Origin of the sequence: Streptomyces sp. SJL17-4, from assembly GCF_036826855.1 — a bacterium.
GTDB lineage: Bacteria > Actinomycetota > Actinomycetes > Streptomycetales > Streptomycetaceae > Streptomyces.
This window is the reverse complement of record NZ_CP104578.1, coordinates 2,642,259-3,103,631: the sequence shown is the minus strand read 5'-3', so window position 1 is coordinate 3,103,631 and position 461,373 is coordinate 2,642,259. Positions and strand designations below refer to the sequence as shown.

Here is a 461,373-nt window from a genome sequence, read left to right as displayed (position 1 = left end):
GCGCATGGCCGCGCTCGGCCTGGCCGCCTGAGTTCCTTCACGGCACTCCGCGCGGCAGAGGGGCGGCGGTCGCTCAGACCGCCGCTGATCGTCGCAGTCGCCGTGAGGCCGGCCTGATCAGCAGCGAGAGCAGCACCGCCGCCACCGCCACCGCACCGATCAGGGTGGCGAGGAAATGACCGGGGCCGAGGGCCCCGTGGGTGACGAGCGCGCCGAAGACGCCGCCCAGCGCGCCGGTGGCGAGGACGATCCCCCGGACGGGGAGGCGGTCGGGCAGCCGGAGCACGGCGGCCCAGGCCAGGGCGAAACCGAGCAGGGCGGAGCCGAGGGCTTCCAGGAACAAGGCGGATCACCTCGCGAGGGGTGCGGGGCGGGTGGTGCGGTCGATGCTTTTCCTACCCCGGCACTCCGGAAGGCAATCCTCCCCGACCCCCTGACGTGGTCATTCGGACAGACGAAGGGCCCGGTGGACCATGACGGTCCACCGGGCCCTTCCCGTAGATCCTGGGCTCAGAGCGCGCCGAAACCCACGCGGCGCACGGCGGGCTCGCCGAGTTCCACGTACGCGATCTTCTCGGCCGGGATGAGGATCTTGCGGCCCTTCTCGTCCGAAAGGCTGAGCAGCTGCGCCTTGCCGGCCAGCGCGTCGGCCACGGCGCGCTCCACCTCCTCGGCGGACTGCCCGCTCTCCAGAACGATCTCCCGGGGTGCGTGCTGCACGCCGATCTTGACCTCCACGGCTATGTCCCTCCGAACGGTCAGCGTTGCGCGAATACCGCGCCGTACGCTGCACACATTAGCCCGGTGAGGGGACGCGTACGGCTCAGTCGCCGCACGCCAGGAGCGAACAGCTCCCGGGAATGCTCAGTGACCCTCGGCGCTCAGCTGGCCGTCCACCGCGTGCAGCGGGAAGCCGGCGATGCCGCGCCAGGCGAGCGAGGTCAGCAGTCCGACCGCCTTGTCGCGCGGGATGGCGGACCCGCTCGACAGCCAGTAGCGGGCGACGACCTGGGAGACGCCGCCGAGGCCCACGGCGAGCAGCATCGACTCGTCCTTGGAGAGGCCGGTGTCCTCGGCGATGACGTCGGAGATCGCCTCGGCGCACTGCAGGCTGACCCGGTCCACGCGCTCGCGTACGGCCGGTTCGTTGGTCAGATCGGACTCGAAGACGAGCCGGAAGGCACCGCCCTCGTCCTCGACGTACGCGAAGTAGGCGTCCATCGTGGCCGCGACGCGCAACTTGTTGTCGGTGGTGGAGGCGAGGGCCGTGCGGACCGCGAGGAGAAGGGACTCGCAGTGCTGGTCGAGCAGGGCCAGGTAGAGCTCCAGCTTCCCGGGGAAGTGCTGGTAGAGCACCGGCTTGCTGACACCCGCGCGCTCGGCGATGTCGTCCATCGCGGCCGAGTGGTACCCCTGGGCGACGAAGACCTCCTGGGCGGCGCCGAGGAGCTGGTTCCGTCGGGCACGTCGCGGCAGGCGCGTGCCCCGAGGGCGTGCTGCCTCTGTCTGCTCGATGGCGCTCACGCGGCCTCCCAAAAATCGATCCATGCACGCTGTCGCGCGCGCCGCCATCGTACTTTTGGGTAACCCGGCTGTGCGCGGTGCGAACGCAGAATTTCACGGACCGGACGCCCAGGTCGACAGTCGATTCAAGATTAAACCGAACAAATCAGCGGTAAGCCGTCCGCTCAGCGGTAGTCGTCCTCGTCCAGGGTGACGACACGCGTCTGTTCGGACGAGTCCGCCTCGTTCGCCGAGTCGCGCTCGACATGGGTGACCGGTTCGTCCTCGCGTTGCTGCAGTTCGGTGTGCTGCTCGGCAGCGTCGGCCTCCGGGATCTCCTGGTCCAGCACGACGTCCTCTTCCTCGGGGAATGTGTCCGGCTCGGTCGGATCGACAGTCATGAGGTTCCTTCCGGAGCTGCGGGTCGCGGTCGTCTCCGATGGCCCTCTCTCCGAGCGTAGGAGCACACGCGGCTCGCCGCATACGCACCTGTGACCGCACCCACACGCGTCGGCGCGTGATCGTCTCGTAATATTGCGGCCATGTCGTCGACCGAGCTGCCGGAAACCCGGACCGCTGCCGCGCCACCCGCGTCGCGCCCCGCGCGCGCCGTACGGGTCGCCGACGGCGAGGAGCTCCGCTCCGTCTCGCTGCCCGGACTCACTCTCACCGTGCGTGCCCGGCCGGGCGTCCAGCCCGGTCTGCCGCCCGCGCTGTACGTCCACGGCCTCGGTGGTTCCTCGCAGAACTGGTCCACCCTGATGCCGCTGCTCGCGGACGTCGTCGACGGCGAGGCGGTCGACCTGCCCGGCTTCGGCGACTCGCCGCCGCCCGACGACGGCAACTACTCGGTCACCGGGCACGCGCGCGCCGTCATCCGGTTCCTCGACTCCACGGGTCGGGGACCGGTCCATCTCTTCGGCAACTCGCTGGGCGGCGCCGTCGCCACCCGCGTCGCAGCGGCGCGTCCCGACCTGGTCCGCACCCTCACCCTCGTCTCGCCGGCGCTGCCCGAGCTGCGCGCCCAGCGCACGGCCTGGCCCACGGTGCTGCTCGCGGTGCCCGGCGTCGCCTCGGCCTTCGCGAGGCTCACCAGGGACTGGACGCCCGAGCAGCGCGTCCGCGGTGTCCTCGCGCTCTGTTACGGGGATCCCGGGCGGGTCACCGACGAGGGCCTCAGGTACGCCGTCGAGGAGATGGAGCGGCGCCTTGAGCTCCCGTACTTCTGGGACGCGATGGCCCGCTCCTCGCGCGGCATCGTCGACGCGTACACGCTCGGCGGCCAGCACGGACTGTGGCGGCAGGCCGAACGGGTTCTCGCGCCGACGCTCCTCGTCTACGGTGGGCGCGACCAGCTCGTCTCGTACCGGATGGCCCGGAAGGCGGCCGCGGCCTTCCGCGGCTCGCGCCTGCTGACCCTTCCCGAGGCGGGGCACGTGGCGATGATGGAGTACCCCGAGACGGTCGCACAGGCCGCCCGGGACCTGATCGCCGATCACGGCGGGAGCTGATCCGGGGCGTGGGACGACATAGTCGCAAGGGCTCCGCGCCGTCGGTGTCCGACACCGGACAGCAGTCGGCCGCCCAACAGGCCCCGCCGGCGGCCGGGACACCGGGCACGCAGACCGCCCGCCCGCCGCAGGGCGGCACGGGACGCCGCCGCAGGACCACGGGCGGCGGAGGCCAGGACCCGACGGGGACCCCGGCGCACGGATCCCCGGTGTACGGGACTCCTGCCCACGGAACCCCGATGTACACCCCGGCGCAGGGCACCCCGAGGCACGGGACGCCGGCACAGGGCACCCCCATGTACGGAACCCCCGCGCACGGCACGCCGGTCCACGGGACTCCCGCGCACGGCACTCCCTCCTACGGTGGCCCCGGGTACGGCGGTGGGGCCCACGACACCGGGACGCACGCGGCCCTCGGGACCCCCGCGCACGGTGTCCCCGTCTACGGCGGCTCCGTACGGGGCGGACATCCGCAGCACGAGGAGGGCTCCGCGCCCCGGCCGTACGCGCCACGGCACGGCGCCCCCCGCCCCGACGGGACCGAACAGGCGGCCCCCCAGGCGCCGTTCGTCCCCGGCCCCCGCCGCGAGACCGTCCCCGAGGCGGACGAACCGGGCGGCAAGGGCAGCCTCGGCCGCACCCTCACCGGGGTCGCGGCCGCTGCCGTCGCCACCGTCCTCGCCGTCGTCGTCACCGGACAGGTCGCCGACAAGGGCGAGGCCTCCGGTGCCGCCAAGGCCGCCGAACATCCGGACCCGCGGGCCTCGGACGACACCTCCGCCTCCCGCTCCGACGAGCGGGCCACCCCGCCGAGCTCGCCCGCGCCCGCCGCGACGACCCGGCCGCCGACGTACGAGCAGCTGATCGCCCGCCAGTACCCGATCGACCCGAAGCTCAAGGGCTCCGGCAAGTTCCAGGCCGTGCCCGGCTTCCAGAAGGCACCCGGCAAGGGGAATCTGGTCCGCTACCGGATCGACGTCGAGGAGGGGCTCGGTCTCGACCGGAACCTCTTCGCCACGACCGTGTTCAAGACCCTCAACGACCGGCGCAGTTGGGCCGGCAACGGCGAGATGACCTTCGAGCGCATCTCCAGCGGAGAGCCCCAGTTCGTCATCACGCTCGCCAGCCCCGGCACCACCGGCGTCTGGTGCGAGAAGTCCGGGCTCGACACCACGGTCGACAACGTCTCCTGCGACTCGGCCCAGACGGACCGCGTGATGATCAACGCGTTCCGCTGGGCGCAGGGCTCGGAGACCTTCGGCCCCAAGGCGATGGCCGCGTATCGCCAGATGCTCATCAATCATGAGGTCGGGCACCGGCTGGGACACGGCCACGTGATGTGCAGCACCCCCGGCGCGCTCGCGCCCGTGATGCAGCAGCAGACGAAGTCCCTGGACATCGACGGAATCAAGTGCCGCCCCAACCCCTGGGTCCATCCCGGGAGTTGAGCTCCGGCGGTCCACCCGTGAAGGGCGCCAGGGACTGGCCGTCGCCTGACCCTCCGTGACCGTTCTGCCGCGTAGCGCGACAGAACGCTACCGGGGTGGGAAAGTTACGTGCATTCACCCCTTCCGGTGGTGCGACGGACAACCGTCCGTCGCACCACCGGTATCTCCGCTTACGTTCTTCCCGCTGCGAGTCGCCGGACCAACGGTGGCCGCCGTCAAGGGAGATCGGGGGTGCACTCATGCGGATCGGACTGCTCACGGAGGGTGGCTACCCGTACGCCACGGGTGAGTCCGGACTCTGGTGCGAGCGGCTCGTACGTGGGCTCGGGCAGCACCAGTTCGACCTGTACGCCCTCGGCGGGACAGGCACCCCGCGACCGCTCCCCTCGAACGCCCGCGTCGCACGCACCGCCCACCTGGGCGGCTCCGACATCGGCCCGGCGGCCAGGAACCTCCTCGAACGGACCGCCTTCGGCGACCACCGCGCCGCCCGCCGCGCCTACGGCCGCCGCGAGCGGCGCCGGTTCGTCGAGGCCTTCCACCGGCTGGCCGTGGGCGTGTGCGGGGAGAACACCGCCGGGGCCGGGGAGAACGAAGCGGCGGCCGCGAGCGGGAGCGCCTTCGCCGAAGGGCTCTACGCGCTCGCCGAACTCGCCCGCGAGCGCGGCGGGCTCCCCGGCGCGCTCCGCTCCGACGACGCCGTCCGCACCCTCGAAGCCGCCTGCCGTGCGCCCGGCGCACGCCGGGGCGCGGCCGCCGCGGGACTCCCCGACCACCTCGCCTTCGTCGAGCACCTGGAGCGCACCCTGCGCCCCCTCTCCCTCGACTGGTACGCGGAGGACGCGCTCGGCGCGGCCGACCTCTGCCACGCCGCCGCCGGCGGCACCACCGCCCTCCCCGGGCTGTTGGCCAAACGCTTCTTCGGGACGCCGCTGCTCGTCACCGAGTACGGCGTACAGCTCCGCTCCCACTACCTCTCGGCCGCCGGCGCCGACCGCTCCACGCCCCTGCGCACCCTCCTCGCCGCCCTCCACGGCCGGCTCGCCGCCGAGGTCTACGGGCAGGCCGCCCTCCTCACCCCCGGCAACGCCCACGCCCGCCGCTGGCAGGAGAAGTGCGGCGCCGACCGCGCCCGGATCCGCACCGTCCACCCCGGCATGGCGGCCGACCGCTTCGCCGAGGTCGGCGAGGACGAGGAGAGCGGCGACCCCGCCACCCTCGTCTGGGTCGGCCGGGTCGAACCCGCCAAGGACCTCATCGCCCTGCTGCACGCCTTCGCCGAGATCCGGGCCCGGCAGCCCGACGCCCGGCTGAGGATCGTCGCCGTGCCCGTACGGGACCCGGGCTCCGGCGCGTACCTCGCGCACATCAAGGGGCTCGCCGCCCAGCTCTTCCCCGACGAGGCCGCCGGCGCGCACGCCGTCGGCGAGAACCCGGTCACCTTCGAGGAGCTCGGCGGCCCCGAGGCGCCCACCCTGGAGGACACCTACGCCTCCGCCGCGGTCGTCGTCCTGTCCAGCGTCGTCGAGGGCTTCCCCGCGAGCCTCGTCGAGGCCATGTTCTGCGCGCGGGCCACCGTCTCGACCGACGTCGGCGCGGTCGTCGAGATCATCGGCGGCACCGGCCTCGTGGTCCCCCCGCGCAACCCGCGGGCGCTCGCCGACGCCTGCCTCGCGCTGCTCCGCGAGCCCGAGCGCCGCCACCGCCTCGGCGCCGCCGCGCGCGCCCGCGCGCTCGAACTCTTCACCGTCGAACAGAACCTCGCCGCGTTCCGCGGTATCTACCTGGAACTCCTCTCCCACGCGCCGGTGCGCCACCGGCCCGGGGACGGTGTGCCCTTCGCCCACCCCGCCGAGGCACACGTGCCGGGCAGCTGGGCGCACAAGGCCGTGGCCGCCGGGACGGGAGCCCCCGATGCCTGAAGGAGACACCCCCATGCGCGGCTCCGCCGCCCCGACGAGCCCCGGAGCCTGGGACGCCCGCTCCGAGGCCCTCCTCGGCGCCCCCGCACTGACCCCCCGTACCGGCGACCCGCGCACCCCCGAGGAGCCTGTCGACGCCACGCCGTACGGGATAGCCCCGGCCCGGGGGGAGGCGACGACGCCCCCGCGGGAGGGCGGGACGACGAGCCCGTCGGTCCCGTTCGGCACGTCGGGCCCGGTCGCCACGCACGGCCTGTCGGACCCGCCCGGAACGTCCGACCTGCCCAGCACCCCCGGCGCGACCGGCGCCTCCGGTCCGTCCGGCTCGGACGATCAGACCGGCTCGGACGATCCGAACGGCTCGGACGACCCGACCCGGTCCGCCGAGACATCCGGCCCCGCCCTGGCGGCCGAACCGCCCGCCCCCGCCCTGGCGGGCGACGTACCCGGCCGGGTCCCCGCAGCGCCCGCCCCGGCGGGAGCCCCCGCCCTGGTGGGCGACCTGCCTGGCCGGGACCCGGGGGCGGCCGCCTCGGTCGGAGTCCCCGCCCCCGCCGGAGCCCCCGCCCCCGCCGCCCGCCCCCGGCGCGGTACCGCCGACCCCGTCAAGGTGCTCATGCATCGGCACCGGGAGCTCTGTGCCCGGGCCGTCGACCCGCTGGAGATCGCCGCCGGGCTCGAAGCACAGGGGTTCACCGACCGGACCGCCGCCCGCTTCCGGCACCGGGACGTGTTCTCGCTCGCCGAGGAGCTCTACGCGCGCGTGCCCCGCGGCAGCGAGCCCACCCCGCCCCCCGCACCCCCGCGCGGGGACACCGACGCCTGGGTGCTCGCCGTCCTCACCCCCGGCGCCGCCGCCGCGCTCACCGGTATCGGACTCGCCGTCACCCACGGGCCCGTGCGTCTCGCCGTCGGCGCGACCGGGGCCCTGCTGCTCACCGCCGCACTCCTCTTCGCCGTCCGGCGCGGCCCCTTCCGGGCCCCCGCCGGCGGAACCGTGCCCGCCGCCCGGCTCTGGACCGGCTGGCTCGTGGCGTACGCGGTCTGCGGCGACGGACTCCTCACCCAGGTGCTCAGCGGCGGCCCCGACGGCCCCTGGGACCTGACCCCCGGACCGGTCCTGGCCCTCGCCCTCGCCGTCGCCCCCGCCGCCTGGTGCGCCCGGCTCTTCGCCGACCGGGCACGCCGCCGGATCGCCGACAGCCGGGGCCTCGCCGACTTCGCCGCCGGCACCCGCCCGCTGCTCCTCGGCACCGTGACCCTCCAACTCCTCGCCCTCACCCTCCTGCTCGGGCTCACCGGGTTCAGCTCCGGGGCCCTGGCCCTCGGAGCGCTCCTGCTGCTCGCCCGGCTCCTCACCGTCCACGGCTTCCCCGAGACGGCCGCGGCCGCCCTCGCCGCGGCCAGCGCAGCCGAGGCGCTCGCCCTCACGAGCGTCCTCGCCGCCCGAGTCCCCGTCCCCGGCTTCGACGCGCTCGCCGCCCCCGTGCGGGCCGTCGTCGACACCTGGGGCGCCGGGGCCGTACCCACCCTCGTCTGCGGCGCCGCCGCGCTCGGCCTGCTGGCCCACGCGACCGGCTCCCTTGCCCGGGCCTCGGCCCACGCCACCCCGTGAGACCCCGCCGGAGGCCGGGCGACCACAGCAACCCCCACCTCGCCGAGCCTCCCGCCAGGAAACCCCTTCGCACCCGCGGAGCCGACGCCGCGGGCGTACCCCGCCACCTCTCTCATCACCCCGCAAGGAGATCGAAGACCATGACCCCGCAACCCCAAGGAACGGCCGGTCGGCACGAAGGGGCCGCACGATGAGGGTGCTGCTGCTCGGAGCCAACGGCTTCATCGGACGCTTCGTCGCGGACCGGCTGCTCGCCGACCCGGCCGTCCACCTCACCGCGCTCGGCCGGGGCGACGACGCCGACGTCCGCTTCGACCTCGCCTCCGGCAGCCCGGGCGCGCTGACCCGGTTCCTCGACGCCGTCCACCCGGGGGTCGTCGTCAACTGCGCCGGCGCCACCCGCGGCGGCGCCCGCGACCTGACCCGGCACAACACCGTCGCCGTCGCCACCGTCTGCGAGGCCCTGCGCCGCAGCGGCTGCGGCGCCCGGCTCGTCCAGGTCGGCTGCGCCTCGGAGTACGGGCCGAGCCAGCCCGGCTCCTCCACCGCCGAGGACGCCGTACCCCGCCCCGGCGGCCCGTACGGGGTGTCGAAGCTGGCGGCGACCGAACTCGTCCTGGGCTCCGGCCTCGACGCCGTGGTCCTCCGCGTCTTCTCGCCCGTCGGCCCCGGCACCCCCGCCGGCTCGCCGCTCGGCCGGCTCGCCGAGGCGATGCGCCGGGCCATGCAGGCCGGCGACGGTGAGCTCAAGCTCAGCGGCCTCGGCGTGCAGCGGGACTTCGTCGACGTGCGGGACGTGGCGCGGGCCGTGCACGCGGCCTCGCTCTCCGCCGCCCAGGGCGTCGTCAACATCGGCACCGGCCGCGCGGTCCGGCTCCGGGACGCCGCCGCCGTCCTCGCCAGGGTCGCCGGCTACTCCGGCAACCTGCACGAGCTGGACGCCCCGCACGGCATGCCGCAGCGCCCGATGATCGGCGCCCCCCGCACCGAGGGCACCATCGCCGACCAGCTGGCCGCCGCCCCCTACCCGTACCCCGACGGCTGCGGCCCCTGGCAGCAGGCCGACGTCCGGACCGCCCGCGACCGGCTCGGCTGGCGGCCCCGGATCAACCTGGAGGAGTCGCTCGCCGACATCTGGATGGAGGCGGCGTGTCGCATCTGACGGCGATCACGGGGGCGGTGAAGGAGGCCCTCGGGGTGGGCGTGCCCGGCTACGCCCACCCGCTGCTCGCCCCCGTCGAGTGGGGCGAGCTGACCCGCCCCGGGACCCCGCTGCACTGGGCGGTGCTCAACGTGGCGGACGGTCCGGGCAGCCGCCCCGACCCGCACTGCCTGGAGGCGGCGGGCAGGCTCCGTAACGCCGGGGTCAGGGTCCTCGGGCACCTGGACGCCGCGTACGGCTCCCGGCCCTTCGGGGAGCTGGTCTCGGACGCCCACCGCTTCGTCGACTGGTACAAGGTCGACGGCTACTACCTGGACCGCTGCCCCGCGGACCGGGCGGACCTGGCCGGGGTGCGGCGGGTCACCGCGACCCTGGAGGCGGTCCTCGGCGGCGAGGCCCACCTCGTCCTCGGCCACGGCACCCATCCCCACCCGGGATACGCCGAGACCGCCGACCAGCTGGTGACCTTCTCGGGCGCCTGGGCGGACTACCGCTGGTCGCAGGTGGCCGAGTGGACGGCCGAGTACACGGAGGCGAAGTTCGTCCATCTCGTGCACGGCGTTCCCCGCACCCACCTGGACGAGGCCCTGCGGATCGCCCGCTGGCAGGGAGCCGGGACGATCTTCTTCACCGACCGCGCGGGGGGCCAGGGACAAAGTGCGCCATTCCACTCGCTGCCCGGCTACTGGGACGAAATCGTCTCGCGGATCGGACCGGGTGTCTCGGAATGAGGAGGAGCGTGGCAGTGTTACGGGGAGAACAACCGTACTGACATACCGACAACCGGAGTCCCCGTGTCGCTGCCACCCCTGGTCGAGCCGGCTGCCGAGCTCACCGTAGACGAGGTCCGCAGGTACTCCCGCCACCTGATCATCCCGGACGTCGGGATGGACGGGCAGAAGCGGCTGAAGAACGCCAAGGTGCTGTGTGTCGGTGCCGGCGGCCTCGGCTCGCCGGCGCTGATGTACCTGGCCGCCGCCGGCGTGGGCACGCTCGGCATCGTGGAGTTCGACGAGGTCGACGAGTCGAATCTCCAGCGCCAGATCATCCACAGCCAGGCCGACATCGGCCGCTCCAAGGCCGCTTCGGCGCGCGACAGCGTGCTCGGCATCAACCCGTACGTGAACGTGATCCTCCACGAAGAGCGGCTCGAGGCCGAGAACGTGATGGACATCTTCAGCCAGTACGACCTGATCGTCGACGGCACCGACAACTTCGCCACCCGTTACCTGGTGAACGACGCCTGCGTGCTGCTGAACAAGCCGTACGTCTGGGGTTCGATCTACCGCTTCGACGGCCAGGCGTCCGTCTTCTGGTCCGAGTACGGCCCCTGCTACCGCTGCCTCTACCCGGAGCCCCCGCCGCCGGGCATGGTCCCGTCCTGCGCCGAGGGCGGCGTCCTGGGCGTGCTGTGCGCGTCCATCGGCTCCATCCAGGTCACCGAGGCCATCAAGGTCCTCGCCGGCGTGGGCGACCCGCTGGTCGGCCGCCTGATGATCTACGACGCCCTGGAGATGCAGTACCGCCAGGTGAAGGTCCGCAAGGACCCGAACTGCGCGGTCTGCGGCGAGAACCCGACCGTCACCGAGCTCATCGACTACGAGGCCTTCTGCGGCGTCGTGTCCGAGGAGGCCCAGGAGGCGGCGCTCGGCTCCACGATCACTCCCAAGCAGCTCAAGGAGTGGATCGACGACGGCGAGAACATCGACATCATCGATGTCCGCGAGGTCAACGAGTACGAGATCGTCTCGATCCCGGGCGCGCGTCTGATCCCGAAGAACGAGTTCCTGATGGGCAGCGCCCTCCAGGACCTCCCGCAGGACAAGCGGATCGTCCTGCACTGCAAGACGGGTGTCCGCAGTGCGGAGGTCCTCGCCGTGCTCAAGTCCGCGGGCTTCGCCGACGCGGTGCACGTCGGCGGCGGCGTGATCGGCTGGGTCCACCAGATCGAGCCCGAGAAGCCGGTCTACTAGTCGGCCGAACGGAAGGGCCCGAACCTCGGCACGAGGTCCGGGCCCTTTCTCATGCCCCGCTACGGGTCATGCCCCGCTGCGGGTCATGCCCTGCTACGGGTCGCCCCGCCACGGGTCACGCCCCGCTACGAGCCGCCCCGCTGGAACAGGTCTTGCCGTACGAGGGGACCTTGCCGTCCAGGAGGTACGCGTCGACCGTCCGCGTCACACAGGACGACGTGCCGTACGCGCCGTGCCCCTCGCCCTCGTTGGTGACCAGGACGCCGACGCCCTTGCCGAGCTCCTTCGCCATCTTCTCCGCGCCCTCGTACGGGGTCGCCGGGTCGCCCGTCGTGCCGACGACCAGGACCGGGGCGGAGCCCGGGGCGCTCGCCTCCGGGGTCGCCCGCTCGCCCTTCACCGGCCACTCGGCGCACCAGCCGGCCGTGTCCCAGGCGAGGAAGGCGCCGAACACGGGGGAGAGGCGCCGGAATTCGGGGATCAGCGCCTTCGCGTCCGCCGCGGTCGGCCGCGCGCTGGAGTCGGCGCAGGAGATCGCCCGCTGCGAGTGCGTCTGGGTGGCGTAGTGGCCGTTCGCGTCACGGTCGTTGTAGAAGTCGGCGAGTTCGAGCAGGGCGCCGCCGCGACCCTTCTCGGCGTCCGCCAGGGCCGCCGTCAGGAGGGGCCAGTTGGGCTGCCCGTACAGCGTCACCGCGATGCCCGTGAGCGCCAGGCCCTCGGTGAGCTTCCGCTCGCCGACGGCCAGCGGCGCGCGGTCGAGCTTCCGCAGCAGGCGCTCGATCCGCTCGGTCCCGGCCTCGGGGTCCTGGCCGGTGCTCTTCAGGTAGTTGCCCAGGGCCCGCTGGAAGCCGATCGTCTGGTGGCGGGCGTGCCCGACGGCGTCGGCGGTCGGGTCGACGACCGCGTCGAGGACGATCCGGCCCACGTTCCGCGGGAAGAGGTGCGCGTACGTGCCGCCGAGCTGGGTCCCGTACGAGATGCCGAAGTAGTGGAGCTTGTCGTCCCCGAGGACCTGCCGGATCAGGTCCAGGTCACGGGCTGTCGCGGTGGTCGTGGTGTGCGGGAGGACCGTGCCGGAGCGACGGGCGCAGCCGGCGCCGAAGGCGGCGTTGTCCTTCAGGTACGCGGCCTCCTCGGCGGCCGAGTCCGGGGTGACGTCGACGGTGGCCTCGGCGGCGGCCTGCTCGGCGTCGGTGCGGCAGACGACACCGGAGCTGCGGCTGACGCCGCGCGGGTCGAAGCCCACCAGGTCGTAGCGCTCGCCGAGCTTGCCGTAGTCCTCCTCGACCTGCGGCAGGATGTCGACGCCCGAGGCGCCGGGTCCGCCGAAGTTGAAGAGCAGCGAGCCGATGCGGTCGGCCTCGCGGCCGGCCTCCTTGCGGATCAGCGCGATCGGGATCGTCGCGCCCTCGGGCTTCGCGTGGTCGAGCGGCACCTTCACGGTGGCGCAGCGCCAGTTCTTGCCGGGCTTCGCCGTGTCGGGGCCGGGAGCCGGGCAGGACCGCCAGTCGGGGCGCTGGCCGGTGAGAGCAGCAGGGAGCGGGGGAGTGGTGGCGGTGGCCGAGGGGGCGGCGGTGGTGGCCGACGGCTTGGCGTCGGACGTGGTCGGGCTCGGCGTGGTGGCGGGTGCTCCGCCGCCGGCGCTCGTGCAGCCCGCGACCAGCAGGCCGGTGACGGCCAGGACCGCCGCCCGTATGCGTATGGACATGTGTTCCCCCCAGGTGCCCGACAGGGGGGCCCATCCTAGGGGGAGCCCTGCGGGCTACTTGCAGACGGTGCCGGAGGCCGGGACCTTGCCGTCCAGGAGGTAGGCGTCGACCGCCTTCTTCACACACGCGTTGCCGCTGTTGTAGGCGCCGTGGCCCTCGCCCTCGTACGTCAGCTCCACGCCGACGCCGTCGCCGAGCGCCTTCACCATCGCGCGGGCGCCCTCGTAGGGCGTGGCCGGGTCGCCGGTGTTGCCGATGACCAGGATCGGCGCCGCGCCCGGAGCGGAGACGTCCGGGTGCTCCCAGGTCCCGGGCACCGGCCACTGCGAGCAGCTGGAGAGCGCCCAGCCCATGAAGTCGCCGAAGACGGGGGAGGCCTCGCGGAACTCGCCGAGCCGCTCCTTGGCCTGGCCGAGGGTGTAACGCTCCTTGAAGTCGACGCAGTTGATGGCGGCGTTGGCGGCCTGGATGTTGCTGTAGGAGCCGGTCTGGCCGCGCCCGTTCATCGAGTCGGAGAGGGTGAGGAGCAGCCCTCCGTCGCCGCCCTCGGCGTCGGAGAGGCCCTGCTCCAGATAGGTCCACAACTCCTTGGAGTAGAGGGCCTGCGCGATGCCGTTGGTGGCCTGCGTCTGGGTGAGCTCGCGCTCGCCGATGCCGGCGATCGGCTCCTTGTCGAGGGAGGCGAGGAGGTCGGTCACGAAGGTCTCGATCTCGGCGACGGTCGAGCCGGGCAGGGTGCACTCCTCGCCGCGGTCCACACAGTCCTGGGCGAAGTTGTCCAGGGCGAGCTGGAAGCCCTTCGCCTGGCCGAGGGCCCCGTCCTCGACGCCGGCGTCCGGGTCGACGACGGCGTCGAAGACGGTCCGGCCGACGTTCTTCGGGAAGAGATGGGCGTAGACGCCGCCGAGTTCGGTGCCGTACGAGATGCCGAAGTAGTGGAGCTTGTCGTCGCCGAGGACCTGGCGCATCAGGTCCAGGTCGCGGGCGGCGTTCTCGGTGCCGACGTGCGGCAGGGCCGGCCCCGCGTCCTTGTCGCAGCCCGCCGTGTACCTCTTCTGGGCGTCCGAGAGCGTCCGCTCCTCGGCCTCGTCGTCGGGCGAGAAGTCGAGGGCGTAGTAGGCGTCGAGCTCCTTGTCGGTGAGGCATTCCACCGGGTCGCTGCGGCCCACCCCGCGCGGGTCGAAGGAGACCAGGTCGTAGCGGCCGCGCAGGGTCTCGTACTCGGTGGCGAACCCGGGCAGCCCGGTGACGCCGGAGCCGCCCGGCCCGCCGAAGTTGAAGACGAGCGAACCGATCCGCCGGTCCTGGTCGCGGGCCCGGGCCCGGATCAGCGCGAGCTCGATCGTCTCGCCCTCCGGCACCGACCAGTCGAGCGGGGTCTGGAGGAAGGAGCACTCCCAGGCGGCGCCCCCGGGCAGCGGGGAGGGTGCGGGCCCGCCGCCCTCGGCGGCGGACGGTGCCGGGCACGGGGCCCAGGACAGTTTCTGCGCCGCCAGCGCGGAGAGCCCGGCCGTTCCGCTCGGCTTCGTCCCCTCCGCCTCGTCGCCCCCGTCCGAGCACCCGGCGGCGAGCAGCACGGTGGTGGCGGTGAGCAGAGCGGCGCGCTGCGCGGCGGAGATCGGCATAGGCCCATGGTGGGCCGCGGCCCCCGCCGCCGCGCGGGACGGGGGGCCATGCGGGTGGCACGCGGACACGACCGCGCCGCCCGGGGCCCGACCGCGCCGCCCGGGGCCCGACCGGACAGGCCCTACAGCGCCTCGCGCTTCGTCAGCCAGTTGAAGCAGAGCCAGCCCGGGAGGACCGGGATCCACAGGGTCAGCAGGCGGTAGAGCAGGACGGCCGGGGTGGCGACCTCGATGGGGAGGCCGACGGCCACCAGGCCGATGGTGAGCGCGGTCTCGACCGCTCCCACGCCGCCCGGGGTCGGCGCCGCCGAGCCGAGCGCGTTGCCCGCGAGGAAGACGACCGCCACGCTCGCGTAGCTGATCGACACGTTGTTGTGGTCGAAGGCCCGGATCGAGGCGTCCAGGCAGAGCACGAAGGTGAGGGTGAGCAGCAGCATCCCGCCGATGCCGGTGACCAGCTTCATCGGCCGCTGGAGCACGTCCAGCATGCGCGGCACCACACCCGCGAAGAGCGAGCGCAGCCGGGTCGAGACGAACTTCCGCATGAACGGGATCGCCGTCACGACGAGCACGAGCACCGCGACGGTGAGGAGACCGGCGATGACCGTCCTCGACGGGGTGAAGGACTGCGACCGCTCCGTTCCCGTCAGATAGCCGAAGGCGAGCAGGAGCAGGATGTGCGCCCCGAGGCCGAAGAGCTGGGAGGCGCCGACGCTCGCCACCGCGAGGCCCGGCCGTACCCCCGAGCGCTGGAGGAAGCGGGTGTTCAGGGCGACACCGCCGACCGCCGCCGGGGCGACGATCTTCACGAACGAGCCGGCGACCTGCGCCACCACCGTCCGCCAGAACCCGACCCGCTCCGGCACGAAGCCGAGCAGGCTCATCGCCGCCGCCACATAGCTGACCGCGGAGAACAGCACCGCGGCCGCCACCCACCGCCAGTCCGCCTCGCTGATCGTCGACAGCGGCGTCCGGGAGATCTGCGACAGCAGGAAGTAGGCGGCGACCGCGCCCGCGATCAGACTGACCAGGGTCCGCGGCTTGATCCGCTCGAGCCGGACCGGCTCGGCCGGCGCCTGCGGGCGGATCAGGAGCACCTGCTGCCGGATCTGGGCCAGCAGGTCCTCCTCGCGGGCCTCGTCGAGCGCCGTGTCCAGGGCCCGCTTCTCGGCCTTCTTGTCCGCCTTCTTCTCGGCCTTGGTCTCCGCCCGTACGGCTGTCGGGGCCGCGGCGGCCTCCGCGGCCTGGGCCTTCGCCAGTTCCCGCTCGTGCTTGGCCGTCTCCGAGGCCGCGAGCACGGCCTCCCGCTCGCGGGCCGACCGTTCCCGGGCCCGTTTCCGCAGCGTCGCGCGCGTGGAGCGGCTCAGCGCGATCGGCTGGAGCAGCGGCAGGCAGTCGGCGACGGCGTCCGGGCCGAGCACCTCGACGGCCGCGGCGACCGTGCGCTCGGCACCGACCCGCAGACCGAGGGTGGTGAGCAGCTGGGCGATGTCCATCCGCAGGATCAGGTCGCCGGCCGCGATCTCGCCGCCCCGCAGATCGGTGAGGATCACCCTGCCGGAACGATCCACCAGAATCGCGTCGCCCGTGAGTCGGCGGTGCGCGATCCGGCGCGACTGGAGCGCCCGTACCTGCCGCCAGGCGCTGCGGACCAGCTCGTCGGTGATGTCGTCGTCGTCGAGCGAGTCGAGGCTGCGGCCGCCGATGTGCTCGTAGACGAGCATCACGGCGTCCGGGCCGAGCTCGGAGGTGGCGATCAGCTTCGGCGCGTTCGCCCCGGCGGCGATCGCCGCGTACGCGAGGAGCGCCTCCTGCTCCAGGGCCTGCCGCAGCGAGACGATCGACCGGCGGGTGGTGATCGTCCGCAGGGTGATCCGCCGCCACGCGCGGTAGAAGAAGCCGTGTGCCTGCTGCTCGCGGTCGACGACGGTGACGTCGAGCGGAGGCCCGTCCTCCAGGGTCACGATGTACCGGCGGCCCCGGTCGCCGCTGTCCGACGAGTCGGGCACGCCCTCGGCGCGCAGCGCCGTGACCGGCCGGAAGCCGACCCGGCGCAGACCGGCGAGGAGGGTCTGTCCGGTGGGCCGGACGTTGGGGGAGCCGACCGCGTACAGCGTGCCGTACGCCACCGTCCAGCCGATCAGGACGGTCAGGACGATCGAGAGCGCGGTGGTGTAGCCGGCCACCAGCATGGTGAAGGCGTCGAGCAGCAGCACCACCCAGAGCGACACCCGCCAGCGCGGCCTGCGGGCCATGCCGACGGCGGTCATGTACGCGATCACCGGCGCGAGGTAGTTGTGCACGGGGTCGGTGAGCCCGCCCCCGGACGCCGGCTGGGTCAGCGCGTCCTGGATGGTGCCGGGGGCGGCCTGGGCGACCCAGAGGTCGGTGGCGAGGGTGAGGCCGTGCGCGAGCACGGCGGCGAGGACGCCGTCCGCGATGCGCAGCCCGTCACGTTTGATCAGGCGTTCGATGGCGAAGGCTACGGGGACGAGCAGGACGGCGATGGAGGAGACGAGACCGGCGATCTTGACGAAGACATCGGGTGCGCCGACGGCGCCCTTGTTGATGTCCTCCTCGAGGCCCGAGGTCGTCGCGTGGGCGAACGCGGCGACGGCGATGACGAGCCCGATGGCGAGCAGACCGGCGAGCAGCCGCATCAGGTCCGAGGGCCGGTGGACGCGGGCGGCGAGCAGCGGTTCGTCGCCGGAGACCCGCTCGGGCACGTCGGCCTTGCCCTCCTCGGGGGGCTGGGTGTCCGGGGCCATCACCATGTCCGTCTCTGCATGCGCGTCTTGTCGTTCTCGTTCTCGCTGTTGTCGCGGCTGTAGGTCCTGCTGTTGTTCTTGCTCTGGTTCTTGTACTTGTCGCTCTTGATCTCGTATCACCAGTCACCGCCCGCACGATGGTGGCACGAAGAGCCGCCGCACGGAGGCATCAGGGCCATGTCGGTGGGGTGAGGCAGGATGGGGCGGATGAGCATGGAGGTGCCCGTGGGGGAGACCGGAGAACTGCCCGAGTACGCGGAGCGGGTGCTCGACGTCGCCGACGGGATCCCGCCCGGCCGGGTGATGACCTACGGCGACGTCGCCGAATGGCTGGGCGAGGGCGGGCCCCGCCAGGTCGGCCGGGTCATGGCCCTGTACGGCGGGACGGCGCCCTGGTGGCGGGTGGTCCGCGCGGACGGCACGCTGCTCCCCGGGCACGAGCTGAGGGCCCTCGACCACTACCGCGAGGAGGGCACGCCGCTGCGCGAGCGGGGTCCGGCGGCCGAGGGACACCTGCCCAGGATCGACATGCGGCGGGCGCGCTGGGACGGAACTCACACCTGAGCGCGCCGACCGGGGACGACCGGGCGGGACACGGCGTGAGCGGCGCCGGACGGGACGTACGCGGTACGGAACGGGGCGCGGAGTACGGCTCGGCGGCGGGCCGTTTCGCGTAACGTCGACGTTCGCGTCTCCCGAGGCGACGGCGGGCCGGCGAGCCCGACGGCCGGCCGCGGCGGACGGCCGCCTCACCCGCACCACCACTCCCACCAGGACCGGCGACCCACGTGAGTACCTCCTCGACCACCCGGCGTACGCCGCCGTACCAGGGACAGCCGTACCCGGGTTCGGGCCGGCAGCGGAACCCGGGCGCGTACCGACTGGTGCGTACCACGCCGGCCCCGATGGATCCCCCTCAGCTGGACGCAACCCAACGCGAAGTGGTTGACCACGGCGGCGGACCTCTTCTCGTCCTCGCCGGACCCGGCACCGGCAAGACGACGACCCTCGTCGAGGCCGTCGCCGCCCGGATGGAGCAGGGCGCCGACCCCGAACGGCTCCTCGTGCTCACCTTCAGCCGCAAGGCCGCCGTCGAACTCCGCGACCGCATGGCCGCCCGGCTCGGCGGTCGGCGCCCGCCGCAGGCCACCACCTTCCATTCCTACTGCTACGCCCTGATCCGCGCCCACCAGGACGCCGAACTCTTCGCCGAACCGCTGCGGCTGCTCTCCGGACCCGAGCAGGACCTGGCCGTACGGGAACTGCTCGCCGGCCACATCGACCTGGAGAAGGCCGGCCTCGGAAGCATCCGCTGGCCCGACGAACTCCGCGCCTGCCTCACCACCCGCGGCTTCGCCGACGAGGTACGGGCCGTCCTCGCGCGCTCCCGCGAGCTGGGCCTCGGACCGGACGCCCTCGCCCGCTTCGCGGAGCGGGTCGGCCGGCCCGACTGGAAGGCCGCGGCCGGCTTCCTCGCCGAGTACCTCGACGTCCTCGACCTCCAGGGCGTCCTCGACTACACGGAACTCGTCCACCGGGCCGTGCTCCTCGCCGAGGACATCAGCCTGCCCGCGTACGACGCGATCTACGTCGACGAGTACCAGGACACCGACCCGGCACAGGTCCGGCTGCTGCACGCGCTGGCGGCCGGCGGCCGCCGCACGGTCGTCGCCTTCGGCGACCCCGACCAGTCCATCTACGCCTTCCGGGGCGCCGACGTGAACGGCATCCTCGACTTCCCCGCGTCCTTCGGCGGCGCGGACGTCCGGGTCCTGCGCACCGCGCGCCGCTCGGGCGCCGAGCTGCTCAAGGCGACCCGGCTGCTCGCCCAGCGGATGCCGATGCCCCGGCTCCCCGCCGACAAGGTCCGCGCCCACCGGGACCTCACGGCGGTACGGGACGGGGGCGGGGCGGAGGCGTACACGTACCCGACGGCGTCGGCGGAGGCCGAGAACATCGCCGACCTGCTGCGCCGCGCCCACCTGGAGGACGGCGTCCCCTGGCAGGACATGGCCGTCCTCACCCGCGCCGCCGCCTCCCTGCCGTCCCTCCGCCGCGCCCTCACCTCGGCGGGAGTCCCGGTGGAAACGGACGCGGCGGACACGCCGTTGCGCCACGAACCAGCGGTGGCCCCACTGCTGCTGGCGCTGCGGGCCGTGTCGGCGACGGACCCCGTTGTGGGCAAACGTTCCGCAAGGGCGATGGGGGCATCCCCGGACGAAGTCTGGGGGAGGGAGGGCACAACCCACGACGGCGCCGCACCGTCGGCGCCCCTTTCGGACGCCGCGCGCGTCGAGCCCGCACCCGTCGAGCCCGCACCCGTCGACCCCGCGCGCGTCGAGCCCGCACCCGTCGAGCCCGCACCCGCCCCCACCTGGCTCCCCGTCGAAACCGCACTCGAACTCCTCGCCTCGCCCCTCGCCGGAGTGGACCCGGCCGATCTGCGACGCCTCGGCCGCGCCCTCCGCGACGAGGAGCGCGCCGGAGGCAACAAGGTCCCCGCACCCTCCGACACCCTCCTCGCCCGTGCCCTCGCCGAACCCGAACGCCTCGCCGCCCACGATCCGGCGTACGCGCGCGGTGCCCAGCGGCTCGGGCAGCTCCTCCAGGAGACCCGGACGCTCCTCGCGGCCGGCGGCACCGCCGAGGAGGCCCTCTGGGTGCTCTGGAGCCGCACCCCCTGGCCCGGCCGCCTGGAGCGCGCCGCGCTCCGCGGCGGGCCCGCCGGGCGCAACGCCGACCGCGACCTCGACGCCGTCTGCGCCCTCTTCGAGACCGCCGCCCGCGCCGAGGAACGCGTCGGAGGCCGCGGCGTCCTCAACTTCCTCGAGGAGCTCGACGCTCAGGACATCGCCGCCGACACCCTCACCCGCCGCCACACCCGCCCCGACGCGGTCCGCCTCATGACCGCCCACCGTTCCAAGGGCCTGGAGTGGAGCCTCGTCGTCGTCGCCGGGGTCCAGGAGGGCCTCTGGCCCGACCTGCGCCGCCGCGGCTCCCTCCTGGAGGCCGACCGCATCGGCCGCGACGGCCTCGCCGAGCCCCTCACCCCCGGCGCCCTCCTCGCCGAGGAGCGCCGCCTCTTCTACGTGGCCGCCACGCGCGCGCGTGACCGGCTCGTCGTCACCGCCGTGAAGGCCGCCGCGGAGGACGGCGACCAGCCCTCCCGCTTCCTCACCGAGCTCGGCGCCGAGCCGAAGGACGTGCCAGGCCGCCCCCGCCGCCCCCTCGCCGTGTCCGCCCTGGTCGCCGAACTGCGCGCCACCACCGTCGACCCGGACGCCTCGCCCGCGCTCCGCGACGCCGCCGCCCACCGCCTCGCCGAGCTCGCCGCGCTCACCGACGAGGACGGCCAGCCGCTCGTCCCGGCCGCGCACCCGGACCGCTGGTGGGGACTGTTCGAGCCGACCCGCGGCCCGGAGCCGCTGCGCGACCGCGACCGGCCCGTCGCCCTCTCGCCGAGCTCCCTGGACAACCTGGTGAGCACCTGCTCCCTCCAGTGGTTCCTGGGCCGCGAGGTCAAGGCCGCGGCCCCCGCCACCGCGGCCCAGGGTTTCGGCAACGTCGTCCACGTCCTCGCCGACGAGGTCGCCTCCGGCCGTACCCCCGCCGACCTCGACGTCCTCATGGCCCGGCTGGACTCCGTGTGGGACGCCCTCGCGTTCGACGCGCCCTGGAAGTCGGCCCAGGAGAAGCAGAACGCGCGCGTGGCGCTCGAACGCTTCCTGAGCTGGCACGTCATGGACCGGGGCGGCCGCACCCCGGCCGCCTCGGAGCACGACTTCGACGTGACCCTGGAGGCGGGCGCGTACGAGGTCCGCATCCGCGGCTCCATGGACCGCGTCGAGACCGACGAGCAGGGCCGCGCGTACGTCGTCGACTTCAAGACCGGCAAGTCCGCGCCCACCAAGGACGAGGTCGCCCACCACCCGCAGCTCGCCGTCTACCAGCTCGCGGTCCGCGAGGGCGCCCTCGACGAGGTCCTCGACGGCAGGCGACCGGAACCCGGCGGCGCCGAGCTCGTACAGCTGCGGCAGGCCGCCCCGCAGAAGGAGGGCGGCGACGCCCTCCCCAAGGTCCAGGCGCAGGAACCGCTCGCCGGCGAGTGGGTCGGCGAGCTGCTCGCCAACGCCGCCGGCCGGGTCCTCGACGAGCGCTTCACCCCCACCACCGGCCAGCACTGCACGAACTGCTCGTTCCGCGCCTCGTGCAGCGCCCAGCCGGAGGGCCGCCAGGTCGTCGACTGACGTCGACTGACGGGACGGCCCCGGGGCGCGGAGTCGCAGGCACGCGCGCGGGAGGAGACCCTGGTGGACAGGGCTCGGGAAAACCGCGAGGAGGCCCCCATGGCGTCCCACCGAAAGCTCCGCGTCGCGGCCGTCGTCTGCGCCGTCGCCGTCGTCACAGGTCCCGCGCCCGTCGCGGCCTGGGCCGCGACGGGCGGTGCCGCGACGACCGGTGCCGCGGCCGCCGCACCCTCGGTGTCGGCACCGTCGCCCGATCCGTTCTCCGGTCTCACCGCCGACGAGATCGGCGACAGGGCGGTCACCGCGACCCAGTCGGCGACCTCGCTCCGGATGACCGGCCGGGTCGTCACGGAGGGACAGCCCCTCGACATCGACTTCGCCGTGAACGACCGCGACGAGTGCACCGGCGTGATGAAGATCAAGGGCGGCACCGCCGAGCTCCGCAAGATCGATCGGATCACCTACATGAAGGGCGACGAGCCCTTCTGGCGCGTCTCCATGGCCTCCCAGGGGGTGCCCGACGCCCAGATCGACGCCACGATCGAGCTGGTCAAGGGCCGCTGGCTGAAGATCGCCCCGGGGCAGGCCGGCAGCGCCGACCTCAGCGGCGTCTGCGACCTGAAGTCGCTCCTCGCCGACCTCGGCGACGACAAGGAGGAGCGCCGCGGACTGACCAGGGGCCCCGACTCCGAGGTCGACGGCACCCCCGTCGCGAACCTGGTGAAGAAGAAGACCGACGGCGAGACCACCACCGTCTCCGTCTCCCAGGAGGGCAAGCCGTACATCCTGAAGATGGTCAAGGCCGGTGGCGAGGAACCCGGCGAGATACAGCTCTCCGACTACGACAAGCCCGTCCGGGTCGTGATCCCGCCCGCCGCCGAGACGGTGGACCTGTCGAAGCTGGACCGGGGCACGCCCGCGTGAGGCAGCTCTCCCCTGCGATCCGACCCGGAACGCCCGGGACGGACCGGACTGTCGGTCGTCCCCGTTAGCCTCTTTGAGGTGACCGCACGCATCACCGACCCCGAGCAGCTCAAGGAGCTCCTCGGCATCCCGTTCACCCCGGAGCAGACGGCCTGCATCACCGCGCCGCTCGCCCCGCAGGTCGTCGTGGCCGGAGCCGGCTCCGGCAAGACGACGGTGATGGCCGCCCGCGTGGTCTGGCTGGTCGGCACGGGCCAGGTCGCCCCCGAGCAGGTCCTCGGCCTCACTTTCACCAACAAGGCCGCCGGTGAGCTCGCCGAGCGCGTCCGCACCGCCCTCGTCCGCGCCGGAGTGACCGACCCCGACGTCATCGACCCGGCCCAGCCGTCGCCCGGCCACCACCCCTCAACGACGGCGGTGCCCGCCGACCCCTACTACATGCCGGGCGAGCCCCGGATCTCCACCTACCACGCGTTCGCCGGGCAGCTCCTCACCGACCACGGCCTCCGCATCGGCCTCGAACCCACCTCCCGGCTCCTCGCCGACGCCACCCGCTACCAGCTCGCCGCCCGCGTCCTGCGCGAGGCCCCCGGCCCGTACCCGGCGCTCACCCGCTCCTTCCCGACCCTGATCACCGACCTGCTCGCCCTCGACGCCGAGCTCGCCGAACACCTCGTACCGCCGGAAAGACTGCTTTCGTACGACTCCGCGCTGCTCACCGCCCTCGCCGACGCCAAGCTCAGCAACGCCGAGCTGCGGAAGATCCCCGAGGCCGCCACCGCCCGACGCGAACTCCTCGACCTCGTCGTCCGCTACCGGGCCGCCAAGCGCTCCCGCGACCTGCTCGACTTCGGCGACCAGATCGCCCGCTCCGCCGAGCTGGCCACCACCCGGCCCGAGGTCGGCGAGATCCTCCGCGACGAGTTCCGGGTCGTCCTCCTCGACGAGTACCAGGACACGTCCGTCGCCCAGCGGCTCCTGCTCGCCGGCCTCTTCGGCCAAGGCCCCACGGGCACGCCCACCGGCCACGCGGTGACCGCCGTCGGCGACCCCTGCCAGGCCATCTACGGCTGGCGGGGCGCCTCCGTCGCCAACCTCGACGACTTCCCCGAGCACTTCCCGCACGCGGACGGCAGCCCCGCCGACCGCTATTCGCTCTCCGAGAACCGGCGCAGCGGCGGCCGTCTCCTCGACCTCGCCAACGGACTCGCCGCCCCCCTGCGCGCCATGCACGCGGGCGTGGAGGCGCTGCGCCCCGCGCCCGGCGCCGAGGCCGACGGAAGCGTCCGCATCGCCCTCCTCCCCACCCACGCCGAGGAGATCGACTGGCTCGCGGACTCCCTCGCCCACCTCGTCCGCGCCGGCCGGGAGCCCGGCGAGATCGCCGTCCTGTGCCGTACGGCCACCGACTTCCCCGCGATCCACGCGGCCCTCGTCGCCCGTGACGTCCCCGTCGAGGTCGTCGGCCTCTCCGGCCTCCTCCACCTGCCCGAGATCGCCGACCTGGTCGCCGTCTGCGAGGTCCTCCAGGACCCGGGGGCCAACGCCGCCCTGGTCCGCCTCCTCACCGGCCCCCGCTGGCGCGTCGGCCCCCGCGACCTCGCCCTCCTCGGCAGGCGGGCCCGCCACCTCGTCCACCGGGGCGGCGACGAACCCGACCCCGAGCAGCGGCTCGCCGCCGCCGTCGAGGGCGTCGACCCGGCCGAGGTCGTCTCCCTCGCCGACGCGCTCGACACCTTCCTCGACTCCGCAGGCACGGCCGACGACGGCCTCGCGTTCTCCGCCGACGCCCGGGTCCGCTTCGCGCGCCTCGCCGCCGAACTGCGCGCCCTGCGCGGCTCGCTCGCCGACCCCCTCATGGACGTCCTGCACCGGGTGCTCTCCGCGACCGGCCTCGAAGTCGAACTCTCCGCCTCCCCGCAGGCGCTCGCCGCCCGCCGCCGCGAGACCCTCGGCCACTTCCTCGACATCGCCGCCGGATTCGCCTCCCTGGACGGCGAGGCGAGCCTCCTCGCGTTCCTCGGTTTCCTGCGTACGGCCGTCCAGTTCGAGAAGGGCCTCGACAGCGCCCTGCCCGGCGGCGAGAACACCGTCAAGGTCCTCACCGCCCACAAGTCCAAGGGCCTGGAATGGGACGTCGTCGCCGTCCCCGGCCTGGTCACCGGACAGTTCCCCAGCGCCCGCGCCCGCGAGTCGTGGACCTCGCAGCCCCAGGTGCTCCCGCACGCCCTGCGCGGCGACACGGCCACGCTCCCGGACATCGACACCTGGAACGCGAAGGCCCTCACCGCCTTCAAGAACGAGATGCGGGACCACCAGCACACCGAGGAACTCCGCCTCGGCTACGTCACCTTCACCCGGCCCCGCTCCCTCCTGCTCGGCTCCGCCCACTGGTGGGGCCCGTCCCAGAAGAAGCCTCGGGGCCCCTCGGACTTCCTCCAGGCCCTGTACGAACACTGCGAGGCGGGCCACGGGGAGATCGAGGCCTGGGCGGAAGAACCGGAAAAGGACGCGAAGAACCCGACGCTGGAGGAAACGGACGACGACCAGGCCTGGCCGCTCCCGCTGGACGCGGAGGCGTTGAAGCGCCGCCGGAAGGCGGCGGAGGACGTCAAGACCAGGTTGTGGGCCATCGTCCCGCAGGGCGGTGGGGGCACCCCCGGACGAAGTCCGGGGGAGGGTGGGCACAACCCCACCAGCACGGCGCCCGACCTCCCGGACCCGTACCCGGAGGACCTCTGGCCCGAAGAGGAGGAACCCGTCTGGGACGAGGACGAGGAGGCCCTCCCCGAGGACACCCACGCGGACAGGGTCCCGGCCCCCCGGGAACAGGAGCTCACCCCCGAAGAGCTCCGAACCATCACCTCCTGGGACCGCGACCTCACCGCCCTCACCACCGAACTCCGCCGCACCCGCGCCACCACCCGTGACGTCCTGCTCCCCGCCTACCTCTCCGCCTCCCAGGTCCTCCGCCTCGCCGCCGACCCCGACGGCTTCGCCCAGGAGCTGGCCCGGCCGATGCCGAAGGCCCCGCAGCCGGCGGCCCGTCGGGGCACCCGGTTCCACGCCTGGGTGGAGTCCCGGTTCGAGGAGCTGCCGCTGCCGTTCCTCGGCCCGGAGGACCTGCCCGGCGGGGAGGACTTCGCCGGGGAGCCGGAGATCCTCGACGAACGGGACCTCGACGAGCTGAAGGAGGCCTTCGCCCGTACCGAGTACGCCCACCGCACCCCGTACCGCGTCGAGGTCCCCGTACACCTCTCGCTCGGCGGCCGGGTCGTCCGGGGCCGGATCGACGCCGTCTACCGGGACCCGGAGTCCGGCGCGTACGAGATCGTCGACTGGAAGACGAGCCGGTCGCGCACCGCCGACCCGCTCCAGCTCGCGATCTACCGGCTCGCCTGGGCCGAGCAGCACGGCCTCGCGCCCGAGGACGTGGCCGCCGCCTTCGTCTACGTACGCACCGGCGAGGTCGCCCGCCCCACCCGCCTGCCAGGCCGGGCCGAGCTGGAGGCACTCCTCCTCGGAGAGCCGGCGGCGGACGCCGACGAGGCCCTCCTGCCGGGCGGGGCACCCCCGGGCGCCGGATAGGCTCGTGGGCATGAGCGAGACCCCGGACAGCGCCGTCCACGCCGTACGTACGTACATCGAGCAGCACCGTGCCGCCTTCCTCGGCGACCTCACGGAGTGGCTGCGCATCCCCTCCGTGTCGGCCCAGCCGGACCGGGCCGGGGACGTACGGCGCAGTGCCGAGTGGCTCGCCGCCAAGCTCACCGAGACCGGTTTCCCCACGGTCGAGGTCTGGGAGACCGACGGCGCCCCCGCCGTCTTCGCCGAGTGGCCCTCCGGGGACCCGGACGCGCCGACGGTCCTCGTCTACGGCCACCACGACGTGCAGCCCGCCGCCCGCGAGGACGGCTGGCACACGGACCCGTTCGAGCCGACCGTGGTCGACGGACGGATGTACGCGCGCGGGGCGGCCGACGACAAAGGGCAGGTGTTCTTCCACACCCTCGGCGTGCGGGCGCACCTCGCCGCCACCGGCCGCACCACGCCCGCCGTCAACCTCAAGCTGATCGTCGAGGGTGAGGAGGAGTCCGGTTCCCCGCACTTCCGGACCCTCGTCGAGACCCGCGCCGAGCGCCTCGCCACCGACGCCGTGATCGTCTCCGACACCGGCATGTGGTCCGAGACCACCCCCACCGTGTGCACCGGCATGCGCGGGGTCGCCGACTGCGAGATCGAGCTGTACGGCCCCGACCAGGACATCCACTCCGGCTCCTTCGGCGGTGCCGTCCCGAACCCGGCCACCGTCGCCGGCCGGATCGTCGCGGCCCTCCACGACGCAGACGAGCACGTGGCGATCCCCGGCTTCTACGAGGGAGTGACGGAGCTCACGGACGCCGAGCGCGCCCTCGTCGCCGAGCTGCCCTTCGACGAGGCCGCCTGGCTGCGTACGGCGAAGTCGCACGGCACCCTCGGCGAGGCCGGCTTCTCCACCCTGGAGCGCGTCTGGGCCCGCCCCACCGCCGAGGTCAACGGCATCGGCGGCGGCTACCAGGGCCCCGGCGGAAAGACGATCGTCCCCGCCTCCGCCCAGCTCAAGCTGTCGTTCCGGCTGGTCGCCGGCCAGGACCCGGCCAAGATCGAGCTCGCGGTACGGGACTGGCTCGCCCCTCTCGTCCCCGCCGGCATCCGGTACGAGATCGTCTTCGGCGCCCCGACCCGCCCCTGCCTCACCCCGCTCGACCACCCCGCCCTCAAGGCGGTCGCCGGGGCGATGAGCCGGGCCTTCGACGGCGCCAAGGTCCGCTACACCCGCGAGGGCGGCTCGGGCCCGGCCGCCGACCTCCAGGACGTCCTGGAGGCACCCGTCCTGTTCCTCGGCATCTCCGTCCCGTCCGACGGCTGGCACGCCCCCAACGAGAAGATCGAACTCGATCTCCTCATGAAGGGCGTCGAGACGACCGCTCACCTGTGGGGCGACCTGCCCACCGCCCTGCGTCCTGTCTGACCGTCGAGCGCTGAACCCACACACCGATCCGGGGGAGTTGGAAGCACCTGTGAGCACCTTGAAGAACGCGCCCTTGAAGAACGTGCCGGCGGACCGCCCGATCTCGCTCACCGCTCCGAGCGGCATCGACCGCGCCGCGCACCACCGTCTCGACGAGGCATGGCTGGCGGCGGCCTGGAGCCACCCCACCACGCGGGTCTTCGTGGTCTCCGGGGGGCAGGTGCTGATCGACGACACGGCCGACGGCACCACCGAACTCGTCATGACCCCGGCCTTCGAGGCCCCGGTCACCGAGACCCACCGCTACTTCCTGGGCACGGACGCCGACGGCGTCTCCTACTTCGCGCTCCAGAAGGACTCCCTGCCCGGCCGCATGGACCAGTCCGCCCGCCCCGCCGGGCTCCGCGAGGCCGGACTGCTGCTGTCGGACCGGGACGCGGGCCTCATGGTGCACGCGGTCGCCCTGGAGAACTGGCAGCGCCTCCACCGCTTCTGCTCGCGCTGCGGCGAGCGCACGGTCATCGCCGCCGCCGGGCACATCCGCCGCTGCCAGGCGTGCGGAGCCGAGCACTACCCGCGGACCGACCCCGCGGTGATAATGCTGGTCACGGACGAGGAGGACCGGGCGCTGCTCGGCCGCCAGGTCCACTGGCCCGAGGGCCGCTTCTCGACCCTCGCCGGTTTCGTCGAGCCCGGCGAGTCCATCGAGCAGGCGGTGGTCCGCGAGGTCTTCGAGGAGGCCGGGGTCACGGTCGGCGAGGTCGAGTACATCGCCAGCCAGCCCTGGCCGTTCCCGTCCAGCCTGATGCTCGGCTTCTTCGCCCGCGCGACCTCCTCGGAGATCACCGTGGACGGCGAGGAGATCCACGAGGCCCGCTGGTTCTCCCGCGAGGACCTGGCCGCCGCCTTCGAATCGGGCGAGGTGCTCCCGCCCTACGGCATCTCGATCGCCTCCCGGCTGATCGAGCGCTGGTACGGCAAGCCGCTGCCGAAGCCCGGCGACGTGATCTGAGACGTACGACACGTTCCGCCCACGTACGAAGAACCCCCGGCCGGTCCGTACCGGTCGGGGGTTCTTCGTACGCCGGGGGCGTGCGCCGCGCGCCGGGCGGCGCACCAGACGCTGGGCGCATCAGACGCTGAGTGCCTGCTTCACCTGGGCGAGGCTCGGGTTCGTCAGGGTCGAGCCGTCCGGGAAGAGGACCGTCGGAACGGTCTGGTTTCCGCCATTGGCCTTCTCGACGAACGCCGCCGAATCGGGGTCCTGCTCGATGTTGATCTCGGTGTACGCGATGCCCTCGCGGTCCATCTGGCTCTTCAGCCGACGGCAGTAGCCGCACCACGTGGTGCTGTACATCGTCACAGTGCCCTGCATGGCGAGGCGCTCCTCTGGGTTCGCTGACGGGTGCCGAGAGGAAGAACGTACGCCCTGTCCCGGCCATTCCCGGAATTCGTATGACCGCGGACGCCACCTGTGGACAAGCCTCCGCGGCGAGCTCGGCGGACCTGGCAGCATTGGGGGGTGACAGCAGCAACGCACTCCACTCTCTTCCCGCAGGTCCCGGAGACGGCCGACGCGGTGCTCGACGGGCTCGACCCGGAGCAGCGCGAGGTCGCCCTGGCCCTGACCGGCCCGGTGTGCGTGCTGGCGGGCGCCGGCACGGGCAAGACGCGGGCGATCACCCACCGCATCGCGTACGGGGTGCGGTCGGGCAGACTCCAGCCCGCCAGTGTGCTGGCCGTCACGTTCACCAACCGCGCCGCGGGCGAGATGCGCGGCCGGCTGCGGCAGCTCGGCGCGGGTGGCGTCCAGGCGCGTACGTTCCACTCCGCGGCCCTCCGCCAGCTCCAGTTCTTCTGGCCGAAAGCAGTCGGTGGCGATCTGCCCCGGCTCCTGGAGCGGAAGATCCAGCTGGTCGCCGACGCCGCGGCCCGCTGCCGGGTCCGGCTCGACCGGAACGAGCTGAGGGACGTGACCGGCGAGATCGAGTGGGCCAAGGTCACCCAGACCGTCCCCGCCGACTATCCGGCCGTCGTCGCCAAGGCCCACCGGGACGCCCCCCGCGACCCGGCGGAAATCAGCCAGATCTATGCGATGTACGAGCAGCTGAAGCGCGACCGCTCGGTGATCGACTTCGAGGACGTGCTGCTTCTCACCGTCGGCATCCTCCAGGACCGGCACGACATCGCCGACCAGATCCGGAACCAGTACCAGCACTTCGTGGTGGACGAGTACCAGGACGTCTCCCCGCTCCAGCAGCGGCTGCTCGATCTGTGGCTCGGCGACCGCGACAACCTGTGCGTCGTCGGCGACGCGAGCCAGACCATCTACTCCTTCACCGGCGCCACGCCCGACCACCTGCTGAACTTCCGCACCCGCCACCCCGGGGCCACGGTGGTCAAGCTGGTCCGCGACTACCGCTCGACCCCCCAGGTCGTCCACCTCGCCAACGGACTGCTCAGCCAGGCCCGCGGCCGGGCCGCAGAGCACCGGCTCGAACTGATCTCCCAGCGCGACCCCGGCCCCGATCCCGTCTACACGGAGTACGCGGACGAGCCGACCGAGGCCGAGGGCACCGCCCGCCGCATCAGGGACCTCATCGCCGCCGGCGTCCCGGCCGGCGAGATCGCCGTCCTCTACCGGATCAACGCCCAGTCCGAGGTGTACGAGCAGGCCCTCGCCGACGCCGGAGTGCCCTACCAGCTGCGCGGCGCCGAGCGCTTCTTCGAGCGCCAGGAGGTACGGGAGGCGGGCATCGCCCTGCGCGGCGCGGCCCGCGCCGGGGGCAACGACTCCCTCCTCGACGACGCAGAGGACCTGCCCGCGCAGGTCAGGGCCGTCCTCTCGACCAAGGGCTGGACCTCACAGCCGCCCTCGGGCTCCGGGGCCGTCCGTGACCGCTGGGAGTCCCTGGCCGCCCTCGTCCGGCTCGCCGAGGACTTCGCCCGCGCCAGGTCCGGCGCCACCCTCTCCGACCTGGTCGCCGAACTCGACGAGCGGGCCGCCGCGCAGCACGCGCCGACCGTGCAGGGCGTCACCCTCGCCTCGCTGCACTCCGCCAAGGGCCTCGAATGGGACGCCGTCTTCCTGGTCGGCCTCACCGAGGGCATGATGCCCATCACGTACGCCAAGACCGACGAGCAGGTCGAGGAGGAGCGGCGCCTGCTGTACGTCGGTGTCACCCGCGCCCGGCTCCACCTCACGCTGTCCTGGGCGCTCTCCCGCTCCCCGGGCGGCCGGGCCTCCAGGCGCCCCAGCCGCTTCCTCAAGGGCCTGCGGCCGGGCTCCGGCTCCCTCGGCACCGTCGCCTCGGGGGCGTCCGGCTCCTTCGAGCGGGGCGCCGCCTCCGGCCGCCGCAAGCCGCGCGGCCCCGTGCTCTGCCGGGTCTGCGGGGCGACCCTCACCGAGGCGGGCGCCATGAAGCTCATGCGCTGCGAGGACTGCCCCTCGGACATGGACGAGGCGCTGTACGAGCGGCTCCGCGACTGGCGTGCCGATCAGGCCAGGGAGCTCGGCCAGCCGGCGTATTGCGTCTTCACCGACAAGACGCTGATGGCCATCGCGGAGCGAGTCCCCGCCACCGGCGGCGAGCTCTCCTCGATCTCCGGCGTCGGCGCCCGCAAGCTGGACCGCTTCGGCGCCGACGTCCTGGCCATCTGCGCAGGTGAGGACGGAGGGGCGGGCCTCGACGAGAGCTGAGGAAAACTCGTCGGAAAAATAGTTTGCGCCTGCCCCGTCAAGCCCCATAGGTTCTTAACCACGGAAACAGCGGCTTCTGAGAAGCCCTGTCTCTGTGCTGTACTTGTCCAAATAGCAGTACTTGTCCAACCGAACATGAGGGTCCGGCTCGCACCCGAGCCCTCCGAGACGCCGAGAGGAGGCGATTCCACGTGATCAGCAACGTCATTCAGACCAGCACCGCCGGCTTCATCAGCCGTGCCGGCTTCGTCAGCACCGCCAAAATGACCGATCGCTCCGTTGTCTCCGCCTGCTCGCTCGGCCTCTCCGCCTCGGCGTTCATTGGCACCGGTCTGTCCGTCTCCGGCCTTGCCGGTGCCGGTCTGCGGCCTGCCGTGGAGCTTCGCAATGAGCGACCGACCAAGGCACTGGAAGCAGGAGCAGCAGGCAAGGCCAAGGCCTACGGCTTTGCGGCGACCGGTGCCGGCACCCAGCAGACGACGACGCACCACCACAAGATGTGGGCCTTCCGTGGGCTCGAACCCTGGAGTGATCCAGTCTGATCCATGATCAGACCGGCGCCTTCAGGGCCGCGGAACCCCACCCGGGATCCGCGGCCCTTTTGTTTGTCCCCGAACGGGGACGACGACACGAGGACGCCTCGGGACAGACACACCCCGGTACCAGCCGAAACCCCGGTCAACAGGCCGGAACGACCAGACGAGGAAAGACCACCGTGCAACTCGAAGCGCACGCCCCGTCCGTACCGCCTTCCGCATCGATCGCCCAGCCCGGCCGCCCCACGGAGGACCCCACTTTGACCCCCCTCAGCACGCTCACCGCGCTCGACGACGCCATCGAGAACCTCGGCGTCCCCGTCCCCTGTCGCGCCTACGACCCGGAGGTCTTCTTCGCGGAGTCCCCGGCCGACGTCGAGTACGCGAAGTCCCTCTGCCGGACCTGCCCGCTCGTGGCCGCCTGCCTCGCCGGCGCCCAGGAGCGGCGCGAGCCGTGGGGCGTCTGGGGCGGCGAGCTCTTCGTCCAGGGCGTGGTCGTCGCCCGCAAGCGGCCCCGTGGCCGCCCGCGCAAGAACCCGGTCGCGGCATGAGCGCCACCGGAACCATCGACCGCCCCCTCACGCACGATCCCCAGAAGCAGGCCCCGATGACCTCTTCCACCAGCGAGCCCGCCGGCTCCGCTACCCCAGTCTTCTTCCCCTCCGCCGCGCCCACCGCGCGTCAGAACAGGACCCGTGAAATGCAACTCGCCCCAGAAGCCCTGGCCCGTGCTCATATGCACGAGCGACACCGTGAGGCCGACGCGGAACGCCAGGCCGTGCGCCTGGTCGCCGCCCGGCGCATGCAGCGCCGCGCCGAGCGCGTCTCGCTGCGCGCCCGCCGCGCGCTGGCCATGGCCGTCATGCACTGATGACCGCCATGCGGTAACCGAACCCGCGCCCCGCGGGGCGTTGCCCGAGCCGCGGCGCTTCGTCGGGTTATCGTCACAAGGGTGAACGACGCCCGTACCCCCGAGGGGCCCCTCGTCTGCGCGCGCTGCGGCAAGACGGCCGACACCCTGCCGCTGACCTGGACCTGTTCGGTGGAGAACGGCCGGCGCAGCTACTTCTGCGAGGACTGCGCCCGCGCCAACATCCGCGCGATCGAGGGCCGCCTCGACTCCTCCTGGTGGTGACCCGTCAGTCGGCGGTGGCCGCCCCCCGGTCCGCCACGAAGCCCGGCAGCCACTCCTCCAGCTCGGCCCGCAGCCGTACCGTCGCGTTCAACTGACACAGCACCCCGATGGTGCTCAGCGTCACCCGGTGTATCAGCAGGTACGAGGGCGGCAGGTTGAGCTGCTTGCCCAACTGGTGGGCGGGGGACCGGGGATCGGCGATGCGGGCCGCCTGGGTGCGCATCCAGCCGCGGGTGAAGAGGAAGGACTCCGCCTCGGCCGGTTCGATGATCGGCAGCAGGTACTCCAGGACCGCGTCGGGGTCGAGCGCCACGGACTTCTTGACGAAGCCGTCCGCCCGCAGCAGCTCGTAGACGGTCTCGGCCTCGCCTTCCAGCGCCATCCGCAGACAGATGCCGATCGTCTCCGGTAGCCCGCCCGGGAGCCGGTCCACCGTGCCGAAGTCGAGCACCCCGAGCCGCCAGCTCTCCGGTCCCGCGTCCTCGTCGGCGCCCGGAAGCAGCCGGAAGTTCCCCGGGTGCGGATCGGCGTGCAGCAGACCGGTGCGCGCGGGGCCCGAGAAGAGGAAGCGGGCCAGGAGCTGTCCCGCCCGGTCCCGCTGCTCCTCCGTACCGTCCGCGATCACCTCCGCGAGCGGGATGCCGTCCATCCACTCGGTCACCAGGACCTGGTCCGCCCGGTGCACCACCGCCGGCACCAGCACGTCGGGGTCGTCCGCGAACTCCTCCGCGTGCTTCTGCTGGGCCGCCGCCTCCAGGGCGTAGTCCAACTCCTCCGAGACCCGGTCCCGCATCTCGGTGATCAGCGGCTTGATGTCCATCCCCGGAATCAGCGGGCCGAGCAGCCGGGCGAAGCGGCTCAACTGCGTCAGGTCGGAGAGCAGTGCCTCCCCGGCGCCCGGGTACTGCACCTTCACCGCGACCTCGCGCCCGTCGTGCCACACGGCCCGGTGCACCTGCCCGATCGAGGCGGCCGCCGCCGGCTTGTCCTCGAACTCCAGGAACAGCTCCCGCCACTCCGCGCCCAGCCGCTCCTCGAGGACGGCGTGCACGGTGCGCGTCGGCATCGGCGGCGCCGCGTCCTGAAGCTTCGTCAGGGCCGCCCGATAGGGCCCGGCCACCTCCTCGGGGAGGGCCGACTCGAAGACGGACAGCGCCTGCCCGAACTTCATTGCCCCGCCCTTGAGCTCACCGAGCACCTTGAACAGCTGCTCGGCCGTGCGCTGCTGGAGTTCGCGGGCGACGAGCTCCGCCGATCTCCCGCCGATCCGCTTGCCCAGGCCCCATGTGGCCCGGCCCGCGAAGCCGAGTGGCAACGCGGCCAACTTGGCGGTCCGGGTGACCGCCTTCCGGGGAAGATCAGACATACGCCCCTCCAAAACCCAGACTGCCGTGCCGCGCAGGGCGGTTAACCCTGCCGTGCCGCGCAGGGCCGTTACCCCGCCATTGTGTCCTGCGCGCCTCCGGCTGCCGAGGCGCGCTCCCCCTCTCGGCCGCGGGCCGCCCCGCAAGGACAGGCCGGATGGGGTCTCAGCCGCTCCGCCCGCCACTCCAACAGCGGCAGTGACGTCTCCCAGCGGGTGCCCGTGCTCGCCGGGAGATCCCCGTCGAGGAAGGCCAGCGCATGCGCGGCGGCAAGACCCGCCACCGCCGTCGCGAGCCCCAGGTCGCAGGCGGGCAGGGGATGCGGGGCGCCGGAGCGCCACTGGGCCAGCAGCCGGGGCCAGTCCGACTCCCGGTCCGTCCGCTCCTCCTGAAGACAGCGCGCGCACGCCGTGCCGCCCGGCAGGACGAGCGGCCCGACGACTCCCGTCGCCTCGAGGACCCCGGCGTACAGATGCGGGGTCCCCGTGGTGACCCACCGCTGGGCCGGCAGCGGATCGGGGACGTACGCGCCGAGTCCGTCCCGCGGTGTCACCACGACGAGTGACATGCCGAGCCCGCCGGAGCCCTCACCCGGGCCGCTCGGGCCGCGCGCCCGCCGCCACCGGCCGACCAGCCGGCGGGCCGCCGCCGCCCGACGCTCGCCGACGGCCTCGGCCGGCAGTCCGCCCGGGGCCGTCTCCCAGGGCTCGACCCGGCCCGAGTCGACGACCTCGACCCCGCCCACGCCCGCCGCCGCGAGCAGCACCGCCACCATCGCCCCCACCCGCCCCGCGCCCCGGACCTGGACGCGCACGGCCCGCCGGGCCGCCAGGGTCCGTAGCGCCCGCTCCGGCTCGGGGTGGACGACGGAGAGGGAGGCGAGATCGGCACGGAGCGGGTCGAGGGCGGTGTCCACCGCGCCGGCCGTCGGCCCGGCCTTCCCCGGCCGCCCCGTCGAGGCATCGGCGAGCAGCCCCGCCGACTCGAGCCGCCCGAGCAGCCCCTCCAGGCGTCCGGGCGGCAGGCCGAGCGTCCTCGCCTCGGCCCGGAGCAGCTCGGTCCCGCGGGTACCGTCGAGCAGCCCGAGCAGGGTCCCCGTCCCCTGGTCGATCGGGTCGAGCACCACCGCGTGCGCGGGGGTGACCCCGAACTGCACGCCGCGGAGACTCCGCCAGGCGCGCCGCAGCGCCGGTTTCACCATCGGATGCATTTCCCCCACCCCGCATTCATGATCGACAGCTTCATGATCGACAACGGCCTTTCGCCGTCCCGAGTCGAGAATGCCCCGCCGCCGTGACGGCCGCCGAAAGTTGTCCACAGGCAGGGGGATTAGTCATTCGAATCGTGTGGGGTGTGAGCGGATCGTTGCCGAAACCACCCCGGAGGCGGGACTTCTCCCGCTGACAGCGGGTAACGTCGGGGCCGTGCCCGCCGACCCACAGCGCAGCGTGACCGACAAGCCGCACCGCGGTGCGGGGACGAACGCGGTCGAGGTCCGCAGAAGCCCACGACGGAGCAGAACCGTCTCGGCGTACCGCGAGGGCGACCGCACCGTCGTGCTCATCCCGGCCCGGATGTCCGAGGCCGAGGAGCGCCGCTGGGTCGGCGTGATGCTGGACAAGCTCGCCGCCCAGGAGAGCCGCAGCGTCCTCGGGGACCGCGAGCTGACCGAGCGGTCGCTGCGGCTGTCCGAGCAGTACTTCGGCGGCCGGGCCCGCCCCGGCTCCGTGCGCTGGGTCACCAACCAGAACACCCGCTGGGGCTCCTGCACCCCCTCGGAGGGCAGCATCCGCCTCTCCCACCGGCTCCAGGGCATGCCCGAGTACGTCGTGGACTACGTCCTCCTGCACGAGCTGGCCCATCTGCTCGTCCCCGGCCACGGCCCCCGCTTCTGGCGGCTCCTGGAGGCGTACCCCCGCACCGAGCGGGCGCGCGGCTACCTGGAGGGCGTGGTCGCCGCCGAGCGCCTGCCGCACGTCCCGACCGCTCGCGAGGAGTGACCTCGGGCCCTCGCGGGGAGTGCATCCTCACGCTCACGAGGAGTGACCCCGGCGGTACGCGTGCGTGACCGGGGTTTCCCGATTCCGTACCGAAAACGACCTGCGCTGTCTCAATGTCGCACTCAGCGGCTAGCCTGGCGCGAGCATTCGCCATTCGGGATGGGGGACGGTCGTTACGCATGGCCAGGGAATTCCAACGCGGCCACAAGGCCAAGATCAGTGATCTCACCGCGGGTACCGATCTGTACATCGGTGTGCAGATCGCGGCGCCCGGACTGACCTTCGACATCAGCTGTTTCGGACTCGACGCGGACGAGCGGCTCTCCGACGACCGCTACTTCGTCTTCTTCAACCAGCCGAAGACTCCCGAGGAGTCCGTCCAGCTGCTCGGGGCGCAGTCCGGTGACACCGAGTCCTTCCGCGTGACTCTCGACCGCATCCCCGCCAACATCCACAAGCTGTCGTTCACCGCGACCATCGACGGCGCCGGCCAGATGTCCCAGGTCGGCCCCGGTCACCTGCGGATCGTGGCAGGCGGCGAGGAGGTCGCCCGGTACGCCTTCACCGGCGCGGAGTTCACCACCGAGCGCGCGGTGATGCTCGGCGACTTCTATCTCAAGGACGTCTGGCGGTTCGCCGCCGTCGGCCAGGGCTTCGACGGTGGCCTCGACGCGCTCCTGCGGAACTTCGGCGGCGAGGTCGCCGAGGAGGAGCCCGCCGCGCAGCAGCAGGCCGCGCCCGGCTTCGCAGCGCCGCCGCAGGCGACGGCGCCCCCGGCGTTCGGCGCCCCCGCGGCCCCGGCACCCGCGCTCGCCTTCGGCGCTCCTCCGGCACCCGCACCCGCGCCCGCACCGGCCCCCGCGCCGGCCTTCGGCGCGCCGCAGGCTCCGCCCGCGCCCGTGCCGCCGGTGCACACGGCGCCGACCATGGTGGCGCCGATGGCGCCCGCCCCGGTCCCGCCGCCCGCACCGGCCCCGGCCCCGTACGGGCAGCAGCCCCCCGGGTACGGCCAGGTCCCGGGACAGCCCCCGGGCCAGTACCCCGGACAGGTCCCGCCGCAGGCGCCCGGCCAGTACCCCGGCCAGCCGCCGCAGGCCCCCTACGGGCAGGCCGCGCCCGCCCCGTACGGCCAGCAGCCGCCGTACGGTCAGCAGCCCGGCGTCCCGCAGGGTGTCCCGGCGACCGGAGCGGGCCTCGCCGCAGCGCTCGCGCCGTACAAGGAGACCCCCACCGGCGCCCGCTGGACCCCGCAGAACCAGCAGCTCATGCGGGTCGACCTGGCCATGGGCGGCACGCCCGTGCTCGCCCGGCAGGGCTCCATGGTCATGTACCAGGGCAAGGTCGACTTCTCCCACAAGGGCGCCGGCTTCACCGGTCGGATCGTCGGCAACGCCACCGGCCAGGAGATGCAGCTGATGCGCTGCACCGGCCGCGGCCAGCTCTTCCTCGCCGAGGAGGGTGCCCACCTGCACCCGATCGAGCTCCAGGGCGACGGCATCTGCGTCTCCGCGGAGAACGTCCTCGCGTTCGACGAGTCCCTGCAGTACGAGGTACGGCGCATCGAGGGCCACGGCATCCCCGGCGGAGCCCTGTTCACCATGCAGTTCCAGGGCACCGGCACCGTCGTCGTGAAGACCCACGGCGTGCCCGTGGTGCTTCCCGTCACGCCGACCACCTTCGCCGACTGCAACGCCGTCGTCGCCTGGTCGTCCGCGTCCCAGGTCATCCTCTCCAGCCAGGTCCGGCTCCGGCGCAACGCCTACCCCGGCCACAGCGGGGAGACCGTGAACCTCCAGTTCCGGGGAGCCCCCGGCAACTTCATCGTCGTCCAGCCCTACGAGGTCTGAGGGAGCCCGAAGTCATGAACCAGCAACTCGCGGGCTACGCCCCGACCCCCGTCGCGGCCCGGATGGAGAACCACGGCCGCACCATGCTCAGGGTGGCCATGGCCTCCGGCCAGGACCTCTACGCCCGGACCGGCTCGATGGTCTCCTACGAGGGCTACATCACCTACGAGCCCAACCCGCCCGCCGCCCGCCAGGTCGCCAAGCAGTGGGCCACCGGCGAGGGCGCGCCCATCATGAAGTGCTCCGGCGACGGACTGCTCTACCTCGCCGACTACGGCGCCGACGTCGTCGTGATCAACCTGCAGAACGACTCGATCTCGGTCAACGGCACCAACCTGCTCGCCTTCGACGCCCACCTCCAGTGGGGCGTCGAGCAGGTCAAGGGACTCGCCAAGTTCGCCGGCCAGGGCCTGTTCAACGTGGAGATCGCCGGCACCGGCTGGGTCGCCCTGACCTCGCGCGGCACGCCGATCGTGGTCGACTGCGGCCGCGGCGACGACGAGACGTACGTCGACCCCGACGCGCTCGTCGCCTGGTCGCCGTCGCTCAAGGTCAAGGGCAAGCGCAGCTTCAAGGCGTCCTCCCTCATCGGGCGGGGCAGCGGCGAGGCATTCCAGATGGCCTTCTCGGGCCAGGGCATCGTCGTCGTACAGCCGAGCGAGGACAGCACCGACCGCCTGCGGATCCGGGGCTGAGGGGAAGCGAGAACACACCATGCAGAGCCCGCTTTTCAACCACGCCGAACAGCAGAGCCAGGAGCGGTACGTCATCCAGAACCCGCAGCTCCTGCGGGTCAGCCTCACCGGGCAGGACGACATCCTGGCCCGCAAGGGCGCCATGGTCGCGTACCAGGGACTCGTCGACTTCGACGGCGAGTACAAGACCCCGAGCCAGCGGCGGGCCCAGGCCCGCACCGGTGAGGGCCTGGACCTGATGCGCTGCTCCGGCCAGGGCACGGTCTACTTCGCCAACCTCGCCCAGTACGTCCACGTCGTGGACGTCGAGCAGGAGGGCCTGACCGTCGACAGCGCCTACGTCCTGGCGCTCGACTCGAGCCTCCACACCGAGGTCATCGCCGTCGACAGCCAGTACGGCGTCTCCGGCACCGGCAAGTACCAGCTCAACATCTCCGGCCGCGGCCGGGTCGCCCTGATGACCTCGGGGCAGCCGCTGATGATGCAGGTCACGCCCGAGAAGTACGTGAGCGTCGACGCGGACGCCATCGTCGCCTGGTCCACCGGGCTGCGCGTCCAGATGCAGGCGCAGACGCACAACTCCAGCGTCCGCAGCCGCCGCGGCAACACCGGCGAGGGCTGGGAACTCAGCTTCCTCGGCCAGGGCTTCGCGCTCGTCCAGCCCAGCGAGGTCATGCCCCCGCAGAACGCGGCCATCGGCCAGGGCATCGCCGCCCAGTTCGGCGCCGGACAGCACGGCTCCCACGCCCAGAACCAGAACAACGCCTGGAACTGAGCACCGGACGGACGTGAGGGGCGGTCGGCATGCCGACCGCCCCTCACGCGCGCCTGGGAAGCGCGCCTAGGAAAGCCGGGCCAGCGTGCTCTCCATCAGCCGGACCACGGACGTGTCCGCCACGCCCGCCACCTCGTCGTACGCGAACCAGCGCAGGTCCAGCGACTCGTCACTGATCTGCTCCGCCGCCCCCGCCGGGGCCAGCGCCGCGTACTGCACGTCCAGGTGCCAGTGGCAGGGCGCCGGGATCGCATGCCGGTCGAGCCGCACCGGGCCGCCCGGCAGCAGCGTCAGGTCCGCGATACCCGACTCCTCGGTGCCCTCCCGCAGCGCCACGGCCGCCATCGTCGGATCACCGGGCTCGCAGTGACCGCCCATCTGCAGCCACATGCCCAGCTTCTTGTGCAGCGTGAGCAGCACCCGCCCCCGGGAGGGGTCGATCACCAGCGCGCTGCCGGTCAGGTGACCCGCCCCGCACGGCTTGTACATGCCGTCCGGGTGGGCCGTCAGGTGCTCCAGGTACAGCTCGCGCAGCTCGGGCTGGGCCCCGTACTCCTTCAGTACGAGGACCGCGTCGTCGTGCAGAGTCACTCCTTGCCGTCCCCGTCTTCCGGGGCGTCGCCCTTGGCCGCTTCACCGAGCATCTTGTCGATCTCGGAGAAGTCGAGGTGCTCGCGGTGCACGAAGCCGTCCGGGTCGTCCAGGTCGGTCGCCGTCGGCAGCATGTCCGGGTGCTCCCACAGACCGTCACGGCCGTCGACCCCGCGCGCGTCGGTCAGCGACGCCCACAGGCGCGCCGCGTCCCGCAGCCGCCGCGGCCGCAGCTCGAGGCCGATCAGCGTGGCGAAGGTCTGCTCGGCGGGACCGCCCGAGGCCCGGCGCCGGCGCAGGGTCTCGCGCAGCGCGTCCGCCGACGTGAGGCGCGACTTGGCGGCCTCGTGGACCACCGCGTCCACCCAGCCCTCGACCAGGGCGAGCGCCGTCTCCAGACGGGCCAGGGCCGCCTTCTGCTCCGGGGTGTCCTCCGGCTGGAACATGCCCTGCTGAAGCGCCTCCTGAAGCTGCTCCGGGTGCGTCGGGTCGAGCTGACCCACCGCCTCCTCCAGCTTCGAGGTGTCGACCTTGATCCCCCGCGCGTACCCCTCGACCGCGCCGAACAGATGCGCGCGCAGCCACGGCACGTGCGCGAAGAGACGCTGGTGGGCGGCCTCGCGCAGGGCCAGGTAGAGCCGCACCTCGTCGGAGGGCACGCCCAGGTCCTTGCCGAAGGCCTCGATGTTCAGCGGCAGCAGCGCGGCCCGGCCCGCGGGCCCCAGCGGCAGACCGACATCGGTCGAGCCGACGACCTCACCGGCGAGCGCGCCGACGGCCTGCCCGATCTGCTGGCCGAACATGGCGCCGCCCATCGAGCGCATCATGCCGATCAGCGGGCCCGCCATGGCCTGCATCTCCTCCGGCAGGACGTCGCCCATCGCCGCGCCGACCCGCTCGGCGACCGGGTCCACGAGCTGCTGCCACGCCGGCAGCGTCGCCTCGACCCACTCCGCGCGGCTCCACGCCACGGCCGTGCTCGCCCCCGAGGGCAGCGAGGTCACACCGTCCAGCCACAGGTCGGCGAGGCGCACGGCCTCCTCGACCGCGGACTTCTCCGCCGGGCCCACGCTGGCGTCCTTGGTGCCGTCGGCGGTGCCCTGGGCCACCACCTGGCGCGCGATCTGCTTGGCCATGTCCCAGTTCACGGGACCGCCCTCGTAGCTCAGCATCTGGCCGAGCTGCTGGAAGGCCGCACCCAGATCGTTGGGGTTCAGCGAGCCGAACATCGCCGCGAACGGATTGTCCGCTCCGCCCTGACCGCCCATACCGGGCAGCCCTCCGAAACCGAACGGGTTCGCCCCGAACGGGTTGCCGCCGCCCTGGCCGCCGGACCCCTGGCCACCTCCGGCGGGGTCCTTCTTCTTGCCCTCGTCGCCGTTCTCCGGCTCCTCCGGCGGAAGGCCGAATCCGAATGGGGTGTCACTCACAGGTTTCCTCGGCTCGTAGGGCCGCCGGCCTCCTGCCGACGGCGACTGCCCGACCAGGGCCTGAGCACAGGCCCCGCACACCACCAGCGTAGGTCTTGTCCCGGCTGACATCCGGGCCGGAAACGGGCTCGGTGCTCCGCCGGGCCGTGCCCTGCGGCAGGATGGACGCCACCTGGTCCGTACGCGTCATCCGTGTACGTACTGAAGACAACCGCTGGAGACGCCCGGTGAGTTCCCCAGATCCACAGGTTCGCGGAGCGCGAAACCACTCAACCCGGTCCGCCGCGCGCGGACCCGTCGTCGCGGTCACCGGTGCCGCTTCCGGCGTCGGTGACCTGCTGACCAGGCGCCTCGCCGCGTCCGACGAGATCAAGAAGGTCGTCGCCATCGACGAGCGCCGGGGCGAGGTCGCCGAGGCGCATTGGCACATCCTCGACGTGCGCGATCCGGCCATCGCCGAGAAGCTGCGCGGCGCGGACGTCGTCGTGCACCTCGCCGTCGATCTCGATCTGGAGACCGACCCCGCCGCCCGAACGGCCTACAACGTGCGCGGCACACAGACCGTGCTGACCGCCGCGGCCGCGGCCGGGGTCCATCGGGTGGTGCTGTGCACCTCCGCGATGGTCTACGGCGCGCTGCCCGACAACGACATCCCGCTCTCCGAGGACGCCGAGCTCAGGGCCACGGCGGAGGCCACCGGCGTGGGAGACATGCTGGAGATCGAGCGCCTCGGCCGCCGGGCCCCCCGCGCGCACCCCGGCCTCAACGTCACCGTGGTCCGCCCGGCCGTCCTCGTCGGCGGTACGGACACGGCGCTGACCCGCTACTTCGAGTCGCCCCGGCTGCTCGTCGTCGCCGGCTCCCGGCCCACGTGGCAGTTCTGCCACGTGGAGGACCTGGTCAGCGCCCTGGAGTACGCGGCTCTGGAGAAGGTCGAAGGGGAGTTCGCGGTCGGCTGCGAGGGCTGGCTGGAGCAGGAGGAGGTCGAGGAGCTCTCCGGGATCCGGCGCATGGAGCTGCCCTCCGCCGTCGCCCTCGGCGCCGCGGCCCGGCTCCACCGGATCGGGCTCACCCCGTCCCCGGCGGGCGACCTCGCGTACACGATGCATCCATGGGTGGTCAGCGTCGGACGTCTGCACGACGCCGGCTGGCGGCCGAAGTGGACGAACGAGGAGGTCCTCGCGGCGCTCCTGGAGGAGGTCGAGGGCCGTCACACGGTCGCGGGCCGCCGTCTGGGCCGCAAGGACGCCACGGCGGCGGGCGCGGCCGGTGCGACGGTGGCCCTGCTGGGCACGGCGGCGCTCGTCCGGCAGATGCGGAAGCGGCGGGGGATCTGACCGGGGCACGGCGGCCTGTAGGACTCTCCTACAGGGGCCGCCGACGACCGGTCGAAACCGCTATTCCGGGATCTCGCGCGCGTACGGCACGATGGACGCATGGCACCGACGTCGATTGACCACCCCGGCGAGCAGGCCGCGGCCGATCCGATCAAGCTCCTCGCGATCCGGGAGACCCCGCTCTCCCTCGACGAGGTCTTCCAGGCGGTCGGGGACGACGCCTCCGGCGGCACGACGCTCTTCGTGGGCACCGTGCGCAACCACGACGGCGGCGCCGACGTCGACGGTCTGGGCTACTCCTGCCACCCCAGTGCCGAGGCGGAGCTGCGCCGGGTTGCGGAGAAGGTCGTGGCCGACTATCCGGTTCGCGCGCTGGCCGCCGTGCACCGGGTCGGCGACCTGGTCGTCGGCGACATCGCGGTGGTCGTGGCCGTCTCCTGCCCGCACCGCGGTGAGGCCTTCGAGGCCTGCCGCAAGCTCATCGACGACCTCAAGCATGAGGTCCCGATCTGGAAGCACCAGACGTTCTCGGACGGCACAGAAGAGTGGGTCGGAGCTTGCTGAAGCCCGCCACCCGTAGCTTGGGGGTCCCCCCGGCCGAAGGCTGGGGGAGGGTCGGAGCTTGCTGAAGCCCGCCACCCGTAGCTTGGGGGTCCCCCCGGCCGAAGGCTGGGGGAGGGTCGGGGCCTGCTGAAACCCGCCGCCGGTGCCTGGCGCGGAGGCAAGCCGACGCGCCGACACGGTGTAGCCGAACGCCCGATTTGCGTAACCGCCCCCCAGGCGCGAGCGTTGACCTCACAGATGACACAGTCTGCTGATCAACTCATTGGGGATGGGAGGTCGGGATGGCAGCGCTGGCGTGGTTGCTGATTCCGCTTTTCGCAGTCGTCGGCGCGGCGATATGGGGAAGCTGGGCTTCGAGGAACAAGACGATAGGTGACGTGGCCGAACTCGCCGGCTACGCACGCTTCCGGGATGCGATGGAACGCGCCCACACCACGACCCCCGATTCCGCTCGTGCCGAGCGCGAACCGGCCACCGCCGCGGGCGGTGCCGCCACCTCGCCGTCGAGCTGACCGCCGGCCGCCTCGTACGGACCGCCCCAGGGGTGCACCCACAGACGAGTCCCGTACTGTCGTTCCATGCCACGCCGCACCGCGACGATGCTCGCCTCCACCCTGGTCCTGATCTGTCTGCTCATCGCGGGCGTCCTGATCCCGGTGCCGTACGCGGAGATGAGCCCGGGCCCCACGGTGAACACCCTCGGCGAGGCCAGGGGAGAGCCCGTACTGCACATCTCGGGACGCAAGACCTACCCGACCGACGGGCACCTCAACATGACGACGGTCCGCGTCACCAGCGCGGACTACAAGATGAACGCCGTCGAGGCCGTCTACGGCTGGCTGGCCCACGACAACGTGGTGGTGCCGCACGACACGCTCTACCCGGACGGCAAGACCGAGGAGCAGTCGACCCAGGAGAACGCCGAGGAGTTCAGCCAGTCCCAGGAGAGCGCCAAGGTGGCCGCCCTCAAGGAGCTGAACATCCCGGTCGTCTCCCGTGTGGTCGTCGGCACCGTGCTCAAGGGATCGCCCTCCGAGGGCAAGCTGCACGCCGGTGATGTGATCAAGGCCGTCGACGGGGTGGCGATCAGCGGGCAGGCCGATGTCGCCAAGCAGGTCGTGAAGCGGAAGCCCGGTCAGGACGTCGAGTTCACGATCGTCCCCGCCAAGGAGGCGGCCGCCGCCGAGAAGGCCCGCAAGGAGCCGACCGTCACCCGGAAGGTGGTCATCACGACCACCACCTCCGAGGAGGGCGACCGGGCCGTCGTCGGGATCCAGGCCGGCACCGACCACGTCTTCCCGTTCACGATCGACATCAACCTGGCCGATGTCGGCGGTCCCAGCGCCGGGCTGATGTTCGCGCTCGGCATCGTGGACAAGCTCACCCCGGAGAGCCTCACCGGCGGCCGCTTCGTCGCCGGCACCGGCACCATCGACGACGAGGGCAAGGTCGGCCCGATCGGCGGCATCGAGATGAAGCTGGTCGGCGCGCGCAACGCCGGCGCCCAGTACTTCCTCACCCCGGCCGACAACTGCGAGACCGCCGCGGCCGACATTCCCGACGGGCTCACCCTGGTCAAGGTGGACACCATCGACGACGCCACGAAGTCCCTGGAGAAGCTCCGCGCCGGTGACACGAAGTCCCTGCCGAGCTGCTCGAAGAGCTGACCACGCGCGCGTGGACGCGGAAAGGGGCTCCCGGTCACGTCGACCGGGAGCCCCTTTTCTCCGTTTTCTCCGTGAGGGGAGGGCGGACGTCAGGACTCGAAGGTCGCCGCCAGCGCCTCGGCGAGGCCCGGCACCAGGTCGGGGCCGGTCAGCACCTCGGTGGCGGTGTCCTTCTCGCGCAGCCGGATCGCCGCCTCGCGGGCACCGCCGCGCAGCACGGCCACGGTCATCCGTACCTCCTGGCGGTCCGGGTGGGCGGCCACCCACTTGGCGAGCTGCTTCTCGTTCAGGCCCTGCGGGACCTGGGCCTCCGCCGACGGGGGCAGCATGAGCCGCTCCACCGTCATGGCGCAGCCGGCCACGCCGGCGGGCCAGGCGATGGTGCCGAGGAATTCGTCGAGGGGCTTCCCGCGCGGCAGCTTGTCCTGCTCGATCGGGGTGTAGGCGGTGGCATCGTCACCCAGGCCCAGCTGGGAGGCGAGCGCGGGTTCCTTGGCGCGCAGCCGTGCGGTGTCGACCAGGGCGAACAGACGGGCCGGCTGGTCCCAGCCGAGGCCCGCCGCGTACTCGTCGATCTCGAGCACCGCGCGGGTGAGGGGGCTCGCGGCCATTGCCGGGCCGGAGGGGGAAACGTTGGACATGACCAATATCCTGCCTCCTCTTCCCCGGAACACGGGAACTAGGTAAAGCCTCAGTAAGTTGCACCATTGGGCTCTACGATCGCGGGGCCTGCTTTCAGACGCATCAACATCGAGGGGCGCACGTTGGCTTTCCAGATGCCGGACCGTGGCGGTAGCCCGTCCGGGCCGAGGATGAGAGTCGGCCGGCCGTCCCGGCGGGCCCGAACCCTGCTCATGACACTCGGGGTCCTGGCCGTGCTGGCCATGGCGTTCGTGATGTTCGCCGGGTTCTGGACGGACTGGCTCTGGTACCGCTCGGTCAAGTACTCGTCCGTGTTCACCACCACGCTGTGGACCAAGATCGGCCTCTTCGCCGTCTTCGGTCTGCTGATGGGGCTCGCCGTCGGCCTGAACATCTGGCTGGCGTACCGGCTGCGGCCGCCGCTCAGCGCGATGTCGCTGGAGCAGCAGAGCCTCGACCGGTACCGGATGGGCCTCGCCCCGTTCAAGAAGTGGGTGCTGCTCGCGGTCACCGCCCTGGTGGCGCTGATCGCCGGCGCCTCCGCGTCGGGCCAGTGGCGCACCTGGCTGATGTGGGTCAACGGCGTGAAGTTCGGCGAGAAGGACCCGCAGTTCGGGCTCGACGTGTCGTTCTACGCCTTCGACCTGCCCTGGTACCGCTTCCTGCTCGCCTTCGGCTTCGCCGCCGTCGTCCTGTCGCTGATCGCCGCCGCGCTCACGCACTACCTGTACGGCGGGCTGCGGATCACCAGTCCGGGCGCGCGTGCCACCGCCGCGGCCACCGGCCACCTCTCGGTGCTGCTCGGTGTCTTCGTGGCGCTGAAGGCCGTGGCGTACTGGCTCGACCGGTACGGTCTGGCCGTGAAGTCCAGCGACTTCAAGGCCACCGGCAACTGGACGGGCCTGCGGTACGTCGACGCCAACGCCTACCTGCCGGCGAAGACCATCCTGTTCTGCATCGCCGCGATCTGCGCCGTGCTGTTCTTCGCGACGCTCTGGCGCCGCACCTGGCAGCTGCCGGTGATCGGCTTCGGTCTGATGGTGCTCTCCGCGATCCTGATCGGCGGCCTGTACCCGGCCATCGTGCAGAAGTTCCAGGTCCAGCCGAACGAGCAGGCCAAGGAAGCGCAGTACATCAAGAAGAACATCGACGCGACCCGCAAGGCGTACGCGATCGACGAGACGAAGCTCGAGAACTACTCGGGCAAGTCGACGGTGAAGGCCAAGGACCAGCTGCGCAACAACGCCGACTCGGCGGCCAGCTACCGCGTCCTCGACCCGAACATCGTGTCGCCGACGTTCCAGCAGCTGGAGCAGAAGCGGAAGTACTACCAGTTCCCGACCACCCTGGACGTGGACCGGTACGCGGGCAAGGACACCGTCGTCGGTCTCCGTGAGCTCAACATCAAGGGCATCCCGAAGCGGAACTGGATCAACGACCACTTCACCTACACCCACGGCTACGGCGCGATCATGGCCGCGGGTACGCAGACGGACGCCAACGGCTCGCCGGTCTTCACCGAGGCCGGACTGCCGACCACGGGCACGCTCGGCACGTACCAGCAGCGGATCTACTACGGCGAGAAGACCGATCAGTACTCGATCGTGGGCGGCCCGCAGAAGGAGCTGGACTACGAGGAGAACGGCGAGAAGACCACCAGCTACGAGGGCAAGAGCGGGGTCAACCTCTCCAGCACCTTCAACCGCGCCGCCTACGCGGTCGCGTTCAGCGAGCCGCAGATCCTCTACTCGGGGGCCATCGGCGAGGGCTCGCGGATCCTCTACAACCGCACGCCCAAGGAGCGCGTCGAGGCCGTCGCACCCTGGCTGACCATCGACGGCGACGCCTACCCGGTGGTCGTCGACGGCCGGATCCAGTGGGTCATCGACGCCTACACGACGACCAACGGCTACCCGTACGCCTCGCGCACCACGCTCGGCGACACCACGGCCGACTCGCTGACCGTCGGCAACCAGCAGCGTGCGGTCGTCGCCCAGCAGAACCAGGTCAACTACATCCGCAACTCGGTGAAGGCCACCGTCGACGCCTACGACGGCACGGTGAACCTCTACCAGTGGGACACCCAGGACCCGGTCCTGAAGACCTGGATGAAGGCCTTCCCGGGCACGGTCAAGGCCAAGTCCGAGATCGGCGGCGACCTGATGCAGCACCTGCGGTACCCGCAGGACATGTTCAAGGTCCAGCGCGAGCTGCTGACCCGCTACCACGTCACCGACCCCGCGCAGTTCTACAGCGGCTCGGACGCCTGGCAGGTGCCGGACGACCCGACCAACAAGGACGGCAACGCGGTCCCGCCGTACTACCTGAGCATGAAGATGCCCGGGGACACGGCGCAGCGCTTCTCGCTGACGACGACGTTCACGCCGAGCGGCCGGCCCAACCTGGGCGGCTTCATGGCGGTCGACGCCGACGCCACCAGCAAGGAGTACGGCCGGCTGAGACTGCTGCGGGTCACCGAGGACGTGCCGGGTCCGGCGCAGGTGCAGAGCAAGCTCAACGGTCTGCCCTCCGTCGCCACCTTCGTCCGGGACATGAAGGGCGCCGACTCCGACATCCAGTACGGCAACCTGCTGACCGTCCCGCTCGACGGCGGATTCCTGTACGTCGAGCCGGTGTACGCCCAGGGACGGAACGCGCTCTACCCGCTCCTGAAGAAGGTTGCGGTGTCGTACGTGGACGCGGACCAGCCGGACGGTGACACGACCAAGGACACCACGGTGTTCGAGGACAACCTCACCGAGGCGCTCAACGCGGTCTTCGGGGTGGACGCGCCGACCACACCGCCGCCCACCTCGCCGACGACCCCGCCGGGCACCACCGACCCGCCGCCGCCGGCGTCCAACGACGCCGCGCTCAAGCAGGCGATCGCCGACGCCCAGAAGGCGTACGACGCGGGCGAGGCGGCTCTGGCGAAGGGCGACTGGACGGCGTACGGCAAGGCCCAGGAGGACCTCCAGAAGGCGCTCGAGCGCGCCGCGGAGGCCGGGGCGAAGCTCAAGACGACGGGATCAAGCGGCTGACCTGAGGTTTTCCACCCCGCGACCGTGATACGGTTGGTTTACCGACGCGGGGTGGAGCAGCTCGGTAGCTCGCTGGGCTCATAACCCAGAGGTCGCAGGTTCAAATCCTGTCCCCGCTACTCAGAGGACGAGGGCCCGGATCCATAAGGATCCGGGCCCTCGTCGTGTGTCGGCGTGCGCGGGGGGCCCGAAGAGCGGTAGGGAAGGGGCGAGTTGGCGTGAGTCGTGTTTGACTTGTCTCTCTGTGGGCATGTCGACAAAACGCTGAGTGACCTCACTGGCTGCGGTATACCAGGTGTGCTCGGGTTGCGGGTGGTGCGACGATGGTATTTATGGGGGACAGGGCAACTCTGTTGGAGACAGGGCGGTTTGTGCAGCGGCATGCCAGGAACGCCGCGGACGAGATCATCGAGGCAGTAGGGGCCGTCGATGCGGCCGTCGACACCACCGCCGAGACCGATGCCGACACGGAGACCGAGACCGAGACCGAGGCTCGCCACCGGCGTGCCGCCGAGCGCGGCGACCTCGCCTCGATGAGCGCGCTCGGCGCGCTGCTGCTGCGCCGCGGCGACCTCGACGGCGCCGAGCCCTATCTGCGCGGAGCCACCGCCGAGGGCGACCGGGCCGCCGCGAACAACCTCGGGGTCCTGCTGCACCAGCGCGGCTACGCCGAAGAGGCCGCCGGCTGGTGGCGGGTCGCCGCCGTCGCCGGCTCCGCGCCCGCCGCCCACGCCCTCGGCCGCCACCACCGCGAGCGCGGCGACGAGCCCGCCGCCGAGTACTGGCTGCGCCAGGCCGCCGAGCAGGGCCACGCCCTCGGCGCGTACGCCCTCGCCGACCTCCTGGAGCACCGCAGCGACGTCGGCGCCGAGCGCTGGCTGCGCGCCGCCGCCGAACAGGGCCACCGCGAGGCCGCGTACCGCCTCGCCCTCGCCCTGGAGCGCCGCGCCACCGAGACGACCCGTGGCCCGCACGACACCGGTACCCGGCTCCGGGTGCCCGGCACCGGCGCGTCCGCCACCGCCCCGGCGGCCACGGACGCCGGAGCCGCCGCGGGCGCGCGGGCCGCCGGCGAGCCCGGGGGCGAGCCCACCGAGGCCGAGCAGTGGTTCCGGCAGGCCGCCGCGCGCGGCCACCGGCGGGCCGCCCTCCACCTTGGCGCGATCCTGGAGCACCGCGGCGAGCTCAAGGAGGCCGGCCGCTGGTACCTCAGCTCCGCCAAGGAGGGCGAGGCCAAGGCCGCCTGCGCGCTCGGCTTCCTGCTCCGCGACGCGGGCGACGAGGAGAGCGCCGCCGTGTGGTGGCTGCGCGCCGCCCAGGACGGCGACGGCAACGCCGCCAACGCCCTGGGAGCCCTGCACGCGGCCAGGGGCGAGCAGCAGACCGCCGAGCGCTGGTACCGGGCCGCCATGGACGCGGGCGACGTGAACGGCGCGTACAACCTCGGGCTGCTCTGCGCCGCCCAGGACCGCATCCCGCAGGCCGAACAGTGGTACCGCCGGGCCGCCTACGCGGGCCACCGCGAGGCCGCCAACGCGCTCGCCGTGCTGCTCCTCCAGGCCGGCGACGCCAACGGCGCCGAGCCCTGGTTCTCCAAGGCCGCCGAGGCCGGCAGCGTCGACGCCGCGTTCAACCTCGGCATCCTCCACGCGGGCCGCGACGACGACCGTACGGCCCTCGTCTGGTACGAGCGGGCCGCGGCCGCCGGGCACACCGAGGCCGCCCTCCAGGTCGGCATCGCCGCCCTCCGGGACGGCGACGAGCGCACCGCCGAGCGGCACCTGCGCTGCGCGGCCGGCGGCGGCAGCGCCGAGGCCGCCTTCCGGCTCGCCTCGGTGCTCGACGCGCGCCGCCCCGACCCGGGCCCGGCCGTCCTCGGCGCGCCCCGGGAGGAGAAGACCGAGTGCGAGGAGTGGTACGAGCGGGCGGCCCAGCAGGGCCACCGGCGTGCCCAGGTGCGGGTCGGCATGCTCGCCGCCGGGCGCGGCGACCTGGCCGAGGCCGACCGCTGGTACCGCGAGGCGGCCGAGGCCGGCAGCCGCAACGGCGCCTTCAACCTCGGGCTGCTCCTCGCCCGCGAGGGCAGCGAGCGCGAGGCGGCCCTCTGGTGGACCCGGGCCGCCCGGGCCGGCCACGGGCGGGCCGCACTCCGGCTCGCCCTGCTCGCGGCGCGCCGCGGTGAGCTGACCGAGGGGCGCCGCTGGTGCGCCCGCGCGGTGGAGCTGGGTCCTGCGGAGGTCGCCGAGCGGGCGGCGCGGCTGAGCGAGGCGCTGCACCAGGAGCTGACCGCCTGATCGTGGCGTCTTAATGGATTTGCGCTGGTCGAGTGGCGTCCCGTAGAGTCGGGTTTACCGACGCGGGGTGGAGCAGCTCGGTAGCTCGCTGGGCTCATAACCCAGAGGTCGCAGGTTCAAATCCTGTCCCCGCTACTCAGTAGCAACGAAGGCCCGGATCCGATTTCGATCGGATCCGGGCCTTCGTCGTGTGTCCACGACGTGACGAAGCAGGCCCCCGCCGTAGCGGGGGCCTGCTCGTGAAGTCGTGTCGCGTCGTGTCAGGCGGAGGTCGCGCAGTTCGGGCAGATGCCCCGGTACGTGACCTCGACGTTCGAGATCGTGAAGCCGAAGCGCTCGCTGTCCGGCAGGTCCGCCAGCGGGTCGCCGCCCGGGTGGACGTCCCGGATCGCGCCGCAGCGGCCGCAGACCAGGTGCTGGTGCGGCCGGTGGGCGTTGGGGTCGTACCGCTTGGCGCGGCCGTCGGTCGCGACCTCGAGCACCTCGCCGAGCGTGACCATCTCGCCCAGTGTGTTGTAGACGGTCGCGCGCGAGATCTCGGGAAGTCGCGCCACGGCACGTGCGTGGACCTCGTCGGCGGTCAGATGCACGTGATCCCCGTCGAGGACCTCGGCCACGACGCGTCGCTGCGCGGTCATCCGCCAGCCGCGTCCGCGCAGTCGTTCCAACAGGTCGCTCATGGGGGTCAGGGTAACAGTCGCGGCTCCCGGTTCCCGAACAGGTGTGACTTTGGATGTTCACTTGACTTGGACATTGTCCAGCATAGGATCGAGTACGGCAGCGCAGGACAGGACGCAGGAGGCGCACGTGACACAGGGACCGCTCACCACGGAGGCCGGCGCGCCGGTCGCCGACAACCAGAACAGCGAGACGGCGGGCGTCGGCGGTCCGGTGCTCGTCCAGGACCAGCTCCTGCTCGAGAAGCTCGCCCACTTCAACCGCGAGCGCATCCCGGAGCGCGTGGTCCACGCGCGCGGTGCGGGCGCCTACGGCACCTTCACGCTCACCCGTGACGTCTCGCGGTGGACGCGTGCCGCGTTCCTCTCCGAGGTCGGCAAGCAGACCGAGACGTTCCTGCGCTTCTCCACCGTCGCGGGCAACCTCGGTGCGGCCGACGCGGTGCGCGACCCGCGCGGCTGGGCGCTGAAGTTCTACACCGAGGAGGGCAACTACGACCTCGTCGGCAACAACACCCCGGTGTTCTTCATCAAGGACGCCATCAAGTTCCCCGACTTCATCCACACCCAGAAGCGCGACCCGTACTCGGGCTCGCAGGAGGCGGACAACGTCTGGGACTTCTGGGGCCTCTCCCCGGAGTCGACCCACCAGGTCACCTGGCTCTTCGGTGACCGCGGCATCCCCGCCTCGTACCGCCACATGAACGGCTACGGCTCGCACACGTTCCAGTGGAACAACGAGTCCGGCGAGGTCTTCTGGGTCAAGTACCACTTCAAGACCGACCAGGGCATCAAGAACCTCACCCAGGACGAGGCCAACCGGCTCGCCGGTGAGGACCCGGACTCGCACCAGCGCGACCTGCGCGAGGCCATCGAGCGCGGCGACTTCCCGACCTGGACCGTGCAGGTCCAGATCATGCCCGCGGCCGACGCCGCGCACTACCGCTTCAACCCGTTCGACCTCACCAAGGTGTGGCCGCACGAGGACTACCCGCCGATCGAGATCGGCGCGCTGGAGCTCAACCGCAACCCGGAGAACATCTTCGCCGAGGTCGAGCAGTCCGTCTTCAGCCCGGCGCACTTCGTGCCCGGCATCGGCCCGTCCCCCGACAAGATGCTCCAGGGCCGCCTCTTCGCCTACGGCGACGCCCACCGCTACCGCGTCGGCATCAACGCCGACCACCTGCCGGTGAACCGCCCCCGCGCCACCGAGGCGCGCACCCACTCCCGTGACGGTCACCTCTACGACGGCCGCCACAAGGGTGCGAAGAACTACGAACCCAACTCCTTCGGCGGCCCGTCCCAGACGGACCGGCCGCTGTGGCAGTCCGCCCCCGTCACCGGGGGCACCGGCAACCACGCCGCCGCGGTCCACGCCGAGGACGACGACTTCACGCAGGCGGGCAACCTCTACCGGCTGATGTCGGAGAGCGAGAAGGGCCGCCTGGTCGACAACCTGGCCGGCTTCATCGCCAAGGTCTCGCGCGACGACATCGCCGAGCGGGCGATCGACAACTTCCGCCGCGCGGACGAGGACTTCGGCAAGCGGCTGGAGGCCGCGTTCCAGGCCCTGCGCGGCTGAGGACGCTTGCCGAAAGAGAGAGCGGGCCGGATTTCCGTACGGATTCCGGCCCGCTCTCGCGTCAGCCCGCGACGCTGTGCAGCGGGATCCAGCAGCGGATGATGTCCCGGACCGAGACGATGCCGACGGGACCGTGGTCGTCGAGCACCACGAGATGGCGGAACCCGCCGTGCGTCATGGCCCCGGCCGCCTCCTCCAGGGTCCAGGTGGGGGCGGCGAAGACGACGTCGTGGGTGGTGTGGGCGTCGGCGGTCTCGATGTCGGGATTCTGGTCGCGGGCCAGCGAGTTGAGGATGTCCCGCTCGGTGAGGATGCCGAGCCCGGCGTCCCCGTCCAGGACCACGGCCGCGCCGACGCGGCGCGCCGCCATCAGCCGGGCGGCCTGTCGAAGGGTGTGGGCGGGGCCGATGGTGAGGACCACGGTGCTCATGGCGTCACGGACGAGCATGGGCGGAGCCACCTCCTTGGTGAAACGTTCCCGCTTTCAACGAGAACCGATTCACAAGTTCACAAGTGGGGGGACTCTCAGAGTGGCACCGGTGGAGGGGCCCGACAAGGGGGCGCGCGAGGCGCCCCCGGGGAGTGCCGAGGGCGCTCGAACGCGGGCGTTCGACTTGCGGCGGCCGGCCGCTCAGCCCTCCGCGTTCTCCTGGTTGAGGTAGCTCAGCAGATCGCCGTGGAGGAGTCCGTTCGAGGCCGCCGCGTTCCCGCTGTGCGGGCCGTGGCGCCCGTCGAGCCCGGTGTACGTACCGCCCGCCTCCTGGACCACGACCGCCACCGCGGCCATGTCCCACAGCGACAGCTCCGGCTCCGCGCAGATGTCCACCGAGCCCTCGGCGACCATCATGTACGGCCAGAAGTCGCCGTACGCACGGGTCCGCCAGCACGCGCGCGTGAGGTCCAGGAAGCCGTCGAGGCGGCCCTGCTCCTCCCAGCCGCTCAGTGACGAGTACGCGAAGGAGGCGTCCTCCAGGGAGGCGACCTTCGAGACCCCGATCCGGCTCGCCGAGGCGAGACTGCGGCCGGTGTACGCGCCGAGGCCCTTCGCCGCCCACCAGCGCCGGCCGAGAGCCGGGGCCGACACCACGCCCACCACCGGCTGGAAGCCGGTCTCCCCGGCCTCCATCAGCGCGATCAGGGTCGCCCAGACGGGCACCCCGCGCACATAGTTCTTCGTACCGTCGATCGGGTCGATCACCCAGCGGCGCGGGCCCGAGCCCTCCACGCCGTACTCCTCGCCCAGGATCGCGTCGCGCGGCCTGGCCCGCTGGAGCTGCCCCCGGATCAGTTCCTCGGCGGCCTTGTCGGCCTCGCTCACCGGAGTCATGTCCGGCTTCGTCTCGACCTTGAGGTCGAGCGCCTGGAACCGGTCCATGGTGGCCGCGTCGGCGGCATCCGCGAGGACATGGGCGAGACGCAGATCATCGTGGTAATCGGCCATGGTCGGCACTCTATCTCCGTGTGATCCCGGCGCGGAGAACCGTCCACCAGTGCCCCTTGACAGTGCCCGGGCGCCTGTCGACGCTGAGCACGGAAACGATTCCCCGGTCCGGGAGGCGCCGATGCCGACTGCCCGCGAGGCCCTGCTCGACGCCGCGCTCGCCGCGCTCGCGCACCGGTCGTGGTCCACCGTGCGCATGGCCGACCTCGCCGTGGCCGCCCGGGTCTCCCGGCAGACCCTCTACAACGAGTTCGGCAGCAAGGACGGCCTCGCCCGCGCCCTGGTGCGCCGGGAGGCCGACACCTATCTCCAGGGCGTCCGGCGGCTGCTCGCCGCCCCGGCCCCGCCCGAGCGGAACCTGGTCGTCGTCGCCGAGTGGATCGTCACCCGGGCCGCCTCCCGGCCCGTGCTCCGGGCCCTGCTCACCGGCGCCTGGGACGAGCGGCTGCCCGCGCCCCGGCCCGCCAGGCCCGGCGCGCGCGCCCGCGGCCGTCCCCGCCCAGCGCCGCGCCGACGAGGGGCCGCCGGCACCCGGCGAGCTGGTGGCGGCGACCGCGGCCTGTGCGGGGGAGCGGTGGGCGGCGGGCTGCGAACTCGCCGTCCGGCTGGCCCTCAGTCATGTCGTGGCGCCCGTGATCCCCTCCGTGGAGGGGATGCGGGCGCAGGATCAGTGCGCCGAGCCGGACAGCTGGAGCCCGATCACGCCGACGATGACCAGGCTGATCGAGATGATCTTGAGCGTGGAGACCACGTCACCGAGGAAGATCATTCCGTAGACCGCCGTCCCGGCCGCCCCGATCCCGGTCCACACCGCGTACGCGGGACCCACGTCGAGCTTCCGCAGGGCGAGCGTGAGGAGGCCGAAGCTGCCCAGGGCGAAGGCCGCGAACGCCACCGTCGGCCACAGCCGGGTGAACCCGTGCGAGAGCTTCAGGCAGACCGCGAACCCCGTCTCCAGAAAACCCGCCACCACCACCAGCAGCCACGCCATCGTCAGTGCCTCCCACGCCGTCGGTGACTGCTTCGTCGCACTTGGTGCGATTATGCACTTACCGGTCGTGGTCGTCCGTAAACGTGTACGGCGCGGCAGCCCGCAAACGCGGGCGGCTCGGCGATCGGCTCAGCGATCGCTCGGCGGGCGGCTCAGTCGCCCTCGCGACGCTCCCGGGTCGCGAGCAGCCGGCGCAGCGAGACGAGCCGCGCCGGATCGGCGTGTCCCTCCGCCACCCACGCGTCGAGCGCGCAGTCCTGCTCGTCGTGGCTGCACGCGCGCGGACAGTTCTCCGTGCCCGGTACCAGGTCGGGGAAGGCGAGGATGACCCGGGACGGGTCGACGTGGTGCAGGCCGAAGGAGCGGACGCCCGGGGTGTCGATGACCCAGCCGCCCTCCTTGTCGTTGAGCGGCAGGGCGAGCGCGGAGGTGGTGGTGTGCCGGCCGCGGCCCGTGACCGCGTTGACGACACCGGTGGTCCGCCGCCGCTCCGGCGGCACCAGGGCGTTGACCAGGGTCGTCTTGCCGACGCCGGAGTGCCCGACGAACGCGGTGGTCCGGCCCTTGAGGTGCTCGTGGACCCGCTCGGCCGCGACCCCGTCCACGAACTCGTCGCGGGTGGTCACCACGTACGGCACACCCAGCGCGCCGTACATCTCCAGGAGGTCGTCCGGCGGCGCCAGGTCCGACTTGGTGAGCACGAGCAGCGGCGTCAGGCCGCCGTCGTACGCGGCGACCAGACAGCGGTCGATCAGACGCGGGCGCGGCTCGGGGTCGGCGAGGGCGGTGACGATCGCCAGCTGGTCGGCGTTGGCGACGACCACCCGCTCGTACGGGTCGTCGTCGTCGGCCGTGCGGCGCAGCACCGAGCTGCGCTCACCGATCCGCACGATCCGGGCCAGCGTGTCCTTCTCGCCGGACAGGTCGCCGACGAGCGAGACGCGGTCGCCGACCACGGCGGCCTTGCGGCCCAGCTCGCGCGCCTTCATCGCGGTCACCGGCCGGTCGTCGACCAGGACGGTCAGCCGGCCGCGGTCGACGGTGAGGACCATGCCCTCGACGGCGTCCTCGTGCTTCGGGCGGATCGTGGTGCGGGGACGGGTGCCCTTGCGGTTGGGCCGCTGGCGGATGTCGTCCTCGTCGGTGTGCTTGCCGTAACGCCGCATGGTTCAGGCCCCGAGCATTTCGGTCCACATCCTCGGGAAGTCGGGCAAGGTCTTCGCCGTCGTGGCCACGTCCTCGATCTGCACGCCCTCGACCGCGAGGCCGATGATCGCGCCCGCCGTCGCCATGCGGTGGTCGTGGTACGTGTGGAAGACGCCGCCGTGCAGCGGGCGCGGGCGGATGTGGAGACCGTCCTCGGTCTCGGTCACGTCGCCGCCCAGCTCGTTGATCTCCTTGGTGAGCGCCGCGAGCCGGTCCGTCTCGTGCAGCCGCAGATGGGCGACGCCGCGCAGGGTCGACGGGGAGTCCGCGAGGGCCGCGACCGCCGCGATGCCGGGCGTCAGCTCGCCGACCTCGCCGAGGTCCACGTCGATGCCGTGGATCCGGCCCGTACCGGTGAAGGTCAGGCCCGCCTCGGTCAGCTCGCAGGAGCCACCCATCTCGGTGAAGATCTCCCGCAGCGCGTCACCGGGCTGGGTGGTCCGCGTCGGCCAGTCCGGCACCGTCACACGGCCGCCGGTGATCAGGGCCGCCGCCAGGAACGGCTGCGCGTTCGACAGATCGGGCTCGACGACCAGGTCCCGGCCGCGCAGCGCGGAGGGGGACACCCGCCAGACGTTCGGTGCGCCGCCGTGCTCCGGCTCGTCGACCTGGGCGCCGACCGAGCGCAGCATGTCGACGGTCATCCGGATGTGCGGCAGCGAGGGCAGCCGCGACCCCACGTGCCGTACCTCGACGCCCTGGTTGAAGCGGGGCGCGGACAGCAGCAGGGCGCTCACGAACTGGGAGGACGAGGAGGCGTCGATCTCGACGGTGCCGCCGTCGAGGCCACCGGCGCCGTGCACCGTCAGGGGGAGGGCGCCGCGGCTCTCGTCGTCGATGCGGGCGCCCAGCGCGCGCAGCGCGTCGATCACGCCGTGCAGCGGGCGCTCGTGGGAGCGGGGGTCGCCGTCGAAGCGCACCGGGCCGTCGGCGAGCGCCGCGACCGGGGGCAGGAAGCGCATGACCGTGCCGGCGTTGCCGACGTCGACGGTCGCGGGGCCGCGCAGCGGGGAGGGGATGATCCGCCAGGCCTCGCCGGAGCCGTCGGGGCCCACGCCCTCCTCGATCTTCACGCCGAGGGTGCGGAGCGCCTCGGCCATCAGGAGGGTGTCGCGGGAGCGCAGCGGGCGGCGCAGCCAGCCGGGCTCGGACGCCAGCGAGGCGAGGACCAGGGCGCGGTTGGTGACCGACTTCGATCCGGGCACGGTGACGGTCGCGTCGACGGCGCCGCGGGCATACGGGGCGGGCCAGAGGTCGGTGGGCGGGTCGGTGTGCGTCGCGGAAGCAGCTGCGGTCATGGACTCACTGTACGGGGGAGTCAGTGGCCCAGGAGCCAGCGCCCGCCGCCGATCAGGGCGGAGATCGCGACCGCGTGGAAGAAGAACAGCCACACCCCGGCGGGCACATGGGTGAGCCGCGAGAGCTGGTCCGCGTCCGAGTCGGGGGCGCCGCCGCGGCGCCGTTTCAGCTGGAGCTCGAAGGCGGGGCGGACACCGCCGAGCAGCAGGAACCAGACGGCGGTGTACGCGAAGACCGACTGGACGTCCGGCGAGGTCAGCCAGGAGACGAGGAGGAAGGCCGCCCCGGTGAGGAGGACGGTGAGGATCCCGTACGCGTTGCGGACCATCACGAGCATCGCGAGCAGCAGGGCCGTCGCCACCCACAGGAGGAGGGTGACCCGGTGGGTGCCGAGCAGGGCGGCGCCGCCGAGGCCGAGCAGCGGGGCCGCGGGGTAGCCGGCGGCCAGGGTGAGGATCACGCCGAGGCCGGTCGGGCGGCCGCGGCTCACGGTCAGTCCGCTGGTGTCCGAGTGCAGCCGGATCGCTTCGAGGCGCCGGCCGGTGGCGACGGCGAGCAGGCCGTGGCCGCCCTCGTGGGCGATGGTGATCGCGTTGCGGGCGAGCAGCCATATCCGGCGGGGCACGGTGACGGCGAGGGCGGCGACGCCGGTGGCGATCACCAGCCACTCGTCCGGAGCGGCCTGTGGACTGAAGAGGTCCAGTGAGAGGTCCATCTTTCGGGCCGCTCCTCGGGTGGTCGGGGATCGTGGCAGTGTGGCACGTATGTGCGGAAGGTATGCGGCGAGCCGGCGGCCCGAGGACCTCGTCGGTGTTTTCGAGGTGGAGAAGTGGGAGCCGGAGGAGACTCTGGCCCCGGACTGGAACGTGGCCCCCACCAAAGAGGTCTGGGCTGTCCTCGAGCGTCCTCTGAAGGACGCAGAATCCCGGCGTCCGGTTCGCCAGCTGCGCGCGCTGAAGTGGGGCCTGGTGCCGTCCTGGTCGAAATCCCCGGAGGGCGCCGCCCGGATGATCAACGCGCGCGCGGAGACCCTGGACGAGAAGCCCTCCTTCAAGCGGGCCTTCTCGGCCCGCCGGTGCATCCTGCCCGCCGACGGTTACTACGAGTGGGTCACCGGATCCGCGGAGCGGGACCTGGAGGTCGAGGGCAGGAAGAAGCGGCCCCGCAAGCAGCCGTACTTCGTGACCCCGGCGGACGGCTCGGTCTTCGCGATGGCCGGGATCTACGAGTTCTGGCGCGACCGGACCCTGCCCGACGGCGACCCCTCGGCGTGGTGGGTGACCTGCTCGGTGATCACCACCGAGGCGGAGACCGGCCCGCTGGGCGTGGCCCCGGCCGAGGGCCCGCACTCGCTCGCCGACATCCACCCCCGGATGCCGCTGATGCTCACCGAGGACCGCTGGGACGCCTGGCTCGACCCGGCGACCACCCGGCCCGAGGAGCTGCGCGGGCTGCTCACCCCGCCGCCGGAGGGCCTGATGCGGGCCTACCCGGTGGCGACCGCGGTCAGCAACGTCCGGAACAACGGGCCCGAGCTCCTGACGGAGCTGGAGGGCCCGGAGGTCGGCACGCTGTTCTGACACCGCCCGCCTGCCGTCCGGCGGGGAGCGCCGGACGGCAGGATGGGGACGTGACCGACATGACACAGTCCGAAACCGTTTCCACCGACGCGGGCGAGGCCCGGGTCACCTGGCACGCGGGGCGGAAGCCCGGGGCCGTCCTCGCCCTCGGCCACGGCGCCGGCGGCGGCATCGAGGCCCGTGACCTCCGGGCCCTGGCCGCCGCGCTGCCCGCCCGGGGCGTGACCGTCGCCCTCGTCGAGCAGCCCTGGCGGGTCGCGGGCAAGAAGGTCGCGCCCGCACCCAAGACCCTGGACACCGGATGGCGCGGCCTCTGGCCGGCCCTCGCCCGGCCCGGACTCCCGGTGATCGCGGGCGGCCGCAGCGCCGGTGCCCGGGTCGCCTGCCGCGCCGGGCGGGAGCTGGGCGCGCTCGCCGTCCTCGCGCTGAGCTTCCCCCTGCACCCGCCGGGGAAGCCGGAGAAGTCCCGGGCCGACGAGCTCCTGGGCAGCGGCCTGCCGACGCTCGTCGTCCAGGGCGGCAACGACCCCTTCGGACGGCCCGCGGAGTTCCCGGAAGGCCCGTACCGCCTCGTCGAGATCCCGTACGGGGACCACGGCTTCGCCCTGCCCAAACGGGCGCCGCTCGGCCAGGACGAGGCGATGGAGCTCCTGGTGGACGGGGTCGCCGAGTGGATCGACTCCCTCCGCTGACGGGCCGGGAATGTTGAGTGGGGGACCACTGTTGTTCCGTGCGTCGGTGTGAGAGCAAGGAAGAGGGAGTCCGTCGCATGGGTTCGACCATCTGCCCGGAGCGCGCGCAGGCCGCTGACCTCGACTGGACAGTGCTGCCCGCTCCCAAGGGAGCCCAGATTCGGGCGGCGGGCGGAGCGGTTCCTCGTCTATCCTCCGAAACGAGCGGGTCCGCCCTCGGGCTCGCCGCCGCGCTGGAGGAGGTGGGTCCGGTCACTGGGACCGACACAGGGACCGACGACGGCCCCGAGGAGACGACCGAGGAGCGCAACGCGCGCTTCGAGCGGGACGCCCTCGGCTACCTCGACCAGATGTACTCGGCCGCGCTGCGCATGACGCGCAACCCCGCGGACGCGGAGGACCTGGTGCAGGAGACCTACGCCAAGGCGTACGGATCCTTCCACCAGTTCCGCGAGGGTACGAACCTCAAGGCCTGGCTGTACCGCATCCTCACGAACACCTTCATCAACTCGTACCGCAAGAAGCAGCGTGAGCCCCAGCGCAGCGCCGCCGAGGAGATCGAGGACTGGCAGCTCGCGCGCGCCGAGTCGCACATGTCGACCGGTCTGCGCTCCGCCGAGTCGCAGGCGCTCGACCACCTCCCGGACTCCGACGTGAAGGAAGCGCTCCAGGCGATTCCCGAGGAGTTCCGCATCGCCGTCTATCTCGCGGATGTCGAGGGCTTTGCGTACAAGGAGATCGCGGACATCATGGGGACACCCATCGGTACGGTGATGTCCCGGCTGCACCGGGGTCGCCGCCAGCTGCGCGGCATGCTCGAGGACTACGCTCGCGACCGCGGGCTGGTACCCGCGGGCGCCGGAGAGTCGTCGAACGATCTGAAAGGCTCGGGCTCATGAGCTGCGGAGAGCCGCACGAGACGGATTGCTCGGAAGTCCTGGATCATCTGTACGAGTTCCTCGACAACGAGATGCCCGACAGTGACTGCACCAAATTCGAGGTGCACTTCGAGGAGTGCTCCCCGTGCCTGGAGAAGTACGGCCTGGAGCAGGCGGTGAAGAAGCTCGTCAAGCGGTGCTGCGGCAGTGACGACGTCCCCACCGACCTGCGGTCCAAGGTCATGGGACGGATCGACCTGATCCGTTCCGGGCACCTGGTGCCCGAGCAGGAGATCGCGCCGATCGTGCCGACGACGCCGGCGCCCCAGGAGTAGACGCCCCAGGAGTACCCAGGGGCAACTCCCCCTTCCGTGGAGGGAGAAGGAGGCCGTCGCGGCACGAACGCGGCGGCCTTTTCCGTCTATCAGCTTGTATCACCCGATGGTGCGAATCAGCGCCGCCCCGACGCCACGGGCCGCCCGACTCGCTAGCGTGACGAGCGTGATGGGCGTGAAGGTCATTCCGCGTGCGGCCCGCGTGTACATCGGCTGCGCCCTGCTCGGTGCCGGGGCGTCCGTCATGCCCGCCCTGCGCCCCGGCGCGGCCACCCCCTGGGTCACGGTCGCGCTCCTCGCCGCCCTGTACGCGCTCTGCGAACTGCCCGCCCGCTGCCGCCCCCTCGGCCGCGCGGTCGGCGGCTCCGTCGCCATGGGCACCGGCTCCTTCTTCCCCGTCCTCCTCGCCGCCGCGCTCCTCCTGCCGCCCGCGGCCGCCGCGCTCACCGCCCTGCCCGGCAGCCTCCTCGTCCGCGTCGACGAACCCCCGGCCGCACCCCGCCGCGCCTGGCGGGCCGCCACCACCGCCCTCGCCGTCTGGGCCGCCGCCCAGGTCGCCGAGGTCCTGAGTCGGGCCCATGCCCTCGGACACGGGCCCGACGCCCCCGACTTCCCGTACGTGCTGCTGCCCGCCGGCGCCACCGCGCTCACCTTCTGCCTGGTCCTGACCGCCCTCGACGGAGGCATCCGGGCGACGGCCGACGGACTGCCCCTGCGGGCCGCCTGGCGCGGCCTCCTCTGCCGGGCGCTCGCCCCGCACGCCGTGCACGGACTCGCCGGACTGATGATGGCCGTCCTCTGGCGCAGCACGTACGGGCCGGTGTCGGCGCTCTTCGTGCTCCTCCCGATGTACATCTCCTGCTGGGTCTTCGCCCAGTACCACCGCGAGCGCGCCGCCCACCAGGCCACCATCCGCGCCCTCGTCCAGGCCGTCGACATCAAGGACCGCTACACCCGCGGCCACAGCGAACGCGTCGGCCACGCCTCCGTCCTGATCGCCCGTGAGCTGGGCATGGCCGAGGACCGGCTCGACGTCGTACGGTTCGCCGGCATCCTCCACGACGTCGGCAAACTGGGCGTGCCCACCCGGGTCCTCCGCAAGGACGGGCCCCTCACCCCCGAGGAGCGCCGGGTCATCGAGCTGCACCCGGAGTACGGGCACGAGATGGTCCGCGGCATCGGCTTCCTCGGCGAGGCGCGCGCCGCGATCCTCCACCACCACGAACGCATGGACGGCAGCGGCTACCCGTACGGGCTGCACGGCGACGAGATCCCCGAGTTCGCCCGGGTGGTGGCCGTCGCCGACGCCTTCGACGCCATGACCTCCACCCGCTCCTACAGCCGGGCCCGCCCGGTGCCGACCGCCGTCGCCGAACTGGAGCGGTGCGCCGGCAGCCAGTTCGACGCCCGGATGGTCGACGCCCTCGTCCGCGCCCTGGACCGGCACGGCTGGCAGCCCGCCGTCACCGCCGACGAGACCGCACCGGCGGGCCCGACCGGCGGGAACGTGCCTCCGCCGCGCGAGGCCGAAGCGGCGGGGCGCGCATCCGACGCACCCGGGACGACCAGGCCCAAGGAGCGCGCATGAGACCCGGCGCCGTCACCGTCGGCGCCGTCCACGGGGCCGCGCTCCTGCTGAGCCTCGCCGGATTCGCCTCCACCCTCTGGTACGGCGTCGACGAACCGGGCAACGCCCTCGCCTTCGGCACCCTCATCGTCCTCGGCGAGCTCGCCCGCTGGGGCGCCGCACCGGACGCGGGGGCACCCTCCGTGCGCGAAGCGCCCGGAGGGAGCGAGCCCGCGCCGCTCGCCGCCGCCGGGGCCCTCGCCTACGCCCTGCTCGGCGCGAGCGCCGGGACCGCCACCACCCACGGCGTCCTCCAGATCGTCGCCGTCGTCGTCGCCGCCGGACTCGCCGGGATCGTCCCCCACATCGCCCGTGGCCGGGGACCCGGCCTCGACCACCTCGCCCGCCGCGTCCTCACCGTCGGCTTCGCCGCGCTCTGCTTCCAGCCCCTCTACAACTCCGGGGCCCTCGTCGAGCACCTCGGCCAGGGCCCGGCGTACGCCCTCTTCCTCGTCCTGCTGCTCGTCCTGACCGCCCTGTGCGACGCGGTCCTCGCCGCCCTCCTGCTCCGCGCCCGTACGGGATTCCCGTACGGCCCCCTCCTCCGCGACGAACTGCGCGCCCTCCTCGGCATCGGCTCGGCCGTCGGCGCCACCGGCACCGTCATGGCACTCGGCGTGGCCGCCGCCGGACTCTGGGCGCTGCCCGTGCTCGCCGTACCGCTCCTCCTCACCCAGGTCTCCTTCCGGCGGTACGCCGCCGTGCGCACGGTCAACCGGCAGACCATCGCCTCCCTCGCCCGCGCCACCGAGATCGCCGGCTGTACCCCGCCCGGGCACGCCCGCCGGGTCGCCGCCCTCAGCGCCGCCGTCGGACGGGAGCTGGGCCTCTCCGGGGCCGAGCTGGCCGTCCTGGAGCACGCGGCGCTCATGCACGACATCGGCCGGCTCTCCCTCGTCGACCCCGTCGCCGGCGCCACCGCCCTGCTGCCCGCCGAGGAGCAGCGCCGGATCGCCCTCCTCGGCGGCGAGGTCGTCCGCAGGACCGGCGTCCCCGAGGCCGTCGCCGTCGTCGTGGAGCGCCAGGCCGACCCGTACCGGGAACAGCCGCTGCCCGCCCGGATCGTCCGGACCGTGAACGCCTACGACGACCTCGCGGGCGGCGAGGGCGCGGGCGCCGCCCTCGACGCCCTGGAGCGGCTCCGGCTCGGCACCGCCCGTGACCATCACCCGGATGTCGTCGAGTGCCTGGCCAGGGTCCTGGCGCGGGGCGGAGCGGCTGGGGTGACCTCCGTCGCCATTGGGTAACCCATGGGTAATGAGCGCGCGTCCGACCGGGCATGGTTGGATGCGAACAAGAGGGTGAAGCGACCGGCAGGCGGGAATCGTGAAGATCTTCGGGAAGGTACGGCATCGGCCCTCCGCCTCGTGGCGGCAGGCCACCGACCGCGCGTTCACGCTGATCGGCGACGGCCGGTACGAGGACGCGGGGGCACTTCTGACGCGCGCGGCGGATCTGGAGCCCTGGCTCTCGGAGTCCTGGTTCAACCTGGCGCTGCTGCACAAGTTCCGGCACGACTGGGAGCAGGCGCGGGCCGCCGGGCTCCGCGCCGTCGCGCTGCTCGACAAGGAGAGCGGCGCCCCCGACTGGTGGAACGTCGGGATCGCCGCGACCGCGCTCCAGGACTGGCCGCTGGCCCGCCGCGCCTGGCAGGCCTACGGACTGAAGGTCCCCGGCGCCGCCGCGGGGACCGGTGAGCCCGCCGGCATGGAGCTGGGCAGCGCCGCCGTCCGGCTGTCGCCCGAGGGCGAGGCCGAGGTCGTGTGGGGCCGCCGGCTCGACCCGGCCCGGATCGAGGTCCTCTCCATCCCGCTGCCGTCCTCGGGGCGCCGCTGGGGCGAGGTCGTCCTCCACGACGGCGTGCCGAACGGCGAGCGCACCACCACCGCCGGCCCCTCCTACCCGGTCTTCGACGAGATCGAGCTGTGGGCCCCCTCACCCGTCCCCACCTGGGTCGTCCTCCTGGAGGCGGCCACCGAGGCCGACCGGGACGCCCTGGAGCAGCTCGCCGCGGAGGCGGGTTTCGCCGCCGAGGACTGGTCGTCCTCCGTGCGGCTGCTCTGTCGTGCCTGCTCCGAGTCGACCATGCCGAGCGCCGAGGGCGAGGGCGAGCACTCCGACCCCCACGACCACAGCGAGCCGGGCCACCCCGGGCCGCTCGGGCACCGCTCGCCGGGCGAGCTGTGGGTCCCTGAGCGGGAGTGCGGGATCGCGGCCCCGGCGGGTCTGGTGCGCGGGCTCCTCGACGGCTGGGTGGCGGACAGCCCCGACAGCCGGGAGTGGCGCGATCTCGAAGAGGTCTGCTGAGCGGGTGCCGGTGGGCCCGTAGGCTGTCCTCCGACGGAATCGGGTTTTCAGGAAGGCGCGGCCGGACATGGCGCAGCAGGAGACGGACGAGCAGACGCAGATCAACGACGGGTTCGTCGTGGACACGGAGGACTGCGAGGCACGCGAGCTCGCCCACCGTGAGCGCGGCACGGCCCGCCCGATCACGGTGGTCGGCAACCCGGTGCTCCACAAGGAGTGCAAGGACGTCACCGAGTTCGACGACTCGCTCGCGGCGCTCATCGACGACATGTTCGCCAGCCAGAAGGCCGCCGAGGGCGTGGGCCTCGCCGCGAACCAGATCGGTGTGGACCTCAAGGTCTTCGTCTACGACTGCCCCGACGACGAGGGCGCCCGGCACACCGGTGTCGTGATCAACCCGGTTCTCCAGGAGCTCCCGGCCGAGCTGCGCGTCCTCGACGAGTCCAACGAGGGCTGCCTCTCCGTGCCGACCGCCTACGCCGAGCTGGCCCGCCCCGACTACGCGGAGGTCCACGGCCAGGACGCCCAGGGCAACCCGATCAAGGTGCGCGGCACCGGCTACTTCGCCCGCTGCCTCCAGCACGAGACGGACCACCTGTACGGCTACCTGTACATCGACCGCCTCTCCAAGCGCGACCGCAAGGACGCCCTCCGCCAGATGGAAGAGGGCACCCCGCGCTACGAGACGGTGCCGAACGCCTGACCCCGGCTCCCGCGGCCGGCGTACGAAGAAGGGCCCCGCTCCCCCCGGAGCGGGGCCCTTCGCGTACCTGCGGGGACTTAGAAGTCCTCGTCCAGGTCGACCGAGCCCTCGACCGCCACCTGGTAGGCGGACGGGCGGCGCTCGAAGAAGTTCGTGAGCTCCTGGACGCCCTGGAGCTCCATGAACGAGAACGGGTTCTCGGAGCCGTACACCGGGGCGAAGCCGAGGCGCTGGAGGCGCTGGTCGGCGACGCACTGGAGGTACTCGCGCATCGACTCGGTGTTCATGCCGGGCAGGCCGTCGCCGCACAGGTCGCGACCGAACTGCAGCTCCGCCTCGACGGCTTCCCGCAGCATGTCGGTGACCTGCTGCTGAAGCGCGTCGTCGAAGAGCTCGGGCTCCTCCTTGCGGACGGTGTCCACGACCTCGAAGGCGAAGTTCATGTGCATCGTCTCGTCGCGGAACACCCAGTTGGTGCCGGTCGCGAGGCCGTGCAGCAGGCCGCGGGACCGGAACCAGTACACGTACGCGAAGGCGCCGTAGAAGAACAGGCCCTCGATGCACGCGGCGAAGCAGATCAGGTTGAGCAGGAAGCGGCGGCGGTCCGCGGCCGTCTCCAGCTTCTCGATCTTCTCGACCGAGTCCATCCACTTGAAGCAGAACTGCGCCTTCTCGCGGATCGAGGGGATCTCCTCGACCGCGTCGAACGCGGCGGCGCGGTCGTCCGGGTCGGGCAGGTAGGTGTCGAGCAGCGTCAGATAGAACTGGACGTGCACGGCCTCCTCGAACAGCTGGCGCGACAGGTACAGGCGCGCCTCCGGGGAGTTGATGTGCTTGTAGAGCGTCAGGACCAGGTTGTTCGAGACGATCGAGTCGCCCGTCGCGAAGAACGCGACCAGACGGCCGATCATGTGCTGCTCGGCCGGCGTCAGCTTGGCGAGGTCGGCGACGTCCGAGTGGAGGTCGACCTCCTCCACGGTCCAGGTGTTCTTGATCGCGTCCCGGTAGCGCTCGTAGAAGTCCGGGTAGCGCATCGGACGGAGGGTCAGCTCGAAGCCCGGGTCGAGGAGGTTCTTCTTTTCGTTCGTGCTCATTACTGGCAGGCCTCGCAGGACTCGGGGTTTTCGAGGGAGCAGGCCACGGCCTCTTCAGGGGTCGCCTGTACGGGAATGGGGGCGGCGGCCTGGGCCGCGCGGGCGATCCGGGTCGCCGGGCGCGAACGCAGGTAGTACGTCGTCTTCAGACCCTGCTTCCAGGCGTACGCGTACATCGACGACAGCTTGCCGATCGTCGGCGTCTCCAGGAACAGGTTCAGCGACTGCGACTGGTCCAGGAACGGCGTCCGGGCGGCGGCCATGTCGATCAGACCACGCTGCGGGATCTCCCACGCCGTGCGGTACAGCTCGCGCACCTCGGCCGGGACCCAGGTGAAGCCGGCCACCGAGCCGTTGGAGTCGCGCAGCGCCTCACGGGTCTGCGCGTCCCAGACGCCGAGCTTCTTCAGCTCGTCGACCAGGTACGAGTTGACCTGGAGGAACTCGCCGGACAGCGTCTCGCGCTTGAAGAGGTTCGAGACCTGCGGCTCGATGCACTCGTAGACGCCCGCGATCGAGGCGATGGTCGCCGTCGGCGCGATGGCGAGGAGGAGGCTGTTGCGCATGCCGACGGCGGCGATCCGCTCGCGCAGGGCCGCCCAGCGCTCCGGCCAGTTCAGCTCGACGTCGTAGTGGTCGGGGTGCAGGACGCCGCGGGCCGCGCGGGTCTTGTCCCAGGCCGGCACCGGCCCGTTGCGCTCGGCGAGGTCGGCGGACGCCTCGTACGCGGCGAGCATGATCCGCTCGGCGATACGGGTCGACAGCGCACGCGCCTCGGCGGAGTCGAACGGCAGCTTCAGCTGGAAGAAGACGTCCTGGAGGCCCATCGCGCCCAGGCCCACCGGACGCCAGCGGGCGTTGGAGCGGCCGGCCTGCTCGGTCGGGTAGAAGTTGATGTCGACGACCCGGTCGAGGAAGGTGACGGCCGTACGGACGGTCGCGTCGAGGCGCTCCCAGTCGATGTCCTGGGTCGAGGTGTCCACGAACGCGCCGAGGTTGACCGAGCCCAGGTTGCAGACCGCGGTCTCGCCGTCGTCGGTGACCTCCAGGATCTCCGTGCAGAGGTTGGAGGAGTGGACGGTGTGGCCGGGCTCGGCGGTCTGGTTGGCCGTCCGGTTCGAGGCGTCCTTGAAGGTCATCCAGCCGTTGCCGGTCTGGGCCAGGGTCCGCATCATCCGGCCGTACAGGTCGCGGGCCGGCATCGTCTTGCGGGCCAGGCCCGCGGCCTCGGCCTTGCGGTAGGCGGCGTCGAACTCCTCGCCCCACAGGTCGACCAGCTCGGGCACGTCCGCCGGGGAGAACAGCGACCAGTCGGCGTCGGCGTTGACGCGGCGCATGAACTCGTCCGGGATCCAGTGCGCCAGGTTCAGGTTGTGCGTCCGGCGCTGGTCCTCGCCCGTGTTGTCGCGGAGCTCCAGGAACTCCTCGATGTCCGCGTGCCAGGTCTCCAGGTAGACGGCGGCGGCGCCCTTGCGGCGGCCGCCCTGGTTCACGGCGGCGACGGAGGCGTCGAGGGTCTTCAGGAACGGCACGATGCCGTTGGAGTGCCCGTTGGTGCCGCGGATCAGCGAACCGCGGGCCCGGATGCGGGAGTAGGAGAGGCCGATGCCGCCCGCGTGCTTCGAGAGGCGCGCGACCTGGTGGTAGCGGTCGTAGATGGAGTCCAGCTCGTCCTGCGGGGAGTCCAGGAGGTAGCAGGAGGACATCTGCGGGTGGCGGGTGCCGGAGTTGAAGAGCGTGGGGGAGGAGGGGAGGTAGTCGAGGCGGCTCATCAGGCCGTACAGCGCCGTGACCTCGTCGAGCGCGCGGACCGTCGCGTCCTCCGCCAGGCCGCAGGCCACGCGGAGCATGAAGTGCTGCGGGGTCTCGATCACCTTGCGGGTGATCGGGTGGCGCAGCAGGTAGCGCGAGTAGAGGGTGCGCAGACCGAAGTAGCCGAAGCGGTCGTCCCCGGCCGCGTCGATGGTCGCGTCGAGCCGGTCCGCGTGCAGCGCCACGAACTCGGCGGTGCGGTCGGCGATCAGCCCCTCGCGGTGACCGACGGCGACGGAGGCCGAGAAGGAGAACGAGCCCTGGCCGGCCGCCTCGTCGGCGATCGTGATCGTCAGGAGCCGGGCGGCGAGCCGGGAGTACGCCGGGTCCTCGGCGATCAGACCGGCGGCCGACTCGGTGGCCAGCTCGCGCAGTTCCGCCTCGTCCGCGACGGCGCTGCGGCCGCGGAGCGCGGCGGCGGCGACCTTGCCGGGGTCGGTGTCGGGGAGATCGGCGGTGAGGTCGGTCAGGGTCCGCAGCAGCACGGTCCCGGGGCCGTCGCTCTCGACCGCGGTAGCCTCGGCGGACGCCGGATCGGCGGGCGCGATGGTCACGTGGGGGCTCTCCCTCGCTCGGCTCGGGGCCGCGGCGGGGGAAGGCGGGCAGGCGGGCATCCGTAACGCCGGACGCGACGCTTCCACCGGCCCACTCCGCGAGGCCCGGACGTCAGTGGCACCCGGAACGGACGGACCGGATGCGCCGTCGGCAGGTCCTCGGACTCACCTCGCCCGAATACGTCGTATCCGTACGAAGCACACCGTTGCGGGACAGTTCCGGATTCGCGCCGGATTCCCCTGCGTCGACAGCGAGGACGAGCATACATGTGGGGGGCGTCGCTCGCGGAACCCCCCACATGTTGTGTCGCGCCGTGGACTCAGAACTCCAAGGAGTAGGTGCGCAGTCGGTGGTCGGGGATCGGCTCCCAGTCCCGGTCCGGGGTGCGGACGAAGCCCAGACGCTCGTATATCCGGTGCGCGGAGACCATCGTGGCGTCCGTGGACAGCACGAGGCGGCGGCACCCGGGGAGGGCCCGTGCCCGCTCGACGCAGGCCCGTACGAGGGCCTCTCCGACGCCCCGGCCGCGGGCCTCCCGGGAGACCACGAGCATCCGGAACTCCGCCTCGCCCTCGACCGCGATGTCCGCCCACGGGGTGCCGCCGGTGGCGAAGGTCACCCCGCCGAGCAGCCGCCCGTCGCCGTCCTCGGCGACGAGCACCTCGCTCTCGCGCGCCCGCCGGGCCGTGTCCCGGAGCACGTGCAGATACGAGTCCTCCGCTCCGTACTTCAGCAGCCCGTCGTCCAGATAGGTCCCCGCGGTGAGCTCACCGAGGGCCTCGTACTCCTCGGGCCGTACCGCCCTGATCATGAAGTCCATGAGAGCAGTGTGCCTCCGGCCGGCCGGAGGCCCCCAGCGGGCTTCAGCCACCGGCGCCCACCGAGTTGTCGGGGGCGCCGTCCCCCACCGGCGGGAGATCGCCCCGCTCGACGGGCTGCCCGCCGCCCGTCCGCTCCGGCAGGACGGCGTCGAGCTCGGCGACGTCGGCGCGGTGGGTGCGTTCGGCGGCGCCCTTGAGTGCCTCCCGCTCCACCGTGAGAGGGGCGGCGACCTCGACGCGCAGCCCGTTCTGGGCGCGCACGTACGCGTGCTGCCCGGCGGTCCGCAGGTACCAGCGGTCGCCGTCGCGGACGCAGCCGTCCGGCCCGGCGTCGTTCGCCGCGGCGCACTCCTTCTCCGCGAACGGGCGGCGCTCGGCGGAGACGGTCAGGCGGACGCCGTCCTTCCGCAGGTAGGTGACCTGGAAGCCGTCGTCGCCGATGACCCCCGACGCCATCCGGGAGGCCTCGAAGCCCTCGGCCTCGGTGACGTACACATGGTCCTTGTCGGTCTGTGCCCAGCGGGCACGGGCGTCCAGCTCGGCGGGGCCGGGCGCAGGGCGGCCGCCCGCCGTCTCGGAGCCGCAGCCGGTGACGGCGAGGGCGACGGGGAGCAGGGCGAGCAGGGTGAGTCGTGATCCGGTGCGCATGTCCCGCATCCTCGCCCGGGGACGGCGAAGGCCGCCATGCCTCCGGGGGAGGCAGGGCGGCCTTCGTCAGGTCCGGCGGTGGATCAGTGGGTCTCGGCGCCGAGCTTCGCGAGCTTCGGGTCGACCCCGCGGTCGCCCGCGTCGGCCGTGTAGTCCTCCGGGGAGGTCTGGTCGACGCCCTCGGGGGCCTTGACGGCCTTGAGGACGAAGGTCAGGACGACCGTGACGAGGACGTTGAGGACGAAGGCGGTGAGACCGATGTAGCCGATCTCGCCGATGCCCGGGATCTCCGCGGAGGAGCCGCCGAAGTGCTTCTGGGTCGGGCTGGCGACCCCGTACGCGGCGACCGTGCCGTAGATCATGCCGACGGCCCAGCCGGCGAGCAGCGCCCAGCGGTGGAACCAGCGGGTGAAGAGACCGCCGACGAGGGCCGGGAAGGTCTGCAGGATCCAGATGCCGCCGAGCAGCTGGAAGTTGATCGCGACCGTCTTGTCCATGGTGAGGACGAAGGCGAGGGCGCCGACCTTGACCAGCAGCGACACCAGCTTGGAGACCTTGGTCTCCTGGGCCGGGGTGGCGTCCGGCTTGATGAAGTCCTTGTAGATGTTGCGGGTGAAGAGGTTGGCCGCGGCGATCGACATGATCGCGGCCGGGACGAGCGCGCCGATGCCGATCGCGGCGAACGCGACGCCCGCGAACCAGTCCGGGAACATGGTCTCGAAGAGCTGCGGGATGGCGAGCTGGCCGTTCTTCACCTGGATCCCGGCGGCGATCGCCATGAAGCCGAGCAGCGCGAGCAGGCCCAGCATCAGCGAGTACAGCGGCAGGATCGTGGTGTTGCGGCGGATGACCTCACGGCTCCGGGACGACAGCGTCGCCGTGATGGAGTGCGGGTACATGAAGAGCGCGAGCGCCGAGCCGAGCGCCAGCGTCGCGTACGTCCACTGGCCGGCCTCACCGGGGACGAGCGAGCCGCGCGGCTTGTCGGTCGCCGGGTTGGTCTGCGCGTACGCCTCGCCCGCCTTGGCGAAGATCTCGTCGAAGCCGCCCAGCTTGATCGGGATGTAGATGATCGCCACCGCGATGACGATGTAGATCAGGGTGTCCTTGACGAAGGCGATGAGCGCGGGGGCGCGCAGACCCGAGGAGTACGTGTACGCCGCGAGGACACCGAAGGCGATGAGCAGCGGCAGGTCCTTGATGAACCAGTGGGTGGTCTCGCCGCCGCCGACGCCCATCACGTCCAGGACGGCCTGGATGCCGACGAGCTGGAGCGCGATGTACGGCATGGTGGCGAGGATGCCGGTGACCGCCACCGCGAGGGAGAGGCCCTTGGAGTCCCAGCGGCCGCGCACGAAGTCCGAGGTGGTGACGTACCCGTGCTTGTGCGAGACCGACCAGAGGCGCGGCAGGAAGGTGAAGATCAGCGGGTAGACCAGGATCGTGTACGGCACGGCGAAGAAGCCGGCCGCGCCCGCCGCGTAGATGGCCGCAGGGACGGCGACGAAGGTGTACGCCGTGTAGAGGTCGCCGCCGAGCAGGAACCAGGTCACCCAGGTGCCGAACGACCGGCCGCCCAGGCCCCATTCGTCGAGGCTGTTCTCGTTCTCGGCCTTGCGCCAGCGCGAGGCGAGGAAGCCCATGACCGTGACGGCCAGGAAGAAGAAGATGAAGACGGCGAGTGCGACGCCGTTCACGCCGTCCTTCATCGCTCGTCACCCCCCTTGCGGGCACGCTGGTCCAGCTGCCACAGCTTGTACGCGACCATGGTGAGCGCGGTGGAGATCAGCACCCAGAGCATCTGGTACCAGTAGAAGAACGGGATGCCTGCGAAGAGCGGTTCGGTCTTCGCGTACGAGCTCACCCAGAGCATCGCCACGAACGGCGCGAACAGACAGAGTGCGATCACCACCCTCAGGGGTGTGATGGTGGGTTGTTTCCCTTGTGTCGCTTCTGGCATGGCGATTCCGGTCCCCTCGCTGATCACCTCGGTAATGCTGGGGAAATCTAGGGGACTGTTCCGCTTCATGGAACCCCTGTCCGCATAACGGATGGGACTCCATCAACTGCGGTCGTGGGAGCGGTCCCCCGGCGCGGCGCTCAGAGCCAGCCCTCCTTGGCGGCGCGCACCCCCGCCTCGAACCGGCTGCGCGCGCCGAGCCGGTTCATCAGCTCCGAACTCATCCGGCGCACGGTCCGCAGCGAGATCCCGAGCCGCCGGGCGGCGATGTCGTCCGTGCAGCCGATGCCGAGCAGCATCAGCAACTCCCGCTCCTGCGGCGAGAGATCGTGCTCGTCGCGGCGCGGGCTCTCGCCGAACGGGGTGCCCGCGTCCCACAGCCGGTCGAAGAGCACCACGAGCGCGTGCACCAGGCCGGGGGAGCGGACCTCCAGGGCTCCCGCGCGCCCGTCCTCCGGGTCGACGGGGACGAGAGCGGCCTCCCGGTCCACGATCACCATGAGCATCGGCACCACGGGCACGGTCCGCGCCTCGCCGCCGAGCTCGCAGTACCAGCGCACGTACTCGACCGTCGGCGGGTCGTTGCGGAAGCTCTCCTGGTAGATCGACCTGATCTTCACGCCGCGTTCCAGGGCGAGTTGGTCGAGCGGCTGGCTCGCGTCCATGGTGTCGGGGAGCTGTGCCCCGCCGGGGAGCAGCGAGAGGCACTCGGTGCGGGCGTTCGCGGCCAGGTCCTCCAGGCGGTCGCGCACGTTGTCCAGGCCGGTGATGCGGTCCACCAGGTCGTGCCGGACGCCCGGTTCGGAGTGGTCCGCGTACGAGGCGAGGATGCCGGCGACGGCCCGTCCCGCCTGCTCGACCTGGCGTTTCCGTTTGCTCAGCTCGGCCTCGGCGCGGGAGAGCAGGAAGGAGAAGCCGACGTCCGGGTTGAAGGGTTCGGCCTCGCCCGAGGAGTCGTCCATCAGGACGAGCTTGAGGTCCGCGAGACAGGCGAGCGCCTCGCGGACCTCGGACTCGGGGCGGCCCAGCTGGGCCGCCATCTCCGCCACGTCGTACTCGGGTCGCTCCAGGAGCAAGCGGTAGACGGCCTCCGTCGACTCCTTGATGCCGAGCGCCTCCAACATCCGCTATCTCCCCCTCGTCACGTTCCGTGCCGCGACCGCCCCGCAATCGTGATCGCGGTCGTCGATGCTAAGCAGGAGGAGCCGTCTAGGTCTAGACCAATTGGAATGAATTCCGCTGTACGGGACGGACGGGGGGCACGGGCCGGGTGCGGGGGTGGCCGGCCAGTGCGTCGAACACCGCCGCCATCGCGAACCCCGATACCAGCAAGGCCAGTTCGACCTGTGGACCGATCCCGACCGCGAGCACCGCGAGCGCGCCCGCGCCCGCCGCCACGTGCCCCGCCCACGGGCGCCCGCCCACCGCCGACGCCACCGAGCGGTCGAGCGACACGCAGAACGCGAAGGCGCCGACGACGAGGGGGACCCAGCCGGTGACGGCCCCGGCGCCGGGCGGGCCCCACTGCCACAGGGCGGTGAGCGCGCCCGTCGAAGCGACGGAGGCAAGGAGGGCGTGGAACACGGCCCGGACCGCCGCGCCCGCCGTGGTGAGGACGGCGAGGGCGAGGAAGGCGGCGAGGGCGGCCGCCGGGATCGCGAAGGGAAGGAGACCGTAGACGCCGTCCACGAGATCGCGGTCGACCACGCCCGAGCCGCCGACCGGCGTCGGGCCCTGTGACAGCGCAGAGCGCAGTGCCGTCACCGTGGCCGCGCCCGCCGCCGTCATCGGCTCCTCCTCCGGTACGACCACGACCACGGCCGAACCGTCGCGGCGCCACGCGTCGGCGCGCGGCGCCGCCGCGAGCAGCACCCCCGGGACCCGGGCCGCCCGCGCGGCCACGGCCTCCGCGTCCGCGCCCTCGGGGACCAGGACCTCCAGCGGGTTCAGGACCCCCGACGGCACCCCGGCCGCCGCGAGCCGGTCGAGACCGTCGCGGGCCGGGCCGCTCGACACCAGGGCGTGCGCCTCCGGATTGCCCACCCGCAGCTGGGTGGCCGCGCCGGCGAGCAGGACGAGGAGGGTCAGGCCGACCGCCGCAGCAATCGGGCGGGGCCGCCGTCCGGCCCGTACCGGCTTCGTACCCGCCGTCCGCGCCGTCCGCGCCGTCCGCGCCGTCCGCGTCACCCTCGCCACCGGCGTCGTCCGCGTCGCCACCGAGCGGAGCACCGGCGCCAGGGTCAGGGCCGCCGCCGTGCCCACCGTCCACACCGCGAGCCCCGCGAGACCGACCGAGCGGAGGAACGCCGCCGGGAAGAGCGCAAGGACCGCACAGGCCGCCGCCCCCGCCGCCCCGGCCGCCACCGCCGACCGGGCAGCGGACTCCGGCGGCTGCGCCCAGCGGTGCACCGAGAGCACCAGGGCCGTGACCGGCACCAGGTAGACCACGATGAAACTGATCTCGGTGAACCCGGCCACCGCCTCCACCAGGACCAGCGCCCCCACCGAGGTCACCCCGGCGAGCAGCAGGGGCGCCAGGACCCCGAGCGGCGAGCGGAACGCCAGGGCCAGCAGCACCAGCAGCCCCAGCGCGCACGCCGCCTTCACCACGAGGGCCACCGCGCCCGGCCCCGCCACCGCGCTGTCGTGCTGGAGCGGGAGCACACCGGTCACCTCGACCCGGGCCTCCGGCAGCGCCGACCGGAGCCCCGCGCGCAGGGTGCCCGCCGCCTCCTCGACGACCGCGAGCCCCGCGAGGTCCGGCTCTCCGGCGCCCGGATAGACCAGCGCGTACACCGTGCGGCCGTCCCCGCCCAGGAACCCCTCGTCCCCGGTGCCCGCGTACGAGACCGTCCGCGCGCCCGGGCCCGCCGCGCGTCCGACCTCGGCCGCGAACCGCCCGGCCGCGCCCGGAGCGCGTACGTCCGTGGCAGCGGGCCAGGTCGCGACGGCGACCAGCGGGGCGACGGCCGCCCCGTTCCCGTACCGCTCCTGGATCGCCTGGTTCGCGCGGTGACCGGACCCGCCGGACGCGGTGAACGACTGGTCGAGCCGGCCGAGGCCCAGCACCGCCACCGCGCCACCGAGCAGCAGCACCAGCAGCCAGACCACCCCCACGGCCACCCGGTGGCGCAGCGCGAACTCGCGTATCCTCACGACCCGTTCAGTCGACATCGTCGAGCCGCTTCCTGAGCGCGTCGTCCAGGCGCAGCCCCACCGCGCCGAGCGTCTCGTCCAGCTGCGCCGTCGAACTCGCCCCGATCACCGGGAGTACGGCCGGCTCGCCGCCCAACGCCCAGGCCAGAACCACCTGGTTGGCGGTCACGCCCAGCTCCGCCGCGACCTCCGCGAGAACCTTGAGGCGCCGCTCCGAACCCTCGTGCCGGTACTGCTCCGGCACCTCCTTGCCCGCATCGGTGTACGCCCCCGTCAGCTGGGTCGTATAGGCCGTGAACGTCAGCTCCGGACGCGTCCCCAGATAGTCGAGCAGCTCCTCCGAGGCGTGCGGGTTCACCCCGAACTCCGCGCCGGGGCGCGGCCGCAGATAGGTGTACCGCTGCTGAACGGCCGCGTAGTCCGGCACCCCGGCGGCGACCGCCGCGCCCCGCGACTCCTCGATCCGCCAGGCCGCGAAGTTGGAGCAGCCGGCCCGGCCGATCTTCCCGGTGTCCTCCAGCTCGCCGAAGGCACCCATGGTCTCGGCGACCGGAGTCCGCCGGTCGTCGATGTGCGCGTAGTAGAGATCGATCCGGTCGGTGCCCAGGTTCCGCAGGCTCTCCTCCACCTGGCGGCGCAGCACCGGGGCCGAGAGCCCCTCCGCGCACTCCGGCCAGGCCGAACCGGGCGGGTCCGGCAGTGCGCCGACCTTGGTGGCGAGCACCATCTCGTCCCGGACGCCCCGGCTGCGCAGCCAGCGCCCGATCAGCAGCTCGCTCTCGGCGCCGGTCGCGCCCGGCTCCCAGAAGGCGTAGGTGTTGGCGGTGTCGATGAAGGTGCCGCCGGCCTCGTGGAAGCGGTCGAGGACGGCGAAGGCGGCGGCCTCGTCGATCCGGGTGCCGAACGGCAGGGTGCCCAGGCACAGGGTGCTCACACGGGGGCCCTCGGGGCCGCCCAGGTTGGTGTACTCCATCGGTTCTTCCCTCTCTCTCATACGTGGGGGGTGGTGACGGTCAGCTCCTGGACCAGGTGGTCCGAGAGGCCCTCCGCGTCACGGAAGCGGTACGAGCCGACCCGGGCGCCGCCACCGGTGAACGTCCAGTCGATCCGCCACAGCCGCAGCCGCGCGCGGGCGTTCCAACTGGCGGGACAGAGCGAGCGGCAGGCCCCGATCGCGTCACGCAGCGGGCGGGACGCCCGCCGCACCCGGCGGATGTCGCCGATGGCGGCGCTCGTGTTGAAGTCGCCGGTCACCAGGACCGGGTGCGGGTTGCCCCGCAGGTCGGCGAGGAGCGCCGCGTACTCCCGGTCACGTGCGGCGGCCCGGCGCCGCATGTCCCGGAGGAACGCCGGCCGCAGCGGGTTCATCACGGTCAGCTGCACGGGGATGTGGACGTTGTACGTGGACAGGATGCCGTCCCCGACCCGCAGGTCCACCCGGAGCGAGCAGGCGCCGACCGGCACGGGCGGGCCGGCGGGCGGGAACCGGGACAGCGTCACGGAGTTGTTGCCGACGGCCAGATGGTGCTCGGGGAACGCCGCCCGGATCCGCTTCTCGTCGTCGATGTCCCAGACCTCGCCGCCCTCGAACCCGTTCAGGTACTCCTGGAGGACGTAGACGTCCGCCGAGAGGGAGCGCAGAAAGGCGTAGAAGCGGTCCGGGTCGCCGCCCTGGTTCCAGTGCTGAGTGTTCCAGGAGACGAGCCGCAGCCCCTCCGCGACCTCCGAACGGCGGTGCAGCGCCCGCAGGTTGATCCCGTTCTGCGTCCAGCCCGCGAGCAGACAGCCCGTGGCGAGCGCCCCCGCCGCCCGCCCGCCGGTGACCGCGGCGGCCGCGAGCAGGGCGAGCGGGACGGCGGCGAAGGCGAGCGGCGGCAGCAGGGAGACCGCGAGCCAGGGCCACCAGCGCCCGTTCAGGGCGAGGTGCAGGGCGAGGAACGCCGCCCAGACCAGGGCGCAGGACAGCAGCACGTAGGTCACCCGTTCCCCGGCAGGGACACCCACAGGTCCTGCACCGCGTGGTCGGAGAGCTTCTCGGGCTCGTTGAACTCGTAGCGCTCGGCCTTCGCCCCGTTTCCCGTGAACGCCCAGTCGGTCCGCCAGAAGGGCTTCCAGCCGCCCTCCTCCCAGCTCGTGGGGTACGGGTCGGTGCTCACGTCGGCCGCGTCGTCGAGGCGCTCCCGCAGCGGGCCGAGGTCGGACATGGCGGCCGTCGCGTTGAAGTCGCCGGCCACGACGACCGGGTTGCGGTTGGCCGCGAGGTCCGCCTCCAGGCCGGCGTACTGCGCCTCGCGCGGGGCGAACCGCTCGCGCATGTGGCGGTAGAAGGCGGCGGAGAGCAGCCCGTCCGGCATGCTGTTCCACACCGGCATGTGCACGTTGTAGAACGACACCGTCCGGCCCCTGACCTGCACATCCGTCCGCAGCACCTTGTTCTCCCGGTACTCCGCCTGCCAGTCCGCGCCCGGCGGCAGGTCACCGGCCGGGCCCACGGCCGGCTGCCGCAGGATCGGGAAGCGGGAGAGCGTCACCAGCTCGCCCCGGACCGCCAGCTCGTGGCCGGGGAACTCCCGGCGCAGCCGCGCCAGGTCGTCGATGGGCAGCTTGCCCTTACGGTCGGCGGTCACGTGCTGGTACTCGTGCAGCAGATAGACGTCCGCGTCCTTCGCCTTCAGGAAGGCGTAGAAGTGGTCCTGGGTGCCGAGGAGCTGGTTCCACGAGTTGGTGTTCCAGGCGAAGACCCGTACGGAGTCCGGGCCGGGCCTCGGCTCCGACCGCCACAGCGCCGCCGGGTCGAAGCCCGACTGCCCGAAGCCCACGATCAGGGCGAGCGCGGCGGCGGCGAGGCTCCGCCACCGGGCGGCGCCCCGGGCGAGCGGGGCGAGCGCGGCGAGCAGCAGCGGGACCAGGGCGAAGGCCGCCGGGGGGACGATGCCCACCAGATGCCCGAGCCAGATCCGGCCGTCCGCCGCCCACTCGACGAGGAGGAGGAGCAGCCAGGCGAGGGCCGCGCCGAGGACGAGACGGTTCCGGCGGCGGGCGGGGGAGACCCGTACCGCCACGGTCTCCATGGGCGCGAGCGTGTCAGCCACGGGAGGACCCCACGGTCGCCGCGGCGATGTCCGGCCGGGGCTGCGGGTCGTACAGGTGCCGGAACCGCTTCGAGCAGAGCCACTGCACGCCCGCCACCCCGATCGCCACGAACACCGTCAGGTTCACCAGGAAGTTGACGGCCACGAAGTACCCGAGGAACAGCCGCCCCCGGTGCCGCCGCACCTCCCGGTACATGTCCAGATCGCCCCACACACCGAGGGCGAACAGGGCGAGCGGCAGCAGCGCCCACACCGCTCCCCACAGCGGCGGCGCGGCGAGCGCGGCCACCGTCAGGGGCGCGGCGAGGCTGGCCCCGGCGCGCGGGCCGGTGACGAAGCCGCCCTGGAGGTGCCGTCTGCCGAGGATGAGCGGGACGGCGAGCCGGGCGCGCGCGAACACCTTGTCGAGGACGATCCGCACCGTGTCGTCGTGGTCGTGCCGGCCGCGCACCTCCAGGGAGCTGAGCACCGTGTACCGCTCCGAGATGCGGCGCCCGTAGTCCTGGTCCTCGGTGTGCCGCAGGATCGGGTTGAACGGTCCCACCTCGTCGAAGACCCGCCGGGGGATCGCCAGGATCGCGGTGTGGACGGTGTCGATGACGCCCTCCGACTTCAGCAGCAGGTAGTACTGCTGGAGCGAGCGGTACTCCTCGATCAGGCTGTCGCGGATGAGCGGTTCGGGTTCGTAGGTGCCGCAGATCGCCCCGTACCCCTGTCCGGAGCCGAGCAGTTCGACGGACTTGGCGACGGCGTCGGGGTGCATGGCGACGTCGGAGTCGAGGAAGACCAGGATCTCGCCGGAGGACAGTTCGGCGCCGAGGTTGCGGGCGACCGCGACCCCGCTGTTGACGCCGGTGGAGACCACCCGGGCGCCGGCCGCGGCGGCGATCGCGGCGGAGTCGTCGGTGGAGCAGTCGTCGACGACGAGGACCTCGATGTTCGGGTACGTCTGGGCGAGGGCGGCCTCGACGCACAGGCCGATCGAGCGGCCGTAGTTGTAGTTGGGGACGATGACGGAGACCAGCGGAACGGACATGATCGGGTTCTCCTAGAAAAGGACCTTGGCGAGGGAGAGGGCCCCCTGCCGCCACGGTTCGACACTGGTGACGCCCTGGCCCTTGCCCCGGCTCCTGCTCGCCGGGGGCGCGGTCCGGCGCTGCTCGCGCCACCAGGCGAAGGTGCGCAGGATCGCGTCCTGGTTGGAGTACTTGGGCCGGAAGCCGAGGACGTCGCGGGCCTTGTCGGTGGAGACGAAGCTGTCGTCGAGGAGCTTGTGCAGCAGACGGCCGTACACCGGGGAGAGTCCGGAGCGCTGGAGCAGGCTGAGCGCGGCGAGCGCCGGCTTGGTGGGCATCGAGCGGACCCGCTTGCCGTGGCCGGCGGCGTCCAGGACGGCCTGGAAGTCCTCGCGTATCGTGCCGAACGACGTCGCTCCCAGGTTGAACGTGTCGTCGGCCCGCTCGGCCGGCGCGTCCATCGCGGTCACGACCGCGTCGACCAGGTCGTCCACGTCGAACATCTGGATGCGGACGTCGCCCCGGCCCAGGACCGGGAAGTTCCGGCCCTCCTCCGCCCACTCGAAGAGCATCGCGAAGAGCCCCATCCGGCCCGGCCCGAGGAAGGTCTTGGGCCGCAGGACCGGCACGCACATCTCCCGGCCCCGGAACCGCTCGGCGACCTCCTCGGCCTCCGCCTTGGCGGCGCTGTACGTGTCGACCGGCTCGCGCGGATACTCCTCCGGCGTGGGCACCACCTTCGGCAGGCCGTACACGGCGGTCGAGGAGATGTGCACGACCCGGGGCACGGCGTTCGCCTCGGCGGCCGTCAGGACCGCCTCCGTACCGCCGACGATCACCGAGCGGATCATGTCGGCCGGATAGCTGGGCAGGGCGGCGGCGCAGTGCACCACCACGTCCGCGTCCGCCGTGACCCGCTTCATCGCGACCGCGTCCCGGACGTCCGAGACGGTGTGCGTGAGGTTCTCGTGCTCCGTACGCGGGGCCCGCAGGTCCACGCAGTGCACCTGGCGGCCGTCCCCGAGGAGCCGGTCGATCAGCGTCGAACCGAGCATGCCGGCACCGCCGGTCACCACGATGCGCTCTACCACAGCGACGACACCTTCTCCTTGACGAAACGGGTGAGCAGACGGGGCAGACCCTGGGCGAGGGTCTTGTCGAGGCAGTCCAGGAAGAACTCGACCTCGTGCGGCTCGGCGACCAGCGAGGGGGCGACCATCAGCGGGTTGTCACCGTTGAGCGTGTAGTACGTGTAGATGCCGTGGTCCCGGTAGAGGGCGTTGACCACCGACGAGGTGATGAGCTTGGTGCGGAAGCGCGGGTCCTTCGTCATCGCGCCCGGCACCAGCTTCGTCACCAGCTCCAGGATCTTGGGGCCCTTGTGCAGGAAGACCCCGTGGAGCGCGCCGTGGCCACGGACCTCGGCCACCACGTCCGGGTACTCCTTGGCGATCCGCTCCAGACCGGGGGCGAGGATCCGCTCGATGTCCCGGGCGCGGGCCGGATAGTCGTCCTCGACGGCCACGTTGACGGCCTCGATGGCGGTGACCGCCTCCTCGCCGAAGCCGTAGTAGGTGGTGGACGTCGACTGGAGGAGGGCGTCCGTGAGGTTGTCGTAGGCCTTGCGGAAGACCGGCTCGCGGGCGACGAACGCGGAGATGGAGGACTTGCCGCCGCCGAAGGACTTCGAGGTGGTGAGGATGTCGGGGACGAGCCCCTCGTACCGCATGAAGTGGAAGAGGGTGCCCGTCTTGCCCCAGCCGGTGTAGATCTCGTCGAAGAGCAGCACGATGTTCTCGGCGGTGCACAACTCCCGCAGTCCGCGCAGGAACTCCTCCGAGCACTCGTTCATCGTCGACGCCGACAGCGGCTCGATGAGGATCGCGTAGACGTCCGACTCGCCCTTCTCGGTGCGGAGTGAGGCGACGAGCCGCCGGACCGAGGCCAGGTCGCCGTACCGGAAGATCTCCACGCCGGGGATGCCGGGGAACTGGAAGCCGGACTGGTTCTGGCCGGTCAGGCTGCCCGAGCCGAGCAGCTTGCCGTGGAAGGAGATGTCGGCCCGCAGCACCCGGGAGCGCCGGCCGCCGTGGTACTTGTACGCCAGCTTGACCGCGCCCTCGACCGCCTCCGCACCGGAGTTGGGGAAGAACGACATGTTCAGGTCGCCGGGCAGCAGCTCCGCGAGGTTGTGACCGAGGGCGGCGACGTACGGCGAGAAGTAGGTCTTGTGGACCTCCATGCTCTTCCGCTCCTGGAAGCGCTGCCGGGCGGCGAGGATCCGGGGGTGGTTGTGGCCGTGGTTGAGGACCCCGACACCACCGGTGAAGTCGAGCACGCGGCGGCCGTCGCGCTGGGTGATCCAGACGCCCTCGGCGCTCTCGACGAGCTCCTGGCCGAAGCCGAAGGAGGTCATCAGGGAGACCTGGCTCTTGTTGACGTGGTCCTTGTACAGGCCGTGGACCTGCTTCGTCGTCAGCGACTCGCAGTCGTCGACGGAGTAGAGGGCGGTCATGTCCGTTCCTTCGGGTCGGTGGGGGAGCGGCGGGGGAGGGTGAGGAGGAGCGCGGTGCCTCCGACGAGGACCTCGCTGAGGGTGCAGACCACCCGGCTGGCGACGGCGACGGCGGTCGCCTCCTGCCAGGGCAGTACGGCGGTCAGCGCCAGGAGCAGCAGGGCCTCGCGGGCGCCCCAGCCGTCCGGAAGCACCACCACGAGGCTGGCGGCGGCGGTGGCCAGGGCGAAGCCGCCCACGCAGACCGGCAGCGCGGTCAGCGGCGGGGCGCCGAGCATCACGGCGAGCGCCCAGAGGTGCAGTCCGCCCACCGCCCAGGAGGCGGTGGCCGAGGCGAGGGCCCGCCGCATGCCCCGGTCGCTCGCCCGGGTGGCGGGCGCCGGCCGACGGGCGAGCCGGGCGGCGAACGCCGCCAGGTGGTGCAGCAGTCCGGGCCGTACGGCCCAGGCGACGGTGACCGCGCCCGGCAGGACCAGCCACCAGGCCTCGGCGCCGATCGTCCAGGGCGCGGCGAGCGGGCCGACGGCCAGGCCGGTGAGGACGGCCACGATCAGGTTCAGCAGGAAGACGGCGAGCACGACCGGCGCGGACACCCCCGCCGCACCGCCCATCCGCAGCTGGGCGAGGACGCCCCAGACGGCCCCCGGCACGTACTTGCCGAGGTAGGAGGTGAAGTAGATCCGGGTGGCGGTCCGGCCGGGAATCCCGGGGCCGAGGTCGGCGAGGAGGGTCCGCCAGGTGGTCATGGAGAGCAGGACGGCGAGGGCGTTGGCGACCAGGGCCGCGAGGAGGTACGGGACGGAGTCGGGCCGCAGGACGAGGGCGGCGAGCTCGCCGGCCCGGCCGTACAGGGCGAAGCCGATGCCGGTGACGACGGCGAGCGGGAAGAGGACGGGGAGGGCGCGGCGGAGACGGCCGCGCGGGGGCTTTGCCGCAGGGGGCGCGACCGGTGGGGCGGCAGGGGCGGCGGTGGTCATGACCGGCCTCAGGATCCGAGGTGGCTCAGCGGCCACGCGCCGGCAAGCAGCGCCGACCAGAGCAGGGCGTTGGAGACGGTCATCCGGTCGCTGAACAGCGCCCGCGAGGGATTGCCGCCACCCGCGTCGACCACGAGCAGCTGGAGGTAGCGGGCGAGGCCGAAGAGCGCGAACGGGGCGGTGAGCACCGCGACCAGCGGCCCGTGCGGGCCGAAGACCGGGCTGCCCTGCACCTGGAGGACGTAACTGACCGCCGTGAGCACCGCGGTGAAGGCGAGCAGCTGGTCGAGGAAGCCGAGGGTGTAGCCGCGCAGCGCGGGCCGGTGCAGCACCCCGCCGACCGCCATCTCGTGGCGCCGCTTGCCCAGGATCAGCAGCAGACAGAGGGAGAAGACACAGAGGGTGAGCCAGCTCGGCACGGGGTTGCCCGAGGCCAGGCAGCCCTGGGCCAGCCGCAGGACGAAACCGAGGGCGACGATGAAGACGTCGAGGAGCGGGACGTGCTTGAGCCCCTTGCTGTACGCGGCGTTCAGCGCGACGTACGCGGCGACCGGCCACCAGTCGAGGAGCGAGGCCGTCCCGGTGAGCACCGTGAGACCGACCGTCGCCGCGAGGAGGACGGCGAGGGCGGCGGCGAAGGACACGGCGGTCGCGACGCCGATCCGGCCGGCGGCGATCGGCCGGTGCCGCTTCTCCGGGTGGCGGCGGTCCCGGTCCCGGTCGCCGAGGTCGTTGACCAGGTAGATCAGCGCGGACGCGAGGGTGAAGACACCGATCGCGGCGAGCGCTCCGCCGAGCGCGGCACGGTCGAGGTGGGGTGCGCCGAGCAGGCCGAGGGGGACGACGACCAGGTTCTTCGTCCACTGGTGGGGCCGGACGAGGGAGGTGAGGTCGGCGAGCCGACTGGGAGGGCGGGAGGCCGGCGGGCGGGCCGGCGGCGCCTGTCGGCCGGTGAGCGTGGGCGTGGCCATGAACGGACTCCTGGGGGGAGGGGCGTACGGGGGTGGGCGGCGGTCATCCGGTGGAGGCGGAGGTGGGGGAGGGGGACGGGGAGGGGGAGGGGGAAGCGGCGGAGGCGGTGGCTCGGGCGCGGTCCGCCGGGAGGGCCTTCCCACCGCGGCGCACGCTGGGCCCGAAGTCCGGCTCGGTGAGCCAGCGGACGGCGCCGCGGGCCGCGCCGAGCACGATCGCCTGGTGCAGCACGAAGTGGACGGCGGTGAAGTAGAGGAGGAAGCCCGCACCGCGGGTCCGCAGCGCGAAGCGGCTCAGGCCCGGATCGGCGCAGGCGAAGACCAGCGCGCACAGGGCGGGCACGAGCAGCAGCCACGGGGTGAGCAGACCGAGGAGGAGAGTGGGGAGGGCGAGGAGGAGGGTGGGGAGGGTGAGTGCGGCGGCGAGGACGCCGAGCGGCCGGTTGGCGGTGAGACCGCCCTCCCGCAGCTGCCCGAGCGCCGCGATGAGCAGCTGCGAACGCCGGTACTGCTCGCGGAGCATCGCCCCGAGCCGGTCGACGTCGTCGTGCCGGCCGCGGATCGCCTCCGTCATCACGATCCGGTGGGTCCGGACGAGCCGGCCGCTGTACTCGACGTCCTCCGAGTCCCGGAGGTTCTCGTCGAACGGCCCGGTCGCCTCGAAGACCTCCTTGCGGATCGCGCCGAGGGCGAAGAACGCGGTGCGGACCTCGCCGACGGCGCGGCGGCGCCAGAAGTGGGCGTGCAGGGCGTGGTAGCGCTCCACGGGCCCGTCGTCGAAGAGCGGTTCGGGGTCGAGCACCCCGTGGACGCAGCCGAGACCGGGATCGTCCCGGAGCAGGTCGGCGGCGTTCGCGAGGGCCTCGGGGTGGAGGGCCGTGTCCGAGTCGAGGAAGAAGAGGATCTCGCCGCGGGCGGCGGCGGCCCCGAGGTTCCGGGCGGCGGACACCCCGCTGTTGTGGGGGTTGGCGATCAGGACGACGTCGAACTCCCGGGCGATGTCCCGGGACCTGTCGGTGCTCGCGTCGTCGACGACGATGACGTCGAGCGGGGCGTGGGTCTGGGCGAAGACCGAGGTCAGACAGGCGTGGAGGGTCTTCTCGTAGTTGTAGTTGGGGATGACGACGGACACGCTGGGACGAGCCCTGGGCATGGGGGTTCCTTGGGAGGGCGGTCGGGGGAGGGCGGTCGGGGACTGCGGCGTGTGGGGCGCTTCAGAGCAGCCGGAAGTCCGCGATGCGGTGGCGGGAGAGCTCGGGGGAGTGGCCGAGGAGGCGCCGGCAGAGCTGGAGCGCGTGGCCCACGGCTTCGATCTCGTCGGGGCCCCGGATGTACAGGGCCAGGCGGATCGTCCGGTCGAGAACCAGTGCCCGTGCGGACTCGAAGCGGTCCTGCGGACGGGCGACGCGGTGCAGCGTCTCGACGAGGAGTGCGGCGGACGGGTCCGGTGGGGGGTCGGTGTCCGGGGCGGGGTCGTCGTCCGTCGCCCTCATCGAGATGCCGACGAGGTAGATGACGATCAGCCCCAGGAGAAGCCGTTGTCGCCGTCGGTGGTCTGCGCCGTCGTGGCGGCGACCGGGGCGTCGTCGGCGAGGACCGGAGCGGCTCCCGCGGAGGCCGGCTCCGCCGCCAGGACGAGGGTCAGCGCGGCCCCGGCGGGGACGAGCAGGGCGAGGACGGGGCGGATCTGAACGCGGGCGAAAGCGGCGAAACGGGCGCTGCTGAGCATGGCGGAACTGCCTTCCTGGCGATGCGGACGAGGAATGTCGGGGGCGGGTCTCCCCGGTGCCGCTCCCGGGCTGTTCCGGGCGGCTCCGACAGGTCCAAGACTGGCCCGCCGGGGGTGCCGTGTCACCGGAAAACGGCTGGCGCCAAGTGCGTGGCCGTTAGGAGCCAGTCCGTACGTGCGGCCGTCGCGCGCCGCTGATCAGGGGGTTTCCGGGCGGCGTCACGTTCCTGCCAGGCGGAAGGTGCCGGGTGGCCGTCATCTCGTCGTACGGCCTCCGGAAACGACGAACGGTCTCGGGGTCTCGCGTACGGCCTCCGGAAACGACGAACGGTCTCGGGGTCTCGCGTACGGCCTCCGGAAACGACGAACGGCCGCACCCGGTGGGGTGCGGCCGTTCGGGCCCTGCGAAAGGAATCAGCCGTTGGGGCGCTTGAGGCGTGCCACGAACTTGTACCGGTCGCCGCGGTAGACCGACCGTACCCACTCGACCGGCTCACCCTCGGCGTCCAGCGAGTGGCGGGAGAGCATCAGCATCGGCAGGCCCACGTCCGTGCCGAGCAGACCGGCCTCGCGCGGGGTGGCGAGTGAGGTCTCGATGGTCTCCTCGGCCTCGGCGAGGTGCACGTCGTACACCTCGGCGAGGGCGGTGTACAACGAGGTGTACTTCACAAGCGAACGACGCAGCGCGGGGAAGCGCTTCGCGGAGAGATGGGTGGTTTCGATCGCCATCGGCTCGCCGCTCGCGAGGCGCAGCCGCTCGATGCGGAGCACCCGCCCGCCGGCCGAGATGTCGAGCAGTCCGGCGAGCGTGTCGTCGGCGGTGACGTAGCCGATGTCGAGGAGCTGCGAGGTGGGCTCCAGGCCCTGGGCGCGCATGTCCTCGGTGTACGAGGTGAGTTGCAGCGCCTGGGAGACCTTGGGCTTGGCCACGAACGTGCCCTTGCCCTGGATGCGCTCCAGGCGGCCCTCGACGACCAGCTCCTGGAGGGCCTGGCGCACCGTGGTGCGCGAGGTGTCGAACTCGGCGGCGAGGGTGCGCTCCGGAGGGACCGGCGTGCCGGGCGGCAGGGTCTCCGTCATGTCGAGCAAATGCCGCTTCAGTCGGTAGTACTTGGGCACGCGCGCGGTACGGGTGGGTGTCCCGCCTTCCGACTCCGTGCTGCCCGCGTCCGTGGCCATTGCCTGCCTTCCCGACTCCTGTGCTGCTGCCGTCACCGGCTCCTCCGTCTGTCGCGGCTCACATGGTGGCACGGACCGGTCACGGGTCGTCGCCCTCCCTCAGGTGTCGGTCCGATAACGGACGCGACTGCCCTTCTTATACACCCTTGACACCCCTAAAGGTCTAGGCCAAGCTCCGGGTACTGGTCTAAACCATTAAAGACCAGGTCCCAGCCCCACGAGCACTACCTGACGTATGTCTTCGCGCGGTGGGCAGGGGTTGCAGGCATCCCTGAGGAGGGTGGCGTGAAGCGCAAGCTCATCGCGGCGATCGGCGTCGCAGGCATGATGGTCTCTATCGCTGCGTGCGGTTCCGAGAGTGACAAGGGCAAGGACGGCGCCAAGGCGTCGGCCGGGGGCGACAAGACTCTGACCGTCTGGGTCATGGACGGTTCCGCGCCGGACGCGTGGATGGCCGAGGTGAACAAGGCCTTCGAGGCCAAGCACCCGGGCGTCAAGGTCAAGGTCGAGAAGCAGATCTGGAACGGCATCCAGGAGAAGGTCACCACCGCGCTCTCCGAGGACACCCCGCCGGACGTCCTGGAGCTCGGCAACACGCAGACCGCGGGCTACGCCGTGACCGGCGGCCTCGCCGACCTGTCCGGTGACAAGGCCACGCTGGGCTACGACGCCTGGAACAAGGGCATGGTCGCCTCCAACGAGCTGGACGGCAAGCTCTACTCGGCCCCGTGGTACGCCGCCAACCGTGTCGTCGTCTACGACAAGGCCGCCTTCAAGAAGGCCGGCGTCACCCCGCCCAAGACCCGCGCCGAGTGGATCGAGGGTCTGAAGAAGCTCAAGGCGTCCGACCCGAAGTCGCAGGCGATCTACCTGCCGGGCCAGTCCTGGTACGTCCTCGCCGGCCTCATCTGGGACGAGGGCAGCGACCTCGCGGTCAAGGACGGCGAGAAGTGGAAGGGCAACCTGTCCTCCCCCGAGGCCGTCAACGCCATGAACTTCTACAAGGAGCTGGCGTCCTACTCCACCGCTCCGAAGGACAAGGACGAGGCGACCCCGCAGCAGTCCACGGACATCGTCCCCAAGGGGGGCGTGGCGTCCTGGATCGGTCTCGGCTGGGAGGCCGGCGGCGCGATCGACGCCATGAAGAAGGCCGGCAAGACCGCCGACTTCGGTTACTTCCCGATCCCGGGCAAGACGGCCGACAAGCCGGGCTCCGTCTTCCTCGGTGGCTCGAACCTCGCCATCGCCGAGCGCTCCCAGAACAAGGACCTCGCGAAGGAGTGGCTGGCGCTCGCCGCCGGCAAGGAGTACATGACGAAGTACGCCGCCGCCACCGAGGGCGCGCTGCTTCCGAACACCGACTCCGCGCAGTTCAAGCCGGCCGCCGGCTCCTTCGCCGAGGCCATGGCCGCCTCCTCCGCCTCCGGCAAGGTCACCCCGGTGACCCCGGGCTGGGCGAACGTCGAGACCGCCCCGAACCCGATCAAGGACTTCATGACCAAGGTCCTGAAGGGCGAGGACGCCAAGAAGGCCGGCGAAGCGGCCGACAAGGTCATCAACGAGCGCATCAACCAGCAGTAATCAGCAGCACCAGCAGCACCAGCAGCACCAGCAGTAATCCGTAGCCCGGTGGTGCGGCCGGTCCCGCACCGGCCGCACCATCGGCGCTTCACGAGTGATCAGCGGCCCGCTCCCCCGGGCCGCGCCCCGGTGGGCGCGGGAGCCCCAGAACCGCGAGGAATAAGACCATGACCGTGGACTCCCAGGGGACGGCGACCGCCGATCCTCAGGACGCGCCCGGGAGGGCGGCAGGGAAGTCTCAGACTCCGCCACCCCCTTCGGGCCCGAAGGAAGTCCTTAAGCCTTCGCGCGGCAGACGTTCCCTGCCCAGCGGGTGGCTGCCGTATCTGCTCGTCGCGCCGGCCCTGCTGTCCATGGCGGTGCTGCTGCTCTACCCGCTGATCCGCAATGTGATCCTCTCCTTCCAGGAGCTCAACCGGAAGGAGTTCATCACCCGCGAGACCGTCTGGACCGGCTTCGACAACTACACCGAACTCCTGGGTGACCCGGACTTCTGGACCGTCGTCGTCCGAAGCGTCGTCTTCACGGCGGTCAACGTCGCGGTCATCATGGCGATCGGCACGGGCGTGGGCCTGCTGCTCAACCGCCTGGGCAAGAAGATGCGACTGGTCCTCTCGCTGGCCCTGATGTTCGCCTGGGCCATGCCGATCGTCGCCTCCGTCACGGTCTTCCGCTGGCTCTTCGACGAGCAGTTCGGCGTCGTGAACTGGCTGATGCGCACCCTGGGCTTCGACGGCTACGAGCAGCACAACTGGTTCGAGACCGGGTTCTCCACCCTCGTGATCATCATGATCCTGCTGGTCTGGGGCTCCATCCCGTTCGTCGCCCTCAACATGTACGCCGCCCTGACCACCATCGGGTCCGAGCTGTACGAGGCCGCGAAGATGGACGGCGCCAGCGGCTGGCGCACCTTCTGGGCCGTGGTCTTCCCGAACCTGAAGTCCTTCTTCATGATCACGACGTTCCTGGAGATCATCTGGATCTTCAAGGCGTTCGCCCAGGTCTACGCCATGAACCAGGGCGGTCCCGACCGCGGCTCCGAGACGCTCCCCGTCTTCGCCTACATCGAGGGCGTCGGGCAGTTCCACTACGGTGTCGCCGCCGCCATCTCCATCCTGACGATCGTGATGCTCATCGCGGTCATGTCCTTCTACTTCCGCCTGATCCTGAAGCAGGAGGAGGAGCTGTGAGCGCCACCACCGAGACTCCGCAGAAGCTGCGCACCAGGAAGCCGCTCACGGTCGGCGTGGTCGCCAAGAACCTCACCGCCCTCGTGCTCGCGGTCGTGTTCGTCTTCCCCGTGTACTGGATGTTCTCGTCCTCGCTGAAGCCGCAGCACGAGATCATGACGAAGGACCCCGTCTTCGTCTTCACGCCGACGCTCGAGAACTACTCGACCGCCACCGGGGTCGACCTGTTCTGGACGTACGTCACCAACAGCCTCATGGTGACGATCGGCGCCGTGCTGCTCGCCCTTCTCGTGGCGCTGGCCGCGAGCTTCGCGATCGCCCGGATGAAGTTCAAGGGGCGCAAGGGCATCGTCCTCATCGTGATGATGGCGCAGATGGCCCCCTGGGAGGTCATGGTCATCGCCATGTACATGATCTCCCGTGAGAACGACATGCTGAACAGCATCCCGATGCTCACGCTCATCTACTTCGTCATGGTCCTCCCCTTCACGATCTGGACCCTGCGCGGCTTCATCGCCGCCGTCCCGGTCGAGCTGGAGGAGGCCGCGCAGATCGACGGCTGCACCCGGGGCCAGGCGTTCCGCAAGGTGATCTTCCCGCTGCTCGCCCCCGGCCTGATGTCGACCTCGCTCTTCGGCTTCATCACCGCCTGGAACGAGTTCGCCATGATCCTCATGCTGAACAAGGACAAGGAGTCGCAGACGCTGACGCTCTGGCTGACCCAGTTCCAGACCGCGTTCGGCAGCGACTGGGGCGCCACCATGGCCGCCTCGACGCTCTTCGCACTTCCCGTGCTCGTCGTCTTCCTCTTCCTCCAGCGCAAGGCCGTCGGCGGCATGACCGCCGGCGCGGTGAAGGGATAAGGGCTCCCCATGACCACACTCGTACACGGCACGGACACCCTGACCCGTGACGCGCTCACGGTGCTCCAGCCCGGGTTCGTCGGCACCACGGCGCCCGACTGGCTGCTCCGCCGCATCGGCGAGGGCCTGTCGTCCGTCGGCCTGTTCGGCCGGAACATCGTCAGCCCCGAGCAGCTCGCCGCGCTCACCGCGCAGCTGCGGGCCGAGCGGGACGACGTCCTCGTCGCCATCGACGAGGAGGGCGGGGACGTCACCCGCCTGGAGGTCAAGCAGGGCTCCTCGTTCCCCGGCAACTACGCCCTGGGCAGCGTCGACGACGTCGAGCTCACCCGGGCCGTGGCCCGTGAGCTCGGCCGCCGGCTCGCGGCCTGCGGTGTCGACCTCAACTGGGCGCCGTCCGCCGACGTCAACTCCAACGCCGAGAACCCGGTCATCGGCGTGCGGTCTTTCGGACCGGACCCGGACCTGGTCGCCCGGCACACCGTGGCGTACGTCGACGGCCTCCAGGGCGTCGGGGTCGCGGCCTGCACCAAGCACTTCCCCGGACACGGCGACACGAACGTGGACTCCCACGACGCGCTGCCCCGGATCGATGTGGACCTCGCCACACTGCACGCCCGTGAGCTGGTGCCTTTCCGAGCGGCCGTCGCCGCGGGTACCAAAGCGGTCATGAGCGCGCATATTCTGCTCTCCGCGCTCGACCCGCACCGTCCGGCCACCCTGAGCCCGCAGATCCTCACCGGTCTGCTGCGCCAGGAGCTGGGCTTCGAGGGGCTGATCGTCACCGACGGCATGGAGATGCAGGCCGTCGCGGCGACGTACGGCATCGAGCGTGGATCCGTCCTCGCCATCGCCGCGGGCGCCGACGCCATCTGCGTCGGCGGCGGGCTGTGCGACGAGGACACCGTGCTGCAGCTGCGCGACGCGCTCGTCCATGCGGTACGGACCGGTGAACTGCCCGAGGAGCGGCTGGCCGACGCCGCGGCGCGCGTGCGCGCCCTGGCGGCCTGGACCCAGGCGCACCGGGCCAGGGGGGCTGAATCGGTGTCGGGCGCGGCAGTGCAGGAGGGGACCGCGCCCGGCACCGACATCGGACTCGTCGCCGCCCGCCGGGCCCTGAAGGTGACCCGGGGGGAGCGGCCGTACACCCCGATGACCAGCGCTCCCTACGTGGCCTCCTTCACCCCCGTCGCGAACTTCGCGGTCGGCGACGAGACTCCCTGGGGCATCGCCGCCGAGCTGGAGCGGCTGCTGCCCGGCACGGAGACCGGCTCCTACGCGGACTCCTCCGTGGACGCCCTCCTCGCCGCCGCGGGGGAGCGCCGGATCGTGGCGGTCGTACGCGACCTCCACCGGCACGCGTGGATGACCGAGGCCCTGGACGCCCTGGTCGCGGCCCGCCCCGACACCGTCGTGGTCGAGATGGGCCTCAACGAGGCGGAGCCCCGCGGGGCCCTGCACATCGCCACGCACGGCGCCGCCCGGGTCTGTGGCCGCGCGGCCGCCGAGGCCGTCGTCGGCACCGGCGCCTGACCGACGCCTCCGGCACTCGTAGCCTCCGGCACTCGTACGAGAAGGGGCCCGGCACCTGAACAGGTGCCGGGCCCCTTCGTCGTACACGGGGGTTCCGGGCGGTTCAGATGCCCTGCCAGGTGGGCTTGTTCGCGTAGGTGTGGCGGAAGTAGTCCGCCAGCTTCAGCTTGGAGGCGGCGGCCTCGTCCACCACGACCGTGGCGTGCGGGTGCAGCTGGAGCGCGGAGGCGGGCACGAGCGCCGCCACGGGGCCTTCGACGGTCTGGGCCACGGCCTCGGCCTTGCCCTCGCCGGTGGCGAGCAGGACCAGGTGGCGGGCTTCCAGGATGGTGCCGATGCCCTGGGTGATGACGTGGTGCGGGACCTGCTCGATGTCGTTGTCGAAGAAGCGGGCGTTGTCCACGCGGGTCTGCTCGGTGAGCGTCTTGATCCGGGTGCGGGAGGCGAGCGAGGAGCACGGCTCGTTGAAGCCGATGTGTCCGTCGGTGCCGATGCCGAGGATCTGCAGGTCCACGCCGCCGGCCGCGGAGAGCGCCGTGTCGTAGGCCTCGCAGGCCGCCAGGACGTCCGCGGCCGAGCCGTCGGGACCCATGAAGGCGTCCTCGGAGAGCCCGAGCGGCTCCACGACCTGGCGGAGCACGGTGGAGCGGTACGACTCCGGGTGCCCGGCGGGCAGTCCCACGTACTCGTCCAGCTGGGCGATCCGGGCCCGCGAGGCGTCCACGGAGCCGGCCTTGACCTGGGCGATCAGGGCCTCGTAGATGGGCAGCGGAGTCGAGCCGGTGGCCACGCCGAGCAGCGCGTCGGGCTTGCGGCGCAGGAGGCCGGCGATGCCGTCCGCGATGAGCTCGCCGCCCGCCCTGGCGTCCTTGACGATGACAACTTCCACGCTGTGCCTGCCGATCTGGTGAGGGGCTGGTGAGGAGCCATGTGGTATAGACCAATCAAAGCCAAATCTAGCAGAGGAGGGGCCGTCCCCTCATGCCGTTCCGCCTCCCGGACGCCCCCGCCGTCTCCATCCTCGGCCGCCCCTGTCCCACCAGCCACTCGAACCCCTGAGGGTCCTGTCGATCAGGCGATCGAGCCCCCCGTCGCGTCGATCCACTGCCCGGTCACCCAGCGCCCGTCGTGCGAGGCCAGGAAAGCCACGACGTCGGCTATGTCCTCGGGGGTGCCGACCTTGCCCAACGCCGACATCGCCGCCGCGCCCGCCCAGGCCTCGTCGTTCCCCCGCAGCCAGCCCGCGTTCATATCGGTGTCCACGATGCCCGGCGCCACCGCGTTGACCGTGATCCCGCGCGAGCCCAGCACCTTCGACAGATAGCGGGTGAACACATCGAGCGCGCTCTTCGACATCGCGTACGCCATCAGGTCCGGCATCAACGCCGCGTGCGAGAGGCCCGTCGAGACGTTCACGATCCGGCCCCCGTCACGCAGTCGCTCCGCACCGAGCTGCGCGAGGAAGAACGGCGCCCTGGTGTTGACCGCGAAGATCCGCTCGTACTCCTCCGCGGTGATCGTCGCGAACGGCGAGGAGGCGCCGATCCCCGCGTTGTTCACCAGGATGTCCAGGCCGTCGGCGTGGGCGTCGAACGCGGCCCACAGCCTCTCCGCGTCTCCCGGCACCCCCAGCTCCTGCCCGATCGCGAAGGCCTCGCCGCCGACGGCCTCGATCGCCGCGACTGTCTCCTTCGCCGCCGCCTCGTCGCTCCCGTAGTGCACGGCGACCCGCGCGCCGTCCCGGCCGAGCCGCTCGGCGATCCCCCGTCCGATGCCCCGGCTGCCACCCGTCACCAGTGCGGTCCTCCCGGCCAGCTTCCCGGCCGGCTTTCCGTCCTGGTTCCCTGTGGTCCTGCTGTCGAGCACGCCCATGACGACGCCCCCCTCATTTCTGTAGCGGTCGTTACGTAAAGACCGTACCCCACTTCCGTAGCACTCGCTATAGAATTCACTCCATGGTGACGACACAGCGCGGCCGCCCCCGCTCCTTCGACCGGCTCACGGCCCTGGAGAAGGCCACGATGGCCTTCTGGGAGCACGGCTACGAGACGACCTCCGTCGCCGACCTCACCCGCGCCATGGGCATCAGCGCCCCCAGCCTCTACGCCGCCTTCGGCGACAAGAAGACGCTGTTCGAGGAGGTCGTCGAGGCGTACGCCGGCTCGTACGGCGCATACGGCGGCCGGGCCTTCGCGGAGGAGACGAGCGCCCGCGCCGCCATCGGGCGGCTCCTGGGTGAGGCCGCCGAGCTCTTCACGGAGCCCGGCCACCCCCGCGGCTGCCTGATGATCTCCGCAGCGGTCAACTGCTCGACCCCCGAGGTCGAGGAGGCCCTGAGAGCGCGCAGGAACAGCAATCTGGCGTCCTTCGAGGCGCGGATACGCGGGGACGTCGAGTCGGGCGAACTGCCGGCCGACACCGACGCCCGGGCACTCGCCCGCTTCAGCGGCGCCGTCCTCCAGGGCATGTCCCAGCAGGCCCGCGACGGGGCGACGGCGGAGGAGCTGGCGGCCGTGGCGGCAGTGGCGATGCTGGCCTGGCCGCCGGAGCGCCCGTAGGAAGGGCGGTGCGCCGGCCCCGGAAACACCCGCCGGCCCCGGAAACACCCGCGGGCCGCGGCGCCTGGCGGGACCCTCAGCCCGCCCGGCACCGCAGCCCGGAGTTTGCTCCGGCCGGGGGTGTGCGGTCCCTCGGCCGTATGGGAGGTCTCGACGCAGTCAGGGCAGAGAGCGTCGGGTACCTCGTTCCATCCTCCTGTGCGGGGAGGATGGAGGTCTATCGCATTCATTGTGGACTAGACCATTCTCGTCTGTCCATCCACAGGAATACGGTCCTTCCTGGCCCATCCTCCAGCACGGAGCCCCGGAGATCCAGGTTCACCGCCCCTTTATTCCGCGGGTACGCTCGCACCGTGCCCTCCATGAACGACCTCGTGCGCCAGCACACCGCCCTGAGTGACTCGGATCTCGAGTGGCTCCACCTGCTGGTGTCGGAGTGGCAGCTGCTCTCCGACCTCTCCTTCGCCGACCTCGTCCTCTGGGTCCCGACCCTCGACGGCACGCGGTACGTCTCCGTCGCGCAGATGCGGCCGAACACCGGCCCCACCTCCTATCAGGACGACATGGTCGGCCATCTCGTGCCGCGCGGCCGCCGCCCGTTGCTCGACGCCGCGCTCGACGAGGGCAGGATCGTCCGCGAGGGCGACCCGGAGTGGCGCGAGGAGGTCCCGGTACGGGTCGAGTCCATCCCCGTCCGCCGCGAGGGACGGGTCCTCGGCGTCATCGCCCGCAACACCAATCTGCTGACCGTCCGCACCCCCTCCCGACTGGAACTCACCTATCTCCAGTCGGCCTCCGACCTCGCCCAGATGATCGCGGCCGGGACCTTCCCCTTCCCCGGCGAGCAGGTCGACATGGACTCCTCGCCGCGCGCCGGCGACGGACTCGTCCGCCTCGACGCCGAGGGCACCGTCCAGTACGCCTCGCCCAACGCCCTCTCCGCGTACCACCGGCTCGGCCTCGCCGCCGACCTCGTCGGCCAGCACCTCGGCCAGATCACCGCCGAACTCGCCCCCTCCCGCGGCCCGGTGGACGAAGCCCTGGTCACGCTGGCCTCCGGCTACGCGCCGCGCGAGTTCGAGGTCGAGGGAAACGGCGGTGTGATCCAGCTCAGGGCCATTCCGCTCAAGCCCAAGGGCACCCGGATCGGTTCGCTCGTCCTGCTCCGGGACGTCACCGAACTGCGCCGTCGCGAGCGCGAGTTGATCACCAAGGACGCCACCATCCGGGAGATCCACCACCGGGTGAAGAACAACCTCCAGACGGTGGCCGCCCTGTTGCGCCTCCAGGCCCGCCGGATGGACTCCGAGGGCGGCCGCGAGGCCCTCAACGAGGCTGTGCGGCGCGTCGGTTCGATCGCGATCGTCCATGAGACGCTGTCCCAGAACCTGGACGAACGGGTGGAGTTCGACGAGATCGCCGACCGTGTGATCGCGATGGTCGCCGAGATCTCCCCGGGCCGGGTGACCTGTCGGCGCAACGGCCGTTTCGGCATTCTGGACGCCGAGGTCGCGACCCCGCTCTCGATGGTCCTCACCGAGATTCTCCAGAACGCCCTGGAGCACGCGTTCGCCCCGGGTGACGAGGGCACGGTCGAGGTCACCGCCGTGCGCGGCGAGCCCCGCGCCGACGCCCGGCTCCTGATCACGGTCAAGGACGACGGCCGCGGACTGCCCGAGGGATTCGACCCGCAGCGGGCCGGCAACCTCGGCCTGCAGATCGTACGAACCCTGGTGGAAGGGGAGTTGGGCGGATCCTTCGACATGTTGCCGGGCGCCGAGCGCGGCACGAAGGTGGTCCTCGACATCCCCGTACAGCCACAGAAGTAGCAGCCGCAGCAGCAACCACGGAAGAAGCCGGCGCGGACACAGCAGCGAGCCCCGGACCGAAGAAGTCGGTCCGGGGCTCGAATGCTGTGGGTTACTGCTGCGCGCTGCGGCTCAAGGGCGGTGATTGCATACGCGATGTATGCGCCGCTCGCCTCAGGCTGTCGGTGGGCGTCAGGCGCTGGCGTTACGCGCCCGGTTGCGAGCGGCACGGCGCTTCATCGCGCGGCGCTCGTCCTCGCTGAGGCCACCCCAGACGCCGGAGTCCTGGCCGGACTCGAGCGCCCACTGCAGGCACTGCTCCATGACGGGGCAGCGGCGGCAGACGGCCTTGGCTTCCTCGATCTGCAGCAGCGCAGGACCGGTGTTGCCGATGGGGAAGAACAGCTCGGGGTCTTCCTCACGACAAACGGCGTTGTGACGCCAGTCCATGGCTGCTACCTCTCTAGGGTGTTACAAGCTGGTTGCTTGTGAATGTGAACGCTTTCACGAATCCCCCCGCAAGGGAAGGGCCGACTGCCAGGTGAACTGGTGTGGTCCTAAGACTGAGGAGGGGTTCTGGCTCTCAGTGGAGGCCGGTGTTGCGGGCCGTCCCGATCGCCAAGAAGAGACTCCCAAACCCCAGCAACGGATACAACCCCTTCCGGAAAGTTTTTTTTGATTCCTCGGTGTCGGCTAGGTCACAGCCGTACTTCTAAGGGGTGGATGCGCGCCTAAACGTTCGAGTGAAAGGACTTTGGGCCCTTCCACTCACACAATCACACGCAGTGCACGGCGTACGCCTGTGAACGTCACGCTCGTACGCAGTCCCAGGTGGTCTCCGTCCATCTGCAGGGGGAGGGGAACCTTGGAATGCAAGGTGAAGTCGGTCAGGTCGTGCAGAGTTGCCGCATGCTTCCCGCGCGGCCCTCGTTCCGGGGTCGAGGTGAGCAGCTGGGTGGCGTACCGGGCCACCGCCGGAGTAGAGAGACGGCGCAGTCCGAGGACGTCCAGCGCGGTTTCGAAGGAGGCCTCCGGGGACGCGTACACCGGACGATTGCCCAGGTAGGTCCAGGGGGAGGTGTTGCAGATTATGGAGAGGACGAGGTCCTCGACCGGCTCGGCGCCGGGGCGCTCCAGGGTGATCGTGCCGTGCCGGCGGTTCGGTTCCTCCAGGAACTGGCGCACCACCTGACGCAGATAAAGGGCGTGGGTGGATCTCTTCCCGCGCTCCCGCTGCTGTTCGACCCGGCCGATGACGCTCGCGTCGAAACCGAGACCGGCGCAGAACGTGAACCAGCGGGACGGGACGGATTCGTCCTCCGTGCCCGGCGTTCCCGAGGCGAGACCGAGGCTCACTGTGCGTGCCCGCCGCTCACGCAACGCGTCGAGCAGCGCGCCGGTCGCCTCCACCGCGTCGTTCGGCAGCCCGAGGGCGCGGGCGAACACGTTCGTCGATCCGCCGGGGACGACCGCCAGGCCCGGGAGGCGGTCGGGATCCGGTCCGCCGTGCAGCAGTCCGTTGACCACCTCGTTCACCGTGCCGTCGCCGCCGAGGGCCACGACCAGGTCGATGGTGCCGGAGTCCGCGGCCCGTCGGCCGAGGTCCCGCGCGTGCCCGCGGTACTCGGTGGTGACCGCCTCCAGCTTCATCTCGCTCGCGAGCGCGTGGATGAGCACGTCACGGGTGCGGGCACTGGTGGTGGTGGCTGCCGGGTTGACCACGAGAAGTGCGCGCATGAGCGCCAGGGTACCTACCCGGCGGTACCCGGGCCCAGTCCAGCCCGATCCATGGACCGATCCATGGCCCGATCCATGGATCGGGCTGGACTGGGCGGTGGACGCATCCGCCGGCCTCGGTGAGGTGCTCTCGCCCGGCTTCGGCCGGGCCGGCCGGCCCCCGCTACCCTGCCCTCTATGAGCAGTCCCGCTGAGAGCAGCACGGAGCAGACCCCCCGCCCCGCCCGACTCGCCGCCGCGGCGGCCGTGGCCGGTGTCGAGGCCCTCGGCCTCTTCGTCGGTGGTGTGTACATGCTGGTGAACGCGGTGACCGGGTCGTCCGACGACCTCACCGGCGCCGCGACGGGCGCAGTGACGCTCGTCGCACTCGGGCTGATCCCGCTCGCCGCCGCCCGAGGGCTGTGGATGCGCCGTTCCTGGAGCCGCGGTCCGGCCGTGATCACCCAGATCCTGGCGCTGCCGGTCGCCTGGCAGCTGCTCCAGGCGAACAGCGTGATGATCCCGGCCGGTGTCGTCCTCGGCGTCCTGGCCGTCACCGGCCTCGTCCTCCTGGTGAACCCGGCCACGACCGAGGCGCTCGGCATCCGGCGCCCCGGCCAGGACCCCCAGTAGGACCTCGGCCCTACTCCTCCACCAGGAGTTTCTCCCGAAGCGACGCCAGAGTCCGAGCCAGCAGCCGAGAAACGTGCATCTGCGAGATGCCGACCTCCTGCGCGATCTGCGACTGGGTCATGTTCCCGAAGAAGCGAAGCAGCAGGATCCGCTTCTCCCGCGGCGGCAGGTCCTCGAGCAGCGGCTTGAGCGACTCGCGGTACTCGACCCCCTCCAGGGCCTCGTCCTCCGCGCCGAGGGTGTCCGCGACCGCGGGCGACTCGTCGTCCGTGTCGGGGACGTCCAGGGAGAGCGTCGAATAGGCGTTCGCCGACTCCAGACCCTCCAGGACCTCCTCCTCCGAGATCCCGAGCCGTTCGGCCAGCTCGTGCACGGTCGGCGAGCGGCCGTGCTGCTGGGAGAGCTCCGCCGTCGCCGTGGTCAGCGAGAGCCGCAGCTCCTGGAGCCGGCGGGGCACCCGGACCGCCCACCCCTTGTCACGGAAGTGGCGCTTGATCTCGCCGACGACCGTCGGGGTCGCGTACGTCGAGAACTCGACGCCGCGCTCCGGGTCGAACCGGTCCACGGACTTGATCAGGCCGATGGTCGCGACCTGTGTCAGGTCGTCCAGTGGCTCGCCGCGGTTGCGGAAGCGCCGGGCCAGGTGCTCGACCAGCGGCAGGTGCATCCGCACCAGCTGGTTGCGCAGCTCGGCCTTCTCCGGGGAGCCCTCCGGCAGCTCACGCAGCGTGACGAAGAGCGCGCGGGCGCCGCTCCGGTCGTGCGGGTCCGGGGCGACGGGGACGTCGGGGACGTCGTGGGGCTCGTCCCCGTCCTCCGCCTTCTCCGTCTCCGCAGCCGGCTCGGCGACGCCCTCGGTGGCCGCGGCGGTGGCCGTCTCGCCGGTCGCCGCCGTGGTCCCGCCCGCCTCGGAGGAGCCCTCCGCACGCGCGGGGCCCCGGGGGGCCTCGGAGACGCCTGGTGTCTCGGGAACCTCGTGGTGCTGCTCGTGCTCGCTCATCTGGTCCGCCTGCTCCGTAGCGACCTCATACGGCCGTGCCTGCTGCTCAGGGATGCCGGCCGTCGCGTCCCCGCGCCTCACGCCGGGCCTGGCCCCGCGCCGCGCTGTTTGTACAGGCTGATCGAGACCGTACGGTCATCGGCCACCGACGATTCCACCTTCCCGGCCAGTGCCGACAGCACCGTCCAGGCGAAGGTGTCCCGCTCGGGCGCCCGGCCGTCGGTGGTCGGGGCGGAGACGGTCACGTCGAGGGAGTCGTCGACCAGCCGGAAGACACAGCTGAGGACGGATCCCGGCACGGCCTGCTGGAGCAGGATGGCGCAGGCCTCGTCGACCGCGATCCGCAAGTCCTCGATCTCGTCGAGGGTGAAGTCCAAGCGCGCCGCGAGGCCGGCCGTGGCCGTACGCAGCACGGACAGATAGGCACCCGCAGCGGGCAGCCGGACTTCCACGAAGTCCTGGGTCCCGGGCTCGCCTGCGATCTGGGACACCCTCACCTCCAAGGTGGCACAAGCTCATTCGGGGCTCGGGGGGAGAGGCCCCCGAACCGGGCGGTACGCAGGGGGCTGCGCAGTCCGCCGTGACGCTATCGCGATCCGTCCCGCCGTGTCGCCGTGAACCCTGTCCCCACCGGCCCCCCGGTCACCGGTCGTCACCCATGGTAGGCCCATGGGTGCGGACGGTGGGTAGGGGTCTGCGGGGGCCGAAAGCGAGCGACCGGCGGAGGGGTGACGTACCCAACCGCGGGGCGCGCGAATCGTCGGACGGCCGAATCATCGGAGGGCCGGATCGTCGGAGGGCCGGATCGCCGCATCGCCGGACGGTCGTACCGTCGGGCCGCCGGACGGTCGTACCGTCGGGCCGCCGGACGGTCGTACCGTCGGCCCGCCCGGCGCCTCAGACGATCGCCCCGTCCACGAAGCACCAGCGCCATGCCTCGCCCGGCTCGAAGGTCCGCATCACCGGGTGCCCCGTCGTGGAGAAGTGCCCCGTCGCGTGCCGCCCCGCCGAGGAGTCGCAGCAGCCCACGTGCCCGCAGGCCAGACAGAGCCGCAGCTGGACCGGATGCGTACCGTCCGCCAGGCACTCCGGGCAGGTGTCGGCCAGCGGCGCCGGTTCGGGGCGCGGCATTTCGGCAACGTGCGGGCACTCGCTCATGATGGCCAGGTTACGTTGCGGGAGGAGACAGGGACGGGCATGGACGCTCTACAGCTGGTGGCACTCGTGGCGGCGAGCGCGGCGATCGCGGGGCTCGCCCGCAGGACCCCGGTGCCCGCCCCGCTCCTCCTGGTCGCCGTAGGTCTCGCCGCCGCCTACGTCCCCGGAGTGCCGGACTACACCCTCGACCCGCACATCGTGCTGCCGTTGATCCTGCCCCCGCTCCTCTACACGGCGGCCGTCGACTCCTCGTACCTCGACCTGCGGGCCAACATCCGGCCCGTCGCGCTGCTTTCCGTCGGGTACGTCCTCTTCGCCACCGTGGCCGTGGGCTGGCTCGCGTACGTCCTCGTGCCCGATCTGCCGCTCACCGCCGCCCTCGTGCTCGGCGCGGTGGTGGCCCCGCCGGACGCGGTCGCCGCCACCGCCATCGCCCGCAAGCTCGGCCTGCCGAACCGGATCACCACGATCCTCCAGGGCGAGTCCCTGGTGAACGACGCCACCGCCATCACCGCGTACAAGGTCGCCCTCGCGGCGGCCGTCGGCGAGGGCCTGAGCTGGGCCGGCGGCCTCGGGGAGTTCGCGCTCGCGGCCCTCGGCGGCATCGGCGTCGGCCTGCTCCTCATGGTCCCCATCCACTGGCTGCGGCGGGGCCTCGGCGACTCCCTCCTGCAGAACACGCTCTCCCTCCTCATCCCCTTCGTCGCCTACGCGGCGGCCGAGGAGGTCCACGCCTCCGGCGTCCTCGCCGTCGTCGTGGTCGGCCTCTTCCTGGGCCACCGCGCCTGGCAGGTCGACTTCGCGACCCGCCTCCAGGAGGAGGCCGTCTGGAAGATGGTCGCCTTCGTCCTGGAGTCCGCCGTCTTCGCCCTGATCGGCCTTCAGCTGCCGTACGTCGTCCAGGGGCTCGGGCAGTACGGGATGGCCGAGGCGGCCTGGTACGCGGTCGGGGTCTTCGTCGCGGTGGTCGTGGTCCGGTTCGTCTGGGTCTATCCGGCGACCTTCCTGCCCCGGCTCTCCGCCCGCGTACGGGAGCGGGAGCCGGGGGTGGACTGGAGGGCCCCCCTGGTCGTCGGCTGGGCGGGCATGCGCGGCGTGGTCTCGCTCGCCATCGCCTTCTCCATCCCCGTGGCCACCGACGGGGTCGAGTTCCCGGCCCGCAACCTCGTCCTCTTCCTCACCTTCACCACCGTCATCGGCACGCTGGTGGTGCAGGGCCTCACCCTGCCGCCCCTCATCCGCTTCCTGAAGCTCCCCGGAAAGGACCGGTACGCCGAGACGCTGGCCGAGGCGCAGGCCCAGAGCGAGGCCTCGCAGGCCGCCGAGGAACGCCTCGACGCGCTTCTCGCCGACGAGCGCAACGCCCTGCCGAAGCCCCTCGCCGACCGGCTCCGCACGGTCCTGGAACGGCGCCGCAACGCGGTCTGGGAGCGGCTCGGCTCCGTCAACGCGGTCACCGGGGAGACGGCGGACGACACCTACCGGCGGATCTCGCGCGAGATGATCGACGCCGAGCGCGAGGTCTTCGTGCGGCTGCGCGACGCCCGGCGGATCGACGACGAGATGATGCGGACGCTGCTCCGCCGGCTCGACCTGGAGGAGGCCGCCGCCTACCGCGAGGAGGCGGCGGGCTGAGCACCGCCCGCCGACGGAGAGCCGTCCGGGGCGCCCGTCACCACCGCCACGAGCCGGGTGCCCGCCGGGAACGCGCCCTCCTCCGCCAGGGTCGTGAGGCCGAGCAGCATTTTGGCCACATACAGCCGCTCGATGGCGAGTCCGTGCCGCGCTTCGAAGTCGCGTGCGAACGCGTCGAGAGCCGGGGTCACGCGCGCGTAGCCCCCGCAGTGGAAACGTTCGTCGAGCGTCCAGTCACCGCGCGGCCCGCCGAACGCCGCCTCCTGGAGGGCGCGTACCTCCCCGCCCAGGAATCCCCCCTTGAGTACGGGGACGCCCAGCGCACGCTCCCCGGGGGCGAGGCCGGCCGCGAGACCCGCGAGGGTGCCGCCCGTGCCACAGGCGACGGCGACCGTGTCCGCCGCCCCCGCGAGCTCCCGGCCCAGCTCCACGCACCCCTGGACGGCGAGCGCGTTGCTGCCGCCCTCCGGGACCACGTACGCGCCCGCGGGAGCCCGTTCAAGCAGCACCGCGCGCGTGGCCGGGTCGTTCTTCGCGCGGTACGTGGCCCGGTCCACGAACACGAACCGCATCCCGTCCGCCGCGCACCGCGCCAGCGAGGGGTTGAGCGGCCGCCCGGCCAGCTCGTCGCCGCGCACGACCCCGACCGTGGGGAAGCCGAGCAACCGGCCGGCGGCCGCCACCGCGCGCAGGTGGTTGGAGTAGGCGCCGCCGAAGGTCAGCACGGGACGGCCGTCCGCCGCCTCCAGGTTGAGCGCGAGCTTGCGCCACTTGTTGCCCGGCAGATCGGGATGGATGAGGTCCTCGCGCTTGAGCGACAGCCTGAGCCCGCGCCGGGTGAAGCGCTCGTCCTCCACCGGCTCCAGGGGCGAGGGGAGCCGGGGCCGCAGGCGGGAGAGGTCGAACGCGTTCACCGGGCCATTGTCCGTGTTCCGTGTCGTCCGTACGGTCAGCGCAGGAGGTCGGCCACGCGCTCGCGCATCGAGGCCATCGTGAAGCCGCGCGGGTCCACCTTCCCCGGCTGCCACTCCAGATGCCCGATGACCGAGCGGTGCGTCCAGCCGTGCACCCGGCACAGCGCGGCCGCCGCCTTCGCGATGGCCTCCAGCTGGACCTTCGGCCACGGGTCCTCGCCGTCGCCGAGGTTCTCGCACTCGAAGCCGTAGAAGTGCCGGTTGCCGTCCGTGGTGGCCTCGTTGTCCGGCGGCAGCCTCTGCTCGGCGACGACGGCCCTCAGAACCTCGTCGTCGCCGAGGCCCGCGTGGTTGGCGCGCCCGTACCCGACGAGGTGGACCGTGCCGTTCTTGGCGATCACGCCGTGACAGAGCGGCCCCGGCAGGCCCTCGTAGCCGTCCCGGCAGATCCGGACGGTGTTGGCGGTGCCGCGGGTCACGGTGTGGTGGATCATCACGCCGTGCACGGGGCCCCAGGGGCCCTTGTGATTGCGGTTGTGGGTGGACCATTCGCCGACCTGGACGACCGAGAGGCCCGCGTCGCGCAGCGCGCCGAGGAACCTGCTCGCGGACATAGGGGTGGACATGACCGACTCCCTTCGGAGGACGGGGTGAGCCTCCGGAGTACCGGATTCCGTCGTTCCGCTGCCATCCGTTCGGGACGTGTGCGAGCCGATCCGGACAGGGGCTCATGGGGTGGTCGAGGCTCCGCTGTTCGGATGGAAATCACGTGACATGCCCCGAAGATCGTCGAACAGTCCCACTCGAATGTGTAATGGCGCCGACACGCTCCGTGCTGAAAGGCTTCTCTCGCAACTCAGTCATACGAGAGGGAGTTCCATGTCCGTTGGTTCGGTTGGCGACGAGGTCCGCGTCGCGGAGCAGCAGGCGCCGCAGCAGAGTCTCGGTACCGCTGCCGCGCGGAACCTCGCCACGACCACCAAGTCGGCGCCGCAGATGCAGGAGATCACCTCACGGTGGCTGCTGCGGGCGCTGCCCTGGGTCCAGGTGCAGGGTGGTACGTACCGGGTGAACCGGAGGCTCAGCTACTCCGTGGGTGACGGCCGGGTCACCTTCGTCCAGACCGGAGCGCGTGTCGCGGTCATCCCCGCCGAACTCGGCGAACTCCCCGTCCTGCGCGGCTACGAGGACGAGGAGGCCCTGGCCGAGCTCGCGTCCCGCTGCCGTCAGCGGGAGTACGCGGCGGGCGAGGTCGTCGCCGTCGCCGGGGAGCCGACCGACCGTGTCCACCTCCTCGCGCACGGCAGGATCGAGCAGATCGGCGAGGGGCCGTACGGCGACGAGGCCGTCCTCGGCGTCCTCGCCGACGGCGCCTACTTCGGCGACAACGCCCTGGTCGACCCGGAGGCCACCTGGGAGTGGTCCGCCCGCGCGGCCACCGCCTGTACGGTCCTGGAGCTCACCCGGGACGACGTGCGGAACCTCGCGGAGCGGGCCGGCTCGCTCGCCGCCCACCTCGCGAGCGTGGCCGCCCTGCCCCAGCAGCGGACCAACAAGTACGGCGAGGCCGAGATCGACCTCTCCGCGGGCCACGTCGGCGAGGCCGTCGTCCCGCACACCTACGTCGACTACGACGCCTCGCCCCGCGAGTACGAGCTGAGCGTCGCCCAGACCGTGCTGAAGGTGCACAGCCGCGTCGCCGACCTCTACAACCAGCCGATGAACCAGACCGAGCAGCAGTTGCGGCTCACGGTCGAGGCGCTTCGCGAGCGCCAGGAGTACGAGCTGGTCAACAACAAGGAGTTCGGCCTCCTCGCCAACTGCGACTACGGGCAGCGCCTTCAGCCCCACGACGGCGCCCCCAGCCCCGACGACATGGACGAGCTGCTCTCCCGCCGCCGGGGATCCAAGCTGTTCCTGGCCCACCCGCGCGCCATCGCCGCCTTCGGCCGCGAGCTCAACAAGCGCGGTCTGGTGCCCGAGACGATCGACATCAACGGCAACCGCATCCCGACCTGGCGCGGTGTGCCGATCTACCCGTGCAACAAGATCCCGGTCTCGGACGCCCGGACCACCTCGATCATCTGCATGCGTACCGGCGAGGCCGACCAGGGCGTGATCGGTCTGCACCAGACCGGCATCCCCGACGAGATCGAGCCGAGCCTCTCCGTCCGTTTCATGGGCATCGACGAGCAGGCGATCATCTCCTACCTCGTCACGGCCTACTACTCGGCGGCGATCCTCGTCCCGGACGCGCTCGGTGTCCTGGAGAACGTCGAGGTCAGCCGCTGGCGCTGAGCCGACGACGCCCGGGGGCGGGGACCGAACCCTCCCGCCCCCGGGCGCTCCCGGCCCGTCGCCGCGCAGCATCGCCACGGAGGAAACGAAGGAAGTGACCTTGACCATTGCCGGCGGGGATGCCGTCACCGACGGTCAGGGGGCCCTGCGGCTCCTGGACCGGACGCGGACGGCCGTCCATCCCCAACTGCGCTCGACCGTCGAGACCCTGCCCGGTTCGATACGGCGCGTCGCGATGTACCACTTCGGCTGGGAACACGCCGACGGCACCCCGGCCACGGAGCAGCCGGGCAAGGCCATCCGGCCCGCCCTGGTCCTCGCGGCGACGCGCGCGCTCGGCGCCGACGAGGCCCCGGCGGTGAAGGCCGCGGCGGCGGTGGAGCTCGCGCACAACTTCACCCTGCTCCACGACGACATCGTCGACGAGGACGTGACCCGGCGGCACCGGCCCACCGCCTGGACGGTCTTCGGCATCCCGGACGCGCTGATCGCCGGTGACGCGATGAGCGCGCTCGCCCTGCGGCTGCTCGCGGAGGATCCGCACCCCGCCTCGGCGGCCGCGTCCGCGCGGCTCGCCGCGTGCGTGATCGAGCTCTGCGCGGGGCAGCAGGCGGACTGTGCCTTCGAGCAGCGGGCGCCGCGCGAGGTCTCGCTCGACGAGTGTCTGGCCATGGCCACAGCCAAGACCGGCGCGCTGCTCGGCGCCTCCTGTGCCATCGGCGCGCTCTACGCGGGTGCGGGGGAGGAGGAGGTCGCGGCGATGGACGCGTTCGGCCGGGAGGCGGGTCTCGCCTTCCAGCTGATCGACGACCTCATCGGGATCTGGGGCGACCCGGACCGTACGGGCAAGCCGGCCGGGGCAGATCTGGTCGCGCACAAGAAGTCGCTTCCCGTGGTGGCGGCGCTCGCCTCGGGGACGCCGGCCGGGGACGAGCTGGCGGAGCTGTACGCCCGTCCGGTCCTCGACGCCGCGGCGGTACGGGCGGCCGCGGCAGCGGTCGAGCGGGCCGGTGGGCGCGACTGGGCGCAGGACCAGGCGGCCGAGCGGATGGGCGGTGCTGTCGAGCATCTGGCCCAGGCGGTCCCGGACCTGGCGGCGGCGGGGGACATGCTGGCGCTCGCGGAGTTCGTCACGCGGCGCACGCGCTGAGGCCCGGGGACCCCGGTCATGCGACGCACGCGCTGAGGCCCGGTGGCCCGGTCACGCCTCGGGGACGATGCGGGTGACCACGGTCTCGATCAGGTCGTCCAGGTCCCGGTCGCCGTGCAGTCCCGGGACCGTGAAGTGGTCGAGCAGCAGCCCGGTGAGGGCGAAGTAGAGCAGCCGGACGGTGTCCGCGTCCCCGGGCATCCCGGCCTCCAGGTGCCCCCGGATGTTCGCGTCGAGATCGCCGCGGAGCACCTTGGTGAGCTGGGTCCGCAGCTCGGGGCGGCGCACCGCTTCGAGACGGAGCTCGAAGAGCCCGAGGTAGCAGGTGCGCTCGGCGGCGAGCCGCTGGGCGACCTGGCGCATCAGCTCGAAGACCAGGGCGCGGCTCGGCGCCGGCAGCATGGCGGCCTCGATGACTCCGGGCTCCGGGGTGAGCCGGACGAAGATCCGGTCGGCGACCTCGGAGAGCACCTGGTCCCGGTCGCGGAAGTAGTTGGACGAGGTGCCCGTGGGGACCCCGGCGCAGGCGTCGACCGCGCGGAAGGTCAGCCCGCGGGCGCCTTCGTCCGCCAGGACCTGGATGGCGGCGTCGAGCAGCGCCGTACGTCGTTCGGGGTTTCTTGCCATGCGGGGCTCCCTTCGGGATTTTCGATCTTTTCGAGGTTTCTCGAAAATAAGGCTTGCGTAACCACTACAGGTGAAGCACTATAGCCGTCGTGGTTGCGATCGCAGCCACGATCCGAAGTGGAAGAGGACCGGCTTGCGCAAGCTCACGTACTTCATCGCCTGCACCATCGACGGTTTCATCGGTGACCCCAAGGGCGATGCCACCTCCATGTACCAGTTCGTGGACGCGGAGTTCCTGGAGTTCCTGACCGGCGAGTACCCGGAGACCATCTCGGCGCAGGGCCGGGAGATGCTCGGGGTCGACGCCGAGAACAAGCGGTTCGACACGGTCGTCCAGGGTCTGGGCTCGTACCAGCTCGCCCTCGATGTGGGTGTCACCAGCCCGTACGGCCACCTGCGGGAGTTCGTCGCCACCCGCTCGCTGGCCGAGTCGCCCGACGCCAATGTGGAGCTGATCGCCGACGACCTCGTCGGCCGCGTCCGCGAGCTCAAGGCCGAGGACAGCCCCCTGAACGTCTGGCTCTGCGGTGGCTCCACCATCGCCGGCGAGCTCATCGACGAGATCGACGAGCTGATCATCAAGACCTATCCGCAGGTCTACGGCTCCGGCATGCCGATGTTCGGCGCCGACTTCGAGCCCCGGGACTTCGAGCTGAACGACCTGCGCGTCTTCGGCAACGGCGCCTTCGTCCGTACGTACACCAGGAAGCGGTAACGGCGGGAAGCGCTTCCGCGCGAGCCGTCCTACCCTGGACCTATGGGTGACCAGGCGCCTCACACGACGCGGGACCCCCGGGCCGAGCACAGATGCCCGGCCTGCGGGCAGCCGCGGGCGATGACAGCCACCCGGCACAAGGTCCTCGGGGCCTGGGTGCCGGAGTGGGAAGTGCAACCCTGCCGCAATCCGGACTGCCCGCTCTACGAGGGCGTGGAAGCCGAGCTCGCCAAGGCCGCGGATGCGGCCGCCGACGGGGCCGCGGGTGCCGCGCCGGGCGCGGGTGCGGAAGCCGCGAGCACGCACGTGACCGGCAAGAACGGCGAGATCGGGAGAAGTCAGGCCACGGGGTGACCAGACGCGCGCCGGAGCCGGTCATACGGCTACAGTCCGCGCATGTCATCGGAGTCGACGGAAGTCTGGACCGGCTGGTACCGGGACCGCAGCGGCGCGGAAGCGATCGTCATCACGGCCGACGGGCGGCATGTCGCCACCCGGATCAGGGGGATCGAGTACACGGGCGAGAGCTTCGCCGCGCTCAGCGCGGCCGCAGAGGGTGGGCAGGCCCTCACGGCCTGCGTCCTGGAGTGGGACCTGCCGCTCCCCGTCGTCATGGACGGCGCCTCTCAGCCGGCCACGCTGAGCTGCCTGCTGACCCTCGGTGAGCGCGCGGACCTCAGCCTGACGCTGCACTACGGTGGCGCCGCCTTCGAATCGTGCGTCGCCGGAGGTGACTTCGACGGGGCGCTGGAACGGGTCAGGCGCCAGCTGCCGCCCGGCGCCGACTTCGGGCGCCGACTGCTGCAGACGGCCTGAGCACACGAGCACCGGACGGAGAACGAGGACGGCGGCGCCCCGGGGAGGGGACGCCGCCGTCTCTCGTTTCCGCGCGCTCAGCTCTTGAACGCGGAGGCGAGGCCGTAGCGCCACAACTGGTCGACGCGGGACCGCTCCTGGGAGTTCGGCTGGGCGTTCTGGCAGGACGTGCCCGGACCGCCGCCCGACATCAGCTCGCTGCACGGACCGCTGTAGTGGTCCGGCAGCCCGAGGACGTGCCCGGTCTCGTGGGCGGTCACGCGGGTGGAGTTGTACTGCTGGTTCTGCCGGTAGTCGAGGAAGATGTAGCCACTGCCGTGACCGTCGGTGCTCGCGTACGAGCCACGGGAGTCATTGCCCTCGTAGTAGCGGAAGTCCGGGTTGCTGCCCTCGACGAGCCGGACGTTCACCACCGAGCTGTTCCATATCTGGGTGGAGCGGGCGATCTGGGTGCGGAAGCTCGGCGCGTTGGCGGCGCTGTAGACGACGGTGACGGCGGCCGCGCCGGGAGCGGCGGCCCGCTTCTTCGCCACCGACTTCACGACGGCCTCGAAGAAGGCCTGGTTGGCCTTCGCCTCCTCGGCCGAACCGGCGTACGCCACGGCGGCGTTGCCGACGGCCGGGACACCGGCGGGGGTGTTCACGGCCACGGCCGGGGCCGCGCCCAGGGAGGCGGCGAGACCGAGGCCGAGGGCGGTGGCCAGGACAGAGGTGAGGACCTTGGGGTGACGCATGGGGGGCTCCTCCTGTAGGGGATGGGAGAGAGTCTCGGGGGAGCCGGGGCGCGTGGGGATGATGTCGACCGGCGATAGCACCACCGCATCACCTGCCCGAACAGCCCTCAACTACCTTGAAATCAAAGGTGATTGAGGGGTTCCGGGTATCTGGTGCGAGTCAGGGCGCCGCCCTACCCTCGGGGCATGGAGCTGGAGGTGAGACACCTGCGCGCGCTCTGCGCCATCGCGGACACGGGCAGCCTGCACAAGGCCGCCCGCCAACTGGGCATGAGCCAGCCGTCGTTGACCACCCAGCTGCGCCGCATCGAGAACTCCCTGGGCGCCGAACTCTTCTCCCGCGGCCGCACCGGCTGCCGCCCCACCCCGCTCGGCCGCTCCCTGCTCAGCCGCGCCCGCCCGCTCGTCGCCGACATGGCGGCGCTCGTCACCGAGACCCGGGCCGCGGCCGCCCGCACCGACGGACTCGGGCTCCGCGTCGGCTCCACCGCGAGCCGGGCGCTCCCGGGCTGGCTGCGCCGCCTCCGCCAGCGGCTGCCCGGCACCGACATCGGCCTGCGGATGGACGTCTCCGCGAACGCGCTGCTGCGGAGCGTCGCCGCCGGGCAGCTCGACGTGGCCTTCGTGCACGAGGTGGAGGGCTGCCCGTTACGGGTCCCCGAGGGCCTCAAGGGGCGGGTCCTGGTCGCCCGCGAACCGCAGTTCGTCTCCATGGCCCGCGACCACCCGGCCGCCGCCCTGCCCGTGGTGGACCTCGCCGACCTGGCCGGCGACCACTGGATGGTCGACCCGACCGTGGACGGCGAATGGGACGGCCTCCGCCGGGTCCTGGACGCCGCCGGGATCGACCCGCCGCTGCTCCACGGCGACTACCACACGGCCGCCTCCCTCATCGTCCTCGGCGAGGCCGTCGCTCCCTGCCAGCCGACCTCGGGCCCGCGCGAGGACATGGCCGTCCGCCCCCTGCGCGGCGACCCGCTGGCCGTCCGGCTGCTGCTGTACGCCCGGCCCGGGGCGCCCCTGGACACGCTGTACGCGGAACTCGCGGCGGCCTACCGGGAGGTGGCCCTGAGGGCGGCCCCGTACCGCGAGTGGCTGCGGCGGCAGGGGACGGCGGCGAGGCTGTCGGTGGGACCGTGCATCATGACGGCATGAGCGAACTCGAGGACGGCCCGGCAGTGGTCCGGCGCGCCCACCCGGAAGACCTGCCGCGGGTCGTGGAACTCATCGCCGAGCACGCGGCGTACGAGAAGGCGGCGCCCCCGGCCCCCGGCCTCGCGGACCGGCTCGCGGCCCTCCTCTTCGGCCCCGGGGAGCCCCGGCTCCGCTGCCTGGTCGCCGAACTCCCCGACGGCACCCTCGCGGGCTACGCGAGCTGCGCCCCGGAGATCTCCACCTGGGACGGTACGGAGTACCTCCACATGGACTGCCTCTACCTCACGGAAGCCTCCCGGGGCCACGGCCTGGGCCCGCTCCTGATGGCGGCGGTCCGCACGGAGGCGAGCCGCCTCGGCCTGGCGGAGATCCAGTGGCAGACCCCCGCGTGGAACGAGAGCGCGATCCGCTTCTACGACCGGCTGGGCGCGACGTCGAAGGAGAAGCACCGCTACAGCCTGCGCACGGTGGCGTAGGCGGGGGCGTAGGCGGCCGGGCGGGCTCAGTCGCGGGGCGGCCGTGCGGGGCCCCAGGCGGGCTCAGTCGCGGGGCGGCCAGGGCCCGGCGAGCAGCCGCTCGGCCTCGGCGACGATCGCCGCCGCGAGCTGCTCACGCGTGCCCGCCCGGTCGGCCTCCCAGTCGTAGAAGGCATCGGTCGCGTCGACGAGCGGTCGGAGCGCCCGCGGCTGGGAAACGGCGCCCCAGCCCTCGTACGTGATGAGGTCACCCCCGGCCCCGGGGGCCAGGCTCCCGTTCACGATCAGCCGCGACCACCAGCGCACGAGCTCCCAACGGGCGGCCTCCCAGGGAAGGTCGGTGTCGTCCGCGGGCAGGGCGTCGACCAGCCCCAGCTCGCCGAGAACCCGCTCGAAGAGGCCGTCGGCGCGTTCGTGCTCCGCCCGGGTCAGCCCGGCGAGCAGCGGAAGGGACTCCGTCTCGACGTCGAGCAGGAGCGCGGTGAGGCCGGCCTCGATCAGCTGCTCCGGTGAGGGCCTGCGGCCGATGAGCTGCTCCAGGGCCAGCATCCGGAAGCACTCGACGGCCTCCTGCGGGGTGACGGCGTAGGGGGCGTACGGAGTGGGCGCGGTGACGTCGATGCCCGGACCGCCGTTGACGAAGTACCCCCAGAAGTCGACGGTCGTGCGACCGAAGCCGCCGCCGGCCCGCCCGGTGAACTCGTGCCGGAGGTAGTCGGCGAGGTCGTTCCCGTAGACGATGATGTCGGTCTGGACGACGGACAGCACGGGGTGTCCCCACTCGCCCGGAGTGCCGGGCAGATAGCGGTGGCTGTAGACGGGGACCAGCGGAGGAACGCTCGCCGACTCGGCCCGCGCGACCTTCAGCGCCTCGGAGATGCCCGAGGGCCTGGGGCTCCAGGAGGGATGCCAGAAGCCGTTGTGCTCGACGTCGAAGAGCACGCCTTCGACCGGCCGGGCGAGCCGCTCGGCCAGGTCGTCGGGGTCACCGTGCCGCCAGTCGGGCCACCTCGGTGACCCGAGGGGCAGCCCGGCGCCGAGGAACACCCGGTGGTCCGCCGAGAACCCGAACCCGAACCGCGCCTCGACGGCGTCGAGTTCCGACGCACTGAGACCGGGCGCGATCTCGGCCGGGAGCATCCGCAGCAGGACCCGGGCGTCCTCGGGGGTCAGCGGCGGGCGCGAGGAGCGGGAGGTCGGGTGGGGTGTGGTCATGCCAGGAAGCCTAGTGACGCAGACTCTTCGGATGATCGTCCTGCATCCCGTCCTGGAGCTCCCCGGCACGCGCGACTTCGGCCTCTGGCCGGTCGCCGACTCGGGGACGTACGGCTTCCTGCCGCTCAGCGGCCGGCTCGGTACGGCGGACGTGGGTACGGCGGTGATGCGCATCGCCGAGTGCAACGACGTCGAACCGGCGGACGAGGAGGGCCGCCCGCCGAGCCCCGCCGATCCGCTCGGAAGCTTCCTCCATGGACTGCTGACCATGGAGGACCTCTTCGCGGCCGGGGGCCTGCGGGTCACCGACACCGCGACGGGCGTCACGCTCCTGCCCGGCTGCTGCAACGGACTGGACGAGCGGCGCGACTGGTTCGAGGTCCTCGACGGGGACGGCCGGGCCGGTTTCGGCCACGACCCCTCGCCGCTCGCGGAACGCGTCGGCGACACGGTACGGCTGACCGTCGACACCGAACGGGCCGACAGCCCGGTGATCGAGCTTCCCGTCACCGACCTGCGGCGCCTGCTGGCCGACGCGGAACGCGATCTGACCGACTTCCTCCGGCTGGCCACCGAGTGGACCACCCGGTACGTCCCCGATCACGCGACCGCGGTGGCCGACGCGCTGGCCCGAGCCCTGGCCCTGCCGACGGAGAGGCGGTAGGCCCTACTCCGCCACGTCCTGCGGATACCAGCGCAGCTCGACCGTGTTCCCGTCCGGGTCCTTGACGTAGACCGACTGCGCCGAACCACGGGCACCCCAGCGGGGGACGGGGCCCTCAAGGACGTCGAACGCTCCGGAGTCGAGGACCTCCTGCCAGTCGAGGGGGTCCACCACGAGGCAGATGTGATCGACGTTGGACTCGCCGCGCGGGCGGGAGAAGAGGTCGATGACGGTGCCCTCGTCGATCCGCACGGACGGGAACGGCACCTTCCCGGCCCGCCACTCCTCGACCCGCTCACCCGCGAGCCCCAGAGGGCCGGTGTAGAAGGCGAGCGCCTTGTCGACATCGGTCACGTTCAGCACCAGGTGGTCGAAAGCTTTGACGCGCATGGAGCATCACCCTTCTGTAGGAACGTCGGATTTGCGGAGGGAAAGTCCGAAGGGGCACGACCGCGTGTGGCGGTCGTACCCCTTCGGAACGGGAACGAGAAGGTCAGGCCTTCTTCGTCTCCCAGAAAATGCGGTCGATCTCGGCGATGAGCTCCAGCGCCTTCTCGCCCGTCTTCGGGTCGGTCGACGCCTTGGCGGCCGAGAGGGCCTTCAGGGTGTCGTTGACCAGCTGGTTGAGCTCGGGGTACTTCTCGAAGTGCGGGGCCTTGAAGTAGTCGCTCCAGAGCACCGAGACGTGGTGCTTGGCGAGCTCCGCGCGCTGCTCCTTGATGACCGTGGCGCGGGCGCGGAAGTGCGCGTCCTCGTTCGCCAGGTACTTCTCCTGGACAGCCTTGACCGACTCGGCCTCGATGCGGGCCTGGGCCGGGTCGTACACGCCGCACGGGAGGTCGCAGTGGGCGCTGACCTTCACCTTGGGGGCAAACAGGCGGGAGAGCATTGAGCCGTCCTTCCTCGTGATCGTCTTCTCAGGTGGGACATTACTCGGTGAGAAGGCCGATTTCGCGGGCGCCCCCTGGGGCTTAGGTCAAAAGTCCAGGGTCACCATGGGACTCGTGTACGAGTGAACGAGCGGATGTGTGGACGGAGGCGCGGTGGACCGGCGGGTGGAACGGGAGGTGCCGATGAGGGAATCGGGGCGGGATCGGGCGGCGGAGGCCGCGGCTCCGTTCGGGATCGCCGAGGTGACGGGGGTGTCCATGGTGCCCACGCTGCTCCACGGGGATCAGCTGCTCGTGCACTACGGCGGACGCCTGCGGCCGGGGTGCGTGGCCGTGGTGCGCCATCCGCTCCAGCAGGATCTGCTCATCGTGAAGCGGCTGATCGAGCGACGTGACGGCGGCTGGTGGGTGCTCGGCGACAACCCGGACGCCGAGGGCGACAGCCGGGTCTTCGGGGCCGTACCGCCCGAGCTCGTTCTCGGGCGGGTGCGGGCGCGCTACCGGCCGGTGACGCCGGGGCGTCAGCGGTCGCCGGGGGTGACGCTCTCCTGGCTGTTCTCGGCGGTGCGGCCGGTCCGCTCCGACCGGTCGGCCTCCAGGCGCTTGCGGGCCCGGTAGGCGGCCACGTTGGCGCGGGTCGCGCAGCGGTCCGAGCAGTAGCGGCGGGAGCGGTTGGTGGAGGTGTCCAGGTAGGCGTTGCGGCAGGGCGGTGCCTGGCAGAGGCCGAGGCGGTCCGCGCCGAACTCCGTCAGGTGGAAGGCCAGTCCCATCGCGCAGATCGCGGCGTATCCCGTGGTCGCGTTCGAGGAGTGGTCGGCGAGGTGCATGTGCCACCGGGGGTGGCCGTCCTCGTCGAGGGTGTCGTGGCCGGAGATCTGGGGGCTGACCGGGAACTCCAGGAGGAGCGAGTTCAGGAGGTCGACGGCCCCCGTGTGGTCGCCCTCGTCGGCCAGGGCGAAGACCGCCCGCAGCCGGGTCCGTACCGCGCGGAAGCGGGGCAGGTCCGCCTCCGTGACCCGCCGGGCCATCTGGGAGGCCGTGCCGAAGAGGTCCCGGATCACCTCGACGGAGGTGAGGGAGTCCTTGCCGCGGGCCGGCTCTTCGGTGTTGACCAGCCGTACGGCGAAATCCGAGTAATGGGCCAGTTCCACTTGTAGTCCTTACTGCGGCGGGCTAGTGTCTCGGTCGGAAGGGGTAACAACTGTTTACCCTTAGAGGGTATTACAAAGAGGGGGAGGAGCGGCGATGACCGGAACCGACTGGGCGGCCTGGCAGCAGAGCTGGGACCGTCAGCAGGAGTGGTACATGCCGGACCGTGAGGAGCGCTTCCGGGTCATGCTCGACATGGTCGAGGCCTTGGTGGGACCGAAGCCCCGTGTCCTCGACCTCGCGTGCGGTACGGGAAGTATCACGGATCGGCTCCTCAAGAGGTTCCCGGAGGCGACCAGTACCGGTGTCGACCTCGACCCGGCCCTCCTCGCCATCGCCGAGGGCTCCTTCGCCGGCGACGAGCGCGTCACCTTCGTGACGGCCGACCTCAAGGACCCCGACTGGGCCGCCGCGCTGCCCCACGACTCGTACGACGCCGTGCTCACCGCCACCGCGCTCCACTGGCTCCACAGCGAGCCCCTGGCGGCCCTGTACGGCCGGATCGCCGGTCTCGTCCGCGAGGACGGCGTCTTCATGAACGCCGACCACATGATCGACACGACCACCCCCCGGATCAATGCCGCCGAGCGCGCCCAGCGCCACGCCGTCATGGACCGCGCCAAGGCCGGCGGCGCCCTGGACTGGGCCGAGTGGTGGGCCCTCGCCGCCAAGGACCCCGTTCTCGCCGAGCCCACCGCCCGCCGCTTCGAGATCTACGGCGAGCACGCCGACGGCGACATGCCCTCCCCGCGCTGGCACGCCGACACCCTCCTCGCCGCCGGATTCGGCGAGGCCAGGACCGTCTGGGCCTCGCCCTCCGACACCCTGCTCCTCGCCGTGAAGTAACCCGCGGGAGGGTACGAGAAAGGGGGCGGTACGGGTGTCCGTACCGCCCCCTTCGTCGTTCCGCCGCCCTACAGCACCTTCGACAGGAACGCCTTCGTTCGGTCGTGCTGCGGGTTGCCCAGGACGTCGCGCGGGTTGCCCGACTCGACGACCACGCCGCCGTCCATGAAGACGAGGGAGTCGCCGACCTCGCGGGCGAAGCCCATCTCGTGGGTGACGACGATCATCGTCATGCCCGATTCGGCGAGGTCCCGCATGACGTCGAGGACGTCGCCGACGAGCTCCGGGTCGAGCGCCGAGGTGGGCTCGTCGAAGAGCATCAGCTTGGGTTCCATCGCCAGCGCGCGGGCGATGGCGACACGCTGCTGCTGGCCGCCGGAGAGCTGGGACGGGTAGTTGCCCATCTTGTCCCGCAGGCCGACCCGGTCGAGCAGGCGCTCGGCACGCTCGCGTGCCACCGCCTTCGACTCGCCCTTGACCTGGATGGGGGCTTCCATGACGTTGGCCAGGGCCGTCATGTGGGGGAAGAGGTTGAAGCGCTGGAAGACCATGCCGATGTCACGGCGCTGGACCGCGACCTCGCTGTCCTTCAGCTCGTAGAGCTTGCCGTTCTTCTCCCGGTAGCCGACCAGCTGGCCGTCGACCGAGAGCCGGCCGCCGTCGACCCGCTCCAGGTGGTTGATGCAGCGCAGGAAGGTCGACTTGCCGGAGCCGGAGGGGCCGACCAGGCAGAAGACCTCTCCGTTCTGGACCTCCAGATCGATGCCGCGGAGGATGTGGGCCGCGCCGTAGGACTTGTGGACGCCCTCCGCCTTGACCATGGGCTGACCGGTCATGCCGATGCCTCCGGGGAACGCTTGAACGTGGTGAGGTTCGTCTTGACCCGCTGCCAGGGGGTGGGCGGCAGGTTACGCGTCGAACCGCGGGCGAAGCGGCGCTCCAGGTAGTACTGGCCGACGCTGAACACGCTGGTCAGCGCCAGGTACCAGATGGAGGCGACGAAGAGCATCTCCATCACGGCGCCGGCCGTGCTTCCGATGTTCGACGAGGCCCGCAGGAGTTCCGTGTACTGCACCGCCGAGACGAGGGACGAGGTCTTCAGCATGTTGATGAACTCGTTGCCCGTCGGCGGCACGATGACCCGCATGGCCTGCGGGAGGACGACCCGGCCCATGGTCTTGGTCTGGGACATGCCGAGCGCGTGCGCGGCTTCGGTCTGTCCCTCGTCGACGGACTGGATGCCCGCGCGGACGATCTCCGCCATGTAGGCGCCCTCGTTGAGGCCGAGGCCGAGGAGGGCGACCATGAACGGCGTCATGACGTCGACGGTCTCGTTCTTGTAGATCGGCCCGAGGTTGATGTACTCGAAGATCAGCGACAGGTTGAACCAGACGAGCAGCTGCACGTAGACCGGGGTGCCGCGGAAGAACCAGATGTAGAGCCAGGCGACGGCGCCGGTCACCGGGTTCTTCGAGAGTCGCATCACGGCGAAGACCACGCCGAGGACGAGGCCCAGGGCCATCGAGGCGACGCTGATGATGATCGTGTTCGCCAGGCCGTCGAGGATCGACGGGTCGAACAGCTTGTCCCACACCGTGTCCCAGATGATGTTGCCCTGGGAGAAGGCGTAGACGAGCCATCCGAGCAGCACGACGACCACGACGGCGCTGATCCAGCGCCCGTAGTGCCGCACGGGGATGGCCTTGATCGCCTCGTACGGGGAACCCGAGGCGCCGGGCCCGGCCGGAGCGGCGGCCGGGTCCTTGGAGATCTTGTCAGTCATGACGACTGCCCTTCAGTGGAGCGGGGAGGTCAGTTGCCGGCGGTGGCGGGGAAGGTCACTTGCCGGCGTTGACGGTGGCCGCCTTGACGGCGCTGTCCGAGACGTCCCACTTCTTCAGGGCATCGGCGTAGGTGCCGTCCTTGATGATCGCGTCGAGCGCTTCCTTGATGGCGTCGCGCAGCTGCGGGTTGTCCTTCGAGACGCCGATGCCGAAGAGGCCGACGTCGCTCTGGTTGCCGACGACCTCGAAGTCGTTGCCGCCGCCCGAGGTCTTCGCGATGTACGCGGCCACCGGGTAGTCGTTGAGGTCGGCCACGGCGCCGCCGGCCTTGACGCGGGTCTGCGCCTCGGCGTCGCTGTCGAAGGCCTGGATCGTCAGCTTGTTGGCGCCGCACTTCGTGGCCTGGGCCTTGAAGGTGTCCTCGTAGATCGTGCCGCGCTGGACGGCCACGGTCTTGCCGCAGAGGTCGTCGAGCGAGTTGATGCCCTGCGGGTTGCCCTTCTTGACCAGGAGGGAGACGCCGGAGCTGAAGTAGTCGACGAAGTCGATGCCCTTGCCGATCTTCTTGCCGGCGTCGTCCAGGCCCTCCTGACGCTTCTTGTTGTCCGTCATCGAGGACATGATCACGTCCTGGCGGCCGGTGTAGATCGAGGTGATCAGACCGTCGAAGGTGCCCGAGGTGAACTCGAACTTGACGCCGAGCTGCTTGCCCAGGGCCGCGGCGATGTCGGGGTCGACGCCGACGATCTTGCCGCCCTCGGTGAACTCCATCGGGGCGTACGAGGCGTCGGTGCCGACCTTGATGACACCGGCCTTCTGGATGTCGGCGGGGAGCTTCGAGAAGAGCGGGGCGGCGTTGGCGGAGCCGCCGTCCTTCGTCGGGGTGGCGGAGCCGCCCTCCGTCTGGTCGCCACAGGCGGTCAGCAGCACGGAGCCGACGACCGCGGTGGCGGCGACCGCGGCAAGACGGGAGGTGCGGGTCTTGGCGGTCGTGCGGCGCGTGGAGCGTGCGGTCATGATCGGGTTCCTCCGGCGTGTGAGGGAGTTGCCAGTGGTCACGTACGTCTCTTCGAGTGTCGTGACCTCGTGTGATTACGGCATCTTGCCATTCGGACCGCCTCAAACCGACGGCCACGGATGTCAAAATCGGATAACGGGTGACCCTCGAATGCCAACAGGCCGGTACATCCGGGCCGGATCTTCTGCTGGATGCCTTCCACGCCACCGAAGAATTTCCTGTTGATCTCGCCATTCGGACGACACGAAGGCCGCCAATCGGGTGCTTGAAGCACCTATATGGACATGGGGTGACGTGTCGTCCTCCGTCCGTGTCCGCATGCGCTCGGTATGAGTCGCGTCACCGAGCGGATATGGACTCGTCTGCGGTGCCGTCCGTCCGGTAAGAAGGATCCTTACACCCCTCATCCGGGGCTCAGGGCGCGTTGTGCGGCGCGCCCGCGCGGCTACCAGACACGGCGGCCGCGGGACCCGCCCACCGCTCCACACCAGGAGCGGCCAACCCTCAAATGAAGCAGACTTAAGGGGTCAACCCAATGGCAGCGGAGATCGTCAATCCTCGCAGTGACAGCGGTACGGAAGGAGCTCCGGAGGAGCCCTTCGATCCTGTCTTCGCCCTCCACCGGGGCGGCAAGATGGCCATTCAGGCCACCGTTCCCGTCCGGAACAAGGACGACCTGTCCCTCGCGTACACGCCCGGCGTCGCCAAGGTGTGCACCGCGATCGCCGAGCAGCCCGAGCTGGTCAACGACTACACCTGGAAGTCCCAGGTCGTCGCGGTCGTGACCGACGGTACGGCGGTGCTCGGCCTCGGTGACATCGGCCCGGAGGCCTCCCTCCCGGTCATGGAGGGGAAGGCCATCCTCTTCAAGCAGTTCGGCGGCGTGGACGCGGTCCCGATCGCCCTCGCCACCACCGACACCGACGAGATCGTCGAGACCGTCGTCCGGCTGGCCCCGTCCTTCGGCGGCGTCAACCTGGAGGACATCTCGGCGCCGCGGTGCTTCGAGATCGAGCGCAAGCTCCAGGAGCGCCTCGACATCCCCGTGTTCCACGACGACCAGCACGGCACCGCCATCGTCACCCTCGCCGCCCTCCGCAACGCGGCGAAGCTGACCGGCCGGACCCTCGGCGACCTGCGCGCGGTCATCTCCGGCGCCGGCGCGGCCGGAGTCGCGATCGCCAAGTTCCTCCTGGAGGCCGGGCTCGGCGACGTCGCCGTCGCCGACCGCAAGGGCATCGTCAGCCGCGACCGGGAGGACCTCAACCCGGTCAAGCGCGAGATCGCCGACCTCACCAACAAGGCGGGCCTCAGCGGCTCCCTGGAGACCGCCCTCGCCGGCGCCGACGTCTTCATCGGCGTCTCCGGCGGTACGGTCCCCGAGGCGGCCGTCGCCTCCATGGCTCCGAACGCCTTCGTGTTCGCCATGGCCAACCCGAACCCCGAGGTCCACCCCGACGTCGCGCACAAGTACGCGGCCGTCGTGGCGACCGGGCGTTCGGACTACCCGAACCAGATCAACAACGTCCTCGCGTTCCCCGGCATCTTCGCCGGCGCGCTCCAGGTCCGGGCCTCCCGGATCACCGAGGGCATGAAGATCGCCGCGGCCAACGCGATCGCCGACGTCGTCGGTGACCAGCTCGCCGCCGACTGCGTGATCCCGTCGCCGTTCGACGAGCGGGTCGCCCCGGCCGTCGCGGCCGCGGTCGCCGCCGCAGCCCGTGCGGAGGGCGTCGCACGCCGCTGACACGCCGCTCACCCCGAAAGGGCCCCGTCCTGATCCCAGGACGGGGCCCTTTCGTGTACGAGATCGTGTACGCGTCCGGGTATTCGTTTGTGTGCGAGTCCAAGCGCGGAGTTCCCGGGTCGGTCAGGAGCCGGGCGCGGAGCGGTGCCGGGCGGCGAGGAACAGGGCCGCGACCGAGGGCTTCACCGCGTAGTCGGCGCCGGTCCCGCCCTCCGGCGCCGCCCACCAGGAGAACGGGTAGCGGCGGCCACTCGCGTCGTACGCATCCCGCATCCCGGCGATCACGCCCGCCACGGCGCTCGCCGGGTTCGCCCCGTCGGTCCGGGCGAGCGCCCGCTCGAACAGCTCCGTGCAGTGCACGCGCTGCCCCGGCCGCTCGACGAGGTAGTCGAGGATCTGGCGGGCGGCCGTGGGCAGCGCCGCCGCGAACTCGGCGGCCAGGCCGACGTCCGCCGCACCCCACTCCTGGCCGAGGTGGCCCGAACCCCCGCTGTGCTTCTCCCAGATGTCGGCGTTCTCGTCCGCGAACCCGTGTATGTCTGCCATGCCCGGCACCGTACCGGCGGGGGAGGGACACGCGTCACACAGGTGTGTGGTTCCGTGGTCCGGTCGCGGGCGCCTAGGGTCGGGGCCATGTTCGCTGCCTACGCTGCCCGAATCGACCGCGACCAGCCCCTGAACGGCCTCGAATTGGGTGAACGTCCCGAACCCGAGGTGCGGCCGGGGTGGACCACCGTCACCGTCAAGGCCGCCTCGCTCAACCACCACGACCTGTGGTCGCTGCGCGGGGTCGGGCTGCCCGAGGAGAAGCTGCCGATGATCCTGGGCTGCGACGCCGCCGGGATCGACGAGGACGGCAACGAGGTCGTCCTGCACTCCGTGATCGGCCAGACCGGCCACGGGGTCGGCCCCGACGAGCCCCGGTCCATCCTCACCGAGCGCTACCAGGGCACCTTCGCCGAGCGGGTGACCGTGCCCCGCTGGAACGTGCTGCCCAAGCCGAAGGAGCTCTCCTTCGAGGAGGCCGCCTGTCTGCCCACCGCCTGGTTGACCGCGTACCGCATGCTCTTCACCAACGCCGGTGTACGGCCCGGGGACTCGGTGCTCGTACAGGGCGCGGGCGGCGGTGTCGCCACCGCCGCGATCGCCCTCGGCAAGGCCGCCGGCCTGCGGGTCTTCGCCACCAGCCGTGACGAGGAGAAGCGCAAGCGGGCCGTCGAGCTCGGCGCCGTCGAGGCGTTCGAGCCGGGCGCGCGACTCCCGCAGCGGGTGGACGCGGTCATCGAGACCGTCGGCGCCGCCACCTGGTCCCACTCCGTCAAGTCGCTGCGGCCCGGCGGCACGCTCGTCATCTCGGGTGCCACGAGCGGCGACCGGCCGGCGCACGCCGAGCTGACCCGGATCTTCTTCCTCGAACTGAAGGTCGTCGGCTCGACCATGGGCTCCAAGGACGAGCTGGAGGACCTGCTGTCCTTCTGCGCGGCGACGGGTGTCCGGCCGGTCGTCGACGAGGTCCTGCCGCTGGACCGGGCACGGGAGGGCTTCGAGCGGATGGCTTCCGGCGAACTCTTCGGAAAGATCGTCCTGAAGACCTCGTGACGACCTCTTGATGACTCGTCGGTAGGACTGATGGGATCTCCGGCACGTGAAACGTGAACAACGCTCACTTCCTCGTGCCGGAGGTCTACCTTGTCGCGAACCACCCACGCGTGGCGAACCGCCCTTGTCGCGGGCGCCCTCGCCGCCGCACTGATCGCCCCCACCGCCCCTGCCGCCGCCGCTGCTCCCGCTGACACAGAGACCGGCGGGGGTGCGATACCCGCCCTCACCGACGAACGGGGCCGCGTCCTCACCCTGCGTGGCTGGAACGTCGAGGACAAGGCGAACCGTGGTGACGCCGCCCTCTCCGCGATCACCGAGCGGCACTTCCGCGACATGCGGGCCAAGGGGTTCAACTTCGCCCGGCTCCTTGTCTTCTGGGACGACCTGGAGCCCCGGCCCGGTGAGTACAGCCAGGACTATCTGCGGAAGATCGAACGGATCCTGGACTGGGCCGAGAAGCACGACGTCAAGGTCCTCATCGACGCCCACCAGGACGTCTTCGGGCCCGCCTTCGGCCACCGGGGCGTACCCGCCTGGGCGACCAGGACCGACGGACTGCCCTTCACCCCGCACCCGGACGACTGGTTCTCCGAGTACTTCGAGCCCGCCGTCCAGCGAGCCTTCACCCACCTCTACGAGGACGAGGACCTGCGGCGCGCCCAGGCCCGGATGTGGCGGGTGCTCGCCGACCGCTTCGAGGACCATCCGGCCGTCCTCGGCTACGACCTGATCAACGAGCCGATGGGCGAGCTCCGGGAGGGCGAGGACCTGCCGACGGCGGCCCGGCGCATCGAACGGGACCAGCTCACCCCGATGTACAACCGGCTCGCGGACGCGGTCCGTTCGGTCGACCCGTCCACCTGGGTCTTCGTCGAGCCGACCCCGATCGTCGGCGAGGGCGTGCCCACCGGACTCGGGAGGATCGACGACCCGAAGATCGTCTACGCCCCGCACTTCTACAACACGGGCATGGAGGCCGGCGCCGACTACGACCCCGCCGCCCGCTGGATCGAGACCTATGAGCAGGCCGTCACCCAGTACCCCAAGGAGTACAAGGTCCCCGTGGTGGTGGGCGAGTGGGGCCCGCTGAACAACTCCCTGCCGAACATGAACCGCTTCTACCGCGAGGCCATGGCCTCCCTCGGCCGCTACGGCTCCGGCTGGGCGGGCTACGTCTGGTGCTACGGCGGCGGCTACTGCGCGGTGGACGGAGCCGGGACCTTCCGCACGAACAAGGAGCTGACCGCCGAGCCGTACGCGGAGGCGGTCGCGGGCACGGTGCGCTCCGCCGCCTACGACCCGGGGACCGGGGTCTACCGTCTCTCGTACGACTCCGCCGGGCGCCGAGGCTCCCGGGTCACCGAGCTCGCCCTGCCGCCCGGCGCCTGGCGGGTGACGGCCCGGGGCGGGGCGCTGGTGCTCCGCCCGACCCCCGGCCGCGCCCTGGTCCTCGCGGCCCCGGGCGCCCGGGTGACGGTGACCGTCACCCGGCGCTGAGGCCGGTCAGGCTCTCGGGCGGGACCGCAGCAGGCCGGTGATGCGGATCGCCGCCGTCGACAGCTGGTCGCGGGTCTCGGCCAGTTGCTCCTCGCTCACCCCGTGGTCGCGGGCCGCGTCCCGGATCTCGTCACGGAAGCGGTCGAGGAGCCGGTCCAGGTCGCGGGCCGGGTCGCCCGAACCCTCCGTGTCCCGCGCCCACTCCGGCACCTCGTCGGCCGGGGCCGCCGCGAACGGCGGCTCCTGGCCGGCGGCCTTCGGGTGGGTCGTGCCGGCCACGAGGCCGCCGAGCTGGGCCGTGATGTCCGAGAGCCCCTCCCAGACCCCCTTGGGCCAGTCGCCGCGCGAGAAGCGGTCCTGGACCTCCTCCTGCACCTGCTGGGCGATCCGCTGGAACTCCTTCGCCTGGTGGCGGGCGGACTTGGCCTCGGCGCGGGCCTGGCGGGCCTGCTCCTTCCACTCCTGCCCGACCCGGCGCAGCTCCTCCTTGGCCTCGGCGAACGAGGAGGACTCCGCCGCACGGGTCCGGCCCGCCGCCGCGCGCATCTCGCTGCGCACCCGGCCGGCCGCGCCGCGCACGTCGTCACGGATCTCCGCCGCGAGCTCCGACACCGACTCTCGGATCTCCCGCTCCAGGTCGTCCAGTTCGGCGCCGCGCCCGGCCAGCTCGGCGCGGCCGGCGTCGGTGATCGAGTAGACCTTGCGGCCGCCCTCGCTGGCGTGGGTGACGAGGCCCTCGGCCTCCAGCTTGGCCAGCCGCGGGTAGACCGTGCCCGCCGAGGGTGCGTACAGGCCCTGGAAGCGCTCCTCCAGGAGGCGGATCACCTCGTAACCGTGGCGTGGCGCCTCGTCGAGCAGCTTGAGCAGATAGAGACGGAGGCGGCCGTGCGCGAAGACGGGCGGCATGTCAGAGCACCTTTCCGGTCGCGGAGGGGGCGGGGGAGGGGGTGGAGTCGCCGTCGTCGTCGGACTCGGGACGGCGGAGCAGCGCGATGGAGCCGGAGACGGTGGTCGCCTTGAGGGTGCCCCGGCCCGAACCGAGGGTGCCGGTGACGGATTTGGTGCCCCACTGTCCGGCGACGCGTAGATCCTCGAAGGCGTTCGACACGGAGCCCGTCGTCGTGTTGGCCTCGACGCGGGCGTCGGCCGGGTGGGGGAGGCGGATGGCGACCTCGCCGGAGAGGCTGGAGAGCCGGATGTCGGCGGGCGGCCCGTCGAGCTCGGCCGGGTCGAGGTCGATGACCATGTCGCCGCTGACGGTCTCGGCCCGGACGGAGGCGCCCGCGCCCTCGATCACCGTCACGTCGCCGGTCACGGAGTTGATCCGGAGCGCGCCCGTGACCGACTGGGCCTCCAGGTTGCCCGAGACGCTCTCGGCGCGGACCGGGCCGGAGAGCCGGAGGAGGGTGGTGTCGCCGGAGACGCCGCGCACCTCGGTGCGCCCCGTGATGCCGGTGACGACCGCCTCGGCGCCCACCGCGGTCACCTCGACGTCCACGCCCGCCGGGACGGCGACGGAGACGACGGCCCGGCGCCGGAACTCCTTGCGGTCGAGCCACTTGAGGGCGCTCTTCCACTGGAGGTCCTCGTAGCCCACGGTCAGGGTGGTGCCGTCCTGGGACACGACCAGCGGCGGCCCCTCGATCTCGGAGACCTCCACGCGAGCGGAACTCTCGTCCGTCCCCACCACGTTCACCGTGCCGTTGACGATGCGGACCTGCAGGCGGGTCACGGGGTCGGCAGGGGCCAGCTTCGTCGGCTCGGTGACGGACCACTCTGTCATGGTGCTGACCTCCCGTTTCGGCAACGCAACATATCGTGTTTCTCGATAGACACGATATATCGCGGCGAAGGGAAGTCAACCCTGACTCTCCCCTGACAGGGTGGGGGCAATTGCCGTGACATGCGGACAAATTGGCCTAGCGTGGAGTCCATGAACGCGACATCCGGACCGAATCCCGTCGGGGCGCTGCTCCTCTGCCGTGCCGATCCCCCGGCGGTCCGGCCCCCCGCCCAGCTGCTCCGCGAGCACCTCCTGCTCGCCCCCGCGGGCGACGACTGGAGCGTGCTCGTACCGGAGGGGAAGCCCTGGCTCCACGCCGGGGAGTCCGTCGAGCAGGTCGTCACCGGCTGGGCCACCGCCCTCGCCGTCTCGGCCGCCGGCTGGCCCGTCGTCGCGCTCTGGTGGGACCGCGACCGGGCCGGTCTCACGCTCGCCGCCGGCTTCCGCCGCACGGTCGGCTACACCTGGCTCGCGGACGGCACCCCCGTCGGCGAGGACGAGGCCATGCGCACCTTCGCCGCCCGGCTCGCGCTCGATCCCGTCCTGGACCTCCAGGCCCTGGAACCGCTCACCGTCCCCGATCCGGACGCCGACGCCCACACCCGGCTCCTCGGCGTCGTCGCCGTCCTCGGCCGCGTCGGGCTCGCCCTGCCGACCGGTCTCCTCCCCGGCGAGAGCGCCGACCGGCTCCGCTCCGTGGCCCTGGCCCAGGGCGCCGAGCAGCTCGAATGGTCGGGCTGGAGGGATGCCGTACGCGCCGAGCTCGACGTGGTGGAGGGCGGCCCCCTCGGCCCGTACCTGCGCGGCCCCAAGGCGCGCGTCCTGGGCGGGGCGCAGCTCGCGGCGGGGGTGCCGCTGCTGGTGTGGGGCCTCGGCCGGCGCAGCGGTGGCTGGGCGACGGCCGGGGCGCTGCTCGTCGCCCACGGCGCGTTCGGCCTCGCCTACGACCGACTGCGGGAGGGGTGATCCCACGCGCGCGGGAAGGGGCGGCCCCACGCACGCGCGGGAAAGGGCGGCCGCGCGCGGGAGGGTGATCCCAGGCATGCCGAAGGGGTGACCCCGTGCGGGGTCACCCCTCGGAGAGTCGTCTCCGCGAGCGGCTCCTACTCGTCCTCGTCGTCCTCGTCGTCAAGACGGGCCAGCCAGGTCGCGAGGCGCTCGACCGGCACCTCGAAGTCGGGGTTGAGATCGACGAACGTCCGCAGCTGCTCGGCGAGCCACTCGAAGGTGACCTCCTCCTCGCCGCGCCGCTTCTCCAGTTCCTCGATGCCACGGTCGGTGAAGTACATGCGATCAGGATAGGCCGAACCTCCCACGTCCCCTGTCGCCCGTCAGCCCCACCGACTAGCCTTCCCCATCATCGTTTCGGGGAGCGGGGGCGCTGTGACGCACGGGATCGCGCGTATTCGGCTGGACGACGGCACGCCCGTGTGGGCCCGGGTCAGTGACGTGCAGGAACTCGGCAGGGGCGGTGGCTTCCAGGACACCGGCGTCAAGGACCGGGTGGTCTCGATGGCCGGCGGGCTCACGGACGTGGTGCGCGGGGTGGTCGGCTCGCTGCGGGCCGGGCTCGACCCGCAGGGGTCCGTGGAGGTCGCCGTCAGCTTCGGCATCGAACTGTCGGCGCAGTCCGGCAAGGTGATCGGAGTCCTCGCGGACGGCTCGGGCAAGGCCTCCGTGAACGTCTCGCTGACCTGGACCGAACCGGGCCGTTCCGCCGAGCCCGCGGCCGGCGCCGCGCCGGACTCCGTCGCGGACCCCGCGGCCGTTCCCGCACCCCGGCCGCCCGCACCCGACCCCTCCGCACCGGACCCGGCGGCCGATGAGCCCGCATGAGCGCCTTCGACGCTCTCGTGCGCCCCGCACTCGTACGCATCGCCGCTCCCGACTGCGGGTATGACCCGCACGGCGACCGGTACTGGGGCACCGGCTTCTTCATCGCCCCCGGCTGGGTGCTGACCTGCGCCCATGTCGTGGCCGAGGGAGGAAGCGCGGTGTGGAGGAGCGAGCCCGCCGTCGGCATCACCTGGGAGGACGGCAAGACCTCCCGGGAGACCACCGGCACCGTCGTGCTCGCCCTGCCGCGCCCCGACCGGCCCGACGACCCGCCGGACCGGTGGGCCTTCCCCGACATCGCGCTGATCCGCGTGCCCGCCGCGCAGAAGGCGTCCTGTGTGCGCCTCGGCGAGCGCCCGCCCGTCCCGCCGACCGCCGTCGGACTGCACGGCTGGTCCCGGGAGACCGGCGAGCTCGGCATCCGGCACGTCCACGGCACCCTGATCGGCACGGACGGCAAGGCGCTCATCACCGACTGGGTCATGCCCGTCGAAGGCTGCTCCGGCGGGCCCGTCGTCGACCACCAGCAGGGCGCCGTCGTCGGCCTCAACAAGGGACGCGGCCGCGACGGCGGAGCCGTGGTCCCCGTCACCGCGCTGCGCAGGCTGCACGACCTCCCCGGCGGCGAGGCGATGGGCGAGGCGCTCCGCGCCCACGACCGGTACCACCTCGCCCGCTACCGCTCCCTGGACGACCGGCCCGACTGGACCCGCACCCAGGGCCGCCTCACCGGCTCCTCCGGCGTCAGCCCGGGACTGCGCACCCAGCTGTACGGACACTTCGCCGAGCTGCCCGCGCCCACCGCGCCCGGCGAGATCATGGACCTCGTCGACCAGGTCAAGGCCTGGATCAGGGACGACGAACTGCCCGACGCCCTGGAGGACGACCCGCGCACCTGGAGCGAGGGCGCCGGACTCCTGCGCGGACTGCGGGCGCCCCGCAGGGACGGCGTCCGCGACCTCGAACTGGACGCGGTGCTCCTGTACGCCGCCCATGTCGCCCGGCACGTGCGCGGGCGGTACGGCGAGCGGGTGGACACCGCGGACCTCACCTACTGGATCGTCGACGAGTCGGGCGACGCCGACCGGCACCTCCGGCGCGAGATCGACCGGCTCGTCAGTCCCGGCCGGCCGGCGCCCCTCTCCGTACGCGAACCCCGCGCGCGTGCCGACGTCCTCCTGGAGATCGACCCGCCGATCTACGACCTCCGCTACCCGTGGCGGGTCAAGCTCCTCCTCGACGGGCACACGGTCAGCCCGCTCCACTTCGACGAGCGGGGCGTCGAGCGGGCCCAGCTCAGGGAGACCCTGCGCGAGCCGCTCGCGGACGCCCTGCGGCGCGGCGACAGCGGACGGCACCTGGCCGCCGTGGAGGCGGTGCTGCCGCCCCAGCTCTTCGACGAACCCCTCGACACCTGGCGGCTCGAACCGCCCCAGGGCGGCCCCGAGGACGCCTGGGCGACCACGCTCGGCCAGCGCAGGTTCGTCGTCATCCGCGACCGCCGCCGCTACGACCGGGAACCTGCTCCCGAATGGCGCGAGCGCTGGGAGGCGGCGGAGCGCGGGCCGCTCCGCGCCGCCCCGCTGCGCGCGGAGGTGCCCGGCGCGGGCCAGGACGCCCACTCCGCGCGCGTACGCCGGGAGACCTGGGCGGAGACGTACGACCGGCTCCGGGAGGCCGAGGGCGGCACCGTGCCCGTGTACTGCGGCCGAGTGGGCGGCGGAGACGGGTTCATGGCGCTGCACGCGGCGCTCGCCGCCGGGCATCCGCTCGCCCTCTGGCGGACCGGCGTCCACGACCACGGCGACTGCGCGGAGTTCCACGAGCGGGCCGCCCGGCTGCTCTCCGCCACCCCCACCGCCTGGGACGTCCGAGGACCCGTCAGATCCCTGCGCACGCGCGCGACGGACCGGGCGGCGGGCCCAGAGGCGCTGGCCGCGTACGCGTGGGCCGAGAACCTCGCCCTGCTCCTGGACCCGCCCGACCGGCCTCCGCACGGCGGTCGCCTGGAGCCCCCGCCCCTGCTCGCGGAGGGGGAGCAGTGACCGGAGTGCCCACCGGGACGACGGCCCCGAGATCCGTCCGATTAAGCCATCGGCAGGCCCCGCTCCCGGGCGGTACCGTCGACGGACCCGGCATCGACACCACAGCCAGGAGGAGTCCATCGTGAACGATTGGCGGATCTACCGTGGTGCCGGTCTTCCGCACGACGAGATACAGCGGTTGCCCGCCCCGCCGCCCTGGCGCGACTTCTCCACGGGCAGCGCCGACGACACCCTGGCGGGCTCCGACCGGCGGCTCGGCGTCAAGCGCCGACTCGTCCAGAACCACCACCCCAGGCCCGCCGAGACCGACGCCGTCAACGCCGCGCTGTACCTGCGGCGTCCGCTCCTCGTCACCGGCAACCCCGGCACCGGCAAGTCCACCCTCGCCCACGCCGTCGCCCACGAACTGCGCCTCGGGCGCGTGCTCCGGTGGCCGATCGTCAGCCGGACCACCCTCCAGGACGGGCTCTACCGGTACGACGCCATCGGCCGGCTCCAGGACGTCCAGCTGGAGCGCGCCCAGGCCGGATCGCCCGGCTCCGCCGCCGCGGCCCCGGCCGGCATCGGCTCGTACATCCGGCTCGGCCCGCTCGGTACCGCGCTGCTCCCCTCCGAACAGCCCCGGGTGCTGCTCATCGACGAACTCGACAAGAGCGACCTGGACCTGCCCAACGACCTCCTGAACGCCTTGGAGGAGGGCGAGTTCGCCATTCCCGAGCTGGAGCGGCTCGCCGACCGGGAGCCCGTCGTCGAGGTGCTCAGCGACGACGGCCGCAAGGTGGCGGTGCTCGGCGGCCGGGTCCGCTGCACCACCTTCCCGTTCATCGTGCTCACCTCCAACGGCGAACGGGACTTCCCCGCCGCCCTGTTGCGCCGCTGCATCCGCCTGGAGCTGGAAGCGCCCGGCGAGGAACAGCTCCACGCCATGATCGAGGCCCACCTCGGCGGCGAGGCCACCGCGGGCGACGGGGAGCAGGGCCTCGTCCAGCGCTTCCTCAACCGCGAGCCCGGCGAGGTCATCGCCACCGACCAGCTCCTCAACGCGCTCTATCTGACCCAGCACGCCTCCCGCGCCGAACGGGTCACCAGGGAACGCATCGCCGACATGCTCATGCAACCGCTCGATCAGCCGAGGTGACGATCGGATGCACCGGATGCATCTGGAGGAACTCACCCGCAGACTGCGGGCCGGTGGCCAGGACCCCACCGCCGAGGACGTCGCGGACGCCCTCTGGCTGTCCCAATGGCTCCCCGGCCGCTCCCCGGACCAGGAGGCGCCGGAAGGGTCGGAGGGCTCGGAGGGGGCGCCGACCGATCCTCGGCGGGAGACGGCCGGGGACGGCTCCGCCGACGGACAGGACCCGGGCCGCGGTGAAGCCGGTGCCGCGGGCGGGGGTAGGGACGGGGACGGGGGAGCGGCGGACGGGCACGGCGGGCCGCGCGAATCCGTCTCCCTCCACATGGCCACGGGAGCCACCGGAGCCACAGGAGCGGCCCCGGGAGTCACGGGAGCAGACGGAGCGGCCGGAGCGGCCGACGGAGTCACCGGCGGCACAGGAGCCACCGGAGCCCCCCACGCCCCCGGGGTCACCGGCGGCGGAGACCGGCGTACGGACCGGGGCGCGACCCTGCCCGTCCGCGCCCCCGGCGCCAACGCCCTGCCCGGGCTCTTAGGACTCCAGAAGGCCCTCCGCCCGCTGCGCGCCTACGCCCGCGCACCCCACCGCCCCGGCGAGGGCGTCCTCGACGAGGAGGCCACCGCCGAACGCAGCGCCGCCGCCGGCATCCTCACCCCCGTGATGCGCCCGGCGACCGGCCGGCGCCCCGACATCCAGCTCCTCATGGACACCGGCCCCGCCATGGTCGTCTGGAGCCGGATGGTCGAGGAACTCCGGCAGGCCTGCCAGCAGTCCGGCGCCTTCCGCGACGTCCAGGTGCACCGCCTGTACGACACCGGCGAAGGCCCCCCGCTGGTCACCACCACCTCCGGTGCCGACGGCCGCCCCCGGCTGCGCCCCGTCGACCAGCTCCACGACCCCACCGGCCGCCGTCTCACCCTGGTCGTCAGCGACTGCGTCGGACCCCTCTGGCAGCGCGGCGCCGCCCAGCGCTTCCTGCGCCAGTGGCCCCGCAACTCCCCGCTCGCCCTCGTCCAGCCGCTGCCGCCGCGCCTCTGGCCCCGCACCGCGCTCCCCGCCGAACCCGGCACCTTCCAGCGCTCCGCCACCCCCGGCGGCCACACCGCGTTCCGCTCGGACGACGAGCCCTGGGGACCCGGGCTCCCCGGCCGCAGGGCCGTCCCCGTGCTCACCCCGACCCCCGAGGCCTTCGCCTCCTGGACCCGGCTCCACACCGGGCACGGCGGCAACGCCGTACGCGGCTGGGCCGCCTGGCTCGCCCCCGAAGCCGTGGAGCCGCGCGCGCCAAGGACCTCCCGCACCGTACGGAGCGACGACGACCTCCTCCGCGCCTTCCGGGCCGCGGCCTCACCCGGCGCGCTCCGGCTCGCCGTCCACCTCGCGGCGGCCCCGCTGACCCTGCCCGTGATGCAGCTCGTGCAGCGCGCCATGCTGCCCGACACCGGGCCCATGGAGCTTGCCGAGGTCCTGCTCAGCGGGCTGCTGCGACGACTGCCCGGGCCCACCCCGTACCCCTGCTTCAGCTATCCGCCCGGCATCCAGCAGCACTTCCTCGGCTCGCTCGACCCCAGCGCCGCCGCCCTCGTCCTCAAGCACTGCTCCGCCTATGTGGAGCGCAATTTCGGCCAGGGCATGCGCAACTTCCCGGCGCTCGCCGCCGCGCGCCTCGCGGGCGCCGACACCGAGGCCGACACCGGAACGGGTCCCGGCCCCGGTCCCGGTGCCGGCTCCGGGGCCCGCCGGAGCCACGGTCGGGCCACCGACCTCCCCGAGGAGACCGAGGCGACCGACGAGCCCCTGGGACCCGACGGCCCCGAGACCGAGCTCTTCGCCCGTATCCCCGCGCGCGTGCTCCGCTTCTACCACCCCGACCTCGTCACCCCCGACCCGCTCACCGAGGCCCGCCGGCTCCTCGCGCAGGGCCGCGCCCAGTCCGACCCGGCCCTGCTCGCCGGGGCACGCGAGCGCGCCGAGGCGGCGCTCCCGGCGGAACCGGTCGAGGCCCGGATCGTCCTCGCCCGCGCCCTGTACGCCGAGGCCGGCACCGCCTCCGCCCGCCGCACCGGCCGCCGCCCCGCGCTCCTCGGAGCGGCCGCCGACACGCTCGTACGGGCCGGGGAGCTCGCCGACGCCGGCGGCGAGGCATGGGCCGAGGCCCGCCTCGAACTCGCCGTCGTCCACCACGCGTTGTGGCGGGACACCGACGAGACCGGCCATCTCGACGCGGCCCTCACCGCCCTAGCCGAGGACGCCGACCGCTGGCCGGAATCCGCCCGCCACACCCTCCATCTGCGACGCGGCCGGCTGCTCCTCGCGCGCGGTGACGGCGAGGCGGCGGCCGCCGAACTCACCGCCGCCCTCACCCTGCACGAGAGCGCCGCCGCCCTCCTCGACCTCGCCGACGCCCTCCACCTCGCCGAGGCCGAACCGGGCCGCATCGGCCCCGTGCTCGACCGCGCCGAACCCCTCCTCGGCGACGCGCGCGCCCTGCGGCTGCGCTTCACCACCGCACGCGCCCGGCTGTACGACACGGAGGGCGACGGGGCGGCCGCCGACGCGGCGTACGAGGAGGCCACCCTGCTCGCCCCCGCCGACAGCGAGCAGCGCGGCCCGCTGCTGCTCACCTGGGGCGGCTCGCTGCTGCGGCGCGCCGCGGCGGGTACGGGCACGACGCCGGTCGACCGGGCCGAGGGCGTGCTGCGCGAGGCCCTCACGCGCCTGCCCGCCGGAGCGCCCGAGCGCGCGCGGGCGCGGACCCTGATCGGCAGCGTCCTCGCCCTCCGCTTCCACCGCGCCGGGTTCCTGCCCGATCTCTTCGAGAGCCGCCATGTGCTCGAACAGGCCCTCCGGGGCACCCACGACCCCGGCGCCCGCGCCGAGGTGTGGCTGCAACTGGGCCGGGTCCGTCTGGAGTTGGCCGAAACCGCGCGGGACGGTGTGATCGGCGACGCCCTCGCCGCGTACCGCAACGCCGGGGAGGACTCCCGTGCCGCCCACGGTGACGACCCGGGCACGGTCACCGGCGCCCGCGCGCTGCACGCCCAGGGGGCGGTGCTCGTCCTGATGGGCCGACCGGCGCGGGCCCGAACGGTGCTGCTCGCGGCGACGGCGCAGTGGCGTCGCCTCACGGGGGAGCTGGTGGAGGTCGACTGGGACGACGTGGAGCGGACCCGGGCGCTGCTCGCGGGGGTGGAGAGCGCCAGGGCGAGGGAAGGGGTGCCGCTCACGTCCGAGGAGCGCCGCCGTGTCATGCCCCCGTGGTGGTCCTGGACGGCTGGATAACGGGGGCGCACATGGGGGCAGTTGAATCGAATGGGTTTCCGGTCTCCTGGCGTCGGGAAGAACCGCCGCACCGCTACGACCGTGGGGGACAGCGTCGGTGAGGAGGAGCCGAGAGTGTTCGAGCACACGGGGTGGGCGACCGGTGTCGGCCGGGATGCCGTCTGGTCTCCGCAACTGTCCGATCTCGCGGCCGTCGACCTGCGGACCCTGCGGGTCACGGACGATGCCGCTCTCGGGGCCGCGGTGGAGAGAGTGCTGCTCCGCCCCTCGGATCTCGTCGAGTCCTGGAAAGAGGACGAGTTCATCGGCTGACCGCCGGGTGCACCTGCGGGACGCCCGTACAGGGCGATCGTTTTCGGCCGTATCGACGCCCGGCGGCCGGTCACCCCTCGGCGCCTCGGGCCGGTCCGCGCCGTCCGGTCCACCCTGCGGCCGGACCCGCGCCCGGACCCGGGCCCGGACCCGCGCCAGGAGCCGGGGGTGATCACCGCCCCGCCGGACCCGGCGGTGCTCGCAGGTCTCGCCACCACCCGCCCCGGACCGGCCGGGGCGTCCTTTCTGCGCGCCGGGCTGCACGCCCGTCGGCTGCTCCTGCTCAAGACCCTCCTGGTGCGGGTCCAGCGTCACCGCGAGACGGTGGCGCCCGCGGTCCTGCGCCGCTTCGAGGCGGGCTGGCTCCTGCTGGAACGGGCCGAGCGCGCCCGCCCGGACGTCGTGCGCGTCGTCCTGGACTACCCGACCACCGGTGCCTGGCTCGCCGCCGCGCTCACCGAGCCGCTCGGGGCCGGCCTCGACCGCCACCTCGCCCATCTCGAACTCCTCGCCGTCACCGCGGCCCTGCGCGCCGGGCTGTCGGTGGACCTGGTCGTCGAGGTCCCCGGCGGAGTGCTCCCGCTCCCCGGCGTCGGCCGGGTCGAGGCGGGCGGCGCGCGCCGGCTCCGGATCGACGCCCGCTCCCGCGCGGTACGGATCGGGGGCGGGGACGGTACGGGCTCCCGCGCCGTGCTCCGCCGACGCGCGAACGGCCCCGCGACGACCCTGACGGGCAGCGGCCCCGGCTGGCGCGGGCTGCGCGCCCTGCCCGGCGGCGCCACCCGACTCGAGGACCTCGACCCCTACCGGCTGCCGCCGGACATGGGCATCCCGGCTCGGGCCGCGGCCGACCACACCGACACCGACCACGCCTGCTGGGCCGCCCGCTGGACCGCCGCCCGCCGTCTGCTGCGCGGGACCGACCGGGAGCGGGCCGTCGAGGTGGGCCGCTCGGTGGACGCCGTCGTGCCCCTCGTCCCGCGCGGGGCGCGTGCCATCGGAGCCACGCTGAGCGCCGCCCCCGGAGCGGTCCTCATGACGCCCTCCGCCGGTGCCGCGGACATGGCCGAGACCCTGGTCCACGAACTGCACCACAGCAAGCTCGCCACGCTCCACGAGCTGGTCCCGCTCCACCGCCTCCACCCGCCGGACCGGGCGGCCCCCACCTACCGGGTCGGCTGGCGCACGGACGCCCGCCCGGTCGCCGGCGTCCTCCAGGGGGTCTACGCCCACCTCGCGCTCGCCGACCTGTGGCACCGGGCGGCGCGGGTCGGTCGTGCCTCCGGTGTGCCCGAGCAGTGGCGCGTGCGGTCCGCACAACGGTTCGAGCAGGTCCACGATCAGGTGGTCGAAGCCCTTGCGATACTGCTTGAATCCGATGAACTGACCAATGAGGGAAGGGAGTTCGCCCGGCAAATGAGGAGGCACCTTGCGAGCCTCAGCTCCGGCCGGCGAGCCCTTGCGTAACACTGTGCCCACGGCACATGACACTGCGTGGCGCGTGAGCGGGACGGGAGATGCACACATGGCGGAACAGCGGTCGGGCGGCGCTTCGGCGGACCACGGTGGCAGAGCGGCTCCCGAGCACGTCCTTGTCGTCTTTCCCGGCTACCACCGACCGTGGGCGGCCTGGATCAACCAGCGCCTCGACACCCACGGTGTCCGCGCCACCCTGCAACGCTGGGACCCGCCCCGCGAGGTCCCCCTGGAGGACTCCCTCGGCGATCTGCTCCTCGCCCGCGGCAGGGTCCTCCTCGTCCTCGACGACTGGTTCTTCGAACTGGGCCCCCGGCCGGCCGGCGAGTGGAACGACGTCCTGCGCGGCTTCGTCGCGAGCCAGGCCGACCGCTTCGCCGCCGTCAACCTCACCAACCGCACCCTCCTCCCCTCCACGGCCGTCCTCGAACCGGTCAGCCTCTGGGGCGTCGGCGAAGAGGAGGCGGAGGCCCGGCTCCTCAGCAGGCTCGACATCGAACCACGCCGTTCCCCGGCCCGCCGGATCGCGCCCGGCGCCCTCGTCCGCTACCCCGAGACCCCGCCGGACATCTGGGGCGAGGTACCCCGCCGCAACCCCCGCTTCACCGGCCGGGACGACCTCCTCACCGAGCTCCAGGAACGGCTCATGGACGCCGAGCGCGGCAACGCCGCGTACACCCTCCTCGGCATGTCCGGCATCGGCAAGACCCAGATCGCCGCCGAGTACGCCCACCGCTTCAGCTCCGACTACGACGTCATCTGGTGGGTCAGCTCCGACGACCGGAACATCCAGCGCGACCGCCTCGGCGAACTCGCCGTCGCCCTCGAACTGCCCACCGGCAGCGAGCCGGGCGAACGCATCCGCGCCGTCCGCGAAGCCCTCCGCCGCGGCGACCCGCACAGCCGCTGGCTCGTCGTCTTCGACGGCTGGGACGACATCAGGGACGTCGACGTCACGGTCCCGCAGGGACCCGGACACGTCCTCATCACCTCCCGCAACCACGGCTGGCGTGAACACACCGACGTGCTCCCGGTCCGCAACTTCGACCGCGCGGAGTCCACCGGCTACCTCATGCGCCGGGCCCCGCACATCACCGCCGTCGAGGCCGACGAGGTCGCCGCCGAGTTCGGAGACGTACCCCTGCCCCTCGTCCAGGCCGCCGCCTGGCTCGGCGAGTCCGGCATGGAGGCCTCCGAGTACCTGCGCATGGTCCGTGAGGGACGGCTCTCCACCGTCGACGAGCCGAGCACCGGCGACGGCATGCCGAACACCTCGCTCACCTCCTGGTCGATACTGATCAACCGGCTCCGACGCGCCCAGCCGCAGGCCATCGACATCCTCAGCCTCTGCGCCTCCTTCGCCCCCGGCCGCATCCCCCTCGGCATCGTCCGTGCCCACCCGCAGGCCTCCCTCCCCGAGGACCTGCGGTGGATGGCCACCGACCTGCCCGCCTGGACCCGGGCCCTCGACACCCTCGTCAACTACTCGGTGCTCACCCGGGAGACCCGCGGCCCCGTCACCAGCGACGAGGCCGTACCGCAGCAGGAGTCGATCCACATGCACCGGCTGGTGCACGACATCGTCTCCCGGCTCACCGACGGCGAGCACCGCGACGCCCACCGCAAGGCTGTCCGGACGCTGCTCGCCGAGGCCGACCCGGGGAACCCGACGGACAGCCGGAACTGGCCCCGCTACTCCGAGCTCCTGCCCCACCTGGAGCCCTCCGGGGCACTGCGCAGCACCGACCCGAGGATCCAGACCACCGTCCTCAACTGCCTGCGCTACTGCGACCGCAGCGGCGAGTACAAGGCGGGCACCCGCCTCGCCGGTCGCATCCGCGGCAACTGGACCGGCTTCATGGACCCGCTCTCCCCGCAGATGCAGGAACTCACCACCGTGGAAGGCGACATCCTGCGCCGCAGCGGCGGCTTCCGAGAGGCATACGAACTCGACCTCGCCCGCCGCACCCTGCTCGCCACGGCCGACCACCCCGACGAGCTCGGCAACCTCAAGTCCAAGATCTGCATCGCCCGAGACCTGCGCTTCCTCGGCCAGTACAAGGAATCCGAACGCCTCCAGCGCGAGGTCCTCGCCGAGGCGCAGAGCCTCCTCGGCGAGACCCAGCAGCTCACCCTCGCCGCCCGTCACAACGTCGGCGTCGTCCTGCGGATGCTCGGCCGCTACCAGGAGGCGCACGAGCAGGACGCCGACACCCTCTCCCGCTGCGAGAACATCCTGCGCCCCCACCACCCCTCCACCCTCAACTCCAACAACGCGGTCGCCCAGGATCTCCGGCTGCTCGGCCGCTACCGCGAGGCGCTCGGCCGCCAGGAGGCGAACGTCCGCCTCCATGTGAAGATCCTCGGCGCCCAGCACCAGCAGACCCTCTACGCACGCAGCCAGCTCGCCCTCTGCCGGCGCCGCGAAGGCGGCTTCAAGGACGACATCGGCGCCGTCATGGCCGGCGTCCTCGACCACCTCGAACAGGCCCAGGGACGCGGCCACTACCTCACGCTCTCCGCGGTCACCAACTACGCCAACTACCTGCGCGAGCACGGCGACCTCGACCGGGCCCGCGAACTCATCAACGAGGCCGAGGCCGGCTACCGCGCCCTGCTCGGCCCCGCCCACCCCGTCTCCACCGGCGTCCTCGCCAACACCGCCCTCGTGATGCAGTCCGCGGGCGAGCGCACCGAGGCCATGACCATGCTGGAGGCGGCGCTCGCCGGACTCACCGCCGCCCTCGGACCCGACCACCCCTGGGTCCTCGGCTGCGCCCTCAACGCCACGGCCGCCCGCAACTTCAACGGGCGCGTGTCCGACGCCGCGGAACTCAGCCGGGACACCCTGCGCCGGGCCCGGCACGTCATGGGCTCCGAGCACCCGCTGACCCTCTCCTGCCAGGTCTCGCTCGCCACCGACCTGCGCGGACTGCGCGAGACCGAAGAGGCCGCAAAGCTGGAGGAGGACGCCCTGCTCACCCTCACCAGGACGCTCGGCGCCCAGCACCCGCACACCCTCTCGGCCCGGCAGCGCAACCGTCCGTACTGGGACTTCGAGGCCAACCTCTGACCGACCCCGGACACGCCGGAGGCCCGGCACCCCTGGTGGGGTGCCGGGCCTCCTTCCGTACACGTACGGAGCGACGGGTCAGGCGTCGAAGACCTCGTTGACCAGCTGCTGCTGCTCGGCCTGGTGGCGCTTGGCCGAGCCGACCGCCGGGGACGAGGAGTGCGGACGCGAGATCCGGCGCAGGCGCTCGCCCGCCGGGATGTCCGCGCCGACCGCCAGGTCCAGGTGGTCGATCAGGTTGAGCGCGATGAACGGCCACGCACCCTGGTTCGCCGGCTCCTCCTGCGCCCAGATGTACTTCGCGGCGTTCGGGTACTTGGCGATCTCGGCCTGGAGCTCGGCACCCGGCAGCGGGTACAGACGCTCCAGACGGATGATCGCGGTCTCCGTGTCACCGCGCTTCTGACGCTCGGCCTCCAGGTCGTAGTAGACCTTGCCGGCGCAGAAGACGACCTTGCGGACGTCGGCCGCGTTCACGGTCGTGTCGCCGATCACCGGGCGGAAGCCGCCGGTGGTGAACTCCTCCGCCTTGGACGCCGCGGCCTTCAGACGCAGCATCGACTTCGGGGTGAAGACGATGAGCGGCTTGTGGTGCGGGTTGTGGACCTGCCAGCGCAGGAGGTGGAAGTAGTTCGACGGCAGCGTCGGCATGGCGACCGTCATGTTGTCCTGGGCGCACATCTGGAGGAAGCGCTCCGGGCGCGCGGACGAGTGGTCCGGGCCCTGGCCCTCGTAGCCGTGCGGCAGGAGCAGCGTGACGCCGGAGGTCTGGCCCCACTTCTGCTCGGCCGAGGAGATGAACTCGTCGACGACGGTCTGCGCGCCGTTGACGAAGTCACCGAACTGGGCCTCCCAGATGACCAGGGCGTCCGGGCGCTCCAGCGAGTAGCCGTACTCGAAGCCCATCGCCGCGTACTCGCTGAGCAGCGAGTCGTAGACGTTGTAGTGGGCCTGGTCCTCGGTCAGGTAGAGCAGCGGGGTGTAGTCCTCGCCGGTCTCCTGGTCCACCAGGACCGCGTGACGCTGGCCGAAGGTGCCGCGGCGGGAGTCCTGGCCGGACAGCCGGACCGGGGTGCCCTCCATGAGCAGCGAGCCGATGGCGAGGGTCTCGCCCATGCCCCAGTCGATCGTGCCGTCCTCGACGGAGGCGGCGCGGCGCTGCATCTGCGGCAGCAGACGCGGGTGGACCGTGATCCGCTCGGGGACGGTGACCTGCGACTCGGCGATCCGCTTCACGACCTCGGTGGAGACCGCGGTGGTGACGCCGACCGGGAACTCGGCGCGGGCGTCCGGGACGTGCGCCGGGGCCGGGGCGGTGGTGGCCTCGCGGACCTCCGCGAACACCTTCTCCAGCTGGCCCTGGAAGTCCTGGAGCGACTGCTCCGCCTCTTCGAGGGTGATGTCGCCGCGACCGATGAGCGACTCGGTGTACAGCTTGCGCACCGAACGCTTCTTGTCGATCAGGTTGTACATCTGCGGGTTGGTGAACGAGGGGTTGTCGCCCTCGTTGTGACCGCGGCGGCGGTAGCAGATGAGGTCGATCACGACGTCCTTGTTGAACGTCTGGCGGAACTCGAAGGCGAGCCGCGCGACGCGGACCACGGCCTCCGGGTCGTCGCCGTTCACGTGGAAGATCGGCGCCTCGATCATGCGGGCCACGTCGGTCGCGTACATCGAGGAACGCGAGGACTCCGGGGCGGCGGTGAAGCCGACCTGGTTGTTGATGACGATGTGGACCGTGCCGCCGGTGCGGTAGCCGCGCAGCTGCGACATGTTCAGCGTCTCGGCGACGACACCCTGGCCGGCGAAGGCCGCGTCACCGTGCAGGGCGACGGGCAGGACCGTGAAGTCCGTGCCGCCCTTGTTGATGACGTCCTGCTTGGCGCGGACGATGCCTTCCAGGACCGGGTCGACCGCCTCCAGGTGCGAGGGGTTCGCGGCGAGGGAGACCTTGATCTGCTCGCCGTCGAGACCGGTGAAGGTGCCCTCGGCGCCCAGGTGGTACTTGACGTCGCCGGAGCCGTGCATCGACTTCGGGTCGAGGTTGCCCTCGAACTCGCGGAAGATCTGCGCGTACGACTTGCCGACGATGTTCGCCAGGACGTTCAGGCGGCCGCGGTGGGCCATGCCGATGACGACCTCGTCGAGGCGCGACTCGGCGGCCGAGTCGATGACCGCGTCGAGCAGCGGGATGACGGACTCGCCGCCCTCCAGGGAGAAGCGCTTCTGGCCGACGTACTTCGTCTGCAGGAAGGTCTCGAAGGCCTCCGCGGCGTTCAGCCGGCGCAGGATCCGCAGCTGCTCCTCGCGCTCCACGCGGGAGTGCGGGCGCTCGACGCGGTCCTGGATCCACTTGCGCTGCTTCGGGTCCTGGATGTGCATGAACTCGACGCCGGTGGTGCGGCAGTACGAGTCGCGGAGCACGCCGAGGATGTCGCGGAGCTTCATCATCGACTTGCCGGCGAAGCCACCGACCGCGAACTCCCGCTCCAGGTCCCACAGGGTGAGGCCGTGCTCGGTGATGTCCAGGTCGGGGTGCTTGCGCTGCTTGTACTCCAGCGGGTCGGTGTCGGCCATGACGTGGCCGCGGACCCGGTAGGAGTGGATGAGCTCGAAGACGCGCGCGGCCTTGGTGACGTCGTCGTCGTGCGAGGCGTCGATGTCCTTGAGCCAGCGGACCGGCTCGTAGGGGATGCGCAGGGCCTTGAAGATGTCGTCGTAGAAGCCCTCCTCGCCGAGGAGGAAGTTGGCGACGACGCGCAGGAACTCGCCGGAGGCGGCGCCCTGGATGACGCGGTGGTCGTACGTCGAGGTCAGGGTCATGACCTTCGAGATGCCCAGCTTGTTCAGGGTGTCCTGGGAGGTGCCCTGGAACTCGGCCGGGTAGTCCATCGAGCCGACGCCCATGATGACCGACTGTCCGGGCATCAGACGCGGGACGGAGTGGACGGTGCCGAGGCCGCCGGGGTTGGTCAGGGAGACCGTGACGCCGGTGAAGTCCTCCATCGTCAGCTTGCCGACGCGGGCCCGCTTGACGATGTCCTCGTACGCCTGCCAGAACTCGAAGAAGTTGAGCGTCTCGGCCTTCTTGATGCCCGCGACGACGAGCTGGCGGTCGCCGTTGGGCTTCACCAGGTCGATCGCGAGACCGAAGTTCACGTGCTCCGGCTTGACCAGGGTCGGCTTGCCGTCCTTCTCCGCGAAGGAGTAGTTCATCGACGGCATGGCCTTGATCGCCTGCACCATCGCGTAGCCGATCAGGTGCGTGAAGGAGATCTTCCCGCCCCGGGCGCGCTTCAGGTGGTTGTTGATCACGATCCGGTTGTCGAAGAGCAGCTTCACCGGGACGGCGCGGACGGACGTGGCCGTCGGCACCTCCAGGGAGGCGTTCATGTTCTTCGCGACCGCGGCGGCGGGGCCGCGCAGCGTGATCAGCTCGGGGCCGGCGGGGGCCTCGGCGGCCGGCTTGGCGGCGACCGGAGCCTTGGCCGGGGCGGGCGCGGCGGCGGGCTTCGCGGCGGCCGGAGCGGCAGGGGCCGCTGCGGGCTTCACGGGCGCCGCGGCGGGCGCCGGAGCCGGAGCCGCGACCGGAGCGGGCGCGGGAGCCGGAACGGCCGCAGGAGCGGCAGGCGCGGCCTGTGCGGGGCCCGCCTGCGGCACCGCAGGGGCGCTCGGCGTGGTGGAAGCCGGGGCGGTCGGGGACTCCGACGCTCCGGGCTTGTAGTCGGCGAAGAAGTCCCACCAGGCACGATCGACCGAATTCGGGTCCTGGAGGTACTGCTGGTAGATCTCGTCGACGAGCCACTCATTGGCACCGAAGGCGGCTGCGGGGCTCTTGCCCTGCCCGTCCTGGTCGGTCGGGGAGCTCGGGGTACTGGGGGACTGAGACGACACGGCGGCAACCGCCCTCTTCCGCTTCACAAGGTGATGGACAGCGGAAATAAAGGCTACGCCTGTCCGGCCGAGAGGTGCAGGCAGGGAGCGCCAACGTCGCGCAAGTCACACTTGACGAGGTGTTTCGGTGCCGTGAATGGCGGGAAACAAGCGTGGTTCCGCATGTGTGAGGGTACGGAAAAGCGCAGGCACGGCCGTCTTCGGCCGCACCTCTGACCAGCTCCCGCTCACATGCGCGGAGGTCTCCCTCACGTACACGCAGAACGAGCCCTTCCGGTTCGAACCCTACGTCAATCTCTCGGAGGGAGGCTGCCCGGAAGAGTGACCCTGATGCGGCAGCCGCGTGATGATTCGGCCACCCCGATCCCGCCGCCGTGCAGATCCACCGCCCAGCGGGCGATCGCGAGGCCCAGCCCCGTGCCGCCGTCGCTCCCGGGGCCCTGCCGGAGCGGCGCCGTGCCCCGGTTGAACCGCTCGAAGACCTTGTGCCGCTCCGACTCCGGGATGCCGGGGCCCTCGTCCTCGACCTCCAGCTCCAGGGAGTCCCGGTACGGGCCGCGCCGGGCCCGGACCGTGACGCGGCCGTGCGGCGGCGAGTGCTTCACCGCGTTGTCGATCAGGTTCGCCATCACCTGGTGCAGCCGCTCCGCGTCCGCGTGCGCCACCAGCTCGGGCGGCGACACGTCCAGATGTAGATGCACATCCGTGCGGTTGTGCAGGCCCGAGGTGGACGAGAGGCCGCGCTGCGAGGCGGCCAGGTTCGCTTCGCGTAGAACCCCGGACAAATACGGCCAGACCTCGAAGCGGCTCGCCCGCAGCGCCACGACACCGTTGTCAAGACGTGACAGGTCGAGCAGTGTCTCCACCAGCCGGCCCAGCCGCTCGGTCTGCTTCAGCGCCGACCGCATCGTCTCCGGATCCGCCTCGGACACCCCGTCCACGACGTTCTCGAGTACGGCCCTGAGCGCGGCGATCGGGGTCCGCAGCTCGTGCGACACATTGGCGACCAGCTCCTTGCGGTGCCGGTCCACCGCCTCCAGATCGTCCGCCATGCGGTTGATCGTCGACGCCAGGTCGCCCAGCTCGTCGCGCCGGTCCGCGCCCCGCACCCGCCGGGTGAAGTCGCCGCGCGAGATCGTCCCGGCCACCGTGGTCATCTCGTCCAGCGGCGCCGTCAGGGACTGCGCCACGAACTGGGTGATCAGCAGGGTCGCGATCATCGCGAAGATCGTGATGTACCGGAACTCGGTGGACGTGCGGATCGCCACCAGGGCCAGGCCCGAGGTCAGCAGGACCGCCCCGACGACCAGCGCGCCCAGCTTGGTCTTGATCGAGATCACGATCCGGCGCGGCCGGCGCACCCCGCCGTCCGGTCCCCGCTGCTCCCGCGGCCCCCCGGGCCTCCGCCGGCTCACAGCGCCGGGGTCTCCAGCGCGTAACCGACGCCATGGACCGTGCGGATCCGCTCGGCCCCGATCTTCCGGCGCAGCGCCTTGATGTGGCTGTCCACGGTCCGGGTGCCCGAGGCGTCCGCCCAGTCCCACACCTCGGCGAGCAGCTGCTCGCGGGAGAGGACCGCCCGCGGCGTGCTCGCCAGGCAGACCAGCAGGTCGAACTCGGTCGGGGTCAGGTGCACGTCCTCGGACCGCACCCGGACCCGGCGCTGCGCGTGGTCGATCTCCAGCTCGCCGAGGCGCAGGATGCCGCTGCGCGGGGTCACGGCCGCCAGCGCGGCCCGCTCCACCCGGCGGAGCAGCACGTGCACCCGGGCGGCCAGCTCCCGCATCGAGAACGGCTTGGTCATGTAGTCGTCCGCGCCCACGCCGAGGCCGACCAGCATGTCGGTCTCGTCGTCGCGGGCGGTCAGCATGAGGACCGGGACGGGGCGCTGGGCCTGGACCCGGCGGCACACCTCCAGGCCGTCGAATCCGGGCAGCATCACGTCGAGGACCATCAGGTCCGGCTGCCATGCCTCGGCCGCGTCGACGGCCGCGGGGCCGTCGGTCGCGGTCTGGACGAGAAAGCCCTCGGCGCGCAGCCGAGCGGAGATCGCCTCCACGATCGTGGCGTCGTCCTCGACCACGAGCACCCGGCGCTGGGCACCCGGAGTGGCCGCCGCACCGTGGTGAGTGGTGTGTGTCTGCTCCATTGCCCCGCCTCGCGTCGCCGATGTCGGCTCAGCAGCCTAGAGGTAGCGGCGGCGTCCCGGCTATCCAGGACTTACTCGGGGCGGACGCCGAGGTGAACCACGTCGGGGACGCCCCGGGCAACGGGGATCTCTTCCGTCCGTACCCCGCTGAATCCGGCATTCCGCAAGGACCCTTCGAAATCGGCGGAGGGTCGGGCGGACCACACGGCGAGCACTCCGCCGGGGTTCAGACGGGCCGCGCAGGCCGCCAATCCCTCGGCTGCGTACAGGGATTCGTTGTCCTCGGTGACCGTCCAGTCGGGCCCGTTGTCGATGTCCAGACAGAGGGCGTCGTAGGTGTCCGTGGAGGTGCTGAGGTGGTCCACCAGGTCCGTGTGCAGGATCACGGTCCGGGAATCGGCGAGCGCGCCCCCGGAGATCGAGGCGAGGGGCCCCTGGCGGTGCCAGTCGATGATCGCCTCCTCCCGCTCGACGACCGTGATCCGGCCCCAGCGGGGGTCGGCGGCGGCGTGGGCGAGCGAGAAACCGACGCCGAGACCTCCGACGAGGACGGACGCGCCGGCGCGGGACCGCTCGGGGAGCGCGGCCTGCGCCGCGTCGATCAGGAGCCGCTCGGAGCGCCCGTCGGAGGTGTCCATCAGGAAGGTCCCGTTGGCGATGATCTCGTAGTGCTCCTCGCGACGGCGGAGCACGACCTCTCCGTACGGTCCTTCGCGACGGTCGAGGGTGACGGTTCCTGGCATGGTCGGTCGCTCCGCTCTCGGCTCGGCAGTGGGTCCCCGGCCATCCTCGCGGGGCGGCGGCGGTGGGGACAAACCCCGAGTTCAGCGCCGGGCCCCGTCCGTCCAGATGCGGCTGCTGAGGTCCGAGCCGCGGAGCACCTGCACCCTCCACGGGTCGATGCGCAGGACGTGGTACTCGGGGTCCTCGGGACCACCGCGCCAGAATCGGACGGGGTCGTACCCGACGCCCGCGGGGCTTCCCGCGCGGTAGAGGTCCCAGGCGTGCTGCCTGCTCTGCCGGTCCTCCGCCCAGGTGGAGACGCTGTCGATGAACACGGCGTTCTGGCGGGGGTTCCAGTACGAGTAGGTGGTGTGCGGGTTGTTCGCCAGATGCGCCACCTTGACGGGCGTCTTGTAGGCGGCGAGCCAGCCGACCGGCTTTCCGTCCACCACTTCCCAGACGGGCAGCAGCACTCGGGCCCTGGGGCGCGACGTACTGTCCACCGTGATCATGGTGCAGTAGACGATGTCCTGGATATAGGCGTTGAATTTCTCTTCGATTTCCGAGAAGGATTCCACACGGGTGGCCATATCGATTCCTGTCACACGTCGACGCGCTCGGTCGGACGGGGAACTTCCGCCGGTACGGGTACGGGTACGGGTTCGGATCCGGCGCCGGTCGCCCCCGCCCGGCCACGGAGGCCGAAGGCGCTGATGAGGGCGGCCACGAGGGCGGCGACGAGCGGCACGACCAGGGCGGCCCGGTAGCCGTCGAGGAGCGCCGCCGGCGAGCTGCCGTCCGTGGCCGCGATGTTCACCGCGGCGACGGTGGACAGCCCGAGCGCGGCGCCGAACTGGAAGGACGTGTACAGCAGACCGCCGGCGACGCCCTGCTCCTCCTCGGCGATCCCGTCGGTGGCGACGATGGTCAGCGGCCCGTAGGCCAGGGAGAAGGCCAGTCCCAGGATGATCAGGCTCGGGAACATCGCCAGGTACGTCCAGTCCGCGCCGACCGGCAGGAACAGCGCGTAGGACAGGGCGGCGAGGAGCAGACCGCCGAAGATCACCCGGGCGTTGCCGAACCTGGCCACGAGCCGGGGGGTGAGGGTGGGGGAGAGGATCGCGTCCACACCGATGACGATGAGGGCGAAACTGGTCTGCAGGGTCGACCAGCCGCGCAGCTCCTGCAGATAGAGCACCGCGATGAACTGGAAGCCGAAGAAGCCCGCGGCGAAGAGCAGGCCGGCCAGGTTGGCGCGGACCAGCGAACCGTTGCGGAAGATGCCCAGGCGCACCAGCGGCGAGGACGACCTGCGCTCGACGGCGACGAAGACCAGGAACAGCACCAGGCTCGCCGCGACCGTGCCGATCGTCGTGGCCACCGGGACGTGCGCGGCACGCTCGACGCCGAAGACGAGGAGCAGGATGCCGCCGGTGACGCTGATCGCGCCCGCCAGGTCGACGCCCTGGCCCGTGCGGTCCGGGCGCGGCGACCTGGGAATGAGGGCGATCGCGGCGATCAGGATGAGGAAGCTGAGGACGACCGGCGCGAAGAACACCCAGCGCCAGTCGACAGCGGCCAGCAGGCCGCCCACGACGAGGCCGATCGAGAAGCCGCCGGCCGCGGTGCCGGAGTAGACGAGCAGGGCCTTGTTGCGCTGAGGGCCCTCGTCGAAACTCGTGGTGATGATGGACAGACCGGCCGGGGTCATGAACGCGGCGGCGACACCGGTCACGAAGCGGGCCACGATGAGCATCCAGCCCTCGGTGGCGAACCCGCCGAGGCCGGAGAAGAGCAGGAAGACGACGAGCCAGAAGACGAACATCCGGCGGCGTCCGAACAGGTCGGCGGCCCGGCCGCCCAGCAGCATGAACCCGCCGTAACCGAGGACGTAGGCGCTCATCACCCACTGGAGCATGCCGGTCGACATGTCCAGGTCCTCGCGGATCGACGGCAGGGCCACATTGAGCATGGCCACGTCGATGCCTTCGAGGAAGATCGCGCCGCACAGCACGAACAGCACGCCCCATGCGCGCCCGCTCATGCGCTCCGTACCGCTGCTCGACGGGGATTGTGGGGTGGACACAGAATTGCTCCTTGTGCGCGAAGGAATAGTCGTGGGGAATCAGCCGCATTCCTGCGGCAGGCGAGTGGCGTTCCCTTGAAGTCCGCGTGAGAAGCCGGCCCGACAGGGGGCGCGGCACAAGGAGAAAGCCGTGCCGCGGGATTCCCACGCGTCGATGTGGAAATCCTGCGGCACGGCGGAGATTCGGGGAAGAAGGCACTTCGAAGTCATCCGGTTACTTCACGGGTACCGACCGTACGGCGGGCGCTTCCTCAGGACTCGCCGCCCGCCGCGCTGTTGCTCAGGGCTCGCCGGTCACCCGCCGCGCTGTCGCTCAGGACTCGCCGGTCACCCGCCGAGCGCCTCGCCACGCGTGCAGGCCCGTGCCCGCCACGAGCGTGGCGACCGCCACCGTCCACGCTCCCGCCTGGGTGCCCGGCTGCATCACCCAGGCCCACCACTGGGCCCCGCCGCCCGGGGCGGACGGGGCCGCGAGATAGACGGTGCCCACGAAGAAGGCCGGCGGCATCCAGCTCAGCCGGGCGCCGGTGACAGCGGCGGCGCCCGCCGCCACCCCCACCAGGCCGAGGGTGTTGCGTACGGCCGCGAGCGCGCCGAACTCCTCCGCGTGCCCCGGCACCGCCAGGGCCAGCAGCGCGACGGCGAGGACGGCCGGGGCGAGCACATGGGCGAGACGGCGCGGCCACCAGGCGCGTACCGCCGTACGGTCCAGCTCGTCGCTCGGCGTGTGGAGGCTGGCGCCGATCGCGGCGGCCGCGAGCAGCGGGCCGAGGACGACGACCGGCAGCCGGGCCGTGTGGTCGAAGTCGGGCAGCGACTCCAGCCACCGGGCCGCCCAGGCGGCGGCCACCGCCGTTCCGGCGAGGGCGGCCAGGGCGCCGGGCAGGGCGCGGGAGCGCAGATAGAGCAGGGACGAGGACCTCACGGGACCGGCACCTCGTCGGGGTGACAGGTGTTCGCCGCCAGATAGCGGCCCAGGTAATCGCGTTGGGCGGCAGGCGACTTGGCCCGGAGGCGGTCGATGTACGGCCGGACGACGGTCGGATCGGGGCCGTAGCCCAAGGGCGTCGGCGCCAGCCACTCGATGACGGCGAGGTTGATGATGCTCGCCCGCTCCGCGTCCCGACCCGTGCCGTCACCCGGCTCGCACGTGTCCGAGAACAGCCACGACACCGCCGAGTTCAGATACAGATCCGGGTGCGGAAGCCGGCCGCGCACCGCGTCCGCCGCCGCGTCGGGCAGTTCGACGTCCCCGGGGCGCGCGGGTCCGAACGGGCCGCCGACCCAGCGGACCGGGGCGCCGGGCAGCCCCTTGAGGCGCGCGTTGAGCGGGGCGAGCGCCGCCGACACCTCCGGCAGCAGGCGTTCGTCCACGGCCGTGAGGCAGACCTGCGGTGTGCCGTCGTCGCAGAGCGGGCGGGCCAGGGCCGGGTCCGGGCGCCACGGGCCCTCGTCCGTCGGCAGGCGCAGGATCAGAGCGGCGGCGGCGACCGCAACGGCCAGCGGGACCAGGGCCAGCGGTCGCAGCCGCGCCCGGCGGAGGCCGTACGCCAGGAGCGCGGTGAGCGCGAGTCCGGCCGTCCACGCCATCGACACCGGACCGAACCACCACACCGGCCGGTCCCAGAGGAACTGGTGCTCCGAGGCGGGGCTGAGCCAACGGACGGGTTGGTGGCTGTACGCGCCGATCCCGAGCCCGACGTACCCGATGATGCCCAGGAGCGGGGCCGTCAGCCGCCAGCGGACCGTACGTCCGACGACATGGCCGATCGCGCCCAGGGCGGCGACGGCGACCGCGTCGGCGGCGAGGAGTTCGAGGAAGGGACGGCCGCCGGAGGCGTACGGCCAGGTCGCGAGGAGACAGACGGCGTCGCCGAGGAGCACCCCCGCGGCCGGCCAGAGCGCCGACGGGGCGACCGCGACGAACAGGCGGCGGAGTGGCGAACGGGGCGCGGACTCCCAGAGGTCCAGCGTCCCGCGCCGTCGGTCCCGGCCGCCCTGCCAGCAGCCCGCTGCGAGCGCGAGCGGCCCGACGAGCATCCCGGTGGTCACGTGCAGCATGTTGGTGGCATCGGCCCAACGCCCCTGCCAGCCGGGGGCCTTGCCGTACATCGTCACGAGGATGGTGAGGAGGACGGCGGCACCGGTCCAGGGGCCGAGCCCGCGGCGCAGCTCGATGAGAACGGGCTTCGGCGTGCGGGTGGCCCTTCCGGCGGTCCGGGGCGAGGGAGGGGTCGAGGCCGGGGGCGGGGTGAGGGTGGCGGTCACCGGAGTGCTCCCTTCGCGGCGTCCGAGGGGGCTCGGTGGGCGTGCAGGGCGGCCGTGTAGCCGCGCTCGACGGCGTGGGTCGTGGAGTCGTCGCCGTCGGTGGACTCCCCGCCGAGGGCGGTGAGTTCGGCCGTCGAGCCCTGGAAGGCGAGGCGGCCCGCCTCGATGAGGGCGACGTCGGTGCAGGCCGCGGCCACGTCCTCCACCAGGTGCGTGGAGACCACCACCGTCGCCTCCGAGCCCAACTCCCGTAGCAGCGAACGGAAATCGACCCGCTGCTCCGGATCGAGGCCGGCGGTCGGCTCGTCGAGCAGCAGCAACTCCGGTTCGTTCACGATGGCCTGGGCGATTCCGGCGCGCCGGACCATGCCGCCCGACAGTGTCTTCATCCTTGCGTCGATCCGGTCGCCGAGCCCGACCCGCGCCACCGCGCGCTCGACCGCTGCCGGGACGCGGCCGGCCGGTACCTCCTTGAGCCATGCGACGTAGGCCACGAACTCCCGCACGGTGAAGGCCGGGTAGTAGCCGAACTCCTGTGGCAGATAGCCGAGTCGGCGCCTGATGTCGGTACGTTCACGGTGGCTGGTGGCGTCCCCGCCGAGCAGCTCCACCCGGCCGGAGGAGGGCGCGGCGACGGTCGCGAGGACCCGGATGAGGGAGGTCTTGCCCGCGCCGTTCGGGCCGAGCAGGCCGTGGACGCCGGGACCGAGGGACAGATCGAGCCGGTCGAGGGCGACGGTACGGCGGTGGCGGACGGTCAGTCCGCTCACCGCGACGGCGGTCGAGGGGTTCACCGGGACTCCAGGTGGTCGAAGGAACGGCGCCGCACCGCGAGGAGGGCCGCGCAGGCCAGCGCGGCGGCGGCCCACCCCCCTTGGGCGGCGGGGCCGGAGAAGTACGGGGCGAGCGCGGTGGCCGAGGCGGCCGTGTCCGCGGGTTCGAGCAGCGGACCCGTGACGGCGAGCAGCCACCCGGCGCCGAGCGTCGCGGCCGCCGCCCGGCAGCCGACGAACGAGCCGAGCGCGAGCGTGGCCAGGGTCAGCGCCAGACCGGGAAGCAGCCAGGCGGCCGCCCCCGGGAAGCCGGCCACCGGCGGCAGCAGCGCGCCGCCGGCGGTCAGCAGCGGTACGCACACGGCGAGGACGGCGGCGGTACGGGTGAGCAGCAGCCGCAGCCCGCCGGACGGGGTGGCGGCGGTGATCTCGTACAGCGGGTCGGCGTGACGTCCGTACGAGACGGCGACACCGGCGAGCGGAAGGAGGGGCGAGAGGGCGAGCAGCAGATTCCGTGTCCCTTGGACCCCGGCTCCGTACGCGAGCCCGAAAGCCCCGCCGACGACCAGCAGCACGGCCACCAGCCAGGACCCGCGGAGAGCGGGCCCGACGGCCCACCAGAGCCTGGCCCACCGGCCGAGGGGGGTGGGGGCGGGCGGGGTCGGCGGGGCGAGCGCGGGCGGGGCGGGAGCGGGCGAGACGCGGGCGGGCCGGGCGCTGAGCGAGGCGGCGGATTCGGGTCGGCGTTCGAGAGGTACGGCGGATGTGGGCCGGGTGCCGAGAGGTGCGGCGGATTCGGGTCGGGTGCCGAGCGAGGCGGCGGACCCGGGTCGGCGTCCGAGGAAGGCGGCGGCTGCGAACCGGCGTCCGAGGGACGTGGCGGATTCGGTCCGGCGTCCGTGGGACGTGGCGGGTTCGGTCCGGGGTCCGTGGGCACCCGGGCGGGCGGCCCGGGTGCCCTCCGGCGCCGGACCGTGCCCGAGCGACGCCAGCAGCTCGGCGCGGACGCTCTCGAGTACCGGGCCGGCCGTTCCGGCCCGTACGGCGGCCGAGACGCGGCCCGCGCAGCCCGCGCAGGACTCGACGTGCTTCTCCAGCGACCAGGCATCGGTCTCTGCGGCGGACCCGTCGGCGTACCGGCGCGCGAGGTCGTCGGAGACGTGCCAGGGGAGCCGGGGGCTCCCGAGGCCGTCGACAGGGGGGCGCTGTGTCGTCATGCGGTGCCTCCCAAGGCGTGTGGGCCGCCGGGGTGGGCCGCTCCGAGCGCGGCGCGCAGCTCGCGGCGGGCGCGCAGGGCGCGGGTCTTGACCGTGCCCTCGGGTATGCCGAGGAGCCGGGCGGTCTCGCGGGTCGTCAGGCCGTCGACGACGGTCGCCCGCAGGACCTCGGCGAGTTCGGGCGAGATCCGGTCGAGGGCCGCGCCGACCTCCCCGTACTCCAGTCCGGCGAGCACCCGGTCCTCGGCGGAGGAGGTGGCGGCGGGCGGCTCCGTGGGTACGGCGGCGTGTTCGGCCGCCCGTTCCACGACGCGTTCCGCGCGGGCCCGGGCCCGCTGCGCGTCCACCAGCCGCCGGGCCGCGATCACCCAGATCCAGCCGCCGGCCTCGCCCCGGCCCCGGTGGCCGCCGGCCGAGCGCCAGACCGTGACGAAGGTGTCCTGGAGGACCTCCCGTACGGTCTCCTCGTCCGCGCAGCGCCGGGCGAGGCGCGCGTGCAGCCAGCCGGCGTGCCGGTCGTACAGCACGGCGAGCGCCTCGGAGTCCCCCCGGGCGACCGCGCGCAGCAGCGCCGTGTCGTCGTCCTCGTCGCCCCCGGCGGGGCCTCCCCCTGCGGGGCGCAACAGTCTCACGCCTTCTCTATCGCGCGCGTGCCCCGGTTCGGTTCACGCGATCGCCCCGGTTCGGTTCACGGTTCACGGGTTCGTCGGCGGGCCGCCCTCCGGGAGGGCGGCGAAGACCCGCTGGAGCGCGGCCGGGCGCTCGCCGTCGCCCGCGACGACGAGGCGGTGGCGGTACGTCACGTAGTACTGGAAGCCGTCGAAGACCGGGCCGCCCGTCGGCCGCTCCGGGACCCGGGCGTACGCGGGGTCCTCCAGGGCGGCCCGGAGCTCGGCGGCCTCGGCGGGGGTCTGCCGGCCGGTGCGGGGCGGCTTGGTGCCGGAGCGGCTGGTCCAGGAGCCGTCGTAGTGGACGACGAGCTGGTTGCGGACTCCGGCGAGGCCGCCGTTGACGACGACCTCGACGAGGACCTCGGCCGGGTGGGGGTCCGCTGTGGGAGCGCCGGGCGCCGTGGTGGCGCCCGGCACTGTCGTTGCCCCGGGGGTCGTCGTGGCGCCGGGAGTCGTCGTGGCACCGGAGGGCGTCGCGGTGCTCGGCTCGGCCGGTTCGCTCGACCCCGAGGGCGCTCCGCTCACCCGCGAGGGCGGCCCGCCCGGCGCGGGCGGCGTCTCCGGCCCGCAGCCGCTCGTACCGCCGACCAGGACCCCGACCAGAAGCAGGGTCCCGCACCACGTGCCCCGTACGCCTCGCACCATGGACCGAGCATGCCGGGTGACGGGCACCGCGCGCAGCCGGACGGTCAGGTTCGGGTCCGAGCCGTCAGCCGGTCCCGGGACCGGTACCGCCGCCGTCCCGGACGATGCCGGTCAGCGGCCCCCGGTAGCGCCAGTCGAGGGAGTCGTACAGCGCGAGGCCGTCCGTGGTCGCGGAGAGCACCCCGGTCTCGGCGCCGGCCTGGGCGGCGGCCGCCTCCAGGGTGCGCATGACGTTGGCGCCGAGGCCGCGCCGACGGTGCGCGGGATCGGTCTCGATCTGGTCGGCGACGGCCGTGGAACCGGTCGGGGCGATCTGGCCGCGGGCGGCGAGGGTGCCGTCGGGTGCCAGGACGCGGACCCGGATGACACCGTCCCGGACCTCGGTGGTCCGCGCGTACCCCTCGGGCGGTGCGGGCCGGGCGCCGGGGTCCAGCGGCTTGACCATCATGAAGCCCGGGTCGTCGGGGACCGTCCATCCCTCCGTGATCCACGCGTGCGCGTCCTCGGGCCCCGCCATGATCTTGAGCCAGCTGTACGGGGTGGTGAGCCGGGCGCAGAGCGCGCCGACCGTGGCCGCGTCGGGGGCGGGCAGTACATGCCGTACGACGTGCCGGGGCAGCCCCACGTCGATCCGGTGGCCCCAGGGCTCGTCGACGGCGGCCGGGGTCCCGCGGGAGACGGTCCAGCCCGTCACCCACGCCGATGTAAGAGCTGCGATATCCATGCAGGCATTACATCGGCCGAGAACAGCCTGCGCGAGGGTGATCGCTCAGAGCGAACGGGCGTCCGGGAACATTCATGGGCTCACATGCATTGAGTCGGCATAGCTCAACTTGACTGCCGAAGGGGAGATCATGGCTTCCGACTCCAAGCCGTCCGTGCCGCTCACTCTGCCCGTACTGCCGCTTGACGACGAGGTCGTGCTGCCCGGAATGGTGGTGCCGCTCGACCTGTCCGACAACGACGTCCGTGCCGCGGTGGAGGCCGCCCAGGCCGCCGCGCGGCCCGGAGCGGGCAAGCCGCGGGTGCTGCTCGTGCCCCGCGTCGACGGGACCTACGCCGGGACCGGCGTCCTGGGCACCGTCGAGCAGGTCGGACGGCTGTCCGACGGCGACCCCGGCGCCCTGATCCGCGGCATCGGCCGCGTGCGCATCGGCGCCGGTACGACCGGACCCGGCGCGGCCCTGTGGGTCGAGGGCAGCACCGTCGAGGAGGCCCTGCCGGACCCGCTGCCCGGTCAGGTCACCGACCTGATCAAGGAGTACAAGGCGCTCGCCACCAGCTGGCTCAAGAAGCGCGGTGCCTGGCAGGTCGTCGACCGCGTCCAGCAGATCGACGGCATCGGCGCCCTCGCCGACAACTCCGGATACTCGCCCTTCCTCACCGTCGAGCAGAAGGTCGCGCTCCTGGAGACCGCCGACCCGGTCGCCCGCCTCAAGCTCGCCACCGCCCAGCTCCGCGAGCACCTCGCCGAGCAGGACGTCGCCGAGACCATCGCCAAGGACGTCCAGGAGGGCGTCGACAAGCAGCAGCGCGAGTTCCTGCTCCGCCGCCAGCTCGAAGCCGTACGCAAGGAGCTTCGCGACCTCAACGGCGAGTCCGCCAAGGACGCAGCGGACGAGTCCGACGACTACCGCGCCCGCGTGGAGGCCGCCGACCTGCCCGAGAAGGTCCGCGAGGCCGCCCTCAAGGAGGTCGAGAAGCTGGAGCGGTCCAGCGACCAGTCCCCCGAGGGCTCCTGGATCCGCACCTGGCTCGACACCATCCTCGAACTGCCCTGGAACGAGCGGACCGAGGACCGGTACGACATCCGCGGCGCCCGCGCCGTCCTCGACGCCGAGCACGCCGGCCTGGACGACGTGAAGGAGCGGATCACCGAGTACCTGGCGGTGCGCAAGCGGCGCGCCGACCGCGGCCTCGGCGTCGTCGGCGGCCGCCGAGGCGGAGCCGTCCTCGCCCTGGTCGGCCCGCCCGGCGTCGGCAAGACCTCGCTCGGCGAGTCCGTCGCGCACGCGATGGGACGCGAGTTCGTCCGGGTCGCCCTCGGCGGCGTACGGGACGAGGCGGAGATCCGCGGCCACCGCAGGACCTACGTCGGCGCCCTGCCCGGCCGGATCGTCCGCGCCATCAAGGAGGCCGGGTCCATGAACCCGGTGGTCCTGCTCGACGAGATCGACAAGGTCGGCTCCGACTTCCGCGGCGACCCCGCGGCGGCCCTCCTCGAAGTCCTCGACCCGGCGCAGAACCACACCTTCCGCGACCACTACCTGGAGGTCGAACTCGACCTCTCCGACGTCGTCTTCCTGGCCACCGCCAACGTCCTCGAAGCCATCCCGGAAGCCCTGCTCGACCGCATGGAGCTGGTCAGGCTCGACGGCTACACGGAGGACGAGAAGGTCGTCATCGCCCGTGACCACCTGCTGCCCCGGCAGCTGGAGCGCGCGGGCCTGGAGCCCGGCGAGGTCGTCCTGGAGGACGCGAGCCTGCGCAGGCTGGCCGGCGAGTACACCCGTGAGGCGGGCGTCCGCACCCTGGAGCGGGCCATCTCCCGGCTGCTCCGCAAGGTCGCGGCCCAGCACGAACTGGGCGACCGCGAGCTGCCGTTCTCGGTCGGTCCCGACGACCTGCGCGAGCTCATCGGGCGGCCGCACCACGTACCGGAGTCGGCCCAGGACCCGGCGGAGCGCCGTACCGCCGTGCCGGGTGTCGCCACCGGGCTCGCCGTGACCGGCGCGGGCGGTGACGTCCTCTTCGTCGAGGCCTCCCTGGCCGACCCGGAGACCGGCGCCGCCGGGCTGACCCTCACCGGCCAGCTGGGCGACGTGATGAAGGAGTCGGCGCAGATCGCGCTCTCCTTCCTCCGCTCGCACGGCGCGGAACTGGAACTGCCCGTCACCGGACTGAAGGACCGGGGCGTGCACATCCACTTCCCCGCGGGCGCGGTCCCCAAGGACGGCCCGAGCGCGGGCGTCACCATGACGACCGCCCTCGCCTCCCTGCTGAGCGGGCGGCTCGTCCGTACGGACGTGGCCATGACCGGCGAGGTCTCCCTCACCGGCCGGGTCCTCCCGATCGGCGGCGTGAAGCAGAAGCTCCTCGCCGCGCACCGGGCGGGCATCACCACGGTCGTGATCCCCAAGCGGAACGAGGCCGACCTGGACGACGTCCCGGCCGAGATCCTGGAGAAGCTGGAGGTCCACCCGGTGACGGACGTCCGCCAGGTCCTGGAGATCGCCCTGGTGCCGGCGGCGGTGCCGGTGGGAGTGGCGGCGGCGTAACGACGTAACTCCCGTGGGACGGAGAGACGGAGAGACGGAGCGGGGTGTCCTCGACAGGGGGCACCCCGCTCCGTCATGCCCTGCGTCGTGTGCGCGTACTCGCAGGTAAATCGTCACCCGGATGTCAGCCGGGGGTGTCATGCTCGTACGCATGAACGAAGACGCCTTCTGGGCCCTCATCGACGAGTTGAGCCGCCGCACCGGTGACCTGGAGGAGCGGACGGAGTGGCTGCGGGCGGAGTTGCTCCGGCGCCCGCCGGCCGAGAGTGTGGAGTTCCAGGTGCGTCTCGACGACGCCTGCGAGGTCGCGGGCACGCGCGCGCTGTGGCGCGCCGCGAACCGGATCGAGAGCGGAGCCTGCAGCGACGACGGCTTCCACTACTTCACCCTCTGGCTGGTCGGGCAGGGGAGGAAGGTGTACGACTCGGTCGTCGCCGACCCCGACGCGCTGGCCGACGTGCCGGGGATACGGGCCCTGGTGGGCCGGCACCCGGACGAGTGGGACGACGACGAGTGGCCGGAGTGGGAGGGGCTCGACTACGTCGCGCAGGACGCGTACGACGAGCTGACCGGCCAGGAGGACGACGACGGCGAGGAGTTCGACGACGCCGTCGACGAACGTGCCGAGGAGCTCGCGGACGAGCTCTCGGGGGACTTCGAGGAGGAGTGGGAAGAAGGCGGCGAGACACGGGGCTCCCGTCCGGAGGGGGTGGCGGCATCCCGGCTCGCCGCCCTCTTCCCGCTCGGCACGCCCGGCTCCTAGGACTCTCGGGACCGGACCGAGCCCCGGCTCCCGGAGCTCGGGAACGAGCCCCGGCTCCCGGAGCTCGGGAACGAGCCCCGGCTCCCGGAGCTCGGGACCCGAGCCCCGGGAGCCGGAGGATTCCGGCCGACCTCTGGACCTCTAGGAGGCCGACGAGTTCCGGCGGCGGCCCAGGAGCAGGCTGCCCGCGCCGAAGGCGGCGAGGGCGCCCGCGCCCGCGAGGGCCATGGGCAGCGGCGAGGCGGGGGTCTCGGCCGTCTCGGCGGAGAGGGCCGGGGCCTGCTCGTCGCCGCCGTGACCCGCGTGGCTCACGGTGGACTGCGACGCGCCCGCCGCGATCTTCGCCTCGGTCGGGGCCTGCACCGTCGTCGTGGCCGCCTGTGCGGCCGTACCGCCGAAGGTGACGTCCGAGCAGCTGTAGAAGGCCTCGGGGCTGTCGTTGCGCTGCCACACCTTGTAGACGATGTGGCGGCCGGTGCGGGCGGGGAGGTTCCCCGTGAAGGTGTAGAAGCCGTCGGTGGCCGTGCGGGTGGTGTGGTGGACGGCGACGGGGGTCGCGTCCAGGTCCGACCACTTCAGCGGCTGCGTGGGGTCGAAGCCCGGCTTGGTGATGTAGACGGTCATGGTGCCGGAGTGGGCGGCCGTCACCCGGACCTTGAAGTCGAAGCCGCCCGCCGCGACCGCCGTCGCCGGCCAGTCGGTGCGCGCCCAGTCGAGCGCCCGGTACTTCTCGCGGTTCGCCGAGCAGAGCTTGCCGTCCGGGATGAGGGCCTGGTGCTGCCCGGCGGCGTTGGCGATGTTGACCTCGTTCCAGTCGTAGAGCGGCTGGGTGCCGGAGTCGGCGACGAGGTCCTTGCACACCTGCGACTTGGGGGTCTCGGGGCCCTCCGCGTAACAGGCGGCGACGCGGCTCACGGGGTTGAAGACGGCTCCGTGGGCACTGGCGGGGGTGGGGGTGAGGGTGACCAGGGCCGCGGCTGCGGACAGGGCGGCGACGCCGGCGGCGGTGCGGCGGGTGGACTGCATGCGGGGGCTCTCTCTCGTGCGTGGGGGAGGACGGACGAGCAACGCGCGCTGAGCGCACGGAAGTTGAATCCCGGGCGATCGCCGTAGAGCGTCGCATTGGTCCATACCAATAGGCAAGGGGGAGGGCCGGAAAAGCCCGAGCGGCCCCCGGGGTGCCGCCGCACACCCGAGGGCCGCCGTACGCGGAAGGCGTCAGCCGTTGGCCAGCGCCTGCACCCGCGAGAGGTCGCCGTTGAAGTGGTTGTGGTCGCCGACCGTCGGGCCGGAGGAGGTGTACTGCCACATCGTGTAGTACTGCCAGCCGGCCGGGAGTTCGCCCACCGTCGACGCGTACCGCGCGATCCACAGAGGGTTGGTCGTGGCGAAGGCGGAGGAGTTGCCGGTGCACTGCGTCCACCAGCTGGTCGCCGTGTAGATCACGGCGTCCCGGCCGGTCCTGACCTTGTACCGGTTCACGAAGTCGCGGATCCAGGCCACCATCCCGGCCTGGGTCTTGCCGTAGCAGGTCGCGCCGTACGGGTTCCACTCGATGTCGAGCACGCCGGGCAGCGTCTTCCCGTCCTTCGACCAGCCGCCGCCGTTGTTGACGAAGTAGTCGGCCTGGGCCGCGCCCGTCGTCGTGTCCGGGGTCGCGAAGTGGTACGTGCCCCGGATCATGCCGACGTTGTACGAGCCGGTGTACTGCTGGTTGAAGTAGGTGTTCTTGTAGTAGGTGCCCTCCGTCGCCTTGACGTAGGCCCACTTGACGCCGCTGTTCCACAGGGTGGACCAGGCGACGTTGCCCTGGTGGCTGGAGACGTCCACGCCTTCGGTCTGGACGGCCTGCGCGGAGGCGCCACCAGGAGCGGTGCCGCGCCCGTCGTGCTCGAGGACGCCCATGCCCATGCTGGCGGAACCGCGCGGGGGTGTCTGGCCGGCGCCCGGGGCCTGGGTGGCTCCGGCGGACGCGGCGAGGGGGACGAGAAGGGCCAGGGCCGCGAGCGCGGCGCCGGCGAGGGTCGTTCCGGATCTGTGCACACGCATTGCGTGCCTCCGAAAGGATCGGTGGGGGGAGCGATGTCGACGGTCCTGGACACCGGCCGACAGGTCATGGTGTGGACATGTCAGCCAGGGTCCCGTGGACGACGCTACGCACGTAGACCCGGCCCGGGAAGAGGGCCTGGATACCGCCGTTGGTCTAAGCCTGCGAAATACTGGAAGAGCTGCGGCGATGGCCTCGGCCGAAAGAAACTTTCAGCGGGCGGAAAGCCGTCGGCGGGTCGCCGGAGAACGTGTGGGAGGTGCTGACGTGCACGGAAGCGGTACGGGCAGTGAAGGCGGGGTCCCGCCGGCCGGCGGCGGTGAGCCCCACGCCCCGACCGGCGGGGTCGACCCGGTGTTTCTTGCGCTCGAGCGTGAGCTCGCCGTCTTCCTGCGTCGTGCCCGTGCCCAGTCCGGCGAGATGGCCCGTGAGGTCCATCCCGAACTGGAGCCCGCGGCCTACGGACTGTTCGTGCGGCTCGACGACGCCGGTCCCCAGCGGGCCACCGAGCTCGCCGGGTACTTCGGGGTCGGCAAGGCGACCATGAGCCGGCAGCTCCGGGCCCTCGAAGACCTCGGGCTCGTCGCCCGCGACCCCGACCCCGCCGACGGCCGCGCCTCGCTGGTCCGGCTCACCGAGGAGGGCCGGGACCGCTTCCGGAGCGTCCGGGACGCGCGGCGCGAGCGGTACGTCCGCAAGCTCGCCGACTGGGACCGTGCCGAGGTCGCCGAACTCGCCCGCCTCCTGAACCACTTCAACGTCAGATTCGAGGGCTGAGCGTACGGCGACGGCGCGGCTCAGCGGCCCCCCAGCTCCACCAGTACCGCCGTCGCGTCGTCGTGCGGCTTCCCCCGCCGCGTCCCGCCGGCCGACTCGGCCGCCTCCTCCAGGGCGCGCACGCGGTGGAGCAGCCCGAGCGTGCCCTCCTCGCGCAGGACGCCGAAGCAGTCCGTCCAGTCGCCCTCGCCGAACAGCTCGACCCAGCGGCTCGCCCCGTCCGTGAGCGCCGCCAGGGCCCGTACCTCCGCGCGCGGGCTCGTTCCCGTCACGGCCCGCCCGGCGACCGCCGGGTCGGCCGCCGCCGTGAAGAAGCCGCCCTCCTGGTTCCGGAGCCGGTCCGTCGCCGCGAGCGACCGCAGGATCTCGTCGGGGACGCGGTCGAGCCGGTCGTCGAGCACGGCCCGTACGGCCCCGTCCGGCGACTCCAGGAGGAGTACGGAGTCGGAGAGGACGAGGTGTTCGACCGAGGTCTCGTCCCAACGGGCGAGCACGACGGTCGCCTGAGGCGTACGGGCGTGAGAAAGGTCACAGGTGTCCCGATGGGCGTCCGCGGTGCGCCGGATTGCCTGCGACAGGATCTCGGGCAAGGGCATGTCCCGCCGGGAAGCGGACAGTTCGGTCAAAGCCCCGCCGAGGCGCGCGGTGAACCACGGCACCGTGTGCACGCAACCGTCATCACCGGCCGGTGGTGTCACGCCGTCGAGGAGGACGACGGTTCCCCCGCCGCCCGAGGCGGGCTGGACGGCGGCCACCCAGTCCTCGTTGGGGCGTTCGGGGCTGCCGGGGAGAGTGGCGACGTCGCTGCGCATGACGACCAGTGTGCCCGGCGCGGCGTACGTTCCCGGCGTACGTCTCCACAGGACCTGCGAACGTGCGCAAATGGCCTGTACCAACCCGGCGGAGGCCGCGCGGGAGCCGGAGCGGCGGGCTCCGGGGAGCTGCGGGCGGGCATCCTGCCAAAGCCCGCGCGGAAGATCCAACCGAGGGCCCTTCGGGGTCTGTCCGGCCCGCCCGGAGAAGTTGTTCGCCAACTCAGGAGTGTTGTTCACTCGTTCGGGTGGCGGAGCGGCCGATGCGCGCCCCCTTCCCAGAAGCGCTGGAATGGTCGGAAGCCATACCAGGGGTGGGGGCGCTCCATGTGACCGGCCGTCACCTCTGCTTTGTGGGCGGACGAATCAAGAATGCGAGCACCGGTGCAGATGAAGCGGCCTCGGAGCAAGAACGGCACGCGGAGCCAGACCCCCGGTGCGGTGCCGACCCCGGACGGCGCCGCGGCGCCCGCCGGCCGCCTCCCCGACGGCAGCGCGACCACCGGCAGCACCCCCGACGGCAGCACCCCCCTCGGTCGCCCCAAGCGCGTCCGCAACCGTCTCGTCGCGGGTGTCGCCCTCGTCGGCATCACGGTCCTCGCCGCCGGAGCGCCCGCGGTCCTCGCCGCCTCCACCGAGCTCAACGACTCCCAGAGCCTGGTCACCCTCGCCGAACTCGACCGGCAGGCCGTCACCCTGGCCCACTCGCTCGCCGACGAGCGCGACGAGGTCGTCGCCTACATCGCCGCCGGCCGCGACTCCCAGAACGGCGACGCCAAGCACAGGCGCCAGATCACCAGCACGAGGTCGACCCGGGTCGACCGCCAGATCGACGAGATCCGGCCCGCCGCCTCCGCCGAGCTCCGCCGCGACCTCGCCGGCGTCCCCTCCGTCCGCCGGACCGCCCTCACCGGCAAGGGCACGGCCCTGGAGGCCCACCGGGCGTACTCGGAGGTGATCGCCAAGCTCCAGGCCCTCGCCGACGAGCTGGCCGACAGGACCCCGGCCCGCGCCTCCGGCACCGCGCTCACCGAGGCCACCCGCGCCCCCGCCGCCCTCGGCCGCGCCGTCGAACAGGCCTCCGCCACCCGCGGCCTGCTCCTCGCCGCGCTCTCCGTGCCGCAGCCCGAGCCCACCGGCGAGGTCCACTACGACGTCGAGACCGGCACCTACGTCCCCGACGTGCCCGAGGGCACCGCCGAGGCCGAGCGCGCCCGCGACACCCTCGCCGCCGCGGCCCAGCAGGCCCGGGTCCGTGAGCTCGCCGCCCTCGGCGACTTCGACCAGGCCGCGGGCACCGTCGCCCGTGACGCGATCGCCACGACCGTCGCCGGCCCCGACGTCAAGAGCGCCGAGCGCTCCCTCGCCTCCCTCACCGACCAGCCCCGGCTGACGGAGACCGAGCGCGAGACCGACCCGGCCGGCCTGGACGCCGCGCTGTCCTCCCGGATCGAGCAGATGCGCGGCGTCGAGTCCCGGCTCGCCGCCGAGCGGGTCGAGCACTTCGTCGCCCTCCGGGACGACGACGTCACCGCCCTCGAACTGCGCATCGCCTTCCTCGGAGGCTGTCTGCTCGTCGCGGTCGGCATCTCCACGTACGTCGCCCGCACCCTCACCCGGCCGCTCGCCGTCCTCCGGCTCGGCGCCGCCCGGCTGGCCGCCGCCCCCGAGCCCGGCGCCGAGGAGCTGGTCCGCTTCACCGGCCGCAACGACGAGTTCGCGCAGGTCGTCCGCTCCCTCAACACCCTGCACGGCAAGCTCACGGGCCTCGCCGCGCACACCGAGCGGCTCACCGACGGGCACACCGACCTGGCCGCCGCCAAGGAGGCCCTCGGCGCCGAGCTCGCCACCCAGCGGGCCGAGCTCCAGGGCCGGGTCGCCCTCCTCACCGCCGACCTCGAACGGTTCAGGAGCACCGTCCACCACACCTTCGTCAACCTCTCGCTGCGCAGCCTCGGGCTCGTCGAGCGACAGCTCGGCGTCATCGAGAAGCTGGAGGAGCGCGAGCAGGACCCGGACCGCCTCGCGACCCTCTTCAAGCTCGACCACATGGCGACCGTCATGCGCCGCCACAGCGAGAACCTCCTCGTCCTCGCCGGCCACGAGCACGTCCACGGCCACGCCGGGCCCGTCCCGCTGGTCGACGTGCTGCGCGCCGCCGTCAGCGAGATCGAGCGGTACGAGCGGGTCACCATCCAGTCCCTGCCGCCGCACGCCCAGATCGCCGGCTTCGCCGCGGACGACCTGAGCCACCTCATCGCCGAACTCCTGGAGAACGCCACCTCCTTCTCGCCGCCCGACGCCGAGGTCCAGCTCTCCGGCTGGCTTCTGGAGTCCGGCGAGGTGATGCTCTCCGTGCAGGACACGGGCATCGGCATGACCGCCTCCCGGCTCGCCGAGCTCAACGCGCGGCTGGCCGAGGCCGACCCCGCCGCCTTCGAGGGCGAGGGCCTCGGCATGCGGGTCATCGCCCTGCTCGCCGCCCGCCACGGCGTCCGCGTCGAGCTGCGCGAGCAGCAGCAGGGCGGCACGGCGGCCGTGGTGGTCCTGCCGCAGCCCCTGCTCCCCACCGCCCTGCCGGCCACCGTCACGGAGCCCGTACGGGTGGCGGGTGCGGCTCCCACGCTCCACCTGCCCGGCTCGGTCGCGGAGGCCAACTCCAACACGCTGCCGTCCCGGAACCGCGACCCCCTCGTGGAGGCGGCGGAGCGGGCGTTCCTGGCGGCGGAGGTGACGGCGGCGAGGGAACAGCGGGAGCAGGAGCCGACGGAGGAGCCCGCGCGGGAGCCGGAGGAGCCGACGCGCGAGCCGGAGGCGCAGGCGGCGTACGAGCCCGAGCCGCAGGAGCGATCGTACGAGCCCAGGCCCACCGACGACGAGCCCGAGCCCGCGTACGACGAGCCCGCGCCCGCGTACGACGAGCCCGAGCCCGCGTACGACGAGCCCGAGTTCATCCACGACGGCCCCGCGCCCCATGACGAGCCCGCCCCCCTCGGCCAGAGCGTCTCCGAGACCACGCTCCAGGTCCGGCTGCCCGACCCGCCGCCGGAGCCGGACGCCCACGAGCGCGCAGCCGACGAGAAGCCGCAGGCTCCCACCGCCCCCGAGCCGGTCGTCGACCCGCCGGTTCCCGGGCCGCGTACCCCGCAGGGGGAGCGCGTCACCGACAAGGGCCTGCCCAAGCGCACCCCGCAGGTGGTCCGCCCCGCCGGGCCCGCCACCACGACCCCCCGTCAGGGCGGTGTGGACGCGGAGGCCCTGCGCCGCCGCCTCGGCGGCTTCCACCAGGGCGCCAAGGCCGGGCGCCGTGACGTGGAGGCGGAGATGGAAACGGCGCGGATAGATGACGTAAGGACTGCACGTACAGAGGAGATGACGGGGGACACAGTCGAGGAGGCACGCAGTTGACCGCGACGGGAACGTTCGGACTGAGCACGGAAGCCCGCAACCTGCAATGGCTGCTGGGGAATCTGGTGGAGGAGGTGCCCGGGGTCCACTCGGTGGCCGTCGTCTCCTCCGACGGCCTGATGCTGCTCTCGTCCGACCCGGCCGCCCAGCAGAGCACGACGGCCGCCGCCGAAGCCGGCCGTCCGAACGGGCCGCGCGGCTCCAGCGCCGACCTGGCCACCATCGTCTCCGGCATCGGCAGCCTGACCATCGGCGCCGCGCGCCTGATGGACGGCGGCGGGGTCAAGCAGACCATGGTGGCGATGGAGGAGGGCAGCGTCTTCGTGATGTCGATCAGCGACGGCTCGCTGCTCGGCGTGCACGCCACGCCCGACTGCGACATGAGCGTGGTGGCCTACCACATGGCGCTCTTCGTGGGCCGCGCCGGTCACGTACTCACCCCCGAAGTCCGCAGCGAGCTGCGCAAATCGATGGAGAGCACCCAGTGACGTCACTGTCCTCGGGGTTTCCCGCCCACCGGCTGCCCGTACGAGGGGACGGCCGCCGCCCCGCGCGCGTACGCCCGTACTCGCTGACCGGCGGGCGTACCCGCTTCGGCCATGTCCTGCTCGTCGAGACCTTCGTGGCGGCGCTCGAAGCGCCCGCCGTGCGCAAGCTCCTGACGGACGGCGGGCCGGGCGCCCGCGGTCTGATGCCGGAGATGCGGGCCATCGTCGAGATCTGCCGCCGGATGCGGACGGTCGCGGAGATCTCGGCGCTTCTGAAGATGCCGTTGGGGGTCGTCCGGGTGCTCCTCAGCGACCTGGCCGACCAGGGAAAGATCCGTGTGTACGGGACCGGTCACGGCACCGGCCAGCCCGACCGCGCGCTCCTCGAAAGGGTGCTGAGTGGACTCCGTCGTCTCTGACGCCTCCGCCGTCTCCGATGCCGACACCGCGTCACCGGCGGTGCCGGGCATACCCGCGCAGCTCCAGGCCCCCGAGGCCGACCTGTTCCAGCGAGATACGACCGCGTCGGCCGCGACCGGTCAGGACGCCGCCACCCGGGACGCGGCCACGGACGCCGCTGCCCCCGGCACCGAGGACGGCGCGCAGGACTGGCAGCTCGACCACACCCGCGCCCCGATCGCGACGAAGATCGTCGTCGCGGGCGGCTTCGGCGTCGGCAAGACCACCTTCGTGCGCGCGGTCTCGGAGATCACCCCGCTCCAGACCGAGGCGCTGATGACCCGGGCGAGCGAGGACACCGACGACCTCACCGCCACGCCGGACAAGCTCACCACCACGGTGGCGATGGACTTCGGCCGGATCACCCTCGACAACGACCTGGTGCTGTACGTCTTCGGTACGCCGGGACAGCAGCGCTTCTGGTTCATGTGGGACGACCTGGTGCGCGGGGCGATCGGCGCGATCGTGCTGGCCGACACGCGGCGGCTCACGGACTGCTTCCCCGCCCTCGACTACTTCGAGAGCTACGGGCTGCCGTACATCGTGGCCGTCAACCACTTCGAGGGCACTGAGCTGTTCGAGGCGGACGACGTCAGGGAGGCGTTGACCGTGCCCGCGCACGTACCCGTGGTGATCATGGACGCGCGCAAGCGGTACAGCGTCGTCGAGAGCCTGCTCGCGATGGTCGCGCACGCGCTCGAGCACACCCCCGAATAGATCGCCCCGCCCTCCCCGTCACGCCAGGAGCACCACCCATGCGGAAGATACTCATAGTCGGCGCCGGCCAGTCCGGTCTGCAGCTCGCCCTCGGACTCCAGTCGTCGGGGTACGAGGTCAGCCTCATGTCGAACCGGACGGCGGACGAGATCCGGTCCGGCCGGGTCATGTCCACCCAGTGCATGTTCGACACCGCGCTCCAGCACGAGCGGGACCTCGGCCTCAACTTCTGGGAGTCCCAGGCACCGCGCATCGAGGGCCTCGGCGTCTCGGTCGCCGCGCCGGACTCCACGCGCGCGATCGACTGGGTCGGGAAGCTCGACGGGTACGCGCAGTCCGTCGACCAGCGGGTGAAGATGGCCGGCTGGATGGAGACCTTCGCCCAGCGCGGCGGCCAGCTGGTGATACACGGCGCGGCCGTCAGCGACCTGGACTACTTCTCGCGCAGTTACGACCTGGTGCTCGTCGCGGCGGGCAAGGGCGAGCTGGTCTCGATGTTCGGCCGGGACGCGTCCCGTTCGCCGTACAGCGAGCCGCAGCGCGCGCTGGCCGTCGCGTACGTCCACGGCCTCGGCCCGCGCCCGGAGCACCCGGACTTCGACGCGGTGCGGTGCAACCTGGTCCCGGGCGTGGGCGAGCTGTTCGTCATGCCGACGCTGACGACGGGCGGCCGCGCGGACATCCTCTTCTGGGAGGGCGTCCCCGGCGGCCCGCTCGACGCCTTCAAGGGCGTCAAGGACCCGGCGGAGCACCTCTCGCTGACCCTGGAACTGATGGAGAAGTTCACGCCCTGGGAGTACGCGCGGGCCACCAAGGTCGAACTGACCGACGCGGGCGGCACTCTCGCCGGCCGGTACGCGCCGACGGTCCGCAACCCGATCGGCCGGCTGCCCGGCGGCGGGCTGGTCCTCGGCGTGGCCGACGTGGTCGTGGCCAACGACCCGATCACCGGCCAGGGCTCGAACTCGGCGTCGAAGTGCGCGGCGGCGTACCTGGCGGCGATCGTCGAGCAGGGCGACAAGCCCTTCGACGAGGAGTGGATGCAGTCGGCCTTCGACCGCTACTGGCAGACGGCCCAGCACGTCACCAAGTGGACGAACGCGATGCTGGGCGTCCCGCCGGAGCACGTCCTGAACCTCATCGGCGCGGCGGGCGGCCTCCAGCCGGTCGCCGACCGCTTCGCGAACGGCTTCAACGACCCGTCGGACTTCGAGAACTTCTTCTTCGACCCCGAGAAGACGAACGCGTACCTGGCGGCGGTCGCGGGAGCCTGACCTCCCCGTCCCGATGGCCGGCGCCCGAGTCCCGGGCCGCCGGTCATCCGCGTAAGGCCGGCGGTCATCGGCGTAAACCGGGTGAACCACCGAGACCCGCTGCGCGATCATAGGCGCATGTCCCCGTTGAACACCCTCGCCCGCGTCGACGCCGACCTCGCCTCCGGGCGGGTGCCCATGGCGCGGCAGCGGCTGCGCGGGCTGGTCTCCTCGTTCCCGTGCGACCTGATGCTGCGGCGTCGGCTCGCCGAGGTGTACCGGCTGTACGGGGACGCGGCCGAGGCCGGGCGCTGGATGTACCTCGAAGCGGACCGGGACGAGGAGGAGACCGCCGCCTTCGAGGCGCGCTACGGGACTCCCGGGTGGCGGATGAAGGCCCTCGCCTGGCGCGGGCCCGAGGCGTCGGCGGCGACCCGCTTCGCCGAGGAGCAGCTCGTGGCGGTGCGCACGGCCTGCGCCGAGTGGCTCGGGCGGCCCGTCGCCTGGGACGACGACCCGGAGTCCTATGTCGAGGACCCGGACGAGGAGAGCGCACCCGAGCCGGGAGGCTCGACGCTCTCCGGGGTGATCGTGGGCGCCGGAGCCCTCGCGGGAATCGTCGTCATGTCGGGCATCTGGGTGCTCGGGATCATCTCCCTCTTCTCGTAGCGCCCGGCCGCCTCCGCCTTCTCGTAGCGCCCGGCTGCCTCTGCCTTCTCGTAGCGCCCGGCCGCCTCCGCCCGGCGGACCGCCCACGGTGTCAGCAGGCCCGTCAGGGCGAAGAGCGCGCCGACGACGTACCAGCCGGGGCGGCCCCAGCCGATGCACAGCGCGATGAGCAGGCCGGGGCCGACCGCCTCCGAGAGGCCCGCGCCCAGGCCGAAGACCCCCAGGTACTGGCCGGTGGCGCGGGGCGGGGCGAGGGCGTACGACACCTCGAAACCGCCCGCGGAGTGCCAGAGCTCGCCGATCGTGTGGACCACGACGGCCGCCAGGAGCAGGCCGACGGCCACCGCCACCGGCGCGCCCGCCGAGAGCGGGACCAGCGCGCAGGAGACGAGGAACGCCGCTCCGGCACGCCGGTAGGCGTGGCCGCCCGCGCGGGGTGAGTCGATGCCCCGGCTCGCCCGCACCTGGAGTCCCACGACGATCACGGTGTTGGCGAGCATCGCGCCCGGGACGAGCCAGTGCGGGGCACTGGTGGACCCCACCAGCCACAGTGGGATCGCCACGGTCAGCACCTTGAACTGCATCGCCATCACCCCGTCGAGCGCGGTGAGCGCGAGATACGGCCGGTCCCGCAGCGCGATCCACCGCGGCCCCCGGGCGACGGGCGCGGGAGCCACCGGCGGCAGCAGGAACAGCACGGCGGCCGAGGCACCGAACGCCAACGCGTTCCCCAGCACCAGGAGCTGGTACGCGCCGAGCGTGCCGACCTGGACCGCCCAGCCCGCGAGGAGTGCGCCCAGCGAGATGCCGACGTTGGTCACGGCCCGCAGATAGGCCCGGAACTCCTGTGGCCGCTCCCCTCCGTAGTGCCGGACGAGCGGCGCACGCGCGGCCAGTCCGGCCGCCTTCGCCCCGGTCGCCGCCGAGACCGCGAGGACGAACGGCCAGAAACTGTCCGCGAAGACGAAGGCCCCCGTCGCCACCGCCTGCACCGCGAGCGTGGCCACGTACACGCCCCGAGCCCCGCACCGGTCCGCGAGATGGCCGACCCCGATGCCCACGGCGAGGGAGAGCGTCCCGGCGATGCCGAGGCCGAGCCCCACCGTGGCGGCGGAGAGGTGCACGGCCTGGGTGAAGTACAGGACGCCGGCGGTCAGGAAGAGCCCACTGCCGACGGTGTTCACGAAGTTGGAGGCGGCGAGGGTGCGTTGGGGGCCGGTGGAGGGCAGCAACGTGGGCATGACGGGGCTCCGCGTCCGTTCGGGCAGGTGCGGCGAGTAAGGACCCCTATAGCTTGTTGCTTATTACTCGAATGGGCAAGGGGTCGGCCCTGGGAGGGAGTTGGTGTTCAGCGGTCGGCATTTCAGCCGCGGTCGTGCCCCTCGTCCCCGCCGTCCCTCGCCCCCGCCGGCAGCACCGGCGGGGTGTACGCGGCCAGGGCCGCCCCGTCCGGATCCGGGCGCACCGCTCCGAGCAGCGGGTTCGCCGCGATCGGCGAGACCTTCACCTTCCCGCCGGGCCGCGGCGCGTGCACCACCAGGCCCTCGCCGAGATAGACCGCCACATGGGTCGCGCCGGGGAAGTACACGACCAGGTCCCCCGGACGGAGCTCTGCGAGCGACACCCGGGGCAGCGTCGCCCACTGCTCCTGACTGGTCCGCGGCACCTCCCGGCCCGCCGTCGCCCATGCCTGCTGGGTGAGCCCCGAGCAGTCGTACGTCTCCGGGCCCTCCGCCCCCCACTCGTACGGCTTGCCGATCTGGCCCACCGCGAACCGCAGCGCCGCCGCACCCGCCCCCGACGGAGTGCGCCGGCCTGTCAGGGCACCCGAGTCGAGCAGCTCGCGCTGCGCGCCGGCCGTCTGGACCCGCTCCAGCTCGGTGAGCCGGGCCAGCTGCTCGGGAGAGAGCGCGGCGAGCAGCTTCTCGACCTCCGCGAGCCGGGCCCGCACCTCGTCACGCCGGGTCCGCTGCGTGGCGGCGAGGGTCTGCTGCCGGTCGAGCGCCTTGCGGGAGGCGCTCGCCAGGCCGCGGGCCTGCCGCTCGGCCTTCTCGAGCCGCGCCACGGCCGTCGCCCGCTCGCGGGAAACCCGCGCCATCAGATGCCCCTGGTCGAGTGCCGACTGGGGGTCCGGCGCGAACAGCAGCCGCAGGTAGGAGGAGAACTCGGACCTGCCCCGGTACTGGTCCCGGGCGATCCGCCCGGCCGCGGCACGCCCCTGCGCCAGGGCGGTACGGGCGGCGGTGAGCCGGGCGGTGACCCGCTTGGTGTCGGCGGTCTGGCGCTTCAGCGCCTCCTCGGCGGCGTTGAACCGCTCGGTCGCCTCCTCGGCCTGCTGGTAGAGCGTCCGCATCCGGGTGAGCAGGGCGGTGACGGAGTCGCCGCCGGGGGGAGGGAGCGCGGCGGCGTCGTCGGTGGCGGGGGGTGGGGTGGGCGCGGCGGATGCGAGTGGGTCGACCGGTTCGTCCGGGTCCACGGTCGGATCCGGGTCCGGATCCGGCCCCACCGGTTCCGCCGCCGCGTCCGCGTCGGGGTCCACCGGGCCCACCGGTTCCGCTGCCGGGTCCGCCCAGGCGATCGGCGCCTCCACCGGGGGATCGGCCGGTGGGACCGGCGCGGCGGCGCCCGCCGGGAGGACGCCCGCGAGTGCCGTCGCAGCGGCCAGAGCCCCCGTGCAGACCGTACGCAGCAGCCTTCGCGACACGTCACCACCTCCACGGGGATGATGACGTGTCACTTCATCCGATTACCGTACGAAGAGGGGCGCGTCCGGCGGCCTCACCCGTTCGGCTCAGCGGTGTCCCGGGGAGGGGTCGTGCCGGAGTTCGGCTTCGACCACGGCCACTTCAGCTCGCGACGCTCGCGGCCCTCCGGGGCGTACGCGTAGACCCAGCCGCGCTGGAGCCCCAGACGCTTCGTGTAGCCCGCGGGCTCGCGCCGGTAGGTGTGGAGGGTCGGGGGGTTCCCGTCGTGGGCCGGGACCGGGATCTCGTACCACTTCGGCGGGTGGCCGGTCGGGCCGAGCAGGATCGGCAGGACCCGGCCGTCGAGGGGGCCGCCACGGAAGGAGGTGTTCTGGCTTCTCACCCCTCCAGTGTCCCCTCCGGTGTCCGGTTCCGGCTCAGAGCAGATGGGCGGCCTCGCCGACCACCGGGATCACCCGGCGGGCCAGCCGGGCCACGGGCCCCTCGGGGGTCTCCTGGGCGAGGAGGCGTCCGACGACGCGGGCCGTCTCCTCGTCGCTGGCCGTACTGGCCGCGAGGAGGGCGATGAGATGGTCCACGAGCCACTCCCGCAGCTCGCGGGCCGGGGGTCGCTTGTCCTCGTCGAGCCAGATGAGGGAGGCGGCTTCCACGGCGGCGATCCATGTGCGGACCAGCATGTTGAGGCGGGGGCCGGGCCGGTCCACGCCGAGGTGGACGAGGATCTGTTCGGCGGCGGCGCGGCGGACCTCGTCGACGATCGCGGTGGTACGGGAGGTCTCGGCGACGCTGCCGCCCCGCAGGAGGGCGCTGAAACCGGCGTCGTGCTCGTCGACGAAGGTCAGATAGCGGTCGAGCACCCGGCCGAGCCGCTCCGTGGGGGGCCCGACGGGGGGCTCGGTGAAGCAGTGGTTCAGGGCGTCGGCGGAGGAACGGAGGGCGGCCTCGTAGAGCTGCTGCTTGCCGCCGGGGAAGTAGCGGTAGACGAGCGGCCGGGAGACGCCGGCCGCCTCGGCGACGTCGTCGAGGGAGACGTCCTCGGGCGTGCGGTGGGCGAAGAGGCCCTGGGCGGCTTCGAGGAGCTGGCCGCGGCGTGCCTCGACGCTGAGCCTGCGGTACGCGGGGGTGGCGGCGGCAGTCATGCTGCGCAGCGTAGCGGGCCCCCCTTGCCGCCCCATCTGACGCCGGCCGCGGCTGCGCGCTACCGCCCGCTGCGCCGGCCCGCCGCTGCGGGCTGCGGCCCGATCCCGCCGCTTGCCGCTGCGGGCTGCCGCCCGCTCCCGCTGCCCGCCCGCCCGTTGTGGGCATTCGTTCCGCAGGGCGGAACGGGTGGGCACAACGGACGGCGCCCCGTGCCGGGCCTAGGCTTCCGCGCCTGAGCCCGCACCGGGTGCGCGCCGCACGTGTTGGTGCGGGTCCAGGCGCAAGGGGCGGAGGCGCCGCCAGAGGGCGCCGTCCCGTGTGCCCACCCGTCCCGCCCTGCGGGACGATTGCCCACACGGGGGTGGCGAGGGTGCGGGCGCGGCCCCGCACGGCGGTGGGTGCGGGTGCGGGCCCACACGGCGGGTGGCGAGGGCGCGGGCGCGGCTCCACGCGGTGGCGGGTGCGGGTGCGGCCCCACGCGTCGGTGGCGCGGGCGCGGCTCGCGCGGGGTGGCGGCGGCGTCGCCTCGGGCCAGTAGGCCCGAGGCGCCCGCATCGGGTGGCGGCGGCGCAGCCTCAGGCCAGTAGGCCCGAGGACTTCCACAGGCGTCGCCCCGCCCCCCGCAGTACCCCGATGTCGTCCAGGAAGTCCGTCAGGCGGCGCGCGCCGGACTGCATGACCTCGCGTCGGTGCCCGCTCGCCCTCACCTGCGCGACCGCCTCGCGGCGGTCCAGGCCCACCGCCTCGTACACTCGCGGGTTCACGAAGCACGTGGAGAAGACCCGCGCCGCCTCTCCGCAGCTCAGTCGGGTGAACTCCTGCTCCCAGCGCGGCGCGGTCACCATCTGGCGCCGCAGTTCCTCGCGGGCGTACCGCACATGCCGTGCCTCCTCGACCACATGGATGCGGGTCACCCCGCGCACCAGGGTCTGCACCCGCTCGTCCGGGAACGTCAGCCGCTGCATCCAGTCGAGGATCTCCTCGCCGAGCAGAGTCGAGGCGAACGAGCCCGGCGTGGTGGACACGGTCTTCAGCAGGCGAGCGAGGTTGTGGTAGAGCCTCGGCACCGGGTACGCCGGGGTCCCGCCCCGCTGGATCAAACGTGCGAACATCATCGAGTGCCGGCACTCGTCCGCTATCTCGGTCAGCGCGTACCGGACGTGATGGCTGGTCAGCGACTTGTCGTAGATGTGCCGGACGAGCAGCTGCATCAGGATGATCTCGAACCAGACGCCGAGCGACGCGAGCGACGCCGCCTCGTGGCGCGAGAGCGCGATCCGCTGCTCCTCGGACATCTTCCGCCATAGCGGCGTGTCGTACAGGGAGAGCAGCTCGGGCGGCCAGAACCACTTGCCGTCCTCGAACGGCGCATCCCAGTCGAGCGCGACGTCCGGGTCGTAGGAATGCTTCCGGGAGGACTCCAGAAGGCGTTCGGCGACCTGCTCGCGGTCGCGCAGCGGCCCCAGGGCGTCCCGGAGGAGGCTGAAGTCCGGCTCCGTGGAATCCGTGGAATCCGTGGACGACGTGGACGCCGTAGAAGCCGTGGACCGGGTGAAGGGGGTCATGGTTGCGCACCTCGCTGTGCTCGTCGCGACGGCGTGACGTCACCGATGGTCACCTCGTATCAGACTGCCCGTCAGTAACCTCGTCAATCCCTTGTGCGCGACTTGTTGACGATCCGTCTACCAACGTGTGAGCCTGGCCACAGGACTCGCACCACGGGAAAGGCCCGACCCCCCAAGGAGGCGTCAGTGTCGACGCGCGACCTCTACACCACGGCCCCGTCCACCCCGAGCTGGCAGGTCCCCGCCACCGGCGCCGCCCGCTTCTCCTGGGAGTACGAGGAGGGCTGCGAGCGCCTCCTCGCCCTCTACCAGAAGGGCAAGGACAAGCAGTGGGACGGCGCCACCCGGATCGACTGGGGCCTGGAGGTCGACCCGTACGACCCCCTCGGCACGCCCGACGAGGTCCTGACCCTCCACGGCACCCGCCACTGGGCGAAGATGACCGAGAAGGACAAGGGCGACCTCCGCCGTCACTACGCCTCCTGGCAGTTCAGCCAGTTCCTCCACGGCGAGCAGGGCGCCATGATCTGCGCCGCCCGGATCGTCGAGTCCGTCCCCGACCTGGACGCCAAGTTCTACTCGGCCACCCAGACCATGGACGAGGCCCGGCACGCCGAGATCTACGGCCGCTTCCTCCACGACAAGATCGGCATGCTCTACCCGATCAACGACAACCTGCGGAGCCTCCTCGACGACACCCTGCGCGACTCCCGCTGGGACATGCCCTACCTCGGCATGCAGGTCCTCATCGAGGGCCTCGCCCTCGCCGCCTTCGGCATGATCCGCGACACCACCGACAAGCCGCTGCCCAAGCAGATCCTCGCGTACGTGATGCAGGACGAGGCCCGGCACGTCGCGTTCGGCCGGATGGCCCTGCGCGACTACTACAAGCAGCTGTCCGACGCCGAACTCCGCGAACGCGAGGAGTTCGTCATCGAGGGCTGCTACCTGATGCGCGACCGGCTGCGCGGCGTCGAGGTGCTGGAGAACTTCGGCATCCCGCGGAAGGAGGCCGAGGAACTGACCGAGCAGAGCGAGTTCCTGCACCTCTTCCGCAAGCTGCTCTTCAGCCGGATCGTCCCCTGCGTCAAGGACATCGGCCTCTGGGGCGAACGCCTCCAGAAGGCCTACCTCGACATGGGCGTCTTCGACCTCGGCGACTCCAACCTCGACCTCCTCATGGCCCAGGACGAGGAGATCGCGGAACAACTCGACGCGGAGCGCTTCGCGAAGGAGGAGCAGGCCCGGGTGGCGGAGGTCGCGGACGCGATCGCGGACGGGGCGGCACAGGGCTGACTCCCCGGAAGAACGGCTTGTCGTACGGGTGACGTAGCGTGATCGTCATGACCATGCCGCCACCGCCGAACCAGCAGCCCCACAACCCGTACGGCGGGCCGGTGCCGCCCCCGCAGCAGCCCGGCCCGTACGGCGCCCCGCAGGGCTTCCCTCCGCCGGGACACCCCCAGCAGGCCTACCCCCCGCACGGTGTTCCGCCGCAGTACCCGGCGGGCCCGGCGCCCGGCCCCGGCGGCTGGGGGCAGCCGCCCATGGGGCCGCCGCCGAAGAAGAAGCTGGGGGCAGGCGCGATCGTCGCCATCGTCGTCGGCTCCCTGGTCGTGGTCGGCGGCATCGGCTACGGGGTCAAGGCCGGGCTCGACGGCGTCACCGGCCCCTTCCCCGCCGCGACGCACAAGCTGGTCGTCCCGCAGACCGTCCTCGGCGGCGACTACACCCTCGTCTCCGACCTCTCCGACACCCAGGGCAAGGAGATCGAGGACACCCCCGACTTCACCGTGAAGGACGCGACGGCGGCGGTCGGGCAGTACAGCGGCAAGGACGAGTCCGTCCTCGTCCTCTCCGGGCTGTACGGGCAGATCAAGAGCCCCGGTTCCACCCGCTCGTCCATCCTCAAGGGGGCCGCCACGGACAAGGGCTCCACGCTCGTCGTCAAGCCCAGGGACTTCACACCCGCCGGGTACGACGTGACCGTCAGCTGCCAGGTCACCACGTCGAAGGACGGACTCAGCGCGACGACGCTCCCCATGTGCGCCTGGGGCGACGAGAACACCGCCGCCGCCGTCGCCCTCGTCGGCGCAGGAGAGGCCACGGCAGACCCGAAGGACATCGACCTGGCCGAACTCGCCGAGAAGACGGCCAAGATCCGTGCGGAGATCCGCAAGCCGATCGCCTGACGCGGGCGATCGGGCGATCGGGCGATCGGGCGGACGGGCGGACGGGCGGACGGGCGGGCGGACGGGCGGACGGGCGGACGGAGGGCGCGGGGTGCCCGGGCCCATGGCCGTCGGGGCGCAGCCCGAGCGGCTACCCCCGCGCCGCCGCCTCCAGCCGCAGCGCCTCCTCCATCACCGCCCTCGCGATCGGCGCCGCGCTGCCGCCCCCGCTGATGTCCGTACGGGACGCCTCCGCGTCCTCGACGACCACCGCCACCGCGACCGCCGGCTGGGCCGCGTCCTCCGCCTGGGCCCAGGCGATGAACCAGGCGTACGGGGTGCCGGTGTTGCCGAAGCCGTGCTGGGCCGTGCCCGTCTTGCCGCCGACCCGCGCCCCCGGGATCGCCGCGTTCGTGCCCGTCCCCTCCGTCACCGCCTTCACCATCAGACGCTGGAGCTGCATCGCCGTCGCGGGGTTCATCGCCTGCCGGTAACTGCGGCGGCCCGTACGGTCGATCGTCGTCCCGCCCGAGGTCGTCGAGCGGTCGACGACGTACGGATGCGCGATCTCGCCGTTGTTGGCGACCGCCGACGCCACCATCGCCATCTGGAGCGGCGTCGCCGTCGTGTCGAACTGTCCGATCGACGACAGCGCGAGCTGGTCCGGGCTCATCCGCCGGTCGAAGTTGGACTTCGCCACCCAGGACGGCACCCGCAGCCCCGTGTCGTTGAAGCCGAACTTCTCCACCGCGTCGACCATCCCGTCCAGGCCCACCTCCACCCCCAGGCCGGCCATCACCGTGTTGCACGACCACTGGATCGCGTAGGCGAGGGACGCGTCGCCGCAGCCCTTCGCCTCGTTCGGCAGCACCTGCCGGGTGCCGGGCAGCACGAACGGGTCCGGGGTGTCCGTCGGCGCGTCCACGTCCCGCACCACCCCCGCGTCGAGCGCCGCCGCGGCCGTCACGATCTTGAACGTGGAGCCCGGCGGGTACGTCTGCCGCAGCGCCCGGTTCAGCATCGGCTGGTTCGGCGAGGTGGTGAGCCGCTTCCAGGCGTCCTTGACCCCCTGCCCCGTACCGGAGAGGACACCCGGGTCGTACGAGGGGGAGCTGACCAGCGCCAGGATCCGCCCGCTGTGCGGCTCGACCGCGACGACCGCGCCCCGCTTCCCGTCGAGGCCCCGGAAGGCCGCCTCCTGCATCGAGGTGCGGATCGTCGTCACGACGTCGCCGCCGGGCTGCCGGCCCCGGGTGAGGTCGTTCCAGAGCGGCAGCGGCGCCAGCATCGGGTCGGTGCCGGCCAGGACCGCGTCCTCGGCGTGCTCGACGAGGGTCGTGCCGTACGTCTGCGAGGAGTAGCCGGTGAGCGGCGCGTACAACGGGCCCTTGCGGTACGTCCGTTCCCAGCGCAGCTGCTGACCGCTGTCCCGGGAGCCGGTGACCGGCTTCCCGTCGACGACGATCTCGCCGCGCGGCTGTGCGTAGCGGTTGATCGCGATCCGCCGGTTGGCCGGGTTGTCGTCGAGCGACTCGGCCTCGAAGACCATCACGCGCGCGGAGTTCACGAGGAGCGCCACGAGGAGCACGAGACAGAGCGCGGCGGCCCGCCGGGCGTACCGGATCACCTGTTGGCCTCCAGGGCGTACGGACGGATCACGTGGCCCCCTCCTTCACCGGCGCGAGCGTCCCGGTGTCGGCGTCGTCCGGCTGCGGTGCGCGCGCCGAGTCGCTGACCCGGATGAGGAGTGCCACGATCACCCAGTTCGTGACCACCGACGAACCTCCCTGGGCCAGGAACGGCATCGCCATCCCGGTCAGCGGGATCAGGCCCATCACCCCGCCCGCGATCACGAACACCTGGAGCGCCACGATCGAGGCGAGCCCGATCGCGAGGAGCCGTCCGAAGGGGTCCCGCAGCGAGAGGCCTGCGCGGTAGCCGCGGGCGACGAGCAGCGCGTACAGCAGGAAGAGCGCGGTCAGGCCGACGAGCCCCAACTCCTCGCCGGCCGTGGCCAGGATGAAGTCGGACTTGGTCGCGAAGCCGATGAGGACGGAATGGCCGAGACCGAGCCCCGCGCCGAGCATCCCGCCGGCGGCGAACGAGAACAGCGACTGGGCGAGCTGCCCGGGCCCGTCCCCGGCCCGGATCGAGGCGAACGGGTCGAGCCAGTCCTCCACCCGGCTGTGGACGTGGGGTTCGAGCGAGCCGACGAGGAAGGCTCCGGCGGCGGCGAGGACGAGCCCAACCGCGATCCAGCCGGTCCGGCCCGTCGCCACGTACAGCATGATCACGAAGAGCCCGAAGAAGAGCAGCGAGGTGCCCAGGTCCCGTTCGAGGACGAGGACGCCGACGCTCAGCAGCCAGATCGCCACGATCGGCCCGAGCACCCGGCCGGTCGGGAACTGGAACTTCCAGATCCGGCGGCCCGTGTACGCGAGCGCGTTGCGGTTGGCGGCGAGGTACGCGGCGAAGAAGACCGCGAGCAGGATCTTGGCGAACTCGCCCGGCTGGAAGGAGAGACCGCCGAGCCGGATCCAGATCTTGGCCCCGTTCACGGCCGGGAAGAAGATCGGCAGGATCATCAGGGCGAGCGCGGCGGCCATCGACACGTACGCGTACCCCTGGAGCGCGCGATGGTCGCGGAGCAGCAGGACGACCACGATGAAGAGCGCGACCCCGAGCGTCGACCAGATCAACTGGGTCGCCGCCGCCTGGTCCTTCGGCGTCTCCAGGTCGAGCCGGTAGATCAGCACCAGGCCGAGGCCGTTGAGCAGGACCGCGATCGGCAGGAGCAGCGGATCGGCGTACGGGGCGCGGAACCGGACCGCGAGATGGGCGACGAGCGCGAGCAGACCGAGCCCGGCCCCGTAACGGGCGGCGTCCGGCGGTACGGCCCCGCTGCGGGCGAGGCCGACCTCGGCGTACCCGTAGACGCAGATGAGGACGGCGCAGACGAGGAGGGAGAGTTCCACGCCGCGGCGCTTCGGCATGCGTACCCCGGGAGGGGGAGCGTCCGTGCGCGGTGCGGTCATGGCCGCAACGTAGCAAGCGGTATGCCCTATGTCCCTTTTGTGTGACGGTGTGCCGTGGGGTGGTGTTCAGTCCTCCGGTACGGGGTGGTCGGCGAGGCTCACGTACTCGGGCAGCCGAAGCCGGGCCTCGGCGCCCTCGCCATCGGCGGCACGGGCGAAGACGAGCTCCGCGCCGATCACCTCCGCCTGCCCCACCGCGATCGTCAGCCCGAGGCCGTGCCCCTTGCCCCCGCTCTCGGTACGGAACCGCTGCGGCCCCGATTCCAGCAGATACGCGGGATAGCCGGGCCCGTGGTCCCGTACGGACACCACAGGACCGTCCACCGTCAGGACCACCGGCGGGGCGCCGTGCTTGTGGGCGTTGGCGATCAGATTGCCGAGCACCCGCTCCAGGCGCCGCCGGTCCGTCTCCACGGTCGTGTCCCGGGCGACCCGCACCTCGGTCCCGGTGCCCGAGGCGCGCACCACCCGCTCGGCGAGCGGACCGAGTTCGTGCACGGCCAGGTCCACGGTCTCGTTGCGGGCGTCGAGCCGCGAGATCTCCAGGAGGTCCTCGGTGAGCCCGCGCATCGCCCGCACCCGGTCCCGGACGAGCTCCGACGGCCGCCCCTCCGGCAGCAGCTCGGCCGCCGCCGAGAGCCCGGTGAGCGGGGTGCGCAGCTCGTGCGCCACGTCGGCGGTGAACCGCTGCTCGCTCTGCAGCTTGCGCTGGAGCGAGGACGCCATCGTGTCGAGCGCCCCGGACACCGTGGCCACCTCGTCCTGGGGCCGCGAGGAGTCCTTCGTACGGGGGTCGTCGACGCGCGCGTCGAGATCGCCCGCACTGATCCGGCGGGCCACCTGGGCGGTGAGGTGCAGCCGCCGGGTGACCCGGGTGACCGCGAAGGCGCCCACGAGCAGCGTCGCCCCGATCGCGAGGACGGAGGAGCCGAGGATCGAGCGGTCGAGCGCGTCGATCGTCTCGGCGCTCTGCGTGTAGTCGACGCGTACGGCGAGGGCGCGGCCGTCCGCCGGGCCCGCCGCCCACATCGTCGGCCTGCCCCGGTCGTCGGCGACCACCGTGCCGCGCTCGCCCCGGACGGCGAGCGCGTGGAGGGAGGCCGGGAGCCCGGGCGGGTCGACCCCGGCGAACCGGGGGAGCGGCTCGCCGGCCTCGTAGAGCCGGGTGACCTCGGTGAGCCGCGCGAGGGCCTTCTCCCGGGAGTCGTTCACGGTCTGACCGGTCACCGACACATGGACGAGGATGCCGAGCAGCGCGGCCAGGGCGCAGCACATCACCGCGATGAAGACCGCGGCCTTCCAGGTGAGGGTCGCGGTCCAGGCGGGCAGCCGGGGCGCCCTCACGGGTTCGGCTCGACGGGTACGGCCACGTCCGGTGGCGTCGGGATCGGCGTCGAGGGCGAGGCCGTGGTCGGCGTCGGCGTCGGGCTGACCAGGCGGGGCGCGGGGACGGCCGGGGACGCCGTGCGGCCGGGCTTCACCCGGACGATCTCGTCGCGGGTGGGCAGCATGCTGTGCTGCTGCTCGTCCCAGGACCAGGCGGTGCGGTACTCGTACCCGGGGATGCCCGCCGAACTGACCCGCATGATCAGGTCCCGGCCGGCCAGCTCCACGCTGATGACCTGGTCGACGGTGGACATGATGCGGGTGAGGCCGCCGTTCTCGGCGAGGTAGACGCGCACGCCGACCTGCTGGTCCGGCATCCGGATCCCGACGATCAGCTCGTCCCGGCCGTTGCCGGTGAGGTCGCGGTAGTACGGCCGCATGATGGGACAGGCGGCCGGCGCGGTGTCGCAGGCCCTGATCGCGCGGGCGGTCTCCTCGTAGAGCCCGTCGCCGCCGCTGTACGTGTCGGGGCGGGCGCGCACCTCGGCGTCGACCACCGCGACGGCGTCGACGGAGTGGACGTCGTTGTCGGCGACCGTGATGCCGGGGACGCGCTCGGTGTCGGACTCCCCGTAGTCGATCGGCGGATCCGTGGCGGGCGGCAGGTCGGGCCAGAGCCGTACGGGCCCGACGGCGGTGGGCGTGGCACCGGCGCTCTGGAGCCCGCCCTCGTTGCGTCCGCAGCCGACGGCGCCGCCGAGCACGAGGGCGCACAGGACACCGGCTGCGGCGAGCTGCACTCCGCGCGGTCTCACACTGCTCCTCGTACGGGTCGATCGGTGGGGCGCCCGGGGTGGCCAGGGCGGCCGGGACGGCCGCGACGGCGGGGTGGCCGGGACGGCCGGGCGGCGGACCCGGTCCGGGTCCGCTTCCAGTAGACCTTATTCGGAGGGAAGTCCTTTTTGTCTACTCGTAGACCCGGTCGCTCCAGGGGGCACTCGCCATCCCACCGGCCACACCCCTAGAACGCGCCCCGCTCCATCCTCGCAAGAGCCGCCCGGCACACGGTCAGGAGCTTCTCGTCGAGGTGGATGTCATGGCTGCCCGAGGCGCCCTCGCGGGCGTTGTGGCGGCGCCGGCGGGTCAGCTCGGTGAGGATCACCAGCTGCGCCTCCGAGGCCGCCGGGCCCATCTCGGCCAGGCACTCGGCCACGTCCACGCGCGCGTGCCGGTTCTCCTCCCAGGCCGCGAGCAGCACCGGCAGCGCCGCCGCCGCGTCCCCGGACACCCGCCACAGGGCCGCGGCGCTGCGGACCCGTACCCACAGGTCCCGCGAGGCCAGGCCCGGTCCGAGGGCGGGGGCCGTCGAGGCGGCCGCCGGGCCGATCTCGCCGAGGGCCTGAGCGGCGGAGCACCAGTCCGCACCCGAGACGCCCGGCCGGAGCCACCGCTCCAGGGCGGTCAGGACCTCGCCCAGATCACCCTCGGCCGCCCACAGGGCGCGCGCCGCCGTCGTGGCGACCGTGGCCGAGTCGGCGGCCAGGAGCCCGCGCATGTCCGGTACGGCCTCCTGGGCCGCGGGCCCGAACGCCGCCAAGGTCCGCAGCGCGGACTCGCGGACCCAGTCGCGCCGGTTCGACGGCGCGCCGCGCAGGACCCGCAGGACCTCCGGCACGGCCTGGGAGCCCCGTACCGCCGCGAGGGCGTACAGCAGGGGCGCCGCCCGGTCGTACAGCCGCTCGTCGAGCTCGACCTCGGCGAGCCGGCGCCGCAGCAGCGGGGCCAGCATGGCGGCCGAGGGTCCGAGGCCGTCCATGGCGTACAGCAGCTCGCGCCGCACCTCGCGCTCCTCCAGGGCGCGGGCGAGCAGCGGGACGGCGCGGGTGTCCCCGGCGCGGGCGAGCGCGAGGAGCGCCCCGTCGCGCCCGGACCGCCCGACGAAGCCGCTCTGGACGCTGCCGCTGCCGCCGACGCTGCTGCCCCTTCCGCTGCCCTGGCCGGTGCCGGTGCCGGTGCCGGTGTCGACCCCCGCCGCAGGTCCCACCGCGAGGCGGGTGGCGAGCGCGTCGGCGGCGGGAGCGCCCAGCTCGAAGAGACGCTCCAGGAACGAGGTCGCGGCCTCCCATAGCCGGGGCTCGGGATCGTCGAGCTGGGCGCCGACGAGCCGGACGACCTCCTCGTACCGCCCCCGCCAGATCCGTATCAACCCGCCGCACAGCCAGATCGCGTCCGAACGCTGCCCCCAGTCGGGGCTGCGCAGCTGCGCCAGGATGAGCGCGATCCGGTCGTCGACCCGGTCGTCGAGCGCCGCGTGCAGGGTCCGGAGCAGTTCCTCCGTCCACGGAGCGGGGCGCCCGGCGGCGTGCTCCTCCAGGAGCTCGCGGACCTGCCCGATGAGGGTCGGTGTCGCGGCGCGCTCGGTGCCGGGGGCGACCGGTCCCCGCGCCGAGGTCCTGATCTCCTCCAGGAGTCCCGTCACCCACGGCACGATGTCGTCCGGGATGTCGGCGGGCGCGCAGCGCGCCCGCTGGGCGAGGGCCGCGAGCCGCAGGCCGGGGTCCTGGGCGGCGCGGGCGAGCCAGCCGAGCCAGTCGACGGTCTCGGTGCGCAGCGACGCGTGGCGCAGGGCGATCCGCCCGACGGCGGCGACCAGGGCGAGCCGGACCTCGGTGTCCCGCTCGACGGTGAGCCGCTCCCGGAGCAGGGTCAGCACCCGCGCGGGCTCGGGGTGCAGCGAGGCGAGCGCGCAGGGCGCGGCGAGCCGCACCTCGGGGTCGGGATCGGAGACGAGACCGAGGAACACGTCGGCGCCGGCGGCGATCGCGGCGGCGGCCATCGCGTAGTTGGCGGCGGGGATGAACTCCTCGTCGTCGGGGTCGAGTTCGTCCAGTTCCTCGTCGTCGTCGAGCTCGATCCCGCCGATGCTGGTCAGCAGCTCGACGATGCAGCCGCGGTCCTCGACGGCGGGGTCGGCGACGAGTTCGAGGAGGAAGGGGATGCAGGCGAGGGTGGAGTCGTAGACGTCGCCCTGGTGGTGCACGGCCCCGTACATGCCGTCGAGGGCCGTCTCCCGCTCGGCGGGATCGGCGGAGGCGAGTCCGCGGAGCAGCTCCGGCACGTCGTCCGCGGGGCCGTACGCGTGCCCCAACGAGGCCCAGTCGACCTCCTCGATCCCCGTCAGCATTTGCCAGGCCGCCTTCCCCGTGAGCCCTGTACCAGGCAGCAAGTGTGCACCACGGGAGGGACAGCAAGGCCTTACCGGCGACACCGGGCGTGCGCGGAGCCCCAGTTGCGCTCTGTTTGCGCCATGTGCGGTACGCAGCGGGGCAGTTGCACTCAGTGCCCACCCGGAAACCGCAGTGCCCACCCCCGGGAACCCGGTCCGGCGGCGGCCTACCCCTCGGACCGGACGCGGACGAAGGTCGCGTTCTCCTGGCGCTGTCGCACGGCGAGCTGCCGCAGTTCGACGGGGAGCGGCGGGTCGATCCACCGCACCGGGCCGTGCTCGGGGTCCTGGGCGAGCGGCCCCGCGCGGTCCCCGGCCAGGGCGCCGACCTCGCGCGACTGCGCCGGGGTGAGCCGGGGCGAGGTGGACACCGTACGACCGTCCGCGAGGCGTACGACCAGGGCCCGGGGCCGGTCGGGCGGGCCGACGACACCGAGCAGCACGCCGTCGCTCGTCTCCATGTGCCGGATCTTCCGCCAGGCCCAGGTGGAGCCGGCCCGATACGGGGAGGTCAGTGACTTGGCGACGATCCCCTCGACCCCCGCGTCCCGCAGATCGCGGAACCAGCCGCGCGCGGTCTCCTCGTCCTGGGTGGCGAGCACCCGCTGGAGCGGCGGCTCGGCGTCGCGCAGGGCCGTCCCGAGCAGCTCCCACCGGTCGCGGAGCGGCAGGGCCCGGACGTCGCGCCCCGGGACGGCGAGCAGGTCGAAGGCGATGTACGAGACCGGAACGCCGGCCCGTGCCCGGTCGGCGGGGGAACGCAGCAGGTCGGTGAAGCTCAGCCGTCCGTCCCGGTAGGCGCACAGCTCGCCGTCGAGGACGATCCCGGGCGGCAGCTGGTCACGCAGGTGCGCGGCGATCCCGGGGAACTCGGGAGCGAGGTCGCGCCGGGAACGCGACTGGAGGACGACCCTCCCGTCGCCGAGGACGAAGGCGAGCGCGCGGAATCCGTCGAGCTTGAGCGAGTACTGGAGCTCCCGGGGCGGCTTTCCCTGCTCGGGGATCGCGTCGGCGGAGCGGGGCCGCATGACGTCGACGGGCGGAAGAAGCACGACGTCACGGGGGCTGGGGCTGGGGCGGGGGCGGGGGTCGGGACTGGGGCTGCGGCCTGGGGCTGGGCCGGGGCCGAGATCGGGGCCGGGGCCGGGGTTGGGGTTGGGGCGAGGGTCAGGACGAGGACCGGAGCGGGAGCTGGAGCCCGAGTCGGAGCCGCGGTCGGGGCGAGGGCGACGGCGAGACTCAGGACCGGAGCCACGGCCGGAGTCAGGGTCAGGGGCGAGGCCGCCGGGCGGGCGGGGCTCACCGCGGCCACGGCCCTGAGCGCCACCGTCCGCGCTGCTCCCCGGGTTCCGGCCCGCCCCGCGGCCCGGAGTGCCACCGGCCGCGACCCCGGCCCGGCCCGGGGTCCCGTGACGTCCGCCCGGAGCCCCGTCACCGGCGCTCGGGGTGGCCCCGTCAGGCCCGCCAGGAGCCCCGCCACCGGCGCTCGCGGCGTCGCCACGCCCGCCCCGGGCGTGCGCCCAGGCCCCGTTCACGGCGCGCCCCGGGCCCGGTTCACGGCACGTCCCCCGCCCGCTCGGGCGCGAAAAGTGGCGCGAGGAGCTCCCCGTACCGCTCAAGACGTGGCGCGATGTCATCCATGAGGAGGACGAGGGACTCGGGGTCCGCGGCGGCCCCGGCGCACTCCTCGACCTCCTCCCACGTGACGGGCGCCGAGACCATGGGGAGGGGCCGCGCCCGCAGGGTGTAGGGCGTGGCGGTGGTCTTGGCGGCGGCGTTCTGGCTGTGGTCGACGAAGACCTTCCCGGGCCGCAGGGCCCGGGCCATCCGGTGCACGACGAGCCGCGGCAGCGCGGCCTCCGCCTCGACGGCGAGCTTCCGCGCGTACGCCGAGACGCGCGGGGACGGCGTGGGCACCACCGGGACGAGCAGGTGCAGCCCCTTGGAGCCGGAGGTCTTGGCGAAGGCGTCGAGGCCGTCCGCGGCGAGCCGCTCGCGCAGGTGAAGGGCGACGCGGCAGCACTCGACGACCGTCGCCGGCGGCCCGGGGTCGAGGTCGAACACGAGCCGGTCGGCGACGGCGGGGGAGGAGGCCCGCCACTGGGGCGTGTGGAACTCCACGACGAGGTTCGCGGCCCACATCAGCGAGGCGAGGTCCTCGACGACCACCTGCCGGGCCCGGGGGTCCTCGGAGCGCGGCACCGGGGTGGTCCTCACCCAGGAGGGTGTGCCGGGCGGCGGATTCTTCGTGAAGAAGAGCTGCCCGTCGGGGCCGTCCGGATAGCGCAGGAAGGACACCGGGCGATCGCGCAGATGCGGCAGGATCGCGGCCCCGACGGTCGCGTAGTAGTGGAGCAGCTCGCCCTTGGTGGTGCCGGTGACCGGGTGGAGCACCTTGTCCAGGTTGCTGAGCGCCAGGCGCCGCCCCTCCACCTCTGTGAGAGGCGTCATACGATGAGAATCCCACGATTGACGACAAATCGGGCACGACGAAACGTCCTGATCCGACCCGAAGGGAACACTCGTGCGATCCATCTGGAACGGCGCCATATCCTTCGGCCTGGTCAGCATCCCGATCAAACTCGTGAACGCCACCGAGAGCCGGTCCGTCTCCTTCCGGCAGATCCACACCGAGGACGGCGGTCGCGTCCGCTACAAGAAGGTGTGCGAACTCGACGGCGAGGAGGTCCCGCAGGCGGAGATCGGCAAGGCGTACGAGGATGCCGACGGGACCATGATCCCGATCACCGAGGAGGACCTGGCCGCGCTGCCGCTCCCCACGGCGAAGACGATCGAGATCGTCGCCTTCGTACCGGCCGGCGACATCGACCCGCTGCAGATGGACGCCGCGTACTACCTCTCGGCGAACGGCGTCCCGGCGGCCAAGCCGTACACCCTGCTCCGCGAGGCGCTGAAGCGCAGCGAGAAGGTGGCCGTGGCCAAGTACGCCCTCAGGGGGCGGGAGCGCCTGGGGATGCTCCGGGTCGTGGACGACGTGATCGCCATGCACGGCCTGCTCTGGCCGGACGAGATCCGCGCGCCGGAGGGCGTGGCCCCGGAGAACCCGGTGAGCGTGAGGGACGCCGAACTCGACCTGGCGGACGCCCTGATGGCCACCCTGGGCGAGGTCGACATGAGCACCCTGCACGACGACTACCGCACGGCGGTCGAGGAGATGATCGCGGCGAAGGCGGAGGGCGGCGAGGGAGTCGCACCCCCGGACACGGGCGAGGAGCGCGGCGGCGGCCAGGTCATCGACCTGATGGCGGCCCTGGAGAACAGCGTGAGGGCGGCGAAGGAGGCCAGGGGCGAGGGCGGGGAGGGGGAGGGGAAGGCGGAGGGGAAGGCGGAGGGGAAGGCGGAGGCGGAGGTCACCCAGCTGACGTCGCGCGCACGCACACCGAAGTCGACGGACACGAAGAAGTCCACGTCGAAGACACCGGCGAAGAAGACGGCGGCCGCGGCGCACAAGTCGACGGCGAAGACGGCGAAGACGGCGACGAAGAAGACGCCGGCGAAGAGCACGGCGACGAAGAGCACGGCGACGAAGAAGACGGCGGCGAAGAAGACGACCGCGAAGAAGGCGACCCCACGCAAGCGCACGGCGTAGGGTCGCCGACCGGGTGGGCGGGTCTCACCTGGACGGTGGACCGCCGGCGGAACGCAACTCCACGTACGCCGTGTTGAGGTCGGCGACGCGCACGGTGACGAGGTCGTCCCGGCTGGGGGCGACATGCCCGCCGTGGGTGTCGTAGAGGCGCAGATCGCGGGCCGAGGCGGCCTTTCGGCAGAGCTCACGAGCGAGCCGCCCGTTGCCCAACCGGTCGACGAGTCCGTCCCGTACGACCCCCTGGAAGTGGGAGTGGAGGACGGCGTCGGCGTCCTCGTCCACGATGTCGCCCTGCGCCTCCAGAACGCCGTGGGCGATCCGGAGGAGTTCCGCCGCCGAGTACGACGGGAAGTCGATCCGCGTACTGAAACGGGAGGTGAGGCCCGGGTTCGTGGAGAGCAGTTCGGCCATCTCCTCCGGGTGGCCGGCCAGGATGACGACAAGCTGGTCGCGGTCGTCCTCGGCCCGCTTGAGCAGCACCTGAAGGGCCTCCTTGCCGAAGGCGTCTCCTCCGGAGTAGCCGGTGTTGTACAGCGCGTAGGCCTCGTCGACGAAGAGGACACCGCCGAGGGCGGAGTCGATGACGGCCTTCGTCTTCATCGCCGACGACCCGAGGTGTTCGCCCACGAGGTCGACCCGCGAGGTCTCGACGAGCGTCCCCGTCTCCAGCATTCCGGGGCCGGCGAAGATGTCGCCGATGATGCGGGCCACGGTCGTCTTGCCGGTGCCCGGGGGGCCGGCGAAGACGAAGTGCTGCGGCCCGGCGGTCGTCGGCAGCCCCTGCTCCCTGCGGACGGTGGCCATCCGCAGCTGGGCCACGAGGGTCCGCACCTGCCGCTTGACGGGTTCGAGCCCGATCATCCGGTCGAGGCGGGCGAGCGCCTCGTCGAGGCGTCGATCCGCGGCGTCGGCGCCCTCGGCGGTACCCGCCCCGGCCCAGCGCGCGGGGGAGGGGCGCCACGGTGTTCAGGACCTCGTGGAAGACGCGCTGGCGGGCGAGCGCGTACCCGACGTACAGCTGGGCCTCGTCGCGCAGGAAGGACGTCTCGATGCCCCGCGAGAACTCCAGCACCAGCGGCCAGTTCTCCTTGAGGTAGGCGTAGCGGGTGCAGAGGAACCGCGTCTCGTCACAGTCGAGAACGGCGGTGAGGAGAGCGGGCTCGGCCTCGTCGACACGCCCCGCGGAGAGCTGCTGCGCCATGCCGGCGAGCCAGAGGTCGCGCGAGGTCTCCAGCCGGAAGGTGACGTAGACACCGAGATCGAACCGCGAATGGACCGTCAGCGCGCACTTGTTCCGCAGCGCTCCGAAGAGCGGCTCAGACCGGCTACGACCGGCTCAGACCGGCTCCCGGCCGGCTCAGACCGGCTACGACCGGTGTCGAACGACCGCAGACACCAAGAATGCCTGACGCCCCGCGACCGCCGCACTCATCCGGTCGCCCGGTGAGGCACCTTCCACCCCTGGGGGACCGTGTGACCCCGTACCCCCCGTACCCCCCGTGACCCCGTATCCCCCGTGACCCCGTAACCCCTGTACTCCCGTTGTTTCCCCCGTTGTCCCCCGTGTGCCCGTTGTCCCCCGTGTCCCCGTTGTCCCCCGTGTTCCCCCGTTGTTCCCCCGTGATCGCCGTCAGAACCGGACCGGCGACGTCAGAGCCGGATCAGGCCGTGCGCGGGTCCGACCCGAGGTCGCTGACGAGGTCGAACGCCTCTCGCCGGATCGCGACCAGCGAGCCGATGGTGCGGTCGCTCGTCTCGCGCCAGCGGCTCTGCGCGATGCGCCACGACGCCAGGAAGACGCCGACCCGCATATGGGTGACCAGGCTGTCGTGCGTGCCGTTCGCGACGACCCTGTTCAGGATGGTGCCCTCCATCTCGACGCAGTGGTCGAAGCTGTGCTTGGCCAGGGTCATGCTGCCGGACGCGAGGTCGAGCGAGGCCGCGAAGTCGTCGGCCCACTGCTCCCCCGCAGTGGACAGCACGTGCTCCAGGGGGCCGTTGAGGTCCGCCATGGTGGACGCCTCGGGGGGCAGCTCCTCCAGGTAGCGGTGCCACAACTCGACTTCGGGGGCGAGGAACACCGACTGCTTCTCCGGGAAGTACCGGAAGAACGTGCTGGTGCCCACGCGGGCGTGTCGGCAGATCTGGGCCACGGTGGTCGCGTCGTAGCCGGACGACGCCCCGAGTTCGCGCGCTGAGCGCACTATCTGCTGCTTGACCTCGGCTTTCTTGATGTCACGGAGGCTCTCCACGGGGGGTTTCTGAGGTGGTTGATTCGTCACAAGTCGACGGTAACAGCACCCACTTGGAATTGACCCCCACTAGGCAGCGACACCTAAGTGGGTGTATAACTCATCTGGGAGTCACTACCAAGTGGAAGTGACTCCAGCCGTCGGAGAGGGGAGCTGAGCGGAGAGGTGGGCGACAAGCGGATGTGGGCGTTAGTGGCCGATGGCGCGGGCGGCATCGCGCCTGCCGAAGTCGACCGTCCCCCGCTCGAGGCGGGTCAGATCCTCGTCTCCGTGCGGGCCTGCTCGGCCAACTTCGGCGAGATCACGGACGTCCTGCCAGGCGCACCGCGGGGTTACATCCCCGGCTGGGAAGCCGTCGGCACGGTCCTTGAGGCCGGCCGCTCCGCCGCGCGGTTCCGGCCCGGCGACCTGGTCGCCACGCTCGGACAGACAGGCGGCTGGGCCCAGTACCGGGTGGTGGACGAGCGACTCGCCTTCCGTCTGCCCTCGGACAGCTCGCCGACGTCGATGGCGGTCATCGGAGTCGCCGGCGGAACCGCGATCCGGGTGATCCGCCGATTAGGGTCGACCCTGGGCACGCGCGTCATGGTCACGGGCGCGGCCTCCGCCGTGGGTGTCTTCGCGGTGCAGCTGCTAGCCATGGCCGGAGCGTGCGTGGTCGCGGTGGACCGCAGGACAGAACGGCATTCCCGGCACCGTACCTTGGGTGCCACGGATGTGATCAGAACGCCGGCGGAAAATAGTGAGCCGGTAGGGGCGGTCATCGATACCGTCGGAGGCGATGTCCTCGTTCAGGCATTCCGGCAACTGAGTGCCAACGGCCGACTGATAGCGGTCGGCCACACCGCACGTGAGTGCGAGAAGTTCCAGTTGGGGGACTTCGAGGGGGATGACGGCCGACACGGCCGAGTCATCGAAACGATGTATCTGCTGCAGGATGATCCGCGGCGCACACTCGCCGACGACATCGAGTGGCTGGCCCGACTGGTCGACGACGGGGACATTCTGACTCCCGAGATCCTCGTCCAGGAGAAATCCTCTTTCGCGTCGACGGTGACGCTGAAACCCAGGCCGAATGGCTGGGTCAAAACCGTCCTCAAAATCGACTGAAGCGATAGCACCGAAGCTGCATCGCAGCAAAGCATCGCAGCAAAGCCACACCGCACCTTGGGCGTCACCGCCGGTGTTTTCGGCTGCCCAAAAGTACCAATGGAGGCTCAAGTGGAAACCACACTCAGCGACGAAACGATCAAGCAGGTCACCCTGGAGATCGTCGTCGATGAACTGGAGCTCGACGTCGAGCCCGGCGAGGTCGACATGACCGCGAACCTGATGGACGAGTACGAGGCCGACTCGCTCGGCCTGATCCAGATCCTTGCCAGGGTGAACAAGGAACTGGCGATACGGCTGCCGCGTGAAGAGGTCGGCGACCTGCGCACGGTGGACCAGATGGTCCGGCGGATCATCGAGCTCCGCGCCGGTGAGGAGACCGTCGATGCCGGCTAGGACCCGTCGCGTGGTCGTCACCGGAATCGGCTGCGTCAGCAGCATCGGAACCGGTGTCGAGAACTTCACCGAGGGCATCAAGAGCGGCCGGAGCGGTATCTCGGAGATCCGCTCGTTCGACAGCAGCGACTTCAGCAGCCACCTGGGCGGCGAAGTGCACGACTTCGCTCCCGAGACGATCGTCCACACGATCGACCCCGCCGACTGGGGCCGGACCGCGCAGATCGCGGCCGCCGCGGCCCGGCTGGCGTTACAGGACTCCGGCATCGAGTTATCCGAGGACCTCCGGCTGACGGCCGGCGCCATCATCGGGACGACCAACGGGGAGGCCCCCACGGTCGACGACCTGACCGGCCAGTGGCTGGACCGCGGCCCCGGCCTCATGGACGCCGCCCTGGTCAGCCTGCTGCCCGCGGGCAACATCGCCGCCGCCGTATCGGTCGAACTCGGCCTCCACGGCGAGACGATGACGATCCCCACGGCCTGTTCCGCCGCCAACTACGCCATCGGCAGCGCCGGGGACAAGATCGCCTCGGGCGAGGCGGACGTCATGTTCGCCGGCGGATCCGACAGCGTGAACCGCTTCACCCACGCCGGATTCCTCAGTCTCGGCGCCATCTCCAACGGGGTGGGACGGCCCTTCGACCGGAACCGGACGGGCATCGTCACGGCCGAGGGCGGTGCCGTGCTCATGCTGGAGGAATACGAGCACGCCGTCCGTCGCGGTGCCCACATCTACGCCGAACTGCTCGGATACGGGCTCTCCTGCGACGCGCACCACATCGTGCACCCCGACGCGGACAGCATCGCGACCTGCATCCGGCGGGCCCACGCCCACTCGGGCATCGACGCGAGCAGCGTCGACTACATCTCCGCCCACGGCACGGGTACGCCGACCAACGACGTCACCGAAGTCACCGCCACCCGCAGTGTGTTCGGCGACGCGCACCCGCCGATGAGCTCCATCAAGTCGATGCTGGGGCACACCATGGGAGCGGCCAGCGGATTCGGCGCGATCGCCTGCTGCAAGGCGATCGAGGAGTCCTTCCTGCCGCCGACGATCAACCTCGAAGAGGTCGATCCGGAACTCGGTCCCGGCATCGACTACGTCGCCGGGAAGGCGCGCGGCGCACGGGTGAACATCGCCCAGAACCACGGTTTCGCGTTCGGCGGGAACAACGCGATCACGATCTTCGGCGCCGTCGCGGATCAGCCCGTGCCCGCCGTAGCAGGGGAGTCGATGTGACGAATCGGGCCAACGCACCTCGGATCATCGACGTTTCCGTCCTGTCCGTCGCGGGCGTCGGCATGGAGGCCCTGCGGGAGCGCCTGAACGCGCCCGCCGCCGAGGGGTTTCCGCTGACCCCGCCGCCGCAGGCCGACGCCGGGGACTACGCCGGCATTCCCGGCGACATCTCGCCGGTACCTTCCTTCGACATCACCGACTTCGTGCCCAAGAAGGGCACGAAGAACATCGACCGCACCACTGCTCTCGGCCTCGCGGCCAGCGCCCGGCTCAAGCGGACACTGACCGACCACCCCGGCATCACCGGCGACTCCTGGCCGTCCACCGGTGTCGCGATGGGCAGCATGGTCGGCAGCCTCCGCAGCAGCATCGAACTGGACTCCAGCGTGATCGAGGGGGCCGGCATCGATCTGATCAACCCGGCCCGGTTCCCCAACACCACGATGAACTGCTGCGCCAGCCAGGTCGCGATCTGGAACGGCTTCCGCGGCCCGAACTCGACCCTCGCCAACGGCAGCCTCAGCGCCGTCTCGGCCCTGCAGTACGCGGCGCGGCTGATCCACCGCGGCCATGCGCGACGGATGTTCGTCGGCGGGGTGGAGGAGCTGTCCCCGCACACCGCCTGGGGCATCCGGTCGAAGAAGATCGTGCACGACACCGTGCCCGTCTCCGAGGCCGCCGCCGTGTTCGCGCTGGAGCCCGAGGGGCTCAGCCAGGCGCCCGCCCTGGCGACGGTGCCGGCCTGCGCGGTGGGCTTCGCCCCCGAGCGTACGAACGCCGGATTCGCCGACGCCCTGCGCCGGGTCGTCGCCGGAGTGCTCCGGCAGGCCGAGGTGGACGACACCGCCGTCGACCTCGTACTGCCCGGTGCGGAGGGGACCGTGCTGGCAGAGGCCGAGCAGGCCGCGCTGGCCGGGTTCACCGCCCAGCGAGTGGACGTGCGCACGGCCCTCGGCGAGTGCGGCAGCGCCACGGGAGCCCTGCAGGTCGCGGCCGCGCTGGCGGTCGGACGACCCGGCGGCACCGCGCTGATCACCGGGATCGACATCTCGGGCGCCGTGGGTGCCGCTGTCCTGCGGATCGGGGCGGGGACATGAGCCCTCGCGTTCTGATCGTGGGCGCCGGCCCGGTCGGCCTGGCCGCAGCCGTCTCCTTACGGCTCCAGGGCGTGCCGGTGACGGTGGTCGACAAGGCAGCGAGCCCGCACACCCACCCGAAGGCCGTCGTCCTGTGGCCGCGCGCGCTGGAGGTCTTCGACGGCCTCGGCGTCGCCGACCGGCTGGAGACCGAGGGACACCCCCTCACCGGCCAGCACTACCACTCCAACGGGACCCGCGTCGCCAGCCTGACCTTCCGCAGGCTCCGCCACACCAAGTACCGGTACGCGCTGGCGATCCCTCAGCACACCACGGAGCGCGTCCTGCGGGAGCGGCTCTCCGCACTCGGCGGTTCGATCCGTACCCACACGGAACTGACCGGCCTGCGGCAGGACGCGGACACGGTGACCACCACGCTCGCCGACCTGGACACCGGCACCACGCGGGAAGAGACGTACGACTGGGTGATCGGGGCGGACGGCGTCCACAGCTCCGTCCGCTCCGCCACCGGCATCGGCTTCGAGGGCCATACGTACGAGCAGACCTTCCTGCTGTCGGACGGCCCCTGTGACACCGGGCTCGCCACCGACTCCGCGCACTACTTCATGACCGACACCGGTGTACTCGTCATGGTGCCGCTCCCGGACAAGCAGTGGCGCGCCTTCATCAGCGCACCCCGCGAGATCCCGGAGGGCGAAGCACTCGTCGACACGGTGGCGCGCGTGGTGAGCCAGCGGTCGCCGGTCCCGGTGCGGTTCCTCGACGGCCACGCCGCAGGCCGGTTCCGTATCCACCGCAAGGCGGCGGAACGCGTCTGGCAGGGCAGGGTCTTCCTCGTCGGGGACGCCGCTCACGCGCACAGCCCGGCGGGCGCGCAGGGCATCAACACCGGTGTCGAGGACGCGACCAGCCTGGCGTGGCGCCTCGGCGGGATCTGCCGGGGCTCGGTGCCCACCGCGGACTCCGAGCGGGTCTTCACGCAGTGGTCGGACGAGCGCCACCAGGTCGTCGAGAACGTGCTGCGCGACACGGACCTCCAGACCCGGCTGTGGGGCGTACGCGGGTTCCGCCGGCGCCTGCGGGACGCGGCGCTGTACGGGGCCGAGCGCACCGGCCTGCTCGACCGCGTGGTCATCCCCCGCCAGACGCAGATCGTCCAGCGGTTCAGCCCGGGCCCGGGACAGGGGCGGCCGAAGGCCGTCGGGGTCCTCCGCAGCCACGCCCGGCTGCCGAACGTGGAGATTCCCACGGACGCGTCCGCCGGGACACGCCTGCACGACTTCCTCTCGCCGACGGAGCCGGTCGCCATCGAGTTCGACCCCGCGGGCACGCCGGGCCATCACACGAAGGTCCGGCACGCGGCCGCCGGGGGAGCGGGGCTCGACGTCGTGTCGCTCTCCGGCCCTGCCCTCCGGTCCGCCCTGGGCATCAGCCGACGCGTCACCTGCGTGGTGCGCCCGGACGGGATCGTGGCCGAGCTCACTCCCGACACGGCCGGCAAGGGGGCCGGCACCACATGACCACTGCCGTGAAGCGCATCTCGCAAGAACTGGTGCACCGTGCCCACCCGAGGGAGATCCTGGTCTCCCCGCCGAGCCGGGACGCCGAACACCGGTACCACGCGACGACGGTCACCACCGACATCAGCCCCTACTACCTCGACCACCACGGCCGACACCGGCTCGACGTCCTGCTGATGACCGAGGCCTGCCGGCAGGCGGCGATCAGCGCGGCCCACCGGTACGAAGGCCTGCCGCTCGGTGTCGCGGCGTTCTTCAACTCCATCGACGTCCGGCTGAGCAACGTCGACACGCTGGCGAACTCCAGCGAGGAGCTGATGATCACCACCTCCATGGAGGAGATGAAGCTGCGCGGCGACGGGTCGCCGAAGCAGATCGTCTACTCGCAGGAGGCCGTCGTCACCGGCTCGGACAAGCCGGTGCTGAGCTCGCGGATGGCGGTCCAGGGAGTGGCCGAGGGGCGGTATCCGGACCTGCGCGCCTACCAGCGCAACGGTTCCGCGGCACCGACCACGGCGTCGATGCGCGCCACCTTCCGGCGCCACCAGGACATCGTCGAGCCCGACCGGGTCGGCCGGACGCAGACGGCCAACGTCGTCCTCGCCGGACTGCGGCGGACCGCCGACGGTGCCACCGCGATCCTCGACGCGGATCTGGCCAACGTGAGCCTGTTCGACCACGACTACGACCACTACCCCGCGATGGTCCTCATCGAGGCAGGCCGACAGCTCGCCCTGGCCTGCACGGAGCGACCGGTGGACTGGATCATCAGCGGCTGCCGTGCCGAGTTCCCGGGGTTCGCCGAACTCGACACCCAGACCGCCGTCGTCGCCCGTCAGCACGGTGACGAGGTCGAGGTCGTCTGCCGGCAGAACGACGTCGTCGTCACCGAGATGTGGTTCGAACTGGCGTCGATGGTGACACCGGTGGTGGGCCGGTCGTGACGAGACTCGCGATCTGGAGCGACTTCCGCGGCGTCCTCACCCCGCCCCTCGCCGAGGGGGTCCGGCGGTTCTGCGAGGGCAGGAACCACACGCCCGAGCAGATCCGCCGGTCCCTGCGCGCGATCGCCGAGCGCCACGGCTGCCCGGACGGCATGGCGGTGCTCGACTCGGGGGTCCTCGACGAGCGCCGCTGGACCGGGGAGATCGAGCGGGAGCTGCTTGAGCGCTTCGGCATCACCGCCGACCTGTCCGACTTCGCCACGCGATGGTGGAGCGACCAGCGGCTCGACGACGCCTGGGTGGCGGCCCTGCGGGAGTGGCGGGCGGCGGGCGCCTTCGTCGGGCTCCTCTCCAATCTGCCGGCCGAGTGGCGGACGCCCCTGGCGTCCTTCCCGGCCGTCGCGGACACCTTCGACGACGTGCTGCTGTCCTGCGACGTCGGAACCCGCAAACCCGAATCCGAGATGTTCCGTCTCGCCGAGGCCCGCTCGGGCCTGGCACCCGCGTTCCACGTCCTGGCCGACGACCTGCCCGAGAACGTCGCGGGCGCCCGCCGGGCCGGCTGGACCGGCGTGCTCTCCGGCGGAGACGCGACGAAATCCGCGATCGCACTCATCGACTCGATGGTGAGCGACGCGACGAAGAGTGAAGGAGTGTCGCGATGAGCTCGCGATCGGCATTTGTCACCGGGGCCAACCGCGGCATAGGCGAGGCCATCGCCAGGGACCTGGCCAAGCGCGGATACCGCGTGGTGGGCACGTACCGCAGCAACCGCCCCGAGGTGGACGGCGTCTCGTTCGTCCACTGCGACGTCCGCGACCCCGAGTCGGTGGCCTCGGCGGTGCGCGAGGCACGGGAGATCCTCGGCGAGATCGACGTCGTCGTCAGCAGCGCGGGCATCACCCAGGACGGGCTGCTGATGACCCAGACCCCCGACGACGTCGCCGGCGTGCTGGACACCAACCTCACGGGCGCCTTCAACGTGGTGCGCGAGGCCGTGTCCGACATGGTGGCGAACAAGTGGGGCCGGATCGTGTTCGTCTCCTCGGTCATGGGGATGTGGGGCTCGCCGGGGCAGACCAGCTACTCCGCGTCCAAGAGCGGCCTGATCGGCCTGACCCGTTCCCTCGCCTGGGAACTGGGCCGGGCGCGCGTCACCGCCAACGCCGTCCTGCCCGGCCTCATCGAGACCGAGATGATCGCCGGCCTGTCGGACCGCAGGCGCGACCAGGTGGTCTCCCAGACGCCGCTGCGCCGGACCGGTACGCCCGAGGAGGTGGCCGCTCTCGTGGGCTTCCTGATCTCCGACGAGGCCGCGTTCATCACCGGGGCCTCGATACCCGTCGGCGGCGGCATCGGGATGGGCCTGTGACCCGCTCGCCCGCCGCACCCCGGGCAACCCGTTCGCCCGCCGCACCCGCGGCAACCCGTTCGCCCGCCGCACCCGCGGCAACCGCAGAACCCCGAACCCAGCGAAAGGCACCACACACCATGAACGCAGCCCGGACGACCTCGTACTACCCGTGGCGCGAGGAGTACGTGACTCTTCCGGTGCCGGACAGCAGCGGCACGGACGCCTCGATCGGTCTGCTGAAGATCGGCGACCCCGACGCCTCGACCGTCATGCTGTTCCTCGGCGGCAAGGAGGGCGCGGCCGCCGGCTTCACCGCCCTCGGCCGGACCGTCGCCGCGGTCACCCCCGGCGTGCAGTTCTGGGCGATGGACCGGCGCGAGGTGTTCCTCACCGACACCTCCCGGGCCGACGCGCCGCTCGACGAGGCCCTCGCCTACTACCTCGAAGGCCGCTACCGGAGCCCCGAGCCGGCGAACTTCGCCGCGTACGCCGAGTGGGGTCTGCAGGTCCTGGTCGACGACATCCGGGTGGCCGTCGCGGCCGCCGCCGAGGGCGGGCGCAAGGTCCTGCTCGGCGGGCACTCCGTGGGCGCCGCCGAGGCCGTGCACTACGCGTCCTGGGACTTCGACGGGGTCGGCGGCCACCGGAGCATCGACGGTCTGGTCCTCGTCGACGGCGGTGCCCTGAACGCCTTCCGCGGCGCGGGCATGGAGTTCGGCATCGACCTCGACACGGCACGCGGCTGGCTGGGCGGCATCCGGGCGGGCGGTGTGTTCGAAACCGAGACCTCGACCTCGGCCACCCTCGGCTTCGACGGGCCGCCGGAGTCCGCCGCGCAGTTCTACAAGCTGGCCGCCAGGGCGCTCCTGGAGCAGCCGACCGCCGTCTCGCCGCTGGCCGCCCACCTGCCCGCGCGGTACCCCGTGCCGGCCGGGGCGACCAACCACGAGGTCTTCGCCGCCCTGGTCAACCTGGGCAACGCCAAGCCGGGTTACGGGGTGACGGCCGGGCACTTCGACGGCGGGAACTGGGTGCAGGACGGGCCGACCCGGCTCGGTGTCGTCGCGCACGCCCACTCGCTCGGCGCCGGTGCGTTCCAGTGGCACACCCTGAACCGCACGCTGCTCGACCTCATCGCCGCGGACTCGCTGCGGCAGAACGAGATCACCGAGCTGCTCGGCCTGCGCGGGCTGCACGCCGCGGAGATCGACGTGCCGGTGCTGGCCTACGCCTCCGCGTTCACCAACGGCTCCTCGCTCGACGCCGCGAAGGAACTCGCCCAGTTGTCGGCCATCAGCCGCCTCGACCTCGTCGAGGACAAGGCACTGAGCCACCACGACGTCCTCTTCGCCGACCTGCCCGCCAACTCCCTCGTCCGCGCCATCGCCTCGTTCGCGGGCTCGCTGACCGCGTAAGCCACGCCTCGTTCGCGGGCTCGCCCGCCGCGTAGGCCATGCCTCGTTCGCGGGTTCGCCCGCCGTGTAGGCCATGCCTCGTTCGCGGGCTCGCCCGCCGCGTAGGCCATGCCTCGTTCGCGGGTTCGCCCGCCGCGTAAGCCAGTACTCACAGACAGGGGTCCCCCAGTGACCAGCACGGAGTCCGTCCTCCACACGGGCGCCGACGAAACCCCCGCGCGCCGCAGCCCGGCATGGCTGGTGCTCGCGGTGGCCGCGGTGGCAGTCGTCATCGTCCCCCTCGGCGTCAGCGGCACGCCGCTGCTGCTGCCCGGAATCGGCACCGATCTCGGCGGCGGCCTCGCCCCGCTCCAATGGGTGGTCAACGCCTACAACGTGGCCGCGGCGAGCACCATGCTGGCCACCGGCGTACTCGCCGACCGGTACGGCAGGCGCCGGGTCTTCCGCCTCGGTGCCGGGATGTACCTGGTCTCCCTGCTGGCCACCATCCTGGCCCAGGACACGCTGGTGATCGACGTGGCCAGGGCCGTCGCCGGAATCGGCGCCGGCGCCATCGTGACGTCGATGACGGCCATCGTGGCCAACGCGTTCGACGGCCCGGCCCGGGCCAAGGCCTTCGGTCTCGTCGGCGTGGTGATCGGCGCCGGGCTCGCGCTCGGGCCCACGATCAGCGGCGTGATCGCGCAACTCCTGGACTGGCGTGCGGTGTTCGGCTTCCACGCCGTGATCGTGGCGCTGGGGCTGCTCGGCTCCCTCCTGCTGCCCGAGTCGCGCAACCGGGGTGGCAGCCGGTTCGACTTCCTGGGAGCGGGCCTGTTCACCGTCGCGCTGCTGCTGCTCACGATCGGCACGATCGAGGGCCCGCAGTCGGGGTGGGCTGACGTGCGCACCATCGCCCTGTTCGCGGGTGCGGTGCTGGCCTTCGTCCTGTTCGTCGCCCACGAACGACGCACGAGCAACCCGATGTTCGAACTGAGCCTCTTCTCCGACCGGCAGTTCCTGACGGTGAACCTGGTCAACATCGAGTTCGCGTTCGGCTTCATCGGTCTGCTCCTGCTGCTGCCCGCCTTCCTCTTCAGCGTGGGCGGACTGGGCAACGGGGCGGCCGGTCTGCGGATCCTGCTGCTGACCGTGCCGATCTTCCTGGTCCCGATGGTGTCCGGCAGGCTGAGCGCCGCGGGCGTACCGCTGAGGCTGATCCTGGCCGGCGGCCTCGCGCTGATCGGCGTCGGCGCGTTCGGCCTGACCTTCGCCGAGGGCGACAGCGCCCTGTGGGTGCTGGCCGTCCCGCTGATCGTGACCGGAGCCGGTGTCGGCGTCCTCAACGGCGTCATGGACGGTGCCGCGGTCGGCTCCGTACCGAACACCTCGGCGGGGATGGCGGCGGGGATGTTCAACACCATCCGCCTCGCCGCGGAATCCCTCGCCTCGGTGGTGGTCGTCGCCCTGGTCGCGTCCTTCGTCCATACGCAGCTCTCGGCGGCGTCCCTGCCCGCGGGCCTGGACTCCGCCACCGCGGCCGACGAACTCGCCGCCGGTGACGTCAAGCGGCTCTTCGAGCAGTACCCGGACCAGGCCGACGCCCTGGCGTCGGCCCACGCCTCGGCGTTCCACCAGGTGATGTGGATCTCGGTGGTGCTCGCCGCGGTGTCGGTGGTGGCCGTGCTCCTGCTGCTCCGCCGACAGGACGACCGGCGATGACCGCCACCCGACAGCTGCCCCTCACCGCGGTCGACGGCATCGAGACGAAGGACGGCGGATTCGTCGGGCGCAAGAAGGTCAGCGCCGACGACCCGTACCTGTCCGGCCACTTCCCCTCGCTGACGGTCTACCCCGGGGTGTTCCTGATCGAGGGCGTGCAGCAGATGCTCGAACTCCATCTGGACGGCGTACTCGGAGGGATCGAACTGGTCTCCGTCGAGTCGGCCCGGTTCAGCCTGCCCGTACTGGCCGGGGACGAGGTGCTGTTCGACACGCGCGTCACCGGCACGCGCCCGCTGCTGTCGACCACGACGACCTGCACCGTCGACGGCCGGCGGTGCGCCCGGATCGCCGCGACCTGGAGGTCCGCCTCATGAGCGAGTACCCGGACCCGGCCGACCTGCTGCCGTACGGTCACCCGGCGCTGCACGTCGACCGGATCCTGGCCCATCGGCCCGGTGCGCTGACCGCGGTGAAGGCCGTGTCCCAGCACGAACTCGGCGGCCACGCCGGATCGGCGCGACCCGCCCGGCTCCCCTCGACCCTGGTGCTCGAGTCCTTCCTCCAGGCCTGCGGGCTGCTGGTCGCGCTCGACGCCGGGGACGAGGGGAACGACCGGCTCCTCGTGTTCGGGTCGGCACGCAACCTGCGCTTCGAAGGGTCGGTGCGGGCGGGCGAACTCCTCGTGCACTCGGTGGAACTGCTCGACACGCACGAGGACACCGCCGTGTTCTCCGGTGTCTCCCGGACCGGCGACGGACAGACCGTGCTCACCGTGGAGCGCGCGATCACCCTCAGCCGGCCCTCGGACTCCCTCGCCGCGGCGAGCAGCGACGACTGACCTGCCTTCCAAAGAAAGCGAGACACCATGTACGACTACGTGATCACGGTGCCGGGACAGGGCTCGCACCGCCCGGGGATGCTCGACTCCTGGCTGACGGAGGCACCGCACGCACAGGATCTGCACGCACAGGACCTGCTCGCCGAGTGGTCCGATGCCGCCGGGCTCGACCTGCTCGCCGCCGGCCGGGACGGCGTCGCGATGAGCGACACGGCCGTCGCGCAGCCGCTGATCACCGCGGCGGCGCTGCTGTCCCTGGAGCGGCTGCGGGCCCGGCTGGAACCGGCCCCCGGCCGGGTGCTGTACGCCGGACACTCCGTCGGTGAGCTGGCCGCGGCCGCCGGTGCCGGCTACCTCTCACCGACGGCGGCGATCGTCCTGGCCCGGGCCCGCGGGAAGGCCATGTCGGCGGCGTGTGCGGCGGCCCCGACCGGCATGGTGGCGTGCATGCCGTCCAAGAGGGACGGCGCACCGGACGAGTCGATCGTCGACGCGATCCACGCCGGGGGACTGGCCGTGGCCAACTGGAACGGCAGTCACCAGTTCGTGGCGGCCGGTCCCCTCACCGCCGCCGAGGACTTCGCCACGACCCCGCCGCGTGGCATGCGCGTGGTCCGTCTCGAGGTGGCCGGGGCCTTCCACACCGAGGCGATGGCCCCGGCCCAGGAGTCGTTCGCCCAGGCCGTGGCCCAGGTGTCGTGGCGGACACCGGACTCGGCGATGCTGGGCAACGGGGACGGCGCGCTCGTGGCCGGGCCGGACGACCTCCGGCAGCGACTGGTCACGCAGCTCACGTCGGCGGTCCGATGGGACCTGTGCGCGCAGGCGATCGCCGCGTACTCCTCCACGGAGACGCTGCACATCGAACTGGCGCCCGCGGGACCGCTGACGAAGCTCGCCGAGCGGGCCCGCCCGTGGATGCGCGCCGTGGCACTGCGCGCGGCGGACGACCTGGACGGCGTACCCGCTCTCGCCCGCAGTGGTGCCTGATGACCCGATCAGTGGTGCCGGGCAGTCATGAGGACCTGCTCACCCGGCCGCTCTACTGCCATGTCGGCACCCTCCGGGCGGACGGCGCCCCGCAGGTCAACCCCATGTGGGTGCTGTGGGAGGACGGCGAACTGTCGTTCACCACGTCCACCGCCCGGGTCAAGTACGCCAACATCCAGCGGGACGCCCGGGTCTCCGTGTCGATCAACGACCCGGAACAGCCGTACCGCTACCTGGAGGTCCGGGGCCGCGTGGACCGGGTCGTGCCGGACGCCGAGGGCGAGTTCTTCCAGCGCCTGGCCGCCCGGTACGGCCGGGAGCTCGGCGGACAGCTGCCGCCGGACGTCCGTACCCGGGTCCGTCTGGTCGTCCGGCCGGAGGCGGTCTCCTGCCAGTGACCCCCCGAGGACGAGACATGCTCGCCGAGATCCTGCCGGCCTCGGTCGCCTGCGCCGAGCGGTTCGACGACCTGGAGCCGGTCACTCCCTATCCGGAGGAGGAGGCGGTGGTGGCCCGTGCGGCGGCCGGCCGCCGCGACTCCTTCCATACGGTCCGGCTCTGCGCCCGGCAGGCCATGGCGGAACTCGGCACACCTGCCGCACCGATCCTGCCGGGCCCGAAGGGCGAGCCGTTGTGGCCGGACGGACTCGTCGGCAGCATGACGCACTGCGCCGGCTACCGCGGGGCGGTGGCCGCACCCGCCACCGCCCTGACGGGTCTGGGCATCGACGCCGAGCCGCACGGACCGCTGCGGCCGGGAGTACTGGAGTACGTGACCCTCCCCGCCGAACGCGAACGCCTCGCCCACCTCGCCCGCACCCACCCCTCGACCCACTGGGACCGACTCCTGTTCAGCGCCAAGGAGTCGGTCTACAAGGTGTGGTACCCGCTGACCCGGAAGTGGCTGGACTTCGACGAAGCCGACATCACCCTCCACCCCAACGGCCACTTCACCGCCCGCCTGCTGGTCCCGGGCCTCGAAGTAGCAGGCCGCCGCATCCCCACCCTCCCCGGCCGCTGGCACGTCGCCCACAACATCGCCCTGACGGCCGCCGTTCTCGGCCACTGACGACGAAGTCCGCCGCCACGCGCCGACGTCAGGTCTGCGTGTCGTCCGGATGCGGGCCGACGCATCCCAGGTACACGAGGTACACGAGTCCGTGCCCGGCCCGTCGTCGTGGAAGTACAGCCGGGGTGACACGGTGTTGCCCCCACCGACCCGCAGGTGGGTGTACGACCTGAGCTGTCCCAGCAGGTCAAGAATGAGACTTACGGCTGGTTTATGCCCCTTTTCGAGTCGATGAGTTCTCGTCAGACTCTGGTGGGCGTGAGTGAGACATCCATGGGCTTGGTGCCGAGTGCGCTGGGGGAAGCCGTTGGCCTACGTTCCGATACTCAAGGGCAAGGCGGGGGAGTTCTCGGCTCTCGGGCATGTCACGCCGGCGGTCCGCTCGTGCATCCGCCCTGTCATGGAGCTGGTCCCCGACCCGGACGTCCGGGATGTCCTGGAGACCTTCTGTGACCGTGCGATGGACGCGGTGCCCCAGGGCACGGTCCTGACCGTCGACAGCGGAGCCCTACCGACAACACGAGTCCTCAAGGGCGACGCCGGTGGTCCCATGGCCCGCCTGAGCGAGTCCCTCGGCCTCCGTGGTGTAGCCATGTGCCCGGTCGTCCGGCACACAGACGAAGGAGACGTCCTCGTCGAGGCGGCACGGGCGGCAGCTGAGCATCAGCGTGGTGCCTGCTTACGGGTGTCTGTTGCGCTGGACTCTCCTCAGCGCCTTCCCGATCGCGCCGAGATCAGAGGACTCTTCAAGGCTTTACGCCTCGAACCGGAGGAAGTCGGCCTCCTCATCGATGCCGGTCCTGTCGACTCGGAGATCGAAAGGGATCGGCTTGCCGACCGCGCCGTCTTCGCCCTGGAGGCTCTCACCTCATGGGACTGGCGCCACGAGTGCGTCGCTGCCGGCGCCTTCCCGGTCAACCTGACGGGCTTCCCGAGGGGCCGAGCAACGCCGGTGGCCCGGAGAGACGCACAGCTCTGGCGACGGGTCCTCAATGGACACCGCGGGAAATCCCCGGACTTCGGAGACTTCGGAGTGACGCATCCGCGGATGCCTGTGAAGTCCCGTGGGACTCCGGACCCCAACATGCGCTACACGACAGCGGATGCATGGCAGGTCTTCGTCTATCCGCGAGTCCGCTCAGGCAATGACGACTTCTTCGTACTGAGCGCCGACTTGGTCGACTCACCTCACTGGCCGACCACAGGCGCGCGAACGTCGTGGGGCGACGCCCGACTGAAGGAGTGCGCGAATCGCCAAAGACCCAAGGCCGGAGGCGGAACGCAATGGCGAGCCTGGGCAACCTCGCACCACCTGGCAGTGGTGTCAGCCAACCTGGCCACCTTCGGGCACCCCTGAGGGCGCCGATGCACTGCCGGCCCGTCAGGTCCCACCTCTTCGCCCCGAAGCACAGTGGGCGGTACGAGTGGTCAAGGGAGCAGCGCTGTCGGTGCCTTGTGAGGGTCACGGCTTCGAAGGCCGATCCATCGAGGAGTTGTGGCGGGATCCGGCATGGCACGAGTACACCTTCACCGGCGGCACGGCCACGGTGCTGGACTTCCCCCACATGATCGATGCCACGGACACGGACGACGGTCCGTTCATGCGTCCGTTGACCGATGACGAGGTGCGCGCCTGGTCCCCCGCCGGCCGACCGGGCACCCCACGCGAGTCCCCTGGGAACCGGTCCCGGGGCCTTCTGCGTTTCTGCGTTCCCACCTGCGGCTTCGCCTCCCGGCCCAGGCCGCGATCTCACGTAGGAGTGCTGGCCGTTCAAAGCGGAAGTTCGAGATCTGCAACTTGATACAAGTGATCCGCATCCTCCGACCATCTGGCCAGGACCTCACGGTCGATCAACTGGATGCCGTGTTTGGCGCCCCAGTCCGCGGCGTCGCGCGTAAATGATCCGTTGGTGACGACCATCGATTCGTTCGCACCGTAGACGGCCTGGGAGGTTCCATTTATTTGATAGAGAACCTTGGAGTCGACTTTACGGCCGCGGGTCGTGTGCTTGCACTGTACTGCGATCGACCGGCCGGCAGCGTTTTCCGCCAGGACGTCGACTGCCTGGTCGCCTCTACCGCCGATGACCTCGGCCTTGAGGCCGTCTCGCTCCATCAACCTCCGAATGAGGTACTCGAACTCGGCTGGCGAGGATTCGTCGATCTCGGTGATGGAGGGACTGTATTCCACCTTCCTGGCAAGACGGCTTGATTCAAGCCCGCTGATCCACGCCTCCCTCCTCCTCTGCCTCTCGTGGAGAATCAGCAGTTGCATCTTGCGATTCTCGTCTCGAAGTCTTCCGATCTCTTCCTCGTGACGCCTCAACTGACGCCGGTGGGAAGACTGAGCGAGCATCTCGACGGGCAACGCGAGGATGAGCCCTAGGGCCACTGAAGCGGAGATGTCCTGGATTCGCATGAATCCGCTTCCGGTGTCCGCCGAGGCAAGTGGTAGTCCGCTTGCCCAGTTATTGAGCAGTGGGAGTCCGAGGGAACCCAGTATGATCAGGCCCAGCTTCCAACCCATGACCTTGCCGTGTGGATATCTCGGCCGGCTCGACAACCAGGTCCCCTTTCGTGAAGCAATCGGAGCAAATGAGCGGTCATCGCATCGCCTGTTGCGCGCCTGGCGCGGGCGATGGACCTGGCCGAAGCGAAACCGACTCTCCACAGGCTCCCCTTGGCAGCACACACCTGACGATCCTCGCCACGGTAGTGGCTACCACTGACACGACTGAGGTCACGGGCATGCCGGCTCCACAGGGTGAGAGCCACGACGACCGCGGTACGAGTGATCGTGGTGGATCAGCCGCCGCATACTCCGGGTGTGGACGTATCCGATGAGGGCCTGGAGCTCGATCGGCAGTGGCTCGACCTGAGCGACAACGTGTGCGGTGTGTTGCACGGTTGCCCTGACGCCTCTGTCGTGGCCGCTCGCTTCGTCGGAGCAGGCTGGAGCTCTCGTTCGTCGTCCTGGTACGGCTACGAGCTGGAGACCAGCTGGTGCCAGATGGAGATCCATCCGATCGACGGCTCGAAGGTCCTGCTCAACGGCGTCGTCGACCCCGCCCGCCTCGACGACCTGGGTCGGCTCCTGAGCCACTTCGGGCTCCCCCACGAGCTGGAACTCAGCGACGAGACCGACCAACACCTTGGTGCGCGAGGTCAGAGGGTGAGCCGCCATCTGCCCTCAAGGCCCCTGCACCTGTCCGGGGGCCGTCGCTGCCCGGACGGACCTGCGTCGCCGATGCCGCGAGATCCTGTCCGCGACCAGTCCGCGACCAGTCCGCGACCCCTGTCACACGGCCGCTCACCCCGACCCACGCCCGCACATACAACAAGACCCCGTTCTCAGCGTTTCCGCTGATCACGGGGTCTGTCTGGCACTTCCTGCGAAGTGCCCCCGGCAGGATTCGAACCTGCGCACACGGCTCCGGAGGCCCTGTGCGCCTGAGGCGTCTGTGCAGGTCAGTGACCTATGAGCGGGTGGCCAAGCCTTGTCGGTCCACGAATAGGCCGCAGCTCGCGAAGGCTCTGTTGCACCTCACTAGACAGCGATGTGGGAACAAAGGCTGCGCTGTTGGTACTTGCCGGGCACATTGGTTCCTACGGCCGCCCAGAATGCCTTGGAATCGTGGAGGTGCCCACCCAAGGTGTGCCAGGACAGGCCTGGGTGCTCGATCCGCAGCGCCGCGAGACCGGCGGAGGCCAGACCGCATCGCTGGTACTCCGGCAGGGTGTAAGGCTGCTCGACCCACCCAAGCTGGCAGTGGGGGCAGACCTGGTAGTCAACGCTGAATGCGAACTCGCCGTCCAGATTGGCTGCACGCTCACGCCAGCCTTGCCGTTCCCCGGAGACGGTGTCCTGCCAAGGCGTGTCTAACTTGGGCACGGCCACCCACCCGCGCTGTCGCCCGAACCGCCCTCGGCTCACCCACTGCAACACGTCGCGCCACCGCTCCCGCCCGGACACCCGCCCCACCTCGCGGGCCTGGCCGGCCAACTGCTGTGCTGCCTTCTGGTCGTTGGTCATGGCCCCATCGTTCCCGTTTCGGACCTGGGACGAGCATCCCTGTCACATGGGCGCCATCACCTTGTTGGCGAGAAACACCCCATCTTGCCCTGAGCCCCCTCGCACGGCTCAGGGACGGCCCAGACTTCGCCCGCCTCAAGCTCCGCTCATGGTCTCGTTCGTCGCCAACACACCTCAGGAGCGACACCTCATAGGAGTGCTACCACGTGGGGGCTCAAGCCGTACCGGCCACCCCGTCTCCGCCGGTTGACTTGTCGACGCACATCTCCCTCACTTTCTCTTGCAATGCGGTGCGCCGACCAGCGAAGAGTATTTGGTTCGAGACTTCCTCAAGGTGGGCGACTAGGCTCTTCGCATCTTTGGCTATCGATTCGACCCGCTGAAGACTCTGGGCATATTCGGAGTCGCCCTGAGGTCGCCACTTGTAATGGACAAATCCGTTTCAGGTTCGCGTGGCCTGGACTCACGCGAGGGAGCCGGTCGCTGGCCTCGCCGACCACTCACCCAGCTCCCATCCCGTCTGCCGTCGACCCGCGCCTGCTCGGCTCTGCCTGGGTCGATGGCAGACGGGATGGGAGCCCCTGCCTCCACCACGACGCTGCCGGCAGTAGCCCACGGACCCCCTCCATCCCGGAGCCTGAGCGCCCTCGCCGGAGGCATCGTCCGGGCTGGCCCCTCGCGCACTCGTCCCGGCCGCGTCGTGGTTCATCCCGCCCATAAACCCGAGCCGTCAGGCGTGCGGACGGCGGCCGGGCTGGAGCGGGGCGTAGACAGGAGCGCAGGCCTGTGCGACGGGCCGCGCGCGCCGCGCCGTGCGCGGCGGGTGCCTTGATGAGGTAGAGAAATCTGCAACAGCTGCGTCGGCCACACCCACCAGTGCTTGGCGCAGGGACGGACGCGGACAGTCGGTTCGACGCAACGGGAAACCCGTGCAGTAGAGGGTGGGATCAGCGCGCTGTGACTATCAACCTGCATGACTTCGACGGTGAGCACTCGCTGACGTTGAATGCCGGTGGTCTGCCTGTCGGTGCTGCAGTAGCTGCCGCCGGGCATGAGCCGAACGGCTGCTTCTGGGAAGGTCTCGTGCAGTTCGCCTGGCCGGACCTTGCCGAGAGTCTCGACTTCGACAGCGAGGCCGGCATGTTCTGCGCGGTCGGCAGTCTGGGCGACCTCACACGACTCAAGGAAGCCCTTGAATCCGTCATCACGAGCCCTGGCGCAGCCAGCGACATCATTGATCGCGCGACAACGCCGGGCTTCGAGTTCGACGACTAGGCGTATTGCCTCGTTGGGTTGGGGACGCGGCTTTCGGGTGGTTTGCCTGCCGGGAATCGGATCGCCATCAACGGGGTTGGTGGGGGGTGAGCCGATATTGGAGGGTCATGCGAGCGATACAGGTGTACGAAGTGGGCGGTCCCGAGGTGCTGCAGGAGGCCAAGGTGGACCAGCCGCGGCCGGGTCCGGGCGAGGCGATCGTGGAGGTCGCCGCATCCGGGGTCAACTTCCTCGACGTCTACCACCGCGAAGGCCGGTACAGCCTCCCGCTGCCCTTCACCCCGGGCGCTGAGGGCGCCGGCACGGTCGTCGAAGTTGGACCCGGCGTCGCTGACGTCGCAATCGGGGACCGGGTCGGTTGGGTGGAGATTCCCGGCACGTATGCCGAGCGGGCCGTCGTGGACTCCTCCCGGCTGGTGCCGCTGCCCGACGATATCGGCTTCGAGACAGCCGCCGCCGTGCTCCTCCAAGGCATGACCGCGCACTATCTCGTCAAGGACGCCTACCCGGTTCAGGGGGGCGACACGGTGCTCGTGCATGCGGCTGCTGGCGGCATGGGGCTGCTTCTGACCCAGCTCATCACCCATCTCGGCGGCAGCGTGATCGGCACGACGTCGACCACGGCGAAGGCCGAGCTGGCGAAGCGTGCCGGGGCCGCTGAGGTGATCCTTTCCTCCGCAGTCGACGATCTCGCAGCCGAGGTGAGGCGGCTCAACGGCGGTCAGGGACTGCCGGTTGTCTTCGACGGCGTCGGCGCGCACACCTTCGATGCGAGCCTCGCCAGCCTGCGACCCCGCGGCCATCTCGTGCTCTTCGGCGCGGCAAGTGGTGCCGTGCCGCCGTTTGATCCGATTCGGCTCGCCCACGGCGGTTCGCTGACCCTGATCCGGCCCAGTCTCGGGGACTTCATCGCCGATCGGTCCGAACTGCTCCGACGGGCCGCCGATGTGTTCGAGTGGGTCCGTTCCAAGGCGCTTGAGGTCACCGTAACGGGCCGCTACGCATTGTCCGAGGCCGCCCAGGCCCACAGCGATCTGGAGGCTCGGCGTACCACCGGCAAGCTGCTCGTCATACCCGATGCGGCTGCTATTGGACGCCGCGAGGAGACGCAGAGCTGATCGCGGGTGACGAGGTCGGGGATCTTGGAGACTGAGATGTCGAGGGCATGACCGACCGTCATCGCCAAGATCCCTGACAGCGTCAGGCACTCAGCAGGCCAAGATCAAGTTCTGGCGGGTTTCTGGCGTATCTGGGTCACAGAGCGGCGAGTGAAGCACAGTTGAGGCCCCGGGACCTGTCCCGGGGCCTTCGTCGTTTCCGGGTTCTCACTTGGGGCGATGCCCCACGGCCCAGGCCGCGAACAGGCCGCGACCCCTGTCATACGGCCGCTCAGCCCTGCTCACGCCTGCACATACAACAAGACCCCGTCCTCAGCGTTTCCGCTGTTGACGGGGTCTGTCTGGCACTTCCTGCGAAGTGCCCCCGGCAGGATTCGAACCTGCGCACACGGCTCCGGAGGCCGTTGCTCTATCCCCTGAGCTACGGGGGCGTCCGCCGCGTTCGGCGGCGACGGGTAGAACCCTACCAGCTCTGCGGGAGTGGCTGTGAACAGGTATTTCCGGGGTGTCACCAGGGGCTGGGTCCCCCGCACGGGTCAGAAGTGGGTAAAACCCGGACGCAGCCGTTCGGGGCCGCCTACTCTCGTTCGTGTGTCAGGCGTGTCCGGTCGGGTGCTCGTTGTCGACGACAACAAGGTGATCCGGCAGTTGATCAGGGTCAATCTCGAACTCGAGGGGTTCGAGGTCGTGACCGCGGCCGATGGTGCCGAGTGTCTGGATGTCGTACATCGGGTCTGTCCTGATGTCGTCACCCTGGACGTCGTCATGCCCCGCTTGGACGGGATCAAGACGGCCGAGCGGCTGCGGGCCGATCCCCGGACCAGTCATCTCCCGGTCGCGATCATCAGTGCCTGCGGTGAGCACGAGGTCTCCGGTGGGGTCGCCTCCGGTGTCGACGCCTTCCTCGCCAAACCCTTCGAGCCCGCCGAGCTCGTACGCGTCGTCCGTCAGCTCATGCACCGCGAGCGGCGTGAGCGACCCGAGCGGTCCGACGGTGCCGGGCCCGACGGGGGAGAGGACCCGGCCGCAGTCGACGGCTGCCAGGAACCCCGACGCGCCGGGAGCACCACCCGTCCGCACTGAGCACGGTCGGTCGGTCGGTCGTTCGGCCGCGCCGGCCCATCCGCTGTCGGCCCACCGTCCGGTCGCCGCACCCCGCAGCCGGCCCACGTCGGCCCACCGTCCGGTCGCCGCACCCCGCAGCCGGCCCACGCCGGCCCACCATCCGGTCGCCGCACCCCGCAGCCGGCCCACCGTCCGGTCGCCGCATTCCGCAGCCGCCCCACGGTCGGGTGACCGCATCGCGAAACCGGTTCGCTTTCCGACCCCCCTCCTCCCCTACGCTTGTCCCGTGACCCCCGCGGACCTCTCCCTCACCGTGCTGCACGCCGTGCGCCGTGCGGTCGACGACGGTGCGCTGCGGGTCGACGTACCCCCGATGGTCAAGGTCGAGCGGGCCCGGCCCGGAGGGGCCGGGGAGTACGCCAGTAACGTCGCCCTCACCCTCGCCCGGTCCGCCGGACGCACCGCCCTCGACGTCGCCGGGATCCTGGAAGAACGTCTCCGTGACGCCCCCGGGCTCCAAGAGGTCGCCATCACCGGTCCCGGTTTCCTGAACTTCACCCTTCGGTCCGACGCCGGCGGCGAGCTCGTACGGGCCGTCCGCGAGGCCGGAGCCTCGTACGGGAGTGGCACCGGCCTCGTCGGGACCACCGTCCGGTTCGCCGACCTGACAGATCCGGCCGACGCGCGCGCCCTGCTCGTCACCGAGACCGTCGTCCGGCTCCTCAGGACCCAGGGCGCCGACGCCGGGTTCGGCGGGGACGAGCGGAACGCCGAGCGGATCCACGTGTACCCGGGGGTGTACCAGGGCGAGACTCTTGGCGTCGACGCCGCCCGGTGGGCCCTTCTCCGGGCCGCTCCCCAGGACCGGCCCCTCGACGGGCCGCCCCTCCTCGTCCAGCACGAGCGCAACTCCCTCTTCCGTGTGCGCTACGCCCACTCCCGGGCCCGGAGGCTGCTCGTCAACGCCGCGCAGCTCGGATTCAGGCCCGCGTACGAGACTCCCGTCCACGCACCCGAACTTCTCGGCGTCCTCGGCGACCACCCCGTCGCCCTCCTCACCGCCGCCCGCCACCGCGCCCCCGACCGGGTCGCCCGGCACCTGGAAGCCATCGCCGACGCGCTGCTCACGTTCCAGCACACCGTTCTGCCGCTCGGCGACGAGAAACCCTCGGCCGCCCATCGTTCCCGGCTCGCGCTCGCCGAAGCCGCCGGGACGGTGCTCGCCGGTGGCCTCTCCGTGCTCGGCATCAGCGCACCCGAACGGATTTGAAAGAGTTCAGACATGAGTCGTTCCGCCCACCCCGCAGGCCCTCGCCACGCCGATGTCCTTCCCGAGGGTCACTACACCGCGCCCCCCGCCGACCTCAACGTCCTCGACCCCAAGGTGTGGTCGCGGACCGTCGAGCGGGACGAGCGCGGTGTCGCCACCGTCGGCGGGCTGAGCGTGACCGAGCTCGCCGAGGAGTTCGGGACCCCCGCCTACTTCCTCGACGAGACGGACTTCCGCGCCCGCTGCCGCGCCTGGGCCGAGGCCTTCGGCAAGGACGCCGACGTCTTCTACGCCGGGAAGGCGTTCCTCTCCCGGGCCATCGTGCGGTGGCTCAAGGAAGAGGGGCTGAACCTCGACGTGTGTTCCGGCGGGGAGCTCGCCACCGCACTCTCCGCAGGGATGCCCGCCGAGCGCATCGCCTTCCACGGCAACAACAAGAGCGAGCACGAGATCCGTACGGCCGTCGAGGCCGGCGTCGGGCGGATCGTTCTCGACTCCTTCCAGGAGATCGTGCGCGTCGCGCACATCGCGCAGTCCCTCGGCAAGCGCCAGCGCGTGCAGATCCGGGTGACCGTCGGCGTCGAGGCCCACACCCACGAGTTCATCGCCACCGCGCACGAGGACCAGAAGTTCGGCATCGCGCTGGCCGGCGGACAGGCCGCCGAGGCCGTGCGCCGCGCGCTGAAGCTGGACGGGCTCGAGCTCATCGGCATCCACTCGCACATCGGCTCGCAGATCTTCGACATGGCCGGCTTCGAGGTCTCCGCGCGACGCGTCGTCCAGCTGCTCGCCGAAGTGCGGGACGAGCACGGCGTCGAGCTGCCCGAGATCGACCTCGGCGGCGGGCTGGGGATCGCCTACACCTCCGAGGACGACCCGCGCGAGCCGCACGAGATCGCCAAGGCACTGACCGAGATCGTCACGAGGGAGTGCGAGGCCGCCGGTCTCTCCACGCCCCGCATCTCCGTCGAGCCCGGGCGCGCCATCGTCGGGCCCACCGCCTTCACCCTGTACGAGGTGGGGACGGTCAAGCCGCTCGAGGGGCTGCGGACGTACGTCTCCGTCGACGGCGGCATGTCGGACAACATCCGCACCGCGCTGTACGACGCCGAGTACAGCGTCAACCTCGTCTCGCGGACCAGCGACGCCGCGCCCATGCTCTCCCGGGTCGTCGGCAAGCACTGCGAGAGCGGCGACATCGTCGTACGGGACGCCTTCCTGCCCTCGGACCTGGCGCCCGGCGACCTCATCGCCGTGCCGGCCACCGGTGCGTACTGCCGCTCCATGGCCAGCAACTACAACCACGCACTCCGGCCGCCCGTCGTCGCCGTCCGTGACGGCGAGGCGCGGGTCATCGTGCGGCGCGAGACGGAGGAAGATCTCCTGCGTCTCGACGTCGGGTGATGAAATAGTCGAGTGATGAAATAGATGTCTCAGGATCCGGACGAGGGGCGGAAACCCCCGTCCGGTGAGTGAGACTGGTTCCACCGTTGAGAACCGTAGAGACTCGAACGTAGAGATACGAAGTAGGACGAAAGAGGTCGGATGATGCGTACGCGTCCGCTGAAGGTGGCGCTGCTGGGCTGTGGAGTGGTCGGCTCAGAGGTGGCGCGCATCATGACGACGCACGCCGACGACCTCGCCGCGCGCATCGGCGCCCCGGTCGAGCTCGCCGGCGTGGCGGTCCGCCGCCCGGACAAGGTCCGCGAGGGCATCCCGGCGGAGCTGATCACCACCGACGCCACCGCCCTGGTCAAACGGGGGGACATCGACGTGATCGTCGAGGTCATCGGCGGGGTCGAGCCGGCCCGCACCCTCATCACCACCGCCTTCGAGCACGGCGCCTCCGTCGTCTCGGCCAACAAGGCGCTGCTCGCCCAGGACGGCGCGAACCTCTACGCCGCCGCCCAGGAGCACGGGCAGGACCTCTACTACGAGGCCGCCGTCGCTGGCGCCATCCCGCTCATCCGGCCGCTGCGCGAGTCCCTCGCCGGCGACAAGATCAACCGCGTGATGGGCATCGTCAACGGCACGACCAACTTCATCCTCGACAAGATGGACACCTCCGGGGCCGGCTACTCCGAGGCGCTCGACGAGGCCACCGCCCTCGGGTACGCCGAGGCCGACCCGACCGCCGACGTCGAGGGCTTCGACGCCGCCGCCAAGGCCGCCATCCTCGCCGGGATCGCCTTCCACACGCGCGTGCGCCTCGACGACGTCTACCGCGAGGGAATGACCGAGGTCACCGCCGCCGACTTCGCCTCCGCCAAGCAGATGGGCTGCACCATCAAGCTGCTCGCCATCTGCGAGCGCGCCGCCGACGGCGAGTCCGTCACCGCGCGCGTACACCCGGCGATGATCCCGCTCAGCCACCCGCTGGCCTCCGTCCGCGAGGCGTACAACGCGGTCTTCGTCGAGGCCGACGCCGCTGGACAGCTCATGTTCTACGGCCCCGGCGCAGGCGGCGCTCCGACCGCCTCGGCCGTCCTCGGCGACCTCGTCGCCGTGTGCCGCAACAAGCTCAACGAGGCCAACGGCCCCGGCGAGTCCGCGTACACCCAGCTGCCCGTGAGTCCCATGGGCGACGTGGTGACGCGGTACCACATCAGCCTCGACGTGGCCGACAAGCCGGGCGTCCTCGCCCAGGTCGCGACGGTCTTCGCCGAGCACGGCGTGTCGATCGACACGGTCCGTCAGCAGGGCAAGGACGGCGAGGCCTCCCTCGTCGTCGTCACCCACCGCGCGCACGACGCCGCCCTTTCCGGGACCGTCGAGGCGCTGCGCAAGCTCGACACCGTACGCGGTGTCGCCAGCATCATGCGTGTTGAAGGGGAGTAAGGACCCATGACCCACAAGGGCACCCACCAGTGGCGCGGCATCATCGAGGAGTACCGGGACCGCCTTCCGGTCACGGACACGACGCCCGTCGTCACGCTCCGTGAGGGCGGCACGCCGCTCGTACCCGCTCAGGTCCTCTCCGAGCGCACGGGCTGCGAGGTGCACCTCAAGGTCGAGGGCGCCAACCCCACCGGCTCCTTCAAGGACCGGGGCATGACCATGGCCATCTCGAAGGCCAAGGAGGAGGGGGCGAAGGCCGTCATCTGCGCCTCCACCGGCAACACCTCCGCCTCCGCCGCGGCCTACGCGGTCCGCGCCGGCATGGTGTCGGCCGTCCTCGTGCCGCAGGGCAAGATCGCGCTCGGCAAGATGGGCCAGGCCCTCGTGCACGGCGCGAAGATCCTCCAGGTCGACGGCAACTTCGACGACTGCCTGACCCTGGCCCGCAGCCTCTCCGAGAACTACCCGGTCGCGCTGGTCAATTCGGTCAACCCGGTCCGTATCGAGGGCCAGAAGACCGCCGCCTTCGAGATCGTGGACATGCTGGGCGATGCGCCCGACATCCACGTCCTGCCCGTGGGCAACGCCGGCAACATCACGGCGTACTGGAAGGGGTACCGCGAGTACGCCACGGACGGTCTCGCCACCCACCGCCCCCGCATGTGGGGCTTCCAGGCCTCCGGTTCGGCCCCGCTGGTACGCGGCGAGGTCGTCAAGGACCCGTCGACGATCGCCACCGCGATCCGCATCGGCAACCCGGCCTCGTGGGACTACGCGATCGCCGCGCGCGACGAGTCGGGCGGCTTCATCGACGAGGTGACGGACCGTGAGATCCTGCGCGCCTACCGCCTGTTGGCCGCGCAGGAGGGTGTCTTCGTCGAGCCGGCGTCGGCCGCTTCGGTCGCCGGTCTGCTGAAGGCCGCCGAGCAGGGCAAGGTCGACCCCGGCCAGCGGATCGTCTGCACGGTCACCGGCAACGGGCTCAAGGACCCCGACTGGGCCGTCGCCGGCGCGCCGCAACCGGTCACCGTTCCGGTCGACGCGGCCGCCGCCGCCGAACGCCTCGGTCTGGCCTGATCCTCACCCCTCCGCGCGCGGAAACGTGCTGATCGAAACCCGATCAGGAACGTACATAGGCGCACAGGTTGGCTCGCGACACGCATCGTGCGCCTCCTGTGCGCCCTATGTCGCGGCAGAACCTTCCTTCGATAGGCTGTACCGAACCCGCCCCGACGCATATGCGCGGTGTTGTTGCCGTTGTCGCCTCCGTGGCTGAAACGGCCCCCGGGTTCTCGTGTACTTCCCCTGAAACACCCGCTGTTCTGAGTACCTGCTGTTCTGAGTACCCGCAGTTCTGAGTACCCGCAGTTCTGAAACACCGTTGTCGCAATCAAGGAGAGTCATCGAGCGATGGCCGGTCCAGCGTTCCGCGCCGCCGCCGTACGGGTGCGCGTCCCCGCCACCAGCGCCAATCTCGGTCCGGGCTTCGACGCCTTCGGCCTGTCGCTGGGTCTCTACGACGACGTCGTCGTCCGTGTCGCCGACTCCGGGCTGCACGTCGACATCGCCGGCGAGGGCGCCGAGACGCTCCCGCGCGACGAGAGCCACCTGCTCGTACGCTCCCTGCGCACCGCCTTCGACCTGCTCGGCGGACAGCCGCGCGGCCTCGAGGTCGTCTGCGCGAACCGCATCCCGCACGGCCGCGGCCTCGGCTCCTCCTCCGCCGCCATCTGCGCCGGCATCGTCGCCGCCCGCGCCGTGACCATAGGCGGAGACGCCAAGCTCGACGAGGCCGCCCTGCTCGAGCTGGCCACCGAGATCGAGGGTCACCCCGACAACGTCGCCGCCTGTCTGCTCGGCGGATTCACGCTCGCCTGGACCGAGTCCGGTGCCGCGCGGGCGATCAGGATGGATCCCTCGGATTCCATCGTTCCGGTGGTTTTCGTCCCCGGGAAGCCGGTGCTGACCGAGACTGCCCGCGGGCTCCTGCCGCGCACCGTCCCGCACGTGGACGCCGCGGCCAACGCCGGGCGTGCCGCCCTCCTCGTCGAGGCCCTGACCCGCCGCCCCGAGCTGCTGCTCGCGGCCACCGAGGACCGGCTGCACCAGGAGTACCGGGCTCCCGCGATGCCCGACAGCATCGCCCTGGTGAACCGACTGCGGGCGGACGGCGTCCCCGCGGTCATCTCCGGCGCGGGCCCCACGGTCCTCGCGCTGGCCGAACACGGGACGGCCGACAAGGTCGCCCGCCTCGCGGGTGAGGGCTGGGCCGCGAACCGGCTCGACCTCGACGCGTCCGGAGCGAGCGTCCTTCCGCTGGCGCCCTAGGCGCGCGGCGGCCGGACGCCGGGCAGCGTCCGGACAGGAGATTGCCGGTGAGGGAGAGGGGGAATGTTTGTTGGAGCCGGTAGTGTTAACCTCAAGTCAGCACCCGGCGCCTTTGTGGCGCGGTGCTGAGTGTCCCCATCAGGGACCACCGATTCTTCCGGGAGCCTCCCCAACTGCCTGAGCAGCCTGCCTGAGCAGTTTCGAGCACGCTCCGGAACCGGCACGACACCCCTCGCTCTTCTTTCCTCGCGAGGGCCGAGCAGGGGGCGCTCGGGCCGGACCCCAGCACGTTTTCTCTCCGCCGTACCCGGCGGGACCACCGCCCCGGACACGGTCCACCCAACACGGGACCGCTGCCGGACAGCACAACCGGTCGCCGAGCCAGATGGCCGACGTCCGCTCCAGGGAAGGACCCTTCGTGAGCGACACCACCGATCTGATGGGCGTGACTGCCGACAGCAGTGTCGACGCCGCCGCGCCCGCCGCAGGTGCTGCCACCGGCGGCACCGCACGGCGCCGCCGCTCCGGCACCGGCCTCGAGGGCATGGTCCTGGCCGAGCTGCAGCAGGTCGCGTCCGGCCTCGGCATCAGGGGCACCGCGCGGATGCGCAAGAGCCAGCTGATCGAGGTCATCAAGGAGGCGCAGGCCGGTGGAGGCTCCGCCCCCGCCAAGGCCGCCGACGCCGCCGAGACCAAGCCGAAGCGCCGCACCACCGCCAAGGCCCGTACGGGTGAGACCGCTGCCGAGGCCGCCGAGCCCAAGGCGGAGAAGGCCGAGAAGGCCACCGCCCAGCAGCAGATCGACATCCCGGGCCAGCCGTCCCCCAAGGTCTCGACCTCGGTCGACCAGGGCGGCGCCCCCGCCGACGACCAGCCCTCGGGCGAGCGTCGTCGCCGCCGTGCCACCGCCCCCGCCGGCTCGCCGGAGGGCGAGGCCAAGGCCGAGGCCGCGCAGGTCGTCAAGACCGACACCCGTACCGAGGCCAAGGCCGACGCGGGCACCGACACCAAGGCCGAGGCCGCCGTCGACGGCGCCGAGGGCCGTGGCCGTCGCGACCGCGGTGAGCGGGGCGAGCGCGGGGAGCGCGGCGAGCGCCGTGACCGCCGCGACCGTCAGCGTGACCGCGGCAAGGGCGACGAGCAGCAGGGCGGTGGCCAGGGCGGTCAGCGCCAGCGTCAGGGCGGCCAGGGCCAGGGTCAGGGCCAGCAGGTCCAGGGCCAGGGTCAGCAGGGCGGCCAGCAGGCCGGTCCGCAGGACGACTACGACGACGGCGAGGGCGGCCGCCGCGGGCGTCGTGGCCGTTACCGCGACCGCCGTGGGCGTCGTGGCCGTGACGACTTCCAGGCCGGCGAGCCGCAGGTCGCCGACGACGACGTCCTGATCCCCGTCGCGGGCATCCTCGACATCCTCGACAACTACGCGTTCATCCGGACCTCCGGCTACCTGCCCGGTCCGAACGACGTGTACGTCTCCCTCGCCCAGGTCCGCAAGAACGGCCTGCGCAAGGGTGACCACGTCACCGGCGCCGTGCGTCAGCCGAAGGAGGGCGAGCGCCGCGAGAAGTTCAACGCGCTGGTCCGCCTGGACTCCGCGAACGGCATGGCCGCCGACTCCGGCCGTGGCCGCCCCGAGTTCAACAAGCTGACCCCGCTCTACCCGCAGGACCGGCTCCGTCTGGAGACCGACCCGGGCGTGCTGACCACGCGGATCATCGACCTCGTGTCGCCGATCGGCAAGGGCCAGCGCGGTCTGATCGTGGCCCCGCCGAAGACCGGCAAGACCATGATCATGCAGGCGATCGCCAACGCGATCACCACCAACAACCCCGAGTGCCACCTGATGGTCGTCCTGGTCGACGAGCGTCCGGAAGAGGTCACCGACATGCAGCGGTCGGTCAAGGGCGAGGTCATCTCCTCGACCTTCGACCGTCCGGCCGAGGACCACACCACCGTCGCCGAGCTGGCCATCGAGCGCGCCAAGCGTCTCGTGGAGCTGGGTCACGACGTGGTCGTCCTGCTCGACTCGATCACCCGCCTGGGCCGCGCGTACAACCTCGCGGCGCCGGCCTCCGGCCGCATCCTGTCCGGTGGTGTCGACTCGACCGCGCTCTACCCGCCGAAGCGCTTCTTCGGTGCGGCGCGCAACATCGAGGACGGCGGCTCGCTGACCATCCTGGCCACCGCGCTGGTCGACACCGGCTCGCGCATGGACGAGGTGATCTTCGAGGAGTTCAAGGGCACCGGCAACATGGAGCTCAAGCTCGACCGGAAGCTCGCCGACAAGCGCATCTTCCCGGCCGTCGACGTCGACGCCTCGGGTACGCGTAAGGAAGAGATCCTGCTCGGCAGCGACGAGCTCGCCGTCACCTGGAAGCTGCGTCGTGTGCTGCACGCGCTCGACCAGCAGCAGGCGATCGAGCTGCTGCTCGACAAGATGAAGCAGACGAAGTCGAACGGCGAGTTCCTGCTCCAGATCCAGAAGACCACCCCTGGAGCGGCGAACAACGACTGACGCGAGAGCTGCGTCACACGACGTGAGCCGGGCCCCGTGTCCGTAACCCCGTCGTGACCTGCGTAAACCACTGCGCCCACCGTGCCCCGCACGGTGGGCGCAGTGCTGTTCGGTTCTACGCCCACCGAAACCCCACAGGCCCGTATGCAACCCTTTCGGCCGCTTCGCCGTCACATATGGTGAACCTAGGGCCGAGGGATGACGATGACCGAGCAGAGCAAGAGCGGCCGAATAGCCGGCGCGGGAAGCGGCCGCCGCCGCAAGCAGCCCGCCAGGCACAGCCGCAGGGCGGCCGTCCTGGTCTCGGGCGCCCTCGCCGTCCTCGTCCTCGGCGGGGCCGGCCTCGGTTACGTCTACTTCACGCTCGACGGCAACCTCGAGACCGTCGACATCAACGCCCAGCTGGGCACCGACCGCCCCGACGACGTCGACAACGGCTCCCTGGACATCCTCGTCCTCGGCTCCGACTCCCGCTCCGGCGACAACGGCGTCTACGGCAAGGACGAGGGCGGCGCCCGCTCCGACACTGCGATGGTCGTCCACGTCTACGAGGGCCACAAGAAGGCCGGCGTCGTCTCCATACCCCGCGACACCCTCATCGACCGGCCGAAGTGCACCGACGCGCAGGGCACGGCCGTCGCCGCCGAACAGCGGGCCATGTTCAACACCGCGTACGAGGTCGGCGGCCCCGCCTGCGCCGTCAAGACCGTCGAGGCGATGTCCGGCATCCGCATGGACCACTACATCGAGGTCGACTTCACCGGCTTCAAGAAGCTCATCGACGAGCTCGGCGGGGTGGAGATCACCACCACCACCGCCATCAAGGACAGCAAGAGCCACCTCGACCTCGAACCGGGCACCCACACCCTCGACGGCGAGCAGTCCCTCGGCCTCGTCCGGACCCGCAAGAGCGTCGGCGACGGCAGCGACCTCGGCCGCATCCAGCTCCAGCAGGCCTTCATGAAGGCCTTCATGAACCAGGTCAAGGACGTCGGCGTCCTCACCAACCCGAAGAAGCTCCTCGACCTCGCCGACGCCGCCACCAAGGCCATCACCCCCGACTCCGAACTCGACTCGGTCCAGGAGCTGATGGGCTTCGCCAAGGGCCTCTCCGGCATCGCCGCCCAGAACGTCCACATGGTCACCCTGCCCGTCGAGTACGACCCCCGGGACCCCAACCGCGTCGTGCCCCTGGAGGCCCAGTCGCGGCAGGTCTGGACGGCCCTGAAGAAGGACCTGCCGATCCCCGCGTCGGCCACGAAGGACGCGGCCACCGGCAAGGCCGAGGGCGTCGTGAAGTAGCACGGCGACCGCCGTCCGAGGCCGCTCAGGAATACTTTCGCCGCCACCCCGGTTTGGGCAGATGCGGCCGGTCCTGGCAGACTGGTACGTCGGCCCCGGTTCACGTTTGCCGCGACCCGCGGAAGCGACCCGGAGCCCTCCCGAAACTAGGAGACACCTTGAAGCGCGAGATCCACCCCGAGTACGTCGAGACCCAGGTCAGCTGCACCTGTGGCGCGTCGTTCACCACCCGGAGCACCCTGACCGAAGGCACCATCCGTGCCGAGGTCTGCTCCGAGTGCCACCCGTTCTACACGGGCAAGCAGAAGATCCTCGACACCGGCGGCCGCGTCGCCCGCTTCGAGGCCCGCTTCGGCAAGGCCGGCTCCGCCAAGTAGCGAGCCCCTGCGCCGGTCCACGGTCGCCCCGCGCGGGTGGCCGGGACCGGCGCTTTGCCGTCCCGTAGCAACTGACGAAAAACCCAGGAGCCCCCGATGTTCGAGGCGGTCGAGGAACTGGTCGGCGAGCATGCCGGCCTCGAGACGAAGCTCGCAGACCCTTCGGTCCACGCCGACCAGGCGAACGCGCGCAAGCTGAACAAGCGCTACGCCGAGCTGACCCCGATCGTCGCCGCCTACCGGTCCTGGAAGCAGACCGGTGACGACATCGAGACCGCCCGCGAGCTGGCACACGACGATCCCGACTTCGCCGCCGAGGTCAAGCAGCTGGAGAAGGACCGGGAGGAGCTCACCGAGAAGCTCCGTCTGCTCCTCGTCCCGCGCGACCCGAGCGACGACAAGGACGTCATCCTGGAGATCAAGGCGGGCGCGGGCGGCGACGAGTCCGCCCTCTTCGCCGGCGACCTGCTCCGCATGTACCTGCGGTACGCCGAGCGCGTCGGCTGGAAGACCGAGATCATCGACGCCACCGAGTCCGAGCTGGGCGGCTACAAGGACGTCCAGGTCGCCGTGAAGACCAAGGGCGGCAACGGCGCCACCGAGCCCGGCCAGGGCGTCTGGGCGCGCCTGAAGTACGAGGGCGGGGTGCACCGCGTGCAGCGCGTGCCCGCGACCGAGTCCGCCGGCCGTATCCACACCTCCGCCGCCGGCGTCCTCGTCACGCCCGAGGCCGAGGAGGTCGAGGTCGAGGTCCACGCCAACGACCTGCGCATCGACGTCTACCGCTCGTCGGGCCCCGGCGGCCAGTCGGTCAACACCACCGACTCCGCCGTCCGCATCACCCACCTGCCGACCGGCATCGTCGCCTCCTGCCAGAACGAGAAGAGCCAGCTCCAGAACAAGGAGCAGGCCATGCGTATCCTGCGGTCCCGGCTGCTCGCCGCCGCGCAGGAGGAGGCCGAGTCCAAGGCCGCCGACGCCCGTCGCAGCCAGGTCCGCACCGTCGACCGGTCCGAGAAGATCCGTACGTACAACTTCCCGGAGAACCGGATCTCGGACCACCGCGTCGGCTTCAAGGCGTACAACCTGGACCAGGTGCTCGACGGCGACCTGGACGCGATGATCCAGGCGTGCGTCGACGCCGACTCGGCTGCCAAGCTCGCCGCGGCGTAAGTGGCGTCAGTTCCGTAAGCCCCACCCCCCGCACCACGGAGGACCAGCGTGAACCTGCTGCTTGCCGAGGTGGCCCAGGCCACCCAGCGGCTGGCCGACGCCGGCGTTCCCTCACCGCGTTTCGACGCGGAGGAGCTCGCCGCGTTCGTGCACGGCGTCAAGCGGGGGGAGCTGCACAACGTCAAGGACGCGGACTTCGACGCCCGCTACTGGGAGACCGTCGCCCGCCGAGAGGCCCGCGAACCGCTCCAGCACATCACCGGGCGGGCGTTCTTCCGGTACCTGGAGCTCCAGGTCGGGCCCGGGGTCTTCGTGCCCCGGCCGGAGACCGAGTCGGTCGTCGGCTGGGCCATAGACGCCGTCCGCGCGATGGACGTCGTCGAACCCCTCATCGTCGACCTCTGCACCGGCTCCGGGGCCATCGCCCTCGCGATGGCCCAGGAGGTGCCGCGCTCGCGCGTGCACGCGGTCGAGCTCTCCGACGACGCCCTCGTGTGGACCCGCAGGAACGCCGAGGGCTCCCGCGTCACCGTCCACCAGGGCGACGCGCTCAGCGCGCTCCCCGAGCTGGACGGCCAGGTCGACCTGGTCATCTCCAACCCGCCGTACATCCCGCTCACCGAGTGGGAGTACGTGGCACCCGAGGCCCGTGACCACGACCCGGAGATGGCCCTCTTCTCCGGCGAGGACGGCCTCGACACCATCCGCGGCATCGAGCGCACCGCCCACCGGCTGCTCCGTCCCGGCGGCCTCGTCGTCATCGAGCACGCGGACACCCAGGGCGGGCAGGTGCCGTGGATCTTCAACGAAGAGGCCGGCTGGGCCGACGCCGCCGACCACCCGGACCTGAACAACCGGCCGCGCTTCGCGACCGCCCGCAAGGCGATGCCATGACCGGCATGACCAGCACGACCGGCATGACTGCCACGACTGCCATGACGAACCACGCGTACGAGGAGGCCGGGAACTGATGGCACGGCGATACGACTGCAACGAGGCGACCGACCGTGTGACCGGTCTGCGCGAGGCCGCGTCCGCCGTCCGCCGGGGCGAGCTGGTCGTGCTGCCCACCGACACCGTGTACGGGATCGGGGCGGACGCCTTCAGCAGCGAGGCCGTGGCAGACCTGCTCGCCGCCAAGGGCCGGGGCCGCAACATGCCCACGCCCGTGCTCATCGGCTCCCCGAACACCCTCCACGGCCTGGTCACGGACTTCTCCGAGCAGGCGTGGGAGCTCGTCGACGCCTTCTGGCCCGGCGCCCTCACCCTCGTCGCCAAGCACCAGCCGTCCCTCCAGTGGGACCTGGGCGACACCCGGGGCACCGTCGCCATCCGCATGCCGCTGCACCCGGTCGCCATCGAACTGCTCACCGAGGTCGGCCCGATGGCCGTCTCGTCGGCGAACCTCACCGGCCACCCGTCCCCGGAGGACTGCGACGCGGCCCAGCAGATGCTCGGCGACTCCGTCTCCGTCTACCTGGACGGCGGCCCGACGCCCGGCATCGTCCCGTCCTCCATCGTCGACGTCACGGGCAAGGTGCCGGTGCTGCTGCGCGAGGGCGCGCTCTCGCCGGAGGAGCTCCGGAAGGTCGTACCCGACCTCGAGGTGGCGAATTGACCGCCCCTGAGGGGCGTGGCATAGCGGGGTTCGACGACAGCAACACCTTCCGCATCCTCCACGTCAGCACCGGCAACGTCTGCCGCTCGCCGATCACCGAGCGGCTGACCCGCCATGCCCTGAGCGACCGCCTCGGCGACCCTCTCGGCGGCGGCCTGATCGTGGAGAGCGCGGGCACCTGGGGCCACGAGGGCGCCCCGATGGAGGCCAACGCGGAACTGGTCCTCGCCGACTTCGGCGCGGACTACAGCGGCTTCGTGGGGCGCGAGCTCCTCGACGAGCACGTCATCCGCGCGGACCTGGTCCTGACGGCGACCCGCGACCACCGCGCCCAGGTCATCTCGATGGGCCACTCGGCGGGCCTGCGTACCTTCACCCTGAAGGAGTTCACCCGCCTGGTCCGCGCGATCGACCCGGCGACGCTCCCGGACGCCCGCGACGAGGGCATGGTGGAACGCGCGCGTGCCCTGGTCCGCGCGGCGGCGGCTCTACGCGGGTGGCTCCTGGCCCCCTCGGTGGACGCGGACGAGGTCAACGACCCCTACGGCGCCCCGATCACCTTCTTCCGCTCGATCGGCGACGAGATCAACCAGGCGCTGGATCCCGTGGTGACGGCACTGACGGGCGTGCGGGCGCGCGACTGACGTGTGTGGGTGCCGGGCGGTCCGTCCGGCGGACGGAGTCCGGCGCAGCGCTCCGGAGCCCGGGAGGCCCCTTGGGGCCGAGCGGTGCGAGGGGCGCGTCGGGGATTGCGCTCACCGGGCGCGTGGGGGCGGGGCTGCCTACATTGGTGCTGACATCCCTCCACGCCCGGAGTCAGCCATGCCGGTCACCGCTCCCCCCGATGAGGCTCTCGACGTCCTGCGACGGCAGGATCCGGAGATCGCCGACGTGCTGCTCGGTGAGACGCGGCGGCAGGCCGACAGTCTGCAGTTGATCGCCGCCGAGAACTTCACCTCGCCCGCCGTCCTCGCCGCCCTCGGTTCGCCGCTCGCCAACAAGTACGCCGAGGGGTATCCCGGCGCCCGTCATCACGGTGGCTGCGAGTACGCCGACGCCGCCGAGCGGATCGCCGTGGAACGGGCCACCGCGCTGTTCGGCGCCGACCACGCGAACGTCCAGGCGCACTCGGGCTCCTCGGCCGTCCTGGCGGCGTACGCGGCCCTTCTGAGGCCCGGTGACACGGTGCTCGCCATGGGCCTGGACCACGGCGGGCACCTCACCCACGGTTCGCCCGCCAACTTCTCCGGCCGCTGGTTCGACTTCGTCCCGTACGGCGTCGACGCCGAGACCGGGCTCGTCGACTACGAACAGGTCGCCGCGCTCGCCCGCCACCACCGCCCCAAGGCGATCGTGTGCGGCTCCATCTCGTACCCCCGGCACCTCGACTACGCGCTCTTCCGCGAGATCGCCGACGAGGTCGGCGCCTACCTCATCGCCGACGCCGCCCACCCCATCGGTCTGGTCGCCGGGGGAGCGGCCCCCAGTCCCGTCCCGTACGCCGATGTCGTCTGCGCGACCACCCACAAGGTGCTGCGCGGGCCGCGCGGCGGGATGGTGCTCTGTGGGGAGGAGCTCGCCGGCCGCGTCGACCGTGCCGTCTTCCCGTTCACCCAGGGCGGCGCCCAGATGCACACGATCGCGGCGAAGGCGGTGGCCTTCGGCGAGGCGTCCACCCCGGCGTTCACCGCGTACGCCCATCAGGTGGTCGAGCACGCGCGCGTGCTCGCCGCCGCGCTCGCCGCCGAGGGCTTCGCCCTGACGACCGGCGGCACCGACACCCACCTCATCACCGCCGACCCGTCGCCGCTCGGCGTCGACGGCCGCACCGCACGCGCCCGGCTCGCCGCCGCCGGCATGGTCCTCGACACCTGCGCGCTCCCGTACGGGGAGGGGCGCGGGATCCGGCTCGGCACCGCGGCCGTCACCACCCAGGGGATGGGCGCCCCGGAGATGGCGCGGATCGCCGCGTTGTTCACCGCGGCGCTGCGTGACGATCCCGCGGAGACGGCCCGGGTACGGGCGGAGGTACGGGGGCTGACCGGGCGATTTCCCCCGTATGGCGGCTGAGGAGCGGTCACGGAAAGTCGCTGTGCAACCGTTCGGGGGGTCCAGGTGTCTCCAAGCACATGGACGGCACGGCTAGGGTGTGGGGCTGAGATGGCCAGCGAAACCTGTGGGGCAGCCCGTGCGTGATTACCTGCTGACGCTCTGTGTCACGGCCGCGGTGACTTATCTGCTCACCGGTCCGGTGCGGAAGTTCGCCATCGCGACCGGGGCGATGCCGGAGATCCGTGCCCGAGACGTCCACCGAGAACCGACTCCGCGGCTCGGTGGCATCGCCATGTTCTTCGGGCTGTGCGCGGGACTCCTCGTCGCCGACCACCTGCAGAACCTGAACAGCGTCTTCGAGCTCTCCAACGAGCCGCGCGCGCTGCTCTCCGGCGCCGCCCTGATCTGGCTGATCGGCGTCCTGGACGACAAGTTCGAACTGGACGCCCTGATCAAGCTGGGCGCGCAGATGATCTCGGCGGGCGTCATGGTGGCGCAGGGCCTGACGATCCTGTGGCTGCCGATCCCGGGTGTCGGCGTCGTCTCGCTGACCCCGTGGCAGGGCACGCTCCTGACCGTCGCCCTGGTCGTCCTCACCATCAACGCCGTCAACTTCGTCGACGGCCTCGACGGCCTCGCCGCCGGCATGGTCTGCATCGCCGCCGCCGCCTTCTTCCTGTACGCCTACCGCCTCTGGTACGGCTACACGATCGAGGCCGCCGCCCCCGCGACGCTCTTCACCGTCATCCTCATGGGCATGTGCCTGGGCTTCCTGCCGCACAACATGCACCCGGCGCGGATCTTCATGGGCGACTCCGGCTCGATGCTGATCGGTCTGATCCTGGCGGCCTCGGCCATCTCGATCACCGGCCAGGTCGACCCGGACGCGCTGAAGATCTTCGAGGGTTCGACGCGTCAGGCCACGCACGCCGCCCTGCCGGTCTTCATCCCGCTGGTGCTGCCGCTGACGATCATCGCGATCCCGATGGCGGACCTGGTCCTCGCGATCGTGCGCCGCACCTGGAAGGGCCAGTCGCCGTTCGCGGCCGACCGCGGGCACCTGCACCACCGGCTCCTGGAGATCGGGCACTCGCACAGCCGCGCGGTCCTGATCATGTACTTCTGGTCGGCGCTCATCGCCTTCGGGACGCTGGCGTACTCGGTCCACTCGGCGTCGATGTGGATCGTCCTCTGCGTCGTCGCGCTCAGCGCGATCGGCCTGGTGCTGCTCCTGCTGCCGCGGTTCACCCCGCGCGCGCCCCGCTGGGCCGAGTCGGTCGTACCGCCTCGCTACCGGCGCCGCAAGCCGGCCCCCGTCGCGGCGGCCGCTCCGGAGCCGGTCGTGGTCGAGGAGGAGCGGATTCCGGTGCCCGCGGGGATCAACGGCGCCACCGCCATCGGCAACCGCGGGCGCTTCACCGACAGGCGGAAGGCCGGAACGCCAAGTTGACGAAAGCCGCAGACGCGGCCATTAGCAGACAAGGCGCCTTCCTGTCGCGCACACACGCGCGGGGTAACTCTCATGTGTGACAGTTGGCACACCTTATGGGTAAAGACCTATTCAAATAGTTTGTGATACGGTTCACGAGACCCGGCGACAGTGCCGAAAGACCGTAGTGCGACGGTCCGTTGGCCCCGAGACCCACCTCGGACCGGGCTTACGCTCGTCCTTGACGACACCATCGCCCCCTTCAGCAAGCGGAGACACCGCCATGCCGTCCAACGACGCACGCATCCTCATGCACACCGTCATCCCCACCGCTGCCGTCGGCGCGATCGCCACGGTCATCAGCGCTGTGGTCGCCGGTGGCAAGGGCGCGCTCGGCGCCGTCGTCGGCACCCTGGTCGTGCTCCTCTTCATGGGAATCGGGCAGGTCGTCCTGCAGCGGACGGCGAAGTCGCTCCCGCATCTGTTCCAGGCCATGGGGCTCATGCTCTACACGGCCCAGTTGCTGCTGCTCTTCATCTTCCTGGCTTTGCTCAAGGACACCACGCTGTTCAACTTCAAAGCCTTTGCTTTCACCCTGCTCGCGGCGACCGTGGTGTGGGTCGCCGCACAGGCCCGTGCCTACATGAAGGCCAAGATCACGTACATCGACCCCGGAAACACGGGGTCGAAGTCGTGAAGGGTAGGGCCGGGATAAAGCCGCGTTCGGCTTCCTGCTATCGTCCGGTGCCAACTGCGGCACTGCGGGCGCGGGCATCCGAGACGCCTGTCCCAGCGCGAGGCTCGATGCCGAACCGCCGCCCCCTTATCCGTAAGACCAGTCCAGTGCCGACCCGCGGCTGCGTGCCGCGCCGACACAACGAGGTTGCCGTACCTATGCGCCACGCTGAAGGAGCCCGCGGTGAGTGCTGACCAGACGCTTGCCTTCGACCCGGATTGCCACATCTTCAGTGGATGTGGCTTCCCGGCGCCGGGCCTGCACACGTTCATGTACGAGCCCATCGCCACGGTGGGGGGCATCGAGTTCACCAAGCCGATGCTGCTCGCCATCCTCGGCTCCATCGTGGTCGTCGGGTTCTTCTGGGCCGCCTTCAACAAGCCCAAGCTGATCCCCGGCAAGATGCAGATGGTCGGCGAGGCCGGTTACGACTTCGTGCGCCGCGGCATCGTCTACGAGATCATCGGCAAGAAGGACGGCGAGAAGTACGTCCCCTTCATGGTGTCGCTGTTCTTCTTCGTCTGGATCATGAACCTCTGGTCGATCATTCCGCTCGCCCAGTTCCCGGTCACCTCGCTGATCGCCTTCCCGGCCGGTCTCGCGCTGATCGTCTACGTCATGTGGATCTCGCTGACGTTCAAGAAGCACGGCTTCGTCGGCGGCTGGAAGAACATCGTCGGCTACGACAAGTCGCTCGGCGCGATCCTTCCGATGGTCGTCGTCCTCGAGTTCTTCTCGAACCTGCTGATCCGGCCCTTCACGCACGCGGTGCGACTGTTCGCGAACATGTTCGCCGGTCACCTGCTGATCGTGATGTTCTCGCTGGCCACCTGGTACCTCATGAACGGCCTGGGCTTCGTCTACGCCGGCGCCTCGTTCGTGATGGTCCTCGTGATGACCGCCTTCGAGCTCTTCATCCAGGCCGTCCAGGCGTACGTCTTCGTCCTCCTGGCCTGCAGCTACATCCAGGGCGCGCTCTCCGAGCACCACTGAGCCGATCCGTCCCGGATCGTGGCTTCACCCCCAATCCAACAGTCGTCCGGTGGCCAACCCCCACCGGGTCATTGAAAGAGAAGGAAGTAACGGCATGTCCGCTGCTCTCGAACTGGTCAACCTCGCCGCCCCCGGTGACTCCGCCAAGACCACCCTCGTCGGCAACGTCGCGTCCATCGGCTACGGCCTCGCCGCGATCGGCCCCGGCGTCGGCGTCGGCATCATCTTCGGTAACGGTACGCAGGCTCTCGCCCGTCAGCCCGAGGCTGCCGGCCTGATCCGCACCAACCAGATCATGGGCTTCGCGTTCTGTGAGGCGCTCGCCCTCATCGGCATCGTCATGGGCTTCGTCTACCAGTAAGCCGGACCGACAAGCCCGATTCTTTTACGGAAGGCACTGATGTGAACGCGCTGCTTCTTGCGCAGGCGGAGGAGCCCCAGCCTCCTCTGATCCCGCATCTCGACGAGCTCGTCATCGGCCTGATCGCCTTCGTCATCGTCTTCGGTTTCCTCGCAAAGAAGCTCCTCCCGAACATCAACAAGGTTCTGGAGCAGCGCCGCGAGGCCATCGAGGGTGGCATCGAGAAGGCCGAGTCGGCCCAGATCGAGGCTCAGAGCGTGCTGGAGCAGTACAAGGCCCAGCTCGCCGAAGCCCGCCACGAGGCCGCGCGTCTTCGCCAGGAGGCGACGGAGCAGGGCACCGCGATCATCCAGGAGATGAAGGCGGAAGGCCAGCGCCAGCGCGAGGAGATCATCGCGGCCGGCCACACGCAGATCGAGGCCGACCGCAAGGCCGCCTCTGCTTCGCTGCGTCAGGACGTGGGCAAGCTCGCCACCGACCTGGCCGGCAAGCTGGTCGGCGAGTCCCTCGAGGACACCGCCCGCCAGAGCCGGACGATCGACCGCTTCCTCGACGAGCTCGAGGAGAAGGCGGAGGCCGTCCGATGAACGGAGCGAGCCGTGAGGCACTGGCCGCCGGACGCGAGTCCCTCGACGCGCTGACCGACAACACGTCGGCCGACGCGAAGAAGCTCGCGGACGAGCTGGCCGCAGTCACCACGCTGCTCGACCGCGAGGTGTCGCTGCGTCGGGTCCTGACCGACCCCGCGCAGTCGGGCGAGGCCAAGGCCGAGCTCGCGCAGCGACTCCTGAGCGGTCAGGTGGGCGGCGAGACCGTCGACCTGGTGTCGGGCATGGTGCGTTCCCGCTGGTCGCGTTCGCGTGACCTGGTCGACGCGACCGAGCAGCTGGCGAACATCGCCGACCTCACCGCGGCGCAGAAGGCGGGAGCCCTCGACGGTGTCGAGGACGAGCTGTTCCGCTTCGGCCGGATCGTGTCCTCCAGCCCCGAGCTCCGCTCGGCGCTGACGGACAAGGCCGCCACGGCCACCGCCAAGGGCGAGCTGCTCCGCAGCCTGCTCGGCGGCAAGGCCAACGTCGCCACCGAGCGTCTGGTCGTCCGTCTGGTGACCCAGCCCCGGGGACGTAGCCTGGAAGCGGGACTCGAGTCCCTCTCCAAGCTCGCCGCGGCGCGCCGGGACCGGATGGTCGCCGTCGTCAGCTCGGCGGTGCCGCTGTCGGACCAGCAGAAGCAGCGCCTCGGAGCCGTACTCGCCAAGCTGTACGGCCGCGAGATGCACCTGAACCTGGACGTGGACCCCTCGGTCCTCGGCGGGATCACGGTGCAGGTCGGCGACGAGGTCATCAACGGCTCGATCGCGGAGCGCCTCGACGAGGCGACCCGTCGACTGGCCGGCTGACGACCGTCACCAGCACAAGGCATCACAGCTACACAGCATCACCAGCGGCCCGGTTGGGCCGTGCAGAGATTGCAGAAGATTCCTGGGGGTCGGCCCCCAGACCCCTTAAGAAACTTCGGGCCCAACAAGGAGAGCAGGGAACCCAGATGGCGGAGCTCACGATCCGGCCGGAGGAGATCCGGGACGCACTGGAGAACTTCGTCCAGTCGTACCAGCCGGACGCGGCCTCGCGCGAGGAGGTCGGCACGGTCAGCCTGGCCGGTGACGGTATCGCGAAGGTCGAGGGTCTTCCCTCGGCCATGGCGAACGAGCTGCTGAAGTTCGAGGACGGGACCCTCGGTCTCGCGCTGAACCTCGAAGAGCGCGAGATCGGTGCGATCGTCCTCGGCGAGTTCAGCGGCATCGAGGAGGGTCAGTCGGTGCAGCGCACCGGCGAGGTCCTCTCCGTCGGTGTCGGTGAGGGTTACCTGGGTCGCGTCGTCGACCCGCTCGGCAACCCGATCGACGGTCTCGGCGAGATCGCGACCGAGGGCCGCCGCGCCCTCGAGCTGCAGGCCCCGGGCGTTATGGCCCGTAAGTCGGTGCACGAGCCGATGGAGACCGGCTACAAGGCCGTCGACGCCATGACGCCGGTCGGCCGTGGTCAGCGTCAGCTGATCATCGGTGACCGTCAGACCGGCAAGACCGCTCTGTGTGTCGACACGATCATCAACCAGCGCGACAACTGGCGCTCGGGCGACGTGAACAAGCAGGTCCGCTGCATCTACGTCGCCGTCGGCCAGAAGGGCTCGACCATCGCGTCCGTGCGCGGCGCCCTGGAAGAGGCCGGTGCGCTCGAGTACACGACGATCGTCGCCGCCCCGGCGTCCGACCCGGCCGGCTTCAAGTACCTGGCGCCGTACACCGGCTCCGCCATCGGCCAGCACTGGATGTACCAGGGCAAGCACGTCCTGATCGTCTTCGACGACCTGTCGAAGCAGGCCGACGCCTACCGCGCCGTGTCGCTGCTGCTGCGCCGCCCGCCGGGCCGTGAGGCCTACCCGGGTGACGTCTTCTACCTGCACTCGCGTCTGCTCGAGCGCTGCGCGAAGCTCTCGGACGAGCTGGGTGCCGGTTCGATGACCGGTCTTCCGATCGTCGAGACCAAGGCGAACGACGTGTCGGCGTTCATCCCGACCAACGTCATCTCCATCACCGACGGCCAGTGCTTCCTGGAGTCCGACCTGTTCAACGCCGGCCAGCGTCCGGCCCTGAACGTCGGTATCTCGGTCTCGCGTGTCGGTGGCTCTGCCCAGCACAAGGCGATGAAGCAGATCTCCGGTCGCCTCCGCGTGGACCTGGCCCAGTTCCGTGAGCTGGAGGCGTTCGCCGCCTTCGGTTCCGACCTGGACGCCGCCTCCAAGGCGCAGCTGGAGCGTGGACAGCGCATGGTCGAGCTGCTCAAGCAGGCTCAGTACCAGCCGATGCCCACCGAGAACCAGGTCGTCTCCGTCTGGGCCGGTACCACCGGCAAGATGGACGACGTCCCGGTCGCCGACATCCGCCGCTTCGAGGCCGAGCTCCTGGCGTACCTCCGCCAGAACCACTCGGGCCTCATGACCTCCATCCGTGAGGGCGGCAAGATGTCCGACGACACCCTGCAGGCCGTGGGCGACGCCATCGCGGAGTTCAAGAAGCAGTTCGAGACCTCTGACGGCAAGCTGCTGGGCGAGGACGCTCCTGCCGCCGTCAACGTCTCGAAGTGACGACGGAAGGGACCTGACTCATGGGAGCGCAGCTCCGGGTCTACAAGCGTCGCATCAAATCCGTCACCGCGACGAAGAAGATCACCAAGGCGATGGAGATGATCGCCGCCTCGCGTGTCGTCAAGGCGCAGCGCAAGGTGCAGGCGTCGACTCCGTACGCGACCGAGCTGACGCGCGCGGTCACGGCGGTGGCCACGGGTGCGAACGACAAGCACCCGCTGACCACCGAGGCGGAGAACCCGATCCGTGCCGCGGTCCTGCTCCTTTCGAGCGACCGCGGTCTGGCCGGCGCCTTCAACTCCAACGCCATCAAGGCCGCGGAGAAGCTGACGGCGAAGCTTGAGGGCGAGGGCCGTGAGGTCACCGTCTACGTCGTCGGCCGTCGTGGCATCGCCCACTACAACTTCCGCGAGCGGAAGCTGGCCGGTACGTGGACCGGGTTCACGGACCAGCCGTCGTACGGCGACGCCAAGACGATCGCGGCTCCGCTGATCGAGGCGATCGAGAAGGACACGGCGGAGGGTGGTGTGGACGAGCTCCACATCGTCTACACCGAGTTCGTCTCGATGATGACGCAGACGGCGGTCGAGGCCCGGCTGCTGCCCCTCAGCCTCGACGAGGTGGCGAAGGAGGCGGGCGACAAGGACACCCTGCGTCCGCTGTACGACTTCGAGCCGTCGGCGGAGGACGTCCTCGACGCCCTGCTGCCCCGGTACGTCGAGAGCCGGATCTACAACGCGCTGCTCCAGTCGGCTGCTTCCAAGCACGCCGCCACGCGACGCGCGATGAAGTCGGCGACCGACAACGCGGGAGACTTGATCAACAACCTCTCCCGACTTGCCAACGCGGCCCGCCAGGCCGAAATCACCCAGGAAATCAGCGAGATCGTCGGTGGCACCGCAGCCCTGGCCGACGCGACCGCGGGGAGTGACAAGTAATGACGACCACTGTTGAGACGGCCGCCGCCACGGGCCGCGTCGCCCGGGTCATCGGCCCGGTCGTCGACGTGGAGTTCCCCGTCGACGCGATGCCGGAGATCTACAACGCGCTGAACGTCCAGGTTCCGGACCCGGCCGTCGAGGGCGGGACCAAGACCCTGACCCTCGAGGTCGCCCAGCACCTCGGTGACGGCGTTGTCCGCACCATCTCGATGCAGCCCACCGACGGCCTGGTCCGCCAGGCCGCGGTGACCGACACCGGCACGGGCATCACGGTGCCCGTCGGTGACGTCACCAAGGGCCGCGTGTTCAACACGCTGGGTCAGGTGCTGAACGCGGACGAGTCCACCGTGGCCGACGCGCCGCGCTGGACGATCCACCGCAAGGCCCCGGCCTTCGACCAGCTCGAGTCCAAGACCGAGATGTTCGAGACCGGCCTGAAGGTCGTCGACCTTCTCACCCCGTACGTCAAGGGTGGAAAGATCGGTCTGTTCGGTGGTGCCGGTGTCGGCAAGACCGTTCTGATCCAGGAAATGATCGTCCGTGTGGCCAAGCTGCACGACGGTGTGTCGGTCTTCGCGGGCGTCGGCGAGCGCACCCGTGAGGGCAACGACCTCATGGTGGAGATGGAGGAGGCCGGCGTTCTGGACAAGACCGCGCTGGTCTTCGGCCAGATGGACGAGCCCCCGGGCACCCGTCTCCGCGTGGCCCTCGCCGGTCTGACCATGGCGGAGTACTTCCGCGATGTGCAGAAGCAGGACGTGCTGTTCTTCATCGACAACATCTTCCGCTTCACCCAGGCCGGTTCCGAGGTGTCGACCCTGCTCGGCCGTATGCCCTCCGCGGTGGGTTACCAGCCGAACCTGGCCGACGAGATGGGTCTCCTCCAGGAGCGCATCACCTCGACCCGTGGTCACTCGATCACCTCGATGCAGGCGATCTACGTCCCCGCCGACGACCTCACCGACCCGGCGCCGGCGACCACCTTCGCCCACCTCGACGCGACGACGGTTCTCTCCCGTCCGATCTCCGAGAAGGGCATCTACCCGGCCGTGGACCCGCTGGACTCCACGTCCCGGATCCTGGACCCGCGCTACATCGCGCAGGACCACTACGACGCCGCCACGCGCGTCAAGGGAATCCTGCAGAAGTACAAGGACCTCCAGGACATCATCGCGATCCTCGGTATCGACGAGCTGAGCGAGGAGGACAAGCTCGTTGTCCACCGCGCCCGCCGTGTCGAGCGCTTCCTGTCCCAGAACACCCACGCGGCGAAGCAGTTCACCGGTGTGGACGGTTCGGACGTTCCGCTCGACGAGTCGATCGCCGCGTTCAACGCGATCTGCGACGGTGAGTACGACCACTTCCCCGAGCAGGCGTTCTTCATGTGTGGTGGCCTCGAGGACCTCAAGGCCAACGCCAAGGAGCTCGGCGTCTCCTGAGCCCCGTGCTCTCCCGAGGGGGGCGGGATCCGGTCCCGCCCCCCTCACCACGCCCACTAGAATTGACCCCAACACCCGGCACGACCGCCGGGTGGTGACCCGAGGAGCCACCCTTGGCTGCTGAGCTGCACGTCGAGCTGGTCGCCGCGGACCGGAGTGTCTGGTCCGGCGAGGCCACCCTGGTCATCGCGCGTACCACCTCCGGCGACATCGGCGTCATGCCCGGCCACCAGCCGCTGCTCGGTGTGCTGGAGTCGGGCCCGGTGACCATCCGTACCAGTGAGGGCGCGACTGTCGTCGCCGCCGTCCACGGTGGATTCATCTCGTTCGCCGACGACAAGCTGTCTCTGCTCGCGGAGATCTGCGAGCTGGCGGACGAGATCGACGCCCAGCGTGCCGAGCGCGCGCTGGAGCGTGCGAAGTCGGATTCCGACGCGGCCGCCGAGCGGCGCGCCGATGTCCGGCTGCGCGCGGTAGCGGTCCGCTGACGGTCCGCGCAGAGTAGTGCCCTCAGCCGCGGCACGGCTGGAATTTTCCAGACCGTGCCGCGGCTGAGGCGATGCAGATGCAGGTTGTATTCGGTTCTGCCGGCGGTGTCGGCTACGGGACGCAGCGAGGAGGTCGGTGAAGATGTTCCTCGCTCTGCTCGTGTGCGGCCTGGTCGTCGCACTGGTGGTGATCGGGCTCTTCGTCTTCGGCTTGCGCCGCAGGCTGATCCAGCGTGCCGGCGGCACCTTCGACTGCTCGCTGCACTGGGACGTCCCGGACGAGCCGGATCCGAGCGGCAAGGGCTGGGTGTACGGCGTCGCCCGTTACAGCGGTGACGAGATCGCCTGGTTCCGGGTCTTCTCGTACGCGCCCCGCCCGCGCCGCGTCCTGGAGCGCTCGTCGATCGTGGCCCTGGAGCGCCGGATGCCGGAGGGCGAGGAGGAGCTCGCGCTGCTCTCCGACATGGTGATCCAGCCCTGTATGTACGAGGGCGTCCGCCTGGAGCTCGCGATGAGCGAGGACGCCCGGACGGGGTTCATGGCCTGGCTGGAGGCGGCGCCTCCGGGGCAGAGGGTGAACGTCGCGTAGGACGTGAGGAAGCGGGGGTCGGCGTGCTGCGCCGGCCCCCGCTTCGTCGTGTCGCCCCCGTGGGGGGTTAGTTCAGACCGGTGTTGATGGCGCCGACGAGCTCGCCGTTGCCGGTGTCACCGCTGAACTCCCAGAAGAACGCGCCGCCCAGGCCCTGGTTCTTCGCCCAGCTCATCTTGGACGTGACCGTGGCCGGGGTGTCGTAGCTCCACCAGTTGCTGCCGCACTTCGCGTAGGCCGTGCCCGCGACGGTGCCGGTGGCCGGGCAGGAGGTCTTGAGGACCTTGTAGTCCTCGATGCCCTGCTCGTAGGTGCCCGGGGCCGGGCCGGTCGCCGTGCCGCCGGGGGCCGCCTGGGTGACGCCGGTCCAGCCGCGTCCGTAGAAGCCGATGCCGAGCAGCAGCTTGTTGGCGGGCACGCCCTTCGCCTTGAACTTGGCGATCGCCTCGGCGGAGTTGAAGCCCGCCTGCGGGATGCCGGCGTACGAGGTGAGCGGGGAGTGCGGGGCCGTCGGGCCCTGCGCGGCCCAGGCGCCGAAGAAGTCGTACGTCATGACGTTGAACCAGTTCATGTACGGCGCGGCGCCCGCGTAGTCGGCGGCGTCGATCTTGCCGCCGGAGGAGGCGTCGGCCGTGACGGCCGCCGTGACCAGGTAGTTGGCGCCGAACTTGGCGCGCATGGCCTGCATCATGTTCTTGAAGGCGGCGGGCCCGCTGGTGTCGCAGGAGAGGCCGCAGGCGTTGGGGTACTCCCAGTCCAGGTCGATGCCGTCGAAGACGTCGGCCCAGCGCGGGTCCTCGATCAGGTCGTAGCAGGACTGCGCGAAGGCGGCCGGGTTCTGCACGGCCTGGCCGAAGCCGCCGGACCAGGTCCAGCCGCCGAAGGACCACAGGATCTTGATGTTCGGGTAGGCCTTCTTCAGCTTGCGCAGCTGGTTGAAGTTGCCGCGCAGCGGCTGGTCCCAGGTGTCGGCGACGCCGTCGACGGACTGGTCGGCGGTGTAGGCCTTGTCGTAGTCGGCGTAGGCGTCACCGATGGTGCACTTGCCGCCCTGGACGTTGCCGAAGGCGTAGTTGATGTGGGTGATCTTGGACGCGGAGCCCGAGGTCACGATGTTCTTCACGTGGTAGTTGCGTCCGTAGACGCCCCAGTTGGTGAAGTAGCCCATCTTCACGGTGGAGCCGGGGTTGCCTCCGCCGCCGCCCGTGGTGCGGACGGGGGTCGCCCCGGAGGCGGGGCCGGTCTGGTCGATGGTGTCGCGGGCGACGACCGTGTAGCTGTAGTCGGTGCCGGCGGTCAGGCCCGTGTCGGTGTACGTGAGGCCCGTGACGGTGGCGACGGTGGTGCCGTCGCGCTTGACGTCGTAGTTCTTGATGCCTTTGTCGTCGGTGGCCGCGCTCCAGGTGAGCTTCACCGAGGTGTCGGTGATGGCGGAGGCGCCGGGGGCGCCGGGGGCGGAGGGGGCGTTGTCGCCGGGCTGGGTGCCGCCGTCGCAGGAAGCGCCGTTGATCTTACAGCCGCTCGGTGCGCCGGAGCCGGTGCCGTTGAAGCCGAAGGAGACGCTGGCGCCGGGGGCGAGGGTGCCGTTCCAGCCGACGTTCTTGCCGGTCCAGTGGGTGCCGGAGCTGGTGACGGTGGCGTCCCAGGCCGAGGTGACGGCGGTGCCGGAGGGGTAGTCCCACTCGACGGCCCAGGAGGAGAGCGTGGTGGTGCCGGTGTTCTTCACCGTCCACTTGCCCTCGAAGCCGGAGCCCCAGTCGGAGACCTTGGTGTAGGTGGCGGTGACCGAAGTGGCCGCTTCGGCGGGTGCTGCGAGGCCGACCATCGCGGCCAGGGGCAGGATCAGGGCGGTGAGACCGGCGGCGGCCCGGTGTCTGAACCCTGTTCTGCGCGTCGGTGCTTGAGTGCTCAACGGTGCTCCTCAAGTTGCGGACGGACATGGGTGGGGGTGGTCCGTGAAGATGCGCGCGCCCCGCGAGCGTAGGAAGGTCTGGACCAATCGTCAAGAGGTCCAGACCAACGTCGCCGATGTCCGCCTAGACGCCCAACTCCTGTGCCAGGACGGCTGCTTGGACCCTGCTCCGCAGGGCGAGCTTGCCGAGCACCTTGCTGACGTGGGTCTTCACCGTCGCCTCCGCCATGTCGAGACGTACCGCGATCTCCGCGTTCGACAGACCCTCGCCGAGCGTCGACAGCACCTGCCGCTCCCGGGGCGTCAGGGCATCGAGCACGGAGGGGTCCGTGCCCGCCGTCGCCGGCGCCGGACGGCCCGTCGCCGCGAACTCCGCGATCAGCCGCCGGGTCACCGCGGGGGCGATCAGCCCCTCGCCGCGCGCCACCGTCCGGACCGCCTCGATCAGCTCCCGCGCCTCCGCGTTCTTCAGCAGGAAGCCGGACGCCCCCGCCCGCAGCGCCCCGAAGACGTACGCGTCGAGGTCGAAGGTGGTCAGGACCAGCACATCGGCGAGGCCCTCCGACACGACGATCCCGGTCGCCGTCACCCCGTCCATCCGGGGCATCTGCACATCCATCAGGACCAGGTCCGGGCGCAGTTCGCGGGCGAGCTCCACCGCCCGCTCGCCGTCCGCCGCCTCGCCGACCACCTCGATGTCCGGTGCGCTGCCCAGGATGAGCACCAGGCCCGCCCGTACCGCGGACTGGTCCTCGGCGACCACCACCCGCACTGTCATGCCCGCTCCTCGTCCTTCGCGTCCATGGGCAGTTCCGCCCGGACGCGCCACTGTTTCCGTCCCTCGCGGTCCGTCACCGGACCCGCCTCGAACGCGCCGCCGAGCAGGTCCACCCGCTCCCGCATCCCCACCAGACCGGCACCCGAACCGGGTGCCGTGGGACCGGGGCGTTCCCCGGACGGACTCGTCACCTCGACGGTAAGGGCTCCCTTCTCGCGGGCGAGCACCACCCGGACCTCGCCCGGCGCCGCGTGCTTGAGCGCGTTCGTCAGGGACTCCTGCACGATCCGGTACGCGGCCAGCTCCACCGGAGCCGGCAGGCCCGCCGTCGACTCCCGGCTGTCCTCCAGGACGAGGTCGAGCCCGCTCGGCCGGGCGTTGGCCCGGGCCTGCTCGACCAGGGCGTCGAGTCCGGCGAGGGTGGGCGCGGCGGCCGGCTCCGCGTCGCCGCTGCTGTCCCGGAGGAGGCCGATGAGCCGCCGCATCTCCGAGAGGCCGGCCACGCTGTTCTCCCGGATCACGGTCAGCGCCTGCCGGGTGGTGGCCGGCTCGTCGATCGACATCGCCGCGGTGGAGTGGATCGCGATCGCCGAGAGGTGGTTCGCGACCATGTCGTGCAGCTCGCGGGCCATCCGGGCCCGCTCGGCGACGACGGCCTGCGTCCGGTCCATCTCGGCGAGCAGGGCGGTCTGTTCGGCGCGCAGCCGGGCGGCGTCCGCGGCCTCCCGGTGGTTCCGTACGACGGCGCCGGTCATCGCGGGCATGAAGGAGATCATGCCCGTGAGCACCCCGACGACCAGGGCGATCGCGTTCTGCCACCAGACGAGGAAGCCGACGGTCACCGCGACCGTGATCAGTCCGGTGGTGTACGGGACCCGGCGGGCGGAGGCGGGCTTCCCGTACACGACGGCCGCGTAGACCACGTCCGTGAACATCAGGACCGTGACCAGGTTCCCGTTGGTGAACTGGTCGGCGACGATCGCGAGCGTGCCGACGACCAGCGCCGTCTGCGGCATCGTCCGGCGCAGCGCCTCCGCCGAGGCCATCACCGCGAGCGGGATCAGCGGCGCCCAGTCCTGGTCGAAGATCCGTCCGCCGGTCGTGTAGAGATCGAAGGACCACAGGAGCAGGCCGGAGGTGAGCCCCAGGAAGCCCATGAGCAGGTCGAATCGGTGCGGGCGGGGGAGTGTCACGTACTCATCCAACACGCCCGTACCCGCTCCGACCTCCTCGTCCGGGCCGATCCGTCCCTCCGTCGAAGGATGTAGGCGTACTTCGTCACCGATGACGACGAACGCGGCCGGATGCCACGGGACGCTGAAGGGGAACCGAAAGGGGAACCGTCGTGATCGTCACGCTGATCGTCGTCTGCGAGGTGGGCTTCTGGGTCCTGCTGGCCGCCGGCCTCGCCGCCCGCTACCTCCTGAAGATGCCCCGGACGGGTATCGCGCTGCTGCTCTGCGAGCCGCTCCTGGAGGTGCTCCTCCTCGTCGTCACCGCGATCGACCTCAAGAACGGCGCCGACCCCAGCTGGAAGCACGGCCTCGCCGCCCTCTACATCGGCTACACCGTCGGCCACGGCCACCGCACCGTGAAGTGGCTCGACGGCCACGCCGCCCACCGCTTCGGCGGCGCGACCCGGCCCCCGAAGCCTCCGCGGTACGGCATGGCCCGCGCCCGCCACGAGGGCAAGGTCTGGCTGGGCTCGGTGACGGCGGCGGCCGTCGCCTCGGGGCTGCTGCTCCTGGCCGCGCTGTACGTCGGCGACGACGGGAACACGGACAGCCTCTACGGCTGGATCTTCGTCGCCTGGCGGGCGGCGGGCATCCACGGCCTGATCGCGCTCAGCTACGCGATCTGGCCGAAGAAGGCCCCGGAGGGAGAGGCCCCGGCATCCGCCCGGGAGTCAGCGGCCTCCGCCCGGGAGTCAGCGGTCCCCGCCCGGGACCCAGAGCACGTCCCCGACCTCCTTGTTCGCGGCACGCGCAAGGATGAACAGCAGGTCTGAGAGGCGGTTGAGGTACGTGGCGGTCAGGGCGTTCATCGTCTCGCCGTGGACCTCCAGGGCCGCCCAGGTGGAGCGCTCCGCCCGCCGGACCACCGTGCACGCCTGGTGCAGCAGCGCTGCCCCGGGCGTGCCGCCCGGCAGGATGAAGGAGCGCAGCTTGTCGAGCTGCTCCAGGAAGAGGTCGCAGTCGGCCTCCAGCTTGTCGACGTACGACTGCTCGACCCGCAGCGGCGGGTATTTCGGGTCCTCGACCACCGGGGTGCAGAGGTCCGCGCCCACGTCGAAGAGGTCGTTCTGCACCCGGACGAGGACCTTGACGAGCTCCTCGTCGAGCTGCCCGAGGGCGATCGCCGTACCGATGGCGGCGTTGGCCTCGTTGGCGTCGGCGTAGGCCGAGATCCGCAGATCCGTCTTGGCGGTCCTGCTCATGTCGCCGAGCGCCGTGGTGCCCTGGTCGCCGGTACGGGTGTAGATGCGCGTCAGATTGACCATGGGACCAGCCTAGTTAGGCGATGGCCTTCTGGAACGTCCGTGTGCCGACCGTCACGGCGAGCGCCGCGACCGCGAGGGCGACGAGCACCCCGTACAGCAGCGTCGGTGTCGTGTAGTGCCCGATGTACGCCTCTCGGACCGCGTCCACCAGATGGCGGAACGGCATCAGACGCGAGAGCACGTCGAGCCAGCCGGGGGCGAGGGTCATCGGCAGCATCAGGCCCGACAGCAGCATCGCCGGCATCGCGAGCGTGTTGATCGCGGGTCCGAATTCCTGTGGGGTGCGCAGCTTCAGGGCGAGGGCGTACGAGAGTGAGGCAAGCGCCACCGAGAGCAGCGCGACGAAGCCGAAGCCGATCAGGATGCCGCCGAGCGGTGCCCTGAGGCCCATCGGCAGGGCGACCAGGACGAGCAACACCGCCTGGAAGACGAAGAGCGCGGCGTCCCGCAGGACCCGGCCGAGCAGCAGGGCGAGCCGGCTCACCGGGGTGACCCGCATCCGGTCGAACACGCCCCAGTTCTTCTCCATGATGATCGAGAAGCCGGCGAACGAGGCGCCGAAGAGCCCCAGTTGGAGCAGGAGCCCGGGGACGAGGATCTGCCAGGAGTCGCCCTCGCGGCCGAGCGGCAGCCCGGTGAGCAGCGGCCCGAAGAGCAGCAGGTAGAGCAGCGGCATCAGGGCGCCGAAGAAGATCTGGAACGGGGAACGCAGGGTCTGGCGGGCGTAGCGCCCGAAGAGGAGCACGGTGTCGTGGAGAAGCATCGGATGTCCTGAGGACGTGAGGGGACCGGGAGGTCCTAGACGGCTACGGGGGTCGTGTCGACGGGGGCCGGACCGCGTCCGGTGACGGCGAGGAAGGCGTCCTGGAGGGTGGCGGCGCCGTGGGTGGCCTTGAGGCCGGCGGGGGTGTCCTCGGCGACGACCGTGCCCTTGTCGACGACGACCAGCCGGTCGGCGAGGGTGTCGGCCTCGTCCAGGTAGTGGGTGGTGAGGACGACGGTGGTGCCGTGCTCGTCGCGCAGCCGCCGCACCAGCGCCCACAGGTCGGCGCGGCTGCCGGGGTCGAGGCCGGTCGTCGGCTCGTCGAGGAAGAGGATCTCCGGCCGGTGGGTGAGTCCCATGGCGAGGTCGAGCCGGCGGCGCTGACCGCCGGAGAGCGCCGGGGTCCCGCGGTCGAGGAGTTCGGTGAGTCCGAGGTCGGCCGCGAGTTCCTCGGCGCGGGCCGTCGCGCGGGCCCGGTTCATGCCGTAGAGCCTGCCCTGGGTGACGAGCTCGGAGCGGACGGTCTCCTGCGGGTCGAGGCCGCCGGACTGGGCGACGTACCCGATGCGGCGGCGGACGGCGGCGGGGTCCCGTACGAGGTCGTGGCCGGCGACGGTGGCGGCGCCGCCGGTGGGCGGGAGCAGCGTGGTGAGCATGCGGAGGGTCGTGGTCTTCCCCGCGCCGTTGGGGCCGAGGAGGGCGAGGATCTCGCCGGGCCGGACGGTGAGGTCGATTCCGCGGACGGCCTCCACGGGGCCGCTCCTGGTCGTGAAGGTCCGGGCGAGCCCGGCCGTGCTGATGATGGGCATGGCGACCACGAAAACAGAGTCACTGAAATTTTGCAACGTCTCCAAAATTCTAGTGCAAGCAAAGTTGGGGAGGTGGTAAAAGTTCAGGGAGCCTAGGATGAGGGGCATGGCCGAGGGACTCAGGGAACGCAAGAAGCGCGAGACGAAGCAGCGGATCTCGGACATCGCGACCGGGCTCTTCCTGGAGCACGGCTTCGTCCATGTGACCGTCGCGGACGTCGCCGAGGCGGCGGACGTCTCCGTCAACACGGTCTACAACTACTTCCCGGCCAAAGAGGACCTCTTCCTCGACCGGATGGACGGCGTCACCCAGCGCCTCGCCCGCGCGATCCGCGGCCGCGACCGGGGGGAGTCCGCAGCGCGGGCCGTCCTGCGCGAACTCCGCCAGGACATCGGGGCCGTGTCACCCGCGTACGGACTCATGGACGGTTTCGACGCCTTCATGAACGTCATCGAGCACGCCCCCACCCTCAAGGCCCGGCTCTTCCACGTCCAGCAGCAGGTCCACGACGCCGTCGTCACCACCCTCCGCGAGGAGACCGGCGCCGCCGCCGAGGACCCGCTGCCGCTGCTCGTCGGCGGACAGCTCGCCTGGATCGAGAACACCGTCGTCGGCTACATCACCCGCGCGATGACCACCGGGGGCAGGGCGACCACCGTCTCCCGCGAGGCGCTCGTGCTCCTCGACGAGATCGAGGAGCTACTGAGCGAGAAGGTGCTGAACTACGCGGTACGGGAGGGCTGACGGGCCCGGGGCCTACGGCGTGGATGCGGGGCGGCGGCCGGCCACCGCGGCCAGCGCGTGGGCCGCGCGGATCGCGTCCTCCTCCGTCGTGAAGCGGCCGAACGAGATCCGGACGCTGCCCCGGATCCGCTCCGGCGCGAGACCGATCGCCCGCAGCACGTGCGAGGGCTCCTGGGCCGAGCTGTTGCACGCCGAACCCGTCGAGACCGCGAGATCCGCGACCTCCAGGAGCAGCTGCTGCGCGTCCACGTCCGGGAAGGACAGATTGACGGCATGCGGCAGGAAACCGGGCCCCGTACCGCTGTTGAGCTCGTACGGGACGAGCTCCGCGAGCTCGGACAGGAACCGCGCCCGCAGCCCCGCGAGCCGTACCGCCTCCGCCTCCCGGCCCGCCGCGAGGACCCCGACGGCCGCGCCCAGGCCGATGACCGCCGCCGTGTTGAGGGTGCCCGCGCGCAGCCCGCGCTCCTGACCGCCGCCGTGCAGCAGCGGCACCAGCGGCGCCCGGTCCGAGAGCCGGTTGGCGACATACAGCACGCCGACACCCTTCGGGCCGTAGATCTTGTGCCCGGAGAACGTCAGCAGATCGACGCCGAGCGCCCGTACGTCCACCGGCAGCGAGCCCACGCCCTGGGTCGCGTCGCAGTGCAGGGGGACCCCCGCCGCCCGGGTCAGCGCGCCGATCTCGGCGACCGGCTGGACGGTGGCGACCTCGTTGTTGGCGAGCATCACCGAGACGAGCGCGGTGTCCGGCCGCAGCGCCGCCGCCACCCGCCCCGGATCGACCCGGCCCTCCTCGTCGACCGGCAGCACCGTCACGTCGTGCCCCGCCTCCCGCAGCGAACGGCAGGTGTCGAGCACGGACTTGTGCTCCACCGCCGTCGTCACCACATGGCGCGCCGCGCCGGGCCGTACGACCCCCTTGATCGCGAGGTTGTTGCCCTCCGTCGCGCCGGAGGTGAAGCAGATCTCGCTGCGCCCCGCCCCGATGAACCGGGCGATCGCCCCGCGCGCCCGCTCGACCTCGCGGAAGGCGCGGATGCCGGCGGCGTGCGGGCTGGACGGGTTGGCGTAGCAGTGGGTGGCGGCGAAGGTCATCGCCTCGGCGACCGCCGGGTCCATCGGGGTGGTCGCCTGGTGGTCGAGATAGATCGTGACCATGCCGGTTTCTCCCTCTTCCGTTCGGACGGGTGGACGGGTGGACGGATGTGAAGGATCGTCAGAAGTCGTACGCCGTATAGGTCAGGGCCAGCGGATCGGCACAGGACGGGTCGGCGAAGACGAGGACGATCTCCTCCTCGGGAGTGCCCTGCGTCCGGAGGTAGATCTCGGCGCCCTTGGTCACCTTGTCCCGGTCGGCGAGCGAGTTGATGTCGACGACATGGCGGTGCGCGCAGTCGGGGAAGGTCCGCCGCAGCCGGGTGAAGTAGCGGGCGAAGTACTCGGCAACGATCAGCGGGCAGCGGGGTACGACATGGCCGTCCGCGACGACCCCGGCGAGCACCTTCTCGTACTGGCGGGAGCGGAAGACGATCTCGTCGCCCTCGCGGGTGAACAGCGGCTCGGTGGCGGGGTCGCGCAGCCACCGTTTCATCGAACGGGCCGCGCGATTGCGCAGGTTCCGCTCGCGGGTGACGGTGAAGGAGATCCCGGCCCCGGCGGCCGAGGCGGTGAGCGGGGAGAGGTCGATCTCGGCGGGGCCGGCGGCCGGCAGCGTACAGACGTCGGTGGAACAGGACATGCCGAGGTCGTTGACGATGACGTCGTAGAGCACCTTGTTGCCGCGGTGCAGCCGGCGCGCGGCCGCGCCGGTCTCCTGCGCGAGGGCGAAGGAGTTGAGCGAGAAGGTGCCGATGCCGGCGGCGGTGTCGAAGTAGCCGCCCGCGACGAGGACCGCCGAGCGGGAGGTCGTGGAGACGGTCTCCAGGAGGGGCGCGACGCGGTCCGTGGCCTGGGGGCTCCAGGGGTGGGTGGTGGTGCTGGTCATTGGTGCACTCCGTTCTTCCGGGAGGGGGATCGATCGGACGGTGCGGGGGAGGAGCCGGGCGGGGTGTCCGGGGCCACGTCCGGGGCCGTGTCCGGCGGCGTGCTCGGGGCGGCGCGAGGCGACGTGCCGGACGGCTCGGCCTCCTTGTCCGGGGTGCCCGCGGCCAGGCCCGTGCCGACCGCCGCGCCCACCACGCAGAGCACGGCCGCCCACTGGACCCACGTCAGGTGTTCGCCGAGCAGCGCGAGGCCCACCAGGGCCGCGATCACCGGCTCCACCGTCGAGAGGACGGCGAAGACCCGCGGCGGCATCCGCCGCAGCGCGGCGAATTCCAGCGAGAACGGCACCACCGTCGTGAGCACGGCCACCGCGAGCGCGGCCCCCAGCACCCCCGGTTCGAGCAGGACGTCCACGGAGGGCAGGCCGAGGGCCGGGGCGGTGGGCAGGGCGAGCACGGCCGCCACCGTGAGGCCGAGGGCGAGGCCCGAGCCGCCGGGGACGGCCCTGCCGACCCGGGCGCCGAGCAGGATGTATCCGGTGAGAGCCGCCCCGGTGAGCAGGCTCGCGGCCAGCCCGACCGGGTCGTCCATGCCCTTCGTACCGCCGAGGACGAGCAGGCCGATGCCGGCGAGCGCCACCCGGGCCCGGTCGAGGGCGCGCCGCGAGGTGACGGCGGCGAGCAGCAGCGGTCCGCTGAACTCCAGCGTCACCACCACGCCGAGCGGGAGCCGCGAGGTCGCCTCGTAGAAGGAGAACTGCATCACGGCGAACACGGCCCCGTACGGCAGCAGCAGTCGACCGTGGGTGCGGAGCAGCCGGGGTGCGGGCCGGGTGAACAGACAGAGCAGGGTGGCGGCGATGAGCAGCCTCAACAGGGTGGCGCCGGCCGGGCCGGTCTCCTCGAAGAGCCGCTTCGCGAAGGCGGAGCCGAACTGGAGGCTGACCATGCCGGTCAGCAGGAGCAGGGGCGCGGGGGCGGTCCCCAGGGCGTACGGACGCATGACGGCGGCTCCTCCCCGTGCGGCGGCAGTCGGACAAGTGCGCTCGACCATATACCCCCCGAGGGTATGTAGCGACCGTGGAGGTGCCCGAACGGGGTGCTGCGAGTGTGACGTCCGTCAAAGAGGGCGTGACGCGCATTACTTCACGGTCACATGGCGCCTCCCGACCGCTAATCTCCGCCGGAGAGCCAGAAGTGAACAGGCGTTAAGGGGTGGAACATCGTGGCCAGGAAGCTCGCCGTCATCGGGGCCGGACTCATGGGATCCGGCATCGCACAGGTCTCGGCGCAGGCGGGCTGGGACGTCGTCCTGCGTGACGTCACCGACGCCGCCCTCACCCGGGGCACCGACGGCATCAAGGCGTCGTACGACCGGTTCGTCGCGAAGGGCAAGCTGGACGCCGCCGACGCCGAGGCCGCGCTCGGCCGCATCACCGCCACCACCGAGCTCGAGGCCGTCGCCGACGCCGATGTCGTCGTCGAGGCAGTCTTCGAGAACCTCGACGTCAAGCACGAGATCTTCCGCTCGCTCGACAAGATCGCCAAGGACGGCGCCGTCCTCGCCTCCAACACCTCCGCGATCCCGATCACCAAGATCGCCGCGGTGACCGAGCGCCCCGAGTCCGTCGTCGGCGTCCACTTCTTCTCGCCGGTCCCGATGATGCAGCTCGTCGAGCTCGTCCGCGGCTACAAGACCAGCGACGAGACCCTCGCCACCGCCCGGGAGTTCGCCGAGTCCGTCGGCAAGACCTGCATCGTCGTCAACCGCGACGTCGCCGGCTTCGTCACCACCCGCCTCATCTCGGCCCTCGTCGTCGAGGCGGCCAAGCTCCACGAGTCCGGCGTCGCCACCGCCGAGGACATCGACATCGCCTGCAGGCTCGGCTTCGGCCACGCCATGGGCCCGCTCGCCACCGCCGACCTCACCGGCATCGACATCCTGGTGAACGCGGCCAACAACATCTACACCGAGTCCCAGGACGAGAAGTTCGCGGTACCCGAAGTGATGCGCCGGATGGTGGACGCGGGTGACATCGGCCGCAAGAGCGGGCAGGGCTTCTACAAGTACTGAGCCGTACCCGCCACCCCGCCTCACCCCGTGGGGTGAATTTCGGTATCGGTTCGCTGACAAGGCGCAACGTATCTGCCGGTGCGGCAGTCAGTTGTTGCGAAGACGGAGCACTCTCGGGGAGCGCATATGCACATCAGGGGCGACCATGTCGAGCTGGTCGTCGGGGGCCGCCTCGACGTCCGCAGCGCGGCGGACGCCCGTACGGTCCTGCACTCGGCCGTCGACGACGGCGTCGGCGACCTGGTGCTCGACCTGACCGGCCTCGACTCCTGGGACGCGACCGGACTCGGCGTCATCATGGGCGCCCACCGACGCGCGGGCCGCTGCGGCCGACGTCTCGTCCTGCGCGGGGTGCCGCCCCAGATGCAGCGGCTGCTCGTCGCCACCAAGCTGCACCGCATCCTCGCCATCGAGGGCGGCCTCGCCCTGGAGTCCCTGCCCCGGGTGTGACCACCCGGAGCGGGGGCGCCCCGGGCGGGCCCCGACCGCGAGCGGGCGCGCCCCGGGCGCGAGCAGGCGCGACCGGGCGGGGCAACCCGCGGTGGCGCGGGTGTGAAGCAGCTGTGTGAACCAGGCGTCACGCTCAATCCTCACAAGACCGTGACGACTGGGTCTCCTGGGGACCCCACCTGTTCCCGAGCGTCTGACCACGGTCTAGGGTTCGGTCGCCTGCACATTGACGGACCCACCCGGCGGGCACCGGACACCGCTTCTTGGGGGCTTGGACCATGGACCCGATCAACCGGGGGCCGGAGGAGTACGGACACGACGGCGAGGGCGACGAAGCCCGCCAGGGTCGCGGCACCCCCGCCCCGGCCCCCGCACCCGCGCGTGCCCGCGTCGTCCGGCTCGTCTCCGGCGACCTGCTCGTCACCGTCAACCCGGTCGACGGCAGCGAGATCGAACCCTGCCCGCCCGGACAGGAGCCCGCGGCCCCCCGCCCCCGCACCGCCGAGGAGCGGGCCGAGGCCGCCCGCACGGCCGCCCCGCCCATACCGCCGGGCCCGGCCGCGCCCACGCTGCCCCTCCTCGAACGCGAGCAGGAGCGCGAGCGCCTCGTCGGCATCCTCGGCCGCGGCCGCTCCGCCCGCCTGAGCGGCCCCGCCGGATCCGGCCGCACCGCCCTCCTCGACGCCGTCGCCGCCGACTGCGCCGACCTCGCGCCCGACGGAGTGGTCCGGCTCTCCGGCCACCACCGCACCCCGGCCGAACTCCTCCACGAGCTGTTCGCCGCCGTCCGGTACTCCCCGGACCACCGCCCCGGCACCGCCGTGCTCCACGACCGGCTCCGCGAGATCGGCGCCGTCGTGGTCGTCGACGACCTGGAGTTCGGTGGCGCCGCCCTCGACGAGTTCCTCGCCGCCGCCCCCGAATGCGCCTTCCTGCTCGCCGCCGGACCCGACACCCCCGCGCCCTCGGCCGACGCGCAGGTCGAGGACGTCCACCTCGCCGGCCTCGGCCGCGGCGCCGCGCTCAAGCTCCTGGAGAGCGCCGTCGGCCGCACCCTCACCGACGACGAGGCGAACTGGGCCGGGGACCTGTGGTTCGAGTCCGAGGGCCTGCCGCTCCGCTTCGTCCAGGCCGGCGCCCTGCTCCGGCAGCGCGACCGGCTCCGCGTCACCCCCGCCGAGTTCGACGCCTTCGGCGCCCTCGAAGAGGCCTTCGGGCCGGCCGACCCCGAAGCGGCCGCGGCGGCCGCCGCCGCGGCCTTCGACGGACTCGACGACCCCGACGTCGAACTGCGCGAGATACCCCTGCCCAGCCTCGGCGAGGGCGCCGCCCCCGCCGCCCTGCTCGCCTCCCGTCTCAGCCGCTCCGCCCAGACCACGCTGCGCTTCGCCGTGGCCCTCGGCGGCGAGGTCCCGCACCAGGCCCATCTGCCGGCCCTCGTCGGCGACACCCACGCCGACGCCGCCCTCGGCGAACTGCGGGCCTGCGGCCTGCTCTCCCCGGTCGGACCCCGCTACCGGCTCGCCGCCGGGGTCCTCACCCAGCTCCTCGCCCAGGGGTACGAGACGGAGGGCGCCGACCGCGCCCACACCGTCGCCCAGCACTACGCCTGGTGGGCCGCGCACCCCTCCGTCACCCCCGAGCGGGCCGCCGCCGAGTCCGACGCCCTGCTCGCCGCCCTCTCCGTCCTCGTCGCCGGCACCCGGGGCAACCCCGAGGCCGAGCACCGCGCCACCGAACACCGCGCCACCGCCGTCCTGCTCGCCCGCGCCGCCGCCCCGGCCTTCGCCGCCGGACTGCACTGGGGCGCCTGGGAGCGGGTCCTGCGCGCCGGACAGGAGGCCGCCCGGCTCACCGGCGAGGTCGCCGAGGAGGCCTACTTCCACCACGAGCTCGGTGTCCTCGCCCTGTGCGCCGGAAACCTGGAGCGGGCCCGCGCCGAGCTGGAGGCCTCCATCGGCATGCGCGGGGTGCTCGCCGACAAGCGCGGCACCGTCGCGGGACGCCGGGCGCTCGCCCTGGTCGCCGACCTCTCCGGGGAGCACACCGCCCCGGCCGCCACCCGCGCCGAGGAGCCCGTCTCACCGCCCCGGGGCATTCCCTCCCTGCGCGGCCCCGGGCGTAGACCGGCCCCCGAGCCCTCCCCGACGCCGCCGGGCGGCGCCGTGAGCCAGGCCCCGCTGTCCGGGGGCCCCGGGCGGGCCCCGGCGCAGTCCTCGATGCCGGCGTTCCCCGACTTCGCCGACGAGGGCCCGACGCTCATCACCCGCCCCGACACCGCCAAGGGCGCCGGCCGCCCCAGCCTCAGGGGCGGCATCATCAGCGGCGCACGCCGCAACCTCGCCGCGGTCGGCGCGGGCGCGCTCCTCGTCGCCGTCCTCGGCACCGTCGTGACCCTCGGCGCCACCTCCGGCAACGGCGAGGACCCGGCCACCAACCGCGTCACCTCCGACAGCACGGCCACCGACGACACCACCGACGACGGCATCGACGGCGAGGAGCAGCCGGCCGAGGGCGAGGCGGAGCCCGGCGAGACCGGCGAGGCCACCCGCTCCGACTCCCCGAGCCCCTCCGTCTCCGGGAGCACCTCCCCGTCGGGCACGTCCGACCCGTCGGACCCGTCGAGCTCGGGAACCCCGGGCACCACCGGCACGCCGTCGACCTCGGACAGCCCGACGACCACCACGCCGCCCACGACGACGAAGCAGCCGACGGACCCGACCTCGCGGCCTCCGCGGCCCACGACGACGTCGCCGAAGCCGTCGACCACGACCCCGCCGGTGACGCCGCCTACCACCACCACCCCGCCGGCGACGCCGCCGACCACCACCCCGCCCACGACGACCACGCCCGCGACGACCCCGCCGGCGGAGGAGGGCAGCCCCAGCAACTCCGCGTCCTCGTCCCTCGGCGGCTCGCCCGCCCCCGGCGACACCACCGCCTCGCAGACGCCCGCCTGACGGACGTCACGGAGCCGAAGAGGGCGTACGAAGACGGGGACGGCCCCGGGCGCGTTCACCGCACCCGGGGCCGTCCCCGTACCGCCATCGCCGTCCGTCAGAACAGCCGCAGCTTGTCGTCCTCGATGCCCCGCATCGCGTCGTAGTCCAGGACCACGCAGCCGATCCCGCGGTCCGTCGCCAGGACCCGGGCCTGCGGCTTGATCTCCTGGGCGGCGAAGACGCCCCGCACCGGCGCGAGGTGCGGATCGCGGTTGAGCAGCTCCAGGTAGCGGGTCAGCTGCTCGACGCCGTCGATCTCGCCGCGCCGCTTGATCTCGACCGCGACCGTCGCGCCGTCCGAGTCCCGGCAGAGGATGTCCACCGGGCCGATCGCGGTCGGGTACTCGCGGCGGATCAGGGTGTAGCCCTCGCCCAGGGTCTCGATGCGGTCGGCGAGCAGTTCCTGGAGGTGCGCCTCGACGCCGTCCTTGATGAGACCCGGGTCCACACCGAGTTCGTGCGAGGAGTCGTGGAGGACTTCCTCCATCGTGATGATCAGTTTCTCGCCCGCTTTGTTGATCACGGTCCAGATGCCCGCCTCACCGTCGGCACCCTCCTTGAGCGTGCAGGGCGGGGACATCCAGTTGAGCGGTTTGTACGCCCTGTCGTCCGCGTGGATGGAGACGCTGCCGTCTGCCTTGACGAGGATCAGACGGGGCGCGGAGGGCAGGTGGGCCGTGAGCCGGCCCGCGTAGTCCACGGAGCAACGGGCAATGACGAGACGCATGGTCGCCAACGCTACAAGACGGGCGCTCTTCCGCGCGATTCGGGCATCACCCGGACCCCCTCCGGGCATGATCCTGAGCCGAACACCCGTCGGTTATCAGCCGGTTCTGTTCCCCATCTCCTGGTGCGTGCAGGACTGCGCGCTTACCGTGGAAGCTGGAGGTCGTCGTCCGCGCACGCTGCGTGTTCGGCCGACCGGTCCTCGCCCTGCCCGCAAGACCCCGTCCGCGGGGTCGCGAGAGGAGAACCCATGTCGCTCGACGTCTCACCGGCACTGTTGGAACAGGCCGAGCGAGGCGAGGTCGACGAAGCCGACTTCGTCGACTGCGTCCGGACCTCCCTGCCCTACGCATGGGAGATGATCAGTTCTCTGGTGGCTCAGCTGAAGGTCGACGGCGGAGAGTTCGCCGACAACCAGACGCCGCCGCCGAATGAGCAGGCACGTGGTCAGCTGCTGCGCGCGCTCGCGAGCGATGCCATTCGTGGTGCGCTGCAGCGGCATTTCGGGGTGCGTCTCGCCTTCCAGAACTGCCACCGGGTGGCGGTGTTCCCGCTGGACCCGTCGGTGGACGAGCGGCTCGCCCGCTTCACGTCCGTACGGGGGCAGCTGCTGAACCAGTCGCCGGAACTGCGCGACTGCTGAGACATGGTGCTGCCGCTCCACATCGCGGGAGACGCGATCGATGCGTGTCGACGCGCATCGCCGCGCGGAGATGCCGGAGCGGCAGCACGCCCCCGCCCTTTCTTCCCGCTGTCCGTACGGACGGTCCCGCCCCCGTCCGTACGGACAGAGCCCCCGTCCGTACGGATCGCGCCGCCGCCCGTACGGATCGCACTTCCGTCCGTACGGTCAGACGAGCAGCGGCAGGACGTCGGCGCCGAGCCGTCGCACGTTCTCCTCGGTCGACGCCAGGTCGCCCGTGCCCTCGGCGAGCAGGGCGAAGCGGGTGATGCCCGTGCGCTCCGCCGTCGCCGCCAGCCGGTCCGCCGCGCGCCGGGGCGTGCCCACCGGGTGCAGCCCGCACAGCAGCTCCGTGTACGCCACGGGGTCCCGCATCGCCCGGTGCCGGCCGTCGACCGTCACATGCGCGTCGAGGCCCTGCTTCAGCCAGCCCGGCATCGCCTTCACCAGCGCCTCGGCCGCGTCCGCGCCCCGGTCCGCGAGCTGGGCCACGCCCGCCGAGACGTGCTGGGCTCCGATCCGCGCGATCTCGTCCGGGTCCCGCCCGGCCTCCCGCGCGCAGCGCGCCCAGGCCGTGACCATCTCGGCCTTCTCCTCGTCCCCGCAGTGCATCCCGAGCAGCATCGGCAGCCCGCGCTCGGCGGCCAGCCGTACGCTCCTCGGCGACGTGCAGGCCACCACGACCTCGGGGGCCGGGTCGCCGCCGATCAGCTCGTCGGCGCGGGGCACCACCGGTACCTCGCGGAAGGCGAATCGTTCTCCCTCGGCGCCCACACGGGGCTCGGAGAGCCACCGCAGCAGCAGGTCCAGCGATTCGGGGAAGCCCTTCTCGTACGCGCCGAGGCCCGCGCCGAACACCTCCAGGTCGACCCAGGGGCCGCCCCGGCCCACCCCCAGGGTGAACCTGCCCCCCGAGGTGAGGTGCAGCAGCGCCGCCTGCTCGCCCAGGGCGACCGGGTGGACGTTCGGCAGCACACTCACCGCCGTGCCCACCCGCAGCCGTCGTGTGCGGCCCAGGAGCAGCGCGGCCAGTGTCACGGCCGAGGGGCAGACCCCGTACGGCACGAAGTGGTGCTCGGCCAGCCAGACCGAGTCGAGGCCCGCCTCCTCGGCCACCTCCGCGGTCCGCACCGCCCGGTGCAGGGCCTCACCCTGTCCCTGGCCCGGGAACTGAGCCGCCAGAACGAACGTACCCACGCGCATCGCCTTGTGCCTCCTCTGCGGCCGACGCGTAACTCCCCTCGCACTGGCACCAACGTCTGACACGTGCCAAAGGCAACGGCCGTTCATGAAGTTCTTGCGATTTTCGGCTAAGCCGTCGCGGACGGGGCCCGGGGCACCACATCGCGGCCCGTAGGCTTGAGAGAACGGTCCGTGTTCCCAGACCCCGTGAGGTGTGCCCGTGTCCCCGCGCCACAACCGTTCCCGAGGCGGCGAGAAGCCCGAGCAGCCGCAGGGTGACCACGGCGACCGGTACGGCGGCGTGCAGCGCACCGAGACCTGGCAGGGCGAGGAGTGGTACGTCCGCCTCGTCGCCGGGGCGAGCGCGCCCGGCAAGCGCTACCGCTGCCCCGGTTGCGACCAGGAGATCCCCGGCGGCGCCCCGCACGTGGTCGCCTGGCCGGAGTACGGGGGAGTGGACGACCGGCGGCACTGGCACAAGGCCTGCTGGAACGCGAAGGACCGCCGCACCAGCAGGGTGCAGCGGTCCCGGAACGCGCCGAAGTACTGAGCCGGAAGCCAGGCAGGAGCCGGGCCGGAAGCCAGGCGGGAAGCCAGGCAGGGGGCCGGGCCGGAAGCCGGGCCGAGGGGGCCGGGGGCCGGCCTACACGTCCCGGCTGTTCAGCAGGGCGTACGCGCCGGCCAGCGCGATCCCGGCGACCCCGGTCATGATCAGCAGCGGCTCCCACCCCGACGGGCCCTTGTCCCCGAACGGCGGCTGCGCCGCGTACAGCGAGATCATCTGCGAGGGGATCGCGTACGTCAGGAGCCACTCCTGCACGGACCTCAGCGCCTCGGAGAACATGAACAGCGCCGCCACCAGCGGCAGCAGCAGCAGACCGATCATCACCGTGATCGCACCGGCCGAGTGCCGGATCAGCGTGCCGAGCGCCAGGGACAGCAGTCCCAGCATGGCCAGGTAGCCGCCCGCGCCGACCGTCGCCCGCAGCCACTCGCTCGTCGTCGGCGTGTCCGCCGCGTCCACGAGGGCGACCTGCACCGCGCCCACGAGCGCGGCGACCACGGTGGTCACCGTGAAGACGAGCAGGAAGAAGACGATCGCCTTCGCCGTCAGCACCCGGGCGCGGCTCGGGCAGGCCGTCAGCGTCGTACGGATCATGCCGGTGCCGTACTCGGAGGCGATCGTCAGCACCCCGAGCGTGATCACACAGATCGAGGCCGGCAGCATCCCGAAGAAGCCGAAGCCGAGCGCCGACTCGTCACCCAGGCCCTGCTCGCCGGCGTTGGCGGCGATCGCCGCCACCCCCAGGCCGATGGCCAGCATCAGCAGGACCATGACTCCGAGCGTCCACAGCGTCGAACGCACCGAGCGGATCTTCGTCCACTCGGAGGTGAGCGCGTCACCGAGGTGCGCCCTGCGGACCGGGATGGGGGAGACGTAGGAGTGCGGCGCCGGAGCGTGGTGCTGGGCGGGGGCGGTCATCGGGCGTCCTTGGTGGTGTCGCTCGGCTGGGGGGCGGCCGGCCGCTGGGCGGCCGGAGGGGCGTACGGACCCGGCGCGGGCTGCTGGCCGGGAGCCCCGGCGTACGGGTTCTGTCCGGGCGGCGGCGGGGCGTACCAGCCCTGCTGCGGCACGTCCTGCACCACCGGCTGCGGCGGCATGCCGTACCCCTGGTGGCCGGGCTGCAGCGGCGGCTGGAGGTGCGCGAGCCGGTCGTCGGTGGAGCGGTAGTCCACGGCGCCCTGCGTCAGGCGCATGTACGCCTCCTCCAGGGACGCCTGGTGCGGGGACAGCTCCCAGAGCCGTACGTCCGCGTCGTGCGCGAGGTCGCTGATCCGCGGCAGCGGCAGGCCCGTCACCCGCAGCGCGCCGTCCGGCTCCGACATCACCTGGCCGCCGGCCTCCATCAGGGCCGCCGTCAGCTTCTCCCGCTGCCCCGGCTCCGTGTGCGGCGTCCGCACCCGGGCGAAGTCGGCGGAGTTCGCCGAGATGAAGTCCTTGACGCTCATGTCCGCGAGCAGCTGCCCGCGGCCGATCACGATCAGATGATCGGCGGTGAGGGCCATCTCGCTCATGAGGTGGCTGGAGACGAAGACCGTCCGCCCCTCGGCGGCCAGCTTCTTCATCAGGTTGCGGACCCAGAGGATGCCCTCCGGGTCCAGGCCGTTCACCGGCTCGTCGAAGAGCAGCACCTGCGGGTCGCCCAGGAGCGCCGCCGCGATGCCGAGCCGCTGGCCCATGCCGAGCGAGAAGCCCTTGGAACGCCGCTTGGCCACGTCCTGGAGGCCGACGACCCCGAGGACCTCGTCGACGCGCTGCGCCGGGATGCCGGCGAGCTGCGCGAGCGACAGCAGATGGCTGCGCGCGCTCCGCCCGCCGTGCACGGCCTTCGCGTCGAGGAGCGCGCCGACCTGGCGGGGCGCGTTCGGCAGCTGCCGGAAGGGGTGGCCGCCGATCGTGACATGGCCCGCGGACGGCTGGTCGAGACCCAGGATCATGCGCATCGTGGTCGACTTGCCGGACCCGTTGGGCCCCAGGAACCCGGTGACGACACCGGGCCTCACCTGGAAGGAAAGGTTGTACACGGCCGTCTTGGCGCCGTAGCGCTTCGTCAGGCCGACTGCCTCGATCATTCTCCAGCCCCATCGACAGGTCGGTCGCACCATGGTCGGGGCGTGGCGGCCGTCGGCCGGAGCCCCCCGTATGAGCTAGGAGCTTATCCAGCCATTGACGGTTCCGGCGAAGCGGAGACGACCTCCGGGCAGTCTCCGGGGGAAGGTCAGGGTTCCCCCTAGGGCCTGCCTCTGGGTCAGGCCATGGGCCCGTCCGGGCTCAGGCGCGGTCAGGCCCTGGGCCCGGACGGGCTCAGGCGTGGTCAGGCCCTGGGCCCGTCCGGGCTCAGGCGTCCCGCTTCTTCATCACCAGATAACCGCCGGCCAGCGCGGCCACCACCCAGAGCACCATGATCCCGAGCCCGGCCCACGGACCGTACGGAGCCTCCTCCGTGTTCATGGCGTCCGGGACGACCTGCATGATCTTCGAGCCGGCCTGGTCGGGGAAGTAGCGGGCCACCTCCTTGGCCTTCGGCACGGCCGCCAGGATCTGCGAGACCAGGAAGAAGAACGGCATCAGGATGCCGAGCGAGAGCATCGACGAGCGCAGCATCGCCGCCACGCCCATGGAGAACAGCGCGATCAGACCCATGTAGAGCCCGCCGCCGATGACCGCCCGCAGCACGTTGTCGTCACCGATCGAGGCCCGGTGCTCGCCGAGCAGTGCCTGCCCCAGGAAGAAGGAGAGGAAGCTCGTCGCGAGACCCACGGCGAACGCGAGCCCGCCCGCCACCGTGACCTTCGCGAAGAGGAAGGTCGCCCGCTGCGGCACGGCCGCCAGCGAGGTGCGGATCATGCCCGAGGAGTACTCGGTCCCCACCACCAGGACACCGAAGACCACCATCGCCAGCTGCCCCAGGGTCATCCCGAAGAAGCTCACCAGGGTCGGGTCGAAGGTGAGCCGCTCGACCTCGCTGAGGTCGTCGAAGGTGGAGTTGAACACGGCGGACAGCGCCGCGCCGATCGCCACCGTGACGATGAGGGCGCTCGCCAGCGTCCAGACGGTCGACGACACCGTCCGGATCTTGGTCCACTCGGACTGCAGGACCGCGGTTACCGCTGCCATCGTTCAGGCTCCCTGGGAGGTCGTGCCCCACTGGGGGCCGGGCGCCGGGGCGCCACCGTGTACATCGGTGCCGTGCGCGTGGTACTCCACCGCACCTGCCGTCATCTGCATGAAGGCCTCTTCGAGGGAGGCGCGCTGGGAGCTCAGCTCGTGCAGCACGAGACCGTTCTCGGCGGCGAGTTCACCCAGCTTCTCGGTCGTCGCCCCGTCCACCTCCAGGGTGCCGTTGCCCGCCTCGACCGCGATGAACCCGTGCGTGTGCAAGAGGTCCCGGAGCCGCTCCTGCTGCGGAGAACGCAGCCGTACGTAACTCCGGGAATTCTCCTGGATGAAATCCGCCATCGACGTGTCGGCCAGCAGCTTTCCCTGTCCGATCACGATCAGATGATCGGCTGTCAGGGCCATTTCACTCATCAGATGGCTGGAAACGAAGATCGTCCGGCCTTCGGCCGCCAACGCCTTCATCAGATTGCGGATCCAGTGAATTCCCTCGGGGTCCAGACCATTGACGGGTTCGTCGAACATCAGGATCTCGGGATCGCCGAGCAGCGCCGACGCGATGCCGAGCCGCTGCCCCATACCGAGGGAGAAACCTTTCGACTTCTTCCGCGCGACCGGCGTCAGACCCACCAGGTCCAGCACCTCGCCCACCCGGCGCTCCGGGATGCGGTTCGACTGCGCGAGGCACAGCAGGTTGTTGTACGCGGAGCGGCCGCCGTTCATGGCCTTGGCGTCGAGCAGCGCCCCGATGTACTTCAGCGGCTCCTGGAGCTCGCGGTAGTGCTTGCCGTCGATCCGGACCGTCCCGCTCGTCGGGTTGTCCAGGTCCAGCATCATCCGCATCGTCGTGGACTTGCCCGCCCCGTTGGGCCCGAGGAAGCCCGTGATCACCCCAGGACGTACCTGGAAGGAGAGATGGTCGACCGCGGTCTTCGCCCCGTATCGCTTGGTCAGGCCCTCAAGCTCGATCATGCGTCCCAACCTAAGGGTGCGCAAAACCCCCCGCCACCGGAATGACAGGGGGTTCTGGGGAACGCTACGAACTCGTTACCGGCAGTGCGTCAGATCGACGGCCACTCCACGGACGGCCGTACGGGGGGCGGCCGTACGCGGGGCGGGCGGGCGTCAGCGGGACTGCTGGGCCGGGACGCCGGCCGGGCGCTCGTCGTCGATCGGGGAGCCGGCCGCCGCCACCGCGGCACCGGTCAGCGTCGCCAGCATCTCGCGGACGTTGGTCAGCTGCGCGTTGATCGAGTCCCGGCGGTTCGTCAGCGCCGCGAGCTCGCGCTCCGATTCGCTGCGGATCCGGTCGGCCTTGGCGTTCGCGTCGGCCACGATGTCCTCGGCCTGGCGCTGCGCGGTCTCCACCGTCTGACGGGCCCGGCGCTCCGCGTCCGTACGCAGCTTCTCGGCCTCCAGACGGAGCTGCTCGGCGCGGTGCTCGATCTCCGCGAGGCGCTTCTCGGCCTTGGCCTGACGCGAGGCCAGGTCGCGCTCCGACTGCTCGCGGCGCTTGGCCAGGTTGGTCTCGAAGTCCGCGGCGGCCTGGGCGGCCTTGGCGCGGGTCTCCTCGAAGAGGGCGTCCGCCTCCTCGCGCTTCGACTGCGCGTCCTTCTGCGCCTCGGCGCGCAGCGTGTTGGCCTCGCCCTGCGCCTTCTCGACGATGCGGACGCCCTCGTCCTCGGCCTTCGACTTGCGCTCGGCCGCGAAGGACTCCGCGTCGTTGCGCACCTGCTGGGCGGCCGACTCGGCCAGCTCGCGGTGCTGTTCGGCGGCGCGACGGGCCTCCTCACGCAGGTCCTTCGCCTCCTCCTCGGCAAGCCGGAGGATCTTCTCGACCCGGGCGCCGAGCCCCGCGTACGACGGCTCGGCGTCGGTGACCTGCGCCTGGGCGTTCTGCGTCTCGAGGTGGAGTTCCTCGATGCGCTTCTCCAGGGAGGTGATGCGGGACAGCGCACTGTCGCGGTCGGACACGAGCTTGGTAATGCGGTCGTCCACCTGACCGCGGTCGTAACCGCGCCGCACGAGCTCGAAGCCGAAGGGGGAGGATGTGTCGCTCATGGGTTTCCTGTCGAATGAGACCGGTGAGGTGTTAGAGGGAATCCTAGGGGCCGAAGCGGCGTGTCATCGAGCGTATGCCCGTTTGATCTGGAGAATGTCCAGCCTTTTGAGTGGCTACCCGTCCTGGGACTTGCCACTCGAACGAGTGGACCCCGCTGAAGCGCCCGCCTTGGCACCCACTGCCCCGGCGGACTTCGGGCCGGCGGACGGAGTCTCGAAAGACTCCAACGCCTCCAGCACGTCCTGGACACGGGAGATCTCCGCATTGATGTCCTTGCGGCGCCGCACCAGCACCTCCAGTTCGCGCTGACCTTCCTCGATCGTCTTCTCGGCCTCGGCCCGCGCCTCCGCCAGAGCCCGTTCGGCCTCGGCCTTGATGCCCTCGGCCTCGGCGACGAGCGAGGCCTTCTTCTGCTCGGCCTCCTTGAGGAGCGCCTCGGCCTTGCGGACCGCGGCGATACGGACCTTGCTCGCTTCCGAACTCGCCTCGGAGACCAGCTCCTTGGCCTTCTCGTCGGCCTCGGCGCGCTGTTCCGTCGCGGCCTTCATCAGGTTGTCGACCCGCTCGCCCGCCGTCTTCATCTGCTCGGCGCTCTCGCGGCGCGCCCGCTCGTGCAGTTCCTCGATCTCGCCCTCGATCCGGCCCCGCAGCTCCTCGGCCCGCTCCCTTACGGCCGTCGCGTCGCCGCGTGCCCCGACCAGGAGTTCGTCCGCGTCCGTACGGGCCTTCTCCACCAGCGAGTTGCCCTCGACGGTCGCCTCGGCGACGATCCGCTCGGCCTCCTTGCGGGCCGCGCCGACCATCATGTCGGCCTGCGACTCGGCCTCGGTGGTGGCGCGCAGCGCCTCCTCCTGGGCCTTGCCGATGAGCTGGTCGGCCTGCTCGGCCGCGTCCGAACGCTTCCGGGCACCGGCCTCCCGCGCCTCGTCGAGCGTCCGGTCCGCCTCCTCGCGGGCCTCCGAGCGCATCTGCTCGGCCGCCGCCTCGGCATCGGCCTTGAGCCGCTCCGACTCGCTACGGATCCGCTCGGCGTCCTGCTGGGCGGAGCCCACGGTCGCCTCGGCCGTCGCGCGCGCCTCCGCCGTGACGGAATCGGCGAGTTCGCCGGCCTCACGGGTGAGCCGCTCGGCCTCGGCGGTCGCCTCGCGGGTGAGCCGCTCGGCCTCCGAAGTGGCCTCCGCGAGGAGGGCGTCGGCCTGTTCGGCGGCGTCGCTGCGGCGCTTGTCGGCTGCCTTGCGTGCCTCGTCGAGGACCTGCTCGCCGTCGGCCAGGGCGGCGGTCCGCAGGGCCTGCGCGTGCGCCTCCCCGTCGATCTTGACCTGTTCGGCCTCGGTGCGGAGGCGTCGGGCGTCCTGCTCGGCGGTCTCCATGAGCTCGACCGCCTCGGCGGTGAGCCGTTCGGCCTCGGCGGCCGTCTCGCGGGTGAGCCGCTCGGCCTCCGAGGTCGCCTCCGCGAGGAGGGCGTCGGCCTGTTCGGCGGCGTCGCTGCGGCGCTTGTCGGCTGCCTTGCGTGCCTCGTCGAGGACCTGCTCGCCGTCGGCGACCGCGGCCGCCCGCAGCGCCTCCGCGTGCGCCTCCCCGTCGGCCTTGACCTGTTCGGCCTCGGTGCGGAGGCGTCGGGCGTCCTGCTCGGCGGTCTCCATGAGCTCGACCGCCTCGGCGGTGAGCCGTTCGGCCTCGGCGGCCGTCTCGCGGGTGAGCCGCTCGGCCTCCGAAGTGGCCTCCGCGAGGAGGGCGTCGGCCTGTTCGGCGGCGTCGCTGCGGCGCTTGTCCGCCGCCTGACGGGCCTCGTCCAGGATCTGCTCCGCCTCGGCGGCGATCCGGTCCGCCTCCGTACGGGCCTCACCGACGACCGACTCGGCGCGCTCGGCGGCCTCCGAACGGATCCGGTTCGCGTCCTCGCGGGCGTCGGCCCGGGTGCGGGCCGCGTCCTGCTCGGAGGCGGCGAGCGAATCCGTCACCTCGGTCCGTACCCGCTGCGCGTACTCGGCGGTGTCCGACCGCAGCTTCTCCGACTCGGCGATCGCGTCGGAGACCGTCCGCTCGGCCAGTGCCTTCGCGGCGTCCGTCTCCTCCTGCGCACGCGTCCGCGTGCGGGCGGCGTCCTCGGACGCCCGCTCCCGCTCCTCGTACGCGTCGGCGCGGACCCGGTCCGCCTCCTCCTGCGCCTCCGAGCGCGTCCGCTCCGCCGCGTGCTCGGCGGCGCTGCGCAGCCCGGCGATCTCCTCCTCGGCCTGCTCGCGCAGACCCGCCACCGAGTCCCGTACCTCCTGGGCGGCTCGCGAGGCCGTGGTGACCATCTCGGTCGCCCGCGCGTCCGCCTCCTCGACCAGGCGCTGCGCCTCGACCTGCGCGTCCTCGACGCGCTTGCGGGCGGCGGCGAGGAGCTCCTCGGACTGCTCGCGGGCGTGCTCGCGCTCCCGGCCGGCCTCGGAACGCGCCGACTCGAGCGTCTCATCGGCCTCCCGGCGACGCCGGACGGCCTCCTCCTGCGCGGCGGCCAGCGCCTCGGCGGCCTCGGTGGCCACCCGCTCGGCCGCGGCGGCGGCCTCGGCCCGTACCCGGTCGGCGGTCTCCTGGGCCTCCGACCGCAGCCGCTCGGCCTCCTCGGCCGCCTCCGTACGGAGCCGTCCCGCCGCGGTCTCGGCCTCGGTACGCGTGGTGGACGCGTCCGACGCGGCCTCGGCGCGCAGCCGCTCGGCCTCCTGCTCGGCCTGCTCCTGGAGCGTACGGATGCGCTCGGCGGCCTCGGTCCGCAGCCGCTCCGTCTCCTCGGCGGCCTCGCGCCGGATCAGCTCGCCCTCGGCACGCGCGTCGGTGAGCTCCTCCCCGGCCGCCGCGACCTTCGCCTCGGCGTCGGTGTGCAGCCGGGTCAGCTCCTCGGCGGCCTCCGCGCGGCGGGCCTCGGCGGCCCGCTCGGCGTCCGCGCGCAGCCCGGCCGCGGCCTCCTCGGCCGCCGCCTTGACGGCCTCGGCCTGCTCCTCGGCCTCGACGCGCAGCCGCTCGGCCTCGGCGCGGGTCCGCTCCAGGGTCTCCTCGGCCTGCGTCCGGAGCGTCTGGGCGCGCTCCATGGCCTCCGACTTGACCCGCTCGCTCTCGGCACCGGCCTTCGTCCGCAGCTCGTCGGCGTCGGTACGGGCCTTGGTGAGGAGCTCCTCGGCGCTGCTGGCCGCCTCCTCGATCTGCTGGACGGCCTCGCGGCGGGCCTCGCCGCGGATCCGCTCGCCCTCCGCGATGGCCTCGGCGCGCAGCTGCTCGGCCTCGCCGCGCAGCCGGCGGGCCTCCTCCTGCAGCTCGACCGTCTTGGCGCGGTACTCCTTGGTGTCGTCCTTGGCCGAACCGAGCAGCTCGTCGGCCTGCTCCTCGGCCTGGGAGCGCAGCCGGTCGATCTCCGCCTCGGTCTCGCGGCGGATCCGCTCGGCCTCCTCGGAGGCCTTGCGGGTGGTCTCCCGGGCGTCGGCGGACGCCTTGGTGAGGATCTCCTCGGCATTGCGCGCGGCCTTGGCGAGCGCGGCGGCGGAGTCCTCGGCAGCGACGGTACGGGCCTTCTCCGAGGCCTCGGCGACGAGCTTCTCCGCCTCGGCGGTCGCCTCGCGCAGCTTCTCCGCGGCCTCGGCCTTGAGCGCCTCGGCGTCCTTGGTGGCCTCGCCGACCAGCCGGGCGATCTCCGTCTTCGCGGTGCGGGTGCGCTGCTCGTTGACCGACTCGGCGGTGGCGAGCTGCTTGGCGGCGGCGTCCTTGGCCTCGGCGAGGGCCTTCTCGGCCTCCGCGCGCGCGACGCGCAGCCGCTCCTCGGCCTCCTGCATGCGCTGCTCGGCGGCGCGGGAGAGCTCGGTGGCCTGACGGCGGGCCTGGTCCGTCTCGGCGGTGGTGGTCGAGCGGAGCTGCTCGGCGTGGCTGGTGGCCTCCTGCGCCTGGCTGGAGGCGGCGCCGAGGAGCCGCTCGGCATCCTTGCGGGCGCGCAGCAGAATCGCTTCGGCCTCGGCACGGGCGGCCTCGGCCTCGGCGCCGACGCGCCGGCTGGTCTCCTCGGCGAGCCGGGTGGCCTCGGCGCGGGCGGCGGCGAGCGCCTGCTCGGCCTCCGCGCGGGACTCCTCAAGGAGACGGCGGGCCTGGGACTCCGTACGGGCGCGGAGCTGCTCGGCCCAGGCGACGTTCTCGTTGACGTGCGCCTCGACGGTCTGCCGGCGCTCGTTGAGTTCCTGGTCCAGCTGCTGACGGCGCTGCACCGCCTCGTTGTGCAGCTCGGCCTGGAGCCGGGACTGGTGCTCGGCGTGCTCCTGGAGGATGCGCTGCGTCTGGGCGCGGGCGTCGCGGAGCTCGCGCTCGGCGTCCTGGCGCAGCTGCTCGGCCTGCGCCTGCGCGTTCCGCAGGAGCTGCTCGGCCTGGTAGCCGATGTCCGCGCTGTCGTACGCGGGCCGGGACGCGATGGTGCGCCGCGCCTCGTGGAGCTTGGCACGCAAGACCTCGACCTGGTATCCGAGGTCCTCGGCGTGCTGAACGGCCTTCTCGCGCTCGGTCTTCAGCCGGTCCATCTCGGCTTCGAACCGGGCGAGATGGTCGTCTTCAGCTCGGTGGCTCTCCTGGCGTTCGTAGCCCCGCACTGCGCGGTCCATCCTTCCCCGAGCTCTTCGAGCAGGGGAGACCCCAACCCTGTTCGCAACTCCGACGAGCACCGTCCTCACGGTCGAGGACGGACCCCCGGGGAATCGTGGCAGATCGGACGACCCCGACATCCCGACTACGGTGCCGCACGGAGCGGCCCCGACCGGCCCCGGCCCGGAGCCGCCCACTCTACCGGGCCAGGAATCCGGAGGTCAGTGCTCCGCTGAGGAGTGGTCAGCCGACGGCTCTGCCGAGGTGACCAGTTCCGTGAGCACGCCGTGACAGTCCTTGGGGTGCAGGAAGGTGATCCGGGAGCCCATGGAGCCGATCCGCGGCTGGTCGTAGAGGACCCGGACGCCCTTGGACCGGATGTCCTCGGCGTCGCCGTCGACATCCGCCGTACCGAAGGCGATGTGGTGCACGCCCTCGCCGTTCTTGGCGAGCCACTTGCCCACCGCCGAGTCCTCCCGGGTCGGCTCCAGCAGCTGGAGGTACGAGGCCCCGCCGTCCGAGGTGTCGTTGATCTTGAGCATGGCCTCGCGGACGCCCTGCTCCTCGTTGACCTCGGAGTGGAAGACCTCGAAACCGTACGTGGCACGGTAGAAGTCGACAGTCTTGTCCAGGTCGAAACAGGCGATCCCGATGTGGTCGATTCGCGTCAGCATGCCTCCAGTGCAGCGCCGCCGCGGTGGTTACGCAACGTGCGCGCCGTCACACCGACCGGCCGGTGACCCGGCGGTCCGCCGCTCAGTACATTGGCGGTAAACCCTCGTTCACTCCTCATCCCTAGGGGCCGTGCCTCATGTCTGGAACGACCGGTACCACCTCAGTGATCGTCGCGGGCGCCCGCACGCCCATGGGTCGCCTGCTCGGCTCGCTCAAGTCCTTCTCGGGCGCGGACCTCGGCGGCTTCGCGATCAAGGCCGCCCTCGACCGTGCGGGCATCGGCGGCGACCAGGTCCAGTACGTGATCATGGGCCAGGTGCTCCAGGCGGGCGCCGGCCAGATCCCCGCCCGCCAGGCCGCGGTCAAGGCCGGCATCCCGATGAACGTCCCCGCGCTCACCATCAACAAGGTGTGTCTCTCGGGTCTCGACGCCATCGCGCTCGCCGACCAGCTGATCCGCGCGGGTGAGTTCGACGTGGTCGTCGCCGGCGGCCAGGAGTCGATGACCAACGCCCCGCACCTGCTGCCGAAGTCCCGCGAGGGCTTCAAGTACGGCGCGATCGAGATGCTCGACGCGATGGCGTACGACGGTCTGACCGACGCCTTCGAGAACATCGCCATGGGCGAGTCCACGGAGAAGCACAACACCCGCCTGGGCATCAAGCGCCCGGAGCAGGACGAGATCGCGGCCCTCTCGCACCAGCGTGCCGCCGCCGCCCAGAAGAACGGCATCTTCGAGGCCGAGATCACCCCGGTCGAGATCCCGCAGCGCAAGGGCGAGCCGGTCGTCTTCTCCAAGGACGAGGGCATCCGCGCCGAGACCACCGCCGAGTCCCTCGGCAAGCTCCGCCCGGCCTTCGCCAAGGACGGCACCATCACCGCCGGCACCTCCTCGCAGATCTCCGACGGCGCCGCCGCCGTCGTCGTGATGAGCAAGGCCAAGGCCGAGGAGCTGGGCTTGGAGTGGATCGCCGAGATCGGCGCCCACGGCAACGTCGCGGGCCCGGACAACTCGCTCCAGTCGCAGCCGTCCAACGCGATCCTGCACGCCCTCAAGAAGGAGGGCCTCGGCGTCGAGGACCTCGACCTCATCGAGATCAACGAGGCCTTCGCCGCGGTCGCCGTGCAGTCAATGAAGGACCTCGGCGTTACGCCCGAGAAGGTGAACGTCAACGGTGGCGCGATCGCCCTGGGCCACCCCATCGGCATGTCCGGCGCCCGCGTGGTGCTGCACCTCGCCCTGGAGCTCAGGCGGCGCGGCGGCGGCGTCGGCGCGGCCGCCCTGTGCGGCGGTGGCGGTCAGGGCGACGCGCTGATCGTGCGCGTCCCCGGCAACGGCAAGTAAGTCACCTCGGCAAGGTCAGGCAAGGAGCTCTGCACATGCTGGACGTCCCCGCTCTGGTCACCCAGGCACGGGAGGGCAGGCCGCGGGCCGTGGCCCGGCTGATCTCGCTCGTGGAGGGGGCGTCCCCGCAGCTGCGTGAGGTGATGGCGACGCTCGCGCCGCTCACCGGCGGCGCGTACGTGGTGGGCCTGACCGGCTCGCCCGGCGTCGGCAAGTCCACGTCGACGTCCGCGCTCGTCTCCGCCTACCGGCGGGCGGGCAAGCGCGTCGGCGTGCTGGCCGTCGACCCGTCCTCGCCGTTCAGCGGCGGGGCGCTCCTCGGCGACCGGGTCCGGATGTCGGAGCACGCCTCCGACCCGGGCGTCTACATCCGCTCCATGGCGACCCGCGGTCACCTGGGCGGTCTCGCCTGGTCCGCCCCGCAGGCCATCCGCGTCCTGGACGCGGCCGGCTGCGAGGTGATCCTCGTGGAGACCGTCGGCGTCGGGCAGTCGGAGGTCGAGATCGCCTCCCAGGCCGACACCTCGGTCGTACTGCTCGCGCCGGGCATGGGCGACGGGATCCAGGCCGCCAAGGCGGGCATCCTGGAGATCGGCGACGTGTACGTGGTGAACAAGGCCGACCGGGACGGTGCGGACGCCACCGCCCGCGAGCTCAACCACATGCTGGGCCTGGGCGAGGCGCGCGGCCCCGGCGACTGGCGGCCGCCGATCGTCAAGACGGTCGCGGCACGCGGCGAGGGCATCGACGAGGTCGTGGAGGCCCTGGAGAAGCACCGCGCCTGGATGGAGGAGCACGGGGTCCTGGCGGAGCGCCGCCGGGCCCGTGCCGCGCGCGAGGTCGAGACCATCGCGGTCACGGCCCTGCGGGAGCGGATCGGCGATCTGCACGGCGACCGGCGCCTGGACGCGCTCGCGGACCGGATCGTGGCGGGCGACCTCGACCCGTACCGCGCGGCGGACGAACTGGTGGCGGGCCTGACGGGCGAGTAGCGCGCGGCGGCCGGTGCCGGGTGCCGGATACCCGGTACCCGGGGCCCTGTCCCCGGGGCCCCGTCCCCGGCCCACCCGTCGCGGGCTACGGCCCGCACCCTGTTGCGGGCTGCCGCCCGCCCCCCGCGTTGTGGGCAACTGTTCCGCTGGGGCGGAACGGGTGGGCACAACGGACGGCGCCCCGTGCCGGGCCTAGGCTTCCGCGCCCTGACCCGCACCCGGTGCGCGCCGCACTTGTCGGTGCGGGTCAGGGCACAAGGGGCGGAGGCGCCGCCAAGGGCGCCGTCCCGTGTGCCCACCCGTCCCGCCCTGCGGGACGATTGCCCACACGGCGGGTGGCGAGGGCGCGGGCGCGGCCCACTCGGCGGGGGCGCGGGCGTGGCCGATCCGCGCGCGCGTCAGTCGTCGTGGTCGGCGGCGTCGTCCGCGTCGTCCGCGTCGTCCGCCTCGGACGCCGCGCTCGTCGCCTCCGTGTCCGGCGTGACCTTCGCCGTCTTCAGGTCGACGTTCCAGTCCGCGTCGTCGCCCGTCTCCACGTCCCAGGAGCGGTCGTCGTCGTCCAGGGACAGCGACGTGACGAAGCCCTTCGCCGAGGCCGCCTCGGCGGCCTCGCGGGCGTCGACGCCCGCGCCCTTCAGCGTGCCGCGGTCGTCGCTCTCGTCGTCGTCCGCGTCCGTCTCCTCGGCGACGACCTTCCCCGTGGTGGCGTCCACATGGACCGTGTACGAGGTCGTGCCCTTGCCGAGGAGCTCGACCTCCCAGCCGTCGTCGTCCAGGTCCGCGGCCACGACCGTGCCCGGCTGTGCCTTCAGCGCCGCGTCGATCGCCTGCACGGCGGTCACCTTCGCGTCCCGCGCCTCGTCCCGGTCGGCCCGGTCGGCCCGGTCGTCCGCGAGGGCGACCGAGGCTCCGCCACAGACCAGGGCGGTCGCGGTGAGGGCGGCGATCAGGGGGGTGCGCTTCATGGGGTCCTCCAACCCTGCGGTGGTTCGTTCTGCGGACACCACTCTGCGGAACCCGACCTGAAGCCACCCTGAAGCCACCTGAAGACGGCTTCAGCTTCCGTTTGCGAACCTTGTGCCCATGCGACTGCTCATCGTGGAGGACGAGAAGCGTCTCGCCCTCTCCCTCGCCAAGGGCCTCACCGCCGAGGGCTACGCCGTCGACGTCGTCCACGACGGCCTCGAAGGGCTGCACCGGGCGAGCGGTTCGGCGTACGACCTGATCGTGCTCGACATCATGCTGCCCGGCATGAACGGCTACCGCGTCTGCTCCGCGCTGCGCGCCGCGGGCGACGACGTGCCGATCCTGATGCTGACCGCCAAGGACGGCGAGTACGACGAGGCCGAGGGCCTCGACACGGGCGCCGACGACTACCTCACCAAGCCGTTCTCCTACGTCGTCCTGGTGGCCAGGATCCGGGCGCTGCTGCGCCGCCGGCGCGGCGCGGGCGCCTCCCCGGTCCTCGACCTCGGCGAGCTGCGGGTCGACACAGCGGCCCGCCGCGTGCACCGCGGCGAGGACGAGGTCCCGCTCACCACCAAGGAGTTCGCCGTCCTGGAACAGCTCGCGCTGCGCGCCGGCGAGGTGGTGTCGAAGGCCGAGATCCTGGAGCACGTCTGGGACTTCGCCTACGAGGGCGACCCGAACATCGTCGAGGTGTACGTCAGCACGCTGCGCCGCAAGCTCGGCCCGGCCCTGATCCGGACGGTGCGCGGCGCCGGATACCGCCTGGAGACGCGGTGAAGGGCCGACGGTTCCTCTCCTCGGTCCGCGCCAGGGCCACGCTCGGCGCGACCGTGGTCGTGGCCGTCGCCCTGGTCGCCGCGGGCATCGCCGTACTCCTCTCGCTGCGCGACAACCTCGCCGACCGGGCGGACGCCCAGGCCGACAGCGCGGGCCGCCAGGTCGGCGCGCAGATCGCCCGCGGAACGCCGTACCCGCGGCTGCGCCTGCCCGACGGTTCGGACCACCCCGTGCAGGTGGTCGACCGGGACGGCCGGGTGCTCGCCGTGAGCGAGGACCTGGAGAGGATCAGCGGCACGGGCGTTCCCGGCGTCACCCCCGTCGAGGAGCCCGGCGCCGACCGCGACAACGAGTCCGACGCCGACGACCCCGAGACCGGCGAGCTGGGCGACATCACCTGGCACAGTTCGGGCCGGGCCACCGTGGACGGCGACGAGGCCGCGTACCGCTTCGCGGAGGTCGAGGTCACCGACTCCCGTGGCGAGACCGTCCTCGTGTACGCGGGTGCCCCGCTGGAGACCCAGCAGGACGCCGTACGGATCGCGGCCACGGTCATGCTCATCGGCCTGCCGGTGCTGCTCCTCGTGGTGGGGGGCGTGACCTGGCTGGTGACCCGCCGCGCCCTGCGCCCGGTCGAGGACATCCGCAGGGAGATGGCCGCCATCACGGCCTCCGAGGACCTGAGCCGCCGGGTGCCGGAGCCGGACACCGGCGACGAGGTGGCGAGCCTCGCCCGCACCACCAACCGGACGCTCGCCGCCCTGGAGGCCTCCGTGGACCGGCAGCGGCGCTTCGTCGCGGACGCCTCCCACGAACTGCGCAGCCCCATCGCCTCGCTGCGTACCCAGCTGGAGGTGGGCGCGGCCCATCCGGAGCTCCTCGACGTCCCGGGAGCCGTCGAGGACACCGTGCGCCTGCAGCAGCTCGCCACCGACCTGCTGCTGCTCGCGCGCCTCGACGCGGGGGAGCGTCCTGGACGGACGCGGATCGACCTCGGGGAGCTGGTGCGGGCGGAGGCGGGCGGCCGCCGGTCCGGTGACCGGATCGAGGTCCTGGTGGAGGCCGAGGAGGGGGTCGAGCTGACCGGCTCCCGAGGCCAGCTGGCCCGACTGGTCACCAACCTGCTGGACAACGCCCGGCGCCACGCCCGGTCCCGGATCACCGTGACGGTCCGCGCGGAGGGCGGGCGGGCGCTCCTGGCGGTCACGGACGACGGGGAGGGCGTGCCCGTCGCCGAGCGCGAGCGGATCTTCGAGCGGTTCGTCCGGCTCGACGACGCCCGGTCGCGTGACGAGGGCGGAGCAGGTCTCGGTCTCGCGATCGCCCGTGACGTGGCCCGGCGCCACGGCGGTGACCTCACGGTGACGGCGGCGCCGGAAGGAGCCGGAGATGACCCGTCCCGGGGCGCACGCTTCGAGCTGTGGCTGCCCCTGGACGGGTAGGGCGGGACGGCAGGGGCCCGGCCAGGCCCCCGTGACGGCCCGGCTGGGCCGTCACGGGCCCGGGTCGGACCGTCACGGGCCCGGTCGGACCGTCAAGGCTTCCCGCGCCGACCCCGCAGCTGGTCCGCGACCGGTGTCAGGGACTCGCGCAGGTCGCCGAGCGCGTCCGAGCCGATCTGGTCGATGAAGTGCTTGCGCACGGACTCGACGTGGTGCGGGGCGACCTTGTGCATGGTGTCCATGCCCGCGTCGGTCAGCACCGCGTACAGCCCGCGCCGGTCGGACTCGCAGTTCTCGCGCCGGACGAGTCCGGCGTTCTCCATCCGGGTGATCTGGTGCGAGAGCCGGCTCTTCGACTGGAGCGTGGCCGCGGCCAGATCGCTCATGCGCAGCCGCCGTTCCGCCGACTCAGAGAGGTTCACGAGGATCTCGTAGTCGTTCATCGTCAGTCCGAAGGGCTGGAGGTCCCGCTCCAGCTGGTACGTCAGCATCCTCTGGACGTCCAGGAATGTGCGCCACGCACACTGCTCGGCGTCGGTCAGCCACGGAGTGGCGGTCTCGGTCTCCATATATGGATTCTACCTAAGAAGTTGAATACTTGACGAAGTCTGGGAGCGTGCGTTCGATGACGTCACACTCCGCAGACTACCGCTCACAGCCCGAAGCGACGCTGGAGGTCGCCCAGCTGGCCGGGAAGACGCGGTACCGAGCCTTGCACAGACTGGCCGGAACCGGGCGATCCGTGGCCGCCCGGTACGCCCGCCTGGGCCGGCGGTCCGCCGATCGCGCGGTCCGCCATCAGGATCTCCGTCGACTGGAGGAGGACCGTGCCCGCGCCCACGAACTCGAACTGGTGCTCCTCGCCCGAGGTGCCGCCGATGCCCGTCAGCGCCCGGACACCGCCCATCACGCCCGTCATGTAGCCGTGGTCGTAGTGGTGGCACGGGGAGGGGCAGTCCGCCCAGCCGACCAGGGCCTGCGGGTCCACCCGCATCGGCGGCTCCATGAAGACCACCGGGCCGTTCGACGCGGCCACGAACTTGCCCGTGCCGATCAGCGTCACGAAGCCCGGCACGATCGACTGCTTCAGCGCGAGCGTCGGCTGGTACGCGAGGAGGTTCCCGGAACGGATCGTCAGGTTGCCGTTGTCCAGGTCGAACGAGTTCACGTCGAAGGCCCGGTCCGCCAGCAGCATCTTCCCGCTGCCCTCGGCCACCACCCAGTCGCTCGCGTGCAGCGGCGAGTGGAACGACGTCCGGACCAGCCGGTCCAGCCGCCCGTGTCCGATGCCGTTGAACTCGATCCGCCCGTAGTAGGCGATCATCTTGCCCTTCTGCAGGAACCACTGGGAGCCCTTGAGCTCCACGCAGAAGGTGTACGGGTTCACGTTGTCGTCCGACGGCAGGGTCGTCGGGTCGTGGATCACCGGGGTGCTCACAGCTTCTCCTCCGAGGCCTGGACGTAGACCGCACCACTGCCGCTCAGCTCCAGCTGGAACGCCTCGCCCGAGCCGCGCCCCACCATGTCGCGCCAGCCGAGCGCGGTGGAGAGCTTGTTCCGCACGTCGCCGTGGTGGGCCACGTACGCCTGCGGGTCCACATGGACCGGGCGGCCGGGCGTGATCGGCAGCTCGATGACCCCGCCGTGCGCCATGACCGCCACCGCACCGTGGCCCTTGAGGGTGGTGGTGAAGAGTCCCTGGCCGGTCACCTGGCCGCGGACCATGCCCATGACCCCGCCCTGGGAGCCCATGAACATCGTGCCCTGCTCCAGGGTGCCGTCGAAGGCGAGGAGACGGTCGGCCTCCACATACAGGGTGTCGCCGGTCAGCCCGATCACCTGGATGTGGTGACCGCCGTGCCCGAACATCACCGTGCCGTTGCCCTCGACGGTCATCAGCGGCGTCGCCTCGCCGGCCACCCGGCGGCCGATCATCGACATCACGCCGCCCTGGCCGCCCGCCGTGTTCGGCGTGAAAGTGACGTCGCCCCGGTACGCGAGCATCGCGCCGCGCTGGCTGAATATCCGCTGCCCGGGGATGACGGTCGCCTCGACCATCTTCGAGTTGATCTCACGGAACGGCATCAGACGTCGCCCCCGATCGTGTTCCGCTCGCTCGGCTGGACGTACACGAGGCCGTCCCCCTCGAAGCGGATCTGGAAGGCCTCGCCGCCGCCCTCGCCCATGAAGGTGCGGAAGGTCACACCCGACTGGAAGTGCTGCTGGAGGTTGCCCTGGTGGGCGATGTACGCGCCGGGGTCGACCTGGAGCGGGTACTGCGGGGTCACCCGCAGCACCACCGCCGGGCCGTCGGACATGATCGCGGCCTGGCCGGTGCCCTCGACCGTGGTCGTGAACAGGCCGTTGCCGGTGGCCCCGCCGCGCAGGCCCGTGAAGGTGGTGCCGGTGCGCAGCCCCCCGTCGGTGCAGAGCAGATTGCTCGCCTCGACCCAGAGCTTGTCGCCGTGCAGGCTGACGAGGTTGATCTCGGAGGCCCGGTCGGCGAACCAGCAGGTCCCCTGGCCGCGTACCTCCATCACCTCCATCTGCTCACCCGTGAGCCGACGGGTGACCATGCCGCGCAGGCCCTCACCGCCACCGCTCATCTTCTTGAACGCCATCTGGCCGTCGTAGGCGACCATCGAGCCGTTCTTCGCCTTGACGGCGTCGCCTGTCATCGAGACGGCGAGCACCTTGCTGCCTTGGAGTCGGAACGTTGCCACCCAAGGAAGGTACTGGGGACCCGGATAAAGAGACAGCAAAGTCGACGTGCACAATGGACGGGCCCTTGTGCATCCGTTCACAAGATCGAACGAAGGTGACCCCCTCCGTGGACATCAAGACCGCTTCCTCCCTCCACCGGCTTCGGCTCGTCTCCGCGCCGGAGGCCGTCTCGTTCCTGCTCCTGCTCGTCTGCTCGGTGCTCAAGCGGACGACGGACTTCAACGCGGTGCCGGTCATGGGCGCGATCCACGGCGTGCTGTTCATCCTCTACGTCCTGTTCTGGCTGGACGCCTGGAACCGCACCAAGTGGAGCTTCGGGACCGCCGCGCTCTACTTCGTCCTCTCGGTGCTGCCGCTGGGCGGCTTCTACGCGGAGCGGAAGCTGAAGCGTGAGGCCCAGGACGCGGTCATCGCCTCCCGCGCCCGCGCCGCCGCCTCCGATGACGCGGTGAAGGCATGATCGTCGCGTTCTCGGTGACCCCGCTGGGCGTGGGGGAGGAGGTCGGCGAGTACGTCGCCGACGCCGTCCGGGTCGTCCGCGAGTCCGGGCTCCCGAACCGCACCGACGCGATGTTCACGTCCGTCGAGGGCGAGGACTGGGACCAGGTCATGGACGTCGTGAAGCGCGCCGTCGCCGCCGTCGAGGCGCGGGCGCCGCGGGTCTCGGTGGTCATGAAGGTCGACATCCGTCCCGGTGTCACGGACGGTCTGCACAGCAAGGTCGCCACGGTGGAGCGGTACCTGGAGGGCTGAGGCCCCCCGCCTTCCTCCGTACGCGAGAAGCCCCCGGTCCTGAGCACAGGACCGGGGGCTTCTTCTTGCCGCAGGCCAGTCTTGAGCGACTGCTCAAAATCGGCTACCTTTCAGCCGCAGGCAGTTTTGAGCAGTCGCTCAAAATGCCGTACGAGCTGGGAGAACACCCCATGAGCCTCTATATCGAGACACAGGTCCGCGCGGACCTGGAGACGCTCTGGGAGTACACGCAGGAACCCGACCGCCATCAGCGGTGGGACCTGCGGTTCACGGAGATCGCGTACCTTCCGCGCGCCGAGGGCGAACCCCAGCACTTCCGGTACGCGACACGCGTCCTGCCCTTTCTGGTCGTCGCCGGCACCGGTGTCTCCGCGGGGGAGCGCCACCGGGCCGGCGGCGACCGGGTCTCAGCGCTCCGGTTCTCCTCGCCGCACCCGCTCTCGCTCCTCGCCGAGGGCAGCGGCTACTGGCGCTACATCCCCACCCCGGACGGCATCCGCTTCCTCACCGGCTACGACTACCGGCCCCGCTGGGGCCGCTTCGGCCGGCTCGCCGACCGGCTCGTCCTCCGGCCCCTGATGGGCTGGGCCACCGCCTGGTCCTTCGACCGGCTGCGGCTCTGGTGCGAGCGGGGCATCACCCCCGAGCGTGCCCTCGCCCACTGGCTCCTCGAACTCGCCGCCCGGGTCCTCCTCGTGGCCGTGCCCCTGACGGTCGCCTCGCTGCCGCTCGGGCTCGTCGCGCTCGGCGCCGTGCCGCTCACCGTCCTCGGACTCGCCCTCGCCATGCTCGTACCGCCCTCTCCGCGTACGCCCGCGGCCCGGCGCTGTCTGCGGACGCCACCCGCCCGCACGCGGGAGCCGCGACTCCTCGCGACCCTGGAGCCGGCCTCGGAGCCCGCTCCGCCGGCGCCCGTCCTGGAGCAGTCATGACCTCGATCTTCCGTACGGCCATGGGGGACGCGGCCTTCCAGCGGCTGCACCCCGAGCTCCAGCGGCGCTTCTCCGTCGGGCTCGCGAGCGGGGAGCTGTGCGTCGGGCGAGGTGTCATGGACCGGATCTGGCACGGCCGGGCCTTCGTGAAGCCGTTCCTCGCGGTCGGCGGGCTGCGGAACATCCTGCTGCCCCGCACCGGCCGCGACGTGCCCTTCACCATCGAGAACGTGCCGTACGTGGACGCGTACGGGCGCGAGACCGTCACCTTCGTCCGCACCTTCGCCCTGCCCGGCGGGCCCCGGCGGTTCGACGCCACCATGGTCCACAGCCCCGAGCGCGACTGCGTCCTCGACTACCTCGGCACCCATCAGCACCTCGCCAGCGATCTGCACATGTCCGCCGAGCCGGACGGCTCGCTCCTCATCCGCTCCGGCGAACACCGGTTCCGCGAGGGACCGTTGGACGTGCGCGTCCCGGAACTGATCGGCGGCCGGGCCGAGGTGCGCGAGTCCTTCGACGAGCGCACCGGCCGCTTCCGCATCAACGTCCGGGTGGACAACCGGTACTTCGGTCCGCTGTTCGGGTACGAGGGGTCGTTCACCGCCGAGTACGCGGACGTACGCTCCCGGGGGGTGCGCGCGGGGCTGCGCCCGGTGCGCGAGGAGGTACGGGCATGAGCGGGGAACTGAAGGACCGGAGGGCGGGGGAGCCGGGGGCCGCGGGCGCCCGGGCGCAGGACGCGCGCAGCCTGGAGACCCGGGAGAAGCTGCTCGCGGGCGCCCTGCGGACCCTCGTCGAGCAGGGCATCACCAAGGCCTCCGCCCGCGCCATCGCGGCCACCGCGGGCGTGAACCAGGCCCTCGTCTTCTACCACTTCGGTTCCGTCGACGAGCTGCTCGCCGCGGCCTGCCGGTACGGCGCCGAGCAGCGGGTCGCCCGTCACCGAGAGCGGCTGCGCTCGGTCACGAGCCTCACCGAGCTGCTCGCCTTCGGGCGCGAGCTGCACGAGGAGGAGCGGGCGGCCGGTCATGTCGCCTTCCTCGGGCAGCTGCTCGCCGGCGCGCAGGCGCACCCCCGGCTCGTTCCCGCCACGGCCGCCGGGCTCGACCTGTGGATCGCCGAGATCGAGCAGGTGCTCGTCCGGGTGCTCGCGGGGACCCCGCTCGCCGAGTTCACCGACCCCGCCGGGCTCGCCCGCGCGGTCGGCGCCTCCTTCGTCGGCCTCGAACTGTACGAGGGCGTCGACCCGGCGGGTGCCGAGGCGGCCTTCGCGGCCCTGGAGCAGCTGGGCGCCCTGATGGCGGCCGTGGAGGAGCTGAACCCGGTCGCCCGAAAGGCCGTCACCTACACGCTCCGGCGGCAGAGCAGCCGTATCCGTTAGACCAACCCACTCGGACTACTCCAGTCGACACGCCGATCGTTTGCCCGTTTTGTTGGGGTATCGACACGTTCGACGACAGCTGGAGGCACCGTGCGGCCGGGAGGCTACGACTACGACACCTACAGCCGACTCGCCGGTCCGCTCACGGACCCGGATCCGGCGGCCTACCAGGTGCAGTACCGAAGTCTGCTCTCGAAGGAGCCGCACCGAATACGAGCCGTCCTCCTGATGAGCCTCGCGCCGATCCTCTCGGCGCTGCTCCTCGCCTACCTCGTCTGGCCCAGTCACTGGACCGTCCGCGAGGGCGGGGAACGCTGGCTCGTCCACCTCGACACCGTGATGCTCGTGTCGATCGGCCTCATCTGCTTCTTCATGCTGGTGAACGTCACGTCGATCGCCCACGCCACCATGGTCGCCCGTGACCCGATACCCGTGTACGCCGAGAAGGGCACCCGGGTCGCCTTCCTCACCACGTACGTCCCGGGCAAGGAACCGCTCACCATGGTCCGCGCCACCCTGGAGGGCGCCATCCGGCTGCGGCACGACGGTCTCCTCGACGTCTGGCTCCTCGACGAGGGCGATTCGCCCGAGGCCAAGGCACTCTGCGCCGAGCTGGGCGTACGTCACTTCACCCGGGCCGGCGTCCCCGAGTGGAACCGCAAGAAGGGCGTCCACAAGGCGAAGACCAAGCACGGCAATTACAACGCCTGGCTCGCCATGCACGGCGACGCGTACGACTACTTCGCCTCCGTCGACACCGACCACGTCCCGCTCCCCAACTTCCTGGAGCGGATGCTCGGCTACTTCCGCGACCCCGACATCGCCTTCGTCGTCGGACCGCAGGTGTACGGCAACTACACCAACATCGTCACCAAGGCCGCCGAGTCCCAGCAGTTCCTCTTCCACGCCCTCATCCAGCGCGCCGGGAACCGCTACCACGCCCCCATGTTCGTCGGTACGAACAACGTCGTCCGGATCTCCGCGCTCAAGCAGATCGGCGGCCTGTACGACTCCATCACCGAGGACATGGCCACCGGCTTCGAACTGCACCGCAGGAAGAACCCGCGCACCGGCCACTACTGGCGCTCCGTCTACACCCCCGACGTCCTCGCGGTCGGCGAGGGCCCGGCCTCCTGGACGGACTTCTTCACCCAGCAGCTCCGCTGGTCCCGGGGCACGTACGAGACGATCGTCAAGCAGTACTGGAAGGCGCCCTTCCGCACCCCGCCGGGCCGCTTCCTCAACTACACCCTGATGCTCGTCTACTACCCGATGACGGCGGTCAACTGGCTCCTCGGCATCCTCAGCGGCGTCCTCTACCTGTGGCTCGGCGCCTCCGGCACCCAGGTCGCCACCTCGGTGTGGCTGATGATCTACAGCGACGCCGTCGCCCTCCAGATCGGCCTCTACCTCTGGAACCGGCGGCACAACGTCTCACCCCACGAACCCGAGGGCTCCGGCGGCCTCGCCGGCATGGCGATGTCCGCGCTCTCCGCCCCCATCTACCTCACGTCCCTCGGCTCGGCGATCCTCCGCACCCGCGGCCGCTTCGTCGTCACGCCCAAGGGCGGTGCGGCCAGCCCCGACCGGATCCTGACCTTCCGTATCCACCTCTACTGGGCCGCGGTCCTCATCGCCTCGCTCGCCGCCTCCGTCCACTTCGGGCACACCCACGCGGCCATGCGCACCTGGGCGTCCCTCGCCCTGGTCATCGCCCTCGCCCCGATCACCCTCTGGGCCTACACCACCCTCAGGGAGCGGCGCGCGCTCCGCGCCCGCGCGCACGCCCGAGCCCGCGCCCGTGCCCGCGGTCTGGCCGACGCCCGCGAAGGGGTCGAGGTCGTCACGGCGGCCGGCCCCCCGCACCCGACCGCCCCCGTCAGCCCCGCCCCCACGACGACCGGAGGGAACTGAGCCATGGCCTACCGGCCGTCCAAGAAGTTCAAGAAGACCCTGTTCGGCAGCGGAGCGGTGCTGGTCCTCGCGGCGCTCAACGCCCCCGCCGCCGTCTCCTTCGCCGAGGAGAAGTACCACGCGTACAAGATCGCCCAGCCCGGCTACAAGAGGCAGTTCGGCTCCTGGGCCGAGGTCGGCGTCCCGGAGCAGTACCGGATCAACGCCATCCACGCGGCCCTGCTGCACACCGGCAAGGTGCTGCTGATCGCCGGCTCCGGCAACAACCAGAAGAACTTCGACGCGGGGACCTTCGAGACGATCCTCTGGGACCCCGTCAAGAACACCTTCAAGAAGATCCCGACCCCCGTGGACTTCTTCTGCTCCGGCCACACCCAGCTCCCCGACGGCCGGCTGCTCGTCGCCGGCGGCACCGCGCGGTACGAGATCCTCAACGGCGAGGTCAAGAGGGCCGGCGGCGGCATGCGGGTCAAGAACGAGAGCCCCGACAAGGCGATCACCCTCAAGAAGGGCACCGTCTTCCGCTCGCCCTCCGGGGTCGAGTACGTCTCCAAGTTCGACGTCACCGTCCCCAAGGCCAAGCGCGAGTTCGAGATCTCGTACTTCAAGAGCGGCCAGATGAAGCCGTGGCAGACCAAGGTCACCGCCGCCGAGGCCCGGGTCTTCGTCGAGGCCCGCAAGGAGGGCCCGCAGGCCCTCACCACCGAGGCCGCGCAGTACGAGGTCGTCGGCCTCAAGGGCGACGCCGCCGACAACGTCTACGGCCTCGCGCAGAAGCTGACCACCGAGAAGCAGGACTTCCAGGGCATCAAGGGCGCCTACGAGTTCGACCCGAAGGCCGAGAAGTACATCCCGGTCGCCCCCATGAAGGACGCCCGCTGGTACCCCACCCTCGTCACCCTCGACGACGGCAAGGTCCTCGCCGTCTCCGGCCTCAACGACGTCGGCGACGTCGTCCCCGGCGACAACGAGATCTACGACCCCACGACCAAGAAGTGGTCCAAGGGCCCCTTCCGCTACTTCCCCACCTACCCCTCCCTCTTCCTCACCAAGGGCGGCAAGCTCCTCTACACCGGCTCCAACGCCGGATACGGCCCCGCCGAGAAGGGCCGCGAGCCGGGCCTGTGGGACCTGAAGAAGAACACCTTCACCAAGCTCGGCGGGCTCACCGACCCCGACCAGCTGGAGACCTCCGCCTCCCTGATCCTGCCCCCCGCCCAGAACCAGAAGGTCATGGTCCTCGGTGGCGGCGGGGTCGGCGAGTCGTCCAAGTCGACCGCCCGCACCTCGATCATCGACGTCTCCAAGGACAGCCCCGTCTTCACCGACGGGCCGGCGCTCCCGCAGGGCACCCGCTATCTCAGCAGCGTCCTGCTGCCCGACGACACCGTCTTCACCACCGGCGGCTCCGAGGACTACCGGGGCCGCGGCGGCACCGACATCCGCAAGGCACAGTTCTACAACCCCGGGGCCAATGCCTTCGCCGAGGCCGCCGAGCCCAACGTCGGCCGCAACTACCACTCCGAGGCGCTGCTGCTGCCCGACGGCCGGGTCGCCACCTTCGGCTCCGACCCGCTCTTCGACGACAAGGACAACACCAGGCTCGGCACCTTCGAGCAGCGCATCGAGGTCTTCACCCCGCCCTACCTCCACAAGGCCGGCGCCGACCGGCCCGTCCTGGGGGAGGGCCCGCAGGAACTCGACCAGAACGGCCGCGCCACCTTCAAGACCAAGGACGCCGGCCGGATCGTCAAGGCCCGGCTCATGCGGCCCAGCGCCGTCACCCACACCACCGACGTCGAACAGCGCTCGGTGGAGCTCGGCCTGACGAAGAGCCAGAACGGGACGACGGTCACCGTCGACGTACCGGAGGACCGGACCCTCGTACCGCCCGGCTGGTACATGCTCTTCGTCACCGACGCGAACGGCATCCCGTCCGAGGCGAAGTGGATCCAGGTGGGCGACTGACCCCCTCGAAGGGCAGGTGTCAGGACTTCGCCCGGCGCGCCAGGCCCAGGGCGTAGTCCGGCCACCACGTCCCGGCGGCCGGGCCGCCCCGGCACTGGCCGTCCGAGTCGCCGGGGCGCTTGATCCACAGATAGGCGTCCACCAGGTCGTCCCCGGTCCGGTCCGTCGGCGGTACGCCGAGGGACCGGCCCGGCGGATTGCACCAGGCCTCCGCCCGGTCGCCCGGGAGGGGGCCGGCGCCGTTGCGGCTGGTGTCCACGGTGAAGTGGGCGCCGCCGAGCAGCCCCGACAGGGTGGCGCCGAAGCCCTTCACCGTGTCGTTCGTCTGGAAGTTGGAGACGTTCAGGGAGAAGCCGTCCGCTCGGGCGACACCCGCCCGGCGCAGCGGCTCCACCAGCTTGCCCGGATCGTCGATCCAGGCCGGGTTGCCCGCGTCCAGATAGACCCGGGTGCGGGGCTGCCGCTTCAGCCGCTCGATGGCCTCGGCGAGCAGCTGGTACCGCTCGTCGTGGTACTGGGCCGGGGTACAGCCGTCCACGATGTGCGGCACCGCGTCCGGCTCCAGGACGACGATCGCGGAGGACTCCCCGAGCGCGGTGGCGAAGGAGTCGATCCAGGTCCGGTAGGCCTGGGCGTCGTGCGAGCCGCCCGCCGAGTACATACCGCAGTCGCGGTGCGGGATGTTGTACGCGACGAACACGGCCGTACGGTTCTCCGCCGCCGCGCCCCGCACCGCGCGGGTGATCTCCGGCACGGGATCGTCCCCGGCCGGCCAGTCCGCGACCGGGCGGTCCGCGATCCGCTTCAGGATCTTCGCGTCCTCGGTCCTGCCCTGCGCCTCGTACTGGCGCACCTGCTTGGCCGCGTCGCTCTCCGGGTCGACCCAGAACGGCGAGCCGCTCGCGGGGGCCGCGGCCTCGCCGCGCGTGGAGGGCGGACCGACGGGGCCCTTCGGGGGCTCGTCCTCGCCGCACCCGGTCAGGAGCAGCGCGGAGACGAGGACCAGGGCGGTGACGGTGCGGCGGGACATCCGGCCCCCAGGGTCGGGTACGGCGAGCACGGCGCTTCGTACGAATGACGGAACAATTCGGGCCATCGTGACATGTCGGTCAGCCGGTTCCGGGCTGCGACACCGCGATCCCGGCGGGGTCCGCCCACACGGCATCCGGTGGCCGGCGACCGAAAGGCGAGACGGGGCTGACCGGCATATGACCAGTCGGTAAGGTCGACGCGTGCCGAAGCCGCTCAGTCTCCCCTTCGACCCCATCGCCCGCGCCGACGAACTCTGGCAGAAGCGCTGGGGCCCGGTCCCCTCGATGGCCGCGATCACCTCGATCATGCGCGCCCACCAGATCCTGCTCGCGGAGGTCGACGCCGTCGTGAAGCCGTACGGGCTGACCTTCGCGCGGTACGAGGCCCTGGTGCTGCTCACCTTCTCGAAGGCGGGCGAGCTGCCGATGTCCAAGATCGGCGAGCGGCTGATGGTCCACCCCACGTCCGTGACGAACACGGTGGACCGGCTCGTGAAGTCCGGTCTCGTCGACAAGCGGCCCAACCCCAACGACGGCCGCGGAACGCTCGCCTCCATCACGGAGAAGGGCCGCGAGGTGGTCGAGGCGGCCACCCGCGACCTGATGGAGATGGACTTCGGGCTCGGCGCGTACGACGCGGAGGAGTGCGCCGAGATCTTCGCGATGCTGCGCCCGCTGCGGGTCGCGGCGGACGACTTCGAGGAGAAGTAGGCCCTCGTACCGCGAGGGCCGACCCGCGCGAAGATCGCCCGGAACGTGCCGTTACGCTCGACGGCATGAAATCCAGCGTGCTGACCCGTTACCGCGTCATGGCGTACATCACCGCCGTCATGCTGCTCGTGCTGTGCACCTGCATGGTCTTCAAGTACGGGTTCGACATGGGCGAGGACGTGACCTTCGCGGTCTCCCAGGCCCACGGTGTCCTCTACATCATCTACCTCGTCTTCGCCTTCGACCTGGGCTCCAAGGCCCGCTGGCCGTTCGGGAAGCTGCTCTGGGTCCTGGTCTCGGGCACGATCCCCTTCGCCGCGTTCTTCGTCGAGCGCAAGGTCGTCGCCGAGACGCTGCCGCTGATCGGCGGCGCGCGGCCGGAGCCGGTCAAGGCCTGACACGGACCCCCGCACTGATGTGCGGGGGTTTCCCATCGACATTTACTAGGACGTCCTAGTAAATTCGAAGCATGGACGCTGACGCGATCGAGGAAGGCCGCCGTCGCTGGCAGGCCCGTTACGACAAGGCCCGCAAGCGCGACGCCGACTTCACCACGCTCTCCGGCGACGCCGTCGAGCCGGTCTACGGGCCCCGGCCCGGCGACACCTACGAGGGGTTCGAGCGCATCGGCTGGCCCGGCGAGTACCCCTACACCCGGGGACTCCACGCGACCGGCTACCGCGGCCGGACCTGGACCATCCGCCAGTTCGCCGGCTTCGGCAACGCCGAGCAGACCAACGAGCGCTACAAGATGATCCTGGCCGCCGGCGGCGGCGGCCTCTCCGTCGCCTTCGACATGCCCACCCTCATGGGCCGCGACTCCGACGACCCCCGCGCCCTCGGCGAGGTCGGCCACTGCGGTGTCGCCATCGACTCCGCCGCCGACATGGAGGTCCTCTTCAAGGACATCCCGCTCGGCGACGTCACCACCTCGATGACGATCTCCGGCCCCGCCGTGCCCGTCTTCTGCATGTACCTGGTCGCCGCCGAGCGTCAGGGCGTCGACCCGGCCGTGCTCAACGGCACGCTCCAGACCGACATCTTCAAGGAGTACATCGCGCAGAAGGAGTGGCTCTTCGAGCCAGAGCCCCATCTGCGTCTCATCGGCGACCTGATGGAGCACTGCGCGCAGGGCATCCCCGCGTACAAGCCGCTCTCCGTCTCCGGCTACCACATCCGCGAGGCCGGGGCGACGGCCGCGCAGGAGCTCGCGTACACCCTCGCCGACGGCTTCGGCTACGTCGAGCTCGGCCTCAGCCGCGGCCTCGACGTGGACGTCTTCGCCCCCGGTCTGTCCTTCTTCTTCGACGCCCACCTCGACTTCTTCGAGGAGATCGCCAAGTTCCGCGCCGCCCGCCGCATCTGGGCCCGCTGGATGAAGGAGGTCTACGGCGCCAAGACCGACAAGGCCCAGTGGCTCCGCTTCCACACCCAGACCGCCGGTGTCTCCCTCACCGCCCAGCAGCCGTACAACAACGTCGTACGGACCGCCGTGGAGGCCCTCTCCGCCGTCCTCGGCGGCACCAACTCCCTCCACACCAACGCCCTCGACGAGACCCTCGCGCTCCCCAGCGAGCAGGCCGCCGAGATCGCGCTCCGCACCCAGCAGGTGCTGATGGAGGAGACCGGCGTCGCCAACGTCGCCGACCCGCTCGGCGGCTCCTGGTACGTCGAGCAGCTCACCGACCGCATCGAGGCCGACGCCGAGAAGATCTTCGACCAGATCAAGGAGCGCGGCCGCCGCGCCCACCCGGACGGGCAGCACCCCATCGGGCCGATCACCTCCGGCATCCTGCGCGGCATCGAGGACGGCTGGTTCACCGGCGAGATCGCCGAGTCCGCCTTCCAGTACCAGCGGTCCCTGGAGAAGGGCGACAAGCGGGTCGTCGGCGTCAACGTCCACCACGGCTCCGTCACCGGCGACCTGGAGATCCTCCGCGTCAGCCACGAGGTCGAGTGGGAGCAGGTCCGGGTCCTCGGCGAGCGCAAGGAGCGCCGCGACGACGCCAAGGTCCGCGCCTCGATCGACGCCATGCTGGCCGCAGCCCGGGACGGCTCGAACATGATCGCCCCGATGCTGGACGCCGTCCGCGCCGAGGCCACCCTCGGCGAGATCTGCGACGCGCTGCGCGACGAGTGGGGCGTCTACACGGAGCCCCCGGGCTTCTGACGGTCCCACTGACGTGTCAGGGGCGGTACGGGAACTCCCGTACCGCCCCTCTCTCTTTTCGAGGTTCTCAGCCGCGCGCGGCCGCCGCCGCTCCCAGGCCGCCCACCAGGAGCGCCGAGAGCCGCGCCACCCACGGCTCGTCGACCGGCTCCGCGCTCACCAGCGCGCGGTGCACGACCGCGCCCGCGATGACGTCGAAGATCAGGTCGTCGGTGGCGTCCACCGCGACCGGGTCCCGGTCCGCCGGGAGCTCACCGCGCCGCTGCGCCCGTATCCGGCCCTCCAGGACGAGCCGCTTCTGCCGGTCGACGATCGACGCCCGTATGCGCTCGCGCAGCGGTTCGTCACGGGTCGACTCGGCCACCACCGCCATCAGGGCCGTCTTGGTCTCGGGGCGTTCGAGGAGGGCGGCGAACTGGAGCACGACATGCTCGATGTCGGCCTGAAGGGAACCAAGGTCGGGCAGTTCGAGTTCATCGAAGAGAACGGCGACGGCGTCCACCACGAGCTCGCTCTTGTTGGCCCAGCGGCGGTACAGGGTCGTCTTCGCGACCCCGGCCCGGCCGGCGACGTCACCCATCGTGAGCTTGGACCAGCCCAGCTCGACCAGGGCCGCGCGGGTCGCCTCCAGGATGGCCGTGTCGGCCTCGGTGGAGCGGGGGCGCCCGGTACGGCTGCTGCGGTTGGTGCGGCTACACATGAACGTCGACCATACCCGCCGGTAGGTACGGCGCCAGAGGGCCGTCGTGTGAGCCAGTTCACCGTACGGATCGGGCCCGCGCCCTCCCCACGGCTCTCCCCGGAGAGTTACGCTACGACCTGTAGCGAAAGGCATTGAGCGGCCTGAGCGACAACCATGGCACCGGGTGGGGACCCGGTGCACGGCATCGGGTGGGGACCCGGTGCGAACCGAAGACGAAGAACCGTGTCGCCCCACGTCTCGCACACCGGCGGGAGACGTGCGGACGGCACGGTTCAGCCATGACTTACCGGTTACGCGCGCGGAAGGGGGAGGATGTACGTATGCAGCCCCGAAACATGTCCATGAGCGGCGTCGTCGACCTCGCCGCGGTGAAGGCGGCCGGAGAGGCCAAGGCGAAGGCGGAGCAGACGCGCGCCGAAGCCGCCCGACAGGGTGGCCCCGCCGCCGTGCCCCCGTCCGCCCTGGTGATCGACGTCGACGAGGCGGGCTTCGAGCGCGATGTGCTCCAGCGCTCCGCCGAGGTCCCGGTCGTCCTCGACTTCTGGGCCGAGTGGTGCGAGCCCTGCAAGCAGCTGAGCCCGCTCCTTGAGCGGCTCGCCGTCGAGTACAACGGCCGCTTCCTGCTCGCGAAGATCGACGTCGACGCCAACCAGATGCTGATGCAGCAGTTCGGCATCCAGGGAATTCCGGCCGTTTTCGCGGTGGTCGCCGGTCAGGCGCTGCCGCTCTTCCAGGGCGCCGTGCCCGAGGCCCAGGTCCGCGAGACCCTCGACCAGCTGATCCAGATCGGCGAGGAGCGCTTCGGTCTGACCGGCATCGTCGTCGACGCGAGCGGCGCGGGCCCCGACGGCGGTACGGCCGCGGCCGCGCAGCCCGTCGGCCCGTACGACGCACTCCTCGAAGCGGCCATGTCCGCGCTCGACGCGGGTGATCTGGCCGGCGCCGTCCAGGCGTACAAGAACGTGCTCGCCGACGACCCGGCGCACCCGGAGGCCAAGCTCGGTCTGGCCCAGGCCGAACTCCTCGCCAGGGTGCAGGACCTCGACCCGGCCGCGGTCCGCAAGGCCGCCGCCGACGGCCCGGCCGATGTGACCGCGCAGATCGCCGCCGCCGACCTCGATCTGGTGGGCGGTCATGTGCAGGACGCCTTCGGGCGCCTCGTGGAGACCGTGCGCCGCACGGTCGGCGAGGACCGGGACGCGGCGCGGCTGCGGCTCCTTGAGCTCTTCGAGGTGATCGGCGCCGACGACCCGCGGGTCACGGCGGCCCGGCAGGCCCTGGCGCGGGTGCTGTTCTAGCCCCCGGCCGGTGCGCCCGGTCGTCCGACGATTTGGCAGCAGGGTGACAAAAGGCGGCCGCGCTTTACCAAAACTTGGTAATCGCGGCCGCTGTTACTTGCAGTAAATCGAACTCGTGAGTCTGTCCGTATTCTTCCGGCCATCTGACGATATTCACCTCCACTCGAACGTACCCTCTGTGCCCGTTCGACCCCGCCCCGCCATGGCGTGGTTATCCACCCGTTACTAGCCAGTAACGAACCCCCTTGTGCGGGCGCCCGGAATGGACCACGATCGGCGACGCTCGGTCCGAACCGCACCACCCCGGCAACCACCGGGACGCGGCGAGGGTCCCCACCGGGCGGACCGGTGTTCCGGCACCGGTCGTGGACAGGGGGGTTCCCGCTCTCACCGAACGGGGCCTGTCCAATCAGGTCGCGCGCCAAGGCGCGGCCCATGGTTGTCGCTCGGGGGTGATCGCCGGTGATTCGGACGCGCAGCGCGCCGCCTGATGCCTCGGCGCTCTCCTTCCCGAGGACGTAGCTCTTCTCCCATCCCAGGACGGGCCCCCGGCCCTTCCGGAGATGTACGTCCGAGAAGGAGGAATTCTCATGAAGTCCCAGGTTCGTGGCGGGACCCGATGGAAGCGGTTCGCCGTCGTCATGGTCCCGAGTGTGGCCGCGACGGCCGCGATCGGTGTGGGCCTGGCCCAGGGTGCGCTCGCCGCGTCCTTCAGCATCTCCGGCCAGGAGTTCAAGGTTAAGGCGAAGAGCCTCGAAGGCTACGACTTCGTCCAGTACGGAAGCGTTGACGCCGGCAAGGACCTTGAAGGCAAGCCCTTCGCGGCCCCCGTCGCGGTCTCCGGCTTCTCCGAGGCCTACATCACCGAGATGTGCCAGTCGGTCGTGACGCCGAAGGTGCCGTTCATCGGTGACGTCACCCTTCAGCTGACCGCGGGCACCGAGGGTGCCAAGGACCCGAAGAAGCGCGTCTACGCCAAGGACATCTACCTCGATGTCTCCTCGCTGAAGTCGGACGCCGAGTTCGAGAACATCGACATCGGCGTGGCCACGGGTGCGCTCAACGCCGAGGACAACAACAAGCCCGGCGTCGCGCCGGGCACGCCCCACGACAGGGTCAACCTGAACGGCTTCGCTCAGCGTGCCGAGAAGGCGAACCTCAACAACGTCGAGCAGAAGGCCTGGGCGACCACGGCCGCGACGTTCAAGCTCCCCAACCTGAGCCTGTCCCTGCACCGGGGCACCTCGAAGGAGTGCTTCAAGGACTGACCCGGTCCCAGGGTGTGGGCCGCCGCGGCGGCCCACACCCGCTCCGGGGTTCGCCCCGCTTCTCTACCTTTTCTCAGCAACACCGCTTCCAGGGAGCTGTTTCCATGAGCGCCGAGACCCCTGCCTCCCGCGAAGTCCCCAAGAAGGAGAACCGGTTCAAGGTCTGGCGGCAGACCCGGCCCTTCTGGGCGGGACTGTTCACGATCATCGGTGGTGTGCCGATCGCCTACCTCCCGTACGGGGACATGCGGCTCGGCAACGTCACCCTCGCCATGAAGACGACCGCCGGATCCGCCGCGCTCATCATCGGAGTGCTGCTCATCACGCTCGGGTTCACGATGTGGTTCCAGTCCATCGTGCGGGTCTTCGCGGGCATCGCGACCATCGTCCTCGGGCTGGTGTCCATCCCGGTGTCGAACTTCGGTGGTCTGGGCGTCGGGTTCCTGTTCGCCCTGATCGGAGGCGGCATGTCCGTCGCCTGGGCACCTGCCCCACCGGTCGATGAGACCGCCGCGGCAGAGCACGACCGTGAGCCGGAGGCCTCGGAGGAGGCCACGCCCGCGCACGAATCCGAGACGGAGGCCGTGTTCGCGGCCGGATTCCCGGAGCAGCGTGAGGCGCACGAGCCGGCGACCGACACGACGATCGACGCCAATGGCGGGAGGAACAGTGCGGGGTGACGAGACTCAGTCGGCGCTCGCGAAGGAGGGCCCGCGGCACGCGGCCCCGCGCAAGTCGCTGCTGAACAGGATCCAGGGCCCCGCGGGCAAGGCGATGGCGCTGGCCGCCATGCCGACCGCGGTGTTCGTGGGCATGGGCCTCACGCCCAAGCTCGCCCTCGCCGACGAGAAGGACATCCCCTTCGCGCCCGGCCCCTGCGTGACCCGCTCGGACGAGCCGACGCCGGAGGCCACGGAGACGACGAAGCCGGCCGAGACGGCGAAGCCGACTCCGACCGCCACCCCGTCCTCGACGCCCTCGGCGACCGCGACGGCCACCCCCACCGCCACCGCGACCCCGACCGCCACCGGGACCCCGACGCCGACCGCGACGGAGACCGGAGAGGCGGCCACGCAGCAGACGCAGGAGCAGGCGAACAGCACCGCCGCGCCCACCGCGACGCCGACACCGACGGCCACACCCACGCCGACGAAGTCGAAGAACCCGCTCGACCCGCTGGGTGTCGGTGACGCCCTCAAGGACCTGTTCGACGGACCGGACCCCGAGCCGACGGCGACGCCCACCACGGCGGCCCCGACGACCCAGGCACCCACCCCGAGCGCCACCGCGACGGCCCCCGCCGACGAGCCGGCCGCGACCACTCCGCCGACGTCGACGGCCGCGCCGAAGGCGACCGCCGACCCGGGCGCGGAGACGACGAAGCGGAAGATCGAGAAGGCCGCCGAGGAGGCGGGCGCGAAGGTCCAGGAACTGCCGGAGAGCGCCAAGGGCCTGGACGCCAAGAAGGACGAGTCCATACCCGACGGCGCCAAGCCCCGGTTCCCGTGCCCCGAGCTGGACCCCGAGGCGCTCGCTGCGGCCGAGCTGGAGCCGGGAATCCCGCTGCTCCCGGACGAGCCGTGGCGTCTTGAGAGCACGCTGCTCACCCTGAAGGGCCTCAAGTACCACGGCATCGTCGAGGTGAAGACGGGCAGCGGCAAGATCAAGAAGGTCCTGAAGTTCACGTCGACCGGCATCGACATCAAGGACCTGCACCAGCTGACGGTCCACTCCGAGGGCCGCACGGGTCACGTCCGCTCCGACAAGGGCTCGACGTCGACCATCACCGACGGCACGGTGACCATGTACACGGAGGAGCTGAAGGGCAACCTCTTCGGCATCATCCCGATCACCTTCAGCCCGGAGGCCCCGCCCCCGCTGGACGTCCCCTTCGCCTTCTTCACCCAGGTGAAGCTCAAGCAGGCGGGCCAGTTCGGCGGCACCCTCAAGGTCCCGGGCCTCCGCAACACGATCGAACCCAGCTGACGGCCTGCCCCCTTCCGGGAGCCGTGAACTGTTGTGGGGCCGGACTCGATTCGAGTCCGGCCCCACGACTGTTTCGCAAGGAGCCGTTCCAGATTCAGGTCGGCTACCTCCGCGAGCACATGGACGCCTTCGCGCTGGGCCTGGCGAACGCGGTCTCCGAGGCCACCCGCCCGTCCTAGGGCTCGGTCCCGAAGACCGGTGGGCCGCACCCCCTCTCAGGGGGTGCGGCCCACCGTCGTGTGTCCGGTGCGGGACGTCAGTCGCGCTCGCCGCCGCCCAGGTGGTGGACGCGGACCATGTTCGTCGTGCCGGGGACGCCGGGGGGCGAGCCGGCGGTGATGACCATGATGTCGCCGGCGTTGTAGCGCTGGAGCTTCAGGAGCTCGGCGTCCACCAGGTCGACCATCGCGTCCGTGTTGTCCACGTGCGGGACGACGAAGGACTCGACGCCCCAGCTCAGGGTGAGCTGGTTGCGGGTGTTCTCGTCCGTCGTGAAGGCGAGGATCGGCTGCTGGACGCGGTAGCGCGAGAGGCGGCGGGCCGTGTCGCCGGACTGGGTGAAGGCGACCAGGGCCTTGCCGCCCAGGAAGTCGGCGATCTCGCAGGCCGCGCGGGCGACGGAACCGCCCTGGGTGCGCGGCTTCTTGCCCGGGACCAGGGGCTGGAGGCCCTTGGAGAGCAGCTCCTCCTCGGCCGCCGCGACGATCTTCGACATCGTCTTCACGGTCTCGATCGGGTACGCGCCGACCGAGGACTCGGCCGACAGCATGACCGCGTCCGCGCCGTCCAGGATCGCGTTGGCGACGTCGCTCGCCTCGGCGCGGGTCGGACGCGAGTTGGTGATCATCGACTCCATCATCTGGGTCGCGACGATGACCGGCTTGGCGTTGCGGCGGCACATCTCCACGAGGCGCTTCTGCACCATCGGGACCTTCTCGAGCGGGTACTCGACGGCGAGGTCGCCACGGGCCACCATGACCGCGTCGAAGGCCGCGACGACGGCCTCCATGTTCTCGACGGCCTGCGGCTTCTCCACCTTGGCGATGACGGGGACCCGGCGGCCCTCCTCGTCCATCACCTTGTGGACGTCCTTGACGTCGTCGGCGTCGCGGACGAAGGAGAGGGCGACCATGTCGCAGCCCATGCGGAGCGCGAAACGGAGGTCGTCGACGTCCTTCTCCGACAGGGCGGGGACGTTGACCGCCGCGCCGGGCAGGTTGATGCCCTTGTGGTCGGAGATGACACCGCCCTCGACGACGATCGTCTTGACCCGGGGGCCCTCGACCTCGACGACCCGCAGCTCGACGTTGCCGTCGTTGATCAGGACCTGGTCGCCCTTGGAGACATCGCCGGGCAGGCCCTTGTAGGTGGTGCCGCAGATGGACTTGTCACCGGGGACGTCCTCGGTGGTGATGGTGAACTCGTCACCGCGCACCAGCTCGACCGGGCCCTCGGCGAAGGTCTCGAGACGGATCTTGGGGCCCTGGAGGTCGGCGAGCACGCCGACGGCTCGACCGGTGTCCGCGGAGACCTGCCGGACGCGGTCGTACCGCTCCTGGTGTTCCGCCTGGGATCCGTGGCTGAAGTTGAATCGGGCCACGTTCATGCCGGCCTCGATGAGAGCCTTCAGCTGCTCATACGAGTCGACGGCGGGGCCCAGCGTGCAGACGATTTTGGAACGGCGCATGAGGCGGATCCTATCGGTTTGTTTCGCTGCGGAATATTCCGGCTGGCGGAAAGTACAAATGGGCGCGGGGTCGCTCAGGCGTTCACTTCTCCGAGGGTTTTTCCGGGCATTTCTCCGGGTGCTTCGCCGGATGCTTCTCCGGGGGCGAGCCGGGCTTCGCCGCGTGCTTCTCCACCCACCAGAGCGAAGGCCTGACGGGCGATCTCCAGCTCCTCGTCCGTCGGCACCACGGCGACCGCCACCCGCGCGTAGTTCGGCGAGATCAGCCGTGCCTCGTCCGACCGCACCGCGTTGAGGCCCGTGTCCACCGCGAGCCCCAGCTCCTCCAGGCCCGTGATCGCAGCCTCTCGCACCGGGGCCGCGTTCTCCCCGACCCCCGCCGTGAACGCCACCGCGTCCACCCGGCCGAGTACCGCGTAGTACGCCCCGATGTACTTCTTCAGCCGGTGGATGTAGATGTCGAAGGCGAGCGCCGCCCGCTCGTCGCCCTCGTCGATCCGGCGGCGGATCTCCCGCATGTCGTTGTCGCCGCAGAGCCCCACCAGACCGGACTTCTTGTTCAGCAGTACGTCGATCTCGTCGGCCGACATGCCCGCCACCCGCTTGAGGTGGAAGGTGACCGCAGGGTCGATGTCGCCCGAGCGGGTGCCCATGACCAGGCCCTCCAGCGGCGTCAGGCCCATCGAGGTGTCCACGCACCGGCCGCCCTTCACCGCGGAGGCGGACGCGCCGTTGCCCAGGTGCAGCACGATCACGTTCACCTCCGACGGTTCCTTGCCGAGCAGCCTCGCCGTCTCCCGTGACACATACGCGTGCGAGGTGCCGTGGAAGCCGTACCGCCGGATCCGGTGCGCGTCGGCCGTCTCCACGTCGATCGCGTACCGCGCCGCCGACTCCGGCATCGTCGTGTGGAAGGCCGTGTCGAAGACCGCGACCTGCGGCAGGTCGGGGCGGAGCGCCGTCGCCGTACGGATGCCCGTGAGGTTCGCCGGATTGTGCAGCGGCGCCACCGGCACCAGCCGCTCGATCTCCGCCAGCACCTCCTCGTCGATGACCGTCGGCTCGGTGAAGCGCAGCCCGCCGTGCACCACCCGGTGGCCGATCGCCGCCAGCTCGGGGGAGTCGAGCCCGAGCCCGTCCGCCGCCAGCTCCTCGGCGACCGCCTTCAGCGCGGCGGCGTGGTCGGCGATCGGGCCGTTCTTCTCGCGCTTCTCGCCGCCACCGCCCTGGAGCGGGGTGTGCACGAGCCGCGAGGTCTCCTCGCCGATGCGCTCCACGAGCCCCTGGGCGAGCCGGCTGTCGTCGCGCATGTCGAGCAGCTGGTACTTCACCGACGACGAGCCGGAGTTGAGGACCAGTACGCGGGTGGGATTCGTCATGCCGGGGACTCCTGACCCTGGGCGGGGACCTGGGACTGGATCGCCGTGATGGCGACCGTGTTGACGATGTCGCTGACGAGCGCGCCGCGCGAGAGGTCGTTCACGGGCTTGCGCAGACCCTGGAGCACCGGGCCGACGGCCACGGCGCCGGCCGAACGCTGCACGGCCTTGTAGGTGTTGTTGCCGGTGTTGAGGTCGGGGAAGATCAGCACCGTCGCCTGCCCCGCCACCTCCGAGCCCGGCAGCTTCGTCGCCGCGACCGAGGGCTCGACGGCGGCGTCGTACTGGATGGGCCCCTCGATCCGCAGCTCCGGGTGCGCCTCACGGACCAGCTTGGTCGCCTCCCGCACCTTGTCGACATCGGCGCCGGAGCCCGAGGTGCCGGTCGAGTACGAGAGCATCGCTATCCGCGGTTCGACGCCGAAGCGGGCCGCGGTGGCCGCCGACTGGGCCGCGATGTCCGCGAGCTGCTCGGCGTTCGGGTCGGGGTTGACCGCGCAGTCGCCGTACACGAGGACCTTGTCGGCGAGGCACATGAAGAAGACCGAGGAGACGATCGAAGCCTCCGGCTTGGTCTTGATGATCTCGAAGGCGGGGCGGATCGTCGCCGCCGTGGAGTGCACCGAACCGGAGACCATGCCGTCCGCCAGACCCTCCTGGACCATCAGCGTGCCGAAGTAGTTGACGTCCGAGACCACGTCGTACGCCAGCTCCACGGTGACGCCCTTGTGGGCCCGCAGCGCCGCGTACTTCTCGGCGAACGAGTCCCGCAGTTCCGAGGTCGCCGGGTCGATCAGCTGGGTGTCGGCGAGCGCGATGCCCAGGTCGGCGGCCTTCTTACGGATGATCTCGACGTCGCCGAGCAGCGTCAGGTCGCACACGTCACGGCGCAGCAGCACATCGGCGGCGCGCAGCACCCGCTCCTCCGTGCCCTCCGGCAGCACCACCCGGCGCCGGTCGGCGCGCGCCTGCTCGATGAGCTCGTGCTCGAACATCATCGGGGTGACCCGGCCGCTGCGGGCCACCGAGACCCGCTTCAGCAGGTCGGCCGTGTCCACATGCCGCTCGAAGAGTCCGAGGGCCGTCTCCGCCTTGCGCGGGGTGGCCGCGTTCAGCTTGCCCTCCAGGGCGAAGAGTTCGGTGGCGGTCGGGAAGCTGTTGCCCGGTACGGAGATGACCGGGGTGCCCGGCGCGAGACGGGCCGCCAGGGTCAGGATCTCGTCGCTGGGCCGCTCGTTCAGGGTGAGCAGCACACCGGCGATCGGCGGGGTGCCGGCCGAGTGCGCGGCCAGCGCCCCGACGACCAGGTCGGCCCGGTCCCCGGGGGTGACGACCAGACAGCCCGGGGTCAGCGCGTTGAGGAAGTTCGGCAGCATCGCGCCGCCGAAGACGAAGTCCAGCGCGTCGCGCGCGAGGCCCGCGTCGTCGCCGAGGACCACGGAGGCGCCGAGCGCGTGCTTGATCTGGGCGACGGTGGGCGCGGCGAGCGCCGGCTCGTCCGGCAGGACGTAGCAGGGCACGGGCAGCCGGGCGGTGAGCCGCTCGGCGATGGCGTCCCGGTCCTCGCCCGCCACCCGGTTGACGATCATCGCGAGCACGTCGCAGCCGAGTCCGTCGTACGCCCGGAAGGCGTTGCGCGCCTCGGACCGTACGGACTCCGCCGACTGGTCCTTGCCGCCGACGACGGGGATGACGGAGGCGCCGAACTCGTTGGCGAGCCGCGCGTTGAGCGCCAGCTCGTCGGGGAGCTGGGTGGCGGCGAAGTCGGTGCCGAGGACGAGGACGACCTCGTAGTCGCGGGCGACCGCGTGGAAGCGGTCGACCAGCTGCGACACCAGCTCGTCGGTGCCGCGCTCGGCCTGCAGCGCGGAGGCCTCGTGGTAGTCCATGCCGTAGACCGTCGAGGCGTCCTGCGTGAGCCGGTAGCGGGTGCGCAGCAGGTCGAAGAGCCGGTCGGGACCGTCGTGCACCAGCGGCCGGAACACCCCCACCCGGTCCACCTGGCGGGTGAGGAGCTCCATGACTCCCAGCTCGACGACCTGGCGGCCGTCACCGCGGTCGATCCCGGTCACGTACACGCTGCGCGTCACGCCGTGGTCTCCTGTCCAGTCCTGCGGAAAACGGGACTCACGGAGCCGGGGCGAGGGGTGCCCTCGCGGCACGCTCGCGGCCCGTACGCCGACCGACGCCGTCATCCCTCGCGTCAACCGGCTGTGCTCAGAAAGCCCCGATAGGGCGGCATTACCCCCTTGACAATACCCCCGCCGATGGTTAGGTCGCCCGCCGGACGAAGGGCCCGGAACCGTGGGACGAAAGGCCTCCCGGGCCGCTCCGGAACGGACGCGCGGAACGGCCGTGAGCGCGCCCCTCGGGCCGGGCGTGGGAGAATCGCTGTGGCTCACAAAGGAACGCGACCGAGCAGGAGACACAGCACGATGCGCATCGGAGTTCTCACCGCAGGCGGCGACTGCCCCGGCCTGAACGCAGTGATCCGGTCGGTCGTGCACCGGGCGCTGACCGGCCACGACGACGAAGTCATCGGCTTCGAGGACGGGTTCAAGGGCCTTCTCGACGGCCACTACCGCCCCCTCGACCTCAACGCCGTCAGCGGCATCCTGGCCCGCGGCGGCACCATCCTCGGGTCCGCGCGTCTGGAGCGGAACCGGCTGGCCGAGGCCGCCGAATCCGCCCCCGACCTGGCCCGCGAGTACGGCATCGACGTCCTCATCCCGATCGGCGGCGAAGGCACCCTGACCGCCGCCCGGATGCTCTCCGACGCCGGCATGCCCGTCGTCGGCGTCCCGAAGACGATCGACAACGACATCTCGTCCACGGACCGCACCTTCGGCTTCGACACCGCCGTCGGTGTCGCCACCGAGGCCATGGACCGCCTCAAGACCACCGCCGAGTCCCACCAGCGGGTGATGGTCGTCGAGGTGATGGGCCGCCACGCCGGCTGGATCGCGCTGGAGTCCGGCATGGCCGGCGGCGCGCACGGCATCTGCCTCCCCGAGCGGCCCTTCCAGGTCGACGACCTGGTCAAGATGGTCGAGGAGCGCTTCGCCCGCGGCAAGAAGTTCGCCGTCATCTGCGTCGCGGAGGGCGCCCACCCGGCCGAGGGCTCGATGGAGTACCAGAAGGGCGAGATCGACCAGTTCGGTCACGAGCGCTTCCAGGGCATCGGCAACCAGCTCGCCGTCGAGCTGGAGCGGCGCCTCGGCAAGGAGGCCCGCCCGGTCATCCTCGGCCACGTCCAGCGCGGCGGCACGCCGACCGCGTACGACCGGGTGCTCGCGACCCGCTTCGGCTGGCACGCGGTGGAGGCCGCGCACCGCGGCGAGTTCGGCAGGATGACGGCGCTGCGCGGCACGGGCGTCGAGATGGTGCCGCTGGCCGAGGCGGTCACCCGCCTCAAGACGGTCCCGGAGGACCGCATCCGCGAGGCGGAGTCCGTCTTCTAGGGCGCCTGCCGTCTTCTCACCCGAGTGGCCCCGACCGTCCCCCCGTGGACGGTCGGGGCCACTGCGCTGTGCCCGGCATCACCCCTGGAAATGCCGGGTTCCACTCTTGAGCCGAAGCGTGAGATCAACAAGGCTTGGGGCTGTCCCGGACATGTCCCAACTCATGTCCGGCGGAGTTCGGTGGGCTCGTTCGAAGGGAAGAGGCGCGGATGACACCGGGGCGGCACACTCCTGACCCGCGGGAGGCACGCACCCCCGCCGAGTTCCTCGCGCGCCTCCAGGCCCTCAAGGACTGGTCGGGCCTGACCTACCGCGAGCTCTCGGCCCGCGCGGAGGCACGCGGGGACGTCCTGCCCCGGTCCACCGTGGCGAACATGCTGGCCCGCGCGACCCTGCCCCGCGAGGAACTGCTGACCGCCTTCGTCCGCGCCTGCGGGGTGACGCCGGCCGAACTGGAGGAGTGGCGGACGGTACGGACGGAGCTGGCGGGACGGGGGGCGTACGGGGCTGCCGAGGCACCCTTGGACGAGCCTCCGGAGACGGCGGGGCCCACTGAGGCGCCGGATACGGCGGAGAGCTCAGGTACGCCGGATACGGCGGGTACGTCAGAGGCGCCCGGGACGGCGGGTACGTCAGAGGCGCCCGGGACGGCGGGTACGTCAGAGGCGCCCGGGACGGCGGGTACGTCAGAGGCGCCCGGGACGGCGGGTACGTCAGAGGCGCCCGGGACGGCGCGTACGTCAGAGGCGCCCGAGACGGTGGAGACGGTCGGCCCACCGCCCTCCTGGCCCGGACGCGAGACCGGCGCCCAGCCACCGGGAGCCACGTCCGGCACCTCGTCCCGCATACGGCGCGCGCTCGTCGCCACCGTCGCCGTGGCCGGGCTCGTCCTCGCCGGGGCCAGCGTCGTCGCCCTCCTCCGCGACGGCGGCACCGGTCCCGCGGGTCAGCCGCCCCGTACCGCCACCGCCGTGGCCCCCGCCGCCGGAGACGTACGCATCCGGGTGGCCGGCACCGACTTCTGCCTCGCGGAGCGGCGCGGCACCCGCACCGGGCAGGTCCATCAGGCGCCGTGCGCCGAGTCGGACTTCCCGCTCTACTCCCTCGCCACGGTGGGCACCGGCCGGTGGAGGATCGTCTCCGACCACCCCGACTTCGGCCCCGGCTGCTCCGGCATACCCTCCGGCGGCCGGATACCCGACTCCGCGTACGAGGACTCCGAGTGCGGGGACCCCAGTCGGGTCGAGGCCTTCGCCCTGGAGCCGTACGGCACTCCCCAGGGCCCCGTCCGCGGCTACCGGATCGTCCCCGTCGGCTCCGCGACGCCGGGCACCTGCGTCACCGTCGTCGGCGACCGCAAGGCCGCCTGGGCACGACTGGCCCAGGCGCCCTGTACGCCGGACGGGGCCGGCCAGCTCTTCTCCTTCGACCGGCGCGACTGAGCGGGAACCGGAACGGGGTCAAGGACTCAGGACCGGGACGTCGAGCGCGCTTCTGGCGACGCTCACGGCCTCCGGCCGGCAGTTCGTCTCGGGATCGCCCTTGGTCCTGAGCGTGACCGAGACGCGTACGGTGAGATTGCTGTCGCGCAGGTGCAGGACGCAGTCGCCCTCGCCTTCCGAGACGACCGCCCAGTACGCCTCGTCGCCGATGTCCAGGTCCGCGGTGGCGCCGTCGGCCGACTGCGCGGCGTGCTCGGCCTTCTGGCGGTCCGTCGCCTCACCCTGCTTGCCCGTGGGGACCTTGAGGTTCCACCAGATCTCGGCGCTCTCGGCCTTCGACCCGGTCGACCTCCCCGTGGTCCAGGAGCAGCGGATCTCCGGGCCGTCGGAGCGGGTGACGGAGAAGTCCCGCTCCGGCTGCCGCTCGTACGAGGGGAGTGCGGGGTTCGCCTCCTGGCAGGTGGGCAGGGTGCGGTACCTGTCGGCGCCCGGGTCCTGCCTCAGCAGGAAGTACCCGCCGACCCCCGTCCCCGCCACGACGAGCAGCCCCGCGGCGACGAGCGCGACGGTCCTCCCGCGCCCTCGCCGCCGCGGCTGCTCCTGAGGAGCAGGAACGGACGAGGGCGCGGGGATTCGCGCGGGCGCCGTGACCGTCGGCTGTGCGGCCGGCTGTGCGGTCGGCTGTGCGGCTGGCTGTGCGGTCGGATGGGCCGTGGGATGGACCATCGGGTGAGCCGTCGGGTGGGCCGTCGGCCGGGCAGGCGTCTCGGGCACGTCCGTAGGGCGAGGCGGCGGCACGACGACCGTGGGGGTCGGGGCCGGTACCTCGCCGAGCAGCGCGGCGATACGGCTCTGCTGGTCGGCCACCAGGGCGTGGACCGCCGGGGGCCAGACGCGGGCGGCCGGCGGGACCGGGCCGAGGAGTCCGATCAGCCGGGCCGGCGTGGGCCGGGCGGCCGGGTCCTTGGCGAGGCACTCCTCGACGATCCCGCGCAGCCCCGCCGGCACCCGGCTCAGATCGGGGGCGTTCTGCACCACGTTGGTGAGCGTCTGGAAGGTCGACGTGCCGGCGAACGGGGACGCGCCGGTCAGCGCGAGGACCAGGATCGCGCCGAGCGAGAACACATCGCTCGCGGGGGTCAGCTCCCGGCTCTCCGCCTGCTCGGGCGACATGAACGGCGGCGAGCCGATGACCCAGCCGGTCTGCGTCAGCTGCGTCGGCTCGGCCGAGCCCGCGGGCTCCACCGCCCGCGCGATGCCGAAGTCGATGACCCGGACCCCGTCCTCCGCGAGCAGGACGTTCTCGGGCTTGAGGTCGCGGTGGATCAGCCCCACCCGGTGGATCTCGACCAGCGCCGTCGCCAGGCCCAGGGCGAGCCGGCGCACGGCCGCCTCGGGCAGCGGACCGGTCTCCCGGACCGCCGCCCCCAGCGAGGGTCCGGTCACGAACACCGAGGCGAGCCAGGGGAGGGCGGCGTCCGCGTCGGCGTCCATCACGGCCGCCGTGTAGGCGCCGGAGACCCGGCGGGAGGCGGCGACCTCGCGGCGGAAGCGGGCCCGGAAGTCGTCGTCGGACGCGAAGCGGGCGTGCACCTGCTTGACGGCGGCGAGCCGGCCGTCGTGGGCCGCGCCCAGGAGCACACGGCCCATGCCGCCGTGGCCCAGCTCGGCGAGCAGCCGGTACGGACCGACCTCGGTCGGCTCGGAGTCGTCGAGCGGTTTCATCCCAGTCCCCCCACGGCACAGGCCCCCCATGGCGCCGTAGCGCCGCACGTCCGCCGAGATCCTACTGACCCCGGCACGGCTCTCCCCGCAGTCCCTAGGGCCTCTCGACCAGGCGGGCCCTGAGGGCCGTCACCGCCGTCGGGGCGAGCCCGACGTGACCGGTGACGTACGCGTCCACGGAGCCGTACCGGGCGCGCAGGTCGGCGAGGAAGAGCCGGATGATGTCGGCGGGTGCCCGGCCGTAGCCCGGCCAGCGCAGCTCGCGGCCGGGGTGGGAGGCCCGCCAGTCGGCGATCAGCCGTTCCGTGGCCAGCTCGGTGAGCGCGAAGTCCGCGAGGATCTCCTCGTCCGGAACGCCCAGGAGGGCGAGGACGACCGCGGCCAGCAGCCCCGTACGGTCCTTCCCGGACGCGCAGTGGAAGACGAGCGGACCGTCGGCCGCGGCGATGACCTCCAGGGCCGTACGGAGTTCCACCGCGCCGTCCTCGGCGACCTCGGCGAACCGGTCGGCGAGGTAGCGCCACGGGTCGAGGTCCGGGTCGATCTCCGCCTGGTCGTAGGGGCGGTGCTCGATGGAGAGGTTGTGCCAGGAGACGCCCTCGGTCTCCGGGAGACGGCCCTTGGCGGCGATCTCCCACGGGTAGCGCAGGTCGATCACCGTGGTCACGTCGAGTGCGCGGAAGCGCTCCAGATCGGTGGGTCCGGCGTCCGCGAGCTTGGCGAGGGAGTCGGAGCGGTAGAGGGTCTCCCACCGCACGGTCCCGCCGTCGGCGGTCCGATAACCGCCCAGGTCACGGAAGTTGTGGAGTCGTTCGAAGGTTATGTGTCGTCTCACGGCGCCAATGTACGGCGCGGGGTGCGGATTCGCGCCGGGGTTCCGGCGGCCGACTAGGAGCCGACTGCGGCCCAGAAGTGTCCGGTGATGTCGTCGAGATAGGCGCGGCCCTCGTCGCCCGTGGCGGCCGAGGCGCCCCAGCTGCTGGTCGCCGCCATCCGGGCGTGGTAGTCGGTGTGCAGCCGCTGGAGGGCGTACTCCAGGGCCTGCCTGGGCAGCGGCAGCATCTTCACCGCCGGTTTCACGTACGCCTGCCAGCGGGTCGTGGTGGCGTCCCGCAGCAGCTCGGCGAGGCGCTCGTCGCCGCCGGTGGCCGTGATCAGGGCGCGCGGGCCGAGACCGAGGACCTCGGCGAGGGCGGCCGTCTGGCGTTCGGTGCCGCGCCAGCGGCCCTCGTCCTCCATGCGCTGGTACGCGTGGGCGGCGACGCCGACCCGCCGGGCCAGCTCCTCGGGGGCGAGGCCGCGCGCCATCCGGTGCTCCCGGAGCGTGGTGGCGGCGGCGATGAGCTCGGCGGGGGCACACCACAGGACGCCCGCGAGGGCGGTGAGTTCCTGCTCGCTCGGGAGGGCCCGGCCGCGTTCCCAGGCGGCGACGGTGTCGGGGGTGACGAAGAGGCCGTACTGCGCGCGCAGGCCGTACGCGACGTGGCCGGGGGTCATGCCGAGCCCCTCGCGGAAGCGCCGCGCGGCCAGGGCATTGAAGGGTGGTGAGGGTTGGTGCACCCGGTCACCGTAGGTGCGGAGGGTGACGGCTGGCTACGGTGCGTTCGCCCAACATGTGAAGTCGTAGGAACGTGGGAACCGATCGGTAACCGCGGGTGGCGGGAGAGAAGACGATCAGTGACCGCGGGCGGGGCCGTCGAGCCAGCGGTACTGGAGCTCCGGCCGTCCGATCTGACCGTACTGCGGGGCGCGTACGGCCCGGCCCTCGGCCACCAAATGTTCGAGGTAGCGCCGCGCGGTGATCCGGGAGATCCCGACGGCCGTCCCGGCCTCGGCGGCGGTGAGCCCGCCCGAGGTGGACCGGAGGGTCCGGGTGACGGACTCCAGGGTGGGAGCGCTCAGGCCCTTGGGCAGGGTGGTGGGGTGCGGGGCCCGGAGGGTGGCGAGCGCCCGGTCGACCTCCTCCTGCCCGGAGGCCTCGCCGGCGGTCGCCCGGAACTCGGCGTACCGGGCGAGCCGGTCCCGCAGGGTCGCGAAGGCGAAGGGCTTGAGGACGTACTGGACGACCCCGAGCGAGACGCCCTCACGGACGATGGCCAGGTCGCGGGCGGAGGTCACGGCGATGACGTCGGCGGAGTGCCCGGCGGCGCGCAGCGCGCGCAGCAGCTGGAGGCCGTGGCCGTCGGGCAGATAGAGATCGAGCAGGATCAGATCGACGGGCGTCCGCTCGAGCACGCGCACGGCGGCGGCCCGGGAGTGGGCGACACCGACGACGGTGAACCCGTCGACGCGCCCGGCGTAGAGGGCATGGGCGTCGGCGGCGACGGGATCGTCCTCGACGACGAGCACCCGCAGGGGAGCGGTACTCACGAGACCACCTCCGTGGCATCGCACGGGGGCGGGGTGCCGTCACCGCTCGGCCCGGAGGCCGGGGCTGCCGGGGCTGCCGGGAGGGCGTCGGCGCCTGCGGCGTCTGCGTCTGCGGCGTCGGCGCCTGCGTCTGCGCGGGCGTCGATGTGTGCCGCGGCCGTCGCCGTCGCCGTCACTGTCGGCGGGATGGTGGGTGGGATGGTCGGCGGGTGGTGGTGCGTCGGAGTGGACCCGGTTGTGAGGACGGCCGACGGTGCCGCCTCTGCCCCCGCCTCCCGCGGCGCCGGCGTCGGCGCGGGCGGTCGTGCCGGCGTCGGCACCGGCAGTCGTACGGGCGCCGGGCCCGGCAATGGCAGTCGCACCGTGAACTTCGCCCCGCCCCCCTCCGCGTCCGTCACGTCCAGCGTGCCCGCCGCCCGGGAGACCGCCTGGCCCACCAGTGCCAGGCCCAGGCCCCGGCCCGGGCCCCGGGTGGTCCAGCCCCGGCCCAGGACCGCGTCGCGGTCGGCCGGGCGGACGCCGGGGCCGGTGTCGGCGACCCGGAGGAGCAGTTCGCCGTCTCCCGTGCGCGCCGCGACCGTGACCGTCACGCGCGCGTGCGGGGTGCCGCCCACCGCCTCCACCGCGTTGTCGATGAGGTTGCCGAGGATCGTCACCAGGTCCCGGGACGGCAGCGCCGCCGGTACCAGGCCGTCGTCGATGCGGCTGTCCTCCGTCAGGACCAGCTCCACGCCCCGCTCGTTCGCCTGCGCGGCCTTGCCGAGCAGCAGCGCCGCGAGCACCGGCTCCCCGACGGCGTCCACGACCCGGTCGGTGAGCGCCTGGGCCAGCTCCAGCTCCGCCGTCGCGAACTCCACCGCCTCCGCCACCCGGCCCAGTTCGATGAGCGACACGACGGTGTGCAGCCGGTTCGCCGCCTCGTGGGCCTGCGAGCGGAGTGCCTCCGTGAACCCCCGCTCCGAATCCAACTCGCCCGACAGCGCCTGGAGTTCCGTACGGTCCCGGAGCGTGGCGACGGTGCCGCGCCGCTCCCCGCCCACCACCGGCCGGGTGTTGACGACCAGTACCCGGTCCGCCGTCAGATGCGTCTCGTCGACCCGCGGCTCAGAGGACAGCAGCGCGCCGGTCAGCGTCGCGGGGAGGCCGAGTTCCGCCGCCGGACGGCCGACGACCCCCTCGTCCAGGCCGAGCAGCTCCCGCGCCCCGTCGTTGATGAGCGCGATCCGCCGCCGTCCGTCGAGCATCACGAGCCCTTCGCGGACCGCGTGCAGCGCGGCCTCGTGGTAGTCGTGCATCCGGCTCAGTTCCGTCGCGTTCATGCCGTGCGTGTGGCGCCGCAGTCGCGCGTTGACCACGTACGTCCCCGCCCCGCCGAGCGCGAGCGCCGCGCCCGCCATGCCGAGCAGCGCGGTGACCTGCTCCCGTACCTGCTCGCTGATCTTGTCGATCGTGATGCCCGCGCTGACCAGGGCGACGACGCGGCCGCCGTCGAAGACCGGTGCCACCGTCCGTACGGAGGGACCGAGCACCCCCAGGTGGGTCTCGGAGTACGTCCGGCCCGCCGCCGCCTCCTCGATGTGACCGAGGTACGTCCGGCCGATCTGCTCCGGCTCGGGGTGGGTCCAGCGCGTGCCGTCCGGCGCCATGATCACCACGAAGGCCACGCCCGCGTGGCGGCGCAGCGCCTCGGCGTACGGCTGGAGCGCCGCCGTGGGGTCGGCGGAGCGGGCCGCGGCGACCACGGAGGGGGAGTCGGCGACGGCCGCGGCGGTCGCGGTGGCCTGGCGCCGTGCGGTCTCCTCGGCCTGTGTCCGGTCCGTGACGTATGCGAAGACCGCGCACCCGGCCACGACGACGGCCACGAGCACGACCTGCATCGCGAAGAGCTGGCCGGCCAGGCTGCGGGGGTGGGGGAGGGGGAAACGCATGCGGGTAAGTGTGCACGTGGGACGGGGCGCCGACGCATTGCGTTCCCGAATCGTTCCCTCGCCGCCCTCCCCGTCCGACCCTTTACCGGCCTCCTTGCCGCCCCCTCACCGTCCGCCCCGTCCTTCCCGTCCGACCCTTACGTACGGTTCGGTCGTGAACGAAACGTACGTAACCGTGACCCCGGTCACAGGCTGATGGATGCTCTCGGAGTCCACCGGGACGTGGACACCCATCAGCACGAGGAGGACCCCGTGGCCGCACGACGGGACCGTACGCACTATCTGTATCTGGCCGTGATCGGAGCCGTGGTGCTCGGCATCGCGGTCGGGTTCCTGGCGCCCGGCGTCGCCGTCGAGCTGAAGCCGCTGGGCACCGGCTTCGTCAATCTGATCAAGATGATGATCTCGCCGATCATCTTCTGCACGATCGTGCTCGGCGTCGGATCGGTCCGGAAGGCCGCGAAGGTCGGCGCCGTCGGCGGTCTCGCCCTCGGCTACTTCCTCCTCATGTCGACCGTCGCCCTCGGGATCGGCCTCGTCGTCGGCAACATCCTGGAGCCCGGCTCCGGTCTCCACCTCACCAAGGAACTGGCCGAGGCCGGCGCCAAGCAGGCCGAGGGCGCGAGCGAGTCCACGCCGGAGTTCCTGCTCGGGATCATCCCCACGACCATCGTCTCCGCCTTCACCGAGGGCGAGGTCCTCCAGACCCTCCTCGTCGCGCTGCTCGCCGGTTTCGCGCTCCAGGCCATGGGCGCGGCGGGCGAGCCGGTTCTGCGTGGGATCGGGCACATCCAGCGGCTCGTGTTCCGCATCCTCGGCATGATCATGTGGGTCGCGCCGGTCGGCGCGTTCGGCGCGATCGCGGCCGTCGTCGGCGCGACCGGTGTCGACGCGCTGAAGTCTCTCGCCGTCATCATGATCGGCTTCTATCTGACCTGCGCGATCTTCGTGTTCGTGGTCCTCGGGACGCTCCTCCGGCTGGTCGCCGGGCTCAACATCTGGACCCTCCTCAGGTACCTGGGCCGCGAGTTCCTGCTGATCCTCTCCACCTCCTCGTCCGAGTCCGCGCTGCCGCGGCTCATCGCGAAGATGGAGCACCTGGGTGTCAGCAAGCCGGTCGTCGGCATCACCGTGCCGACCGGCTACTCCTTCAACCTCGACGGCACCGCGATCTACCTCACGATGGCCTCGCTCTTCGTCGCCGAGGCGATGGGTGACCCGCTCTCCGTCGGTGAGCAGATCTCCCTGCTCGTGTTCATGATCATCGCCTCGAAGGGGGCGGCGGGTGTCACCGGCGCCGGTCTCGCCACCCTCGCGGGCGGCCTCCAGTCGCACCGGCCCGAGCTGGTCGACGGCGTGGGCCTGATCGTCGGCATCGACCGCTTCATGAGCGAGGCGCGCGCGCTGACCAACTTCGCGGGCAACGCGGTCGCCACGGTGCTCGTCGGCACGTGGACGAAGGAGATCGACAAGGAGCGGGTGGCGGAGGTGCTGGCCGGGCGGGTGCCGTTCGACGAGAAGACGCTGGTGGACGACCATGCGCCGGCCGGTGACGCGCCGGTCCCGGATCAGCGGGCGGAGGAGGGGGAGGAGAAGGCGCGGGCGGGCGTCTGACGGCGTGGGGCCGGGGCCGCTGCGCGGGGTGGGGAAGAAGCCCCGCGCAGCGGCACCGGACCCGCCCCCGCCCCCCCCGCACCCGCAGCGCCGCCCGCTCCCCCGAACACCCCCCCCACAGTCAGGTCCCGGGCCTTGAGCCGGATCCGGGGCCCGAGGGAAGGGCGCCTCCGCACGGGGGCGCCCTTGCCGCGATACCCGACCCCGGCTCACGGCCCGTCCAGCTCCGCCACCTCCTCCTCCGTCAGCACCAGCGCCCCCGCCGCCGCCGAGTCCCGTACCGACTCCGGCCGGCTCGCCCCCGGGATCGGCAGGACCGTCTCCGAGCGGGCGAGCAGCCACGCCAGCGCCATCCGCTGCGGGCTGACCCCCCGCTCCCGCGCCACCCGGTGGAAGGCCCCGAACTCCGGGTCCGCCTCCTGGGCCGAGGCGCCGTCCAGGGTGCTGCGCGAGATGCCGCCCAGGGGGCTCCACGGCAGGAAGGCCAGTCCCAGCTCCGCGCAGAGCCGCAGTTCCGCCTCGCTCGTGCGGACCGCCGGCGAGTAGCGGTTCTGTACGGAGACCAGCCGGTCGCCCAGGATCTCGCGGGCGAGCAGGATCTGGTCGACGTCGACGTTGGAGATCCCGGCGAGCCGGACCGTACCCGCGTCCAGCAACTCCCGTATCGCGCCCAGGGATTCGGCGTACGGGACGGCCGGGTCCGGCTTGTGCAGCTGGTAGAGGCCGATCGGTGCGGAGCCGAGCCGTCGCGCCGACGCCTCCGCCGCCCGCCGCAGGTGCTCGGGCCGCCCGTCGACGGTCCAGCCACCGTCCGCCGTACGGCCCCGCCCGCCCTTCGTCGCCACGAGTACGCCGTCCACGCCGCCCCCGTACGAGGCGAGGGCCCGCGCCACGAGCAGTTCGCCCTCGCCGGGCGTGCCGCTCGGCGGGTGGTAGGAGTCGGCGGTGTCGAGCAGCGTCACGCCCGCGTCGAGGGCGGCGTGCACGGTGGCCACGGCCCGCGCCTCGTCCGGCCGGCCCTCGACGGAGAGCGGCATGGTGCCGAGCCCGACGGCCCCGACCCGTACGTCGCCCAGCATCCGCAAGCGCGTCACGTCGTCACCTCGTCGATCGTCTCCGCCACGGCGTCCGTGAGCCAGGTGGAGGAATGGGAGAAGGAATAACCGAGGCCGACCGCACGGGAGTTGTCCATTCCGTACGAGCGGGTGAACGAGAACGGCGAGATCTCGCCGACCTCCACCTCCCGGAAGACGGTCCGGCCGCCGACCCGCCTCTCGATCTCGGCGCAGATCTCGGCCGTGGTCAACGGCCCGTGGGAATGGGCGTTCACCGGGCCGGTGAAGTCCGTTCCGACCGCCGCCCAGGCGAGGAACGCGGCGATCTCCTCGACGTACACATAGGTCGCCGGGCGGTTCACGACGGGTACGGCGATCGGCTCGCCCGCCCGGATGCGCCGCGCGTAGTGGTCGAGCCGGCCGGTGAAGTCGTCGGCGCCGCCCAGTACATGGGCCACCCGCACCGACGCCCACGCGAACGGCGCGGCGGCGCCGTCGGCGGCCGCACCCACCTCGCCGCCCTCGTCCGTACCCGCACCCGCGCCCGCGAAGACCGCCTCGGCCTGTCGCTTCCCCTCCCCGTAGTGCGCCTCGCGGAACTCCGGGTCCTCCCAGGCCGCACCGGTGTCGACGGTGACCGCGCCCAGGTCGAGGGCGTCCTCGGCGACGGGTGCGGCCGAGTCCTCGTACTCGTACACCTCCACCGTCGACGTCATCACATAGCGCCGGGTGCGCCCCGCGAAGACGCGGCGGGCGATCTCCGCCTGGCGCGGGGTGTAGCAGACCTGGTCCACGACGACATCGAAGGAACGGCCCGCGAGAACGGATTCCAGGGCCGCCTCGTCGTCGCGGTCGGCGACAAGACGCCCGATGCCCTCGGGTGCGTCGGAGGAACCCCGATTGAGGATCGTGACGCGATGCCCGGATTCCTTGAGCAGCGCGATGAGCCGCTTTCCGAAATAGCGATTCCCGCCGATGACCAGAACGTCCTTCATTCCCATCCCACCGTCCCAACTCCCTTGTGTCACCGGACAAGTGTTACGTTGATTGTTCGCCGCATGAAGGGGGAAACATGGGAGTCCAGGAAGTCGTACCGAAGGAACCACGGCATTCGCGCTCGGCCACCGAAGAAACCTCGGCGGCCGCTTTCGACGTCGTCGACCGGCAGATCATGGACCTCCTCCAGAGCGACGGCCGCATCAAGCTCAGCGAGCTCGGCCGCCGCGTCCGGCTCAGCCCCGCGGCCGTCACCGAGCGGGTCCGCCGCCTGGAGGCGAGCGGCGCGATCACCGGCTACGGCGCCCATGTCTCCCCGGCCCGCCTCGGCTACGGCATCCAGGCCTTCATCCGGGTGAACCCGCACGGCGGCTACAACCTGAAGCACCCGCGGACCCTGGAGCTGATCGCGCGCCCCGAGATCCTGGAGGTCCACCACGTGGTCGGCGAGGACTGCTGGATCCTCAAGGTCGCCGTCACCGACACCGTCCATCTCGAAGACGTCCTGGAGCAGACCTCGGCGCTCGGCCGGACCACGACGTCGATCGTGCTCTCGTCGCCTGTGGAGCGGAAACCGCTGCTGCCCCGCACCTGACCGCTTCTCTTGCCTTGACGTCGGCGTCAAGGCTTACGGTCGGGGGCATGCGCATCGGAGAGCTGGCCGAGCGGGCGGGAACCACCACGCGGACTCTGCGGTACTACGAGTCCCGTGACCTCCTCACCGCACGGCGTACGGAGCAGGGGCACCGCACCTACGACGAGGGCGACCTGCGCCTCCTCCAGCAGATCAGGACCCTGCAGGACTTCGGGTTCGAGCTGGAGGAGACGCGACCGTTCGTCGACTGCCTGCGGGAGGGGCACCCGACGGGTGACGCCTGCCCCGCGTCGATCGCCGTCTACCGGCGGAAGCTCGCCGAGCTGGACGGCCTGATCGACCAGCTCCAGACGGTACGTGCCCAGGTGGGCGCCCAGCTGCTGCGGGCCGAGGCGGAGCTGCCGCACGGCCCGGAACCCCGGTGCGAACTCGGAGCGGAAATGGAGGGGTGAAGGATATGACGACCCAGACGGAGGGCGTGGCCCAGGTCACCGACGCGGACTTCGGTTCGGAGGTGCTGGCCGCCGAGCTGCCGGTGCTGGTGAAGTTCACCGCGGAGTGGTGCGGGCCCTGCCGGCAGCTGACTCCCGTGCTCGCCGCCATCGCCACGGAGGAGGCGGAACGGCTCCGGATCGTCGAGATCGACGTCGACCGGAACCCGGAGACCACGGTGGCGTACGGGGTGCTCGCGACCCCGACCCTCATGGTCTTCAGGGCGGGCGAGCCCGTGAAGTCGATCGTCGGTGCCCGCCCGAAGCGCCGCCTCCTGCAGGAGCTGGAGGACGTCCTCGCCTAGTACTCCAGCGGGACCGGGCGGGCCCGCGACACTCCGGCAGGGCATACAGAAATACCCCGACTACAATTGACAGTCGGGGTATTTCATCGCGTATATTAATGGATTCTGCGCCCGGAAACATCACAGGCGCAGGGAAGTTCAATAAACGCACTGTATCGCGCCGGGAGTCGAATTGTCAACCGAGGAATTTCGGAACGAGCAGCAATTCATCACCGATCTCTACACACGACTCGACGATCTGAGGGACCAGGCCGAGGCCGCCGTCGAGCGCGCCCTGCGTACCCCCGGGGTCGGCGGCAACCAGGGCCGGCTCGAACGCGACGTCATGGTCGCCGAGCAGTCCGGGCTGCTCGCCGCGTTCAACGCGGGGGAGAGCGGGCTCTGTTTCGGCCGGCTCGTCTTCAAGGACGGGCGCGACCACCACATCGGCCGGCTCGGCATCCGCGAGGACGACCCGAACCGCACCCCGCTGGTCGTCGACTGGCGCGCCGAGGTCGCCCGGCCCTTCTACCTCGCCACCGGGTACGAGCCGATGGGGCTCTCCCGCCGCCGGCACATCAGCACCCTCGGCCGGACGGTCACGGCGCTCCACGACGAGGTCCTCGACCTCGGCGACGCGACCCGCACCGGGCACGAGAGCCGCGACGCCGACGAGGTGCTGCTCGCCGCGCTCGACGCCGCCCGCACCGGCCGGATGCACGACATCGTGCAGACCATCCAGGCCGAGCAGGACGCCATCATCCGCTCCCCGCACCGCGGGGTCCTGGTCGTCGAGGGCGGCCCCGGCACCGGCAAGACAGCGGTCGCCCTGCACCGGGCCGCCTACCTCCTCTACGCCCACCGCGAGCAGCTCGCCAAGCGGGCCGTCCTCATCGTCGGCCCCAACCCGGCCTTCCTCGGCTACATCGGCAACGTCCTGCCCTCGCTCGGCGAGACCGGCGTCCTCCTCGCCACCCCCGCCGAGCTGTTCCCCGGCGTCCGCGCCACCGGCACCGACACCCCCCGCGCCGCCGCCGTCAAGGGCTCCGCGGCCATGGCCGGTGCGCTCGCCGCCGCCGTACGGGACCGCCAGCAGGTCCCCGAGCGCGGCGAGCCGCTGATCGTCCCGCACGAGGACGGCGACCTGGTCATCGACTGGGACATGGCCCTGGAGGCCCGCCACAAGGCCCGCGAGACGGCCCTCCCGCACAACCTGGCCCGCCCCTACTTCGTCTTCCGGATCCTCGACGCGCTCGCCGAACAGCTCGCCGACCGGATCGGCGCCGACCCCTACGGCGGCCCCAACTTCCTCGGCCCCGACGACATCGCGCTGCTCGCCAAGGGCATCGCGGGCAACCCCGACGTGTACGCCGCGATCGACACCCTCTGGCCCGCGCTCACCCCGCAGGACTTCCTCACCGACTACCTGGCCGAGCCGACCCACCTCGCCGACGAGGACGACATCACGGCGATCCGGCGCTCCGCACCCGGCCCCTGGACCCCCGCCGACGTGCCGCTGCTCGACGAGGCCGCCGAACTCCTCGGCGAGGACGACTCGGCCGCCCGCGCCGCCGAGGAGGCCGAACGGCAGAAGCAGATCCAGTACGCGCAGGGCGTCCTCGACGTCTCCTACGCCTCACGGACCTACGAGTTCGAGGACAAGGAGGAGCAGGACAAGGACGCCTCCGAGGTCCTCTCGGCCCACGACATCATCGACGCCGAGCGCTTCGCGGAGCGCCACGAGGAGGCCGACCACCGGACGGCCGCCGAACGCGCCGCCGCCGACCGCACCTGGGCCTTCGGGCACATCATCGTCGACGAGGCGCAGGAGCTCTCCGCGATGGCCTGGCGGCTCCTCATGCGCCGCAGCCCCAACCGCTCGATGACCCTGGTCGGCGACCCCGCCCAGACCGGTGACCCGGCCGGCGTCGGCGCCTGGGAGCGGATCCTCACCCCGTACGTGGAGGACCGCTGGGAGCTGGTGCGCCTCGGCGTCAACTACCGCACGCCCGCCGAGATCATGGCCGTCGCCGCCGAGGTGCGGCGGGCCGACGACCCGGGGTTCGAGCCGCCGAGCTCGGTACGGTCCACCGGGGTGGAACCCTGGGACCGGACGGTGGACGACCCGGTGAAGGAGGCCGCCGACGCGGTGGCGACCGAGCTGCGCGAGGAGGGCCGGATCGCCGTGATCGCCCCGCCGGAGCTGCACGCCGGGCTGATCGCCGCGCTGCCGGAGGCCGCGTACGGTCCGGCTCCCGACCTCACCCGGCCGGTCGTGCTGCTGGACCCCCGGCAGGCGAAGGGCCTGGAGTTCGACACCGTGCTGGTCGTCGACCCGGAGGGCATCGTGGCCGGGGCCGTGCACGGGACGAACGACCTGTACGTGGCGCTGACCCGGGCGACCCAGCGGCTCGGGATCATCCGGTCCGCAGCTCGCAGGTGAAGAGCCGCGCGCCGTCCTGGTACCCGGTGACCTCGTACGCCCCCGGTGCATCCGCCGTCCCCGCCGGGCTCGTGCGCTCCGTCCGAAGCAGGCAGGGGCCGCCGTGGAACTCCGCGTACCGGTCGAAGGTGATCCGCAGCGCGGTCGGCAGGCAGGGGCGGGGCCACACGGCGGCGGAGACGGCCTGCCGGCCGGCCTCCAGGAAGAGCATCCCCGGGATGTGATCGTTGGGCCGCTGGAAGAGGGTGGGGTGACCGGTGTCGACGACCAGTTCCCACACCCCCTCCCGGCCGGTGGGGGCGAGGAGGACGTCCTCGGGCCTCGCCCGCCCGACGAGCGGCGCCGGGGCCCGGTGGGTCCACGGTCCGGGGTGGACGACCCCGGCCTCGACGCGTCCGCCGCGCAGTCTGCGGTACGCCGCGTCACCGGCGAACCGGGCGTGGGCGCCGCCCGTCGCCACCACGCCCGCGTCACGCCGTACGGTCCACTCCACCAGCATCTCGGTCAACTGATCGCCGCGCAGCGCGAGTTCGGTGAACCGGATCTCGATGTCCGGCTCGTCGCCCGCGACGGCGAGACCCGCCGGGTCGCAGGTCAGGGAGATCTCGCTCAGCAGGATGTGCCGGGTGAGCGGAAGGCCGTGGACCGAGTGCAGGAGGGCCATCGTGGCCTGCCGTAACGTCTCGACGACCAGGAGCGGGTCGTGACACCGCTCTCCACCCCGGCGGACCGGGGTGAAGAACGGGTGGTCGGTGGGCCAGGTGGCCCGGACCGCGAAGCGGTCCCTCCCGTCGAGCGGGCGCCACTCGACGGGGAAGGTGTCCTCGCCGCGCACCCGGTGACAGAGCTGCGGCGACAGAAGCCGCTCGACGGTGTCCTGCATCGTGTCCCCGCCCATCTGGACCTGTCGGCCTGATCCGGAGAGCGAAGATAGCCGAACAGCGAGCGAGATGTCCGAACGTGTGAACCATCAACGGATCGAGCGTTCATTATCGGACAGACGGTCAGGCAGGCCGCAGCCAGACCGTCGCGAGCGGGGGCAGCGTCATCCGGATGCTGGCCGAACGCCCGTGGTGCGGAACCGACTCCGTCTTGACCGGATCCCGCCCCACCACGTCCCCGCCGCCGTACCGGCCGGCGTCCGTGTTGAGGACCTCCGCCCAGGCCACCACCTCGTCCGGCACACCGAGCCGGTAGTCGTGCCGTACGACCGGCGAGAAGTTCGAGACCGCGAGCAGCGGCGAGCCGAACGCGTCGAAGCGCAGGAACGCGAAGACGTTGTCCTCGGCCGCGTCACCGACCACCCACTGGAAGCCCTCCGGTGCGGTGTCCCGCTCCCACAGCGAAGGCGTCGCCTGATACACCGTGTTCAGGTCCCGGACGAGATCCCGCACACCCCGGTGGTCCGGCTCCGCCCCGTACGCCGGGTCGAGCAGCCACCAGTCCGGCCCGTGGTCCGCCGACCACTCCCCTCCCTGCGCGAACTCCTGCCCCATGTAGAGCAGTTGCTTGCCCGGGTGGGCCCACATGAAGCCCAGATAGGCGCGGTGGTTGGCGCGCTGCTGCCACCAGTCGCCCGGCATCTTCGACACCAGCGACCGCTTGCCGTGCACCACCTCGTCGTGGGAGATCGGCAGGATGTAGTTCTCGCTGTACGCGTACACCATCGAGAACGTCATCTCGTGGTGGTGGTACTTCCGGTGCACGGGATCCTTCTGCACGTACTCCAGCGAGTCGTGCATCCAGCCCATGTTCCACTTCATGCCGAAGCCCAGACCGCCGAAGCCGCCCGGCCCCACCTGGTCCGTCGCCCGTGTCACGCCGTCCCAGGCCGTGGACTCCTCCGCGAAGGTCACGATCCCCGGGCAGCGCCGGTACACCGTCGCGTTCATCTCCTGGAGGAAGGCCACCGCGTCCAGGTTCTCCCGGCCGCCGTGCTCGTTCGGCAGCCACTCGCCGTGCTCCCGCGAGTAGTCCAGGTAGAGCATCGACGCCACCGCGTCCACCCTCAGCCCGTCGATGTGGAACTCCTGGCACCAGTACACGGCGTTCGCCACCAGGAAGTTCCGCACCTCCTTGCGGCCGTAGTCGAACTCCAGGGTGCCCCAGTCGGGATGGTGCGAACGGCGCGGGTCCTCGTGCTCGTACAGCGGCCGCCCGTCGAACTCGGCCAGCGCCCAGTCGTCCTTCGGGAAGTGCGCCGGCACCCAGTCCATCAGGACCCCGATGCCCGCCCGGTGCAGCGCGTCCACGAGGAACCTGAAGTCGTCGGGGGTGCCCATACGGGCCGTCGGCGCGTAGAAGCCCGTGACCTGGTAGCCCCAGGAGCCGCCGAAGGGATGCTCGGTGACCGGCATCAGCTCCACGTGCGTGAAGCCGAGATCACGGACGTACGAGGGCAGCTGCTCCGCCAGCTGGCGATAGGTCAACCCGGGTCGCCACGACGGCAGATGCACCTCGTAGACGGAGATCGGCGCCTCGTGCGGCGGACGTGTCCCGCGCGCGGCCATCCACTCGGCGTCGTCCCAGGTGTAGTGCGAGGCGGTGACGATCGACGCGGTGTTCGGCGGGCACTCGGTGCGGCGGGCCATCGGGTCCGCGCGGACGGTGTGCGTACCGTCGGGCCGCGTGATGTCGTACTTGTAGACCGCTCCCTCGCCGATCCCCGGCACGAACAGCTCCCACACACCCGTCGAACCGAGCGAGCGCATCGGCAGGCCCGTGCCGTCCCAGTGCGTGAAGTCACCGGTGACGCGGACGCCACGGGCGTTCGGCGCCCAGACCGCGAAGCGGGTGCCGGCGACTCCGTCGTGGGTCATGGGGTGGGAGCCGAGGGCCGTCCACAGCTCCTCATGCCGGCCCTCGCCGATCAGATGCAGATCGAGGTCGCCGAGGGAGGGCAGGAAGCGGTACGGGTCGTGGACGGCGAGCTCGTCGGGGCCGTCGTCGTACCGGACGCGCAGCTCGTACGCGGGCACCTTGCGGAGCAGGGGCAGGAGCCCGGAGAAGAGCCCGTCGCCGTCGCTCCGGAGCGGGATCCGCTTGCCCTTCGTCAGGACCGTGACCTCCTTCGCCCATGGGCGCAGCACCCGGACCACCACGCCGCCGCGCACCGGATGCGCGCCGAGCACGCCGTGCGGGTCGTGGTGCTCCCCGGCGAGCAGCCGCGCCCGGTCACCGGGATCGAGCGGCGGGGCCTGCCGGGGGGTGGGGGGCTTGGCGGCGGTCTTGCCGGCTGCCGTTCCGGCCTTGGTGGTCTTGGTACTGCTGCGGGCCGACTTGCCTGCGGGGCGGGCGGTCACCGGGATGCCTCCTGGGGGTACGGGGGGTATGACTGCGCAACGGTGCGGTACGGGGACGGGACACTCGGCCGAACGGGCGGTGCGTCCACCTCGTTGTGGGCATTCGTTCCGCTGGGGCGGCGCCCACCTCGTTGTGGGCATCTGTTCCTCCCCCAAGGACTTCGTCCAGGGGGGACCCCCAGGGGCGGAACGGGTGGGCACAACGGACGGCGCCCCTTGCCGGGCCTAGGCTCCCTGCGCCCTGACCCGCACCCGATGCACGCGGCACGGTTGGTGCGGGTCCAGGCACAAGGGGCGGAGGCGCCGCCAAGCGCGCCGTCCCGTGTGCCCACCCGTCCCGCCCTGCGGGACGATTGCCCACACGGCGGGTGGCGAGGGCGCGGGCGCGGCCCCACACGGGGGTGGCGAGGGCGCGGGCGCAGCCCACACGGAGGTCGCGAGGGTGCGGGCGCGGCCCGGGGGTGGGCGTGGTGGGGGCGCCGGCCCCGCATGGGGGCAGGCGCGTTCGTGTGGCGCATGCGGCAGGGGGCGGCGGCCCGGCGCGCGCCCCGGCCGGGCAGGCGGCGGGTCGCGCGCGGGATGCCCCGCCACGGCGGCCGACCGGGTGAGCACCGCCGTGGCGCCACCCGCGGCAGCGGCCCGGCGGGGTTCGCGCCCCGGACACCGCCACGGTGGGGCCCGGGGGGTCGGCGGTGGCGGCGGGGTCACTGGGGGGCCGACAGGCGTTTGATGGCTGACATGGGGACCGGGAGCCAGTCCGGCCGGTGCCGGGCCTCGTACACGACCTCGTACACCGCCTTGTCCGTCTCGTAGGCGCGGAGCAGCGCGGGATCCGTCCGCGGGTCCTCGCCCGCCGCCTCCGCGTAGCCCGTGCAGTACGCCGCCCGGCTCCGCGCCGCCCAGTCCGCGTTCCACGGCCGGTGCGTGCGGGCCGCGTAGTCGAAGGAGCGGAGCATGCCGGCGACGTCGCGGACCGGGTGCTGTGGGCTGCGCCGTTCGTCGAGCGACTTCGCCGGCTCGCCCTCGAAGTCGATGACGGCCCAGCCGCCGTCGGAGCCCCGCAGCGTCTGCCCGAGGTGCAGGTCGCCGTGGATGCGCTGGACCACCCCGTCGCCGGTCGTGCCGCTCGCCGCCGCGAAGACGGCGCGCAGGCCGGGGACGAACGGCAGCAGTGCCGGTACGGCCTGCGCCGCCGCGTGCAGCCGGCGGTCCATCGCGGCCGCCAGCTGCTCGGTCTCGGCGCGGCCGAGCCGACGGGTGGGCAGCGCCTCCGCGAGGGCCAGGTGGACCTCGGCCGTGGCGCGGCCGAGCGCCCGCGCCTCCGCGGTGAAGTCCCGTCCGTCGGCCAGGGCGTCGAGCGCGAGCCGCCATCCGTCGCGGGAGTCCCGGAGGTACGGCTGGAGGACGCCCAGGGTCGCCGCCCCGCTCTCGAACCAGGCGACCGGCGCCGGAACCCGGGAGCAGCCCGCTCCCGCGAGCGCGAGCGGCAGTTCCAGGTCCGGGTTGGCCCCCGGGCTGACCCGGCGGAAGATCTTGAGGATGAACGAATCTCCGTAGACAAGCGACGAGTTGGACTGCTCGGCGTCCAGCATGCGGGGGGCCAGGGCGGGCGGGAGCGCCGTCGTGGCGTGGAAGCGCAGGGGGCCGGTCCGGCCCGGGGTGCGCAGCCGGTCGTAGAGGAGTCCCGCGAGCCGCGGGTCGCGCAGCCCTTCGTAGACCGCGCGTCCGGCGAGCGGGCCCTGCCGGATCCGTCCGATCAGGGCGGGGGCGAGGCGGGGCGGGAGCTGGGTCCGTACGCCCAGGAGCAGTTGGTAGCAGTCGGCGGGTGTTCCGGCCGGGCGGCCCGGCTGTTCGACCCGTACGAGCAGATGCAGAAGACCGGGTCCCGTGCCGTCCAGGGGCAGCAGCTCGGTGGCCGCGTCCAGCGTGAATCCGGTGACCCGGCGGCCCTTGCCCGCGAACCAGCGCTGCCGTGGCAGCCATTCGTGGAGCAGGGGTGCGAGGGACGGAAGGAGGGCGTCCGGGGCCCGGGTGGTGGATGCGGTCTCCGGCATGGCATCGCGTCCTTTCCCCGGGGCGCGCAGATAACTGTCGTATGCGTTCAAATGCGCAGAGTGTCCCGGATGGCGGCTGGGGCTGTCCGGATGTGCGGGACGTGTCGGAGGGGGAAGATCCGTATGGGCCCGACAAGAAGGCCCGTATGGACCTGAATCGTGCTGCGGAACGTGTGTGGGTCACAGTGCCCAGAGTGGGACGGGAGGAAACCGTCCCACCCAGGACGAATCCGAACTGACCGGCGGTCAGCCCTTCTTGAGACGGAACCAGTAGAAGCCGTGTCCCGCAAGGGTCAGGAGGTAGGGGAGCTGGCCGATGGCCGGGAACGTCACCCCGCCGATCAGTTCGACGGGCTGGGTGCCGTCGAAGCGCCGCAGGTCGAGTTCGGTCGGCTGCGCGAACCGCGAGAAGTTGTTCACACAGAGGACCAGATCGTCACCGTCTTCCCTGAGGAAGGCGAGCACCGCCGGGTTGGACGCCGGGAGTTCGGTGTACGTCCCCGTCCCGAACGCCCGGTTCTGCTTACGGATCTCGATCATCCGCTTCGTCCAGTGCAGCAGTGACGACGGAGAGGCCATCCCCGCCTCGACATTGGTCACCTGGTAGCCGTGGACCGGGTCCATGATGGTCGGCAGATAGAGCCGTCCCGGGTCGCAGGAGGAGAAGCCGGCGTTCCGGTCGGGGGTCCACTGCATCGGGGTCCGCACCCCGTCCCGGTCACCCAGCCAGATGTTGTCGCCCATGCCGATCTCGTCGCCGTAGTACAGCACCGGCGAACCCGGCAGCGAGAAGAGCAGCGCGGTGAACAGCTCCATCTGGTTGCGGTCGTTGTCGAGGAGCGGGGCGAGACGGCGCCGGATGCCGATGTTGGCCCGCATCCGCGGATCCTTGGCGTACTCGGCGTACATGTAGTCGCGCTCTTCGTCCGTGACCATTTCGAGGGTGAGCTCGTCGTGGTTGCGGAGGAAGATGCCCCACTGGCAGCCGGAGGGGATCTCCGGGGTCTTCGCCAGGATTTCCGAGACCGGGTAGCGCGACTCGCGCCGTACGGCCATGAAGATCCGCGGCATGACCGGGAAGTGGAACGCCATGTGGCACTCGTCGCCGCCGGAGCGGAAGTCGCCGAAGTAGTCGACGACGTCCTCCGGCCACTGGTTGGCCTCGGCGAGCAGCACCGTGTCCGGGTAGTGGTCGTCGATCTCCTTGCGGACCCGCTTGAGGAAGGCGTGGGTCGCCGGGAGGTTCTCGCAGTTGGTGCCCTCCTGCTGGTACAGGTACGGCACCGCGTCGAGCCGGAAGCCGTCGATCCCCAGGTCCAGCCAGAACTTCAGCGCGGACAGGATCTCCTCCTGCACCGCCGGGTTCTCGTAGTTGAGGTCGGGCTGGTGCGAGAAGAACCGGTGCCAGTAGTACTGCTTGCGGACCGGGTCGAAGGTCCAGTTCGAGGACTCGGTGTCGACGAAGATGATCCGGGCGTCCGCGAACTGCTTGTCGTCGTCGGCCCAGACGTAGTAGTCGCCGTACGGCCCCTGTGGATCGCGACGCGACTCCTGGAACCAGTCGTGCTGGTCGCTCGTGTGGTTCATGACGAAGTCGATGACCACGCGCATCCCGCGCTGGTGCGCCGCGTCGACGAACTCCACGAAGTCGGCCAGGTCGCCGAACTCCGGCAGCACCGACGTGTAGTCGGCGACGTCGTAGCCGCCGTCCCTCAGGGGGGACTTGAAGAACGGCGGCAGCCAGAGGCAGTCCACGCCCAGCCACTGGAGATAGTCCAGCTTGGACGTGATGCCCCTCAGGTCGCCGACGCCGTCCCCGTTGCTGTCCTGGAAGGAACGGACGAGGACCTCGTAGAAGACGGCCCGCTTGAACCAGTCGGGATCACGGTCCTTGGCGGGGGTGTCCTCGAAGGTGTCGGGGACGGGCTCGTTGACAGTCATGATGTGGGTGACCCTCCGGTCTGCGGGGACGGTCGCAGGACGAGGACGTGCGCGGGTGTGACACCCGGCTCTAGGCGCACGTAGCTGGTCCTGCCCCAGTGATAGGTCTCGCCGGTGAGCTCGTCGCGCACCGGCACGGTCTCGTGCCAGTCGAGGCCGAGTTCCGGCATGTCCAACGAGAGCGTCGCCTCCTGGGTGTGGTGCGGGTCGAGGTTGACGACCACCAGAACGGTGTTCGAACCCGATCGCTTGCTGTACGCGATCACCTGCGCGTTGTCCGTGTCGTGGAAGGTGATGTTCCGCAGCCGGCGCAGGGCCGGGTGACGGCGCCTGATCCGGTTCAGGGCGGTGATCAGCGGAGTGATGGTCGTCCCCGCCCGCTCCGCCGACTCCCAGTCCCGTGGCCTCAGTTGGTACTTCTCCGAGTCGAGGTACTCCTCGCTGCCGGCCCGTAGCGGCGTGCCCTCGCACAGCTCGTACCCCGCGTACATGCCCCACGAGGGCGACAGCGTCGCCGCGAGCACCGCGCGCGCCTCGAACGCCGGCCGGCCGCCCTCCTGGAGGTAGGCGTGCAGGATGTCCGGGGTGTTCACGAAGAAGTTCGGCCGCATCTGCGCCGCCGTCTCGCCGGACAGCTCCGTCAGGTACTCCGTGAGCTCCTCCTTGGTGTTCCGCCAGGTGAAGTACGTGTACGACTGCTGGAAGCCGATCGCGCCGAGCGTCCGCATCATCGCCGGCCGGGTGAAGGCCTCCGCCAGGAAGATCACGTCCGGGTCGGCGGCGTTGATCTCGCCGATCACCCGCTCCCAGAACACCACCGGCTTGGTGTGCGGGTTGTCGACGCGGAAGATCCGTACCCCGTGGTCCATCCAGTGCCTCAGGATCCGCACGGTCTCCGCGACGATCCCGTCCATGTCCACGTCGAACGCGATCGGATAGATGTCCTGGTACTTCTTCGGCGGGTTCTCGGCGTACGCGATCGAACCGTCCGGACGGTGGTGGAACCACTCCGGGTGCTTCTCCACCCACGGGTGGTCCGGCGAGCACTGGAGCGCGAAGTCCAGGGCGATCTCCAGACGCAGCTCCCGGGCCCGCGCCACGAAGGCGTCGAAGTCCTCGAAGGTCCCCAGGTCCGGGTGGAGCGCGTCGTGGCCGCCCTCCGGCGAGCCGATCGCCCACGGCACGCCGACGTCGTTCGGCGCCGCGGAGAGGGAGTTGTTGGGGCCCTTGCGATGGGTCTCGCCGATCGGGTGCACCGGCGGCAGATAGACCACGTCGAAGCCCATCGCGGCCACCGCCGGGAGCCGCTCGGCGGCCGTGCGGAAGTTCCCCGGGACCGTACGCCCCTTGACCTTCCGTACGCCCTCCGAGCGCGGGAAGAACTCGTACCAGGAGCCGAACAGGGCACGCTCCCGCTCCACCTGGAGCGGCAACGCCGGGGAGGCCGACAGGAGTTCGCGCAGCGGGTGACGGTCGAGGGACTCGACGACCCGGGGGTTCAGGGCCGCCGCGAGCCGGACCGCGGCCGGCCTGGACGCGTCGCGCAGCGCGTCCGCGGCGGCGAGCACGGCCTCCCGGGCGCCGCCCTTCTTCGGTACGCCCTTCGCGGCCCGCTCGTGCAGCTCGGCGCCCTCGGCGAGGACGAGTTCGGAGTCGATCCCGGCCGGGATCTTGATCTTCGCCGTGTGGCGCCAGGTGGCCACCGGGTCGCTCCACGCCTCGACGGTGTACGTCCACAGGCCCTCGGAGTCCGGGGTGACCTCGGCCCCCCAGCGGTCGGTGCCCGGGGCCAGTTCGCGCATCGGGGTCCAGGGGCCGGGGCGGCCCGAGGGGCCGTGCAGCACGACATTGGCGGCGACCGCGTCGTGGCCCTCGCGGAAGACGGTCGCCGTCACCTCGAAGGTCTCTCCGGCCACCGCCTTGGCGGGGCGCCGGCCACAGTCGACCAGCGGGCGTACGTCCAGTACGGGAATGCGTCCCATGAGCGGATTCACAGCATCACCTGACGGGTTACGGGGGTGCGGGTGGTGGTTGTGCGCTCTTTCTAGCTCCGTCGACGGCCGACGGGTTGCGGGCATGGCCGCTCCTGTCCGCGTTCACTCGGATGGGGGGTCCACAGGGATGAACAGGGGTCACGGGGAGAAGGGTTCGGGGGATTACCGGTGAAGCCTTCCCACCGTCCTCGGGTGGGCAATCCCGGCGCTTTGTTAACTACTAGGGCGTAGCCGAAGCGGCAAGCACGGGACCCGGACAAAGAAAAGACCCCGCCGTTGTGGGGCGGGGCCTGTTTCCTCATGTCGCGGTCAGCGCTGTGGGGACGTATCTGAAGACCAGACCTGCCAGGGCTGGCGGGCCACCCATTCCTCCACCGGGGGCGGTTCGAGGGCCAGGACCTCGGTCGACACGCCGTCGTCGTCCGCCATCAGGAGCGGATCGACGCCGCTCGCCATGAAGTGGTAGATCCCGGCCACCCCGGCCGCCGTCTCCGGGCCGAGCAGCTGGGCGAGGCTCCGTTCGAAAGCGGCCGGATCCAGCTCCTCGTACCGCACCGCCCGGCCGAGCCCCCGGCCGAACGCCGCCGCGAGCTCGCCGCCCGTCAGCGAGCGTTCGCCGCCGATGTCGAACGTCCGGCCCTCCAGTTCCTCCCGGGTGAGCGCCGCGAGCGCCGCCTCCGCCAGACCCCGGTGCGACAGCCACGCCGTCCGCGCGGCCGCCGGCAGCGGATAGGCGAGCACCCCGTCGTCGACCAGGGCCGGCCCGTTCCACGGCGAGAACAGGTTGTCCAGGTACACCGGCGGCCGGATCACCACCAGCGGCACCCCGCTGTCCCGCAGCACCCGCTCCGCCAGCCGGCGCGTCTCGAAGGCGGCCACATCCGTCGGACCCAGCGGTATCCGGGTGTTGGCGTTGAAGACCAGCCGCTCCGTGCCCGCCTCCAGGGCCGCCTGCGCGACGTTCCGCGCGTACGCCTCCACCCGCTCGCTCTCGTACACCAGCGGCATCGTCATGAACGCGTGGGTCGCCCCCTCGAAGAGCTGCCGGACGTCGTCCGGCCGCCCCAGGTCACCGGCGAGGAAGAAGGCCCCCGGCAGCGGCGGCCGGTCCGCCGACGGGCGCCGCGTCAGGGTGCGGACCCGGTGGTGCCGTTCGGCGAGCAGACGGGCCACCGCACCCCCCTGGAACCCCGTCGCGCCCACGACCGCCACCCGCATCGGATTCTCACTGGACATGTGTGTCTGAGGCCCTTCGATAGACTTTCCCGGCTGTCGTGTCGGCGTCGTTCCAGGCTCGCCGCCACGGCTTCGGCCGTTCAATTAACAAACCGGGGCGGAAGTTGAAGGATCGTCCATGGCAATCGTGGGAACCGACCGTCACGCACAGCAGCCCGAGCAGGACGAGCAGGACGACCTGCTGAGCGAACTGCTCAAACCCCTCCGGCTCACCGGAGTCTTCGACAGCCGCTGGCACGTCCGCGCCCCCTGGGCCATCGAGGGCGACGCCGAACGCAGCTGCGCCGTCCTCCACTACGTCGTCGAGGGCGACTGCTGGATCACCACCGAGGACGAGGCCCCGGTCGAACTGCACGCCGGCGACCTCGTCGTCTTCCCGACCGGCACCGCGCACCGCCTCTCCGACCGGCCCGAACGCCAGGGGCTCCCGCTCAAGGCCGTGCTGCCCGAGCGGCAACCCGGCACCTCCGGCGAGATCGTCATCGAGGGCAACGGCCCCGAGAGCCGGCTGCTCTGCGCCGGGCTCCACTACGACGCCAGCGCCGCCACCGGCCTCTACACCTCGCTGCCCTGGGCACTCGTCCTCGACGGCCCCCAGGTCGACCGGGAGCCGCTGCTCCGCGACACCCTGCGGCTGCTCGCCGCCCCCGACCGGCCCGTCGGCCCCGGCGACCGGCTCATCACCCTGCGCGCCTTCGAGATGGCCCTGGTCCTGGCGCTCCGGCCGCTGCTCCGCGAACTCGCGGGCAACCCGGCGTCGCTGCCGCTGCTCCGGCACCCCGGGATCAGCCGGGCCGTCGTCATGATGGCCACCCGGTTCGCCGAACCCTGGACCATCGACTTCCTCGCCCGGGAGGTCGGCATGTCCCGCTCCGCGTTCACGGCCTCCTTCCGCGACCTGGTCGGCGAGTCACCGGCCCGGTACCTCGCCGCCCGCCGGATGCAGGAGGCCGGCCGGCTCCTCACCGAGACCTCCCTCCCGCAGTCGGCGGTGCCCGCCCGCGTCGGCTACCAGAGCGCCGTCGGCTTCCACCTCGCCTTCCGCAAATGGTTCGGGGTGACCCCGGGGGAGTACCGCGCGGGAGCCGACCGGGCCGCCTGAGAAGAGGCGGACCGGCCCTCCGGAACGGCCGGCGGCCGACGGTCCGGGCGGTGCCTCCGGGCGTCCGCGCCGACGGTCCGGGCGGTGCCTCCGGGCGTCCGCGGCGACGGTCCGGGCGGTGCCCTCCGGGCGTCCGCGCCGCCCCGGCTCCACCGACCTGACATCTTCGGGACTCCCTGGCCGGTTCTTAAGGACCCCTGGACGGACGCTCATTGTCCGGACGGGTCGCCCCGGACAGGCTCGGGACCGGCAGAGCCGTGACACCCGAGGAGAGGCGATACACCGGTGACGAGGTCCGGGCAGGAGTATCTGGAGGGGCTGCGCGACGGGCGCGAGATCTGGCTCGACGGGGAACGGGTCAAGGACGTCACCGCCCACCCCGCCTTCCGGTCCACCGCGGCCTCCTTCGCCGGCCTCTACGACCTCGCCGACGACCCCGTCCACCACCCCGTCCTCGTCCAGGGCGGGGTGCGCCGCGCGTACGCCGTGCCCCGCTCGTACGAGGACCTCGTCGCCCGCCGCCGCGCCTTCCGCACCACGGCCCGGGCCAGTTTCGGCTTCCTCGGCCGCACCCCCGACTACATGGCGGCCGGAGCGGCCGGGTTCGCCGCCGCGCCCGCCGTCTTCACCGGCGGGACCTTCGACGGCGCCGAGCACGCCCTCGCCCTCCACCGCCGGCTCACCGAGGGCGATCTGCACTGCGCGTTCACCCTCGGCAACCCGCCCCCGGGGCACGGCGGCGAGGACCTCACGCTGCGGGTCGTGGCGGAACGGGACGGCGGGATCGTCGTTCGCGGCGCCAAGACCGTCGGCACGGGCGCCGTCTTCGCCGACGAGATCCTCGTCGGCACCATCGAGCCGCTCGCCGCCGACGACCTCGCGCACGCCGTGACCTTCTCCGTACGGCCCGACACCCCCGGCCTCAGGCTGATCTCCCGCACCTCCTACGAGGAACGGTCCCGGTCCGTCTTCGACCACCCGCTGTCCTCCCGGTACGACGAGAACGACGCGATGCTGGTGTGCGAGGACGTCTTCGTGCCCTGGGAACGGGTCCTCACCCACCGCGACCCGGCCACCACCGGCGCCGTCTGGTGGCAGACCCCCGCCTACCTCAACTTCGTCCACCAGTCCGCGACCCGCTTCTGGACCAAGCTGGAGTTCCTCACCGGACTCGCGATCCTCATCACCCGCGCGAACGGCACCGAGAACCTCCCGCCCGTCACCCAGGCCGTCGGCCGGCTCCTCGGCATGGTCGCCCAGGCCAAGGCCTTCGTGCTCGCCGCCGAGGCCGCGTACGAGGAGGTCGACGGCGGGCGCGGCGGCGTCCGCCCCGGGCAGGACATCTCCTTCGCCCAGCGGATCATGGCCGGCGAGCTCTACCCGCGCGCCGTCCAGGACATCAGGCTCCTCGCGGGCGGCGCCCTCGTCCAGCTCCCCGCCAGCGGCCAGGACCTCCTCCACCCCGAACTCGGGCCCCTGGTCCGCCGCTACTTCGGCACCCCCGGCCACCCCGCCGAGGACCGCGTCAAACTCCTCAAGCTCGCCTGGGACGCCCTCGGTTCCGAGTTCGCCGGCCGCCACGAGCAGTACGAGCGCTTCTACCACGGCGCCCCGCACGTCTACCTGACCATGCAGACCTGGGCCGGCGCCGCCGACGACTGCGAGAACCTCGCGCAGGCCTGCCTCGACGGCTACGGCCTCGGGACGACCCGGTGACGACGGCACCGGCACCACGGCGCGGGGCGCTCGCCCTGCTCGCCGCCACCCAACTCCTGCTCATCATGGACACCGCGATCGTCAACGTCGCACTGCCGTCCATCGGCGAGGACCTCACCGCCGGCTCCGCCGGACTCTCCTGGGTCGCCAACGCCTACCTCATCACCTTCGGCGGACTCCTCCTCCTCGGCGGCCGGATCGCCGACCTCCTCGGCCACCGGCGGGTCTTCCTCGGCGGCCTCGGCCTGCTCGCCGTCGCCTCCGCCGCCGGTGGTCTCGCCCCCGGCGCCGACGCCCTCGTCGCGGCCCGCGCCGCCCAGGGCGTCGGCGCCGCGCTCGCCGCGGCCGCCGCCTTCGCCCTGCTGCTCCTGCTCTTCCCCGACGGGCCCGCCCGGCACCGGGCGCTCGGCGCGTTCGCCGCGATGGGCGGCCTCGGCGGGGTCCTCGGCACGGTCCTCGGCGGCGTCGTCACCGACCTGCTCGGCTGGCGCTCCACGTTCTGGCTGAACGTGCTGCTCGCGGCCGCCCTCGCCGCCCTCGCCCCGCTGGTCCTCGACCGCCGCACCGGCCCCGGCCGGCACGGCGGCTTCGACCTCGCCGGGGCGCTCACCGCGACCGCCGGACTCGGACTCGTCGCCTACGCGCTCGTCGGCGCCGCCGACGCCGGGTGGCTGTCCGCCCGTACCCTCGGCGCCGGAGGAGCGGGCCTCGCGCTGCTGCTCGCCTTCGCCGCCGTCGAGTCCCGGGCAGCCGCGCCGCTCGTCCCGCCGTCCGTTCTCACCCGGCCCGCGCTCCGGCTGTCCAACACCCTGGCCGCGCTCGCCCAGACGACCCTGTTCCCGATGTTCTTCCTGGTCAGCCTCTACCTCCAGAACGTGCTGGGGTACTCGCCCCTCGGCGGCGGTCTGGGCCTGCTGCCGCTGTCGCTCGTCGTCGTGGCGGTCGCCCCGCAGACCGGCCGGCTCATCTACCGGATGGGTCTGCACCGGACGATGACCCTGGGGTTCGTGCTGCTGAGTGCGGGGACGCTGTGGCTGGCCCTGGCGCTCACCCCCGACGGCGGCTTCGCGAGCACCGTCCTCGCCCCCAGCCTGCTCCTGGGCGCCGCCCTGCCGCTCGTCATGGTCACCACCAACGTGGCGGCGACGGCGGAGGCCGCGGGCGAGGAGACCGGACTCGCCTCCGGACTCGTCAACACCAGCCAGCAGTTCGGTGCCGTCCTCGGCCTCGCCGTCCTGGTGGCCGTCGCCACGAGCCGTACCGAAGCCGTCGACGCGGCCCGCGCCGCCGCCGAGACGTCGGGATACCGCGCCGCCCTGCTCACCGGCGCCGCCTTCGCCGCCGCGGCCGCCCTCGCCTCCGTACGCCTCCACCCGCCGAGACCGACCCCGCCGGCTTCGCCGCCCTCAGGGAAAGAGGTCCCGGAACACCGCTGACCAGCACGATGCCCGACACCACCAGGCGAGCGAGCCGAAGGGGCGCGCGGCTGTCGTGAGGGAGAGCGCGCGGAGGTCCCGAGGAACGAGGGACCGAGCACGGTCGACCGTCGACAGTCGCACCAGCGCCCCGGAGGGGAACCGAGCCTTCAAAAAGGAGGAGCCCCCGTGCTGTTGGGCGATCCGCGCCATCGCACCGAGGACATACGCGCCGCCGACCCGCTCGGCGCCGACGGCCTGCTCGCCGCCGTGCCCACCATGAACGCCGACGCCGACGTCGCCGCGCTCACCGTCGCACTGCGCGCCCTCGTGCCGGACATCGACCGTGCCGCCCAGTGGAGCGTCGGTCACGCGCTCGCCGCGATGCGGGACCTCGGCATCCTGCTCGGCTCACTGAAGCGGCACGGCGTCCAGCCCCTCGCCGCCGTCCCCGAAGCGCTGCCCGTCCTCGAACTCCTGGGCCGCCGCACCGACATGGTGCCCAGGGACACCGTCCACCACTACACCACCTGGAACCCGCCCGGCCGGCGCCGCCGCTCGTACACCGGCCATCCGACGGAGGCCCGGCTCCAGGACGCCGTACGGATGGTCTTCCCCGGCCTCGTCGCCGCGCTCGACGACTGCGGCCGGGTCGCCCGCCTGGAACCGTACGACCCGGGCTTCGCCACCGCCCTGGACCGGGTGGCCCGCCACGTGCGGGCGATGGTCGACTCCATCGACCTCACGGTGGCGCAGGTGTCGCCGGAGTTCTTCGCGGTCGCCCTGCGCCCCTACTTCGAGGAGATCGAGGTGGACGGCCGGGACTACCTCGGTCCGGCCGCCGCACAGGTGCCGCTCTGGCTCGTCGATCTGACGCTGTGGCAGTGCGACCGCTCCGATTCCGCCTACGAGGCCTTCCTCACGGAGTCCGTGCCGTACGCGCTGCCGGCCTGGCGCGCCTTCCACGCCCGGCACCGGGGCGGGGTGTCGGCGGTGAGCAAGCTGTCGGCCGCCGTCAGCTGGGAGGGCGCGGACCGGCTGCCGCCCTCGCTGACCGCGTCGGCGGAGGCACTCGGCCGGGTGCTGCGCCTCCTGAAGACCTTCCGCGCCCGGCACCTCGGCATCGCCCGCAAGGCGTACAGCGAGGAGACGCGGCTGTACGAGGAGGGCAGCGGCGGGGCCCCGGTCGCGCTGCTGCGCTCGATCCTGGATCTGACCAGGGAGAACGAGACCATGGTGCGCCGCGCGACCGTGCGGCGCCGTCCCGCAGGGGCCCCCGTCGGGCCGTCGGCCGCGTAGCGGCGCCGAAGGAGCAGTCGTCATGTCCCCCCACACCCCCTCCGTGTTCTCGCCGGTCCACGGCCGCCGCCCCACGCCGGACTACGCGCCGGACTATGGGCAGAGCCCGCACATCGTGATCGCCGGCGGTGGCATCGCCGGCCTCACCACCGCCCTCTCCCTGCACGCCGCCGGCTTCGAGCGGGTGACGGTCGTCGAGACGGCACCCGCGATCCGCCCGGTCGGCGCCGGGCTCAACCTGATGCCGAACGCCGTCCGCGAACTGGACGCGCTCGGCCTGCTCGACGCCCTGGAGGCGGGCGCCCTCCGCACCCGCGAACTGCGCTACTACCACCGCTCCGGCGGGCTGATATCCCGGGAGCCGCGCGGCCTCGGCGCGGGCTACCGCTGGCCGCAGCTCTCGGTCCACCGCGGGCACCTCCAGCAGGTCCTCGCGGGCGCGGTACGGGCCAGGCTCGGCCCCGCGGCCCTGGTCACCGGGGTCCGGGTGAGCGGCGTGGAGCCGACACCGGACGGGCGGCCCCGACTGCGGCTCGAACACCGGGAGGGCGCCGTGCACGGCCGTGCCTCCCTCGAACCGGACGTGCTCGTCGGCGCGGACGGCATCCGCTCGACGGTACGGGCGGCGCTGCACCCGGGGGAGGGCGGGCCGCCCTGGAACGGGATGCTGGTGTGGCGGGGGGTGTCCCGGATGCCGGCGCGTGCGGTGGGCTCGTTCATGCTCATCGCCGGCGACGACCGGCAGAAGGCCGTCGTCTACCCGATCGGCCGGCCGACCGGGCCCGACCGCGAGGTCCTGGTGAACTGGGCGCTCGCCCGCCCGGCGGAGCGCACCTGCGGGTCCGGGACGGCGCCGGGGGAGGAGCGGTTCCTGGGCGACTGGAACAGGCCCGTCCCCGTGGAGACGTTCCTCCCGTTCTACGAGGGCTGGGAGTTCGACGGCGTCAGCGTCCCCGACATCCTGCGCGCCGCCGACTCCGCGTACGAGTACCCGATGGTCGACCGCGAGCCCCTGGACCGGTGGACCCACGGCCGCACCACCCTCATCGGCGACGCCGCCCACGCCATGTACCCGATCGGCTCCAACGGGGCGACCCAGTCGATCGTCGACGCGCGCGCCCTCGCCCACGCCCTCGCCCGGCACGCCGACCCCGAGGACGGCCTCGCCGCGTACGAGCGGGACCGCCGCCCCGTCACCACCGCGCTCCAGCGGGCCAACCGGGAACGGGGCCCCGAGGTCGTCATCGACCTCGTGCACGCGCGCGCCCCGCACGGCTTCACCGACATCCACCAGGTCATCCCCGCCGAGGAACTCGCCGCCATCGCCTGCCGGTACGCCACCACCGCCGCCTTCGACCCGGCGAGCGTGAACCAGGGCTCCCCCTACGAGGTCCCCCTCCCGGCCATCGGCTGACACGCGCCCCACCGCTCCCCGTGCGCCGTCGCGCGGCGGGAACGGTGTGCCCTAACGTCTGAGCGGAACGACGGACGCACAGCGTGGTGCGTCCACTCCGCTCCGTACTCGCCTGCGAAGGTGGAACGCGTGAAGGCAATCCGTCGATTCACCGTGCGTCCCGTCCTCCCCGACACCCTTCGACCCCTCGCCGACCTCGCGCACAACCTGCGCTGGTCCTGGCACGAACCCACCCGCGCCCTCTTCGAATCGCTCGAACTTCCCGGCCCGGCGGCGCCGTCCGGCGGCACCGACCCCGTCCGGATCCTCGGCGCCCTCGAAGGCCCCCGGCTCGCCGCGCTCGCCGCCGACCAGGACTTCCTGGCCCGGCTCCGGGCCGCAGCCGAGGACCTCGACACCTACCTGCACGCCCCCCGCTGGTACCAGCGGGCTTCCGAACGAACAGCCGACGCGCCCGCCGCCGTCGCCTACTTCTCGCCCGAGTTCGGCGTCACCGCCGCCCTGCCCCAGTACTCCGGCGGCCTCGGCATCCTCGCCGGCGACCACCTCAAGTCCGCCAGCGACCTCGGCGTCCCGCTCATCGGTGTCGGACTGCTCTACCGGCACGGCTACTTCCGCCAGTCCCTCGGCCGGGACGGCTGGCAGCAGGAGCAGTACCCCGTCCTCGATCCCGGCGAGCTGCCGGTCACCCTGCTGCGCGAGACCGACGGTGCCCCCGCCCGGATCACCCTCGCCCTGCCCGGCGGGCGCAGCCTGCACGCCCACCTGTGGATCGCCCAGGTCGGCCGCGTCCCCCTCCTCATGCTCGACTCCGACGTCGAGGAGAACGCGCCCGGCGAACGGAGCGTCACCGACCGGCTGTACGGCGGCGGCAGCGAGCACCGGCTCCTCCAGGAGATGCTGCTCGGCATCGGCGGCGTCCGCGCCGTCCGTACGTACACCCGGCTCACCGGCACCCCCGCGCCCGAGGTCTTCCACACCAACGAGGGCCACGCCGGCTTCCTCGGCCTCGAACGCATCCGCGAACTCCAGGGCGGGGGACTCGACTTCGACAGCGCCCTGGAGACCGTGCGCGCCGGAACCGTGTTCACCACCCACACGCCCGTCCCGGCCGGCATCGACCGCTTCGACCGCACCCTGGTCGCCCGCCACCTCGGCGAGGACGGCGCGCTCCCCGGCGTCGACACCGGTAAGGTCCTCGCCCTCGGCGACGAGACCCCGCTGGGCGGCGAGCCCGGCCTCTTCAACATGGCGGCCATGGGCCTGCGCCTCGCCCAGCGCGCCAACGGCGTCTCCACCCTCCACGGGGCCGTCAGCCGGGCCATGTTCGCCGGGCTCTGGCCGGGCTTCGACGCCGACGAGGTGCCGATCACCTCCATCACCAACGGCGTCCACGCTCCCACCTGGGTCGCCCCCGAGGTCGGCCGGCTCGGCCCCGACCCCGCCGACCGCGAGCTGTGGGAACTCCGCCGCACCCTGCGCGAACGGCTCGTGACCGACGTACGGGAGAGGCTGCGGGCCTCCTGGCGGCAGCGCGGAGCGGCAGCCGCCGAACTCGGCTGGACCGACTCCGTCCTCGACCCCGACGTCCTCACCATCGGCTTCGCCCGCCGGGTCCCCTCGTACAAGCGGCTCACCCTCATGCTGCGGGACAAGGACCGGCTGCGGGCGCTGCTGCTGCACCCCGAGCGGCCCGTGCAGCTCGTCGTCGCCGGCAAGGCCCACCCCGCCGACGACGGCGGGAAGCGGCTCGTGCAGGAACTCGTCCGCTTCGCCGACGACCCCCGGGTCCGGCACCGGATCGTCTTCCTGCCCGACTACGGCATGGCGATGGCCCGCGGCCTCTACCCCGGCTGCGACGTCTGGCTCAACAACCCCCTCCGCCCCCTGGAGGCCTGCGGCACCAGCGGCATGAAGGCCGCGCTCAACGGCTGCCTCAACCTCTCCGTCCTCGACGGCTGGTGGGACGAGTGGTTCGAGCCGGACTTCGGCTGGGCCATCCCCACCGCCGACGGGGCCGCCGCCGCGGACGAGGACCGCCGCGACGACCTGGAGGCCGCCGCGCTCTACGAGCTGATCGAACGCCGGGTCGCCCCCCGCTTCTACGACCGGGGCCCCGACGGCGTCCCGGCCGGCTGGACGGCGATGGTCCGCCGCACCCTCACCGACCTCGGCCCGAAGGTGCTCGCCGACCGGATGGTCCGCGAGTACGTCGAACGGCTCTACGTCCCCGCCGCCGCCGCCCGCCGGGCGCTCACCCCGGACCGGGCGCGGGACCTCGCGGCCTGGAAGGCGCGGGTCCGGGAGGCCTGGCCCAAGGTGACCGTCGACCACGTCGAGGTCGGCGACGACCTCGCGGACGACCTCGACGACGCGGAGCTCGGCGCGACACCGGTCGTCCGGGTCCGGGTCGCCCTCGGCGCCCTCACCCCCGACGACGTCGAGGTGCAGGCCGTCACCGGCCGGGTCGACGCCGACGACACCCTCGCCGACACCCGAACCGTCCCGCTGAAGCCGGCGGGCGGCCCGGACCTGGAGGGCCGGCAGCCGTACGCGGGCACCCTGGCGCTCGACCGCACCGGCTCCTTCGGCTGCACGGTCCGCGTCCGCCCCTCCCATCCGCTCCTCGCCCACCCGGCGGAACTGGGCCTGGTGGCCCTGCCGGAGGAGACGACGGGGGCGGGGGCGGGGGTGCTGCTCCGCTAGCCCGGCGGTCGGTCACGGCACCTCGGCCTTGTCGGCGAGGTGCCCGTCGACGAAGCACAGCCGGTACACCGGCACCACGGCCAGCATCGTCGAGCGGTAGTACCGGCACTCGTCCATCCCGGGCGGCTCCGGCGGAGCCACCTGCGGCGCGCTGTCCAACGGGTGCTCGGGCCAGTCGTCGACGGTCTCGTCGAGCTGCGCGGGCGTCTGGCCGATCCGGATCCTCGCGTAGTCGTCCGGCTCCAGATACGACTGGGCCTGCGTCCACGCGGCGACCCCCAGCATCAGCGCGCCGAGCGCGGCGAGAAGCGCGAGCGGGATCCAGATCGCCCGCGCCAGGCCCTTGCGGACCTCGCGGCGCGCCCGGTCCAGTTCCCTGGCCGAGGTGGGGGCGGCGGGCAGCGGCGCGGGGGCCGTGCGGGGCAGCACGGCGGTCAGGGCGAAGCCGCCGTCCTCGGTGGCGCGATGGGTGAGGGTGCCGCCGGCGAGGCGGACGCGCTCGCCGAGGCCGACGAGGCCGGTCCCGCCGGAGCCGGACCCGAGGTCGGGCCCGCCCGAGCCGGGCCCGCTGACCACCTCGACCCGTACCGTCGCCGCCTTGTCGTCCTCCGGAGTCACGGTGATCGAGACCGCCGCGCCCGGCGCGTGCTTGGCGGCGTTGGTGAGACCCTCCTGCACGACCCGGTGCAGGGCGAGCCCCGACATCCCCGGCAGCGTGGGCACGGGCGTCGTGGCGAGGGTGACCGTGAGCCCCGACGCGCGGGCGCGGGCCGCCAGTTCCTCGACGGTCTCGCCGGCCGGGCTCGTCGGCGCGGTGTCGTCCTCCTCGCGCAGGACACCGATGATGTCCCGCAGCCGGGCCGTCGCGTCCGCCGCCGCGCGGCGCAGCTCGCCCGCCGCCCGCTGCTGGTCGGGGCCGAGGTCGGGGGAGACCTCCAGGGCGCCCGCGCGGATCGCGATCAGGGCCAGGTCGTGGCCGAGCGAGTCGTGCATGTCGCCCGCGATCCGCGACCGCTCCCGCAGCCGCTCCCGGTCGGCGACCGCCGCCTGCTCGCGTTCCATCCGGTCCGCCAGCTGCCAGCCGCTCCGCACGAGACGGTCGTACTGGCGTACGTACCGGCCGATCAGCCAGGGCGCGACGACGGCGAGGGCGAGCGCGAGCAGCAGCGTGAACCACTGGCCGAGCGAGGTACGGGTGATCGAGGTGAGGAGCAGACCCGTGACCGCGATCGAGCCGAACAGCCAGAGCGCCGCCCGGGTGTGCTCCTGGCGCCGCCCCGCGAGGTACCCGAAGGCGACCAGGGCCAGGCTGTACGAGGGGGTGAACAGCTCCAGGGAGGCGGGCAGGCTCGCCGCGACCGTGGCGCCGAGCGCGACGAGCGGCCACCGCCGACTGACCGCGACACAACCCGCGAGGACCACTACACCCACGGCGACCTGGAGCCAGCTGCCGCCGTCGTTCGGGTCCGACCTGAGCAGGACGGGCACGCAGAGCAGCAGCCAGAGCCCGAGGTCGAAGAGCCGCTCGCGGACCGGCTCGCGCGGTGCCTCACGCATCGGGCACCAGGCCCGCCTCGTACGCGAGGACCGCGAGCTGGACCCGGTTGCGCAGGCCCAGCCGGCCCAGGACGGCGCTCACATGGGCCTTGACGGTGCCCTCGACGACGTACATCCGGTCCGCGATCTCCTGGTTGGAGAGCCCGGCGCCCAGCAGGGCGACGACCTCCCGCTCCCGGCCGGTGAGCCGGTCGAGACGGGCGCGCGCCGCGGCCGCGCGGGCCAGGCGCTCGCCGCCGAGGGTGTCGATGACGCGGCGGGCCACGGTGGGGGAGAGGGCGGCGCCGCCGCCCGCCACGGCCCTGACCCCGGCGATCAGTTCGCGCGGGTCCCCGGACTTGAGCAGGAAGCCGCTGACGCCGCTGCCGAGGGCGCGCGCGATGTACGCGTCCTCGGAGAAGGTGGTGAGCATGACGACGGCCGCGCCCGGGACGGCCCCGCGCAGCTCCTCGGCCGCGCCGAGTCCGTCGAGGCGGGGCATCCGGATGTCCAGGAGGACGACGTCGGGGCGGTGCTCGCGGGCGAGCTCGACGGCCTCGTGGCCGTCGCCGGCCTCGGCGACCACCTCGATCCCGGGGTCGGTGGCGAGGATGGCCCGCACCCCGGCCCTGATCATCGTCTCGTCGTCGGCCAGCAGCACCTTGATCATGGGTCCAGCGTATGCAGACGCACGGACGCCCGGAGGGAACGTTCCCTCCGGGCGTCCGGCACTTGTGACTCGGGTTACTCACTCATCCGTCGAGCGGCTCGCGGGCCTACGGGAAGGTGAGCTTGAAGCTGTTGATGTAGCCGGTGTCGATCGAGGCCTTGTCCTGGACGCGGAGCTTCCAGGCGCCGTTGGCGACCTCGGAGGAGGCGTTCACGGTGAAGGTCTGGACGATGTTGTCGGCGCTGCCGCCGGACCGGTTGCTCAGGCTGTAGGCCGAGCCGTCGGGGGCGACGAGGTCGACGACGAGGTCACCGCGGTAGGTGTGGACGATGTTGACGTCCACCTTGAGGGTGGAGGGCGCGTTGCCCGCGACACCCGTGACGTTGACCGTGGAGGTCACCGCGGCGCCGTTGTCCGGGATGGACACGTCGGCCGTGTTCTCGAAGACCTTGCCGGTGGGCGGCTCGGTGGTGCCGGGGCGGGTTCCGACGTTGACGCCGGCCCAGGCGTGCTGGACGGCGAGGACCTCGGGGCTGCCGGCGCCGTACAGCTCCGTGGCGACCGCGACGGTGCCCGTGCGGGCGCCGGCGTAGTTGGTGGAGGAGTTGAACTTGGTGGTGAGCGCCTTGAACCAGATCAGCGAGGCCTTGTCACGGCCGATGCCGGTGACGGGCAGGCCGTCGGAGGTCGGCGAGTCGTAGTTCACGCCGTTGACGGTCTTGACGCCGCTGCCCTCGGAGAGCAGGTAGTACCAGTGGTTCGCCGGGCCCGAGGAGTAGTGGACGTCGATGGAGCCGATGCCCGAGTACCACGCGTCCTTGGACGAGCCGTCCTTGCTCGGCTTGTCCATGTAGCGCAGCGGGGTGCCGTTGCCGCGGATGTCGATCTTCTCGCCGACCAGGTAGTCGCCCTTGTCCTGGGTGTTGTTGGCGTAGAACTCGACGGCCGCCGCGAAGATGTCCGAGGTGGCCTCGTTGAGGCCGCCGGACTCGCCGCTGTAGACCAGGCCGGCGGTGACCGACGTGAGGCCGTGCGTCATCTCGTGCGCGGCCACGTCGATGGACGTGAGCGGCTTGGCGTTGGCCGAGCCGTCGCCGTACGTCATGCAGAAGCAGGAGTCCTGCCAGAAGGCGTTGACGTACGCGTTGCCGTAGTGGACCCGGGAGTACGCGCCGACGCCGTCACCGCGGATGCCGGAGCGGCCGTGCACGTTCTTGTAGTAGTCCCAGGTGAGGGCGGCGCCGTAGTGCGCGTCGGCGCCGGCGGTCTCCAGGTTCGACGGGGTGCCGTCGCCCCAGACGTCGTCGGAGCCGGAGAACAGCGTCCCGGTGCCGGACGTACCCCGGTTGAGGTTGTACGTCTTGTGGTTGCCGCGGGTCGTGTCGGTCAGCGTGTACGAGGGCGCGGTGCCGAGGGTGACCGAGCCGCTGTACTGGGTGTTGCCGGTGCCGGTGTGCACGGCCTGCCACTCGTACAGCTTCGCGCCGGACTTGGCGTCCGTCACGACGTGCAGCTCGTTCGGGGTGCCGTCGTGCTGGAGGCCGCCGACGACGGTCTCGTACGCGAGGACGGGGGCGCCCGAGGCCATCCAGACGACCTTGCGCGGGGCGCGCTCGGCGTCCGTCTCCTTCGAGCCCTCCGCCGCGGCGAGGCCGACGGCCTGCTTCTCGGCGGCGGCCGGGGCGACGGTGGCCTTGAGGTCGACGTTCTTCAGCTCCGCGCGGGAGGACTTGGTGACCCCGGTGGTCGCGCCGGCCTTGGTCTCGGCGACGATCAGGTCGCCGCCCAGGACGGGCAGTCCGGCGTAGGTGCGCTCGTAGCGCGTGTGGGTCGTGCCGTCGCGGTCCTGCACGACGTCACGGACGACCAGCTTCTCCTGGGCGCCGAGGCCGAGTTCCTTGGCCGTGGCGGCCTTGTCGGCGTCGGCCGCCTTGATGAGCGCGGTGCGCTCGGCGGGGGTGAGGTCGGCCGGGAGCTTGCCTGGGTTCGCCGACGTGCCCTGCTGGGCCTTCGGGGCGATGCTCCAGGGGGCGTCCGCCGCGGTGGCGGCACCCGACTGGACGCTCACGGCGAGCATGGCGGCGGCAGCGATCAGAGCGCCGGTCGCGGTGGCGCGACGGCTGGGCGTGGATCTCACGCAGACTCCTTCTTGCGAGGGGGGTACCGGCGGACTGGGTCGGCCCGTCCGGGCGGAGCAAGCAGAGCTGTGGAGCACGTTCATATGGCGCGGACTCGTTCGGGTGAAGCAGCGAACTCTGGTGCGAAGAGCCGGGGAGAGAGTGACAGGAATGACGGGGACCTGTCAGGAGTGCGTCGGGAAGTTGGCCGGAAATCGTCCGCTGCCCGTAAGGCCGTGTTCGTTAACCGGACGTTTCGTCGATCAAGGACGCGATGCCGTCCAATGTTCGCCCGAGCCCGAATTCGAAGAGTGTCCGCAGATCGAGACCGAACCCGCCGCCGCTCGTCACCGAGGCCAACTCCGGGTACGAGCCACCCGATTGGATCGCGTCGAATCGTGGCTCGTTCTGTTCCATCCACTCGCTGTCGGAGATGCCCGAATCCTGTCGGGCCTGCTCCTCCAGATCGTCCGCCATCGACAGCCCCTGGACGTAGGCGAAGACCGTCAGATGGGTGTGGAGCTTCTGGATGGGGGTGAGCGGCGTGCCCCTCAGCACCCGCAGGATCCACTCCGTGTACGCCATCGCGTTCGGCGTCGCCACGGGCCGCGTGAACGAGGCCATCGCGTGCGCCAGCCACGGGTGCCGGGCGTACACGTCACGCAACCAGCGCGCGCCCTGCTCCAGACCCGTCCGCCAGTGCGCCGGCACCGGACCGAGCGGGACCTCGCCACAGACCGCGTCCGTCATCAGACGGATCAGCTCCGGCTTGCCCGGGACATGGCGGTACAGGGCCATGGTCGAGACGCCGAGCATCGCCGCCACCCTGCGCATCGTCAGGGCGTTCAGACCCTCCGCGTCGGCGAGTGCGAGAGCCGCGGCGACGATCTCCGCGCGGGCCAGGGGAGTTGCCGCCCGGTCCCCGCCCGCCGCCCGGGCGCCCTTCGCCGCCGGCACGACCACCGTGCCCACCCCCGGCTCCGCCCGGACCAGGCCCTCCTGGCGGAGCACCGCGAGTGCCTTCGTGGCCGTCGCCATGGCCACGCCCCACTCGCGGGTGATCGCCCGCGTCGACGGAAGCCGGTCCCCCGGTCCCAACTCGCCCACCTGTACGCGGCGACGGAGCTCGGCGGCGATCGCGAGGTAGGGCGGTTGCGTCGTCATGGCGGGAGTGTACTAGTGCACCAAGAGGGGCGTACGCGCCCCTGAACTGCCCTTTCCCCGCGAGGATTCCAGGTGCACTAGGGCGGGACTGGCACCGTACGCACCTCGCTGCTTCCCTCCTCCGCATGACACTCACCGCACAGCCGGAGCCCGCCACCGGACCCGGCCCCGCTCGCGCCGGCCGCCGTGAATGGACCGCCCTCGGCGTCCTCATGCTGCCGCTGCTCCTCGTCTCCATGGACGTCTCCGTCCTCTACTTCGCCATCCCCGCCGTCAGCGCCGACCTGCGGCCGGGAGCCACCGAACAACTCTGGATCCTCGACGTCTACGGCTTCGTCCTCGCCGGGCTCCTCGTCACCATGGGCGCGCTCGCGGACCGCGTCGGGCGCCGCAAGGTCCTGCTCGGCGGCGCGGCGCTCTTCGGTGTCGCCTCCGTGGCCGCGGCCTACGCCCAGAGCCCCGGCGCCCTGATCGGCGCCCGTGCGCTGCTCGGCGTCGCCGGGGCCTGCCTCATGCCCGCCACGCTCGCCCTGCTCCGGGTGCTGTTCACCGACCCGGCACAGCGCGCGAAGGCCATCACCCTGTGGACCTCGGTGATGGCGAGCGGCATCGCCCTCGGGCCCGTCGTCAGCGGCGCGCTCGTCGAGCACTTCTGGTGGGGGTCCGTCTTCCTCGTCAACCTGCCGGCCATGGCCCTGCTCCTCGTCCTGGGCCCCCTGCTGCTGCCCGAGTCCAAGGGACCGGCCGTCACCGGCCGGTTCGACGTCCTCAGCGCCGCCCTCTCGCTCGGCGCGCTGCTGCCGCTCATCCACGGCATCAAGGAACTGGCCGAGGACGGCTGGGCGCCCCTTCCGGCGGGCGGTGTGGCCGTGGGGCTGCTCGCCGGTCTGCTGTTCGTCCGCCGACAGGCCCGGCTCGCCCATCCCATGGTCGACCTCGCTCTGCTGCGGAACCGGGCCTACGGCGGCTCCGTCCTCGCCAACCTGCTGGCGATGGCGGCGACGGTCGGCTTCGCCGTCTTCCTCACCCAGTACCTGCAGTCCGTCCTGGGCCAGAGCCCGTTCGAGGCGGCGCTCTGGAGCCTGGTGCCGACCGTGGGCGTGCTCGCCGGAGCGCCCGCGGCCGCGGCGCTGGCCCAGAAGACCGACCGGGCGTACGTGATGGCCGGAGGGTTCCTCGTGGCCGCCGCCGGCTTCGCCTGGCTCGCCGGCATCGACCGCGCCACGCCCCTCTGGGTGGTGCTCGTGGCGGGTGCCGTCTACGCCGGCGGGCTGGTGTCCGCGATGACGCTCGCCAACGAACTGGCTCTCGGCGCCGCGCCACCCGAGCGGGCGGGGTCCGCCGCCGCGGTGCTGGAGTTGGGAGCCGAACTCGGCGGAGCACTCGGCATGGCACTCCTGGGCACCCTGGGGGCGGCGGTCTACACCGGCGCGATGCCCGCGTCCGCGCCGCCCGCGGCTCGCGAGACCCTGGGCGGGGCGCTGACCTCCGGGCCCTCGGTGCTGGACGCCGCACGCACCGCGTTCGTGGAGGCGATGGGGGTGGTCGCCGTCGGCGCGGCCGTGCTGATGGTGGCGTCGGCCGCGCTGTCGCTGGTCCTGTTGCGGCGGGCGCGGGGCTGAAACCCGTGGGTGGTGCCGTGGGGGCCGTTCCGGGGGCCGCATTCGGGACTCATGATCTACGGCGCATCGGGAGCAGTTCTTGCTGAACGCTCTGGTCGCGCCACACATCACGTTTTACGTCCCGAACGCGACCCCCTCCACGTCCCCCACTGCGTTGAGCGGTCGACTACCCCACCAGACTCTCCCGCCAAGCCTGGTGCAGCCCCGCGTAGTGGCCCTCATCGGTGACCAGGTCCGAGGGCGCACCGTCCTCGACGATCCGACCCGACTCCATCACCAGGACCCGGTCCGCGACCTCGACCGTGGACAGACGGTGGGCGATGACGACAGCCGTACGACCCGCCAGGACCGTGTCCATGGCCCGCTGCACCGCCCGTTCGCCCGGGACGTCCAGCGAGCTGGTGGCCTCGTCCAGGATCAGGACCGCCGGGTCCGCGAGCAGGGCCCTCGCGAAGGCGACCAGCTGCCGCTGGCCCGCCGAGATGCGGCCGCCCCGCTTGCGTACGTCCGTGTCGTAGCCGTCCGGCAGCCCCTTGATGAAGTCATGGGCCCCGATCGCGCGGGCCGCGTCCTCGATCTGCTCGCGGGTCGCGTCCGGGCGGCCGATCGCGATGTTCTCGGCGACCGTTCCCGAGAAGAGGAACGCTTCCTGGGTGACCATGACGATGCCCCGGCGGAGGTCCGGGGTGGTCAGGTCGCGGAGGTCCACGCCGTCCAGGCGCACCGCGCCGTCCGTGGGGTCGTAGAAGCGGGCCAGGAGTTTCGCCAGGGTGGACTTGCCCGCGCCCGTCGCCCCCACCACCGCCACCGTCTGGCCGGCGGGGATCGTCAGGTCGAAGGCGGGCAGGACCTCGCCGCCGGTGCGGTAGGCGAAGCGGACCTTGTCGAACGTGACCTCGCGCCCCGGGGAGCCCGTGCGGGCGGGCAGCGTGCGGGGGTCGGTCGTCTCGGGGACTCCGGGTTCCTGGGCGAGCAGGCCCGCGATCTTGGCGAGGGACGCGGCGGCCGACTCGTACGAGTTGAGGAACATGCCCAGCCGGTCGATCGGGTCGTACAGGCGCCGCATGTACAGGACCGCCGCCGCCAGGACGCCCAGCTCCAGGGAGCCCGAGGCCACCCGGTAGGCGCCCCAGAGACACATACCGGCGACCGCCGTGTTCGCGACGAGCCGCGAGCCCACGACATAGCGGGCCATCTCCAGGAGCGCGTCGCCGTTGCTGCGCTCGTGCCGGTGGTTGAGCGTCGCGAACTCGGCGTTGTTGACCCGCTCCCGGCGGAACGCCCGTACCGGACGGATGCCGTTCATCGTCTCCGCGAACTTCACGATCACGCCCGCGATGGCCGTGGAGCGCTCGGCGTACACCGCTCCGGCACGTCGCCGGTAGACGCGCACCAGGAAGGAGAGGGGGAGGAAGGAGGCCACGGCGACCGCGCCGATGCCCAGGTCGAGGTAGAGGAGGATCGCCGAGATCGAGACGAAGGAGAGGACGACGCCGATCAGCTCCTGCAGGCCCTCGGAGAGGAGCTCCCGGAGGGATTCGACGTCCGTGGTCGAGCGGGAGATCAGCCGGCCCGAGGTGTACCGCTCGTGGAAGTCGACGCTGAGGATCTGCGAGTGGCGGAAGATCCGGCCGCGCAGATCGAGCAGCACGTCCTGGTTGACGCGGGCGGCGCCGCGGACGAAGACGTACTGGAGGAGGCCCGAGAGCGCCGCGCAGAGGAGGTAGCCGAGGCCCACCGCGAGCACGGGGCCGTGGTCGCCCGCACGGAAGGCGGGGACGCCCTCGTCGATGGCGTACGCGACGAGGAGGGGACCGGCCTGGATCGCGCCCTCCTTGACGAGGAGCACCAGGGCGGCCGTCGCGACCCGCAGGCGGTGGGTCGAGAGGAGCGAGCGGAGCAGGGCGCCCGTCGCTCCGGGGGGAGCCGGGAGGTCGTCGCGGTCGAAGGGGTCGCTGGTCTGCTGTTCCGTCATCGGTCCCCGCCCTCGCCGTCGCCGGACATGTCGCCGGACATGTCGTCGAATGTGTCACCGGACATCTCGCCGGACATCAGCCAGGCGTACTCCTCGCTGCTCCGCAGCAGTTCGTGATGGGTGCCCACGGCCGCGATCCGGCCCCGGGACAGCAGCGCCACCCGGTCGGCCAGCATCACCGTCGACGGACGGTGCGCCACGACGAGTGCCGTGGTGTCCCGCAGGACCTCCCGCAGGGCCGCCTCCACGCGGGCCTCCGTGTGGACGTCGAGCGCGGACAGGGGGTCGTCCAGGACCAGGAAACGGGGGCGGCCGACGACCGCCCTCGCCAGGGCGAGCCGCTGGCGCTGGCCGCCGGACAGGCTCAGGCCCTGCTCGCCGACCTGGGTCGCGGCGCCGTCGGGCAGCCGCTCGACGAAGCCGTCCGCCTGCGCCACACCGAGGGCGCGGCGCAGTTCCGGCTCGCCCGCCGTTCCGTCCGCGCCCATCAGGACGTTCTCCCCGACGCTGGCGGAGAAGAGGGTGGGCTCCTCGAACGCCATCGACACCAGGGACCGCAGCCGCTCCCGTTCCATCAGGGCGATGTCCTCGCCGTCCAGGAGGATGCGGCCGCCCGTCGCCTCGTGCAGCCTCGGTACGAGGGCGGTGAGCGTGGTCTTGCCGGAGCCCGTGCCGCCGACCAGGGCCAGGGTCTCACCGGGGCGGATGTGCAGGTCGATGCCGTCGAGGACGGGCGGGGAGTCCGCCGGGGCGTCCGGGTAGCGGAACGACACGCTCTCGAAGCGCACGCCGCCCGGACCGCCGGCCGTCGCGCCCCGGGCGGCCTTCGCGCCCAGGGCAGTCGGGGTAGCCGGGGCAGCCGGGGCGGTGTCCGGCTCCTCCTCGGCGTCCATCACCTCGAAGTACCGTTCCGTCGCGGTCGCCGCCTCCTGGCTCATCGCCAGCAGGAAGCCGATCGACTCCACCGGCCAGCGCAGCGCCAGGGCCGTCGACAGGAACGCGACGAGCGTGCCCGCCGACAGGTCCCCGTCCGCCACCTGGACCGTGCCGAGGACGAGGGCCGCCCCGATGGCCAGCTCCGGTACGAAGGTGATGACCGCCCAGATCATCGCGAGCAGCCGGGCCTTGACGAGTTCCGTGCCGCGCAGTCGGCCGGAGAGCTCGCGGAAGGCCGTCGCCTGGCTGCGATGGCGGCCGAAGCCCTTGACGATCCGGATGCCGAGGACGCTCTCCTCGACGACCGTCGTCAGATCGCCCACCTGGTCCTGGGCGCGGCGCGCGACCACCCCGTACCGGCCCTCGAAGATCGAGCAGACGATGACGAGCGGGATGACCGGGGTGAGGAGGACGAGCCCGAGGGACCAGTCCTGGGCGAGCAACAGGACGTAACCCGCGAGGATCGTCACGGCGTTGACCAGCAGGAACGTCAGCGGGAAGGCCAGGAACATCCGGACCAGCATGAGATCGGTCGTGCCCCGGGAGAGCAGCTGGCCGGAGGCCCACCGGTCGTGGAAGGCGATCGGGAGCCGCTGGAGCCTGCCGTACAGATCGGCCCGCATCCTCGCCTCCACCCCCGACAGGGGGCGGGCCACCAGCCATCGCCGGTAGCCGAAGAGCACCGCCTCGGCGATGCCGAGCAGCAGGAGGTAGAGCGCCCCCAGCCACACGCCGCCCGGGTCCCGGTCCGCGACCGGCCCGTCGACCAGCCACTTCAGTACGAGCGGGATGACGAGCGACAGACAGGACGCGACGATCGCGACGAACGCGGCCGTGAACAACCGCGCCCGCACGGGCCGCACGTACGGCCAGAGACGGAGCAGCGTCCGCACCGCGGAACGGTCGCGATCGGCGCGATCGGCGCGATCGGCGTGAGCGGCGTGGTGGGCGTGGTCGGCGTGAGCGGCGTGGTCGTCATGGCCGTCGCGGGAATCGGGGGCGGGGGGCGCTGGGGCGACAGGTTTCTCGGGCATCAGGCCCGACCATACGGTTCACCACTGACACGTCTCATCCTGTTTTCCGGCCACCGATCGGCCGGAAGGGCGCAGGCGCCGGACGGCCGTGAGTCGTACCGCCCATCAACCGATCGGTTGATGTCCACGACGAGCGAGATGGCCGATACCCGTGCCGCGCCCCGGCCGACAGCCTTGGGGCATGACAGTGATCGAGGTGCGGGGACTGCACAAGTCGTACGGCGGCCGGAAGGTCGTCGACGGGGTGACGTTCGAGGTCGGTGAGGGCGAGGTCTTCGGGATCCTCGGGCCCAACGGCGCCGGCAAGACCACCACGGTGGAGTGCGTGGCGGGGTTGCGGACCCCCGACGAGGGCCGGGTGCAGGTCTGCGGGTACGACCCCGCGAGCCGGCGCTCCGAACTCACCCGGGTGCTCGGCGTCCAGCTCCAGGAGAGCGAGCTCCAGGCCAAACTGACCGTCCGGGAGGCGCTCGACCTGTACGCCTCCTTCTACGAGCGGCCTGCCGACCGGCAGGCCCTCGCCGAGCGGCTCGGGCTGCTGCCGCATCTGAGGAGCCGGTTCGGGAAGTTGTCGGGCGGCCTGAAGCAGCGGCTCCTCATCGCCCTCGCGCTGATCGGCGACCCGCGGATCGTCGTCCTCGACGAACTCACCACCGGCCTCGACCCACGAGCCCGCCGGGAGGTCTGGGAGCTCGTCGAGTCCATCCGGGACGACGGGGTGACGGTGCTGCTCGTCACCCACTTCATGGAGGAGGCGCAGCGTCTCTGCGACCGGATCGCCGTCCTCGACCAGGGCCGGATCGCCGCGCTCGACACCCCCGAGGGGCTGATCGGGCGGGCCGCCGCAGCCAAGGTGATCTCCTTCGCGGCCGACACCGCGCTCGACGCGGAGGCGCTGCGGGCCCTGCCCGGAGCCGCCTCCGTCGCGACGGCGGACGGCCGGACGGTCGTCAGCGGCACGGAGGAGACCGTCGCCGCCTTCGTCTCCCTCCTCGCCCGCCGGGGCGTCACGGCCGGGCAGCTCCGGGTCGCCGACGCCACCCTCGACGACGCCTACCTCGACCTGACGGGAGCCGAACTCCGATGAGTACGACCAGCCCTGCCGCCGCCGTCCTGCGGACCGAGGTCCGCCTCTTCACCCGCGAACCCGGCACCCTGTTCTGGGTGATGGCCTCGCCGACCGTGCTGATCGTGATCCTCGGTCTGATCCCCTCCTTCCGGGAGGCGTCCGAGGACCTCGGCGGGCGACGCGTCATCGACCTCTACGTCCCCGTCTCCGTTCTCTTCGCCCTCATCATGGCCGCGGTCCAGGCCATGCCCGCGGTCCTCGCCGGCTACCGGGAACGCGGCGTGCTGCGCCGAATGTCCACCACCCCGGTCCGGCCCGCGGCGCTGCTCACCGCCCAGATCGTGCTGTACGCCGCGGCCACCCTGGTCTCCGCGGTGCTGGTGATCACGGTGGGGCGGCTCGCCTTCGGCGTCGGCCTGCCGGGCAACCTCGCGGGGTACGTCCTCGCCCTGCTCCTCACCGTGGCGGCCGGTCTGGCCCTCGGCGCCACCGTGTGCGCGGTCTCCCGGACCCAGAGCATCGCCTACGCCGTCGGCTCGGCCGTCGCGTTCCCCGCGATGTTCACGGCCGGAGTCTGGGTGCCTGTCCAGGCCATGCCCGATACGCTGCAGCGGATCGTCGGACTCACCCCGTTCGGCGCCGCATCCGAGGCCCTCGACTCGGCCGTGAGGGGCGGCTGGCCCGGCTGGGCCGCGCTCGGGGTACTGGCCCTGTGGACGACCGTGCTGACCGCCGCGTCGGTGCGCTGGTTCCGCTGGGAGTGACAGGAGAGGAGGCGGCGGGGTGCCCACCACCGTCGAGGAGCGCTGGCGCCAGTTCATCCGCTGGGGGCCGTTCGGACTGCTCGGCATCGCCGTCGTGATCGCCGGGGCCTCGGCCGACCTGCTCATGGACCGTACGGAGACGGTGACGGCCGGCGTCCTGGTGGCGGCGGTGCTCCTCCTCCACGTGGCGTGGGACCGCCGGTGCTCCAGGGTGGTCGCGGCCGCCGGGTGGGGGCCCGAACGGCCGGGGACCGGACCCGTGCTGGTGCCGGGGGCGCCGGGGCCGGCCTCCGTCACCTTCTTCGTCCTCCGTACCGCCCTCGCCTTCGCGCTCAGCTGGCTCAACCCGTTCTTCGCGATCTACGCCTGCGCCGGCTACTTCGACGCCGTCCACCTGCTGCCCCACCGCCTCACCCGGGCCGGGCTCCTCGTCACCGCCGTCACCATGGCCGGTTCCCAGTCCGGCGGTCTGCCGCCCGCCTCCCTCGTGCACTGGCTCGCCTTCGGCGGGCTGTTCGCCCTGAACGCCTGCCTCGTCATGGCCTTCGCCCACCTCGGCACGAAGGAGACGGAGAAGGCCGCCGAGCGCGCCGCGACCATCGCGGAACTCGCCCGCGCCAACGAGCGCCTCGAACGGGCCCTCGCCGAGAACGCCACCCTCCAGGCCCAGCTCCTCCTCCAGGCCCGCGAGGCCGGGATCGCCGACGAGCGGCGCCGGCTCGCCGCCGAGATCCACGACACCATCGCCCAGGGCCTCACCGGGGTCATCACCCAGCTCCAGGCCGCCCACGCCCTCCCCGACCGGGCCGGCGCCGACGTCCACCTGCGGCGGGCCGCCGACCTCGCCCGGCACAGCCTCGGCGAGGCCCGCCGCTCGGTGCGGAACCTGAGCCCGGTCGCCCTGGCCCACGACACCCTCGACGACGCCCTGCGCAGGACGGTCGCCGACTGGGCCGAGCACAGCGGCGTCGACACCCGGTTCACGGTCACCGGCACCGTGCGGCCGCCGCACGACGAGGTCGCCGCCACCCTGCTGCGGATCGCCCAGGAGGCCCTGTCGAACGCCGCACGCCACGCGGGGGCGACCCGGGCGGGCGTCACCCTCTCCTACATGGGTGACGAGATCACCCTCGACGTACGGGACGACGGCCGGGGCTTCGACCCGCTCGCCCTCCCCGAACGCGGCTCCACGGGCGGCGGGTTCGGACTCGACGGCATGCGGGCCCGGGCCGAGCGCCTCGCCGGCTCCGTCACGGTCGAGACCGCCCTCGGCGAAGGCACCGCGATCTCCGCTCGCGTACCGTGGGCCGCACCATGAGCGAGATCACCCTGCTGATCGTCGACGATCACCCCGTCGTACGGGACGGCCTGCGCGGCATGTTCACCGCGGCCGCCTCCGGATTCCGCGTCCTCGGCGAGGCCTCCGACGGCCACGAGGCCGTCGAACTCGCCCTGCGGCTCGACCCGGACGTCGTCCTCATGGACCTGCGCATGCCCGGCGGCAACGGCGTCGACGCCATCGCCGAGCTCACCCGGCGCGGCGCCCGGGTCCTCGTCCTCACCACGTACGACACGGACACCGACACGCTCCCGGCGATCGAGGCGGGCGCCACCGGCTACCTCCTCAAGGACGCCCCGCGTGAGGAGCTGTTCGGGGCCGTGCGGGCCGCCGCCGACGGCCGGACCGTCCTCTCCCCGGCCGTCGCCACCCGCCTCGTCACCGCCGTCCGCACGCCCGCCGCCCCGGCCGCCGTCACCGCGCTCTCCGCCCGCGAGGGCGAGATCCTGGCCCTTGTCGCCAAGGGCACCGCCAACCGGGCCATCGCCGCCGAGCTCTTCATCAGCGAGGCCACCGTGAAGACCCATCTCACGCACATCTACGGCAAGTTGGGGGTCAACGACCGGGCGTCCGCCGTCGCCGCCGGATACGACCGGGGGATCCTGGGCCGCTCGTGACCCGGGTCGCTCACCCCCCGACCCGGAGCAGGACCATCGAGCGGGCTCCCACGACCAGCGTGTCGCCGCCGCGGTGGAGGGTGCCCGGTGGGGCCGACTGGTCCTCGCGGGACGTGTCGACGACCAGCTCGTACGTCTCCGCCCACGGTGCGCCGGGGAGGCGGAAGTCCAGGGGGCGCGGGCCCGCGTGGAGGACGGCGAGGAAGCTGTCGTCGGTGATCTGCTCGCCGCGCTCGTCCCGGCCCGGTATGTCGCGGCCCGACAGATAGAGGCCGAGCGTGGCCGTGGGCGCGTACCAGTCGGGTTCCGTCATCTCGGTGCCCTCCGCGGTGAACCAGGCCAGGTCCCGCAGCCCGTCCGCGCCCTGGGGGCGGCCGGAGAAGAAGGCGCGGCGGCGCAGGACCGGGTGGTCGTGGCGGAGGGCGAGCAGCCTGCGGGTCAGGGCGAGGAGCTGGGCCCGGCCGGGGTCGTCGGGCAGGGTCCAGTCGACCCAGCCGGTGGCGTTGTCCTGGCAGTAGGCGTTGTTGTTGCCGCCCTGGGTGCGGCCCATCTCGTCGCCGGCGACCAGCATGGGGACGCCGGTGGAGAGGAGCAGGGTGGTGAGGAGGTTGCGCTGCTGGCGGAGCCGGAGGCCGTTGATGCCGGGGTCGTCGGTCTCGCCCTCCACCCCGCAGTTCCAGGAGCGGTTGTCGTGGGTGCCGTCGCGGTTGCCCTCGCCGTTGGCCTCGTTGTGCTTGCGCTCGTACGTGACGAGGTCCCGCAGGGTGAAGCCGTCGTGCGCGGTGACGAAGTTGACGGAGGCGTACGGCCGGCGTCCGCCCCAGGCGTACAGGTCGCTGGAGCCGGACAGCCGGTAGCCGAGGTCCCGTACGTCGGGCAGCGCGCCGCGCCAGAAGTCCCGTACGGCGTCCCGGTAGCGGTCGTTCCACTCCGTCCACAGCGGAGGGAAGGCCCCGACCTGGTAGCCGCCGTTGCCCACGTCCCAGGGTTCGGCGATGAGCTTGACCCGGCGGAGCACCGGGTCCTGGGCGATGACCGCGAGGAACGGGGAGAGCATGTCGACGTCGTGCATCGAGCGGGCCAGGGCGGCCGCCAGGTCGAAGCGGAAGCCGTCGACGCCCATCTCCGTGACCCAGTAGCGGAGGCTGTCGGTGATGAGCCGCAGGACCTGCGGTTGCACGACGTGCAGGGTGTTGCCGCAGCCCGTGTAGTCCGTGTAGCGGCGGGCGTCGGACTGGAGGCGGTAGTAGCCGCGGTTGTCGATGCCCTTCAGGGAGAGTGTGGGGCCGAGCTCGCCGGCCTCCGCCGTGTGGTTGTAGACGACGTCGAGGATGACCTCGATCCCGGCCGCGTGCAGCGCCCGCACCATCCGCTTGAACTCGCCGACCTGCTGTCCGGTCGTCCCCGAGGAGGAGTATCCGGCGTGCGGGGCGAAGTAGCCGATCGAGTTGTAGCCCCAGTGGTTGCGCAGACCCCGCCGGAGGAGGTGGTCCTCGTGCGCGAACTGGTGCACCGGGAGCAGTTCCACCGCCGTCACCCCGAGGCCCACGAGGTGCTCGATCGCCGCCGGGTGCGCCAGACCCGCGTACGTGCCCCGCAGCCGCTCGGGGATGCCCGGGTGGAGCCGGGTGAAGCCCTTCACGTGCAGCTCGTAGATGACCGAGTCCTGCCAGGGCGTCTTGGGCCTGCGGTCGTCGGACCAGTCGTCGTCGTCCTGGACGACGACGCCCTTCGGGACGTACGGCGCCGAGTCCCGCTCGTCGCGGACGGTGTCGGCGACATGCTGCTGCGGCCAGTCCCGGACGTGTCCGTACACCTCCGCGGGCAGCGCGAAGTCGCCGTCGACGGCCCGCGCGTACGGGTCGAGGAGCAGCTTCGCCGGGTTCCAGCGGGCCCCCGTCCACGGGTCCCAGCGGCCGTGCACCCGGTAGCCGTACCGCTGCCCGGCCCCGATCCCCGGCACGAAGCCGTGCCAGATCTCGTGCGTCAGCTCCGTCAGCGGCAGCCGCGTCTCCGTCCCGTCCGGGTCGAAGAGGCACAGCTCGACCGCCTCCGCCCCGCCCGCCCACAGGGCGAAGTTGGTGCCGGTCACCCCGTCGGGGCCGACCCGGCAGCGGGCGCCGAGCGGCATCGGCGCGCCCGGCCACACGGGCGGCCCGGCCCGCTCCGGAGCATGGTCAGGTACCGCCTCCTGCTCGGCTGTGCTCGTCACCGTCCCGGCCTCCAGCGGCTCGTCGGGCCCGCACCCGGGGAAGTGGCGGCGTCCCGGCCGCCGCTCCCGCGCGTGGTTCTCCCCCTGTTCTGCCCGGACGGCCCGGCTCCCAACATGACCCGCACGCACGTTTCCCCTGGAGGGTGGCTGTCGTTGGGCCGAGCGTGACACTTGTATGGAAGCGGGCGAGGTACGCCCTCGCGGTGGCGGGACTGTTGGCGGGCCTCGTGGGCTGCACGGCGCCGGACGGCGGAGGCGGGATCGACATCAGCCTGCCGGGCAAGGCACGGGCCCCCGGCGACGTCATCCGGGTCAGCCCGGAGGACGGCAGCCGGGGGCTGCCGGCCGAGGGCCCGGTCGAGGTGAAGGTGGACAGCGGGCGACTCGAACGGGTGACCGTCGTCCAGGTGGAGGACGGCAGACGGACCCGGGTCGCCGGGGAGATCTCCGCCGACGGACTGCGCTGGCGGCCCCGGCCGGAGACCCGCCTCGCGCTGGCCGCGAAGTACAGTGTGGACGCCGTCGCGCTCGACGCGCACGGCCGCCGCTCCGCCCGGCACACCACCTTCACCACCGTGGTGCCCGAGAGCCGCTTCATCGGCTACTTCAAGCCGGAGAACCGTTCCACTGTCGGCACCGGCATGATCGTTTCCTTCGGCTTCAACATGCCGATCGAGAACCGCGCGGCGGTCGAGCGGGCCATCCGGATCACCTCCGTGCCGCCGGTGGAGGTCGTCGGCCACTGGTTCGGCAAGGAGCGGCTCGACTTCCGCCCCGCCGCGTACTGGCAGCCGGGCACCGAGGTCACCGTCGAACTCGGCCTGCGGGACGTCGAGGGAGCACCCGGCGTGTACGGCATCCAGCGCAAGACCGTCGGCTTCACCGTCGGCCGCTCCCAGGTCTCCACGGTCGACGCCGCCGCCCACACCATGGAGGTCAGGCGGGACGGTGACGTCCTCGCCACCGTGCCGATCACCGCGGGAGCGCCGAAGACCACCACGTACAACGGGAAGATGGTCGTCACCGAGCTGTACGACGTGACCCGGATGAACGGGGCCACGGTCGGCTTCGGCGGCGAGTACGACATCAAGGACGTGCCGCACGCCATCCGTCTCACCGACTCGGGCACCTTCCTGCACGGCAACTACTGGGCCGCGCCGAGCACCTTCGGCTCCGCCAACGTCAGCCACGGCTGCATCGGCCTCCGGGACGACAAGGGCGGCAGCGCCGAGTCCCCGGCGGGCTGGTTCTTCGAGCGGACCCTCATCGGCGACGTGGTGGAAGTGGTCAACTCCCGTGACCGAAAGGTCGCTCCCGACAACGGCCTCGGAGGCTGGAACATGGAGTGGAACCGGTGGAAGGCCGGCTCCGCACTGGGCTGACCCCCTTCGTCCCCCTCGTACCGCCCGGAGCTTTCGGCCTCTTTCGTTGTCTTAGCAGGTCGATCGGGACGGAACGGTGACATTCGCGAGGATCTTTCGTGTCCTGCGGTGTGATTATCTATCGCCGTGTGCGCGAGTGGATGCGCACGGGGGTGGGGCCGGGCGGTGCCGGGCCGTGCGAGGGGAGAAGACCACAGTGAACGGGCAGCCGATATCGGGGGCATCGGTCGGAGCGACGGCGCGGCGCGGCCGACGCGGGGGAGTCAGGCTGCAGGCCCTGGCGACAGGAGCGCTGCTCCTGGTGCTCACCGCCTGCGGCGGCGGTGAGACGGCGAACGGCGGCGGCACGGGGGGCCAGGGACCGGCCGCCCAGGGCGGCGGCAAGCAGGAGAACGCCGCCTCCCAGGCGGTCGTGACGATCCTTCCGAAGGACGGCGCCGACTCGGTCGCCACCAGCGGGGTCCTCAAGGTCACCGCGGCGCAGGGCAAGCTGACCACGGTCACGGTCGCCGACTCCAAGGGCACCGCGGTCGAGGGGAAGATCGCGGCGGACGGCGCCAGCTGGTCGCCGGCCGTGCACCTGGCCGCGGGCACGCAGTACAAGGTCCACGCGATCGCGAAGGACGCCGAGGGCCGCGAGTCGGCGAAGGACACCACCTTCACCACCCTCGTCCCGAAGAACACCTTCATCGGCCACTACACGCCGGAGGACGGTTCGACCGTCGGCGTCGGCATGCCGGTGTCCATCAACTTCACCCGGGGCATCACCGACCCGGAGGCCGTCGAGAAGGCCATCAAGGTGACGGCCGAGCCGTCCGTGCCGATCGAGGGCCACTGGTTCGGCAACGACCGCCTCGACTTCCGCCCGGAGAACTACTGGGCCGCGGGCACCAAGGTGACCGTGCACCTCAACCTGGACGGTGTCGAGGGACGCCCGGGCGTCTACGGCAAGCAGAAGAAGACGGTCACCTTCACCATCGGCCGCCGTCAGGTCTCCACCGTCGACGCGAGCGCCAAGACGATGAAGGTCGAGCGCGACGGCAAGATCATCAAGACGATCCCGATCACCGCGGGCGCGCCCTCCACGACCACGTACAACGGTCAGATGGTCATCAGCGAGAAGTACAAGGTGACCCGCATGAACGGGGCCACGGTCGGCTTCGGCGGCGAGTACGACATCAAGGACGTCCCGCACGCGATGCGGCTGTCCCAGTCCGGCACCTTCGTGCACGGCAACTACTGGGCCTCGGCGGGCACGTTCGGCTCCGCCAACGTCAGCCACGGCTGCGTCGGCCTCCAGGACGCGCGGGGCGCGGGCAACAGCTCGATGCCGGCCGCCTGGTTCTACGACCGCTCGATCATCGGTGACGTGGTCGTCGTGAAGAACTCGAAGGACAAGCAGATCAAGCCGGAGAACGGCCTCAACGGCTGGAACATGGACTGGTCGGAGTGGATCAAGTAATCCTCCGCTCGTACGTCTGAAGGGGCCCGGTGCTGTGAGCAACAGCACCGGGCCCTTCGGCGTTAACGGACACTAACCTTCCTCCCATGACTGTGAACCTCGAAGTCGCCGAAGGCGTCGGCACGATCCGCCTCGACCGCCCCCCGATGAACGCCCTGGACATCGCCACCCAGGACCGGCTGCGCGAGCTCGCCCAGGAGGCGACCGACCGCGACGACGTACGGGCCGTGATCATCTACGGCGGCGAGAAGGTGTTCGCGGCCGGCGCGGACATCAAGGAGATGCAGGTCATGGACCACGTGGCCATGGTCAAGCGCTCCCGCGCCCTCCAGGACTCCTTCACCGCCGTCGCCCGCATCCCCAAGCCGGTCGTCGCGGCCGTCACCGGCTACGCCCTCGGGGGCGGCTGCGAGCTCGCGCTCTGCGCCGACTACCGGATCGCCGCCGACAACGCCAAGCTCGGCCAGCCGGAGATCCTGCTCGGCCTGATCCCCGGCGCCGGCGGCACCCAGCGGCTGGCGCGGCTCGTCGGCCCCTCCAAGGCCAAGGACCTCATCTTCACCGGCCGGATGGTCAAGGCCGACGAGGCCCTGACGCTGGGTCTGGTCGACCGGGTCGTCCCCGCCGCCGAGGTGTACGAGCAGGCGCACGCCTGGGCCGCCAAGCTGGCGCAGGGCCCGGCCGTCGCGCTGCGGGCCGCGAAGGAGGCGATCGACCAGGGCCTGGAGACCGACATCGACACCGGTCTCGCCATCGAGCGCAACTGGTTCGCGGGCCTGTTCGCGACCGAGGACCGCGAGAACGGGATGCGCAGCTTCGTCGAGGAGGGCCCGGGGAAGGCGAAGTTCGCCTGAGGGGCCCTGAGGTGACAGACCCCCCTTTCGTGGGGGCCGATTCCACCGGAACGGCCCCCGCGAACGACTCCGTGCGGCCATGATGGGGGGCATGGCGGGCCTGGAGGGTAGGGAACAACCGTGGCAGCGCACTGGCGCCGCCGCAGCGCGGTGGTCACCGGCCGCGGACGACGAACAGGCCGCCGACGCAGTGGAGTTGTACGGCAATCCGGCCGAGGAGGATGTCCGGCTGCCGTCCCGGCCCGAATCCGCCTGGGTGGCCCGCAGGCTCACGCATCACGTCGTGCTGCGGCAGTGGGCGCTCGGCCCGCAGATCGCCGAGCACGCGGTGCTCCTCGTGTCGGAGCTCGTCGGGAACGCGGTGCGGCACACGGGTGCGCGGGTCTTCGCGCTGCGGTTGCAGCGGCGGCGCGGCTGGATCCGGATCGAGGTGCGGGACCCCTCGCGGGGGCTGCCCTGTCTGATGCCGGTGCACGAGCTCGACACGAGCGGCCGGGGGCTCTTCCTGGTCGACAAGCTCTCGGACCGGTGGGGTGTGGACCTGGCGCCCCGCGGCAAGACGACCTGGTTCGAGATGCGGGTCGCCGACCGTCCCTGATCGACGCCGGCCCCCGGACGCACGGAAGCCCCCGTGCGCCGTAGTGGGGCGCGTGGGGGCTTTCGTGGGATGCGCCGTGGACGGGGGGGTGTATCCACGGCTGCTATGTCGACCTGGCCCGGGTCAATGGGGGTCGTGCCACCGACTATGGCAGACAGGTGGCCATACCGCCAAAAGTCCCTAGTGGGGCAATCTCCACTAAAACTGGACACTTCAATAGTGAATCGTTGGTGACGTGGCACACTCACCTTGCAAACAATGAATGATTATGCGGTTCCCTGATTGTTCCTCGGGTTCGTCCGCATGCTGGACGCCTCCGGTAGGGCCCGCAAACGTCCTGAATTGGCCTAATCGTCATCAATCGGGCGTTACCGCCCTTAAATGGTCGCGTGAAGCCGATCGACCGCCGCGGAGCCCTCCGGGCAGGTGCGACCGCCGCCCTCGCGGGAGCCCTCGCCACCGCCTGCGGCACGACCCCCCGCCCCGCCGCGCCCGCACCCCGGCGCCCGGCACCCGCACCCGTCGCGGCCCCCGCGCCCCGGAGCCTCCCCGGGCAGCCCGCCGAGATCGCCCACGGTCCCCGCGACCGGCCCCGGGTCGCGCTCACCTTCCACGGCCAGGGCGACCCCGCCCTCGCCCGGACGCTCCTCGGCCAGGCCGAGAAGGCCGGCGCCCGCGTCACCGTCCTCGCCGTCGGCAGCTGGCTCGACCGGCACCCCGACCTGGCCCGCCGGGTCCTCGACGGCGGACACGACCTCGGCAACCACACCCAGCGCCACATCGACGTCAACGCCATGACCGAGACCGAGGCCCTCGCCGAGATCGAGGCCTGCGCCACCCGGCTGCGCCGGCTCACCGGCTCCATCGGCACCTGGTTCCGGCCCTCCCGTACCCAGCACGCCGCCCCCGCCGTGCTGCGCGCCGCCCACCGCGCCGGATACCCGCACGTCCTCTCGTACGACGTCGACTCCCTCGACTTCACCTCGCCCGGCGCCACCGCCGTCGTCCGCAACGTCACCGGATCCGTCCGCGCCGGATCCGTCGTCAGCCTGCACTTCGGCTACCCGGACACCGCCGCCGCGCTGCCCCTCCTCCTCGCCGACCTCGACCGTCGCGGACTGCGCGCGGTCACCACCACGGAGCTGCTGACCTGATGGCACACCGCACCCGGAGACACCGCCCGCAGGGACACCTGACGCAGGAACACCGTCCGCAGGAACACCGCCCGCAGGGACACCGTCCGCGGGGACACCTCACGAGGCGGACCAGGACCCTCCTCGCCGCCGCCCTCCTCGCCGCGCTCGCCGGCTGCGGCACCGGGGACCCGGGCGACGGCGCGGCCCCGGTGAAGAAGGCCGCCCCCGCCGTCCCCAAGCCCGCCGCCGCCCCCGCCGGGCTCCCCGGGATGCCGCCGCTCCTCGACCCGAAGGACGTCTACGCCGCCGACCGGCCCGACAAGCTCTCACCGGTCGTCAGGAACTTCCCCTCCCGGGTCTACGTCCCCAACACCAACTCCAACACCGTCTCCGTCATCGACCCGGCCACCTACCAGGTCGTCGAGACCATCCCCGTCGGCATCCAGCCCCAGCACGTCGTGCCCTCCTGGGACATGAAGACGCTCTGGGTCAACAACAACCGGGGCCACACGCTCACCCCCATCGACCCGGCCACCGGCGTCGCCGGCAAACCCGTCGAGGTCCACGACCCGTACAACCTCTACTTCACGCCCAACGGCAAGTACGCCATCGTGATGGCCTCGCTCGACCGCGAACTCGTCTTCCGCGACCCGCACACCATGGAACGGAAGAAGACCGTCCCGGTCAGCTGTTACGGCGTCAACCACGCCGACTTCTCCGCCGACGGCCGCTACTTCGTCGTCTCCTGCGAGTTCTCCGGCGAGCTGCTCAAGGTCGACACCGAGAAGATGGAGGTGATCGGCCAGCAGAGACTGCCCTTCGAGGGCGCCATGCCGCAGGACGTGAAGATCTCCCCGGACGGCAAGACCTTCTACATCGCCGACATGATGGCCCACGGCATGTGGGTCCTCGACGGCGAGAAGTTCACCACCCCGACCCTGCTGCCCACCGGCAAGGGCTGCCACGGGCTCTACATCAGCCGGGACTCCCGCGAGATGTACGTCCCCAACCGCGGCGAGGGCTCCATCTCCGTCTTCGACTTCGAGAAGGACAAGCTGACGAAGAAGTGGTGGCTGCCGGACGGCGGTTCCCCCGACATGGGAGGAGTCTCCGCCGACGGCAAGGTCCTCTGGCTCTCCGGCCGCTACGACTCCGAGGTGTACGCGATCGACACCACGACCGGGAAGCAGCTGGCCCGCATCCCGGTCGGCGGCGGCCCCCACGGCCTCGCCGTCTACCCGCAGCCGGGCCGCTACTCCCTCGGCCACACCGGCATCTTCCGGTGAAGCCGGTGAGCGGGCGGTCAGCCCGCGACCAGGAGGGCCTCCGAGGCCACCGGGCGGTAGCCCGCCGCCTGGAAGGCACGCACGCTGCGGGCGTTGCCGGGGGACTGCTGGGCCCAGACCACGGAGTCCGGCGTGAGATGCCGGGCCGCCGTGGCCAGCGCCCGGCCCAGGCCCCGGTGGCGTACCTCCTCGTCGACCTCGACCGCCGCCTCCCAGCGGCCCGCCACGCCCCGCCCCAGGACCACGAGACCGCCGTCCGCCGCCCACACCCGGACCTCGTCGCGGAACTTCAGCGCCCGCGCGACCCGGGGGTGGTCCGGGTCCACGATCTCCCGGAGCTCCATCGGAGGATCGCCCGGCAGGGCGTCGGCGACGGTGAGCAGGTCGATCGTGTTCATGTGCCGGCCGGTACGGGCCATCAGCGCCACCAGGAAACCCGGGTTCATGCTGGCCGCCAGCGGATCGCTCGACGCGGCCGCGAGCGCGGCCCGCACCCACTCCGGGTCGGCGTCCGTGAAGACCACCGAATGGGCGGTGAAGGCGAGCACCCCGGCGTCCCGGGGGCCCGGCTGCGGCACCACCGTCGTCGCCCCGTCCGGGGGAGGGAACTCCCCGCGCGCCGCCGCCGCCAGGATCCGTGCCACTTCGCTGCTCATACCACCATCATCCGGCAGGACGGGGGCCAGCTAATCTGACCCCCGTCAGAGAAGCACCAAGAAGGGGCGGAAGCAGTGGCGGACATCGAGTCGGCACGCACGGCATTCAACCAGTTCGACGCGGACGGCGACGGCTTCATCACCGCCGCGGAGTACAAGAGCCTCATGGCGCGCCACGGCGACTTCAACGTCACCGAGACGGTCGCCGAGGTCCTTATCAAGCAGCGCGACGCCAACGGCGACGGCGTCCTGTCCTGGGACGAGTTCTGGGCCCACTACAGCAAGGTCTGACCCGCCCGCCCCGACGGGCGGCGCAACGCTGAGTTGCCGCCCGTTCGGGGCTCGGTGACGATCGTCCGGTGACGCTTCCCGGACCTTTCGGTACCCCGAGCCGTCTGACGGCAGCGGTCCTCGCCGCAGTCGCCGTCCTCGTCGTCGCCCTGCTGGGCGCGGGCCTCGCCCAGGCGGGAACGGACGAGCTCCGGATACCCGCCGCGGGCACCACCACGCTGCTGCGGCTCCTCGTCTTCACCGGTCTGGCCGTGCACCTCGGCGAACTCGTCGGATGCCGGCTCGCGGGCGGAGGGCCACGGCCCCGCGCCTGGTCCGTACCCGCCTCCCTCCTCGCCGCGGCCGCCTCGGCCGGGCTCCTGCTGCTCTTCGCGGCCGTCAGCGGACTGAGCCCGAGCATCGTGTACGGGCTCCGCGAGGGCCGTCTCGTCCTCGTCACGGCCAACGCCTTCGTCCTCGCGGCCCTCTGCGCCGCATCCCGGCGCCCCGGGCTCGCCGCCCTGCCGCTCGCCGTCGCCGTCGGCGCCGAGGCGCTGCGCGCCCACCCGGAGACGTACCAGCCCCTCGTGGGCACCTCGCTCACCTTCGTCCACCTCACCGCCGCCTCCCTCTGGGCCGGCACGCTCCTGTACGTGCTCCGCACCATGCGGTTGCGCGGCGGCGGGCGGGAGGTCCTCGTCCGGTACGCCCGGATGGCCGCATGGGTGTACGCCGCGCTCGCGGTCACCGGCACCGCCACGACCCTGCGCAAGCTCCCCCTCGACGCCGTCCTGAGCAGCGCCTACGGCAGGGTCCTGCTGGTGAAGCTGGTGTTGTTCGGCGGGGCGAGCCTGCTGGCGCTCGCCGCCCGGGGGCGGATGCTGTCCGGCGGCGACGCCCAGGCACCCGCGCGCGTGGAGGTGTCCGTCCTCGCGGCGATCGTGGTCGTCTCGGCGCTGCTGACCGTGGTGCCGGATGCGCACGGCATCGTTCCCTGAGCGGTTCCGATCGCCCCGTGCCGGTGGCAACTCGCTGCATCACATGCCCGTGGCCGGATTCCGGCCCGGCGCGCACGAACTCGGATGCGCCCCCTCACCTGGCCTTTTGGCCGGAACGAGAGGGTCCGCCCGGTGCCTGCCCCCGCCGTTTCCCGCAGGTCGTGAGGCAGCTCGTTGCCAGGCAGCTTCCTGGCCTGTCCGGAAGCGGACAGCCGGGGCACCACGGTGATTTCCTCTAGGTGTGCGGCCGGGACGGCTGAAAAGTCACCGGCCGCCAAGGACCTCCTGACACGCACGTACGCCGCACCCGTACCGCATCCGAACCCGGAACGGAGACCTCCATGTCCTGTCGCTCCCGCCGCGCAAGCGGTGTCCTCGCCGCCGTCGCCGCCGCCGTCCTCGGCGGTGTCCTGATGGCCTCCCCGGCCCAGGCCGCCCCCGTCGTCCCGCCGGTCGTCACCGACACCCCCGACGACTTCGTCTGGGACCTCCCGCCCCGGCCGGGCATGCCCGGCGACCTCCCCGGGATCCCGTGCCTTCCCGGCCTGCCCTGCCCCGACGCCCCGGACGACTTCGTCTGGGACACCGCCCCGAAGGACTGAACACCATGCGTGTCACCGTCGCCGCCGGCCTCGCTCAGATCCATTCCCTGCGCGTCGCCTGCACCCCCGCCTCGAACCGGCTGGACGCACCGAGCCGCTCCATCAGGTCGGCCACGATCCGCCGCTCCGTCCGCACCCCGATGCCGAGCGCCCGCGCCACCGCCTCGTCGGTGAGACCGCTCGCCAGGAGTTGCAGGAGCTTGCGCTCCTGCGGCGTGAGCCCACCGGGCAGCAGGGCGTCACCGGGCCCGTCGAGGGGACTGGAGTGCTCCCAGTACGCCTCGAACAGGGCCCGCATGGCCAGGACCACCGGCTGGCTGCTGAAAAGCAGCGCGGACGGCTGGGCCTGACCCGGCAGCCCGGCCACGACCGCCGCCGTCGTGTCCACGATGAGGAGACGCATCGGGAGAGTCGGCGAGGTCCGTATCTCGCTGCCGCGCTCCGCCATCCACTGGGCGTGGCCCCGGGTGACGCGGTCACCCGCGACGCTGTCCAGGTAGATCGTCCGGAAGCGCACACCACGCTCCATCGCCCGCTCGTTCAGGGGCCGGCCGGCCTCCACGGACTCCGCCCTCAGGGCCTTGGTCGGATGGAAGGCGAGCGACTCGTGCGTACAGGACTCGGCCAGGGCTTCGAGCCGGATGCGGATGTCGTCGACGTTGTCGAGGTGCTCCGCCCCGTCGAGACCGCCCGACGGGCCCGATGCCGTGTACTCGGCCGCGAGGGCGGCGAGGGCGGCACGATTCTGTTCGATCCGCTGCTGCCGCGAGGCGAGTTCGCGCTCCTCCCGCTGGAGCAGCACCTTGAGACCGAGCGACGGGTTCACCGCGCGCATCCGGCCCGGACTGTCCCGGGACGGGGCGAGCAGGGAGAGCCGCGTCAGAAGGTCGAGCGCCTCCTCCACCTGGTCCGTCGTGCAACTCAGGAGTTTCGCCAGCCGTTCGGGATCGTGCTCCTTGTGGAACAGGATCGCGCGGTATACGCCCAGCGTGTGTTGGTCGAGCGACGAGACCTCGTCCACGGTGTCCCCCAATGGTCGTACCGCCCCGGGGTCGGTCGGGGCGGAGTTCCGAACCGGGTCCCGCGCCCTATCGCCCGAGCGGCCCCGATTCACCCCATTCACACGATCATCACGCTACCCGCTCGACGATCTCCTCGAAAGGGACGTCACGTGCTCCAGACCGGTTCCTCCCCGCCGCAGCTCGACGGCCTCGTCGTCCTCGTCGTCGATGCCACCACGGGCATCGGCCGGGAGCTCGCGACGCGGCTGAGCGCCGCCGGGGCGATCGTCGCCGTCGTCGGCGCCGGTCACCCGGACCGCGGCGACGACGCCGCCACCAACGCGGCCTTCCTCTGCAAGGCGCTCAACGACGCGGGCCTGCTCGCCCTGCCGTACCGCATCGACATCCGCGATCCGGCCGAGGCTGCCCGGCTGCCCGGCCAGATCGCCGCCGACGCGGCCCCGGTGAACGCCGCCGTCGTCGTCCTGCCGGCGCCGGACGCCCCCGGCGAACTGCTGCGTGCCTTCCGGGCCGTGTCGGCCGCGCTCGCGGCCGCTCTGCCGCCCGGCGCCCGGCACATCGAGCGCACCCCGGCCGCGGCGGCCGGACCGGACACGACGACCGCCGGGGACCGCGGCTGGCTCCGCTCCGTCGTCGACGGCCTGGCCGCCGACGCGGCGCGGGCGACCAGCCGCTGAGGGTGGCGGCCGCGAGGGCCGCCACCACAGACCGCCACACAGAAGGCACAAAGAAGTCACCACGGGGAGAGAGATGTCCATTCGCGTCGTCGTGGCCGGTGACCACCAACTGGTCCTGGAGGCCTTCGCCGAGACCCTGAACGGCACCAACGGCCTGGATGTCGTGGGGCTCGCCACGACCTTCGAGGCGGTGCTCCCGGCCGTCCAGCGGCACCGGCCCACGGTGCTCCTGCTCGGCGAGAGCACCATGGGAGGCAAGGCGCTGCACGCCGCCACCGAGGTGCGTTCGCACCATCCGAGCTGCGGAGTGGCGTTGATGGTCGGCTCGGCCACCCCGTCCGTGGTGGACCGGGCGGTGGCCGCCGGAGCACTCGGAGTCGTACCGAAGACGGCCCGGCTCCCGCAGCTGATCACCACCCTCGTGGGAGTCGCGGGGGGCTGCCTCACCGTCGACCCCGGGCTGCTCCGGACACCGGCGGCGGGGGAGACGGTGCTCAGCGTCCGGGAGACGGACGTCCTGCGGCTGACCGCCGGCGGGGCGACCGTCAAGGAGATCGCGGGCGAGCTCTACCTCGCGGCGGGGACGGTACGGAACCTCACCTCGGCGGCGATCAAGAAGCTCGGCGGGCGCAACCGGTTCGACGCGGCGCGCATCGCGGCGGAATGCGGGCTGCTGTGAGGACGGTGGTGGCGCCCGGACGCGCGCCGGCCCCGGCACGAGGCGTGCCGGGGCGGGGCTTCACGACAGGGTGGAGCAGGGCGCTCCGTGCGCTCCTACTTCTCCAGGCAGAACTCGTTGATCGGGTAGCCGACATGACGGTCGGCCGTCGGCAGGTGACCCAGGATGCGGTCGCCCGGCTTGAGTTCGGTGCTGTTGAGCACCGAGGCGCCGGGGCCGAGGACCCGCACGTGCCAGTCGTCCTGGAGGATCAGGTTGACCGTCTGACCACTGGGCGCGACCGCGTCGATGGAGATCAGCGGACGCGTCTCGATCTTCACCCGGCCGACGCTGACCGGCCGCGTACGACCGTCGACGTCGACCGCCAGGACGGAACTGCCGGCGTGCAGCTCGCTCAGGTAGTGGGTGCGGCCGTTCTGCCCCACGGTGTACGAGTGCAGGGCACCCGCGTTGACGCGGAACGGACGGGTCGGCATGTACGGCAGCGGGTGGGTCTCGCTGACGCACAGGACCATGCCCTTGGAGTGGGAGCCCACCAGGATGCCCTCGTCCTTGCGGAAGTGGGTCGTGGTGTCGACACAGGCACGCTCGCCCATGCCGATGTGCGTGGTCGCCGTGACCTCCAGCTCGACCAGGGAGATCTCCCCGCCGTGCGCGGTCGCCGCGGTCCGCAGGGCCGTCGCGTCGCCGACCGTACGGCCCCGCATCAGGACCCCGTCCGAGCCGTGCTCCAGGACGCCGTACAGGATCTCGGCCTCCTCGGTGTCGGCGGCCGTCGTCACGATCGAGCCGGGCGCGCCCGAGGCGGCCGCGATGACGATCTCCAGCGGGATCTTCGTCGGGTCGCGGAAGTCGAGGACGCTCCACGCCTCGAGACGCGCCGCCAGGCAGGCGTCCTCCAGGGTGTCGGCGTCGACGATCTCCACGTACCGCCCGAACAGCACGTCCGGGTGGGCCGCTTCGAGCTCGGCGCGGCCGTCCTTCGGGCCGGGGACGATCACGACGTCGGCGTCGCCCAGGTCGGCGGGCACGGTGGCGGCGCCGTCCTCGAAGAGCAGGACCTTGCGGACGGTGGGCGGCAGACCGGTGAACACCGCCGGGTCGGCGGCGACGATGCCGTCGATCTTCTGGTGCAGGGCCTCCTCCAGGACGGCGGCGGTGGCGGCGCCGGCCTCGCGGATGTCAAGCCAGCACAGTTTGGCGTCCGTCATGATGCGGACCTCCTGTCAGATGGTCGAGAGACGAGCCGTCGAGCGACGGGCCGTCGAGGTGGGTGTCGTCGTGAGGGGTGTCGTCGTGGTGCGGGTCGTCGAGCGGTGTGCCGTCGAGGTGGTCGGGGGTGAGGCGTTCGCTGTGAAGCCGCTCCCGGCCGCCCGACTCGCTGAACGGGACGGTGGTGAAGTGCTGTTCGGGGAAGTGGTGCACGATCCTTGCGACCTTGGCCGCCAGCGCGCGCGGGTCCTTGGCCTGGAAGATGTTGCGGCCCATGGCCACCCCGCCCGCCCCTCCGGCGATGGCGTCCCTGACGTACGCCAGGACGTCCTCCTCCTTCTCCAGGGCGGGGCCGCCGGCGACGAGCACCGGCACCGGGCAGGCCGCGGTCAGGTCGAGCATCTCCGCGGTGGATCCGAGGAAGACGGTCTTGACCAGGTCCGCGCCCAGGTCCGCGGCGATCGTCACGGCGTGCGCGACGACCGCCGGGTCCCGGGGGTCGCTGATCCGCGGCCCGCGCGGGTACACCATCGCGAGCAGCGGCAGGTTCCAGCGGTCGCAGGCGTCGGCGATCCGGCCGAGGTCGCCGATCTGCTGCCGCTCGTCGTCGGAGCCGAGGTTGACGTGGACGCTGACCGCGTCCGCGCCGAGGCGCAGGGCCTCCTCGACGCCGGCGACGACGTACTTGGCGTTGGGGTCGAGCGCCTGGCTGGTGCTCGCGTTGAGGTGGATGATCAGCGACATCGCGGCGAACCGCTCCGGGCTGATGTGCCGGACGCTGCCCTTGTGCACGACGACGGCGTCGGCGCCGCCGGCCGCGATCCGGGCGGCGAGCTGGTCGAGCGTGGTGCCCTTCGGCACCACGGGACCGTCGTGGATCGAATGGTCGAGAGGGGTGATCATCAGGCCGGCCGTGCTGTGGCGGTAGAGCCGCCGAAGCCGCAGCGACCGGGCGAAGTGGCCGAAACCGGTCATGGAACGCCCTTTCTGGTTCGCGAGGAGGCGTGATCGGGCTGGTGACCCACGCCGCTCACGCGGACGGGGTCGTCCCGCGCGGTGGCTCCGCGCGGGGAGCTGAGGGCCGTCCCACCGACGCGCGGGGCGCCGGCGCCGCGGAGGGCGGTGGCGTTCGGGGCGCCTGATGCGGAGGTGGTCGGGAGACCCGGCGCGGAGGCCTTGGGGACGCCCGGTGCGGTGGCGGTCGGGCCGCCCCTGGCGGTGGTGTGGGCGGTCGACGCGGTGGGGTCCGGTGGTGAGACGGAGCGCAGGTAGGCGCGGTCCGGTTTGCCCGAGGGCGTGAGCGGCAGCCGCGGCCAGACCGAGACCCGTACCGGAGTGTGCTCCGGAGTCAGCGCCGCGGCCACATAGCCCCGCAGGTCGCAGGAGGTGTGCCCGGCCCCCGAGTACAGCTCGACGGCCGCGTGCACCTGCTCCACCCAGTCGCGGTCCCGCACCCCGAACACCGTGGCCTGACGCACCTGCGGATGGCGCATCAGCGCCTCCTCGATGGCCGCCGGGTCCAGCTTGAGCCCGCCGTGCTTGATCACGTCGCCCACCCGGCCGTCGAGCCGGAGATAGCCGTACCGGTCCCAGTGCCCCAGGTCGCCGGTGCACAGCCAGCCGTCGCGGAAGACCGTCCCGGTGCGTTCCTCGTCGCCGAGGTAGCCGGCCGTGACCGTCGGCGAGCTGATCCAGATCTCGCCCGACACCCCCCGCTCCACCTGGGGGCCGCCGCCGGGGCCGCGGATCTCCACCCGCACCCAGGGGAACGGACGCCCCGCCGAGCCGAGCAGTTCCGGCTCGCGGTGGTCCAGCGGGTTGAGGCTGCTGATACCGCCCGCCTCCGTCGTCCCGTACACCTGGATGAGCACGTCGCCGAAGAGCTCGACGGCCCGCGCCACCCGCGCCGGCGCCGCCGGGGTGCCGCTGTAGGTGATGCGGCGCAGCGAGGACAGATCGGTGAGCGGCGCGGCCGGATGGTCCAGAAGCCGGTAGAGGTGCGGGACGGCGAGATAGACGTCGGTGACCCCGTGCCGCTCGAAGGCGTCCAGGGCCTCGCCCGCGTCGAACTCGTCGTGCAGCACGACCCGTCCGCCGCTCGCGAGCACCGCGTCCGCCATCGGCGCGGTCGTGTGGCTGATCGGCGTGACGGACAGCAGCGTCGCGGGTCCCCGGGGATCGAGGCCATGGGCGAGACGGCTGACGAGCTCCTCACGTGTGTCGTACCGCTGGGCGACCATCTTCGGCCGTCCGGTGCTCCCGCTGGTGAACTCGACGGTCGCGAGGTCGTCCGGGCGCGGCTCGGGGAGTCGCGCCGGCAGCGGTTCGGTGGAGCCGGCCGACGCCCCCCAGGGGACGGTCAGCGCGGTCACGGCCGGGACGCGGCGGGTGAGCCAGTCGCCGCGCTCGGCGCTCTCGTCGTCGACGAGCAGCACCGACACCCGTAGGTCCTCCAGGAGTCGGGCCTGGGTGGCGACCGAGAAGGTCTCCGTGTCGGTACGCGGATTCATCGACCGTACGTACACGGAGGTGGCGCCCAGGAGATGGACGGCGTACCGGGCGGCGAGCATCAACGGCCGGTTGGGGCCGGTCAGCACGGCGACGGTGTCACCGGGGCGGACGCCGCGGGAGTACAGCAGGGCCGTGGTGGCCCGCACCGAGCCGGCGAGCCGGCCGGCGGTGACGGCCTCGTCGGCGTGGTGGATCACCACGCGCCCCGGGGCCTTTCCGAGAGCGTCGAGAATGCGGCGTACGTACATGGTTCCTCCTTTCCGGAACGAGGAGTTCAGAGGTGTGGAAGGCTTCAGGAGATACGCATCTGCGCCATCATTCCCATGGCGCTGTGGTCGATCATGTGGCAGTGATAGGGAAAGACCCCGCGGTGGGTGTCGAAGGTCAGCTGGAGTTTCGCGGTCTGCCCCGGGAAGAGGAGGACGGTGTCCTTGAGTCCGGCCTCCGCCGGATAGACCGGCATTCCGTCCCGCTCGAGAATGCGGAACTGCACCAGATGGGTGTGGAAGTTGTGCGGAACGGTCGTGCTGGTGTTCCTGACCGTCCACACCTCGGTGGCGCCCCACTTGATCTCGGTGTCGATCCGGTCGTGGTCGAAGGTCTTCTCGTTGATGTACGCGAGGTGGCCCGTGCCCGGCTCGTCCATCCGCAGTTCGAAGCTCCGCTCCACGGTCGGCGTGGGCAGCGGCGGCAGGGTGGTGAGGACGTCCGGCACCCGGCTGGTGTCGGTCACCTGCTCCTCGACGTCGAAGCGCATGATCTGCCCGACGAGCTCGGTCGGCCCGGGGCCCAGCATGTTCGCCAGGGTGACCTGGGTCCCCGGCGCGTACCGCGAGAAGTCGACGACGAAGTCGGCGCGCTCACCGGGGGAGAGGACGATCACCGGCGAGGGCGCCGGCGCCGGCAGCAGCCCGCCGTCCGAGCCGACGTGGATGATGGGGCTGCCGTCGGAGAGCGCCATCACGAAGATGCGCAGGTTGCAGGAGTTGACCATCCGGAAGCGGTACTTGCGGGCCTTGACCTTCATGTACGGCCACGGGGCCCCGTTGACGAGGATGGTCGTGCGGTTGAGCGCGTCGTCCATCGTGTAGACCATCTGCCCCGCCGCGTCGAAGTGCGCGTCCCGGAGGATCAGCGGCACCTCGTACGGCCCCGAGGGCAGCCCGAGCGCGTCCTCGGCCTCGTCGCCGAGGAGGTAGAGCCCGGAAAGGCCCCGGTAGACGTGCTCGGACTCCATGTGGTGCGCGTGGTCGTGCGTCCACAGCGTGGCGCCCACCTGGCGGTTGGCGTACACGTACGTCTTCGAGCGGCCCGGCTGGATCAGGTCCATCATTCCGCCGTCCTGGTCCTGCGGGTTGTTCCCGCCGTGCAGATGGACCGAGGTCGGCGCGGAGAGGGCGTTGATCTGCTTCACGACGGCCGTGCGCCCGCTGCGGGCCCGGATGGTGGGGCCGGGGAACGTGCCGTTGTACGTCAGGACCTCGGTCCGCAGCCCGGGCAGGATCTCGACCCGCGCCCTGCGCATGGTGACCGCGTAGTAGTCGGCCGACCGGGTGCGGCGGTACGGGGCGAGGACCCGCGGCCGGGGCAGCGGCACGGTGAACGGGGTGACCGCGGGCGGGCCGGCGGGCGGCTCGGCGGCCACCGCCTGCGTACCGGAGGTGAGGCTCTGGAACACCCCGCCGGCCGCGCCGACAGCGCCGACGGCACCGGCGGTGAGTCCGAGTCGTATCGCGTTGCGGCGAGAGAACACAGCGGATTCCTAACGTGACGGTTTTCCGGGAACGGTGGATCGGGTGGTGGATCGGGTGGTGGATCGCGTGGTGGATCGGGCGGTGGTTCGGAACAGTGGTTCGGAACGGTGGTGAATTCGCTCTCCGAGCATGGGCGCGAACCGGCGGAACTCCGAGCGGGTGAGCACCGGTTCTTGCATGTGTCACGCAATCGATGACCTCGGTCATTCCGGCCGGTGGGGAGGGGAATCGGGGAATCCGGGATGACGGGAGTCATGAATCGCCGAGGAGATGTCACCGATTTCGGCGGGCGCGGATCGGAGCCCGATTCCCCGCGCGAGAGTGTCGCCCGGCGTCTGCCCTGCGTGCGGCGCCTTCCGTCCGCCGGCCTCCGGGGTCGTACGGCCCCGGCGCCGGACCGTCATCCTCGCGCCCACGGAGGCACCGTGCAGACCACGCAGACACCATCGGACACCGGCCCGCGCCCCCTCGGACCCGCCCTCGCCGTACCGGCGTTCACCGGCGGCGTGCGCGTCCTCTTCGCCCCGGGCGGGGGTGACGTCGCCACCCTCGCCGGGCCCGCCACCTCCCTCGCCCTCCGCCCCGTCCGGGACGGCGTCCGGACCGCCCTGGAGCGGCTCGCCGAAGGGCCCCGGCCCGCCGAGGAGTTGTACGAGGGGCTGCGCCCCGCCGAGCGCGTCCAGTTCGAGCGGGTCCTCGACCGCGCCCGGCACCTGGTCGCGCACGCCGTCCTGGCCCGGGGCGGGAAGCGCGAGTTGCTCCGCCTGGAGCCGGTGGCACGCGAGGCCGCGTACGTGCCGGTCCTCGTCCCCGCCGACGCGACCGTACGGCTCTCCCGCTTCGCCTTCTGCCGCACCCGCGAAGGCGCCCTCGTCCTGGAGTCGCCGCTGGTCACCTTCCGGGCGGTGCTCACCGACCCCGCCGCCCGGACCCTGGCCGCCGCGCTCGGCGAACCCGGCACCCCCGCCCGCCTCGGCGCCGACGCCGGTCTCGACGCGGCCGGCACCACCGATGTCCTCGGCCACCTCGTCGGCGCCGGATTCGCCGAACTCGCGGACGAGGGCGGGGCCTTCGCCTCGGACGATGAACCCGTCCTGCGGCAGTGGGACTTCCACGACCTCCTCTTCCACTCGCGCATCCGCTCCGGCCGGTACGACGACGTGTTCGGCGCCGTCTACCCCCACCGGGGAGCCATCGAGCCCCGGCCGGCCGTGCGGCCCGTCCCCGAAGGTCCCGCCGTGCCCCTCCACCGGCCGACCCGGGAGGAGATCGCGGCCCACGACCCGTCCCTCACCACGGCGATCGAGACCCGGCGGTCCATCCGGGGCTACGGCGACCAGGAGATGACCGCCCGCCAGCTCGGCGAGTTCCTCTACCGTGTCGCGCGCGTCCGCGCCCACTACACGCCGGAGCCCGGCAGCGACCGCGACGAGGTCGTCTCCCGCCCCTACCCGAGCGGCGGCCAGGGCTACGAGCTGGAGCTGTACGTCACCGTGCGGCGCTGCGAGGGCCTGGCGCCCGGCATCTACTACTACGACCCCGTCGGCCACCGGCTCGTCCTGCGGAACGAGGAGGAGGCCGACCGGGAGTCCCTCTTCCACGTGGCCTCCCGGGCCACCGGCATGGAGGCGCGCCCGGACGTCCTCGTCACCGTCACGGCCCGCTTCCAGCGCATGTCGTGGAAGTACCGGGCCATCGCCTACGCGACCACGCTCCGGCACACGGGCGTGCTCTACCAAACGATGTACCTGGTCGCGACGGCCCTCGGTCTCGCCCCGTGCGCCCTGGGCAACGGCGACGCCGACATGTCCGCGCGGGTGCTGGGCCTGGACTACCTCCAGGAGTCCTCGGTGGGCGACTTCCTGCTCGGCAGCCGGCGCCCGGACGACTCCGTCGCAGGTGAGCCGGGTGAGGGCTGGCGCATGCTCAACAGCCCCGAGTGGTCCCTTCCCGAGAACCCCTGATCCCGTGCGGCATGACGCCGGTTATTCCTGGCGTGATAAACGTCAGGCGGAGCCCGGAAAAGCTGGTGCGGGGGATGGTCGGTCAGCATTATTGGTGTTGCAGCCGAACGGTTGCCGAGAAGAATTCGGAAAGGAATTCAGAATGAGCATCGACGACATCAAGCAGGGCCAGGACGCGGACAAGGCGTTCGAGAACTTCGACGTCGACGAGCTGGAGACCCTCGAGGTCGCCCAGGGCGTGGCCCTCCCGGAGATGGGTGCCTCCAGCGGCTCGATCGGCACCTCGTCCTCCTCGTCCTCCACCTGCTCCGCCTGCTGAACATCCCCCAACCGAAACGCTGAAAGGAAACACACCATGAGCATCGACGACATCAAGAACGGCGACGACGCGGCCTTCGACAACTTCGACGTCGCGGAGCTGGAGACCCTCGAGGTCGCCCAGGGCGTGGCCCTCCCGGAGATGGGTGCCTCCAGCGGCTCGATCGGCACCTCGTCGTCGTCCTCCTCCACCTGCTCGGCCTGCTGACCGAGTAACCGAGGCTGAACGCACGACGCACGAAGGATGCGACCGCCCGGCTCCGGCCGGGTGGCGCATCCTCGCGTGCGTCTCGCTGTTTCCGAAGGGTCCGGGTCCGGGCCGTCAGCCCCGCAGGGCGACGTGGAAGGACGAGGCCCACAGCACGATCGCCGCGCCCAGGCCCACCACCGTACGGATCGTTTCCGCAGTGGTGCCGGCCGCCAGGACGACGAGCCCCACGAGCGCGACCGCCGTCAGGAAGATCGCGGTCCACTTGTACTGCCCCTGGTCGAAGAGGCGGGCGAGCGGGAAGAAGTGCAGGCCCACGACCAGGCAGATCCCGACCGGGATGAACTCGGGGTGGCCCGAGGCGTTCGACGCGGCGATCACTGCGAAGATCGCCACCAGCTCGGCCATGTTGACCAGGCCGACCCCCCGGTTCCACTTCTCCGGCAGGCGGACGAGACGGGTCACCGGACCCGCGGTGCCCCGGAAGGCGAACACCACCGCGCCGGCGGTCACGGCGGCCGCGACGACGCCGACCGCGACGGACACGGGCACCGCCGCTATTCCCGAACCGCCCGCGAAGGCCCATACGAGGGCGAAGACGGCGAGGACGATCGCGCCGCGACGGCGCAGATTGCGCGTGAGTGCCAGGCACTCGGCGTCGGTGGATTCCGTAGTCATGGCGCGGACCCTACAACGCTCCACCGTGATGATCCGACCGGGTTGTCTATTTTCAGCCAGTCCGACTCGATCGGCATCGCGTGAAGCCATGGCCCGAGCGTCACGGAAAGGGTGACACATGTCAGCCGGAACCTCTTTCCCCTTACGCCCCGCAATTCCCCGCCACATGATTACGGCCGGAAGCGAAAGAAAGCCCAGGACGTTGTTCTCGAATTCTCGGAAGGTGCGAAAGCATGGGGGTTGATGCGCTGGAGCGCACTGCCGTGAAGCCGGATTCCGACGGCCTGACGGGAGTGCGGCTGCACACACGGATGCCGGTCACACCGGCCTGGCTCGCCCGGTACGTCGTACCGGTCGCCCGCGCGCTGAACGAGGCGGGCGCTCCCGCCGTCCAGCTGCGCCGCGGGTGGCTCCACGGGCCGCACGTCGACATCCTCGCCCGCGACGCCACCGGCGTCCCCGGCGGCGGCCCCGACTGGGAAGGCGTCGCGCGGGCCCTGGACGCCGGACCGCTCGACCCGCCCCGGGCCCTCACCGAGGAGACCTACCTCGACCAGGCCCGCGAGTTCGGCCGCCTGGAGGCCGTCCAGCCGCCGTACCTGCCGCTGCGCGAACACGGCGCCGTCGAGCGGATCGAGCCCGGCGGGCGGGTCGGCGGGCAGGCGGACGGGCAGTCCGGCGGGCAGCCCGCCGCCCGCGACCCGCGCCTCGACCGCTTCCGCACCGTCGTGCACGGGGCCCTGACCCCCGCACTCCTGCGGACGATCGACGACCTCGCCGGCGAGCCCGGCTCCGGCACGCTCCGGCTCGCCGAGGCCTTCGTCGCGCTCGCCGACACCCACACCCTCGGCCTCGGATACGGAGTCTTCTCGCCCCGCTCCCACGTCGAGGCCTTCCTCGCCTGGGCCGCGCCCACCAAGGACGTACGCCCCGTCTTCCAGCAGCGCCTCGCCAAGGACGCGCCCGTGCTCCGCAGGGTCGTCGAGCAGCGGCTGAGCGGCGAGGTCTCCGCGACCGCCGCCGCCTGGCGCACCGGACTCGCCTACGGCGCCGGGGCGCTGGAGAGCGCGGTCGCCGCCGGCACCCTCACGCTCGACCTGCTCGACGGCGCGACCGCCGGGCTCGACCGCTCCGAGATGGGCCCGCCCGGCGCCACCACCGTCGTCCCGCAGGGCGAGCAGCCCGACAGCGACTTCCACCGGACCGTCGGCGAGGCCGGCGTGACCTCGGCCCCGTCGCCATGGTTCGCCTCCTTCCGCCTCCTCACGAACCTCTTCTACGAGCAGCTGCCGCTGCTCACCGTCTCCCCGATGCAGCGCTACTACACCTGCTTCGCCGTCGCCGAGACCGTCGACGAGGTCCTCGGCGTCTCCTGGCGCGAGCGCATCGCCGCGAACGCCCCTGCCGGGAGCGCGAGTTCATCCGCCCCTGCCCCGAGCCCCGCTCAGGGCACCGCCCCCGAGGGAGCCCTCCGATGACCGCCCCCGTGATCGGCCCCCCGACGGACCTGCCCGGGGCCACTCAGCCCGAGCCGGCGACCGTACCGACGGCCGAGCCGGTGACCGTACCGACGCCCGAGCCGGCGACCGTACCGACCCCCGCGCATGCGGCACCCGCCCCCGAGCCCCTCTGGTTCCTGCGGGTCAACCCGCTGCGCCGGGCCCGGCTCGCCGACGCCGAGCTGCGCCGGCAGCTCGTGCTCCTCAACGCCGCCGAGCAGACCCTCGCCGAAGCCTCCGCCGCCGCCTCCGACGAGCTGTACGAGCGGATCGGCGCCGCGACCGACGACGCCGAACGGCGTGAACTGATCGCCCTGCGCCGCTCCGTGAACAGCGGCAAGGCCCCGAAGAAGGCCCCGGAGCCCGCCACCCCCGTGATCGCCGCCTGGCTCGCAGCCCGCCAGGAGCGCGAGCGGATCCGCGAGGAACTCGTCTCCGGCTACCCCGACGCGGCCGAGCGCGAGCGCGGCGTCCTCGCCGAACTCCTCGGGGACCCCGACCTGTTGCGCTCCCTCGCCCTCGTCGCACCCGAGGTCCACCAGGAGGCCGAGCGCTACCGTGCCGCCGTCCGGGCCCCCGGCAAGGTCCCCTCCAAGTCCCGCAAGTCCGAGCGCGGACTCATCCAGTACGTCACCCGCGCCATGGTCCGTACGAGCCCGCTCGCCCGGTTCACCGCCGTCGGCATCGCCGAGCCCGACCCGGCCGCGCCCGGCCCCGACGAGGCGGGCTTCGCCGGCGCGACCGCCTTCCCCGGCCTCGACCGCGTGATGCTCAACTACGTCCTCGGCGGACTGCCCGACCCCGCGGGCCGGGCGATCGAGGACATGTGGATCGGCCTGCCGCCGACCTCCGCGCCCGACCCGGCGGCCGGGAAGCTGTTCTTCCTGAAGCCCGCCCCCGAGGGGATGCGCCGGGCCGCCGTCTCCCTCGACGGCCCCGCCGGAGACCTCCTCGACGCCGTCTCCATGGGCCCCCGCCCCTTCCCGTCCGTCGTCGCCCATGTCGCCGAACGCTCCGGCATCGCCGCCGAGGACGCCGACCAGAAGGTCCGCGGCGCCGTCGCGCAGGGCCTCCTCTGCACCTTCCACGAGGCCGAGGACGGCTCAACCGACTACGACGTCCTGCTCACCCCCGACGACCCCCGCCCGGTGACGAAGCTGCTCACCGACCGCGTCAAGGCCGGCCTGCCCGCCTTCACCGCCGCGCCCGCCGCCGAACGCGGCGACGCGCTCGCCGAGTTGCGCGGCGCCCTCGGCGAACTCAGTCATGCCGCGGGCCGCCCCGCGCACGTCACGGTCGAGGAGGACTACGTGATGCCGCCGCTCAAGGTGGCCACGGAACCCTGGAAGGAGTCCCTGAAGGACCTCGGCCCGGCCGTCGAACTCCTCACCGTCTTCGACTGGCTGCACGACGTGCGCGTCCTCATGACCGCCGCGTTCGTCGAGCGCTTCGGCCCCGGCGCGAACGTCCCCCTCGCCGCCCACGCCCCCTTCGTCGTCGGCGAGGTATCGCGCCGCGCCGCCGCCATGGCCGCCGTGTACGGCCCCGACGGCCCCGGCGACCCGACCGCGCTCAAGGGCATCGGCCCCGACGACGGCTCACTGGAGCGCATCTACGAGCTGCGCCGCGAGGTCACCGAGACGCTCCACGCCCTCATCGGCCGGGCCGTCGAGCGCGGCGACGACACCCTCCGCATCAGCCCGGAGCAGGTCGCCGGCCTCACCGGCGACCTGCCGGAACGATTCCGCCGCGACCCGCTGATCTACGGCATCCTGCTCCAGCGCGGCGACGGCCACCTCGTCCTCAACGACGGCCTGCCGGGCCACGGCATGCTCTACGCCCGCTTCCTGGAGGCCGACCGGCGCCTCGGCGGCCGCGCGCTGCCCCGCCTCGCCGAGCACGTACGCCGGGTGTACGGCCACGACGGCGCCCGCGTCACCGAGGACCTGGGTCTGCACCGCCTCAACGTCAACGCCCACACGCCGATCCTGCCCGGCGGCCTCACCCCCGACGACTGGTTCGGGCTGCGGCTCGCCCACGACCCCGAGACCGACTCCCTGCGCGTCGAGGACGCCGACGGCGCCCCACTGCGGGTCCTGCCGCTCGGCACCGGCCACCCCGGCCTCTTCCCGCCGCCGCTCTCCGTCGCCTCCGGCCTCGCCATCAGCGGCCGCCTCTTCAACGCCCTCCCCAACAGCTGGCACGCCGCCACCCCCTGGGACCGGGCCACCACCCGCGTCGCGCCCCGCATGGCCGTCGGCGACGTCCTCATCGGCCGCCGCCGCTGGTACGGGGGAGAGGAACTGGGCACCGCCCTGGCCGCCGGTCCCGAGGAGCACGAGCGGCTCCTCGCCCTCAACGCCTGGCGTGCCAAGTACGGCGTCCCCGAGGAGGTCGTCATCAAGACCGTCCCCGAGGACGAGGGCCCGCTCTCCGTCGGCGCCCCCGACATCCAGTCCAAGCGCCTCCAGCAGAAGCCCCAGTACGTGGACCTGAGCAGCGCGCTCGGCGCCCGCGTCCTGCCCCGGATGCTGGAGCGCCGCGGCGCCGACACCGGCGGCAGCTACCTGGAGGAGGCGCTGCCCGGCGTCGTCGACGGCACCCACGCCACCGAGTGGGTCGTCGAGGTCGGCCGGACCGCCGGCGGCCGCTTCACCTACCACCCGACGACCGACGGGGAGGAGCGATGACGATGCCCGCACAGGTGCTCAGGACACGTCCGGACCTGCACTACGCGCCCGTCCCCGGCGGGGTCTACTTCAGCGGCGCCCGCGCCCAGTTCGTCCTGCGCGGCTCCGAGGTCCTGCACGCCGTCGCCCAGGGCTGCGTCCCGCTCCTGGAGGACGGCACCGACGAGGACGCGCTCGTCGCCGAGATCGGCACCGAACGCGCCCGCCCCGCCGTCCGTCTCCTCGTCGACAAGCTCCGCGAGAACGGACTGCTCCTCGACCCGGCCGCGCACACCGCGCCCGAACCGCCCGCCGACGTACGGGAACGGCACACGGAGTCCCTCGCCCGCCTCGAAGGCCTCCTCGACGACCCGTACGGGGCCTTCGCCCGGCTCCGCTCCGCGACGGTCCTGGTCACCGGCCCGGCGACCGCGACCGGCCCGGCCGTGCGCGGCCTGCGCCGGGCGGGGGTCGGCACGGTCCTCACCGGTACGGACGAGGCGGCCGCCACCCCGGACGCGGTCCTCGACATCCGCGAGGACGACGGGACATCCCCGACGGAGGCGCCCCTGGTCGTCCCCGTCCTCCTCGGCGGCACCGGCGTCACCCTCGTCGGCCCCGCTCTCACCGGCCCCGCTCTCACCGGCCCCGCTCTCACCGGCCCCGCCCTCACCGGCCCCGGACACCCGGCCGTCCGGGACGCGTTCCACGACCGGGCCCGCGTCTGGGCCGCCGCCGAGTCCACCGCGCCCGCGCCCCGCCCCATGGCGGACGCGCTTGCCGGCGCCCTCGGCGCGCAGCTCCTCATCGACACCCTCACCGGTACGGCGGACACGGGCGAGGCCCATGTCGTGCACGGGACGGACCTGGTCTCCGACCGGGTCACCGTCGAGGGAGCCCACCAGGCGGCCGCGACCGGCCGACCGGGCTCCCTCCCCGAGGGGCCGTTCACCCTCGGCACCGCCCCCGCCGACCCCCGTCCCGAACCGGACGAGGCACGCGAGACGGCGACCCCGCTCGCCGCCCGCTGGACCGGACCGCTCGCCCTCACCGAGGGCGCCGACCTGCCCCAGATGCCGCTCGCCCTGCGCGCCGCCGAGCTCCGCGCCGACGGCCGCCCCACGACCACGGTCCTCGCCTGGGCCGCCCATCAGGAGACCGCCACCGTCGCGGCCACCCTGGCGGCCCTGCGGGCCCTCATCCCCGGGGCTCCCACCCCGGCGGCCGGCCCGCACGCCCACATCCCCGGGGCTCCCACCCCGGCGGCAGGGCTCACGAGGGAACACTGGCTCCTCGACGGCGCGTTGCGCCTGCTCGCCGAGGAGACGGCGCCCCTTCCGGCGAAGACCGTCACCCCGCACGTGCCGCCCGCGGCCCTCCCGGCGGGCGCCCCCGCCGTGGCCGCGGGCGGCGAGACACGTGCCCCCGCCGAGGGAACGGGACGGGCCGAGCCTCTCGATCCCGAAGGCCTGCGCATCCTCGCCCGCCTCCGGGACCTCCTCCCGCAGGAGCCGGCCGTACGGTTCCACCACGTGCCCGGCCTCGACTGGCGGCTCGCCGAGGTGACCGCCGACGGCGTCACCCTCGGCCGCGCCTGGGGCGCCGACGCGGCGGAGGCCGCCAGGAACGCCCTGTGCACCGCCCTCGCCCACACCCAGACCGTGGGCGGACCCGGCACCGTCGACCCGCTCTCCACCGACGCCCTGCTCTTCGCCGACCGCGCCGTCCTGGACGCCCTCCGCGCCCAACTGGCCGCCCGCACAGGCACCACGTACCGGGGCGAGGCCCTCCGCCACGACCCCGTGCTCGGCGAGCTTCCCCTCTGGTACGGCCCTGTGGAGGCCCACGATGCCCACTGACACGCTCACCTCCGTCCCCGTTCCCGTTCCCGCCCCCGTCCCCGCCCCGGCCCTCGCCCAGGGTCCCGGGCTCGACGCCCACCCCGCCGACGAAGCCTGGCACGCAGCGCTCGACGCCCTCGCGGACGTCCTCCCCGAGGGAACCGTCGCGGTCGACCGCGGCTGGCACCTCGCCTGGGAGCGGGCGCGGTTCGACGAGGCCGTCGCCGCCGACCGGGCCCACCTCTCCGTACGCCTCCTGGGCGACGAGGTCCTGGTGGGGCCCCTCTGGCGGCCCGGCACCGACGCCGGCTGCGCCGGCTGCGCCGAGGTCCGCGACCGCACCGTCCCCGACCACCCGCTCGTCGGCGACCTCCGGTACGCGACCACCGCCCCCGGGCCGGGCGCGCCGCTCCTCCCCGAACTGCTCCGGGCGACCCTGGAGCACCTGGTGAGGCGGCCGCTCGGGCCCGGCGAACTCTTCTCCGTCTCGCCGCGCGGCCTGCGCCGCCACCGGATCGCCCGCAGCTTCCACTGCCCGCTCTGCGGACCGGCGTACGAGCGGCTCGACGGTACGGAGACCCCGGCGCCGCTCGCCCTCACCGACCGGCCCGCCTTCCCGGACGACTGCACCCGCACCGCCGCGAGCCGACTCGTCGAGCGCGGGGTGCTCCAGGACCGCCTGGTCGACGGCCGCTTCGGGCCTGTCCGCGCGCTGCTGCGCGAGTCCCGTGCCCCGTTCGCGATGAGCATGGCCGTGGTGCCGGACGCCCCCGCGATGGGCCACGGCCGCGCCCGGACCTTCGCCGAGACCGGACCGGTGGCGATCCTGGAGGCGTACGAACGCCTCGCGGGCTTCCCGTACGACATCCCGGTCCTCACCCACCGCTCGTACGCCGAGGTCGCCGACCACGCCGTCGACCCGGCCGGGCTCGGGCAGTACACGGCCGGGCAGCTCGCCCATCCGACCAGCAGGGCCACGCCGTTCGACGCGGACACCCCGATGGACTGGGTGTGGGGTCACGACCTCGACGACGGGCGCCCGCTGCTCGTCCCCGCCGACCACGCCTTCTACCAGTACGAGTACAACCACCGCCGCGACCGCAGGGCCGCCCGCGCCGCCGGGACGCCCGGCCGCAAGCACTACTTCTACGAGTCGTCCAGCGGCTGCGCCGTCGGCGCCAACCTCGAAGAGGCCGCCCTGCACTCGCTGTTCGAGCTGGCCGAGCGGGACGCCTTCCTGCTCTCCTGGCACCGGGCAGCGCCCCTGCCGACCATCCCGAACTCCTCCCTCACCGACCCCACCAGCCGGGCCATGATCGAGCTGATGGAGTCGCGCGGCTTCGACGTGCACCTCCTCGTCGCCACCCAGGACATCGGCCTCCCCGTCGTCTGGGTGCTCGCGGTGAACCGCCTCAACCCCTTCCCCGCCACCTTCTCCTCGGCCGGCTCCGGCGCCGACCCGCAGTCCGCGATCCGCGGCGCCCTGCGCGAGGTCGCCCAGCTCGTCACCAACCCGGTCGACTGGACCCGCGAGACCGTCGAGCCGATGGTCGAGGACCCGTGGCTGGTCCAGGAGCTGGAGGACCACGTCCGCTTCTCCTCGCTGCCCGAGACCGCCGCCCGTGCCACCGCCGCGCTCGGCGGCCCCCGGGTCACGCTCGACGAGGCCTTCCCCGACTGGCCGGGGCGGATGGAGCGCGGCTCCGGCGGGGACGTGCGCGGCGCCCTGGACTTCGTCCGCGGACTCTTCGCCGAGGCCGGACTCGACCGGATCGTCCTCGTCGACCAGACCAGCCGCGAACACGCCGACGCGGGCATCCACGTGGCCCGCGCGGTCGTCCCCGGCATCGTCCCGATGTGCTTCGGCCACGCCCAGCAGCGGCTGGCCGGACTGCCCCGGCTCACCGCCGCCCTGCGCGGCACCGGGCAGGAGCTCCGGGCGATCCCCCTCGACCCCCACCCGTTCCCGTGACGGCCCCGACGGCCCCGCGCGCGACGGAGGCGGCGGCCGGCGCCGGGGCGTGGACCCGGCGCGGACCCGTCGACCTGCCGGGCCCCGACGGCGACAACAGCATCGCCCGCGAGCCCCTCTGGTACGCGTACGGGGCCGGGGACGACGCGCCGGAGGCGCCCCCGTGGACCTGGGTGCCGCAACCGCCGCCCGACACGCACGTGCCGCCCCCGCCGCCGCGCGGGGGCGGCCCGCGCCAGGCCCTGCCGCTCGGCACCCACGACCGGCTCGCGGCCCTGCAGTACCCGGCGCTGCCACCGGGTGGCGCGCCAGACCGGGGCGCGGCTCGGACAGCGGCCCGGGGCGGCGGGACCCCGAGCGCGGCCGAACCGGTCGCGGCCGAACCGGTCGACGACCGGCTCGGCCGCGCCCTCGTCACCGCCTTCGGCCCCCAGCGCAGAGAGCCCGAGAACCCCTACAACGACCACCGGCCGTACGCCTCGCCCCGCTGCCTCTTCCCCGTCCACGCGTTCGTGGACGGGGGCGCGGGCATGCCGTGGCGCCTCCTGGAACCGGACCGGCACGCCCTCACCGGCGCCCCGGCGGGCCCCGCCAGGAACGTCCTGCTCACCGGCCGCTACACGACCGTGCCGCCCGCCTACCAGTGGTTCCGCGGCTCGCTCATCGCGATCGAACTCGGCTTCGTGCTCCGGGCGTTGAGTCTGGGCCTGGAACTGTTCGACGTACCCGCGCGGCTCCGCCTTCCCGGCCCGGACGCCCACGCCCTGCTGCCGGCCCTCGGCCTGGACGACGCCTGGGCGTGGTCCCTGCCGTTCGTCGTGGAGCTGGACGGCGGGGGAGTGCCGGCCCGCGAGGCGGACCCGGCGCCCGGGACACCGGCCCATCTCACCCGCACCGACCCCGCCCTCGCCGAGCTGATCCGTGTCAACCGGCAGCAGACGTACGACGGCGCCCCCGCCCCGCTCACCACCGCCGTCCCGGCGGGCCTCGGCCCCTCGGCGACCGTGCCGGACTGGGCGGAGCTGCTGTGGCGGCGCCACTCCGGACGCATGCCGCGCGCCCTGCACGGCATGAGCGGCCGGCGCCGGAACGTGCCCGCCGAGGCGCTCGACAGCGCGGCCCGCTGGCTCTCCGTGCCACCGCCCGGTCCCGAACTCGCCACCGCCTTCGAGGCGTTGAACGCGACCGCCGTCGTCCAGGGCGTCGAAGGACGCACCGATGGCGTCCACCGGCTCCGGGACGGAGCCGCGCACCTGCGGCGAGCCGACGCGACCGCGCCCGAGCGTCTCGAGGAGCAGTACGGCTACGGCGTCTCGCCCGTCAACGGCTGCGGCATCCGCGACGCGCCCTTCACGGTGTTCCTGTCCGTACGGACCCGGGAGCTCTTCGAGCGCCTCGGGGCCGCCGGCTGGGGCGCCGTCCAGCACGCCGCCGGCTGGGCCGCGCACGGGCTCTGCCTGTCCGCCGCCGCCTCCGGCCTCTTCGCCCGCCCCGTGCGGGCCTTCAAGGAGATTCCCACCCAGCGCGTCCTCGGCCTGGACCCCGACGAGATGATCGTCCTGTCCGTGGTCGTGGGAGTACCGCAGGACACCGGCGGCGCGCTGCTCGACCTCAGACTCTGAAGGAGCGTCCCCGTGACCCCGACGCCGACCCCGACCCCGAACCCGACGGCGACCCCGCCCCGGACCCCGACGCCGCCATCCGCGCCGCAGCGGACCGCATGGACCGCCTGGCACCTCCATCTCGGTACGACGGCCCGGTCGGCACACGACCGGGCCGTCACCGATGTCATCGGCCCCACGATCCGCGAACTCGCCCCCGGCACCCCGTGGTTCTTCATCCGCTACTGGCAGTCCGGCCCGCACCTCCGGCTCCGCGTGGGCGACCTCGACCCCGCCGCACGCGCGCGCGTGGAGGCCGCCCTCGCCGAGCGGCTGGCCGTCGCAGGCGCGCCCGCCCCGGGCGAGGAGCCGCTCGACCCCGCCGCGTACCGCAGCGGCGCCGAGCGGCTCGCCGCCGCGGGCGAGACCGGCGAGAACACCTCCGTGAAGGCCCTGCTGCCCCCCGGTGTCCACCCGGCCGCCTACGACCCGGAGTTCGACCGCTACGGCGGCCGGGCCCTCATGCCCGCCGCCGAGTCCCTCTTCGAGTTCTCCAGCACCCTCGTCCTCGCCGCCCTGCCCAAGGTGAGCAGCGAGCGGCAGCGGGCCATGCTCGCCCTGCGCGGCACCGTCGCCGTCGCCGCCGCCCTCGGGGATCCGGCGGAGCGCGCGTACTACTACGCCCACGGCCTCGGCGCCTGGCGCGCCTGGGCCGCAGAGGCGGGCCACCCGGCCGCACTCCTCGACACGATCACCCGGGTCGAGGGGGAGATCGCGCTGGACCCGGAGGCCCACGGCCCGTTCGCCGGCTGGCACGCCCGGCTCGCCGCGCACGCGGACGAGATCCGGGAGCAGTCGCCGACCCACCCCGGCATGGTCCTCTTCTCGCACGCGCACATGCTCCACAACCGGCTCGGCCTGAGCCTCCTGGAGGAGCTGCGCACGTACGCGGTCCTGACCCACGCCTTCCCCGTACCGGAGAACACCCCCGTACCGGAGAACACCCCCGTACCGCAGAACGCCTGACCCCAGGACCCCAGCCCCCCACGGGGATCACGAAAGGCCCGGCCGGTTTCCCGGTCGGGCCTTTTCGTGGTGCGTGCCCGGCTGCTACTCGGGGCGCGGGTCCCAGCGGAAGCTGCGGACGGCGATCAGGGCGCCGATGACACCCCAGGCGGCGAGGACCGCAAGGTCACGCCACTGGAAGCCGGCGTCCTGGGTGAAGAGCGCGAGCATGGCGTCGTTGAACGGCTTCACGGGCAGCAGGCCCGCGATGGTGTTGAGGAGCTCCGCGTGGATCGGGAAGTAGCTGCCCGAGATGAAGACCAGCGGGAACTGGATGAACTGCACGACGGCCGGGGCCGCCTCCGAGTTCTTGATCAGCGAGGCCACGCCGACACCGAGCGCGCAGAAGCTGGCCGCGCCGAGGACGAGGGTCAGCAGGACCGCGCCCCAGTGGGTGGGCAGGTCGACGCCGTAGAGCGCGCCGATGCCGAAGACGAGCGCGACGTCGACGATGCTGACGACGACGCAGTGCACGAGCAGGCCGGCGAAGTAGACCCAGGCGGGCAGCGGCGTGGCGTGCAGCCGCTTGAGGACGCCGGTCTGACGGCGCATGGCGAGCACGATCGCCAACTGGCCGTAGCAGGCGCCGAGTACGGACACGGCGGCGATCACCGGCGTGTAGTACTGCATCCCGGTCAGACCGAAGAAGAAGTCCTGGCCCTCGCTGCCGCTGAACACGGCGCCGAAGATGCCGATGATGACGATCGGCAGGACGAAGGTGAAGACCATCGACTGCGGGTTGCGCCAGAACGACAGCTGCTCGTAACGGATCTGATGGCCGAGCAGGGCGAGCGGGTTCCGCGCGCGCGGCGCGTCCGCGCGGGTCGCCGAGGCCGCCGGGGCGGTCGTCTCGGTGGTCGGGGGGATCAGGGTGGTCATGAACGGCTCCGTCCGGGTCGGCGGCCTCGTCCCGCGGGCGCCTTGCGCTCCCGCGCGGACGACGGCGAGGAGGCTTCCTGCTGTACGTACTCCTTGGTCAGGCTCAGGTAGACGTCCTCGAGGGTGGGCTGCTCGACGGTCAGCCGGTCGAGCGGCGTGCCCCGGTCGAGCGCCCAGCCGGTCAGCCGGTGCAGGGCAGCCGTCGGCTCGGTCGTCTCGGCCGTCACCAGGCCGTCCTCCACATCGCTCACCGGCAGGGGTACGTCGGTGAGCGCGGCGCCCGTCGGCAGCGCGAAGCGGATCCGGGTCCGGGCGGTGTCGCGGCCGCCGAGGGTGTCCGGGGTGCCCGAGGCGACGATCCGGCCCTCGGCGATGACCACGACCGAGTCGGCCAGCGCCTGCGCCTCGTCCATGTAGTGGGTGGTGAGGACGATGGTGGTGCCGTCGTCGCGCAGATTGCGCACGACGTCCCAGGCGCCGCGGCGGGCGTTCGGGTCGAAGCCCGTGGTGGGCTCGTCCAGGAACAGCAGCTTCGGGCGGCCGACGACGCCGAGCGCCAGGTCGAGCCGGCGCTTCTGGCCGCCGGACAGGTCCTTGACCTTGGCGCCCTTCTTCTCGTCCAGGCCGACGAGGTCGAGCAGTTCGTCGACGTTCCGCGGGTCCGGGTAGTAGCCGGCGTTGCGGGCCACGGTCTCCCGTACCGACAGATAGGGCTCCACGGCGATGTCCTGGAGGACGAGGCCGACCTGGCCGCGCAGCCAGTGGCCGTCCGCCTTGACGCCGGGGTCGCGGCCGAGGACCTCGACCCGCCCGCCGTCGCGCTCCCGGAAGCCCTCCAGGATCTCCAGGGTGGTGGTCTTGCCCGCGCCGTTCGGCCCGAGCAGGGCGAAGATCTCGCCCTCGGCGACGCTGAAGTCGACGCCGCGCACGGCCTCGTGGTCGCCGTACCGCTTCTGCAGGCCTTCCACGGCCACCGCGGCGGTCACCGCGGTCCCTCGGCTCGTGTCACTGTGTGCCTCCCGGTAGGGGGTGTCGTGGGGTCGTCGCCCGCAGACGAACTCCCGGGCGCAGCCTCGACGTTAGGTCCGGGCCGACGGGCCGGGCCGGGCGCGCGGGGGCGGCGGTGACGGACGTCATGGAAGCCGCGACAGTTGTCAGAGGGGGGCGTGACCCGCGTTGCCGGGGGCCGGTGGACCCGCCCATGCTCGGGGTGCGGCGGACGGCCGGGCTGCGGGAGACCGCGTCCTGCGACGCCGAAGGTGCCGACACAGCAGCGACGCGGAAGGCGGTCTCAAAGGTGCGGTTCGGGGATCTGGACGAGTGGGGAGCGGAGGAGCGGCCGCACGTCTCGGTGGTCGGCGCCGGCATCGGCGGACTGACGCTGGCCGGTGCGCTGTCCTCCATGGGCATTCCGTACATGGTGTACGAACAGACGCGGCGGCTCGCGGAGGTGGGGGCGGGAGTCCAGCTCTCGCCCAACGCGGTCAGGCCGCTGCTGCGGCTCGGCCTCGGCCCGGCCCTGCGCGAGCGGGCGGTGGCGATCGAGGCCATGGAGGTACGGGGGTGGAGCGGGCGGCCGATCGCCCGGACGCCCCTCGGCGCGGAGTGCGAGCGGATGTTCGGAGCCCCGTACTACACGGTGCACCGGGCGCATCTCCACGACGCGCTCCTCACGCGCGTCGACGACGGCAGCCTGAAGCTGGGCGAGCGCCTGAGCGAGGCGCGGGAGACGGACGCGTCGGGTGACGGCGTCCGGCTGACCTTCGAGGACGGAACGGTCCGCGGGGCGGAGCTGGTGGTCGGCGCCGACGGCATCCACTCCACGGTCCGCGAGGCCTTCCGGCGCGACGAGCCCGAGTTCTCGGAGCTCGGCATCTACCGTGGCCTGGTGCCCGTGGACCGGCTCCCGGACGCGGCCCGCGCGCCTCTGGTGCGCCTCTGGCTCGGTCCGGGCGGGCACTTCGTGTGCTACCCGGTCGCGGCGGGGGAGTACCTGAGCTTCGCGGCGACGGTGCCGATGACGCAGTCCCCGGGCGAGTCCTGGTCGGTCCCGGGCGACCCGGAGGAGCTGCGCCGGGTGTTCGGCGGCTGGACCGGTCTGGTCGCGGACGTCGTGGGCGCCGTGGAGACGACCCTCCAGTGGGCGCTGCACGACCGCCCGCCGCTGGACGTCTGGTCCTCGCGCCGGCTGACCCTGCTCGGCGACGCGGCCCACCCGATGCTGCCGTTCATGGCACAGGGCGCGAACCAGGCGGTCGAGGACGCGATGGACCTGGCGGCCTGCCTGGCGGACCCGGCGCCGGCGACGACCGCGGCCCGGCTCGACCGCTACCAGTCGCTGCGGATCCCCCGCACGGCGGAGATCCAGCGCGGCTCACGCGGCAACGCGGGCATCCTGCACCTGCCCGACGGCCCGGCCCAGCGCCGCCGCGACGCCCGCATGGCCGTCCACGCGGCCCTCCGCGACCGGGCGATGCTGTACGCCCACGAGACGGGCAGGAGCGTGGTACCGACCCCGGCGTGACGACCGCCGGCTCCGACACCCGCCCGGACGTGATCGTCCTCCGGGTGCGCTACTGACTCGGCCCCCGGCCCGGGCGGCGGCCGCCCGGCCCGGGGACCGCCAGGTGAACAACCGATTCAGCTGACAACCGAATCGACCGAGCAACCGAATCGACCGAGCAACCGAATCAAGCGAACAATCGATTCAGCACTCGATGATGTTCACCGCGAGACCGCCGCGCGCGGTCTCCTTGTACTTCACGCTCATGTCCGCGCCGGTCTCCTTCATGGTCTTGATGACCTTGTCGAGGGAGACCAGGTGGCTGCCGTCGCCGCGCATCGACATCTTCGCCGCCGTGACGGCCTTGACCGCCGCCATGCCGTTGCGCTCGATGCACGGGATCTGGACCAGGCCGCCGACCGGGTCGCAGGTCAGGCCCAGGTTGTGCTCCATGCCGATCTCGGCCGCGTTCTCCACCTGCTCCGGGCTGCCGCCGAGGACCTCGGCCAGGGCGCCCGCCGCCATCGAGCAGGCCGAGCCGACCTCGCCCTGGCAGCCGACCTCGGCGCCGGAGATCGAGGCGTTCTCCTTGAAGAGCATGCCGACCGCGCCGGCCGCCAGCATGAAGCGGACGATGCCGTCGTCGTCGGCGCCGGGCACGAAGTTCATGTAGTAGTGCAGGACGGCGGGGATGATGCCGGCCGCGCCGTTCGTCGGGGCGGTGACCACCCGGCCGCCCGCCGCGTTCTCCTCGTTCACGGCCATCGCGTAGAGGGTGATCCACTCCATGGCGTGCATCTTCGGGTCGCCCTCGGAGCGCAGCTTGCGCGCCAGGTTCGCGGCGCGGCGGCGCACCTTCAGGCCGCCGGGCAGGATGCCCTCGCGGGACATGCCCCGCGAGACGCAGGACTGCATGACCCGCCAGATCTCGAGGAGGCCCGCGCGGATCTCGTCCTCGGTGCGCCAGGCCTTCTCGTTCTCCAGCATCATCGCCGAGATCGACAGGCCGGTCTCGTTCGCGAGGCGGAGCAGCTCGTCGCCGGTGCGGAAGGGGTACTTCAGGACGGTGTCGTCGGGGACGATCGGGTTCTCGCCCTGGACGGCGTCCTCGTCGACGACGAAGCCGCCGCCGACCGAGTAGTACGTCTTCTCCAGGACCAGGCCGCCCTCCGCGTCGTACGCGAAGATCGTCATCCCGTTGGCGTGGTACGGCAGCGCCTTGCGCCGGTGCAGGATCAGGTCGGCGTCGAAGTCGAAGGGGATCTCGTGCGCGCCGAGCAGGTTGATCCGGCCGCTCGACTTGATCCGCTCGACCTCGTCGTCCGCCGTCTCCACGTTCACCGTGCGCGGGGAGCTGCCCTCCAGACCGAGCAGGACGGCCTTCGGGGTGCCGTGGCCGTGGCCGGTCGCGCCGAGGGAGCCGTACAGCTCCGCCCGGACGTGCGCCGTGTGGGCGAGGAGGCCCTCGTTCTTCAGGCGCCGGGCGAACATCCGGGCCGCGCGCATCGGTCCCACCGTGTGGGAGCTCGACGGTCCGATGCCGATCGAGAACAGGTCGAAGACCGAGATGGCCACGGAGGACTCCTTGTGGGGGCTAGACGCCGTTGTCTGCCGGGGTGGAGCAGAAAAGCGCGGAGAAGAAGGACGTACGGGACAGCGCGAGGACATGGGGTGGGGCACCGCGCTCACTGTCCAGTGTGCGCGGTGCCCCGAAGGTTCCGGACGAACAACCCTGGACGGGTCCCGGAATAAAAGGGTACGAAATTACTTCAGGCCGGGGTACAGCGGGTGCTTGTCGGCGAGCGCCGTCACCCGGGCCTTCAGCGAGGCGGCCTTGTCGGCGTCGAAGCCGGGCTTCAGGGTCTCCGCGATGATGTCGCCGACCTCGGTGAAGTCCTCGGCCTGGAAACCGCGGGTCGCGAGCGCCGGCGTACCGATGCGCAGACCCGAGGTGACCATCGGCGGGCGCGGGTCGTTCGGAACGGCGTTCCGGTTGACCGTGATGCCGACGTCGTGGAGACGGTCCTCGGCCTGCTGGCCGTCCAGCTCGCTGGCGCGCAGGTCGACGAGGAGCAGGTGGACGTCCGTGCCGCCGGACAGGACGGAGACACCGTGGGCGGTGACGTCGTCCTGGACCAGGCGCTCGGCGATGATGCGGGCGCCGTCCAGGGTGCGCTGCTGGCGCTCCTTGAACTCCTCCGAGGCCGCGACCTTGAAGGAGACGGCCTTGGCCGCGATCACGTGCTCCAGCGGGCCGCCCTGGAAGCCGGGGAAGACCGAGGAGTTCAGCTTCTTCGCGAACTCCTTCTTCGCCAGGATGATGCCGCCGCGCGGGCCGCCGAGCGTCTTGTGCGTGGTGGAGGTCACCACGTCCGCGTGCTCGACCGGGTTCGGGTGCAGACCGGCCGCGACCAGACCCGCGAAGTGGGCCATGTCGACCCACAGGTAGGCCTCGACCTCGTCGGCGATCCGGCGGAACTCGGCGAAGTCCAGCTGACGCGGGTAGGCGGACCAGCCCGCGATGATCACCTTGGGGCGGTGCTCCTTGGCGAGGCGCTCGACCTCGGCCATGTCGACCAGACCGGCCTCGTCCACGTGGTACGCGACCACGTTGAACTGCTTGCCCGAGAAGTTCAGGCGCATGCCGTGGGTCAGGTGACCACCGTGCGCCAGGTCCAGACCCAGGATCGTGTCGCCGGGCTGGGCGATCGCGAAGAGGGCGGCCTGGTTCGCGGAGGCGCCGGAGTGCGGCTGGACGTTGGCGTACTCGGCGCCGAACAGGTCCTTGATCCGGTCGATCGCGATCTGCTCGGCGACGTCGACGTGCTCGCAGCCGCCGTAGTAGCGGCGGCCCGGGTAGCCCTCGGCGTACTTGTTGGTGAGGACGGAGCCCTGCGCCTCCATGACGGCGACCGGAGCGAAGTTCTCCGAGGCGATCATCTCGAGGGTGGACTGCTGGCGGCGGAGCTCGGCGTCGACGGCGGCGGCGACGTCCGGGTCCAGCTCGTGGAGGGGAGTGTTCAGAAGCGACATGAATCGATCCCTAAGGGGTCTCGGGCCCGGTCTCAGTTCCCGGAGGCGGAGAACTCGGCGTACGCGTCGGCGGAGAGCAGATCGTCCGGCTCGTCCGTGACGCGCACCTTGAACAGCCAGCCACCCTCGAACGGAGCCGTGTTCACCAGCGACGGGTCGTCCACCACGTCCTGGTTCGCGGCGACGATCTCACCCGTGACGGGGGAGTACAGGTCGCTCACGGACTTCGTCGACTCCAGCTCGCCGCAGGTCTCGCCCGCGGTGACGGTGTCGCCGACGGCGGGGAGCTGGGCGAAGACGACGTCACCGAGCGCGTTGGCCGCGAACTCCGTGATGCCGACCGTCGCGACGCCGTCCTCGGCGGCCGACAGCCACTCGTGCTCCTTGGTGTAGCGCAGCTGCTGGGGGTTGCTCATGACCTGATTCTCCTGGATCGAGGGAGTGCTGATGAACGTGGGTCTTGCGGGGTGAGACGCGAAGTGAGACGGGTACGTCACTTCTGGCGCTTGTAGAACGGCAGCGCCACGACCTCGTACGGCTCGTGGGTGCCGCGGATGTCCACACCTACACCCTGGGTGCCGGGCTCGGCGTGCGCCGCGTCCACGTAGGCCATCGCGATCGGCTTTCCGAGCGTCGGGGACGGGGCGCCGGAGGTCACCTCGCCGATCACCTCGCCGTTCGCCACGACGGGCATGCCGGCGCGCGGCACCCGGCGGCCCTCGGCGACCAGACCGACGAGCTTGCGCGGCGGGGCGGTCTCGGCGCGCTCGGCGGCCTTCTCGAGCGCCTCACGGCCGACGAAGCGACCGTCGTTGGTCGTCTTCTCGAACTTCACGACCCGGCCGAGACCGGCGTCGAAGGGGGTGAGCGCGGTGGTCAGCTCGTGGCCGTACAGCGGCATGCCCGCCTCCAGGCGGAGCGTGTCGCGGCAGGACAGACCGCAGGGGATCAGACCGACCGGCGCGCCGGCCTCGGTCAGCGCCTTCCAGACACCCTCGGCGTGCTCGGGCTTCAGGAACAGCTCGAAGCCGTCCTCGCCGGTGTAGCCGGTACGGGCGATCAGCGCGGGCACGCCGGCGACCGTGCCGGGCAGACCGGCGTAGTACTTCAGACCGTCCAGGTCGGCGTCGGTGAGCGACTTCAGGATGCCGGGGGACTCCGGGCCCTGGACCGCGATCAGGGCGTACGCGTCACGGTCGTCGCGCACCTCGGCGTCGAACCCCCCGTGAGCCGCAGCGCGCGCCACCAGCGCGTCCAGGACGATCTGCGCGTTGGAGGCGTTGGCGACGACCATGTACTCCGTCTCGCCCAGGCGGTAGACGATCAGGTCGTCGAGGATGCCGCCGTCCTCCTGGCAGATCATCGTGTAGCGGGCGCGGCCGACGCCCACCGTGGAGATGTTGCCGACCAGGGCGTGGTCGAGGAGCTCGACGGCCTGCGGGCCGGTGACGGTGATCTCACCCATGTGGGAGAGGTCGAAGAGACCCGCCTTGGTGCGGACGGCGATGTGCTCGTCCCGCTCGCTGCCGTACCGGAGCGGCATGTCCCAGCCGGCGAAGTCGGTCATGGTCGCGCCCAGCGAACGATGCAGGGCATCGAGGGCGGTCAGACGGGGGGCAGTGCTCATGGGTGGCTCCCGGGTCCCAAGGGCGGTTCGGTGACGAAACACATGACGGGCGAGGACGTCCTCCCCATCTGTCATGGAACCTGAGAGGTTCACCGAGAGCATCTCGTCGCCGGGAGACCGGTACCGAGAGATCGGCTTGCACCTTGGGTGGGGACACGGCAGGGTGTCCCGCTTTTCAGATCTGCCTCATCCACGCGGTACGGGGCCTGAGAGATTCAAGGGAGGGTCTTGCTCCTTCGGCGTCCGGACATGTCTGGTGTCCGGAACTCTCCCGCGCGGATTCGAGCGGCCGGTATGCGATTGTGTGGCGACTGTGCGCGCCTGGCGCGCACATCATTGCACGCGAGTCGGCGCGGCACATCGCTTGTGTCCCATTACCGCTTCTTTACACTTTGTGGGCAAGGGTCTTCCCAGGCCCGGCAGGGGGAGAAGCGATGAGGTTCCAGCACACCGGCGCGTACGCGCCGAGTACCGGCATACCGTCCCAGCGAGCCCGCGCCCGGACCCGCGGCCGCGGGCGGCTCCTGCGCGACCTGCGCGAGCGCGGTGGCCGCGGCCCCCGCGCCCTCACCTTCGCCGCCGGCGACCTGGTGGTCGTCTCCGGGCTGCCCGGCAGCGGCAAGTCCACCCTCATGCGCCGCGCCGCCGAAGGCGCCGGCATCGACTCGCAGGACACCCGGGAGCGCTGGGAGGCCCGGATGCCCCGCCTCCTGCCGTACGCCGTCTACCGCCCGCTGGTCCGGATCGCGCACTACGCGGGCCTGCGCCGCGCCCTGCGCTCCGGCGCCGGAGTGATCGTCCACGACTGCGGTACCCAGTCCTGGGTGCGGGGCTGGCTCGCCCGGGAGGCCCGCCGCCGCGGCCGGGCCCTGCACCTGGTCCTCCTCGACGTCGAACCCGGCACCGCCCGCGAGGGCCAGCGCGCCCGGGGCCGGGGCGTCTCCTCGTACGCCTTCGCCCGGCACCGGCGGGCCGTCTCCCGGCTCGTCGCGGCGGCGGAGTCCGGCCGGCTGCCGCACGGCTGCGCCTCCGCGACCCTGCTCGACCGGGACGCGGCGGACATCCTGCGGAAGATCGGCTTCCGGGAGGCGGCCTGAGAAGGGTCGGGTGACGTACGGCCGGGCGGCCCGAGGCGGCCGCGGTGACGTACCGCCGGGCGGCCCCGGGCGGGAGCCGGTGACGCGCGCCGGGCGGCCCGGCGCGGGCCGCCGCCACGCGCGTCGGGCCGTCCGACGTGGGCCGCCACCACGCGCGTCGGGCCGTCCGACGTGGGCCGCTGTGACGTACGCCCCTGCCCCGGAGCGCCCGTACCGCTTCTTTTGGCCACGTCGGCGCCGGGGCGGCGTTAGGGTGCTGCCGGGGCGGCCGGTACGGCAGGCCGTGCGAGAAGGGGAAACGGGACCGTGGACGTGACGTGGCCGGGCAACGAGCTCGAAGAGGTCCTTGCCGCCTCACTCGGCAACCCCTCGGCGGGCGCCCGCCTGGTCGAGGTCCTCGGCCGCAGCCCGGTCTGGGTGCCCCTGCCCAACGGCGGCGGACCCGACAGCCCGAACCTGGACCTCGCCACCATGGAGATCGACGGCGCGGCGTACGTCCCCGTCTTCAGCTCCGAGGAGCAGTTCCTCGCCTGTGTCGGCAGCCACATGTCGTTCACCGTCGCCCCGGCCCGTGACTTCGCCCGCGGCCTGCCCCCACAGCTCGGCATCGCCGTGAACCCGGGCGGCGTCGTCGGCGTCCCGCTGCCCCCGCCGGCCGTCGCCGAGCTGTGCCGCGTCGGCCGCACCCCGCTCGACGGGCCCGCCACCGGCGGCCGCGTCCGCCTCTTCGAGCCCGACTGGCAGGACGACCCCGTCGACTTCCTCGCCGCCGCGTCCGCCGAGTTCGAGGCCACCGGCGTCGTCACCACCGCCCGCCGCGCGCTCGCCAGCGTCGAGGGCACCGAACCCGCCCTCTTCGTCGGCGTCCAGCTCGCGGCCTGGGACGGCGTCGACCGCAACGCGCCGCTGGACGCCCTCGGCCGCGCCCTCGGCCGGGTCGAATGCGCCTGGCCGGTCAACCTCATCCTGCTCGACATGGCACAGGACCCGGTCGGCGACTGGATGCTGGAGCGGGTGCGCCCCTTCTACCAGCGCGCCGCCGTGTGACGGACGGCCTGTTTAAGCTGAACTTCTCGACAGCAGGACGTCGGAAACAGAACACGGTGACGGAAGAGGGGCGGGACCCAGGGTGAGCGCGTCAGGCACCGCTGCGACCGGACAGGTCGAGCACATGCTGCGCCAGGTGGCACCCGGACGCTACGACGCGTACGAGCAGCTGCTGCACGCCCTCGCCGACGGCGAGCTCTGGATGCTGCTCTGGCACGGCTCGCCCGGCTCGCCCGACGCCCAGTACGGAAACATGGAGGTCGACGGCTTCGGCTACGCGCCCTGCGTCACCTCCGCCCAGGAACTCTCCGCCTCCGGCTGGCACCGCGCCCACGAGCTCGTCACCGGCCGGGAGATCGCCCGCGCCCTCTACCCCGACCGCTGGGGCGTCTGGCTCAATCCGCACGCCCCCGGCGGTGGCGTCGGCATCCCCTGGGCCGATCTGCGCCGGATCGCCACCGGCCTCGACCGGATGCCCGCCGGACCGCTCCGGGTCACCGAGCCCGCCCTGGAGATCCCGCAGTTCTACGCCCTGCTCACGCAGAACGCGCACCGCACCCCGGCCGTCCGGTCGCTGCGCCGCGGCTGGGTGCAGCCCGCGCTCGGCTCCCCGTACCTCGCCATCGGTCTCGACCTGTACGACACCTCGGCGGCGGCCGTCGACTCGGTACGGGCGATGATGCGCCAGTCCATCGGTGCCGTACCCGAGGGGCTGCCCGTCTCGACGGTCGCCCTCTCCGACGCGTACGACCCGGTGGCCCTCTGGCTGCGGGCGAACGGCCGCCCGTTCTACGACCGCGAGGCGCACGCCGGACGCGGCGCGGCGCCCGTGCCGGGCTACGGATACCCGCCGTCGGCGCCGTCCGGATACTGAGACGTACCCCTTTGCGCGCCCCGCCCCACCAGCCTCCGGAGTACGCTCCGGAGGCTTTCGTTCGCCCCAATTCAGGAGCTCGAACGCCCAGTTGAGGGGACATGTCCGATTGGGGGGAAGAGGCCCCGAGATGGTCCGCTCACGTGATCGCGACGTCCGGATAACGGAAGTCGCAGCACCGCATCACGTTTGAGCAAACATTCCCCGTCAGGGCTGGCGGGTGATCACAAGCGCATTGAAGACTCCCCGGAACACCGGGTGTTCGGCTCCCTTCGAGCAGGTGCCCAGCAGGTTGTTCCACCGAGCCGCTACCCGCGGCGGGCAAGGGCCGGCTACCGGCGGCCGAGAGGGGTCCTCACCACGATGACGGCACCACTGCACGAGAAGAGTGCGGGCGAGGCGACCGCCACCGTCGATGGCGCGCCCGACGCCCCCGGCACTCCCGGCGCCGGCGCCTCCGGCAAGGCGATCGAGGGCCGTTCGCCCTGGCAGATCGCCTGGACCCGCCTCAAGCGCGACAAACTGGCCCTCGCGGGCGCCTTCGTCGTCGTCTTCCTTGTCCTCGTCGCGATCTTCGCGCCGGTCATCGTGGGCCTCCTGGGCCACCCGCCGGACGAGTTCCACGAGGACCAGATCGACCCGCTGTTCGGCACCCCGATCGGCTCCTGGGGCGGTGTCAGCTCCGACTTCCTCTTCGGAGTCGAGCCCGTCAACGGCCGCGACGTCTTCAGCCGCATCGTCTACGGCGCCCGGATCTCGCTGCTCGTCGCCTTCCTCGCGGCGGTCTTCGCCGTCGTCCTCGGCACGATCCTCGGCATCATCGCCGGCTACTTCGGCGGCTGGATCGACGCGGCCCTCAGCCGGGTCATGGACGTGATGCTGGCCTTCCCGCAGCTGCTCTTCACGATCGCCCTGGTCTCCGTCCTGCCGAACGAACTCCTCGGCCTCGACGGCTCCGGCGTCCGCATCGCCGCCCTGGTCGTCGTCATCGGCTTCTTCGGCTGGCCGTACGTGGGCCGCATCGTCCGCGGCCAGACCCTCTCGCTGCGCAACCGCGAGTACGTGGAGGCCGCCCAGAGCCTCGGCGCCGGCCGCCTGTACATCCTGCGCCGCGAGCTGCTGCCGAACCTGATCGCTCCGATCACGGTCTACGCGACCCTCATGATCCCCACCAACATCCTCACCGAAGCGGCGCTCAGCTTCCTCGGCGCGGGTGTGAAGCCGCCCACGGCCTCCTGGGGACAGATGCTGTCGACGGCCATCACCACCTACGAGGCGGACCCGCTGTTCATGGTGATCCCCGGCCTCGCGATCTTCATCACCGTTCTGGCGTTCAACCTCTTCGGCGACGGCGTGCGTGACGCGCTCGACCCGAAGGGCTCCCGCTGACCGTTCGCCGACGACCCGCACGACCCGCCCCTGCCGCTGGCGACAGGAGGCCAAACCCCACATCGGCGGACCGCCGTACGGCCGCCACTATCCCGGAGGTTGCTGGAACCATGCTGAAGAGCTCTCAGCGCAGAATCGCCGCGGGCGCGCTGCTCGCGGCGGCCACGATGGTCGTCACCACCGCCTGCGGTGGCGGCAGCGGCGACAGCGGCGACAAGAGCAAGGGCGGTGCGCCCGGCTTCAACGCCGGTGTGAACAAGGTCGCCAACGCCTCCGACAAGAAGGGCGGCGAGCTGAAGTTCATCGGCTCGCAGGAGGCCGACTCGTGGGACCCCCAGCGCGGCTACTACGGCTTCGTGTGGGACTTCGCGCGCTACTACACGCGCCAGCTGGTCACCTTCAAGGCCGAGCCGGGCGCCGCCTCCACCGAGCTCGTCCCGGACCTCGCCACCGACGCCGGCAAGGTCTCGGCCGACGGCCTCACCTACACCTTCACGCTGAAGGACGGGGTGACCTGGGAGGACGGCAAGCCGATCACCTCCAAGGACATCAAGTACGGCATCGAGCGCATCTGGGCCCAGGACGTCATCTCCGGTGGCCCGATCTACCTCCAGCAGGTCCTCGACCCCAAGGGCGAGTACAAGGGTCCCTACGAGGACACCTCCGAGGACAAGCTCGGCCTGAAGGCGATCGAGACCCCGGACGACAAGACCATCATCTTCAAGCTGCCGGTCGCCAACGGTGACTTCCTGCAGATGCTGGCCATGCCCGCCGCCTCCCCGGTCCGCCAGGACAAGGACACCAAGGCCAAGTACGGCCTGAAGCCCTTCTCCTCCGGCCCGTACAAGTGGCAGTCGTACACCCCAAACAAGTCCATCAAGCTCGTCCGCAACGACAAGTGGGACGCCAAGACGGACACCGTCCGCAAGGCCCTGCCGGACAGCGTCAGCGTCACGTTCACCACGAACGCCGACGACATGGACAACCGTCTCGTCGAGGGCGAGTACGACCTCGACATCAACGCGACCGGTGTCGGCGCCGCCGCCCGCCAGAAGGTGCTCCAGCAGCACAAGGGCAACGTCGACAACCCGCAGACGGGCTTCATCCGCTACGCGGTCTTCCCGCAGACGGTCACGCCCAACATCGAGTGCCGCAAGGCCATGATCTACGCGGCCGACTCCAAGTCGCTGCAGACCGCCCGTGGTGGCCCGCAGGCCGGTGGCGACATCGCCTCCAACATGCTGCCGCCGGCGATCAAGGGTGCCGACCCGAAGGCCGACCCGTTCGGCAAGCTGGCCGGCGCGCCGGACATCGCCAAGGCGAAGGAGGCCCTGAAGAAGTGCGGTAAGCCGAACGGCTTCAAGACCACCATCGCGGTCCGCAACAACAAGAAGATCGAGATCGCGACCGCCGAGTCGCTCCAGAACTCGCTGAAGGCCGTCGGCATCGACGCCCAGATCGACCTGTTCGACGGCGCCCAGACCTCCGGCATCATCGGTTCGCCGAAGGTCGTCAAGGACAAGGGCTACGGCATCATCATCATGGGCTGGGGCGCCGACTTCCCGACCGGACAGGGCTTCCTCCAGCCGCTCGTCGACGGCCGCTTCATCCTCCAGAGCGGTAACAACAACTTCTCGGAGCTGAACGACAAGGCCATCAACGGCCTGTTCGACGCCGCGCTGAAGGAGACCGACCCGGCGAAGGCCGGCGAGCTCTACAAGCAGATCAACACGAAGGTGTCGGAGGCCGCGGTCTACCTGCCCTTCACCCACGAGAAGAACATCATCTGGCGCAGCTCCCGGCTGACCAACGTCTACACGGCGGACGCCTACAACGGCCGCTACGACTACGCGTCGCTCGGCGTCGTCAAGTAATCCGCTCCGCTTCACCGGCGCACCACCCGCCGCCAGGTCCGAAGGGCAGGTGATGGCCGAGGGCGGCGGCCGGGGGACCCGATCGGGTCCCCCGGCCGCCGACCGGCCGACCGCATGCTTGCATACATAGTCCGGCGACTCTTCTCCGTCGTCGTGATGCTGCTCGTCGTCACTCTGGTGACGCTCAGCATCTTCTTCCTCATCCCCAAGATGACCGGCAGCGACCCTGCCGCGATGTTCGTCGGCAAGCAGGCGGATCCGGCATCCATCGAGGCCGTCCGGCAGAAGCTGGGCCTGGACGAGCCGATCCTGGTGCAGTTCTGGCACTTCGTCTCCGGCATCTTCGTCGGCCGGGACTACACGGGCGGTGGCGACACCATCCACTGCGCGATGCCCTGCTTCGGCTACTCGTTCCGCACCGAGCAGGACGTGTGGACGATGCTGGTCGACGCGTTCCCCGTCACCCTCTCCATGGTCATCGGCGCTGCGGTGCTGTGGCTGATCCTGGGCGTCTCCACGGGCGTGATCTCCGCGCTCAAGCGGGGCACGATCATCGACCGCGCGGCCATGATCACCGCGCTCGCCGGTGTCTCGCTGCCCATCTTCTTCACCGCCATGCTGGCGATGCTGGTCTTCCGTACCCAACTGGGCTGGCTCAACGCCTCGTACGTGCCGATCACCGAATCCGTCGGTGGCTGGTTCGGCGGCCTGCTGCTGCCCTGGGTGACCCTCGCTTTCCTGTACGCGGCGATGTACGCGCGGCTCACCCGCGCCACCATGCTGGAGGTCCTCGGCGAGGACTACATCCGCACCGCACGGGCCAAGGGCCTCCCGGAGTCGGTCGTGCTCGGCAAGCACGCCATGCGCTCCACCATGACCCCCATCCTGACCATCTTCGGCATGGACCTCGGCGCCCTCGTCGGCGGCGCGATCCTGACCGAAACCGCGTTCAGCCTCCACGGCCTCGGCGGACTCGCCATCAAGGGCGTCAGCGAGCGCGACCTGCCGCTGATCCTGGCCGTCACGCTGATCACCGCGGCCTGCGTCGTCATCGCCAACCTCGTCGTGGACCTGCTGTACGCCGTGATCGACCCCCGAGTGAGGCTCGCATGACGGACAAGCTGACGAAGACGGGCGCGGCGCTCGGAGAGCCCGTCGCGTCCTCGAAGGACGCCCCGTCGGACGCCTTCCTCGACGTACGCGACCTGAAGATCCACTTCCCGACCGACGACGGCCTGGTCAAGTCGGTCGACGGACTCAGCTTCCAGCTGGAGAAGGGCAAGACCCTCGGCATCGTGGGCGAGTCCGGCTCCGGCAAGTCGGTCACGTCGCTCGGCATCATGGGCCTGCACACGGTCGGCCAGTACGGCCGTCAGAAGGCGAGGATCTCCGGCGAGATCTGGCTGAACGGGCGCGAGCTGCTCTCGGCCGACCCGGACGAGGTCCGCAGGATGCGCGGCCGCGACATGGCGATGATCTTCCAGGACCCGCTGTCCGCGATGCACCCGTACTACACGGTCGGCAACCAGATCGTGGAGGCGTACCGCGTCCACCACGACGTCGACAAGAAGACGGCGCGCAAGCGGGCCGTCGAACTCCTCGACCGGGTCGGCATCCCCGAGCCGGCCAAGCGGTTCGACAACTACCCGCACGAGTTCTCCGGCGGTATGCGCCAGCGCGCGATGATCGCCATGGCGCTCGTCAACAACCCCGCGCTGCTCATCGCCGACGAGCCGACGACCGCGCTCGACGTCACGGTCCAGGCCCAGATCCTGGACCTGATGCGGGACCTCCAGAAGGAGTTCGGCTCCGCGGTCGTCATCATCACCCACGACCTCGGCGTCGTCGCCGAGCTCGCCGACGACATCCTCGTGATGTACGGCGGGCGCTGCGTCGAGCGCGGACCGGCCGAGTCCGTCTTCTACGAGCCGCAGCACCCCTACACCTGGGGCCTGCTCGGTTCGATGCCGAGGATCGACCGCGACCAGACCGAGCGGCTCATCCCGGTCAAGGGCAACCCGCCCAGCCTCATCAACATCCCGAGCGGCTGCGCCTTCAACCCCCGCTGCCCGTACGCGGACGTCCCCAAGGGCGGCGTCACGCGCACCCAGCGGCCGGAGCTGGCGCCGGCCGGGGACCGCCACTTCTCGGCCTGCCACATGCCGCAGGAGGAGCGGACCCGTATCTGGACCGAAGAGATTGCGCCGAAACTGTGAGCGAGACCATGGAACCCCTCCTCAAGGTCACCGGCCTGAAGAAGCACTTCCCCATCAGGAAGGGGCTTCTCCAGCGCCAGACCGGCGCGGTCAAGGCGGTCGACGGGATCGACTTCGAGGTCCTGCCCGGTGAGACGCTCGGCGTCGTCGGCGAGTCCGGCTGCGGCAAGTCCACGATGGGCCGCCTGATCACCCGCCTCCTCGAACCGACCGGCGGCACGGTCGAATTCCAGGGCAAGGACATCTCGCACCTCGGCGTCTCGGGCATGCGCCCGTTCCGCCGGGACATCCAGATGATCTTCCAGGACCCGTACGGCTCGCTGAACCCGCGCCACACGGTCGGCACGATCGTCTCGGCCCCCTTCAAGCTCCAGGGCGTGGAGCCCGAGGGCGGCGTGAAGAAGGAGGTCCAGCGCCTGCTCGGCCTGGTCGGCCTCAACCCGGAGCACTACAACCGCTACCCGCACGAGTTCTCCGGCGGCCAGCGCCAGCGCATCGGCATCGCCCGCGCGCTGGCCCTGAAGCCGAAGCTCGTGGTGGCGGACGAGCCGGTCTCGGCCCTGGACGTCTCCATCCAGGCCCAGGTGGTCAACCTCCTGGACGACCTCCAGCAGGAGCTCGGCCTCACGTACGTGATCATCGCCCACGACCTCTCGGTCATCCGGCACGTCTCGGACCGCATCGCGGTGATGTACCTCGGCAAGATCGTGGAACTCGCGGACCGCAAGTCCCTGTACGAGAACCCGATGCACCCGTACACCCGCGCCCTCATGTCGGCGGTCCCGATCCCGGACCCCCGCCGCCGGGGCGCGAAGAGCGACCGCATCCTCCTGACCGGCGACGTCCCGTCCCCGATGGCCCCGCCGCCGGGCTGCCGCTTCAACACCCGCTGCTGGAAGGCCACGGACGTCTGCCGCACGCAGGAACCCCCCCTGGTCGAACTCCGCCCGGGCCAGCGAGTGGCCTGCCACCACCCGGAGAACACGGACGCGCTGACGATCCCGGGGGCGAGGGAGTCGGTGGAGCTCACGAGTCCCTCGGAGCCGGCGAAGACCGAGCAGGAGGCGGAGCCGAAGACGGAGGCGCCGGACCACCCGGCCACCGCCGAGGACGACGCACCGAAGGCGTGACCCAGAAGAGGCCCCCGATGCCAAAGGCACCGGGGGCCTCCGCACGTCCGGAACCCACCTGACTCCGCGGCCGGGGCCTCGGTCCCGGCCTCGGGTCTCGGGCCCGGCCTCGGTCCTGGCCCCGGGCCTCGTGCCCCGGGCCTCGGTCCCGGCCCCCCCCGGGCCTCGGGCCCCGGCCTCTCCCATCCCCGCCGGGGGTTCGGGGGCGCGGAGCCCCCGGTCCCGTCAGGGTTTCGGCAAGGGGCGGGGTGGGGGAGTCTCCCCACCCCACCCGGGGGCCAGCCGCGCACCACTCCCCGCCGCCCCCCACCACGACGTCCCACCCCCCCACCCCCCGCACCCCACCCCCCACCCCCCCCCGCACCCCGGGGCCCGGGGGCGGCCCCGGGCCGGGGAGCCCCCACAGCCCCCACGGGAACTACCGGCACAATTGGGCGGTGCTCCACGACCTGTTCACCCCCTCCGTCCAACACGCCCTCGACCTCGTCGGCATCTTCGTCTTCGCCATCTCCGGCGCCCTCCTCGCCGTCCGCAAGAACTTCGACGTCTTCGGCATCGCCGTCCTCGCCGAGGTCACCGCCCTCGGCGGCGGTCTCTTCCGCGACCTGATCATCGGCGCCCTGCCGCCCGCCGCCTTCACCGATCTCGGCTACTTCCTCATGCCCCTGATCGCCGCGGGCCTCGTCTTCTTCCTCCACCCGGAGGTCGAGCGCACCCAGACCGCCGTCAACGTCTTCGACGCCGCCGGCCTGGGCCTCTTCTGCGTGACCGGTACGACGAAGGCGTACGACTACGGCCTCGGCCTCACCTCCTCCGCCGCGCTGGGTCTCGCGACGGCCGTCGGCGGCGGCGTCCTGCGCGACGTGCTCGCCAACGAGGTGCCGTCGCTGCTGCGCTGGGACCGGGACCTGTACGCCGTCCCCGCGATCGTCGGCTCGGCGATGGTCGTGCTCTGCATTCGCTTCGACATGCTCAACGCCTGGACCAGCGGCGCCGCCGTCCTCACCGCCTTCGTGCTCCGCCTGCTCGCGATGCGCTACCACTGGCGCGCGCCCCGCGCCTGGAACCGGCGGTCCTCCGCACGCGAGGAGCCGGAAAAAGCTACCGCTCAGTAGCAAGCTGGGGTACCGTCGGAAACATGAGCACGAGCACCGAGAGCCCCGTCGCGACGAGCGAGCGCGAGGACGAGCGTACGTACGAGTTCGACCGCGACACCGCCGTCACCCTCCGGGAACCCGGTGTCTACGACGCCGACCTCTCGGCCGGCTGGACGATCATCCACGCCGTCAACGGCGGCTACCTCCTCGCTCTGCTCGGCCGCGCCCTCGGCGACCACCTTCCGCACCCCGACCCGTTCACGATCTCGGCGCACTACCTCACGCCGTCCGTGCCGGGCCCCGCGGTGATCAGGACGGAGACCGTCCGCACCGGCCGTACGCTCTCCACCGGCCAGGCCTCCCTCTTCCAGTACGCGGAGGACGGCACCGAGGTCGAGCGCATCAGGGTCCTCGCCTCGTACGGCGACCTCGACACGCTCCCCGACGACGTCCGCACCACCGCGACGCTCCCGGCGATGGCGGCCATCGAGAACTGCTTCGCCGCCTCCGACGGCCCGACCCCGGCGATCCCCGGCTCGTCCGCGATCGCCGACCGGCTCGACCTGCGGCTCGACCCGGCCTGCGTCGGCTGGGCGATCGGCGCGCCGTCGGGGAAGGGCGAGATGCGGGCGTGGTTCGGTCTCGCGGACGGCCGTGAGCCGGACGCGCTGTCCCTGCTCCTGACGGTCGACGCGCTGCCGCCGACCTCCTTCGAGCTGGGCCTGAAGGGCTGGACGCCGACCGTCGAGCTCACCACCCACATCCGCTGCCGCCCGGCCCCGGGCCCGCTGCGGGTCTCCATCACCACCCGCAACCTCGCCGGCGGCTTCCTGGAGGAGGACGCGGAGGTCTGGGACAGCGCCGACCGTCTGGTGGCGCAGTCCCGGCAGCTGGCCCGCGCACCGCGCGCCTGACGCGGAACGGCTCCGACCCCGAGCCGGAACGCGAGGACAGGGCCCGTACGCCCCGGGGACCGCACACCCCGGAGCGCGTACGGCCCGGAGCGCGGCGGGCCGGCCGCCACCGTGGTGCCGAGCCGCCGCCCGCCCGCCCGTCTGCCGTCCCGGCCGCAGTGCCAAGCCATCGCCTGCCCGCCCGCCGCCCCGGCAGCCGGCGGTGGTGCCGACCCGCCGCGCCGCACGGCCAGGGTCCCGGGCCCGCCATCCGCCGCGCCCGGCGGCGTAAACCGGCCACCCGCCAAGGTCGGGGGCGCGGGCTCGTAGAATCGACCCACCATGGCTTACCTCGACCACGCCGCGACCACGCCCATGCTGCCCGAGGCGATCGAGGCGATGACCGCCCAGCTCGCCGTCACGGGCAACGCCTCCTCCCTGCACGCCGCCGGACGGCGGGCCCGGCGGACCGTCGAGGAAGGGCGCGAGACGCTCGCCGCCGCGCTCGGCGCGCGGCCGAGCGAGGTCGTCTTCACCTCGGGCGGTACCGAGGCCGACAACCTCGCCGTGAAGGGCCTCTACTGGGCCCGCCGCGACGCCGACCCCCGCCGCACCCGCGTCCTGGCCAGCCCGGTGGAGCACCACGCCGTGCTCGACGCCGTCGACTGGCTCGCCACCCACGAGGGCGCCGACGTCGAGTACCTGCCGGTCGACCGGTACGGCCGCGTGCACCCCGACGCCCTGCGCGAGGCGATCGCCCGCGACCCCGACTCCGTCGCCCTCGCCACCGTCATGTGGGCCAACAACGAGATCGGCACGATCATGCCGGTCCGTGAACTCGCCGACGCCGCCGCCGAGTTCGGCGTCCCCCTGCATGCCGACGCGGTCCAGGCCGTCGGCCAGGTCCCGGTCGACTTCGCCGCCTCAGGGCTCGCCGCGATGACCGTCTCCGGCCACAAGATCGGCGGCCCCTACGGCATCGGTGCCCTGCTCCTGGGCCGCGAGCACACCCCCGTCCCCGTACTGCACGGCGGCGGCCAGGAGCGGCACGTCCGCTCCGGCACCCTCGACGTCCCGGCCGTCGCCGCCTTCGCGGTGGCCGCCCGGCTCGCCACCGAGCGGCGCGAGGAGTTCGCCCGGGAGATCGGCGCGCTGCGCGACGAGCTCGTGGCCGAGGTCCGGGCGCTCGTCCCCGACGTGATCCTCGGCGGCGACCCCGTCGAGCGGCTCCCCGCCAACGCCCACTTCACCTTCCCCGGCTGCGAGGGGGACTCGCTGCTCCTGCTGCTCGACGCGGCCGGGATCGCCTGTTCCACCGGCTCCGCCTGCACCGCCGGCATCGCCCAGCCGAGCCACGTCCTCCTCGCCACCGGCACCGATCCGGACCTGGCCCGCGGCACCCTGCGCTTCTCGCTCGGCCACACCTCCACCAAGGAGGACGTCGCGGCGGTCGCGGACGCGATCGGCCCGGCCGTCGAACGCGCCAGGACCGCAGGCCTCACGTGAGCGCATGAGTGCCGTCCGGGGCCCGGGCCCTCACACGAGGGTCCTGGACGCCTCACGCACCAGCTTCATGTAGCGGTCCCAGTCCCAGTGCGGCCCCGGGTCGGTGTGATCGGTGCCCTCGACCTCCACGTGCCCGATGATGTGCTCCCGGTCCACGGGTATCCCGTGCCGGGCGCATATGTCGGCCGTGAGCCGCGCCGACCCCGCGTACATCGCCGCCGTGAAGTCCTGCGGCCGGTGGACGAAGCCCTCGTGCTCGATGCCGATGCTGCGGTTGTTCATGTCGCGGTTGCCGGCGTGGAAGGCGACGTCGAGCTCGCGGATCATCTGCGCCACATGGCCGTCCTTGCGGACGACGTAGTGCGTGGCGGCGCCGTGCCCCGGATTCTTGAAGACCTTCAGCGCGGTCGCGTAACTGCCCTGCACGACATGGATCACGACCCGGTCGATCCGGTAGTCGTCCGGCCGGTCGGCCCGCCGCCAGTTCGCCCGCGCGGCCGAGGTCCACTCGGCGGCCCGGTGGTCGAGCTCGCCCTCGACCCGCTTCTTCTCCATCCCCGGCAGCCGCCACCAGGCGCGCGCCAGCTCGTCCCTGGCCAGCGCCGCCGTCCCCAGGACGGCGACCCCGCCGCCGAGCAGCACCGCGCGCCGCCCCACCCGTCTGCCGGAAGCGCCGGTCCTGCCCGACCCGTCGCCCCTGCCCGACCCGTCGGCCCCGCCCGCACCACTCGCCTTGCTCCCCATGCCAACGAGAACGCTTACTACCGCGACTGTGGTTCCCGGCGCCCCGTACCCTGGTAGGGCTATGACTCAGACTCCGCCCCCGCGCCCCCACACCCGCCCCCTCCGGGTACTTGCCGCCATGTCCGGCGGAGTGGACTCCGCCGTCGCCGCCGCCCGTGCCGCCGAGGCCGGCCACGACGTCACCGGCGTGCACCTCGCCCTCTCCGCGAACCCGCAGTCCTTCCGTACGGGAGCGCGCGGCTGCTGCACGATCGAGGACTCCCGCGACGCCCGCCGGGCGGCCGACGTCATCGGCATCCCCTTCTACGTGTGGGACCTCGCCGAGCGCTTCCGCGAGGACGTCGTGGACGACTTCGTCGCGGAGTACGAGGCCGGCCGCACCCCCAACCCGTGCCTGCGCTGCAACGAGAAGATCAAGTTCGCCGCGCTGCTCGACAAGGCGCTCGCCCTCGGCTTCGACGCGGTCTGCACCGGTCACTACGCGACGGTCGTCCTGAACGAGGACGGCACCCGTGAGCTGCACCGCGCCTCCGACATGGCGAAGGACCAGTCGTACGTCCTCGGGGTGCTCGACGAGAAGCAGCTGGCGCACGCGATGTTCCCGCTGGGCGACACGCTCACCACCAAGGACGAGATCCGGGCGGAGGCCGAGCGGCGCGGGCTCGCGGTCGCGAAGAAGCCCGACAGCCACGACATCTGCTTCATCGCCGACGGCGACACCCAGGGCTTCCTCGCCTCCCGCCTCGGCAAGGCGGAGGGCGACATCGTCGACGAGGCCGGTACGAAGGTCGGCAGCCACGAGGGCGCGTACGGCTTCACCATCGGCCAGCGCAAGGGCCTGCGGATCGGCCATCCGGCCGCCGACGGCAAGCCCCGCTACGTCCTCGACATCTCGCCGGTGAACAACACGGTCACGGTGGGCCCCGTCGAGGCCCTGGACGTCACCGCCCTGACGGCGATCAAGCCCCGCTGGTGCGGCACCGCGCCGGAGGGCGAGGGCCGCTACACGGCCCAGCTCCGCGCCCACGGCGGTGAGACCGAGGTCACGGCGTCCCTGACGGACGGCGAGCTCACGGTCGCCTTCGACGAGCCGGTCCGCGGCGTGGCCCCGGGCCAGGCGATCGTGCTGTACGACGGCACGCGCGTGGTCGGCTCGGCCACGATCGCGACGACGACCCGCCGCGCGACGACCCCGGCGACGGCGTAGGGCCCGACCGGCGGATCATGGCCCGGGCCGAGGCGTCCGGCCCTCCCTCAGGCCGACTCCGCCATCCTCAGCCCGCCTCCGCCGGCTCCCGTTCGTCGGCGAGGAACTCCTCCAGGACCGGGGCCAGGACGTGGGGCGCCACCTCCTGGGTCTGGCCCGTCAGAGTGCGGTGCCGGGCCCGGGGAAGCGCCTCCGTCAGGGCGCGGGCCGCCTGCCGGGCGCTCACCGGGCTCGCACCCCCGTCGACCACCAGGACGCGCGCGTGGACCTGGGCCAGGAGCCGCTCCGGCACCGACCCGTCGCCCAGGACGGCGATGTCGTACGCGAGGGTGTGCGCCAGCTCCGCGACCCCGGGCCGCAGCTCCGCCGGCACCGTCGAGTCCGCCAGGAACAGGTCCAGCGCCGCGGCCCGCCGCCCCTGACCGAGCAGCGCGGCCACCTGCCGCCCCCGCTCCGCCACCCCCGCCGCGTACGGAGGCTCGTACAGCGACACCGGACCCGTCGAAAGACCGGCGGCCACCGCGGCCAGGGCGAGCACGCCCCCCGTCCCCATCCCGTGCAGCGCCGCACCGGGCCCCGCCTCACCGACCACCGCCGCCAGGTCCTCGATCTCCCGCTCCACCGCGTACGGCCTCGTGTCGCCGCTTCCGCCGCGCCCCCTGCGGTCGTACGCCACGACCGAGAACCGACCGGCGAGGAACCCGCCCAGCGGTCGCTCGCCCGCGGCCGTCCCCAGCGCGCCGCTCACCAGGACGAGCGGCGGCCCGTCCCCGTACCGCTCGTACGCGATCGACGTCCCGTCCCGCGACGTGACCCGGCCCCGAACCCCGCCCGACGTGGTGCTCACCTCATCCATGGCAGGTGAGACCCGACCCGGCGCCGGAACTCATCGCCCCGGTACCGGATTTCTCGGAAAGAATCTGAAGTCGCTGGTCAGGACCTACGGTGGACGTCATGAACATCTGCGTCTTCCTCTCCGCGGCCGACCTCGACGAGCGCTACACGGCCCCCGCCCGCGACTTCGCCCGGCTCCTCGGCAAGGCCGGCCACACCCTGGTCTGGGGCGGCTCCGACACCGGTCTGATGAAGGTCGTCGCGGACGGCGTCGAGGAGGCCGGCGGCCGACTCGTGGGCGTCTCCGTCGACTTCCTCGCCCACAAGGCCCGCCCGAACGCCGACGAGATGGTCGTCACCAAGGACCTGGCCGAGCGCAAGGCGCTCCTCCTCGCCAAGTCCGACGCGATCGTGGTCATGGTCGGCGGCACCGGCACCCTCGACGAGGCCACGGAGATCCTGGAGCTGAAGAAGCACGCCAAACACACCAAGCCGGTGGTCCTCCTCAACACGGCGAGTTTCTACGACGGACTGAAGACCCAGCTCCACCGCATGGAGGCCGACGGCTTCCTCCCGATCCCCCTCGCCGACCTCGTCCTCTTCGCCGACGACGGCCCTACGGCCCTCGCCCACCTGGAGGCGAACATCGCCGCCCGCTGATGCGAGCATGGTGCCCATGGCTACACATGTGATCACCGGAGCCGGTTCCGGCATCGGCGCGGCCGTCGCGCGCCGCCTCCACGCGCGCGGGGACGAGCTCGTGCTCCACGCGCGCGACGCGGGGCGGGCCAAGGAGCTCGCCGCGCAGTTTCCCGGCGCCCGGACGCTCGTCGGGGACCTCGCCGACCCGGACCGGCTCTCCTGGGCGTTCTCGCACCAGACCATGCCGGAGCGGGTGGACGGCCTGCTGCACATCGCGGGGGTCGTCGACCTCGGGCCGATCGGGGACCTCACCCCCAAGACCTGGCACCACCAGCTCAACGTCAACCTCGTCGCCCCGGCCGAGCTGACCCGGCACCTCCTGCCCCAGCTGCGGGTCTCCCAGGGCCACGTCGTCTTCGTGAACTCGGGCGCCGGACTCAACGCGCACGCCGAGTGGGGCGCGTACGCCGCCTCCAAGCACGGCCTCAAGGCCCTCGCCGACTCGCTGCGCCAGGAGGAGCACGGCAACGGCGTGCGGGTGACGTCGGTCTACCCGGGCCGCACCGCGAGCCCCATGCAGGCCAAGGTCCACTCCCAGGAGGGCAAGGAGTACGACCCGTCGAAGTGGATCGACCCCGAGTCGGTCGCGACGGCGATCCTCACCGCCCTCGACCTCCCGCGCGACGCGGAGATCAACGACCTCACCGTTCGTCCGGGGCGGTAGAGATGAGCGAGACGCAGGCCGAGGACGACCGCGTGCTCTGGGGGCCCGCCACCGGCGTCGGCTCCATGCCGGGCGGCGACGCCCGGGAGACCGCGAAGACCGTCACCGGGTCCGTCGAGGACTTCCCGTTCCTCGCGGAGCTGCCCGCCCGCGGTCCCGGCGCCGACATGATCGGCCGGACCATCGGGATGCTCGTCGACCTCTACGCGCACGTGGAGCCGAGCGGCTGGCGGATCAGCGACCGGCCCGGCCGCGACACCAAGCGCGCCCGGTCCTGGATGGGCGAGGACCTGGACGCCCTGGAGGAGTTCACCCAGGGGTACGAGGGACCGCTCAAGGTGCAGGCCGTGGGCCCCTGGACCCTCGCCGCGGCCCTGGAGCTGCGCGGCGGCGAGGCCGCCCTCGGCGACGCCGGCGCCCGCCGCGACCTCGTCGGCTCGCTCGCCGAGGGACTCCACGGGCACCTCGCGGAGCTGCGCAAGCGGATCCCGGGGGCCAGGGTCGTCCTCCAGCTCGACGAGCCCTCGCTCACCGCCGTCCTGCGCGGCCACGTCCGCACCGCCAGCGGCTACCGCACCCACCGGGCCGTCGACCGGCAGGTCGTGGAGAGCGCCCTCCGTGAGGTGATCGCCGTCCACGACGGGCCGGTGATCGTCCACTCCTGCGCCCCCGACGTCCCCTTCGCGCTCCTCCGGCGGGCCGGAGCCGCGGGTGTCTCGTTCGACTTCTCCCTGCTCACCGAGCGTGACGAGGACACCATCGGTGAGGCCGTGGAGGCCGGCACCAGGCTCTTCGCCGGTGTGGTGGCGTCCACCGACGGCCCATTGTCCGACCCGGGCGGTAGCGTCATGGGTGTCAGGACGCTGTGGCGCAGGCTGGGGATGAATCCGGGGACTCTCGCGGAGTCCGTGGTCATCACTCCCACGTGCGGGTTCGCGGGCGCTTCGCCCGCCTACGCCCGTGCGGCGCTCGCCCACTGCGTCCGGGCTGCGAGATCGCTCGCGGACAACCCAGAGTGACCGGGTTTCGAGGCACGGGAGGACGGACGAAGGTGGCAGTCGAACAGGGGGCCCTGCCCGCCGAGGCACGGGAGAAGCACGCCGATCTGGCCGAGCAGGTCGAGGAGCACCGCTTCCGGTACTACGTGAAGGACCAGCCGGTCATCAGCGACGGCGACTTCGACAAGCTCCTGCGCGCCCTGGAGGCGCTGGAGGAGGAGTACCCGGAGCTGCGCACGCCGGACTCGCCGACGCAGAAGGTCGCGGGGCAGTACGAGACCGAGTTCACCTCCGTGGAGCACCGCGAGCGGATGCTCTCCCTCGACAACGCCTTCGACGACGAGGAGCTCGCCACCTGGGCCGAGCGGGTCGGGCGGGACGTCGGCACCCCCGACTTCCACTACCTGTGCGAGCTCAAGGTCGACGGCCTCGCGGTCAACCTGACGTACGAGCACGGCCGGCTGACCCGGGCCGCCACCCGCGGCGACGGCCGCACCGGCGAGGACATCACGCCCAACGTCCGGACGATCGCCGACATCCCGGAGCGGCTGCGCGGGGACCGGATCCCGGACCTCGTGGAGATCCGCGGCGAGGTCTACTTCCCGATGGAGGCCTTCGAGGGGCTCAACGCCCGCCTGGTGGAGGCCGGCGACAAGCCCTTCGCCAACCCGAGGAACGCGGCGGCGGGTTCGCTCCGCCAGAAGGACCCCAAGGTCACCGCCTCCCGCCCGCTCCACATGGTCGTCCACGGCATCGGCGCCCGGGAGGGCTTCGACATCTCCCGGCTCTCGGAGACGTACGAGCTGCTGCGCGAGTGGGGCCTGCCCACCGCCCGGCACAACAAGGTGGTCGGTTCGCTCGGCGACGTGCGGGAGTTCATCGCGTACTTCGGGGAGAACCGTCACTCCGTGGAGCACGAGATCGACGGCGTCGTCGTCAAGCTCGACGAGATCCCGCTCCAGGGCCGGCTCGGCTCCACCGCGCGCGCCCCGCGCTGGGCGATCGCCTGGAAGTACGCGCCGGAGGAGGTCAACACCAAGCTGATCGACATCAAGGTCGGCGTCGGCAGGACCGGCCGCGTCACCCCGTACGCGCAGGTGGAGCCGGTGACCGTGGCCGGGTCCGAGGTCGAGTTCGCCACCCTCCACAACCAGGAGGTGGTCAAGGCCAAGGGCGTGCTGATCGGCGACACGGTCGTGCTGCGCAAGGCCGGTGACGTCATCCCGGAGATCCTCGGGCCGGTCGCCGACCTGCGGGACGGCAGCGAGCGGGAGTTCGTCATGCCGGCGGAGTGCCCCGAGTGCGGCACCCCGCTGAAGCCGATGAAGGAGGGCGACATCGACCTCCGCTGCCCGAACGCCCGGACCTGCCCGGCCCAGCTGCGCGAGCGCCTCTTCTTCCTCGCCGGGCGCCAGTGCCTGGACATCGAGAATTTCGGCGCGGTGGCCGCGGCGGCGCTCACCCGCCCCCTGGAGCCGGCCGAGCCCCCGCTGGTGGACGAGGGCGACCTGTTCGACCTGACGATCGAGCAGCTGCTGCCGATCAAGGCGTACGTCCTGGACCCGGACAGCGGGCTGCCCCGGCGGGACCCGAAGACCGGCGAGGAGAAGATCGTCACGGTCTTCGCCAACCAGAAGGGCGAGCCGAAGAAGAACGCCCTGTCGATGCTGGAGAACATCGCGGCCGCCAAGACGCGTCCGCTGGCCCGCTTCATCAACGGGCTCTCCATCCGGCACGTGGGGCCGGTCGCGGCCGAGGCGCTGGCCCGTGAGTTCCGCTCCCTGGAGCGGATCGAGCAGGCGAGCGAGGAGGAGCTGGCGGCCGTCGACGGGGTCGGCGGGATCATCGCGACCGCGGTGAAGCAGTGGTTCTCCGAGGAGTGGCACCGCGAGATCGTGCGCAAGTGGCGCGCGGCCGGGGTCGCTCTGGAGGACGAGGGCGCCGGGGAGGAAGTCGGCCCGCGTCCGCTGGAGGGCCTCACGGTCGTGGTGACCGGCACTCTGGGAAAGTTCACCAGGGATGGCGCAAAAGAGTCCCTCCAGAGCCTCGGAGCGAAGGTGACCGGTTCCGTTTCGAAGAAGACCGCCTTCGTGGTCGTCGGTGAAAACCCTGGTTCGAAGTACGACAAGGCGATGCAGCTGAAGGTTCCGGTTCTCGACGAGGACGGCTTCACGATCCTGCTCGAACAAGGGCCCGAGGCCGCTCGGGAGGCCGCGGTCCCCGTCGCGGAGTAGTCGCCGGCACCTCGCCCGCACCCCGTCCGTACCCCGCGCGCGTTCCGCGCGAAGACCGCGTGACGGTCACCCGTTCGGCGCATACCAGATCGTTACGGGTGGCCAGGTCGCATTCGGGCAAGACAGGGAGAGCGCTGCCCGTCGACGCCCTCGGCGGCCTAGTGTGGTGACCGTGCGCCCAGTCCTGCACAACCGCGCGAGGGCTCTGCCGGTCGTGGCGTCAGGACAACGGCCCCGTGGCACGACGTACGGCCGGCAGTGCCCTCGGTCGTCCGACGCACGACGGACGGCCGGACGACGGACAGCCGCCTGACCGCGGCCCATCGCACACCGACGGCACCGCCGCCTGTGAGAGGGACGGGAATGGAACCGACCGAGAGCGCCGCCCCCATCCCACGGCCGCACGGCCGTGTGGTCTCCCCGGGCTTCACCTCCCGGCTGCCCGCAGCCGTGGTGGGCATCGCCGCCGTCGTACTCGCCGTCGGGCTCCAGCAGGGCCTGAGCGCCGGCAGCGGCCTCTTCCCCGCCGGAGTCACCGGCTGGTCCCTCGCGGTCCTCACCGGCCTCATCGTCGGCCATCTGGTCGCCCTCGGCCGCGACCGCTGGTGGGGCGGCACCGGTTCGGGCGCCGCCCTCACCCTCGCCGTCCTCCTGCTCTACGGCTGGGTACCGGCCGGGCTCGTCTCGATGACCGTCGTCACCCTGGTCGGCGCCGCCCGCAGGCACCGCTGGCGACAGGGCCTGCTGCACGGCGCCGCCGACGTCCTCGGGGTCGGCGCCGCCGCCCTCGTCCTCGCCCTCTTCGGCGACGTCCCCACCGTCGAACAGCCCTGGCAGCCCCTCGACTGGACGATCGGGGACCTCCCGGAAGTCGTCCTCGCCGCCGCCACCTACCTCGTGGTGACCCGGCTCCTCCTGTGGTACACGCTCGCCCCGCAGAGCCGCGGCCTGCCCACCGTCGCCCGCACCGCGCTCCTGAGGCAGGGCCTCGTCGCCGTCGCCCTGCTCGGCATCGCCCCGCTGATCTGCGTCGTCGCCGCCACCCGGCCCGTCCTGCTGCCGCTCTTCGCCGTCCCCCTCATCGCCCTCGACTCCACCCTGTGGATCGCCCGCGCCCGCGCCGAGGAACAGCTGCGCGACCCGCTGACCGGGCTCCCCAACCGCCAGTGGCTCCTCGAACGGGCCTGGACCGCCCTGGAGGAGGCCGAGGGCGAAGGGGCCCGCGCCGCCCTCGTCCTGATCGACCTCGACCGCTTCCGATCGGTCAACGACACCCTCGGACACCTCGCGGGCGACCGGCTGCTCCTCCAGATCGCCGACCGGCTCCGCCTCGCGCTGCCCCGCGGCGCCGAGGCCGCCCGCCTCGGCGGCGACGAGTTCGCCGTCCTGCTGCCCACCGCCGACTCCACCACCAGCGCCCAGCGGGTCGCCCGCCACCTCGTCGCCGAGCTCTCCTCCCCGCTCGACCTCGACGGACTCACCCTCGTCCTGGAGGCCAGCGCCGGCGTCGCCGTCTTCCCCGACCACGCCCTCGACGCCGAAGGCCTGCTGCGCCGCGCCGACGTCGCCATGTACCAGGCCAAGCGGGACCGCACCGGCGTCGAGGTCTACGAGTCCAAGCGCGACTCCAACACCCCCGACCGGCTCGGCCTCCTCGGCGACCTGCGCCGCGCCCTCGACGCCGGCGAGGTCGAACTCCACTACCAGCCCAAGGTCCGCTTCGACGGCCAGGTCGCCGGACTCGAAGCCCTCGTCCGCTGGGTCCACCCCGAGCGCGGCAAGGTCCCCCCGGACGAGTTCATCGCCATCGCCGAGTCCTCCGGCCTGATGCCGCACCTCACCGAGTACGTCCTGGAGACCGCCCTCGCCCAGGTCGCCCGCTGGCGCGCCCAGGGCCTCAACGTCCCGGTCGCCGTCAACGTCTCGCCGCGTGACGTGCACACCCCCGGCTTCGCCGGCGCCGTCGCCGCCCGGCTCGCCCGCCACGGAGTCCCGGCCGGCGCGCTCCAGCTGGAGATAACGGAGCACGTCCTCCTGGAGGACCCCCAGCGGGCCGCCGACACGCTCAACGGCCTCACCGGCCACGGCGTCAAGATGTCCCTCGACGACTTCGGCACCGGCTACTCCTCGCTCGTCCATCTGCGCCGGCTCCCCGTCAGCGAACTGAAGATCGACCGCTCCTTCGTCGCCCGGCTCGCCGTCGACACCGAGGACGCCGAGATCGTCCGCTGCACCGTCGACCTCGCCCACTCCCTCGGCCTCCTCGTCGTCGCCGAGGGCGTCGAGGACGACGAGACCTGGGAGCGCCTGCGCGACCTGGGCTGCGACGCCGTCCAGGGCTGGCTGGTCGCCGCCGCGATGCCGCCCGGCGAGGCCACCGCCTGGCTCCTGGCCCGCGGCGAGCACGGCTGGCGCCGCCCCGCCGACATCGCCGCCGAGGTCGACCTCGACCATCCCTCCAGCCAGGTCGTTCAGTAGCGCCCGTCCGCCCGGGACGGTGACCCCGGGCAAACCGTTTCACGGGCAGCGGCACCGGCCCCATAGGATGGGCCCACACCATCAAGCTCACCCCGTGAGGATCCGCATGCCTGGCATCACGCGCGAGGAGGTCGCCCACCTCGCACGGCTGGCGCGTCTGGAGCTGAAGGGCGAAGAACTCGATCACTTCGCCGGCCAGCTCGACGACATCATCGGCGCGGTCGCCCGCGTCTCTGAGGTCGCCGACCAAGACGTACCGCCGACCTCCCACCCGCTGCCGCTGACCAATGTCATGCGCGCGGACGAGGTCCGTCCGTCGCTCACCCCCGAGCAGGCGCTCTCCGGCGCCCCGGCCCAGGAGCAGCAGCGTTTCAAGGTGCCGCAGATCCTGGGGGAGGACTAACAGTCATGACGGACAACATCATCAAGCTCACCGCGGCCGAGATCGCCGGGAAGATCGCCGCCGGCGAACTGACCGCCGTCGAGGTCACCGAGGCGCACCTCGCCCGCATCGAGGCCGTCGACGAGAAGGTCCACGCCTTCCTGCACGTCGACCGTGAGGGCGCGCTCGCCCAGGCCCGTGCCGTCGACGAGAAGCGCGCCCGCGGCGAGAAGCTCGGCCCGCTCGCCGGTGTGCCGCTCGCGCTCAAGGACATCTTCACCACCGCCGGCATGCCGACGACCGTGGGCTCGAAGATGCTCGAGGGCTGGATCCCGCCGTACGACGCGACCCTGGTCAAGAACCTGAAGGCCGCCGACGTCGTCATCCTCGGCAAGACCAACATGGACGAGTTCGCCATGGGGTCCTCCACCGAGAACAGCGCGTACGGTCCGACCGGCAACCCCTGGGACCTGACCCGGATCCCCGGCGGCTCCGGCGGTGGCTCGTCCGCCGCCCTCGCCGCGTACCAGGCGCCCCTCGCCATCGGCACGGACACCGGCGGCTCGATCCGCCAGCCCGCCGCCGTCACCGGCACCGTCGGCGTCAAGCCGACCTACGGCGGCGTCTCCCGCTACGGCATGGTGGCCTTCTCGTCCTCCCTCGACCAGGGCGGCCCCTGCGCCCGTACGGTCCTGGACGCGGCCCTCCTGCACGAGGCGATCGCCGGGCACGACCCGCTCGACTCGACCTCCATCGACGCCCCGGTCCCGCCGGTCGTCGAGGCCGCGCGCAACGGCTCGGTCGCCGGCATGCGCGTCGGCGTCGTCAAGCAGTTCCGCGGCGAGGGCTACCAGGCCGGTGTCGTGCAGCGCTTCGACGAGTCCGTCGAGCTGCTCAAGTCGCTGGGCGCCGAGATCGTCGAGCTGGACTGCCCGACCTTCGACCTCGCCCTTTCGGCGTACTACCTCATCGCGCCTTCCGAGTGCTCCTCCAACCTGGCCCGCTTCGACGCCATGCGCTACGGCCTCCGGGTCGGCGACGACGGCACGCGGTCCGCCGAGGACGTCACCGCGCTCACCCGTGAGGCCGGCTTCGGCGACGAGGTCAAGCGCCGCATCATCCTCGGTACGTACGCGCTGAGCTCCGGCTACTACGACGCGTACTACGGCTCGGCCCAGAAGGTCCGGACCCTGATCACCCGCGAGTTCGAGAAGGCCTTCGAGGAGGTGGACGTGATCGTCTCCCCGACGACCCCCACCACCGCCTTCCCGATCGGCGAGCGCGCCGACGACCCGATGGCCATGTACCTCGCGGACCTGTGCACCATCCCGACCAACCTGGCCGGCAACGCCGCCATGTCGCTGCCCTGCGGCCTGGCCCCCGAGGACGGTCTGCCGGTCGGCCTGCAGATCATCGCTCCCGCCATGAAGGACGACCGGCTGTACAAGGTCGGCGCCGCCGTCGAGGCCGCCTTCGTGGAAAAGTGGGGGCATCCGCTGCTTGAGGAGGCTCCGTCGCTGTGAGTGCCATGGCAAAGAAGGCCAAGAACTTCAAGAAGTCCAAGACCGGCGTCTACGTGTCGCTCGCGACCACCGCGTTCGGTGCCGTCAGCGTCGCGAAGCAGGCCAAGCTGGCCCGCAACGACAACGACGTGCTGCGGCTGATCGACGCCGCCGTGTCCGCCGCCGCCATCGTTACCGGCCTGGCGATCCTCTACCGGGAGCTCAAGCGCCTGGGCGACGACGACGTCCTGCTGGGCTGAGAGGGAAAGTCTCACCGTGACTGTCACTGAACTGCTGTCGTACGAAGCGGCGCTCGCCGAGTACGACCCCGTCATGGGCCTGGAGGTCCATGTCGAGCTCGGCACCAAGACGAAGATGTTCTGCGGCTGCTCGACCGAGCTGGGCGCGGAGCCGAACTCGCAGACCTGCCCGACCTGCCTCGGTATGCCCGGCTCGCTGCCCGTCGTCAACGCGATCGGCGTCGAGTCCGCCATCAAGATCGGCCTCGCGCTGCACTGCGAGATCGCCGAGTGGTGCCGCTTCGCCCGGAAGAACTACTTCTATCCGGACATGCCGAAGAACTTCCAGACCTCCCAGTACGACGAGCCGATCGCCTTCAACGGCTACCTGGACGTCCAGCTGGAGGACGGCGAGGTCTTCCGCGTGGAGATCGAGCGCGCCCACATGGAGGAGGACACCGGTAAGTCGCTGCACGTCGGCGGCGCCACCGGCCGTATCCACGGCGCGTCCCACTCGCTGCTGGACTACAACCGCGCCGGCATCCCGCTCATCGAGATCGTCACCAAGCCGATCGAGGGCGCGGGCGAGCGGGCCCCCGAGGTCGCCAAGGCGTACGTCGCCGAGCTGCGCGAGCTGATCCGCGCGCTCGACGTGTCCGAGGCGCGCATGGACAAGGGCCAGATGCGCTGCGACGTGAACCTGTCGCTGCGCCCGCACGGCCGGGAGACCTTCGGTACCCGCTCGGAGACGAAGAACGTCAACTCGCTCCGTTCGGTGGAGCGGGCAGCGCGCTTCGAGATCCAGCGCCACGCGGCCGTGCTCGCCTCCGGTGGCACGATCATCCAGGAGACCCGTCACTTCCACGAGGACGACGGCTCCACGACCTCCGGCCGCATCAAGGACAACGCCGAGGACTACCGGTACTTCCCGGAGCCCGACCTGGTGCCGGTGGCCCCCGCCCGCGAGTGGGTCGAGGAGCTCCGCAAGGGCCTTCCCGAGCTGCCGCGCGTGCGCCGTAACCGGCTGCGCGAGGAGTGGGGCGTGTCCGAGCTGGACATGCAGTCCATCCTCAACGCGGGCGCGGTCGACTCGATCGTCGCCACGATCGAGGCGGGCGCGGACGCGACCTCGGCCCGCAAGTGGTGGATGGGCGAGCTCGCCCGCAACGCCAACGAGCAGGGCGTCTCCCTGGAGGAGCTGGCGATCACCCCGTCGGACGTGGCCCGGGTCTCCGCCCTGGTCGCCGCCGGCGATCTGAACGACAAGCTGGCCCGCCAGGTCATCGAGGGCGTTCTCGCCGGCGAGGGCACCCCGGACGCGGTCGTCGAGAAGCGCGGTCTGAAGGTCGTCTCCGACGACGGCGCGCTCGGCACGGCGGTCGAGGAGGCCATCGCGGGCAACGCGGCCATCGCCGACAAGATCCGCGGCGGCAAGGTCGCCGCGGTCGGCGCCCTGGTCGGCGCGGTCATGAAGGCCACCCGCGGCCAGGCCGACGCGGCGAAGGTGAAGGACCTGATCCTGGAGAAGCTGGGCGTCAGCGAGGGCTGAGCGTCGTCTTCTCGTACGGACGTGTGAACGGCCCCGCACCCGAGTTCTTGAACTCCGGTGCGGGGCCGTCGACGTGCGGTGCCGCTACTTGCTGAGCATCGGGTCCGCGAGGATGAGCTGGCCCATCTCGCAGGAGTCCGCCGGATCCTCGAACTCGATGCGCAGGCGTAGGCCGTGGTCGAGGTCGAGCGTCAGCTTCTCCGGTTGGCCCAGGTCGACCACGCCGGTGTGTAGGGCCTTACCGTCGACCTTGACGATGAGCCGGGCGGCGGTGTTGGGGGAGGAGTCATCGATTCCGGCAGTCATGGTGAGGGTCTTCCACTCGGTTCCCAGGTTGTACTCGGAGAACCCCGAGCATTCCTGGTCGGTGCCGTCGGGCACCAGCGCCGTCTCGTAGTAGGTGGCCTTCACCGTGCCGCTGCCGACGGACAGGTCGGCGTACGGGGCGTCGCCCACGTCGTTGAGCGTGGTGAGGGAGACAGAGTCCGGCCCGGGCCCGGGGGTGTGCGCGGAGGGGGATGCGCTGTTCGCCGGGGGCGGAGAGGTGGTGGGATCCTCGGTGGAGGGCTCGGTCGTCCCGGGCGTCGAGGCGGTGGTCGTGGTGGCGGGCGGGCCACCTGCCGTTCCTCCCCCACCTCCGTCGTCCTTGTCGCCGAGCAGCTGGACGCCGATCACCGCGAGCACGGCGATCAGCAGCACCCCGGCCACGGCCCCGATGAGCGGACCCTTGCGGCGCCGCTCGGGCGGCGGCGGAGAGGTGGTGGCCGGCCCGGACGAGGCCGCGGGAGGCGTCGGCGGCCCGAAGCCGGGCGTGGCGACGGTGGGCGGTTCGGCGGCGGGCTGCGGTGCGGCGGGCTGCGCGGCTGCCACGGGCTGCGGTGCCACCACCGGCGCGGCCATGGGCGGCGGGGGTGTCACCGGCAGGGGCGGCGTCGACGGCTTCGCCGGCGCGGCAGGCGGCGCGGCAGGCGGCGCGGCAGGCGGCGCGGGGGGCGGCGCGGCCGGGACCGCGTCCGCGACCGTCGACGGCCGGGAGGTCGTCGTCGACACCACCCCGTGCCGTACGTCCTTCACCCAGGCCGACAGGGACAGCGGCCGCCGGCCCGGGTCGGCGGCGGCGATGCTCAGCACCCGGTCCCGCTGCTCGGCCGGCAGCCCCGCGATCTGTGGCAGCGCGCCGAGCGCGGTCACCAGCTGTTCGGGTGCGGTGGGCGGGGACTGGCCGCTGAGCAGGAAGTACGCGATGGCGCCGAAGGCGTAGCGGTCCGTACCCGGGGTGCGCTTGCCCTCGAAGATCTCGGGAGCCGCGTAGCCGGGGGTGAACCACACCTCGGCCGTCTGGTGGTCGGCGGTCAGCTTGCTCAGGCCGAAGTCGACCAGGGTCGCCTGCCCGTGCTCGTCGACCATGACGTTGCCCGGGGACAGGTCGCCGTGGATGACGGTCCGCCCCGACGGAGTGGCCTTGCCGGAGTGCAGCCGGTCGAGGACGTCGGCGAGCTGCTCCAGGGTCCGCATCACCTCGCGCCGCTCGGCGGCCGTGCTGAGGGTCCGTTCGGCCCGCCAGTCGCGCAGGTCGAGGCCGTCGACGTGGTTCATGACGAGGACCAGGGCCCGGCCGGTGATCGCTCCGGACTCGCCGGGCCGGTGGATCGGCGGCCCCTGGAAGTGCTCCCGTACGCCGACGACACCGGGCCGGTGGACGAAGCGCAGCAGTTCGGCCTGCTCGTTCCACTTCTGGCTGATCCGCTCGAAGACCTCGGGCGTGAGGGTGGTCTTCGAGTCGAGGACCTTCACGACGACGGGCTCGGTGCCACCGGCCAGCTCGAGCTCCGCGAGATAGAGCACGGCCTCGCCGCCCCGCCCGATGGACCGCAGCAGCCGGTACCGGTCAGGTGCCGAGTCGGGCCCGATGTGGTGTGCCGTGTTGCTCAATTTCCCCCCAAGGCACAGTGATTGACGGGTCATCAGCTTGCCGTTCAGGTGGGGCCGGGGTCAACGCGGAAGCGGGGGCGTGGAGGCGGGATCCGCTTGGACTCCTGTTCCGTCCTCTTGGACGTTCACCGCCGCGCCCCCGTCGGGTCTTCTTTCCGTCATCCCGTCTCACTACCGTCCCCGGCGTACCACCCAATGGCTCGAAGGCGAACCATTGGTCGTCGACTGGAGGTCGGTCTTGTCCCCCGAGAAGTCCCGGATGTCCCGCCGCAGGGTCCTCGCGCTGGGCGGAGGCGCGCTCGGCGCCGCCGCTGCGGGCTCGCTGCTCCCGCCGTCGCTTCAGGAGGCGATCGCCGCGGGACCGCCGGCGGGAGGCATGGCCGCCGTGCGGCACGTGGTGATCCTCATGCAGGAGAACCGTTCCTTCGACCACTACTTCGGCACCCTGCGCGGCGTCCGCGGCTTCTCCGACCGCAACGCCATCGAGCTGCCCTCCGGCAGGCCCGTGTTCGAGCAGCCCGCCGCGCTCGGCCGGACCGTGCTGCCCTTCCCGATCCGCGGCGCCGCCGAGACGCAGCAGAAGGACCTCCAGTACATCGGGGACCTCGACCACTCCTGGGACGGCGGCGGCAAGGCCTGGCACGGCGGCTGGATGGACGGGTGGGTCTCGGCCAAGACCGCCGCGACCATGGCGTACTACGACCGGCAGGACATCCCCCTGCACTACGAGCTCGCCGACACCTTCACCATCTGCGACGCCTACCACTCGTCCATCCACACCTCGACGAGCCCCAACCGCAACCACCTCTGGTCCGGCTGGACCGGCTTCGAGGCCGACGGCAGCCGCGCCGTCACCAACGCCGCGTACGCCGAGGGCACCCACCCCGGCTACGGCTGGCCCACCTACGCCGAGCGGCTCGAAGCCGCCGGGCGCAGCTGGAAGACGTACACCGAGTGGGAGAACTTCACCGACAACAACATCGAGTTCTTCACCAGCTTCAAGAAGATCGCCCGCAAGGCGCTCGCCGGAACCGGCGGGCACACCTTCATGGAGTCCTTCTACGCCGCCGTCCGCGACACCGACGACGCCACCGAGCGCGCTCGCCTCCTCGGTCTCCTGGAGGAGGGCGTGGCGACCCTCACCGAGGCCGAGCGCTCCCTCTTCGAGCGCGGACTGCGCCGGGTCGAGAGCGGCACCCTCGCCGACGCCTTCCGCGCCGACGTCGCCGCCGGGACCCTCCCCGAGGTCTCCTACCTGGTGCCGTCCGCGATCGACTCCGAGCACCCCGGCTCCTCCTCGCCGATCGCCTCCGCTTCCCTCGTCTACAAGGTGCTCGACGCCCTCGGCGCGCACCCGGACGTCTGGCGCCACACCGTCGTCCTGATCAACTACGACGAGAACGACGGCTTCTTCGACCACGTGCCGCCGCCGGTCCCGCCGGCCGAGAACACGGACGAGCGCTGGAAGGGCCGGCCCACTGGTCTCGGCATCCGCGTCCCGCTGCTGGTCGTCTCCCCCTGGTCGGTCGGTGGCCACGTCTGCTCCGAGACCTTCGACCACACCTCGGTGATCCGTTTCCTGGAGAAGCTCACGGGCATCCGGGAGCCCAATATCACCCCCTGGCGCCGGGCCGTCACCGGCGACCTCACCTCGGCCTTCGACTTCAAGCGCGGCCGCAAGCAGCCGCCCGTCGACCGGCCGGGCCCGATCCCGCCCTTCAGCGGCCGCTGGCGGCCCCAGCCCCCGGCCGTGCAGCGGATGCCGGTCCAGGAGCCCGGCGTCCGCCCGGCCCGCCCGCTGCCGTACCAGCCGGACGCCGCCGCGACCTTCGCCGCCGGCTCCGTCCGCGTGGCGCTCAGCAACAGCGGGAAGGCGAGCGCGCACTTCGCCCTCTACCCGTACGCGGGAGAGTTCGCCGTCCCGCAGCACCAGGACGTCAGGGGCACGGGGGAGTGGACGGTCCCCGTTCCGGGTGATCATTACCGCTTCACGATCACCGGCCCGAACGGCTTCCGCCGTGAGTTCGAGGGCCCCGCGACGGGCGGCGCCGAGCTCGCCTCCCGGATCGATCACCATGACCGTGACCTGCATCTCACCGTACGGAACACGGGCTCGGCGCCCGTCTCCTTCACCGTGAGGCCGCTCGGGTACGTGGACCCCGAGGACCTCGCCGACCTCGGCGACTGGACCCGCACCGTCACCGTGAAGCCCGGGAAGACCCGTACCGTCGTGCACTCCGCCGCCGACGCGCACGGCTGGTACGACATCGAGGTGACCGCACCCGGAGGTTTCCGCCGTCGGCTCATGGGTCACATCGAGAACGGCCGCCCCAGCGTCTCCGGCTGAACACCCACGGTGAGTCGTTGTGCCCGGAGGTTCGGGACCGAGGTCAGGACCTCGATCCCGAACCTCCGGGCACCCCTGTGAGTATCGACACGAATAGGGCAAACGATCACGTTTGGCTGCCACAGTGGGCCCACGTAGGTCAAGCGTTCTTTTTCGGGCTGTTCCCGCTGAAGATCCTCGAACCACCCAGGGAGCACGTCCTTTGGCAGCCATCGCACGGTGGTGCATCAAGCACCGCCTCGTCGCCGTCCTGCTGTGGCTCGTCGCACTCGGCGGGGTCGGCACCGCGGCGGTCGTCGCCGGCAGCGCGTACTCCAACGACTACGAGGTCCCCGGCACCGAGTCCGGCCGTGCCACCGCGCTCCTGGAGCGCGGCTTCCACGGCCTCGGCGGTGACAGCGACACCATCGTCTGGCACACCGACAAGGGCAGCGTCCGTGCCGACGCCGTCGAGCGCCGCATGACCGCGATGCTCGACGAGGTCGCCGAGCTCCCCGGCATCGCCTCCGTGACCTCCCCGTACGGCGACACCCGGGGCCAGGTCAGCGAGGACGGGCACACCGCCTACGCCACCGTCACCTTCCGCGAGCAGGCCGACGACATCCCCGAGGCGCAGGCCCGCGCCCTCGTCGACACGGCGAAGGCCGCAGCGGACGACACCCTCGCCGTCGAGCTCGGCGGGAGCGCCGTCGCCCTCACCGAGGCCCCCGGCGGCCACATCGCCGAGGTCGTCGGCGTCGCCGTCGCGGCCGTCGTCCTCTTCCTCGCCTTCGGCTCCCTCGCCGCCTCCGTGCTCCCCATCGCGACCGCGCTGGTCAGCGTCGGTATCGCCTACTCCGGGATCGTGCTCCTCGGCCACCTCATGACCGTCGCCGACTTCGCCCCCATGCTCGGCATGCTCGTCGGGCTCGGCGTCGGCATCGACTACGCCCTCTTCATCGTCACCCGGCACCGTAGAGGCCTGAAACGCGGGCTCTCCGTCGCCGAGGCCGCCGAGACCGCCGTCGCCACCACCGGCCGCGCCGTCGTCTTCGCCGGCGCCACCGTCTGCATCGCCCTGCTCGGCATGCTGATCCTGCGGCTCAGCTTCCTCAACGGCGTCGCCATCGCCGCCTCCCTCACCGTCGTCCTCACGGTGGCCGCCTCCGTCACCCTCCTGCCGGCGCTGCTCTCCCTCATCGGCATGCGGGCGCTGTCCCGGCGCGAACGCCGGACGCTCGCCGAGCACGGGCCGCAGCCCGAGCTGCCCACCGGCTTCGCCGCCCGCTGGTCCGCCTTCGTCGAACGGCACCCCAAGCTCCTCGGGCTCGTCGCCGCCGTCGTCATGGGCGTCCTCGCGCTGCCCACCCTCTCGCTCCACCTGGGCACCTCCGACCAGGGCAACGGCCCGGCCACCGCGACCACCCGGCAGGCGTACGACCTGATCGCCGAGGGCTTCGGTCCCGGCGTGAACGGCCCCCTCACCCTGGTCGCCGGGCTCGACGGCGCCGACGACCGGGTCGCCCTCGACCAGCTGCCGGCCGCGCTCTCCGCCACCCGCGGGGTCGCGTCCGTCTCCCCGGCCACCTACAACAGCTCGGGCGACACCGCCTTCCTCACCGTCGTCCCCGAGTCCTCGCCCCAGTCCAAGGCCACCAGTGAGCTCGTCGACCGGCTCCGCACGGACGTCCTCCCGAAGGCCGAGAACGGCACCTCCCTCGACGTCCACGTCGGCGGCGTCACCGCCTCGTACGACGACTTCGCCGAGATCATCATCGGCAAGTTGCCGCTCTTCGTCGGCGTCGTCATCGCCCTCGGCTGCCTGCTGCTCCTGCTCGCCTTCCGCTCGATCGGCATCCCGCTCAAGGCGGCCGCCATGAACGTGGCGGCCGTCGCCGGCGCCTTCGGCGTCGTCGTGGCGATCTTCCAGTGGGGCTGGGGGAGCGAGCTCCTCGGTCTCGGCAGCGCCGGACCGATCGAACCCTTCCTCCCCGTGATCATGGTCTCGGTCCTCTTCGGGCTCTCCATGGACTACCAGGTCTTCCTGGTCAGCCGGATGTACGAGGAGTGGCTGGAGACCGGCGACAACCGGCGGGCGGTCCGGGTCGGCCTGGCCGAGACCAGCCGCGTGATCAACTCCGCGGCCGTCATCATGATCGCGGTCTTCCTCGCCTTCGTCCTCTCCGGCGACCGGGTCATCGCGATGTTCGGCATCGCCCTCGCGGCGGCCGTCGCGCTCGACGCCTTCGTCCTGCGCACCCTCCTCGTCCCCGCCCTCATGCACATGCTCGGCGGGGCGAACTGGTGGCTGCCGAAGTGGCTCGACCGCCTGCTGCCCCGGATCAGCATCGAAACGCCCGAGTGCCGCGAGGCTGCCGACGCGCGTGGGAAAATACCCGCTCAACGTGTGACGGCCGTGACGGCCGTGACACCGGGGGTGGCAGCCGCGACTTCGGCCGCGGAGGAGAGGAACGACGATGTTCGCGATATCGCTGGGTGACGACGGTGCCGAGCTGAGGCCCCTGGAGCCCTCGAAGTCCGAGGAGTTCCTCGCCCACATGGACCGTGGGCGAGAGTTCATCGGGGAGCACATCGCCCTCCCCGACTTCGTCGCGGACAGCGCCTCCGCGCACTCCTTCCTCCGCTCGTACGCCGAGAAGGCCGCGAACGACACCGGACGCATCTACGGCATCTGGACCGGGGGCACGCTCGTCGGCGGCGTCCTCTTCCGGACCTTCGACACGACGTACGGCACCGCCGAGGCGGGCTGCTGGCTGGAGCCCTCCGCCGCGGGCCAGGGCCTGATCACCCGCGCCTGCCGCGTGATCATCGACTGGGCGATCGAGGAGCGGGGCATCCACCGCGTCGAGTGGCACGCCTCCGCGAAGAACGGGCCGAGCATCGCCGTCGCCCGCCGCCTCGGCATGACCCGCGAGGGCGTGCTGCGGGAGAACTACCCGCACCGCGGCGTCCGCGCCGACACCGAGGTCTGGGCCGTCCTCGCCCCGGAATGGCGCGCGGCGAAGACCTCGTAACCCGAACACGGCGAAGACCTCGTCACCCGCACACCCGCTTTCCTCATACGGTTCTCATACGGGGCACCTAGCGTGCGGCGCATGGACACCAAGACGACGACAGAGAAGACCGGCGAGAGCGCGGACGCCGCCGGGACCGCCGAGGAGACGGCCGCGGTCGTGCTCGACAAGCAGGACGCCGAACCGGCCACCGCGCTGACCGACGCGGACGCGGACGCGCACGAGAACGAAGCCGAGGACGAGGACGGCGACGAGGACGACGAGCTGTTCGCCGAGTCGGCGGCCGCTCCCGCCTCCGCCGGCATCGGCGGCGCCGCCGCGGCCGTGGTCTCCGCCGCTCTCGGCGCCGTCGCGCTCACCGGCACCTGGACCGGCAAGGTCGTCTCCGAGCGCGAGACCCTCCTCGGGCAGATCAAGACCTCCGGCTCCGGCACCCCGGCCCAGCAGATCTCCGAGATCTACGGCGACGCCTGGCACAGCACCGCCCTCGTGAACGGCGTCTTCGCGCTGATCGCCCTGCTCGTCGCCGTCCTCGTGCTCGTCCTCCCCGGGCGCCCCGCCTGGGTCCGCTCGGTCGCCGTCGCCGGCGCCGTCCTCGGCGGCCTGGGTCTGCTCCTGTCGGTCGGTACCTACTTCGACCTGTTCCTGAGTCTGCCGACCGCCGGATCCTGACCCTGCCCGAGGCGGCCCGGGACGACGTCTAAGTCCTCCCGGGAACCGGCCTAAGGCCCCCCGTACCCCGAACATGCGGCACACGCCCGATGTGGCCGCACCCCCTGGGAAACGACAGTGGAGGCATCGCAAGGAGCGATACCGAAACCGAGAAGAACCAGGGAGCACCCGATGTTCGCGTACGAACTCCACCTCATCAACCACGCCCAGCTCGTCCGTGAGGCCGCCGCCCAGCGGCTCTCCCGCGAGGCCGCCGAGACGGCCGGCTCCGCCCGGGGCCTGCGCCGCCTCGGCCGCCGGAGCGGGAACAAGGACGCGGAGGGGCGGGTGAGCGACGGCGGACGCGGCCGCTTCGTCCGGGCCGCGTGACCCCCGTATGGGCGACCGTATGGACGGCTGTGCGATGCTCGGCGCCGTGGAGACCAGGTCAGTCAGTCCCGTGTTCGTCGGCCGCGCCGGCGAACTCACCGCCCTCACCGAGGCGCTCTCCCGCGCGACCGCGGGGGAGCCCCAGGCCCTGCTCATCGGCGGCGAGGCGGGGGTCGGCAAGACCCGGCTCATCGAGGAGTTCCTCGACACGGCCTGCGCACAGGGCGCCGTCGTCGCGCTCGGCGGCTGCGTCGAGCTCGGCGCCGACGGCCTGCCCTTCGCCCCCTTCGCCACCGCACTGCGCTCGCTCCACCGGCGCCTCCCCGAGGAACTCGCCGCCGCGGCCGACGGCCAGCAGGCGGAACTCGCCCGGCTGCTCCCCGAACTGGGCGACCCCGGCAGCCACGACACCTCGGACGAGGACTCCACCGCCCGCCTCTTCGAACTCACCGTACGGCTTCTGGAACGGCTCGCCGCCGACCGTACGATCGTGCTCGTCCTGGAAGACCTGCACTGGGCCGACGCCTCCACCCGGCACCTCCTCACCTACCTCCTGCGCACCCTGCGCCGCGGCCGCATCGTGGTCGTCGCCAGCTACCGCGCCGACGACATCCACCGCCGCCACCCGCTGCGCCCCCTCCTCGCCGAACTCGACCGGCTCCGCACCATCCGCCGCATCGAACTCGCCCGCTTCACCCGCACCGAGGTGCACCGCCAGCTCACCGGCATCCTCGCCGCCGAACCCGACCCCGGTCTCGTCGAGGAGGTCTTCGAACGCTCCGACGGCAACGCCTTCTTCGTCGAGGAACTCATCGTCTCCCACGAGGCCGGCTGCGCCGCGGGACAACTCAGCGACTCCCTGCGCGACCTCCTGCTCGTCCGGGTCGAGGCGCTCCCCGAGGACGCCCAGCGGATCGCCAGGATCGTCGCCGAGGGCGGCTCCACCGTCGAGTACGGACTGCTCGCCGCCGTCGCCCGGCTCACCGAGGACGAACTCATCGAAGCCCTGCGGGCCGCCGTCGGCGCCAACCTCCTGCTCGCCGTCCCCGACGGCGACGGCTACCGCTTCCGCCACTCCCTGGTCCGCGAGGCCGTCAGCGACGACCTGCTGCCCGGCGAACGCTCCCGCCTCAACCGGCGCTACGCCGAAGCCCTGGAGGCCGACCCCGGGCTCGTCCGGGCCGACGAGCGCGCCAACCGGCTGGCGACCTACTGGTACCACGCGCACGACCCGTCCAAGGCCCTGCCCGCCGTCCTCAGCGCCTCTGTCGCGACCCGCAAGCGCCACGCCTACGCCGAGCAGCTCAGCCTCCTCGAACGGGCCATGGAACTCTGGGACAAGGCCCCCGCCGAGACGCGCGAATCCCTGCGCCCCATCGACTACGCCGACGCCTACCCCGCCTGCGGCTGCGACCCCGACGCCGCCTCCCTGCGCTTCCTCGACCTGCTCGCCGAGGCCGCCGTCGCCGCCCGGCTCAGCGGAGAGCGGGAGCGGGCCGCGAAGATCTGCCGGAATGCGCTCCGGGTCCTCGACAGCGACGAGCACGACCCGCTGCGCGCCGCCTGGTTCTGGACGGAGATGGCCCGGCTCCAGTCCAACCTCGGCCGGGGCGACGGCTGGCCGGAGATCGCCCGCGCCCAGGAACTCGTCAAGGGCCTCCCGCCGTCCGCCGTCCACGCCACCGTCCTGGTCGGCGCGGCCGGCTGGGGCATGCTCCGCAACCCCGGCCCCGAGGCGATCGCCGCCGCCGAACGCGCCGTCGAGTACGCGCGGTTCGTCAAGGACGAGCCGATCGAACTGAACGCCCGGATCACCCTCGGCACCATCATGGTGTCGGCCGGCGACACCGACGGCGGGCTCGCCACCATGCACGAGGCACGCGAACGGACCATCGCCCTCGGCCAGTTCCACGAGGCCGCCCGCGCGCATGTGAACATCTCCTCCTCCCTGGAGGCACTAGGCCGCTCCCGCGAAGCCGTGGAGATCGCGGTCGCCGGCATCGAACTGGCCCGCTCCCGCGGCCTCGTCGACAGCGCGGGCTGGATCCGCGCCAACCTCTCGGAGTCCCTCCTCTCGCTCGGCGAATGGGACCGGGGCAAGGAGGAGGCCGAGGAGCTGCTCCGCTCCGGCGCGAGCAGCACCAAGCCGGGCGGAACGGCCCTGCTGCAGCTCGCCCACCTCGCCGTCGGCCGAGGCGAGCCGGCCAGGGCCGCCGCGTACCTCGCCGAGGCCCGCACCCGGTACGGCACCCGCGACCCGATCCCGCAGTACACCCTGCCCATGGCGCAGGTCGAGATCAGCATCGCCGCCGCCGAGGGTCGCCTCGAGGACGTGCGGGAACAGTTCGCCGCCACCGCGGAGACCGGCTTCCCGCCCGGCACCCACCGCTACGGCTGGCCCCTCGTCCTCACCGCCGTCACCGCCGAGGCCGACGGCCGGGGACTGCCCGCCGCCGACGAGGGCCGCGCCGAGGCGCTCGCCCTCGTGCGCCGCTGCGTCCGTGGCCTCGCCACCCCGGCCCCGGTCTGGGAGGCCTACTCCCGGCAGGTCTCCGAGGAGATCGCCCGCGCCGAGGGCCGCGAGACCGCCGCCCGCTGGGCCGAGGTCGTCGCCGCCTACGAGCCGCTCGAACGCCCGCACCAGCTGGCCCGCGCCCGCCACCGCCTCGCCGACGCCCTGCTCGTCGAGGGCGGCCGCCGCGAGGAGGCCACGGCCCTGCTCCGGCAGGCCCACGCCACCGCGGTCCGCCTCAACGCCCGCCCGCTCCGCGAGGACGTGGAACTCCTCGCCGCCCGCGCCCGCCTCTCCCTGACCGAGGAGAAGCAGCCCCCGGCACCCGCGGAGCCCACGGACGACACCTTCGGCCTCACCCCCCGCGAGCAGGACGTCCTGCGCCTCGTCGCGGCCGGCCGCACCAACCGTCAGATCGCCGAGGAACTCTTCATCTCACCCAAGACGGCCAGCGTCCACGTCTCCAACATCCTCGCCAAGCTCGGCGTCGCCGGCCGGGGCGAGGCCGCCGCCCTGGCCCACCGTCTCCACCTCCTCGACACCACGCTCTGACCCACCGGCCCCACGGCCGGCCGTCACGTCCCCCGCCGCCGGGCGGGGGGCCCGTATCGTCACGCGGCCCGAGGTGAGGTCTATCGGCCCCCGCGACGGGTCGGCGTCACCCGGGTCCTCCCTGGTCAGCGCCTGCCTGCGGAGCTCCTCCTCAGTGTGCCTGCGGCCGGGCGCGAACAGCTCCGCCAACGGGTCGAACACGGTCACCAGCTCCTTCAGCTCACCTCCAGCCGGAGAATCCTGTCGTCCCCGGGCCCGGGCGTACCCCGGCCGTCGGTTTCGCTGGTCACCAGCCAGAGCCGCCCGCCGCCCCCCGCGAGGACCGTGCGCAGGCGTCCGTACTCCTCCGAGAGGAACGCCTCGGGGTCCCCCGAGCGTTCCGCGCCGGAGAGCGGGACCCGCCACAGCCGCTCGCCTCTGAGCCCGGCCATCCAGATCGCGCCCCGCGCGTACGCGATCCCACTGGGGGAGGCCTCCGAGGTCGGCCACTGGGCCACCGGGTCCACGAACCCGGCCTTTCCGGCCTGCCCCTCGGCCTCCGGCCAGCCGTAGTTCTTCCCCGGCTCGACCAGATTCAGCTCGTCCCAGGTGTTCTGCCCGAACTCGGCCGCCCACAGGTGGCCCTCGTCGTCCCAGGCGATGCCCTGCACATTGCGGTGCCCGTACGAATAGACCACCGACCCGGGGAAGGGATTGCCCGGCGCCGGCTTGCCCTCCGGTGTCATCCGGAGGATCTTCCCGCCCAGCGACTCCCGGTCCTGGGCAAGCCCGGTCCGGCCCGTCTCGCCCGTCCCCGCGTACAGCATCCGGTCCGGCCCGAACGCGATCCGTCCGCCGTCGTGCACGACCCCCTTCGGGATGCCGGTCAGCACCGGCTGCGGCGCACCGAGCCGGTCGCCGTCCCCGCCGCCGTACCGCATGCGCACGATGCGGTTGTCCGACTCGGCGGTCAGATACGCGTACACCCAGCCGTCCCGCACGGCGAGGCCCATGAGCCCGCCCTCGCCGCCCGGCACCACCCCGGGCACCTCGCCGAGCGAGGTCTTCGCCCCGGTCCGTCCGTCGACCCGGGTGATCGTCCGCTCGTCCCGCGAGGAGACCAGCAGATCCCCGTCGGGCAGCTCGGCGAGCCCCCAGGGCGACTTCAGACCCTCGGTGAGCGTGCCCGTCACCGTCGCCCGCCCAGCGGCGGGAGCGGTGGCGGACCCGGACGGGCTCCCCGGGGTGGTGGCCGACGCGGACGCAGACGCGGACGTCGAGGCCGACGTCGGCGGAGCCGTACCCGGCCGATCCTCCGTACCCCCCGAGGAGCAGCCCGCCACCAGGACCAGCACGGCGGCGCCCCACAGGGCCTTCACAACTGCAGGACGGCTCATGGCACGGTCCCCTTCGACGAGTCGAGCGGCATCCCTTCACCCTTGATACACCGCCCGGCGCGATCAGGTTCCCGACGCAGCGACAACCCGTGCCCCGAGGTCCCGCGAGCCGCTCAGTCCCAGGACCCCCGGGCCGCCGGAAGGGCCGCGATCTCCGCCAGGTCCGCCGCCGTCAGCCGCAGCCCGGCCGCCCCGGCGTTCTCCACCGCCCAGCGCTCCCGCTTCGTCCCCGGCACCGGCACGACGTGCCGCCCCCGGCCCAGCACCCAGGCGAGCGCCACCTGCGCCGGGGTGACCGCCGCCCCGTGCCGCGCGGCCACCCGCCGCAGCCCCGCCACCAGCGGCTGGTTCGCCGCCATCATCTCCGCCGTGAACCGGGGGTGCCGGGCCCGCGGATCGTCCGGCTCGAAGCCGCCGCCCGGCGTCAGCGTCCCGGTCAGGAAGCCGTTCCCCAGCGGCATCGCCGCCAGGAAGCCGACACCCCGCGCCGCACACCACGGCAGCAGCCGCACCAGCGCCTCCTGGGACCACACCGACAGCTCGGCCTCCACCGCCGCCACCGGGAACACCTGCTGGATCCGCTCCAGTTGGCGGATCGTTCCCTCATAGCCGTCACGACGGAGACCGGTCGCGCCCCGGCGGGCCGAGCGGCTGCCGACGGCACAGAGTCCGAGCGCCCGCACCTTGCCGGCCGAGACCAGCTCGGCCATCGCTCCCCAGGTCTCCTCGACCGGCACCTCGGGGTCCGCCCGGTGCAGCTGGTAGAGGTCGATCACATCGGTCTGGAGCCGCCGGAGCGAGGCGTCGCAGGCCCGGCGGACGTACCCCGGCCTGCCGTTGGCGACCACGTGCCGGCGCTCGCCGCCGTCGCCGACGAGCAGTCCGCACTTCGTCGAGACGAAGGCGTCCGCCCGTCGCTCCTTCAACACCCGTCCCACCAAAGGCTCGTTGGTGAACGGGCCGTACATGTCGGCGGTGTCGAGCAGGCTCACCCCGGCGTCCAGCGCCGCGTGCACGGTCCGCAGCGAGCGGTCCCCCCGCTGTTCCGAACGGCTGTACGCCCAGCTCATCGGCATGCACCCCAGGCCGATCGCACCCACGTCGAGCGCCGTCGCCCCGATAGTCCTGCGCTCCACCTGCCGGTACCCCTCCCTGTGCCGTCCCCCAAAGTAACCAATGACGCACGGGATTCTTCGCATAGCCTCCCGCTCATGAGATTCGAGAACACGACCGCTGACGTGTGGCTTCCGATTCCCGCGGACGAGATCGACGATCTCCCCGAACCGGGCGCGTCGGGCCTGAACTACCGCTTCTGGGACGGCGGACCGGAGTTCCCGGCCGACCCGGCGCACTGCGCCTTCTACGTCGTCCCGTACATGAAGGGCTCCGAGATCGCCGTACGGCCGCTGGCCGCGATGGCCTCGCTGCGGGTCGTGCAGACCCTGTCCGCGGGCATCGACCACGTCACCCCCGGCATCGACTCGCTGCCCCCGGGCGTCGCCCTCTGCAACGCGAAGGGCGTCCACGAGGCCAGCACCGCCGAACTCACGCTCGCGCTGATCCTGGCCTCGCTGCGCGGCATCCCCGGTTTCGTGCGCGGCCAGGACGCCGAGGAGTGGCGGGCCGGCTTCTACCCGGCCCTCGCCGACAAGTCCGTCCTGATCGTCGGGTACGGATCCATCGGCGCCGCCATCGAGGACCGGCTCGCGCCCTTCGAGTGCGCGCGGGTGTCGCGCGTCGCACGCTCCGCGCGCACCACAGCGCGCGGCGAGGTCCATCCCCTGACGGAGCTGCCCGCGCTGCTTCCGGATGCCGATGTCGTCGTGCTCTCCACTCCGCTCACGCCCGCGACCAGGCATCTCGCCGACGCCGGGTTCCTCGGCCGGATGAAGGACGGGGCGCTCCTCGTGAACGTCGCGCGGGGGCCGGTCGTCGACACCGCGGCCCTGCTCAAGGAGGTCGAGAGCGGCAGGATCACGGCGGCACTCGATGTCACCGACCCGGAACCGCTGCCGGCCGGCCATCCGTTGTGGCACGCTCCCGGTGTCCTGATCAGCCCCCACGTCGGGGGTTCCACTTCGGCCTTCATGCCGCGGGCGAAGCGGCTGATCGCGGGGCAGCTGCGGCGGTTCGTGGCGGGCGAGGAGCCGGCCAACGTACTGCTCACCACCGGCTGAACGGCCGCGATAGGCCGGTCGGGTGGTACGCGCCCCGACACGCGCCGCATGCAAGCCTCCGGGCCGTCACGGAGAGTACTGCGACCCTGTCCCTGAGTGACCGTCCTGGTGTATCGTCCCGGAGCGTGGGGACTGCGTCGAGTACGGGCTGACGCTGGGGAGCGAAGTGACGGGACATCAGATTCCGAGGGGGGCGACGGGTGAGGCACGGCCGGAGGACCGACGATCCGACGCGGCGACGCCGCCGCCGGCGAGCCTTCCACGCCTCGCCACCGGCCACGCGCATTCCGTGCCGGACCAGGCCGCGCCGCACCGCGCGCCCCGAGCGGCCGAGCCACCGGACACCGGGTCGCACACCGACCCGACCTCCGGACCGGACGCCGGACCGGACACCGGACCGGACCTCCGAGCCGAAGGTCACGCTGCCGAACCACCGGGCGCGGCCGATCGCCCCGGCGGCGCCACGGCCCCGGCCGCCCGCGCCGCCGCGGCGCACGACACCCCCGCGGCGAACGGCGCCTGCGCACCTCATGGCGACTTCACGCCACACAGCGCCTCCGAGGCCTGCGGCGCCCCCGCGCCGGACCCGGCCGACCAGGCAGGAGGGAAGCCGGGCGCCGCACCGGGGCTGGTCGCCCCTGCCGTACGGGAGCCGGGTGTCGGGTCGGAGTCGGTCGGTGCGGTCGTACGGGACCCTGCCGGCCCCCACGACTGCGACGGGCACGCTCCCGGCGGCGCCGACGAGCCGCCGGCGCGCCCGCACGACGCGGCCGGGTGCGGTGACGCGGCGCCGGAGGGACCGGTGAGCGCGCCCGGCGCGGTCCTCGCACGGCCCCCCGTCGGCGGCGGAGGCGACTCCGGCCATCCGGACCCCGGGCACCCCGGCTTCGGCTCGCTCTTCGCCCAGATCGCCCTGGTGGTGATCTGCGCGGGCTACACGACCGGCGCCTCACTCGGCTGGGGATCACCCGAAATCGCCCTCTTCATGGGCGACTTCGGACTCAGCGCCGCCGCCCTCGCCGCCGCGGTCTCCTGTTTCCTCTACGGGCGCGCCCACCGCGGCAGCGCCCGCCCCGCCTGGCTGCTCTTCGCCTTCTCCTCGCTCATGGCCGCCGCGGGCAACGCCGTGTGGGGGTGGTACGAGGTCGTGCTCCGCACCGAGGTGCCCGACTCCTCCGTCGCCGACCTCTTCTTCTTGCTCTTCGCTCCGCCGGCCATCGTCGGCCTGCTCGTCCTGGCCAAGAAGCCCGTCACCCGGGCCGGCTGGGTCTGTCTCGCGCTCGACGCCTGGCTCATCGGGGGTTCCCTCCTCACGCTCTCGTGGAGCCTCGCCCTCGCCCGTACCGCCCACTTCCAGAACGAGCCGGTCGCCCAGGCGGCACTGTCGCTCGCGTACCCGTTGCTCGACATCGTCCTGGTGAGCATGGTCCTGGTCCTGCACTTCCGACGTTCCCAGGCGAACCGCTCGGCGACCAACACCGCGATCGCCGCCCTCGCCCTGACCGTGCTGTGCGACGCCCTGTTCACCTCGCCGCTGCTGCGCGAGAACTACGCCTCGGGCCAGCTGCTCGACGCCGGCTGGTTCGCCGGCTCCCTGCTGCTCGCCTACGCGCCCTGGGGGGCGCGCCGTGTCCCGGACAGCACCGCCACCGCGCGCGGTCAGTGGCTGCACAGCCGCCCGGTCGCCGGCTCGCTCGCCGCCCTCACGCCGTACCTCGCCGCCGCGGTCTGCACCCTCGGCATCCTGTACAACGTCGTGGAGGGACGCCGGGTCGACCGCGTCGTCGTCCTCACCGGCTGCACGGTGGTCCTCGCCCTCGTCCTACGGCAGGGCATCATGCTCCTCGACAACATCGCTCTGACCCATGAACTGGCCCAGAAGGAGAACCACTTCAGGTCCCTCGTGCAGGGCTCCAGCGATGTCATCATGATCGCCGCGCCGACCGGGATACTCCGCTACGTCAGTCCGGCCGCCTCCGGGGTGTACGGACGGGACGCCGAGGAACTGATCGGCTCCGAGCTCTCCTCGCTCATCCACCCCGAGGACCTCGGTGCCGTCGTCCACGAGCTACGGCGCTTCCTGGCCGCCTCGCCCGCCAAGGAGCCCACCACCCGGATCGAGTGCCGCTTCCGCTCGGGCCGCGGCGACTGGCTGAACGTCGAGTCCACGGTCAACCGCCACCAGGGCGGCCTGATCTTCAACAGCCGGGACGTCACCGAACGGGTGCGGCTCCAGGCCCAGTTGCAGCACAACGCCGAGCACGACCCGCTCACCGACCTGCCCAACCGGGCGCTCTTCACCCGGCGGGTCCGGCAGGCCCTCAGCGGCCGCCGCGCCTCCGACCCCGGCACCGCCGTGCTCTTCATCGACCTCGACGGTTTCAAGAGCGTCAACGACCGCCTCGGCCACCAGGCGGGCGACGACCTCCTCGTCCAGGCCGCCCGCCGGCTGCACGACTCCGTACGCGCGGGGGACACGGCCGCCCGGCTCGGCGGCGACGAGTTCGCCGCCCTCATCCTCGGCGACGGCGGCCGCGACCAGGCGGCCCGCCAGAAGCAGGTCCAGGAGATCGCCGACCGGCTCCGCCTCACCCTCTCCCGGCCCTACCGCGTCGACGGGGGCAACGAGGTGCGGGTCGCCGCCTCCATCGGCGTCGCCTTCGCCGAGCCCGGCATCGAGGCCGGTGACCTCCTGCGCAACGCCGACCTCGCCATGTACCGCGCCAAGGCGGCCGGCAAGGACCGCGTCGAGCTCTACGCGCCCCAGATGCAGGCCGAGGTGGTCCGCCGGACGGAACTGGCCGCCCGGCTGCGGACCGCCCTCCACGACGGTGAGTTCGCCCTGCTCCACCAGCCGGTCGTCGACCTCGCCACCGGCCGGATCTCCGCCGTCAGCGCTCAGGCGCGCTGGCGGTCGGCCCAGGGCATCCTCTTCACCCCCGCCGAGTACCTCCGGGTCACCGACGACAGCGAGCGCACCGCCGAGCTCGGCCGCTGGCTGCTCGAAGAGGCCGTCGAGCAGGCCGCCGAGCGTGCGGGAATCGGCCATCGCGCCCCCGTGTCCATCCGGGTCTCCGCCCGCCGTCTCCTGGACCGCTCGCTGCCGCTCGGCTCGATCGAGTCCCTGCTCACCCGGCACGGCCTGCCGTCCGGTTCGCTGATCGTGGAACTCGCCGACAGCGACCCTCGGATCCCGCTCGACGACCTGGAGCAGCGCCTGGTCACCCTGCGCCGTCTCGGGGTGCGGATCGCGCTCGACGGATTCGGCAGCGGACACGTGGCGATCAACGCCCTCCGCAGGCTGCCCGTGGACATACTGAAACTGGACCGGGGGCTCGTCGAGGGCGTCGTCGAATCGGCCAGGCTCCGCAAGATCACCCGCGGGGTGCTCCGTATCGCCGACGAGCTCGGGATGCAGACCGTCGCCGAGGGCGTGGACGTACCGGAGCAGGTCGTCGCCCTGCGGGCGATGGGCTGCAGCCACGCCCAAGGCATGGCCTTCGCGGGCCCGCTCGACGAGTATCGGCTGCGCAGGGCCCTCGTGCGGGACGAGTACCCGCTGCCCGGAGCGGTCCCCGTCCAGGCCGGAAACCGTCCCCCGTTTCGCTCAAATACTGAGACGCCCGTCCCACCCACTTGACAGTGGTGAGGGCTGAGAGGGAGGGTCAATGCCATGCGCACCCGAATTCTCGTACTTGGAAAGCGCGTCGGCTGAAGCAGGGCCACGGCAGGCCCCGCTTGAAACGCACCCGACGCGCTCCCCTCGCTTGCCTCACGGCACGAGGGGTTTTTTGTTGCACTGGCTCACCCCAAAGTCGTCCCAAACCCTCGTAAAACCCTCTGCTTCGAGAAGAGATGCTGATGACCGAGCAGGCCACCGGGCACCATCCGCAGCCGCGGCCCCGTAACGGCGCGCAGCCCGCCACCACCGTCGAGTACGTCACGGGTGCGCAGTCCCTCATCCGTTCTCTCGAGGAAGTGGGCGCCGACACCGTCTTCGGTATCCCCGGTGGCGCGATCCTGCCCGCGTACGACCCGATGATGGACTCGCAGAAGGTCCGCCACATCCTGGTCCGCCACGAGCAGGGCGCGGGCCACGCGGCCACCGGCTACGCCCAGGCGACCGGCAAGGTCGGCGTCTGCATGGCGACCTCGGGACCCGGTGCGACCAACCTCGTCACCCCGATCGCCGACGCGCACATGGACTCGGTCCCCCTCGTCGCGATCACCGGCCAGGTCGCCTCGAAGGCGATCGGCACGGACGCCTTCCAGGAGGCGGACATCTGCGGCATCACGATGCCGATCACCAAGCACAACTTCCTGGTCACCAAGGCCGAGGACATCCCGCGGACGATCGCCGAGGCCTTCCACATCGCCTCCACCGGCCGCCCCGGCCCGGTCCTGGTCGACATCTCCAAGGACGCCCTCCAGGCGAAGACCACCTTCAGCTGGCCGCCGCAGACCGACCTGCCCGGCTACCGCCCGGTGACCAAGCCGCACGCCAAGCAGATCCGCGAGGCCGCCAAGCTGATCAGCGCGGCCAAGCGCCCGGTCCTGTACGTCGGCGGCGGCGTCATCAAGGCCGGCGCCACCGCCGAGCTGAAGATCCTCGCCGAGCTCACCGGCGCCCCGGTCACCACCACCCTGATGGCTCTCGGCGCCTTCCCCGACAGCCACCCGCTGCACGTGGGCATGCCGGGCATGCACGGTGCGGTCACCGCTGTCACCGCGCTGCAGAAGTCCGACCTGATCGTCGCCCTCGGCGCCCGCTTCGACGACCGCGTCACCGGCAAGCTCGACAGCTTCGCCCCGTACGCCAAGATCGTCCACGCGGACATCGACCCGGCCGAGATCGGCAAGAACCGCACCGCCGACGTCCCGATCGTCGGTGACGCCCGCGAGGTCATCGCCGACCTGGTCCAGGCCGTCCAGGCCGAGCACAGCGAGGGCAACAAGGGCGACTACACCGCCTGGTGGAGCGACCTGAACCGCTGGCGCGAGACCTACCCGCTCGGCTACGACCTGCCGGAGGACGGCAGCCTCTCGCCGCAGCAGGTCATCCAGCGCATCGGCCAGCTCGCCCCCGACGACACGATCTTCGCCGCGGGCGTCGGCCAGCACCAGATGTGGGCCGCCCACTTCATCGACTACGAGCGTCCGGCCACCTGGCTGAACTCCGGCGGCCTCGGGACGATGGGGTACGCGGTCCCCGCCGCGATGGGCGCCAAGGCCGGCATGCCCGACCGCCCGGTCTGGGCGATCGACGGCGACGGCTGCTTCCAGATGACCAATCAGGAGCTCACCACCTGCGCCCTGAACAACATCCCGATCAAGGTCGCCATCATCAACAACGGCGCCCTCGGGATGGTCCGCCAGTGGCAGACCCTCTTCTACAACCAGCGCTACTCGAACACCGTCCTGCACTCCGGCCCGGACGACGTCCAGGCGAACAAGGGCACCCGCGTCCCCGACTTCGTCAAGCTGTCCGAGGCCATGGGCTGTGTCGCCCTGCGCTGTGAGGACCCGGCCGACCTGGACAAGGTCATCGCCGAGGCCAACGCCATCAACGACCGTCCGGTCGTCGTCGACTTCATCGTCCACGAGGACGCCCAGGTCTGGCCGATGGTCGCCGCCGGCACCTCGAACGACGAGGTCATGGCCGCCCGGGGCGTCCGCCCCGACTTCGGCGACGGCGAAGACGACTGAAGCGCGGAACGAAGCAGAGCGAAAAGGAAGAGACCCAGACCATGTCCACCAAGCACACGCTCTCCGTTCTCGTCGAGAACACGCCCGGCATCCTCGCCCGGATCGCCGCCCTGTTCTCGCGCCGCGGCTTCAACATCGACTCCCTCGCCGTCGGCATCACCGAGCACCCCGACATCTCCCGCATCACCATCGTGGTCAATGTCGAGGACCTGCCCCTGGAGCAGGTGACCAAGCAGCTCAACAAGCTGGTCAACGTCCTGAAGATCGTCGAACTCGAGCCCAGCGCTGCGATCCAGCGCGAGCTCGTCCTGGTGAAGGTCCGCGCCGACAACGAGACCCGCTCCCAGATCGTCGAGATCGTCCAGCTGTTCCGGGCGAAGACCGTGGACGTCTCGCCCGAGGCGGTCACCATCGAGGCCACCGGTTCGAGTGACAAGCTCGACGCGATGCTCAAGATGCTGGAGCAGTTCGGCGTCAAGGAGCTCGTGCAGTCCGGCACGATCGCCATAGGGCGTGGTTCCCGGTCCATCACGGACCGGTCCCTCCGGGCCCTCGACCGCAGCGCCTGAGAGTCATAGCCCCAGAGTCATCGCCCCGGAGCCGTCGAAGGTCAACCGGCGGTCCATCCGCCGGTCCGACTGACGAGACCCGAAAACTTTCCTCCCGCTCCCCGCCGTACGGTGGGACGCAACACCAGCACCTCAAGGAGATACCCAGTGGCCGAGCTGTTCTACGACGACGACGCCGACCTGTCCATCATCCAGGGCCGCAAGGTCGCGGTGATCGGTTACGGCAGCCAGGGCCACGCCCACGCGCTGTCGCTCCGTGACTCCGGTGTCGACGTCCGCGTCGGTCTGCAGGAGGGCTCGAAGTCCAAGGCCAAGGCCGAGGAGCAGGGCCTGCGCGTCGTCTCCGTCGCCGAGGCGGCGGCCGAGGCCGACCTCATCATGATCCTGACCCCGGACCCGATCCAGGCCCAGGTCTACGAGGAGTCCATCAAGGACAACCTGAAGGAGGGCGACGCGCTCTTCTTCGGTCACGGTCTGAACGTCCGTTACGGCTTCATCAAGGTGCCCGAGGGCGTCGACGTCGCTCTGGTCGCCCCGAAGGGCCCGGGCCACCTGGTCCGTCGTCAGTACGAGGAGGGCCGCGGCGTTCCGTGCATCGCGGCCGTCGAGCAGGACGCGACCGGCAGCGCCTTCGCGCTGGCGCTCTCGTACGCCAAGGGCATCGGCGGCACCCGCGCCGGCGTCATCAAGACGACCTTCACCGAGGAGACCGAGACCGACCTCTTCGGCGAGCAGGCCGTTCTCTGCGGTGGCACCGCGGCGCTGGTCAAGGCGGGCTTCGAGACCCTGACCGAGGCCGGCTACCAGCCGGAGATCGCGTACTTCGAGTGCCTCCACGAGCTGAAGCTCATCGTCGACCTCATGTACGAGGGTGGCCTGGAGAAGATGCGCTGGTCGGTCTCCGAGACCGCCGAGTGGGGCGACTACGTCACCGGCCCGCGGATCATCACGGACGCCACCAAGGCCGAGATGAAGAAGGTCCTCGCGGAGATCCAGGACGGCACCTTCGCCAAGGAGTGGATGGCCGAGTACCACGGCGGTCTGAAGAAGTACAACGAGTACAAGACCCAGGACGAGAACCACCTCCTGGAGACCACCGGCAAGGAGCTGCGCAAGCTCATGAGCTGGGTGAACGACGAGGAGGCGTAAGCCTTCGGGGCGGGGGCCGGACGGTGTGTCCGGCCCCTGTCCATTTCGTTGGACACCCCGTCCAACCACGGACGGGTGATCCTTCCAACGAGGCGCATGAATGGCGCCGCCGCACCACTACACTCTCAACAACATTCGCGTTCAGGCCCACAGCGTCGTGCGCTTTCACGCGGCAAGCCCCCTCCACCGCCTGCGGCCGTCGGGACGGCCGTCCGCACTGGATCTGTGAGGACTCACGTGAGCTCGAAACCCGTCGTACTCATCGCTGAAGAGCTGTCGCCCGCCACCGTCGACGCCCTGGGCCCGGACTTCGAGATCCGGCACTGCAACGGCGCGGACCGCGCCGAACTGCTGCCCGCCATCGCCGACGTGGACGCGATCCTGGTCCGTTCCGCGACCAAGGTCGACGCCGAGGCCATCGCCGCCGCCACCAAGCTGCGGGTCGTCGCCCGTGCCGGTGTCGGTCTGGACAACGTGGACGTCTCCGCCGCCACCAAGGCCGGCGTCATGGTCGTCAACGCCCCGACGTCGAACATCGTCACCGCCGCCGAGCTCGCGTGCGGTCTGCTGGTCGCCACCGCGCGCAACATCCCGCAGGCCAACACCGCGCTGAAGAACGGCGAGTGGAAGCGCTCCAAGTACACGGGCGTCGAGCTGAGCGAGAAGACCCTCGGCGTCGTCGGCCTCGGCCGCATCGGCGTCCTGGTCGCCCAGCGCATGTCGGCGTTCGGCATGAAGATCGTCGCGTACGACCCCTACGTGCAGCCCGCCCGCGCCGCCCAGATGGGGGTGAAGCTGCTGGCCCTGGACGAGCTCCTGGAGGTCGCCGACTTCATCACCGTCCACCTGCCGAAGACCCCCGAGACCCTCGGTCTCATCGGCGACGAGGCGCTGCACAAGGTCAAGCCCTCCGTGCGGATCGTCAACGCCGCGCGCGGCGGGATCGTCGACGAGGCGGCGCTGTACTCGGCGCTCAAGGAGGGCCGGGTCGCCGGCGCCGGCCTCGACGTGTACGCGAAGGAGCCCTGCACGGACTCCCCGCTCTTCGAGCTCGACCAGGTCGTCTGCACCCCGCACCTCGGCGCGTCCACGGACGAGGCCCAGGAGAAGGCCGGTATCGCCGTCGCCCGCTCGGTGCGCCTGGCGCTCGCCGGTGAGCTCGTGCCGGACGCGGTCAACGTCCAGGGCGGTGTCATCGCCGAGGACGTCAAGCCGGGTCTGCCGCTCGCCGAGAAGCTCGGCCGGATCTTCACCGCCCTCGCGGGTGAGGTCGCGGCGCGTCTCGACGTCGAGGTGTACGGCGAGATCACCCAGCACGATGTGAAGGTGCTCGAACTCTCCGCGCTCAAGGGCGTGTTCGAGGACGTGGTCGACGAGACCGTGTCGTACGTCAACGCCCCGCTGTTCGCGCAGGAGCGCGGTGTCGAGGTGCGCCTGACGACGAGCTCCGAGTCGCCCGACCACCGGAACGTGGTCACCGTGCGCGGCACGCTCTCGAACGGCGAGGAGGTCGCGGTCTCCGGCACGCTGGCCGGCCCCAAGCACCTCCAGAAGATCGTCGCGGTCGGTGACTACGACGTGGACGTGGCGCTCGCCGACCACATGGTCGTGCTGCGGTACGAGGACCGTCCGGGTGTCGTCGGCACCGTCGGCCGGATCCTCGGCGAGGCCGGTCTGAACATCGCGGGCATGCAGGTGGCGCGCGCGGAGGAGGGCGGCGAGGCGCTCGTCGTCCTCACCGTGGACGACACGGTCCCGGCTCCGGTGCTCGCGGAGATCGCGGAGGAGATCGGCGCCGCTTCGGCCCGCTCGGTCAACCTGATCTGACGTACGCCCCGGCACAGCCTCGTACCCGGTCGATAGACGCTCGTCTTACACAAGCGTCTATCGGCCGGGTACAGTGCTGTCATGGGACACAAGGAAGACCTGCTCGAAGGCGCCAAGCGCTGCCTCCTGGAGAAGGGGTACGGGCGGACCACGGCCCGCGACATCGTCGCCGCCTCCGGCACCAACCTCGCCTCCATCGGCTACCACTACGGCTCCAAGGACGCCCTGCTCCAGCAGGCGTTCCTGGCCCTCACCGAGGAGTGGGGCGACGCGGTCGGCCCCACGGGCGGCGCCGAGGAGAAGCGGGAGCTGCCGGCCGACCCGTACCGGCGCTTCCACGCCGTGTGGGAGCAGGTGATCGCCGCGGCCGAGGTCAGCCGGCCCGTCTGGAAGCTCCAGACCGAGGTCGTCACCCGGCTCGACGACGACGAGCGGCTGCGCGACGCGATCAAGGAACCGCAGCGCGAGGGACGACTCGGCATGGCCGAGGGCTTCCTGGGCATCGACCCGGAGGCGGACCCGGAGAAGGCCCGGGTGGCCGGACTGCTCTGCCAGGCCCTCGCCACCGGCGTCATGATCCAGTGGATGGTGGACCCGGAGACGGCGCCGAGCGCGGACGACCTCACCGAGGGACTCAAGGTCCTGATGGGGCAGGAGTAGGCCGCCGCGGGAACGGGCGGGGAGCGGGGCCGGGTACGGCTCGCCGCCGGAACGGGCGGGGAGCAGGGCCGGGTACGGCTCAGCGCCAGGGGAGGTTTCGCCACGGACTGCCCTCGTGCTCCGTCAGGGCACGGTGGGCGGTCACGTTGTCCTCGTGGTAGGGGCCGTACTCCTCCCCGTCGAACCGCAGCACCCGCCCCAGCGCGTACCCCGCCGAGTACTCCTCCCACGACCCGTAGGCCGCGCGGGCGAGCGCGCCCGCGTGAACGATCGCCTGTTCGGCCTCCGGCGGCGCGCAGAACCGGGCCGTCAGACCCCAGCGGGCCATGTTCACCGCCCGGCCGTAGTCGTACGCGACCGTCTTCCGCACCCGCCCGTCCGGCGGCAGCAGCCCGTCGGCCCGGAACCGGGCCTCGTAGCGCAGGACGCGGCGCACCAACTCCTCGATGCGGCGTACCGCCGCCGAGCCCGCGCCCAGGTCCTGGGCGTGTCCCGCGGCCGTCTCGCGCCACTCGTCGGGCGACGGCGCCGCACCGCGCGCGAGCCGCAGCTCCTCCCGGACCCGGAGGGCGAAGTCCGGCTCCGGTGGGCTGTTGCGCCCGTCGAGGAGTGCGTCGAGCTGCTTGCGCCAGGCCTCGCGGTCGGTGACGCCCCACCCCTCGCGGAGCGTGTCGAGGATGATGGTGTACCCCATGTAGGCCGAGCCCACGTCGTTCCACGGGACGCCGTTGCCGAACGCCAGATGGGCGCCGCAGGCGAGGCCGAAGGCGAGGGGCCCGTGCAGCGGGCCGTGCCGCAGGGCGACGAGCCGGTCTCTCGACCCCCGCTCCTTCTCGGCGTACACCCGCAGCCACCCCGCACGGTGCTCGGGCGTGGTGGGCAGCAGCAACTCGCCGGGGGTGCCGCCGTTGACCGAGAGGAGAACCCGGTGGTCGCGCCAGTCGAACTCCGCGGCCCAGCGCAGGGTGACCTGGTGGAAGACCCACTCCGGATGCCAGGGCGGCAGCATCCCGCGGGTCAGGGCCGGTCGGACGACGAGCCCCTTGGCCGCCTGCTGGGGGTGCCACCGGACGGTGTCCGGGTCGGCGTCCACCTCGGCCCTGGGGGCGGCGATGAAGAGCTCGGCCCCGGCCAGGACGCGGACCTGCCCCGCGAAGTCACCGCGCTGCCCCGCCTCGTACAGCAGTTGCTCGGTCTCGGACGGCGGGATCCAGGGGGCGCCCCGAGGAGCGGGCGGACGGCGAGGGCTCATGACCACGGGATGTTCCGGTAGGGGCTCGACGCGTCCCGCGTGAGCGTGCGATGGAGCGTGAGGGATTCCTGGTACATCGGCTCGGCGTCACCCTCGTCGAAGTGGATCAGCCGGGCCAGCACGTAACCGAGCGAGAACTCCTCCCAGGAGCCGTACGCCCGCCGGGCCGCTTCGAGGACCCTGAGTACGGACTCCTCCGCCTCCCGCGGATCGCAGTACCGCGCGCCGAGCGCGAGCCGTACGACGTTCACGGCGCGGCCGTGGTCGAAGGCGGCGAGGGTGTCGACCCGGCCGTCCGGCGGGAGGAGGCCGTCGGCACGGAACCGCGCCTCGTAGTGGGTGATCCGGCGCAGGAACTCCGCGGCCTCGGCCCGGTCCTCGCCGTAGGGGTCGTCCCGCTCGAACGCGGCGGCGACCGCCGTCGCCCACTGCTCGCCGGTGGGGGCGGAGCCGAGCCGCGCGGTGAGGCTGCGCCGTACCCCGAGGACGGACTCGGGGACCCGGCCGACGAGCCGGGTGGCGATCAGGGTCCGCACCTTCTCCCGGAAGTCCGCGCGGTGGTGGACCGCCCAGGGGCTGCGCAGCCGGGCGACGTCCGTGGGGTAGTCCTCGTACTGGGCGCCGAGCCCGTTCCACACCAGGCCGTTGAGCACGGCGAGGTGCGCGCCGAGCGCGAGGGCGTGCGCGACCGGTCCGTGCAGATGCTCCCCGGCGTGGGTCAGCAGCCGCAGCCGGGCGGGTCCGCCGCCCCGCGCGCCCGCCTCCTGCCAGGCGCGCCGGTCTGCGGCGCGGGCGGGGAGGGTGGCCTCGTACGGGGTGCCCGGGTTGACCGCGAGCCACCACCGTTCGTGCTGCCAGGCGGCGGCGAGTCTCGGGAGGGTGGTCTGCTGGAAGACCCAGTCCGGGTGCCAGGGCGGCAGCATGCCCTCGGTCAGCACCGGTACGACGGTGCGCCGGGCGGTCTTGTCGCGCTGGGAGGGGAGGGGCGGGACGTAGCCGGGGGCGTCGGCGTGCACCCGGGCCTGGAGCACGTAGAGACGGGTCCGCCCGAGGACGTCCAGGACCGCCGCCCGGTCGCCGTGCGCCCCCGCCTCGTACAGCAGTTGCTCCGTATGTGTCGGCGGTGCCGCCCAACTCCCCGTGGTCATGGGGAGATCCTATAAACCGGCCCGGAGGGGCGGTCGTTCAGGACGTGCGGGCTCAGAGCCGCGCCGACTTCAGGGACATGTGGAGCAGCAGGCGGTCCTCGCCGTCGTCCAGGTCCAGGCCCGTGAGCTGCTCGACCCGGGACAGCCGGTAGTAGAGGGTCTGGCGGTGGATGCCCAGGGCAGCCGCCGTGCGGCCCGCCTGGCCCGCGTTGTCGAGGAACACCTCGGCGGTGCGCGCGAGTTCGGCGTGGGCGGGGGCGACGAGCGGGGCGACGACGGGGTCGACCTCGGGGTGGTAGAGCGCCGCGAGCAGGCGGTACGGGCCGATGCCTGCCCACTCCGCGACCGGGCCGAGGGTCGGCTGGGCCGTGGCTGCGCGGGCCGCCGTGTTGGCCTCGCGCCAGGCCGCCGGGAGGTCCGTGAGGCCCCGGCGGGGGTTGGCGACGCCGGCCGGGGCGGCGGCGCGCAGCCGGTCGCCGACCGCGCGGGCGGGGGAGAGGTCCTCGGGCGTGCGCAGCCGTACGAGGACGGCGAGGGACTCGCCGGACTCGCCCTCGGGGAGGACGGCGACCGCCGCCGCGGCGGGGACCGACCGGATCGAGGGGGCCTCGCCCTGCCAGGGGGTCACGCAGACGACGGTGTGCAGACCGTCCGCGCTGGGTCCGAGGGCCACCCGGAGCGCCGCGACGGCCATGTCGCTCTGCCAGCCGCGCCCGGCGGTCAGGGCCGCGGCGAACTCGCGCGAGAGGTCGGCGTCCGCGCGCTCCTCGTCGGCGAGGAGGTCGCCGATCCGGGTGGCGACCTCCATCGCGGCGGTCAGCCGGCCGGGAGTGGGGCCGGGCTCGGCGTCGAGCAGCCAGACGTACCCGAGGACGACCCCCCGATGGCGTACGGGCAGGCAGATGCGGTCCCGGAACACCCCGGCGTCCGGGGCGGCCGGGATGCGGACCGGGCCCGTCGCCCGGGTGATGCCGAAGCCCTCGAACCAGGCGCGGACCGCCGGGGTCGATTTCCGGGTCAGGATCGACCGGGTCCGGACGGGGTCCATCGCGGTGTCGTCGTCGCTGTCGTGGGCGCCGAAGGCGATCAGGCCGAAGTCGCGGTTCTCCAGCGTCGCCGGTGCGCCGAGCAGCGCGGAGATCTCGTCCACCAGTTCTTGGTAATCGCCCTTCACAGCGCCATTCTCGCACCCCCTCAGACATATGTATGAGATGCGGCCCACGGATGCGTGACAGCTGTAGATGGCGCACGATCGGACCGATCCATAGGTTTCACGGTGGTTCTTCGTGCTGTTCCCGTTTTCTTGCCAAAGATCGGGTAGAGCACCCTTCGTCACCCTGTCCTTCTGGAGGTACCCGTGCTGGGTCCCGTGATCCTCGCCGCGTCGCGCAGCGACAAGATGCGCCGTTTCGTGTCGGCCGCCCCCGGGACCAAGCAGGTCGTCGCCCGCTTCATCGCCGGTGAGTCGGTCGACGACGTCGTCCCGATCGTCCAGGAGCTGAGCGACCGCGGCCTGGAGGTCACCCTCGACGTCGTCGGTGAGGACATCACCACCGTCGAGCAGTCGTACGCCGCGCGCGACGCGTACCTGGAGCTCATCGGCCGGCTCAAGGAGCTGGGCCTCGGCGAGCGCGCCGAGATGTCCGTCAAGCTGTCGATGTTCGGCCAGTCCCTGGAGGGCGGCCACGAGCTGGCCCTCGCGAACGTCCGCCCGGTCGTCGAGGCCGCCGCCGAGATCGGCACCACGGTCACCCTGGACGCCGAGGACCACACCACCCTCGACTCGATGTTCGCCATCCACGAGGAGCTGCGGAAGACCCACCCGCAGACCGGCTGTGTCATCCAGGCCTACCTCTTCCGCACCGAGGACGACGCCCGCCGCCTCGCCGCGAACGGCTCCCGCGTCCGGATCGTGAAGGGCGCCTACAAGGAGCCCGCCTCGGTCGCCATCCAGGACAAGCCCGAGATCGACAAGGCGTACGTCCGGATCATGAAGATCCTGATGGACGGCGAGGGCTACCCGATGATCGGCTCCCACGACCCGCGCCTGATCTCCGTCGGCCAGGAGCTCGCGCGCCGCGCCGGGCGCAAGCTGGACGAGTACGAGTTCCAGATGCTGTACGGCATCCGGAGCGAGGAGCAGAACCGGCTCGCCGCCGAGGGCCACCGCATGCGCGTCTACACCGCGTACGGCACCGACTGGTACGGCTACTTCATGCGCCGCCTGGCGGAGAAGCCGGCCAACCTCCTCTTCTTCGTCCGCTCCATCCTCACCAAGGGCTGAGCCCACCTCTCACAAGGAGTTTCGAGACCCATGGACGCTGTCACCCAGGTCCCCGCTCCGGTCAACGAGCCGGTGCACAGCTACGCCCCCGGCTCCGCCGAGCGCCTCCGTCTGGAGACCAAGCTCAAGGAGCTGGCCGAGAACCCGCGCGAGCTGCCGATGACCATCGGTGGCGTCAAGCGCATGGGCGGCGGCGACGAGTTCAAGGTCGTCCAGCCGCACAACCACAAGGCCGTCATCGGTACCTTCCGCGGCGCCACCACGCAGGACGCCCAGGACGCCGTCGACGCGGCCCTGGCCGCGGCCCCCGCCTGGCGCGCGATGGCCTTCGACGACCGTGCCGCGATCATCCTGCGCGCCGCCGAGCTGCTCGCCGGCCCGTGGCGCGAGACGCTGGCCGCGTCCACCATGCTCGGCCAGTCGAAGACCGCCCAGCAGGCCGAGATCGACACCCCGTGCGAGCTCGTCGACTTCTGGCGCTTCAACGTGGCGTACGCCCGCCAGATCCTGGCCGAGCAGCCGCCGGCGAACTCGCCGGGCGTGTGGAACCGTCTGGACCACCGCCCGCTGGAGGGCTTCGTCTACGCGATCACGCCGTTCAACTTCACGGCCATCGCGGGCAACCTGCCCACCGCCCCCGCCCTCATGGGCAACGTGGTGGTCTGGAAGCCGTCCCCGACGCAGACCCACTCCGCCGTGCTCCTCATGGAGCTCCTGGAGGAGGCCGGCCTGCCGAAGGGCGTCATCAACCTGGTGACCGGCGACGGCATCGCCGTCTCCGAGGTGGCCCTGAACCACCCCGACCTGGCCGGTATCCACTTCACCGGTTCGACCAAGACCTTCCAGCACCTGTGGAAGACGGTCGGCACCAACATCGAGAAGTACCGCTCGTACCCGCGGATCGTCGGCGAGACCGGCGGCAAGGACTTCGTCGTCGCGCACCCCAGCGCCGACCGCGCCATCCTGAAGACCGCGCTGACCCGTGGCTCCTTCGAGTTCCAGGGCCAGAAGTGCTCCGCGTCCTCCCGCGCCTACGTCCCGGCCTCCATCTGGAACGACGGCTTCAAGGAGGAGTTCGCGGCCGAGGTCGACGGCATCACCATGGGTGACGTCACCGACCTGTCGAACTTCATCGGCGCCGTCATCGACGAGCGTTCGTTCGCCAAGAACAAGGCCGCGATCGACCGTGCCGCGGCCGACCCGACCTGCACGATCATCGCCGGTGGCACGTACGACGACTCGGTGGGCTACTTCGTCCGCCCGACCGTCATCGCCTGCACCGACCCGGAGAACGAGGTCTTCAAGGCCGAGTACTTCGGCCCGATCCTGGCGATCCACGTGTACGAGGACGACCAGTACGACGCGATGCTGACCCAGATGGAGTCGGTCTCGGACTACGCCCTCACCGGCTCGGTCATCTCCGGTGACCGCGCGGCGGCCGCGTACACGATGGAGAAGCTCCGCTTCGCCGCGGGCAACTTCTACATCAACGACAAGTCGACCGGCGCCGTCGTCGGCCAGCAGCCCTTCGGCGGCGGCCGCGCCTCGGGTACGAACGACAAGGCCGGCGCCCCGCAGAACCTGATGCGCTGGACGCTGACCCGCGCCATCAAGGAGACGCTGGTCCCGCCGACCGAGTACGGCTACCCGCACATGGGCTGACGCCCCCTGGGCCTCCGTGAGGCCCGCCCCTGACACCGCCCCCCTCCTGGACCCCCAAACCAGGACGGGGGCGGTTCTCATGCGGCGGGCTTACGCTGCTGGGAGGGGGCTCGGTGAGGAGGCACGACATGCCTGGTTCGACGACTCTCGGCCCCGGGCACGGCGTCGACGCGGTGGAGCACCTCGACGCGCTGCGGATGTTGTCCCTGATGAAGGAGCTGCACCGGCTGCTGACGGTGCCGGGACCCGACCGGCTCACGGACGCGCAGGTCGCGGCCCTGCTCGAAGCCGAGGGCCATCATCGAGAGGGCTTCACCGACTGGGTGGAGCGCATGGCCCGCGATCTGGAGAAGGCTACGGCCTGACGCCCACGCGCCGCGCGAGGAAGTCGGCGATCAGGGCGGCGATCTGCGGGGCGTGGGTCTCCAGGGCGAAGTGGCCCGTGGGGAGGAGGTGGATCTCGGCGTCGGGGAGGTCGCGGCGGAAGGCTTCGGCGCCCGCAGGGACGAAGACCTGGTCGCCCTCGCCCCAGACCGCGAGGAGCGGGACCCGGCTCGTACGGAAGTACTCCTGGAAGGCCGGATAGAGGGCGAAGTTCGAGCCGTAGTCGGCGATCAGGCCGAGCTGGATCGCGTCCTGGCCCTCGCGGGCCATCAGGGCGGCGTCGTGGTGCCAGGCGTCGGGGTCGAGGAGGTCGCGGTATTCGGCCGGTACACCGGTCTCGTACTGCCAGCGGATGCCGTCGAGGGAGCGGATGGCGCGGACCGGCTCCTCGGTCTCGGGGGTGCGTTCCGCGATCAGGGCGAGGACCGGTGCCCATGCCTCGGCGCCGAGACCCTCCTCGTAGGCGTTGCCGTTCTGGCTGATGATCGCGGTGATCCGCTCGGGATGGGCGAGGGCGAGACGCAGGCCGATGGGGGAGCCGTAGTCCTGGATGTAGAGCGCGAACCGGTCCAGACCGAGGGCCGCGGTGAACTCGGCGGTGAGTGCCGTCAGTTCGGCGAAGGTGTAGTCGACGTCGGCGGCGTCGGGAGCCGCGCTGCGGCCGAAGCCCAGGTGGTCGGGGGCGATCAGTCGGTAGGAGTCGGCGAGCCGCGGGATCAGGTCGCGGAACATGTACGAGCTGGTGGGGAAGCCGTGCAGCAGCAGGAGGACGGGGGCGTCGGACGGGCCCGCCTCGCGGTAGGCGATCTCGTGGTCGCGGACCTTGACGGTGCGGTGGCGGGTCGGCAGCACGGTGCTCGTCATCTCTAACCCCTTAAGTGCGTGTCACTGGTTATGGAACGACTCAAGCAGACGCTGGATAACCTGTCAATGGATGTTTGGTGGTTAGAGGCGGAGGCGGTGTGGGACGCTGGGCGCATGACCGTGAGGATCGCGCCCACCCATGAACTCGGGGCCGAGCGGCTCCACTCCGTACGCGAGCTGCTCGACGCCGCCTTCGACGGCGACTTCTCCGACGACGACTGGGACCACACCCTCGGTGGCGTCCACGCCTGGATCGAGGACGGCGACGGCATCGCCGCGCATGGCGCCGTCGTCATGCGGAGGGCCCTTCATCGTGGGCGTTCGCACCGCGTCGGGTACGTCGAAGGCGTCGCCGTCCGGGCCGATCTCAGGCGGCGGGGGCTCGGCGGGGCCGTGATGGCCGGGCTGGAGCGGGTCATCGACGGGGCGTACGTCTTCGGGGCGCTCGGCGCCTCGGACGACGGGGCCGCGCTCTACCGGGCGCGCGGCTGGAAGGTCTGGGAGGGGCGCCTGGAGGCGATGGGGCCCGAGGGGGTCGTCCGCCTCGCGGAGGAGGAGGGGTACGTCCTCCTGCGTCCGGCGGCCGGCCGGGCGCTGCCCGATCCGGCCGCCGCGCTCGTCTTCGACTGGCGGGACGGCGACGTGATGTGAGGGAGGGTCAGGAGGACTTCGGGCGGTCCTGGTCCACCCGCCCCTTGGCCGTCTCCAGGTGGGAGGTGACCAGGGCGAAGACCATGGAGGCGAGGGCGATGGTGATCGCGAGCCCGCCCGTGCCCAGCGTTCCGATGAAGGTCGCCGCCATCGCGCCGCCCACCAGGACGAGCCACACCGCGAGCGCCACCTTGCCGCGGCGGCTCAGGAACAGCTGCTGGAGCGGGGCCGCCGGCCGGGCCTCCAGGGCGCCCGCCGGGCCCGCCGTCGCCGCGCGCGGCCGCTTGAAGTAGCCGTACACCAGCCACTCTCCGCACAGCTCCCAGCCCTCGGGCTCCAGCTCGGCCAGGACCTTGGCGCGGCGCCGGGCGCCGATGACCTCGCGGCGGTACTCCCAGCGCAGCGCCGCCGTCGCGGAGCGGCGGCAGACGAACCGGCCGAGGGAGTCCAGGGACTCCACCTCCCAGCCCTGGTCGCCATGGACGGCGAGCATCCGGCGGTCGTTGAAGAGGTCCGCCGTCCAGGTCCAGCTCTCCGCCTTCCCGTCCGGCTCGCCCGGCAGCGGCGCGAGCCCGCCCAGCTGGGCGGCGAAGGCGTCGGCCGGCCCGAACTCCTCCTCCGGACGCGCCCCGGTCCCGGAGAGGTGTCCGCGCAGGTCCTCGACGGTGGCGGCGATCTGCTCCGCCGGCACTCCCGTGGTGCGCAGCGCGTCGGTGAGCTCGGTGAAGTAGCGGTCGGATTCCGTGGTCATGTGGTGCTTCCCCCTGGGTGGAGCGTGGTCTCGACGGCGCGGTGGAAGCGCAGCCAGTCGCGGCTTTCTGAGGCGAGGTGCTCGCGCCCCTGTGTGGTGAGCCGGTAGTAGCGGCGTCCCGGGCCGCGCTCGGCGGCGCGGAACTCGGCCTCCACCAGACCCGCTTCCTCCAGGCGGTTCAGTACGGGATAGAGCGTCCCGCCCTTGATCTCGCCGAGCCCCGCCTCGGCGAGCGCCTTGGCGATCTCGTACCCGTAACTCTCGCCGTCGGTCAGGCGGGAGAGGACGAGCAGGTCGAGGACTCCCTTGAGCCAGCTGGATCTGCGGTCTGCGGCCATGGGTGTATTGCAGCACCAGCTAGGTAGGAATGCAAACTAGATAGGAGAACTGGTTTTCCCCTCGTCCGCGAGCCGTGGGCCATCGCGGGCTGACGCGCCGTTCCGCGCCGTCTCAGATAGTAGGAAGTCCGAGTAATTGTGGAGACAGATGCGGGGACCTGTCCTAGCTTTGTAGAAGCCGAACTGCTCGCTCCATCAGCGAACGGCGGTCGAGAGCGCGACGCCCCTGTGCAGGCAACCCCTGCGGCGGCGCTCCCCGCCCCTGCCGGCACCTTCGATCACCACTGATCTCCGCACTTCGGATCACCACTGATCTCAAGGAGTCGATCCCTCATGGCAACTCAGACCGCCCGCCGCGTCCGCCACTCCGCCAACCGTCCCAGCGACGAGGCCCGCCAGAACGCCGCCGCCGCCCTCCAGCGCGCCCTCGACCGCCGTGACAACGGCGGCTCCACCGGTCACTGACACGGCTTCACCCGGATGGCGCTTCGTCCACATGATGGACGTGACGTGTCAGACGATGGGACGAAGAGTAGGGTGCCGACATGTCTCACAGCATCAATCTCGCAGTCATTCCCGGCGACGGCATCGGCCAGGAGGTCGTGGCCCAGGGCCTCAAGATCCTCGCGGCCGTCCTTCCCCAGGACGTGAAGCTGGAGACCGAGGAGTACGACTTCGGCGCCAAGCGCTACCACGCCACCGGTGAGACCCTCACCGACGCCGATCTCGACTCCCTCAAGAAGCACGACGCCATCCTGCTGGGCGCCATCGGCGACCCGTCGGTGCCCTCCGGCGTCCTGGAGCGCGGCTTCCTCCTGAAGCTCCGCTTCGCCTTCGACCACCACGTGAACCTGCGTCCCTCGAAGCTGCTCCCCGGCGTCGCCACCCCGCTCGCCGGGCAGCCCGAGATCGACTTCGTCGTGGTCCGCGAGGGCACCGAGGGCCCGTACACCGGCAACGGCGGCACCATCCGCAAGGGCACCCCGCACGAGGTCGCCACCGAGGTCTCGGTCAACACCGCCTTCGGTGTCGAGCGGGTCGTCCGTGACGCCTTCGCCCGCGCCCAGGCCCGCCCGCGCAAGAAGCTCACGCTGGTCCACAAGAACAACGTGCTGACCTTCGCCGGCCACCTGTGGACGAACATCTTCACCAAGGTCGCGGCCGAGTTCCCCGAGGTCACCACCGACTACCTGCACGTCGACGCCGCGACGATCTTCCTCGTCACCGACCCGGCCCGCTTCGACGTGATCGTCACCGACAACCTCTTCGGCGACATCATCACCGACCTCGCCGCGGCCGTCTCCGGCGGCATCGGCGTCGCCGCCTCGGGCAACATCAACCCGAGCGGCGAGTTCCCGTCCATGTTCGAGCCGGTCCACGGCTCCGCGCCGGACATCGCGGGTCAGGGCAAGGCCGACCCCACGGCCACCGTCCTCTCCGTCGCTCTCCTGCTGCGCCACCTCGGCTACGAGACCGAGGCCGCCCGGGTCGAGGAGGCCGTCGCCGCCGACCTCACCGAGCGCGGTGACCGTGTCCGTACGACGGACGAGATCGGCGACGCGCTCGCCGCGCGAGTAGCGAGCTGACCCGGCCGGACTGACATCCCACAGCAGCCGCCGGGTCGCCACAGCGCCCGGCGGCTGTCCCATGCGCGGCCCCGGGTGCCCCCATCGAACCCAGGACCGCGTACACCCGTTTCCCGCACCGGTCCCCGCGAGCGATAATCGGACGTGGGGCCGTGCCTTGCGGGCATGCTCGGACGTCCACCTCGTCAGGGACAAGCAGTCTCCGGCAGCGGCGTGCGCGCGCGGTCCTACCCACACAACCGGTGAAGGACACGCACTCATGACGACGCCCACGATCGAGCTCAAGCCCTCCTCCAGCCCGCTGTCCGCCGCGGAGCGCGAAGCGATCCTGGCCAACCCGGGATTCGGCCGCCACTTCACCGACCACATGGTCACCATCAAGTGGACCGAGGGCCGCGGCTGGCACGACGCCCAGCTCGTGCCGTACGGCCCGCTCGCACTCGACCCGGCGACGAACGTCCTGCACTACGCGCAGGAGATCTTCGAGGGCCTGAAGGCCTACCGCCGCCCCGACGGCTCGGTCGCCAGCTTCCGCCCCGACGCCAACGCCCGCCGCTTCCAGGCCTCCGCCCGCCGGCTCGCCATGCCCGAGCTGCCCGTGGAGACCTTCGTCGAGGCCTGTGACGTCCTCGTCCAGCACGACAAGGCGTGGGTCCCGGAGCACGGCGGCGAGGCCTCGCTCTACCTGCGCCCGTTCATGATCGCGACCGAGGTCGGCCTGGGCGTCCGCCCGGCCAACGAGTACCTCTTCGTCGTCATCGCCTCCCCGGCCGGCCCGTACTTCCCCGGTGGCGTGAAGCCCGTCTCCATCTGGCTCTCGGAGAACCGCGTCCGCGCCGTCCCCGGCGGCGTCGGCGACGCCAAGACCGGCGGCAACTACGCGGCCTCCCTGCTCGCGCAGGCCGAGGCCGCGGCGAAGGGCTGCGACCAGGTCGCCTACCTCGACGCCGTCGAGCACAAGTGGGTCGAGGAACTCGGCGGCATGAACCTGTACTTCGTGTACGGCAACAAGCTCGTCACCCCCACCCTCACCGGCTCGCTGCTCGCCGGCATCACCCGTGACTCGCTGCTCAAGCTGGCGGCGGACCTCGGTCTCGAGCCGGAGGAGGGCCGCGTCTCCATCGACCAGTGGCAGGCCGACTCCGCTAACGGCACTCTCACCGAGGTCTTCGCCTGCGGTACCGCCGCCGTGATCACCCCGGTCGGCACGGTCAAGTCCGAGCGGGGTGAGTGGCAGCAGTCCGGCGGCGAGCCCGGCGAGGTCACGATGAAGCTGCGCGACGCGCTGCTCGCCGTCCAGACCGGCAGGGCCGAGGACGTCCACGGCTGGATGCACGAGCTGGGCTAGCGGTTACTCCGCTGCTTCCACCAGGGCTTCCGGGGCCGTCACGGTCCCGGGAGCCCTGTTCGGCGTCAGGACCCCGTACAGCATGCCGCCCACGAGCCCCGACAGTACGAAGCTGCAGTCGATCCCGCCGGTCAGGGCGAGCAGCGGTCCCTCGTACATCGGCGTCGACACCGCGGCCAGGCCGACCGCCGCGCCGATCGCCCAGGAGGCGGTGGCGCGCGGGTGCCAGCCCGCCGAGAACCAGTAGATCCCGCCGCGCGAGCGCCGGTTGTAGACCTGAAGCGCCTCCGGGTCGTACGACCCTCCGCAGCGCACATGGCCGATCAGGGTGATCACCGCCCAGGGCGTGCCGATCGCCGTGAGGAGCAGGACGAACGAGGTCATCGCCGACTGCGCGTCCGAGGCGAAGTGGCCGAGGAAGACGAAGCCCGTCGCCACCGCCGCGACCACGAGCGTGGCGCGGGCCCGGGTGGCCCGGGGCAGGATGGCGTCCAGGTCGAGGCCCATCGAGTACAGCATCAGCCCGGCGTTGCCGACGGATCCGGCGGTGGCCGCGATCAGCAGCGGGACCAGGTACCAGGCGGGCGAGGCGGCGACCAGCGGTCCCGCGTAGTCGAGCCCGCCGCGGGCGGCGAGCGCCGTGAACGTACCGAAGAGCTGGGGGACCAGCAGCCCGACGACCAGGCCGAGACAGGTGGCCCGCCAGACGGAGCGGGAACCGTGCCGCGCGGGCGAGACGTACCGGGTGTAGTCGCCGAGCAGGGTGATGAAGGCGACCGGTCCGCTGAGGCCCGCCGCCACCGCCGAGAGCAGCCAGGTCGGCCAGAACGAGCCGAGCAGGTACGGGGTGTCCGGCACCGCCGCCGTCGTGAAGTCCCCTGCGTACGCGAGGAGTCCGAGGGCGAGGAGCACGGTCATGACGACGGTGAGCGCCTTGCTCAGCTTGAGCAGCAGCCGGTAGCCGTACACCGCGGCGACCGCCGTGCAGGCGGCGAGCAGCGCGTAGACGACGGCGTGCGAGGCGCCGCCGGTCGGCAGGCCGACGAGCCGGGCGAGCGTCCCCACCATCACGTCGCCGCCGATCCAGAGGGTCAGCGCGGTGTACCCGAGGGAGAGCAGCAGTCCGACCACCGAGCCGACCAGCCGGCCCCGTACGCCGAAGAAGGCGCCGGAGGAGGTGGAGAGGTTGGTGGCGGTACGGAGCGACACCAGGGCCAGCGGGGCGGTGACGGCGACGCCGACGAGGGTGCCGGCGACGACGGAGGTCACCGAGGCCCAGAGCCCGAGCCCGAAGGAGACCGGGAGCCAGCCGAAGACGATCACCCCCAGGCAGAGGTTGGACCCGAGCAGGATCGCGACGAGATCCCGGGGCCCGCTGGTGCGTTCGGCCTCGGGGACGGTGTCGACTCCGCGCTGTTCTATCGGCATGGGGACTCCTGGGGGGACGGGAGCGGCAGGCTACGGCGAGCATTTTTAGAGTGACGCTCAATGTGACCTGTGCCTGCACCCCGAGTCAATGCTTGGAAGAGAGCCTCTCAACATTTAGAGTGTCGCTCAAACAGGAGGTGTTTCGGACGTGCGACTGACCCCCACGGAACGCGACCGGCTGCTGCTCTTCGGCGCCGCCGAGCTCGCCCGTGCCCGCCGGGCCCGCGGACTGCGGCTCAATGTCCCCGAGGCGACCGCGCTCATCGCGGACACGGTCTGCGAGGCGGCCCGCGACGGCAAGCGACTCGCCGAGGCGATCGAGGCCGCCCGCTCGGTCCTCGGCCCCGACGACGTCCTGCCCGGCGTCGCCGACGTGGTCACCGAGGTCCATGTCGAGGCCGTCTTCGACGACGGCTCGCGGCTCGCGGTCGTCGCCGCCCCGATCGGCGGCGGCAGCCTGGGCGAGGCCGCGCCGGGCGCGCTGCTGCCCGGCCCCGGGCACCCGGCGTCGGAGCCGACGCTCACCCTCCCCGTACGGAACACGGCGACGGTCCCCGTGAGCGTCACCTCGCACTTCCACTTCTTCGAGGTCAACCCGCGCCTCGACTTCGACCGCGCCGCCGCCTACGGCATGCGCCTCGCCATCCCGGCCGGCGCCTCCTTCCGCTTCGACCCGGGCGGCGAGGCGGAGGTCGGTCTCGTACCGATCGGCGGCGCCCGCGTCGCCATCGGCTTCGCGGGCCTGGTCGACGGCCCGCTCGACGCGCCGGGCGCGCGGGAAGAGGCCCTGCGGCGCGCGGCGGCCTGCGGCTACCTGGGTGTCGAGAACGGAGACGAGAACTGATGGACCCGTACGAGTACGCATCCGTGCACGGCCCCCGGACCGGCGACCGTGTCGTCCTGGGCGACTCCGGGCTGGTCGTCCGGGTCGAGTCGGACTCCCAGCGGCCGGGGGACGAGTTCCTGGCCGGCTTCGGCAAGACCGCCCGCGACGGCCTGCACCTCAAGGCCGCGGCCGTCCGTGAGACCTGCGACGTCGTGATCAGCAACGTGCTGGTGATCGACGCCGTCCTCGGCATCCGCAAGGTGTCCATCGGCATCCGCGAGGGCCGGATCCACGCGATCGGCCGGGCCGGCAACCCCGACACCCTCGACGGGGTGGACGTCGTCGTCGGCACCGGCACCTCGATCGTCTCCGGCGAGGGGCTGATCGCCACCGCCGGAGCCGTCGACACCCATGTCCACCTGCTCTCGCCCCGGATCATGGAGGCCTCGCTCGCGAGCGGCGTCACCACGGTCATCGGCCAGGAGTTCGGCCCGGTGTGGGGCGTCGGCGTGAACTCGCCGTGGGCGCTGCGTCACGCCTTCGGCGCCTTCGACGCCTGGCCGGTCAACATCGGCTTCCTGGCCCGGGGGTCGTCCTCGGACCCGGCGCCGCTGGTGGAGGCGCTCGCCGAGGGCGGGGCGTCCGGCTTCAAGGTCCACGAGGACATGGGCGCCCACACGCGCGCGCTCGACACCGCGCTGCGGGTGGCCGAGGAGCACGACGTCCAGGTCGCCCTGCACAGCGACGGCCTGAACGAGTGCCTCTCGGTCGAGGACACCCTGCGGGTCCTGGACGGCCGTACCATCCACGCCTTCCACATCGAGGGCTGCGGCGGCGGGCACGTACCCAACGTCCTGAAGATGGCGGGCGTGCCGAACGTCATCGGCTCCTCCACCAACCCCACGCTCCCCTTCGGCCGCGACGCCGTCGCCGAGCACTACGGGATGATCGTCTCCGTCCACGACCTGAAGACCGACCTCCCGGGCGACGCCGCCATGGCGCGCGACCGGATCCGGGCCGGGACGATGGGCGCGGAGGACGTCCTGCACGACCTCGGCGCGATCGGAATCACCTCCTCCGACGCGCAGGGGATGGGAAGGGCCGGCGAGACCGTACGCCGGACCTTCGCCATGGCCGGAAAGATGAAGGCCGAGCTCGGGCCGATCGAGGGCGACGGCGCGCACGACGACAACGCGCGCGTGCTGCGCTACATCGCCAAGCTCACCATCAACCCGGCGATCGCCCACGGCCTCGCCCACGAGATCGGCTCGATCGAGGTCGGCAAGATGGCCGACATCGTGCTGTGGAAGCCGCAGTTCTTCGGCGCCAAGCCGCAGATGGTCATCAAGAACGGCTTCCCCGCGTGGGGGGTCGTGGGCGATCCGAACGCCGCCACCGACACCTGTGAACCGCTCGTCCTCGGACCGCTGTTCGGCGGGCACGGCGCCACGCCGGCCGACATCTCGGTCGCGTTCGTCGCCCAGGCGGCCGTCGACCTCGGTTCCGACCGGATGCCGACCCGCCGGCGCCGCGTCCCCGTACGCGGTACCCGCGGCATCGGCCCCGCGGACCTGCGGCTCAACTCCCGTACGGGAGACGTCCAGGTCGACGGCCGGACCGGCCTCGTCTCCCTCGACGGCGCGCCGATCCGCTCCGAGGCGGCCGACTCCGTCTCGCTCAACCGCCTCTACTTCCTCTAGTTCCTCTAGCTCCTCTAGGACCTTTCACCATGACCTACCGCATGCCCGCCGAGTGGATGCCGCACGAGCGCACCTGGATGGCCTGGCCGAGCCCCAACCCCACCTTCACCAACGCCGACGAGCTGGCCGAGGCCCGCACGGCCTGGGCGTCCGTGGCCCGTGCCGTACGCCGCTTCGAGCCGGTCACGATGGTGGTGGCCCCCGGCGACGCCGAGTCGGCCCGCGCCCTCGTGGGTGAGGACGTCGACCTGGTCGAGCGGGACCTCGACGACGCCTGGATGCGGGACATCGGCCCGACCTTCGTCACCGACGGCACCGAACTGGCCGCCGTGGACTGGGTGTTCAACGGCTGGGGCGGCCAGGACTGGGCCCGTTGGGAGCACGACTCGAAGATCGCCCGCCACGTCGCGGACGCGGCGGGCGTCCCGGTCCTCTCCTCGCCCCTCGTGAACGAGGGCGGCGCCATCCACGTGGACGGCGAGGGCACGGTGCTGCTGACCGACACCGTCCAGCTCGGCTCCGGCCGCAACCCCGGGTGGACCCGCGAGCAGGTCGAGGCCGAGATCCACGCCAAGCTCGGCACGACGAAGGCGATCTGGCTCCCGCACGGCCTCACCGGCGACTACGGCCTCTACGGCACCCAGGGGCACGTCGACATCGTCGCCGCGTTCGCCCGCCCCGGCACGGTCCTCGTCCACAGCCAGCAGGACCCGGCCCACCCCGACTACGAGCGCTCGCGGATGTACGTGAACATCCTGCGCGGCCAGACCGACGCCCAGGGCCGCCCCCTGGAGGTCGTCGAGATCCCGGCCCCGACCGTCCTCAAGGACGAGGAAGGCGACTGGGTCGACTACTCGTATATCAACCACTACCTGTGCAACGACGGCGTGGTCCTCTGCGCCTTCGACGACCCGCACGACGAACTGGCGGCCGAGATCTTCCGCCGCCTCTTCCCGGAACGCGAGGTCGTCCTCGTCGACGCGCGCACGATCTTCGCAGGTGGGGGCGGCATCCACTGCATCACCCAGCAGCAGCCGAGGGTCTGAGGCGGGGAGGGGATGAGGTAGAACGTACGAGTGACCCGCATGGACCCCTCCGACCCCTCCCGCCCCTCCGGCTCCGCCGCCCCGGCCTCCGCCCCCCGCCGGCGCAACCAGGCCGCGCCTCCCCGGGAGGAGCTGCTCGCCGCCGCCATGGGCACCATCGCCGAGCGTGGGCTCGACGGGCTCACCATGGCGGGGCTCGGGCGGCAGGTCGGGATGAGCAGCGGGCACCTGCTCTACTACTTCCGCACCAAGGACGAGCTGCTGCTCCAGACCCTGGAGTGGAGCGAGGGGCGCCTCGGCGCCGAGCGGAGCGCGCTGCTGTCCCGGCCGGGGACCGCACGCGAGCGGCTCGACGGGTACGTCGACGTCTACGTGCCCGACGGGCCGCGCGATCCGCACTGGATCCTCTGGCTGGAGGTCTGGAACCGGTCACAGAACGCCGACGCCGACGCCCGGATCCGCCAGGCCGCCATCGAGGGGGCCTGGCACCGGGACCTGGTCGCGATCCTGGCCGAGGGCGTCTCGCGCGGGGAGTTCCGGGCCGTCGACCCGGACCGCTTCGCCACCCGTACGAGGGCGCTCCTGGACGGCTTCAGCGTGCACGTCGCCGTGGGCGTCCCCGGTACCGGCCGGGAGCAGGTCCTGGAGCACGTGCGGGAGTTCATCGAGCAGGACTTGCTGGCGCGACCGTAACGCACGTAAGTACACGGGATCGTTGTCCGCTACACCCTTGTTGCCCGGCCGTCACCTCCGGCACGGTTCCGGTCCATGGGACGAGAGCAATGGAAGAAGATCTGGGTCGGCTCCGCGGGCAACATGGTGGAGTGGTTCGACTGGTTCGTGTACGCGAGCTTCGCCACCTACTTCGCGGGGGCGTTCTTCCCCGAGGGCAACGACACCGCCAAACTCATGAACACCGCCGGCATCTTCGCCGTCGGCTTCTTCATGCGGCCCGTCGGCGGCTGGCTCCTGGGCCGGGTCGGTGACCGCAAGGGCCGCAAGGCGGCCCTCACCCTCACCGTCACCCTGATGTCCGCCTCCGCGCTCCTCATCGCGGTCGCGCCCACCTACGCGGTCGCCGGATACGGCGGCGCGGCCGTCCTCCTGATCGCCCGCCTCCTCCAGGGGCTCTCGGTCGGCGGCGAGTACGCCGCCAGCGCCACCTACCTCACCGAGGCCTCCGCGCCGGAGCACCGCGGCTTCGCCTCCAGCTTCCAGTACGTGTCGATGACCGCGGGCCAGATCCTCGGTCTCGGCCTGCTGCTGATCCTCCAGCAGACCCTGTCCACCGAGGCCCTGCACAGCTGGGGCTGGCGCATCCCCTTCGTCCTCGGCGCCCTCGGCGCGGCCGTCGTCTTCTACCTCCGCCGCACGATGCTGGAGACGGAGGTGTACGAGACCACCGCCGACGACGGGGTCGCGAGCGACCAGAAGGGCACCCTCAAGGCCCTGTGGGGGCACAAGCGCGAGGCCTTCCTCGTCATCGCGCTCACCATGGGCGGGACCGTGGCGTACTACACGTACACCACCTACCTCACCAAGTACCTCTCCAACTCCGCCGGCCTCCCCAAGCAGACCGCGACCCTGGTCTCCTTCTGCGCCCTCATCGTCTTCGCCTGCCTCCAGCCGCTGGCCGGCCGCCTCTCCGACCGCATCGGCCGCCGCCCGCTGCTCATCACCTTCGCGGTGGGCTCCACCCTCCTCACCGTGCCGATCCTGACGATGCTGAAGCACGCGGGCTCCTTCTGGCCGGCCCTCGGCCTCTCCCTGCTCGCCCTGCTCGTCATCACCGGCTACACCTCCATCAACGCCTGCGTGAAGGCCGAGCTCTTCCCCACGGGCATCCGCGCCCTCGGCGTCGCCCTGCCGTACGCCATCGCCAACGCGCTCTTCGGCGGCACCGCCGAGTACGTCGCCCTCTGGTTCAAGGACGCGGGCATCGAGTCGGGCTTCTACTGGTACGTCGCGGGCTGCGCGGCCGTCTCCCTGGTCGTCTACCTCACGATGCGGGAGACCCGGGACATCGACCTGGGCCGGGTCGGCGCGTCCGGCTCCGGCTCCCTGCCCGGACAGAAGCGAGATCAGCTGCCCGTATCGTGAGACCCCCGTCCCGCCGGGACGTCGCCTGTGTCAGACTTCCGGCGTGCTTGCTACCACGATGATTATCGGCAGCAGCGCGCCGGTCCGCAGTGGCCACTGATTCGCGGCACGACCCCCGCGGCAGTGGACACCGTGCCTCAGACCCGCGCGCAGACCTCTCGCACCCGCGAGGGGTTTTTTCGTTTTCCGGCCCCATCCCATGCCGGAAGCGGACGTCGCGTGAGAATGGGGGCAAGTGGATCCAGACCTTCCGGAGCCACATCCGACAGGAGCCATCACAGTCATGACCACGGAGAACGCCGAGAGCCAGCGCCTCGACGACAGCTTCCATGTCTTCGACACGACGCTGCGCGACGGGGCGCAGCGTGAAGGCATCAATCTCACCGTCGCGGACAAGCTGACCATCGCCCGGCACCTCGACGAGTTCGGCGTGGGCTTCATCGAGGGTGGCTGGCCGGGCGCCAACCCGCGTGACACGGAGTTCTTCGCCCGCGCCCGTCAGGAGATCGCGTTCAGGAACGCGCAGCTCGTGGCCTTCGGTGCCACCCGCAGGCCGGGCGGCGACGCCGCCGTCGACCCGCAGGTCAAGGCCCTCCTGGACTCCGGCGCCCCGGTCATCACGCTCGTCGCCAAGTCGCACGACCGGCACGTCGAGCTGGCCCTGCGCACCACCCTCGACGAGAACCTGGAGATGGTCCGCGACACCGTCTCCCACCTGGTCTCCCAGGGCCGCCGCGTCTTCGTCGACTGCGAGCACTTCTTCGACGGCTACAAGGCCAACCCCGACTACGCCAAGGCCGTCGTCCGCGCCGCGTACGAGGCCGGCGCCGATGTCGTCATCCTGTGCGACACCAACGGCGGCATGCTCCCCGCCCAGATCCAGGCCGTCGTCGCCACCGTCCTCGCCGACACCGGCGCCCGCCTCGGCATCCACGCCCAGGACGACACCGGCTGCGCCGTCGCCAACACCCTCGCCGCCGTCGACGCCGGCGCCACCCACGTCCAGTGCACCGCCAACGGCTACGGCGAGCGGGTCGGCAACGCCAACCTCTTCCCCGTCGTCGCGGCCCTGGAACTCAAGTACGGCAAGAAGGTGCTGCCCGACGGCGCCCTCGCCGAGATGACCCGGATCTCGCACGCCATCGCCGAGGTCGTCAACCTCACCCCCTCCACCCACCAGCCGTACGTCGGCGTCTCCGCCTTCGCGCACAAGGCCGGACTCCACGCCTCCGCGATCAAGGTCGACCCCGACCTCTACCAGCACATCGACCCCGAGCTCGTCGGCAACACCATGCGGATGCTCGTCTCCGACATGGCCGGCCGGGCCTCCATCGAGCTCAAGGGCAAGGAGCTCGGCGTCGACCTGGGCGACGACCGCGCGCTCGTGGCCCGGGTCGTCGAACGGGTCAAGGAGCGCGAGCTCCAGGGCTACACCTACGAGGCCGCCGACGCCTCCTTCGAGCTGCTCCTGCGGGAGGAGGCCGAGGGCCGGGCCCGCCGCTACTTCCGTACCGAGTCCTGGCGCGCGATCGTCGAGGACCGCCCCGACGGCACCCACGCCAACGAGGCCACCGTGAAGCTCTGGGCCAAGGGTGAGCGGATCGTCGCCACCGCCGAGGGCAACGGCCCCGTCAACGCCCTCGACCGCGCGATGCGCCTCGCCCTGGAACGGATCTACCCGCAGCTCGCCAAGTTCGAGCTGGTCGACTACAAGGTCCGCATCCTGGAAGGCCGCCACGGCACCGAGTCCACCACCCGCGTCCTGATCACCACCAGCGACGGCAACGGCGAGTGGTCGACGGTCGGCGTCGGCGAGAACGTCATCGCCGCCTCCTGGCAGGCCCTGGAGGACGCCTTCACGTACGGGGTGCTGCGGGCCGGGATCGACCCCACCGAGTAGCCCTCCCACAGCAGCCCGGTTCGGTCCTCTATGTCTTGTTTGTCGTGGTTCGGGTAGCGTCGAACCATGAGGACCAGGCCGCTCTCCGTACTGTCGGCCCTCGGCGGGCTGATACTGCTGCTGCTCCTGGTCCTGGCGCCCTCCGCGGGCGCCAGGGCCACGGGGATACCCGACGCGGCCGCCGCCCTGAAACAGGGCCCGGTGTACGTCGACCCGGGCGCCGCCGACCAGCTGTCGAAGTCCCAGGCGGACGCCCTCGCCCAGAAGATCAAGGACGCGGACAAGCCGCTGTTCGTGGCGGTCCTGCCCGCGAACGCGCAGTTCCCGCCGGAGAACCTCCTCGCGAACCTGCGGACCCAGACCGGAGTCACCGGCCTGTACGCGGTCCGCCTCGGAGACGGCTTCGACGCGGGCGCCGACCGCGCCGTCATGTCCCCACAGGCCGTCCAGAACCTCGTCACCTCCGTACGCCAGCCGGGCGTCGACGCGGCCACCGAGCTCAACAACTTCGTCGACCAGGCCCTGCCCACCCTGCGCGGCTCCGCCCCCGCCGGCTGGGGCTCCGTCGGCACCGACGACGGTGTGCCCGTCGCCGGCCTCGTCACCCTCGGCGCCGTGGTCGCCGCGGGAGGCGCGGGGGCGTACGCGGTCGTCCGCCGCAACCGGCTCCGCAAGGAGGCCGAGGAACGCGCCGCACTCGACAAGCTCCGGGTCGTCGTCGACGAGGACATCACCGCCTTCGGCGAGGAACTCGAACGCCTCGACTTCCACCCCGCCGAGGCGGGCGCCGACGACGCCATGAGGGGCGACTACGAGCGCTCCCTCGACTCGTACGACAAGGCGAAATCCCTGATGGCCTCCGCCGCCCGGCCCCATGACGTCCGCGCGGTCACCCAGGCCCTGGAGGACGGCCGCTACTCGCTCGCCGTCCTGGCCGCCCGACGCGAGTCCCGGGCGCTCCCCGAGCGCCGCGCCCCCTGCTTCTTCGACCCGCGCCACGGGCCCTCCACCGAGGACCGCACCTGGACCCCGGCCGGCGGCGCCGCCCGCCAGGTCCCGGTCTGCGCCGCCGACGCCTCCCGCCTCGACGACGGCCTCGACCCGATGGCCCGCACCGTCGACGCGGACGGCGTCCGCCGCCCGTACTGGGAGGCGGGCCCGGCCTACGGCCCCTGGGCCGGCGGCTACTTCGGCGGCGGCCTCCTCCCCGGCCTCCTGATGGGCACCGTCCTCGGCTCGATGCTCTCCACCC

402 protein-coding genes, 3 tRNA genes, 2 pseudogenes and 2 riboswitches (2 of these 409 running past the window's edge) are annotated in these 461,373 nt (G+C 72.0%); of the genes and pseudogenes, 238 read left to right on the top strand and 169 right to left on the bottom strand.

All coding sequences use genetic code 11. The features are described from left to right. Positions 1-31: the end of a ferritin-like fold-containing protein gene (locus tag N5875_RS13440; RefSeq protein WP_055599553.1), read on the top strand. 692 nt of this gene lie to the left of the window's left edge; the window shows 31 of its 723 coding nt (coding positions 693-723); its start codon lies beyond the left edge, outside the window; its stop codon occupies positions 29-31. 42 nt (positions 32-73) lie between these two features. On the opposite strand, the gene N5875_RS13435 is transcribed toward N5875_RS13440, so the two are convergent. The 4 genes from N5875_RS13435 to N5875_RS13420 form a co-directional block, all read right to left on the bottom strand. Beyond that, positions 74-343, bottom strand: a complete 270-nt coding sequence (locus N5875_RS13435) for a hypothetical protein (protein ID WP_318209086.1) — start codon at positions 341-343, stop codon at positions 74-76. A gap of 167 nt (positions 344-510) precedes the next feature. Further along, positions 511-738 (bottom strand): DUF3107 domain-containing protein, encoded by a 228-nt coding sequence (locus N5875_RS13430; protein ID WP_030207540.1) that lies wholly within the window; start codon positions 736-738, stop codon positions 511-513. A 126-nt stretch (positions 739-864) separates the two neighbouring features. Further along, positions 865-1,524 carry a TetR/AcrR family transcriptional regulator gene (locus N5875_RS13425; protein WP_030320731.1) on the bottom strand — a complete coding sequence of 220 codons (660 nt, stop codon included), beginning with the start codon at positions 1,522-1,524 and terminating at the stop codon, positions 865-867. A 164-nt stretch (positions 1,525-1,688) separates the two neighbouring features. After that, entirely contained in the window at positions 1,689-1,904 is a 216-nt protein-coding gene (locus N5875_RS13420) for a hypothetical protein (protein WP_318209087.1), read from the bottom strand. A gap of 141 nt (positions 1,905-2,045) precedes the next feature. Between N5875_RS13420 and N5875_RS13415 the strand changes: the two genes are divergently transcribed. From N5875_RS13415 to moeZ, 7 genes are all read left to right on the top strand, one after another. Further along, positions 2,046-3,014 carry an alpha/beta hydrolase gene (locus tag N5875_RS13415; RefSeq protein ID WP_318209088.1) on the top strand — a complete coding sequence of 323 codons (969 nt, stop codon included), beginning with the start codon at positions 2,046-2,048 and terminating at the stop codon, positions 3,012-3,014. Positions 3,015-3,022: 8 nt separating this feature from the next. Beyond that, positions 3,023-4,462 (top strand): DUF3152 domain-containing protein, encoded by a 1,440-nt coding sequence (locus tag N5875_RS13410; RefSeq protein ID WP_338493867.1) that lies wholly within the window; start codon positions 3,023-3,025, stop codon positions 4,460-4,462. Between the two features lie 239 nt (positions 4,463-4,701). Beyond that, positions 4,702-6,384 (top strand): glycosyltransferase, encoded by a 1,683-nt coding sequence (locus N5875_RS13405; RefSeq protein WP_338493865.1) that lies wholly within the window; start codon positions 4,702-4,704, stop codon positions 6,382-6,384. After that, on the top strand, positions 6,377-7,999 hold the full coding sequence (locus N5875_RS13400; protein WP_338493863.1) for a hypothetical protein: 1,623 nt from the start codon (positions 6,377-6,379) through the stop codon (positions 7,997-7,999). The genes N5875_RS13405 and N5875_RS13400 overlap by 8 nt, the downstream gene beginning before the upstream one ends. Before the next feature lie 190 nt (positions 8,000-8,189). Beyond that, the gene (locus N5875_RS13395; RefSeq protein WP_030320749.1) at positions 8,190-9,161 is read left to right on the top strand and encodes an NAD-dependent epimerase/dehydratase family protein; all 972 of its coding nucleotides are present in this window, start codon (positions 8,190-8,192) and stop codon (positions 9,159-9,161) included. Next, on the top strand, positions 9,149-9,892 hold the full coding sequence (locus N5875_RS13390) for a spherulation-specific family 4 protein (protein ID WP_318209091.1): 744 nt from the start codon (positions 9,149-9,151) through the stop codon (positions 9,890-9,892). Before N5875_RS13395 ends, N5875_RS13390 begins: the two co-directional genes overlap by 13 nt. Before the next feature lie 63 nt (positions 9,893-9,955). After that, the gene (moeZ, locus tag N5875_RS13385; RefSeq protein ID WP_318209092.1) at positions 9,956-11,134 is read left to right on the top strand and encodes an adenylyltransferase/sulfurtransferase MoeZ; all 1,179 of its coding nucleotides are present in this window, start codon (positions 9,956-9,958) and stop codon (positions 11,132-11,134) included. A 115-nt stretch (positions 11,135-11,249) separates the two neighbouring features. Here the strand turns inward: moeZ and N5875_RS13380 are convergent, their stop codons facing one another. The 3 genes from N5875_RS13380 to N5875_RS13370 all read right to left on the bottom strand — a co-directional run bounded on the left by N5875_RS13380 (position 11,250) and on the right by N5875_RS13370 (position 17,242). After that, positions 11,250-12,842: an alpha/beta hydrolase gene (locus tag N5875_RS13380; protein ID WP_338493859.1), complete on the bottom strand. Its 1,593-nt coding sequence runs from the start codon at positions 12,840-12,842 to the stop codon at positions 11,250-11,252. Positions 12,843-12,896: 54 nt separating this feature from the next. Then, positions 12,897-14,468 carry an alpha/beta hydrolase gene (locus N5875_RS13375; protein ID WP_338493856.1) on the bottom strand — a complete coding sequence of 524 codons (1,572 nt, stop codon included), beginning with the start codon at positions 14,466-14,468 and terminating at the stop codon, positions 12,897-12,899. Between the two features lie 122 nt (positions 14,469-14,590). Further along, complete coding sequence (locus N5875_RS13370) at positions 14,591-17,242, bottom strand: lysylphosphatidylglycerol synthase transmembrane domain-containing protein (RefSeq protein ID WP_318209095.1); 2,652 nt, start codon at positions 17,240-17,242, stop codon at positions 14,591-14,593. A 192-nt stretch (positions 17,243-17,434) separates the two neighbouring features. Between N5875_RS13370 and N5875_RS13365 the strand changes: the two genes are divergently transcribed. The 6 genes from N5875_RS13365 to nudC all read left to right on the top strand — a co-directional run bounded on the left by N5875_RS13365 (position 17,435) and on the right by nudC (position 28,430). Next, positions 17,435-17,800: an MGMT family protein gene (locus tag N5875_RS13365; protein ID WP_318209096.1), complete on the top strand. Its 366-nt coding sequence runs from the start codon at positions 17,435-17,437 to the stop codon at positions 17,798-17,800. A gap of 341 nt (positions 17,801-18,141) precedes the next feature. Further along, the gene (locus tag N5875_RS13360; RefSeq protein ID WP_338499163.1) at positions 18,142-21,483 is read left to right on the top strand and encodes an ATP-dependent DNA helicase; all 3,342 of its coding nucleotides are present in this window, start codon (positions 18,142-18,144) and stop codon (positions 21,481-21,483) included. A gap of 99 nt (positions 21,484-21,582) precedes the next feature. Beyond that, positions 21,583-22,407, top strand: a complete 825-nt coding sequence (locus tag N5875_RS13355) for a hypothetical protein (RefSeq protein ID WP_338493855.1) — start codon at positions 21,583-21,585, stop codon at positions 22,405-22,407. A gap of 78 nt (positions 22,408-22,485) precedes the next feature. Continuing rightward, positions 22,486-25,995 carry an ATP-dependent DNA helicase gene (locus N5875_RS13350; protein WP_338493853.1) on the top strand — a complete coding sequence of 1,170 codons (3,510 nt, stop codon included), beginning with the start codon at positions 22,486-22,488 and terminating at the stop codon, positions 25,993-25,995. 10 nt (positions 25,996-26,005) lie between these two features. Beyond that, a complete protein-coding gene (locus tag N5875_RS13345; protein WP_318209100.1) occupies positions 26,006-27,418 on the top strand; it encodes a dipeptidase in 1,413 nt (470 codons plus the stop codon). 49 nt (positions 27,419-27,467) lie between these two features. Continuing rightward, on the top strand, positions 27,468-28,430 hold the full coding sequence (gene nudC, locus N5875_RS13340) for an NAD(+) diphosphatase (protein ID WP_318209101.1): 963 nt from the start codon (positions 27,468-27,470) through the stop codon (positions 28,428-28,430). Positions 28,431-28,550: 120 nt separating this feature from the next. Here the strand turns inward: nudC and N5875_RS13335 are convergent, their stop codons facing one another. Continuing rightward, positions 28,551-28,793 (bottom strand): mycoredoxin, encoded by a 243-nt coding sequence (locus tag N5875_RS13335; protein WP_073912119.1) that lies wholly within the window; start codon positions 28,791-28,793, stop codon positions 28,551-28,553. Positions 28,794-28,940: 147 nt separating this feature from the next. Between N5875_RS13335 and N5875_RS13330 the strand changes: the two genes are divergently transcribed. From N5875_RS13330 to N5875_RS13310, 5 genes are all read left to right on the top strand, one after another. Beyond that, positions 28,941-31,118: an ATP-dependent DNA helicase UvrD2 gene (locus tag N5875_RS13330; protein ID WP_338493847.1), complete on the top strand. Its 2,178-nt coding sequence runs from the start codon at positions 28,941-28,943 to the stop codon at positions 31,116-31,118. Positions 31,119-31,381: 263 nt separating this feature from the next. Further along, positions 31,382-31,660 (top strand): hypothetical protein, encoded by a 279-nt coding sequence (locus N5875_RS13325; RefSeq protein ID WP_318209238.1) that lies wholly within the window; start codon positions 31,382-31,384, stop codon positions 31,658-31,660. 173 nt (positions 31,661-31,833) lie between these two features. Beyond that, a complete protein-coding gene (locus N5875_RS13320) occupies positions 31,834-32,205 on the top strand; it encodes a WhiB family transcriptional regulator (protein WP_209496707.1) in 372 nt (123 codons plus the stop codon). Continuing rightward, positions 32,202-32,525: a hypothetical protein gene (locus N5875_RS13315; RefSeq protein ID WP_055600983.1), complete on the top strand. Its 324-nt coding sequence runs from the start codon at positions 32,202-32,204 to the stop codon at positions 32,523-32,525. The genes N5875_RS13320 and N5875_RS13315 overlap by 4 nt, the downstream gene beginning before the upstream one ends. An 81-nt stretch (positions 32,526-32,606) precedes the next feature. Then, the gene (locus N5875_RS13310) at positions 32,607-32,789 is read left to right on the top strand and encodes a hypothetical protein (protein WP_055600984.1); all 183 of its coding nucleotides are present in this window, start codon (positions 32,607-32,609) and stop codon (positions 32,787-32,789) included. A gap of 4 nt (positions 32,790-32,793) precedes the next feature. Here the strand turns inward: N5875_RS13310 and N5875_RS13305 are convergent, their stop codons facing one another. Further along, a complete protein-coding gene (locus N5875_RS13305; protein WP_318209103.1) occupies positions 32,794-34,155 on the bottom strand; it encodes an AarF/ABC1/UbiB kinase family protein in 1,362 nt (453 codons plus the stop codon). 68 nt (positions 34,156-34,223) lie between these two features. Further along, positions 34,224-35,363, bottom strand: a complete 1,140-nt coding sequence (locus tag N5875_RS13300) for a TOMM precursor leader peptide-binding protein (RefSeq protein ID WP_318209104.1) — start codon at positions 35,361-35,363, stop codon at positions 34,224-34,226. 214 nt (positions 35,364-35,577) lie between these two features. Between N5875_RS13300 and N5875_RS13295 the strand changes: the two genes are divergently transcribed. The 4 genes from N5875_RS13295 (at position 35,578) to N5875_RS13280 (ending at position 39,470) form a co-directional block, all read left to right on the top strand. Then, a complete protein-coding gene (locus N5875_RS13295; protein ID WP_318209105.1) occupies positions 35,578-36,153 on the top strand; it encodes a M48 family metallopeptidase in 576 nt (191 codons plus the stop codon). Between the two features lie 179 nt (positions 36,154-36,332). Next, on the top strand, positions 36,333-38,000 hold the full coding sequence (locus N5875_RS13290) for a TerD family protein (protein WP_338493843.1): 1,668 nt from the start codon (positions 36,333-36,335) through the stop codon (positions 37,998-38,000). 14 nt (positions 38,001-38,014) lie between these two features. Next, complete coding sequence (locus tag N5875_RS13285) at positions 38,015-38,695, top strand: AIM24 family protein (protein WP_318209106.1); 681 nt, start codon at positions 38,015-38,017, stop codon at positions 38,693-38,695. Between the two features lie 19 nt (positions 38,696-38,714). Next, a complete protein-coding gene (locus N5875_RS13280; RefSeq protein ID WP_318209107.1) occupies positions 38,715-39,470 on the top strand; it encodes an AIM24 family protein in 756 nt (251 codons plus the stop codon). Positions 39,471-39,536: 66 nt separating this feature from the next. Here the strand turns inward: N5875_RS13280 and N5875_RS13275 are convergent, their stop codons facing one another. Both N5875_RS13275 and N5875_RS13270 read right to left on the bottom strand, forming a co-directional pair. Continuing rightward, positions 39,537-40,061 (bottom strand): NUDIX hydrolase, encoded by a 525-nt coding sequence (locus N5875_RS13275; protein ID WP_338493839.1) that lies wholly within the window; start codon positions 40,059-40,061, stop codon positions 39,537-39,539. Continuing rightward, positions 40,058-41,491, bottom strand: coding sequence for a zinc-dependent metalloprotease (locus tag N5875_RS13270; RefSeq protein ID WP_318209109.1), 1,434 nt, complete (start codon positions 41,489-41,491; stop codon positions 40,058-40,060). Before N5875_RS13270 ends, N5875_RS13275 begins: the two co-directional genes overlap by 4 nt. A 227-nt stretch (positions 41,492-41,718) precedes the next feature. Between N5875_RS13270 and N5875_RS13265 the strand changes: the two genes are divergently transcribed. The 4 genes from N5875_RS13265 to N5875_RS13250 all read left to right on the top strand — a co-directional run bounded on the left by N5875_RS13265 (position 41,719) and on the right by N5875_RS13250 (position 45,059). Further along, positions 41,719-42,828, top strand: coding sequence for an SDR family oxidoreductase (locus N5875_RS13265; protein WP_318209110.1), 1,110 nt, complete (start codon positions 41,719-41,721; stop codon positions 42,826-42,828). Positions 42,829-42,927: 99 nt separating this feature from the next. Beyond that, complete coding sequence (locus N5875_RS13260) at positions 42,928-43,392, top strand: molybdenum cofactor biosynthesis protein MoaE (RefSeq protein WP_318209111.1); 465 nt, start codon at positions 42,928-42,930, stop codon at positions 43,390-43,392. Between the two features lie 281 nt (positions 43,393-43,673). Further along, the gene (locus N5875_RS13255) at positions 43,674-43,904 is read left to right on the top strand and encodes a hypothetical protein (RefSeq protein WP_318209112.1); all 231 of its coding nucleotides are present in this window, start codon (positions 43,674-43,676) and stop codon (positions 43,902-43,904) included. 66 nt (positions 43,905-43,970) lie between these two features. Then, positions 43,971-45,059: a PDZ domain-containing protein gene (locus tag N5875_RS13250; protein ID WP_338493835.1), complete on the top strand. Its 1,089-nt coding sequence runs from the start codon at positions 43,971-43,973 to the stop codon at positions 45,057-45,059. Positions 45,060-45,148: 89 nt separating this feature from the next. Here the strand turns inward: N5875_RS13250 and N5875_RS13245 are convergent, their stop codons facing one another. Next, positions 45,149-45,700, bottom strand: a complete 552-nt coding sequence (locus N5875_RS13245) for a PPA1309 family protein (protein ID WP_030320796.1) — start codon at positions 45,698-45,700, stop codon at positions 45,149-45,151. Between the two features lie 135 nt (positions 45,701-45,835). On the opposite strand from N5875_RS13245, the gene N5875_RS13240 reads away from it, so the two are divergent. The 4 genes from N5875_RS13240 (at position 45,836) to N5875_RS13225 (ending at position 51,171) form a co-directional block, all read left to right on the top strand. Further along, a complete protein-coding gene (locus tag N5875_RS13240; protein ID WP_318209114.1) occupies positions 45,836-48,742 on the top strand; it encodes a UPF0182 family protein in 2,907 nt (968 codons plus the stop codon). Between the two features lie 45 nt (positions 48,743-48,787). Beyond that, positions 48,788-48,861, top strand: a tRNA-Met gene (locus N5875_RS13235). A 204-nt stretch (positions 48,862-49,065) separates the two neighbouring features. Continuing rightward, positions 49,066-51,036, top strand: coding sequence for a tetratricopeptide repeat protein (locus N5875_RS13230; protein WP_338493831.1), 1,971 nt, complete (start codon positions 49,066-49,068; stop codon positions 51,034-51,036). Between the two features lie 61 nt (positions 51,037-51,097). Beyond that, a tRNA-Met gene (locus tag N5875_RS13225) sits at positions 51,098-51,171 on the top strand. Between the two features lie 125 nt (positions 51,172-51,296). On the opposite strand, the gene N5875_RS13220 is transcribed toward N5875_RS13225, so the two are convergent. Next, positions 51,297-51,716, bottom strand: coding sequence for a Fur family transcriptional regulator (locus tag N5875_RS13220; protein WP_318209115.1), 420 nt, complete (start codon positions 51,714-51,716; stop codon positions 51,297-51,299). A gap of 127 nt (positions 51,717-51,843) precedes the next feature. Between N5875_RS13220 and N5875_RS13215 the strand changes: the two genes are divergently transcribed. After that, on the top strand, positions 51,844-53,295 hold the full coding sequence (locus tag N5875_RS13215; protein WP_338493827.1) for a catalase: 1,452 nt from the start codon (positions 51,844-51,846) through the stop codon (positions 53,293-53,295). A 61-nt stretch (positions 53,296-53,356) separates the two neighbouring features. Here N5875_RS13215 and N5875_RS13210 read toward each other — a convergent pair whose 3' ends face one another. Then, on the bottom strand, positions 53,357-53,743 hold the full coding sequence (locus tag N5875_RS13210) for a CBS domain-containing protein (protein WP_055600914.1): 387 nt from the start codon (positions 53,741-53,743) through the stop codon (positions 53,357-53,359). A gap of 183 nt (positions 53,744-53,926) precedes the next feature. Further along, positions 53,927-54,736 carry a histidinol-phosphatase gene (hisN, locus tag N5875_RS13205; protein ID WP_338493825.1) on the bottom strand — a complete coding sequence of 270 codons (810 nt, stop codon included), beginning with the start codon at positions 54,734-54,736 and terminating at the stop codon, positions 53,927-53,929. 121 nt (positions 54,737-54,857) lie between these two features. Here hisN and N5875_RS13200 point away from each other — a divergent pair. Then, positions 54,858-55,512, top strand: a pseudogene (locus N5875_RS13200) (TetR/AcrR family transcriptional regulator). On the opposite strand, the gene N5875_RS13195 reads toward N5875_RS13200, so the two are convergent. The 4 genes from N5875_RS13195 to N5875_RS13180 form a co-directional block, all read right to left on the bottom strand. Then, positions 55,404-55,727 (bottom strand): multidrug efflux SMR transporter, encoded by a 324-nt coding sequence (locus N5875_RS13195; protein WP_318209119.1) that lies wholly within the window; start codon positions 55,725-55,727, stop codon positions 55,404-55,406. The pseudogene N5875_RS13200 and the gene N5875_RS13195 overlap by 109 nt on opposite strands. A gap of 152 nt (positions 55,728-55,879) precedes the next feature. Next, positions 55,880-56,893 (bottom strand): ribosome small subunit-dependent GTPase A, encoded by a 1,014-nt coding sequence (gene rsgA / locus N5875_RS13190; RefSeq protein ID WP_338493822.1) that lies wholly within the window; start codon positions 56,891-56,893, stop codon positions 55,880-55,882. 3 nt (positions 56,894-56,896) lie between these two features. Next, complete coding sequence (gene aroA / locus N5875_RS13185; RefSeq protein ID WP_338493819.1) at positions 56,897-58,231, bottom strand: 3-phosphoshikimate 1-carboxyvinyltransferase; 1,335 nt, start codon at positions 58,229-58,231, stop codon at positions 56,897-56,899. Between the two features lie 20 nt (positions 58,232-58,251). Beyond that, a complete protein-coding gene (locus N5875_RS13180) occupies positions 58,252-58,947 on the bottom strand; it encodes a M50 family metallopeptidase (protein ID WP_318209122.1) in 696 nt (231 codons plus the stop codon). Positions 58,948-58,996: 49 nt separating this feature from the next. Between N5875_RS13180 and N5875_RS13175 the strand changes: the two genes are divergently transcribed. From N5875_RS13175 to def, 8 genes are all read left to right on the top strand, one after another. After that, positions 58,997-59,812 carry an SOS response-associated peptidase gene (locus tag N5875_RS13175; protein WP_318209123.1) on the top strand — a complete coding sequence of 272 codons (816 nt, stop codon included), beginning with the start codon at positions 58,997-58,999 and terminating at the stop codon, positions 59,810-59,812. A 59-nt stretch (positions 59,813-59,871) separates the two neighbouring features. Continuing rightward, positions 59,872-60,504, top strand: a complete 633-nt coding sequence (locus tag N5875_RS13170) for an alpha/beta family hydrolase (RefSeq protein ID WP_338499161.1) — start codon at positions 59,872-59,874, stop codon at positions 60,502-60,504. 242 nt (positions 60,505-60,746) lie between these two features. After that, positions 60,747-61,403 (top strand): sigma-70 family RNA polymerase sigma factor, encoded by a 657-nt coding sequence (locus N5875_RS13165; RefSeq protein WP_030207302.1) that lies wholly within the window; start codon positions 60,747-60,749, stop codon positions 61,401-61,403. Further along, positions 61,400-61,717: a mycothiol system anti-sigma-R factor gene (rsrA, locus tag N5875_RS13160; protein ID WP_030320825.1), complete on the top strand. Its 318-nt coding sequence runs from the start codon at positions 61,400-61,402 to the stop codon at positions 61,715-61,717. Before N5875_RS13165 ends, rsrA begins: the two co-directional genes overlap by 4 nt. 175 nt (positions 61,718-61,892) lie before the next feature. After that, positions 61,893-63,305: an HD-GYP domain-containing protein gene (locus N5875_RS13155; protein WP_318209124.1), complete on the top strand. Its 1,413-nt coding sequence runs from the start codon at positions 61,893-61,895 to the stop codon at positions 63,303-63,305. Further along, on the top strand, positions 63,302-64,591 hold the full coding sequence (locus N5875_RS13150; RefSeq protein WP_318209125.1) for an HD domain-containing protein: 1,290 nt from the start codon (positions 63,302-63,304) through the stop codon (positions 64,589-64,591). Before N5875_RS13155 ends, N5875_RS13150 begins: the two co-directional genes overlap by 4 nt. Positions 64,592-64,670: 79 nt before the next feature. Further along, a complete protein-coding gene (locus N5875_RS13145) occupies positions 64,671-65,651 on the top strand; it encodes a hypothetical protein (protein ID WP_055600922.1) in 981 nt (326 codons plus the stop codon). A 67-nt stretch (positions 65,652-65,718) separates the two neighbouring features. Continuing rightward, on the top strand, positions 65,719-66,354 hold the full coding sequence (gene def / locus N5875_RS13140) for a peptide deformylase (RefSeq protein WP_318209126.1): 636 nt from the start codon (positions 65,719-65,721) through the stop codon (positions 66,352-66,354). 77 nt (positions 66,355-66,431) lie between these two features. On the opposite strand, the gene N5875_RS13135 is transcribed toward def, so the two are convergent. From N5875_RS13135 to N5875_RS13040, 20 genes are all read right to left on the bottom strand, one after another. Continuing rightward, complete coding sequence (locus N5875_RS13135) at positions 66,432-67,448, bottom strand: ribonucleotide-diphosphate reductase subunit beta (RefSeq protein WP_318209127.1); 1,017 nt, start codon at positions 67,446-67,448, stop codon at positions 66,432-66,434. After that, the gene (locus N5875_RS13130; RefSeq protein ID WP_338493811.1) at positions 67,448-69,814 is read right to left on the bottom strand and encodes a ribonucleoside-diphosphate reductase subunit alpha; all 2,367 of its coding nucleotides are present in this window, start codon (positions 69,812-69,814) and stop codon (positions 67,448-67,450) included. The genes N5875_RS13135 and N5875_RS13130 overlap by 1 nt, the downstream gene beginning before the upstream one ends. Before the next feature lie 132 nt (positions 69,815-69,946). Further along, positions 69,947-70,096, bottom strand: a riboswitch (cobalamin riboswitch). Positions 70,097-70,134: 38 nt separating this feature from the next. Continuing rightward, on the bottom strand, positions 70,135-70,635 hold the full coding sequence (locus tag N5875_RS13125; protein ID WP_338493810.1) for a GNAT family N-acetyltransferase: 501 nt from the start codon (positions 70,633-70,635) through the stop codon (positions 70,135-70,137). Between the two features lie 43 nt (positions 70,636-70,678). Further along, positions 70,679-71,284: a hypothetical protein gene (locus tag N5875_RS13120; RefSeq protein WP_338493808.1), complete on the bottom strand. Its 606-nt coding sequence runs from the start codon at positions 71,282-71,284 to the stop codon at positions 70,679-70,681. Positions 71,285-71,367: 83 nt separating this feature from the next. Then, entirely contained in the window at positions 71,368-72,993 is a 1,626-nt protein-coding gene (locus N5875_RS13115) for a sodium:solute symporter family protein (RefSeq protein ID WP_318209131.1), read from the bottom strand. Beyond that, complete coding sequence (locus tag N5875_RS13110) at positions 72,990-73,244, bottom strand: DUF3311 domain-containing protein (RefSeq protein WP_318209132.1); 255 nt, start codon at positions 73,242-73,244, stop codon at positions 72,990-72,992. Before N5875_RS13110 ends, N5875_RS13115 begins: the two co-directional genes overlap by 4 nt. A 140-nt stretch (positions 73,245-73,384) precedes the next feature. After that, complete coding sequence (locus N5875_RS13105; RefSeq protein WP_318209133.1) at positions 73,385-74,368, bottom strand: LuxR C-terminal-related transcriptional regulator; 984 nt, start codon at positions 74,366-74,368, stop codon at positions 73,385-73,387. 91 nt (positions 74,369-74,459) lie between these two features. Then, positions 74,460-76,418 (bottom strand): hypothetical protein, encoded by a 1,959-nt coding sequence (locus N5875_RS13100; RefSeq protein ID WP_338493803.1) that lies wholly within the window; start codon positions 76,416-76,418, stop codon positions 74,460-74,462. After that, positions 76,408-77,373, bottom strand: a complete 966-nt coding sequence (locus tag N5875_RS13095) for an aldo/keto reductase (protein ID WP_338493801.1) — start codon at positions 77,371-77,373, stop codon at positions 76,408-76,410. The genes N5875_RS13100 and N5875_RS13095 overlap by 11 nt, the downstream gene beginning before the upstream one ends. A 17-nt stretch (positions 77,374-77,390) precedes the next feature. Continuing rightward, positions 77,391-78,380 (bottom strand): endonuclease/exonuclease/phosphatase family protein, encoded by a 990-nt coding sequence (locus N5875_RS13090; protein WP_338493799.1) that lies wholly within the window; start codon positions 78,378-78,380, stop codon positions 77,391-77,393. Continuing rightward, a complete protein-coding gene (locus N5875_RS13085) occupies positions 78,377-79,492 on the bottom strand; it encodes an endonuclease/exonuclease/phosphatase family protein (protein ID WP_338493797.1) in 1,116 nt (371 codons plus the stop codon). Before N5875_RS13085 ends, N5875_RS13090 begins: the two co-directional genes overlap by 4 nt. After that, complete coding sequence (locus N5875_RS13080) at positions 79,485-80,528, bottom strand: glycosyltransferase family A protein (protein WP_318209138.1); 1,044 nt, start codon at positions 80,526-80,528, stop codon at positions 79,485-79,487. Before N5875_RS13080 ends, N5875_RS13085 begins: the two co-directional genes overlap by 8 nt. A 12-nt stretch (positions 80,529-80,540) precedes the next feature. After that, entirely contained in the window at positions 80,541-81,599 is a 1,059-nt protein-coding gene (locus N5875_RS13075; RefSeq protein ID WP_338493795.1) for an NAD-dependent epimerase/dehydratase family protein, read from the bottom strand. Then, positions 81,593-83,023, bottom strand: coding sequence for an aminotransferase class III-fold pyridoxal phosphate-dependent enzyme (locus N5875_RS13070; protein WP_338493792.1), 1,431 nt, complete (start codon positions 83,021-83,023; stop codon positions 81,593-81,595). Before N5875_RS13070 ends, N5875_RS13075 begins: the two co-directional genes overlap by 7 nt. Then, positions 83,020-84,000: a lysylphosphatidylglycerol synthase domain-containing protein gene (locus tag N5875_RS13065; RefSeq protein ID WP_318209141.1), complete on the bottom strand. Its 981-nt coding sequence runs from the start codon at positions 83,998-84,000 to the stop codon at positions 83,020-83,022. The genes N5875_RS13070 and N5875_RS13065 overlap by 4 nt, the downstream gene beginning before the upstream one ends. A gap of 8 nt (positions 84,001-84,008) precedes the next feature. Next, on the bottom strand, positions 84,009-84,971 hold the full coding sequence (locus N5875_RS13060) for a UbiA prenyltransferase family protein (protein WP_318209142.1): 963 nt from the start codon (positions 84,969-84,971) through the stop codon (positions 84,009-84,011). 43 nt (positions 84,972-85,014) lie between these two features. After that, positions 85,015-86,124: a glycosyltransferase family A protein gene (locus N5875_RS13055; protein ID WP_338493790.1), complete on the bottom strand. Its 1,110-nt coding sequence runs from the start codon at positions 86,122-86,124 to the stop codon at positions 85,015-85,017. Between the two features lie 61 nt (positions 86,125-86,185). Continuing rightward, the gene (locus N5875_RS13050) at positions 86,186-86,464 is read right to left on the bottom strand and encodes a hypothetical protein (RefSeq protein WP_318209144.1); all 279 of its coding nucleotides are present in this window, start codon (positions 86,462-86,464) and stop codon (positions 86,186-86,188) included. Positions 86,465-86,490: 26 nt separating this feature from the next. Next, positions 86,491-86,700, bottom strand: coding sequence for a hypothetical protein (locus N5875_RS13045; protein WP_338493788.1), 210 nt, complete (start codon positions 86,698-86,700; stop codon positions 86,491-86,493). Positions 86,701-87,114: 414 nt separating this feature from the next. Further along, positions 87,115-87,879 carry a GntR family transcriptional regulator gene (locus N5875_RS13040; protein WP_030320859.1) on the bottom strand — a complete coding sequence of 255 codons (765 nt, stop codon included), beginning with the start codon at positions 87,877-87,879 and terminating at the stop codon, positions 87,115-87,117. Positions 87,880-88,164: 285 nt separating this feature from the next. Between N5875_RS13040 and N5875_RS13035 the strand changes: the two genes are divergently transcribed. From N5875_RS13035 to N5875_RS13020, 4 genes are all read left to right on the top strand, one after another. Beyond that, complete coding sequence (locus N5875_RS13035; RefSeq protein ID WP_318209146.1) at positions 88,165-89,460, top strand: extracellular solute-binding protein; 1,296 nt, start codon at positions 88,165-88,167, stop codon at positions 89,458-89,460. 167 nt (positions 89,461-89,627) lie between these two features. Then, on the top strand, positions 89,628-90,650 hold the full coding sequence (locus N5875_RS13030) for a sugar ABC transporter permease (RefSeq protein WP_318209147.1): 1,023 nt from the start codon (positions 89,628-89,630) through the stop codon (positions 90,648-90,650). Between the two features lie 26 nt (positions 90,651-90,676). Continuing rightward, positions 90,677-91,513, top strand: a complete 837-nt coding sequence (locus tag N5875_RS13025; protein ID WP_318209240.1) for a carbohydrate ABC transporter permease — start codon at positions 90,677-90,679, stop codon at positions 91,511-91,513. A 9-nt stretch (positions 91,514-91,522) separates the two neighbouring features. Further along, positions 91,523-93,046, top strand: coding sequence for a glycoside hydrolase family 3 protein (locus tag N5875_RS13020; protein WP_338493782.1), 1,524 nt, complete (start codon positions 91,523-91,525; stop codon positions 93,044-93,046). A gap of 103 nt (positions 93,047-93,149) precedes the next feature. On the opposite strand, the gene nagB is transcribed toward N5875_RS13020, so the two are convergent. After that, positions 93,150-93,935, bottom strand: a complete 786-nt coding sequence (gene nagB / locus N5875_RS13015) for a glucosamine-6-phosphate deaminase (RefSeq protein WP_338493780.1) — start codon at positions 93,933-93,935, stop codon at positions 93,150-93,152. A gap of 182 nt (positions 93,936-94,117) precedes the next feature. Next, the gene (locus tag N5875_RS13010; protein ID WP_338493777.1) at positions 94,118-94,918 is read right to left on the bottom strand and encodes an SDR family oxidoreductase; all 801 of its coding nucleotides are present in this window, start codon (positions 94,916-94,918) and stop codon (positions 94,118-94,120) included. A gap of 83 nt (positions 94,919-95,001) precedes the next feature. Between N5875_RS13010 and N5875_RS13005 the strand changes: the two genes are divergently transcribed. Both N5875_RS13005 and N5875_RS13000 read left to right on the top strand, forming a co-directional pair. Beyond that, positions 95,002-95,604 (top strand): TetR/AcrR family transcriptional regulator, encoded by a 603-nt coding sequence (locus tag N5875_RS13005; protein WP_338493774.1) that lies wholly within the window; start codon positions 95,002-95,004, stop codon positions 95,602-95,604. A 362-nt stretch (positions 95,605-95,966) separates the two neighbouring features. Then, positions 95,967-97,433 (top strand): PAS domain-containing sensor histidine kinase, encoded by a 1,467-nt coding sequence (locus N5875_RS13000; RefSeq protein ID WP_318209152.1) that lies wholly within the window; start codon positions 95,967-95,969, stop codon positions 97,431-97,433. A gap of 171 nt (positions 97,434-97,604) precedes the next feature. On the opposite strand, the gene N5875_RS12995 is transcribed toward N5875_RS13000, so the two are convergent. Both N5875_RS12995 and N5875_RS12990 read right to left on the bottom strand, forming a co-directional pair. Continuing rightward, positions 97,605-97,862 (bottom strand): WhiB family transcriptional regulator, encoded by a 258-nt coding sequence (locus N5875_RS12995; protein WP_003953983.1) that lies wholly within the window; start codon positions 97,860-97,862, stop codon positions 97,605-97,607. Positions 97,863-98,180: 318 nt separating this feature from the next. Continuing rightward, on the bottom strand, positions 98,181-99,149 hold the full coding sequence (locus tag N5875_RS12990; protein WP_318209153.1) for a diacylglycerol kinase family protein: 969 nt from the start codon (positions 99,147-99,149) through the stop codon (positions 98,181-98,183). A 177-nt stretch (positions 99,150-99,326) separates the two neighbouring features. Between N5875_RS12990 and N5875_RS12985 the strand changes: the two genes are divergently transcribed. Beyond that, entirely contained in the window at positions 99,327-99,761 is a 435-nt protein-coding gene (locus N5875_RS12985; protein WP_318209154.1) for a hypothetical protein, read from the top strand. Positions 99,762-99,771: 10 nt separating this feature from the next. On the opposite strand, the gene N5875_RS12980 is transcribed toward N5875_RS12985, so the two are convergent. The 3 genes from N5875_RS12980 to N5875_RS12970 all read right to left on the bottom strand — a co-directional run bounded on the left by N5875_RS12980 (position 99,772) and on the right by N5875_RS12970 (position 101,919). Further along, positions 99,772-100,842, bottom strand: coding sequence for an RNA polymerase sigma factor SigF (locus tag N5875_RS12980; RefSeq protein WP_318209155.1), 1,071 nt, complete (start codon positions 100,840-100,842; stop codon positions 99,772-99,774). Further along, positions 100,839-101,252 (bottom strand): anti-sigma regulatory factor, encoded by a 414-nt coding sequence (locus N5875_RS12975; protein ID WP_019889334.1) that lies wholly within the window; start codon positions 101,250-101,252, stop codon positions 100,839-100,841. Before N5875_RS12975 ends, N5875_RS12980 begins: the two co-directional genes overlap by 4 nt. 406 nt (positions 101,253-101,658) lie before the next feature. Then, entirely contained in the window at positions 101,659-101,919 is a 261-nt protein-coding gene (locus N5875_RS12970) for a UBP-type zinc finger domain-containing protein (protein ID WP_318209156.1), read from the bottom strand. 39 nt (positions 101,920-101,958) lie between these two features. Between N5875_RS12970 and N5875_RS12965 the strand changes: the two genes are divergently transcribed. Further along, a complete protein-coding gene (locus N5875_RS12965; RefSeq protein ID WP_338493765.1) occupies positions 101,959-103,554 on the top strand; it encodes a Na+/H+ antiporter in 1,596 nt (531 codons plus the stop codon). On the opposite strand, the gene N5875_RS12960 is transcribed toward N5875_RS12965, so the two are convergent. Beyond that, positions 103,530-104,468, bottom strand: coding sequence for a pyridoxal-phosphate dependent enzyme (locus tag N5875_RS12960; RefSeq protein ID WP_338493762.1), 939 nt, complete (start codon positions 104,466-104,468; stop codon positions 103,530-103,532). The genes N5875_RS12965 and N5875_RS12960 overlap by 25 nt on opposite strands. A gap of 35 nt (positions 104,469-104,503) precedes the next feature. Further along, positions 104,504-105,094, bottom strand: coding sequence for an N-acetylmuramoyl-L-alanine amidase (locus N5875_RS12955; protein ID WP_338493759.1), 591 nt, complete (start codon positions 105,092-105,094; stop codon positions 104,504-104,506). 253 nt (positions 105,095-105,347) lie between these two features. On the opposite strand from N5875_RS12955, the gene N5875_RS12950 reads away from it, so the two are divergent. Together N5875_RS12950 and N5875_RS12945 are read left to right on the top strand one after the other, a co-directional pair. Next, on the top strand, positions 105,348-106,766 hold the full coding sequence (locus N5875_RS12950) for a family 2B encapsulin nanocompartment shell protein (RefSeq protein ID WP_338493756.1): 1,419 nt from the start codon (positions 105,348-105,350) through the stop codon (positions 106,764-106,766). A 94-nt stretch (positions 106,767-106,860) separates the two neighbouring features. Next, complete coding sequence (locus tag N5875_RS12945; RefSeq protein WP_338493753.1) at positions 106,861-107,916, top strand: family 2 encapsulin nanocompartment cargo protein polyprenyl transferase; 1,056 nt, start codon at positions 106,861-106,863, stop codon at positions 107,914-107,916. 51 nt (positions 107,917-107,967) lie between these two features. On the opposite strand, the gene N5875_RS12940 is transcribed toward N5875_RS12945, so the two are convergent. Continuing rightward, on the bottom strand, positions 107,968-108,543 hold the full coding sequence (locus N5875_RS12940; RefSeq protein ID WP_318209162.1) for a TetR family transcriptional regulator: 576 nt from the start codon (positions 108,541-108,543) through the stop codon (positions 107,968-107,970). Positions 108,544-108,676: 133 nt separating this feature from the next. Between N5875_RS12940 and N5875_RS12935 the strand changes: the two genes are divergently transcribed. From N5875_RS12935 to N5875_RS12925, 3 genes are all read left to right on the top strand, one after another. After that, positions 108,677-109,258, top strand: a complete 582-nt coding sequence (locus tag N5875_RS12935; protein WP_338493750.1) for a dihydrofolate reductase — start codon at positions 108,677-108,679, stop codon at positions 109,256-109,258. Between the two features lie 120 nt (positions 109,259-109,378). Continuing rightward, on the top strand, positions 109,379-109,612 hold the full coding sequence (locus tag N5875_RS12930) for a hypothetical protein (protein ID WP_338493748.1): 234 nt from the start codon (positions 109,379-109,381) through the stop codon (positions 109,610-109,612). A 42-nt stretch (positions 109,613-109,654) separates the two neighbouring features. Next, a complete protein-coding gene (locus N5875_RS12925; RefSeq protein WP_318209165.1) occupies positions 109,655-110,074 on the top strand; it encodes a DUF6304 family protein in 420 nt (139 codons plus the stop codon). Between the two features lie 77 nt (positions 110,075-110,151). Here the strand turns inward: N5875_RS12925 and snpA are convergent, their stop codons facing one another. Next, on the bottom strand, positions 110,152-110,808 hold the full coding sequence (gene snpA, locus N5875_RS12920) for a snapalysin (RefSeq protein WP_318209166.1): 657 nt from the start codon (positions 110,806-110,808) through the stop codon (positions 110,152-110,154). A 186-nt stretch (positions 110,809-110,994) separates the two neighbouring features. On the opposite strand from snpA, the gene N5875_RS12915 reads away from it, so the two are divergent. Both N5875_RS12915 and N5875_RS12910 read left to right on the top strand, forming a co-directional pair. Beyond that, complete coding sequence (locus tag N5875_RS12915) at positions 110,995-111,963, top strand: LysR family transcriptional regulator (protein WP_338493745.1); 969 nt, start codon at positions 110,995-110,997, stop codon at positions 111,961-111,963. Next, positions 111,960-112,439, top strand: a complete 480-nt coding sequence (locus N5875_RS12910) for a GNAT family N-acetyltransferase (protein WP_318209168.1) — start codon at positions 111,960-111,962, stop codon at positions 112,437-112,439. The genes N5875_RS12915 and N5875_RS12910 overlap by 4 nt, the downstream gene beginning before the upstream one ends. A 63-nt stretch (positions 112,440-112,502) precedes the next feature. Here N5875_RS12910 and N5875_RS12905 read toward each other — a convergent pair whose 3' ends face one another. Then, positions 112,503-113,654, bottom strand: coding sequence for a hypothetical protein (locus tag N5875_RS12905; RefSeq protein ID WP_338493743.1), 1,152 nt, complete (start codon positions 113,652-113,654; stop codon positions 112,503-112,505). A 13-nt stretch (positions 113,655-113,667) separates the two neighbouring features. Between N5875_RS12905 and N5875_RS12900 the strand changes: the two genes are divergently transcribed. Then, positions 113,668-114,318, top strand: a complete 651-nt coding sequence (locus N5875_RS12900; RefSeq protein ID WP_318209170.1) for a hypothetical protein — start codon at positions 113,668-113,670, stop codon at positions 114,316-114,318. Between the two features lie 3 nt (positions 114,319-114,321). Here the strand turns inward: N5875_RS12900 and N5875_RS12895 are convergent, their stop codons facing one another. Further along, on the bottom strand, positions 114,322-114,708 hold the full coding sequence (locus N5875_RS12895) for a VOC family protein (protein ID WP_318209171.1): 387 nt from the start codon (positions 114,706-114,708) through the stop codon (positions 114,322-114,324). Between the two features lie 103 nt (positions 114,709-114,811). Further along, positions 114,812-115,207 (bottom strand): superoxide dismutase, Ni, encoded by a 396-nt coding sequence (gene sodN / locus N5875_RS12890; RefSeq protein ID WP_015036129.1) that lies wholly within the window; start codon positions 115,205-115,207, stop codon positions 114,812-114,814. 184 nt (positions 115,208-115,391) lie between these two features. Between sodN and sodX the strand changes: the two genes are divergently transcribed. Further along, positions 115,392-115,826 (top strand): nickel-type superoxide dismutase maturation protease, encoded by a 435-nt coding sequence (gene sodX, locus N5875_RS12885; protein ID WP_338499159.1) that lies wholly within the window; start codon positions 115,392-115,394, stop codon positions 115,824-115,826. On the opposite strand, the gene N5875_RS12880 is transcribed toward sodX, so the two are convergent. After that, the gene (locus N5875_RS12880) at positions 115,730-116,359 is read right to left on the bottom strand and encodes a CGNR zinc finger domain-containing protein (RefSeq protein ID WP_338493739.1); all 630 of its coding nucleotides are present in this window, start codon (positions 116,357-116,359) and stop codon (positions 115,730-115,732) included. The genes sodX and N5875_RS12880 overlap by 97 nt on opposite strands. Positions 116,360-116,453: 94 nt before the next feature. Here N5875_RS12880 and N5875_RS12875 point away from each other — a divergent pair, with 94 nt between their 5' ends. Further along, on the top strand, positions 116,454-117,203 hold the full coding sequence (locus N5875_RS12875) for a class I SAM-dependent methyltransferase (protein WP_318209174.1): 750 nt from the start codon (positions 116,454-116,456) through the stop codon (positions 117,201-117,203). A 68-nt stretch (positions 117,204-117,271) separates the two neighbouring features. Here the strand turns inward: N5875_RS12875 and N5875_RS12870 are convergent, their stop codons facing one another. From N5875_RS12870 to N5875_RS12860, 3 genes are read right to left on the bottom strand one after another with little or no spacing between them, the layout of a single operon-like run. Continuing rightward, positions 117,272-118,039, bottom strand: a complete 768-nt coding sequence (locus tag N5875_RS12870) for an amino acid ABC transporter ATP-binding protein (protein WP_056567285.1) — start codon at positions 118,037-118,039, stop codon at positions 117,272-117,274. Continuing rightward, positions 118,036-118,986 (bottom strand): amino acid ABC transporter permease, encoded by a 951-nt coding sequence (locus tag N5875_RS12865; protein WP_338493732.1) that lies wholly within the window; start codon positions 118,984-118,986, stop codon positions 118,036-118,038. Before N5875_RS12865 ends, N5875_RS12870 begins: the two co-directional genes overlap by 4 nt. Before the next feature lie 55 nt (positions 118,987-119,041). Next, positions 119,042-120,004, bottom strand: coding sequence for an ABC transporter substrate-binding protein (locus N5875_RS12860; protein ID WP_318209176.1), 963 nt, complete (start codon positions 120,002-120,004; stop codon positions 119,042-119,044). A 536-nt stretch (positions 120,005-120,540) separates the two neighbouring features. On the opposite strand from N5875_RS12860, the gene N5875_RS12855 reads away from it, so the two are divergent. After that, entirely contained in the window at positions 120,541-121,752 is a 1,212-nt protein-coding gene (locus N5875_RS12855) for an NADP-dependent malic enzyme (RefSeq protein ID WP_318209177.1), read from the top strand. 123 nt (positions 121,753-121,875) lie between these two features. Here the strand turns inward: N5875_RS12855 and N5875_RS12850 are convergent, their stop codons facing one another. After that, positions 121,876-122,298 (bottom strand): DUF6416 domain-containing protein, encoded by a 423-nt coding sequence (locus tag N5875_RS12850; protein WP_338493728.1) that lies wholly within the window; start codon positions 122,296-122,298, stop codon positions 121,876-121,878. 87 nt (positions 122,299-122,385) lie between these two features. Here N5875_RS12850 and N5875_RS12845 point away from each other — a divergent pair, with 87 nt between their 5' ends. Both N5875_RS12845 and N5875_RS12840 read left to right on the top strand, forming a co-directional pair. After that, a complete protein-coding gene (locus N5875_RS12845) occupies positions 122,386-123,351 on the top strand; it encodes a quinone oxidoreductase (protein ID WP_030320920.1) in 966 nt (321 codons plus the stop codon). A gap of 90 nt (positions 123,352-123,441) precedes the next feature. Further along, positions 123,442-124,851: a cellulase family glycosylhydrolase gene (locus N5875_RS12840; protein ID WP_338493724.1), complete on the top strand. Its 1,410-nt coding sequence runs from the start codon at positions 123,442-123,444 to the stop codon at positions 124,849-124,851. Between the two features lie 6 nt (positions 124,852-124,857). Here N5875_RS12840 and N5875_RS12835 read toward each other — a convergent pair whose 3' ends face one another. Both N5875_RS12835 and N5875_RS12830 read right to left on the bottom strand, forming a co-directional pair. Next, positions 124,858-125,757, bottom strand: a complete 900-nt coding sequence (locus tag N5875_RS12835) for a PadR family transcriptional regulator (RefSeq protein ID WP_338493721.1) — start codon at positions 125,755-125,757, stop codon at positions 124,858-124,860. 1 nt (position 125,758) lies between these two features. Then, on the bottom strand, positions 125,759-126,634 hold the full coding sequence (locus N5875_RS12830) for a DUF4097 family beta strand repeat-containing protein (RefSeq protein WP_318209182.1): 876 nt from the start codon (positions 126,632-126,634) through the stop codon (positions 125,759-125,761). Between the two features lie 150 nt (positions 126,635-126,784). Here N5875_RS12830 and N5875_RS12825 point away from each other — a divergent pair, with 150 nt between their 5' ends. Next, positions 126,785-127,600 (top strand): hypothetical protein, encoded by an 816-nt coding sequence (locus tag N5875_RS12825; RefSeq protein ID WP_338493717.1) that lies wholly within the window; start codon positions 126,785-126,787, stop codon positions 127,598-127,600. A gap of 137 nt (positions 127,601-127,737) precedes the next feature. On the opposite strand, the gene N5875_RS12820 is transcribed toward N5875_RS12825, so the two are convergent. Continuing rightward, the gene (locus N5875_RS12820) at positions 127,738-127,923 is read right to left on the bottom strand and encodes a DUF6104 family protein (protein ID WP_010061466.1); all 186 of its coding nucleotides are present in this window, start codon (positions 127,921-127,923) and stop codon (positions 127,738-127,740) included. Positions 127,924-128,017: 94 nt separating this feature from the next. Between N5875_RS12820 and N5875_RS12815 the strand changes: the two genes are divergently transcribed. The 7 genes from N5875_RS12815 (at position 128,018) to fxsT (ending at position 139,797) form a co-directional block, all read left to right on the top strand. Next, positions 128,018-128,470: a CU044_2847 family protein gene (locus N5875_RS12815; RefSeq protein ID WP_318209184.1), complete on the top strand. Its 453-nt coding sequence runs from the start codon at positions 128,018-128,020 to the stop codon at positions 128,468-128,470. Beyond that, positions 128,467-130,515, top strand: a complete 2,049-nt coding sequence (locus tag N5875_RS12810; RefSeq protein ID WP_338493707.1) for a trypsin-like peptidase domain-containing protein — start codon at positions 128,467-128,469, stop codon at positions 130,513-130,515. Before N5875_RS12815 ends, N5875_RS12810 begins: the two co-directional genes overlap by 4 nt. A 121-nt stretch (positions 130,516-130,636) precedes the next feature. Beyond that, positions 130,637-131,653 carry a MoxR family ATPase gene (locus N5875_RS12805; RefSeq protein ID WP_318209186.1) on the top strand — a complete coding sequence of 339 codons (1,017 nt, stop codon included), beginning with the start codon at positions 130,637-130,639 and terminating at the stop codon, positions 131,651-131,653. Between the two features lie 7 nt (positions 131,654-131,660). Then, on the top strand, positions 131,661-134,936 hold the full coding sequence (locus N5875_RS12800) for an SAV_2336 N-terminal domain-related protein (protein WP_338493705.1): 3,276 nt from the start codon (positions 131,661-131,663) through the stop codon (positions 134,934-134,936). A gap of 114 nt (positions 134,937-135,050) precedes the next feature. Continuing rightward, positions 135,051-135,248, top strand: a complete 198-nt coding sequence (locus tag N5875_RS12795; protein ID WP_318209188.1) for a hypothetical protein — start codon at positions 135,051-135,053, stop codon at positions 135,246-135,248. Positions 135,249-136,070: 822 nt separating this feature from the next. Next, complete coding sequence (locus tag N5875_RS12790) at positions 136,071-136,715, top strand: HEXXH motif-containing putative peptide modification protein (protein ID WP_318209241.1); 645 nt, start codon at positions 136,071-136,073, stop codon at positions 136,713-136,715. A gap of 58 nt (positions 136,716-136,773) precedes the next feature. Continuing rightward, positions 136,774-139,797, top strand: coding sequence for an FxSxx-COOH system tetratricopeptide repeat protein (fxsT, locus tag N5875_RS12785; RefSeq protein ID WP_318209189.1), 3,024 nt, complete (start codon positions 136,774-136,776; stop codon positions 139,795-139,797). A 78-nt stretch (positions 139,798-139,875) separates the two neighbouring features. Here the strand turns inward: fxsT and N5875_RS12780 are convergent, their stop codons facing one another. From N5875_RS12780 to N5875_RS12720, 13 genes are all read right to left on the bottom strand, one after another. After that, the gene (locus N5875_RS12780; RefSeq protein ID WP_338493703.1) at positions 139,876-143,691 is read right to left on the bottom strand and encodes a multifunctional oxoglutarate decarboxylase/oxoglutarate dehydrogenase thiamine pyrophosphate-binding subunit/dihydrolipoyllysine-residue succinyltransferase subunit; all 3,816 of its coding nucleotides are present in this window, start codon (positions 143,689-143,691) and stop codon (positions 139,876-139,878) included. A gap of 290 nt (positions 143,692-143,981) precedes the next feature. After that, complete coding sequence (locus N5875_RS12775) at positions 143,982-145,052, bottom strand: HAMP domain-containing sensor histidine kinase (RefSeq protein ID WP_338493700.1); 1,071 nt, start codon at positions 145,050-145,052, stop codon at positions 143,982-143,984. 50 nt (positions 145,053-145,102) lie between these two features. Then, the gene (locus N5875_RS12770) at positions 145,103-145,840 is read right to left on the bottom strand and encodes a response regulator transcription factor (RefSeq protein ID WP_030207163.1); all 738 of its coding nucleotides are present in this window, start codon (positions 145,838-145,840) and stop codon (positions 145,103-145,105) included. Between the two features lie 71 nt (positions 145,841-145,911). Then, entirely contained in the window at positions 145,912-146,583 is a 672-nt protein-coding gene (locus tag N5875_RS12765; protein ID WP_318209192.1) for a spermidine synthase, read from the bottom strand. Between the two features lie 81 nt (positions 146,584-146,664). After that, positions 146,665-147,153, bottom strand: a complete 489-nt coding sequence (locus N5875_RS12760; RefSeq protein ID WP_318209193.1) for a pyridoxamine 5'-phosphate oxidase family protein — start codon at positions 147,151-147,153, stop codon at positions 146,665-146,667. Positions 147,154-147,164: 11 nt separating this feature from the next. Continuing rightward, positions 147,165-148,607 carry an MFS transporter gene (locus tag N5875_RS12755; protein ID WP_318209242.1) on the bottom strand — a complete coding sequence of 481 codons (1,443 nt, stop codon included), beginning with the start codon at positions 148,605-148,607 and terminating at the stop codon, positions 147,165-147,167. Between the two features lie 355 nt (positions 148,608-148,962). After that, positions 148,963-149,574: a hypothetical protein gene (locus N5875_RS12750; protein WP_318209194.1), complete on the bottom strand. Its 612-nt coding sequence runs from the start codon at positions 149,572-149,574 to the stop codon at positions 148,963-148,965. Then, positions 149,571-150,917, bottom strand: a complete 1,347-nt coding sequence (locus tag N5875_RS12745) for a hypothetical protein (RefSeq protein WP_338493694.1) — start codon at positions 150,915-150,917, stop codon at positions 149,571-149,573. The genes N5875_RS12750 and N5875_RS12745 overlap by 4 nt, the downstream gene beginning before the upstream one ends. Then, positions 150,914-151,711 (bottom strand): ABC transporter ATP-binding protein, encoded by a 798-nt coding sequence (locus N5875_RS12740; RefSeq protein ID WP_338493692.1) that lies wholly within the window; start codon positions 151,709-151,711, stop codon positions 150,914-150,916. The genes N5875_RS12745 and N5875_RS12740 overlap by 4 nt, the downstream gene beginning before the upstream one ends. Beyond that, entirely contained in the window at positions 151,708-152,787 is a 1,080-nt protein-coding gene (locus N5875_RS12735) for a zf-HC2 domain-containing protein (protein ID WP_338499157.1), read from the bottom strand. The genes N5875_RS12740 and N5875_RS12735 overlap by 4 nt, the downstream gene beginning before the upstream one ends. Positions 152,788-152,903: 116 nt before the next feature. After that, on the bottom strand, positions 152,904-153,539 hold the full coding sequence (locus N5875_RS12730) for an RNA polymerase sigma factor (protein WP_338493689.1): 636 nt from the start codon (positions 153,537-153,539) through the stop codon (positions 152,904-152,906). A 63-nt stretch (positions 153,540-153,602) separates the two neighbouring features. Beyond that, positions 153,603-154,223, bottom strand: coding sequence for a hypothetical protein (locus N5875_RS12725; protein ID WP_338493687.1), 621 nt, complete (start codon positions 154,221-154,223; stop codon positions 153,603-153,605). 64 nt (positions 154,224-154,287) lie between these two features. Beyond that, positions 154,288-154,947, bottom strand: coding sequence for a GNAT family N-acetyltransferase (locus N5875_RS12720; RefSeq protein ID WP_318209200.1), 660 nt, complete (start codon positions 154,945-154,947; stop codon positions 154,288-154,290). A gap of 130 nt (positions 154,948-155,077) precedes the next feature. On the opposite strand from N5875_RS12720, the gene lon reads away from it, so the two are divergent. Then, on the top strand, positions 155,078-157,501 hold the full coding sequence (lon, locus tag N5875_RS12715) for an endopeptidase La (protein WP_318209201.1): 2,424 nt from the start codon (positions 155,078-155,080) through the stop codon (positions 157,499-157,501). A 151-nt stretch (positions 157,502-157,652) separates the two neighbouring features. After that, complete coding sequence (locus N5875_RS12710) at positions 157,653-158,264, top strand: DUF4240 domain-containing protein (protein WP_318209202.1); 612 nt, start codon at positions 157,653-157,655, stop codon at positions 158,262-158,264. Between the two features lie 141 nt (positions 158,265-158,405). On the opposite strand, the gene N5875_RS12705 is transcribed toward N5875_RS12710, so the two are convergent. Then, positions 158,406-159,290: a lytic polysaccharide monooxygenase gene (locus N5875_RS12705; protein WP_338493682.1), complete on the bottom strand. Its 885-nt coding sequence runs from the start codon at positions 159,288-159,290 to the stop codon at positions 158,406-158,408. 192 nt (positions 159,291-159,482) lie between these two features. Continuing rightward, positions 159,483-160,313, bottom strand: a complete 831-nt coding sequence (locus N5875_RS12700) for a lysozyme (protein WP_338493681.1) — start codon at positions 160,311-160,313, stop codon at positions 159,483-159,485. Between the two features lie 352 nt (positions 160,314-160,665). Between N5875_RS12700 and N5875_RS12695 the strand changes: the two genes are divergently transcribed. Further along, positions 160,666-161,088, top strand: coding sequence for a MarR family transcriptional regulator (locus N5875_RS12695; protein WP_318209205.1), 423 nt, complete (start codon positions 160,666-160,668; stop codon positions 161,086-161,088). Positions 161,089-161,108: 20 nt separating this feature from the next. Here N5875_RS12695 and N5875_RS12690 read toward each other — a convergent pair whose 3' ends face one another. After that, positions 161,109-161,900, bottom strand: a complete 792-nt coding sequence (locus N5875_RS12690; RefSeq protein WP_318209206.1) for a protein phosphatase 2C domain-containing protein — start codon at positions 161,898-161,900, stop codon at positions 161,109-161,111. A 372-nt stretch (positions 161,901-162,272) separates the two neighbouring features. Here N5875_RS12690 and N5875_RS12685 point away from each other — a divergent pair, with 372 nt between their 5' ends. The 6 genes from N5875_RS12685 (at position 162,273) to N5875_RS12660 (ending at position 168,894) form a co-directional block, all read left to right on the top strand. Beyond that, positions 162,273-165,308, top strand: a complete 3,036-nt coding sequence (locus N5875_RS12685; RefSeq protein ID WP_318209207.1) for a nitrate- and nitrite sensing domain-containing protein — start codon at positions 162,273-162,275, stop codon at positions 165,306-165,308. Beyond that, entirely contained in the window at positions 165,305-165,796 is a 492-nt protein-coding gene (locus N5875_RS12680) for a roadblock/LC7 domain-containing protein (protein WP_030320968.1), read from the top strand. Before N5875_RS12685 ends, N5875_RS12680 begins: the two co-directional genes overlap by 4 nt. After that, positions 165,793-166,215, top strand: a complete 423-nt coding sequence (locus N5875_RS12675) for a DUF742 domain-containing protein (RefSeq protein WP_318209208.1) — start codon at positions 165,793-165,795, stop codon at positions 166,213-166,215. The genes N5875_RS12680 and N5875_RS12675 overlap by 4 nt, the downstream gene beginning before the upstream one ends. Then, a complete protein-coding gene (locus tag N5875_RS12670; protein WP_318209209.1) occupies positions 166,196-166,972 on the top strand; it encodes an ATP/GTP-binding protein in 777 nt (258 codons plus the stop codon). Before N5875_RS12675 ends, N5875_RS12670 begins: the two co-directional genes overlap by 20 nt. Positions 166,973-167,010: 38 nt before the next feature. Beyond that, positions 167,011-168,246, top strand: a complete 1,236-nt coding sequence (locus N5875_RS12665; RefSeq protein ID WP_318209210.1) for a styrene monooxygenase/indole monooxygenase family protein — start codon at positions 167,011-167,013, stop codon at positions 168,244-168,246. Between the two features lie 117 nt (positions 168,247-168,363). Beyond that, positions 168,364-168,894 (top strand): DUF6584 family protein, encoded by a 531-nt coding sequence (locus N5875_RS12660; protein WP_318209211.1) that lies wholly within the window; start codon positions 168,364-168,366, stop codon positions 168,892-168,894. Positions 168,895-169,223: 329 nt separating this feature from the next. Here N5875_RS12660 and N5875_RS12655 read toward each other — a convergent pair. The 5 genes and pseudogenes from N5875_RS12655 to N5875_RS12635 all read right to left on the bottom strand — a co-directional run. Beyond that, positions 169,224-170,135 (bottom strand): annotated as a pseudogene (locus tag N5875_RS12655) (MFS transporter); the annotation flags it as partial. A gap of 122 nt (positions 170,136-170,257) precedes the next feature. After that, the gene (locus N5875_RS12650) at positions 170,258-171,598 is read right to left on the bottom strand and encodes an NlpC/P60 family protein (RefSeq protein ID WP_338493670.1); all 1,341 of its coding nucleotides are present in this window, start codon (positions 171,596-171,598) and stop codon (positions 170,258-170,260) included. A gap of 74 nt (positions 171,599-171,672) precedes the next feature. Next, positions 171,673-171,981 (bottom strand): hypothetical protein, encoded by a 309-nt coding sequence (locus N5875_RS12645; protein WP_318209213.1) that lies wholly within the window; start codon positions 171,979-171,981, stop codon positions 171,673-171,675. A 34-nt stretch (positions 171,982-172,015) separates the two neighbouring features. Next, positions 172,016-172,738 (bottom strand): TetR/AcrR family transcriptional regulator, encoded by a 723-nt coding sequence (locus N5875_RS12640; RefSeq protein WP_338493668.1) that lies wholly within the window; start codon positions 172,736-172,738, stop codon positions 172,016-172,018. A gap of 576 nt (positions 172,739-173,314) precedes the next feature. Next, positions 173,315-174,304, bottom strand: a complete 990-nt coding sequence (locus N5875_RS12635; protein ID WP_318207928.1) for a diiron oxygenase — start codon at positions 174,302-174,304, stop codon at positions 173,315-173,317. Between the two features lie 186 nt (positions 174,305-174,490). On the opposite strand from N5875_RS12635, the gene N5875_RS12630 reads away from it, so the two are divergent. Beyond that, positions 174,491-175,600 (top strand): ferritin-like domain-containing protein, encoded by a 1,110-nt coding sequence (locus N5875_RS12630; RefSeq protein ID WP_338493665.1) that lies wholly within the window; start codon positions 174,491-174,493, stop codon positions 175,598-175,600. Between the two features lie 47 nt (positions 175,601-175,647). Continuing rightward, on the top strand, positions 175,648-176,496 hold the full coding sequence (locus tag N5875_RS12625) for a hypothetical protein (protein WP_338493662.1): 849 nt from the start codon (positions 175,648-175,650) through the stop codon (positions 176,494-176,496). A gap of 130 nt (positions 176,497-176,626) precedes the next feature. On the opposite strand, the gene N5875_RS12620 is transcribed toward N5875_RS12625, so the two are convergent. From N5875_RS12620 to ligD, 7 genes are all read right to left on the bottom strand, one after another. Beyond that, a complete protein-coding gene (locus tag N5875_RS12620) occupies positions 176,627-178,102 on the bottom strand; it encodes a penicillin-binding transpeptidase domain-containing protein (RefSeq protein WP_338493659.1) in 1,476 nt (491 codons plus the stop codon). Positions 178,103-178,130: 28 nt separating this feature from the next. Further along, a complete protein-coding gene (locus N5875_RS12615) occupies positions 178,131-179,510 on the bottom strand; it encodes an FtsW/RodA/SpoVE family cell cycle protein (RefSeq protein WP_338493657.1) in 1,380 nt (459 codons plus the stop codon). 66 nt (positions 179,511-179,576) lie between these two features. Further along, complete coding sequence (locus tag N5875_RS12610) at positions 179,577-180,854, bottom strand: HAMP domain-containing sensor histidine kinase (protein WP_338493654.1); 1,278 nt, start codon at positions 180,852-180,854, stop codon at positions 179,577-179,579. Next, a complete protein-coding gene (locus tag N5875_RS12605; RefSeq protein WP_318207922.1) occupies positions 180,851-181,651 on the bottom strand; it encodes a hypothetical protein in 801 nt (266 codons plus the stop codon). The genes N5875_RS12610 and N5875_RS12605 overlap by 4 nt, the downstream gene beginning before the upstream one ends. A gap of 206 nt (positions 181,652-181,857) precedes the next feature. Next, positions 181,858-184,020 carry a PBS lyase gene (locus N5875_RS12600; RefSeq protein WP_338493651.1) on the bottom strand — a complete coding sequence of 721 codons (2,163 nt, stop codon included), beginning with the start codon at positions 184,018-184,020 and terminating at the stop codon, positions 181,858-181,860. A 209-nt stretch (positions 184,021-184,229) separates the two neighbouring features. After that, positions 184,230-185,114 (bottom strand): DNA ligase, encoded by an 885-nt coding sequence (locus N5875_RS12595; RefSeq protein ID WP_318207920.1) that lies wholly within the window; start codon positions 185,112-185,114, stop codon positions 184,230-184,232. Positions 185,115-185,616: 502 nt separating this feature from the next. Next, positions 185,617-186,513 carry a non-homologous end-joining DNA ligase gene (gene ligD, locus N5875_RS12590; protein WP_318207919.1) on the bottom strand — a complete coding sequence of 299 codons (897 nt, stop codon included), beginning with the start codon at positions 186,511-186,513 and terminating at the stop codon, positions 185,617-185,619. A 73-nt stretch (positions 186,514-186,586) separates the two neighbouring features. On the opposite strand from ligD, the gene N5875_RS12585 reads away from it, so the two are divergent. Next, a complete protein-coding gene (locus tag N5875_RS12585) occupies positions 186,587-187,672 on the top strand; it encodes a Ku protein (protein ID WP_338493648.1) in 1,086 nt (361 codons plus the stop codon). A 24-nt stretch (positions 187,673-187,696) separates the two neighbouring features. Here N5875_RS12585 and N5875_RS12580 read toward each other — a convergent pair whose 3' ends face one another. Next, the gene (locus N5875_RS12580; protein ID WP_318207917.1) at positions 187,697-188,533 is read right to left on the bottom strand and encodes an AAA family ATPase; all 837 of its coding nucleotides are present in this window, start codon (positions 188,531-188,533) and stop codon (positions 187,697-187,699) included. 101 nt (positions 188,534-188,634) lie between these two features. Between N5875_RS12580 and N5875_RS12575 the strand changes: the two genes are divergently transcribed. Next, on the top strand, positions 188,635-188,769 hold the full coding sequence (locus N5875_RS12575; RefSeq protein WP_318207916.1) for a hypothetical protein: 135 nt from the start codon (positions 188,635-188,637) through the stop codon (positions 188,767-188,769). Positions 188,770-189,333: 564 nt separating this feature from the next. Here the strand turns inward: N5875_RS12575 and N5875_RS12570 are convergent. After that, the gene (locus tag N5875_RS12570) at positions 189,334-189,924 is read right to left on the bottom strand and encodes a helix-turn-helix domain-containing protein (protein ID WP_318207915.1); all 591 of its coding nucleotides are present in this window, start codon (positions 189,922-189,924) and stop codon (positions 189,334-189,336) included. Between the two features lie 165 nt (positions 189,925-190,089). On the opposite strand from N5875_RS12570, the gene N5875_RS12565 reads away from it, so the two are divergent. From N5875_RS12565 to N5875_RS12490, 16 genes are all read left to right on the top strand, one after another. After that, positions 190,090-191,034: a zinc-binding dehydrogenase gene (locus N5875_RS12565; protein WP_338493644.1), complete on the top strand. Its 945-nt coding sequence runs from the start codon at positions 190,090-190,092 to the stop codon at positions 191,032-191,034. Positions 191,035-191,145: 111 nt separating this feature from the next. Continuing rightward, complete coding sequence (locus N5875_RS12560; RefSeq protein ID WP_318207913.1) at positions 191,146-191,430, top strand: acyl carrier protein; 285 nt, start codon at positions 191,146-191,148, stop codon at positions 191,428-191,430. Continuing rightward, positions 191,420-192,676 (top strand): beta-ketoacyl-[acyl-carrier-protein] synthase family protein, encoded by a 1,257-nt coding sequence (locus tag N5875_RS12555; RefSeq protein WP_338493642.1) that lies wholly within the window; start codon positions 191,420-191,422, stop codon positions 192,674-192,676. The genes N5875_RS12560 and N5875_RS12555 overlap by 11 nt, the downstream gene beginning before the upstream one ends. Beyond that, entirely contained in the window at positions 192,673-193,773 is a 1,101-nt protein-coding gene (locus tag N5875_RS12550) for a beta-ketoacyl synthase N-terminal-like domain-containing protein (RefSeq protein WP_338493639.1), read from the top strand. Before N5875_RS12555 ends, N5875_RS12550 begins: the two co-directional genes overlap by 4 nt. After that, positions 193,770-195,293, top strand: coding sequence for an FAD-dependent monooxygenase (locus N5875_RS12545; RefSeq protein WP_338493637.1), 1,524 nt, complete (start codon positions 193,770-193,772; stop codon positions 195,291-195,293). The genes N5875_RS12550 and N5875_RS12545 overlap by 4 nt, the downstream gene beginning before the upstream one ends. Further along, the gene (locus N5875_RS12540) at positions 195,290-196,237 is read left to right on the top strand and encodes an AfsA-related hotdog domain-containing protein (protein ID WP_338493634.1); all 948 of its coding nucleotides are present in this window, start codon (positions 195,290-195,292) and stop codon (positions 196,235-196,237) included. Before N5875_RS12545 ends, N5875_RS12540 begins: the two co-directional genes overlap by 4 nt. Next, positions 196,234-196,902: an HAD-IA family hydrolase gene (locus N5875_RS12535; protein WP_318207908.1), complete on the top strand. Its 669-nt coding sequence runs from the start codon at positions 196,234-196,236 to the stop codon at positions 196,900-196,902. Before N5875_RS12540 ends, N5875_RS12535 begins: the two co-directional genes overlap by 4 nt. Next, positions 196,899-197,609, top strand: coding sequence for a 3-oxoacyl-ACP reductase FabG (gene fabG, locus N5875_RS12530; RefSeq protein ID WP_318207907.1), 711 nt, complete (start codon positions 196,899-196,901; stop codon positions 197,607-197,609). Before N5875_RS12535 ends, fabG begins: the two co-directional genes overlap by 4 nt. Positions 197,610-197,728: 119 nt before the next feature. Further along, a complete protein-coding gene (locus N5875_RS12525) occupies positions 197,729-199,006 on the top strand; it encodes a hypothetical protein (RefSeq protein ID WP_338493629.1) in 1,278 nt (425 codons plus the stop codon). A gap of 168 nt (positions 199,007-199,174) precedes the next feature. Beyond that, positions 199,175-200,707: an MFS transporter gene (locus N5875_RS12520; RefSeq protein WP_318207905.1), complete on the top strand. Its 1,533-nt coding sequence runs from the start codon at positions 199,175-199,177 to the stop codon at positions 200,705-200,707. Further along, positions 200,704-201,084 (top strand): hypothetical protein, encoded by a 381-nt coding sequence (locus tag N5875_RS12515; protein WP_318207904.1) that lies wholly within the window; start codon positions 200,704-200,706, stop codon positions 201,082-201,084. Before N5875_RS12520 ends, N5875_RS12515 begins: the two co-directional genes overlap by 4 nt. Then, positions 201,081-201,548, top strand: a complete 468-nt coding sequence (locus N5875_RS12510; protein WP_318207903.1) for a hypothetical protein — start codon at positions 201,081-201,083, stop codon at positions 201,546-201,548. Before N5875_RS12515 ends, N5875_RS12510 begins: the two co-directional genes overlap by 4 nt. A gap of 27 nt (positions 201,549-201,575) precedes the next feature. Continuing rightward, positions 201,576-202,538: an ACP S-malonyltransferase gene (locus tag N5875_RS12505; protein WP_338493623.1), complete on the top strand. Its 963-nt coding sequence runs from the start codon at positions 201,576-201,578 to the stop codon at positions 202,536-202,538. Beyond that, complete coding sequence (locus N5875_RS12500; protein ID WP_338493621.1) at positions 202,538-202,936, top strand: PPOX class F420-dependent oxidoreductase; 399 nt, start codon at positions 202,538-202,540, stop codon at positions 202,934-202,936. The genes N5875_RS12505 and N5875_RS12500 overlap by 1 nt, the downstream gene beginning before the upstream one ends. 17 nt (positions 202,937-202,953) lie before the next feature. Beyond that, positions 202,954-203,607, top strand: a complete 654-nt coding sequence (locus N5875_RS12495) for a 4'-phosphopantetheinyl transferase superfamily protein (RefSeq protein ID WP_338493618.1) — start codon at positions 202,954-202,956, stop codon at positions 203,605-203,607. A 262-nt stretch (positions 203,608-203,869) separates the two neighbouring features. After that, positions 203,870-204,964, top strand: a complete 1,095-nt coding sequence (locus tag N5875_RS12490; RefSeq protein WP_338493615.1) for a beta family protein — start codon at positions 203,870-203,872, stop codon at positions 204,962-204,964. A 414-nt stretch (positions 204,965-205,378) separates the two neighbouring features. On the opposite strand, the gene N5875_RS12485 is transcribed toward N5875_RS12490, so the two are convergent. Then, on the bottom strand, positions 205,379-206,134 hold the full coding sequence (locus N5875_RS12485; RefSeq protein ID WP_338493612.1) for a restriction endonuclease: 756 nt from the start codon (positions 206,132-206,134) through the stop codon (positions 205,379-205,381). Positions 206,135-207,154: 1,020 nt separating this feature from the next. Next, complete coding sequence (locus N5875_RS12480; protein WP_318207897.1) at positions 207,155-207,640, bottom strand: hypothetical protein; 486 nt, start codon at positions 207,638-207,640, stop codon at positions 207,155-207,157. 957 nt (positions 207,641-208,597) lie between these two features. Between N5875_RS12480 and N5875_RS12475 the strand changes: the two genes are divergently transcribed. Together N5875_RS12475 and N5875_RS12470 are read left to right on the top strand one after the other, a co-directional pair. Then, the gene (locus tag N5875_RS12475; protein ID WP_338493609.1) at positions 208,598-208,915 is read left to right on the top strand and encodes an Imm51 family immunity protein; all 318 of its coding nucleotides are present in this window, start codon (positions 208,598-208,600) and stop codon (positions 208,913-208,915) included. Positions 208,916-209,022: 107 nt separating this feature from the next. Next, the gene (locus N5875_RS12470) at positions 209,023-210,033 is read left to right on the top strand and encodes a quinone oxidoreductase (RefSeq protein WP_338493606.1); all 1,011 of its coding nucleotides are present in this window, start codon (positions 209,023-209,025) and stop codon (positions 210,031-210,033) included. 359 nt (positions 210,034-210,392) lie between these two features. Here the strand turns inward: N5875_RS12470 and N5875_RS12465 are convergent. Next, positions 210,393-210,464: transfer RNA gene (locus N5875_RS12465), tRNA-Arg, on the bottom strand. 160 nt (positions 210,465-210,624) lie between these two features. Between N5875_RS12465 and N5875_RS12460 the strand changes: the two genes are divergently transcribed. From N5875_RS12460 to N5875_RS12340, 25 genes are all read left to right on the top strand, one after another. After that, positions 210,625-211,116 (top strand): response regulator, encoded by a 492-nt coding sequence (locus tag N5875_RS12460; RefSeq protein WP_338493603.1) that lies wholly within the window; start codon positions 210,625-210,627, stop codon positions 211,114-211,116. 268 nt (positions 211,117-211,384) lie between these two features. Continuing rightward, positions 211,385-212,368 (top strand): DALR anticodon-binding domain-containing protein, encoded by a 984-nt coding sequence (locus N5875_RS12455; protein ID WP_338493600.1) that lies wholly within the window; start codon positions 211,385-211,387, stop codon positions 212,366-212,368. Between the two features lie 12 nt (positions 212,369-212,380). Further along, positions 212,381-213,772, top strand: coding sequence for a diaminopimelate decarboxylase (gene lysA, locus N5875_RS12450; RefSeq protein ID WP_318207892.1), 1,392 nt, complete (start codon positions 212,381-212,383; stop codon positions 213,770-213,772). A 141-nt stretch (positions 213,773-213,913) separates the two neighbouring features. Further along, positions 213,914-215,206 carry a homoserine dehydrogenase gene (locus N5875_RS12445; RefSeq protein WP_318207891.1) on the top strand — a complete coding sequence of 431 codons (1,293 nt, stop codon included), beginning with the start codon at positions 213,914-213,916 and terminating at the stop codon, positions 215,204-215,206. A gap of 6 nt (positions 215,207-215,212) precedes the next feature. After that, entirely contained in the window at positions 215,213-216,283 is a 1,071-nt protein-coding gene (thrC, locus tag N5875_RS12440) for a threonine synthase (protein ID WP_318207890.1), read from the top strand. A gap of 333 nt (positions 216,284-216,616) precedes the next feature. Continuing rightward, positions 216,617-217,534 (top strand): homoserine kinase, encoded by a 918-nt coding sequence (gene thrB, locus N5875_RS12435; protein ID WP_030321061.1) that lies wholly within the window; start codon positions 216,617-216,619, stop codon positions 217,532-217,534. A gap of 418 nt (positions 217,535-217,952) precedes the next feature. Then, positions 217,953-220,046, top strand: a complete 2,094-nt coding sequence (gene rho, locus N5875_RS12430) for a transcription termination factor Rho (RefSeq protein ID WP_338493594.1) — start codon at positions 217,953-217,955, stop codon at positions 220,044-220,046. 204 nt (positions 220,047-220,250) lie between these two features. Then, a complete protein-coding gene (locus N5875_RS12425; protein ID WP_318207888.1) occupies positions 220,251-221,348 on the top strand; it encodes an LCP family protein in 1,098 nt (365 codons plus the stop codon). A 158-nt stretch (positions 221,349-221,506) separates the two neighbouring features. Then, entirely contained in the window at positions 221,507-221,725 is a 219-nt protein-coding gene (rpmE, locus tag N5875_RS12420; protein WP_030321069.1) for a 50S ribosomal protein L31, read from the top strand. A 96-nt stretch (positions 221,726-221,821) separates the two neighbouring features. Further along, positions 221,822-222,898, top strand: coding sequence for a peptide chain release factor 1 (prfA, locus tag N5875_RS12415; RefSeq protein WP_318207887.1), 1,077 nt, complete (start codon positions 221,822-221,824; stop codon positions 222,896-222,898). Between the two features lie 48 nt (positions 222,899-222,946). Next, positions 222,947-223,792, top strand: coding sequence for a peptide chain release factor N(5)-glutamine methyltransferase (gene prmC, locus N5875_RS12410; RefSeq protein WP_318207886.1), 846 nt, complete (start codon positions 222,947-222,949; stop codon positions 223,790-223,792). A gap of 76 nt (positions 223,793-223,868) precedes the next feature. Further along, positions 223,869-224,516, top strand: a complete 648-nt coding sequence (locus N5875_RS12405) for an L-threonylcarbamoyladenylate synthase (protein ID WP_030321077.1) — start codon at positions 223,869-223,871, stop codon at positions 224,514-224,516. Then, a complete protein-coding gene (locus N5875_RS12400) occupies positions 224,513-225,160 on the top strand; it encodes a protein-tyrosine-phosphatase (protein ID WP_318207885.1) in 648 nt (215 codons plus the stop codon). The genes N5875_RS12405 and N5875_RS12400 overlap by 4 nt, the downstream gene beginning before the upstream one ends. Before the next feature lie 178 nt (positions 225,161-225,338). Next, complete coding sequence (gene glyA, locus N5875_RS12395; RefSeq protein ID WP_338493584.1) at positions 225,339-226,586, top strand: serine hydroxymethyltransferase; 1,248 nt, start codon at positions 225,339-225,341, stop codon at positions 226,584-226,586. A 118-nt stretch (positions 226,587-226,704) separates the two neighbouring features. After that, positions 226,705-228,018, top strand: coding sequence for an MraY family glycosyltransferase (locus N5875_RS12390; RefSeq protein ID WP_318207883.1), 1,314 nt, complete (start codon positions 226,705-226,707; stop codon positions 228,016-228,018). A 262-nt stretch (positions 228,019-228,280) separates the two neighbouring features. Further along, complete coding sequence (locus tag N5875_RS12385) at positions 228,281-228,694, top strand: hypothetical protein (protein WP_318207882.1); 414 nt, start codon at positions 228,281-228,283, stop codon at positions 228,692-228,694. A gap of 222 nt (positions 228,695-228,916) precedes the next feature. Continuing rightward, positions 228,917-229,726, top strand: a complete 810-nt coding sequence (atpB, locus tag N5875_RS12380; RefSeq protein WP_055599283.1) for a F0F1 ATP synthase subunit A — start codon at positions 228,917-228,919, stop codon at positions 229,724-229,726. A 94-nt stretch (positions 229,727-229,820) separates the two neighbouring features. Then, complete coding sequence (gene atpE / locus N5875_RS12375) at positions 229,821-230,087, top strand: ATP synthase F0 subunit C (protein ID WP_055599282.1); 267 nt, start codon at positions 229,821-229,823, stop codon at positions 230,085-230,087. A 41-nt stretch (positions 230,088-230,128) separates the two neighbouring features. Then, a complete protein-coding gene (locus tag N5875_RS12370; protein ID WP_266896691.1) occupies positions 230,129-230,674 on the top strand; it encodes a F0F1 ATP synthase subunit B in 546 nt (181 codons plus the stop codon). Next, on the top strand, positions 230,671-231,486 hold the full coding sequence (locus N5875_RS12365; RefSeq protein ID WP_318207881.1) for a F0F1 ATP synthase subunit delta: 816 nt from the start codon (positions 230,671-230,673) through the stop codon (positions 231,484-231,486). The genes N5875_RS12370 and N5875_RS12365 overlap by 4 nt, the downstream gene beginning before the upstream one ends. A gap of 146 nt (positions 231,487-231,632) precedes the next feature. Further along, a complete protein-coding gene (gene atpA, locus N5875_RS12360; protein WP_030321094.1) occupies positions 231,633-233,231 on the top strand; it encodes a F0F1 ATP synthase subunit alpha in 1,599 nt (532 codons plus the stop codon). 20 nt (positions 233,232-233,251) lie between these two features. Continuing rightward, entirely contained in the window at positions 233,252-234,169 is a 918-nt protein-coding gene (locus tag N5875_RS12355) for a F0F1 ATP synthase subunit gamma (RefSeq protein ID WP_266969308.1), read from the top strand. Then, positions 234,169-235,611 carry a F0F1 ATP synthase subunit beta gene (gene atpD, locus N5875_RS12350; RefSeq protein ID WP_318207880.1) on the top strand — a complete coding sequence of 481 codons (1,443 nt, stop codon included), beginning with the start codon at positions 234,169-234,171 and terminating at the stop codon, positions 235,609-235,611. Before N5875_RS12355 ends, atpD begins: the two co-directional genes overlap by 1 nt. 113 nt (positions 235,612-235,724) lie before the next feature. Further along, positions 235,725-236,099: a F0F1 ATP synthase subunit epsilon gene (locus tag N5875_RS12345; RefSeq protein ID WP_024761909.1), complete on the top strand. Its 375-nt coding sequence runs from the start codon at positions 235,725-235,727 to the stop codon at positions 236,097-236,099. 142 nt (positions 236,100-236,241) lie between these two features. Then, positions 236,242-236,688 carry a DUF2550 domain-containing protein gene (locus tag N5875_RS12340; protein ID WP_318207879.1) on the top strand — a complete coding sequence of 149 codons (447 nt, stop codon included), beginning with the start codon at positions 236,242-236,244 and terminating at the stop codon, positions 236,686-236,688. 67 nt (positions 236,689-236,755) lie between these two features. On the opposite strand, the gene N5875_RS12335 is transcribed toward N5875_RS12340, so the two are convergent. From N5875_RS12335 to N5875_RS12325, 3 genes are all read right to left on the bottom strand, one after another. Next, positions 236,756-238,513 (bottom strand): glycoside hydrolase family 18 chitinase, encoded by a 1,758-nt coding sequence (locus N5875_RS12335; protein ID WP_338499155.1) that lies wholly within the window; start codon positions 238,511-238,513, stop codon positions 236,756-236,758. A 211-nt stretch (positions 238,514-238,724) separates the two neighbouring features. After that, entirely contained in the window at positions 238,725-239,378 is a 654-nt protein-coding gene (locus N5875_RS12330; RefSeq protein ID WP_338493573.1) for a response regulator transcription factor, read from the bottom strand. Then, positions 239,375-240,571 (bottom strand): histidine kinase, encoded by a 1,197-nt coding sequence (locus N5875_RS12325; RefSeq protein ID WP_338493572.1) that lies wholly within the window; start codon positions 240,569-240,571, stop codon positions 239,375-239,377. Before N5875_RS12325 ends, N5875_RS12330 begins: the two co-directional genes overlap by 4 nt. 152 nt (positions 240,572-240,723) lie before the next feature. Between N5875_RS12325 and N5875_RS12320 the strand changes: the two genes are divergently transcribed. Then, positions 240,724-241,386: a hypothetical protein gene (locus N5875_RS12320; RefSeq protein ID WP_338493570.1), complete on the top strand. Its 663-nt coding sequence runs from the start codon at positions 240,724-240,726 to the stop codon at positions 241,384-241,386. On the opposite strand, the gene N5875_RS12315 is transcribed toward N5875_RS12320, so the two are convergent. From N5875_RS12315 to N5875_RS12305, 3 genes are read right to left on the bottom strand one after another with little or no spacing between them, the layout of a single operon-like run. Next, a complete protein-coding gene (locus tag N5875_RS12315; protein ID WP_318207875.1) occupies positions 241,306-241,878 on the bottom strand; it encodes a cob(I)yrinic acid a,c-diamide adenosyltransferase in 573 nt (190 codons plus the stop codon). The two genes, N5875_RS12320 and N5875_RS12315, sit on opposite strands and share 81 nt — an antisense overlap. Positions 241,879-241,891: 13 nt before the next feature. Next, entirely contained in the window at positions 241,892-242,641 is a 750-nt protein-coding gene (locus N5875_RS12310; protein WP_338493568.1) for an ABC transporter permease, read from the bottom strand. Positions 242,642-242,676: 35 nt separating this feature from the next. Next, on the bottom strand, positions 242,677-243,450 hold the full coding sequence (locus N5875_RS12305) for an ATP-binding cassette domain-containing protein (RefSeq protein WP_338493567.1): 774 nt from the start codon (positions 243,448-243,450) through the stop codon (positions 242,677-242,679). A 106-nt stretch (positions 243,451-243,556) separates the two neighbouring features. On the opposite strand from N5875_RS12305, the gene N5875_RS12300 reads away from it, so the two are divergent. Continuing rightward, positions 243,557-244,195: a TetR/AcrR family transcriptional regulator gene (locus tag N5875_RS12300; RefSeq protein ID WP_266969324.1), complete on the top strand. Its 639-nt coding sequence runs from the start codon at positions 243,557-243,559 to the stop codon at positions 244,193-244,195. A gap of 12 nt (positions 244,196-244,207) precedes the next feature. Here N5875_RS12300 and N5875_RS12295 read toward each other — a convergent pair whose 3' ends face one another. From N5875_RS12295 to N5875_RS12285, 3 genes are read right to left on the bottom strand one after another with little or no spacing between them, the layout of a single operon-like run. Beyond that, on the bottom strand, positions 244,208-245,356 hold the full coding sequence (locus N5875_RS12295; RefSeq protein WP_338493565.1) for a cysteine desulfurase family protein: 1,149 nt from the start codon (positions 245,354-245,356) through the stop codon (positions 244,208-244,210). A 58-nt stretch (positions 245,357-245,414) separates the two neighbouring features. Next, positions 245,415-246,182, bottom strand: coding sequence for a hypothetical protein (locus N5875_RS12290; RefSeq protein WP_318207870.1), 768 nt, complete (start codon positions 246,180-246,182; stop codon positions 245,415-245,417). Further along, on the bottom strand, positions 246,179-247,183 hold the full coding sequence (locus N5875_RS12285; RefSeq protein ID WP_338493563.1) for an EamA family transporter: 1,005 nt from the start codon (positions 247,181-247,183) through the stop codon (positions 246,179-246,181). The genes N5875_RS12290 and N5875_RS12285 overlap by 4 nt, the downstream gene beginning before the upstream one ends. Positions 247,184-247,405: 222 nt before the next feature. Between N5875_RS12285 and N5875_RS12280 the strand changes: the two genes are divergently transcribed. The 3 genes from N5875_RS12280 (at position 247,406) to N5875_RS12270 (ending at position 251,664) form a co-directional block, all read left to right on the top strand. After that, on the top strand, positions 247,406-248,254 hold the full coding sequence (locus N5875_RS12280; protein ID WP_318207868.1) for a 3-hydroxyacyl-CoA dehydrogenase family protein: 849 nt from the start codon (positions 247,406-247,408) through the stop codon (positions 248,252-248,254). A 126-nt stretch (positions 248,255-248,380) separates the two neighbouring features. Further along, a complete protein-coding gene (locus N5875_RS12275; RefSeq protein WP_015036221.1) occupies positions 248,381-248,704 on the top strand; it encodes an STAS domain-containing protein in 324 nt (107 codons plus the stop codon). Positions 248,705-248,982: 278 nt separating this feature from the next. Then, entirely contained in the window at positions 248,983-251,664 is a 2,682-nt protein-coding gene (locus N5875_RS12270) for an ATP-binding protein (RefSeq protein ID WP_318207867.1), read from the top strand. A gap of 97 nt (positions 251,665-251,761) precedes the next feature. Here N5875_RS12270 and nucS read toward each other — a convergent pair whose 3' ends face one another. Beyond that, positions 251,762-252,433: an endonuclease NucS gene (gene nucS / locus N5875_RS12265; protein ID WP_318207866.1), complete on the bottom strand. Its 672-nt coding sequence runs from the start codon at positions 252,431-252,433 to the stop codon at positions 251,762-251,764. A 249-nt stretch (positions 252,434-252,682) separates the two neighbouring features. On the opposite strand from nucS, the gene N5875_RS12260 reads away from it, so the two are divergent. Further along, positions 252,683-253,075 carry an SCO5389 family protein gene (locus N5875_RS12260; RefSeq protein WP_015036224.1) on the top strand — a complete coding sequence of 131 codons (393 nt, stop codon included), beginning with the start codon at positions 252,683-252,685 and terminating at the stop codon, positions 253,073-253,075. Between the two features lie 207 nt (positions 253,076-253,282). On the opposite strand, the gene N5875_RS12255 is transcribed toward N5875_RS12260, so the two are convergent. After that, positions 253,283-254,317, bottom strand: a complete 1,035-nt coding sequence (locus tag N5875_RS12255) for an LLM class flavin-dependent oxidoreductase (RefSeq protein ID WP_318207865.1) — start codon at positions 254,315-254,317, stop codon at positions 253,283-253,285. A gap of 199 nt (positions 254,318-254,516) precedes the next feature. Here N5875_RS12255 and N5875_RS12250 point away from each other — a divergent pair, with 199 nt between their 5' ends. Next, complete coding sequence (locus N5875_RS12250; RefSeq protein ID WP_318207864.1) at positions 254,517-254,846, top strand: ATP/GTP-binding protein; 330 nt, start codon at positions 254,517-254,519, stop codon at positions 254,844-254,846. Between the two features lie 93 nt (positions 254,847-254,939). Here the strand turns inward: N5875_RS12250 and N5875_RS12245 are convergent, their stop codons facing one another. The 7 genes from N5875_RS12245 to mce form a co-directional block, all read right to left on the bottom strand. After that, the gene (locus tag N5875_RS12245; protein WP_318207863.1) at positions 254,940-255,779 is read right to left on the bottom strand and encodes an ABC transporter permease; all 840 of its coding nucleotides are present in this window, start codon (positions 255,777-255,779) and stop codon (positions 254,940-254,942) included. Further along, complete coding sequence (locus tag N5875_RS12240) at positions 255,776-256,930, bottom strand: ATP-binding cassette domain-containing protein (RefSeq protein ID WP_318207862.1); 1,155 nt, start codon at positions 256,928-256,930, stop codon at positions 255,776-255,778. Before N5875_RS12240 ends, N5875_RS12245 begins: the two co-directional genes overlap by 4 nt. Before the next feature lie 265 nt (positions 256,931-257,195). Beyond that, the gene (locus N5875_RS12235; RefSeq protein WP_318207861.1) at positions 257,196-257,975 is read right to left on the bottom strand and encodes an ABC transporter permease; all 780 of its coding nucleotides are present in this window, start codon (positions 257,973-257,975) and stop codon (positions 257,196-257,198) included. A gap of 3 nt (positions 257,976-257,978) precedes the next feature. Then, the gene (locus N5875_RS12230) at positions 257,979-258,947 is read right to left on the bottom strand and encodes an ATP-binding cassette domain-containing protein (RefSeq protein ID WP_318207860.1); all 969 of its coding nucleotides are present in this window, start codon (positions 258,945-258,947) and stop codon (positions 257,979-257,981) included. A gap of 153 nt (positions 258,948-259,100) precedes the next feature. Next, positions 259,101-260,036, bottom strand: coding sequence for a cellulose-binding protein (locus N5875_RS12225; protein WP_030321132.1), 936 nt, complete (start codon positions 260,034-260,036; stop codon positions 259,101-259,103). Positions 260,037-260,150: 114 nt separating this feature from the next. Then, positions 260,151-264,653, bottom strand: coding sequence for a polarized growth protein Scy (gene scy, locus N5875_RS12220; RefSeq protein WP_338493555.1), 4,503 nt, complete (start codon positions 264,651-264,653; stop codon positions 260,151-260,153). 201 nt (positions 264,654-264,854) lie between these two features. Next, complete coding sequence (gene mce, locus N5875_RS12215; protein WP_318207858.1) at positions 264,855-265,307, bottom strand: methylmalonyl-CoA epimerase; 453 nt, start codon at positions 265,305-265,307, stop codon at positions 264,855-264,857. Between the two features lie 137 nt (positions 265,308-265,444). Between mce and N5875_RS12210 the strand changes: the two genes are divergently transcribed. Both N5875_RS12210 and meaB read left to right on the top strand, forming a co-directional pair. After that, positions 265,445-266,653: an acetyl-CoA C-acetyltransferase gene (locus N5875_RS12210; RefSeq protein WP_318207857.1), complete on the top strand. Its 1,209-nt coding sequence runs from the start codon at positions 265,445-265,447 to the stop codon at positions 266,651-266,653. 35 nt (positions 266,654-266,688) lie between these two features. Then, the gene (gene meaB / locus N5875_RS12205; RefSeq protein ID WP_318207856.1) at positions 266,689-267,645 is read left to right on the top strand and encodes a methylmalonyl Co-A mutase-associated GTPase MeaB; all 957 of its coding nucleotides are present in this window, start codon (positions 266,689-266,691) and stop codon (positions 267,643-267,645) included. A 398-nt stretch (positions 267,646-268,043) separates the two neighbouring features. On the opposite strand, the gene N5875_RS12200 is transcribed toward meaB, so the two are convergent. Beyond that, a complete protein-coding gene (locus N5875_RS12200) occupies positions 268,044-268,610 on the bottom strand; it encodes a PepSY domain-containing protein (RefSeq protein WP_338493553.1) in 567 nt (188 codons plus the stop codon). A gap of 118 nt (positions 268,611-268,728) precedes the next feature. On the opposite strand from N5875_RS12200, the gene N5875_RS12195 reads away from it, so the two are divergent. Further along, positions 268,729-269,391 carry a response regulator transcription factor gene (locus tag N5875_RS12195; protein WP_318207854.1) on the top strand — a complete coding sequence of 221 codons (663 nt, stop codon included), beginning with the start codon at positions 268,729-268,731 and terminating at the stop codon, positions 269,389-269,391. Then, positions 269,388-270,833: a HAMP domain-containing sensor histidine kinase gene (locus N5875_RS12190; protein ID WP_338493551.1), complete on the top strand. Its 1,446-nt coding sequence runs from the start codon at positions 269,388-269,390 to the stop codon at positions 270,831-270,833. Before N5875_RS12195 ends, N5875_RS12190 begins: the two co-directional genes overlap by 4 nt. Positions 270,834-270,925: 92 nt before the next feature. Here the strand turns inward: N5875_RS12190 and N5875_RS12185 are convergent, their stop codons facing one another. The 4 genes from N5875_RS12185 to N5875_RS12170 form a co-directional block, all read right to left on the bottom strand. Further along, on the bottom strand, positions 270,926-271,402 hold the full coding sequence (locus N5875_RS12185; RefSeq protein WP_318207852.1) for a MarR family transcriptional regulator: 477 nt from the start codon (positions 271,400-271,402) through the stop codon (positions 270,926-270,928). An 83-nt stretch (positions 271,403-271,485) separates the two neighbouring features. Beyond that, the gene (locus tag N5875_RS12180) at positions 271,486-272,271 is read right to left on the bottom strand and encodes an AIM24 family protein (RefSeq protein WP_318207851.1); all 786 of its coding nucleotides are present in this window, start codon (positions 272,269-272,271) and stop codon (positions 271,486-271,488) included. Then, complete coding sequence (locus tag N5875_RS12175) at positions 272,268-272,918, bottom strand: AIM24 family protein (RefSeq protein WP_338493548.1); 651 nt, start codon at positions 272,916-272,918, stop codon at positions 272,268-272,270. The genes N5875_RS12180 and N5875_RS12175 overlap by 4 nt, the downstream gene beginning before the upstream one ends. After that, positions 272,918-273,556 (bottom strand): AIM24 family protein, encoded by a 639-nt coding sequence (locus N5875_RS12170; RefSeq protein WP_318207850.1) that lies wholly within the window; start codon positions 273,554-273,556, stop codon positions 272,918-272,920. Before N5875_RS12170 ends, N5875_RS12175 begins: the two co-directional genes overlap by 1 nt. A gap of 107 nt (positions 273,557-273,663) precedes the next feature. Between N5875_RS12170 and N5875_RS12165 the strand changes: the two genes are divergently transcribed. From N5875_RS12165 to N5875_RS12135, 7 genes are all read left to right on the top strand, one after another. Next, entirely contained in the window at positions 273,664-274,017 is a 354-nt protein-coding gene (locus tag N5875_RS12165; RefSeq protein WP_318207849.1) for a DUF3817 domain-containing protein, read from the top strand. Then, complete coding sequence (locus tag N5875_RS12160; RefSeq protein WP_073912490.1) at positions 274,014-274,310, top strand: MTH1187 family thiamine-binding protein; 297 nt, start codon at positions 274,014-274,016, stop codon at positions 274,308-274,310. The genes N5875_RS12165 and N5875_RS12160 overlap by 4 nt, the downstream gene beginning before the upstream one ends. 170 nt (positions 274,311-274,480) lie before the next feature. Further along, a complete protein-coding gene (locus N5875_RS12155) occupies positions 274,481-275,242 on the top strand; it encodes a hypothetical protein (protein ID WP_318207847.1) in 762 nt (253 codons plus the stop codon). Beyond that, positions 275,239-275,922 carry a DUF4166 domain-containing protein gene (locus N5875_RS12150; RefSeq protein ID WP_318207846.1) on the top strand — a complete coding sequence of 228 codons (684 nt, stop codon included), beginning with the start codon at positions 275,239-275,241 and terminating at the stop codon, positions 275,920-275,922. The genes N5875_RS12155 and N5875_RS12150 overlap by 4 nt, the downstream gene beginning before the upstream one ends. Beyond that, positions 275,919-276,626: a TetR/AcrR family transcriptional regulator gene (locus N5875_RS12145; protein WP_318207845.1), complete on the top strand. Its 708-nt coding sequence runs from the start codon at positions 275,919-275,921 to the stop codon at positions 276,624-276,626. The genes N5875_RS12150 and N5875_RS12145 overlap by 4 nt, the downstream gene beginning before the upstream one ends. A gap of 90 nt (positions 276,627-276,716) precedes the next feature. After that, positions 276,717-278,540 (top strand): cellulose synthase catalytic subunit, encoded by a 1,824-nt coding sequence (locus N5875_RS12140; protein ID WP_338493546.1) that lies wholly within the window; start codon positions 276,717-276,719, stop codon positions 278,538-278,540. A 3-nt stretch (positions 278,541-278,543) separates the two neighbouring features. Then, the gene (locus tag N5875_RS12135) at positions 278,544-280,508 is read left to right on the top strand and encodes a kelch motif-containing protein (protein ID WP_318207843.1); all 1,965 of its coding nucleotides are present in this window, start codon (positions 278,544-278,546) and stop codon (positions 280,506-280,508) included. Between the two features lie 19 nt (positions 280,509-280,527). Here N5875_RS12135 and N5875_RS12130 read toward each other — a convergent pair whose 3' ends face one another. Further along, entirely contained in the window at positions 280,528-281,538 is a 1,011-nt protein-coding gene (locus N5875_RS12130) for a glycoside hydrolase family 6 protein (RefSeq protein WP_338493544.1), read from the bottom strand. Between the two features lie 202 nt (positions 281,539-281,740). Here N5875_RS12130 and N5875_RS12125 point away from each other — a divergent pair, with 202 nt between their 5' ends. The 3 genes from N5875_RS12125 (at position 281,741) to N5875_RS12115 (ending at position 284,420) form a co-directional block, all read left to right on the top strand. After that, positions 281,741-282,250 (top strand): MarR family transcriptional regulator, encoded by a 510-nt coding sequence (locus tag N5875_RS12125; RefSeq protein WP_055601174.1) that lies wholly within the window; start codon positions 281,741-281,743, stop codon positions 282,248-282,250. 65 nt (positions 282,251-282,315) lie between these two features. Next, positions 282,316-282,648 (top strand): DUF3817 domain-containing protein, encoded by a 333-nt coding sequence (locus N5875_RS12120; protein ID WP_030321174.1) that lies wholly within the window; start codon positions 282,316-282,318, stop codon positions 282,646-282,648. Between the two features lie 71 nt (positions 282,649-282,719). Beyond that, on the top strand, positions 282,720-284,420 hold the full coding sequence (locus N5875_RS12115; RefSeq protein WP_318207841.1) for a methylmalonyl-CoA mutase family protein: 1,701 nt from the start codon (positions 282,720-282,722) through the stop codon (positions 284,418-284,420). A 67-nt stretch (positions 284,421-284,487) separates the two neighbouring features. On the opposite strand, the gene N5875_RS12110 is transcribed toward N5875_RS12115, so the two are convergent. Continuing rightward, positions 284,488-285,120 carry a TetR/AcrR family transcriptional regulator gene (locus N5875_RS12110; RefSeq protein WP_318207840.1) on the bottom strand — a complete coding sequence of 211 codons (633 nt, stop codon included), beginning with the start codon at positions 285,118-285,120 and terminating at the stop codon, positions 284,488-284,490. Between the two features lie 323 nt (positions 285,121-285,443). On the opposite strand from N5875_RS12110, the gene N5875_RS12105 reads away from it, so the two are divergent. The 4 genes from N5875_RS12105 (at position 285,444) to N5875_RS12090 (ending at position 289,675) form a co-directional block, all read left to right on the top strand. Continuing rightward, positions 285,444-286,421 carry a tetratricopeptide repeat protein gene (locus N5875_RS12105; RefSeq protein ID WP_338493540.1) on the top strand — a complete coding sequence of 326 codons (978 nt, stop codon included), beginning with the start codon at positions 285,444-285,446 and terminating at the stop codon, positions 286,419-286,421. A 590-nt stretch (positions 286,422-287,011) separates the two neighbouring features. After that, positions 287,012-287,689: a DUF6230 family protein gene (locus N5875_RS12100; RefSeq protein ID WP_318207838.1), complete on the top strand. Its 678-nt coding sequence runs from the start codon at positions 287,012-287,014 to the stop codon at positions 287,687-287,689. 104 nt (positions 287,690-287,793) lie between these two features. Next, a complete protein-coding gene (locus N5875_RS12095; protein WP_318207837.1) occupies positions 287,794-288,369 on the top strand; it encodes a DUF6114 domain-containing protein in 576 nt (191 codons plus the stop codon). Next, positions 288,344-289,675 (top strand): hypothetical protein, encoded by a 1,332-nt coding sequence (locus N5875_RS12090; RefSeq protein ID WP_318207836.1) that lies wholly within the window; start codon positions 288,344-288,346, stop codon positions 289,673-289,675. Before N5875_RS12095 ends, N5875_RS12090 begins: the two co-directional genes overlap by 26 nt. A 256-nt stretch (positions 289,676-289,931) precedes the next feature. Here N5875_RS12090 and pyk read toward each other — a convergent pair whose 3' ends face one another. The 3 genes from pyk to pta form a co-directional block, all read right to left on the bottom strand. Then, on the bottom strand, positions 289,932-291,362 hold the full coding sequence (gene pyk, locus N5875_RS12085; protein WP_318207835.1) for a pyruvate kinase: 1,431 nt from the start codon (positions 291,360-291,362) through the stop codon (positions 289,932-289,934). 74 nt (positions 291,363-291,436) lie between these two features. Continuing rightward, on the bottom strand, positions 291,437-292,741 hold the full coding sequence (locus N5875_RS12080; RefSeq protein ID WP_338493537.1) for an acetate kinase: 1,305 nt from the start codon (positions 292,739-292,741) through the stop codon (positions 291,437-291,439). Next, positions 292,738-294,831 carry a phosphate acetyltransferase gene (pta, locus tag N5875_RS12075; protein WP_318207833.1) on the bottom strand — a complete coding sequence of 698 codons (2,094 nt, stop codon included), beginning with the start codon at positions 294,829-294,831 and terminating at the stop codon, positions 292,738-292,740. The genes N5875_RS12080 and pta overlap by 4 nt, the downstream gene beginning before the upstream one ends. 345 nt (positions 294,832-295,176) lie before the next feature. On the opposite strand from pta, the gene N5875_RS12070 reads away from it, so the two are divergent. Both N5875_RS12070 and N5875_RS12065 read left to right on the top strand, forming a co-directional pair. Beyond that, the gene (locus tag N5875_RS12070) at positions 295,177-296,202 is read left to right on the top strand and encodes an ATP-dependent 6-phosphofructokinase (protein WP_318207832.1); all 1,026 of its coding nucleotides are present in this window, start codon (positions 295,177-295,179) and stop codon (positions 296,200-296,202) included. 209 nt (positions 296,203-296,411) lie between these two features. Then, entirely contained in the window at positions 296,412-297,644 is a 1,233-nt protein-coding gene (locus N5875_RS12065; RefSeq protein ID WP_338493534.1) for a helix-turn-helix domain-containing protein, read from the top strand. Positions 297,645-297,662: 18 nt separating this feature from the next. Here the strand turns inward: N5875_RS12065 and N5875_RS12060 are convergent, their stop codons facing one another. The 5 genes from N5875_RS12060 to N5875_RS12040 all read right to left on the bottom strand — a co-directional run bounded on the left by N5875_RS12060 (position 297,663) and on the right by N5875_RS12040 (position 303,667). Further along, a complete protein-coding gene (locus tag N5875_RS12060) occupies positions 297,663-299,369 on the bottom strand; it encodes a serine/threonine-protein kinase (protein WP_338493532.1) in 1,707 nt (568 codons plus the stop codon). A gap of 94 nt (positions 299,370-299,463) precedes the next feature. After that, positions 299,464-300,204, bottom strand: coding sequence for a tyrosine-protein phosphatase (locus N5875_RS12055; RefSeq protein ID WP_318207829.1), 741 nt, complete (start codon positions 300,202-300,204; stop codon positions 299,464-299,466). A gap of 53 nt (positions 300,205-300,257) precedes the next feature. Beyond that, positions 300,258-300,866, bottom strand: coding sequence for a helix-turn-helix transcriptional regulator (locus tag N5875_RS12050; RefSeq protein WP_318207967.1), 609 nt, complete (start codon positions 300,864-300,866; stop codon positions 300,258-300,260). 177 nt (positions 300,867-301,043) lie between these two features. Continuing rightward, positions 301,044-301,739 (bottom strand): response regulator, encoded by a 696-nt coding sequence (locus tag N5875_RS12045; protein ID WP_318207828.1) that lies wholly within the window; start codon positions 301,737-301,739, stop codon positions 301,044-301,046. Continuing rightward, the gene (locus tag N5875_RS12040) at positions 301,736-303,667 is read right to left on the bottom strand and encodes a sensor histidine kinase (protein WP_338493531.1); all 1,932 of its coding nucleotides are present in this window, start codon (positions 303,665-303,667) and stop codon (positions 301,736-301,738) included. The genes N5875_RS12045 and N5875_RS12040 overlap by 4 nt, the downstream gene beginning before the upstream one ends. A gap of 252 nt (positions 303,668-303,919) precedes the next feature. Between N5875_RS12040 and N5875_RS12035 the strand changes: the two genes are divergently transcribed. Further along, positions 303,920-305,281, top strand: a complete 1,362-nt coding sequence (locus N5875_RS12035) for a cation:dicarboxylase symporter family transporter (RefSeq protein ID WP_318207826.1) — start codon at positions 303,920-303,922, stop codon at positions 305,279-305,281. 209 nt (positions 305,282-305,490) lie between these two features. Here N5875_RS12035 and N5875_RS12030 read toward each other — a convergent pair whose 3' ends face one another. Both N5875_RS12030 and N5875_RS12025 read right to left on the bottom strand, forming a co-directional pair. Next, positions 305,491-306,360 (bottom strand): aldo/keto reductase, encoded by an 870-nt coding sequence (locus N5875_RS12030; RefSeq protein WP_318207966.1) that lies wholly within the window; start codon positions 306,358-306,360, stop codon positions 305,491-305,493. Between the two features lie 11 nt (positions 306,361-306,371). After that, a complete protein-coding gene (locus tag N5875_RS12025; protein WP_318207825.1) occupies positions 306,372-307,331 on the bottom strand; it encodes an NAD-dependent epimerase/dehydratase family protein in 960 nt (319 codons plus the stop codon). A gap of 77 nt (positions 307,332-307,408) precedes the next feature. Between N5875_RS12025 and N5875_RS12020 the strand changes: the two genes are divergently transcribed. From N5875_RS12020 to N5875_RS12005, 4 genes are all read left to right on the top strand, one after another. Next, positions 307,409-307,927 (top strand): Lrp/AsnC family transcriptional regulator, encoded by a 519-nt coding sequence (locus N5875_RS12020; protein ID WP_318207824.1) that lies wholly within the window; start codon positions 307,409-307,411, stop codon positions 307,925-307,927. 47 nt (positions 307,928-307,974) lie between these two features. Further along, positions 307,975-308,379: a MerR family transcriptional regulator gene (locus N5875_RS12015; RefSeq protein WP_318207823.1), complete on the top strand. Its 405-nt coding sequence runs from the start codon at positions 307,975-307,977 to the stop codon at positions 308,377-308,379. Between the two features lie 5 nt (positions 308,380-308,384). Then, complete coding sequence (locus tag N5875_RS12010) at positions 308,385-308,723, top strand: thioredoxin domain-containing protein (protein WP_318207822.1); 339 nt, start codon at positions 308,385-308,387, stop codon at positions 308,721-308,723. Between the two features lie 172 nt (positions 308,724-308,895). Continuing rightward, a complete protein-coding gene (locus N5875_RS12005) occupies positions 308,896-311,145 on the top strand; it encodes a UvrD-helicase domain-containing protein (RefSeq protein WP_318207821.1) in 2,250 nt (749 codons plus the stop codon). On the opposite strand, the gene N5875_RS12000 is transcribed toward N5875_RS12005, so the two are convergent. The 6 genes from N5875_RS12000 to N5875_RS11975 form a co-directional block, all read right to left on the bottom strand. Then, positions 311,120-312,028: a ScbA/BarX family gamma-butyrolactone biosynthesis protein gene (locus N5875_RS12000; RefSeq protein ID WP_318207820.1), complete on the bottom strand. Its 909-nt coding sequence runs from the start codon at positions 312,026-312,028 to the stop codon at positions 311,120-311,122. The two genes, N5875_RS12005 and N5875_RS12000, sit on opposite strands and share 26 nt — an antisense overlap. A 121-nt stretch (positions 312,029-312,149) precedes the next feature. Then, a complete protein-coding gene (glgB, locus tag N5875_RS11995; protein ID WP_318207819.1) occupies positions 312,150-314,447 on the bottom strand; it encodes a 1,4-alpha-glucan branching enzyme in 2,298 nt (765 codons plus the stop codon). A gap of 704 nt (positions 314,448-315,151) precedes the next feature. After that, positions 315,152-316,501 (bottom strand): maltokinase, encoded by a 1,350-nt coding sequence (locus tag N5875_RS11990; protein ID WP_338493526.1) that lies wholly within the window; start codon positions 316,499-316,501, stop codon positions 315,152-315,154. Between the two features lie 246 nt (positions 316,502-316,747). Further along, positions 316,748-318,442 carry a maltose alpha-D-glucosyltransferase gene (gene treS, locus N5875_RS11985; protein ID WP_318207817.1) on the bottom strand — a complete coding sequence of 565 codons (1,695 nt, stop codon included), beginning with the start codon at positions 318,440-318,442 and terminating at the stop codon, positions 316,748-316,750. After that, on the bottom strand, positions 318,439-320,424 hold the full coding sequence (locus N5875_RS11980) for an alpha-1,4-glucan--maltose-1-phosphate maltosyltransferase (RefSeq protein WP_318207816.1): 1,986 nt from the start codon (positions 320,422-320,424) through the stop codon (positions 318,439-318,441). Before N5875_RS11980 ends, treS begins: the two co-directional genes overlap by 4 nt. Before the next feature lie 321 nt (positions 320,425-320,745). Continuing rightward, on the bottom strand, positions 320,746-321,672 hold the full coding sequence (locus N5875_RS11975) for an NmrA family NAD(P)-binding protein (RefSeq protein WP_318207815.1): 927 nt from the start codon (positions 321,670-321,672) through the stop codon (positions 320,746-320,748). Between the two features lie 118 nt (positions 321,673-321,790). On the opposite strand from N5875_RS11975, the gene N5875_RS11970 reads away from it, so the two are divergent. The 6 genes from N5875_RS11970 (at position 321,791) to glgP (ending at position 331,324) form a co-directional block, all read left to right on the top strand. Then, positions 321,791-322,774, top strand: a complete 984-nt coding sequence (locus tag N5875_RS11970) for an AraC family transcriptional regulator (protein WP_318207814.1) — start codon at positions 321,791-321,793, stop codon at positions 322,772-322,774. Between the two features lie 285 nt (positions 322,775-323,059). After that, entirely contained in the window at positions 323,060-324,490 is a 1,431-nt protein-coding gene (locus N5875_RS11965; RefSeq protein WP_338493524.1) for a 4-hydroxyphenylacetate 3-hydroxylase N-terminal domain-containing protein, read from the top strand. Next, positions 324,487-325,926, top strand: coding sequence for an MFS transporter (locus N5875_RS11960; protein WP_318207812.1), 1,440 nt, complete (start codon positions 324,487-324,489; stop codon positions 325,924-325,926). The genes N5875_RS11965 and N5875_RS11960 overlap by 4 nt, the downstream gene beginning before the upstream one ends. Positions 325,927-326,094: 168 nt before the next feature. After that, positions 326,095-327,204: a monodechloroaminopyrrolnitrin synthase PrnB family protein gene (locus N5875_RS11955; protein ID WP_338493522.1), complete on the top strand. Its 1,110-nt coding sequence runs from the start codon at positions 326,095-326,097 to the stop codon at positions 327,202-327,204. A gap of 22 nt (positions 327,205-327,226) precedes the next feature. Continuing rightward, positions 327,227-328,618, top strand: a complete 1,392-nt coding sequence (locus tag N5875_RS11950; protein WP_318207810.1) for an FAD-dependent monooxygenase — start codon at positions 327,227-327,229, stop codon at positions 328,616-328,618. 129 nt (positions 328,619-328,747) lie between these two features. Continuing rightward, the gene (glgP, locus tag N5875_RS11945) at positions 328,748-331,324 is read left to right on the top strand and encodes an alpha-glucan family phosphorylase (RefSeq protein ID WP_318207809.1); all 2,577 of its coding nucleotides are present in this window, start codon (positions 328,748-328,750) and stop codon (positions 331,322-331,324) included. A gap of 12 nt (positions 331,325-331,336) precedes the next feature. Here glgP and N5875_RS11940 read toward each other — a convergent pair whose 3' ends face one another. From N5875_RS11940 to N5875_RS11925, 4 genes are all read right to left on the bottom strand, one after another. Next, entirely contained in the window at positions 331,337-332,881 is a 1,545-nt protein-coding gene (locus N5875_RS11940) for a histidine kinase (protein ID WP_338493520.1), read from the bottom strand. Continuing rightward, the gene (locus N5875_RS11935; RefSeq protein WP_338493519.1) at positions 332,874-333,530 is read right to left on the bottom strand and encodes a response regulator transcription factor; all 657 of its coding nucleotides are present in this window, start codon (positions 333,528-333,530) and stop codon (positions 332,874-332,876) included. The genes N5875_RS11940 and N5875_RS11935 overlap by 8 nt, the downstream gene beginning before the upstream one ends. A gap of 106 nt (positions 333,531-333,636) precedes the next feature. Next, positions 333,637-335,667 carry a M4 family metallopeptidase gene (locus N5875_RS11930; protein WP_318207806.1) on the bottom strand — a complete coding sequence of 677 codons (2,031 nt, stop codon included), beginning with the start codon at positions 335,665-335,667 and terminating at the stop codon, positions 333,637-333,639. A gap of 223 nt (positions 335,668-335,890) precedes the next feature. Beyond that, positions 335,891-336,811 carry a TetR/AcrR family transcriptional regulator C-terminal domain-containing protein gene (locus tag N5875_RS11925; protein ID WP_318207805.1) on the bottom strand — a complete coding sequence of 307 codons (921 nt, stop codon included), beginning with the start codon at positions 336,809-336,811 and terminating at the stop codon, positions 335,891-335,893. Positions 336,812-336,936: 125 nt separating this feature from the next. On the opposite strand from N5875_RS11925, the gene N5875_RS11920 reads away from it, so the two are divergent. Beyond that, positions 336,937-338,433, top strand: a complete 1,497-nt coding sequence (locus N5875_RS11920; protein ID WP_338493516.1) for an MFS transporter — start codon at positions 336,937-336,939, stop codon at positions 338,431-338,433. A gap of 166 nt (positions 338,434-338,599) precedes the next feature. Here the strand turns inward: N5875_RS11920 and N5875_RS11915 are convergent, their stop codons facing one another. Together N5875_RS11915 and N5875_RS11910 are read right to left on the bottom strand one after the other, a co-directional pair. Beyond that, positions 338,600-340,408, bottom strand: coding sequence for an ABC transporter ATP-binding protein (locus tag N5875_RS11915; RefSeq protein ID WP_338493515.1), 1,809 nt, complete (start codon positions 340,406-340,408; stop codon positions 338,600-338,602). Continuing rightward, positions 340,405-342,237: an ABC transporter ATP-binding protein gene (locus N5875_RS11910; protein ID WP_318207965.1), complete on the bottom strand. Its 1,833-nt coding sequence runs from the start codon at positions 342,235-342,237 to the stop codon at positions 340,405-340,407. Before N5875_RS11910 ends, N5875_RS11915 begins: the two co-directional genes overlap by 4 nt. 322 nt (positions 342,238-342,559) lie before the next feature. Here N5875_RS11910 and N5875_RS11905 point away from each other — a divergent pair, with 322 nt between their 5' ends. Genes N5875_RS11905 through N5875_RS11890 form a run of 4 tightly spaced genes read left to right on the top strand, consistent with a single transcriptional unit; the run spans position 342,560 to position 346,167 of the window. Further along, positions 342,560-343,465 (top strand): ABC transporter ATP-binding protein, encoded by a 906-nt coding sequence (locus N5875_RS11905; RefSeq protein WP_318207802.1) that lies wholly within the window; start codon positions 342,560-342,562, stop codon positions 343,463-343,465. Further along, the gene (locus N5875_RS11900; RefSeq protein WP_318207801.1) at positions 343,462-344,211 is read left to right on the top strand and encodes an ABC transporter permease; all 750 of its coding nucleotides are present in this window, start codon (positions 343,462-343,464) and stop codon (positions 344,209-344,211) included. The genes N5875_RS11905 and N5875_RS11900 overlap by 4 nt, the downstream gene beginning before the upstream one ends. Positions 344,212-344,230: 19 nt before the next feature. After that, positions 344,231-345,529: a sensor histidine kinase gene (locus N5875_RS11895; RefSeq protein WP_318207800.1), complete on the top strand. Its 1,299-nt coding sequence runs from the start codon at positions 344,231-344,233 to the stop codon at positions 345,527-345,529. After that, the gene (locus N5875_RS11890) at positions 345,526-346,167 is read left to right on the top strand and encodes a response regulator transcription factor (protein WP_338493513.1); all 642 of its coding nucleotides are present in this window, start codon (positions 345,526-345,528) and stop codon (positions 346,165-346,167) included. The genes N5875_RS11895 and N5875_RS11890 overlap by 4 nt, the downstream gene beginning before the upstream one ends. 10 nt (positions 346,168-346,177) lie before the next feature. Here N5875_RS11890 and glgX read toward each other — a convergent pair whose 3' ends face one another. Then, complete coding sequence (gene glgX / locus N5875_RS11885) at positions 346,178-348,298, bottom strand: glycogen debranching protein GlgX (protein ID WP_338499153.1); 2,121 nt, start codon at positions 348,296-348,298, stop codon at positions 346,178-346,180. Between the two features lie 308 nt (positions 348,299-348,606). On the opposite strand from glgX, the gene N5875_RS11880 reads away from it, so the two are divergent. The 6 genes from N5875_RS11880 (at position 348,607) to N5875_RS11855 (ending at position 355,097) form a co-directional block, all read left to right on the top strand. Further along, complete coding sequence (locus tag N5875_RS11880; protein ID WP_318207963.1) at positions 348,607-349,761, top strand: Ig-like domain-containing protein; 1,155 nt, start codon at positions 348,607-348,609, stop codon at positions 349,759-349,761. Between the two features lie 196 nt (positions 349,762-349,957). Beyond that, positions 349,958-351,223 carry an Ig-like domain-containing protein gene (locus N5875_RS11875; protein ID WP_318207798.1) on the top strand — a complete coding sequence of 422 codons (1,266 nt, stop codon included), beginning with the start codon at positions 349,958-349,960 and terminating at the stop codon, positions 351,221-351,223. An 86-nt stretch (positions 351,224-351,309) separates the two neighbouring features. Next, on the top strand, positions 351,310-352,077 hold the full coding sequence (locus N5875_RS11870; protein ID WP_318207797.1) for an enoyl-CoA hydratase-related protein: 768 nt from the start codon (positions 351,310-351,312) through the stop codon (positions 352,075-352,077). A gap of 91 nt (positions 352,078-352,168) precedes the next feature. Beyond that, entirely contained in the window at positions 352,169-352,675 is a 507-nt protein-coding gene (locus N5875_RS11865) for an ATP-binding protein (protein ID WP_318207796.1), read from the top strand. Positions 352,676-353,064: 389 nt separating this feature from the next. Beyond that, entirely contained in the window at positions 353,065-353,829 is a 765-nt protein-coding gene (locus N5875_RS11860) for a polysaccharide deacetylase family protein (protein WP_338493510.1), read from the top strand. Continuing rightward, positions 353,829-355,097 carry a hypothetical protein gene (locus N5875_RS11855; RefSeq protein ID WP_318207794.1) on the top strand — a complete coding sequence of 423 codons (1,269 nt, stop codon included), beginning with the start codon at positions 353,829-353,831 and terminating at the stop codon, positions 355,095-355,097. Before N5875_RS11860 ends, N5875_RS11855 begins: the two co-directional genes overlap by 1 nt. A gap of 17 nt (positions 355,098-355,114) precedes the next feature. Here the strand turns inward: N5875_RS11855 and N5875_RS11850 are convergent, their stop codons facing one another. Then, a complete protein-coding gene (locus N5875_RS11850; RefSeq protein ID WP_318207793.1) occupies positions 355,115-355,753 on the bottom strand; it encodes a GNAT family N-acetyltransferase in 639 nt (212 codons plus the stop codon). A 75-nt stretch (positions 355,754-355,828) separates the two neighbouring features. On the opposite strand from N5875_RS11850, the gene N5875_RS11845 reads away from it, so the two are divergent. From N5875_RS11845 to N5875_RS11835, 3 genes are all read left to right on the top strand, one after another. Then, on the top strand, positions 355,829-356,044 hold the full coding sequence (locus N5875_RS11845) for an EF-hand domain-containing protein (protein WP_338493508.1): 216 nt from the start codon (positions 355,829-355,831) through the stop codon (positions 356,042-356,044). Between the two features lie 68 nt (positions 356,045-356,112). Continuing rightward, positions 356,113-357,021: a CopD family protein gene (locus tag N5875_RS11840; protein WP_318207791.1), complete on the top strand. Its 909-nt coding sequence runs from the start codon at positions 356,113-356,115 to the stop codon at positions 357,019-357,021. Between the two features lie 341 nt (positions 357,022-357,362). Further along, complete coding sequence (locus N5875_RS11835) at positions 357,363-357,623, top strand: hypothetical protein (RefSeq protein ID WP_318207790.1); 261 nt, start codon at positions 357,363-357,365, stop codon at positions 357,621-357,623. A 34-nt stretch (positions 357,624-357,657) separates the two neighbouring features. Here the strand turns inward: N5875_RS11835 and N5875_RS11830 are convergent, their stop codons facing one another. Then, on the bottom strand, positions 357,658-358,644 hold the full coding sequence (locus tag N5875_RS11830) for a helix-turn-helix transcriptional regulator (RefSeq protein WP_318207789.1): 987 nt from the start codon (positions 358,642-358,644) through the stop codon (positions 357,658-357,660). Between the two features lie 150 nt (positions 358,645-358,794). Between N5875_RS11830 and N5875_RS11825 the strand changes: the two genes are divergently transcribed. Then, on the top strand, positions 358,795-359,322 hold the full coding sequence (locus tag N5875_RS11825; protein ID WP_338493504.1) for a hypothetical protein: 528 nt from the start codon (positions 358,795-358,797) through the stop codon (positions 359,320-359,322). A 73-nt stretch (positions 359,323-359,395) separates the two neighbouring features. Continuing rightward, complete coding sequence (locus tag N5875_RS11820) at positions 359,396-360,001, top strand: response regulator transcription factor (RefSeq protein ID WP_187623151.1); 606 nt, start codon at positions 359,396-359,398, stop codon at positions 359,999-360,001. A 95-nt stretch (positions 360,002-360,096) separates the two neighbouring features. On the opposite strand, the gene N5875_RS11815 is transcribed toward N5875_RS11820, so the two are convergent. Genes N5875_RS11815 through N5875_RS11800 form a run of 4 tightly spaced genes read right to left on the bottom strand, consistent with a single transcriptional unit; the run spans position 360,097 to position 365,477 of the window. Continuing rightward, entirely contained in the window at positions 360,097-361,212 is a 1,116-nt protein-coding gene (locus N5875_RS11815; protein ID WP_318207787.1) for a 3-dehydroquinate synthase II family protein, read from the bottom strand. Beyond that, positions 361,184-362,188, bottom strand: coding sequence for a 2-amino-3,7-dideoxy-D-threo-hept-6-ulosonate synthase (locus N5875_RS11810; protein WP_318207786.1), 1,005 nt, complete (start codon positions 362,186-362,188; stop codon positions 361,184-361,186). Before N5875_RS11810 ends, N5875_RS11815 begins: the two co-directional genes overlap by 29 nt. Then, the gene (locus tag N5875_RS11805) at positions 362,185-363,972 is read right to left on the bottom strand and encodes an AMP-binding protein (protein ID WP_338493502.1); all 1,788 of its coding nucleotides are present in this window, start codon (positions 363,970-363,972) and stop codon (positions 362,185-362,187) included. Before N5875_RS11805 ends, N5875_RS11810 begins: the two co-directional genes overlap by 4 nt. Positions 363,973-364,016: 44 nt before the next feature. Next, positions 364,017-365,477 carry a multicopper oxidase family protein gene (locus N5875_RS11800; RefSeq protein ID WP_338493501.1) on the bottom strand — a complete coding sequence of 487 codons (1,461 nt, stop codon included), beginning with the start codon at positions 365,475-365,477 and terminating at the stop codon, positions 364,017-364,019. 426 nt (positions 365,478-365,903) lie between these two features. Between N5875_RS11800 and N5875_RS11795 the strand changes: the two genes are divergently transcribed. The 3 genes from N5875_RS11795 to N5875_RS11785 all read left to right on the top strand — a co-directional run bounded on the left by N5875_RS11795 (position 365,904) and on the right by N5875_RS11785 (position 367,968). Continuing rightward, on the top strand, positions 365,904-367,442 hold the full coding sequence (locus N5875_RS11795) for a SagB family peptide dehydrogenase (RefSeq protein ID WP_338493500.1): 1,539 nt from the start codon (positions 365,904-365,906) through the stop codon (positions 367,440-367,442). A gap of 142 nt (positions 367,443-367,584) precedes the next feature. Then, the gene (locus N5875_RS11790; RefSeq protein ID WP_073912617.1) at positions 367,585-367,761 is read left to right on the top strand and encodes a thiazolylpeptide-type bacteriocin; all 177 of its coding nucleotides are present in this window, start codon (positions 367,585-367,587) and stop codon (positions 367,759-367,761) included. Positions 367,762-367,797: 36 nt separating this feature from the next. After that, positions 367,798-367,968 (top strand): thiazolylpeptide-type bacteriocin, encoded by a 171-nt coding sequence (locus N5875_RS11785; protein WP_015036315.1) that lies wholly within the window; start codon positions 367,798-367,800, stop codon positions 367,966-367,968. A 114-nt stretch (positions 367,969-368,082) separates the two neighbouring features. On the opposite strand, the gene N5875_RS11780 is transcribed toward N5875_RS11785, so the two are convergent. Then, entirely contained in the window at positions 368,083-368,646 is a 564-nt protein-coding gene (locus N5875_RS11780; RefSeq protein ID WP_318207782.1) for a hypothetical protein, read from the bottom strand. A gap of 233 nt (positions 368,647-368,879) precedes the next feature. Here N5875_RS11780 and N5875_RS11775 point away from each other — a divergent pair, with 233 nt between their 5' ends. From N5875_RS11775 to N5875_RS11750, 6 genes are read left to right on the top strand one after another with little or no spacing between them, the layout of a single operon-like run. After that, a complete protein-coding gene (locus N5875_RS11775; RefSeq protein ID WP_338493498.1) occupies positions 368,880-370,124 on the top strand; it encodes a hypothetical protein in 1,245 nt (414 codons plus the stop codon). Beyond that, positions 370,121-372,835, top strand: a complete 2,715-nt coding sequence (locus N5875_RS11770; RefSeq protein WP_318207780.1) for a hypothetical protein — start codon at positions 370,121-370,123, stop codon at positions 372,833-372,835. Before N5875_RS11775 ends, N5875_RS11770 begins: the two co-directional genes overlap by 4 nt. Further along, positions 372,832-374,673, top strand: a complete 1,842-nt coding sequence (locus tag N5875_RS11765; RefSeq protein WP_338493497.1) for a hypothetical protein — start codon at positions 372,832-372,834, stop codon at positions 374,671-374,673. The genes N5875_RS11770 and N5875_RS11765 overlap by 4 nt, the downstream gene beginning before the upstream one ends. Further along, positions 374,663-376,627: a TOMM precursor leader peptide-binding protein gene (locus N5875_RS11760; RefSeq protein WP_338493496.1), complete on the top strand. Its 1,965-nt coding sequence runs from the start codon at positions 374,663-374,665 to the stop codon at positions 376,625-376,627. The genes N5875_RS11765 and N5875_RS11760 overlap by 11 nt, the downstream gene beginning before the upstream one ends. Further along, positions 376,624-378,249 carry a nitroreductase family protein gene (locus N5875_RS11755; protein WP_338493495.1) on the top strand — a complete coding sequence of 542 codons (1,626 nt, stop codon included), beginning with the start codon at positions 376,624-376,626 and terminating at the stop codon, positions 378,247-378,249. The genes N5875_RS11760 and N5875_RS11755 overlap by 4 nt, the downstream gene beginning before the upstream one ends. Before the next feature lie 12 nt (positions 378,250-378,261). Beyond that, positions 378,262-379,254, top strand: coding sequence for a thiopeptide-type bacteriocin biosynthesis protein (locus tag N5875_RS11750; protein WP_338493493.1), 993 nt, complete (start codon positions 378,262-378,264; stop codon positions 379,252-379,254). A gap of 84 nt (positions 379,255-379,338) precedes the next feature. On the opposite strand, the gene N5875_RS11745 is transcribed toward N5875_RS11750, so the two are convergent. Together N5875_RS11745 and N5875_RS11740 are read right to left on the bottom strand one after the other, a co-directional pair. Beyond that, entirely contained in the window at positions 379,339-380,172 is an 834-nt protein-coding gene (locus N5875_RS11745) for an ABC transporter permease (RefSeq protein WP_318207775.1), read from the bottom strand. After that, positions 380,169-381,158 (bottom strand): ABC transporter ATP-binding protein, encoded by a 990-nt coding sequence (locus N5875_RS11740; protein ID WP_318207774.1) that lies wholly within the window; start codon positions 381,156-381,158, stop codon positions 380,169-380,171. Before N5875_RS11740 ends, N5875_RS11745 begins: the two co-directional genes overlap by 4 nt. A 311-nt stretch (positions 381,159-381,469) precedes the next feature. On the opposite strand from N5875_RS11740, the gene N5875_RS11735 reads away from it, so the two are divergent. Beyond that, entirely contained in the window at positions 381,470-382,696 is a 1,227-nt protein-coding gene (locus N5875_RS11735; RefSeq protein ID WP_338493491.1) for an FAD-dependent monooxygenase, read from the top strand. 183 nt (positions 382,697-382,879) lie between these two features. Here the strand turns inward: N5875_RS11735 and N5875_RS11730 are convergent, their stop codons facing one another. The 4 genes from N5875_RS11730 to gcvT all read right to left on the bottom strand — a co-directional run bounded on the left by N5875_RS11730 (position 382,880) and on the right by gcvT (position 387,335). After that, entirely contained in the window at positions 382,880-384,250 is a 1,371-nt protein-coding gene (locus N5875_RS11730) for an L-serine ammonia-lyase (RefSeq protein WP_318207772.1), read from the bottom strand. Positions 384,251-384,439: 189 nt separating this feature from the next. Continuing rightward, positions 384,440-385,708, bottom strand: coding sequence for a serine hydroxymethyltransferase (gene glyA, locus N5875_RS11725; RefSeq protein WP_318207771.1), 1,269 nt, complete (start codon positions 385,706-385,708; stop codon positions 384,440-384,442). A 32-nt stretch (positions 385,709-385,740) separates the two neighbouring features. Beyond that, on the bottom strand, positions 385,741-386,124 hold the full coding sequence (gene gcvH / locus N5875_RS11720; RefSeq protein ID WP_318207770.1) for a glycine cleavage system protein GcvH: 384 nt from the start codon (positions 386,122-386,124) through the stop codon (positions 385,741-385,743). A gap of 77 nt (positions 386,125-386,201) precedes the next feature. Beyond that, the gene (gene gcvT / locus N5875_RS11715) at positions 386,202-387,335 is read right to left on the bottom strand and encodes a glycine cleavage system aminomethyltransferase GcvT (RefSeq protein ID WP_338493488.1); all 1,134 of its coding nucleotides are present in this window, start codon (positions 387,333-387,335) and stop codon (positions 386,202-386,204) included. A gap of 185 nt (positions 387,336-387,520) precedes the next feature. Then, positions 387,521-387,619: riboswitch (glycine riboswitch) on the bottom strand. 150 nt (positions 387,620-387,769) lie between these two features. Here gcvT and N5875_RS11710 point away from each other — a divergent pair. The 11 genes from N5875_RS11710 (at position 387,770) to N5875_RS11660 (ending at position 400,458) form a co-directional block, all read left to right on the top strand. Then, a complete protein-coding gene (locus N5875_RS11710) occupies positions 387,770-388,432 on the top strand; it encodes an AAA family ATPase (protein WP_318207768.1) in 663 nt (220 codons plus the stop codon). A 306-nt stretch (positions 388,433-388,738) separates the two neighbouring features. Further along, on the top strand, positions 388,739-389,479 hold the full coding sequence (locus N5875_RS11705; protein WP_055601185.1) for an enhanced serine sensitivity protein SseB: 741 nt from the start codon (positions 388,739-388,741) through the stop codon (positions 389,477-389,479). Positions 389,480-389,561: 82 nt separating this feature from the next. Continuing rightward, positions 389,562-390,353 carry an enhanced serine sensitivity protein SseB C-terminal domain-containing protein gene (locus N5875_RS11700; RefSeq protein WP_318207767.1) on the top strand — a complete coding sequence of 264 codons (792 nt, stop codon included), beginning with the start codon at positions 389,562-389,564 and terminating at the stop codon, positions 390,351-390,353. A 363-nt stretch (positions 390,354-390,716) separates the two neighbouring features. Beyond that, positions 390,717-391,742 carry an ABC transporter permease gene (locus tag N5875_RS11695; protein ID WP_318207766.1) on the top strand — a complete coding sequence of 342 codons (1,026 nt, stop codon included), beginning with the start codon at positions 390,717-390,719 and terminating at the stop codon, positions 391,740-391,742. 110 nt (positions 391,743-391,852) lie between these two features. Next, the gene (locus N5875_RS11690) at positions 391,853-393,616 is read left to right on the top strand and encodes an ABC transporter substrate-binding protein (RefSeq protein WP_338493485.1); all 1,764 of its coding nucleotides are present in this window, start codon (positions 391,853-391,855) and stop codon (positions 393,614-393,616) included. A gap of 114 nt (positions 393,617-393,730) precedes the next feature. Beyond that, the gene (locus N5875_RS11685) at positions 393,731-394,729 is read left to right on the top strand and encodes an ABC transporter permease (protein ID WP_338493483.1); all 999 of its coding nucleotides are present in this window, start codon (positions 393,731-393,733) and stop codon (positions 394,727-394,729) included. Then, complete coding sequence (locus N5875_RS11680) at positions 394,726-395,832, top strand: ABC transporter ATP-binding protein (RefSeq protein ID WP_318207763.1); 1,107 nt, start codon at positions 394,726-394,728, stop codon at positions 395,830-395,832. The genes N5875_RS11685 and N5875_RS11680 overlap by 4 nt, the downstream gene beginning before the upstream one ends. An 8-nt stretch (positions 395,833-395,840) precedes the next feature. Continuing rightward, the gene (locus N5875_RS11675; protein WP_318207962.1) at positions 395,841-396,962 is read left to right on the top strand and encodes a dipeptide ABC transporter ATP-binding protein; all 1,122 of its coding nucleotides are present in this window, start codon (positions 395,841-395,843) and stop codon (positions 396,960-396,962) included. Between the two features lie 437 nt (positions 396,963-397,399). Next, a complete protein-coding gene (locus N5875_RS11670) occupies positions 397,400-398,077 on the top strand; it encodes a trimeric intracellular cation channel family protein (protein WP_318207762.1) in 678 nt (225 codons plus the stop codon). A gap of 23 nt (positions 398,078-398,100) precedes the next feature. Continuing rightward, entirely contained in the window at positions 398,101-398,973 is an 873-nt protein-coding gene (locus tag N5875_RS11665) for a thioesterase family protein (RefSeq protein WP_318207761.1), read from the top strand. A 321-nt stretch (positions 398,974-399,294) separates the two neighbouring features. Beyond that, the gene (locus N5875_RS11660) at positions 399,295-400,458 is read left to right on the top strand and encodes a cysteine desulfurase family protein (protein ID WP_338493481.1); all 1,164 of its coding nucleotides are present in this window, start codon (positions 399,295-399,297) and stop codon (positions 400,456-400,458) included. Between the two features lie 30 nt (positions 400,459-400,488). Here N5875_RS11660 and N5875_RS11655 read toward each other — a convergent pair whose 3' ends face one another. After that, the gene (locus N5875_RS11655) at positions 400,489-401,202 is read right to left on the bottom strand and encodes an N-acetylmuramoyl-L-alanine amidase (RefSeq protein WP_318207759.1); all 714 of its coding nucleotides are present in this window, start codon (positions 401,200-401,202) and stop codon (positions 400,489-400,491) included. A 61-nt stretch (positions 401,203-401,263) separates the two neighbouring features. On the opposite strand from N5875_RS11655, the gene mnmA reads away from it, so the two are divergent. After that, positions 401,264-402,409, top strand: a complete 1,146-nt coding sequence (gene mnmA / locus N5875_RS11650) for a tRNA 2-thiouridine(34) synthase MnmA (RefSeq protein ID WP_338493479.1) — start codon at positions 401,264-401,266, stop codon at positions 402,407-402,409. 67 nt (positions 402,410-402,476) lie between these two features. Here the strand turns inward: mnmA and N5875_RS11645 are convergent, their stop codons facing one another. Continuing rightward, on the bottom strand, positions 402,477-403,265 hold the full coding sequence (locus N5875_RS11645) for an alpha/beta fold hydrolase (RefSeq protein ID WP_338493478.1): 789 nt from the start codon (positions 403,263-403,265) through the stop codon (positions 402,477-402,479). A gap of 98 nt (positions 403,266-403,363) precedes the next feature. Here N5875_RS11645 and N5875_RS11640 point away from each other — a divergent pair, with 98 nt between their 5' ends. The 9 genes from N5875_RS11640 (at position 403,364) to gatB (ending at position 413,991) form a co-directional block, all read left to right on the top strand. Beyond that, entirely contained in the window at positions 403,364-403,903 is a 540-nt protein-coding gene (locus N5875_RS11640) for a TIGR00730 family Rossman fold protein (RefSeq protein ID WP_338493476.1), read from the top strand. 7 nt (positions 403,904-403,910) lie between these two features. Next, positions 403,911-404,609 carry an SDR family oxidoreductase gene (locus N5875_RS11635; protein ID WP_338493474.1) on the top strand — a complete coding sequence of 233 codons (699 nt, stop codon included), beginning with the start codon at positions 403,911-403,913 and terminating at the stop codon, positions 404,607-404,609. Positions 404,610-404,611: 2 nt separating this feature from the next. After that, positions 404,612-405,628: a methionine synthase gene (locus N5875_RS11630; RefSeq protein ID WP_338493472.1), complete on the top strand. Its 1,017-nt coding sequence runs from the start codon at positions 404,612-404,614 to the stop codon at positions 405,626-405,628. Between the two features lie 32 nt (positions 405,629-405,660). Further along, positions 405,661-407,841 carry an NAD-dependent DNA ligase LigA gene (ligA, locus tag N5875_RS11625; protein ID WP_338493470.1) on the top strand — a complete coding sequence of 727 codons (2,181 nt, stop codon included), beginning with the start codon at positions 405,661-405,663 and terminating at the stop codon, positions 407,839-407,841. A 363-nt stretch (positions 407,842-408,204) separates the two neighbouring features. After that, positions 408,205-410,319, top strand: coding sequence for a bifunctional diguanylate cyclase/phosphodiesterase (locus tag N5875_RS11620; protein ID WP_318207752.1), 2,115 nt, complete (start codon positions 408,205-408,207; stop codon positions 410,317-410,319). Positions 410,320-410,425: 106 nt separating this feature from the next. After that, the gene (gene gatC / locus N5875_RS11615; protein WP_015036350.1) at positions 410,426-410,722 is read left to right on the top strand and encodes an Asp-tRNA(Asn)/Glu-tRNA(Gln) amidotransferase subunit GatC; all 297 of its coding nucleotides are present in this window, start codon (positions 410,426-410,428) and stop codon (positions 410,720-410,722) included. 5 nt (positions 410,723-410,727) lie between these two features. Continuing rightward, on the top strand, positions 410,728-412,224 hold the full coding sequence (gatA, locus tag N5875_RS11610; RefSeq protein WP_209496928.1) for an Asp-tRNA(Asn)/Glu-tRNA(Gln) amidotransferase subunit GatA: 1,497 nt from the start codon (positions 410,728-410,730) through the stop codon (positions 412,222-412,224). A gap of 5 nt (positions 412,225-412,229) precedes the next feature. Further along, positions 412,230-412,463, top strand: a complete 234-nt coding sequence (locus N5875_RS11605) for a hypothetical protein (protein WP_318207961.1) — start codon at positions 412,230-412,232, stop codon at positions 412,461-412,463. A gap of 16 nt (positions 412,464-412,479) precedes the next feature. Then, a complete protein-coding gene (gene gatB, locus N5875_RS11600; RefSeq protein ID WP_318207751.1) occupies positions 412,480-413,991 on the top strand; it encodes an Asp-tRNA(Asn)/Glu-tRNA(Gln) amidotransferase subunit GatB in 1,512 nt (503 codons plus the stop codon). Positions 413,992-414,075: 84 nt separating this feature from the next. On the opposite strand, the gene N5875_RS11595 is transcribed toward gatB, so the two are convergent. After that, positions 414,076-415,923 (bottom strand): protein kinase, encoded by a 1,848-nt coding sequence (locus N5875_RS11595; RefSeq protein WP_338493467.1) that lies wholly within the window; start codon positions 415,921-415,923, stop codon positions 414,076-414,078. A 259-nt stretch (positions 415,924-416,182) separates the two neighbouring features. On the opposite strand from N5875_RS11595, the gene N5875_RS11590 reads away from it, so the two are divergent. The 6 genes from N5875_RS11590 (at position 416,183) to N5875_RS11565 (ending at position 425,389) form a co-directional block, all read left to right on the top strand. Then, the gene (locus N5875_RS11590; RefSeq protein ID WP_318207748.1) at positions 416,183-418,270 is read left to right on the top strand and encodes a phospholipase C, phosphocholine-specific; all 2,088 of its coding nucleotides are present in this window, start codon (positions 416,183-416,185) and stop codon (positions 418,268-418,270) included. A gap of 202 nt (positions 418,271-418,472) precedes the next feature. Continuing rightward, entirely contained in the window at positions 418,473-420,749 is a 2,277-nt protein-coding gene (locus N5875_RS11585) for an MMPL family transporter (protein WP_338493465.1), read from the top strand. Then, a complete protein-coding gene (locus N5875_RS11580) occupies positions 420,727-421,284 on the top strand; it encodes a GNAT family protein (RefSeq protein WP_318207746.1) in 558 nt (185 codons plus the stop codon). Before N5875_RS11585 ends, N5875_RS11580 begins: the two co-directional genes overlap by 23 nt. A 72-nt stretch (positions 421,285-421,356) precedes the next feature. Next, complete coding sequence (locus N5875_RS11575; RefSeq protein ID WP_318207745.1) at positions 421,357-421,956, top strand: hypothetical protein; 600 nt, start codon at positions 421,357-421,359, stop codon at positions 421,954-421,956. A 171-nt stretch (positions 421,957-422,127) separates the two neighbouring features. Continuing rightward, the gene (locus N5875_RS11570) at positions 422,128-422,325 is read left to right on the top strand and encodes a hypothetical protein (RefSeq protein ID WP_318207744.1); all 198 of its coding nucleotides are present in this window, start codon (positions 422,128-422,130) and stop codon (positions 422,323-422,325) included. A gap of 7 nt (positions 422,326-422,332) precedes the next feature. Beyond that, positions 422,333-425,389, top strand: a complete 3,057-nt coding sequence (locus N5875_RS11565) for an AAA family ATPase (protein ID WP_338493463.1) — start codon at positions 422,333-422,335, stop codon at positions 425,387-425,389. Here N5875_RS11565 and N5875_RS11560 read toward each other — a convergent pair. From N5875_RS11560 to N5875_RS11550, 3 genes are all read right to left on the bottom strand, one after another. Further along, on the bottom strand, positions 425,273-425,590 hold the full coding sequence (locus tag N5875_RS11560; protein WP_318207960.1) for a DUF6191 domain-containing protein: 318 nt from the start codon (positions 425,588-425,590) through the stop codon (positions 425,273-425,275). The genes N5875_RS11565 and N5875_RS11560 overlap by 117 nt on opposite strands. A 14-nt stretch (positions 425,591-425,604) precedes the next feature. Further along, positions 425,605-426,765, bottom strand: a complete 1,161-nt coding sequence (locus tag N5875_RS11555; protein WP_338493462.1) for a PQQ-dependent sugar dehydrogenase — start codon at positions 426,763-426,765, stop codon at positions 425,605-425,607. Between the two features lie 113 nt (positions 426,766-426,878). Continuing rightward, a complete protein-coding gene (locus N5875_RS11550) occupies positions 426,879-427,901 on the bottom strand; it encodes an aldo/keto reductase (RefSeq protein WP_338493460.1) in 1,023 nt (340 codons plus the stop codon). Positions 427,902-427,976: 75 nt separating this feature from the next. Between N5875_RS11550 and N5875_RS11545 the strand changes: the two genes are divergently transcribed. From N5875_RS11545 to N5875_RS11515, 7 genes are all read left to right on the top strand, one after another. Further along, a complete protein-coding gene (locus tag N5875_RS11545) occupies positions 427,977-428,942 on the top strand; it encodes a 2-hydroxyacid dehydrogenase (RefSeq protein ID WP_318207740.1) in 966 nt (321 codons plus the stop codon). 907 nt (positions 428,943-429,849) lie between these two features. Further along, a complete protein-coding gene (locus tag N5875_RS11540; protein WP_338499151.1) occupies positions 429,850-432,582 on the top strand; it encodes an EAL domain-containing protein in 2,733 nt (910 codons plus the stop codon). Between the two features lie 215 nt (positions 432,583-432,797). After that, positions 432,798-434,648, top strand: a complete 1,851-nt coding sequence (locus N5875_RS11535) for an acetolactate synthase large subunit (protein WP_318207739.1) — start codon at positions 432,798-432,800, stop codon at positions 434,646-434,648. A gap of 41 nt (positions 434,649-434,689) precedes the next feature. Beyond that, positions 434,690-435,217, top strand: coding sequence for an acetolactate synthase small subunit (gene ilvN, locus N5875_RS11530; protein ID WP_030216183.1), 528 nt, complete (start codon positions 434,690-434,692; stop codon positions 435,215-435,217). A gap of 147 nt (positions 435,218-435,364) precedes the next feature. Beyond that, on the top strand, positions 435,365-436,366 hold the full coding sequence (ilvC, locus tag N5875_RS11525; protein WP_055602072.1) for a ketol-acid reductoisomerase: 1,002 nt from the start codon (positions 435,365-435,367) through the stop codon (positions 436,364-436,366). Positions 436,367-436,603: 237 nt separating this feature from the next. Continuing rightward, positions 436,604-438,193 (top strand): phosphoglycerate dehydrogenase, encoded by a 1,590-nt coding sequence (gene serA, locus N5875_RS11520; RefSeq protein WP_318207738.1) that lies wholly within the window; start codon positions 436,604-436,606, stop codon positions 438,191-438,193. Positions 438,194-438,274: 81 nt separating this feature from the next. Next, positions 438,275-438,853, top strand: coding sequence for a TetR/AcrR family transcriptional regulator (locus tag N5875_RS11515; RefSeq protein WP_338493456.1), 579 nt, complete (start codon positions 438,275-438,277; stop codon positions 438,851-438,853). Between the two features lie 79 nt (positions 438,854-438,932). On the opposite strand, the gene N5875_RS11510 is transcribed toward N5875_RS11515, so the two are convergent. From N5875_RS11510 to N5875_RS11500, 3 genes are read right to left on the bottom strand one after another with little or no spacing between them, the layout of a single operon-like run. Continuing rightward, a complete protein-coding gene (locus N5875_RS11510; protein WP_338493455.1) occupies positions 438,933-440,105 on the bottom strand; it encodes a DUF1266 domain-containing protein in 1,173 nt (390 codons plus the stop codon). Continuing rightward, positions 440,102-441,253, bottom strand: a complete 1,152-nt coding sequence (locus N5875_RS11505; protein WP_338493454.1) for a DUF1266 domain-containing protein — start codon at positions 441,251-441,253, stop codon at positions 440,102-440,104. The genes N5875_RS11510 and N5875_RS11505 overlap by 4 nt, the downstream gene beginning before the upstream one ends. Positions 441,254-441,305: 52 nt before the next feature. Beyond that, a complete protein-coding gene (locus N5875_RS11500) occupies positions 441,306-442,427 on the bottom strand; it encodes a helix-turn-helix domain-containing protein (RefSeq protein ID WP_318207734.1) in 1,122 nt (373 codons plus the stop codon). 183 nt (positions 442,428-442,610) lie between these two features. Here N5875_RS11500 and N5875_RS11495 point away from each other — a divergent pair, with 183 nt between their 5' ends. The 3 genes from N5875_RS11495 (at position 442,611) to N5875_RS11485 (ending at position 445,564) form a co-directional block, all read left to right on the top strand. Next, positions 442,611-443,537: a proline dehydrogenase family protein gene (locus N5875_RS11495; RefSeq protein ID WP_318207733.1), complete on the top strand. Its 927-nt coding sequence runs from the start codon at positions 442,611-442,613 to the stop codon at positions 443,535-443,537. A gap of 30 nt (positions 443,538-443,567) precedes the next feature. Beyond that, positions 443,568-445,199, top strand: coding sequence for an L-glutamate gamma-semialdehyde dehydrogenase (gene pruA / locus N5875_RS11490; protein WP_318207732.1), 1,632 nt, complete (start codon positions 443,568-443,570; stop codon positions 445,197-445,199). Between the two features lie 128 nt (positions 445,200-445,327). Next, complete coding sequence (locus tag N5875_RS11485; protein WP_318207731.1) at positions 445,328-445,564, top strand: hypothetical protein; 237 nt, start codon at positions 445,328-445,330, stop codon at positions 445,562-445,564. Here the strand turns inward: N5875_RS11485 and N5875_RS11480 are convergent. Beyond that, positions 445,554-446,447, bottom strand: a complete 894-nt coding sequence (locus tag N5875_RS11480; RefSeq protein WP_338493451.1) for an alpha/beta fold hydrolase — start codon at positions 446,445-446,447, stop codon at positions 445,554-445,556. The two genes, N5875_RS11485 and N5875_RS11480, sit on opposite strands and share 11 nt — an antisense overlap. A 114-nt stretch (positions 446,448-446,561) precedes the next feature. Here N5875_RS11480 and N5875_RS11475 point away from each other — a divergent pair, with 114 nt between their 5' ends. Further along, positions 446,562-447,098 (top strand): GNAT family N-acetyltransferase, encoded by a 537-nt coding sequence (locus tag N5875_RS11475; RefSeq protein WP_318207729.1) that lies wholly within the window; start codon positions 446,562-446,564, stop codon positions 447,096-447,098. A gap of 7 nt (positions 447,099-447,105) precedes the next feature. Here N5875_RS11475 and N5875_RS11470 read toward each other — a convergent pair whose 3' ends face one another. Both N5875_RS11470 and N5875_RS11465 read right to left on the bottom strand, forming a co-directional pair. Next, entirely contained in the window at positions 447,106-447,849 is a 744-nt protein-coding gene (locus tag N5875_RS11470) for a hypothetical protein (RefSeq protein ID WP_338493449.1), read from the bottom strand. Further along, positions 447,846-448,187: a helix-turn-helix transcriptional regulator gene (locus tag N5875_RS11465; RefSeq protein ID WP_318207727.1), complete on the bottom strand. Its 342-nt coding sequence runs from the start codon at positions 448,185-448,187 to the stop codon at positions 447,846-447,848. The genes N5875_RS11470 and N5875_RS11465 overlap by 4 nt, the downstream gene beginning before the upstream one ends. Before the next feature lie 333 nt (positions 448,188-448,520). Here N5875_RS11465 and N5875_RS11460 point away from each other — a divergent pair, with 333 nt between their 5' ends. From N5875_RS11460 to N5875_RS11450, 3 genes are all read left to right on the top strand, one after another. Further along, entirely contained in the window at positions 448,521-448,652 is a 132-nt protein-coding gene (locus tag N5875_RS11460; protein WP_260461862.1) for a hypothetical protein, read from the top strand. An 80-nt stretch (positions 448,653-448,732) separates the two neighbouring features. Continuing rightward, positions 448,733-449,773, top strand: a complete 1,041-nt coding sequence (locus N5875_RS11455) for a 3-isopropylmalate dehydrogenase (RefSeq protein WP_338493446.1) — start codon at positions 448,733-448,735, stop codon at positions 449,771-449,773. 259 nt (positions 449,774-450,032) lie between these two features. Then, on the top strand, positions 450,033-451,121 hold the full coding sequence (locus tag N5875_RS11450; protein ID WP_318207725.1) for a branched-chain amino acid aminotransferase: 1,089 nt from the start codon (positions 450,033-450,035) through the stop codon (positions 451,119-451,121). Positions 451,122-451,124: 3 nt separating this feature from the next. Here N5875_RS11450 and N5875_RS11445 read toward each other — a convergent pair whose 3' ends face one another. Beyond that, positions 451,125-452,549 (bottom strand): cytosine permease, encoded by a 1,425-nt coding sequence (locus N5875_RS11445; protein ID WP_338493444.1) that lies wholly within the window; start codon positions 452,547-452,549, stop codon positions 451,125-451,127. Positions 452,550-452,697: 148 nt separating this feature from the next. Between N5875_RS11445 and ureA the strand changes: the two genes are divergently transcribed. From ureA to N5875_RS11410, 7 genes are all read left to right on the top strand, one after another. Beyond that, a complete protein-coding gene (gene ureA, locus N5875_RS11440; RefSeq protein ID WP_318207723.1) occupies positions 452,698-453,393 on the top strand; it encodes an urease subunit gamma in 696 nt (231 codons plus the stop codon). After that, positions 453,393-455,075 carry an urease subunit alpha gene (locus tag N5875_RS11435; protein WP_318207722.1) on the top strand — a complete coding sequence of 561 codons (1,683 nt, stop codon included), beginning with the start codon at positions 453,393-453,395 and terminating at the stop codon, positions 455,073-455,075. Before ureA ends, N5875_RS11435 begins: the two co-directional genes overlap by 1 nt. Before the next feature lie 29 nt (positions 455,076-455,104). Further along, positions 455,105-456,121, top strand: coding sequence for an agmatine deiminase family protein (locus N5875_RS11430; protein WP_338493442.1), 1,017 nt, complete (start codon positions 455,105-455,107; stop codon positions 456,119-456,121). 147 nt (positions 456,122-456,268) lie between these two features. After that, positions 456,269-456,814, top strand: a complete 546-nt coding sequence (locus N5875_RS11425; protein WP_318207958.1) for a TetR/AcrR family transcriptional regulator — start codon at positions 456,269-456,271, stop codon at positions 456,812-456,814. Positions 456,815-456,889: 75 nt separating this feature from the next. Further along, on the top strand, positions 456,890-458,221 hold the full coding sequence (locus N5875_RS11420; RefSeq protein WP_318207720.1) for an MFS transporter: 1,332 nt from the start codon (positions 456,890-456,892) through the stop codon (positions 458,219-458,221). Positions 458,222-458,504: 283 nt separating this feature from the next. Beyond that, positions 458,505-460,121 carry a citramalate synthase gene (cimA, locus tag N5875_RS11415; protein ID WP_338493440.1) on the top strand — a complete coding sequence of 539 codons (1,617 nt, stop codon included), beginning with the start codon at positions 458,505-458,507 and terminating at the stop codon, positions 460,119-460,121. Positions 460,122-460,187: 66 nt separating this feature from the next. After that, positions 460,188-461,373, top strand: the 5' portion of a protein-coding gene (locus tag N5875_RS11410; RefSeq protein WP_318207715.1) for a hypothetical protein. 161 nt of this gene lie beyond the right edge of the window; only the first 1,186 of its 1,347 coding nucleotides appear in the window; the start codon lies at positions 460,188-460,190; the stop codon falls past the right edge of the window.

Excerpts from the sequence above, each read along its gene's own strand:
- N5875_RS12445 (WP_318207891.1), top strand. The coding sequence starts at position 213,914 with ATGATGCGTACGCGTCCGCTGAAGGTGGCGCTGCTGGGCTGTGGAGTG.
- N5875_RS11980 (WP_318207816.1), bottom strand. The coding sequence starts at position 320,424 with ATGGGACGCATTCCCGTACTGGACGTACGCCCGCTGGTCGACTGTGGC.
- mce (WP_318207858.1), bottom strand. The coding sequence starts at position 265,307 with ATGCTGACGCGAATCGACCACATCGGGATCGCCTGTTTCGACCTGGAC.
- rsgA (WP_338493822.1), bottom strand. The coding sequence starts at position 56,893 with ATGCGGCGTTACGGCAAGCACACCGACGAGGACGACATCCGCCAGCGG.
- N5875_RS12540 (WP_338493634.1), top strand. The coding sequence starts at position 195,290 with ATGACCACTGCCGTGAAGCGCATCTCGCAAGAACTGGTGCACCGTGCC.
- N5875_RS11745 (WP_318207775.1), bottom strand. The coding sequence starts at position 380,172 with ATGACCACCCTGATCCCCCCGACCACCGAGACGACCGCCCCGGCGGCC.
- N5875_RS12405 (WP_030321077.1), top strand. The coding sequence starts at position 223,869 with ATGGCACGGCGATACGACTGCAACGAGGCGACCGACCGTGTGACCGGT.
- N5875_RS11900 (WP_318207801.1), top strand. The coding sequence starts at position 343,462 with ATGAGTACGACCAGCCCTGCCGCCGCCGTCCTGCGGACCGAGGTCCGC.
- N5875_RS13405 (WP_338493865.1), top strand. The coding sequence starts at position 4,702 with ATGCGGATCGGACTGCTCACGGAGGGTGGCTACCCGTACGCCACGGGT.
- N5875_RS12990 (WP_318209153.1), bottom strand. The coding sequence starts at position 99,149 with ATGCGCGCACTTCTCGTGGTCAACCCGGCAGCCACCACCACCAGTGCC.
- N5875_RS11640 (WP_338493476.1), top strand. The coding sequence starts at position 403,364 with ATGAACATCTGCGTCTTCCTCTCCGCGGCCGACCTCGACGAGCGCTAC.
- N5875_RS12385 (WP_318207882.1), top strand. The coding sequence starts at position 228,281 with ATGCCGTCCAACGACGCACGCATCCTCATGCACACCGTCATCCCCACC.
- N5875_RS11690 (WP_338493485.1), top strand. The coding sequence starts at position 391,853 with ATGCTGAAGAGCTCTCAGCGCAGAATCGCCGCGGGCGCGCTGCTCGCG.
- N5875_RS12555 (WP_338493642.1), top strand. The coding sequence starts at position 191,420 with ATGCCGGCTAGGACCCGTCGCGTGGTCGTCACCGGAATCGGCTGCGTC.
- N5875_RS12965 (WP_338493765.1), top strand. The coding sequence starts at position 101,959 with ATGGACGCTCTACAGCTGGTGGCACTCGTGGCGGCGAGCGCGGCGATC.
- N5875_RS12195 (WP_318207854.1), top strand. The coding sequence starts at position 268,729 with ATGCGACTGCTCATCGTGGAGGACGAGAAGCGTCTCGCCCTCTCCCTC.
- N5875_RS12995 (WP_003953983.1), bottom strand. The coding sequence starts at position 97,862 with ATGGACTGGCGTCACAACGCCGTTTGTCGTGAGGAAGACCCCGAGCTG.
- N5875_RS13030 (WP_318209147.1), top strand. The coding sequence starts at position 89,628 with ATGACCGTGGACTCCCAGGGGACGGCGACCGCCGATCCTCAGGACGCG.
- N5875_RS12870 (WP_056567285.1), bottom strand. The coding sequence starts at position 118,039 with ATGACCGGTCAGCCCATGGTCAAGGCGGAGGGCGTCCACAAGTCCTAC.
- N5875_RS11535 (WP_318207739.1), top strand. The coding sequence starts at position 432,798 with ATGCTGATGACCGAGCAGGCCACCGGGCACCATCCGCAGCCGCGGCCC.
- N5875_RS11890 (WP_338493513.1), top strand. The coding sequence starts at position 345,526 with ATGAGCGAGATCACCCTGCTGATCGTCGACGATCACCCCGTCGTACGG.
- N5875_RS13395 (WP_030320749.1), top strand. The coding sequence starts at position 8,190 with ATGAGGGTGCTGCTGCTCGGAGCCAACGGCTTCATCGGACGCTTCGTC.
- N5875_RS13230 (WP_338493831.1), top strand. The coding sequence starts at position 49,066 with ATGGTATTTATGGGGGACAGGGCAACTCTGTTGGAGACAGGGCGGTTT.
- nucS (WP_318207866.1), bottom strand. The coding sequence starts at position 252,433 with ATGCGTCTCGTCATTGCCCGTTGCTCCGTGGACTACGCGGGCCGGCTC.
- N5875_RS13245 (WP_030320796.1), bottom strand. The coding sequence starts at position 45,700 with ATGTCCAACGTTTCCCCCTCCGGCCCGGCAATGGCCGCGAGCCCCCTC.
- N5875_RS12865 (WP_338493732.1), bottom strand. The coding sequence starts at position 118,986 with ATGACTGACAAGATCTCCAAGGACCCGGCCGCCGCTCCGGCCGGGCCC.
- N5875_RS12640 (WP_338493668.1), bottom strand. The coding sequence starts at position 172,738 with ATGACTGCCGCCGCCACCCCCGCGTACCGCAGGCTCAGCGTCGAGGCA.
- gatC (WP_015036350.1), top strand. The coding sequence starts at position 410,426 with ATGCCTGGCATCACGCGCGAGGAGGTCGCCCACCTCGCACGGCTGGCG.
- N5875_RS11430 (WP_338493442.1), top strand. The coding sequence starts at position 455,105 with ATGACCTACCGCATGCCCGCCGAGTGGATGCCGCACGAGCGCACCTGG.
- N5875_RS12060 (WP_338493532.1), bottom strand. The coding sequence starts at position 299,369 with ATGAAACCGCTCGACGACTCCGAGCCGACCGAGGTCGGTCCGTACCGG.
- N5875_RS12495 (WP_338493618.1), top strand. The coding sequence starts at position 202,954 with ATGCTCGCCGAGATCCTGCCGGCCTCGGTCGCCTGCGCCGAGCGGTTC.
- N5875_RS11855 (WP_318207794.1), top strand. The coding sequence starts at position 353,829 with ATGGCACACCGCACCCGGAGACACCGCCCGCAGGGACACCTGACGCAG.
- N5875_RS11940 (WP_338493520.1), bottom strand. The coding sequence starts at position 332,881 with ATGCGTGAGGCACCGCGCGAGCCGGTCCGCGAGCGGCTCTTCGACCTC.
- N5875_RS12185 (WP_318207852.1), bottom strand. The coding sequence starts at position 271,402 with ATGGAGACCGAGACCGCCACTCCGTGGCTGACCGACGCCGAGCAGTGT.
- N5875_RS13375 (WP_338493856.1), bottom strand. The coding sequence starts at position 14,468 with ATGCCGATCTCCGCCGCGCAGCGCGCCGCTCTGCTCACCGCCACCACC.
- N5875_RS11710 (WP_318207768.1), top strand. The coding sequence starts at position 387,770 with ATGAGGTTCCAGCACACCGGCGCGTACGCGCCGAGTACCGGCATACCG.
- N5875_RS12850 (WP_338493728.1), bottom strand. The coding sequence starts at position 122,298 with ATGGCAGACATACACGGGTTCGCGGACGAGAACGCCGACATCTGGGAG.
- N5875_RS12915 (WP_338493745.1), top strand. The coding sequence starts at position 110,995 with ATGGAGCTGGAGGTGAGACACCTGCGCGCGCTCTGCGCCATCGCGGAC.
- N5875_RS11680 (WP_318207763.1), top strand. The coding sequence starts at position 394,726 with ATGACGGACAAGCTGACGAAGACGGGCGCGGCGCTCGGAGAGCCCGTC.
- N5875_RS12120 (WP_030321174.1), top strand. The coding sequence starts at position 282,316 with ATGAAATCCAGCGTGCTGACCCGTTACCGCGTCATGGCGTACATCACC.
- N5875_RS13415 (WP_318209088.1), top strand. The coding sequence starts at position 2,046 with ATGTCGTCGACCGAGCTGCCGGAAACCCGGACCGCTGCCGCGCCACCC.
- N5875_RS11865 (WP_318207796.1), top strand. The coding sequence starts at position 352,169 with ATGGCGGGCCTGGAGGGTAGGGAACAACCGTGGCAGCGCACTGGCGCC.
- N5875_RS11950 (WP_318207810.1), top strand. The coding sequence starts at position 327,227 with ATGTCCCCCCACACCCCCTCCGTGTTCTCGCCGGTCCACGGCCGCCGC.
- N5875_RS13285 (WP_318209106.1), top strand. The coding sequence starts at position 38,015 with ATGAACCAGCAACTCGCGGGCTACGCCCCGACCCCCGTCGCGGCCCGG.
- N5875_RS12200 (WP_338493553.1), bottom strand. The coding sequence starts at position 268,610 with ATGAAGCGCACCCCCCTGATCGCCGCCCTCACCGCGACCGCCCTGGTC.
- N5875_RS12285 (WP_338493563.1), bottom strand. The coding sequence starts at position 247,183 with ATGCGTCCGTACGCCCTGGGGACCGCCCCCGCGCCCCTGCTCCTGCTG.
- N5875_RS12600 (WP_338493651.1), bottom strand. The coding sequence starts at position 184,020 with ATGCTGACGGGGATCGAGGAGGTCGACTGGGCCTCGTTGGGGCACGCG.
- fxsT (WP_318209189.1), top strand. The coding sequence starts at position 136,774 with ATGGCGGAACAGCGGTCGGGCGGCGCTTCGGCGGACCACGGTGGCAGA.
- N5875_RS12020 (WP_318207824.1), top strand. The coding sequence starts at position 307,409 with ATGGGAGTCCAGGAAGTCGTACCGAAGGAACCACGGCATTCGCGCTCG.
- N5875_RS12030 (WP_318207966.1), bottom strand. The coding sequence starts at position 306,360 with ATGCTGGGCGACGTACGGGTCGGGGCCGTCGGGCTCGGCACCATGCCG.
- N5875_RS11470 (WP_338493449.1), bottom strand. The coding sequence starts at position 447,849 with ATGACCACGGAATCCGACCGCTACTTCACCGAGCTCACCGACGCGCTG.
- N5875_RS12770 (WP_030207163.1), bottom strand. The coding sequence starts at position 145,840 with ATGGAGCAGACACACACCACTCACCACGGTGCGGCGGCCACTCCGGGT.
- N5875_RS12970 (WP_318209156.1), bottom strand. The coding sequence starts at position 101,919 with ATGAGCGAGTGCCCGCACGTTGCCGAAATGCCGCGCCCCGAACCGGCG.
- N5875_RS12485 (WP_338493612.1), bottom strand. The coding sequence starts at position 206,134 with ATGGGTTGGAAGCTGGGCCTGATCATACTGGGTTCCCTCGGACTCCCA.
- N5875_RS12270 (WP_318207867.1), top strand. The coding sequence starts at position 248,983 with ATGGACCCGATCAACCGGGGGCCGGAGGAGTACGGACACGACGGCGAG.
- N5875_RS12985 (WP_318209154.1), top strand. The coding sequence starts at position 99,327 with ATGAGCAGTCCCGCTGAGAGCAGCACGGAGCAGACCCCCCGCCCCGCC.
- N5875_RS12115 (WP_318207841.1), top strand. The coding sequence starts at position 282,720 with ATGGACGCTGACGCGATCGAGGAAGGCCGCCGTCGCTGGCAGGCCCGT.
- N5875_RS12700 (WP_338493681.1), bottom strand. The coding sequence starts at position 160,313 with ATGCGTGTGCACAGATCCGGAACGACCCTCGCCGGCGCCGCGCTCGCG.
- N5875_RS13055 (WP_338493790.1), bottom strand. The coding sequence starts at position 86,124 with ATGCCCAGGGCTCGTCCCAGCGTGTCCGTCGTCATCCCCAACTACAAC.
- N5875_RS11780 (WP_318207782.1), bottom strand. The coding sequence starts at position 368,646 with ATGACTACGGAATCCACCGACGCCGAGTGCCTGGCACTCACGCGCAAT.
- N5875_RS12010 (WP_318207822.1), top strand. The coding sequence starts at position 308,385 with ATGACGACCCAGACGGAGGGCGTGGCCCAGGTCACCGACGCGGACTTC.
- prfA (WP_318207887.1), top strand. The coding sequence starts at position 221,822 with ATGTTCGAGGCGGTCGAGGAACTGGTCGGCGAGCATGCCGGCCTCGAG.
- N5875_RS13280 (WP_318209107.1), top strand. The coding sequence starts at position 38,715 with ATGCAGAGCCCGCTTTTCAACCACGCCGAACAGCAGAGCCAGGAGCGG.
- lysA (WP_318207892.1), top strand. The coding sequence starts at position 212,381 with ATGAGTCGTTCCGCCCACCCCGCAGGCCCTCGCCACGCCGATGTCCTT.
- N5875_RS13315 (WP_055600983.1), top strand. The coding sequence starts at position 32,202 with ATGAGCGCCACCGGAACCATCGACCGCCCCCTCACGCACGATCCCCAG.
- N5875_RS11915 (WP_338493515.1), bottom strand. The coding sequence starts at position 340,408 with ATGACGGAACAGCAGACCAGCGACCCCTTCGACCGCGACGACCTCCCG.
- N5875_RS12425 (WP_318207888.1), top strand. The coding sequence starts at position 220,251 with ATGACCGAGCAGAGCAAGAGCGGCCGAATAGCCGGCGCGGGAAGCGGC.
- N5875_RS13120 (WP_338493808.1), bottom strand. The coding sequence starts at position 71,284 with ATGCGCACCGGATCACGACTCACCCTGCTCGCCCTGCTCCCCGTCGCC.
- N5875_RS11515 (WP_338493456.1), top strand. The coding sequence starts at position 438,275 with ATGGGACACAAGGAAGACCTGCTCGAAGGCGCCAAGCGCTGCCTCCTG.
- atpD (WP_318207880.1), top strand. The coding sequence starts at position 234,169 with ATGACGACCACTGTTGAGACGGCCGCCGCCACGGGCCGCGTCGCCCGG.
- N5875_RS11870 (WP_318207797.1), top strand. The coding sequence starts at position 351,310 with ATGACTGTGAACCTCGAAGTCGCCGAAGGCGTCGGCACGATCCGCCTC.
- N5875_RS12510 (WP_318207903.1), top strand. The coding sequence starts at position 201,081 with ATGAGCGAGTACCCGGACCCGGCCGACCTGCTGCCGTACGGTCACCCG.
- N5875_RS13170 (WP_338499161.1), top strand. The coding sequence starts at position 59,872 with ATGACACAGTCCGAAACCGTTTCCACCGACGCGGGCGAGGCCCGGGTC.
- N5875_RS11445 (WP_338493444.1), bottom strand. The coding sequence starts at position 452,549 with ATGCCGATAGAACAGCGCGGAGTCGACACCGTCCCCGAGGCCGAACGC.
- N5875_RS11675 (WP_318207962.1), top strand. The coding sequence starts at position 395,841 with ATGGAACCCCTCCTCAAGGTCACCGGCCTGAAGAAGCACTTCCCCATC.
- N5875_RS12950 (WP_338493756.1), top strand. The coding sequence starts at position 105,348 with ATGTCCGTTGGTTCGGTTGGCGACGAGGTCCGCGTCGCGGAGCAGCAG.
- N5875_RS12515 (WP_318207904.1), top strand. The coding sequence starts at position 200,704 with ATGACCGCCACCCGACAGCTGCCCCTCACCGCGGTCGACGGCATCGAG.
- N5875_RS12925 (WP_318209165.1), top strand. The coding sequence starts at position 109,655 with ATGTCATCGGAGTCGACGGAAGTCTGGACCGGCTGGTACCGGGACCGC.
- N5875_RS12000 (WP_318207820.1), bottom strand. The coding sequence starts at position 312,028 with ATGCAGGACACCGTCGAGCGGCTTCTGTCGCCGCAGCTCTGTCACCGG.
- N5875_RS11465 (WP_318207727.1), bottom strand. The coding sequence starts at position 448,187 with ATGGCCGCAGACCGCAGATCCAGCTGGCTCAAGGGAGTCCTCGACCTG.
- sodX (WP_338499159.1), top strand. The coding sequence starts at position 115,392 with ATGAGGGAATCGGGGCGGGATCGGGCGGCGGAGGCCGCGGCTCCGTTC.
- N5875_RS13220 (WP_318209115.1), bottom strand. The coding sequence starts at position 51,716 with ATGAGCGACCTGTTGGAACGACTGCGCGGACGCGGCTGGCGGATGACC.
- N5875_RS13150 (WP_318209125.1), top strand. The coding sequence starts at position 63,302 with ATGAGACCCGGCGCCGTCACCGTCGGCGCCGTCCACGGGGCCGCGCTC.
- N5875_RS11850 (WP_318207793.1), bottom strand. The coding sequence starts at position 355,753 with ATGAGCAGCGAAGTGGCACGGATCCTGGCGGCGGCGGCGCGCGGGGAG.
- N5875_RS13250 (WP_338493835.1), top strand. The coding sequence starts at position 43,971 with ATGCCACGCCGCACCGCGACGATGCTCGCCTCCACCCTGGTCCTGATC.
- ligD (WP_318207919.1), bottom strand. The coding sequence starts at position 186,513 with ATGACGCCTCTCACAGAGGTGGAGGGGCGGCGCCTGGCGCTCAGCAAC.
- N5875_RS12940 (WP_318209162.1), bottom strand. The coding sequence starts at position 108,543 with ATGGCAAGAAACCCCGAACGACGTACGGCGCTGCTCGACGCCGCCATC.
- N5875_RS11905 (WP_318207802.1), top strand. The coding sequence starts at position 342,560 with ATGACAGTGATCGAGGTGCGGGGACTGCACAAGTCGTACGGCGGCCGG.
- N5875_RS12905 (WP_338493743.1), bottom strand. The coding sequence starts at position 113,654 with ATGACCACACCCCACCCGACCTCCCGCTCCTCGCGCCCGCCGCTGACC.
- N5875_RS13335 (WP_073912119.1), bottom strand. The coding sequence starts at position 28,793 with ATGCAGGGCACTGTGACGATGTACAGCACCACGTGGTGCGGCTACTGC.
- N5875_RS13135 (WP_318209127.1), bottom strand. The coding sequence starts at position 67,448 with ATGAGCACGAACGAAAAGAAGAACCTCCTCGACCCGGGCTTCGAGCTG.
- N5875_RS13040 (WP_030320859.1), bottom strand. The coding sequence starts at position 87,879 with ATGGCCACGGACGCGGGCAGCACGGAGTCGGAAGGCGGGACACCCACC.
- N5875_RS13060 (WP_318209142.1), bottom strand. The coding sequence starts at position 84,971 with ATGGCCACGCCCACGCTCACCGGCCGACAGGCGCCGCCGGCCCGCCCG.
- N5875_RS13360 (WP_338499163.1), top strand. The coding sequence starts at position 18,142 with ATGGATCCCCCTCAGCTGGACGCAACCCAACGCGAAGTGGTTGACCAC.
- N5875_RS12300 (WP_266969324.1), top strand. The coding sequence starts at position 243,557 with ATGGCCGAGGGACTCAGGGAACGCAAGAAGCGCGAGACGAAGCAGCGG.
- scy (WP_338493555.1), bottom strand. The coding sequence starts at position 264,653 with ATGGACCGCGCAGTGCGGGGCTACGAACGCCAGGAGAGCCACCGAGCT.
- N5875_RS13020 (WP_338493782.1), top strand. The coding sequence starts at position 91,523 with ATGACCACACTCGTACACGGCACGGACACCCTGACCCGTGACGCGCTC.
- N5875_RS12305 (WP_338493567.1), bottom strand. The coding sequence starts at position 243,450 with ATGCCCATCATCAGCACGGCCGGGCTCGCCCGGACCTTCACGACCAGG.
- cimA (WP_338493440.1), top strand. The coding sequence starts at position 458,505 with ATGACCACGGAGAACGCCGAGAGCCAGCGCCTCGACGACAGCTTCCAT.
- N5875_RS11685 (WP_338493483.1), top strand. The coding sequence starts at position 393,731 with ATGCTTGCATACATAGTCCGGCGACTCTTCTCCGTCGTCGTGATGCTG.
- N5875_RS12505 (WP_338493623.1), top strand. The coding sequence starts at position 201,576 with ATGTACGACTACGTGATCACGGTGCCGGGACAGGGCTCGCACCGCCCG.
- N5875_RS12130 (WP_338493544.1), bottom strand. The coding sequence starts at position 281,538 with ATGTCCCGCCGCACCGTCACCGCCCTGGTCCTCGTCTCCGCGCTGCTC.
- N5875_RS13240 (WP_318209114.1), top strand. The coding sequence starts at position 45,836 with ATGCCGGACCGTGGCGGTAGCCCGTCCGGGCCGAGGATGAGAGTCGGC.
- N5875_RS12895 (WP_318209171.1), bottom strand. The coding sequence starts at position 114,708 with ATGCGCGTCAAAGCTTTCGACCACCTGGTGCTGAACGTGACCGATGTC.
- N5875_RS12835 (WP_338493721.1), bottom strand. The coding sequence starts at position 125,757 with ATGCCGCCCGTCTTCGCGCACGGCCGCCTCCGTCTCTATCTGCTCAAG.
- N5875_RS11555 (WP_338493462.1), bottom strand. The coding sequence starts at position 426,765 with ATGAGCCGTCCTGCAGTTGTGAAGGCCCTGTGGGGCGCCGCCGTGCTG.
- N5875_RS12660 (WP_318209211.1), top strand. The coding sequence starts at position 168,364 with ATGTCCCCGTTGAACACCCTCGCCCGCGTCGACGCCGACCTCGCCTCC.
- N5875_RS12790 (WP_318209241.1), top strand. The coding sequence starts at position 136,071 with ATGGGCATCCCGGCTCGGGCCGCGGCCGACCACACCGACACCGACCAC.
- N5875_RS12025 (WP_318207825.1), bottom strand. The coding sequence starts at position 307,331 with ATGAAGGACGTTCTGGTCATCGGCGGGAATCGCTATTTCGGAAAGCGG.
- N5875_RS12245 (WP_318207863.1), bottom strand. The coding sequence starts at position 255,779 with ATGACCGCCCCCGCCCAGCACCACGCTCCGGCGCCGCACTCCTACGTC.
- N5875_RS11970 (WP_318207814.1), top strand. The coding sequence starts at position 321,791 with ATGGCAATCGTGGGAACCGACCGTCACGCACAGCAGCCCGAGCAGGAC.
- treS (WP_318207817.1), bottom strand. The coding sequence starts at position 318,442 with ATGACTGTCAACGAGCCCGTCCCCGACACCTTCGAGGACACCCCCGCC.
- N5875_RS12725 (WP_338493687.1), bottom strand. The coding sequence starts at position 154,223 with ATGGTGCGAGGCGTACGGGGCACGTGGTGCGGGACCCTGCTTCTGGTC.
- N5875_RS13010 (WP_338493777.1), bottom strand. The coding sequence starts at position 94,918 with ATGGGCGTGCTCGACAGCAGGACCACAGGGAACCAGGACGGAAAGCCG.
- N5875_RS12160 (WP_073912490.1), top strand. The coding sequence starts at position 274,014 with ATGATCGTCGCGTTCTCGGTGACCCCGCTGGGCGTGGGGGAGGAGGTC.
- N5875_RS12765 (WP_318209192.1), bottom strand. The coding sequence starts at position 146,583 with ATGCCAGGAACCGTCACCCTCGACCGTCGCGAAGGACCGTACGGAGAG.
- N5875_RS13105 (WP_318209133.1), bottom strand. The coding sequence starts at position 74,368 with ATGTTGGAGGCGCTCGGCATCAAGGAGTCGACGGAGGCCGTCTACCGC.
- N5875_RS11570 (WP_318207744.1), top strand. The coding sequence starts at position 422,128 with ATGTTCGCGTACGAACTCCACCTCATCAACCACGCCCAGCTCGTCCGT.
- N5875_RS11785 (WP_015036315.1), top strand. The coding sequence starts at position 367,798 with ATGAGCATCGACGACATCAAGAACGGCGACGACGCGGCCTTCGACAAC.
- N5875_RS11975 (WP_318207815.1), bottom strand. The coding sequence starts at position 321,672 with ATGTCCAGTGAGAATCCGATGCGGGTGGCGGTCGTGGGCGCGACGGGG.
- N5875_RS12340 (WP_318207879.1), top strand. The coding sequence starts at position 236,242 with ATGTTCCTCGCTCTGCTCGTGTGCGGCCTGGTCGTCGCACTGGTGGTG.
- N5875_RS12295 (WP_338493565.1), bottom strand. The coding sequence starts at position 245,356 with ATGGTCACGATCTATCTCGACCACCAGGCGACCACCCCGATGGACCCG.
- N5875_RS11450 (WP_318207725.1), top strand. The coding sequence starts at position 450,033 with ATGACGACGCCCACGATCGAGCTCAAGCCCTCCTCCAGCCCGCTGTCC.
- N5875_RS11485 (WP_318207731.1), top strand. The coding sequence starts at position 445,328 with ATGCCTGGTTCGACGACTCTCGGCCCCGGGCACGGCGTCGACGCGGTG.
- N5875_RS12015 (WP_318207823.1), top strand. The coding sequence starts at position 307,975 with ATGCGCATCGGAGAGCTGGCCGAGCGGGCGGGAACCACCACGCGGACT.
- N5875_RS13095 (WP_338493801.1), bottom strand. The coding sequence starts at position 77,373 with ATGGAGTACACCAACCTGGGCGGCCCCGAGGGCCCCCGTGTGAGCACC.
- N5875_RS11590 (WP_318207748.1), top strand. The coding sequence starts at position 416,183 with ATGTCCCGCCGCAGGGTCCTCGCGCTGGGCGGAGGCGCGCTCGGCGCC.
- N5875_RS13080 (WP_318209138.1), bottom strand. The coding sequence starts at position 80,528 with ATGTCCGTTCCGCTGGTCTCCGTCATCGTCCCCAACTACAACTACGGC.
- N5875_RS13100 (WP_338493803.1), bottom strand. The coding sequence starts at position 76,418 with ATGTCGACTGAACGGGTCGTGAGGATACGCGAGTTCGCGCTGCGCCAC.
- N5875_RS12145 (WP_318207845.1), top strand. The coding sequence starts at position 275,919 with ATGAGCGGGGAACTGAAGGACCGGAGGGCGGGGGAGCCGGGGGCCGCG.
- N5875_RS12050 (WP_318207967.1), bottom strand. The coding sequence starts at position 300,866 with ATGACCCCCGGCCACGTCGCGTACGGCCTGCGCGCGCAGTACGGCCTC.
- N5875_RS13400 (WP_338493863.1), top strand. The coding sequence starts at position 6,377 with ATGCCTGAAGGAGACACCCCCATGCGCGGCTCCGCCGCCCCGACGAGC.
- N5875_RS11990 (WP_338493526.1), bottom strand. The coding sequence starts at position 316,501 with ATGCCGGAGACCGCATCCACCACCCGGGCCCCGGACGCCCTCCTTCCG.
- N5875_RS12095 (WP_318207837.1), top strand. The coding sequence starts at position 287,794 with ATGAGCGCCGAGACCCCTGCCTCCCGCGAAGTCCCCAAGAAGGAGAAC.
- N5875_RS12240 (WP_318207862.1), bottom strand. The coding sequence starts at position 256,930 with ATGATCGAGGCAGTCGGCCTGACGAAGCGCTACGGCGCCAAGACGGCC.
- N5875_RS12665 (WP_318209210.1), top strand. The coding sequence starts at position 167,011 with ATGCGGAAGATACTCATAGTCGGCGCCGGCCAGTCCGGTCTGCAGCTC.
- N5875_RS12230 (WP_318207860.1), bottom strand. The coding sequence starts at position 258,947 with ATGATCGAGCTTGAGGGCCTGACCAAGCGATACGGGGCGAAGACCGCG.
- N5875_RS11815 (WP_318207787.1), bottom strand. The coding sequence starts at position 361,212 with ATGACGGACGCCAAACTGTGCTGGCTTGACATCCGCGAGGCCGGCGCC.
- N5875_RS13345 (WP_318209100.1), top strand. The coding sequence starts at position 26,006 with ATGAGCGAGACCCCGGACAGCGCCGTCCACGCCGTACGTACGTACATC.
- gatA (WP_209496928.1), top strand. The coding sequence starts at position 410,728 with ATGACGGACAACATCATCAAGCTCACCGCGGCCGAGATCGCCGGGAAG.
- N5875_RS13260 (WP_318209111.1), top strand. The coding sequence starts at position 42,928 with ATGGCACCGACGTCGATTGACCACCCCGGCGAGCAGGCCGCGGCCGAT.
- N5875_RS11655 (WP_318207759.1), bottom strand. The coding sequence starts at position 401,202 with ATGGGGAGCAAGGCGAGTGGTGCGGGCGGGGCCGACGGGTCGGGCAGG.
- N5875_RS11645 (WP_338493478.1), bottom strand. The coding sequence starts at position 403,265 with ATGGATGAGGTGAGCACCACGTCGGGCGGGGTTCGGGGCCGGGTCACG.
- aroA (WP_338493819.1), bottom strand. The coding sequence starts at position 58,231 with ATGACCGCAGCTGCTTCCGCGACGCACACCGACCCGCCCACCGACCTC.
- N5875_RS11660 (WP_338493481.1), top strand. The coding sequence starts at position 399,295 with ATGGCTTACCTCGACCACGCCGCGACCACGCCCATGCTGCCCGAGGCG.
- N5875_RS12210 (WP_318207857.1), top strand. The coding sequence starts at position 265,445 with ATGTCTGGAACGACCGGTACCACCTCAGTGATCGTCGCGGGCGCCCGC.
- N5875_RS12275 (WP_015036221.1), top strand. The coding sequence starts at position 248,381 with ATGCACATCAGGGGCGACCATGTCGAGCTGGTCGTCGGGGGCCGCCTC.
- N5875_RS12260 (WP_015036224.1), top strand. The coding sequence starts at position 252,683 with ATGTCGCTCGACGTCTCACCGGCACTGTTGGAACAGGCCGAGCGAGGC.
- N5875_RS13255 (WP_318209112.1), top strand. The coding sequence starts at position 43,674 with ATGGCAGCGCTGGCGTGGTTGCTGATTCCGCTTTTCGCAGTCGTCGGC.
- N5875_RS12290 (WP_318207870.1), bottom strand. The coding sequence starts at position 246,182 with ATGACCAGCACCACCACCCACCCCTGGAGCCCCCAGGCCACGGACCGC.
- N5875_RS11665 (WP_318207761.1), top strand. The coding sequence starts at position 398,101 with ATGAGCACGAGCACCGAGAGCCCCGTCGCGACGAGCGAGCGCGAGGAC.
- N5875_RS12315 (WP_318207875.1), bottom strand. The coding sequence starts at position 241,878 with ATGGTCAATCTGACGCGCATCTACACCCGTACCGGCGACCAGGGCACC.
- N5875_RS12625 (WP_338493662.1), top strand. The coding sequence starts at position 175,648 with ATGACCATGCCGCCACCGCCGAACCAGCAGCCCCACAACCCGTACGGC.
- hisN (WP_338493825.1), bottom strand. The coding sequence starts at position 54,736 with ATGGCCGATTACCACGATGATCTGCGTCTCGCCCATGTCCTCGCGGAT.
- N5875_RS11605 (WP_318207961.1), top strand. The coding sequence starts at position 412,230 with ATGGCAAAGAAGGCCAAGAACTTCAAGAAGTCCAAGACCGGCGTCTAC.
- sodN (WP_015036129.1), bottom strand. The coding sequence starts at position 115,207 with ATGCTCTCCCGCCTGTTTGCCCCCAAGGTGAAGGTCAGCGCCCACTGC.
- N5875_RS13125 (WP_338493810.1), bottom strand. The coding sequence starts at position 70,635 with ATGGACTTCATGATCAGGGCGGTACGGCCCGAGGAGTACGAGGCCCTC.
- N5875_RS12955 (WP_338493759.1), bottom strand. The coding sequence starts at position 105,094 with ATGTCCACCCCTATGTCCGCGAGCAGGTTCCTCGGCGCGCTGCGCGAC.
- N5875_RS12150 (WP_318207846.1), top strand. The coding sequence starts at position 275,239 with ATGACCTCGATCTTCCGTACGGCCATGGGGGACGCGGCCTTCCAGCGG.
- N5875_RS12800 (WP_338493705.1), top strand. The coding sequence starts at position 131,661 with ATGCACCGGATGCATCTGGAGGAACTCACCCGCAGACTGCGGGCCGGT.
- N5875_RS11765 (WP_338493497.1), top strand. The coding sequence starts at position 372,832 with ATGACGATGCCCGCACAGGTGCTCAGGACACGTCCGGACCTGCACTAC.
- N5875_RS12830 (WP_318209182.1), bottom strand. The coding sequence starts at position 126,634 with ATGACAGAGTGGTCCGTCACCGAGCCGACGAAGCTGGCCCCTGCCGAC.
- N5875_RS12100 (WP_318207838.1), top strand. The coding sequence starts at position 287,012 with ATGAAGTCCCAGGTTCGTGGCGGGACCCGATGGAAGCGGTTCGCCGTC.
- N5875_RS11620 (WP_318207752.1), top strand. The coding sequence starts at position 408,205 with ATGGAACCGACCGAGAGCGCCGCCCCCATCCCACGGCCGCACGGCCGT.
- N5875_RS11775 (WP_338493498.1), top strand. The coding sequence starts at position 368,880 with ATGGGGGTTGATGCGCTGGAGCGCACTGCCGTGAAGCCGGATTCCGAC.
- N5875_RS11510 (WP_338493455.1), bottom strand. The coding sequence starts at position 440,105 with ATGAGCCCTCGCCGTCCGCCCGCTCCTCGGGGCGCCCCCTGGATCCCG.
- fabG (WP_318207907.1), top strand. The coding sequence starts at position 196,899 with ATGAGCTCGCGATCGGCATTTGTCACCGGGGCCAACCGCGGCATAGGC.
- N5875_RS13045 (WP_338493788.1), bottom strand. The coding sequence starts at position 86,700 with ATGCTCAGCAGCGCCCGTTTCGCCGCTTTCGCCCGCGTTCAGATCCGC.
- N5875_RS12820 (WP_010061466.1), bottom strand. The coding sequence starts at position 127,923 with ATGTACTTCACCGACCGTGGCATCGAGGAACTGGAGAAGCGGCGCGGC.
- N5875_RS13005 (WP_338493774.1), top strand. The coding sequence starts at position 95,002 with ATGGTGACGACACAGCGCGGCCGCCCCCGCTCCTTCGACCGGCTCACG.
- thrC (WP_318207890.1), top strand. The coding sequence starts at position 215,213 with ATGACCCACAAGGGCACCCACCAGTGGCGCGGCATCATCGAGGAGTAC.
- N5875_RS11480 (WP_338493451.1), bottom strand. The coding sequence starts at position 446,447 with ATGACGAGCACCGTGCTGCCGACCCGCCACCGCACCGTCAAGGTCCGC.
- N5875_RS12155 (WP_318207847.1), top strand. The coding sequence starts at position 274,481 with ATGAGCCTCTATATCGAGACACAGGTCCGCGCGGACCTGGAGACGCTC.
- N5875_RS13070 (WP_338493792.1), bottom strand. The coding sequence starts at position 83,023 with ATGACCGCCCTCTACTCCGTCGACGACTGCGAGTCGCTGACGACGAAG.
- N5875_RS12930 (WP_338493748.1), top strand. The coding sequence starts at position 109,379 with ATGACAGCCACCCGGCACAAGGTCCTCGGGGCCTGGGTGCCGGAGTGG.
- N5875_RS13115 (WP_318209131.1), bottom strand. The coding sequence starts at position 72,993 with ATGAAGGACGGCGTGAACGGCGTCGCACTCGCCGTCTTCATCTTCTTC.
- N5875_RS13110 (WP_318209132.1), bottom strand. The coding sequence starts at position 73,244 with ATGCCAGAAGCGACACAAGGGAAACAACCCACCATCACACCCCTGAGG.
- N5875_RS11435 (WP_318207722.1), top strand. The coding sequence starts at position 453,393 with ATGGACCCGTACGAGTACGCATCCGTGCACGGCCCCCGGACCGGCGAC.
- N5875_RS12720 (WP_318209200.1), bottom strand. The coding sequence starts at position 154,947 with ATGGATATCGCAGCTCTTACATCGGCGTGGGTGACGGGCTGGACCGTC.
- N5875_RS12080 (WP_338493537.1), bottom strand. The coding sequence starts at position 292,741 with ATGACGAATCCCACCCGCGTACTGGTCCTCAACTCCGGCTCGTCGTCG.
- N5875_RS12525 (WP_338493629.1), top strand. The coding sequence starts at position 197,729 with ATGAACGCAGCCCGGACGACCTCGTACTACCCGTGGCGCGAGGAGTAC.
- N5875_RS12365 (WP_318207881.1), top strand. The coding sequence starts at position 230,671 with ATGAACGGAGCGAGCCGTGAGGCACTGGCCGCCGGACGCGAGTCCCTC.
- N5875_RS12580 (WP_318207917.1), bottom strand. The coding sequence starts at position 188,533 with ATGATCGGGCTCGAACCCGTCAAGCGGCAGGTGCGGACCCTCGTGGCC.
- N5875_RS13050 (WP_318209144.1), bottom strand. The coding sequence starts at position 86,464 with ATGAGGGCGACGGACGACGACCCCGCCCCGGACACCGACCCCCCACCG.
- def (WP_318209126.1), top strand. The coding sequence starts at position 65,719 with ATGGCGCAGCAGGAGACGGACGAGCAGACGCAGATCAACGACGGGTTC.
- N5875_RS12480 (WP_318207897.1), bottom strand. The coding sequence starts at position 207,640 with ATGACCAACGACCAGAAGGCAGCACAGCAGTTGGCCGGCCAGGCCCGC.
- glyA (WP_338493584.1), top strand. The coding sequence starts at position 225,339 with ATGCCGGTCACCGCTCCCCCCGATGAGGCTCTCGACGTCCTGCGACGG.
- gcvT (WP_338493488.1), bottom strand. The coding sequence starts at position 387,335 with ATGAGCACTGCCCCCCGTCTGACCGCCCTCGATGCCCTGCATCGTTCG.
- N5875_RS12690 (WP_318209206.1), bottom strand. The coding sequence starts at position 161,900 with ATGCGCAGCGACGTCGCCACTCTCCCCGGCAGCCCCGAACGCCCCAAC.
- N5875_RS13380 (WP_338493859.1), bottom strand. The coding sequence starts at position 12,842 with ATGTCCATACGCATACGGGCGGCGGTCCTGGCCGTCACCGGCCTGCTG.
- N5875_RS12910 (WP_318209168.1), top strand. The coding sequence starts at position 111,960 with ATGAGCGAACTCGAGGACGGCCCGGCAGTGGTCCGGCGCGCCCACCCG.
- N5875_RS13000 (WP_318209152.1), top strand. The coding sequence starts at position 95,967 with ATGAACGACCTCGTGCGCCAGCACACCGCCCTGAGTGACTCGGATCTC.
- N5875_RS12070 (WP_318207832.1), top strand. The coding sequence starts at position 295,177 with ATGCGCATCGGAGTTCTCACCGCAGGCGGCGACTGCCCCGGCCTGAAC.
- glyA (WP_318207771.1), bottom strand. The coding sequence starts at position 385,708 with ATGTCGCTTCTGAACACTCCCCTCCACGAGCTGGACCCGGACGTCGCC.
- N5875_RS13370 (WP_318209095.1), bottom strand. The coding sequence starts at position 17,242 with ATGGTGATGGCCCCGGACACCCAGCCCCCCGAGGAGGGCAAGGCCGAC.
- N5875_RS13290 (WP_338493843.1), top strand. The coding sequence starts at position 36,333 with ATGGCCAGGGAATTCCAACGCGGCCACAAGGCCAAGATCAGTGATCTC.
- N5875_RS11475 (WP_318207729.1), top strand. The coding sequence starts at position 446,562 with ATGACCGTGAGGATCGCGCCCACCCATGAACTCGGGGCCGAGCGGCTC.
- N5875_RS12470 (WP_338493606.1), top strand. The coding sequence starts at position 209,023 with ATGCGAGCGATACAGGTGTACGAAGTGGGCGGTCCCGAGGTGCTGCAG.
- N5875_RS12810 (WP_338493707.1), top strand. The coding sequence starts at position 128,467 with ATGAGCGCCTTCGACGCTCTCGTGCGCCCCGCACTCGTACGCATCGCC.
- N5875_RS12235 (WP_318207861.1), bottom strand. The coding sequence starts at position 257,975 with ATGGCAGCGGTAACCGCGGTCCTGCAGTCCGAGTGGACCAAGATCCGG.
- glgX (WP_338499153.1), bottom strand. The coding sequence starts at position 348,298 with ATGCCGCTCGGCGCCCGCTGCCGGGTCGGCCCCGACGGGGTGACCGGC.
- N5875_RS12110 (WP_318207840.1), bottom strand. The coding sequence starts at position 285,120 with ATGTGTAGCCGCACCAACCGCAGCAGCCGTACCGGGCGCCCCCGCTCC.
- ilvN (WP_030216183.1), top strand. The coding sequence starts at position 434,690 with ATGTCCACCAAGCACACGCTCTCCGTTCTCGTCGAGAACACGCCCGGC.
- N5875_RS13300 (WP_318209104.1), bottom strand. The coding sequence starts at position 35,363 with ATGCATCCGATGGTGAAACCGGCGCTGCGGCGCGCCTGGCGGAGTCTC.
- N5875_RS11925 (WP_318207805.1), bottom strand. The coding sequence starts at position 336,811 with ATGACGACGCAACCGCCCTACCTCGCGATCGCCGCCGAGCTCCGTCGC.
- N5875_RS12710 (WP_318209202.1), top strand. The coding sequence starts at position 157,653 with ATGAACGAAGACGCCTTCTGGGCCCTCATCGACGAGTTGAGCCGCCGC.
- meaB (WP_318207856.1), top strand. The coding sequence starts at position 266,689 with ATGCTGGACGTCCCCGCTCTGGTCACCCAGGCACGGGAGGGCAGGCCG.
- N5875_RS12065 (WP_338493534.1), top strand. The coding sequence starts at position 296,412 with ATGACACCGGGGCGGCACACTCCTGACCCGCGGGAGGCACGCACCCCC.
- N5875_RS12615 (WP_338493657.1), bottom strand. The coding sequence starts at position 179,510 with ATGACCGCACCGCGCACGGACGCTCCCCCTCCCGGGGTACGCATGCCG.
- snpA (WP_318209166.1), bottom strand. The coding sequence starts at position 110,808 with ATGCGTCACCCCAAGGTCCTCACCTCTGTCCTGGCCACCGCCCTCGGC.
- N5875_RS11835 (WP_318207790.1), top strand. The coding sequence starts at position 357,363 with ATGTCCTGTCGCTCCCGCCGCGCAAGCGGTGTCCTCGCCGCCGTCGCC.
- N5875_RS13195 (WP_318209119.1), bottom strand. The coding sequence starts at position 55,727 with ATGGCGTGGCTGCTGGTGGTGGTGGCGGGTTTTCTGGAGACGGGGTTC.
- N5875_RS11455 (WP_338493446.1), top strand. The coding sequence starts at position 448,733 with ATGTCTCACAGCATCAATCTCGCAGTCATTCCCGGCGACGGCATCGGC.
- N5875_RS13180 (WP_318209122.1), bottom strand. The coding sequence starts at position 58,947 with ATGGACCTCTCACTGGACCTCTTCAGTCCACAGGCCGCTCCGGACGAG.
- N5875_RS12135 (WP_318207843.1), top strand. The coding sequence starts at position 278,544 with ATGGCCTACCGGCCGTCCAAGAAGTTCAAGAAGACCCTGTTCGGCAGC.
- N5875_RS12755 (WP_318209242.1), bottom strand. The coding sequence starts at position 148,607 with ATGAGCGGGCGCGCATGGGGCGTGCTGTTCGTGCTGTGCGGCGCGATC.
- pyk (WP_318207835.1), bottom strand. The coding sequence starts at position 291,362 with ATGCGCCGTTCCAAAATCGTCTGCACGCTGGGCCCCGCCGTCGACTCG.
- N5875_RS12845 (WP_030320920.1), top strand. The coding sequence starts at position 122,386 with ATGTTCGCTGCCTACGCTGCCCGAATCGACCGCGACCAGCCCCTGAAC.
- gcvH (WP_318207770.1), bottom strand. The coding sequence starts at position 386,124 with ATGAGCAACCCCCAGCAGCTGCGCTACACCAAGGAGCACGAGTGGCTG.
- N5875_RS13420 (WP_318209087.1), bottom strand. The coding sequence starts at position 1,904 with ATGACTGTCGATCCGACCGAGCCGGACACATTCCCCGAGGAAGAGGAC.
- N5875_RS11635 (WP_338493474.1), top strand. The coding sequence starts at position 403,911 with ATGGTGCCCATGGCTACACATGTGATCACCGGAGCCGGTTCCGGCATC.
- N5875_RS11695 (WP_318207766.1), top strand. The coding sequence starts at position 390,717 with ATGACGGCACCACTGCACGAGAAGAGTGCGGGCGAGGCGACCGCCACC.
- N5875_RS12255 (WP_318207865.1), bottom strand. The coding sequence starts at position 254,317 with ATGCGCGTGGGTACGTTCGTTCTGGCGGCTCAGTTCCCGGGCCAGGGA.
- N5875_RS12355 (WP_266969308.1), top strand. The coding sequence starts at position 233,252 with ATGGGAGCGCAGCTCCGGGTCTACAAGCGTCGCATCAAATCCGTCACC.
- N5875_RS13305 (WP_318209103.1), bottom strand. The coding sequence starts at position 34,155 with ATGTCTGATCTTCCCCGGAAGGCGGTCACCCGGACCGCCAAGTTGGCC.
- N5875_RS12225 (WP_030321132.1), bottom strand. The coding sequence starts at position 260,036 with ATGAGCGACACATCCTCCCCCTTCGGCTTCGAGCTCGTGCGGCGCGGT.
- N5875_RS12545 (WP_338493637.1), top strand. The coding sequence starts at position 193,770 with ATGAGCCCTCGCGTTCTGATCGTGGGCGCCGGCCCGGTCGGCCTGGCC.
- mnmA (WP_338493479.1), top strand. The coding sequence starts at position 401,264 with ATGACTCAGACTCCGCCCCCGCGCCCCCACACCCGCCCCCTCCGGGTA.
- N5875_RS11460 (WP_260461862.1), top strand. The coding sequence starts at position 448,521 with ATGGCAACTCAGACCGCCCGCCGCGTCCGCCACTCCGCCAACCGTCCC.
- N5875_RS13065 (WP_318209141.1), bottom strand. The coding sequence starts at position 84,000 with ATGACCACCGCCGCCCCTGCCGCCCCACCGGTCGCGCCCCCTGCGGCA.
- N5875_RS12330 (WP_338493573.1), bottom strand. The coding sequence starts at position 239,378 with ATGACAGTGCGGGTGGTGGTCGCCGAGGACCAGTCCGCGGTACGGGCG.
- N5875_RS12105 (WP_338493540.1), top strand. The coding sequence starts at position 285,444 with ATGCAGCCCCGAAACATGTCCATGAGCGGCGTCGTCGACCTCGCCGCG.
- N5875_RS12860 (WP_318209176.1), bottom strand. The coding sequence starts at position 120,004 with ATGACCGCACGCTCCACGCGCCGCACGACCGCCAAGACCCGCACCTCC.
- N5875_RS11425 (WP_318207958.1), top strand. The coding sequence starts at position 456,269 with ATGGGCACCATCGCCGAGCGTGGGCTCGACGGGCTCACCATGGCGGGG.
- N5875_RS12040 (WP_338493531.1), bottom strand. The coding sequence starts at position 303,667 with ATGCGTTTCCCCCTCCCCCACCCCCGCAGCCTGGCCGGCCAGCTCTTC.
- N5875_RS13325 (WP_318209238.1), top strand. The coding sequence starts at position 31,382 with ATGACCGATCGCTCCGTTGTCTCCGCCTGCTCGCTCGGCCTCTCCGCC.
- N5875_RS13210 (WP_055600914.1), bottom strand. The coding sequence starts at position 53,743 with ATGCTCGTCCGTGACGCCATGAGCACCGTGGTCCTCACCATCGGCCCC.
- N5875_RS11630 (WP_338493472.1), top strand. The coding sequence starts at position 404,612 with ATGAGCGAGACGCAGGCCGAGGACGACCGCGTGCTCTGGGGGCCCGCC.
- lon (WP_318209201.1), top strand. The coding sequence starts at position 155,078 with ATGGCTTCCGACTCCAAGCCGTCCGTGCCGCTCACTCTGCCCGTACTG.
- N5875_RS11565 (WP_338493463.1), top strand. The coding sequence starts at position 422,333 with ATGGGCGACCGTATGGACGGCTGTGCGATGCTCGGCGCCGTGGAGACC.
- N5875_RS11580 (WP_318207746.1), top strand. The coding sequence starts at position 420,727 with ATGTTCGCGATATCGCTGGGTGACGACGGTGCCGAGCTGAGGCCCCTG.
- N5875_RS13355 (WP_338493855.1), top strand. The coding sequence starts at position 21,583 with ATGGCGTCCCACCGAAAGCTCCGCGTCGCGGCCGTCGTCTGCGCCGTC.
- atpE (WP_055599282.1), top strand. The coding sequence starts at position 229,821 with ATGTCCGCTGCTCTCGAACTGGTCAACCTCGCCGCCCCCGGTGACTCC.
- N5875_RS11505 (WP_338493454.1), bottom strand. The coding sequence starts at position 441,253 with ATGACCACGGGGAGTTGGGCGGCACCGCCGACACATACGGAGCAACTG.
- N5875_RS12500 (WP_338493621.1), top strand. The coding sequence starts at position 202,538 with ATGACCCGATCAGTGGTGCCGGGCAGTCATGAGGACCTGCTCACCCGG.
- thrB (WP_030321061.1), top strand. The coding sequence starts at position 216,617 with ATGGCCGGTCCAGCGTTCCGCGCCGCCGCCGTACGGGTGCGCGTCCCC.
- N5875_RS12875 (WP_318209174.1), top strand. The coding sequence starts at position 116,454 with ATGACCGGAACCGACTGGGCGGCCTGGCAGCAGAGCTGGGACCGTCAG.
- N5875_RS12635 (WP_318207928.1), bottom strand. The coding sequence starts at position 174,304 with ATGACCCCCTTCACCCGGTCCACGGCTTCTACGGCGTCCACGTCGTCC.
- pruA (WP_318207732.1), top strand. The coding sequence starts at position 443,568 with ATGGACGCTGTCACCCAGGTCCCCGCTCCGGTCAACGAGCCGGTGCAC.
- N5875_RS12335 (WP_338499155.1), bottom strand. The coding sequence starts at position 238,513 with ATGGTCGGCCTCGCAGCACCCGCCGAAGCGGCCACTTCGGTCACCGCC.
- N5875_RS11790 (WP_073912617.1), top strand. The coding sequence starts at position 367,585 with ATGAGCATCGACGACATCAAGCAGGGCCAGGACGCGGACAAGGCGTTC.
- N5875_RS11770 (WP_318207780.1), top strand. The coding sequence starts at position 370,121 with ATGACCGCCCCCGTGATCGGCCCCCCGACGGACCTGCCCGGGGCCACT.
- atpA (WP_030321094.1), top strand. The coding sequence starts at position 231,633 with ATGGCGGAGCTCACGATCCGGCCGGAGGAGATCCGGGACGCACTGGAG.
- N5875_RS12855 (WP_318209177.1), top strand. The coding sequence starts at position 120,541 with ATGGCAGCGGAGATCGTCAATCCTCGCAGTGACAGCGGTACGGAAGGA.
- N5875_RS12705 (WP_338493682.1), bottom strand. The coding sequence starts at position 159,290 with ATGCAGTCCACCCGCCGCACCGCCGCCGGCGTCGCCGCCCTGTCCGCA.
- rsrA (WP_030320825.1), top strand. The coding sequence starts at position 61,400 with ATGAGCTGCGGAGAGCCGCACGAGACGGATTGCTCGGAAGTCCTGGAT.
- N5875_RS12825 (WP_338493717.1), top strand. The coding sequence starts at position 126,785 with ATGAACGCGACATCCGGACCGAATCCCGTCGGGGCGCTGCTCCTCTGC.
- N5875_RS11420 (WP_318207720.1), top strand. The coding sequence starts at position 456,890 with ATGGGACGAGAGCAATGGAAGAAGATCTGGGTCGGCTCCGCGGGCAAC.
- N5875_RS12310 (WP_338493568.1), bottom strand. The coding sequence starts at position 242,641 with ATGCTTCTCCACGACACCGTGCTCCTCTTCGGGCGCTACGCCCGCCAG.
- N5875_RS13175 (WP_318209123.1), top strand. The coding sequence starts at position 58,997 with ATGTGCGGAAGGTATGCGGCGAGCCGGCGGCCCGAGGACCTCGTCGGT.
- N5875_RS11805 (WP_338493502.1), bottom strand. The coding sequence starts at position 363,972 with ATGTACGTACGCCGCATTCTCGACGCTCTCGGAAAGGCCCCGGGGCGC.
- N5875_RS11820 (WP_187623151.1), top strand. The coding sequence starts at position 359,396 with ATGTCCATTCGCGTCGTCGTGGCCGGTGACCACCAACTGGTCCTGGAG.
- N5875_RS13365 (WP_318209096.1), top strand. The coding sequence starts at position 17,435 with ATGGGGCGGATGAGCATGGAGGTGCCCGTGGGGGAGACCGGAGAACTG.
- N5875_RS11545 (WP_318207740.1), top strand. The coding sequence starts at position 427,977 with ATGAGATTCGAGAACACGACCGCTGACGTGTGGCTTCCGATTCCCGCG.
- N5875_RS12175 (WP_338493548.1), bottom strand. The coding sequence starts at position 272,918 with ATGCCGTTCCGTGAGATCAACTCGAAGATGGTCGAGGCGACCGTCATC.
- N5875_RS11935 (WP_338493519.1), bottom strand. The coding sequence starts at position 333,530 with ATGATCAAGGTGCTGCTGGCCGACGACGAGACGATGATCAGGGCCGGG.
- N5875_RS11920 (WP_338493516.1), top strand. The coding sequence starts at position 336,937 with ATGACACTCACCGCACAGCCGGAGCCCGCCACCGGACCCGGCCCCGCT.
- N5875_RS12760 (WP_318209193.1), bottom strand. The coding sequence starts at position 147,153 with ATGGCCACCCGTGTGGAATCCTTCTCGGAAATCGAAGAGAAATTCAAC.
- N5875_RS12685 (WP_318209207.1), top strand. The coding sequence starts at position 162,273 with ATGCGAGCACCGGTGCAGATGAAGCGGCCTCGGAGCAAGAACGGCACG.
- N5875_RS11810 (WP_318207786.1), bottom strand. The coding sequence starts at position 362,188 with ATGACCGGTTTCGGCCACTTCGCCCGGTCGCTGCGGCTTCGGCGGCTC.
- N5875_RS12090 (WP_318207836.1), top strand. The coding sequence starts at position 288,344 with ATGGCGGGAGGAACAGTGCGGGGTGACGAGACTCAGTCGGCGCTCGCG.
- N5875_RS11760 (WP_338493496.1), top strand. The coding sequence starts at position 374,663 with ATGCCCACTGACACGCTCACCTCCGTCCCCGTTCCCGTTCCCGCCCCC.